Annotated in this window: 396 protein-coding genes, 3 tRNA genes, 1 other RNA gene, 7 pseudogenes and 2 riboswitches (2 of these 409 cut by a window edge); of the genes and pseudogenes, 197 read left to right on the top strand and 210 right to left on the bottom strand. The window is 73.7% G+C overall.

What is annotated here, in order from left to right; translation table 11 throughout:
• On the top strand, window positions 1-734 hold the final stretch of the coding sequence (locus QBL21_RS26600) for a metallophosphoesterase family protein (RefSeq protein WP_407564757.1). Its footprint begins 1,333 nt before the window's first position; 734 of the gene's 2,067 nt are visible here — the last part of the coding sequence; its start codon lies beyond the left edge, outside the window; it ends in the stop codon at window positions 732-734.
• 197 nt (window positions 735-931) lie between these two features.
• Here QBL21_RS26600 and QBL21_RS26595 read toward each other — a convergent pair whose 3' ends face one another.
• Window positions 932-2,536 carry an FGGY family carbohydrate kinase gene (locus QBL21_RS26595; RefSeq protein WP_407564756.1) on the bottom strand — a complete coding sequence of 535 codons (1,605 nt, stop codon included), beginning with the start codon at window positions 2,534-2,536 and terminating at the stop codon, window positions 932-934.
• Between the two features lie 130 nt (window positions 2,537-2,666).
• On the bottom strand, window positions 2,667-2,990 hold the full coding sequence (locus QBL21_RS26590; protein ID WP_407564755.1) for a YtxH domain-containing protein: 324 nt from the start codon (window positions 2,988-2,990) through the stop codon (window positions 2,667-2,669).
• A gap of 181 nt (window positions 2,991-3,171) precedes the next feature.
• On the opposite strand from QBL21_RS26590, the gene QBL21_RS26585 reads away from it, so the two are divergent.
• Together QBL21_RS26585 and QBL21_RS26580 are read left to right on the top strand one after the other, a co-directional pair.
• Window positions 3,172-3,244: transfer RNA gene (locus QBL21_RS26585), tRNA-Asn, on the top strand.
• Window positions 3,245-3,464: 220 nt separating this feature from the next.
• Window positions 3,465-3,538 (top strand) — tRNA-Ile (locus QBL21_RS26580).
• A gap of 94 nt (window positions 3,539-3,632) precedes the next feature.
• On the opposite strand, the gene QBL21_RS26575 is transcribed toward QBL21_RS26580, so the two are convergent.
• The gene (locus tag QBL21_RS26575) at window positions 3,633-4,574 is read right to left on the bottom strand and encodes a DMT family transporter (RefSeq protein ID WP_407564754.1); all 942 of its coding nucleotides are present in this window, start codon (window positions 4,572-4,574) and stop codon (window positions 3,633-3,635) included.
• 544 nt (window positions 4,575-5,118) lie between these two features.
• Between QBL21_RS26575 and QBL21_RS26570 the strand changes: the two genes are divergently transcribed.
• The 4 genes from QBL21_RS26570 (at window position 5,119) to QBL21_RS26555 (ending at window position 8,653) form a co-directional block, all read left to right on the top strand.
• Window positions 5,119-5,430 (top strand): hypothetical protein, encoded by a 312-nt coding sequence (locus QBL21_RS26570; RefSeq protein WP_407564753.1) that lies wholly within the window; start codon window positions 5,119-5,121, stop codon window positions 5,428-5,430.
• A gap of 144 nt (window positions 5,431-5,574) precedes the next feature.
• Window positions 5,575-6,993 (top strand): hypothetical protein, encoded by a 1,419-nt coding sequence (locus tag QBL21_RS26565; RefSeq protein ID WP_407564752.1) that lies wholly within the window; start codon window positions 5,575-5,577, stop codon window positions 6,991-6,993.
• Between the two features lie 15 nt (window positions 6,994-7,008).
• Entirely contained in the window at window positions 7,009-8,052 is a 1,044-nt protein-coding gene (locus QBL21_RS26560; protein WP_407564751.1) for a hypothetical protein, read from the top strand.
• Between the two features lie 118 nt (window positions 8,053-8,170).
• Window positions 8,171-8,653 (top strand): hypothetical protein, encoded by a 483-nt coding sequence (locus QBL21_RS26555; protein WP_407564750.1) that lies wholly within the window; start codon window positions 8,171-8,173, stop codon window positions 8,651-8,653.
• Between the two features lie 110 nt (window positions 8,654-8,763).
• Here QBL21_RS26555 and QBL21_RS26550 read toward each other — a convergent pair whose 3' ends face one another.
• From QBL21_RS26550 to QBL21_RS26530, 5 genes are all read right to left on the bottom strand, one after another.
• On the bottom strand, window positions 8,764-10,332 hold the full coding sequence (locus QBL21_RS26550; RefSeq protein WP_407564749.1) for a class I adenylate-forming enzyme family protein: 1,569 nt from the start codon (window positions 10,330-10,332) through the stop codon (window positions 8,764-8,766).
• 344 nt (window positions 10,333-10,676) lie between these two features.
• Window positions 10,677-11,885, bottom strand: a complete 1,209-nt coding sequence (locus QBL21_RS26545; RefSeq protein WP_407564748.1) for a lactonase family protein — start codon at window positions 11,883-11,885, stop codon at window positions 10,677-10,679.
• Window positions 11,886-12,229: 344 nt separating this feature from the next.
• Entirely contained in the window at window positions 12,230-12,850 is a 621-nt protein-coding gene (locus QBL21_RS26540; RefSeq protein WP_407564747.1) for an MBL fold metallo-hydrolase, read from the bottom strand.
• A complete protein-coding gene (locus QBL21_RS26535; RefSeq protein ID WP_407564746.1) occupies window positions 12,847-13,932 on the bottom strand; it encodes an S-(hydroxymethyl)mycothiol dehydrogenase in 1,086 nt (361 codons plus the stop codon). Before QBL21_RS26535 ends, QBL21_RS26540 begins: the two co-directional genes overlap by 4 nt.
• A 106-nt stretch (window positions 13,933-14,038) precedes the next feature.
• Window positions 14,039-14,455: a hypothetical protein gene (locus QBL21_RS26530; RefSeq protein ID WP_407564745.1), complete on the bottom strand. Its 417-nt coding sequence runs from the start codon at window positions 14,453-14,455 to the stop codon at window positions 14,039-14,041.
• 486 nt (window positions 14,456-14,941) lie between these two features.
• Between QBL21_RS26530 and QBL21_RS26525 the strand changes: the two genes are divergently transcribed.
• The 8 genes and pseudogenes from QBL21_RS26525 to QBL21_RS26490 all read left to right on the top strand — a co-directional run bounded on the left by QBL21_RS26525 (window position 14,942) and on the right by QBL21_RS26490 (window position 25,402).
• Window positions 14,942-15,757, top strand: a complete 816-nt coding sequence (locus QBL21_RS26525) for an endonuclease I family protein (protein WP_407564744.1) — start codon at window positions 14,942-14,944, stop codon at window positions 15,755-15,757.
• Window positions 15,758-16,374: 617 nt separating this feature from the next.
• Window positions 16,375-16,908 (top strand): annotated as a pseudogene (locus QBL21_RS26520) (DUF1080 domain-containing protein); the annotation flags it as partial.
• Window positions 16,909-17,113: 205 nt separating this feature from the next.
• A pseudogene (locus QBL21_RS26515) lies at window positions 17,114-18,430 on the top strand (PQQ-dependent sugar dehydrogenase); the annotation flags it as partial.
• A 153-nt stretch (window positions 18,431-18,583) separates the two neighbouring features.
• A complete protein-coding gene (locus tag QBL21_RS26510) occupies window positions 18,584-19,021 on the top strand; it encodes a YdeI/OmpD-associated family protein (protein WP_407564743.1) in 438 nt (145 codons plus the stop codon).
• Window positions 19,022-19,470: 449 nt separating this feature from the next.
• The gene (locus tag QBL21_RS26505) at window positions 19,471-20,976 is read left to right on the top strand and encodes an alpha/beta fold hydrolase (RefSeq protein WP_407564742.1); all 1,506 of its coding nucleotides are present in this window, start codon (window positions 19,471-19,473) and stop codon (window positions 20,974-20,976) included.
• Between the two features lie 168 nt (window positions 20,977-21,144).
• Complete coding sequence (locus tag QBL21_RS26500; RefSeq protein ID WP_407564741.1) at window positions 21,145-22,653, top strand: FAD-dependent monooxygenase; 1,509 nt, start codon at window positions 21,145-21,147, stop codon at window positions 22,651-22,653.
• Window positions 22,650-24,143 (top strand): FAD-dependent monooxygenase, encoded by a 1,494-nt coding sequence (locus QBL21_RS26495; RefSeq protein ID WP_407564740.1) that lies wholly within the window; start codon window positions 22,650-22,652, stop codon window positions 24,141-24,143. The genes QBL21_RS26500 and QBL21_RS26495 overlap by 4 nt, the downstream gene beginning before the upstream one ends.
• 119 nt (window positions 24,144-24,262) lie before the next feature.
• Window positions 24,263-25,402 carry a ParB/RepB/Spo0J family partition protein gene (locus QBL21_RS26490; RefSeq protein WP_407564739.1) on the top strand — a complete coding sequence of 380 codons (1,140 nt, stop codon included), beginning with the start codon at window positions 24,263-24,265 and terminating at the stop codon, window positions 25,400-25,402.
• Between the two features lie 72 nt (window positions 25,403-25,474).
• Here the strand turns inward: QBL21_RS26490 and QBL21_RS26485 are convergent, their stop codons facing one another.
• Complete coding sequence (locus tag QBL21_RS26485; protein ID WP_407564738.1) at window positions 25,475-26,173, bottom strand: sulfotransferase family protein; 699 nt, start codon at window positions 26,171-26,173, stop codon at window positions 25,475-25,477.
• Window positions 26,174-26,282: 109 nt separating this feature from the next.
• A complete protein-coding gene (locus tag QBL21_RS26480) occupies window positions 26,283-26,729 on the bottom strand; it encodes a carboxymuconolactone decarboxylase family protein (protein WP_407564737.1) in 447 nt (148 codons plus the stop codon).
• 106 nt (window positions 26,730-26,835) lie between these two features.
• Here QBL21_RS26480 and QBL21_RS26475 point away from each other — a divergent pair, with 106 nt between their 5' ends.
• Window positions 26,836-27,564 (top strand): SDR family oxidoreductase, encoded by a 729-nt coding sequence (locus tag QBL21_RS26475; protein WP_407564736.1) that lies wholly within the window; start codon window positions 26,836-26,838, stop codon window positions 27,562-27,564.
• 107 nt (window positions 27,565-27,671) lie between these two features.
• Here QBL21_RS26475 and QBL21_RS26470 read toward each other — a convergent pair whose 3' ends face one another.
• Complete coding sequence (locus tag QBL21_RS26470; protein WP_407564735.1) at window positions 27,672-28,448, bottom strand: alpha/beta fold hydrolase; 777 nt, start codon at window positions 28,446-28,448, stop codon at window positions 27,672-27,674.
• A 117-nt stretch (window positions 28,449-28,565) separates the two neighbouring features.
• Complete coding sequence (locus QBL21_RS26465) at window positions 28,566-28,796, bottom strand: DUF6059 family protein (RefSeq protein ID WP_407564734.1); 231 nt, start codon at window positions 28,794-28,796, stop codon at window positions 28,566-28,568.
• A 455-nt stretch (window positions 28,797-29,251) separates the two neighbouring features.
• Here QBL21_RS26465 and QBL21_RS26460 point away from each other — a divergent pair, with 455 nt between their 5' ends.
• On the top strand, window positions 29,252-29,668 hold the full coding sequence (locus tag QBL21_RS26460; protein ID WP_407564733.1) for a pyridoxamine 5'-phosphate oxidase family protein: 417 nt from the start codon (window positions 29,252-29,254) through the stop codon (window positions 29,666-29,668).
• A 6-nt stretch (window positions 29,669-29,674) separates the two neighbouring features.
• On the opposite strand, the gene QBL21_RS26455 is transcribed toward QBL21_RS26460, so the two are convergent.
• Entirely contained in the window at window positions 29,675-30,142 is a 468-nt protein-coding gene (locus QBL21_RS26455) for a nuclear transport factor 2 family protein (RefSeq protein WP_407564732.1), read from the bottom strand.
• Window positions 30,143-30,318: 176 nt separating this feature from the next.
• Between QBL21_RS26455 and QBL21_RS26450 the strand changes: the two genes are divergently transcribed.
• From QBL21_RS26450 to QBL21_RS26400, 11 genes are all read left to right on the top strand, one after another.
• The gene (locus QBL21_RS26450; RefSeq protein WP_407564731.1) at window positions 30,319-31,800 is read left to right on the top strand and encodes an FAD-dependent monooxygenase; all 1,482 of its coding nucleotides are present in this window, start codon (window positions 30,319-30,321) and stop codon (window positions 31,798-31,800) included.
• Window positions 31,801-31,902: 102 nt separating this feature from the next.
• Window positions 31,903-32,598, top strand: coding sequence for an antibiotic biosynthesis monooxygenase (locus QBL21_RS26445; RefSeq protein WP_407564730.1), 696 nt, complete (start codon window positions 31,903-31,905; stop codon window positions 32,596-32,598).
• A gap of 33 nt (window positions 32,599-32,631) precedes the next feature.
• Window positions 32,632-32,961: a TcmI family type II polyketide cyclase gene (locus QBL21_RS26440; RefSeq protein ID WP_407564729.1), complete on the top strand. Its 330-nt coding sequence runs from the start codon at window positions 32,632-32,634 to the stop codon at window positions 32,959-32,961.
• Entirely contained in the window at window positions 32,958-34,229 is a 1,272-nt protein-coding gene (locus tag QBL21_RS26435; RefSeq protein WP_407564728.1) for a beta-ketoacyl-[acyl-carrier-protein] synthase family protein, read from the top strand. The genes QBL21_RS26440 and QBL21_RS26435 overlap by 4 nt, the downstream gene beginning before the upstream one ends.
• Window positions 34,226-35,449 (top strand): ketosynthase chain-length factor, encoded by a 1,224-nt coding sequence (locus tag QBL21_RS26430; protein ID WP_407564727.1) that lies wholly within the window; start codon window positions 34,226-34,228, stop codon window positions 35,447-35,449. Before QBL21_RS26435 ends, QBL21_RS26430 begins: the two co-directional genes overlap by 4 nt.
• A gap of 76 nt (window positions 35,450-35,525) precedes the next feature.
• Window positions 35,526-35,798, top strand: coding sequence for a phosphopantetheine-binding protein (locus tag QBL21_RS26425; RefSeq protein WP_407564726.1), 273 nt, complete (start codon window positions 35,526-35,528; stop codon window positions 35,796-35,798).
• A 13-nt stretch (window positions 35,799-35,811) separates the two neighbouring features.
• Window positions 35,812-36,597, top strand: coding sequence for a 3-oxoacyl-ACP reductase FabG (gene fabG, locus QBL21_RS26420; RefSeq protein WP_407564725.1), 786 nt, complete (start codon window positions 35,812-35,814; stop codon window positions 36,595-36,597).
• A gap of 60 nt (window positions 36,598-36,657) precedes the next feature.
• On the top strand, window positions 36,658-37,599 hold the full coding sequence (locus tag QBL21_RS26415) for an aromatase/cyclase (RefSeq protein ID WP_407564724.1): 942 nt from the start codon (window positions 36,658-36,660) through the stop codon (window positions 37,597-37,599).
• Between the two features lies 1 nt (window position 37,600).
• Complete coding sequence (locus QBL21_RS26410) at window positions 37,601-39,121, top strand: FAD-dependent monooxygenase (protein ID WP_407564723.1); 1,521 nt, start codon at window positions 37,601-37,603, stop codon at window positions 39,119-39,121.
• Window positions 39,122-39,223: 102 nt separating this feature from the next.
• On the top strand, window positions 39,224-40,783 hold the full coding sequence (locus QBL21_RS26405; RefSeq protein ID WP_407564722.1) for an FAD-dependent monooxygenase: 1,560 nt from the start codon (window positions 39,224-39,226) through the stop codon (window positions 40,781-40,783).
• A 119-nt stretch (window positions 40,784-40,902) separates the two neighbouring features.
• Window positions 40,903-41,820 carry an alpha/beta hydrolase gene (locus QBL21_RS26400; RefSeq protein WP_407564721.1) on the top strand — a complete coding sequence of 306 codons (918 nt, stop codon included), beginning with the start codon at window positions 40,903-40,905 and terminating at the stop codon, window positions 41,818-41,820.
• Between the two features lie 8 nt (window positions 41,821-41,828).
• On the opposite strand, the gene QBL21_RS26395 is transcribed toward QBL21_RS26400, so the two are convergent.
• The gene (locus QBL21_RS26395; RefSeq protein ID WP_407564720.1) at window positions 41,829-42,704 is read right to left on the bottom strand and encodes a sigma-70 family RNA polymerase sigma factor; all 876 of its coding nucleotides are present in this window, start codon (window positions 42,702-42,704) and stop codon (window positions 41,829-41,831) included.
• A 312-nt stretch (window positions 42,705-43,016) separates the two neighbouring features.
• Here QBL21_RS26395 and QBL21_RS26390 point away from each other — a divergent pair, with 312 nt between their 5' ends.
• Window positions 43,017-45,089, top strand: a complete 2,073-nt coding sequence (locus QBL21_RS26390) for an MMPL family transporter (RefSeq protein WP_407564719.1) — start codon at window positions 43,017-43,019, stop codon at window positions 45,087-45,089.
• A 110-nt stretch (window positions 45,090-45,199) separates the two neighbouring features.
• Window positions 45,200-45,655, top strand: coding sequence for a carboxymuconolactone decarboxylase family protein (locus QBL21_RS26385; protein WP_407564718.1), 456 nt, complete (start codon window positions 45,200-45,202; stop codon window positions 45,653-45,655).
• Between the two features lie 81 nt (window positions 45,656-45,736).
• Here QBL21_RS26385 and QBL21_RS26380 read toward each other — a convergent pair whose 3' ends face one another.
• Window positions 45,737-46,213, bottom strand: a complete 477-nt coding sequence (locus QBL21_RS26380; protein ID WP_407564717.1) for a VOC family protein — start codon at window positions 46,211-46,213, stop codon at window positions 45,737-45,739.
• 207 nt (window positions 46,214-46,420) lie between these two features.
• Between QBL21_RS26380 and QBL21_RS26375 the strand changes: the two genes are divergently transcribed.
• From QBL21_RS26375 to QBL21_RS26345, 7 genes are all read left to right on the top strand, one after another.
• The gene (locus QBL21_RS26375; protein ID WP_407564716.1) at window positions 46,421-46,747 is read left to right on the top strand and encodes a 4Fe-4S dicluster-binding protein; all 327 of its coding nucleotides are present in this window, start codon (window positions 46,421-46,423) and stop codon (window positions 46,745-46,747) included.
• Complete coding sequence (locus QBL21_RS26370) at window positions 46,744-48,708, top strand: hypothetical protein (RefSeq protein WP_407564715.1); 1,965 nt, start codon at window positions 46,744-46,746, stop codon at window positions 48,706-48,708. Before QBL21_RS26375 ends, QBL21_RS26370 begins: the two co-directional genes overlap by 4 nt.
• Window positions 48,705-50,105 carry an amidase gene (locus QBL21_RS26365; protein WP_407564714.1) on the top strand — a complete coding sequence of 467 codons (1,401 nt, stop codon included), beginning with the start codon at window positions 48,705-48,707 and terminating at the stop codon, window positions 50,103-50,105. Before QBL21_RS26370 ends, QBL21_RS26365 begins: the two co-directional genes overlap by 4 nt.
• Before the next feature lie 3 nt (window positions 50,106-50,108).
• Entirely contained in the window at window positions 50,109-51,617 is a 1,509-nt protein-coding gene (locus QBL21_RS26360) for a glutamine synthetase (protein WP_407564713.1), read from the top strand.
• Window positions 51,618-51,695: 78 nt separating this feature from the next.
• Window positions 51,696-52,988 carry an adenylosuccinate lyase gene (gene purB, locus QBL21_RS26355; RefSeq protein WP_407564712.1) on the top strand — a complete coding sequence of 431 codons (1,293 nt, stop codon included), beginning with the start codon at window positions 51,696-51,698 and terminating at the stop codon, window positions 52,986-52,988.
• Window positions 52,972-53,436, top strand: a complete 465-nt coding sequence (locus tag QBL21_RS26350; RefSeq protein ID WP_407564711.1) for a GNAT family N-acetyltransferase — start codon at window positions 52,972-52,974, stop codon at window positions 53,434-53,436. Before purB ends, QBL21_RS26350 begins: the two co-directional genes overlap by 17 nt.
• A 67-nt stretch (window positions 53,437-53,503) precedes the next feature.
• Window positions 53,504-54,280, top strand: a complete 777-nt coding sequence (locus QBL21_RS26345) for a response regulator transcription factor (protein ID WP_407564710.1) — start codon at window positions 53,504-53,506, stop codon at window positions 54,278-54,280.
• A gap of 108 nt (window positions 54,281-54,388) precedes the next feature.
• Here QBL21_RS26345 and QBL21_RS26340 read toward each other — a convergent pair whose 3' ends face one another.
• Entirely contained in the window at window positions 54,389-55,438 is a 1,050-nt protein-coding gene (locus QBL21_RS26340) for a methyltransferase (RefSeq protein ID WP_407564709.1), read from the bottom strand.
• 304 nt (window positions 55,439-55,742) lie between these two features.
• On the opposite strand from QBL21_RS26340, the gene QBL21_RS26335 reads away from it, so the two are divergent.
• Both QBL21_RS26335 and QBL21_RS26330 read left to right on the top strand, forming a co-directional pair.
• Complete coding sequence (locus QBL21_RS26335) at window positions 55,743-55,958, top strand: acyl-CoA carboxylase subunit epsilon (RefSeq protein ID WP_407564708.1); 216 nt, start codon at window positions 55,743-55,745, stop codon at window positions 55,956-55,958.
• A gap of 36 nt (window positions 55,959-55,994) precedes the next feature.
• Window positions 55,995-57,578 carry an acyl-CoA carboxylase subunit beta gene (locus tag QBL21_RS26330; RefSeq protein WP_407566567.1) on the top strand — a complete coding sequence of 528 codons (1,584 nt, stop codon included), beginning with the start codon at window positions 55,995-55,997 and terminating at the stop codon, window positions 57,576-57,578.
• An 82-nt stretch (window positions 57,579-57,660) separates the two neighbouring features.
• Here QBL21_RS26330 and QBL21_RS26325 read toward each other — a convergent pair whose 3' ends face one another.
• Window positions 57,661-58,530 carry an NmrA/HSCARG family protein gene (locus QBL21_RS26325; protein ID WP_407564707.1) on the bottom strand — a complete coding sequence of 290 codons (870 nt, stop codon included), beginning with the start codon at window positions 58,528-58,530 and terminating at the stop codon, window positions 57,661-57,663.
• A gap of 708 nt (window positions 58,531-59,238) precedes the next feature.
• On the opposite strand from QBL21_RS26325, the gene QBL21_RS26320 reads away from it, so the two are divergent.
• Window positions 59,239-60,123 (top strand): streptomycin biosynthesis protein, encoded by an 885-nt coding sequence (locus QBL21_RS26320; protein ID WP_407564706.1) that lies wholly within the window; start codon window positions 59,239-59,241, stop codon window positions 60,121-60,123.
• Between the two features lie 228 nt (window positions 60,124-60,351).
• Here the strand turns inward: QBL21_RS26320 and QBL21_RS26315 are convergent, their stop codons facing one another.
• The 4 genes from QBL21_RS26315 to QBL21_RS26300 form a co-directional block, all read right to left on the bottom strand.
• Window positions 60,352-61,176, bottom strand: a complete 825-nt coding sequence (locus QBL21_RS26315) for a BTAD domain-containing putative transcriptional regulator (RefSeq protein ID WP_407564705.1) — start codon at window positions 61,174-61,176, stop codon at window positions 60,352-60,354.
• A 408-nt stretch (window positions 61,177-61,584) separates the two neighbouring features.
• Window positions 61,585-63,360: an FAD-dependent monooxygenase gene (locus QBL21_RS26310; protein ID WP_407564704.1), complete on the bottom strand. Its 1,776-nt coding sequence runs from the start codon at window positions 63,358-63,360 to the stop codon at window positions 61,585-61,587.
• 41 nt (window positions 63,361-63,401) lie between these two features.
• Window positions 63,402-64,247 carry a gamma-glutamyl-gamma-aminobutyrate hydrolase family protein gene (locus QBL21_RS26305; RefSeq protein WP_407564703.1) on the bottom strand — a complete coding sequence of 282 codons (846 nt, stop codon included), beginning with the start codon at window positions 64,245-64,247 and terminating at the stop codon, window positions 63,402-63,404.
• Window positions 64,248-64,252: 5 nt separating this feature from the next.
• Complete coding sequence (locus tag QBL21_RS26300; RefSeq protein ID WP_407564702.1) at window positions 64,253-64,573, bottom strand: non-heme iron oxygenase ferredoxin subunit; 321 nt, start codon at window positions 64,571-64,573, stop codon at window positions 64,253-64,255.
• 250 nt (window positions 64,574-64,823) lie between these two features.
• On the opposite strand from QBL21_RS26300, the gene hemG reads away from it, so the two are divergent.
• Together hemG and QBL21_RS26290 are read left to right on the top strand one after the other, a co-directional pair.
• Window positions 64,824-66,281, top strand: coding sequence for a protoporphyrinogen oxidase (hemG, locus tag QBL21_RS26295; RefSeq protein WP_407564701.1), 1,458 nt, complete (start codon window positions 64,824-64,826; stop codon window positions 66,279-66,281).
• An 82-nt stretch (window positions 66,282-66,363) separates the two neighbouring features.
• Window positions 66,364-66,978, top strand: coding sequence for a disulfide bond formation protein DsbA (locus QBL21_RS26290; protein ID WP_407564700.1), 615 nt, complete (start codon window positions 66,364-66,366; stop codon window positions 66,976-66,978).
• Here QBL21_RS26290 and QBL21_RS26285 read toward each other — a convergent pair.
• Window positions 66,975-68,378 (bottom strand): carotenoid oxygenase family protein, encoded by a 1,404-nt coding sequence (locus QBL21_RS26285; RefSeq protein ID WP_407564699.1) that lies wholly within the window; start codon window positions 68,376-68,378, stop codon window positions 66,975-66,977. The genes QBL21_RS26290 and QBL21_RS26285 overlap by 4 nt on opposite strands.
• A 111-nt stretch (window positions 68,379-68,489) precedes the next feature.
• Between QBL21_RS26285 and QBL21_RS26280 the strand changes: the two genes are divergently transcribed.
• Window positions 68,490-69,056 carry a PadR family transcriptional regulator gene (locus tag QBL21_RS26280; protein ID WP_407564698.1) on the top strand — a complete coding sequence of 189 codons (567 nt, stop codon included), beginning with the start codon at window positions 68,490-68,492 and terminating at the stop codon, window positions 69,054-69,056.
• Between the two features lie 61 nt (window positions 69,057-69,117).
• Here the strand turns inward: QBL21_RS26280 and QBL21_RS26275 are convergent, their stop codons facing one another.
• The 5 genes from QBL21_RS26275 to QBL21_RS26255 form a co-directional block, all read right to left on the bottom strand.
• Complete coding sequence (locus tag QBL21_RS26275) at window positions 69,118-69,606, bottom strand: hypothetical protein (protein ID WP_407564697.1); 489 nt, start codon at window positions 69,604-69,606, stop codon at window positions 69,118-69,120.
• Window positions 69,607-69,652: 46 nt separating this feature from the next.
• Window positions 69,653-70,573: a hypothetical protein gene (locus tag QBL21_RS26270; RefSeq protein WP_407564696.1), complete on the bottom strand. Its 921-nt coding sequence runs from the start codon at window positions 70,571-70,573 to the stop codon at window positions 69,653-69,655.
• Between the two features lie 81 nt (window positions 70,574-70,654).
• Window positions 70,655-71,656: an ArsR/SmtB family transcription factor gene (locus QBL21_RS26265; RefSeq protein ID WP_407564695.1), complete on the bottom strand. Its 1,002-nt coding sequence runs from the start codon at window positions 71,654-71,656 to the stop codon at window positions 70,655-70,657.
• A 224-nt stretch (window positions 71,657-71,880) separates the two neighbouring features.
• On the bottom strand, window positions 71,881-72,102 hold the full coding sequence (locus QBL21_RS26260) for a DUF397 domain-containing protein (protein WP_407564694.1): 222 nt from the start codon (window positions 72,100-72,102) through the stop codon (window positions 71,881-71,883).
• Window positions 72,099-72,974 (bottom strand): helix-turn-helix domain-containing protein, encoded by an 876-nt coding sequence (locus QBL21_RS26255; protein WP_407564693.1) that lies wholly within the window; start codon window positions 72,972-72,974, stop codon window positions 72,099-72,101. The genes QBL21_RS26260 and QBL21_RS26255 overlap by 4 nt, the downstream gene beginning before the upstream one ends.
• A 289-nt stretch (window positions 72,975-73,263) precedes the next feature.
• Between QBL21_RS26255 and QBL21_RS26250 the strand changes: the two genes are divergently transcribed.
• Window positions 73,264-73,809, top strand: coding sequence for an ATP-binding protein (locus QBL21_RS26250; RefSeq protein WP_407564692.1), 546 nt, complete (start codon window positions 73,264-73,266; stop codon window positions 73,807-73,809).
• An 88-nt stretch (window positions 73,810-73,897) separates the two neighbouring features.
• Window positions 73,898-74,464 carry a hypothetical protein gene (locus tag QBL21_RS26245; RefSeq protein ID WP_407564691.1) on the top strand — a complete coding sequence of 189 codons (567 nt, stop codon included), beginning with the start codon at window positions 73,898-73,900 and terminating at the stop codon, window positions 74,462-74,464.
• A 64-nt stretch (window positions 74,465-74,528) separates the two neighbouring features.
• On the opposite strand, the gene QBL21_RS26240 is transcribed toward QBL21_RS26245, so the two are convergent.
• From QBL21_RS26240 to QBL21_RS26230, 3 genes are read right to left on the bottom strand one after another with little or no spacing between them, the layout of a single operon-like run.
• A complete protein-coding gene (locus tag QBL21_RS26240; protein WP_407564690.1) occupies window positions 74,529-75,560 on the bottom strand; it encodes a LacI family DNA-binding transcriptional regulator in 1,032 nt (343 codons plus the stop codon).
• 49 nt (window positions 75,561-75,609) lie between these two features.
• On the bottom strand, window positions 75,610-77,481 hold the full coding sequence (locus QBL21_RS26235; protein WP_407564689.1) for a discoidin domain-containing protein: 1,872 nt from the start codon (window positions 77,479-77,481) through the stop codon (window positions 75,610-75,612).
• 29 nt (window positions 77,482-77,510) lie between these two features.
• Window positions 77,511-78,623 carry a DUF1996 domain-containing protein gene (locus tag QBL21_RS26230; RefSeq protein ID WP_407564688.1) on the bottom strand — a complete coding sequence of 371 codons (1,113 nt, stop codon included), beginning with the start codon at window positions 78,621-78,623 and terminating at the stop codon, window positions 77,511-77,513.
• Window positions 78,624-78,951: 328 nt separating this feature from the next.
• Here QBL21_RS26230 and QBL21_RS26225 point away from each other — a divergent pair, with 328 nt between their 5' ends.
• From QBL21_RS26225 to QBL21_RS26215, 3 genes are all read left to right on the top strand, one after another.
• Window positions 78,952-79,560, top strand: coding sequence for a class I SAM-dependent methyltransferase (locus QBL21_RS26225; protein WP_407564687.1), 609 nt, complete (start codon window positions 78,952-78,954; stop codon window positions 79,558-79,560).
• 110 nt (window positions 79,561-79,670) lie between these two features.
• The gene (locus QBL21_RS26220) at window positions 79,671-80,654 is read left to right on the top strand and encodes a hypothetical protein (RefSeq protein WP_407564686.1); all 984 of its coding nucleotides are present in this window, start codon (window positions 79,671-79,673) and stop codon (window positions 80,652-80,654) included.
• A gap of 103 nt (window positions 80,655-80,757) precedes the next feature.
• On the top strand, window positions 80,758-81,639 hold the full coding sequence (locus QBL21_RS26215) for a DUF4232 domain-containing protein (RefSeq protein WP_407564685.1): 882 nt from the start codon (window positions 80,758-80,760) through the stop codon (window positions 81,637-81,639).
• 102 nt (window positions 81,640-81,741) lie between these two features.
• On the opposite strand, the gene QBL21_RS26210 is transcribed toward QBL21_RS26215, so the two are convergent.
• The 3 genes from QBL21_RS26210 to QBL21_RS26200 form a co-directional block, all read right to left on the bottom strand.
• On the bottom strand, window positions 81,742-82,248 hold the full coding sequence (locus QBL21_RS26210) for a dihydrofolate reductase (RefSeq protein ID WP_407564684.1): 507 nt from the start codon (window positions 82,246-82,248) through the stop codon (window positions 81,742-81,744).
• Window positions 82,245-83,042 (bottom strand): thymidylate synthase, encoded by a 798-nt coding sequence (locus QBL21_RS26205; RefSeq protein WP_407564683.1) that lies wholly within the window; start codon window positions 83,040-83,042, stop codon window positions 82,245-82,247. Before QBL21_RS26205 ends, QBL21_RS26210 begins: the two co-directional genes overlap by 4 nt.
• 113 nt (window positions 83,043-83,155) lie before the next feature.
• Complete coding sequence (locus QBL21_RS26200; protein ID WP_407564682.1) at window positions 83,156-84,592, bottom strand: MFS transporter; 1,437 nt, start codon at window positions 84,590-84,592, stop codon at window positions 83,156-83,158.
• 94 nt (window positions 84,593-84,686) lie between these two features.
• Here QBL21_RS26200 and QBL21_RS26195 point away from each other — a divergent pair, with 94 nt between their 5' ends.
• The 3 genes from QBL21_RS26195 (at window position 84,687) to QBL21_RS26185 (ending at window position 88,330) form a co-directional block, all read left to right on the top strand.
• Window positions 84,687-85,235: a MarR family winged helix-turn-helix transcriptional regulator gene (locus tag QBL21_RS26195; RefSeq protein WP_407564681.1), complete on the top strand. Its 549-nt coding sequence runs from the start codon at window positions 84,687-84,689 to the stop codon at window positions 85,233-85,235.
• A 382-nt stretch (window positions 85,236-85,617) separates the two neighbouring features.
• Entirely contained in the window at window positions 85,618-87,234 is a 1,617-nt protein-coding gene (locus QBL21_RS26190) for a carbohydrate binding domain-containing protein (RefSeq protein ID WP_407564680.1), read from the top strand.
• Between the two features lie 433 nt (window positions 87,235-87,667).
• The gene (locus tag QBL21_RS26185; RefSeq protein WP_407564679.1) at window positions 87,668-88,330 is read left to right on the top strand and encodes a TetR/AcrR family transcriptional regulator; all 663 of its coding nucleotides are present in this window, start codon (window positions 87,668-87,670) and stop codon (window positions 88,328-88,330) included.
• 316 nt (window positions 88,331-88,646) lie between these two features.
• Here the strand turns inward: QBL21_RS26185 and QBL21_RS26180 are convergent, their stop codons facing one another.
• Window positions 88,647-89,663 (bottom strand): lytic polysaccharide monooxygenase, encoded by a 1,017-nt coding sequence (locus QBL21_RS26180; protein WP_407564678.1) that lies wholly within the window; start codon window positions 89,661-89,663, stop codon window positions 88,647-88,649.
• Window positions 89,664-89,967: 304 nt separating this feature from the next.
• On the opposite strand from QBL21_RS26180, the gene QBL21_RS26175 reads away from it, so the two are divergent.
• Both QBL21_RS26175 and QBL21_RS26170 read left to right on the top strand, forming a co-directional pair.
• Complete coding sequence (locus QBL21_RS26175; RefSeq protein WP_407564677.1) at window positions 89,968-90,660, top strand: haloacid dehalogenase type II; 693 nt, start codon at window positions 89,968-89,970, stop codon at window positions 90,658-90,660.
• 495 nt (window positions 90,661-91,155) lie between these two features.
• Window positions 91,156-93,063 carry a hypothetical protein gene (locus QBL21_RS26170; protein WP_407564676.1) on the top strand — a complete coding sequence of 636 codons (1,908 nt, stop codon included), beginning with the start codon at window positions 91,156-91,158 and terminating at the stop codon, window positions 93,061-93,063.
• A gap of 124 nt (window positions 93,064-93,187) precedes the next feature.
• On the opposite strand, the gene QBL21_RS26165 is transcribed toward QBL21_RS26170, so the two are convergent.
• Window positions 93,188-94,231 (bottom strand): glycoside hydrolase family 6 protein, encoded by a 1,044-nt coding sequence (locus QBL21_RS26165; protein WP_407564675.1) that lies wholly within the window; start codon window positions 94,229-94,231, stop codon window positions 93,188-93,190.
• Window positions 94,232-94,423: 192 nt separating this feature from the next.
• Between QBL21_RS26165 and QBL21_RS26160 the strand changes: the two genes are divergently transcribed.
• Window positions 94,424-94,798: a DUF6401 family natural product biosynthesis protein gene (locus QBL21_RS26160; protein ID WP_101424687.1), complete on the top strand. Its 375-nt coding sequence runs from the start codon at window positions 94,424-94,426 to the stop codon at window positions 94,796-94,798.
• 166 nt (window positions 94,799-94,964) lie between these two features.
• Here QBL21_RS26160 and QBL21_RS26155 read toward each other — a convergent pair whose 3' ends face one another.
• Window positions 94,965-95,768 (bottom strand): mechanosensitive ion channel family protein, encoded by an 804-nt coding sequence (locus tag QBL21_RS26155; RefSeq protein ID WP_407564674.1) that lies wholly within the window; start codon window positions 95,766-95,768, stop codon window positions 94,965-94,967.
• Between the two features lie 286 nt (window positions 95,769-96,054).
• On the opposite strand from QBL21_RS26155, the gene QBL21_RS26150 reads away from it, so the two are divergent.
• From QBL21_RS26150 to QBL21_RS26130, 5 genes are all read left to right on the top strand, one after another.
• On the top strand, window positions 96,055-97,092 hold the full coding sequence (locus tag QBL21_RS26150) for a Dyp-type peroxidase (protein ID WP_407564673.1): 1,038 nt from the start codon (window positions 96,055-96,057) through the stop codon (window positions 97,090-97,092).
• Window positions 97,089-97,886, top strand: a complete 798-nt coding sequence (locus tag QBL21_RS26145; protein ID WP_407564672.1) for a family 1 encapsulin nanocompartment shell protein — start codon at window positions 97,089-97,091, stop codon at window positions 97,884-97,886. Before QBL21_RS26150 ends, QBL21_RS26145 begins: the two co-directional genes overlap by 4 nt.
• Window positions 97,883-98,542, top strand: coding sequence for a potassium channel family protein (locus QBL21_RS26140; protein ID WP_407564671.1), 660 nt, complete (start codon window positions 97,883-97,885; stop codon window positions 98,540-98,542). The genes QBL21_RS26145 and QBL21_RS26140 overlap by 4 nt, the downstream gene beginning before the upstream one ends.
• Before the next feature lie 114 nt (window positions 98,543-98,656).
• Complete coding sequence (locus QBL21_RS26135) at window positions 98,657-99,103, top strand: hypothetical protein (protein ID WP_407564670.1); 447 nt, start codon at window positions 98,657-98,659, stop codon at window positions 99,101-99,103.
• 162 nt (window positions 99,104-99,265) lie between these two features.
• Window positions 99,266-99,640, top strand: coding sequence for a DUF6221 family protein (locus QBL21_RS26130; RefSeq protein ID WP_407564669.1), 375 nt, complete (start codon window positions 99,266-99,268; stop codon window positions 99,638-99,640).
• Window positions 99,641-99,705: 65 nt separating this feature from the next.
• Here the strand turns inward: QBL21_RS26130 and QBL21_RS26125 are convergent, their stop codons facing one another.
• Window positions 99,706-100,137 (bottom strand): SseB family protein, encoded by a 432-nt coding sequence (locus QBL21_RS26125; RefSeq protein ID WP_407564668.1) that lies wholly within the window; start codon window positions 100,135-100,137, stop codon window positions 99,706-99,708.
• A gap of 164 nt (window positions 100,138-100,301) precedes the next feature.
• Here QBL21_RS26125 and QBL21_RS26120 point away from each other — a divergent pair, with 164 nt between their 5' ends.
• Window positions 100,302-100,964 carry an arsenate reductase ArsC gene (locus tag QBL21_RS26120; protein WP_407564667.1) on the top strand — a complete coding sequence of 221 codons (663 nt, stop codon included), beginning with the start codon at window positions 100,302-100,304 and terminating at the stop codon, window positions 100,962-100,964.
• A 392-nt stretch (window positions 100,965-101,356) separates the two neighbouring features.
• Window positions 101,357-102,133 carry a TNT domain-containing protein gene (locus QBL21_RS26115; RefSeq protein ID WP_407564666.1) on the top strand — a complete coding sequence of 259 codons (777 nt, stop codon included), beginning with the start codon at window positions 101,357-101,359 and terminating at the stop codon, window positions 102,131-102,133.
• Here the strand turns inward: QBL21_RS26115 and QBL21_RS26110 are convergent.
• The 3 genes from QBL21_RS26110 to QBL21_RS26100 all read right to left on the bottom strand — a co-directional run bounded on the left by QBL21_RS26110 (window position 102,093) and on the right by QBL21_RS26100 (window position 105,031).
• Window positions 102,093-103,676: an MFS transporter gene (locus tag QBL21_RS26110; RefSeq protein WP_407564665.1), complete on the bottom strand. Its 1,584-nt coding sequence runs from the start codon at window positions 103,674-103,676 to the stop codon at window positions 102,093-102,095. The genes QBL21_RS26115 and QBL21_RS26110 overlap by 41 nt on opposite strands.
• 198 nt (window positions 103,677-103,874) lie before the next feature.
• A complete protein-coding gene (locus QBL21_RS26105; RefSeq protein WP_407564664.1) occupies window positions 103,875-104,195 on the bottom strand; it encodes an AzlD domain-containing protein in 321 nt (106 codons plus the stop codon).
• On the bottom strand, window positions 104,192-105,031 hold the full coding sequence (locus tag QBL21_RS26100) for an AzlC family ABC transporter permease (RefSeq protein ID WP_407564663.1): 840 nt from the start codon (window positions 105,029-105,031) through the stop codon (window positions 104,192-104,194). The genes QBL21_RS26105 and QBL21_RS26100 overlap by 4 nt, the downstream gene beginning before the upstream one ends.
• Window positions 105,032-105,105: 74 nt before the next feature.
• Between QBL21_RS26100 and QBL21_RS26095 the strand changes: the two genes are divergently transcribed.
• Window positions 105,106-105,666 carry a helix-turn-helix domain-containing protein gene (locus QBL21_RS26095; RefSeq protein ID WP_407564662.1) on the top strand — a complete coding sequence of 187 codons (561 nt, stop codon included), beginning with the start codon at window positions 105,106-105,108 and terminating at the stop codon, window positions 105,664-105,666.
• Window positions 105,667-105,677: 11 nt separating this feature from the next.
• Here QBL21_RS26095 and QBL21_RS26090 read toward each other — a convergent pair whose 3' ends face one another.
• Complete coding sequence (locus QBL21_RS26090; RefSeq protein WP_407564661.1) at window positions 105,678-106,289, bottom strand: TetR/AcrR family transcriptional regulator; 612 nt, start codon at window positions 106,287-106,289, stop codon at window positions 105,678-105,680.
• Window positions 106,290-106,341: 52 nt separating this feature from the next.
• On the opposite strand from QBL21_RS26090, the gene QBL21_RS26085 reads away from it, so the two are divergent.
• Window positions 106,342-107,277: a DUF2867 domain-containing protein gene (locus QBL21_RS26085; RefSeq protein ID WP_407564660.1), complete on the top strand. Its 936-nt coding sequence runs from the start codon at window positions 106,342-106,344 to the stop codon at window positions 107,275-107,277.
• 28 nt (window positions 107,278-107,305) lie between these two features.
• Here the strand turns inward: QBL21_RS26085 and QBL21_RS26080 are convergent, their stop codons facing one another.
• Window positions 107,306-107,869 (bottom strand): EF-hand domain-containing protein, encoded by a 564-nt coding sequence (locus QBL21_RS26080; protein ID WP_407564659.1) that lies wholly within the window; start codon window positions 107,867-107,869, stop codon window positions 107,306-107,308.
• Window positions 107,870-108,088: 219 nt separating this feature from the next.
• Here QBL21_RS26080 and QBL21_RS26075 point away from each other — a divergent pair.
• Window positions 108,089-108,715 (top strand): annotated as a pseudogene (locus QBL21_RS26075) (N-acetylmuramoyl-L-alanine amidase); the annotation flags it as partial.
• 110 nt (window positions 108,716-108,825) lie between these two features.
• Here QBL21_RS26075 and QBL21_RS26070 read toward each other — a convergent pair.
• The 5 genes from QBL21_RS26070 to QBL21_RS26050 form a co-directional block, all read right to left on the bottom strand.
• Window positions 108,826-109,845: a metal-dependent hydrolase gene (locus QBL21_RS26070; RefSeq protein ID WP_407564658.1), complete on the bottom strand. Its 1,020-nt coding sequence runs from the start codon at window positions 109,843-109,845 to the stop codon at window positions 108,826-108,828.
• Complete coding sequence (locus tag QBL21_RS26065; RefSeq protein WP_407564657.1) at window positions 109,842-110,099, bottom strand: hypothetical protein; 258 nt, start codon at window positions 110,097-110,099, stop codon at window positions 109,842-109,844. Before QBL21_RS26065 ends, QBL21_RS26070 begins: the two co-directional genes overlap by 4 nt.
• Window positions 110,100-110,341: 242 nt before the next feature.
• The gene (locus QBL21_RS26060; RefSeq protein ID WP_407564656.1) at window positions 110,342-111,313 is read right to left on the bottom strand and encodes a DUF6454 family protein; all 972 of its coding nucleotides are present in this window, start codon (window positions 111,311-111,313) and stop codon (window positions 110,342-110,344) included.
• A 289-nt stretch (window positions 111,314-111,602) separates the two neighbouring features.
• A complete protein-coding gene (locus QBL21_RS26055) occupies window positions 111,603-112,919 on the bottom strand; it encodes a hypothetical protein (RefSeq protein WP_407564655.1) in 1,317 nt (438 codons plus the stop codon).
• A gap of 209 nt (window positions 112,920-113,128) precedes the next feature.
• Window positions 113,129-114,133: a multicopper oxidase domain-containing protein gene (locus QBL21_RS26050; protein WP_407564654.1), complete on the bottom strand. Its 1,005-nt coding sequence runs from the start codon at window positions 114,131-114,133 to the stop codon at window positions 113,129-113,131.
• A 198-nt stretch (window positions 114,134-114,331) separates the two neighbouring features.
• Between QBL21_RS26050 and QBL21_RS26045 the strand changes: the two genes are divergently transcribed.
• The 3 genes from QBL21_RS26045 to QBL21_RS26035 all read left to right on the top strand — a co-directional run bounded on the left by QBL21_RS26045 (window position 114,332) and on the right by QBL21_RS26035 (window position 119,825).
• Window positions 114,332-116,767, top strand: coding sequence for a ThuA domain-containing protein (locus QBL21_RS26045; protein WP_407564653.1), 2,436 nt, complete (start codon window positions 114,332-114,334; stop codon window positions 116,765-116,767).
• The gene (locus tag QBL21_RS26040; RefSeq protein WP_407564652.1) at window positions 116,764-118,698 is read left to right on the top strand and encodes an OmpL47-type beta-barrel domain-containing protein; all 1,935 of its coding nucleotides are present in this window, start codon (window positions 116,764-116,766) and stop codon (window positions 118,696-118,698) included. The genes QBL21_RS26045 and QBL21_RS26040 overlap by 4 nt, the downstream gene beginning before the upstream one ends.
• A gap of 206 nt (window positions 118,699-118,904) precedes the next feature.
• Window positions 118,905-119,825: an NADP-dependent oxidoreductase gene (locus tag QBL21_RS26035; RefSeq protein ID WP_407564651.1), complete on the top strand. Its 921-nt coding sequence runs from the start codon at window positions 118,905-118,907 to the stop codon at window positions 119,823-119,825.
• 325 nt (window positions 119,826-120,150) lie between these two features.
• Here the strand turns inward: QBL21_RS26035 and QBL21_RS26030 are convergent, their stop codons facing one another.
• The 4 genes from QBL21_RS26030 to QBL21_RS26015 all read right to left on the bottom strand — a co-directional run bounded on the left by QBL21_RS26030 (window position 120,151) and on the right by QBL21_RS26015 (window position 124,409).
• Window positions 120,151-121,251 (bottom strand): hypothetical protein, encoded by a 1,101-nt coding sequence (locus QBL21_RS26030; RefSeq protein WP_407564650.1) that lies wholly within the window; start codon window positions 121,249-121,251, stop codon window positions 120,151-120,153.
• A 130-nt stretch (window positions 121,252-121,381) separates the two neighbouring features.
• Window positions 121,382-122,212, bottom strand: coding sequence for a carbohydrate ABC transporter permease (locus QBL21_RS26025; RefSeq protein ID WP_407564649.1), 831 nt, complete (start codon window positions 122,210-122,212; stop codon window positions 121,382-121,384).
• The gene (locus QBL21_RS26020; RefSeq protein ID WP_407564648.1) at window positions 122,209-123,093 is read right to left on the bottom strand and encodes a carbohydrate ABC transporter permease; all 885 of its coding nucleotides are present in this window, start codon (window positions 123,091-123,093) and stop codon (window positions 122,209-122,211) included. Before QBL21_RS26020 ends, QBL21_RS26025 begins: the two co-directional genes overlap by 4 nt.
• On the bottom strand, window positions 123,090-124,409 hold the full coding sequence (locus QBL21_RS26015) for an ABC transporter substrate-binding protein (protein ID WP_407564647.1): 1,320 nt from the start codon (window positions 124,407-124,409) through the stop codon (window positions 123,090-123,092). Before QBL21_RS26015 ends, QBL21_RS26020 begins: the two co-directional genes overlap by 4 nt.
• 193 nt (window positions 124,410-124,602) lie before the next feature.
• Here QBL21_RS26015 and QBL21_RS26010 point away from each other — a divergent pair, with 193 nt between their 5' ends.
• Together QBL21_RS26010 and QBL21_RS26005 are read left to right on the top strand one after the other, a co-directional pair.
• On the top strand, window positions 124,603-127,134 hold the full coding sequence (locus QBL21_RS26010) for a glycoside hydrolase family 2 protein (protein ID WP_407564646.1): 2,532 nt from the start codon (window positions 124,603-124,605) through the stop codon (window positions 127,132-127,134).
• Complete coding sequence (locus tag QBL21_RS26005) at window positions 127,131-128,159, top strand: LacI family DNA-binding transcriptional regulator (RefSeq protein ID WP_407564645.1); 1,029 nt, start codon at window positions 127,131-127,133, stop codon at window positions 128,157-128,159. The genes QBL21_RS26010 and QBL21_RS26005 overlap by 4 nt, the downstream gene beginning before the upstream one ends.
• Window positions 128,160-128,258: 99 nt before the next feature.
• Here QBL21_RS26005 and QBL21_RS26000 read toward each other — a convergent pair whose 3' ends face one another.
• Window positions 128,259-128,444: a DUF6480 family protein gene (locus tag QBL21_RS26000; RefSeq protein WP_407564644.1), complete on the bottom strand. Its 186-nt coding sequence runs from the start codon at window positions 128,442-128,444 to the stop codon at window positions 128,259-128,261.
• A gap of 270 nt (window positions 128,445-128,714) precedes the next feature.
• Here QBL21_RS26000 and QBL21_RS25995 point away from each other — a divergent pair, with 270 nt between their 5' ends.
• Window positions 128,715-129,251, top strand: a complete 537-nt coding sequence (locus QBL21_RS25995; protein WP_407564643.1) for a Dps family protein — start codon at window positions 128,715-128,717, stop codon at window positions 129,249-129,251.
• Window positions 129,252-129,307: 56 nt separating this feature from the next.
• Here the strand turns inward: QBL21_RS25995 and QBL21_RS25990 are convergent, their stop codons facing one another.
• Entirely contained in the window at window positions 129,308-129,568 is a 261-nt protein-coding gene (locus QBL21_RS25990; RefSeq protein WP_407564642.1) for an HU family DNA-binding protein, read from the bottom strand.
• A gap of 302 nt (window positions 129,569-129,870) precedes the next feature.
• On the opposite strand from QBL21_RS25990, the gene QBL21_RS25985 reads away from it, so the two are divergent.
• Window positions 129,871-130,404: a DinB family protein gene (locus tag QBL21_RS25985; protein WP_407564641.1), complete on the top strand. Its 534-nt coding sequence runs from the start codon at window positions 129,871-129,873 to the stop codon at window positions 130,402-130,404.
• A 131-nt stretch (window positions 130,405-130,535) separates the two neighbouring features.
• On the opposite strand, the pseudogene QBL21_RS25980 reads toward QBL21_RS25985, so the two are convergent.
• Window positions 130,536-130,816, bottom strand: a pseudogene (locus QBL21_RS25980) (hypothetical protein); the annotation flags it as partial.
• A gap of 325 nt (window positions 130,817-131,141) precedes the next feature.
• On the opposite strand from QBL21_RS25980, the gene QBL21_RS25975 reads away from it, so the two are divergent.
• From QBL21_RS25975 to QBL21_RS25960, 4 genes are all read left to right on the top strand, one after another.
• Entirely contained in the window at window positions 131,142-132,395 is a 1,254-nt protein-coding gene (locus QBL21_RS25975) for an ABC transporter substrate-binding protein (RefSeq protein ID WP_407564640.1), read from the top strand.
• A 190-nt stretch (window positions 132,396-132,585) separates the two neighbouring features.
• Window positions 132,586-133,539, top strand: coding sequence for a carbohydrate ABC transporter permease (locus QBL21_RS25970; protein WP_407564639.1), 954 nt, complete (start codon window positions 132,586-132,588; stop codon window positions 133,537-133,539).
• The gene (locus tag QBL21_RS25965) at window positions 133,536-134,468 is read left to right on the top strand and encodes a carbohydrate ABC transporter permease (protein WP_407564638.1); all 933 of its coding nucleotides are present in this window, start codon (window positions 133,536-133,538) and stop codon (window positions 134,466-134,468) included. The genes QBL21_RS25970 and QBL21_RS25965 overlap by 4 nt, the downstream gene beginning before the upstream one ends.
• A gap of 190 nt (window positions 134,469-134,658) precedes the next feature.
• Entirely contained in the window at window positions 134,659-135,765 is a 1,107-nt protein-coding gene (locus tag QBL21_RS25960) for a peptidoglycan DD-metalloendopeptidase family protein (RefSeq protein ID WP_407564637.1), read from the top strand.
• Window positions 135,766-135,819: 54 nt separating this feature from the next.
• Here the strand turns inward: QBL21_RS25960 and QBL21_RS25955 are convergent, their stop codons facing one another.
• From QBL21_RS25955 to QBL21_RS25920, 8 genes and pseudogenes are all read right to left on the bottom strand, one after another.
• Window positions 135,820-136,035, bottom strand: coding sequence for a Trm112 family protein (locus QBL21_RS25955; protein WP_407564636.1), 216 nt, complete (start codon window positions 136,033-136,035; stop codon window positions 135,820-135,822).
• Window positions 136,032-137,027 (bottom strand): DMT family transporter, encoded by a 996-nt coding sequence (locus QBL21_RS25950; protein WP_407564635.1) that lies wholly within the window; start codon window positions 137,025-137,027, stop codon window positions 136,032-136,034. The genes QBL21_RS25955 and QBL21_RS25950 overlap by 4 nt, the downstream gene beginning before the upstream one ends.
• Window positions 137,028-137,030: 3 nt before the next feature.
• A complete protein-coding gene (locus QBL21_RS25945; protein WP_407564634.1) occupies window positions 137,031-137,822 on the bottom strand; it encodes a class I SAM-dependent methyltransferase in 792 nt (263 codons plus the stop codon).
• Window positions 137,819-139,267 carry a condensation protein gene (locus tag QBL21_RS25940; protein WP_407564633.1) on the bottom strand — a complete coding sequence of 483 codons (1,449 nt, stop codon included), beginning with the start codon at window positions 139,265-139,267 and terminating at the stop codon, window positions 137,819-137,821. The genes QBL21_RS25945 and QBL21_RS25940 overlap by 4 nt, the downstream gene beginning before the upstream one ends.
• A 53-nt stretch (window positions 139,268-139,320) precedes the next feature.
• On the bottom strand, window positions 139,321-143,955 hold the full coding sequence (locus QBL21_RS25935) for an alpha-(1->3)-arabinofuranosyltransferase family protein (protein WP_407566566.1): 4,635 nt from the start codon (window positions 143,953-143,955) through the stop codon (window positions 139,321-139,323).
• Window positions 143,952-144,686 (bottom strand): class I SAM-dependent methyltransferase, encoded by a 735-nt coding sequence (locus QBL21_RS25930; protein ID WP_407566565.1) that lies wholly within the window; start codon window positions 144,684-144,686, stop codon window positions 143,952-143,954. The genes QBL21_RS25935 and QBL21_RS25930 overlap by 4 nt, the downstream gene beginning before the upstream one ends.
• Window positions 144,687-144,691: 5 nt before the next feature.
• Window positions 144,692-145,803 (bottom strand): annotated as a pseudogene (locus QBL21_RS25925) (glycosyltransferase family 4 protein); the annotation flags it as partial.
• Between the two features lie 328 nt (window positions 145,804-146,131).
• Window positions 146,132-147,142: a DUF3068 domain-containing protein gene (locus QBL21_RS25920; RefSeq protein WP_407564632.1), complete on the bottom strand. Its 1,011-nt coding sequence runs from the start codon at window positions 147,140-147,142 to the stop codon at window positions 146,132-146,134.
• Between the two features lie 123 nt (window positions 147,143-147,265).
• Here QBL21_RS25920 and QBL21_RS25915 point away from each other — a divergent pair, with 123 nt between their 5' ends.
• On the top strand, window positions 147,266-147,409 hold the full coding sequence (locus QBL21_RS25915) for a hypothetical protein (RefSeq protein ID WP_018840808.1): 144 nt from the start codon (window positions 147,266-147,268) through the stop codon (window positions 147,407-147,409).
• Between the two features lie 236 nt (window positions 147,410-147,645).
• Here QBL21_RS25915 and QBL21_RS25910 read toward each other — a convergent pair whose 3' ends face one another.
• Window positions 147,646-149,703: a SpoIIE family protein phosphatase gene (locus QBL21_RS25910; protein WP_407564631.1), complete on the bottom strand. Its 2,058-nt coding sequence runs from the start codon at window positions 149,701-149,703 to the stop codon at window positions 147,646-147,648.
• Window positions 149,704-149,811: 108 nt separating this feature from the next.
• On the opposite strand from QBL21_RS25910, the gene QBL21_RS25905 reads away from it, so the two are divergent.
• From QBL21_RS25905 to QBL21_RS25890, 4 genes are all read left to right on the top strand, one after another.
• Window positions 149,812-150,300 (top strand): GNAT family N-acetyltransferase, encoded by a 489-nt coding sequence (locus QBL21_RS25905; protein WP_407564630.1) that lies wholly within the window; start codon window positions 149,812-149,814, stop codon window positions 150,298-150,300.
• A 104-nt stretch (window positions 150,301-150,404) separates the two neighbouring features.
• Complete coding sequence (locus QBL21_RS25900; protein ID WP_407564629.1) at window positions 150,405-151,190, top strand: IclR family transcriptional regulator; 786 nt, start codon at window positions 150,405-150,407, stop codon at window positions 151,188-151,190.
• Between the two features lie 34 nt (window positions 151,191-151,224).
• A complete protein-coding gene (locus tag QBL21_RS25895; protein ID WP_407566564.1) occupies window positions 151,225-152,061 on the top strand; it encodes an SMP-30/gluconolactonase/LRE family protein in 837 nt (278 codons plus the stop codon).
• Between the two features lie 187 nt (window positions 152,062-152,248).
• Entirely contained in the window at window positions 152,249-154,789 is a 2,541-nt protein-coding gene (locus QBL21_RS25890) for a glycoside hydrolase family 172 protein (RefSeq protein ID WP_407564628.1), read from the top strand.
• A gap of 84 nt (window positions 154,790-154,873) precedes the next feature.
• Here the strand turns inward: QBL21_RS25890 and QBL21_RS25885 are convergent, their stop codons facing one another.
• From QBL21_RS25885 to QBL21_RS25845, 9 genes and pseudogenes are all read right to left on the bottom strand, one after another.
• The gene (locus QBL21_RS25885) at window positions 154,874-156,055 is read right to left on the bottom strand and encodes an aldose epimerase family protein (protein WP_407564627.1); all 1,182 of its coding nucleotides are present in this window, start codon (window positions 156,053-156,055) and stop codon (window positions 154,874-154,876) included.
• A 53-nt stretch (window positions 156,056-156,108) separates the two neighbouring features.
• Window positions 156,109-157,350, bottom strand: coding sequence for a multiple monosaccharide ABC transporter permease (gene mmsB, locus QBL21_RS25880; protein ID WP_407564626.1), 1,242 nt, complete (start codon window positions 157,348-157,350; stop codon window positions 156,109-156,111).
• On the bottom strand, window positions 157,347-158,906 hold the full coding sequence (gene mmsA, locus QBL21_RS25875; protein ID WP_407566563.1) for a multiple monosaccharide ABC transporter ATP-binding protein: 1,560 nt from the start codon (window positions 158,904-158,906) through the stop codon (window positions 157,347-157,349). Before mmsA ends, mmsB begins: the two co-directional genes overlap by 4 nt.
• Window positions 158,903-160,015: a multiple monosaccharide ABC transporter substrate-binding protein gene (gene chvE, locus QBL21_RS25870; protein ID WP_407564625.1), complete on the bottom strand. Its 1,113-nt coding sequence runs from the start codon at window positions 160,013-160,015 to the stop codon at window positions 158,903-158,905. Before chvE ends, mmsA begins: the two co-directional genes overlap by 4 nt.
• A 175-nt stretch (window positions 160,016-160,190) precedes the next feature.
• A pseudogene (locus QBL21_RS25865) lies at window positions 160,191-161,132 on the bottom strand (hypothetical protein); the annotation flags it as partial.
• A gap of 90 nt (window positions 161,133-161,222) precedes the next feature.
• Entirely contained in the window at window positions 161,223-162,239 is a 1,017-nt protein-coding gene (locus tag QBL21_RS25860; RefSeq protein ID WP_407564624.1) for a zinc-binding dehydrogenase, read from the bottom strand.
• Window positions 162,232-163,383 carry a mandelate racemase/muconate lactonizing enzyme family protein gene (locus tag QBL21_RS25855; protein WP_407564623.1) on the bottom strand — a complete coding sequence of 384 codons (1,152 nt, stop codon included), beginning with the start codon at window positions 163,381-163,383 and terminating at the stop codon, window positions 162,232-162,234. Before QBL21_RS25855 ends, QBL21_RS25860 begins: the two co-directional genes overlap by 8 nt.
• Window positions 163,384-163,472: 89 nt before the next feature.
• Window positions 163,473-164,579, bottom strand: a complete 1,107-nt coding sequence (locus QBL21_RS25850) for an aldose epimerase family protein (protein WP_407564622.1) — start codon at window positions 164,577-164,579, stop codon at window positions 163,473-163,475.
• Window positions 164,580-164,684: 105 nt separating this feature from the next.
• Window positions 164,685-165,587, bottom strand: a complete 903-nt coding sequence (locus QBL21_RS25845; protein ID WP_407564621.1) for an SGNH/GDSL hydrolase family protein — start codon at window positions 165,585-165,587, stop codon at window positions 164,685-164,687.
• 225 nt (window positions 165,588-165,812) lie between these two features.
• Between QBL21_RS25845 and QBL21_RS25840 the strand changes: the two genes are divergently transcribed.
• Window positions 165,813-166,307 carry a DUF3145 domain-containing protein gene (locus QBL21_RS25840; protein WP_407564620.1) on the top strand — a complete coding sequence of 165 codons (495 nt, stop codon included), beginning with the start codon at window positions 165,813-165,815 and terminating at the stop codon, window positions 166,305-166,307.
• 77 nt (window positions 166,308-166,384) lie between these two features.
• On the opposite strand, the gene QBL21_RS25835 is transcribed toward QBL21_RS25840, so the two are convergent.
• The 5 genes from QBL21_RS25835 to QBL21_RS25815 all read right to left on the bottom strand — a co-directional run bounded on the left by QBL21_RS25835 (window position 166,385) and on the right by QBL21_RS25815 (window position 171,381).
• A complete protein-coding gene (locus QBL21_RS25835; RefSeq protein ID WP_407564619.1) occupies window positions 166,385-167,647 on the bottom strand; it encodes a beta-ketoacyl-[acyl-carrier-protein] synthase family protein in 1,263 nt (420 codons plus the stop codon).
• A gap of 107 nt (window positions 167,648-167,754) precedes the next feature.
• Window positions 167,755-168,003 (bottom strand): acyl carrier protein, encoded by a 249-nt coding sequence (locus QBL21_RS25830; RefSeq protein WP_027755393.1) that lies wholly within the window; start codon window positions 168,001-168,003, stop codon window positions 167,755-167,757.
• 86 nt (window positions 168,004-168,089) lie between these two features.
• Complete coding sequence (locus QBL21_RS25825; RefSeq protein ID WP_407564618.1) at window positions 168,090-169,124, bottom strand: ketoacyl-ACP synthase III; 1,035 nt, start codon at window positions 169,122-169,124, stop codon at window positions 168,090-168,092.
• Window positions 169,121-170,077, bottom strand: a complete 957-nt coding sequence (locus tag QBL21_RS25820; RefSeq protein WP_407564617.1) for an ACP S-malonyltransferase — start codon at window positions 170,075-170,077, stop codon at window positions 169,121-169,123. Before QBL21_RS25820 ends, QBL21_RS25825 begins: the two co-directional genes overlap by 4 nt.
• 89 nt (window positions 170,078-170,166) lie before the next feature.
• Window positions 170,167-171,381: a PucR family transcriptional regulator gene (locus QBL21_RS25815; protein ID WP_407564616.1), complete on the bottom strand. Its 1,215-nt coding sequence runs from the start codon at window positions 171,379-171,381 to the stop codon at window positions 170,167-170,169.
• A 91-nt stretch (window positions 171,382-171,472) separates the two neighbouring features.
• Between QBL21_RS25815 and QBL21_RS25810 the strand changes: the two genes are divergently transcribed.
• From QBL21_RS25810 to QBL21_RS25800, 3 genes are all read left to right on the top strand, one after another.
• Window positions 171,473-172,141: a pirin family protein gene (locus QBL21_RS25810; protein WP_407564615.1), complete on the top strand. Its 669-nt coding sequence runs from the start codon at window positions 171,473-171,475 to the stop codon at window positions 172,139-172,141.
• Window positions 172,142-172,490: 349 nt separating this feature from the next.
• The gene (locus QBL21_RS25805) at window positions 172,491-176,048 is read left to right on the top strand and encodes a chondroitinase-B domain-containing protein (RefSeq protein ID WP_407564614.1); all 3,558 of its coding nucleotides are present in this window, start codon (window positions 172,491-172,493) and stop codon (window positions 176,046-176,048) included.
• Between the two features lie 134 nt (window positions 176,049-176,182).
• Window positions 176,183-177,562 carry a discoidin domain-containing protein gene (locus QBL21_RS25800; protein ID WP_407564613.1) on the top strand — a complete coding sequence of 460 codons (1,380 nt, stop codon included), beginning with the start codon at window positions 176,183-176,185 and terminating at the stop codon, window positions 177,560-177,562.
• Between the two features lie 359 nt (window positions 177,563-177,921).
• On the opposite strand, the gene QBL21_RS25795 is transcribed toward QBL21_RS25800, so the two are convergent.
• Window positions 177,922-178,842, bottom strand: a complete 921-nt coding sequence (locus QBL21_RS25795; RefSeq protein ID WP_407564612.1) for an NmrA family NAD(P)-binding protein — start codon at window positions 178,840-178,842, stop codon at window positions 177,922-177,924.
• A 105-nt stretch (window positions 178,843-178,947) separates the two neighbouring features.
• Between QBL21_RS25795 and QBL21_RS25790 the strand changes: the two genes are divergently transcribed.
• Window positions 178,948-179,514: a TetR/AcrR family transcriptional regulator gene (locus tag QBL21_RS25790; protein ID WP_407564611.1), complete on the top strand. Its 567-nt coding sequence runs from the start codon at window positions 178,948-178,950 to the stop codon at window positions 179,512-179,514.
• Between the two features lie 13 nt (window positions 179,515-179,527).
• Here the strand turns inward: QBL21_RS25790 and QBL21_RS25785 are convergent, their stop codons facing one another.
• Together QBL21_RS25785 and QBL21_RS25780 are read right to left on the bottom strand one after the other, a co-directional pair.
• On the bottom strand, window positions 179,528-180,232 hold the full coding sequence (locus QBL21_RS25785) for a cytidylate kinase family protein (protein ID WP_407564610.1): 705 nt from the start codon (window positions 180,230-180,232) through the stop codon (window positions 179,528-179,530).
• A gap of 364 nt (window positions 180,233-180,596) precedes the next feature.
• Entirely contained in the window at window positions 180,597-181,289 is a 693-nt protein-coding gene (locus QBL21_RS25780) for a class I SAM-dependent methyltransferase (protein ID WP_407564609.1), read from the bottom strand.
• Between the two features lie 105 nt (window positions 181,290-181,394).
• On the opposite strand from QBL21_RS25780, the gene QBL21_RS25775 reads away from it, so the two are divergent.
• Window positions 181,395-181,598, top strand: a complete 204-nt coding sequence (locus tag QBL21_RS25775) for a hypothetical protein (RefSeq protein ID WP_407564608.1) — start codon at window positions 181,395-181,397, stop codon at window positions 181,596-181,598.
• Window positions 181,599-181,631: 33 nt separating this feature from the next.
• On the opposite strand, the gene QBL21_RS25770 is transcribed toward QBL21_RS25775, so the two are convergent.
• Window positions 181,632-181,799, bottom strand: coding sequence for a hypothetical protein (locus QBL21_RS25770; RefSeq protein ID WP_407564607.1), 168 nt, complete (start codon window positions 181,797-181,799; stop codon window positions 181,632-181,634).
• A gap of 54 nt (window positions 181,800-181,853) precedes the next feature.
• Window positions 181,854-182,693, bottom strand: a complete 840-nt coding sequence (locus QBL21_RS25765) for a serine hydrolase domain-containing protein (protein ID WP_407564606.1) — start codon at window positions 182,691-182,693, stop codon at window positions 181,854-181,856.
• A gap of 87 nt (window positions 182,694-182,780) precedes the next feature.
• Between QBL21_RS25765 and QBL21_RS25760 the strand changes: the two genes are divergently transcribed.
• Both QBL21_RS25760 and QBL21_RS25755 read left to right on the top strand, forming a co-directional pair.
• Window positions 182,781-183,194 carry a MerR family transcriptional regulator gene (locus QBL21_RS25760; RefSeq protein WP_407564605.1) on the top strand — a complete coding sequence of 138 codons (414 nt, stop codon included), beginning with the start codon at window positions 182,781-182,783 and terminating at the stop codon, window positions 183,192-183,194.
• Window positions 183,182-184,204, top strand: a complete 1,023-nt coding sequence (locus tag QBL21_RS25755; protein WP_407564604.1) for an aldo/keto reductase — start codon at window positions 183,182-183,184, stop codon at window positions 184,202-184,204. Before QBL21_RS25760 ends, QBL21_RS25755 begins: the two co-directional genes overlap by 13 nt.
• Before the next feature lie 232 nt (window positions 184,205-184,436).
• Here the strand turns inward: QBL21_RS25755 and aceE (QBL21_RS25750) are convergent, their stop codons facing one another.
• Window positions 184,437-187,184 (bottom strand): pyruvate dehydrogenase (acetyl-transferring), homodimeric type, encoded by a 2,748-nt coding sequence (gene aceE, locus QBL21_RS25750; RefSeq protein ID WP_407564603.1) that lies wholly within the window; start codon window positions 187,182-187,184, stop codon window positions 184,437-184,439.
• Window positions 187,185-187,545: 361 nt separating this feature from the next.
• Here aceE (QBL21_RS25750) and QBL21_RS25745 point away from each other — a divergent pair, with 361 nt between their 5' ends.
• From QBL21_RS25745 to QBL21_RS25730, 4 genes are all read left to right on the top strand, one after another.
• Entirely contained in the window at window positions 187,546-187,986 is a 441-nt protein-coding gene (locus tag QBL21_RS25745) for a DUF3052 domain-containing protein (protein WP_407564602.1), read from the top strand.
• A gap of 162 nt (window positions 187,987-188,148) precedes the next feature.
• A complete protein-coding gene (locus QBL21_RS25740; protein ID WP_407564601.1) occupies window positions 188,149-188,634 on the top strand; it encodes a peroxiredoxin in 486 nt (161 codons plus the stop codon).
• Between the two features lie 384 nt (window positions 188,635-189,018).
• Entirely contained in the window at window positions 189,019-190,167 is a 1,149-nt protein-coding gene (locus QBL21_RS25735; RefSeq protein ID WP_407564600.1) for a DUF475 domain-containing protein, read from the top strand.
• 89 nt (window positions 190,168-190,256) lie between these two features.
• Window positions 190,257-190,991 carry a Tellurium resistance gene (locus tag QBL21_RS25730; protein WP_407564599.1) on the top strand — a complete coding sequence of 245 codons (735 nt, stop codon included), beginning with the start codon at window positions 190,257-190,259 and terminating at the stop codon, window positions 190,989-190,991.
• 18 nt (window positions 190,992-191,009) lie between these two features.
• Here QBL21_RS25730 and QBL21_RS25725 read toward each other — a convergent pair whose 3' ends face one another.
• Window positions 191,010-191,780, bottom strand: a complete 771-nt coding sequence (locus tag QBL21_RS25725; protein WP_407564598.1) for a TerD family protein — start codon at window positions 191,778-191,780, stop codon at window positions 191,010-191,012.
• A gap of 160 nt (window positions 191,781-191,940) precedes the next feature.
• Between QBL21_RS25725 and QBL21_RS25720 the strand changes: the two genes are divergently transcribed.
• The 4 genes from QBL21_RS25720 to QBL21_RS25705 are packed head-to-tail and all read left to right on the top strand — an operon-like array spanning window position 191,941 to window position 197,211.
• Entirely contained in the window at window positions 191,941-193,125 is a 1,185-nt protein-coding gene (locus QBL21_RS25720; protein WP_407564597.1) for an HpcH/HpaI aldolase/citrate lyase family protein, read from the top strand.
• The gene (locus QBL21_RS25715) at window positions 193,125-195,737 is read left to right on the top strand and encodes a phosphoribosyltransferase (protein WP_407564596.1); all 2,613 of its coding nucleotides are present in this window, start codon (window positions 193,125-193,127) and stop codon (window positions 195,735-195,737) included. Before QBL21_RS25720 ends, QBL21_RS25715 begins: the two co-directional genes overlap by 1 nt.
• Window positions 195,734-196,537: an HAD family hydrolase gene (locus QBL21_RS25710; protein ID WP_407564595.1), complete on the top strand. Its 804-nt coding sequence runs from the start codon at window positions 195,734-195,736 to the stop codon at window positions 196,535-196,537. The genes QBL21_RS25715 and QBL21_RS25710 overlap by 4 nt, the downstream gene beginning before the upstream one ends.
• Complete coding sequence (locus tag QBL21_RS25705) at window positions 196,534-197,211, top strand: O-methyltransferase (protein ID WP_407564594.1); 678 nt, start codon at window positions 196,534-196,536, stop codon at window positions 197,209-197,211. Before QBL21_RS25710 ends, QBL21_RS25705 begins: the two co-directional genes overlap by 4 nt.
• Here the strand turns inward: QBL21_RS25705 and QBL21_RS25700 are convergent.
• From QBL21_RS25700 to QBL21_RS25690, 3 genes are all read right to left on the bottom strand, one after another.
• Window positions 197,189-197,869, bottom strand: a complete 681-nt coding sequence (locus tag QBL21_RS25700) for a DUF4383 domain-containing protein (RefSeq protein WP_407564593.1) — start codon at window positions 197,867-197,869, stop codon at window positions 197,189-197,191. The genes QBL21_RS25705 and QBL21_RS25700 overlap by 23 nt on opposite strands.
• A gap of 101 nt (window positions 197,870-197,970) precedes the next feature.
• The gene (locus QBL21_RS25695; RefSeq protein WP_407564592.1) at window positions 197,971-198,192 is read right to left on the bottom strand and encodes an FmdB family zinc ribbon protein; all 222 of its coding nucleotides are present in this window, start codon (window positions 198,190-198,192) and stop codon (window positions 197,971-197,973) included.
• 125 nt (window positions 198,193-198,317) lie between these two features.
• Window positions 198,318-199,589: a hypothetical protein gene (locus tag QBL21_RS25690; protein WP_407564591.1), complete on the bottom strand. Its 1,272-nt coding sequence runs from the start codon at window positions 199,587-199,589 to the stop codon at window positions 198,318-198,320.
• 140 nt (window positions 199,590-199,729) lie between these two features.
• Here QBL21_RS25690 and QBL21_RS25685 point away from each other — a divergent pair.
• Together QBL21_RS25685 and QBL21_RS25680 are read left to right on the top strand one after the other, a co-directional pair.
• A tRNA-Val gene (locus QBL21_RS25685) sits at window positions 199,730-199,801 on the top strand.
• Between the two features lie 255 nt (window positions 199,802-200,056).
• Complete coding sequence (locus QBL21_RS25680) at window positions 200,057-202,240, top strand: restriction endonuclease (protein ID WP_407564590.1); 2,184 nt, start codon at window positions 200,057-200,059, stop codon at window positions 202,238-202,240.
• A 9-nt stretch (window positions 202,241-202,249) separates the two neighbouring features.
• Here the strand turns inward: QBL21_RS25680 and QBL21_RS25675 are convergent, their stop codons facing one another.
• Entirely contained in the window at window positions 202,250-202,909 is a 660-nt protein-coding gene (locus tag QBL21_RS25675) for a glycoside hydrolase family 25 protein (RefSeq protein WP_407564589.1), read from the bottom strand.
• Between the two features lie 284 nt (window positions 202,910-203,193).
• On the opposite strand from QBL21_RS25675, the gene QBL21_RS25670 reads away from it, so the two are divergent.
• The 3 genes from QBL21_RS25670 (at window position 203,194) to QBL21_RS25660 (ending at window position 204,533) form a co-directional block, all read left to right on the top strand.
• Window positions 203,194-203,514 (top strand): hypothetical protein, encoded by a 321-nt coding sequence (locus tag QBL21_RS25670; protein WP_407564588.1) that lies wholly within the window; start codon window positions 203,194-203,196, stop codon window positions 203,512-203,514.
• Window positions 203,511-203,717, top strand: a complete 207-nt coding sequence (locus QBL21_RS25665; protein WP_407564587.1) for a hypothetical protein — start codon at window positions 203,511-203,513, stop codon at window positions 203,715-203,717. The genes QBL21_RS25670 and QBL21_RS25665 overlap by 4 nt, the downstream gene beginning before the upstream one ends.
• 63 nt (window positions 203,718-203,780) lie before the next feature.
• Complete coding sequence (locus QBL21_RS25660) at window positions 203,781-204,533, top strand: MBL fold metallo-hydrolase (protein ID WP_407564586.1); 753 nt, start codon at window positions 203,781-203,783, stop codon at window positions 204,531-204,533.
• 7 nt (window positions 204,534-204,540) lie between these two features.
• On the opposite strand, the gene QBL21_RS25655 is transcribed toward QBL21_RS25660, so the two are convergent.
• The gene (locus tag QBL21_RS25655) at window positions 204,541-205,938 is read right to left on the bottom strand and encodes a pyridoxal phosphate-dependent decarboxylase family protein (RefSeq protein ID WP_407564585.1); all 1,398 of its coding nucleotides are present in this window, start codon (window positions 205,936-205,938) and stop codon (window positions 204,541-204,543) included.
• A 260-nt stretch (window positions 205,939-206,198) separates the two neighbouring features.
• Here QBL21_RS25655 and QBL21_RS25650 point away from each other — a divergent pair, with 260 nt between their 5' ends.
• Both QBL21_RS25650 and QBL21_RS25645 read left to right on the top strand, forming a co-directional pair.
• Window positions 206,199-207,194 (top strand): hypothetical protein, encoded by a 996-nt coding sequence (locus QBL21_RS25650; RefSeq protein WP_407564584.1) that lies wholly within the window; start codon window positions 206,199-206,201, stop codon window positions 207,192-207,194.
• Window positions 207,195-207,261: 67 nt separating this feature from the next.
• On the top strand, window positions 207,262-208,254 hold the full coding sequence (locus QBL21_RS25645; protein WP_407564583.1) for a hypothetical protein: 993 nt from the start codon (window positions 207,262-207,264) through the stop codon (window positions 208,252-208,254).
• Window positions 208,255-208,287: 33 nt separating this feature from the next.
• Here QBL21_RS25645 and QBL21_RS25640 read toward each other — a convergent pair whose 3' ends face one another.
• Together QBL21_RS25640 and QBL21_RS25635 are read right to left on the bottom strand one after the other, a co-directional pair.
• Window positions 208,288-208,890, bottom strand: a complete 603-nt coding sequence (locus tag QBL21_RS25640; RefSeq protein ID WP_407566562.1) for a DedA family protein — start codon at window positions 208,888-208,890, stop codon at window positions 208,288-208,290.
• Window positions 208,891-209,111: 221 nt separating this feature from the next.
• Window positions 209,112-211,241, bottom strand: a complete 2,130-nt coding sequence (locus tag QBL21_RS25635) for an MFS transporter (protein ID WP_407564582.1) — start codon at window positions 211,239-211,241, stop codon at window positions 209,112-209,114.
• A gap of 683 nt (window positions 211,242-211,924) precedes the next feature.
• Here QBL21_RS25635 and QBL21_RS25630 point away from each other — a divergent pair.
• Both QBL21_RS25630 and QBL21_RS25625 read left to right on the top strand, forming a co-directional pair.
• Window positions 211,925-212,827 carry a peptidoglycan-binding protein gene (locus QBL21_RS25630; RefSeq protein WP_407564581.1) on the top strand — a complete coding sequence of 301 codons (903 nt, stop codon included), beginning with the start codon at window positions 211,925-211,927 and terminating at the stop codon, window positions 212,825-212,827.
• Between the two features lie 17 nt (window positions 212,828-212,844).
• Window positions 212,845-213,510 (top strand): nitroreductase, encoded by a 666-nt coding sequence (locus tag QBL21_RS25625; RefSeq protein ID WP_407564580.1) that lies wholly within the window; start codon window positions 212,845-212,847, stop codon window positions 213,508-213,510.
• 6 nt (window positions 213,511-213,516) lie between these two features.
• Here QBL21_RS25625 and QBL21_RS25620 read toward each other — a convergent pair whose 3' ends face one another.
• Both QBL21_RS25620 and QBL21_RS25615 read right to left on the bottom strand, forming a co-directional pair.
• On the bottom strand, window positions 213,517-214,605 hold the full coding sequence (locus QBL21_RS25620) for a serine hydrolase domain-containing protein (RefSeq protein ID WP_407564579.1): 1,089 nt from the start codon (window positions 214,603-214,605) through the stop codon (window positions 213,517-213,519).
• Window positions 214,606-214,615: 10 nt separating this feature from the next.
• Window positions 214,616-215,194 carry a helix-turn-helix domain-containing protein gene (locus QBL21_RS25615; RefSeq protein WP_407564578.1) on the bottom strand — a complete coding sequence of 193 codons (579 nt, stop codon included), beginning with the start codon at window positions 215,192-215,194 and terminating at the stop codon, window positions 214,616-214,618.
• Window positions 215,195-215,285: 91 nt separating this feature from the next.
• On the opposite strand from QBL21_RS25615, the gene QBL21_RS25610 reads away from it, so the two are divergent.
• Genes QBL21_RS25610 through QBL21_RS25600 form a run of 3 tightly spaced genes read left to right on the top strand, consistent with a single transcriptional unit; the run spans window position 215,286 to window position 217,726 of the window.
• Window positions 215,286-216,608, top strand: coding sequence for an MFS transporter (locus tag QBL21_RS25610; RefSeq protein WP_407564577.1), 1,323 nt, complete (start codon window positions 215,286-215,288; stop codon window positions 216,606-216,608).
• Window positions 216,609-216,656: 48 nt separating this feature from the next.
• Entirely contained in the window at window positions 216,657-217,280 is a 624-nt protein-coding gene (locus tag QBL21_RS25605) for a TetR/AcrR family transcriptional regulator (protein WP_407564576.1), read from the top strand.
• A complete protein-coding gene (locus QBL21_RS25600) occupies window positions 217,277-217,726 on the top strand; it encodes a DUF6069 family protein (protein WP_407564575.1) in 450 nt (149 codons plus the stop codon). The genes QBL21_RS25605 and QBL21_RS25600 overlap by 4 nt, the downstream gene beginning before the upstream one ends.
• 61 nt (window positions 217,727-217,787) lie before the next feature.
• On the opposite strand, the gene QBL21_RS25595 is transcribed toward QBL21_RS25600, so the two are convergent.
• A complete protein-coding gene (locus QBL21_RS25595; protein ID WP_407564574.1) occupies window positions 217,788-218,330 on the bottom strand; it encodes a hypothetical protein in 543 nt (180 codons plus the stop codon).
• Between the two features lie 233 nt (window positions 218,331-218,563).
• Between QBL21_RS25595 and QBL21_RS25590 the strand changes: the two genes are divergently transcribed.
• Complete coding sequence (locus tag QBL21_RS25590) at window positions 218,564-219,010, top strand: nitroreductase family deazaflavin-dependent oxidoreductase (protein ID WP_407564573.1); 447 nt, start codon at window positions 218,564-218,566, stop codon at window positions 219,008-219,010.
• 13 nt (window positions 219,011-219,023) lie between these two features.
• Here the strand turns inward: QBL21_RS25590 and QBL21_RS25585 are convergent, their stop codons facing one another.
• The 3 genes from QBL21_RS25585 to QBL21_RS25575 form a co-directional block, all read right to left on the bottom strand.
• Window positions 219,024-219,560, bottom strand: coding sequence for a DUF2087 domain-containing protein (locus tag QBL21_RS25585; protein WP_407564572.1), 537 nt, complete (start codon window positions 219,558-219,560; stop codon window positions 219,024-219,026).
• 25 nt (window positions 219,561-219,585) lie between these two features.
• On the bottom strand, window positions 219,586-220,365 hold the full coding sequence (locus tag QBL21_RS25580) for an SDR family oxidoreductase (RefSeq protein ID WP_407564571.1): 780 nt from the start codon (window positions 220,363-220,365) through the stop codon (window positions 219,586-219,588).
• Between the two features lie 223 nt (window positions 220,366-220,588).
• Window positions 220,589-222,010 (bottom strand): amidase, encoded by a 1,422-nt coding sequence (locus QBL21_RS25575; RefSeq protein ID WP_407564570.1) that lies wholly within the window; start codon window positions 222,008-222,010, stop codon window positions 220,589-220,591.
• Window positions 222,011-222,112: 102 nt separating this feature from the next.
• Here QBL21_RS25575 and QBL21_RS25570 point away from each other — a divergent pair, with 102 nt between their 5' ends.
• Complete coding sequence (locus QBL21_RS25570; RefSeq protein WP_407564569.1) at window positions 222,113-222,706, top strand: TetR/AcrR family transcriptional regulator; 594 nt, start codon at window positions 222,113-222,115, stop codon at window positions 222,704-222,706.
• A gap of 94 nt (window positions 222,707-222,800) precedes the next feature.
• Complete coding sequence (locus tag QBL21_RS25565) at window positions 222,801-223,463, top strand: HAD-IA family hydrolase (RefSeq protein WP_407564568.1); 663 nt, start codon at window positions 222,801-222,803, stop codon at window positions 223,461-223,463.
• Window positions 223,464-223,742: 279 nt separating this feature from the next.
• Here the strand turns inward: QBL21_RS25565 and QBL21_RS25560 are convergent, their stop codons facing one another.
• Both QBL21_RS25560 and QBL21_RS25555 read right to left on the bottom strand, forming a co-directional pair.
• Entirely contained in the window at window positions 223,743-224,324 is a 582-nt protein-coding gene (locus QBL21_RS25560; protein WP_407564567.1) for a TMEM165/GDT1 family protein, read from the bottom strand.
• 189 nt (window positions 224,325-224,513) lie between these two features.
• Complete coding sequence (locus tag QBL21_RS25555) at window positions 224,514-225,362, bottom strand: ABC transporter permease (protein WP_407564566.1); 849 nt, start codon at window positions 225,360-225,362, stop codon at window positions 224,514-224,516.
• A 187-nt stretch (window positions 225,363-225,549) separates the two neighbouring features.
• On the opposite strand from QBL21_RS25555, the gene QBL21_RS25550 reads away from it, so the two are divergent.
• From QBL21_RS25550 to QBL21_RS25530, 5 genes are all read left to right on the top strand, one after another.
• Window positions 225,550-226,212: an HNH endonuclease family protein gene (locus QBL21_RS25550; RefSeq protein WP_407564565.1), complete on the top strand. Its 663-nt coding sequence runs from the start codon at window positions 225,550-225,552 to the stop codon at window positions 226,210-226,212.
• A 172-nt stretch (window positions 226,213-226,384) separates the two neighbouring features.
• A complete protein-coding gene (locus QBL21_RS25545; RefSeq protein WP_407564564.1) occupies window positions 226,385-227,116 on the top strand; it encodes a hypothetical protein in 732 nt (243 codons plus the stop codon).
• Window positions 227,113-227,856 carry a hypothetical protein gene (locus QBL21_RS25540; protein ID WP_407564563.1) on the top strand — a complete coding sequence of 248 codons (744 nt, stop codon included), beginning with the start codon at window positions 227,113-227,115 and terminating at the stop codon, window positions 227,854-227,856. Before QBL21_RS25545 ends, QBL21_RS25540 begins: the two co-directional genes overlap by 4 nt.
• Window positions 227,857-228,240: 384 nt before the next feature.
• Entirely contained in the window at window positions 228,241-228,930 is a 690-nt protein-coding gene (locus tag QBL21_RS25535; RefSeq protein ID WP_407564562.1) for an ankyrin repeat domain-containing protein, read from the top strand.
• A gap of 143 nt (window positions 228,931-229,073) precedes the next feature.
• Entirely contained in the window at window positions 229,074-230,285 is a 1,212-nt protein-coding gene (locus tag QBL21_RS25530; RefSeq protein WP_407564561.1) for a hypothetical protein, read from the top strand.
• Between the two features lie 7 nt (window positions 230,286-230,292).
• Here the strand turns inward: QBL21_RS25530 and QBL21_RS25525 are convergent, their stop codons facing one another.
• Window positions 230,293-230,703: a DUF2000 family protein gene (locus QBL21_RS25525; RefSeq protein ID WP_407564560.1), complete on the bottom strand. Its 411-nt coding sequence runs from the start codon at window positions 230,701-230,703 to the stop codon at window positions 230,293-230,295.
• Window positions 230,704-230,779: 76 nt separating this feature from the next.
• Between QBL21_RS25525 and QBL21_RS25520 the strand changes: the two genes are divergently transcribed.
• On the top strand, window positions 230,780-231,706 hold the full coding sequence (locus QBL21_RS25520) for an AraC family ligand binding domain-containing protein (protein WP_407564559.1): 927 nt from the start codon (window positions 230,780-230,782) through the stop codon (window positions 231,704-231,706).
• Here QBL21_RS25520 and QBL21_RS25515 read toward each other — a convergent pair.
• From QBL21_RS25515 to QBL21_RS25475, 9 genes are all read right to left on the bottom strand, one after another.
• Window positions 231,640-233,169: a UDP-N-acetylglucosamine 1-carboxyvinyltransferase gene (locus QBL21_RS25515; RefSeq protein WP_407564558.1), complete on the bottom strand. Its 1,530-nt coding sequence runs from the start codon at window positions 233,167-233,169 to the stop codon at window positions 231,640-231,642. The genes QBL21_RS25520 and QBL21_RS25515 overlap by 67 nt on opposite strands.
• 15 nt (window positions 233,170-233,184) lie before the next feature.
• Entirely contained in the window at window positions 233,185-234,171 is a 987-nt protein-coding gene (locus QBL21_RS25510) for an ECF transporter S component (protein WP_407564557.1), read from the bottom strand.
• On the bottom strand, window positions 234,168-235,937 hold the full coding sequence (locus QBL21_RS25505) for an ABC transporter ATP-binding protein (RefSeq protein WP_407564556.1): 1,770 nt from the start codon (window positions 235,935-235,937) through the stop codon (window positions 234,168-234,170). The genes QBL21_RS25510 and QBL21_RS25505 overlap by 4 nt, the downstream gene beginning before the upstream one ends.
• Window positions 235,934-237,181: a CbiQ family ECF transporter T component gene (locus QBL21_RS25500; RefSeq protein ID WP_407566561.1), complete on the bottom strand. Its 1,248-nt coding sequence runs from the start codon at window positions 237,179-237,181 to the stop codon at window positions 235,934-235,936. Before QBL21_RS25500 ends, QBL21_RS25505 begins: the two co-directional genes overlap by 4 nt.
• The gene (locus QBL21_RS25495; protein ID WP_407564555.1) at window positions 237,178-237,960 is read right to left on the bottom strand and encodes an SCO2322 family protein; all 783 of its coding nucleotides are present in this window, start codon (window positions 237,958-237,960) and stop codon (window positions 237,178-237,180) included. Before QBL21_RS25495 ends, QBL21_RS25500 begins: the two co-directional genes overlap by 4 nt.
• A 350-nt stretch (window positions 237,961-238,310) precedes the next feature.
• Window positions 238,311-239,630, bottom strand: coding sequence for a prenyltransferase/squalene oxidase repeat-containing protein (locus QBL21_RS25490; RefSeq protein ID WP_407564554.1), 1,320 nt, complete (start codon window positions 239,628-239,630; stop codon window positions 238,311-238,313).
• A 167-nt stretch (window positions 239,631-239,797) separates the two neighbouring features.
• Window positions 239,798-239,874, bottom strand: a riboswitch (cobalamin riboswitch).
• Between the two features lie 182 nt (window positions 239,875-240,056).
• A complete protein-coding gene (locus QBL21_RS25485) occupies window positions 240,057-241,127 on the bottom strand; it encodes a prenyltransferase (protein ID WP_407564553.1) in 1,071 nt (356 codons plus the stop codon).
• Complete coding sequence (locus QBL21_RS25480; RefSeq protein ID WP_407564552.1) at window positions 241,124-241,849, bottom strand: class I SAM-dependent methyltransferase; 726 nt, start codon at window positions 241,847-241,849, stop codon at window positions 241,124-241,126. The genes QBL21_RS25485 and QBL21_RS25480 overlap by 4 nt, the downstream gene beginning before the upstream one ends.
• Before the next feature lie 102 nt (window positions 241,850-241,951).
• Entirely contained in the window at window positions 241,952-243,304 is a 1,353-nt protein-coding gene (locus tag QBL21_RS25475; RefSeq protein ID WP_407564551.1) for a glycosyltransferase family 4 protein, read from the bottom strand.
• A gap of 143 nt (window positions 243,305-243,447) precedes the next feature.
• On the opposite strand from QBL21_RS25475, the gene QBL21_RS25470 reads away from it, so the two are divergent.
• Window positions 243,448-244,092 carry a TetR family transcriptional regulator gene (locus tag QBL21_RS25470; protein ID WP_407564550.1) on the top strand — a complete coding sequence of 215 codons (645 nt, stop codon included), beginning with the start codon at window positions 243,448-243,450 and terminating at the stop codon, window positions 244,090-244,092.
• 104 nt (window positions 244,093-244,196) lie between these two features.
• Window positions 244,197-245,000 (top strand): maleylpyruvate isomerase family mycothiol-dependent enzyme, encoded by an 804-nt coding sequence (locus QBL21_RS25465; RefSeq protein ID WP_407564549.1) that lies wholly within the window; start codon window positions 244,197-244,199, stop codon window positions 244,998-245,000.
• Window positions 245,001-245,142: 142 nt separating this feature from the next.
• On the opposite strand, the gene QBL21_RS25460 is transcribed toward QBL21_RS25465, so the two are convergent.
• The 3 genes from QBL21_RS25460 to QBL21_RS25450 form a co-directional block, all read right to left on the bottom strand.
• Window positions 245,143-246,048, bottom strand: coding sequence for a hypothetical protein (locus QBL21_RS25460; RefSeq protein ID WP_407564548.1), 906 nt, complete (start codon window positions 246,046-246,048; stop codon window positions 245,143-245,145).
• Window positions 246,049-246,259: 211 nt separating this feature from the next.
• A complete protein-coding gene (locus QBL21_RS25455; protein ID WP_407564547.1) occupies window positions 246,260-247,168 on the bottom strand; it encodes an N-acetylmuramoyl-L-alanine amidase in 909 nt (302 codons plus the stop codon).
• A 30-nt stretch (window positions 247,169-247,198) separates the two neighbouring features.
• Complete coding sequence (locus tag QBL21_RS25450) at window positions 247,199-247,795, bottom strand: class I SAM-dependent methyltransferase (protein ID WP_407566560.1); 597 nt, start codon at window positions 247,793-247,795, stop codon at window positions 247,199-247,201.
• Between the two features lie 319 nt (window positions 247,796-248,114).
• Here QBL21_RS25450 and QBL21_RS25445 point away from each other — a divergent pair, with 319 nt between their 5' ends.
• Window positions 248,115-249,569, top strand: coding sequence for an MFS transporter (locus QBL21_RS25445; protein WP_407564546.1), 1,455 nt, complete (start codon window positions 248,115-248,117; stop codon window positions 249,567-249,569).
• Window positions 249,570-249,649: 80 nt separating this feature from the next.
• Here the strand turns inward: QBL21_RS25445 and QBL21_RS25440 are convergent, their stop codons facing one another.
• Window positions 249,650-250,840 (bottom strand): CapA family protein, encoded by a 1,191-nt coding sequence (locus QBL21_RS25440; protein ID WP_407564545.1) that lies wholly within the window; start codon window positions 250,838-250,840, stop codon window positions 249,650-249,652.
• A 382-nt stretch (window positions 250,841-251,222) separates the two neighbouring features.
• On the opposite strand from QBL21_RS25440, the gene QBL21_RS25435 reads away from it, so the two are divergent.
• A complete protein-coding gene (locus QBL21_RS25435; protein WP_407564544.1) occupies window positions 251,223-252,089 on the top strand; it encodes a MaoC/PaaZ C-terminal domain-containing protein in 867 nt (288 codons plus the stop codon).
• Window positions 252,090-252,132: 43 nt separating this feature from the next.
• Here the strand turns inward: QBL21_RS25435 and QBL21_RS25430 are convergent, their stop codons facing one another.
• Window positions 252,133-253,359: a hypothetical protein gene (locus tag QBL21_RS25430; RefSeq protein WP_407566559.1), complete on the bottom strand. Its 1,227-nt coding sequence runs from the start codon at window positions 253,357-253,359 to the stop codon at window positions 252,133-252,135.
• Window positions 253,360-253,905: 546 nt separating this feature from the next.
• Here QBL21_RS25430 and QBL21_RS25425 point away from each other — a divergent pair.
• The 5 genes from QBL21_RS25425 to QBL21_RS25405 all read left to right on the top strand — a co-directional run bounded on the left by QBL21_RS25425 (window position 253,906) and on the right by QBL21_RS25405 (window position 259,037).
• Window positions 253,906-254,835: a Nif3-like dinuclear metal center hexameric protein gene (locus tag QBL21_RS25425; protein WP_407564543.1), complete on the top strand. Its 930-nt coding sequence runs from the start codon at window positions 253,906-253,908 to the stop codon at window positions 254,833-254,835.
• Window positions 254,832-255,575 (top strand): zinc ribbon domain-containing protein, encoded by a 744-nt coding sequence (locus tag QBL21_RS25420; RefSeq protein ID WP_407564542.1) that lies wholly within the window; start codon window positions 254,832-254,834, stop codon window positions 255,573-255,575. The genes QBL21_RS25425 and QBL21_RS25420 overlap by 4 nt, the downstream gene beginning before the upstream one ends.
• Complete coding sequence (locus tag QBL21_RS25415) at window positions 255,575-256,750, top strand: bifunctional RNase H/acid phosphatase (protein ID WP_407564541.1); 1,176 nt, start codon at window positions 255,575-255,577, stop codon at window positions 256,748-256,750. The genes QBL21_RS25420 and QBL21_RS25415 overlap by 1 nt, the downstream gene beginning before the upstream one ends.
• A 161-nt stretch (window positions 256,751-256,911) precedes the next feature.
• Window positions 256,912-257,499, top strand: a complete 588-nt coding sequence (locus tag QBL21_RS25410) for a TetR/AcrR family transcriptional regulator (RefSeq protein ID WP_407564540.1) — start codon at window positions 256,912-256,914, stop codon at window positions 257,497-257,499.
• Window positions 257,500-257,534: 35 nt separating this feature from the next.
• Window positions 257,535-259,037: an MFS transporter gene (locus QBL21_RS25405; RefSeq protein ID WP_407566558.1), complete on the top strand. Its 1,503-nt coding sequence runs from the start codon at window positions 257,535-257,537 to the stop codon at window positions 259,035-259,037.
• 52 nt (window positions 259,038-259,089) lie between these two features.
• On the opposite strand, the gene eda is transcribed toward QBL21_RS25405, so the two are convergent.
• A complete protein-coding gene (eda, locus tag QBL21_RS25400) occupies window positions 259,090-259,731 on the bottom strand; it encodes a bifunctional 4-hydroxy-2-oxoglutarate aldolase/2-dehydro-3-deoxy-phosphogluconate aldolase (RefSeq protein WP_407564539.1) in 642 nt (213 codons plus the stop codon).
• A gap of 273 nt (window positions 259,732-260,004) precedes the next feature.
• Window positions 260,005-260,802 carry a peroxide stress protein YaaA gene (yaaA, locus tag QBL21_RS25395; protein ID WP_407564538.1) on the bottom strand — a complete coding sequence of 266 codons (798 nt, stop codon included), beginning with the start codon at window positions 260,800-260,802 and terminating at the stop codon, window positions 260,005-260,007.
• A gap of 233 nt (window positions 260,803-261,035) precedes the next feature.
• Between yaaA and QBL21_RS25390 the strand changes: the two genes are divergently transcribed.
• Window positions 261,036-262,979 carry a right-handed parallel beta-helix repeat-containing protein gene (locus QBL21_RS25390; protein WP_407564537.1) on the top strand — a complete coding sequence of 648 codons (1,944 nt, stop codon included), beginning with the start codon at window positions 261,036-261,038 and terminating at the stop codon, window positions 262,977-262,979.
• 85 nt (window positions 262,980-263,064) lie between these two features.
• On the opposite strand, the gene QBL21_RS25385 is transcribed toward QBL21_RS25390, so the two are convergent.
• From QBL21_RS25385 to QBL21_RS25345, 9 genes and pseudogenes are all read right to left on the bottom strand, one after another.
• Window positions 263,065-264,096: a chitinase gene (locus QBL21_RS25385; RefSeq protein ID WP_407564536.1), complete on the bottom strand. Its 1,032-nt coding sequence runs from the start codon at window positions 264,094-264,096 to the stop codon at window positions 263,065-263,067.
• A 121-nt stretch (window positions 264,097-264,217) separates the two neighbouring features.
• Window positions 264,218-264,979: a chitinase gene (locus tag QBL21_RS25380; protein WP_407564535.1), complete on the bottom strand. Its 762-nt coding sequence runs from the start codon at window positions 264,977-264,979 to the stop codon at window positions 264,218-264,220.
• A 189-nt stretch (window positions 264,980-265,168) separates the two neighbouring features.
• Entirely contained in the window at window positions 265,169-265,858 is a 690-nt protein-coding gene (locus tag QBL21_RS25375) for a hypothetical protein (RefSeq protein ID WP_407564534.1), read from the bottom strand.
• 353 nt (window positions 265,859-266,211) lie between these two features.
• Window positions 266,212-266,775 (bottom strand): CGNR zinc finger domain-containing protein, encoded by a 564-nt coding sequence (locus QBL21_RS25370; RefSeq protein WP_407564533.1) that lies wholly within the window; start codon window positions 266,773-266,775, stop codon window positions 266,212-266,214.
• Complete coding sequence (locus tag QBL21_RS25365) at window positions 266,772-267,350, bottom strand: hypothetical protein (protein WP_407564532.1); 579 nt, start codon at window positions 267,348-267,350, stop codon at window positions 266,772-266,774. The genes QBL21_RS25370 and QBL21_RS25365 overlap by 4 nt, the downstream gene beginning before the upstream one ends.
• Window positions 267,347-267,547, bottom strand: coding sequence for a hypothetical protein (locus QBL21_RS25360; RefSeq protein ID WP_407564531.1), 201 nt, complete (start codon window positions 267,545-267,547; stop codon window positions 267,347-267,349). The genes QBL21_RS25365 and QBL21_RS25360 overlap by 4 nt, the downstream gene beginning before the upstream one ends.
• Window positions 267,548-267,719: 172 nt before the next feature.
• Window positions 267,720-268,120, bottom strand: an RNA gene (gene rnpB, locus QBL21_RS25355) — RNase P RNA component class A.
• 131 nt (window positions 268,121-268,251) lie between these two features.
• A pseudogene (locus QBL21_RS25350) lies at window positions 268,252-268,968 on the bottom strand (DMT family transporter); the annotation flags it as partial.
• A 120-nt stretch (window positions 268,969-269,088) separates the two neighbouring features.
• Window positions 269,089-269,919 (bottom strand): AraC family ligand binding domain-containing protein, encoded by an 831-nt coding sequence (locus tag QBL21_RS25345; protein ID WP_407564530.1) that lies wholly within the window; start codon window positions 269,917-269,919, stop codon window positions 269,089-269,091.
• A 68-nt stretch (window positions 269,920-269,987) separates the two neighbouring features.
• On the opposite strand from QBL21_RS25345, the gene QBL21_RS25340 reads away from it, so the two are divergent.
• Both QBL21_RS25340 and QBL21_RS25335 read left to right on the top strand, forming a co-directional pair.
• Window positions 269,988-271,454, top strand: coding sequence for a pyridoxal-dependent decarboxylase (locus tag QBL21_RS25340; RefSeq protein ID WP_407564529.1), 1,467 nt, complete (start codon window positions 269,988-269,990; stop codon window positions 271,452-271,454).
• Between the two features lie 87 nt (window positions 271,455-271,541).
• Window positions 271,542-272,435: a MerR family transcriptional regulator gene (locus tag QBL21_RS25335; RefSeq protein WP_407564528.1), complete on the top strand. Its 894-nt coding sequence runs from the start codon at window positions 271,542-271,544 to the stop codon at window positions 272,433-272,435.
• A 958-nt stretch (window positions 272,436-273,393) separates the two neighbouring features.
• Here QBL21_RS25335 and QBL21_RS25330 read toward each other — a convergent pair.
• Window positions 273,394-274,968: an RNB domain-containing ribonuclease gene (locus QBL21_RS25330; RefSeq protein ID WP_407564527.1), complete on the bottom strand. Its 1,575-nt coding sequence runs from the start codon at window positions 274,966-274,968 to the stop codon at window positions 273,394-273,396.
• 131 nt (window positions 274,969-275,099) lie between these two features.
• On the opposite strand from QBL21_RS25330, the gene QBL21_RS25325 reads away from it, so the two are divergent.
• Window positions 275,100-276,704: an arylsulfotransferase family protein gene (locus QBL21_RS25325; protein ID WP_407564526.1), complete on the top strand. Its 1,605-nt coding sequence runs from the start codon at window positions 275,100-275,102 to the stop codon at window positions 276,702-276,704.
• Between the two features lie 108 nt (window positions 276,705-276,812).
• Here the strand turns inward: QBL21_RS25325 and QBL21_RS25320 are convergent, their stop codons facing one another.
• Window positions 276,813-277,355, bottom strand: a complete 543-nt coding sequence (locus QBL21_RS25320) for an MOSC domain-containing protein (RefSeq protein WP_407564525.1) — start codon at window positions 277,353-277,355, stop codon at window positions 276,813-276,815.
• Window positions 277,356-277,495: 140 nt separating this feature from the next.
• Here QBL21_RS25320 and leuE point away from each other — a divergent pair, with 140 nt between their 5' ends.
• Window positions 277,496-278,167: a leucine efflux protein LeuE gene (gene leuE / locus QBL21_RS25315; RefSeq protein WP_407564524.1), complete on the top strand. Its 672-nt coding sequence runs from the start codon at window positions 277,496-277,498 to the stop codon at window positions 278,165-278,167.
• A gap of 150 nt (window positions 278,168-278,317) precedes the next feature.
• Here the strand turns inward: leuE and QBL21_RS25310 are convergent, their stop codons facing one another.
• Both QBL21_RS25310 and QBL21_RS25305 read right to left on the bottom strand, forming a co-directional pair.
• Window positions 278,318-279,475, bottom strand: coding sequence for a beta-1,3-glucanase family protein (locus QBL21_RS25310; RefSeq protein WP_407564523.1), 1,158 nt, complete (start codon window positions 279,473-279,475; stop codon window positions 278,318-278,320).
• Window positions 279,472-280,425, bottom strand: a complete 954-nt coding sequence (locus tag QBL21_RS25305) for a glycoside hydrolase family 16 protein (RefSeq protein ID WP_407564522.1) — start codon at window positions 280,423-280,425, stop codon at window positions 279,472-279,474. Before QBL21_RS25305 ends, QBL21_RS25310 begins: the two co-directional genes overlap by 4 nt.
• Window positions 280,426-280,569: 144 nt before the next feature.
• On the opposite strand from QBL21_RS25305, the gene QBL21_RS25300 reads away from it, so the two are divergent.
• Window positions 280,570-281,586: a LacI family DNA-binding transcriptional regulator gene (locus tag QBL21_RS25300; RefSeq protein ID WP_407564521.1), complete on the top strand. Its 1,017-nt coding sequence runs from the start codon at window positions 280,570-280,572 to the stop codon at window positions 281,584-281,586.
• Window positions 281,587-281,596: 10 nt separating this feature from the next.
• On the opposite strand, the gene QBL21_RS25295 is transcribed toward QBL21_RS25300, so the two are convergent.
• Window positions 281,597-282,118, bottom strand: coding sequence for a DUF3574 domain-containing protein (locus QBL21_RS25295; protein ID WP_407564520.1), 522 nt, complete (start codon window positions 282,116-282,118; stop codon window positions 281,597-281,599).
• A gap of 144 nt (window positions 282,119-282,262) precedes the next feature.
• On the opposite strand from QBL21_RS25295, the gene QBL21_RS25290 reads away from it, so the two are divergent.
• Both QBL21_RS25290 and QBL21_RS25285 read left to right on the top strand, forming a co-directional pair.
• Window positions 282,263-283,462, top strand: coding sequence for a hypothetical protein (locus tag QBL21_RS25290; RefSeq protein WP_407564519.1), 1,200 nt, complete (start codon window positions 282,263-282,265; stop codon window positions 283,460-283,462).
• Between the two features lie 617 nt (window positions 283,463-284,079).
• Window positions 284,080-284,820: a DUF2382 domain-containing protein gene (locus QBL21_RS25285; protein WP_407564518.1), complete on the top strand. Its 741-nt coding sequence runs from the start codon at window positions 284,080-284,082 to the stop codon at window positions 284,818-284,820.
• Window positions 284,821-284,923: 103 nt separating this feature from the next.
• Here the strand turns inward: QBL21_RS25285 and QBL21_RS25280 are convergent, their stop codons facing one another.
• On the bottom strand, window positions 284,924-285,865 hold the full coding sequence (locus tag QBL21_RS25280) for a Ku protein (protein ID WP_407564517.1): 942 nt from the start codon (window positions 285,863-285,865) through the stop codon (window positions 284,924-284,926).
• A 31-nt stretch (window positions 285,866-285,896) separates the two neighbouring features.
• On the opposite strand from QBL21_RS25280, the gene ligD (QBL21_RS25275) reads away from it, so the two are divergent.
• The gene (gene ligD, locus QBL21_RS25275) at window positions 285,897-286,823 is read left to right on the top strand and encodes a non-homologous end-joining DNA ligase (RefSeq protein WP_407564516.1); all 927 of its coding nucleotides are present in this window, start codon (window positions 285,897-285,899) and stop codon (window positions 286,821-286,823) included.
• 108 nt (window positions 286,824-286,931) lie between these two features.
• Here ligD (QBL21_RS25275) and ligD (QBL21_RS25270) read toward each other — a convergent pair whose 3' ends face one another.
• The 3 genes from ligD (QBL21_RS25270) to QBL21_RS25260 all read right to left on the bottom strand — a co-directional run bounded on the left by ligD (QBL21_RS25270) (window position 286,932) and on the right by QBL21_RS25260 (window position 289,431).
• The gene (gene ligD, locus QBL21_RS25270; RefSeq protein ID WP_407564515.1) at window positions 286,932-287,939 is read right to left on the bottom strand and encodes a non-homologous end-joining DNA ligase; all 1,008 of its coding nucleotides are present in this window, start codon (window positions 287,937-287,939) and stop codon (window positions 286,932-286,934) included.
• Between the two features lie 27 nt (window positions 287,940-287,966).
• Complete coding sequence (locus QBL21_RS25265; RefSeq protein WP_407564514.1) at window positions 287,967-288,323, bottom strand: group 1 truncated hemoglobin; 357 nt, start codon at window positions 288,321-288,323, stop codon at window positions 287,967-287,969.
• A gap of 100 nt (window positions 288,324-288,423) precedes the next feature.
• Window positions 288,424-289,431 (bottom strand): DUF4429 domain-containing protein, encoded by a 1,008-nt coding sequence (locus tag QBL21_RS25260; RefSeq protein ID WP_407564513.1) that lies wholly within the window; start codon window positions 289,429-289,431, stop codon window positions 288,424-288,426.
• Between the two features lie 130 nt (window positions 289,432-289,561).
• On the opposite strand from QBL21_RS25260, the gene QBL21_RS25255 reads away from it, so the two are divergent.
• Window positions 289,562-291,184 (top strand): alkaline phosphatase D family protein, encoded by a 1,623-nt coding sequence (locus QBL21_RS25255; RefSeq protein ID WP_407564512.1) that lies wholly within the window; start codon window positions 289,562-289,564, stop codon window positions 291,182-291,184.
• Here QBL21_RS25255 and QBL21_RS25250 read toward each other — a convergent pair.
• The 3 genes from QBL21_RS25250 to QBL21_RS25240 are packed head-to-tail and all read right to left on the bottom strand — an operon-like array spanning window position 291,105 to window position 295,630.
• Window positions 291,105-292,586 carry a hypothetical protein gene (locus QBL21_RS25250; RefSeq protein WP_407564511.1) on the bottom strand — a complete coding sequence of 494 codons (1,482 nt, stop codon included), beginning with the start codon at window positions 292,584-292,586 and terminating at the stop codon, window positions 291,105-291,107. The genes QBL21_RS25255 and QBL21_RS25250 overlap by 80 nt on opposite strands.
• Window positions 292,587-294,266: a lipopolysaccharide biosynthesis protein gene (locus QBL21_RS25245; protein WP_407566557.1), complete on the bottom strand. Its 1,680-nt coding sequence runs from the start codon at window positions 294,264-294,266 to the stop codon at window positions 292,587-292,589. It lies immediately after the preceding gene.
• A 47-nt stretch (window positions 294,267-294,313) separates the two neighbouring features.
• Window positions 294,314-295,630, bottom strand: coding sequence for a glycosyltransferase family 4 protein (locus QBL21_RS25240; protein WP_407564510.1), 1,317 nt, complete (start codon window positions 295,628-295,630; stop codon window positions 294,314-294,316).
• Between the two features lie 122 nt (window positions 295,631-295,752).
• Between QBL21_RS25240 and QBL21_RS25235 the strand changes: the two genes are divergently transcribed.
• Window positions 295,753-296,238, top strand: coding sequence for an adenylyltransferase/cytidyltransferase family protein (locus tag QBL21_RS25235; RefSeq protein ID WP_407564509.1), 486 nt, complete (start codon window positions 295,753-295,755; stop codon window positions 296,236-296,238).
• On the opposite strand, the gene QBL21_RS25230 is transcribed toward QBL21_RS25235, so the two are convergent.
• On the bottom strand, window positions 296,198-296,923 hold the full coding sequence (locus QBL21_RS25230; RefSeq protein ID WP_407564508.1) for a CDP-alcohol phosphatidyltransferase family protein: 726 nt from the start codon (window positions 296,921-296,923) through the stop codon (window positions 296,198-296,200). The two genes, QBL21_RS25235 and QBL21_RS25230, sit on opposite strands and share 41 nt — an antisense overlap.
• Before the next feature lie 201 nt (window positions 296,924-297,124).
• On the opposite strand from QBL21_RS25230, the gene QBL21_RS25225 reads away from it, so the two are divergent.
• Entirely contained in the window at window positions 297,125-298,108 is a 984-nt protein-coding gene (locus QBL21_RS25225; RefSeq protein ID WP_407564507.1) for a hypothetical protein, read from the top strand.
• A gap of 52 nt (window positions 298,109-298,160) precedes the next feature.
• On the opposite strand, the gene QBL21_RS25220 is transcribed toward QBL21_RS25225, so the two are convergent.
• On the bottom strand, window positions 298,161-298,904 hold the full coding sequence (locus QBL21_RS25220) for a bifunctional DNA primase/polymerase (RefSeq protein WP_407564506.1): 744 nt from the start codon (window positions 298,902-298,904) through the stop codon (window positions 298,161-298,163).
• Between the two features lie 461 nt (window positions 298,905-299,365).
• On the opposite strand from QBL21_RS25220, the gene ddaH reads away from it, so the two are divergent.
• Window positions 299,366-300,181, top strand: a complete 816-nt coding sequence (gene ddaH, locus QBL21_RS25215; RefSeq protein ID WP_407566556.1) for a dimethylargininase — start codon at window positions 299,366-299,368, stop codon at window positions 300,179-300,181.
• A gap of 11 nt (window positions 300,182-300,192) precedes the next feature.
• On the opposite strand, the gene QBL21_RS25210 is transcribed toward ddaH, so the two are convergent.
• Together QBL21_RS25210 and QBL21_RS25205 are read right to left on the bottom strand one after the other, a co-directional pair.
• Window positions 300,193-301,230 (bottom strand): small ribosomal subunit Rsm22 family protein, encoded by a 1,038-nt coding sequence (locus QBL21_RS25210; protein WP_407564505.1) that lies wholly within the window; start codon window positions 301,228-301,230, stop codon window positions 300,193-300,195.
• 102 nt (window positions 301,231-301,332) lie between these two features.
• A complete protein-coding gene (locus tag QBL21_RS25205) occupies window positions 301,333-303,009 on the bottom strand; it encodes a hypothetical protein (RefSeq protein WP_407564504.1) in 1,677 nt (558 codons plus the stop codon).
• Between the two features lie 139 nt (window positions 303,010-303,148).
• Here QBL21_RS25205 and QBL21_RS25200 point away from each other — a divergent pair, with 139 nt between their 5' ends.
• On the top strand, window positions 303,149-304,291 hold the full coding sequence (locus tag QBL21_RS25200; protein WP_407564503.1) for a glycosyltransferase: 1,143 nt from the start codon (window positions 303,149-303,151) through the stop codon (window positions 304,289-304,291).
• Between the two features lie 91 nt (window positions 304,292-304,382).
• On the opposite strand, the gene QBL21_RS25195 is transcribed toward QBL21_RS25200, so the two are convergent.
• The 4 genes from QBL21_RS25195 to gmd form a co-directional block, all read right to left on the bottom strand.
• On the bottom strand, window positions 304,383-305,222 hold the full coding sequence (locus QBL21_RS25195) for a glycosyltransferase family 2 protein (protein ID WP_407564502.1): 840 nt from the start codon (window positions 305,220-305,222) through the stop codon (window positions 304,383-304,385).
• Between the two features lie 9 nt (window positions 305,223-305,231).
• Window positions 305,232-305,705, bottom strand: coding sequence for a hypothetical protein (locus QBL21_RS25190; RefSeq protein ID WP_407564501.1), 474 nt, complete (start codon window positions 305,703-305,705; stop codon window positions 305,232-305,234).
• Window positions 305,705-307,828, bottom strand: coding sequence for a DNRLRE domain-containing protein (locus QBL21_RS25185; protein WP_407564500.1), 2,124 nt, complete (start codon window positions 307,826-307,828; stop codon window positions 305,705-305,707). Before QBL21_RS25185 ends, QBL21_RS25190 begins: the two co-directional genes overlap by 1 nt.
• 64 nt (window positions 307,829-307,892) lie before the next feature.
• Window positions 307,893-308,906 carry a GDP-mannose 4,6-dehydratase gene (gene gmd / locus QBL21_RS25180; RefSeq protein ID WP_407564499.1) on the bottom strand — a complete coding sequence of 338 codons (1,014 nt, stop codon included), beginning with the start codon at window positions 308,904-308,906 and terminating at the stop codon, window positions 307,893-307,895.
• A gap of 47 nt (window positions 308,907-308,953) precedes the next feature.
• Here gmd and QBL21_RS25175 point away from each other — a divergent pair, with 47 nt between their 5' ends.
• Complete coding sequence (locus QBL21_RS25175; RefSeq protein WP_407564498.1) at window positions 308,954-309,955, top strand: GDP-L-fucose synthase family protein; 1,002 nt, start codon at window positions 308,954-308,956, stop codon at window positions 309,953-309,955.
• A 77-nt stretch (window positions 309,956-310,032) separates the two neighbouring features.
• Here QBL21_RS25175 and QBL21_RS25170 read toward each other — a convergent pair whose 3' ends face one another.
• The 5 genes from QBL21_RS25170 to QBL21_RS25150 form a co-directional block, all read right to left on the bottom strand.
• On the bottom strand, window positions 310,033-311,481 hold the full coding sequence (locus QBL21_RS25170; RefSeq protein ID WP_407564497.1) for a sugar transferase: 1,449 nt from the start codon (window positions 311,479-311,481) through the stop codon (window positions 310,033-310,035).
• A 280-nt stretch (window positions 311,482-311,761) separates the two neighbouring features.
• Window positions 311,762-313,291 (bottom strand): alpha-N-arabinofuranosidase, encoded by a 1,530-nt coding sequence (locus QBL21_RS25165; RefSeq protein WP_407564496.1) that lies wholly within the window; start codon window positions 313,289-313,291, stop codon window positions 311,762-311,764.
• A 55-nt stretch (window positions 313,292-313,346) separates the two neighbouring features.
• Entirely contained in the window at window positions 313,347-314,249 is a 903-nt protein-coding gene (locus QBL21_RS25160) for a carbohydrate ABC transporter permease (RefSeq protein WP_407564495.1), read from the bottom strand.
• A gap of 3 nt (window positions 314,250-314,252) precedes the next feature.
• On the bottom strand, window positions 314,253-315,185 hold the full coding sequence (locus QBL21_RS25155) for a carbohydrate ABC transporter permease (protein ID WP_407564494.1): 933 nt from the start codon (window positions 315,183-315,185) through the stop codon (window positions 314,253-314,255).
• 39 nt (window positions 315,186-315,224) lie between these two features.
• Entirely contained in the window at window positions 315,225-316,628 is a 1,404-nt protein-coding gene (locus QBL21_RS25150; protein WP_407564493.1) for an extracellular solute-binding protein, read from the bottom strand.
• 150 nt (window positions 316,629-316,778) lie between these two features.
• Here QBL21_RS25150 and QBL21_RS25145 point away from each other — a divergent pair, with 150 nt between their 5' ends.
• Window positions 316,779-317,816: a LacI family DNA-binding transcriptional regulator gene (locus QBL21_RS25145; protein ID WP_407564492.1), complete on the top strand. Its 1,038-nt coding sequence runs from the start codon at window positions 316,779-316,781 to the stop codon at window positions 317,814-317,816.
• A gap of 56 nt (window positions 317,817-317,872) precedes the next feature.
• On the opposite strand, the gene QBL21_RS25140 is transcribed toward QBL21_RS25145, so the two are convergent.
• The 3 genes from QBL21_RS25140 to map all read right to left on the bottom strand — a co-directional run bounded on the left by QBL21_RS25140 (window position 317,873) and on the right by map (window position 320,535).
• Window positions 317,873-318,865 (bottom strand): aldo/keto reductase, encoded by a 993-nt coding sequence (locus QBL21_RS25140; RefSeq protein WP_407564491.1) that lies wholly within the window; start codon window positions 318,863-318,865, stop codon window positions 317,873-317,875.
• Between the two features lie 33 nt (window positions 318,866-318,898).
• A complete protein-coding gene (locus QBL21_RS25135; protein WP_407564490.1) occupies window positions 318,899-319,555 on the bottom strand; it encodes a heme oxygenase (biliverdin-producing) in 657 nt (218 codons plus the stop codon).
• 119 nt (window positions 319,556-319,674) lie between these two features.
• The gene (gene map / locus QBL21_RS25130; RefSeq protein WP_407564489.1) at window positions 319,675-320,535 is read right to left on the bottom strand and encodes a type I methionyl aminopeptidase; all 861 of its coding nucleotides are present in this window, start codon (window positions 320,533-320,535) and stop codon (window positions 319,675-319,677) included.
• A 78-nt stretch (window positions 320,536-320,613) separates the two neighbouring features.
• On the opposite strand from map, the gene QBL21_RS25125 reads away from it, so the two are divergent.
• Window positions 320,614-320,841: a hypothetical protein gene (locus QBL21_RS25125; RefSeq protein WP_407564488.1), complete on the top strand. Its 228-nt coding sequence runs from the start codon at window positions 320,614-320,616 to the stop codon at window positions 320,839-320,841.
• A gap of 197 nt (window positions 320,842-321,038) precedes the next feature.
• Here QBL21_RS25125 and QBL21_RS25120 read toward each other — a convergent pair whose 3' ends face one another.
• From QBL21_RS25120 to QBL21_RS25110, 3 genes are all read right to left on the bottom strand, one after another.
• Window positions 321,039-322,376, bottom strand: coding sequence for an MFS transporter (locus QBL21_RS25120; RefSeq protein ID WP_407564487.1), 1,338 nt, complete (start codon window positions 322,374-322,376; stop codon window positions 321,039-321,041).
• 99 nt (window positions 322,377-322,475) lie between these two features.
• Window positions 322,476-323,084 (bottom strand): hypothetical protein, encoded by a 609-nt coding sequence (locus QBL21_RS25115; RefSeq protein ID WP_407564486.1) that lies wholly within the window; start codon window positions 323,082-323,084, stop codon window positions 322,476-322,478.
• 82 nt (window positions 323,085-323,166) lie between these two features.
• On the bottom strand, window positions 323,167-324,324 hold the full coding sequence (locus QBL21_RS25110; RefSeq protein ID WP_407564485.1) for an alkaline phosphatase PhoX: 1,158 nt from the start codon (window positions 324,322-324,324) through the stop codon (window positions 323,167-323,169).
• 204 nt (window positions 324,325-324,528) lie between these two features.
• Here QBL21_RS25110 and QBL21_RS25105 point away from each other — a divergent pair, with 204 nt between their 5' ends.
• Window positions 324,529-326,280, top strand: coding sequence for an NAD+ synthase (locus QBL21_RS25105; protein WP_407564484.1), 1,752 nt, complete (start codon window positions 324,529-324,531; stop codon window positions 326,278-326,280).
• Between the two features lie 75 nt (window positions 326,281-326,355).
• Here the strand turns inward: QBL21_RS25105 and QBL21_RS25100 are convergent, their stop codons facing one another.
• The 3 genes from QBL21_RS25100 to QBL21_RS25090 all read right to left on the bottom strand — a co-directional run bounded on the left by QBL21_RS25100 (window position 326,356) and on the right by QBL21_RS25090 (window position 329,838).
• Complete coding sequence (locus tag QBL21_RS25100; RefSeq protein WP_407564483.1) at window positions 326,356-327,393, bottom strand: endonuclease/exonuclease/phosphatase family protein; 1,038 nt, start codon at window positions 327,391-327,393, stop codon at window positions 326,356-326,358.
• Between the two features lie 132 nt (window positions 327,394-327,525).
• Window positions 327,526-328,245, bottom strand: coding sequence for a TetR/AcrR family transcriptional regulator (locus QBL21_RS25095; RefSeq protein ID WP_407564482.1), 720 nt, complete (start codon window positions 328,243-328,245; stop codon window positions 327,526-327,528).
• 30 nt (window positions 328,246-328,275) lie between these two features.
• Window positions 328,276-329,838 (bottom strand): MFS transporter, encoded by a 1,563-nt coding sequence (locus QBL21_RS25090; protein WP_407564481.1) that lies wholly within the window; start codon window positions 329,836-329,838, stop codon window positions 328,276-328,278.
• Window positions 329,839-330,066: 228 nt separating this feature from the next.
• Here QBL21_RS25090 and panB point away from each other — a divergent pair, with 228 nt between their 5' ends.
• The 3 genes from panB (at window position 330,067) to QBL21_RS25075 (ending at window position 332,386) form a co-directional block, all read left to right on the top strand.
• Window positions 330,067-330,948, top strand: a complete 882-nt coding sequence (gene panB, locus QBL21_RS25085) for a 3-methyl-2-oxobutanoate hydroxymethyltransferase (RefSeq protein ID WP_407564480.1) — start codon at window positions 330,067-330,069, stop codon at window positions 330,946-330,948.
• 200 nt (window positions 330,949-331,148) lie between these two features.
• A complete protein-coding gene (locus QBL21_RS25080) occupies window positions 331,149-331,487 on the top strand; it encodes a hypothetical protein (protein WP_407564479.1) in 339 nt (112 codons plus the stop codon).
• 95 nt (window positions 331,488-331,582) lie between these two features.
• A complete protein-coding gene (locus tag QBL21_RS25075) occupies window positions 331,583-332,386 on the top strand; it encodes a site-2 protease family protein (RefSeq protein WP_407564478.1) in 804 nt (267 codons plus the stop codon).
• On the opposite strand, the gene QBL21_RS25070 is transcribed toward QBL21_RS25075, so the two are convergent.
• From QBL21_RS25070 to QBL21_RS25060, 3 genes are all read right to left on the bottom strand, one after another.
• Window positions 332,383-332,619 carry a hypothetical protein gene (locus tag QBL21_RS25070; RefSeq protein ID WP_407564477.1) on the bottom strand — a complete coding sequence of 79 codons (237 nt, stop codon included), beginning with the start codon at window positions 332,617-332,619 and terminating at the stop codon, window positions 332,383-332,385. The two genes, QBL21_RS25075 and QBL21_RS25070, sit on opposite strands and share 4 nt — an antisense overlap.
• 162 nt (window positions 332,620-332,781) lie before the next feature.
• The gene (gene npdG, locus QBL21_RS25065; protein WP_407564476.1) at window positions 332,782-333,486 is read right to left on the bottom strand and encodes an NADPH-dependent F420 reductase; all 705 of its coding nucleotides are present in this window, start codon (window positions 333,484-333,486) and stop codon (window positions 332,782-332,784) included.
• Window positions 333,487-333,525: 39 nt separating this feature from the next.
• Window positions 333,526-335,616: a hypothetical protein gene (locus QBL21_RS25060; protein ID WP_407564475.1), complete on the bottom strand. Its 2,091-nt coding sequence runs from the start codon at window positions 335,614-335,616 to the stop codon at window positions 333,526-333,528.
• A gap of 240 nt (window positions 335,617-335,856) precedes the next feature.
• Here QBL21_RS25060 and QBL21_RS25055 point away from each other — a divergent pair, with 240 nt between their 5' ends.
• From QBL21_RS25055 to QBL21_RS25045, 3 genes are all read left to right on the top strand, one after another.
• On the top strand, window positions 335,857-336,270 hold the full coding sequence (locus tag QBL21_RS25055; protein WP_407564474.1) for an HIT family protein: 414 nt from the start codon (window positions 335,857-335,859) through the stop codon (window positions 336,268-336,270).
• Between the two features lie 58 nt (window positions 336,271-336,328).
• Window positions 336,329-337,192, top strand: a complete 864-nt coding sequence (locus tag QBL21_RS25050; protein WP_407564473.1) for a hypothetical protein — start codon at window positions 336,329-336,331, stop codon at window positions 337,190-337,192.
• Between the two features lie 359 nt (window positions 337,193-337,551).
• Window positions 337,552-338,286 (top strand): phosphatase PAP2 family protein, encoded by a 735-nt coding sequence (locus tag QBL21_RS25045; RefSeq protein ID WP_407564472.1) that lies wholly within the window; start codon window positions 337,552-337,554, stop codon window positions 338,284-338,286.
• Window positions 338,287-338,299: 13 nt separating this feature from the next.
• Here the strand turns inward: QBL21_RS25045 and QBL21_RS25040 are convergent, their stop codons facing one another.
• The 9 genes from QBL21_RS25040 to QBL21_RS25000 form a co-directional block, all read right to left on the bottom strand.
• Window positions 338,300-339,004: a DUF11 domain-containing protein gene (locus QBL21_RS25040; RefSeq protein ID WP_407564471.1), complete on the bottom strand. Its 705-nt coding sequence runs from the start codon at window positions 339,002-339,004 to the stop codon at window positions 338,300-338,302.
• Window positions 339,005-339,206: 202 nt separating this feature from the next.
• Window positions 339,207-342,344, bottom strand: coding sequence for a bifunctional [glutamine synthetase] adenylyltransferase/[glutamine synthetase]-adenylyl-L-tyrosine phosphorylase (locus QBL21_RS25035; RefSeq protein WP_407564470.1), 3,138 nt, complete (start codon window positions 342,342-342,344; stop codon window positions 339,207-339,209).
• Between the two features lie 92 nt (window positions 342,345-342,436).
• A complete protein-coding gene (locus QBL21_RS25030) occupies window positions 342,437-343,288 on the bottom strand; it encodes an EamA family transporter (RefSeq protein WP_407564469.1) in 852 nt (283 codons plus the stop codon).
• A gap of 78 nt (window positions 343,289-343,366) precedes the next feature.
• Window positions 343,367-343,966, bottom strand: a complete 600-nt coding sequence (locus QBL21_RS25025; RefSeq protein WP_407564468.1) for a MarR family transcriptional regulator — start codon at window positions 343,964-343,966, stop codon at window positions 343,367-343,369.
• 58 nt (window positions 343,967-344,024) lie between these two features.
• Complete coding sequence (locus QBL21_RS25020) at window positions 344,025-345,386, bottom strand: glutamine synthetase family protein (RefSeq protein WP_407564467.1); 1,362 nt, start codon at window positions 345,384-345,386, stop codon at window positions 344,025-344,027.
• 276 nt (window positions 345,387-345,662) lie between these two features.
• A complete protein-coding gene (locus tag QBL21_RS25015) occupies window positions 345,663-348,023 on the bottom strand; it encodes a hypothetical protein (protein ID WP_407566555.1) in 2,361 nt (786 codons plus the stop codon).
• A gap of 189 nt (window positions 348,024-348,212) precedes the next feature.
• Window positions 348,213-351,317, bottom strand: coding sequence for an alpha-N-acetylglucosaminidase TIM-barrel domain-containing protein (locus tag QBL21_RS25010; RefSeq protein ID WP_407564466.1), 3,105 nt, complete (start codon window positions 351,315-351,317; stop codon window positions 348,213-348,215).
• 172 nt (window positions 351,318-351,489) lie between these two features.
• The gene (locus tag QBL21_RS25005) at window positions 351,490-352,140 is read right to left on the bottom strand and encodes a LuxR C-terminal-related transcriptional regulator (protein ID WP_407564465.1); all 651 of its coding nucleotides are present in this window, start codon (window positions 352,138-352,140) and stop codon (window positions 351,490-351,492) included.
• Window positions 352,104-353,396, bottom strand: coding sequence for a sensor histidine kinase (locus tag QBL21_RS25000; RefSeq protein ID WP_407564464.1), 1,293 nt, complete (start codon window positions 353,394-353,396; stop codon window positions 352,104-352,106). The genes QBL21_RS25005 and QBL21_RS25000 overlap by 37 nt, the downstream gene beginning before the upstream one ends.
• Window positions 353,397-353,709: 313 nt before the next feature.
• Between QBL21_RS25000 and glnII the strand changes: the two genes are divergently transcribed.
• The 3 genes from glnII (at window position 353,710) to QBL21_RS24985 (ending at window position 358,725) form a co-directional block, all read left to right on the top strand.
• A complete protein-coding gene (glnII, locus tag QBL21_RS24995) occupies window positions 353,710-354,729 on the top strand; it encodes a glutamine synthetase (protein WP_407566554.1) in 1,020 nt (339 codons plus the stop codon).
• A gap of 146 nt (window positions 354,730-354,875) precedes the next feature.
• Entirely contained in the window at window positions 354,876-357,809 is a 2,934-nt protein-coding gene (locus tag QBL21_RS24990; protein WP_407564463.1) for a hypothetical protein, read from the top strand.
• An 88-nt stretch (window positions 357,810-357,897) separates the two neighbouring features.
• Entirely contained in the window at window positions 357,898-358,725 is an 828-nt protein-coding gene (locus QBL21_RS24985) for an ABC transporter ATP-binding protein (RefSeq protein WP_407566553.1), read from the top strand.
• A 17-nt stretch (window positions 358,726-358,742) separates the two neighbouring features.
• Here the strand turns inward: QBL21_RS24985 and QBL21_RS24980 are convergent, their stop codons facing one another.
• Both QBL21_RS24980 and QBL21_RS24975 read right to left on the bottom strand, forming a co-directional pair.
• Complete coding sequence (locus QBL21_RS24980) at window positions 358,743-359,135, bottom strand: MmcQ/YjbR family DNA-binding protein (RefSeq protein WP_407564462.1); 393 nt, start codon at window positions 359,133-359,135, stop codon at window positions 358,743-358,745.
• A gap of 135 nt (window positions 359,136-359,270) precedes the next feature.
• Complete coding sequence (locus QBL21_RS24975; protein WP_407564461.1) at window positions 359,271-360,017, bottom strand: uracil-DNA glycosylase; 747 nt, start codon at window positions 360,015-360,017, stop codon at window positions 359,271-359,273.
• A 170-nt stretch (window positions 360,018-360,187) separates the two neighbouring features.
• Between QBL21_RS24975 and QBL21_RS24970 the strand changes: the two genes are divergently transcribed.
• The 4 genes from QBL21_RS24970 (at window position 360,188) to QBL21_RS24955 (ending at window position 364,595) form a co-directional block, all read left to right on the top strand.
• Window positions 360,188-360,439, top strand: a complete 252-nt coding sequence (locus QBL21_RS24970; protein ID WP_407564460.1) for a hypothetical protein — start codon at window positions 360,188-360,190, stop codon at window positions 360,437-360,439.
• 242 nt (window positions 360,440-360,681) lie between these two features.
• A complete protein-coding gene (locus QBL21_RS24965) occupies window positions 360,682-361,743 on the top strand; it encodes an ATP-binding protein (RefSeq protein WP_407564459.1) in 1,062 nt (353 codons plus the stop codon).
• Complete coding sequence (locus tag QBL21_RS24960; protein ID WP_407564458.1) at window positions 361,740-363,638, top strand: DUF2201 family putative metallopeptidase; 1,899 nt, start codon at window positions 361,740-361,742, stop codon at window positions 363,636-363,638. Before QBL21_RS24965 ends, QBL21_RS24960 begins: the two co-directional genes overlap by 4 nt.
• 114 nt (window positions 363,639-363,752) lie before the next feature.
• Window positions 363,753-364,595, top strand: coding sequence for a class I SAM-dependent methyltransferase (locus QBL21_RS24955; RefSeq protein WP_407564457.1), 843 nt, complete (start codon window positions 363,753-363,755; stop codon window positions 364,593-364,595).
• A 435-nt stretch (window positions 364,596-365,030) separates the two neighbouring features.
• Here the strand turns inward: QBL21_RS24955 and QBL21_RS24950 are convergent, their stop codons facing one another.
• Window positions 365,031-366,254 carry a PucR family transcriptional regulator gene (locus QBL21_RS24950; protein ID WP_407564456.1) on the bottom strand — a complete coding sequence of 408 codons (1,224 nt, stop codon included), beginning with the start codon at window positions 366,252-366,254 and terminating at the stop codon, window positions 365,031-365,033.
• A 108-nt stretch (window positions 366,255-366,362) separates the two neighbouring features.
• On the opposite strand from QBL21_RS24950, the gene QBL21_RS24945 reads away from it, so the two are divergent.
• Together QBL21_RS24945 and QBL21_RS24940 are read left to right on the top strand one after the other, a co-directional pair.
• Complete coding sequence (locus QBL21_RS24945) at window positions 366,363-367,256, top strand: SGNH/GDSL hydrolase family protein (RefSeq protein WP_407564455.1); 894 nt, start codon at window positions 366,363-366,365, stop codon at window positions 367,254-367,256.
• A gap of 290 nt (window positions 367,257-367,546) precedes the next feature.
• Window positions 367,547-368,071, top strand: coding sequence for a nuclear transport factor 2 family protein (locus tag QBL21_RS24940; protein ID WP_407564454.1), 525 nt, complete (start codon window positions 367,547-367,549; stop codon window positions 368,069-368,071).
• A 232-nt stretch (window positions 368,072-368,303) separates the two neighbouring features.
• Here the strand turns inward: QBL21_RS24940 and glnA are convergent, their stop codons facing one another.
• Window positions 368,304-369,719 carry a type I glutamate--ammonia ligase gene (gene glnA / locus QBL21_RS24935; protein ID WP_407564453.1) on the bottom strand — a complete coding sequence of 472 codons (1,416 nt, stop codon included), beginning with the start codon at window positions 369,717-369,719 and terminating at the stop codon, window positions 368,304-368,306.
• Between the two features lie 284 nt (window positions 369,720-370,003).
• Between glnA and QBL21_RS24930 the strand changes: the two genes are divergently transcribed.
• Window positions 370,004-370,480 carry an RDD family protein gene (locus QBL21_RS24930; RefSeq protein WP_407564452.1) on the top strand — a complete coding sequence of 159 codons (477 nt, stop codon included), beginning with the start codon at window positions 370,004-370,006 and terminating at the stop codon, window positions 370,478-370,480.
• Window positions 370,481-370,586: 106 nt separating this feature from the next.
• Here QBL21_RS24930 and QBL21_RS24925 read toward each other — a convergent pair whose 3' ends face one another.
• The 4 genes from QBL21_RS24925 to lipB all read right to left on the bottom strand — a co-directional run bounded on the left by QBL21_RS24925 (window position 370,587) and on the right by lipB (window position 373,699).
• Window positions 370,587-371,282 carry a DUF4191 domain-containing protein gene (locus tag QBL21_RS24925; protein ID WP_407564451.1) on the bottom strand — a complete coding sequence of 232 codons (696 nt, stop codon included), beginning with the start codon at window positions 371,280-371,282 and terminating at the stop codon, window positions 370,587-370,589.
• Between the two features lie 104 nt (window positions 371,283-371,386).
• Window positions 371,387-371,560 (bottom strand): hypothetical protein, encoded by a 174-nt coding sequence (locus QBL21_RS24920; protein ID WP_407564450.1) that lies wholly within the window; start codon window positions 371,558-371,560, stop codon window positions 371,387-371,389.
• 344 nt (window positions 371,561-371,904) lie between these two features.
• Window positions 371,905-372,843: a lipoyl synthase gene (gene lipA, locus QBL21_RS24915; protein WP_407564449.1), complete on the bottom strand. Its 939-nt coding sequence runs from the start codon at window positions 372,841-372,843 to the stop codon at window positions 371,905-371,907.
• A gap of 73 nt (window positions 372,844-372,916) precedes the next feature.
• A complete protein-coding gene (lipB, locus tag QBL21_RS24910; RefSeq protein ID WP_407564448.1) occupies window positions 372,917-373,699 on the bottom strand; it encodes a lipoyl(octanoyl) transferase LipB in 783 nt (260 codons plus the stop codon).
• Window positions 373,700-373,938: 239 nt separating this feature from the next.
• Here lipB and QBL21_RS24905 point away from each other — a divergent pair, with 239 nt between their 5' ends.
• Together QBL21_RS24905 and QBL21_RS24900 are read left to right on the top strand one after the other, a co-directional pair.
• The gene (locus tag QBL21_RS24905) at window positions 373,939-375,585 is read left to right on the top strand and encodes a regulator (protein ID WP_407564447.1); all 1,647 of its coding nucleotides are present in this window, start codon (window positions 373,939-373,941) and stop codon (window positions 375,583-375,585) included.
• A gap of 459 nt (window positions 375,586-376,044) precedes the next feature.
• The gene (locus tag QBL21_RS24900; protein WP_407564446.1) at window positions 376,045-379,407 is read left to right on the top strand and encodes a type ISP restriction/modification enzyme; all 3,363 of its coding nucleotides are present in this window, start codon (window positions 376,045-376,047) and stop codon (window positions 379,405-379,407) included.
• A 287-nt stretch (window positions 379,408-379,694) separates the two neighbouring features.
• Here the strand turns inward: QBL21_RS24900 and QBL21_RS24895 are convergent, their stop codons facing one another.
• Together QBL21_RS24895 and QBL21_RS24890 are read right to left on the bottom strand one after the other, a co-directional pair.
• The gene (locus QBL21_RS24895) at window positions 379,695-381,254 is read right to left on the bottom strand and encodes an FAD-dependent oxidoreductase (RefSeq protein ID WP_407564445.1); all 1,560 of its coding nucleotides are present in this window, start codon (window positions 381,252-381,254) and stop codon (window positions 379,695-379,697) included.
• A 334-nt stretch (window positions 381,255-381,588) separates the two neighbouring features.
• Window positions 381,589-382,482, bottom strand: a complete 894-nt coding sequence (locus QBL21_RS24890) for a TIGR01777 family oxidoreductase (protein ID WP_407564444.1) — start codon at window positions 382,480-382,482, stop codon at window positions 381,589-381,591.
• Window positions 382,483-382,537: 55 nt separating this feature from the next.
• On the opposite strand from QBL21_RS24890, the gene QBL21_RS24885 reads away from it, so the two are divergent.
• Window positions 382,538-383,080 carry a GNAT family N-acetyltransferase gene (locus QBL21_RS24885; RefSeq protein WP_407564443.1) on the top strand — a complete coding sequence of 181 codons (543 nt, stop codon included), beginning with the start codon at window positions 382,538-382,540 and terminating at the stop codon, window positions 383,078-383,080.
• 97 nt (window positions 383,081-383,177) lie between these two features.
• Here the strand turns inward: QBL21_RS24885 and QBL21_RS24880 are convergent, their stop codons facing one another.
• A complete protein-coding gene (locus QBL21_RS24880) occupies window positions 383,178-383,699 on the bottom strand; it encodes a DUF4240 domain-containing protein (protein ID WP_407566552.1) in 522 nt (173 codons plus the stop codon).
• 130 nt (window positions 383,700-383,829) lie between these two features.
• Between QBL21_RS24880 and QBL21_RS24875 the strand changes: the two genes are divergently transcribed.
• A complete protein-coding gene (locus tag QBL21_RS24875) occupies window positions 383,830-384,801 on the top strand; it encodes an SDR family oxidoreductase (RefSeq protein ID WP_407564442.1) in 972 nt (323 codons plus the stop codon).
• On the opposite strand, the gene QBL21_RS24870 is transcribed toward QBL21_RS24875, so the two are convergent.
• Entirely contained in the window at window positions 384,783-385,895 is a 1,113-nt protein-coding gene (locus tag QBL21_RS24870; RefSeq protein WP_407564441.1) for a helix-turn-helix transcriptional regulator, read from the bottom strand. The genes QBL21_RS24875 and QBL21_RS24870 overlap by 19 nt on opposite strands.
• Window positions 385,896-385,959: 64 nt before the next feature.
• Between QBL21_RS24870 and QBL21_RS24865 the strand changes: the two genes are divergently transcribed.
• Complete coding sequence (locus tag QBL21_RS24865; RefSeq protein WP_407564440.1) at window positions 385,960-387,507, top strand: sodium-dependent transporter; 1,548 nt, start codon at window positions 385,960-385,962, stop codon at window positions 387,505-387,507.
• The gene (locus QBL21_RS24860; protein ID WP_078563802.1) at window positions 387,507-387,614 is read left to right on the top strand and encodes a methionine/alanine import family NSS transporter small subunit; all 108 of its coding nucleotides are present in this window, start codon (window positions 387,507-387,509) and stop codon (window positions 387,612-387,614) included. The genes QBL21_RS24865 and QBL21_RS24860 overlap by 1 nt, the downstream gene beginning before the upstream one ends.
• Window positions 387,615-387,698: 84 nt before the next feature.
• On the opposite strand, the gene aceE (QBL21_RS24855) is transcribed toward QBL21_RS24860, so the two are convergent.
• The 4 genes from aceE (QBL21_RS24855) to QBL21_RS24840 all read right to left on the bottom strand — a co-directional run bounded on the left by aceE (QBL21_RS24855) (window position 387,699) and on the right by QBL21_RS24840 (window position 393,588).
• On the bottom strand, window positions 387,699-390,419 hold the full coding sequence (gene aceE, locus QBL21_RS24855) for a pyruvate dehydrogenase (acetyl-transferring), homodimeric type (RefSeq protein ID WP_407564439.1): 2,721 nt from the start codon (window positions 390,417-390,419) through the stop codon (window positions 387,699-387,701).
• A gap of 236 nt (window positions 390,420-390,655) precedes the next feature.
• Window positions 390,656-391,279: a GntR family transcriptional regulator gene (locus QBL21_RS24850; protein WP_407564438.1), complete on the bottom strand. Its 624-nt coding sequence runs from the start codon at window positions 391,277-391,279 to the stop codon at window positions 390,656-390,658.
• Window positions 391,280-391,418: 139 nt separating this feature from the next.
• Window positions 391,419-392,816 (bottom strand): copper amine oxidase, encoded by a 1,398-nt coding sequence (locus QBL21_RS24845; RefSeq protein ID WP_407564437.1) that lies wholly within the window; start codon window positions 392,814-392,816, stop codon window positions 391,419-391,421.
• Window positions 392,809-393,588, bottom strand: coding sequence for a hypothetical protein (locus QBL21_RS24840; protein WP_407564436.1), 780 nt, complete (start codon window positions 393,586-393,588; stop codon window positions 392,809-392,811). The genes QBL21_RS24845 and QBL21_RS24840 overlap by 8 nt, the downstream gene beginning before the upstream one ends.
• Before the next feature lie 221 nt (window positions 393,589-393,809).
• Here QBL21_RS24840 and QBL21_RS24835 point away from each other — a divergent pair, with 221 nt between their 5' ends.
• Window positions 393,810-397,973 carry a hypothetical protein gene (locus QBL21_RS24835; protein ID WP_407564435.1) on the top strand — a complete coding sequence of 1,388 codons (4,164 nt, stop codon included), beginning with the start codon at window positions 393,810-393,812 and terminating at the stop codon, window positions 397,971-397,973.
• A gap of 99 nt (window positions 397,974-398,072) precedes the next feature.
• Here the strand turns inward: QBL21_RS24835 and sucB are convergent, their stop codons facing one another.
• The 6 genes from sucB to QBL21_RS24805 form a co-directional block, all read right to left on the bottom strand.
• A complete protein-coding gene (gene sucB / locus QBL21_RS24830) occupies window positions 398,073-399,974 on the bottom strand; it encodes a 2-oxoglutarate dehydrogenase, E2 component, dihydrolipoamide succinyltransferase (protein ID WP_407564434.1) in 1,902 nt (633 codons plus the stop codon).
• Window positions 399,975-400,024: 50 nt separating this feature from the next.
• Window positions 400,025-401,413, bottom strand: a complete 1,389-nt coding sequence (gene lpdA / locus QBL21_RS24825; protein WP_407564433.1) for a dihydrolipoyl dehydrogenase — start codon at window positions 401,411-401,413, stop codon at window positions 400,025-400,027.
• Window positions 401,414-401,601: 188 nt separating this feature from the next.
• Window positions 401,602-403,185, bottom strand: a complete 1,584-nt coding sequence (locus QBL21_RS24820) for a leucyl aminopeptidase (protein ID WP_407564432.1) — start codon at window positions 403,183-403,185, stop codon at window positions 401,602-401,604.
• A 308-nt stretch (window positions 403,186-403,493) separates the two neighbouring features.
• Complete coding sequence (locus QBL21_RS24815) at window positions 403,494-404,282, bottom strand: adenosylcobinamide-GDP ribazoletransferase (protein ID WP_407566551.1); 789 nt, start codon at window positions 404,280-404,282, stop codon at window positions 403,494-403,496.
• A gap of 67 nt (window positions 404,283-404,349) precedes the next feature.
• Window positions 404,350-405,444, bottom strand: a complete 1,095-nt coding sequence (locus QBL21_RS24810; protein WP_407564431.1) for a nicotinate-nucleotide--dimethylbenzimidazole phosphoribosyltransferase — start codon at window positions 405,442-405,444, stop codon at window positions 404,350-404,352.
• Window positions 405,445-405,530: 86 nt separating this feature from the next.
• A complete protein-coding gene (locus QBL21_RS24805; RefSeq protein WP_407564430.1) occupies window positions 405,531-406,733 on the bottom strand; it encodes a bifunctional adenosylcobinamide kinase/adenosylcobinamide-phosphate guanylyltransferase in 1,203 nt (400 codons plus the stop codon).
• A gap of 105 nt (window positions 406,734-406,838) precedes the next feature.
• On the opposite strand from QBL21_RS24805, the gene QBL21_RS24800 reads away from it, so the two are divergent.
• On the top strand, window positions 406,839-407,054 hold the full coding sequence (locus tag QBL21_RS24800; RefSeq protein WP_407564429.1) for a hypothetical protein: 216 nt from the start codon (window positions 406,839-406,841) through the stop codon (window positions 407,052-407,054).
• A gap of 139 nt (window positions 407,055-407,193) precedes the next feature.
• On the opposite strand, the gene QBL21_RS24795 is transcribed toward QBL21_RS24800, so the two are convergent.
• Entirely contained in the window at window positions 407,194-407,745 is a 552-nt protein-coding gene (locus tag QBL21_RS24795) for a DUF3043 domain-containing protein (RefSeq protein ID WP_407566550.1), read from the bottom strand.
• A gap of 330 nt (window positions 407,746-408,075) precedes the next feature.
• On the opposite strand from QBL21_RS24795, the gene QBL21_RS24790 reads away from it, so the two are divergent.
• The 4 genes from QBL21_RS24790 to QBL21_RS24775 all read left to right on the top strand — a co-directional run bounded on the left by QBL21_RS24790 (window position 408,076) and on the right by QBL21_RS24775 (window position 411,486).
• The gene (locus QBL21_RS24790; protein WP_407564428.1) at window positions 408,076-408,888 is read left to right on the top strand and encodes a PspA/IM30 family protein; all 813 of its coding nucleotides are present in this window, start codon (window positions 408,076-408,078) and stop codon (window positions 408,886-408,888) included.
• A 37-nt stretch (window positions 408,889-408,925) separates the two neighbouring features.
• Window positions 408,926-409,204 carry a PspA-associated protein PspAA gene (pspAA, locus tag QBL21_RS24785; protein WP_407564427.1) on the top strand — a complete coding sequence of 93 codons (279 nt, stop codon included), beginning with the start codon at window positions 408,926-408,928 and terminating at the stop codon, window positions 409,202-409,204.
• 99 nt (window positions 409,205-409,303) lie between these two features.
• The gene (locus QBL21_RS24780; RefSeq protein WP_407564426.1) at window positions 409,304-410,767 is read left to right on the top strand and encodes a sensor histidine kinase; all 1,464 of its coding nucleotides are present in this window, start codon (window positions 409,304-409,306) and stop codon (window positions 410,765-410,767) included.
• Window positions 410,764-411,486, top strand: coding sequence for a response regulator (locus QBL21_RS24775; RefSeq protein ID WP_407564425.1), 723 nt, complete (start codon window positions 410,764-410,766; stop codon window positions 411,484-411,486). Before QBL21_RS24780 ends, QBL21_RS24775 begins: the two co-directional genes overlap by 4 nt.
• A gap of 81 nt (window positions 411,487-411,567) precedes the next feature.
• Here QBL21_RS24775 and QBL21_RS24770 read toward each other — a convergent pair whose 3' ends face one another.
• From QBL21_RS24770 to nadA, 3 genes are all read right to left on the bottom strand, one after another.
• Window positions 411,568-412,167, bottom strand: a complete 600-nt coding sequence (locus QBL21_RS24770; RefSeq protein ID WP_407564424.1) for a methyltransferase family protein — start codon at window positions 412,165-412,167, stop codon at window positions 411,568-411,570.
• A 152-nt stretch (window positions 412,168-412,319) separates the two neighbouring features.
• Window positions 412,320-413,195 carry a GNAT family N-acetyltransferase gene (locus QBL21_RS24765; protein ID WP_407564423.1) on the bottom strand — a complete coding sequence of 292 codons (876 nt, stop codon included), beginning with the start codon at window positions 413,193-413,195 and terminating at the stop codon, window positions 412,320-412,322.
• Window positions 413,196-413,251: 56 nt separating this feature from the next.
• Window positions 413,252-414,484, bottom strand: coding sequence for a quinolinate synthase NadA (nadA, locus tag QBL21_RS24760; RefSeq protein WP_407564422.1), 1,233 nt, complete (start codon window positions 414,482-414,484; stop codon window positions 413,252-413,254).
• 260 nt (window positions 414,485-414,744) lie between these two features.
• On the opposite strand from nadA, the gene erpA reads away from it, so the two are divergent.
• On the top strand, window positions 414,745-415,098 hold the full coding sequence (gene erpA / locus QBL21_RS24755; protein WP_407564421.1) for an iron-sulfur cluster insertion protein ErpA: 354 nt from the start codon (window positions 414,745-414,747) through the stop codon (window positions 415,096-415,098).
• 117 nt (window positions 415,099-415,215) lie between these two features.
• On the opposite strand, the gene QBL21_RS24750 is transcribed toward erpA, so the two are convergent.
• Together QBL21_RS24750 and QBL21_RS24745 are read right to left on the bottom strand one after the other, a co-directional pair.
• On the bottom strand, window positions 415,216-416,952 hold the full coding sequence (locus QBL21_RS24750; RefSeq protein WP_407564420.1) for a hypothetical protein: 1,737 nt from the start codon (window positions 416,950-416,952) through the stop codon (window positions 415,216-415,218).
• Between the two features lie 86 nt (window positions 416,953-417,038).
• Window positions 417,039-417,287 (bottom strand): hypothetical protein, encoded by a 249-nt coding sequence (locus tag QBL21_RS24745; RefSeq protein WP_407564419.1) that lies wholly within the window; start codon window positions 417,285-417,287, stop codon window positions 417,039-417,041.
• Window positions 417,288-417,433: 146 nt separating this feature from the next.
• Between QBL21_RS24745 and QBL21_RS24740 the strand changes: the two genes are divergently transcribed.
• Window positions 417,434-418,423, top strand: a complete 990-nt coding sequence (locus tag QBL21_RS24740; RefSeq protein ID WP_407564418.1) for a carbohydrate kinase family protein — start codon at window positions 417,434-417,436, stop codon at window positions 418,421-418,423.
• 153 nt (window positions 418,424-418,576) lie between these two features.
• Here QBL21_RS24740 and QBL21_RS24735 read toward each other — a convergent pair whose 3' ends face one another.
• Entirely contained in the window at window positions 418,577-420,028 is a 1,452-nt protein-coding gene (locus tag QBL21_RS24735; protein ID WP_407564417.1) for a cysteine desulfurase/sulfurtransferase TusA family protein, read from the bottom strand.
• A 271-nt stretch (window positions 420,029-420,299) separates the two neighbouring features.
• On the opposite strand from QBL21_RS24735, the gene coxB reads away from it, so the two are divergent.
• The 4 genes from coxB (at window position 420,300) to QBL21_RS24715 (ending at window position 424,811) form a co-directional block, all read left to right on the top strand.
• Window positions 420,300-421,298 carry a cytochrome c oxidase subunit II gene (gene coxB, locus QBL21_RS24730; protein ID WP_407564416.1) on the top strand — a complete coding sequence of 333 codons (999 nt, stop codon included), beginning with the start codon at window positions 420,300-420,302 and terminating at the stop codon, window positions 421,296-421,298.
• Complete coding sequence (ctaD, locus tag QBL21_RS24725) at window positions 421,295-423,046, top strand: cytochrome c oxidase subunit I (RefSeq protein WP_407564415.1); 1,752 nt, start codon at window positions 421,295-421,297, stop codon at window positions 423,044-423,046. Before coxB ends, ctaD begins: the two co-directional genes overlap by 4 nt.
• Window positions 423,043-423,441, top strand: coding sequence for a cytochrome c oxidase subunit 4 (locus tag QBL21_RS24720; protein WP_407564414.1), 399 nt, complete (start codon window positions 423,043-423,045; stop codon window positions 423,439-423,441). Before ctaD ends, QBL21_RS24720 begins: the two co-directional genes overlap by 4 nt.
• Window positions 423,442-423,557: 116 nt before the next feature.
• Window positions 423,558-424,811 (top strand): Ig-like domain-containing protein, encoded by a 1,254-nt coding sequence (locus tag QBL21_RS24715; RefSeq protein ID WP_407564413.1) that lies wholly within the window; start codon window positions 423,558-423,560, stop codon window positions 424,809-424,811.
• A 24-nt stretch (window positions 424,812-424,835) separates the two neighbouring features.
• On the opposite strand, the gene QBL21_RS24710 is transcribed toward QBL21_RS24715, so the two are convergent.
• Complete coding sequence (locus tag QBL21_RS24710) at window positions 424,836-425,249, bottom strand: hypothetical protein (protein WP_407564412.1); 414 nt, start codon at window positions 425,247-425,249, stop codon at window positions 424,836-424,838.
• 146 nt (window positions 425,250-425,395) lie between these two features.
• Between QBL21_RS24710 and QBL21_RS24705 the strand changes: the two genes are divergently transcribed.
• The 6 genes from QBL21_RS24705 (at window position 425,396) to QBL21_RS24680 (ending at window position 432,609) form a co-directional block, all read left to right on the top strand.
• Complete coding sequence (locus QBL21_RS24705) at window positions 425,396-426,016, top strand: heme-copper oxidase subunit III (RefSeq protein WP_407564411.1); 621 nt, start codon at window positions 425,396-425,398, stop codon at window positions 426,014-426,016.
• A 63-nt stretch (window positions 426,017-426,079) separates the two neighbouring features.
• Window positions 426,080-426,892, top strand: coding sequence for a c-type cytochrome (locus QBL21_RS24700; RefSeq protein ID WP_407564410.1), 813 nt, complete (start codon window positions 426,080-426,082; stop codon window positions 426,890-426,892).
• Window positions 426,889-427,962, top strand: a complete 1,074-nt coding sequence (locus tag QBL21_RS24695; RefSeq protein WP_407564409.1) for a Rieske 2Fe-2S domain-containing protein — start codon at window positions 426,889-426,891, stop codon at window positions 427,960-427,962. The genes QBL21_RS24700 and QBL21_RS24695 overlap by 4 nt, the downstream gene beginning before the upstream one ends.
• A complete protein-coding gene (locus tag QBL21_RS24690) occupies window positions 427,959-429,593 on the top strand; it encodes a cytochrome bc complex cytochrome b subunit (RefSeq protein WP_407564408.1) in 1,635 nt (544 codons plus the stop codon). Before QBL21_RS24695 ends, QBL21_RS24690 begins: the two co-directional genes overlap by 4 nt.
• Window positions 429,594-429,722: 129 nt before the next feature.
• A complete protein-coding gene (trpD, locus tag QBL21_RS24685) occupies window positions 429,723-430,790 on the top strand; it encodes an anthranilate phosphoribosyltransferase (RefSeq protein ID WP_407564407.1) in 1,068 nt (355 codons plus the stop codon).
• Window positions 430,791-430,920: 130 nt separating this feature from the next.
• A riboswitch (SAM riboswitch) is annotated at window positions 430,921-431,038 on the top strand.
• Window positions 431,039-431,223: 185 nt separating this feature from the next.
• Window positions 431,224-432,609 (top strand): aminotransferase class V-fold PLP-dependent enzyme, encoded by a 1,386-nt coding sequence (locus tag QBL21_RS24680; RefSeq protein WP_407564406.1) that lies wholly within the window; start codon window positions 431,224-431,226, stop codon window positions 432,607-432,609.
• A 245-nt stretch (window positions 432,610-432,854) separates the two neighbouring features.
• On the opposite strand, the gene QBL21_RS24675 is transcribed toward QBL21_RS24680, so the two are convergent.
• The 6 genes from QBL21_RS24675 to QBL21_RS24650 all read right to left on the bottom strand — a co-directional run bounded on the left by QBL21_RS24675 (window position 432,855) and on the right by QBL21_RS24650 (window position 438,480).
• On the bottom strand, window positions 432,855-434,042 hold the full coding sequence (locus QBL21_RS24675; protein ID WP_407564405.1) for a glycerate kinase: 1,188 nt from the start codon (window positions 434,040-434,042) through the stop codon (window positions 432,855-432,857).
• 103 nt (window positions 434,043-434,145) lie between these two features.
• Window positions 434,146-435,570 (bottom strand): SLC13 family permease, encoded by a 1,425-nt coding sequence (locus tag QBL21_RS24670; RefSeq protein ID WP_407564404.1) that lies wholly within the window; start codon window positions 435,568-435,570, stop codon window positions 434,146-434,148.
• Between the two features lie 89 nt (window positions 435,571-435,659).
• Complete coding sequence (locus tag QBL21_RS24665) at window positions 435,660-436,352, bottom strand: response regulator transcription factor (protein WP_181788628.1); 693 nt, start codon at window positions 436,350-436,352, stop codon at window positions 435,660-435,662.
• Window positions 436,352-437,767 (bottom strand): sensor histidine kinase, encoded by a 1,416-nt coding sequence (locus QBL21_RS24660; RefSeq protein ID WP_407564403.1) that lies wholly within the window; start codon window positions 437,765-437,767, stop codon window positions 436,352-436,354. The genes QBL21_RS24665 and QBL21_RS24660 overlap by 1 nt, the downstream gene beginning before the upstream one ends.
• 3 nt (window positions 437,768-437,770) lie before the next feature.
• The gene (locus tag QBL21_RS24655; protein ID WP_407566549.1) at window positions 437,771-438,094 is read right to left on the bottom strand and encodes a hypothetical protein; all 324 of its coding nucleotides are present in this window, start codon (window positions 438,092-438,094) and stop codon (window positions 437,771-437,773) included.
• A gap of 104 nt (window positions 438,095-438,198) precedes the next feature.
• Complete coding sequence (locus QBL21_RS24650) at window positions 438,199-438,480, bottom strand: Lrp/AsnC family transcriptional regulator (RefSeq protein ID WP_018837650.1); 282 nt, start codon at window positions 438,478-438,480, stop codon at window positions 438,199-438,201.
• Window positions 438,481-438,658: 178 nt separating this feature from the next.
• Between QBL21_RS24650 and QBL21_RS24645 the strand changes: the two genes are divergently transcribed.
• The 6 genes from QBL21_RS24645 to QBL21_RS24620 all read left to right on the top strand — a co-directional run bounded on the left by QBL21_RS24645 (window position 438,659) and on the right by QBL21_RS24620 (window position 444,940).
• Entirely contained in the window at window positions 438,659-440,017 is a 1,359-nt protein-coding gene (locus QBL21_RS24645; RefSeq protein WP_407564402.1) for an NYN domain-containing protein, read from the top strand.
• Window positions 440,018-440,322: 305 nt separating this feature from the next.
• On the top strand, window positions 440,323-441,345 hold the full coding sequence (locus QBL21_RS24640) for an NlpC/P60 family protein (protein WP_407564401.1): 1,023 nt from the start codon (window positions 440,323-440,325) through the stop codon (window positions 441,343-441,345).
• A 213-nt stretch (window positions 441,346-441,558) separates the two neighbouring features.
• Window positions 441,559-442,599, top strand: a complete 1,041-nt coding sequence (locus QBL21_RS24635) for an NlpC/P60 family protein (RefSeq protein ID WP_407564400.1) — start codon at window positions 441,559-441,561, stop codon at window positions 442,597-442,599.
• A 321-nt stretch (window positions 442,600-442,920) separates the two neighbouring features.
• Window positions 442,921-444,141, top strand: coding sequence for a hypothetical protein (locus QBL21_RS24630; RefSeq protein WP_407564399.1), 1,221 nt, complete (start codon window positions 442,921-442,923; stop codon window positions 444,139-444,141).
• Between the two features lie 63 nt (window positions 444,142-444,204).
• Entirely contained in the window at window positions 444,205-444,798 is a 594-nt protein-coding gene (locus QBL21_RS24625) for a helix-turn-helix domain-containing protein (RefSeq protein WP_407564398.1), read from the top strand.
• Between the two features lie 16 nt (window positions 444,799-444,814).
• Window positions 444,815-444,940, top strand: a complete 126-nt coding sequence (locus QBL21_RS24620; RefSeq protein WP_407564397.1) for a DUF6126 family protein — start codon at window positions 444,815-444,817, stop codon at window positions 444,938-444,940.
• 54 nt (window positions 444,941-444,994) lie between these two features.
• On the opposite strand, the gene QBL21_RS24615 is transcribed toward QBL21_RS24620, so the two are convergent.
• Window positions 444,995-446,248, bottom strand: a complete 1,254-nt coding sequence (locus tag QBL21_RS24615) for a glycosyltransferase 87 family protein (protein ID WP_407564396.1) — start codon at window positions 446,246-446,248, stop codon at window positions 444,995-444,997.
• A gap of 105 nt (window positions 446,249-446,353) precedes the next feature.
• On the opposite strand from QBL21_RS24615, the gene QBL21_RS24610 reads away from it, so the two are divergent.
• Window positions 446,354-447,517 (top strand): glycosyltransferase family 4 protein, encoded by a 1,164-nt coding sequence (locus QBL21_RS24610; protein ID WP_407564395.1) that lies wholly within the window; start codon window positions 446,354-446,356, stop codon window positions 447,515-447,517.
• A 211-nt stretch (window positions 447,518-447,728) separates the two neighbouring features.
• Here the strand turns inward: QBL21_RS24610 and QBL21_RS24605 are convergent, their stop codons facing one another.
• Entirely contained in the window at window positions 447,729-449,543 is a 1,815-nt protein-coding gene (locus QBL21_RS24605; protein WP_407564394.1) for an AMP-dependent synthetase/ligase, read from the bottom strand.
• Between the two features lie 120 nt (window positions 449,544-449,663).
• On the opposite strand from QBL21_RS24605, the gene QBL21_RS24600 reads away from it, so the two are divergent.
• From QBL21_RS24600 to QBL21_RS24575, 6 genes are all read left to right on the top strand, one after another.
• Window positions 449,664-450,425 (top strand): metallophosphoesterase, encoded by a 762-nt coding sequence (locus tag QBL21_RS24600; protein WP_407564393.1) that lies wholly within the window; start codon window positions 449,664-449,666, stop codon window positions 450,423-450,425.
• A 49-nt stretch (window positions 450,426-450,474) separates the two neighbouring features.
• Complete coding sequence (locus QBL21_RS24595) at window positions 450,475-450,945, top strand: SRPBCC family protein (RefSeq protein WP_407564392.1); 471 nt, start codon at window positions 450,475-450,477, stop codon at window positions 450,943-450,945.
• A gap of 9 nt (window positions 450,946-450,954) precedes the next feature.
• Window positions 450,955-452,262: an ArsA family ATPase gene (locus QBL21_RS24590; RefSeq protein ID WP_407564391.1), complete on the top strand. Its 1,308-nt coding sequence runs from the start codon at window positions 450,955-450,957 to the stop codon at window positions 452,260-452,262.
• A 177-nt stretch (window positions 452,263-452,439) separates the two neighbouring features.
• Complete coding sequence (locus tag QBL21_RS24585) at window positions 452,440-452,889, top strand: DUF5304 family protein (protein ID WP_407564390.1); 450 nt, start codon at window positions 452,440-452,442, stop codon at window positions 452,887-452,889.
• A 73-nt stretch (window positions 452,890-452,962) separates the two neighbouring features.
• The gene (locus QBL21_RS24580; protein WP_407564389.1) at window positions 452,963-453,904 is read left to right on the top strand and encodes an ROK family glucokinase; all 942 of its coding nucleotides are present in this window, start codon (window positions 452,963-452,965) and stop codon (window positions 453,902-453,904) included.
• A gap of 190 nt (window positions 453,905-454,094) precedes the next feature.
• The gene (locus tag QBL21_RS24575; protein ID WP_407564388.1) at window positions 454,095-454,868 is read left to right on the top strand and encodes an endonuclease/exonuclease/phosphatase family protein; all 774 of its coding nucleotides are present in this window, start codon (window positions 454,095-454,097) and stop codon (window positions 454,866-454,868) included.
• Here the strand turns inward: QBL21_RS24575 and QBL21_RS24570 are convergent.
• Window positions 454,852-455,834, bottom strand: the 3' portion of a protein-coding gene (locus QBL21_RS24570; protein ID WP_407564387.1) for a hypothetical protein. Its footprint extends 34 nt past the window's final position; only the last 983 of its 1,017 coding nucleotides appear in the window; its start codon lies beyond the right edge, outside the window; the stop codon is at window positions 454,852-454,854. The genes QBL21_RS24575 and QBL21_RS24570 overlap by 17 nt on opposite strands.

The following is a 455,834-nucleotide window of genomic DNA, read 5'->3' as shown; positions in this document are numbered from 1 at the left end:
GCTGGTTCGCCCGGGTCTTCGCCCCATACCCGCACCCCGACCTGCACGAGCCCGACACCGCCGCCCGCCGCGTGTACGTCACCTACCCCGGCGCCGGGCTGCGCGTCGCGCTCCTGGGCACCGCCGAGTCCGGCGGCGAACCGGCGCACGACCGCGACCGCGAGCGGCTGGCGCGGTTCCGCGCGGACTACGTGGAGGCGGCGGACGCGGCGGACGACGAGGCCGTACGCCGTATCGTCCTGGACTTCGAGCGCCACGACCCCGGCGTCCTCGCCCGCGGCGTACTCGACCGGCTCAAGAGCGAACCGGGCTACGTCACCCTGGCGGCCCTGCACCACCCGCTGTCGCCGGTGCCGGCGGTGGAGATCGCCCCGTACTCGGGGGTGGTCAACGCGGGCCAGGCGAAGTGGACGCTCGCGGAGGCCGCCACGTCGCTGGTCCTGCACGGCCACACGCACCTGGGCTTCACCGCGGCCGAACGCCTGCTGGGCACCGCCAGCCCCTGGACCACCCGCATCGCGGGCGCCCCGGCGCTGGGGAGCCGCGAGTCCGACGAGCGCAACGGGTACAACGAGGTCTTCGTCGCCCGCGAGGGCGGCGCACACGCGCTCGCGCTGCGGACGGTGCGCTACGAGGCGGGCACCTGGACCCCGGCCCACCCGGTCGCCTTCACCCCGGGCGCCCCGGACGAAACCCCCCTCAGGGTGCTCTGCGAAGACCCCGCCCACCTCTGACCGACGGGAGCACGCGGTGCCGGTCGCGAGGCCGCGTGCCGACGCCGGCAGGCGTCGGCGTCGGGCGGTACGTGCCGGCGCTGCCGGGGAGGTGCCCCCGCTGCCGCCGAGCCGCGGGCCTCGCCGGCGGTCGTGACCGACCCGCCCGCCTCCCCGCCCGCCCGCCTGCCCGCCTGCCCGCCGCGAGCCAACCCGGCTCAGCCCTGCGGCACTTCCTGCCCCGCCCCCTGGCCCTGCCCCTGCTCTTCTTGGCTGTGCCCGTGCCCCAGCCCGTGCCCCGGCTCTCCGCCGGCCGCCGCGCCGTCCGTAGCGCCGGCCGCCGCCGCACCCGCCGTGCCGGCCGCAAGCCCCAGCGCACCCGGGTGCACCGACTCCCGTACCGCCGCGTACTGCTGCCGTACCGCCTGGCCCAGCGCCAGGTCCTCGTCCGCCTCGAACGTCTCGTGCGGTCCCGTCTCCCACACCGGCGGCGTCTCCGCGCCCAGCCGGCCCTCCGCGACCCCCAGCGCCCACGCGGCCTGCCGGGCGGCGCCGAGCGCCGCGTAGTCGGCGGACGCCGGGACCACGACCTGCGCCTGGAAGACGGCCGGCGCCAGCGCCTGCACCGCCGGAAGGCCGGCCGCGGCACCGAGGAGGAAGACGCGGCGTACGCTCACGCCCCGGGCGCGCAGCACCTCCAGCGCGTCCGCCAGGCCGCACAGCATCCCCTCGAACGCGGCGCGCGCCACGTGCTCGGGCCGCATGCTCTCGCGGCGCAGGCCGTGCAGGGAGCCGGCGGTCTGCGGGAGGCTCGGGGTGCGTTCGCCGTCGAGGTACGGCAGGAGTACGAGCCCGTGGGCGCCGGGGGTCGAGGACAGCGCCAGCTCCGAGAGCCGCTCCAGGTCGGTCGGCGCCAGGCCCAGCAGCTCGGCGGCGCCGCGCAGGGCGCGTACGGCGTTGAGGGTGTGGACCACCGGCAGGTGCAGGCCGGTGGCGTCGGCGAGTGCCGTGATGGTGCCGCCGGCGTCGGGCAGGGCCGCGTCGTGGACGGCGTAGACCGAGCCGGAGGCGCCGAGGGTGACGACCGCGTCGCCGGCGCCGAGGCCGAGACCGAAGACGGCGGCCATGGTCTCGCCGGTGCCGGCGGAGATCAGCAGCCCCTCGGGGGTGCGGCCGGCGGCCTCGGCGGGGCCGAGCACCTCGGGCAGGCCGGCCTCGTGGCCGAGGGCCAGCTCGACCAGGTCGCGGCGCCACTCGCCGGCGTGCGCGGACCAGTAGCCGGTGGTGGAGGCGGAGCCGCGGTCGGTGGTGCGCCGGGGCGGCTTGCCGAGGAGCTGCCAGACCAGCCAGTCGTGCGGGGTCATGAGCTGCGCGGTGCGCTTGGCGAGGCCCGGCTCGGCGGCGGCGAACCGGCGCAGCTTGGTGACGGGCAGCTTGGCGTCCGGCACGGCGCCGACCGCCTCGGCCCAGGCCGCACGGCCGCCGAACTCGGCGGTGAGGTCGGCGGCGGCGCCCTGCGCCCGCTTGTCGTTGCCGGTGAGCGCGTGGCGTACGGGCGTGCCCGCGGCGTCCAGCGGGATCACGGCGTGTGCCTGGGCCGCGACGCCGATGGCCTGCACACCCTCCAGCAGACCGCCGTCCGCGGCCTCACCGAGTGAGAGGAGCCACGTCTGCGGGTCCGCCTCGTACGCCGGCGCCTCGTCGGCGGACTCCGGCGCGGGGTGCGGGGCGTAGCCCTGCTTGAGTACCGCGCCGGTGTCGGCGTCGCAGACGACGATGTTGGTGCCTTCAGGCGAGCTGTCCAGACCGGCGACTATCCCCATGCCGCAGATGATGCCCTATCGGCGGGGCCGGCCGGGCACCGGCGGGGTTTCGGCCGCGGGACCGGCCGGATCCGGCCTGCCCGGGCCGGGGCCGGTCGAACCGTTGCTCGCCCGGCACCCGCCCCCGGGGTCAGGTGTTCGTCGTACCCCACTCGTCGGACTCCTCGCGCCGGCCGCGGCTGCCGTTCGCGTGCCCGTTCCCGTGGAGGAAGTGGACACGCGAGGCGACGTTCTCGGGCACCACGTCCGCGAACTTGGTGGAGAGCGAACTCGCCGCCTTGGTCACGGCGTCCCGGCTGGTCAGCGCGGCCGCCTCGGCGGCGTTGCGCACCGCGGGGGACTCGCGGAACTGCTGCGCCGCCTTTCGCAACTGCTCGTAGCGCTCGCGTCCGGCCCGACTGCCCAGGACGTACCCGACGGCGATCCCCGCAACGAAGCTCACCCGGTACCGCATGGTCTCCACCTTCCCTCGGACTGCTCGACTGGGCTGTCCCGCCCTGCTGTCACGGGTACGCGTACCCGGGATCGGGGCAAGGGTGATTACCGATTTCGGAGCGGACCCAGCCATGCGCTAATGTATGGCGAGCAGCACAGGAGCGCCCCCCGGGAGCCGGAAGGGCCTCCGTGCGGAGCAGTCCTCCGTAGCTCAATCGGCAGAGCAGCCGGCTGTTAACCGGCAGGTTACTGGTTCGAGTCCAGTCGGGGGAGCAGGTACGCGAAGGCCCCGAACGGGGCCTTCGCCCCTTTCTGCGCCGTACGACGCTCCCACCCTGCCGCCGCCCCCGGAACCGGAAGCGGTCCACCCGCGTCCTTCCGGACATGCGCAGCAGCCCGGCCCCTCCCCGGCGACGGGGTCTCCGGGCGACAGATCCTATGAGCGGCTATGCTGCGGCAGACGGCGCGCACATCTGTACGTGACGCGCCGTACGGGGCGGTAGCTCAGCCGGTTAGAGCAACGGACTCATAATCCGTCGGCCGTGGGTTCGAGTCCCACCCGCCCCACCCAGAGACCCCTCAGAGGGATCGTTTCGACCTGCGGTTTCCCGCGGCGTTCTCCGCGGCCCGGGCCGACGCGTCACGGCGTCGGGGACCTGCGTCACGTGGGGGAACGGACCGGCCCCTGCGCATCGGCGCCCCAGAGGCGTTCGGCGCCCAGCACCCCGACGGAACAGATGAGGACCAGGAGGGCTCCGGAGGCTGACCGGGCAGTGAACGAAGCGCCGGTGAGCAGCAGGATGAGGGTGCTCAACAGCGGGATGGCGTATCCGAGCGGGGCGAGCCTTCCCTCGCTCAGCACCATTCCCCAGCTCCACAGCATGTAGCCGCCGGCCACCGACCCCGCGCCCACGTAGAGAGCTGCGAAGACGGCCGGGGACAGCGCCCAGCGGGTGTCGGAGGTGACGGTGAGCAGAGCGGAGAAGGCCAGGCCCGCGCTCGCTCCCCACAGCAGGATGTCCAGTTGGGGGGCCCGGGACCGTACGACACCGAACGTGAAGAAGGTCATGCAGACCGCTGACAGGAGAGCGGCCGCGTAGCCGAGAAGGTTCCCGTCTCCTGAGACACCGCCCTGAGAGGAGAAGATCAGCAGAACACCGCAGAAACCGAGAAACGCGAAGGCAAGTCCTGCGGTCGTGGTACGGGTGCGGATCACGCTGAACGAGTAGACCGCGGCGAACATGGGCCACCCGTAGGAAATGACGTTCGCTTCGACCAGAGGCGCGTAGGCGAACCCCACATATTGCAGCGTGAGGGTCCCTCCCAAGCCGACGATACCGACGACGGCTCCGCCCGCAGTGCTCTTTCGGCTGATGACCGGTCGAGGCGCGGACGGGGAGAACCGCCGTTGCTGAACGGTCCGCACGGCCAGAAGAGTGATCGTGCAGGCGCTGAACTGAAGAACGAGGACCGCCTGCCAGGACAAGTCATCCAGTGCGGCGTTCGCGGCGATCGCGTGCGTCGACCAGAAAAGCACACCCAGCAGCGCCGGTACGGCAGGTTGAACGGAGCTTCCCCTCTCGGCGACTCGGAGCGCGTTCATATTTTTTCGAGGCGATCTTGATTTATCCACCGGAGGGCATCGTGCGCGCAGAAAGCGGACCCGCCGGGGAGTACCAACGCGGCCGAGGTGAATGTCTCTTCATTCTTCTCCTGACTCGGAGACGGTACTGCGATGCATCGTATGCCGGCCCGGGCTGCCGCGATGATTCCGGGACCGGAGTCCTCGATGGCGATACACGCGCGTGCACGCCGCTCGCCGGCACATCGCGGGGCCGTGTGCGGGCGCTTCGGGAAGGTGTGCCGGGCCGGGCCCCGGCTCCGTGGGCCCGGCCGCGAGTCGCTTGGGGCCCGAGGAGGTCAGGGGGTGGGGCGGCGGTACGCCCTGGTTCGGCGGGTCGTAGGGCATCTCGTTCTGGTAGAAGTACTGCGCCCGGGGTGAGGCCCTGCGCGGAACCGCGGGCGGCGATTCGTCGTCTACCTTCCCAGGTCGCGCGGCGCCGGACGGAGTTGTCGGTGCCGCGGCCGGGACGACCGGGAACGATGTGCAGGGGGCGCCCGTGGGGAACCGTCCGACGGATTGGCACGTGCTCGATCTGGATGACGACCCCACGCCGGGGGATCCGGAGCGGGTCAGGCAGCTCGCGCGGGAGTTGCACGACTTCGCGGACGACGTGGCGGACGCGCTGCGGCAGATCAAGGGCATGGCCGGTGAGGATGCGCTGCTCCGCTGGGCGGGGAAGACGGCGAAGGCGTTCCAGGACGGAACCTCAGGAAACTTCAGCGCTCGTACGACCTGGCGGGTGACGCGCTGGCGGCGTACTGGCCGAAGCTGGAGCGGGCGCAGTCCCTCGCCGACAAGGCGCTCGCCAAGGGCCGGGAGGCGCAAAGCGACCTGACCGCCGCCAACGGGCGGCTGGATTCGGCGAACTCGTGGGTCGAGCGGGCGACGGACAAGACCAAGGAGTACGACGAGAAGGAGGGCAAGGAAAAGCCCGACGGGGCCCCTCGCGTGGGACAGCTCGCCGGGCGGACTGATCACGGTGACCCGCTCAGACACGGAGGTGACCGCGCACTTCCAGCCGGTGCCCGGGGGCGGGCCCGGTGACCTGCCGCTCCGGGCGCTCACCGACCGCAACGGCAACCGCATCACCGTCGCCTACGACGATGGCGCCTCTCCCACCGCGGTCGTGCACGAGGGCGGTTACACGGTCGACGTCACCACCGCCGGCGGCCGGATCACGGGCCTGCGCCTGCGTGGCGCCCCGGAAGCCCCCGCACTCGTCCGGTTCGGCTACGACGCCAACGGTGACCTCACCGAGGTCGTGAACTCCTCCGGCCACCCGCTCACGTACACCTATGACGACCGCCACCGGATCACGGGATGGCGGGATCGGATCGGTTACTGGTACACGTACGACTACGACGACCGCGGACGCTGCACGGCGACCCGGGGGACGGACGGATTCCTCGACTACGCGTACGCGTACGACGACGAGACCCGGCTCACCACGGTCACGAACTCGCTGGGCAAGGCAAGCCGCTACCAGTTCAACGACGCCTACCAGCTCGTCGCCGAGACCGACCCGCTGGGGAACGTGACCAGGCGCGAGTGGGACCGCTACGACCGCCTCGTCAGGATGACGGACCCACTCGGGCGCAGCACGTCGTACGCCCACGACGACGACGGCAACGTCACCGAGATCACCCATCCCGACGGCAGCGTCTCCCGGGCGGCCTACGCGGGCCCCGGACGCCCGGAACGGATCGTCGAGCCCGACGGCGGCGCATGGCGATACGCGTACGACGACGCCGGCAACCTCGTCGCCGAGACCGATCCGCTCGATGCGGTCGCGACGTCCGAGTATCACCCGTCGGGTGCGCTGCGCCTCGTCACCGACGCCCTGGGCCACCGCCGGCACGTCGAGGTGAACGGCCTGGGACTGCCCGTCAGGATCACGGATCCCGAGGGCAACGTGACGGCCGTCGAGTACGACGCCTTCGGCCGGATCAGCGTGCTCACCGAGCCCGGCGCCGCCCGCACGGAGATGGTGTGGACCCCGGAGGGCCTGCCCGCCCGGCGGCGCTGGGCGACGGGGGAGACGGAGGAGTGGGCGTACGACGCCGAGGGCAACCTGGTCGAGCACGTGGACGCGAACGGGGCCAGGACACGCACGGAGATCGGGGCGTTCGGGGTCACCACCGCAGTGACCAACCACCTCGGCGAGCGGACCGTGATCGAGTACGACACGGAGACCGCCCTGCGGCGGGTCGTCAACCCGCTCGGGCAGTCGTGGGAGTACCGGTACGACGACGCGGCCCGGCTGGTCGGCGAGACGGACTACAACGGCCGGTCGCTCACCTACCGCTACAACGCTGCCGGGGACGTTGTCGCGCACGTCAACGGCGCCGGACAGCGGACGGAGTTTGTCAGGGACGCCAACGGCGCCACCGTCGAGTAGCGCACCCACGACGGCGTGAGCCGCTTCGGCTACGACGCCGCGGGACGACTCGTCCGCGCGTCGAACCGGCATGCCGAGGTCTGTTTCGTGTACGACCGGTGCGGGCGCCTGCTGGCGGAGGAGTGCAACGGCCGGGCGATGACCAGCACCTACGACGCGGCGGGCAGGCGCCTGCGCCGGGTCACCCCCTCGGGCGCCGTTGCCGACTGGTCGTGGACGCCCGAGGGCCGGGCCGCCGCGGTCACCACCGCCGGGACGACCGTCGCGTTCCACCGCGACGCCCCCGGCAACGAGATCGAGCGCCGCGTCGGCCCGGCGGCCGTACTGCGGCAGGAGTGGGACCGGGGCAGGCGGCTCGTGTCGCAGGCGCTGGTACAGGACGGCGGTACCCGGCAGCGGGGCTTCCGCTACCGGGGAGCCGGCCGGATGACCGGTGCGGGTGCGGCCGAGCTGACGCTGGACGACCTCGGCCGGGTCGTCGCCCTCACCTCGGCGGAGCACAGCGAGCGCTACGCGTACGACCCGCTGGGCAATCTCACCGCGGCCGAGGTGCGCACCGGCGACCGGCTCTCCGAGTCCACTGAAGACACCTCCCTCACGTACTCCGGCACGCTGCTGCGCACCGCCGGACGCCGCAGGTACGAGCACGACGGCCAGGGCCGTCTGGTCCGCAAGAGCGTGCGCACGCTGTCGGGCAAGCTCCGGGAGTGGACGTACGAGTGGGACGCCGAGGACCGGCTTCTCGCCCTCACCTGTCCCGACGGGGCCCTGTGGGAGTACGCGTACGATCCACTCGGCCGCCGGATTGGCAAACGCCGCAGGGACGGCGCGGTGACCACACAGGAGACCGTCTTCGCCTGGGACGGCTCGCGGCTGGCCGAGGAGATCTCGGGCGGCCGGGTGACGACCTTTGACTGGGAACCCGGGGCCGATGAGCCCGGCGGAAATCATGAAGAAGCCGGGCGGCTTCAAGTCGTTCCTCGGCCTCACGAAAGAAAAGTCGGAGTACCTGATCGAGTTCGAGATGGACAAGGCCCTCTTCAAGGCGATCAGGGGTGATCGGGGCAAGCACGTATGGTACAGCCCGGGTGATCTCAAGGTCCCCAAGAGCGCGATCTCCTATCACGGCCCCACCTCCGGCTGGGCCCCCTAGGACGCCACCGCAACAGGAGCAACTGTGGAACTGACCGGATACCCCACCGACTTCCTCGCGGACGTCGGGTTTCCCGAGGCCGTGCGGAGGTTCCTCGTGCGCCGGACGGGCCACTGGCCGCAGCTTCTCCTCAACGGAGAACGCCTGGACGACGCGGCGCTGCGGAACTGGCAACTGCCGGAGGAGCCGGACGCGTCCGAGTCGAACATCCTCGGCTTCGCCCGCGACGCCGCGATGGAGCAGCACTGGGAAGACGAGGGGTACGCGCTGGACGACACCCGCGAGGGACCGTTCGCCCTCTTCTACTCGCGCTATAGCCGGCCGTTGACGGCCGGCGCGGTCACCGGTGTCTCCGGCGTACCGGAGCAGCTCGCCGAGTCGGTCGAATCCATCGGCCTCATGCTCACCGGCTTCTTCGTGGTCACCCTCCTCACCCCCGACGACCCGGCCACCGACCCCTTCTCCGGCATCGTTCTCCGCGACCTGCGCGACAGTCTCGCGTCGTAGCCTCGCCGGAGGCCGGAGGCCGGAGGCCGGCGGTCGGTCTGGCGGGGGCGGGTTCTGTGGGGGCCGGCGGCCGGCCGGGGGTAGCCGGCCGCCGGGGTCGTCGGCCGCCTTCAGAGGCGGTCGTGGAGGAGGCGGGACAGCTCCACGCGGCGGGTCTTGAGGGTCGCGGTGCGGGGGAGTTCGGCCAGCGGCAGGTGGACGGGCGCGCCGAGCTGGGGGTAGTCGGCGGTGGCGGCCTTCCAGCGGGCCGGGGCCAGGGGCTCGTCGCCGCGGGTGCACAGGACGGGGACGGGTTCGGCGTCGGGGCCCTGGACGACGACGAGTTCGACGAGTTCGTCGAGGCGGTCCAGGACGGCGTCCTCGATCTCCAGGCTGGAGCCGACGCCGGGGATGGTGTCGACCTCGCGGTCGAGCATGTGCAGGCAGCCGAGCTTCGTGCGGTAGCCGACGTCGCCGGTGCGCCACCAGCCGCCGTTGACGTTCTCGTCGTAGCGGTCCTGTTCGCCGTGGTACGTCTTGGCGATGCCGGCCCAGCGGACCTCGATGAACCCCGGGTTCGTCTCCGAGACCGCCCGCTCGTTCTGCGAGACCACGCGGACCCGGGCGCTGCCGGGCAGCGGGAAGCCGACGCAGCGGCCGTCCATGCGGTGGGTGTCGCGCCGGAAGTACGGGCGGCCCACGGCGGGGCCGACCTCGGACTGGCCGTAGATCTGGAAGAACTGCGGCGCGCGGCGGCGGGAGGCGTCCAGGAGGCGGCGTACGGTACGGGGGTGGATGGCGTCGAACGTGGAGGAGAAGTACTTCACCGACGCGAACGGCCTGCGGGGGTCCGCGGCCAGGCCCTCCCAGGCGAGGAACGAGTTGGGCAGCGCCTCGACCAGGCCGGGCCGGTTCCGCAGGAAGAACTTCGCGACCTCCTCCGGCTCCTGGTTGTTGAGCAGGATCGTCGGCATGCCCTTCATCAGCACCAGCGTCATCGCCGCGAACAGCCGCGAGTGGACGAACGGCACGCTGACCGCCACCGTCTCGCGCCGCCGCATCAGCGCGAGCATGAAGAGCTGCGGGCGCAGCCGGGCGCGCATGGTCCGCGGGGTGTGCACGACCAGCTTCGGCACGCCCGTCGTCCCCGAGGTGTGCGTGATCATCGCCGGCTCGTCGAGCCCCTGGAACACCGGCCGTACGGGCGGCGAGCCGGCGAGCCGGGCCAGCGACGACACCCCGCGGCCGGCCCCGGCCACGGCGATCACCGACGCGGTCAGCTCGTCCAGCGGCAGGCCGGCCAGCTCGGTCAGCTTCGGGCCGTCGGTGAGCAGATGGGGCCGGTGCGGGCCGTGCAGGCGCTTGAGCAGGGCGGCGACGGTGGGCGCGGGCAGGGCGGGGGAGAGCATGACGGGGACCGCGCCGAGGCGGGCGGCGGCGGTGGCGAGCAGCCAGGCGTCGAAGTTCGCCCGCTTGTAGACGACGACGTGCTCCCCGGCCCGTACGCCCGCCGCCGCGAGCCGGTTCGCCAGGTCCGCCGCGAACTCCGCCACCTCGGTCACCGTCAGCCGGCGGCCGGCCTCCGGGAGGGTGTCGAGGTCGTGGTCGAGGGTCAGCAGCGTGCCGCCGTGCCTCGCCGCGGCCCGCTCCGGCACCGTACCCAGATAGAGGCCGCGCTTGTGATTCGGATTCTGGCTCATGAGGCCCTCCACCCAGACCGGCGTCACGTTCGGTTACCGGGGGGCGACGGTGCCGCCCGGAGTCGCGCGCCGACAGTGTGGGGTGGGGGACTTGGCTGCCAACAGGGGGCAACTTGGTGCCTAGTTGAGTATTCGTCACTGGAAAAGCGACATACAAGACACGCCCGACCTCTCAGGCGCCTGGGTTGGGGTGTGAGGCGGTGTTTGATTTCAGTTTCGAATTGTGGCGTCGAGCACAGGGGGTTCGCTGCCGTGGTACGGGGTTCCCGCGGGCCCGTCACGAGGTGACCCAACGTGACGGGCCCGCGGGCCGCTCGCCTCCCCGGGGTGGCAGGACGCGGGTGTCAGGTGGGCAGGACGCAGCCCGTGGACGCCGTCGCGAACGGCTCACCCGACGCCGTGAGCGCGCCGCTCTCCGCGTCCACGGTGAACACGCCGATGGTGCGGCCCCGTTCGTTGGCCGAGAAGAGCAGCGCGCCGTCCGGCGACAGCGTGATGTGCCGCGGCCAGTTGCCGCCGCACGGCACGGTGTCCACCAGGCTCAGCGCGGCGCCGCCGTCCTCGACGGCGAGCCGGGCGACGCTGTCGTGGCCGCGGTTGGAGAGGTAGACGAAGCGGCCGTCCGCCGAGATCGTGATCTCCGCCGGGAAGTTGCCGCCGGGATCCACGTCGTCGGGGAGGGTCGACAGGCTCTCCAGCCGGGTCAGCTCGCCGGTCGCCGCGTCGTGGGAGTACGCGGTGACGGTGCTGTCCAGCTCGTTGGCCACGTACGCGTGCGTGCCCTCGGGGTGGAAGACCATGTGCCGCGGCCCGGCGCCCGGCACGGACTTCACTTCCGAGACCGACGACAGGGCGCCGCTGCCCGCGTCGAGCGCGTACGTGTAGACGGAGTCGGTGCCCAGGTCCACGGCGTAGACGAAGCCGCCGGCCGGGTCGGTGACGATCTGGTGCGCGTGCGGGCCCTCCTGGCGGTCCGGGTCGGGGCCCGAGCCGGAGTGCTGGACGAACCCGGTCCGCTCGCCGACGCTGCCGTCGGCCTCGATGACGTGCGCGGCGACGCTGCCGCTGCTGTAGTTGGCGCTGAGCAGATGCCCGCCGCCGGGGTGCACCGACAGGTGCGTGACCCCGGCGCCGCCGGTCGACTGCACACCGCCCAGCGCGCTGAGCGCGCCGTCCGCGCCGATGGCGTACGCCCGCACCCCGCCCTCGGCGCCGCCGCCGACGGTGGAGTAGAGGACGTCGCCGGAGGGGGAGAGGGCGAGGAAGTCGGGGTTGGTGACGTCGCCGAAGCCGCCGCCGGTCTCGGCGAGCGCGCCGGTGGCGGTGTCGTACGTGCAGGCGACGATGCCCCGGCCGTAGGTGCCGAGGTAGAGCGGGCGGAGGGCGAGGGCGCGGCCGGCGCCTGCTGCGCGGGTCGCCTGCGGGGAGCCGGCGTGGGCGGCGCCGACGCCTATGCCCGCGGCGCCCAGCGCGCCGGCGCCGAGGGCGCCGAAGAGCAGGGAGCGGCGGCTGGCGCCGGGGCGTGCGGGGTGGTTGCCGCGAGATGACGGCATGGGAGACCTCCAGTGGGGGATGGAGGGACGATGGGTGGCATGTCCCGGCATGAGCATGCCGGGAGCCCCCGGAGGGGTCAACGGCGCGTCAGGGGGGCCGGGCGGGGGCCGGCGGTGCGGGGGAGGTCGCGCTGCGAGGGCGGCCAACGGGGCGGTGGGAGGGCGCGTTTCGTACGCCGGGACCGTACGGGCGGGCCGCATGCCGCGGGCGGTACGCGCGGACCGCCCGGCCCGGACCGCACGGCCCGGACCGTACGCGCGGGCCGTAACCAGGGCCCTACCTCACCCCGGCGGCCACGCCTCACGCCCGGCCGCCGCCCCTCACCCCCTCCTCCCCCCGGCCGTCACCACTCCTCCGCGCCGGCCCCCTCCGCCGCGATCGTGGTCGGTTCCCCGTGCCCGGTACGCACCACCGTCTCCGGCGGCAGCGTCAGCAGCCGCGCGCGGATCGACGCCTCGATCGTCGGGCGGTCGGAGTACGAGCGGCCGGTGGCGCCCGGGCCGCCGTGGAAGAGGGTGTCGCCGGTGAACACGGTGCCCAGGTCCGGGGCGTACAGGCAGACCGCGCCCGGCGCGTGGCCCGGGGTGTGCAGGACCGTCAGCTCCGTGCCCGCGACCGTCAGCGTCTGGCCGTCGGTGAGGCCGCCGTCCGGGGCGCGGTCGGGGTGGGTCATGTCCCACAGCACCCGGTCGTCGGGGTGGAGGAGGACGGGGGCGCCGGTACTGGAGGCGAGCGCGGGGGCGGCGTCGATGTGGTCGTCGTGCGCGTGGGTGCAGACGATGGCGGTCACGCGGCGGTCGCCGACGGCGGCGGCGATGGCGTCGGCGTCGTGGGCGGCGTCGATGACGAGCACCTCGGCGTCGTCGCCGACGAGCCACACGTTGTTGTCGACGTCCCAGGTGCCGCCGTCGAGTGAGAACGTACCGGAGGTGACCAGGTGGTCGATGCGGGCGGGGCCGCTCACAGGATCACCACCGAGCGCAGCACGTCGCCGGCCTGCATCCGCGCGAAGGCCGCCTCCACGCCGTCGAGTTCGATGGTCTCGGAGACGAAGGCGTCGAGGTCGAGGCGGCCCTGCCGGTAGAGGTCGATGAGCATGGGGAAGTCGCGGGACGGCAGGCAGTCGCCGTACCAGGAGGACTTCAGCGCGCCGCCACGCCCGAAGACGTCGAGCAGCGGCAGCTCCAGCTTCATGTCGGGCGTGGGCACGCCGACGAGGACGACGGTGCCGGCGAGGTCGCGGGCGTAGAACGCCTGCTTGTACGTCTCCGGGCGGCCGACCGCCTCGATGACGACGTCGGCGCCGTTGCCGCCGGTCAGCTCCCGTACCGCCTCGACGGGGTCGGTGTCGCGGGCGTCGACCGTGTGGGTGGCGCCGAGGCCCGTCGCGGTGGTCAGCTTCCGCTCGTCCACGTCGATCGCGATGATCTTCGCGGCGCCCGCCAGCCGCGCCCCCATGACGGCGGCCCCGCCGACGCCGCCGCAGCCGATGACGGCGACGGAGTCGCCGCGGCCGACGTTGCCGGTGTTGAGCGCGGCGCCGAGACCGGCCATCACGCCGCAGCCGAGCAGCCCGGCCGCGGCGGGGGACGCCTCGGGGTCGACCTTCGTGCACTGGCCGGCGGCGACGAGGGTCTTCTCCGCGAACGCCCCGATGCCCAGCGCGGGCGACAGCTCGGTGCCGTCCTTGAGCGTCATCTTCTGCGTGGCGTTGTGGGTGTCGAAGCAGTACCAGGGCCGCCCCCGCTCACACGCCCGGCACCTGCCGCACACCGCACGCCAGTTGAGGATCACGAAGTCGCCGGGCGCCACGTCGGTGACACCGTCGCCGACGGACTCCACCACACCGGCGGCCTCGTGGCCGAGGAGGAACGGGAAGTCGTCGTTGATGCCGCCCTCGCGGTAGTGCAGGTCGGTATGACACACCCCGCACGCCTGCACCGCCACCACCGCCTCCCCGGGCCCGGGATCGGGCACGACGACGGTCGCGATCTGCACCGGCTCGTCCTTCGCGCGCGCGACGACGGCTCGTACGTCCTGGGGCATGAGGGCGCTCCATTCCAACGCTGGCGGGCCTCATACAGTACGTCCCCACCCCCGCCGAGACCCCCCACCCGCCCACGGACGCGCCCGGCGCCGTCCGCCCGGCGCATCAGCCCCGGCGCCCGGGTCCCGGAAGGCTGCCCTCAGGGTCGACTTCGGGGTGCGTGAACCGCACGGGCTTGCGCAGCGACCGGGCGTAGGCGATTTCGGCTCGGGTGCTGTCTCCGATGTAGTCGCCGACTACGAGCACCTCGTCAGCCAGCCGGATCTTCGCCCGGTGCAGATCGTCGAGTCGAACCTTCAGCGCCTCGGCCTCGACAGGATCGGACCAGAGTTCATGCGGCGACTTCATGTCGCAGCCCGGTTTGACGACAATCTTTCCGGCTTTGGTCTCCCGCAGATCGGCCTCGTTCATCTCCGTCATGAAGCGGGTGGAGCCGCAGATCACGACGATACGCGGGAGGCTCAACAGGTTCTTCGCGTCGGCGAGCTTCTCCGCGGGGGTGAGCAGTTGCGGGTATGACACTGGTTCCTCCCGGTGGTGGGGTCCAAGGGGCGCCTGCGGAGACGAGAACGAGGGTGACCCAAGATCGTTTTGTGGCGAACGACGTGGACACCCTCGCGACAGCACTTTATGCGACGACCGACGACATGTGTTGCGGCGGGCGGACCGGCTGGTTGCGCTGTGGGACGGGGGGAAGGGCGGGACCGTGGTGGCGGTGCGGGCGGTCGGGGTGCCCGTCGATGTGGTGTGGCCGGAAGGTTCGGTGCGGGGAGGCGGGGGCGGAAATTCGGGGGGCATCTGACCGGCGGGCTCTGAGCGCGCACCGCCCGCGCCGGACACCGCGACCACACGGGAATCAGGTCTACGCGCGGCCACCTGCGGAGACGTACTTGAAGCCAACTGTGACTGCTGTCACGCTCGTTGGAGGCCCGGCACCCGGCCGGCCCACGTGCCGTGCCCCCCACACCCGGCAGCGGCAGGTGCCAACTCCCGGAGAGAGGTTCTTCCGTGGACACGTCCCGAATACCGCGCGCCGCACTGATCTCCGCCGTGGCTCTGGCCGCGGCGGCCACCGGTACGCTGCCCTCCGTCGCGGCAACGCCCGCCGAACCTGCAACGTCCTCCGTCGTCGCGTACGACGACACGTACTACGAGGACGCGCTCGGCAAGGAGGGCGGTGCGCTCAAGAGCGCCCTGCACACGATCATCAGCGACCAGACCAGGATTTCGTACAGCCAGGTCTGGGACGCACTCATGGAGACCGACGAGGACCCGGGGAACCCGGACAACGTCATCCTCCTCTACAGCGGTGTCTCGCAGAGCAAGGACTCCAACGGCGGTGACGTCGACGACTGGAACCGCGAGCACGTCTGGGCCAAGAGCCACGGCGACTTCGGTACCTCGACCGGTCCCGGCACCGATGTGCACCATCTGCGCCCCACGGACGTGACGGTCAACAGCACCCGCGGGAACAAGGACTTCGACTACGGCGGCAGCCCGGTCGACCAGGCCCCGGGGAGCCTCAGCGACGACGACTCCTTCGAGCCCCGCGACGAGGTCAAGGGCGACGTCGCCCGCATGATCCTCTACATGGCCGTTCGCTATGACGGCGACGACGGCTTCGCCGACCTGGAGCCCAACGAACAGGTCGACAACGGCTCGTCGCCCGCCATCGGCAAGCTCTCGGTCCTCAAGGAGTGGAACGCCGAGGACCCGCCGAGCGATTTCGAGAGGAACCGCAACCAGGTGATCTTCGACCGGATCCAGCACAACCGGAACCCGTTCATCGACCACCCGGAATGGGTCGACTCGATCTGGCCGTAACGATTCTTCAAGCCGTGACCGTGCGGTAGCGGGCCCCGGCGGCAGGTGCGGCTGCCGGGGTCCGTGGGCGCCGCCCGGGAGGCGGCGGATGCGGGCGGCAGGAATGCGAACTCCGGGGCTGACATGACCTTTCCGCACTCGCGCGCCGCCGCCAGGTTCACCGGCATCGTCTCGATGAGTTCCTCGGCCCGGCGCGCCGCCGTCTGCTTGCCATGCCGCAGGTCTGCCCCGTAGTGGAGCCGGGCGCTGGCCGGCGGGTGCGGTGCGGCGCGCTGCGGCGCGCCGACGGTGCCGCTTCTTTGCCCCGTACCTCGGCCGTCGTCTGCCGTGCGGCGTGCCTCGCGCCCTCTCGACTTCCGGTACGTACCAAGGCGTTGACCCCGGGCGGTCGGGGGCTTACGTTGACAGTGCACAGTCAGTAAGCGCTTTCTTCTACGTTCCGGGAGAACACTGTGCTCACCCCCCACTCCCGCACCGCCCTGCGGGCCGTCCTCGTCGCAGCCGCCGCCGGCTGCCTCCTGGCCGCCGCACCGGCCCCGGCCCCAGCCCCGGCCGACGTCCCCGCCACCGCCACCGCCCCGGCCACCGCAGCCACAGCCGCCGCCGAGCGCATCGTCCTCTTCGACGGCACCTCCACCGAAGGCTGGAGCCAAACCGGGCCCGGCGGGTTCACCCTCGACGACGGCGCCCTCACCTCGTACGGCGGTCTCGGCCTTCTCTGGTACTCCGACCGGGAGTTCGGCACGAACTACCGCCTGACCCTCGACTGGCGGATGGCCGGCGACGACAACTCCGGTGTGCACCTCGGGTTTCCCGCCGGCGAGGACCCCTCCATCCGCAACGGCGGCTTCGAGGTCCAGATCGACGCCACCGACGCGCCCGAGCGGACCACCGGCTCGGTGTACGGGTTCCAGTCGCCCGACATCGACGCGCGCGACGCCGCTCTGAACCCGCCGGGGGAGTGGAACACCTTCGATCTGCGCGTCGACGGTGACCGGCTCACCGTGCAGCTCAACGGCGTGGAGATCAACGACTACACCGACACCGTCCCCGAGCGCCGCCTCGGGCCCGGCCATATCGGGCTCCAGAACCACGGCACCGGGGACGAGGTCTCGTTCCGGAACATCGTGATCGAGGTCCTTGGCAAGTGACGGGCAGGCGGGGCGCGGCGGCCTCGCAACCGTCATCCCGCCCCATCCCCGTACCGCCTCCATCGTTGGGAGCCTCATGAGCCGTCCGATCAAACCCCTGTCCCTCGTCGCCGCGCTCACCGTCCTGCCCGCCTTACTGGTGGCGACGCCCTCCGCCGTGGCCGCGCCCGAGCCCACCGGCGCGAGCGCCCCGAACGCGGCCGGGTTCACCCGCACCGCGCTGGTCGACTCCGGCCTCGCCGACCCCTTCGAGCTGGCCGTCGCGCCGGACGGGCGGGTGTTCTGGGCGCAGCGCACCGGCGAGCTGAAGATCGTCGACCAGGAGACGGGCGAGGTCACCACCGCGCACGACTTCGACTATCCGCTGGAGTTCACCACCCAGTCCGACGGGCTGCTCGGGCTCGCGCTCGACCCGGCGTTCGCGCAGAACCACCAGGTCTTCGTGATGCACTCCGACAAGGCCGAGAAGAAGATCAACATCTCCCGGTTCACCCTCGACGGCGACCAGCTCGACCCCGCCTCCCAGAAGGTGCTGCTGTCCATCCCCACCTGGCGCGACGAGGGCCGGGCCAACGTGCACATGGCCGGCTCGCTGGCGTTCGACAGCAAGGGCAACCTGTACGCCGCCACCGGCGACAACACCGACCCCTTCGGCTCCGACGGCTACTCGCCGATCGACGAGCGCGACGGCCGGCACGCCTGGGACGCGCAGGCCACCGCCGCCAACACCAACGACCTGCGCGGCAAGGTGCTGCGTATCAAGCCCACCGAGAGCGGCACCTACACGGTCCCCAAGGGCAACCTCTTCGGGAAGGGTGAGAAGAAGACCCGTCCGGAGATCTACGCGATGGGCTTCCGCAACCCGTTCCGTATCGCCGTCGACCCCGCGACCGACGCGGTCATGGTCGGCGACTACGGCCCGGACGCCCGCGAGGCGAACGCGAACCGCGGCCCGGCGGGCATCGTCGAGTACAACCTGCTGACCAAGGCCGGCAACATGGGCTGGCCGTACTGCGTCGGCAACAACATCCCGTTCAACGACTACGACTTCGCCGCCGGCACCTCCGGCGGGAAGTTCGACTGCGGCGCGCCCGTGAACCGGTCGCCGAACAACACCGGCAGGACCCAGTTGCCCCCGGCCACCGCCGCGCAGGTCTGGTACTCCTACGCCGCCTCCGCCGAGTTCCCGCAGCTCGGCTCCGGCGGCGGCGGTCCGATGGGCGGCCCGGCGTACGACTTCGACCCGGACCTCGACAGCGCGACGAAGTTCCCGGAGTCGTACGACGGCAAGTGGTTCAACTACGAGCTGACCCGCAAGTGGTTCAAGGCGTTCTCGTACTCGGGCGGGGCGCTCCAGGCGATCGATCCGGTGTTCGAGGGCATGAGCTGGATCCAGCCCTTCGACGCCACCTTCGGCCCCGACGGCTCGCTCTACGTCATCGACTTCGGCGAGGGCGTCGGCGTCGGCCGCGGCGGCACCAACACCAACGCCGGCATCTACCGCATCGACTACGTGGCCGACTGAGCGGCCGGCGCCCGCCGGGCACGGCGGGAGACCGGCTGTTCGGCGCCGCCGGGCGATTCTTCCGCCCGGCGGCGCCTTTGCGGCGGAGGATGGTGGTCGCAGGTGCCCGCACCGACAACGACACCAACGCCGACGTCGCAGGAGCAGACGATGAAGTTTCAGTCCACGGTCGAGCCTCCGGAGCCGATGAAGGGCCTGGAGATCCCCCCCGAGGTGGTCGAGTCCCTGGGGGGCGGCAAGCGTCCGCCGGTGACCATCACGCTGAACGGGCACGTGTGGCGCAGCCGCGTCGCCCTCATGCGCGGGCGCTATCTCATCGGCCTGAGCAAGGCGAACCGGCAGGCCGCGGGGGTGGAGACCGGGGACGAGGTGGAGGTGGGCCTCGAACTGGACACCGAGCCGCGCGAGGTGGTCGAGCCGGAGGAGCTGACAGGCGCCCTGGACGCCGAACCGGACGCCCGGGTCGCGTACGACAAGCTGCCCCCGGGGCGTAAGCGGCAGTACGTGATCGCCGTGGAGGGGGCGAAGAAGGCCGAGACGCGGCAGCGGCGGGTGGAGAAGATCATCGCGGAGCTGCTCGACCGCTAGCCGTACGCCCCCAGCGCCCTCGTCGCGCTCATTGCGCTCAGCCTCCAGCCCTCCCTCGGCCTCCAGCCCACAGCCCTCGGCCCTCCGGCCTCCCGCCCCCGGTCTCGGCCTTCGCGCACGACCCCGGCCCGGCCCCAGCCCGGCCCCGGCTCCGCAGCCCGACTCGGCCCCCACTCCCGCACCATCGCCCCCTTCATTCACATCCGCATCACCGGGAATTGACAAGCCCGGGGCTCGGCCACGAGTCCCCGGGGTTTTTCCCTTTCTGTTCAGCGTCCGCGGTCTTCCCGCCACCGCACCCCCGCAGATATTCTTCCGCCGCCCCCCAAAGCTCCAGGCCCGGAATCGGGCTCATTTGGGGTGGCATTCACCGAGAGAGCGGGGGTTTCGTGAAGAAGAAGCTCATAACGATAGCGGCGGCGGCCGCGACCGGAATAGCCGGTTCTGTGGTGGCATTACCAGCACAGGCACCGGCAGCCGAGGCACCGGCGGGATCGGCGGATCCGACGGCCGGCAGCATTGCGTGGTCGCCGTGTCCGGAGAACGACCCCGTCATCGGGGACCGGCTCAAGGGGCTGGAGTGCGGCTCCCTGGAGGTTCCCCTCGACCACAGCCGGCCCGGCGGCCGGAAGATCACCCTGGCGCTGAGCCGGGCCAAGCACACCTCGTCCGCCGCGGACTACCAGGGCGTCGTCCTGCTCAACCGCGGCCAGTGGCCCGGCCAGTTCGGCCGCGACCTGCCCACCCGGTTCGCCCAGGGCACCACCGGGCTGCCGAAGGACGTCGGCGCCGCCTACGACTGGATCGGCTTCGACCCCCGCGGCGTCGGCGCCAGCCAGCCGGCCGTCACCTGCGACCCCGCCTACCTGTGGCCCGGCCACGCCAAGGCGGACTACGTACCGCGCACCGCCGCGGACGAGCGGGCGTGGGTGGGGCGCGCCCGCGACTACGCCCAGAGCTGCGGCCGCAAGTACAAGGCCGAGCTGCCGCACCTCAACACCAGGGCCACCGCCCGCGACCTGGAGCTGATGCGCAAGGCCCTCGGCCAGGAGCGGATCAACTACCTCGGCTACGACTACGGCACGTACCTCGGCTCCGTCTACGCCACCATGTACCCCGACCGCGTCCGCCGCATGGTGCTCGACACCGTGGTGCGCCCCAGCGGCGGCTGGTACAAGGGCAGCCTGGAGCAGGCCGGGACGTACGAGGCGAGCGCGGAGACCTTCTTCGGCTGGATCGCCGGGCACGACGAGGTCTACGGCCTCGGCGCGACCGCCGCCGCGGTGGAGAAGAACTACTACCGCGGCATGGACCGGCTCCGCGAGGCGCCGATCGAGGGCAACCTCGGCCCGTCCGAGTACACCGACATCTTCCTCATCGACCTCTACCGCAGCTCCAACTGGACAAGCCACGCGCAGGCCCTTTCCGACTGGGTTATCCGCGGCGACCCGGCGGCCCTGCTGGCCAACTTCGGCCCGCCGGACTTCCCGGGCCACAACAAGCAGGCGATGTACAACGCCATCCAGTGCGGCGACTCGCCGTGGCCGCGCGACTGGAAGCGCTGGAGCACCGACTACCACCGCGAGTACCGCAAGGGCAACACCTACCTGACCTGGTACAACGCCTGGTATAACGCGCCCTGCGCGTTCTGGCCCGTCTCCGCGTCCGCCCCGCCGAAGGTCGGCGACAGCGACGTGAACGTGCTGGTGACGCACGCGGAGGACGTCGCCGCGACACCCGTCGGCGGCGCGTACGACATGCACAAGCGGTTCCCGAACTCCAGGTTCGTCCTGGAGCGCGACGGCTTCAACCACGAGGTCGCCCTGATGGCGAACGGCAACGCGTGCATGAACGCCTATGTCAGCGACTATCTGCGGGACGGCACCCGGCCGTCCTCGAAGAAGGGCGCGGACGCCTCCTGCGCGTCCGTTCCGCTGCCGGATCCGACGCCTTAGCGCGTACGGCCCGAGCGTTCCGCCCGGTGTTCAACCGGGCGGAACGCGCGGTCGAACAGCGGACTTTTCCGGTCATCACCCCTGCGGTGGCAAATTCGCCTCGAACATAGCCGATGAGTAGTTTTGGCGGCGGCGATTCTTGCCATCACTTGCGAGGAGGGTCGGAAAATGACAACTGGCGTCGTAGTCGTCGGTGCCGGGCCCGTCGGGTTGATGCTGGCCGGCGAACTCCGATTGGCCGGGGCGGAAGTCACCGTGTACGAGCGGCTGACCGCCCCGAGCGGGGAATCGCGCGCGCTCGGATTCAACAGGCGCGCCGCCGAATCGCTCGACCAGCGCGGGCTGCTGCCCGGACTCGGCGAATTCCGCTGGGGCCCGATGGGGCACTTCGGCGGCGTCCGCTTCGACCTCGGGATGCTCGACGAGAACCAGAGCGGGGTGCTGGGCCTGTCCCAGGCCAGGACCGAGGAGATGCTCGGCAAGTGGCTGGCGGGCCTCGGTGTGCAGGTGCGCCGCGGCTACGAGGTGACGGGCCTGAGCGAGTCGCCGGACGGCGTGACGGTGTCCTTCGACGGGCCGGACGGACCCGGCGAGGACTCGGCCGCGTACCTCGTCGGCTGCGACGGCCCGGACAGCACCGTCCGCCGCCTCGCCGGAATCGCCGCCCCCGGCCGCGCGGCCACCCGCGGGATGTACACCGCGGAGATCGCCGGCGTCCCCCTGCGCCCCCGCCCCATCGGCGAACGCCTCCCCGGCGGCAGCATGGTGGTCTGCACACCGCTCGGCGACGGCCGGCTGCGCATCGTCATCCACGACCGGAGCCTGCCCACCGACCCCGATCCCGCCGCGCTCACCTTCGCCGAGGTCGCCGACGCCTGGGAGCGGCTGACGGGCGAGTCGATCCGCGAAGCGCGCGCCGACTGGCTCTGGGCCTGCGGCAACTCGGTCGCGCTGGCCGCCGAGTACCGCCGCGGCCGGGTGTTCCTGGCCGGCGACGCCGCGCACGACATGCCGCCGCTGGCCGCCTGGGGGCTGAGCGCCGGGCTCCAGGACGCGGTGAACCTCGGCTGGAAGCTGGGGCTGGTGCTGAAGGGCCTGGCGCCGGACGCCCTGCTGGACACGTACCACGCCGAACGGCACCCGGTCGGGGAGCAGTTGATCCGCAACGCGCAGGCGGCCTCGCTGCTCTACCTCGGCGACGACGGGATGGACCCGGTGCGCGCCGTGTTCGGCGAGCTGCTGACGCACGAGGACGCGGCGGGGCACGTCGCGGGGATCGTCAGCGGCCTGGGCATCCGGTACGAGGTGGAGGCGGGGGAGCATCCGCTGCTGGGGCGGCGGTTGGCGCCGGAGCGGGAGTTGGTACGTCCGGACGGTGCGCGGGTGCGGGTGGCGGAGCTGCTGCGCGCGGCGCGCGGGGTGCTGGTGACGGGTCGGGAGGGTGCCGCGGAGGGGTGGGCGGATCGGGTGGACGTGGTCGCGGGTGCGTGGGCGGAGGGGCCCGGGCCCGTGCCGCCGGAGTCGGTGTTGATCCGTCCTGACGGGTACGTGGCCTGGGCCGCGCCCGGCAGCGGGGGGGAGCTGTCCGGCGCCCTCGACCGCTGGTTCGGCCCCGCCCGCACACGGGCCGAAACCGCCGCCGCCACCTCCGCCGACCCGACGGGAGCGCGCTCGTGACCAGGGACGTGATCGTCGTCGGCGCCGGCCCCGTGGGGCTCATGATGGCCGGCGAACTCCGCCTCGCCGGCGCCGACGTCGTCGTGTACGAGAAGCTGCCCGAGCCGCCCCGCGAGTCGCGCGGCGCCAGCTTCACCCGGCGCACCGCCGAGTGCTTCGAGCAGCGCGGACTGCTCGGCCGGCTGGGGGCGACCGAGCGCGCCGACAGCCACTTCGGCGGCGTGCCGATCGACCTCACCCTCGCCGACGAGGACCACTTCGCCCGCCGCGGCATCTCCCAGTTCCGCACCGAACGGATGCTGGAGGACTGGACGGCCGAACTCGGCGTACCGCTGCGGCGCGGCCACGAGCTGACCGCCTTCCGCGAGACGCCGGACGGCGTGACGGTGTCCTTCGACGGGCCGGACGGACCCGGCGAGGACTCGGCCGCGTACCTCGTCGGCTGCGACGGCGGCCGGAGCACCGTCCGCCGGCTCGCCGGCATCGACTTCTCCGGCCCCGAGCCCACCCGCGGCTTCTACACCGCCGACGTCACCGGGCTGCGCACCCGCCGCCGGCGCATCGGCGAGGACCTGCCCGGCGGCAGCATGGTGATGGCGATGGACCTGGAGAACGGCGTCACCCGCGTCGTCGTGCACGAGCGCGGCATGGCGCCGAAGGACCGGGACGCGCTGACGTACACCGAACTCGCCGACGCCTGGCAGCGGCTGACCGGCGAGTCCATCCACCACGCCGACTGCCGCTGGCTGAGCTGCTTCTCCGACGCCTCCCGGGTGGCCGCCGAGTACCGGCGCGGCCGGGTGTTCCTGGCCGGCGACGCCACGCACGTGCAGCCGCCGGCCATGGCGCAGGGGCTCAGCGTGGGGGTGCAGGACGCGGTGAACCTCGGCTGGAAGCTGGGGCTGGTGCTGAGGGGCCTCGCGCCCGCGGGACTGCTGGACACGTACCACGCCGAGCGCCACCCCGTCGGGCGCCAGCTCGCCCGCAACGCCCGCGCCGCGATCGAACTGCGGCTCACCGGCGAGGAGATGGACCCGGTGCGCGCCGTGCTCGGCGAGCTGGTGGCGGAGAAGGACGCCGCCGGGTACATGGCCGAGATGCTCAGCGGGCTGGGTGTGCGGTACGAGGTGGGGGCGGGGGAGCATCCGCTGCTGGGGCGGCGGTTGGCGCCGGAGCGGGAGTTGGTACGTCCGGACGGTGCGCGGGTGCGGGTGGCGGAGCTGCTGCGCGCGGCGCGCGGGGTGCTGGTGACGGGTCGGGAGGGTGCCGCGGAGGGGTGGGCGGATCGGGTGGACGTGGTCGCGGGTGCGTGGGCGGAGGGGCCCGGGCCCGTGCCGCCGGAGTCGGTGTTGATCCGTCCTGACGGGTACGTGGCCTGGGCCGCGCCCGGCAGCGGGGGGGAGCTGTCCGGCGCCCTCGACCGCTGGTTCGGCCCCGCCCGCACACGGGCCGAAACCGCCGCCGCCACCTCCGCCGACCCGCCCGGATAGGGCCCGGCGCACGGGGCCCTCGCCACGCGCGGCGGCCCCGTGCCCCGTCGACCCGCATTCGACTGCGGCTGTAGATCCCGCTGCCAGGCTCGTCGGAAACGGCAGAAAGGGGCAGGCCGGTGGCTGTCCACGACGTGCAGACCGCAGTGATCGCAGACGGCTTCAGTTCCGCCGCACCCGACGACGAACCGGCGGCCGGCGACGCCTGGGACCCGGGGAGGTTCGAGCAACTGCCCGCCCGGGACATCCCGGTCCATGCCCTCTCGCCCGGCCTCCGGCTCCGCCAGGCCGGCACGGACGCCGCCCACGTCCAACTGCTCGCCGAGGCGACCGGCCGCGCCGGGCTGCCGCCCCTCCTCGTCCAGCAGGACGGCTGCCGCGTCATCGACGGGCTGCACCGGCTGGAGGCCGCCCGGCTGCGCGGCGACGCGAGCGTGCGGGTGCGCTTCCTGGACTGCACCGACTCCGAGGCGCTGGTGCTCGCGATGAAGGCCAACAGCGCGCACGGGCTGCCGCTGTCGAAGGCCGACCGGCTCGGCGGCGCCCGCCGCGTGCTGGCCGCGCACCCGGACTGGTCCGACCGGGCCATCGCCGGGATCAGCGGGCTGAGCGCGAAGACGATAGCGGCGCTGCGGCTGCGTACGGCGGGCGCGGCGGCCCCCGGCGGGAAGCGGCTCGGGCGCGACGGCCGGAAGCGGCCGGTGAACGCGGGCGAGGGGCGGCGCCGCGCCGCCGAGTACATCAGCGCCCACCCCGACGCGCCGCTGCGGCAGGTGGCGCGGGAGACGGACGTGTCGCTGGGCACCGTCCACGACGTCAAGGCGCGGCTGCGCCGCGGGGTCAGCCCGGAGCGCAACGGCCGCCGGGGGCCCGCCCCGCGGCCGGCGGTGCACGCGGCGGCGGCGCCGGCGCCGGGGAGCGGGGTCTCCAAGGTGCTGCCCGCCGCGGAGGCCGTCACCGCGCTGCCCGCGCCGGCCCCCGCCGCCGTACCGCGCCGCCGCAACTACACCGACCCGCCGCCCACCTGGGCTGCCGTCGCCGAGAAGGTGGCCACCGACCCGACCGTCCGCTACACCGAGAGCGGCAAGGAGTTCCTTCAGTGGATGGCGGCGCACGCCGCCGACCCGGACGGCTGGCACGACCTGGTCAACGCCGTGCCGACGCACTGGCTCAGCGTCATCGCGCCGATCGCCGACGGCATCAGCAAGGAGTGGAGCCTGTTCGCCGAGCGGCTGCGGAGCAGGCAGCAGGCGGTGTGACGGCCGTACGGAAACGGGCCGGGACGCCGCCCCGCGGCCCCGGCCCGTACTCCGCGCTTCCTGCGCCGCCGGTCAGCCCGGGCTCGCCGCGGGCCGCGCGCCCGGCCGGTCGAGACCTTCGGGCGCGGGCGGGCCGTCGCCGAAGTTCTGCACCCGCTCGCGCATCGACGCGGTGGTGTTGACGTGCGGGAACTCCCGGTCCGGCACCTCGATGCCGAGGAAGCCGCACAGCGGCCCCCAGCCCTGCTTCACGTCGTAGACGAGCAGCCGCTCCGCGTCGACCGTCTCGATGACCTCCTGGTTGTACCGGCGGTAGACGTTCATCGCGTACGCCTCGTCCTCGAACCGGCCGCCGAGGAGGCCGTCCCACATCAGCGCGTTGATCATGCGGAACACGCGGGCCTCCCGGGTGCCCGGCTCCGGCGGCGTCGCCCGGTTGCGGACGACGAACTGGTACAGCGTGTCGCGCGTGCTGCGGTACCAGCCCTCGGCGTCGCGCACCGTGAGGACGACCTTCGCCTCCGGGAACGCCTTCATGATCTGCGCGTAGTGCAGGGAGGGCGGGCCGTCCACGATGGAGGAGAAGCCGTCGAGGACCGACGCCCAGTCGGGCTGCTTGCCGTCGACGACGATGCTCTCCCACTGCGCGAGGCGCTCTTCGCTGCCGACGATGTCGAACATGTGGTAGCAGGGCCCGTATCCGAGCTGTTCGAGCGCGACCTGAAGCGATGTCGTGCCGGTCCTGCCCAGACCGGCGTTGATGAGCTTCAACAAGGCTTTCCCTCTCCAGTAGTGGGTGGGCGGCGGGCGGCGCGATCGGCGCTCCCTTTTCGGTGCCCGCTTCGGTGCCCGCTTCGGTGACCGCGCCGCCGGGGCCGTTTCAGCGCCAGTCCGCGGGCACCTGCCGGGTCGACACGTTGACGCGGTTCCAGAGGTTGACCAGGCCGATATGGATGACGAGCGCGGCGAGTTCCTGCTCGCTGAAAACGCGGGCGGCCGGGTCCCAGACGTCGTCCGGTACCGGGTCGTCCTCGCCGGCGAGCAGGGTCGCCGCCTCGGCCAGCGCGAGAGCGGCGCGTTCGGTGTCGTCGAAGCACGACGCATTCCGCCAGCCTTCGACCATCGGCAGGCGTTCGTCGGCCTCCGCCGCGTTTTCCGCGTCGCGGGGAAGCGTGTAGATACGGCCGTTGAGCTGACTCACCCGCAGCCGGACAAGATCGAGCGTCTGCTGCGGAATCCCGACCTTGCCGATGATTTTGGAAAGGTCGAGCAAGGGCTGGAGGGAGTCGGACACGACCAGTGACGGGTTATTCATCCGGGGCTGCATGAGAACAGGTTGCTCTCGGCCCGGGCGCTCCTGCAACTATGGGGGAAAGGCCACCGGTTCGACCGTGGGAAATCCTCGGTTGAACGCCTCGGAAAGGGGTTTCGGCATGACCGCGGAACGGATCGCACTTGTCACGGGCGCCAACAAGGGGATCGGATTCGAGATAGCCCGCCAACTCGGCGAGGCGGGTGCCGTCGTCCTCGTCGGCGCCCGGGACGAGGTGCGCGGAAAGAAGGCCGCCGGTGCGCTCGCGGAGCGCGGTATCGCCGCGACGGCGCTGCGGATCGACGTGACGGACCCGGAGTCGGTCGCCGAGGCCGCGGTACGGATCGAGCGCGCCCACGGCCGCCTGGACGTCCTGGTCAACAACGCCGGCATCGCCGGCGGGTTCACCGGCCCGCCGAGCGTGGCGACCGCCGCCGACATGCGGGAGGTGTACGAGACGAACGTCTTCGGCGTGGTGACGGTGACCAACGCGATGCTGCCGCTGCTGCGCCGCTCGCCGGCGGGCCGCGTCGTCAACCAGTCCAGCCACCTGGGGTCGCTGACCCTCAACGCCGACCCAGGCTCGCCGATGGCGCGCGTCAACCTGATCGCGTACCAGTCGTCGAAGACGGCGCTCAACGCGCTGACGGTCGCGTACGCGAAGGAGCTGCGGGGGACGTCCGTCAAGGTCAACGCCGCGCACCCCGGGATCGTCGCCACGGACATCAACGGCCACCGCGGGCAGCGGACTCCCGCCGAGGGCGCGGTGATCGCGGTGCGGCTGGCGCTGCTGGACGACGCGGGCCCCTCCGGGGAGTCGCTGTCGGACGACGGGCCGGTGCCGTGGTGAGGGCCCTGCCGTAGCGGGCGGGGACGGGCGCGGGGCGCGGGCGCGGAGGCCCGCGCCCCGCCGCGCTGCCGGGGGGTGCGGGCGTACGCCCCGCGCCCCCGCGGGCGTCAGGTGGTGGCGAAGCCGCTCAGGACCCCGCCGAGGACGTCGGTCTGCACCCGGTGCCACGAGCCGGGCAGCCGCATCCCCCAGCCGTGGGGCAGCGCGGTCGCCGTCGCCATGGCCGCGTCGCGCAGCCAGTCGCTGGTGCCGTCGCTGCACACGACCACCGACGGCATGCGGACCTCGGCCACCTCCTCGGGGTGGACGCGGAAGTCGCCGCAGAGGGTGACGTCGTAGACGAGGGTGTGGGCGTGCGCCTCGTTCGTCGCCCACAGCGGCGCCTTGCGCCACTCGGCGATCACCGCGGGGGCCAGGCCCAGCATCTCGCCGAGGTAGTACTCCGCGGCCTCGCCGCGCCGGTCGTCCGCGAGCAGCGTGCGGATGACGTCCAGGCAGTCCGCCGGCGGCATCGGGTGCCCGGCGGTGCGGAAGTACGGCTCGTGCAGCGCCAGTCTGGTGATCGGCAGGCCGGCGCGGGCCGCGTGCAGCGCCAGGTTGGCGCCCGTGGACCCGGCGAAGACGACGGCCTCGCCGCCGGCCTCCTCGATGACCGCCGCCAGGTCCTCGACCTCCCGCTCCAGGGACCAGGCGGGGGCGTCGCCGCTCTCGCCGCGCCCGCGGCGGTCGTAGGCGTAGACCGTGCAGGACGGCGTCAGCTCCGGGACGAGCTGGTCGAAGATCGTGTGATCACGGAACGCGCCGTTGAGCAGCACGATCGGCGGGCCGTCGCCCGCCTTCCGGTACGCGATCGTCGTGCCGTCCCGCGAAACGACCTTGCGCATGGCGCCTCCTCGAACTCGTACGGCGGTGGATGCCCGCTCGGCTGCCAACTTCCGGCACGCCGCTGGACGGCCGGTCGAGGAACGGTCGCGCGCCCGGCCGCGTCGGGGTGGGCGCGCTCAGGGGCCGCGGTTCAGCTCCCGTTCGAGGGCGCGCTCCGCCGGGGTGAGCGCCGTGCCGGGGCAGAGCCGCTCCGGGTGGCCGGCGGGCGGCTCGTCGAGCCGCGGCGGCCCGTCGTCCGCCTGCGACGGCAGCCACGAGGGGATCCACGGCCCGGCGACGTGCAGCGAGCCGCTCACCTTCAGGGCCTCGTACACCTCGTGCAGGACTCGCTTGAAGAAGCCGGCCATGACCCTCCGTTCCGCCGCTTTCCGCTCACTGTCTGAGCGGCGGATCGAGGGCGGTTCGAAGCTGGCTGGAGCGTTCCGGCCGCCGCGGGAAAAGGCCCCGCCAAGTGGGGCGCAACCGTGGCTCAGTCGAGTCTCTAGAACCGCTTGGCAACGTGTGGGGGTGGACCGTCCGGGCCCCGCAGCGTCGCGGGGCCGGTGCCGGGCGGTCGCGGGAGGTGGACCTCATGGACGAGGCCGAGCGTGCGCGGCAGACCGCCACGGCGGAGCCACCGGTGCTCCTGCTGGCCGGCGTGGACGAGGAGGAGCCCCCGGAGCCGAACGTGGTGCGCGGGATCGACTGACCTCCGCGGCCGCGGCGACGCGGGACCCCGGAACCCCGGGATCCCGGCACACCCGGGCGGCGCCGCGCGCCGGCGCCACCGGGGACCGGTGACCACCGAGGAATCGAGGAGCCCATGACGATCTCCCCGCAGCGCAGCGGTACGACGGCGGTCACCCCCGCGGTCGAGGCGTTCCTCACCGCGCCGGGCACGGCGGTGCTGACCACCCTGCGGCCCGACGGGACGCCGCACCTGGCGCCCGTGCGCTTCACCTGGGACCGCGCGACGGGCCTCGCGCGGGTGCTGACGGTCGGAACCGCGCGCAAGGTGCGCAACGTGCTCGCCGCGCGCTCCGCGCGGGTCGCGCTGTGCCAGGTCGACGGGGCCCGCTGGGTCACCCTCGAAGGCGTCGCGCGCGTGACCGGCGACCCCGACCGCGTCGCGGAGGGGGTGCGCCGGTACGTCGAGCGCTACTGGTCCGGGCCGCCGAACCCGCCGGACCGGGTGGTCGTGGAGATCGAGGTCGACCGGGTGCTGAGCCTCAACTGCTGACGCGGCTCAGCCGCCCGCGCCGGGCGGGGAGCCGTCCATCCAGATCACCCCGAACGTCAGCGCGCTCAGCCGCCAGCCGGCCGCGGTCCGCCGGGCCTCGCCGGTCACCGAGGTGCCGACGGCGAAAAGCCCCGGGCGCGCGTCGTCGGAACGGTGCACGTGCGTGGAGACGAGATTGGCGCGCAGCGCCGCCGTGTCGCCCGTGCATTCCACCACCGCCGGGGAATTCAGATGCTGCGTACGCGCGAAGGCCGCGAGCGACGTGCGGTGCCACTCCGCAAGTCCCTCGATTCCCCGGTGCCCGCTCATGGGGAACACCACCGCGGCATCTTCGGTGAACAGGCCGCGCGCCCAGCGGTCGTCCAGCTTTTCGGTGTCGAGCCCGATCAGATAGCGGTCCAGCAGACCGCCCACGACCAGCGCGTCGACCAATGGCGTGCCGGGTGCGAATGATTCATTTTCTGTCGAGGTCATGCCTCAGCATGGGCCCGCGGCGGCGGGCCGACCAAGCCCGGCTGGTAAAGCTCTGACATTCCTGTGGAGATTCTGTCACGACCTGTAGAAGCCCTGTACTTGTTTCTCTTTACCGGCCCGTTCGCGGCTGCCCATACTCGGTGGCACATCAATCGGCACACGGCGGATGGGCGACCATGGACAACTATGACGCGGACGTGATCATCGTGGGTGCCGGCCCCACCGGGCTCATGCTCGCCGGGGAACTCGGCCTGCACGGCATTTCGGTTATCGTGCTCGACCGGCTCGCCGAGCCGATAAAGGAGTCGCGGGCCCTCGGGTTCTCCGCGCGCACCATCGAGGAATTCGACCAGCGCGGGCTGCTCGCCCGGCTCGGCCAGGTCGACACCATCCCCGTGGGGCACTTCGGCGGGATCCCGCTGGACTACCGGGTGATCGAGGGCGGTTCGTACGGCGCCCGCGGCGTACCCCAGTCGCGCACCGAGGGGATGCTCGCCGGCCGGGCGGCCGAGACCGGCGCCCAAATCCGCCGCGCCGTCGAGGTCACCGGGCTGGCGCAGGACGACACCGGCGTCACCCTCCGGGCCACCGGCGCGGACGGCGCCGACGCCGGCCCGCTGCGGGCCCGTTACGTGGTCGGCTGCGACGGCGCCCGCAGCGTGGTGCGCAAGGCCGCCGGCATCGGCTTCCCCGGCACCGAGCCGGGCATCGAGCTGCGCTTCGCCGACATCGCCGGCGTGCAACTGCGGCCCCGCTTCTCCGGGGAGCGGGTGCCCGGCGGCATGGTCATGGTGCTGCCGCTCGGCCCCGACCGCTGCCGCATCGTCTACTACGACCGCGCCGAGCCGCTGCGCAAGGGCCCGGACCCGATCACGTTCGACGAGGTGGCGCGGACGTTCCACAAGCTGTCCGGCGAGGACATCTCCGGCGCCACCCCGCTGTGGGTCAGCTCGACCACCGACGTCAGCCGGCTGGCCGACGCGTACCGCAGCGGCCGGGTCTTCGTCGCGGGCGACGCCGCGCACGTCCATCTGCCCATCGGCGCGCAGGGGATGAGCGCGGGCGTGCAGGACGCGGTGAACCTCGGCTGGAAGCTGGGGCTGGTGCTGAAGGGCCTGGCGCCGGACGCGCTGCTGGACACGTACCACGACGAGCGGCACCCCGTGGGCGCGCGGATCCTCGCCAACACCCTGGCGCAGCGCATGCTCTACCTCGGCGGCGACGAGATCACCCCGCTGGTCGAGGTGTTCGCCGAGCTGATGCGGCACGAGTCGGTGCAGCGCCGGCTCGCCGGCATGGTCACCGGGCTCGACATCCGCCACGCCGCCGACGCGGCGGCCGGCGCGCACCCGCTGCTCGGCCGGCGGTTGCCCGACGGCGAGGTGACCACCCGCGACGGGCAGCGCACCACCGTCCACGAACTGCTGCACCCCGGCCGCGGCGTGCTGCTCGACGCCACCGGCGAGGACGCGGTCGGCGGCACCGCCAAGCGCTGGTCGGACCGCGTCGACCTCGTCGCGGCCGAGCCCGGCGGCGTGCTGCCGGAGGGCGGCGCGCTCCTGGTGCGCCCCGACGGCTACGTCGCCTGGGCCGCCCCCGACGACGACGGCGCCCCGCCGGCCGAGGCGCTGGAGCGCTGGTTCGGCCCGGGCGGCTGAACCCCGGCGGGCCGGCCGCGGCCGGTCCGCCCGGCCCGTACCACCTCCTCCGATCCTCCGATCCTCCGACATCCACTCCTCTGCTAAGGAAGTGACCGAGCCATGCCCTCCATCTCCACCGAGGACAAGTACCTGACCGTTCTCAACCTCTTCACCACCGACAAGCCGGAGAACCAGGACAGGCTGATCCAGGAGATGCGGAAGATCGTCGACGCCGCGGCGTACGACGGCTGGATCTCCTCCACCGTGCACGCCGGCCAGGAGAGCCCGGGCACCGCCAACTTCATCCAGTGGCGCAGCGGCGAGGACCTGGAGGCGCGCTACGCGGGCGAGGAGTTCAAGCACCGCGTGATGCCGGTGTTCAGCGAGATCACCACCTCCATCCGGCTCCTCCAGAACGAGATCGTCTACACCCAGCGCCACCCCTCGCAGGGCGGGTCCACCGAGATCGAGCCGGCCCGCGAGGACCACACGGTGATCGAGATCTTCAAGACCTCCGAGGGCGACCAGGAGCAGCTCATCGCGGCGCTGGGGGAGGGCCAGAGCTGGCTCGCCGACGTGCCCGGCTACCGCTCGCACAGCGTCTTCAAGGGGCTGCGGGCGCGCTTCCTGGACGGCGCGTTCGCCGTCGTCTACTCGCAGTGGGCGAGCAGGGAGAGCTACGACGCCTACCGCGCCGCGGCCGACGCGGAGAAGTCCGAGGCCCGCCGCGCGTCCGAGGCCCGCGTCGAGGCGCTGGCCACCGAGCGCGACTGGAACTCCTACCGCGTCGTGCACACCCGCAAGGCCGGCGAGTGACCCCGTGACGACCGACCGTCGCAAGGAGCAGGAATGCACAGCACGTTGATCGTGGCCCGGATGGCGACCTCCGCGGGAGACGACGTCGCCCGGCTCTTCACCGACTTCGACGCCACCGACATGCCGCACCGCATGGGCACCAGGCGGCGCCAGCTCTTCGCCTTCCGCGGGCTGTACTTCCACCTCCAGGACTTCGACTCCGACGACGGAGGGGAGCGGATCGAGGGCGCCAAGGACGACCCGCGGTTCGTCCGGATCAGCGAGGACCTGAAGCCGCACATCGAGGCGTACGACCCGGCCACCTGGCGCTCCCCGGCCGACGCGATGGCGCGCCGCTTCTACTCCTGGGAGGCCGGCGCATGACCGAGCGCCGCGTGGTCATCACCGGGATGGAGGTGCTCGCGCCCGGCGGTCTGGGCCGCGAGGACTTCTGGCGGCTGATCAGCGAGGGGCGGACGGCGACCCGCGGGATCACCTTCTTCGATCCCGCGCCGTTCCGCTCCCGGGTGGCCGCCGAGGCCGACTTCTGCGGCCTCGACTACGGCCTGACCCCGCAGGAGGCGCGGCGCATGGACCGCGCGGCGCAGTTCGCCGTGGTGGCGGCCGGCAACGCCGTCGCGGACAGCGGCGCGGACCTCCCGGGGCTCGCGCCGCACCGCGTCGGCGTGGTCGTCGGCAGCGCGGTGGGCGCCACGATGGGGCTGGACGAGGAGTACCGCGTCGTCAGCGACGGCGGCCGGCTGGACCTCGTCGACCACCGCTACGCGGTGCCGCATCTGTACAACTACCTGGTGCCCAGCTCGTTCGCCGCCGAAGTGGCCTGGGCCGTCGGCGGCGAGGGGCCCGCGACCGTCGTCTCCACCGGCTGCACCTCCGGCATCGACGCGGTCGGCTACGCCGCCGAGCTGGTGCGCGAGGGCTCCGTGGACGTCATGGTCGCCGGCGCCGCGGACGCGCCGATCTCGCCGATCACCCTGGCGTGCTTCGACGCGATCAAGGCGACGACGCCGCGCACCGACGCCCCCGAGCGCGCCTCGCGCCCCTTCGACGGCACCCGCAACGGCTTCGTGCTCGGCGAGGGCGCCGCGTTCTTCGTGCTGGAGGAGCTGGAGAGCGCCCGGCGGCGGGACGCGCACGTCTACGCCGAGATCGCCGGGTACGCCACGCGCTCCAACGCCTACCACATGACCGGGCTACGCCGGGACGGCGCGGAGATGGCCGAGGCGATACGGGTCGCGCTGGCCGAGGCGCGGATGAACCCCGAGGACATCGACTACGTCAACGCCCACGGCTCCGGCACCAAGCAGAACGACCGGCACGAGACCGCGGCGTTCAAGAAGAGCCTCGGCGCGCACGCCTACGCCACCCCCGTCAGCTCCATCAAGTCGATGGTCGGCCACTCGCTGGGCGCCATCGGCTCCATCGAGATCGCCGCCTCCGCGCTGGCGATGGAGTACGACGTCGTGCCGCCCACGGCGAACCTGACCACCCCGGACCCGGAGTGCGACCTCGACTACGTGCCGCTGACGGCGCGCGACCAGATCGTGGACGCCGTACTGACGGTCGGCAGCGGCTTCGGCGGCTTCCAGAGCGCCATGGTGCTCGCCGGCCCGGAGAGGAGCACCGTATGACGGGCGCACCCGCGCCGGTCGCGGTCACCGGCCTGGGCGTCGCCGCCCCCAACGGGCTGGGCGCGGCGGACTACTGGGCGGCCACCCGCGGCGGCAAGAGCGGCATCGGCCGCATCACCCGCTTCGACCCGTCCGGCTACCCCGCCCAGCTCGCCGGCGAGATCCCCGGCTTCGAGGCCGCCGACCACCTGCCCAGCCGGCTGCTGCCGCAGACCGACCGGGTGACGCGGCTGGCGCTGGCCGCCGCGGACTGGGCGCTGGCCGACGCGGGAGTGGCCCCGGAGACGTTCGACCCGCTGGACATGGGCGTGATCACCGCGAGCCACGCGGGCGGCTTCGAGTTCGGCCAGGGCGAGCTTCAGAAACTCTGGGCCAAGGGCAGCCAGTTCGTCTCCGCGTACCAGTCCTTCGCCTGGTTCTACGCCGTCAACAGCGGCCAGATCTCCATCCGGCACGGCATGAAGGGCCCCAGCGGCGTCGTCGTCAGCGACCAGGCCGGCGGCCTCGACGCGCTCGCGCAGGCCCGCAGGCAGATACGCAAGGGCACCCCGCTGATCGTCACCGGCGCCGTCGACGCCTCCGTGTGCCCGTGGGGCTGGGTGGCGCAGCTCGCGTCCGGGCTGATGACCACCAGCGACGAACCGACCCGCGCCTACCTGCCGTTCGACCGCGACGCCCGCGGCTACGTGCCCGGCGAGGGCGGCGCGATCCTCATCCTGGAGTCCGCGCCCGCCGCCCGCGCCCGCGGCGCGCGGGTCCTCGGCGAGATCGCCGGCTACGGCGCCACCATCGACCCGCCGCCCGGCAGCGGCCGGCCGTCCACGCTGCGCACCGCGATCCGCGTGGCGCTCGACGACGCGGGCGCCGCGCCCGGCGACGTCGACGTGGTCTTCGCCGACGGCGCGGGCGTGCCGGAGCTGGACCGGGCCGAGGCGGAGGCCGTCAGCGAGGTCTTCGGCTCCGGCCGGGTGCCCGTCACCGTGCCCAAGTCGATGACCGGCCGGCTCTACTCCGGCGCCGCCCCGCTGGACGTGGCGTGCGCGCTGCTGGCCATGCGGGCGGGCGTGATACCGCCCACCGTCCACACCGACCCCTGCCCCGAGTACGACCTGGACCTGGTGCTGTACCAGCCCCGCCCGGCCGAGCTGCGCACCGCGCTGGTGGTGGCCCGGGGCCACGGCGGGTTCAACTCCGCGATGGTCGTGCGCGCCGGGGACTGAAACCGCGGTCCTGGCCCAGGCCGGCCCCGCAGCCCGACCCGCCGACCCGGCCCCGTAAGGAAGGGACGAAAGACAGATGACGGACAAGGAGTTCACCCTCGACGACCTCCGGCGCATCCTCCTGGAGGCCGCCGGCGCCGACGAGGCCACGGACCTCGGCGCGGACATCCTGGACACCGCCTTCGACGTCCTCGGCTACGAGTCGCTCGCGCTGCTGGAGACCGGCGGCTGCATCGAGCGCGAGTACGGCATCTCCCTGGACGACGACACCCTCACCACCGAGGCGCTGACGCCCCGGGCCCTGATCACGACCGTGAACGAGCGGCTGGCCGCCGCCCGTGCCGTCTGAGAGGACGCATGCCATGACCCAGCCCACCGACCGCGTCGCCGTCGTCACCGGCGGCACCAGCGGCATCGGACTCGCGACCGTACGGCTCCTGGCCGGCCAGGGATACCGGGTGTTCCTCGGCGCGCGCACCGAGGCCGACGTCGTCACGACCGTGAAGTCCCTGAAGGACGCCGGCCACACAGCCGAGGGCCAGGCCCTCGACGTCCGCGACCACGCCTCGATCAAGGCGTTCGTGCAGGCCGCGGTCGACACGTACGGCCCCGTCGACGTGCTCGTCAACAACGCCGGCCGCTCCGGCGGCGGCGTCACCGCCGAGATCGGCGACGAGCTGTGGGACGACGTCATCGACACCAACCTCAACAGCGTGTTCCGCGTGACCCGCGAGGTGCTGACCACCGGCGGCATGCGCGAGCGCGACCGCGGCCGGATCGTCAACGTCGCCTCCACCGCCGGCAAGCAGGGCGTCGTGCTCGGCGCCCCGTACTCCGCGTCCAAGCACGGCGTCGTCGGCTTCACCAAGGCCCTCGGCAACGAGCTGGCCCCCACCGGCATCACCGTCAACGCCGTCTGCCCCGGCTACGTCGAGACGCCGATGGCGCGGCGCGTCCGGCAGGGCTACGCCGCCGTCTACGACACCACCGAGGCCGCAATCCTGGAGAAGTTCCAGGCCAAGATCCCGCTGGGCCGCTACAGCACCCCCGAGGAGGTCGCCGGCCTCATCGGCTACCTGGCCTCCGACGTCGCGGCCTCCATCACCTCCCAGGCGCTGAACGTCTGCGGCGGACTCGGCAACTTCTGACCGCCCCCCGACCGACCGACCGACCGGCCGAGCGGCCGACAAGGAGCAGGAGCAGCAGCCATGACGACGCGCGAGGTCGAGCACGAGATCACCATCGACGCCCCCGCCGAGACGGTCTACCGCCTGCTGGCGGACGTGGACCACTGGCCGCGGATCTTCCCGCCCACCATCCACGTCGAGCAGGAGCAGACCGGCGAGCACCGCGAACGCATCCGCATCTGGGCCACCGCCAACGGCGAGCCCAAGACCTGGACGTCGCGCCGCACGCTCGACCCCGCCACCCTGCGGATCGTCTTCCGACAGGAGGTGACCACCCCGCCGGTCGCCGCCATGGGCGGCACGTGGATCATCGAGCCGCGCGGTACGTCCTCGCGGGTACGGCTGCTGCACGACTACCGGGCGATCGACGACGACCCGCAGGGCCTGGAGTGGATCGACCGGGCGGTCGACACCAACAGCCGCTCGGAGCTGGCCGCGCTGAAGGAGAACGTCGAGAGCGCGCACCTCGCGGAGGCCGAGGAGCTGGTCTTCTCCTTCACCGACACCCTGGAGGTCGCGGGCGCCGTCAAGGACGTCTACGACTTCGTCAACGAGGCCGCGCTGTGGCCCGAGCGGCTGCCGCACGTCGCCTCCGTGCACTTCGACGAGCCGAGCCCGGGGCTCCAGACGCTGGCGATGGACACCCGCGCCAAGGACGGCTCGGTGCACACCACCAAGTCGTACCGGGTCACCTTCCCGCCGTACAAGATCGCCTACAAGCAGGTGACGCTGCCCGCGCTGATGACCCTGCACACCGGCGTGTGGACGTTCACCGACACCGGCCGCGGCACCACCGAGGCGGGCTCGCAGCACACCGTCTCGATCAACACCGCGAACATCGCGCGGATCCTCGGCGACCGGGCCACCGTCGCGGACGCCCGCGACTACGTGCACGCCGCGCTCAGCACCAACAGCCGCGCCACGCTGGGCCACGCCCGGGACTACGCGGAGCGGAAGAACTGACATGGCCGCGGACCGCGCACCCCGGGCCGTCGCCGGTGCCGCCGAGGTGATGGAGACCCAGGTCATCGTCGTCGGCGCCGGACCGGTCGGGCTGATGCTCGCGGCGGAGCTGTGCCTGCGCGGCGTGCGGGTGTCCGTCGTCGAGCAGCGCCACGGCCCCACCACCGAGTCGCGCGCCTCCACGCTGCACGCGCGCACCATGGAGGTCTTCGACAGCCGCGGCCTGCTGCCCGACTTCGGCAGCCCGCCGAACGAGCCGCGCGGCCACTTCGGCGGCATCCCGCTGGACCTGACGCTGCCCGGCGCCTACCCCGGGCAGTGGAAGGTGCCGCAGAACAAGACCGAGTCGGTGCTGGAGGAGTGGGCGCTCTCCCTCGGCGCCGACATCCGCTGCGGCCACCGGCTGCGGCTGATCGCCGTGGTCCAGGACGGCGACGCCGTCGAGGCCGAGGCCGTCGGCCGCGACGGGCGCGCGGTGCGGCTGCGCGGCAGCCACCTCGTGGCCTGCGACGGCCAGGACTCCACGGTGCGTGCGCTGACGGCCGCCGACTTCCCCGGCGAGCCGGCGGGCCGCGAGCTGCTGCGCGCCGACGTCGACGGCATCGACATCCCCGCGCGGCGCTTCGAGCGGCTGCCCCGCGGGCTGGCCATCGCGGCGCGGCGCGAGGACGGCGTGACGCGGGTGATGGTGCACGAGTTCGGCGCGGCCGTACGGGACCGCGAACGCACCGGGCCGGCGCGGTTCGAGGAGATCGCCGCCGCCTGGCGGCGCGTCACCGGCGAGGACATCGGCGGCGGCAAGCCGCTGTGGGTCAACCACTTCGACGACGCCAACCGCCAGCTCGCGAGCTACCGGCACGGCCGCGTCCTGTACGCGGGCGACGCCGCGCACCGGCAGATGCCCACCGGCGGCCAGGCCCTCAACCTCGGCCTCCAGGATGCCTTCAACCTCGGCTGGAAGCTCGCCGCCGAGGTCGGCGGGCACGCGCCCGCGGGGCTGCTGGACACGTACCACGCGGAGCGGCACGCGGTCGGCCGCGCCGTGCTGTCCAACATCCGCGCCCAGACCGAACTGCTCCTCGGCGGCCCCGAGGTCGAACCGGTGCGCGCGGTCCTCGCCGAGCTGATCCCGTACGCGCCCGTGCGCGCCCGGCTCGCCGGCATGATCAGCGGCCTCGACATCCGCTACGACGTCGGCGGCCCGGAACACCCGCTGCTCGGCGCCCGGTTGCCGCACGCCGTGCTGCGCGTCGGCAGCTCCACGTGCACCACGTACGAACTGCTGCGGTCCGGGCGCGGGCTGCTGCTCGGGCTCGACGGCCGGGCGCCGGCGGCGGGCGGGAGGTGGGCCGACCGCGTCGACCGGGTCGCGGCCCGCGTCGAGCCGGGGGCGGCGGCCGGCGGGCTGGAGGGGGTGCCGGCCGTGGCGGTGCGGCCGGACGGCTACGTCGCGTGGGTCTCCGGCGGCGGCACGGACGGCCTCACCGACGCCCTGGCGCGCTGGTTCGGCGCCCCCGCCTGACGGCCCCGTACCCGAAGGCCCGTACCCGAAGGCCCGTATCCGCTCGCCGCCCCGATCCGTACGACACCCAAGCCCAGTTGCGACCAGAGAGGCAGGACCACCATGGCAGAGACAGCGGTGGACACCGATGTCGTCGTCGTCGGCGCCGGACCGACGGGGCTGATGCTCGCCGGCGAACTGCGCCTGGGCGGGGCCCGCGTCGTCGTCCTGGAGCGCCTGGCCGAGCCGACCGGCCAGTCCCGCGGGCTCGGCTTCACCGCGCGGGCCATGGAGGTGTTCGACCAGCGCGGGCTGCTGCCGCGGTTCGGGCAGGGCGACACCCTCGACGTCAGCCCCATGGGGCACTTCGGCGGGGTGCAGTTCGACTACACCGCCCTGGAGGACGGCCACTTCGGCGCTCGCGGCATACCGCAGAACGAGACCGAGGCCGTCCTGGAGGGCTGGGCCCGCGAGCTGGGTGCGGACATCCGGCGGGGCTGGGAGGTGACGGAGCTGGCCGAGGGGTTCCTCGACGGCGCGTACGTCGAGATCGCCGCGGACACCCCCGAGGGGCCGCGGCGGCTGCGGGCCGCGTACCTCGTGGGCTGCGACGGCGGCCAGAGCCGCGTGCGCAGGCTCGCCGGCTTCGACTTCCCCGGCATGCCCGCGACCCGGGCGATGTACCTGGCCGACGTGGTGGGCTGCGGGCTCAAGCCCCGCTTCCTCGGCGAACGGCTGCCGAACGGCATGGTGATGGCCGCGCCGCTCAAGGAGGGCGTCGACCGCATCATCGTCTGCCCGCACGGCACCCCGGCGCGCGAGCGCGACGACGACATCGGCTACGCCGAGGTGGCCGCCGCCTGGCAGCACATCACCGGCGAGGACATCAGCGGCGGCAGCGCCGAGTGGGTCAGCTCCTTCAGCGACGCCGCCCGGCTGGTGACCGAGTACCGGCGGGGCCGGGTGCTGCTGGCGGGGGACGCCGCGCACATCCACCTCCCGGCCGGCGGGCAGGGGCTCAGCACCGGCGTGCAGGACGCGGCGAACCTGGGCTGGAAGCTGGCCGCGGAGGTCGCCGGCCGCGCGCCCGCCGGGCTGCTGGACACGTACCACGCCGAGCGGCACCCGGTGGGGGAGCGGCTGATGACCAACACGCGGGCGCAGGGGATGGTGTTCCTCGGCGGCGAGCAGTCGGACCCGCTGCGCGCGGTGTTCGCGGAGCTGATCGAGCACGACGTCGTCAAGCGGCATCTGGCGGGGATCGTCAGCCATCTCGACATCGCCTACGACGTGAACGGGACCGGCGGCGACGGCGCGGCGGCCGGCGCGGACGCGGCGGAGCCCGCGGCGGCGCACCCGCTGCTCGGCCGGCGGCTCGCCAAGCGCCCGCTGACCGGCGCGGGCGGCGAGACCGACACCTTCCGCCTGCTGCACCCGGCCCGCGGCGTCCTCGTCGACCTCGCCGGCAGTGCCGCGCTGCGCGCCGCCGCCGCGCCCTGGTCGGCCCGCGTCGACACCGTGACCGCCACCGCCAAGCCGGTGGAGGGCGCCACCGATGTGCTCGCCGGGCTGGGCGCCGCACTCGTCCGGCCGGACGGGCACGTCGCGTGGACGTCCGACGGATCGCCGCGCGGCCTGACCGAGGCGCTGCGCCGGTGGTTCGGCGACGGGCGGGCCGGGTAGCGGTGCCGGCCACCGGGCCGGCCGCCGCCGGGCCGACTGCTGCCGAGCCGACCGCTGCCGGGCCAAGTGCCGCCGGGTCAACCGCCGCCGGGTCCGCGGCCACCGGGCCAACCGCTGCCATGACCGCCGCCGGGCCGATCGCCGGGCCACCCGCCGCCACGGCCGCCGCCGCGCCCGACGCCGTCGTACGGCACGTCACGCTGGACGCCGCCGGGGTTGCGCTGTCCGCCCTGCTCGCCGAGCCCGCGGCCGGCGGCGACCCGCGGGCGCTGGTCGTCGCGGTGCACGGCGGCGGCATGACCGCCGGCTACTTCGACGCGCCGGCCCGCCCCGCGCTGTCCCTGCTCCGGCTGGGCGCGGCCCTCGGCTACACCGTGCTCGCCGTCGACCGCCCCGGCTACGGCGGCTCCGCCGCGGCGCTGCCGCGCGGGCTGACCGTCGCCGAGCAGACGCCGCTGCTGCGCGCCGCCGTCGCCGGCTACGCCGCCCGCCGCCCCACCGGCGCCGGGGTGTTCCTGCTGGCGCACTCCTTCGGCGGCAAGCTGGCCGTGTCCGCCGCCGCGCACGCCGAGGACGGCGACCGGCTGCTGGGCGTCGAGGTCTCCGGCTGCGGACGGCGGTACGCGCCCGGGGTGGTCCCCGGCGCCGCCGACCGCGCCGACCGGCGCCGGCACTGGGGCCCGCTGCGGCTCTACCCGCCGGCCACGTTCCGTACCGGCGCGGCCGTGGTCGCGCCGATGCCGGAGCGGGAGGCGGCGGACCTCGCGCGCTGGCCGGAGCTGTTCGGCCGGCTCGCGCCGCGCGTCCGGGTGCCGGTGCGGCTGACCTTCGCCGAGCACGAGCGCTGGTGGGTGCACGAGGGCGCGGAACCGGCCGCCATGGCGGCCTGCTTCACCGCCGCGCCGCGCACGGCCGTGGACCGCCGCCCGGACGCCGGGCACAACCTCAGCCTCGGCTGGGCGGCGCGCGCCTACCACCTGGGGGCGCTGGCCTTCCTGGAGGAGTGCCTGGTGCCGGCGGCGGTGTCCCGCGGATGAGCCGGGCGCTACTCCAGCACCGCGATGTCCATCCCGTCCAGCCGGTCGGGCTCGGCCACCAGGTCGATCGCGGTGATCCGGCCGTCCTCGACGGTGAACCGGAACGCCACGATCGTGCGGGACTTCGACTGCCAGACCGCGCCCACGGAGCCGTCGACCAGCGCGAGCCGCGCCGCCTCCGCGCCGCCGGAGAAGACCTTCGCCACCCCCTGCGCGCCGCGCGTGGCCTGCGCCGCGCCGATGCGCACCGCGGTGTCGTCGGCCCGCATCGCGACGTCCGGCGCCAGCAGCGCCAGCAGCCGGTCGAACTCGCCGTTGCGGGCGGCGGTGAAGAAGGCGCTCACGATCTCGTGCTGGCGGCGCAGGTCGGGCAGCGGCGACGCGCCCTGCACGCGGCGGCGGGCGCGGCTGGCGAGCTGCCGGGTGGCGGCCGGGCTGCGGTCGATGACGGCGGCGATGTCGGCGAACGGCACGGCGAACATGTCGTGCAGCACGAAGGCCAGCCGCTCGTCCGGCTCCAGCGTGTCCAGGACGACCAGCAGCGCCTTGCCCACCGAGTCGGCGAGCATCGCCGCCTGCTCGGGGTCGGCGGTCTCGTCCGCCGGCGGCGCGGGCACCGGGTCGGCGTGCTCCTCGAACAGCTCCTCGCGGCGGCTGCGGGCGCGCAGGACGTCCAGGCAGACGCGGCCGACGACGGTGGTGAGCCAGGCGTCGAGGTTCTCGACGGACTCCGCGCCGTTGCGGTGGAGCCGGATCCACGCCTCCTGCACGGCGTCCTCGGCCTCCTCGGCCGAACCGAGCATGCGGTGGGCCACGGCCTGGAGCCGCGGGCGCTTCTCCTCGAACGTACGGGCCAGCAGCTCGCTCTCGTGCATGACCATCATCCTCCCTCCCGGCGCCGCCGCACGGTCCGAGGGCCGCCTGTCACATCATCGCGCCGCCGGACGTCATGGCAGTGAAGAACGGGACCGTCCGCGCGACCGGACGAGGCAGCGGGCCCGCGAACCGGCCGCGCCTTCGCCGCTCTTCCCCACGAACTCCGATCCGAGCCGTCGGCCGTAGGCTCCCCGAACACTTTGCGAGCATTCATGTCGAATTATCATACGCAATCGGTAAGTCCGGATCGGGATCCGGATACGGGCACCGGATTCGTCGCCCGGTACGCGGGCGTCGTCTCGGGACGCCGCTCGAAGTGGGTGGTCTTCGCGGTCTGGCTGCTGCTCATCGTGGCGGGCGGGTCGCTGGCGGCCAAGGTCGCCGACGTCCAGGACAACGACCCCGAGACCTGGCTGCCGTCCAGCGCCCAGTCGACCCAGGCGGTGGAACTCGCCGAGGAGCACTTCGACGACAAGGACAACAGCACCGCCGTCGTCGTCTACGCCCGCGACGGCGGCCTCACCTCCGCAGACCTGGAGAAGATCACCGCCGACCGCGGCGGGATCGGCGACGGCATCGCCTCCGGCGAGGTCGGCGAGCCGGCGCTCTCCGAGGACGGGCAGGCGGCGTTCCTCAGCTTCCCGGTACGTAGCGACCCCGGCGACAACGCCGTCCTCACCGACGCCGTGGACGCCGCCGACGAGGTCGTCACGGCCGGCCGGCCCGACGGGCTGGAGGTGCGGGTCTCCGGCGAGGCGGGCAGCATCCGAGACTTCGCCGACGTCTTCGCCGGCATGGACGGCATGCTGCTGGGCGCCGCGCTCGCCGTCGTCGCGGTGCTGCTGCTGCTGACGTACCGCAGCCCGGTGCTGTGGATCGTCCCGCTGCTCGCGGTGTTCCTGGCCTCGCAGGTGGCCAGCGGCGTGGTGTATCTGCTGGCCAAGCACGCGGGCCTGGTGGTCAACGGGCTCAGCACGTACATCCTGCTCGTCCTCAGCGTCGGCGTCGGCACCGACTACGCGCTGCTGCTCATCGCCCGCTACCGCGAGGAACTGCACCGCCACGAGGACCGGCACGAGGCCATGCGCAACGCCGTACGCCGCGTCCTGCCGGCCCTCGCCGCCTCCGCCGGCACCGTGGGCCTGGCCACGCTCTGCCTGGTCTTCGGCAGCATGAACTCCACCCAGGGCCTCGGCCCGGTGGTGGCCATCGGCATCGCGGTGGTGTTCCTCGCGATGACCTCGCTGCTGCCCGCGCTGCTGATCATCCTGGGCCGCTGGACGTTCTGGCCGTTCGTGCCGCGCTTCTCCCCGGGGTACGACGCGGGTGTGGAGAAGGAGCACGGCTGGTGGGCCCGGGTCTCGGGGGTCGTGGGCCGCAGGCCGCGCACCGTCGGCGCCGCGTCGCTGGCCGTGCTCATCGCCCTCGGTTTCGGCGTCACCACGGTGGAGATCGGCCAGACGCAGGAAGAGCAGTTCACCAAGTCCGTCGACTCCGTCGAGGGCCAGGAACTGCTGGCGAAGCACTTTCCCGCCGGGTCCTCCGCCCCGGCCGACGTGTACGTGCCCGAGGGGGGGACGGACGCGGCGCTCCAGGCCGTGCAGGCCGTGGACGGCGTCGCGTCGGCGTCGGCGGCTGACTCCGCGGGCGGGTGGACCCACATCGAGGCGGTGCTCGCGGACGGCCCGGACACCTCCGCGGCCCGCGACACCGTCGAGCGGATGCGCGACGCCCTCGACGACGCGGGCGGCGAGAGCGCGGACGGCCTGGTCGGCGGCCAGTCCGCGATGCTGCTCGACACCTCCGACGCCCAGTCGGAGGAGGAGATGCTCCTCATCCCGCTGATCCTCGGCGTGGTGCTGCTGATGCTGGTCCTGGTGCTGCGGGCGGTGGTCGCACCGCTGGTGCTGCTGGTGTCGGTGGTGCTCTCGTACGCCTCCGCGGTGGGCGCGGCCTCGCTGGTCTTCCACGCCATCGACCACCCCAGCATCGACCGGAGCCTGCTGCTGATCGGCTTCCTGTTCCTGGTCGCGCTCGGGGTCGACTACACGATCTTCCTGATGACCCGGGTCCGGGAGGAGGTCCGCAGCCGCGGCCACCGCGAGGGCACGCTGACCGGGCTGACGGTGACCGGCGGAGTGATCACCTCCGCCGGGATCGTGCTGGCGGCCACGTTCTGCGTGCTGGCCACCATCCCGACGGTGGCATCGCTCCATCAGGGCCTGCTCGTCGCGATCGGCATCCTGCTGGACGCGTTCCTCGTACGCAGCCTGCTGATCCCTGCGCTGTCGCTGGAGATCGGCCCGCGCATCTGGCGCCCCGGCCACCCCGAGAAGGCGGCGGCGCCGGCCGGCGACCGGCAGCCCGTCCCACCGTCACCCGTCCGTCCGTAACGCCGCCGACACGCTGCCCGGCTGCTGTCACACTCGCCCGCCGCCGGACGTCATAGCAGTGTGCACGCCGGAATCCGGCGCCACGCAATTCCAGAAGGAGAGAACCACCCATGCAACCGCGAATGCAGAACCCGGCCATGATTCTCGATGCCATGCAGCCCATCGGGGACGTCTTCAAGGCCACCTACTCCGGCGGGGTTCCGAAGACCACGCTCGACCTGGTGCACCTGCGCACGAGCCAGATCAACGGGTGCAGTGCGTGTGTCGACTCCGGCTCCAAGAACGCACGCAAGAGCGGCGAGACCGAGGAGCGGCTTTCCGCGGTCGCCGCGTGGCGGGAGGCGCCGTATTTCACCGGCGAGGAGCGGGCCGCGCTGGCGCTGGCGGAGGCCGCGACCAGGATGGCCGACCGCAGCGACCCGGTGCCGGACGCCGTCTGGGACGAGGCGGCCCGGCACTACGACGAGAAGGGCCTCGCGGCCATCGTCCTCACGATCGCCGTGACCAACATGTTCAACCGGCTGAACGCGACGACCAAGCAGGTGCCGCAGGACTGGAGTTCCTGACCGGGTGCTCCCGGGCGCCGGCCCGGCCCGCGCTGCCGCGGGCCGGGCCGACTGCCGTCCACGGCCGGGACGCACCGCAGGTCAGGACGGAGTGGCCGGCTTGCGGCGGCGGCGGGCGGGGGCGAGGTTGAGGCGCCAGGACACCCCGAACCGGTCGGTCAGGAAGGCGAACATGCTGCTGAACTCGTACGCGCCCGCGGGCATGATGATCTCGCCCTTCTCGGCCAGCGCCGCGTAGTAGCGCTCGAACTCCTCGGCGCTCTCGCACGCCACGTAGATCGCGGTGGCCGGCGAGAAGTCGTACGTGTCCCAGGGCGCGTCGTCGTAGCCCTTGGCGCCCGGCGGCGGCATGTTGGTGCACATGAACGACTGCCCGGCGAGGGTGAAAAGGGCGTGCTGGAGTATGCCCTCCGGCCACCCCGGCTCGTGCGCGCGGGCCCGGACGGTGCGTACCACCTCCGCATTCTCGAAGAGCGAGGTGTAGAACTCCAGCGCCTCCTCGGCGTCGTTCCGGAACGTCAGGAACGTCATCAGTTTCGGTGCGGGCGCGGCAGACATCGTGGCTGCTCCTGTTCTGCTGTTCTGGCAGGGGGCACCGGCGATTTTCCGTGACGGCGAATGCCGTCGGCCACTGTTGTTCGACCGCGGATTCGCCTCGGTCGAACGCGGTCGAGTACGCCACCACCGAAGCTCATGGGCTGGTCGAGAACGCCCCGGAAACATGCGTGGTCGGCAGCGGAATACACCCGAAGGGTGAGTGGGCCCGTGAGTGAACACGCCATCTCGGCCGCGCAGTCCGCCCGGGCCGAGCGGATCGCGGCACGGACGCGCGGCGACAACTGGAAGAAACCGCCCCGGCGCATCGAGGCGTCGGAGTGCATCACCTGCGACAGTTGCCTGCGCAGTTGCCCGGCGGAGTTCGGCGCCATCTTCGACCGCGGGCTGGACGTCATCATCATCCCCGAGCTGTGCTCGGGCTGTCCCGCCTGCGTGCTCGAATGCCCCGTCGACTGCATCTACGTCGACGAGGACTGGACCCCGACCGAGGACTCCGTGTGGAGCCACGTCGAGCTGTCCGCGGACGCCTCATGACGGGACCCGTGGAGCGCGAGAGCCGGCGCGCGGTCAACGCCAGAAAGCGGATCAGCCGCCGTCCCAGCAGACTCGGGACGCGCGCGGGCACGGCCGGGGGACCGGACCGGGCGCGCGAACCCGGCGCCGGCTTCCCCGGGTTGCTGGCCCGGGTCTGGGAGCGGGCGCGGGCGGCAGGGGCGGCCGGAGGGCCGCGGGCGGCCGTCGGCGTCCTGCTGGACCTCGACGGGCACGTACCTGCCGAGGTGCAGCTACGGGCGCTGGGCACGGCCGAGGAGGCCGCGTTCGCGGCGCTGTGGGGACTGGGCTGGCGGGACGGCCCGGAGGGACCCGTCCCCTCGTACGAGCGCGAAGGCGAAGGCGAAGGCAAAGGAGAAGGCGACGGCGACGCGCCGGTGTTCACCGGCGAGCTGGCGCTCGCCACCACCGGCCGGATCGTCATGCGCTGCCCGGCGCAGGCCCCCCTCGACCGGCGGGAGCTGGTCGGCGGGGTGCTGCGGGTGCCGTGGTCGCCGGCCGCGGCGCGCGCGTACCGCGACGCGATGGAGCGGGCCGCGGTACGCACCGCACGCGCGGTCGCCGACTGCCGCGAGTGGCTGGACCGGCAGGGCGAGAAGGGCCGCGACGAGCTGCTGGAGCAGGCCATGGAAGCGGCCCTGCGCACCGCCCCGTTCGTGCTCTACCAGGAGCACCGGCAGTACACGAACTTCCGCGACCAGAACACCCTGATCGGCAAGACCCTCTGGCCCGGCCACCCCGACTGCGCCCTGTCCAGCCTCCAGGGGCTGCCGCTGGAGCACTGGTCGGACGGCGACGTCCAGCTCCTCGTCTGCCTCACGCTGCTGATCCGCTCGGCCGGACCCGGCCGCGTCGAGGAGGCCAACGGCACGCAGCTCAGCCTCGACCACGTCGCGGCCATGCTGGAGCGGGTACGCCGCGTCTACGCCGCCGTCCCCGGCGGCCCGGCCGTCGCGCCCGCCGCCACCCGCGGCGTGGAGGACCTGCACGCGCTCGCCGAGGCGCTGGGTACCCGCCGGCGGCACGCGATGGGCCGCATCCAGCTCTACCGCGAGATCCACGGCGCGCTCATGCACAAGACCGAGCGCGCCGCGACCCCCACCGCCGGGGTGCGGCAACTCGACGCGGACGTCAGCGCGCTGCTCGCCGCCCGGCTGCCGCTGGCCGGCGGCACTCTGGCGGAGCTGGGCGGGAGCGCCGCCGCCGCGCCGGAGTGGCTCGCCCGCCCGCACGGGGACTTCGGCACGGGCCTTGAGTCGCTCGTGTACGAGACGGTGACGGCCGCCGCCGAGGTGTTCCGGTCCGACTTCACCATGAGCCGCGGCATGCGCTCCCTGCCCGCGCTGATCCGCGGGCTCCAGACGGAGAGCTGGGCGGAGGTCTGCGACTGGGACATCACGCACTACTTCTGCTGCGTGGTGCCCCGGCCCGAGGCGCTCGGCCACTTCGGCGACTCCGCCGCGACGCTCGCGGACGCGGCGTGGGCGATGTCGGCGCGGATGCAGTACAACTCCTGGCACTTCGTGCCCGGGAACCTGCCGCGGGATCCCGCGGTGGTGGCGCGCGACCACTTCGTGCCGCCCACCATCCCGGACATCGCGTTCTTCTCCGACCAGCACCACCACGGGCACGTCACCAACAAGGTGCGGTACTCCATCCGTTCCCCGCAGGCCGTGGACGTGCTGGGCCGCACCTTCAACGGCTTCGTCGACCTGCGGCTGCTGCGCTGCGCGGGCACGCCCTTCGCCGAGCAGGACGTGCTCGGCGCCCAGCGGGTGTCGCGGTTCGTCGCCCGTGCCACCACCCTGGCCGCGGGCCTGGCCGCCGACGGCGTGCCGCTGGAGGTCACGGCCTTCGACGCCGGCTGGCACTGGCGGACCATCGCCGGCGCCGACGCCAACGCGCCCGGCCCCGGTCCCGGCCCCGCGGGCGCCGCCCGATGACCGCCGGCGGGATCGGCGAGCTGACGCGGCGGCTGCGCGGCGGCGAACTCACCGTCGTGGAGCACGTCGAGGGGGTGCTGAGCGCGATCCGTGAGCGGGACACCGCGGGCGCGTACGTCGCCGTCGCGGGCGACGAGGCGCTGCGGGCCGCGGAGAAGGCCGACGCGCGGATCCGCGAGCGCGGCGCCGACGCCTGGACCGGCGCCCCGCTGCTCGGGGTCACCGTCTCCGTCAAGGACCTGCTCCAGACCCGGGACCTGCCCACCACCCGCGGCTCGCTGCTGCCCAACCGGCGGCCCCGGCGCGACGCCCCGGCCGTCGCCCGGCTGCGCGCCGCCGGCGCCGTCGTCGTCGGCAAGACCACGACGTCCGAGTACGGCTGGAGCGCCGCCACCGTCGGGCCCGTCGCGCCGCCCACCCGCAACCCGTACGATCCCGCCCGCAGCGCCGGCGGCTCCAGCGGCGGAGCCGCCGCCGCGGTGGCCACCGGGCTCGGCGACGGCGCGCTGGGCACCGACGGCTCCGGCTCCGTGCGGATCCCGGCGGCGTTCTGCGGCGTCGTCGGCTACAAGCCGTCGTACGGCCGCATCCCGTACTACCCCAACGGCGCCGACCGCCTCGCCCACCAGGGCACCCTGGCGCGCAGCGTCGCCGACGCCGCCGCGCTCGCCGGCGCCGTCGCGGGGCCGCACCCCGACGACCCCGACTCGGGGCTCGGCTCGCTCGACCCGGCCGGTGGGAGCGGGCCGCGGCGGGTCGGCTGGATCGAGTACGAGGGCACCTCCGAGGCCGTACGCACGGTCACCGAGCGGGCGATCGGCGCGCTCACCGCGCTGGGCCACCGGGTGGAGCGGATCGAGGTGCGCTGCGACCACCTCTACCCCGCGCTCGTCGACATCCTCGCCGCCGCCGAGGCCGCGGGCACCTCCCCGGCGGACGAGGAGCGCTGCGACCCGGGCCGCCTGGCCGTCGTACGGCACGGGCGCACCCTCGGCGGCGCCGACGTGATGCGCGCCGAGGAGGTGCGCCAGGAACTGCGGCTGAAGCTGCGGTCGGTGATGGGCACGTACGGGCTGCTCGCCATGGCCACCGTGCCGGTCGAGCCGTTCGCCGCGGACGCCATCGGGCCGGCCTGGGCGGCCGACCCGCGCGACCTGCTGTGGCTGGCGTGGTCACCGGCCTCGTACCCCTTCAACATGACCGGCCAGCCCGCCGTCTCGGTCCCGGCCGGGCTGACCGGCGCCGGGCTGCCGGCCGGGGTGCAGCTCGCCGGGCCCGTCGGCGCCGACGCCGCGGTGCTGGCGGCGGCGCACCGGCTCCAGACGGAGCTGGGCCCGCTGCCGCCGCCGGCACCCGTACGCGTCCCCGCCACCTCCGCCAGCGAAAGGACCCGCTGAACCATGTACACCCGGACTTGGCGCACCGTCTCCGCCGAGGACAGCGTCGGCAGCCCCTCGTTCGTCTCCGACCACGGGCTGTGGAGCCAGGAGCAGTTCGCCGCCGCCGAGGAGATCGAGGCCGGCCTCGGGCAGCTCGACCTGGTCCGCCTGGTCTTCGCCGACCCGCACGGCCTGGCCCGCTCCAAGACGCTGACCGCCGGCGCGTTCCGCTCCGTGCTGCGCAACGGCATGAACTTCAGCCCCGGCCCCTTCCTCTTCGACACCGGGCACGCCATCGCCGTCGACTTCGCCGGCGAACCCGGCATCGGCGTCGAGGAGATCAGCGGCGCGGGCAACTTCATCCTGGTGCCCGACCCGCTGACGTTCCAGGTGCTGCCCGGCAGCGAGCCGCGTACCGGCTGGGTCGTCGGCGACGAGTACCTGCGCGACGGCACCCCCCACCCGCTGTCCTCGCGCGCCGTGCTGCGCCGGCTGGAGGCCCGCTACGCCGGGCACGGCCACGCGCCCGTCGTGGGTCTCGAAGTCGAGTGGCACCTGACCCGGCTGCTCGACGGCGGCGGCCCCGGCAACGCGGGCAACGGCTTCGGGCTCCAGGGCGCCGCGCCGCGGGTGGCCGCCATGAACCCCGGCTACCAGTTCAACCTCGACGCCCGCTACGACTCCGTCGCGCACATCGCCGACCCGCTCGCCCAGCACCTCACCGCCCTCGGCCTGCCGCTGCGCTCGATGGAGCATGAATCCGGGCCCGGCCAGGTCGAGTCCACCTTCGCGCCGATGTCCGCGCTCGACACCGCCGACGCGATGCTGCTCTTCCGCACCGCGGTCAAGCGGTGGTGCGCCCGCCGCGGCCACCACGCCTCGTTCATGTCGCTGCCCCGGCTCGACTCCTTCGACCCCGGCGGCTGGCACCTGCACCAGTCCGTACGGTCCGCGGCGACCGGCCGCAACCTCTTCGCCGCCGAGGGCCCCACCGGCGGCCCCTCGCCCGCCGCCAAGGCGTACGCGGACGGGCTGCTCGCCTGGCACCGGGAGCTGTTCCTGCTCGCCGTGCCCACGGTCAACGGCTACCGGCGGCTCGACGCCCGGCACCCGCTGGCGCCCACCCGGGTCGACTGGAGCGTGGAGGACCGCACCGTCATGCTCCGCATGGTCGGCGGCAGCACCGGCGCGCACATCGAGAACCGCAGCGGCGAGCCGTGCGCGAACCCGTATCTGGCCATCGCCGCCCAGTTGTTCGCCGGCCTCGACGGCCTGGAGGGCCTGGGCGCCGACCCCGTCGGCCGGGCCGGGGGCACGCCGTCCGGGTTCGTCCCGCAGTCGCTCGGCGAGGCGCTCGCCGCGTTCCGCGACGGGCGCGCCGAGCGGCTTCTCGGCCGGCCGCTCGCGGCCTGCCTGACCAAGCTCAAGGAGAGCGAGCTGCGCCGGTACGAGGCGTGGTGCGCCGCGTACGGGCCGGGCGACGGCGGCGTCACCGAGTGGGAGCACCGCGAGTACTTCGAGGCGTACTGACCGAAGGCCGCCCCGGCCGCCCACCCGAGGACCGAGGACCGAGGACCGAGGACCGAGGAACAAGGACAGAGGTCGCTGATGATTTCCCGTTACACCCTCCCCGAGATGGCCGATCTCTTCTCCGACCAGTCGCGCTACGCCACCTGGGTCCGCGTGGAGATCCTCGCCTCCGAGGCGCAGGTGCGGCTCGGCCTGGTGCCCGCGGACGCCGTCGAGGACATGCGCCGCGCGCGCGTCCCGCTGGCCGCCCGGATCGCCGAGATAGAGAAGGAGCGCGACCACGAGGTGCTGTCGTTCCTCGCCGCGTACTGCGAGGACATCCCCGACGCCTCCGCCCGCTGGGTGCACCTGGGCATGACCAGCTACGACCTGGTCGACACCGCGCTCGGCCACACCCTGGCCCGGGCCACCGACCTGCTGACGGCCGCCGCCCGGCGGCTGCGCCGGGTGCTCGTCGAGCGGGCGCGGGAGCACTGGGGCACCCTGATGATCGGCCGCACCCACGGCGTGCACGCGGAACCCACCACCTTCGGCCACAAGCTCGCCGGCTTCGCCTTCGCCGTCGACCGCTCGCTGACGCGGCTGGCGGCGGCGCGCGAGGCGGTCGCGGTCGGCACGGTCTCCGGCGCCGTCGGGACGTACGCGCTGATCGACCCGTACGTGGAGGCGCACGTCTGCGAGTCGCTGGGGCTGGCCGCCGAGCCGGCGCCCAGCCAGGTCGTCGCCCGCGACCGGCACGCCCAACTGCTCCAGGCCGTCGCCGCGCTGGGCGCGTGCGTGGAGCAGATCGCGCTGGAGCTGCGGCTGCTCCAGCGCACCGAGGTCGCCGAGGTGGAGGAGCCGCGGGCGTCGGCGGCGTACCAGGGCTCCAGCGCCATGCCGCACAAGCGCAACCCGACCACCAGCGAGCGGCTGTGCGGACTCGCGCGGCTGCTGCGCGGGTACGCCACGGCCGCGCTGGAGGACGTCGCCCTGTGGCACGAGCGCGACCTGGCCCACCAGTCCGTCGAGCGGGTCATCCTCCCCGACAGCCTGGCGGTCGGGCACTTCCAGGCGACCCGGGCGGCCGAGCTGGTCGCCGGGCTGCGGGTGCACCCGGACCGGATGCGCGCCGCGCTCGACACCACCGGCGGGCTGGTCTACAGCTCCGCCGTCCTGTACGACATGCTCGGCGACGGCACGGAGCGGGAGAAGGCATACCGTTCGGCACAGGCCGCCGCGAACCGTACGGCGGCCTCGGGGCGGCCGTTCGCGGACACCCTGGCCGAGGAGGGCGTCGTGCTCCCCGCGGAGCTGGGCCCCGGGCGCTTCCTCGTCCACCACGACGTCGTACTGCGGCGATTGGAGAAGCTCGATGAGCTGGAAGACTGAGCGCGCCGACGGCCGGGACCTCGATCTGGACGAGGTCCTGGCGGTCTACCGCGACTCGGGCCTCGGCGAGCGGCGGCCCGTCGACGACCGCGGCCGGATGGCCGCGATGGTGCGCGAGGCGAACCTCGTCGTCGTCGCCCGCGAGGCGGACGGCACGCTCGTCGGCATCGCCCGCAGCATCTCCGACTTCTCGTACGTCACCTACCTCTCCGACATCGCCGTCGTCCGCCGCCACCAGCGCTCCGGCATGGGCCGCGCGCTGATCGAGGCGACGTGCGCGCAGGCGCCGGACGCGAAGCTGGTGCTGCTCTCGGCGCCCGCGGCGACCGGCTACTACCCCCGGGTCGGCTTCACCCGGCACGACTCCGCGTGGGTGCTCGGCCCCGGGCAGCCGCCGGCCGCCCCGCGTCCCGGGCCCGCCGACGACGGCCCGGCCACACGTCCTTGAGGTCCGCCGCCGGGTACGGTCCGGCCGCCGCCCGCGCCGCGGGCGGAGCACACCCCACGGGGGAGGCATGAGTCAGATTCCGTCCCAGGTGCTCATGGAGCCCCGCGCCCCGGTGCCGCAGCGTCCGCCGCCCGCGGACGGCGCCCCGGCCGCGGACGCCGCACCGGCGGCGGCGCGGGCGCCGGCCGGGCACCGGATCCTGGTGGTGGACGGCGACGTCGACCTCGCCGGGTCGCTCACCGCCCAGTTGCGCCGGCACGGCCACGACCCGGTCGGGGTCAAGCACGGCAGCGCGGCCCTCCAGCGGTACGGGGACGTGGAGCTGGTGCTGCTCGACCTCGACCTGCCGGACCTCGACGGCCTGGAGGTGTGCCGCGCGATCCGCGAGGTCAGCCGGGTCCCGCTGATCATCGTGACCGCCCGGCAGTCCGAACTCGACTGCGTGCTCGGGCTGCACGCGGGCGCCGACGACTACGTGACCAAGCCGTACGGGCTGCGCGAGCTGATGGCCCGGATCGAAGCGGTCATGCGCCGCACCCGGTGGCAGCCCGCGGCGGCCAAGGAGATACGCCGCGGCCGGCTGCACATCGACGTGGGCTCGCGCGAGGTCACCGTGGGGGACGAGCCGGTGTCCCTCACGCGCAAGGAGTTCGACCTGCTCTACCTGCTCGCCTCCCACCCCGACACCGTCATCCCGCGCAAGCAGTTGCTCCAGCAGGTGTGGGGCGACTCCTGGTCGCGCCGCACGGTGGACACGCACGTCAGCAGCCTGCGCGGCAAGCTCGGCGGCAGCGGGTGGGTCGTGACCGTACGCGGGGTGGGGTTCCGGCTCGGCACCGGCTGACCCGGCCGGGCCGGCCGGGGGCCGCGCCGTTCGTCCACGGGACAGCGCTCAGGAGCGCCGGGGATCCGGCGCTCCTGAGCGTGTGCCGTCCACCCCGCACCCGCGGGGTCAGTGCGGGCTCGCCTCCACCACCGAGATCGCCGCCGGCGTCTGCACGACGCGCTCCAGCGTGAACCCGGCCCGGCCCAGCAGGTCCGCGTACTGCGCGCGGGTGCGCTCCTTGCCGCCGACGAGCAGCATCAGCCACAGGTCGACCAGCTTGCCCGCGTGCGCGCCGTTGAGCTTGTCGGGGACGACCATCTCCATCACCAGCAGCCGGCCGCCCGGCTTGATCGCCTTGCGTACGTTCCGCAGGATCTCCAGCGCCTGCGGCTCCGGCCAGTCGTGCAGGATGTGCTTGAGGATGTACGCGTCCCCGCCCTCCGGCACCGGGTCGAAGAGCCCGCCGTCGGCGATGGTGCACCGGTCGGCCACGCCCTGCTCGGCGAGGAGGTCCGCGGCGCCGTTGGTGGCCACCCGCGGGTCGGAGAGGATGCCGCGCGCCGAGGGCTGCTTGCGCAGCACGGCGGCGAGCAGGTCGCCGCGCCCGCCGCAGAAGTCGACGACGGTCCCGTAGCGCTTGAAGTCGTAGGCCGCGAGCAGGGGTTCGGTCTCGGTGCCGGACATCGAGCCCATGCCGTCGAAGAAGACCTGCCCGTACTCGGCGTTGGCCTCCAGGTACTCGAACGCGCCCATGCCGCGCAGCTTGGGCAGGCTGGGCTCGCCGGTGCGCACCGCGTCGACCAGGTGGCCCCAGTCCTCCCAGTGGATGGGGTGGCCCATCAGCAGCGCGATGCCGTTCATCGACATCGGCGCGTCCTTGGCCAGCGCCCGCGCCATCGGCGTCAGCCTGACCCGGCCGTCCTTCTGCTCGGCGAAGATGCCGTACGTCGCCAGCAGCCGCAGCAGCCGGTGCAGCGCGTCGGGGTCGGCCCCGGTCCTGCGGGCGATCTCCTCGGGGCGCAGTGGTCCGTCGGCCAGTGTCTCCGCGACGCGCAGCTCCGCGGCCACGTAGATCGCCTGGCTGACCATGGCCCCCTGGACCAGTTCGAGCAGCGCGAACGGCGGCGGGGCGAGCCGGCGCGTGAGGCGCTGGAGCGCCGCGCGCACGTTTTCCACGGCACGGACGACTCGGGCGGGCGGCAGTGGCGGCATGAGAATCCTCCGACTCAGGTGAATTTCCCGGCGGTTGGGACGGGTGCGCGCACGCATGCTGTGAATTCCGCTCGATGCTAGGCATGTTCGGGATCCGCGGACAAAATGCCGGATGAACGCGGAGCCGGAATTCTGCAATTGCAGTCCAGTGCCGCCGGAGGGCCGCTTGATAATGCGCCCGCCCTCCCGGCACCGCCGGATATCGAGCGGGACACCAGGTGTTCTGTGGGTGCGGGCGGCACCGTGTCAGAGAGGCCGGGAGGTGCCCGTGGCGGAATGGGTGGACGGCGCGGTCCGCGTGGAGCGCGGAAACGCCGACGCGGAGGAACTCGCTGTGCTCACCGTGGTGTTGATGTCGGCGCTCGCCGACCGCGGGGAGCGGCTAAGCGGAATGGCCCCGGAGGGGTCGCGGCGGGCTTTTGGCGCGCAGTGGTGGCGGTGGGACCGGGTCGCGGCGTACCGCCCGCCGCACAGTTGGCAGTGACGACGGCCGGCGGCCGAGAGGAGTGCCGTGACGCTGATCGATTTCGTCTCCCGTCCACCGACGGCAGTGGACGACACGCGGGGGCGCGTGGCCGGGCTGCGCGAACTGCGGCAGCGCGCCGTGCACGGCCCAAGCGCGAGGGCGACCGGGGCGCAGCGCGCCCGCGGCAAGCTCACCGCGCGCGAGCGGATCGCGCTGCTGCTGGACGAGGGCTCGTTCCACGAGGTGGAGCAGTTGCGCCGGCACCGGGCGACCGGCTTCGGGCTGGAGGAAAGGAGGCCGTACACGGACGGTGTGATCACCGGGTGGGGGACGGTGCACGGTCGGACGGTCTTCGTCTACGCCCACGACTTCCGGATCTTCGGCGGCGCGCTGGGCGAGGCGCACGCGAACAAGATCCACAAGATCATGGACCGGGCGATCGCCGCCGGTGCGCCCCTGGTCAGCCTCAACGACGGCGCGGGCGCGCGCATCCAGGAGGGCGTCTCGGCGCTCGCCGGGTACGGCGGCATCTTCCGGCGCAACACCCGCGCGTCCGGGGTGATCCCGCAGATCTCGGTGATGCTCGGCCCGTGCGCGGGCGGCGCCGCGTACAGCCCGGCGCTGACCGACTTCGTCTTCATGGTGCGCGACATCTCGCAGATGTTCATCACCGGCCCTGACGTGGTCAGGGCCGTGACGGGCGAGGAGATCACGCACGACGGGCTCGGCGGCGCCGACGTGCACGCCGGCGCCAGCGGCGTGGCGCACTTCGTCCACGACGACGAGGAGACCTGCCTCGCCGACGTCCGCTACCTGCTCTCCCTGCTGCCGCAGAACAACCGCGAGAACCCGCCCGCCGCCGTCCCCCGCGACCCGCCCGACCGGCGCGGCGAGGCGCTGCTCGACCTGGTGCCGGCGGACGGCAACCGGGCGTACGACGTGTGCCGGGTGATCGGCGAGATCGTCGACGACGGCGAGTTCTTCGAGGTCCACGAGGGCTGGGCGCAGAACGTGGTGTGCGCGCTGGCCCGGATGGGCGGCCAGGTGGTCGGCATCGTCGCCAACCAGCCGCGGACGCTCGCCGGGGTGCTGGACATCGGCGCCAGCGAGAAGGCGGCCCGGTTCGTGCAGCTCTGCGACGCGTTCAACATCCCGATCGTCACCCTGCTCGACGTGCCGGGCTTCCTGCCCGGCATCGAGCAGGAGCACCGCGGGATCATCCGGCACGGTGCGAAGCTGCTCTACGCCTACTGCAACGCCACGGTGCCGCGGATCTCGGTGGTGCTCAGGAAGGCGTACGGCGGCGCGTACATCGTGATGGACAGCCAGTCCATCGGGGCCGATCTGACCTACGCCTGGCCGACCAACGAGATCGCCGTGATGGGCGCCGAGGGCGCCGCGAACGTGATCTTCCGCCGCCTGATCACCGACGCCGCGGACCCCGAGGCGGAGCGCGCGCGGCTGGTCGAGGAGTACCGGGCCCGGCTGACGCACCCGTACCACGCGGCCGAACGCGGCCTGGTGGACGACGTGATCGACCCCGCCGACACCCGCCCGGTGCTGATCGCGGGGCTGGAGATGCTGCGCTCGAAGAGCGCGAAGCTGCCCTATCGCAAACACGGAAACCCTCCCCAGTGACCGCGGGTCACGGGGGAGGGCGTCGTACGGGGACGGGCCCGCGCCCGGCCGCGGCGCCGGTGCGGCGCCGCGGCCGGGGGCGCTACGGGGCCGCCGGCGGGGTCCAGTTGCCCCGCAGCCAGGTCTCCAGGCCGATCAGGTTCGGCCGCAGCTTGCGCAGCCCGTCCATGTCGGCGCGGTAGCCCTCGCCGTCGAGCCAGTCGAACATCGCCGCCAGGTCCGGGCGCGCCGAGCGCAGCCGCTCGAAGGACTGCTCCTCGTACCGCGTCGGCACGCCCGCGACCCGCTCGAACGCCGCGGCCATCTGCGGGCCGGTCAGCTCGTCGCTCGCGATCTCCAGCTTGCGGCCGATCCAGCCGGCGGGGTCGGCGAAGGCGTCCGCGGCGAACGCGCCGATGTCCTCGACGGCGATGACCTGCACCGGGACATGGGGGCGCAGCCACATGCCGAGGACGAGCCCGCCGTCGCGCGGGCGCGGGGGGACGTCGTTGAGGATGTCGTAGAACATCGCCGGGCGCAGCACGGTCGCCGGCAGGCCGAGCTTGCCGATGTGCTGCTCGACGTGCCACTTGCTCTCGAAGTGCGGGATGCCGCTGTCCCGTTCGGCGCCGCCCACCGAGCTGTAGACGAAGTGCGCCACGCCCGCCTCGGCCGCGGCCTCCGCCACCGCCCGGCCCTGCCGCTCCTCGCCGTCCACGCCGCCGGACGCGCGGAACGTCTGGACGCTGAAGACGCCGTGGACGCCCTCGACCGCGGCGCGCAGCGACGCCGGGTCGTCCAGGTCGCCGCGTACGAGCACCGCGCCCGCCGCGGCGAGCGCCTGCGCCCGGGGCGCCTGCGGATCGCGTACGAGGGCGTGCACGGACCGCCCGCGGCGGAGCAGTTCGCGGGCGGTCGCACCGCCCTGCCGGCCGGTACCGCCCAGCACCAGAATCGTCCCGTCTGCAACCACCGTTTGCCTCCATGTCCATTGGCGCGCAAGGCATGTGTCCGGCATCCAGAATGCTGTTTCCGCGGGCCTCGGGCAATTTGCCCGTGTGTTCAATTGACGGGTGTTCAGATAGCGGATACCGGTTACTCGCGGTCATCGGACCCCGGTCATTTCACGCCAGTCGGAGACGAGTGATCTTCCCTTCCCGCCGCGGGCCCGTTTCACCCGTGCAGAGAGGTGGTCTGCACCACTTTCCCTGTGTCATGCTGGTCAGAGCCGCCGCCCACGGCTTCCGTATCCGAACCGTCGAATCATGGCGGGATGGCAAGGGCTTGCTAGGAGAGGGGCGGGGCTCATGGTAGCTTTATTGGCCATCGTGTACTTCCGTCCCGGGGGAGGAGAAGTGACATGATGCCCGATAAGTGATTCCGACTGTCCAGCAGTTCACCCACACACCCGCCCCTGCCTTCTTCGGCGGGCTGTCGGCATGTGGTGTTCACCCGTGTGAACGGCGCCCTGTTTTCTCGTGCTTGCGGGACTTCCCTCCTCCACCGGTTCCGTACGTCCAGCCTACGACTGCGTTCTGCGACAGAAAGAGGCGACCTGATGATCGACACGACCGGAGGGGCCACCGCCAGGGCCGCACTACCCCGAGAAAGGAGCCACCGCCCCGGCATCCAGGACCGATCGCTTGAACTCCCGGACGCAAAGGTCCGGATCCCCATCGAGATGCTGCGAGACGCCGACTCACCCCGCCTGGCCGGTATCGACGAGGGCCATGTCCGCACCATGGCCGCCACCGATGCCGCGCTGCCCCCGATCGTCGTGCACCGCGCCACCATGAAGGTCATCGACGGCATGCACCGGCTGCACGTGGCGCGTCTGAACAACGAGGACAGCGTCGAGATCCGCTACTTCGACGGCACCGAGTGGGAAGCCTTCCTGCTGGCCGTCGAGCTGAACATGAGACACGGTCTGCCCCTGACGCTCGCCGATCGCAAACAGTCGGCCATGCGGATACTCCAGGGCTATCCCGAGTGGTCGGACCGGGCCATCGGGGTCAGGACCGGGCTCTCCGGCAAGACGGTCGGCGCGCTGCGCCGCCGGTACGCGGAGCACATCGCCCAGGCCCCCGTACGGGTCGGCCGCGACGGCCGGGTCCGCCGGCTGACCCCCGGCCGGGGCCGGCAGCGGACCGCGGGGATGTACCCCGGCGAGCTGGAGCGCCCGAAGGAAGTGAACAGACCGGCCGCCCTCACCGTCGCCTCCGCCCGGGACTCCAGAAGGGCCCCGACCACATGGCAGCAGCCCCCGCAGGCCGCCGGGGAGACCCCCGGCGAGGAGAAGCGGGGCCTGTGCCCGCTGGGCCCCGCCGTCGACCCGGTCAAGCAACTGGAGTCGCTGAAGCGGGATCCGGCGCTGAAGTACAGCAACGACGGCCGGGAGATGATCCGCTGGCTGGAGGCGCGCATCATCCGCAAGACCGACCCCGGGCTGGTGCTGCGGGCGCCGGCCCACCAGGCGAAGAAGATCGCCGACATGGCGCGCGCCTGTGCGGCGCAGTGGACCCGTATCGCGATGCGGATGGACCTGCTGAGCGACGAGACGTCCTGACCCCGCCGCGCTTGCAGAATCGCTTCCCCCGACGTCCGGCCGCGTGTACAACTGCGGAGTTTCTTCAGTCGATGCGCAGGGGACCGGGGGGACGCGAGTGGCTTCCCGCGTGCCGTGGGACAAGAGGAGCGGCCCGTACCGCGGGAAAGACCGCATGAAGTAAGGCCCGGAAGCCGTGGCTTCCGGGCCTTACCGCTGCCGGGCGGGGGCCCCTGACGCCCCCGCCCCTCAGCTCGCGTACCGGTCGAAGGTCGACGACCGCCGGGGCCCCGCCGCCACGTCGAGCTGCGGGTCGACGGCCAGGATCGCCTGGTGCAGCCGCTGCAACTGCGGCGACGGGTCCACGCCCAGATCCTCGATCAGCCGCATCCGCAGCCGCCGGTACACATCCAGCGCCGTCGCCTGCCGGCCGGAGCGGTAGAGCGCGACCATCGCCTGCGAGTGCAGGCCCTCGTGCTCGGGATGGCGCGCGATCAGATCGGTCAGCTCCGCGATGCACTCGCTGTGCCGGCCGAGCCGCAGCTCCATGTCGATCCGCCGCTCGATGGTGACCAGCCGGCTCTCCTCCAGCCGCGCCGCCTCTATCTCCAGCACCGGGCCCACCCGCACGTCCACCAGCGCGGGCCCGTCCCACAGGTCGAGCGCCCGGCGGAAGAGCGTGGCGGCCAGGCGGTCGTCGCCCTCCACGTCGAAGGCCCGCAGCCCCGCCGTCACCAGGTGCTCGTAGGTGTGCACGTCCACCTCCTCCGGCGGGATCTGGAGCAGGTAGCCGCCGTACCGGGTGACGAGCACGTCCTTGGCGCTGCCCGGCCCGTCCGCGCCCATCGCGGCACTCAGCCGGCGGCGCAACTGGAGGATGTACGTCTGGAGCGTGGTCAGTGCGCTGGCGGGCAGGTCGGTCCCCCAGATCTCCTCCATGAGCGTGGAAACCGGAACCACCCGGCCGGGATAGAGCGCCAATAACGCGAGTATCTGACGAGGCTTACTCGCCGTCGGGACGACTTCCACCCCGTTGACAGCGGCCCGAAGCGGGCCAAGGACCTTTGCCCTCACAGATTCTCCCCCAATCCACCGGTCGCACGACGACGCACCGGAACGGAATCCGAACCGGGGTGCGCGCCGAAAACGGCGCGCCCCTCGGCCTTCCTGTGAACCGAACCGGCGTGAACGTTAGTCAATGGTCGGGCCCGGCTCCACGGACACTCCAGCGCTGCTCCGGCGCCTCTCCGACGCCGCGCTTCTCCAAGTCCACCCATACCGCGTGGACCAGCGAGATTGTCTCGGCGTCCCGGCGGAAGAGGCAAGTGCGTCGGCGACCTGACCTCAGCACATATCCGCGCGTAGACTCCTCCGGACCGAAGGCGTCATCCAGGTATACGCGTGTGACAGCGTATTCCAGTGGTGGCAGTGTGCATGCCGTGGTGTCGGTGTTTCCGTTGGGGGTTCATGAGAAAGCGGGCGTCAGAGTGAATGAATTTCCGAGCCGGCCTTCTGGTCCAGGATCCGGGACAGCGCATTCGCCAGCGCCTCGGCGGGATTCCCTGCGGCGTCCGCACTGCGCCACGCCACGTGGTTGTCGGGGCGCACCAGCACCGCGCCCCCGTCGCCGATCCCGCGGTACGCCGCCCAACGCCCGTCCGCGTCGGCGTACTCGGCGCCGTCGCCGATCCGGGCCGTGGCGATCGGCACCGAGAACTTCTCGGCCACCTCCGCCGCCGCGTCGCACCACGGCTGCCCCGCCGGCCCGGCGAGGAGCACGAAACCCGTGGTGGCGCCGATCAGATCGTGCGTCGACAGCCGCTTGCCGTCCCGGCGGAGCCAGGCGTGCGGCAGCAGGTGCCCGGGGCGCGTGGTGGGAACGTACACGTCGCGCAGGGGCGCGCGCTCCGGCGCCTCGGTCCCGTCCGGGACGAGCGCCCCGTCCTCGTACGCGAAGCCCATCTCCAGGTCGTGCGCGTGGCAGGCCGCCCGGTGGGTGTCGAGGACCTCCTTGGCGCGCTCGCGTACGACGGCGCGCAGGGGCGAGCCGTCGAAGAACGCCGCGAACGTGCGCTCCCGGCGTGCCGCGGGGGCGTGCGGGCCGAGGCCGAGGCCGTCGAGCATCATCTGGTGGTGCAGCGCCGCGGACACCGCCCAGTCGACGTTGTGCCGGCACACCGGGCGGCGCTCCGCCTCGTAGCTGTCCAGCAGGCTGTCGTCGGCGCGCCCGGAGAGCACCGCGGCGAGCTTCCAGGCGAGGTTGTGCGCGTCCTGGATGCCCGAGTTGAGGCCGAGGCCGACCGTGGGCGGCTGGCGGTGCGCGGAGTCGCCGGCGAGCAGCACGCGGCCGACCCGGTAGCGCTCGGCGAGCAGCGCCTCCACGGTCCAGTTCGTCACGTGGTGCAGCGTCACTTCGAGCTGCGGCAGGCCGAGGAGTTCGCGGATGCGGGGGACGATGACGTCCTCGTCGAGGCTGTCGCTGGGCGGGAAGTGCAGCACCCACTCCTCGCAGTGCCGGCCCCACGTCGGCCCCATCTCGATGAGGTTGCTCGACAGGCCGGCGTCGTAGGCGTTGAGGAAGTGGGTGAGCAGCGTGCCCTCCTGCCACCACGGCGACAGGTCGGCGGAGAAGTACGCGGTGGTGACGTCGAGCAGCCCGTGCACGCCCTGCATCTCCACGCCGAGCGCCTGGCCGACCGTACGGCCGCCGTCGGCGCCCAGGAGGTACTGCGCGGTGACCGTCGTGGTCTCGCCGGTCGCGCGGTCGCGTACCTCCGCGGTGACGCGGTCGCCGTGGTCGGTGAACCCGGTCATCTCGTGGCCGAACAGGATCCGCCCCGGGTTCTGCTCCTCGGCGTAGCGGCGCAGGATCGGCTCCAGCCGCACCTGCGGCAGCTTGACCGGCAGCACCGGACCCGCCTCGGCGTACCGCTCGCGCAGCGAGCCGCCGCCGAACGCGTCCAGCTCGTGGATGAGCTGCCCGTCCCGCTCGCGGTCGCCGCCGAGCGAGGTCAGCCAGCGCAGCGCGCCGAACTTCTCCAGCGGCGCGCCCTGTTCGGTCATCGGCCCGTCGAGGCCGTGCTGGCGGAAGATCGCCATCGTGCGCTGGTTGAGGTAGTGCGCCTTGGGCACGTTGGCGGTGTCCGCGTGCCGCTCCACCAGCAGGTGGCCGACACCGTGGTCGGACAGGAAGTTGGACGCGGACAGGCCGCAGCCACCGCCGCCCACGATCAGAACAGGAACCTCGACTGCTCCCACTTTTCGTCCTTCCGGAAGGTGACGGCCCGGGGCGGGCGGCGTCAGGTGATGTTCGTGGCAGTGCTGCGGGACATGTGTGCCGCAGGGGGTGTGTGCGCCGCCCGGGAGGCGTGCGTCGTACGGGACGAGCGCGCCGCGGCGTCGGCGAGGGCCCGGTGCAGCCGCTCGTCGTCGGTCTGGCCGGCCTCCCACTGCACGCCGAGCGCGAAGGGGTGGTCGACGGCCTCGATCGCCTCGACGACCCCGTCCGCCGTCCGGGCGGTGGCGACGAGTCCGGCGCCGAGCCGGTCGACCGCCTGGTGGTGGCGGCAGGCGGACTCCGCCCCGCCGTCGGCGAGCACGTCGGCGATCCGGCTGCCGGGCGTGACGTCCAGCCGGTGCCGGCCCAGGGTGTACGTCTCGGTCGCCGGGCTGTGCCGGTCGTCGCCGGTGACCTCGGGCAGGTGCTGGTGCAGCGTGCCGCCGCGCAGCACGTTGAGCAACTGCATGCCGCGGCAGATGGCGAGGACGGGCAGCCCGGTCGCCAGCGCCGCCTGCGTCAGCGCCAGTTCCGCGCGGTCCAGGTGCGGGTCGCCGCCGCGGGTCAGCGGGTGGCGTTCGGCCCCGTACAGGCCCGGGTCCAGGTCGGGGCCGCCGGGGATCAGCAGCCCGTCGAGCGGGAGCGGCAGGTCCGGGCCGCCGGGCAGCAGCGGCAGCACCACGGGGGTGCAGCCGGCGGCGGCGAGGAAGTCCACGTGCCGCTGGAGCGTCAGGGCCACGGTCATGCCGACGCCCTGGAGCGTCACCGGCGCCGTCCGCGCGGCGATGCCGACCACCGGCCGGCGCCCGGCGCTCGGTGCTGCGGGCTGTGGGGGCGCGGCGGGCGATCCGTTCGGCGCGGTGTCCACGGCCCTCACCGGTCCTCGGCGTCGAGGGCGACGTACACCTGGTCGTCCTCGACCTTGATCTCGTAGGTGGGGATCGGCTTCGTCGCCGGCGGGTTGGTGGGCTCGCCGGTGCGCAGGTCGAAGCACGAGCCGTGCAGCCAGCACTCGACCGTGGTGTCGTAGACCTCGCCCTCGGAGAGGGAGACCTCGGCGTGGGAGCAGATGTCGCCGATGGCGTACACCCCGCCGCCGCTGCGGACGACCGCGACGGGGGTCCCGTCGATCTCCACCGCGAGCGCGCCGTCGGCCGGGATCTTGTCCAGCGGACAGACCTTCACGAAACGCATCTGTTCGACTCCTCCTCGGCTTCCGGCGGATCCGCATGCACAACGGCCGCGCGGCACCCGGGGGCGGGACGCCGGCCACCGCCACCTTGGGCCGCGGCTCTCAAGCATCGGCGGGAGGAGGGACGAAGTTCGCTGGAGCGTACGGACCGGGGCGGGCCGGGCGGCCCCGGGTCCACTCCCGCTCGACCGGGACTCCCGGCGGGCCCTCCCAGACTGGGGCGACACCGTTATCCACGAGGGAGCAGGCGGAATGGCGGACAAGGGAACGGACCAGACGACCGACGCGCCGCATGTGGTCGTCGTCGGAGGCGGCATCGCCGGGCTGGCGGCGGCGTTCTTCCTGCGCGACGAGCCGGTACGGGTGACGGTCCTGGAGGCGTCGCCCCGGCTCGGCGGGCAGTTGGCGGTCTCCGAGGTCGGCGGCGTGACCGTCGACGTGGGCGCGGACTCCACGTACGCCCGGCGGCCCAAGACCGCCAGGCTGCTCAAGGCGGCCGGGCTCGGCGAGCAGGTCGTCTCCGCGAGCACCACCGCGACCGCGATCTGGACCCGCGGCGACCTCAGGGCGCTGCCCGGCCGCCAGTTCATGGGCGTGCCCGCCGACATGGACGAGCTGGCGAAGTCCGGCATGCTCTCCGACGAGGGCGTGGCGCGGGCCCGCGAGGACCTCCGGCTCCCGCGGTTCGACCGCAACGGCGACGTGTCCGTCGCCGACTTCGTCGGCGGCCGGCTGGGCCGGGAGGTCGTGGACCGCCTGGTCGAACCGTTCCTCGCCGACGCCTACTTCGGCCGCGCCGACGAGCTGTCCTTCGAGGCCACGCTGACGCCGCTGGTCTCCGCGACGCGCCGGCACGCCTCGCTCGCGGAGGCCGCCGGCGCGCTGCTCCCGGAGCCAGCCCCCGAGGGGCAGGAGCCGCCGACGGGCATCTCCACGCTGCTCGACGGGCTCGGCACGCTGCCCGGGGTGCTGGCGGACGCGATCCGCGCGTCCTCGCCGCGGGCCGCGCTGCGCACGGGCACCGCCGCGACGGCGCTGGAGCCGTCCGGCCGGGGCTGGCGGGTCACCGCCTCCGGTGCCTCCGGCCCCGAACGGATCGACGCGGACGCCGTGGTCGTCGCCGTACCCGCGGGGCCCGCGGCCCGGCTGCTGGCCGGCCCCGCGGGGGCGCACGGGGCGGCGGCGGGGCTCGCCGAGATCCCGTACGCCGGCACGGTCATCATCACGCTGGCCTACCCCCGCGAGGCGCTCGCCCGGCTGCGCAAGCTCGGCTACAGCGGCTACCGGGTGCCGGCGGTGGACGGCCGGAAGGTCCGCGCGGTCACGTTCTCGACCGCGAAGTGGGCGCACCTGGCCGGCGAGGTCGACATCGTACGGTGCCAGGCCGGCGGCAGCGGCGAGGACGAACTGCTCCGGCGCGACGACGCGGACCTCGTGGACCTGGCGGCGGCGGAGTTCGCCGCGGCCGGCGGGGCGGCGGGCGGACCGATCGCCTCGCAGGTCGACCGCTGGGAGGCCGCCGTGCCCCAGTACACCGTCGGCCACCTGGACCGGATCGCCCGCATCCGCGCCGCCGTCGAGACCCGCCCCGGCCTCGCGGTCTGCGGCGCGGCGTACGACGGCGTCGGCGTCGGCCAGTGCGTGGCCAGCGCCCAGAAGGCGGCGGACCAGGTGCTGGCCGCCCTGCGGAAGGCGGCGGACCGCCCGTAGGCGGTGCGCGTACGAGACGTACGCGGGCCGCGCCCGGGGGAGCGCCGCCCGCTTCGGTGAACAACGGCACGGGAGGCTGGAGTTGTCCGAGGGAACCCCGACCGAGACCGACTTCTGGTTCGACCCCGTCTGTCCATGGGCGTGGATCGCGTCCAGATGGATGCACGAAGTGGAGCGGCAGCGCCCGGTCGTCACCCGCTGGCACGTGATGAGCCTCGCCGTCCTGAACGAGGGCCGCGAACTGCCGCGGAAGTACCGCGAGGTGATCGACGACGCCTGGGGCCCGGTACGGGTCTGCATCGCCGCCGAGCAGAAGTACGGCCCCGAGATCCTGGGCCGCCTCTACACCGAACTGGGCATCCGCTTCCACCACGAGAAGGCCCCCCGCGACCGCGCCACGGTCGCCGCCGCGCTGGTCGCGGCGGGCCTGGACGCCGACCTGGCGGACGCGATGGACTCCACCGCCCACGACGCGGCCCTGCGCGCCTCCCACCGCGACGGCATGGACCGCGTCGGCTACGACGTCGGCACCCCCGTGATCGCCGTGGGCGGCACGGCGTTCTTCGGCCCGGTGATCACCCCCGTCCCCCGCGGCGAGGCGGCGGCGCGCCTGTGGGACGGCGTCCTGCTGGTCACGGGCACGGACGGCTTCTACGAACTCAAACGCACCCGCGACCGCGGCCCGTCGTTCGACTAGCCCGGCAGGACGCTCGGCCGTGCGCCGATCTCGGCGTCCGAGACCCAGTTGCCGTGGAACCCGAAGGGGACCCGCCGCGGCAGGTGGACGCGCGCGAGCGGCGCGGCCGTGACGTCGGCCGCGTCGAGCACGACCAGTTCGCTGCGGTCGGTGTTGCCGTCGTGGACGACGGACAGGATCCAGCCGTCGTCCTCGGCCGCGGCCGACGGCCGCGCCACGAACGCCGGCTCCTGCGTCACCCGGCCGGCACCGAAGTGGTGCGCCGAAGCCCGGCCGGTCTCGGTGTCGAACTTGACCAGCGGACCGGGCTCGAAGCTGCCGCCGCGGTCGCGGTCGACGTCGTCGGACAGCCGCAGGCTCTCCGGGCCGACGCCGCCGAACCAGCCGTAGCGGTGGGAGCGCCCGGTCCACTCCTGGTTGATCCGGGGCCACTCGACGGCGTGGTCGGACATGATCTGCTCGGAGACGGTGCCCCGGTGCGGCGAGACGGTCCACCGGGCCAGGGAGGGCAGCCCGTCCATCGGGCCGCGGAACGAGTCGCGGAACACCGTGTCGTAGCGGACGACGTCCATGACGATCGAACCGTCCGGGGCGTCGTACGCGTTGAGGACGTGGAACACGTAGCAGCGCGGCGCCTCGAACCAGCGGAGCTGGTCGGCCGTGCCGCCGCGCGGCAGCACCCCCACCCGCGACGGGTGCGCGTCGTCCCAGCGCATCGGCAGCGCGTCGCCGGCCCGTGGAGTGCCCGCCGCCAGCCGGCCCACGGCCGCCGCCGACAGGGTCACCGGCAGGTCGAGCACCACGACCCGGGTGGCGGTCATCGCCATGTCGTGGACCATCGGCACCCCGGGGACCGGCAGTTCCGCGGTGTGCGTCGTCCGCCCGGCGGCATCCACGACGACGTAGCGCAGATGCTCGGAGCCCGGGTCGATCAGGTAGTTCACGGCGTGCATCTCGCCGGTGACCGGGTCGATCTTCGGGTGGGCGGTGAAGCCGGAGCGCAGCGCTCCGTCGGAGTCCCACGTACGCATCCGGTCCAGGTCGGGCGCGATCGCCACCGGCGCGCCGCCGCCCTCGACGAGGGCGAGCAGCCTGCCGCCCTGGGCGAGGACGTTGGTGTTGGGCGAGTCCTCCGGGGCGTCGCCGCGGACGAACCGGTTGCGGTACCACTCGGCCCGCCCCTCGCGCAGCCGGACGCCGTGCACCATGCCCCGGCCGATGAACCAGTGGTGGCCCGCGCCGGTCTCGGGCCCCACGGGATTGGGGCCGATCCGCAGGAAGCGGCCGTTCAGCTCGGGCGGGAGAGTGCCGGTCACCGGCAGGTCGGCGACGGTCAGCTCGTCGGGGACGGGCGCGAAGTTGCCCTGGAGGAAGGGGTTGTCACGGGTTGCCGTAGCCATCGGTGACTCCGATCGTCAGATTGGAACGTGCAGCCTGTACCGTTTCGATGCTCCGGCTTCGGCGTCGGGCGTGCAACGCCGAGGTTCAGACCGTCCAGACCGGGAGATGCCATGCCCACGCTTCCCGCCAGCGCCTACGTCGTGCTCGGCCTCCTCGACCAGTCCGGCCCCGCCACCCCGTACGCGCTCGACCGCGAAATCCGCCAGAGCGTCGGGTACTTCTGGGACTTCCCCCGCTCCCAGATCTACGCGGAGGCCGCCCGGCTGGTACGCCGCGGGCTCGTCACCGAGTCGCGCGAGAAGACCGGCCGCCGGCGCCGCACGCTGGCGCTGACCCAGGCCGGCCGGGACACGCTGGCCGCCTGGCTCACCGCGCCCACGGAACGCACCACGGACGTCCGCGACGAGGGCCTGCTGCGGCTCTACTTCCAGGAGGACGAGGCATCCGGCGCGGACCGGGTGCGGCGGCTGGCGGAGCAGCAACTGGACGCGCACCGCCGCGGCCTCGCCGAGTTCGAGGCGATCCTCGCGACGGCCCCGCCCCGCCCGCGGTTCGGCGCGCCGCAGGTGGCGGTGCTGGCCTTCGGCCTGCGGTTCGAGGAGCTGGCGGTGGAGTTCTGGACGGAGGTCGCGGAGCGCGGGGCGGAGGTGCTGGATCCGCGGCCGCGGGAGGGATGAGAGGGCGGCACGGCGAACGCGCCGCCCGGGCGCGGGTCCCGGGCGGCGCGGTGTTGGACGGTTACCTCCAGCGGTTGGTGCAGCTCGACCGCCAGTGGTGGGAAGTGATCCTGTTGTCCGCGCGCCGGATCATCTCGCCGTCGGGAGTGAGCAGGTCCTCGTTGTACAGGTCGCGGACGTACCGGTCGGCCCTGGCCAGGCAGCCGGTGTTGCCGCGGCGGTTCGCGTCCTGCCAGAACTGGATGTTGCTGATGCCCCCGCTGTAGGTGCCGGTGTTGAGCAGCGATGTGGCCCTGTCGTTGGCGTGGCTCTCTATCGGGCCCACGTTGTCGTTCCAGTTGTTGTCGTTGCCGGCGGCGGCGTCGAGGTACTGCGTGCAGTCCACCCCGTCGTAGATGCGCAGATAGCCGTCCTCCGCGTACTGCTGCCACAGGCTCGCGCAATCACTCGCCGCGGGCGCCACCGGTCCCGCCTCGGCACTGCCGGCGAACATCGTGCTCGCCGTCACGGTCATGACTGCACCCGCCAGGGCGGCATGGATTTTGCGCATGGCGTCGTTCCCTTTCTTTCTCCGTACTCGGTGAGAGATGGGGTCTTCACGAGGCGCGGTCGGCCCGTTCCAGGGCGGCCAGCCTCATGCTGTTGGCGGTGGCGATCTCCTCGCCGTACCGCTTGCGCACCGGGTCGCCGTACGTGCGGTCCAGGTCGGCGAGGGTGGCGGCCAGGGAGGTCTCCTGTGCGCAGGTGGCCTCCGCGACCGCGAGGCCGACCTCGACGGCGTGCGCCCGTTCGCCGCTCAGGCCCCTGGTCCGCTCCTCCGCCTCGACGCGGGCGGCATCCGGGGTCGCGTACGCGCGGCCGGTCGCCTTCCTCATGCACGCCGACCACGCCCGTACGCCCGCCGTGAAGCGCTTGTCGCGCATGAGCCGGGGCGAGTAGAGGGCGCTGAGGTTCGTGGCGACTTTCTCGGCGCGGTAGAACGCCTCCGCGTCCCCGTACAGCTTCTCCCGGGCGGCGAGTTCGCAGCCGCCGAGCATGCTGCCGACGGTGGATCCCCCAGGGAGCTTCACGGAGAGAACCGGACTGTCCGGACCGCCCGACAGCGCGTCGTTGTAGCGCTTGCGTTCGTCGGAGGTAAGGCCCTTGCGGTAGGCGACGTTACGGTCGCGCTTTTTCTGGGCGAAGAACGCCTTCTGGAGCCGGCCGCCGTAGCCGTGCTCGCGGGCCCAGGCGACGTCGTCCTGGACGAAGTCGTCGGAGAAGGCCCGTTCCGTATCGGCGCCGACTCGCGGGAAGACCCAATACCAGAAGCCCCGCCGTCCCATACACCGCCGGACGAGGCGCTGTTCGGTGTCTTCGAGGCGGGCCTGCTCGGCGCGCGTGAGTTCGCGCGCCGGACCCGCGGCCCCCGCCGGGCCGGCCTTCGATGTGCCGTCCCCCGTGCAGCCCGTCAGCAGCGCAAGCGTCGCCGCCGCGGCGGCGAGCAGGCCGGCGGTGGCGCTGGTGCGTCGTCGCATGAATCCCCCGTGACGTTCCCCCGTGTTGCGCCTCAGCCTGCCCGCGCCGGACCGCACCGGGCCACACACTCAAACGCTGCTTTAAGCGTCGGTCCGATCACCCGCCGGACTCTCCAGGAGCACGGTGCCGGGCGGCGTGAGCGTGTGCAGTACGTGCCGGCCACGGCGGATGCTCAGCAGCAGACCCGCGCGGCGCAGGACGGCGGTGTGGTAGCTCGCGGCGGCTTCGGTGACACCGAGCCGGCGGGCGAGTTCGCCGGTCGTACGGCCGGGGGCGACGTCCTCCAGGATGGCGGCCCGGGTGCGGCCCATGAGCGCGTCGAGCGCGGCGGCGGGCCCGGCGCCGCGGGACGGGAGCCAGTCGGGGGTGTGCTGGATCGGGTAGACGAGGGCCGGTGTCGCGCCGGGCGAGGCGAGCATCACCGGTCTTCGTAGACAGAAGAAGCCCGGCTGGAGCAGCAGGCCGCGGCCGTCGAGCCGCACGTTCCGTACGACGGGATAGTCGACCCGCAGCAGCGGCGGCTCCCAGCGCAGCACCGGCCGGAAGCCGGCGAAGAGCCCGGCCGTGCCGCCCCGGAGCACCGCCCGGGCGCGAACCGCGCCGTCCGCGTCCACCTGCGCGCGGATACCCGGCCAGTAGGGCGCCAGCGCCCGCCCGTGGTACGCCCGCAGCGCGGCGGCCAGCCGGCGGAGCGCCGCGGGCTCGCCCGCCGCCAGGGCGCGCACCTCGACCGGCAGCGGGCGCAGCCCGCCGCGCGAGGCGGCGAGCCGGGCCAGGTCGCGGCGGAGTACGGACCGGGGCGTACCGAGGACGGCGGCGAGGGCCCGGTCGAGGTCGGCGGGGCCGTCGAGTTCGGGGGTGAGGAAGTCGGGGGAGTAGCCGCGGGGCGGCAGCAGCGACGCCAGCAGGCGGCTGCTCGCGGGCAGCAGCGGGCGGACGCGGCCGTGCCACGCGCGCAGCGCCGGGGGGACCCGGCGGGCCATGAGGAGCTGGAAGCTGTTGGTGATCTCCCACAAGGGGTCGGGCGCGGGCGCGACGCGCACCCGCGCGAGATCGGCTGCCGTGAAGTGCACCTGCAACATGGGTCCCCCGCTGGTCGCCTGGCACGTCGGAGAGTGGCGTACCAGCGTGACCGCGTACGCGGCGGGGGTCATCGCACACGGGGAGTAACCGGCGGGCGTGCGTGGGGAGTACGCGGACGCCCCGCCGACTGCTTCACGGGGATACGCCGCGCGGGCGGGCCCGCAGAAGGGGCCGCCCAACGGGCGGCCCCTTCGGTGGTCTTCCCCGGATCCGGGAGTGTCGGCTAGGTCAGCCGATCTGCGGTGAGAGCGGTGACGAAGTCGGCGAACGCACTGCGGTCAAAGGTGAGTACGGGACCCGACGGGTTCTTCGAGTCGCGCACGCCTACGCGGTTCGCGCCGAGGTCGGCGACCTCGACGCACTCGTTGCCGTCGGGACCGCTGTAGCTGCTCTTGAACCAGCGCCCGGATGGTTCGGCAGGAAGGGGGGAGGGACGGTGAGTCATCGGGAGATCTCCTGTCGTACTGCGCCGAGCAGTCGGGCGGATGCCGACGTGTCGGCCGCCTGGGAACGAAGGTAATCGAACGTAATTCTATAAGCGGCAACGTCGTCCGGAACGTCCAAGTAGAGCCCGCGGCGCCGCATTTCGATGTACACGATGCCCATGGAGTTCTGCGGCTCGCCTTCGTCGTCTCTGCCGAGGATGACGAAGTGCCCGGCGCCTGCCGCGTGCGCACCCGTGGTGAACGGGAGCACTTGGATGTCGACGTTGGGCCGTTGCATGACCTCCTGCAAGTGCTCCAACTGCTCCCGCATCACGTCGGCGGAGCCGACCACACGATGCAGCACCGCCTCGTCCAGAACCACCCAGAGATGCATGGGGGACTCTGTGCGTTCGAGGATGGTCTGACGCTGCATCCGCGCCTCCGTCATCCGCTCTACCTCCGGATGCGCTCGTCGCACTTCGCGGGCCTCGTGAACTGCCATCGCGTAGCGGCGCGTTTGCAGCAATCCGGGAACGAAGCCATTGGCGAACACGTGCTCGTAGGTGGCTTCGTGCTCGAAGGAGACGAGGGGATCCATCCACTCCGGCACCGCCGGGTTGCCGACCCACCAGCCGTCGTCCTGTGCCTTGGCGATGGAGACGAGCGCTTCGCGTTCCTCCCTGGAGGCGCCACATGCATCGGCGATGGCGCGGACCGTGGCCCAGCGGATACGCGAGCGGTCCTGCCAGGTCTCGTAGCGGCTCACGGTGGACTTCCCGACGCCCGCTTCTTCGGCGACTTGGATCTGCGTCATCCCGTTCCGCTCGCGTAGCTGCGTCAAGCCGCGTGCGATCTGCATCCGGCCGGCCAGCCCGAGTGAGCGTGTGGTCACGCCCAACCACCTCCCAGGATCACTAACTGAGCGTACGCGCGCGCTGCCTGATTGCTCACATCTACTCCTTCGTGGGACTCCAAAAGCCATGGACTTCCAATAGCGGGGAACCCGTGCCATGCTCGGCCGAGATTACACACAGCGTCGCCATGATCACATCTTGTGATCGCGGCGGCTGGCTCAATGGAGTGCACATGGCCCATCTGGCTTGCGTAAAGCCCTCAACTGCCCCCGCCGCAAGTGACGTTCCGCGCACCTCGGCCCGCGTCGCCGGAGAGTGGGTGCGGTCGTGATCCAGTACCGCAGCGCTGCCTCTCCCTCGGTCGTGTTCGACCACTTCACCGCCCGTGCGGCGGTCCGGTGGCGCGGGCGCGGACAGGACGTCAGCTTCTTTCTGCCGGGCGCACGCTCGACGCCCGGCACTGCCCGCGCGATCGCCCGGTACTGGATGGTGGAATGGCAGGTCCCGGCCGGGGTTCGGGCGGATGCCGAGCTGATCGTGTCGGAGCTCGCCGCCAACACGGTTCTGCACACCACCAGCCGCGTGATCGAGTTCCGACTGCACCTGCGGGACCGCTGGTTGATGATCAACGTGGTCGACCAGGGCCCGCGCCGACCGGTCCGGCTCATCGATCACGTAGCCGAGTCGGACGTCGGCAAGCCCCTCCTGGCCGACGAAGCCCCCGGCGCCGAGGAGATCGCCGACTCCGGCCGCGGTCTGCTCATCGTCGACAGACTCGCCGAGAAATGGGGGGCGAACCCGCTGCGCGGCGGCACCCTCGCCTGGGCCCGGCTGACCATCCCCGCGTCTCCCGCGGAACTCTGGGACCGGTGACCCTTGCCCGACGACCCGCCGGGGTATGTGCGTACTCGACGGCATCCCGTGGGGTGGGGCCATGAGGGGGAGTTCCGCGATCGAGGCTGTGACGGGGATCGTTGCGCAGTTAGCCGGTGGGGCGGCCACCGCCGCGGGGGCCGGGGCGGGGCAGGCCGTCTACGGGATGGTGGTGGAGCGGCTGTCGCGTACCGAGGAGGGGCGGGCCGCCGTGGCGGAGCTGGGCGCCGGGCCCGACGATCCGGAGGCGCGGCGGCGGTTTCGTACCGTACTGGCGGAAGCGGTCGAGGGCGACGAGGAGTTCGCCCGCGGCCTCGCCGCCGCGCTGGCCGCCCCGCCGCCTCCGGCCCACGCCCCGGTGACGGCCGCGACGGCCGCGACTGCCGGGATGCAGGGCAGCATCAGCATCGCCGGCTCCACGGTGAAGGGGCGCACCACCATCTCCCCGGGGCCCGTGACCATGCAGAACCCCCGCGTCGTACGGGTCTCGCTGGCCGGACTGGCGCTGGTGCTCGTCGCACTCCTCGGGCTCGGCACCTACTTCGAGGCGGAGGACCCGGCGGAGGAGTTCGTCGCCGCCGACTACCTGCGGATGCTCGGCGAACGGATGCGCCAGGTGGTGTCCGGGGAGGCCGTCGACGCCTCTGCGGGCTGAACCGCCGACGACCGGGCTGTGCGGTTCGGTGTCCTGCGCGGCGCCACGCAGCCGTGCGGCCCCGCTACGCGGACTCGCGTACCACCAGCTCCGGTTCGAAGATCACCGACTGCGGCGGTGCCTCCGGGGACTCCAGGGCCGCCAGCAGGAGGCGGACCATCTCGCCCGCCATCTCCTCCACGGGCTGGCGCACCGTCGTCAGTCTTGGGCGCGCCGCGGTCGCCGCGCTGCTGTCGTCGAAGCCGACGACGGCCACGTCCTCCGGGACCCGCCGGCCCTGCTCGCCCAGGACCTGCACCGCGGCCCGCGCCATCAGGTCGTTCGCCGCGAAGACGCCGTCCAGGTCGGGGTGTTCGCGCAGCAGCCGGGTCATCGCCTGCTCGCCGCTGGCCGCCGTGAAGTTGCCCTCCGCGCACGGCACGTACGCGTGGCCGCGGCGGGCCATCGCCTGGCCGAAGCCGTCGAGGCGTTCCTGCCCGGCCAGGACGTCCAGCGGGCCGCATATCGTCACCGGCCGGCGGCAGCCGCGGGCCAGCAGGTGTTCGGCGGCCAGCCGGGCGCCGTCGCGGTGGGCGAGGTCGACGTACCCGGCGGGGACGGGCCGGGCCGGGCGGGCGAACAGCACCGTGGCCACGCCCGCCTGGGTGAGCAGGCAGGGCAGCGGGTCCTCGCCGTGGGTGGAGACCAGCAGCGCGCCGTCCGCGATGCCCTGCCGCAGGTGGGCGACGACCTGTTCGCGCGCGTCCGCGGTCTCGGCGAGCATCAGCATCGGGTGCATGCCGCGCGGGCGCAGCGCGCCCATCACGCCGTCCACGACGCGGCCGAAGAAGGGGTCGGAGAAGACGTAGCGCCGGTACGCGGACTCGTCGTCGCCCTCGCCGGCGCCGGAGATCACCAGGCCCACCGCGCCGGTGCGCCGGGTGACGAGGGAGCGGGCCGCGCTGTTGGGCGCGTAGCCGGTGGTGCGGACGGCCGCGCGGACGGTCTCCTGGATCGCGGGGTCCACGTTCCGGGTGCCGTTGATCACGCGCGAGACCGTGGCCCGGGACACTCCGGCGACCCGGGCCACGTCCTCCAGCGTCGGCGGTCGGCCCATACGCGCCTTTATAGCACGCGCCGGAAACCGCTCTCCAACGGCTGATCGATCATCGGTACACGCCGAACTCGTAGAGCGAGTACCCGTATCCGGTGCCGCGCGCGGTGCCGTTCATCCGCACGTAGCGGCCGGTTCCCGAGACCTCCAGATCGTCGATCCCGCCGTTGCCCGCGGCGGTCTCGTACACCGTCTGCCAGTTCTGGCCGTCGTCGGAGACCTGGATCGTGTACGCCTTGGCGTAGGCGCCCTCCCACGCGAGCTGGACGTGGTCGAACGTCGTCCGCTCGCCGAGGTCCACGCGCAGCCACTGCGGGTCGGCCCACGAGCTGGCCCAGCGGGTGGTGTGGCTCCCGTCGGTGGCGTCGGCGGCCTCGCAGGGGCAGCCGCCGTAGGCGTCGGTCTGCTCGGTGGACGCCGTGGAGGGCTTGCCCTGGGCGACGTTGGTGCCGTCGACCGGCGGCGGGACGACCTTCAAGGACAGCGTCTCGATGCCGGCGTTGCCCTTGCCGTCCTTTACGCGCAGGTACACCTTCCACACGCCGAGCTTGTCGGGCGCCGTGACCGCGAACGTCCCGTTGCCCGTCTGCCGGAACTGCGCCGGCCGCAGCGCCTTGTCCTGGTCGATGTAGTTGCTGTTGACCAGCACCTCGTACGTCAGCGCGTCACCGTCGGGGTCCGTGACGCCCGCCGAGAGCGTGAACTCCCGGCCCGCCGGCACGGATCCCGCGTTCTGCACGGCCAGGTCGGAGATGACCGGCGGGGTGTTGTCGCCGCTCGTGTCGCCGCCGTACGCCTCCTTGACCGCGTAGTACGACAGCCGCCGCTGGTTGCCCGGGGTGAGGTTGAACCACACGCCGCCGAAGTCGTTCTCGATGCCGTAGTGGAAGAGGGTGGCGCCGAGCGAGACACCCTCGTGGCCGGTGATGCAGTCCCATGCGCTGCCGTAGCCCTCGGCCTTGGCGACGTCGGACGGCTCCTCGGGCACGCCGTTGGCGTCGTCCTCCACCTCCCACTCGCCGGCCGGGCCGCCCTCGGTGACGATGTACGGCTTGTCGTAGCCGCCGGCCTCCCACGCGGCGCGCACGTCGCAGACGGCGGCGTACGAGTTGACCGCGTACAGGTCGAGGTCGGGGGCGTTGCGCTTGTAGTACGGCCAGGCGCCCACCCACGCGTCCGTGGAGGTCACCGGGTGGTTCGGGTCGACCTGGTGGATGCGCTTGGCGACGTCGTTGACGAAGCTGGTGTACGCGTTGCGCTGGCGCTCCAGCTCCTCGCCCGCGTAGCAGTTCTGGAGCCCGAGGACCGACTCGTTGCCGACGTTCCACATGAGCACCCCGGGGTGGTCGCGGTACTCCTCGACCCAGCGGGGGAACTCGGCCAGCATGTCGTTCTTGTACGCGGTGTCCGTGACGTAGTTGACGCAGCCGCCGCTGCCCGGGCCGCCGCCGGGCTGGAGCCAGAAGCCGGCGATGACCTTGACGCCGTGGGCCGCGGCGGCGTCGAGCAGCGGCCGGCTGCTGGCGTCGGTGCCCCAGGTACGTACGGTGTTGACGCCCATGGACGCGACGTCCGGCATGTAGTCGGCGGCCTGGGCGACCGGCGGGCCCCAGGTCAGGCCCTTGACCGTGTACGGCTGGCCGTCGACCGTGAGCTGCCAGTCGCCCTGCGAGCCGGTCACGTCGACGACGCTCGCCGCGGCAGCGGTGTCGGCTGCGGCGCCGGCTCCGGCCGCGGGCTCCGGGGCCGGCTGCGCGGACGCCGGGAGGGCGACCGTCAGACCGGCCAGCAGGGCGCCGGCGGTGAGGACGGCCGGCAGGCCCCGGGAACGGGACCTGCCGGCGCCCCGGGGCCGGCCGGCGCCCCGGGACTCGGCGCCCCGGGGTCTTTCCGCGCCGGGAGATACGGGGGGTTGAGGGTGCATGGGAAGGGGTCTCCTCCAGCGGTGGGGGGTCAGGGAAGCTCGTAGTCCTCGTTGAGGGCCGCGCCGGCTTCGGGGTGGGTCTCGTCGTAGCCGCGCGCGTTGCACTGGAGCGCGCCGACGACGCAGTGGTCGACGAGGGCCCTGAGGGTCGCGTCGTCCCAGACGTTGATGAAGTCGTAGTGGAAGGAGTAGCCGCGGCCGCTGGAGAGCGCGACCTGCGACATGTCCCCGTTCACGGGGAACGCCATCTTGAACTCGATCATCGGCAGCGCCACCGGGTGGCTCTGCGGGCAGACGTTGTTGTTGGTGCCGGCCTTGACCACGGGGTACGACATGTGGCTCTTGTGGTCAGGCGTGTCCAGGTAGCGGCCGTCCCAGCAACTGGGCGCCTGCATCCGGATGTTGAGCTGGGTGTCCTGGCTGCCGGGGCAGGTGGCGGGGATGTCGACGTTGAAGTAGCTCTCGCCGCACTCCCAGCCCTCCACGAAGCCCGGGTGGTTGCGGAACTCCTCGGCGCTCTGGAGCGGGCTGCCGACGACGAAGCGCAGGCCCTTGGGGAACGGGCGGACGCTGGTGTAGTCGGTCACGCCGGCCTTGTAGTAGATGACCTGCTCGCCCACGGGCAGCACGGGCTGGCCGCCCTTGAGGACCGTGGGCATCCAGTAGCCGGACTTGTCGCCGGGCGCCTTGCACTCGGTGCCGCCGGCGTCGAGCGAGGCGGTGGTGCTGTTTGCGTCGGTGGTGTCGTTGCCCATGAACGTGTGGTCGTGGGACTTGCCGGGCTGGCCGGGGTAGACGATCGGGTCGTCGGGCTTGGTGTGGGTGACCGAGCAGTTGGCCTGGAACTCGTGGAAGTAGCGGTGGGGCGGCTCCTTGTCGGACGGCTGGACGCCGGTGACGGGCGGGACGGCGGGGATGTAGCCGTCGCCGTCGGGGTCGTCGCCGTAGGCGACGGGGCGGGCCTGGGTGTGGCCGGCGTGCTTGGCGTGGTCCGCCTTGTCCGAGGACTTGTCCGCGGACGCGGCGGCGGTGGTGCGGGCGCTGGCCGTCTCGCCGGTGACGGCGATGGCACCGAGTGCGGTGACGCACAGGGCCAGGGCCAGAGCCGGCAGGAGTACGGCGTAGAGCCGCGATCTCCTCATCGGGGCCTCCTGGGGTGGGGGAGGGAGAGCGGGAGAGCGCTCTCCCGTTGCGCTGGATGGTTACGCTCCGGAGAACGGCCCGTCAAGAGAACGCGTCAGGACCCGTGCCCCGATAAGCGGGAACGCGCCAAATGTCCGGGCCCGTAGGGCAGTTACCCGCCCCGGCGAAGGCGCGAGCCGACACGGCCCGTATACCGCTCTCCGAGACCGCCGCGCCCGCCGCGTCTGCCGTGCCCGCCCGCACTCCGCGCCCGGCCGCCCGCCGCGTCCGCCCGCACTCCGCATCCGCCCTCCGCGCCCGTACGCCTCAGGTCCGTACCATGCACCGATGCAGGACACCGACCCCGCGCCGTACTGGAACACCAACGTCGCCCGCCACCCGGGCATCCTGCGCGCCGTCCCCGACGGCTGCCGCGACGCACTCGACGTCGGCTGCGGCGACGGCCTCCTCGCGCGCAAGCTCGCCGCGCGGGCACGGCGCGTCACCGGCGTCGACAGCTCCCCGGCGATGATCGCCCGCGCCCGCGAACTGTCCGCCGACCACCCCGGGACCGGCTTCGTCGAGGGCGACTTCCTCACCGCCGACCTGCCCGCCGCGGGCTACGACTTCATCTGCTCGGTCTCCGCCGTGCACCACATGGACTTCACCGCCGCCGTCGCCCGCATGCGCGACCTGCTGCGCGCCGGCGGCGTCCTGCTGATCGTCGGCCTGGCCCGCGAGGCGAGCTTCGGGGACTGGGCCGTCACGGCCGCCGCCGCGCCCGTCGTACGCACCGCGAAGCTGGTGCGCCGCGCCACGTTCCCGGCCGGCATGCCCTGCGTCTCCCCGCACATGAGCTACGGCGCCGTCCGCGCCGAGGCGCGCCGGCTGCTCCCCGGCGTCCGCTACCGCCGCCACGTCCTGCGCCGCTACTCCCTCACCTGGCGCGCCCCCTGACCCGCCCCGCCTGACCCGCCCCGCCTCGCCCGCCCCCCGCGCCCGAGTTCACCTGCCCGTCACGTGGCGCGGGCTACGCCCCCGGCGGACGCGCTCCTAGGCTGACCAGCATGCCGACCCACCGCACCAGCACGCCCCTGCCCCTCTTCGACCCCGCCGAGGCGGAGGTCGTGATGCTCCCCGAGGCCCCCGAACCCGGCTACTGGACCGGCTGCCCCGGGGTGCTGTACGAACCGGAGCAGGGCCGCTGGCTGATGACGTACCGCCGCCGGCGCCCCCGCGGCCACCCCGGCGGCGAGCGCGGCTGGCGCTGCGCGGTCGCCGTCAGCGACGACGGGGTGGACTTCACCGACGTGTGGGCGGTGGAGAGCCGCCGGTTGGGGACCGACTCGATGGAGCGCTTCAGCCTGCTGCCCGTCCCCGGCGGCTACCAGCTCTACCTCAGCTACGTCGACCCCGCCGACTCCCGCTGGCGCATCGACGTCGTCGACGCCGCCGCCCCCGACGCCTTCGACCTCGCCTCGGCCCGCCCCGCGCTCACCGCCGCCGGCACCGGCACCGAGGGGGTCAAGGACCCGTACACCCTGCGGCACGGCCCGCTCACCTACCTCTTCGCCAGCTACGCGCGCGCCGGGCTCTCCGCCGACGCCGCCGCCCGCGCGCACGCCACCGCCGACATCTACAACACCGGCGTCACCACCCACCCCACAGGCCTGGCCGTCTCCCTCGACGGCGGCGCGACGTTCGCCTGGCAGGGCGAGGCCATGCCCACCGGCAGCGGCTGGGACTCCTACCAGACCCGGCTCAACTGCGCCGTCCCGCTCGGCCCCGGCGCCGGCTGGCTCGGCTTCTACGACGGCATCGCCTCCCACGAGGAGAACTACGAGGAGCGCTGCGGCCTCGCGCTCTCGTACGACCTGCGCACCTGGCACCGGCTCAGCACCGAGGGGCCGTGGGCGACGGTCCCGTACGGCACGGGCTCGCTGCGCTACGTGGACGCGGTCGTGGCCGGGGACACGTGGCACATCTACTTCGAGGCCGCCCGCCCCGACGGCGCGCACGAACTGCGCCTGGCGCGCGTCCCCGTACGCTGAGCGGCCACCGGAGGCTCGAACCCGGGGCAACTGTGACCGTGCTGTGGCCGACGGAGTGACACCCGTCACAGCCGCGGGGCATCCGCCCTGGTCGACTGGGCGCATGCACCCAACCACCCGCGTGTCCCGCCTCCGCCACGCCGGCCCCCTCGCCCTCGCCGCCGTGCTCCTGCTCGCCGCCTGCGGCACCGAGTCGGCGGACGGGACCGCGGACGCCGGGGCCCCCACCGCGCCGGGCAACCCGACGCCGGTCGAGGTCGACGGCGTGACGATCACCCGGGTCCAGACGAAGGCGGCCACCGCGGAGCCGGTGCGGGTGGAGTTCGAGATCGCCAACCGGGGGCGGGAGGCGATGACGTACACCGTCACCTTCGAGGTCCGTGCGGCCTCCGGCGAGGTGCTGTCGCACCCGGAGAAGGTCGTGGAGTCGGTGCCGGCCGGCCGCACGGTGCCGCACCAGGCCGACGTCACCGACCCGATGACGGCAGACCGCGCGGCGCAGGTGCAGATCGGCGAGGTGCGCAGCGTCCCGGCGGACGAGGCGCCGTCGACCGGCGGGCCGTGCCCGCCGGCGGGGGTGCGGCTGTACGCCGACGAGGGCGACGCGGCGATGGGGCTGCGGGTCATCGGGCTGCACCTGGAGAACTGCGGCACCGAGGTCCACCACCTGGAGGGCTACCCGCGACTGCAACTCCTCGACGAGGAACACGGGGAGATCACCGGCGTACGCATCCGCCGCGGCGGCGCCGCCATCGCCTCCGGCACCGGCGCGGACGCCCCGCCGCGCCCGCTGGCACTGGCGCCGGGGGAGCGGGCATCGACGCGACTGGTGTGGCGCAACACCGTCGAAGCCGGCGAGCCGGTCGACGTCCCGTACGTACGCGTGTGGGCGAAGCCCGACGCGGCCCCGGTGACGGTCACCCCGGAACTCGACCTCGGCACGACCGGCGAACTCGGCGTCGGCGCCTGGCAAAAGCCCGGATAACCCACCAACCCCGCACTCCCACCCAAGGGTAGGCGCCTCCTGTGACATCGAGCGGGGCCAGGGGCCCGGGGCACCTCGCGCCACGGCCCCCGGCCCGGGCCGTCACCTCGTGAAGCTGCGGATCCGGTAGCGCAGTCCGGAGCGGGAGACCTGCCAGCCGCCGTCCTCGGTGAGCCGCCACTCCGGTCCCGGCACCGGCGCGTACGTGTCGCCCGCCACCGCCGTGTCGACCTCCGTCACCGACAGCGTCGTGGCGTGCGGCAGCGCGGCGCGGTAGACCTCCCCGCCGCCGATCACCCACACCGTGGCCGACCCGTCCGGACCGCCCGCCTCGCCCGCGGCCAGCTCCAGCGCCTCGCCGACCGACCCGGCGCGTACGGCGCCCTCCGCCGCCCACCGCGGGTCGCGCGTCACCACCACGTTGCGCCTGCCGGGCAGCGGGCGGAACCGCGGCGGCAGCGAATCCCATGTCCTGCGCCCCATCACCACCGGATGGCCGAGAGTGGTCGCCTTGAAGTGCGCCATGTCCTCAGGCAGCCGCCACGGGATGCCGTTGTCCGCACCGATCACGCCGTCGCGCGCCTGCGCCCAGATCAGCCCGGTGTTCACACCGCGACCGGGGCCTTGATGGCCGGGTGGTGCCGGTAGTCGAGGACTTCCACGTCCGCGTAGGCGTAGTCGAAGAGCGAGTCGGCGCGGCGCAGCCGCAGCTTCGGGAACGCGTACGGGCTGCGCGAAAGCTGCTCCGTCACCTGCTCGACGTGGTTGTCGTAGATGTGGCAGTCGCCGCCGGTCCAGATGAAGTCACCGGGTTCGAGGCCGACCTGCTGGGCGACCATGTGCGTGAGCAGCGCGTAGCTGGCGATGTTGAACGGTACGCCGAGGAAGAGGTCCGCGCTGCGCTGGTAGAGCTGGCAGGAGAGCCTGCCGTCGGCGACGTAGAACTGGAAGAAGGCGTGGCACGGCGGCAGCGCCATGTTGGACAGTTCGGCGACGTTCCAGGCGGAGACGATCATCCGGCGGGAGTCGGGGTTACGCCGCAGGGTGTCGAGTACGTCGCTGATCTGGTCGACGTGCGCGCCGTCCGGGGTGGGCCAGGAGCGCCACTGGACGCCGTAGACGGGGCCCAGCTCGCCGTCCGCGTCGGCCCACTCGTCCCAGATGGTGACGCCGTGCTCCTGGAGCCAGCCGACGTTGGAGTCGCCGCGCAGGAACCACAGCAGCTCGTACACGATCGACTTCAGGTGCACCTTCTTGGTGGTGATCAGGGGGAACCCCTGCGCGAGGTCGTAGCGCAGTTGGTGCCCGAAGACACTCCGGGTGCCGGTGCCCGTCCGGTCGGCCTTGGCCGTCCCGGAGGTGAGCACGGTTCGCAACAGGTCTTCGTACTGGGTGTCCGCCACAGCGGTCGAGTGTACTGCCGCCCACCAGGCAGACCGCGAAACGGAACCACCGCCACCGCCTGTCGGCGGGCCGGCCCCGGGTGCCGTACGGGACGGCGCCCGGGGCCGTACGGCTACTTACCGTGGTGCCGCACGCCGTGCACCCCGGCGATGACCGCCGCCAGGGCCGACGAGATGCCGGCGATCACGAAGCACAGGACGTACGCGTCCACGGTCGGCACCTCGGTGCCGCCGATGACCTGCGCCGCCAGCACCGCCGCCGTCGCGGCGCTGGCGATGCTGCCGCCGGCGGTACGCACCAGGGAGTTGATGCCGCTGGCGATGCCGCTCTGGTCCATCGGCACGTGCTGGACGGCGAGCGTGCCGAGGGCCGCGTAGGCGATGCCGATGCCGAGGCCCTGGATGCCGCTGAAGATCATGATGTCCAGCGCGGAGTCGTGCATGAGCGCCAGCCAGAAGTACGCGACGCCCGCGACGACCGCGCCGAGGGCCAGCGTCCAGGCGGCGCCGACCCGGGCCTCGATGCGGCCGGAGAGCGCGGAGAAGACCAGCATGGTGATCGTGCTGGGCAGCATGTACAGGCCGACGTCCAGCACCGAGCCGCTGAGCCCGTAGCCCACCTCGCTCTCGGGGGTCTGGATGAAGTTCGCGATGAGGGTGAAGGCGGCGAACATCGAGAAGCCGAGGAGCAGCGAGGCCAGGTTGGCCGAGAGCGACTTGGGGCCGACCAGGATCTGGAGCCGCACCAGCGGTTCGCGCACCTTCAGCTCGACGGCCACCCACACCGCGCACAGCACGACCGCGGCGGTGAACAGGCCGAGGATGCGGGCGTCGGTCCAGCCCCAGGCGTTGCCCTGGCTGACGCCGATCAGCAGGCTGACCAGCCAGCCGCCGAGCAGGGCGGCGCCGAGCAGGTCGGGCCGGCCGCCGGCGCGGCGGCCGGAGTCGCGGGTGCAGAACACCACGAACAGCAGCCCGACGACGGCCATGCCGGCGGCGATCCAGAAGACCGGGTGGTGGGAGTCGGTGTGGTCGGCGATGAGGCCGGTGACCAGCATGCCCACCGCCCCGCCGACGCCGAGGGTGGCGCTGACGACGCCGATGGCGGTGGTGACCCGCTCGCGCGGGTAGGAGTCGCGGATCATCCCGATGGCCAGCGGGATGACGGCCGCGGCGGTGCCCTGGAGCGCGCGGCCGACGATGAGCACGGCGAGCGAGTCGGATATCGCGCAGATGACGGAGCCGACGACGAGCAGCGCCATCGTCACCGAGATCATCTTCTTCTTGCCGTACATGTCGCCGAAGCGGGACAGCAGCGGTGTGGCGACCGCCCCGGCGAGCAGCGTCGCGGTGAAGACCCACGAGACGGCGGCGACCGAGATGTCGAAAGCCTGCATGAGCTGGGGGAGCAGCGGCAGCACCAGCGTCTGCTGAAGCGATACGACGAGGCCGGCGCTGCCCAGCGCCAGGAGCGTCAGGCCGGGACCGGCGGGGTGGCCGGGCCGGTCGGCGCTGCTTTCCTCGGCCACCGTGGTGGCGGTGTCTGTCATCGGGGTGGACTCCTGCGGCGGGAAGTGGATTACTTGACTTACGCAAGCAGGCGGTACTTAGTTGAGTCAAGCAAATTAATGTAAAGTGATGCCCATGCCTGTCCGGCCGCCAGCAGCCCTCCACGTCTCCCCGGACGTGGCCGAGATCGAGCGCGCCCTCAGCCGCATCGCGTATCTGAGCAGCCGGGTGCGGCAGCACGACCGGCTGATGGCGCTGGCCGGGGTGCCGCTGGACCGGGCGGCGGTGGCGCTGCTGCGGCAGATCGACGACTCCGAGCCGCTGCGGCTCGGCGAGCTGGCGGGGCGGCTGGGGGTGGAGGCGTCGCATGTGACGCGGCAGGTGCAGCAGTTGCAGAAGGCGGGCTACGTGACCCGTGTCCCGGACCCGGACGACGGCCGGGCGCAGCGCATCCAGCTCACCGGGGCCGGGCGGGAGGCGATCTCGCGCATCCGCGAGGTGTCGTGCCGGGGGATGCAGGTGGCCCTGGAGGAGTGGTCGCCGGAGGACCTGCGGCGGCTCGCGGAGCTGTTCCACCGGATGGTCGACGACTTCGTCGCGCACGCCGACGCCCGTGCGGCCGAGGCGGAGGGGGTCGAGGCCGAGGAGGCGGGCGGCGGCGAAGCGCCGGGCGGGGCCGACTAGTTCGACGTGCCCGAGCGGTCCGACGGTGCCCGTGGTCCGTCGGGTCCGGGCGGGCCGGTGGCTTCGACGGGTCCGAACGGGCCGGTGGCTTCGACGGGTCCGAACCGGGCCGTGGGTTCGGCGGGCCCGAATCCGCCCGCAGTTTCTCGCGGGTCGGCGGCTCCGGATGGCGGTGAACCTTCGGGGCGGGGGCTTGACGGCGTCCGAGGGCTCGGCTTCAATCCGTTAATAGGTCCAGACCAATATCACCACGCCCCCTCCCTGTTCGAGACGGCCCGACCCCCGGCCGCCCGTAGAACTGTCATGCCCACGTCATATACGTGCCCGTGTCAGTCCGCCCTCGTGTGACCCGGGCATCCACCCCACCGCACCGGGAGGACCCGTGCGTTTCGGAAACCGCTTAGTCGCCTACCTCAGTGCCGCGCTGCTCGCCGGCGCGGGCGCGGTGGCCCTGCCCACCACGGCACAGGCCGCCAACCTGCTGAACGACCCCGGCTTCGAATCCGGCGGCCTGGCGAACTGGAGCTGTAGCAACGGCGCCGGCTCCGTCGTGAGCAGCCCTGTGCACAGCGGCACCAGGGCGCTCGCCGGCGCCGCCAGCGCGAGCAGCAACGCCCGCTGCGCCCAGACCGTCGCCGTCCAGCCCAACACCACGTACACCCTGTCCGGCTGGGTGCGCGGCGCCTACGTCTACCTCGGCGTCACCGGCGGTAACGCCACCTGGACGGCATCGGCCCCCAACTACACCGAGCTGACCACGTCGTTCACCACCGGCGCCAACCAGACCAGCGCCGAGGTCTACGTCCACGGCTGGTACGGCCAGGGCACCTACCACGCCGACGACATCACCCTCGACGGCCCCGGCGGCCAGCCCGACACCGAGGCACCCGGCGCCCCGCGCAACCCCCGTGTCACCGGCACCACCGACACCTCCGTCTCGCTCGCCTGGGACGCCGCCACCGACAACGTCGGCGTCACCGGCTACGACGTCTACCGCGACGGCACCCTGGCGACCACGGTGACCGGCACCAGCGCCACCGTCACCGGCCTCACGCCGAGCACCGGGTACGCCTTCACCGTCCGCGCCAAGGACCGGGCCGGCAACAACTCGCCGCTCACCGCCGCGGTGCGCGCCACGACCGACGCGGACGGCGGCGGCGGCGCCGACTTCGTCCAGGCCGCGCCGTACCTCTACCTGGGCTGGGGCAACCCGCCGAGCCCGACCGAGGTGATGAGCGCGACCGGCGTCAAGTGGTACACGATGGCGTTCATCCTGGCCCAGAACGGCTGCAACCCGGCGTGGGACAGCCAGCGTCCGCTCAACGGCGGCGCCGACCAGACCGCCATCAACGCCATCCGCGCGGCCGGCGGCGACATCGTCCCGTCCATCGGCGGCTGGAGCGGCAACAAGCTCGGCCCCAACTGCTCCACGGCCGAGGCGCTGGCCGGCGCCTACCAGAAGGTGATCGACGCCTACGACCTGAAGGCGATCGACGTCGACATCGAGAACACCGACGAGTTCGAGAACGCGACGGTGCAGGACCGTATCCTGAACGCGCTGAAGATCGTCAAGCAGAACAACCCCGGGCTGCGGACCATCCTCACCTTCCCCACTCTCAACACCGGCCCCAACTCCTGGGGCAACCGCCTGATCGAGCGGGCCCACGCCCTCCAGGCGGACATCGACAACTTCACGATCATGCCGTTCAACTTCGGCGGTCACTCGGACATGTACGGGAACACCGTCCGGGCCACCGAGGGGCTGAAGAGCAAGCTCACCTCCGTCTTCGGCTGGAGCGACGCCGAGGCGTACGCCCACATCGGCATCTCGGGCATGAACAACAGCAGTGACGTGGGCGAGGTCACCACGCCGCAGATCTGGACCCAGATCCGCGACTGGAGCAACTCCCACAACATCGGCAGGCTGGCCTTCTGGTCGGTCAACCGCGACCGCCCGAACTGGGAGTTCACCCGCATCACCGCCGGCTTCACCGGCTGACCACCCGCCCGGCACCGGGCCCTGCGAGTACGCCGGCACCCCCGGATCCCGCTCCGGGGGTGCCGCCGCGTCCGCGGCGCCCGGGGCGCGGCGGCGCAGGGCGGGGGTGACCAGCAGGGCGAAGGCGGCGACGGCGGCGGCCGTGCGCAGGTTGCTGTACAGATCCCAGCGCCGGAGTAGAGCAGGGCGGCGGCGGTGAGGATGCGGATCGGCATGCGCTGACTCCGTGGCTCCGGGTGTGGTTCTGCGGCGGTCGGTGGCGTGAACGGTGAAGCGGGTCGCTATCCGCTCGCCGGCCCGCCTGTCGCCTGCCATGTCGCTCCCCCCGGTGGCGGGACGGGCCCGCGCGCAACGGCGAAGTAGCACCCGCAGGCGCTATCTCTTACACTCCGTAAGATATGGCGCCGAACTAACTTTGACAAGGTGTATGACTTTGCCGTCCAAGGAACCCAGGGAACCCGCGGAGTCCACGGGAGGCCGCCCCTCCCCGCGCCGCCGCCGCGCCGACGCCGAGCGCAGCCGGTCCGCCATCGTCGACGCCGCGGTCCGGCTGCTCGGCGAGCGGCCGGAGGCCAGCGTCGAGGCCATCGCCGCCGCCGCGGGCGTCACCCGCCAGACCGTCTACGCCCACTACCCCTCGCGCAACGAGGTGCTCACCGCCGTCTTCGACCGCGTCGCCGCGGAGACCGGCGCGGCGCTGGACGCCGCCCGCCTCGACGAACTCCCCGCCGCCACGGGGCTGCTGCGGCTCCTCGACGTGAGCTGGGAGATCGCCGACCGCTACCCCGGCCTCCGGCACGCCGAGCCGCCCCCCGCGGGCCGCCGGGAGGAGGCCGAGCAGTACCGGCCGATCACCGACCGGCTGGAGCGGATCGCCCGCCGCGGGCAGGAGTCGGGGGAGTTCGACCGCGACGCCGAGCCCCGCTGGCTGGCCGCCGCGACCGTCGCCCTCGGCCACGCGGCGGGCGCGGAGGTCGCCGCCGGCCGGATGACCCCGGCCGCGGCGGCGGAGGCGCTGCGGGTGGGGGTCCTGCGCCTGTACGGCGCGGAGGCGGGGTCTGAAGCGGACCGGCCGCGCCTGCTGCCCCACGACTGAGTGACCGCGTGACCGCCTGACCGGGCGGGCCTGCACGTGTGCGCGTGTCGTACGAGCCGTGCGCCGCCGACGGGCCGGGGTCCGCGCCCGGTTCGTACGCCATCGGCCGGGGTCGGTGCCGCTGCCCCACCCGGCCCCGGCTCAGGCCCAGGTCCCGGCCCAGGCCCGGGCCCGGGCCCGACCGGACCCCACTCCGGCCGGGCCCGGGAGCGCGACGCGAGAGCACAACCCGGGAGCGCGCCCCCGGGAGTAAGCCCCGGGAGCGCGACGCGGCGCCGCCGCCGAGCACCGCGACGGCGCCGCGCAACCGAGTTCGTCAGCCCTGCTGCCGACCCGGAGCGTTCCGCCGCTGGTTGTACAGCAGCGCCCCGCCCGCGAAGATCACCGCGCCCGCGCCCGCAAGCGCGGCCGGCAGGACCGGCGAGGAGTCGTCCGAGGCGGCGGCCAGGTTCGACTCGCCCTGGTTCAGCGTCTCCACCGCCTGCGCCTGCGTGCCGTGGTCGCCGTGGTCGCCGTGCGCGCCCTTGACCGGGTCGGCCTTGCTGTTCTTCTGGTCGGCGCCCAGCGCCTTGACCTCGTCCGCCGACATGGCACCCGGCGTCAGGCCGGTGACCTGGCCGTTGCCGCCGTCGAAGACGACGTCCGAGCAGGAGAAGAAGTTCTCCTGGCTGTCCGAGCGGATCCACTGGATGAACAGCACGTGCTGCCCGCTGCGCTGCGGCAGTTGCAGGTTCCAGTAGTAGTGCCCGCCGTCCGAGCCCGCGCCACCGGCCTGCGGCGGGTTGGTGACGGTCTGGAGGTGGGTCAGGTCACCCCAGGCCAGCGACTTGGACGGGCTCCAGCCGTTGTTGGTGATGTACACCTCGAACCGGCCCGGGTGGTGCGCCCAGTTGCTGTATTCGAGGTTGATGTTCGAGCCGGACGTGAGGTGCGTGAGCGGCCAGTCGGTGCGGGCCGAGTTGTACGGCGAGAAGTTGTACGGGCTCCGGTCGCCGGCGCTGCACAGCTTGCCGTCCGCCACGTAGCCCTGGCCGCGCCCGCCGGCGTTGGAGTCCAGCACGGCGAACCAGTTGTACAGCGGCGTCGTACCGGCGGACTGCACCGCCGCCTTGCACGCCGGGTTCTGCGGCATCTGCGTGGAGCTGTTCGCGATCAGGTCCTTGTAGCACAGGAACGTACGCGAGCCGGGCACCATCGCGACGCCGTGGGCCGACGCGGGCGTCGGCACCGCCAGTGCCGCGGTCGCGATGCCCGCGACCCCGGCGAGTGCGAGCGTGCGCCGGAGGCGGAGTGATCTTGCGGCGCGGACGAGTCGTTGGACAGCCATGGTCATGGTCTCCTTCGGGTTCTCCAGAGCGCTGACGCGAGAGCCCGCGACCTCGGTGCGCATGACGGGCCGCCGGGCCGTCCCGGAGCACAGGGCGCAGGGCCCGGGCCGGCGACCGACCTGGCAGGGGGTCTCACGTTCGTCGTGAACAGGTCAATGGGAGCGCTCCCATCGAAGGTAGCGCGGTATTTCGCCCCTGTAAACGGAGCGCGCACGCCGTTCGCGGGACTTCTCCTCCCCGCTACGGGCATGGGCCGGGCGGCGCCGTTGTTGTCGATCACGACAGTCCCGCCGTGAACAGGAGAAAGACATGTCCGAGATCCGCGACGCCGAGGTCGTCGTCTTCGACGTCCTCGGCACACTCGTCGACGAACCCGGCGGGCTGCGCACGGAGATCCGCGCCGCCGCCCCCGCGGCCGACGACACGGCGGCGGATGAACTCCTCGCGCTGTGGCAGGCGCACGTCGCGACCGAGCAGGCGCGGATGGCCCGCGGGGAGCGCCCGTACGCCGACAGCGAGACCGTCGACCGCGAAGCCGCCGAGCTGGTCGCCGAACGCGCCGGGGTCACCGGCCCGGCGGCCGTCGCCCGGCTGGCCACCGCCACCCGGCGGCTGCCCCCGTGGCCCGACTCCGCCGCCGGACTCGACCGCATCGCGCGGCACTTCCCCGTGGCCGGGCTCTCCAACGCCTCCGGCCCCGCGCTGCTGCACCTCGCCGCGCACGGCGGGCTGCGCTGGCACCAGGCCCTGTCCGGCGCGGCGGTACGGGCCTACAAGCCGGCGCCGGAGGTCTACCGGCTCGCCGCCGAAGCCGCCGACTGCCCGCCCGAGCGGGTGCTGTTGGTCGCCGCCCACGCCTGGGACCTGCGGGCGGCGCGGGAGAACGGCCTGCGGACGGCGTACGTTCCGCGGCCGGCCGGCGATCCGCCCGCGCAGACGGACGAGTTCGACTGGTACTTCGACGGACTGGACGGACTCGTGGCGGCGCTGACGGGGGAGTAAGCGGGCGCGCCCGTCCGCCGTGCGCGCACGGGGGCAGGCGCGGCCGGCGGATGCGCCGCGTCGCGTACGTCGAAACCCCCGCCGCCGGACGGTGCTTGCCCGCCCGCGCCGTAGCGTCCGCGGCGTGGCGCGTGCGGCGTGGCGCGTGCGGCGTGGATACCGCCGCGGCCGGATGCCCGGGCAGCGGATCCGCGCCGGCCGCTACGGCCCCGTGGCCGACGTGCTCGCGCGCCGCCCCGCCGTCGTCCCACCCGCCACACCCGGCGCATCCGCTCCGCGAGGGGCGCGCGGCGTCGCTTCCGCTCCCGTATCAGTCCGGCAAGGCCGGGATCGGCCTGGTCGGCGGGCCTGCGATGGGCCACGATCCTTCTGACGGCCGAAGTGCCGGCCGGGGGGCGGGCGTTCCGGGACCCCTCCCGGCTCCGGTGCCGAAGGATGGGGTCGGCCGCCGGTGGCTCGCCCGAGAAAGGGATCACGATGGAAGCGTTTCCTCCGATGCCCAGCGAGCCGCCGGCCGAACGCGGACGGCCTCCCACGGACCCGGGGGAGCCCACCGACTCCGGGCAGCCCGCCGACCCCGGGCAGCCCGCCGGCTCCGCGCAGCCCGCCGAAGCCGAACGGCAGCCCACCGAGCCCGCCCTGCCGTCGTACGGACCGGCCCTGCCGTCGTACGACCCCGCAGTGCCCTCGTACGACCTCGACCGGCCGTCCTACGACCCCGAGCGCCCGCTGTACGAACTCGCGCCCGTGCCCGTACGGGCCCGGGACCCGTACGCCGTCGGGCTCGCCAACGCCTCGCTGCTGGGCATCGGTTACGGGATGCTCCGCCGGCCCCGCCTCGCCTTCGGCGCCGCGGCCGTGTCGGTGGTGCTCGTCATCCTGCTGGCGACGGCCGGGCGCAACGGGTGGTTCCAGGCCGTCGTGCTGGCGTGGTGGATCGGCGTCACCGTGCACGGCTGGTACCTCGCCGGCGGCCGGCTGCCCCGCCGCGGCGCCGCCGCCCCGCCGGCCGCGGGCACGGCGCAGTCCGCGGAACCGGCGCAGGCGGCCCTCGCGGCGCAGTCCGCGGCGCCCCCGCCGCCCGCCGCCCCCGCCGCGCCCCCCGTCCTCCCCGCGAACGTGCGCCGGGACCGCCTCGTCGCCCTCCTCGTCGCCGCCCCCGTGATCCTGGCCTGCACCGCCCTGCGCCTCGACGCCTCCCGGATCGAGGGCAACGCCGCCGACGCCCACCGCGCCGGCGAGTGCACGCAGGCCGTATCCGACCTCGACGGCCTCTGGGCCGGCCACCGCCTCGCCGACGCCCCGCTGACCGCCCGCGCCGAGGACGCCGTCGAGGCGTGCGAGCTGCTGATCAAGGCCGAGCGCCAGGCGGACGAGGACCGGGTACGCGGCGCCCGTACGCTCAAGGCGTACGCGGACCACCCCGGCGCGCTCTGGGAGGGCGCCGACGGCCGCCGCGCCGACCTCCTCCTCGCCCAGGCGGAGGACGAGCTGGACGCCGGGCTGACCGGCGACACCGACGCGCTGAGTGCCGGTTTCGGCCATCTCTCCACCGTCCTCGACGAGTACGCGGGCGAGAACGGCGCCGAGGACCGCAGCGGCGACGTGAACGACGAACTCGACGCCTTCCTCGCCGCGCTGCCCACCGAAGACGCCTGCCAGACCAAGGAGGTCACCGACTGGCTCGGCGGCCAGAAGGCCGGCGACGGGCTGGCCCGCGCCGCCGACGTGGTCCCCGAGGTCGCGCCCGCCGCGATCGTCGACTGCGGCGACGCGCTGATGGCGGACGACACCTGGAAGGAAGCCCGCACGCAGTACGAGCAGCTTCTCGACGAGTACCCCGACCACGAGCTGGCCGGCGCCGCCGAGGACGGCGTCGAGCGCGCGGATCTGGCCATCGAGCTGGACCACGTACGCGGCCTGCTGGAGCCGGGGCCGTACGGCGGCAAGCCCGAGTACTGCGACAAGCCGGCCCCGTACCGCGGCGCCAAGGCGTACCGCGGCGACGGGCCGCACCGGGCGATGCTCATCGGCCAGAGCAAGCACCGCTCGAAGCTGCCGTCGTCCTGGCTGGCGAAGGACGCGAAGGACGCGGTCGTCGTCATCTGCGCAGGCAAGACCTCCTACGGCTCCACCGTCGCGAACTGCCCGTACGAGGACGACCTGTCCGTCGGCGGCTCCGCGAACGTGGCGTTCAAGAACCGGGAGATCCCCGTCCGGGTCTACGAGCTGCGCACCGGCAAGCTGGCGAAGAAGACCACCGTCGAGATCGGCGGCGCCAGTTGTCCGGCGGTGCTGGAGTACACGTACTACGGCGTCGACCCCGGGCCGCCGTCCGAGGTGTACGTGAAGTCCTCGGACTCCGACGTGCGCGCGGGCTACGAGTCGCTGATCTATCCGTGAGCACTCCTGCGGACCACCCCTGAGAGCCGGGTCCGGTCCGGGTCGGTGGCGGCCGACCCGGACCGGCCCGGCTGAGCGCCGCGCGCGTCAGCGCTTCGGGGGCACCTTCAGGGCGTACGAGCCGTCAGTTGGTCGCCAGCGCGTACGCCAGGTCCGGGACGAACTGCCCCGCCCCCGCCGCGCAGCCGTCCGCCTCACCGGGCGGCTTGACCCACAGCAGCGCGTCGACGGCGTCGTCCCCGGTCTCCAGCGTGGGGTTCGTGCCCAGCGCGCGCCCGGAGGGGTCGCACCACTCGCCGTTGGAGCCGTTGCCGTTGCGGCTGGTGTCCACGACCAGGTTCAGGTCCGGGTCGCCGATGGCGGCCAGGATCTGCTTGCCGTAGGCGAGTTCCTCCGCGGTGGTGCGGAAGTTGGAGACGTTGGTGAACACGCCGTCCGCCTCCGCGACCCCGGAGGCCGACAGCCGGGCGGCCTGGTCGGCGGGGGAGTGCCACCCGGAGTGGCCGCCGTCGAGGTAGACGTGGGCCTGCGGGTCGGCGGACTTCAGGGTGGTGACGGCCTGGCGCAGCGCCGCGTGCCGGGCGTCGCGGCCGGACTGGTCGAGGCAGTCCTCCAGGGCGAGCGCGTCGGTCTCCAGGATGATCACGACGGGGTGGTCGCCGAGGCCGGCGGCGATGAGCTGGATCCAGTTCTGGTACGAGGGCAGGTCGGGGGCGCCGCCGGAACTGGCGCCGCCGCAGTCACGGTTGGGGATGCCGTAGACCGCGAGCACGGGCAGGGCGTCGCCGGCGGCGGACATGTAGCCGGCGACCTGCTGCTGCACGGTGCCCGGGTTGTACTGGGAGAGCCAGCGGGCCTGCGGCTGGGAGGCGATGCGGTCGGCGATGACCGGCTGCCGCGAGTCGCCGGGGTTGGCCGCCGTCCACCGCCGGACCTGGGAGTCGGGGTCGATGTACAGCGGTCCGGGCAGTTGGGCGGCGTCGGCGGCGTCCGCGGTGTCGCCTGCGTCCACGGCCCCGGCCGCTTCGGAAACGCCGGCGGCCTGCCGGTCGCCGGAGGCGGTCTCCGCCGCCGGGGCCGCGGAGGCGAGGCCCGCGACGGCGAGGCCGACGCCGAGGAGGCCGGCGAGGGACGTGCGGTGCAATCGGCGCAGGATGCGTGCGCGCATGGTGGTCCGTCCTTGTCGCGTCTGCCGGAGGCCGGCGGCCTCCGGGTGGGAGGTATGCGTGGGAGCGCTCCCATGCGCTGCCGGAGCATAGTGACGGACCGCCGGGTTGGAAACACCGCCCGCGCCACGGCCCGAAAACGTGGGACGTACGTCACGGCCGGAGGCCCGCCGGTTCCGGGTTACAGTCGAGCGGTGAACGTGGGAGGACCCGAGGACGGAGCCGTCGGCTGCCCGCTGACCGCCGTCGCCGCCAGGTACCTGCCCCGGCTGTCGGAGTTCGCTTTCGAGCCGGGGCTCGTCGCGGCCGTCGACCAGCACGCGGCCGCCGTACGGGACGCGTTGGTGCCGCGGCAGCGCCGCCCCTGGCACGACCTCCTGCCGCAGCGGATCGAGCGCGTCTGCGCGCCGCAGCGGATGCGGCGCGAGGATCTGACGGACTACGTCGTCGGCTTCACCGACGTGCTCGCCGAGAGCGACTGGCGCGAGCCGGTCGGGTACGACTTCGCGGTGCTGCGGCTGACCGCGGTATGCTGGCTGATCCGCGAGTACGACCTGCTGTCCGGCTGAGCCCGGCGCGCCCCGCCGACGGTCCGCCCTGCCGCCGGCCCGTCCCGTACGCGCCGCAGGCCGGCGCCCGTTCCGTACGCTGCGGACCACCCCTGAACGGCCCCGCACGCGACGGCCCGCCGGCCGGAGCGGGTGACGCTCTCCGGCCGGCGGGCCCGCCCCGCGCCTACCGCATGTCGTCGCCTTCGTCGGCCCGCGGCGGCACCGTCCCCGAGTACTCCTGCCCCACAGGCCGCCCGGCCGCCGCGTCCGCGCGGCCCCGCTGGTACGCCGAGAGGCTGTCCCGCGCGTTGACCGACTCCCGCTCGGCCGCGGTCAGCCAGCGCTCCCAGCGCTCCCGCATCGGCATGATCAGGCCGCCGCCGACGCCCACGACGAGGATGCCGGCCGCCGCCGCGAGCACCGCGATCAGCAGCGGGCCGGTGATCGCCGTGGCGATCCGGGCCTGCCCGAGCGCGGCGATCGCGCCGAGCCCGACGATGAACGCCCAGGCGATCGTCGCCACGGTCCGGCCGTACGACGTGCTGCTCAGTGCGTTGCCGACGATGTCGCGCACCGCCGTCGCCACCGCCATGGCGACCATCACGATCACCACCGCGACCAGCGCCTTCGGCAGCCAGGCGACGAGCTGGTTGAGCAGCGTGCTGACGGGGTTCGGGCCGAAGACGCTCAGCGCGAGCTGGAGCACGACCAGCATCAGCGTGTAATAGATGATCTTGACGATGATCCCGGTCGCGTCGTACTTGGAGTTCTCCAGCGCGCGCCCGATCCCGCTGCGGTCCGCGAGCCTGCTGAAGCCGGCGCTGTGCAGGACCTTGCCCAGCGCCTTGGTTATCAGCTTGACCACGAACCAGCCGACGATCAGTACGAGACAGAAGGCGATCAGCTTCGGGATGAAGCTGACCAGCTTGGAGAACGCGTCGCTGAAGCCTCCGCCGAAGTCGATCGAGAGGGCGAGTTGCTGCGACATGGTGGGCCTCTCTGTGGGTGTAGGACCCGGGCCGCTGTGCCGTGGGCCTCGTCTTCCGTCGTAACACCCGCGCTGCCGCCCCACCCGCCCCCGCGGCGCGGCGTGCGCCGGTCGGGTGACATGTCGGGTGCCGGACCGGGTGTCAGACCGATGCCGGGCCGGGTCACGACCCGGCGGCATGCCGAACGGCCCCGGCGGCACGGGCGGGTGTACGCGGGCCGTCGCCGGATTGCGCCGTCGGTTACGTCCCGTATCGTCACGAATGCCCCTGTGACCAGGAGGGACCGTGCCCGAACCCCAGCCCGTGCTGGCCCCGCCCGCGACCGCGGCGGTGTTCCTCGTCGTCACCGTCGCGCCCGGCGGCGAGGAGGCCGTCCGCGACGTACTCGGAGACCTCCCCGCGCTCCAGCGCGCCGTGGGCTTCGGCGCCCCCGACGACGACCTGACGTGCGTCGCGAGCATCGGCGCCGCCGTCTGGGGCCGGCTCTTCCAGGGCCCGCGGCCGGCCGCGCTGCACCCCTTCCGCGAGCTGGCCGGCGAGCGCCACCGCGCCGTCGCCACCCCCGGCGACGTGCTCTTCCATCTCCGCTCCCGGCGCATGGACCTCTGCTTCGAAATGGCCAGGCGGCTCTGCGCGAGGCTCGGCGACGCCGTCGCGGTCGCCGACGAGGTGCACGGATTCAAGTACTACGACATGCGCGACCTGCTCGGCTTCGTCGACGGCACCGAGAACCCGGCCGGCCGGGCCGCCGGTGCGGCGGTGTTCACCGGCGCCGAGGACCCGCGGTTCGCCGGCGGCAGCTACGTGATGGTGCAGAAGTACGTGCACGACCTCGCCGCCTGGGAGGCGCTGAGCACCGAGGAGCAGGAGCGGGTCATCGGGCGCACCAAGCTCGGCAACACCGAACTGCCGGAGGGGGTGCAGCCGGAGGACTCGCACGTCGCCCTCAACACCGTCACGGGCCCGGACGGTGAGGAGCGCGAGGTCGTACGGGACAACATGCCGTTCGGCTCCGTCGGCGGCGGCGAGTTCGGCACGTACTTCATCGGCTACGCGCGCGAGCCCGGGGTGCTGGAGGACATGCTGGAGAACATGTTCCTCGGCCGCCCGCCCGCCGCGTACGACCGGATCCTGGACTTCTCCACCGCCGTGACCGGCTGCCTCTTCTTCGCCCCTTCGGCCGACTTCCTCGACGACCTCCCCGACCAGCCCGCCGCCCTCGGCGTGGCGGCCACCGTCGCCCCGGACCCCGTACCCGACCCACCGGCCGCCGGCGACGGCTCGCTGGGGATCGGCGGCCTCAAAGGAGCACCCGCACGATGAACAACCTGCACCGCGAACTCGCTCCGGTCACCGAAGCGGCCTGGACCGAGATCGAGGAAGAGGCCCGGCGCACCTTCCGCCGCCACGTCGCGGGCCGCCGCGTCGTGGACGTCACCGGGCCGGAGGGCCCGGGGCTGGCCGCCGTCGGCACCGGGCACCTGGAGGAGATCGCCCCGCCCGCGCCCGGCGCGACCGCGCGGCTGCGCGCGGCGCAGCGGCTGATCGAGCTGCGCGTGCCGTTCACCGTCGGCCGCGACGCCGTGGACGACGTGGAGCGCGGCGCCCGGGACTCCGACTGGCAGCCGGTCAAGGACGCCGCCCGCACCGCCGCCTTCGCCGAGGACCGGATGATCGCCGACGGGTACGCCGCCGGCGGCATCGACGGCCTGCGCACCCGCGCCTCCCTGCCCGAGCTGAGCCTGCCGGCCGAGGCCCGCGACTACCCCGACACCGTCAGCCAGGCGCTCTCCGCGCTGCGCCTGGCCGGCGTGGACGGCCCGTACTCGCTGCTCCTGGGGGCGGACGCGTACACGGCGGTGAGCGAGACCGCCGACCACGGCTACCCGATCGCGCAGCACATCTCCCGGCTGCTGGACGGCGAGCTGATCTGGGCACCGGCCATGAGCGGCGGCCTCGCGCTGTCCACCCGCGGCGGCGACTTCGAGCTGCGCCTCGGCGAGGACCTGGCCATCGGCTACACCGCGCACGACGCGAAGACCGTGCAGCTCTACCTGCACGAGACCCTGACGTTCCTGACGTACACGGACGAGGCGATCGTCGTCCTACGGGCGTGAGGATCCAGCGCGACGACGGCCCGGACGACGGCGGCGACCGCCCGGACCGCGGCACCGGTCGCCGCCGGGACCCGCTGCTCCCCTGGCTGCGCGAGGTTTTGCCCGTGGCGCTCATGGTCGTCGCCTACTTCCTGCTGCCCCTGCACCTGCTGGGCACGGACAGGCCCGAGCTGAGCTGGACGCTCTTCGCGCTGGCGCTCGGCGCGGTCACCGCCCTGCTGCTCCGCGAGATCCGGGCGGTGCTGATGGACGTGCCGAACGCCCGCCCCGGGGTCACCATCCCGCTGCTGATGATCGGCTCGATCCTCGTCTTCGCCGCCGCGTACAACGCCATCGCCCGGGAGTCGGCGGAGTTCCACGGGCTGCGGACCCGGGTCGACGCGCTGTACTTCACGGTCGCGACCGTGGCGACCGTCGGCTACGGGGACATCACCGCGCGTGGGCAGACGGCCCGGATCCTGGTGATGGGGCAGATCACGTACAGCTTCGTCTTCCTGACCGCCGCCGCGACCGCGCTGAGCCGCCGGCTGCGCCGCGCGCTCGGCGAGGGCAGTGGGAAGGGCCGGGGCCGGGGCGGGCGGCGGCACGGCGGTAGGGGCCGGGGCAGGCGGCGGGGCGGCGGCGGGCGGCCGGAGGGCGGTGCGGGGCCGGCCTGAGACCTCCGGGGCGTTCACCCGAACGGCCCACACGGGATCGTCCGCCCGCGGCCCCGGCGTGATGCTGAAGTTCCCGGCCACCCCCCGGCGGCCCTCGGTAAGGAGTGTGTTCCGATGACCACGCCCACCGCCTCCTCCCGCGGCACCACGCCGAAGACCCCCGGCCCATCGAGCAGCGGCGGCAGCCCGTGGGCGACGGGCGGCACGGTCTTCGCCGGGGTGCTGATGCTCGTGTACGGCGTCCTCGCCGTGCTCCAGGGCGTCGCGGGCATCGCCCACGACGACGTGTACGCCCGGCAGGGCGACTACGTCTACAAGTTCGACCTGACGACCTGGGGCTGGATCCACCTCATCCTCGGCGTCGTCGTCGCCCTGGCGGGCCTGGGCATACTCCGGGGCACCGAGTGGGCCCGGCTCCTCGGCGTCGGGCTGGCCGCGCTGGCCGTGATCGCCAACTTCGCGTGGCTGCCGTACCAGCCCGTGTGGGCGATCGTGAACATCGCCATCGGCGTCTTCGTGATCTGGTCGCTGTGCACCGACCGGTCCCGGTCGCTCATCTGAGGCGGTGCGGGCCCGGCCACCTCCGGCCCGCACCGGCGGCGGGCGCCTCCGCGGCGGCGGCGGCGCCCGCCGCGGCGTGTGCGGTGTGACACCTTTCCGTACGGCGACGCTGAACTACCGGGGGCCCGACACGTGGAGGTGTGAACCGTCAGCGCCGCAGACATGAACAACGGTTTTCACGAGCCGTCCCGCCGCGCGCAGGACCTGGTCGCGTTCCTCCGCGACCGGTACGCGGAGCAGCGCAGAGCCGCCGTCGAGCAGCGGATGCAGCACTGGCAGCGTGAGGTCGCCGAGCTGAACGCCAAGCAGGCGGTCGTGGACAACTGCGAGCGGTGGTCCCTCGCCGCCGACGAGGCCGGCCGCCGGATCGCCGGGATGTCCGCCGCCGGTGTCGGCGTCGCGCCCGCCGAGGCCCTGGAGGCGGCCCGGCTGGAGGGCTGCGCGACGGCGATGGTGCATGTGGTGGCGATGCTGGCGCTGCCCTACCAGCGCCATCCCGGGTACCGGGAGGCGTGGCGCCCGCCGCCGCTTCCGTGAGCGGCCGCCGGGCGCGGGGCGGGGGCCGCGGCCCCGGCCGCGGCCCCGGGCGTGGCGTCGCGGGGTCAGCCGCCGGAGCGGCCGAGGAGGGTGCGTACCCCCGCCGCACTGAGCGTCAGCGCGCCCGGACTGCCGGTGTCGATAGTCAGGTACACCTCGTCCGACGGCCAGGCGTTGGCCAGGAGCACCAGCGGCAGCTTGCGGTACTTGTCGACGGAGGGCAGCGCGTAGCCCATCCGCGACTCGGAGGTGAAGACCGGCACGAGCCGGTCGCCGTTCGGCTGCTCCATCACCGGCAGCATCATGCTCTCCTCGGCACCGGCCCGCTCCTGCTCCGCGCTCTCCTCCGGCGGACCCGGTCTCTCGTCCGGCACGGGTACGAGCACCTCGCTGTGGGCCAGTGCGTGCAGCGCCGCCGGGTCCTTGGCGTCGGTCGCCAGTGCCTCCAGCGCCCGCTGAGTGGTCGCGGGGTCGTTCCCCTGCGGTGCCTCGGTCATGGTCCTTCGCTTCCTCCGGTGTGCCGCGGCGCGCGGTCCTTCCGGCCCGCCCGCGGCCTTGCCTACCCCGTACAGCGTCTAACGTGCCCCCTCTGTCACTCCCGGGGCCGGGTGACGGAGCCGTTCCGGGTGTGCGCGCGGCCGGAAGGGACCATAATCCGGCGATGAGCGACCCCGGGGGCGACGCACATCCTGATCACAGAGCCGGTCACCGGCTCGCGCTGCACACCGCCGCCAAGAGGTTACGGGCGGAGTTCCAGGGCGTGTTCGGTGAGGAGACCATCGAGCGGTTCCTGTACGGCGCGTACGGCGGCATAGCGGTACGTACCGACGAGCCGGACGACTTACCGCGACTCACCGAGCGCTACGCGCGCCGCCGGCTGCACGCGCTGGCCCAGGCGGCGGGCACGGGCGCCGACGGGCGGCCGGTGGTGCTCTTCCTGTGCGCGCACAACGCCGGGCGCAGCCTGATGGCGATGGGCCTCATGGCCCGGCTGGCGGGGAACCGCGCGGTGGCCTGGTCGGCGGGCTCCGCCCCGGGCGCGGCGGTCAACGCGGCGGCGGTGGCGGCGATGGGGGAGCGGGGGATCGACATCTCCGGGGAGTTCCCCACGGCGTGGACGGACGAGATGGTCCGGGCGGCGGACGTGGTCGTCACGATGGGCTGCGGGGACGCCTGCCCGGTGTTCCCCGGCAAGCGCTACGTGGACTGGCCGCTGGCCGACCCCCGCGGGTGGGCGGTGACGCAGGTGCGGCCGTTACGGGACGAGATCGAGTGCCGGGTACGCAAACTCCTCGCCGACCTGGGCATCCCGCCCCGCGACTGACGGCCGGAGGCGACCGCGGCGCCACCGGCGCCGGACACCGTGCGGCAGGCGGTGCCGTGTGTACGGTGACGCCGTCCGCCGGAGGGCGCGGCGTTCGCGGTGTCGATCGACGGCCCGGGGCGACCGCGGCGGCGCAGGTGGCGAGCGCTGTGCGGCAGTGTCCCGTCTCTGCGGTGACCCCGCCCGCCCGGGTCCGCCGGGCGGCTCCGGCGTGCCCGGCGCCCGGCGCGGTGCGACCCGGCGCCCCGGTGGTGTTCCGCCCCGCGCCCGGGCGTCGCGCCCCCGCTTCACCCGAAGGGTGGGTGGCGGCGCGCGTGTTGGTCTGCGGGCCCGCCGCCCGCCCTGCGGATCATGGTGGGGCCGCCGTCCGCCGAGCGTGAAGGGCCCCCACCGTGACGCGAACCCGCACCGTACGCACGGCACTTGCCGTCCTCGCCATCGCCGCCGGACTCGCCGGCGGCGTACCCGCCGCGGCGGCGTCCGCCGGGCACCCCGACCCCGCGACCCACCCCTCGGCCGTCCGCCACGCCGCCGCGCCCGCCCCCGCCCCTGCCGCGGCGCCCGCCGCCGGATCCCCGGCCGGGTCCGCCGCGGCGGGCGTCGCCCTGCGGGCCGAGCCCGTCTGCACCGGCGAGCGCCTCGGCGACGCCCGGCTGGGCCCCGAGCACCTGCCGGGCCGGTGGGAGCCCCGGGTCGGCCCGCTGCTCCAGGGCTGGCGGCCCACCGGCTCCCTCTCGCCCGCCGCGTTCCTGGAGAAGTACTGGACGGGCCCGGCGAACGGCGGAAGCTGGAAGTACCCGCCGAACGACGGCTTCGCCGAGGTCAACGGCACCGTCGACAGGGAGCGGACCCGGCTGGCGGCCGGGCAGTTGCTCGACCGCTTCGGCTCGGAGTTCGGCGGCTACCTCGCCCCCGCGGGCGACCGCTACGCCGAGCGCGCGCTGCCCCCGCAGAACCTCAACACCCGCGACCCCGGCGCCCCCTGCGACTACCGCGTCTACCAGGTCACCAAGCCGTTCTGGGTCTGGCAGGGCGCGGTCGCGCCGTGGTTCGAGCAGCCCGGCGGGGGCGAGCAGATCAAGCTCGACCCGGTGTTCCTCGACCCGGGCGCGGGGCAGCGGCTGAACGTCACCTGGCTGCTGGAGCACGGCTATCTGGCTCCTGCGTGACCCCGTCGCCTGCCCCGCTCCCGGTCCCGGCCCCGCCCCCGGTCTTGCTCCCCGGGACCGGCGCGGGCGCGGGCCGTTTGCCGCGCGGCATCAGCAGCAGCACCAGCAGGATCGACGCGGTGCCGGCCACCGCCGCCGCCAGAAACGCGCTGTGCCCCGCCGCCTCCTGCGCCTCGACGATCCGCCGCGGATCCCCGCCCGCGGCGGCCAGCCTGTCGCCGAGCCCGTCGTACGCGATGGTGGCGATCACCGCGAGGCCGAGCGCACCGCCCGCCTCCTGGCTGGTGTTGATCAGCCCCGCGCCGACCCCCGCCTCCTCCTCGCCGACGCCGGTGAACGCGGCGATCTGGAGCGTGACGTAGACCATCCCGCAGCCGATGCCGAGCAGCACGAACGGCGTCAGCAGGTCCACCGCGTACGAGCCGCCCGCCGGCGCGCGCCACATCAGCAGCAGCCCGGCGACCGACACCACCAGGCCCGCGACCAGCACGGGCCGGGCCGCGATCCGTGTGATCAGCGTGGACGCGATCCCCGCCCCGGCGGCGACCGCCACGGCCAGCGGCACGTACGCGAAGCCGGCCTTCAGCGGCCCGTACCCGTACACCTCCTGCATGAAGATGCTGGCGAAGAAGAACAGCGCGCCGAACGTGCCGAAGACCAGCACGGCGGACGCGTTCGCGGTCGCCATCGTCTTCCTGCGGAAGAAGCCCAGCGGCATCAGCGGCGCCGCCACCCGCGACTCGATCACCAGGAACGCGGCGAGCAGGACGGCGACGCCGGCCAGGCTGCCGACCGTACGGGCCGAGCCCCAGCCGACGCGGGTGGCCTCGCCGAGGGTGAAGACGAGCAGCAGCAGCCCGGCGGTCAGCGTCGCGGCGCCGAAGACGTCGAAGGGGCGGCGGCGTTCGCGGGCCCGGCTCTCCGGCACGACGCGCGGCGCGACGAGGGCGGCGGCCAGGCCGATCGGCACGTTGATGTAGAAGATCCACTCCCAGCCGGGGCCGTCGGCGAGCACCCCGCCGACGATCACGCCCACGATCGAGGCGATGCCCGCGAGCGAACCCCACACGCCCAGCGCCCTGTTGCGCTCGGGGCCGGCCGGGAACGCGGTGGTGACCAGCGACAGCGCGGCCGGCGCGATGAGCGCGGAGCCCAGCCCCTGGAGCCCACGGGCGGCGATCAGCGTGGTGCCGTTCTCGGCCAGCCCGGAGACGAGGGAGGCCAGTGCGAAGACGACGAACCCGGCCTGGAGCGTCCGGCGCCGCCCGAAGGTGTCGGCGAGCCGGCCGCCGAGCAGCAGGAAGCCGCCGATGACGGTGCCGTACGCGGTGACGATGTACTCGCCGGCGACGTCGGACATGCCGAGCGCCGACTTGATGGAGGGCAGGGCCAGGTTCACGATCGACACGTCGAGGAAGACCATGAACTGGCCGAGGCAGAGGAAGGCCAGGACGGCCCCGGGACTCGCGCCGGGCCCGGCTCTGCCGGGCGTACGGGCGGCGCGGGCGGCACCTGGGGTACGGGCGGTACGGGAAAAGGGCATGGCGAAGCTCCTCGGCAGGGCATGCGGTGACGGCCGGCCGGCGCGGGCGGCGAAGGGTGCACTCCTGCCGCGGCCTGCGACGCAGCCGGTCACTGCACTGACGTAACCCGGCGGGGGAAGTGTGACCGCGCGGCGCGGAAATCTTTCTGGGAGCCCGCGGAGACACGCACCGCGCGACCGGGCACGCGCCCGCCCGGGTCAGTCCACGCCGCACAGCCGCAGCAGCGCCGCCGTGGCCGCCGCGGCGACCACCACGACGACGAACGGCGCCCGGCGCCACGCCAGAACGCCGCCGACCGCGACGCCCGCGGGCCGCGCGACGCCCGCGAAGCCGCCGTCGTCCAGCAGCGCCTGCGTGCCGACCAGGGCGGTGAGCAGCACGATGGCCGCGACCGTCATCAGCCGCTCCACGCGCGGCTCCATCGTCACGCGCGAGCGCAGCGCCGGGCCGGCGAAGCGGAAGGCGAACGTGCCCACGCCCAGCACGAGGACCGCGGCCACCAGGGTTGTCGTCGTCACGGCACACGCTCCTCGTCGTACGAACCGGCCTCTGGCCCGTCGTCCCCACCGCCCGGCCCGCCGCCCCCGGGCACCGCCTCTCCGCCGACGCCCGAGCCGACGCCCGAGCCGCCGACGGCCTCCGACCCACCGGCCTCCGGCCCGCCGACTTCCGGCCCACCGGCCGCCGGCCCGCCGACACCCGCCACCGCCAGCCCCGCCAGCGCCAGCAGCACCGGCACCCCCGCCGGCAGGAACGGCGCCGCCGCCAGCGCGACGCCCAGCCCCACCAGCGCCGCCCGCCGCGTCCCCGCCTCCCGCAGCGACGGCAGCACCAGCGCCAGCAGCACCGCGGGGAACGCCGCGTCCAGCCCGAAGGCGTCCGTGTCGCTCACCGCCGTACCGCCCAGGGCGCCGAGCACCACGCCCACGTTCCAGCAGAAGAACAGCCCGACGCCGCACGCCCAGTACGCCGCCCGCCGCCGCTCCGGGTCGCGCTGGGCCAGCGCGAACGCCACGGTCTCGTCGATCATCAGATGGCTGCCCGCGAACCGCCGCAGCCTCCCGCCGCCCAGCGCGTCGCCGACGGTGAAGCCGAACGGCACGTGCCGCGCGTTGACCAGCAGCCCCGCCGCCACGGCCGCCAGCGCGGTGCCGCCGGAGGCGACGATGCCGACGAACATGAACTGCGCCGCCCCCGCGAAGACCACCACCGACAGCAGCACGGGCAGCCACAGCGGCAGGCCCTCGCCGACCGCGATGGCCCCGAAGGAGACGCCGACCAGGGTGTCCGCGGCACAGACGAGCGCGATGTCGCGGGCGAGGTCGCCGCGCAGGGTTCGCCATATCGAACGCATGGTTGCCATGCTGAACATCCGCTAGGCTGTTCGTCAAGCCGAATAAATGACCGACAGAGCGAACGGAGCGCGTCATGGCCCCGAGCGGCGGAGCCCCCCTCGACGCCATCGCCGCGTCGCTCCAGCGCGAGCGCCGCCGTACCGGGCTGACGCTGACGGAGCTGGCCCGCCGCGCCGGGATCGCCAAGTCGACGCTCTCCCAACTGGAGTCGGGCACCGGCAACCCGAGCGTGGAGACCCTGTGGGCGCTCAGCGTCGCGCTCGACGTGCCGTTCGCCCGGCTCGTCGAGCCGCCCCGTCCCCGCGTGCAGGTCATCCGCCGCGGCGAGGGCCCCTCGGTGCCCTCCGAGCACGCCGACTACGCCGCGACGCTGCTCGCCTCCTCCCCCGCCCACGCGCGCCGCGACATCTACCTCGTCACCGTCCAGCCCGGCACCCCGCGCCGCTCCGACCCGCACTCCCCCGGCGTCATCGAGCACGTCGTGCTCGGCGGCGGGCGGGCCCGCGTGGGCGTGGCGGAGGAGCCGGTCGACCTCGAACCGGGCGACTACGCCTGCTACCCCGCCGACGTGCCGCACTTCTTCGAGGCCCTCGCGCCGGACACCGTCGCCGTCCTCGTCTCCGAGCACGACTGACGGCCCGTAGCTCAGTCGCGGCGCAGCAGCGTGTCCAGCACGGCGTTCAGGTACGGGTCGCGGTCGGCGCCGGACGGCAGCAGGCCGGGCACCGCCCGGTTGAGCTGGATGTGCCCGAGGTACGTCGTGTACGCGGCCGTCGCCCGCAGCCGCGCCTGCGCCGGCGCGAAGCCCAACTCCGCGAAGACCTCCGCCACATAGCCGATCCGCCGCTCCGTCACCCGCCGCAGCGCCTCGGCGACCTGCGGCTGGTCGACGGCGGTCAGCAGGGACAGCTCCAGCGGATCCGCGGGCGCCGACCCGACCGCGTACCCCAGCAGCCGCCGCAGCCGTAGCTCCGGGTCGGGCTCCCGCTCGGTCTCGGCGATGACGACCTCGGTGCTCAGCTCCTCCCAGCGGGCGAGCGCCGCCTCGACCAGCGCGCCGCGGTTGGCGAAGTGCCAGTAGAAGCTGCCCTTCGTGGTGCCGAGCCGGGCGGCCAGCGGCTCGACGGCGACCCCGGCGAGCCCACGCTCGCCGATCGCGGCGAGGGCGGCGTCCGCCCAGTCCCGCGCGCTCAGCCGGCGCTTGCCGGGTGCGGCCTCGCGGCCCTGTTCCTGCTGCTCACGTCGGTGTTGCGACATGACCGTACGCTACCGTATGGTCGGGAACCATACGCAAGCGTATGGAGGAGTCGTGCGCACGGTACGCAACGTCCATGAACGGATCCTCGACGCCCCCGCGACCGCGGTGGGCGCCCTGGTCGACCGGCTCTCCGCCCCCGACGACCCGCTCTTCCCCAGCCCCGCCTGGGCCCCGATGGCCTTCGACCGGCCGCTGCGCGTCGGCGCGGCCGGCGGCCACGGACCCGTGCGGTACGGGGTGACGGCGTACGAGCCGGGCCGCCGCGTCCGCTTCCGCTTCACGCCGCCCGACGACGGCTTCCACGAGCTGACCGTCGAGCCGCTGGAAGACGGCCGCTGCCGGCTGCGGCACGTGCTGGAGTCGCGGATGGGCCCGGGCGACCTGCTGATGTGGACGCTGGCGATCCGCCGGGCGCACGAGACGGTGGTCCGGGAAGTCCTCGACAACGCCGAACTGGTGGTGACGGGCACGGTCGCCCGGCCGGTGCGCCGCACCGCCCTGGTGCGGCTGCTTCAGCGCATGGAGTCCGAGAAGGCGACCGCCGCGGAGCTGCCCGCGGGCGCCCGGCTGGCCCGCGGCGCCTACGAGCGGCCGGACTTCACCGACGCGTGGCAGATCGCGCTGCGGCCCGGCATGCCGCACGACGTGGCCGCCTGGCGCGACGTGCTGCCCTTCCCGGTCGTGGCGCAGGAGGGCGCCGAGCTGCTGCTCGGCCGGGACGCCGGGCACCTGGACTTCCGCGCCTCGGTGCTCGTCGAGGACGGGCGGGTCACGCTGAGCACGGTCGTACGGATCCACAACCGGCGCGGCCGGCTGTACTTCGCGGTGGTCCGCCGCTTCCACCCGCGGGTGGTGCGGCGGATGCTGCGCCGCGCCTGGCGGCGGCGGGCGCTGGGGGCGCCGTCGGCGGGGGAGCGGGAGCGGGCGCGGTTGCGGGCCGGGGCGGGGGCCAGGGCCGAGGCCGGGGGGCGTACGGGACCGGCGTGAACTCCCGCACCGGCGCCCGGCCCCGGCGTCAGGCGGGGTCGAGCGGGCCCAGCAGCCAACTGCCGCCCGAGGCGGGGTCGTCGTCGAAGTAGTACTCCCGGATCGCCGCCAGCAGCTCGGCGGTGGTGAGGCGGCCGTCCCCGTCGGCGTCCAGCCGCCGGAAGACGTCGCGCGCGTCGTGCGCCGGAAGGTTCATCAGCGCGCCCGACCAGCGCACGTGCTCCTCCTCGTCGAGCCGGCCGTCGCCGTCCTCGTCGGCGATCGCCATGACGGCCTCCAGGAACTCCCCGTATCCGGCGTCGAAGTCCTCCGGCGTCTCCAGCAGCCCGGCGGCGAACGCCGCCGCGTACTCGTCCCGGTCGACCCGCCCGTCCCCGTCCGTGTCCGCGGCCCGTACGAGCCGTTCCCACACCCCGAGGCACAGCTCCTCCACCCGCCGCCGCGCCGGTGAGTCGGGGCCGTGGCCGAACTCCTCGCCGAGCCGGCGGGCCGCGCGCTCGAAGTCCGCGCGGTCGATGTAGCCGTCGCCGTCGGTGTCGTACGTGCGGAAGCGCCGCGCGAGCTTGCGCGCCAGGAACGTCGAGACCTCCACGAGCCGTCCTCTCCACCGCGGTTGTCGCCGGTGCACGACGCTACGGCTACCCTGCCGGGGCGCACAGGGGCGCCTGGACGGGCGCACGGTGGCCCGGAGACGGATGGGGCGCCGACCCCTTTACGGAGAGTGATGAAGCATTTACGATGAGTGGGTGACCGCGCCGGAGCCGGCGCGGGATCGATGTCACCAGCCAGGGAAAACCGGGGGGTTGCTCGTATGGCCGATCCACTGTCCGCCTCCGTCGTCCTGCGCGCGCTGAAGCGCGAGGGACTGAACATCGTCGAGCACGGCGAATGGCGCACCCACAACCGCAACCACAAGGGCCCGTGGGGCCCGGTGCACGGCGTGATCGTCCACCACACGGCCACGTCCGGCACGGACGACAGCGTCCAGCTCTGCTACCGCGGCCGGCCCGACCTGCCCGGCCCGCTCTGCCACGGCGTCATCGACAAGCGCGGCCGGGTCCACCTCGTCGGCCACGGCCGGGCCAACCACGCCGGCTCTGGCGACGACGAGGTGCTGCGCGCGGTGATCGCCGAGCGGTACGGCGAACGGCCGCCGTCGCCCAACGAGCAGAACACGGACGGCAACGCCCGGTTCTACGGCTTCGAGTGCATCAACCGCGGCGACGGCGACGACCCGTGGCCCGACGTGCAGTTGGAGGCCGTCGAGCGGGCCTCGGCGGCGCTGTGCCGGGCGCACGGGTGGCAGGCGAAGTCGGTGATCGCGCACAAGGAGTGGACGAACGAGAAGATCGACCCGCGCGGCTTCAGCATGCCGGGGATGCGCGACCGCATCGCAAAGCGCCTGGCGGGCAAGCCGGAAGGCGAACCCCCACCGGAATCCTGACCACCGGGACCTGGCCGGCGGAACCTGACCCGCCGGGAAGCCCCGCCCCGCTGGTTGCACCTGACAGCACACCCGCCGGCCACCCAGCGGAGCCCGGGTCTCCCTTACGCGCGGTCCGGGCTCTGCCGTACCGGCTCCGTGTCCGTGTCCCGGTCCGTGTCCGTCTCCGGCGAAGGCTCGTCGTCGTTCCGGGCCCCGTCGTCCCCCTCGTCCCCGTCGTTCTCCGTGGAGTGACGGGGGCGCGGGACCGAGGTGCGGACGATCTCCACTTCCGCGTACGGCGGTGTGTGCAGCCACAGGCGCCGGCCGACCGCGAGCCACACCACCCAGCAGAACGCCACCAGGCCCGTGAGCCCCACCAGGGTGTTGGACAGGAACTCCGTCACCGGCGGATGGTCCACGGTCGCCTTGTCGACCCAGTACGGGCCGCCCCACTTCCAGTCCATCGGGGCGTCCTCTGACGTCTGCGCCCAGATGGTCCAGGCGAATATCCGGCACGCGCCGTAGAGGAAGTAGGCGTGGTAGAGCGCCAGCAGGAAGCGGTCGGACAGGCCCACGCGGTGGCGGAGCCAGCCCCAGGCGGGGTCCGCCGGGTAGACGTGCTGCTTGAAGTACTTGGAGGTCAGCGAGCGGTAGTTGTACGCGAGCATCGCCAGCCAGAACAGGTCCCAGGCCAGGCCGAGGCTGCCGTAGTAAGCCGCGGCGTCCCCGTAGCGGCCCTCCTGCGCCGCGTACGCCCACATGCCCGTCGAGTAGTGCTGGTCGTTGAAGGGGAAGAAGAGCATCACGCCGACGCTGTCGAAGCAGTCGGTCAGCACGTGCGCCCACTGGCCTATCAGCAGGCCGAGCGCCCACTCGCGGCTCTTGAAGATCAGCAGCACGGCCAGCGCGAGCACCACGCCCCACGCCAGGCTGTGCGTGAACCCGACGCCCGGCCAGCCGCGGTGGTAGTCCCAGGCGTTCTCCGGCTTGAAGGAGAGGCTGCCTATCTCGAAGCCGTAGACGGTGCCCTTCGTGCCCATGTCGGGAAGGAAGCAGCCGAGGAGGATCGCCAGGTACGAGACCTTGACCTTGGTGTGCTTGTGGAGGATGTAGCTCTCCAGCTCATGTGCCGCCCAGCTCACCGTTCGCCCCCCTCGACGTCGCCGCCGTCCCGGCCGTCGTCCTCGGGCCGGCGCCGCGCGCGCACCTTGTCCACGGCCCAGCCGGTCAGGAGGATCGCCGCGATCGCGACCACCGGGCCGCGGGTCCACGTGAGGATGCCGCGGGTGAAGATCGCCCCGCCCGCGACGAGGGCGACGACGGCGACCGCGTAGCCGGCGACGTCGCCCGCGCGCGTGCGGCGTACGGGGCGCAGGAACGCCGGTCGGCTAGGCACCGGGGGTCACCCCCGCGGTGGCGGTACGGCCCGCCGGCAGCCGGGGGGCCGTCTTCTGCCGTACGGGTCCGCCCCCGCGTTCCGTTCCGCTTCCGCGTCCGGCATCGCCGCCGCGTACCCCGCCCTCACCGTGCACCGCGCCCCACCCGTTCCGGTCGTACGCCCTCGCGGCTCCCCGGCCGCGAAAGCCCCCCTTGGTCGTCCGGGATCTTACGGGAGCGGCGCGGTGCTCGGCATCCCCGTCAGCTCGCCGGCCTGGTCTCGTAGACCAGCAGCTCCGTGCCCGTCGGCGAGGTGCCGTCGTCGGGGGCCGCCCACATCCGCAGCCCGTCGCCGCGCAGCGCCTCCAGCAGTACGGGGTTGCGGGTCGCGACGTGGCCGCCGGTCGACCAGAGCTGCACCGGCACCTCGTGCTCGATGTCGAACGTGCGCAGGTCGATGGTCGCGATGCCGCCCAGTTCGAAGTCGGCGCCGGAGGCGTTCTTGAAGCCGGTGATGCCGGTGCAGAGCATCTTGCGCGAGTCGGCGTAGGCGCAGTCCTGGTAGTCGACGAAGTGGCTCTGGTTCGTACGCCGCTGGATCTGCCGGCCGTGCCGGTCCCAGCTATAGAGGGTGCGCGAGCCCCACGAGACGCCGTGCACCTTGCCGGTGCGCGGCTCGGGCACCACGCCGCCGACGTGGTCGTCCACCCGGAACGCCTCGCTCACCTTCAGCGTGCGGACGTCGACGCGGTAGACGACGGCCGCGCTGTTCGGCCGGTACTCCGCGACCGGGACCCACACCGAGCGGCCGTCGGTGTCGATGCCGCCCGGGTGGTACATGTCGCCCTCGCCCAGCGTGATGTCCTCAAGGAGCCGGCCCCTGAGGTCGAGGACGAAGAGGTGGCCCACGCCGCGGCCGGGGCTGCGGTCGTAGCCGTCGACGGGCTCGGGGTAGCGCACGGGCGGCTCGATGACCTCGACGCTGGAGAGGAAGAGCCGGTCGCCGACGCGGGTCAGGCCCTGCGGGTGGTACGTCTCGAAGTCCAGCGGCAGCTTCTCGACCAGCTCCCACTTGCTGTTGCGGTCCAGCTTGGCGACGGCCTCGACGACGCGGGCGTCGCGCTGCGGGCGGTGGTCGCCGCCGGGCCGCGCGGCGGGGGCGGCGGAGGCGGCGACGGTGCCGAGCAGGGCCGCGGCCAGGGCAGTGACGCCGAGCGTTCTGACGTACCTCATGTGGATCCTCTCCCTCGCGGGCCGGGCCGGCAGGCGGGGGAGTCCCCTCCAGGCGGGCGACGGCCGGCGCCCGATGATGGCGAGGCCATCCTGCCCGTACGTGACGACGGGGCAAGCCCCCGGCGAACAGCGGGACACGGTGGCGGGGCGCGGGCGGGGGGAAAGCGGCGAGGGGCAGGCGCGGGCGGGACAGGGGCGAGCGGGCACGGGGGCGGGGCGCGGGCGGCGCGACACGGCGACGGGACATCGCGCCGTCCGCGATGCCCCGCCGCCGCGGTCCCGGTCCCCCTCAGTCGGCCATGCCGAGGACCGTCAGCGAGTACGGCGTGAAGCCCAGCTCCATCGTCCGCGTCACCTCGAACCCGTCCCGCGACACCTCCGCCTCGATCAGCGACCCGGTGAACGGGTCCGTGACGTACACCGACTCCTCGCCCGGCGCCAGCGCCGCCTGGTCCTTCGTCCAGTCCGCGGAGACCTCGAACGGCTCGGTCACCTTCGAGGAGCCGACGACCTCCGCGCTCTTCGGGTCGACGCCGTGCAGCCGGCCGTCCGCGGTGAGCGCCAGGCCCCGGTCCCAGTACGGGTCCCAGGTGAACGCGGCGCGCGCGGCCGGCAGCTCGACGCGGCGCATCGTGCGCTCGGAGAGGTCGAGCGCGGCCATCGCCCCGTCGCCGAAGGTGCCGAGGACCGCGTCCCCGCTGTGCCCGGCGAAGGAGCTGACGCGCTCCTCCTCACCGCTGCCCGCCGGGTTGGGGATCTTGTCGGCGGTCCACTTGCCGCCGTCGCCGCGCTCCAGCACCAGCACGCCGTCCAGGCAGCCGAAGAGCAGGAGCCCGTCGCCGGCGGCGTGTTCGCCGTGCAGTTCGGGGCAGTCGCGGAAGGCGTCGACCTCGCGGTTGTGCGCGTCGTGGACGCGTACGCCCACGGGCAGGTCCTCCTCGGTCTTCCCGGGGATGGTGACGACCATCTCGCCGGTCTCCAGGGTCACGGCCACGCCGTGGTGCGGGCCCTCGGCGGTCAGCTCGCGCTCGGGGTCGGTGCTCGCGTGCTCCGCGCCGACGTGCAGGACCTGGGCGGTGCCCGTGCCGTCGTCGAAGACGGTGACGTGCTCGCCGTGGGGTACGGCGTGCGAGGGGTATTCGCCCTTGAGGCTGCCGAGGACGCGGGGGCGTTCGTGGTGCGGGTCCTGGTGGCCGCCGTGGTCCTCCCAGCGGATGCCGGCGTCCACGAGGTGGGTCACGCCCTGCTCGCCCTGGGGCAGCAGGACGTGGGTGGCGTCCTCGGTCCGTACGGGCCGGGACTGGCCCTCGACGTCGAGCGTACGCACCGTGCCGCCGTCGGCGAGGCCGATGACGCGGACCGTGCCGGAGCCCTGCTCGGTGACGACGGCGCGCAGCTCGGGGGCGCCGTGGGCGACCTTCTCGGCGGGCCAGCCGGAGCGGTCGGCGCCGGCCGCCTCGCGGCCGGCCGGGGCCGACTCGCGGCCGGCGGCGGGCTTTTCGCCGCCCGCGTCGTCGTCGTTCTCCGCACACCCGCCGGCCAGCACGAGGGCTATCGCCGCCACGCCGGCCGCGAGTGTCTTTCTGGTCTTCGTAATGACAATCATTTTCATGACGATAGCAGGAGTGTGCCCGGGCGTCTGCCACCAGGGGGTTCGCGGGCATGCGAAAGACCGGCGACCCCACCCAGCGGGGCCGCCGGCCGGTCTCGCGGCTCGGCGGTGCCGTGTCCGTGGCGCGCCGTGGTCCGGCGTGCGCCGCGGACCGCGGCTCGCGGTCCGGCGCGCGCGCCGCCGAAGCGGCGCGCGTCCGTGGCTCAGTGCGTGTCGTGGCTCCCGTGTGCCGGTGCGTCGCGGGTGGGCTTCATCGCCTCCGCGTTGTGTTTTCCGGCCACCGTGCCGTTGGGGTTCGTGACCACCAGCAGGCCCGCCACGCCCATGTCCGCGTGGCTCTGGACGTGGCAGTGGTACATCCACCGCCCCGAGCCCACCAGTTCGCCCGCGATGAACTGGAAACCGAACGAGTCGCCCGGCCCGACGATCTTGTTGTCGATGACGGGTGTCGGGTCGTCCACGCTGGCCAGCATGCCGGTACGGTTGTCCGCCCAGCGGTGACCGTGCAGGTGGAAGGTGTGGTAGAACTCGCCGTGGGTGATCATGATGATCTCGCAGCGCTCGCCGAGCGTGGCGGTGAAGTCCGGCCCGTGGCCTGCGACGTTGTTGATGGTGTTGTCGTTGAAGACGATGACGAACTGCTTGTCGGGCAGCTTGTCGCCGCGCCGGCGCACGATCAGCCCGCCGTAGAGCCCGCGCTTGACGCCGCCGGACCCGTGCGGGGTGCCGACCGCGTGGTCGTGGTAGTTCCAGTAGCCCGCGCTGCCCGGCTGGATGGTCCCGTCGCGGCGGGTGCCGGCGGTGTGCGAGTGCCAGACGTAGTTGCGCGAACCGCCCGGCGGCACCGCGCTGTCGGTCATCGGCGTGCCGTCGTTGTCGATGTCGTAGTCGACGCCGTGGACGTGCAGGCTGGCCTCGACGTCGAGGTTGTTGACCAGCTTGATCATCATGCTGTCGCCCTCGTACATCTCCAGCAGCGGGCCGGGGATGGAGGGCTTGCCCGGTTCGAGTCCGTAGCCGAGCTGGCCGTCCGGCATGGCCTCGGCGTACATCGTGATCCGCTTGATCTCGCCCAGAGGCTGGGGTTGTGGTTCGTCGTTCGATCCGGTGGCCGTCGCTCCCGAGGTGGAGAGCGCGACCGGGGTCGCCAGTGCGGCCGCGGCCGCACCGCTCGTGAAGGACCTTCTGGAAAAGACATTGCGCGGCATGGTGGCCCCCGCCTTCTCGCGCGTTTGTGACTCGTCCCTGACAGCCGCTCATGGTAAGGGCTTGCCGGAGCTTTGCCCATCCTCAGGACAAAGTTCGAACCGAATCCGGCGCTAGGCATTGGCAGTTTGCGAAAAGGGGTCTAACTTCCTACGGCGGCGCAGCTATCCCGCAGCATCCCGGGACGAGGTGGGAGGACCATGCGACGCAGGGGAAACGCCCTACGCTGGGCGGCCGGCGCATCGGCCGTAGCAATGGCGGCAACGCTCCTGGCAGGAGCGCAGGCCGTGGCAGGACCGTCGGACGGCGGACCGCTCGCGGCCGGCAAACCGCCGGGCAAGGCGGCCGCCGCGGTACTGGTGTTCCACCGGGTCGACGGCGACCAACACGCCGTGACCCAGGCGGGCATCGAGGCCATCGAGGCGATCGGTGCCCAGGGGCCGGAGACGTTCACCGTGACCGCGACCGACGAGGTCACGGCCTTCAGCGACAAGAACCTGGCCCAGTACAACGCGGTCGTCTTCCTGTCACCGGGCAGCGACCGGCTCAACACCGTGCAGGAACAGTCGTTCCAGCGCTACATCGAGGCCGGCGGAGGGTTCCTCGGGATCCACGACGCGGCCCGCTCGGAGCCGGAGTCCGACTGGTTCACGGGCCTCATCGGCAGCCGCCCCGCCGGCACCTCCGGCGGCGCGCAGGAGGCCGTCGTCGAGGTCGGCGACCGGCTGAACCCGGCCACGAAGGACCTGCCGCTGGAGTGGACGCGCAGCGACGTGTGGACCAACTGGGAGACCAACCCCTCCGGCAGCGTCCACACCGTCGCCCGGGTCCGGGAGAACTCGTACGAGCCCGGCTCGGGGGCCAACGGCTGGGACCACCCGATCTCCTGGTGCCGCGACTACGAGGGCGGCCGTTCCTTCTACACCGGCATGGGCGGCACCGCCGCCGGTTTCGCGGAGGAGGACTTCCGCAGCCACCTGCGCGGCGCCCTGCTGTGGACGACCCGCCAGGCGCAGGCCGACTGCCAGGCGAGCATCACCGCCAACTACGAGGCGAAGCGGCTGACCGCCCCCAACCAGGGGAGCCAGCTCGACCAGATCGGCGAGCCGCACGGCATCGACATCGCCGACGACGGCAAGGTCTACTACATCGGCCGCGGCGGCCGCTGGTCCGGCGCCCCCGTGGACGTCGACTGGAACAGCCCGGAGATCGGCAAGGGCCCCGGCACGATCCACGTGTGGGACCCGGAGACCGAGCAGGTGACCGCGGTCGGCTCGCTCGACGTCTTCGGCAACAAGGGCGGCGGCGACGAACTGGTCAAGGTCGAGGAGGGCCTGCTCGGCATCGCCCTCGACCCGGACTTCGCCGGCAACGGGTACGTGTACCTGCACTACACGCCGCACTCCGGCGTCGACCGCGACGCGCGCATCGCCGAGCGGCGGGTCTCCCGCTTCACCATCGACCACGCGACGCAGAAGCTCGACACCGCCTCCGAGAAGGTCGTGCTGTCCTGGCCCGTCCAGGTGCACAGTTGCTGCCACTCGGGCGGCGACATGGAGTGGGACTCCAAGGGCAACCTGTACATCGCCACCGGTGACAACAACTCCTCGCGGTTCAGCGACGGCTACTCGGGCAACAACCCGGAGCCCAACTTCGGCGGCGTGTCCTTCGCCGACGCGCGCCGCACCGCGGGCAACACCAACAACCTCAACGGGAAGATCCTGCGGATCCACCCCGAGGCCGACGGCACGTACACCATCCCCGAGGGCAACCTCTTCACCGGCGACGAGGGCGACGGCGACCAGGCCAGGCCCGAGATCTACGTGATGGGCGTACGCAACCCGTCCCGCATCGAGATCGACGCGAGCGACCGGCTCTACGCCGGCTGGGTCGGCCCGGACGCCGGCGAGCCCAGCACCACCTGGGGCCCGGCCAAGTACGACACGTTCGCCGTGATCACCAGCGCGGGCAACCAGGGCTGGCCGTACTGCATGGGCAACAGGCAGCCCTACCGCGACCGCAACCTGCCCGACCCGACGCAGCCGCTGGAGTGGTACGACTGCGACAACCTCAAGAACACCTCGCCCAACAACGACGGCCTGACGGACATCCCGCCGGCCCGTGACAACAACATCTGGTACTCGCCCCAGGGCGGCGGCCCCGACTACCCGCGCAACGCGGACGGGCTGCCCAGCTACAACATCGGCGAGACCCAGTACAAGCTGCCCTGGCTCAAGGGCGGCGGCCAGGCGGCCATGACGGGACCCGTCTACCGCTACGACGCCTCCTCCGACAGCGCCGTCAAGTGGCCGCAGTACTGGGCCGACAAGTGGTTCGTCGGCGACTTCTACGACCAGGACCAGCCGCGGCACGCCGTGGTCATGGACCCGGACAACGCCGGTGACGGCGGACTGCCGGTGCACGCCGAGTCGCTGGACAAGATCGTCCCGGCCGGCGACGGCGGCATCCGCAACCTGATGGACTGGAAGTTCGGCCCGGACGGCGCGCTCTACGTGCTCGACTACGGCCGCGGCTTCTTCAACGCCGACGCGCAGTCCGCCCTGTGGCGAGTGACGTACAAGGGCGGGCCGGCGACGCCGTTGCCCGAAGACCTGATCGCAAAGGGGAATCGATGAGATCCCAAGCTCCGACCGCGGGAACACTGCGGCGGACGCTGATCACCCTGGTGGCGGTCTGCCTGGCGCTCCTCGCGCCGGGCGGCCTGCCCGCCGCCGGCGCGGCGGTGCCCGACGAACCCAGGGCGGCGCAGACGCTGACCTGGACCGCGGGCGACAGCATCAGCGAGTACACGTCCGCACCCACGACGGCGGTGGCCGGGGAGACGACCATCGTCTTCGAGAACAGCGCCGCCACCGGCAACACCACCGGCATGGTGCACACCCTCACGTTCGACACGTTCACCGACGGCTACAACAAGGACGTCAACCTCAACCTCCAGGCGTCGCCGAACGACGAGAACAGCGGCAAGTGGCAGGCGACCGTCAACCTCACCCCCGGGAAGTACCGCTACTTCTGCGCGATTCCCGGCCACGGCTCGATGGTCGGCGAACTCGTCGTCACCGACGGCGGCGGCGAGGACACCACGGCGCCCGAGGCCACGGCCGAGGTCACCGGCGAACAGGACGCGAACGGCGCGTACCTGGGCAGCGCGGCGGTGGAGCTGTCGGCCACCGACGACAGCTCGGGGGTCGAGGCCATCGAGTACGCCCTGGACGATGCCGCGGAGTGGAGCCCGTACGAGGCGCCGATCGTGGTCGACGCCCTCGGCGGGCACACCGTCAGATTCCGCGCCACCGACAAGGCGGGCAACACGTGCGCCGAGAAGTCGGTGACCTTCACGGTCGCCGAGGCCGGGGACGACACGGTGCCGCCGACGGTGACCGCCTCGCTCGGCGGTGAGCAGAACGACGACGGCGAGTATCTGGACATGGCCATGGTCACGCTGGAGGCGGCCGACACCGGCGGCTCCGGCCTCGACAAGGTCGAGTACGCGGTCAACGGCGGCGCCTTCCAGGCGTACACCGAGATGCTGCACGTCCAGACCGTCGGCGAGCACACCGTCAGCTACCGGGCCACCGACAAGGCGGGCAACTCCTCCGAGGTCGGGACGGTCACCTTCACGGTCGTCGAGAAGTACCCCAACCCCGACCCCGTCTGCCCCGAGCTGGACTCGCGTCCGATCGTCTTCATCGGCGAGTACGACACCCACGTGCCCAACCGCGTCACCGCGGACGGCTGCACGATCAACGAGCTGATCGAGGACGAGAAGGCGTGGGCGAAGCAGAAGGCGTTCCTCGACCACGTCCGCAGCGTCACCGACGAACTGTACGCGGACGCCGTCATCAACCGCGAGGAGCGCAGGCTCATCCGCGAGACGGCGAAGGCGTCCGGGATCGGCACGCCGGGCCAGAACGACGGCTACACGCCGATCTTCACCGGCACCGAGAACTCCTTCTCCAAGTGGGAGCAGGTCGGCGGCGGCAGCTTCAACCTCAACGGGGACGGCTCGATGACGAGCGGGACGTCCGTCGACGGCATGGGCATGCTGTGGTACCCGCAGGCCCGGTACGGCGACTTCTCGCTCAAGCTCCAGTGGCGCGACGACGCGCCGGGTGACGGGCGCGCCAACTCCGGCGTCTTCGTCCGCTTCCCGGACGTGCGCGACCACCCGGACGAGTCGCGGCCCGAGTGGGTCGCCATCAAGTACGGCCACGAGGTGCAGGTCTTCGACTCCGAGGCCGGCGACCAGTACAAGACCGGCTCGGCCTACGGCTTCGACCTGGTCAACCACGGCCAGGCCGGGGTGACGCCGAAGGGCACCTGGAACGACTACGAGATCCGGGTGGTGGACCAGCACTACGAGATCTACCGCAACGGCGTGCTGATCAACGAGTTCGAGAACTCCCCGGGGCAGCTCTTCGAGCCGCCGCGCGCGGACGACCCGGGCACCGACGGCCGCCAGCACGCGGAGGGCTACATCGGCCTCCAGGTGCACGGCACGACGGACGTCGTCTCGTACCGCGACATCCGGATCAAGCCGCTGTGATGTATACGGTCGGCTGAGCCGGAGCAGGTCCCGGTGGGGGGCGGTGGCGACACCGCCCCCCATCTGGTGTGCCGGGGGTGTTCCAGGGGGCGCGGGGGCCGAAACCCCTGTTCGCCAGGGGATCGAAACCGCGCCGGTGCCCGCACCTCGGTGGGATAGTCGGTCCGTTCGGTGTCTACGGTCCCGAAGGAAGGTGATGGCCCGTGGTGTTCGCCGTGGGATTCTCCGGATACGGAGGCCCCGAGGTGCTGCGCCGCCTCGACGTCGAGGTGCCGGAGCCGGCCGCCGGCGAGGTACGCATCCGCGTCCGGTGCGCGGGCGTCAACCCGCTGGACTGCAAGCTGCGCGGCGGGCGGATGGCGGCCTTCCGGCCGCTGGAGTTCCCGTACGTCCCGGGGATGGAGGCGGCGGGCGTCGTCGAGTCCGCCGGCGCGGACGCGGGGTCGTGGCGGGTGGGCGACGAGGTGCTCGGGCCGGTGACCGCGGGGTACGCGGTGCAGACGCTGGCCCGCGCGGACCGGCTGGTCGCCAAGCCGCCGGGGCTGCCGTGGGAGCTGGCGGGCGGGCTGCCGGTGGCGGCGGAGACCGCGTACCGCACGCTGTCGGCGCTGCGGGTGGCCAAGGACGACACGCTGCTGGTGCACGGCGCCGCGGGCGGAGTGGGCAGCCTGGCGGTGCAGTTCGCGGTCTCGGCGGGGGTACGGGTCATCGGCACCGCGAGCCCCGGCAACCACGACTACCTGCGCTCGCTGGGCGCGGAGCCGGTCGCGTACGGGGAGGGCGTGGGCGCGCGGGTACGGGAGCTGACGCCGGGCGTGGACGCGGTGCTGGACGCCGCGGGCCGCGGCGTGCTGCCCGAGTCGGTGGAGCTGGCGGGCGGCCCGTCGCGGGTCCTGACGATCGCGGACGCGGCGGGCGCGCGGGCCGCCGGTGTGGGGTTCTCCCGGCTCGCGGACGGCGAGGACCAGCATGTGGCGGGGATCGAACGGGCGTTGGCGCTGTACCGCGACGGGCGCCTGCACATGCCGGTCTGGCGGGCGCTGCCGCTGGCGGAGGCGTCGGACGCGCACCGCGCGAGCGAGGAGGGCCACTTGCGCGGCAAGATCGTGCTGGTGGCGGACGACTAGAGACCTGCGGCCGGCCGGCGGGGGAGTACCGGGTGCCGGGCCGGTGCTGCGGAGGAGGCCGGAGCAACTGCCAGGGCCGGACCGCTTTGCCGCCGGGGCGGCGGGGCGGAGGCCGTGGCCGGGGCGGTGCGGAGCGTCCGGTCGGCTGCGTGTACGGCCGGGGGTGGCCGGTGTTCGGCGCGGGTGCGGGTGCGGGTGCGGGTGCGGGTGCCGGTGCGGGTGCGGGGGCCGGGGCCGGGGCCGGGTCGGGGGCGGCCCCCTGGGCTGGCTCCGCCGCGGCGGTGGTTGAGCGGGGCGGGCGCCGGAGGGCGGCGCCGCCGGGCGGTCAGCGGGCCAGGTCGAAGGTCTCGGCAGGACGCGGCGCGGGGCACGGGGCCCAACGGGGGCCCCGGTCCGCCGCGTTGCCTGCCGGCTCCCGCGCCTCCGACCCCGCCGCGAGGCCCGTGGCCGCCGCCGCGGTTCCCGCCACCGCCGGGGTTGGGGCCGTGAGTTGTCCCGCCGTCGAGGCTCCCGCCGCCGTCGGGGTCGCCGCCGCGTGTTGGTCCGGCGCCGTGCCTCCCGCCGCGGTCGTAGCCGTCGGTGTGTCCGGGCGGGAGAGGAGGAGGACGCCTCGGGTGGCCAGGGCTGTGGCTGCCAGGGCCACCGCCAGGCCCAGCGCGCCGCCGCTCAGGCGCTCGCCGAGCAGCGTGAGGCCGACCGCCGCGGACACCGCCGGGTTGACCAGGGTCGCCGTGGCCAGCGGGGCGCCGAGGCCGCCGCGGTAGGCGGCCTGCGAGAGCATCAGCCCGGCCGGGGCCAGCGCCGCCACCGCCAGCCCGGTCAGCACCGTGAAGGCGTCGAGGCCGGGCCGTACCGCGACCGTCTGGGTCAGCACCGAGCCGGCGCCGAAGGCGATCCCGGCGGCCGTGGCGTACACGATGCCGCCCGCCCGCGGCCCGGCGCCGCGCGCCGCCGCGCCGAGCGCGACCAGCGCCGCCGCGGTGGCCGCGACCGTGCCGAGCACCTGCGCCGGGGTGAGCACCTCGATGTGCCCGCCGCCGCGGACCAGTACCAGCACGCCCGCCAGGCCGGCCATCGTCAGCGCCGCGCCCCGCCACCGCGCCGCGCCGACCCGCCGCCGCCCGGCGCCGTCCGCGCCGCGCAGCGCGGCCTGGAGCGGCAGCGCGAGGACCAGCGTGAGGGCGCCCAGCGGCTGTATCAGGGTCAGCGGCCCGTACCGCAGGGCCAGTACGTGCAGCGCGGCGCCGGTGACGTTGAGACCGACCGACAGCCACCACGAGCCGCGCGTGAGCGCCGCCCAGACGCCCGCGTCGGCCTCCCGGCCCGCCCCCGCGACCCGCTCCTGGAGCACGGCGGCCCCCGCGTACGCGGCGGCGGAGGCGATGGCCAGCACCAGTGCTGTCGCGAGGCCGTTCATGCCGTTCATGTCCCCTCCGGTGGATCGAGCCTGTCCCCCGACGGTACGAAGCGTTGCGGTCAGGTTCCGTCCGCAAGGCCGTGCTGCCGTCGTTTCTGTGGACCGCCCGCGCCGCCCGAACTCATCGGAGGGGCTCAGCTCACTTCGTCGCCCCCCTCATGAACCCGTTGTAGATGTAGCGCTGGAGGAACAGGAAAACGGCGAGGGTCGGCAGGATGACCAGGATCGTGCCGGCCGAGATCGTCTCCCAGTGCGCCCCGTAGGGGCCCTTGAAGCGGAACAGCGCGGTGGACATGGTCCCGAGGTCGTCGGAGGGCATGTAGAGGAACGGGATGTAGAAGTCGTTGTAGACGGTCACGCCCTTGACGATGACCACCGTCGCGATCGCCGGTTTGAGCAGCGGGAAGATGATCTTCCGGTAGATCGTGAAGGAGTTCGCGCCCTCCAGCCGCGCCGACTCGTCGAGCGAGACCGGTATGGAGCGGATGAACTGGAGGAAGATGTAGATCGAGACGATGTCCGTGCCCATGTAGAGCACGATGGGCGCCATCCGGCTGTTGACCATCCCGAAGCTGTCGACGATCTGGAACGTCGCCACCTGCGTGGTCACCCCGGGCACCATCGCCGCGACCAGGAAGAGCCCCACCACCAGCTTCCGGAAGCGGAACCGGAAGCGGTCGATCGCGTACGCCGTCATCGAGCCGATGAGCACCGTGCCGGCGATCGCGAAGACCAGGATGACCGCGGTGTTGGCGAACGCCGACAGCATCCGGCCGTCCTCGAAGGCGGTCGCGTAGTTGTCGAGGTTGAACGGGTTGCCGGGCAGGGAGAGCGCCCCGCCGTCGCCGGCCATCTCCTCCGGGGTCTTCAGCGAGGTGAGCAGGACCACCAGCAGCGGCAGCACCACGACCACGGCGGCCACGGCCAGCGACAGGTACGTCAGCGTGCGGGAGACGACGGCCGACTTCATACCAGCTCCCCCGCCTTCTCGTCCGGTACGAGCATCCGCTGCACCCAGGTAACGGCGAGCACGATCAGCAGCAGCACCACGGCCGCGGCCGAGGCAAGCCCGGTCTTGTTGAAGGTGAACGCGAGGTCGACCGTCTGGATCACGAACGTCTCGGTGCCGGTCGCGCCGCCCGTCATGACGTACGGGATCTCGAAGACCGCCAGCGAGCCGGAGACCGCCAGGATCACGCTGAGGCTGATCACCGGCCGGATGCCCGGCGCGATGAGGTGCCGGAACTGCTGCCAGCGGTTGGCGCCGTCCAGCTCCGCGGCCTCGTACAACTCGCCCGGGATGGACTGGATGGCGCCGAGGAACAGCACGAAGTTCAGGCCCATGAAGCGCCAGACGGACACCCCGGCGAGCGAGAGGTTGGCGGAGGTGGAGTCGCCGAGCCAGGCGCGGTCGGGCTCGTCGCCGAAGAGGCCGACCAGGGAGTCGAGCGTGCCGCCGTCCTGGAAGAAGTAGAGGAAGACGAAGCCGATGGCGACGCCGTTGACCAGGTACGGGAAGAACAGGATGCCCTTGAGGAAGTTGCGGAAGCGGACCCGGAAGCTGAGCACCGTCGCGAAGTACAGCGCCAGCGCGATCTGCACGGCCGAGGCGGCGAGGTAGTAGCCGCTGACGAAGAAGACCTCGAACAGCTCGGAGCGGGTGAAGAGGTCGGAGTAGTTCTCCGTGCCGACGTAGTTCAGCTCCGGGCTCAGCCCGTCCCAGTCGGTGAAGCTGTACGCGACCATGTTGGCGACCGGCGCGTACGTGAACGTGATCAGCAGCGCCAGCGGGGCGGCGAGGAACAGCCACGGCACCGCACCGCCCCGCGGCCGGCGCCTGCGTGCGGTCACCGGTACCCCAGTTCCTCGGCGGTGCCCGTCCAGCGCTCGGAGAGGTCCGCGAAGAGGTCGTCGGCGCTGCCGTCCCGGGCGCCGCGGGCGATGTCGACCAGGTCCTGGAGGTAGTCCGGGTCGTCGATGCCGACCTCCGAGGCGTCGTCCAGCTCCTTCAGCTCCGCGCCCTTCGACTGGTCCAGCTCCAGCAGTTGGACGTCCTGCTCCTCGTACGCGGCGAGCACGTCGGGCAGCGGGGCGTCGCGCAGGGTGGAGACGTTCATGTTGTCCTCGGGGTAGCCGGACTTCTCCGCGAACCAGTCGACCCAGGCGCGCGCGGCCTCCTTGTGCTCGGAGTGGATGCTCACGGCCTGCTGGTAGTCGGGGGAGAGGCCGGCGCAGAACTTCCCGTCGACCTGGAGCGGGAAGGGCATGAAGCCGATGTCGTCCGGGTTCTTCCCGGCCTGCTCGGCGGCGTCGCGCATCTGGACGACGGCCCAGGAGCCGAGGAACATCGTGGCGATCTCGCCCTTGGCGAGCTGCGGCTTGGAGCCCTCCCAGTTGGTGGTGGTCGGGTCCTTCTCGGCCAGGCCCCGGTCCACGATGTCGTACAGCAGGGTGTCCACGGTCCGTACGGTGCCGCCCTCGGCGAAGGGGTCGCCCTCGACCACCTCGACGTCCGCGCGCTCGTCGCAGCTCGCGGAGGAGTGCGCGGGCCACCACTGGGACAGCGGCCAGCCGTCCTTGAAGTTGGTGTAGTACGGGACGGCGTCGGTCTGCTCCTTGACGGCCTTGAGGTCGTCGAGGAACTCCGCCGGGGTGGTGGGCCATTCGGTGACGCCGGCCTGCTCCCAGACGCGCTTGTTGTAGACGAAGCCGGGGATGCTGCCGTAGATGCTGACCCCGTAGACCTCGCCGTCGACCGTGGAGTAGTCGGTGAAGCGGAACTTCTCGGCGCGCTGCGCCCGGCTGCCCAGCGAGGCGAAGAACCGCGGGTAGTCGTTCTTCTTCACCCGGCCCGGGATCATCAGGACGTCGCCGTAGTCGTCCGAGTTCATCCGGGTCTTGACTTCGCCCTCGTAGTCGGTGACCCCGTCGAACTCGATCTCGACGTTCGGGTACGTCTTGCGGAACTCGGCCGCGTACGCGTCCATCGTGCCGTTCTCGACGAGGTCGGTGCGGTGCGTGATGACCTCGATCGTGCCGGAGACCTTCTCCGGGTCGCCGGCCGCCTTCGCCTCCTGCTTCTCCGACGAGGCCCCGCTGCCCGTGCAGCCGGCCGTCGTCGCGAGCGCGGCGGCCAGCAGCGCACCGGCAAGCGCCCTTCCCTTCATCGTCACCATCTCCGTTCGCTGAGCCCGGCCTGTGGTGCTAAACCGGTTGAGTGAAGGCCCCGTTTCTTGACGAGGAACCATCCCCCAGCCCGGCGGTGACGTCAACCTCTTCGACGGAGAAAGAACTTGACCGGTTTATGGACAGGGTAGGGAGGGGCGGCTACGTTGGGCGAGACCCGAGATTGGAGCACCCATGAAGGACGTCATCCCGCTCACCGAGGGCTGGACCCTGTGGCACGGCAGGGACCGGCTGCCCGCGCGGGTGCCGGGCTGCGTCCACACGGACCTGCTCGCCGCCGGCGTCATCCCCGACCCGTACCTCGGCACGAACGAGACCGACGTCGCCTGGGTCGGCCGCCGGGACTGGACGTACGAGACACAGATCGCGCCCTACGACGGGCCGCACGAGCGCACCGACCTCGTCTTCGACGGCCTCGACACCGCCGCCGCGCTCCGGCTCGGCGGTGAACCGCTCGGCGCCGTCCGCAACATGCACCGCGGCTACCGCTTCGACGTCACCGGCCACTCCGGCCCGCTCGCCGTGGCCTTCACCTCCGCCTACGCCGAGGCCGAGGCGGTACGCGCGCGCACCGGCGACCGCCCCAACGCGTATCCCCACCCCTTCCCGTTCATCCGCAAGATGGCCTGCTCCTTCGGCTGGGACTGGGGCCCCACGCTGGTCACCGCCGGCATCTGGCGCCCCGCCAGGCTGGAGCGCTGGAGCACCGCGCGGCTGGCCCGGGTGCGCCCGCTGGTGACGGTCGACGCCGACGGCACCGGCCGCGTCGAGGTGCGCCTCGACGCCGAACGCACCGCCGCGGGCGCGCACCGCCCGCTCACCGTCCGCGCCCGCGTCGGCGGTGCCGAGGCGACGGCGGTGCTCGACGGCGCGGACGCCACCGTCGAACTCGCCCTCGACCGGCCCGAGCTGTGGTGGCCCCGCGGCTACGGCGGCCAGCCGCTCTACGCGCTGGAGGTCACCCTCCACGACGGCGCCACCGCCGAAGGCCCGCTCCTCGACTCCTGGACCCGCCGCGTCGGCTTCCGCACCGTCCACCTCGACACCGGAGCCGACGCGCACGGCTCCCGCTTCACCCTCGTCGTCAACGGCGAACCCCTCTTCGCCCGCGGCGTCAACTGGATCCCCGACGACGCCCTGCCCGCCCGCCTCACCCCCGCCCGCTACCGCGAGCGGCTGCGGCAGGCGGCGGACGCGGGCGTCGACCTCGTACGCGTCTGGGGCGGCGGCATCTACGAGAGCGAAGACTTCTACGACGCCTGCGACGAACTCGGCCTCATGGTCTGGCAGGACTTCCCCTTCGCCTGCGCCGCCTACCCCGAGGACCAGCCGCTGCGCGGCGAGGTCGAGGCCGAGGCCCGCGACAACGTCGTCCGCCTCATGCCGCACCCCTCGCTGGTCCTGTGGTGCGGCAACAACGAGAACCTGTGGGGCTTTCGCGACTGGGACTGGGAGGACGCGCTCGCCGGCGACTCCTGGGGCGAGGGCTACTACCTCGGCGTGCTGCCCCGCGTCGTCGCCGAACTGGACCCCACCCGCCCGTACTGGCCGGGCAGCCCCTGGTCCGGCTCCTGGGCGCACCACCCCAACGACCCGGCGCACGGCAACCACCACGACTGGGAGGTGTGGAACCGCGCCGACTACACCGACTACCACGCCGCCGTCCCGCGCTTCGTCGCCGAGTTCGGCTGGCAGGCGCCGCCCGCCTGGGCCACCCTGCGCCTCGCGCTGGGCGACGGCCCGCAGCTCGCCGCCACCTCGCCCGCCATGCTCCACCACCAGAAGGCCGACGACGGCAACGGCAAGCTGGAGCGCGGCCTCGCCCGCCACTTCGCCGTCCCCGACGGCACCGCCGACTTCGCCCGCTGGCACTACCTCATGCAGGTCAACCAGGCCCGCGCGATCGCCGCCGGCATCGAGCACTGGCGGTCGCACTGGCCGGTGTGCGCGGGCACCGTCGTCTGGCAGCTCAACGACTGCTGGCCGGTCACCTCCTGGTCCGCCATCGACGGCGACGGCCGCCTCAAGCCGCTCTACCACGAGCTGCGCCGGCTCTACGCCGACCGGCTGCTGACCGTACGCGAGGGGGGCGGGCCGGCCGGCGGCCTGGCGGTGGCCGTCGTCAACCAGGGCGCCGGGCCCTGGTCAGGCACCCTGGTGCTGCGCCGCACGGCGGTGGACGGGGGCGTGGTCGCCGAGGCGCGGGTCCCCTTCACGGCCGGGGCCCGGGCCGTCGCCGAGGTACCGGTGCCGGCCGGGCTGGTGCCGTCCGCGGCGTCCGCGAAGGAGCTGCTGGTCGCCGAGGCGGACGGGCTGCGGGCGCTGCACTTCCCGGTGCGGGACAAGGACTTCGCGTACCCGCGGCCGGAGTTCGGCGTGGCGGTGGTACGCGCCGGGGCGGCGGAGCCGGATAGGGTCGACGTCGTGGTCACCGCCCACACCTTCGTACGAGACCTGCTGCTCCAGCCCGACCGGCTCGACCCGGCCGCCACCGCCGACCAGGGGCTGCTGACGCTGCTGCCCGGCGAGCGCGCGACGATCGCCGTCCGCGGCTGGCCCGCGCCCGCGGCACCGGCGCCGGGACCGCCCGGAGCGTCCGGCGCGCCCGGCGCTTCCGGGGCTTCCGAGGCGTCCGGGGCTTCCGGCGACGACGATCCCGCCGTCGCCGCCGTGCGCGCCGCGCTCTTCTGCGTGGAGCCCGCGTGAGCGGCGGTCCGCCGGCCAAGGTGACGATCAAGGACGTCGCCGCCCGTGCCGGCGTCTCCAAGGGCGCCGTCTCGCTGGCCTTCAACAACCGCCCGGGCCTGGCCGACGCCACCCGCGACCGTATCTTCGCCGCCGCCCGCGAGCTGGGCTGGGCGCCGAACCTCGCCGCCCGCTCGCTGTCCAGCTCCCGCGTAGACGCCGTGGGCCTGGCCATCTGCCGCCCGGCCCGGCTGCTCGGACTGGAGCCGTTCTACATGGAGTTCGTCTCCGGCATCGAGAGCGTGCTCGCCGAGCAGTCGTGCTCGCTGCTGCTGCGGCTGGTCCGCGACCTGGACGAGGAGGTGGCGCAGCAGGAGCGGTGGTGGAAGTCGAAGCAGGTCGCCGGGTCGATCCTGGTGGACTTCCTCACCGACGACCCGCGGCTGCCGGCGGTCCGCGCGCTCGGCATGCCGGTGATCGCCGTCGGCCACCCCTCGCTGACCGGCGGCTTCCCGTCGCTGTGGACGGACGACGCCACCGCCGTCGCCGAGGCGGTGCGCTATCTGGCCGCCCTCGGCCACCGGCGCATCGCGCACGTCGGGGGTGCGGCGGAGCTGGGCCACAGCGCGATCCGCAACGCGGCCTTCGCGGCCACCGTCCGCGAACTCGGCCTCGACGCGGGCCGGCAGACGCCCACCGGGTTCTCCGGCGAGGACGGCGGGCGCGCCACCCGTACCCTGCTGGCCTCGGCGGAGCGGCCCACGGCGATCCTCTACGACAACGACATCATGGCCGTCGCCGGGCTGTCGGTGGCCTCCGAGATGGGCCTGTCGGTGCCCGCGGACCTCTCGCTGCTCGCCTGGGACGACTCCCAGTTGTGCCGGCTCACCCACCCCACGCTCTCCGCAATGAGCCACGACGTGCACGGCTTCGGCGCCGAGGTGGCGCGGGCGCTGTTCGCCCTCATGACCACCGGGGAGGCCGAGTCCCGTCAGGTGCCGACGCCGGCCCTGACCCCGCGCGGCTCGACGGGCCCGCCGCCGTGAGCGCGGCGCCCGCGCACCGCACCGGGCGGTGACCGGCGCGCCCGGCGCGCCCGGCGCTCCCGCGCCGCCCGCACCGCGAACGGCCGGATCGCGCGTCCACTAGGTGTGCGCGGAGATGACGCGGGCGAGGAAGAAGCCGGCGAAGAGCACGGCGCCCAGGACGATGAGCCCCAGCCAGATGCCGGGGTGGTCCCACGGCCCTCCGTCCGCGCGTTCCTCGTGGGCCTCGGCCGTCGAGCCTTCGGCCGGCGGAGTCTCCTCGGGAGGCACGCGGGGTTCGGTCATGTCTCCAGGCTCCTCCAGGTACCCGTGGCCCGCATCCGCTGACGGCCGGGCGGCGGCCGGGCCAGGTCGCCGGACGGCGTGCGGCGGGGTCCACGGCGGCAGGACCCGAAGCCGCCCGTGCTCCACTCCGGTGAGGAGCAGGGCACGTCGGGCGCGGCCGTGCGACGAATCGCCCAAGGGTCTGCTCTTGTGTTCATCACCGCACATGACCATCCGAGGAGCAGCACCGTGCCGTCACCCAGCTCCCGCCTGTCGTACACCGTTCCGGGAATGAGTTCGCAGGACAGCAGCCGCATCATCGGCATGCTCCAGATGCGGCTGCACGCCCTCAACGACCTCCATCTGACCTTGAAGCACGTGCACTGGAACGTCGTCGGACCGCATTTCATCGCCGTCCACGAGATGCTCGACCCGCAGGTCGACAAGGTCCGTTCCATGACCGACGACATCGCCGAACGGATCTCCACCCTGGGCGGCGAGCCGACCGGGACCCCCGGCGCGCTGGTCGACGCGCGCTCCTGGAGCGACTACTCGATCGGCCGTGCCGAAGCCATCGCGCACCTGGGTGCCCTGGATCTCGTCTACACGGCCGTCATCGAGGACCACCGCGAGTGCATGCAGGCTACGGAGACCTCCGATCCGGTCACGCAGGACATGCTGATCGAGCAACTGCGCGGCCTGGAGCTGTTCCAGTGGTTCGTGCGCGCACACCTGGAGTCCAGCGGCGGTGAGCTGAGCACCCGCGGTGCCACGACCGAGAGCGGCGCCGCCGGGCAGGCCGCGGACCAGGCGCGCGATCAGCCCTGACCGGACCCGCCGGTTGCGACCGGGCGGGCACCGCGGTCTTCCGGGTGCCGCTGCCGTCAGCGAACGGTGCCGTTGACGAATTCGCTGAGCGCTTGTCCCGGTCGCAGAGCGGGGCGGGAACCGTCGTCGAGGTGAAAGGCGCCGAAGCCGATCACCGTGACCGTCTCGCCGTGCCGGAGACCTTCGGCGATCGCCCCCGGGCGTTCCACCGTGCCGAAGAGCGCGTCGATCACCCGCCCCACCTCGTCGGGAGCCAACCCGGCACCGGTCTCCGCCGTCTTGCCCGCGACCGCTTCCACGAGAGTGTCCCTGTTCATCAGGCTCCTTGCGGGAGCTGCGCGGCTCCCGTTGCGAGGTAAGTGCCACTTCGTCCGGCAGGGGCCGGCACGCTCCGCACCCTTCTTCGCCACCCTTCTCCACGCGAGTCGACGCGCTCCGGGAAGGGCCGGCCAGGCCGTCCTGTGACCAGTTGAGTACCTCCGCGGCCACTCCGCCAGCCGGAACGGTCAGTCGGGCGAAGGCTCCTCCGACGGCGGACCGTCGATTAAGCAGCGCTTACCGGTCCATTGAACGAATTCTCGCTGGTGCTGCACAGTCCTCCGCGGGGAGACTGGCAGGCATGATCACACCGGACACCAAGGACTGGACCTGGGTCCTGGAGCGCCCCTGCCCCGAGTGCGGCTTCGCGGCGGCCGAGACCCGCGCGCCGGACGTCCCCGCGCTGGTGCGCAAGTGCGCCGTGCGCTGGGTGCAGGTCCTGGCCGACGAGCCGGCGCGGCTGCGCGCGCGGCCCCGGCCCGACGTGTGGTCGGCGCTGGAGTACGCCTGCCACGTCCGCGACGTCTTCCGGCTCTACGACGAGCGGCTGCACCTGATGCTCACCGAGGACGGCCCGCACTTCCCCGACTGGCCGCAGGACGAGACCGCGATCGAGGCCCGCTACGGCGAGCAGGACCCGCTCCAGGTCGCCGCCGAGCTGTCCGCCTGGGGCGAGACGGTCGCCGAGCACCTGGACGAGGTCGGCGAGGGGCAGTGGCGGCGGACGGGGTTCCGCAGCGACGGCGCGGAGTTCACGGTCGACACGATCGCGCGCTACTTCGTGCACGACGTGATCCACCACCTGTACGACGTGGGGGCGTCCCTGCACCGCTGAACGCCTCCGCCGGGGGAGGGGTTCTCCGGGGGCTTCGCCCCGGACCCCCGTGGGGCACCCCTGCACCGCCGGCGGCCCGGACCCGGCGGGCCGGTTCATCCCCTGGCCCGGCCCGCCGTTCTCATCCGCCCGGGCCGGTCGGGCCCGACCGGCCCGGGCGGTCGGTCTCCTGGGTCTCCCAGGTGATGATCCCGTCCTTGACGTAGACCTTCCAGCGGCACGAGCCGGTGCAGTTCACACCGTGCGTGGAGCGGACCACCTTGTCGTGGCTCCACCGGTCGCGGTAGAAGACGTCGCCCGCTCTGCCGCCCGTTTTCGTCACCGTACGTAGGTCCGGCGAGACCGCGCCGCGGGTGAACCAGCGGCCCGTACGCGACAGCAGGTCGGTGGCGGCACCGTCGGTTCCGGCCACGGCTACCTCGGATCTCTCGCGCTCTGCGGCGGTGGGGGACGGGATGGCGGTGGCCACCCTGCCTGCGCCACGCGATCAACGCTAAGGGCCGACCGGCCCCCGAACACGGCCGAGAGGCCCGTACGGGTGACTACTCAAAGTGACCGCCGGAAGCCAAACGGAAGCAGCCGGAAGCGCCTGATTGCAGGCAGGTCACGGCAGTGGCCTAGACCTGTTCGCGAGAGGCGCCCGTCGGTAGGCTGACGCCCAGCGCACGCTGGATGATCTTCATCTGGCCGTAAACCAGCGCCGAGGACAAAGGGGTTCAACAGTGAGGACAGTACGGTTGATCAGTGCCGGCGCAGCGGCCTCTGCGCTGGTACTGGGGCTTGCGGCATGTGGTGACGACGGGGGCAGCTCCGACGGCACGACCACCATCAAGCTGGTTGCGGCCGACTACGGCGACAAGGCGTCGAACGCGTCCAAGATCTACTGGGACGACGTCGTCAAGGGCTTCGAGGCGAAGAACAAGGACATCAAGGTCGACGTCCAGGTCATCAACTGGAACGACATCGACAGCAAGGTCAAGACGATGATCCAGGGCGGGAACGTCCCGGACATCCTCCAGACCGGCGGTTACGCGGACAAGGTCGCCGACGACCTGCTGTACGAGGCCGACGAGGTGCTCTCGCCCAAGACGAAGTCGAACCTCATCGAGTCCTTCGCCAAGGCGGGCGAGGTCGACGGCACCCAGTACGGCATCCCGTTCGTCTCCTCGGCGCGGCTGATGTTCTACAACAAGGAAGTCCTCGACAAGGCCGGCGTGGAGGTCCCGCAGAGCTGGGACGACGTCGCCGCCGCGGCTAGTAAGATCAAGGACGAGAAGGCCGCCGAGATCCCCTACGCGCTGCCGCTGGGCCCGGAGGAGACCCAGGGCGAGACGATGATGTGGGAGCTGGGCAACGGCGGCGGCTACACCGACGCCGAGGGCAACTACACCCTCGACAGCGACCAGAACGTCGAGACCTTCGACTGGCTGAAGGAGAACCTGGTCGACCCGGGTCTCACCTACCAGAACCCCGCCACCACCGACCGCAAGACGGCCTTCGCCGACTTCGCCGCCGGCAAGGTGGGCATGCTCAACGGCCACCCGACGCTGATCCAGATGGCCAAGGACGGCGGCGTCGACTACGACGTGGCGCCGATCCCCGGCAAGGACGGCCCGCTGGACTCCACCCTCGGCGTCGCCGACTGGATGATGGCGTTCAAGGACGGCGGCAAGCAGGAAGAGATCAAGAAGTTCCTGGACTTCGCGTACTCCAAGGAGAACACGCTGAAGTTCGACGAGATGTACAACCTCATGCCGGTGACCACGGACACCCTTGAGGAGATGCAGACGAACGGCAAGCACAAGGACCTGGAGCCCTTCTTCGAGGTGCTGCCGTCCGCCGAGTTCTACCCGCTGGGCAACACGAGCTGGGACGTCGTCTCCGCCGAGATCAAGAAGTCGGGCGGCAAGGCCGCGTCCGACGACCCGGGCAAGGTGCTCGGCGAGCTCCAGCAGAAGGCCGAGGACACCGCCGCCGACATGGGCGAGTGACCCGGCACGGGTTCTGACCCGCCCCGGTGACCCCTCCGGGCCGGGCCGCCGCGCCGCAGCGCGCGGCGGCCCGCCCCGGCACCGTCGCCCCGGCATCCCGTGCCCTCGCGCGGCGCGCGCACGACGCGCCGCCGCGCCCAAGTAGCCCAAGCGCGGTCCCCTCAACCGCCGTACCCGCAAGGAGTCCCCCGTGCCCGTCACGGTCAAGGAGCCCGCGGCCGGTACCGGCCCCGGGCCCGGCGGGCGGAAGGTCGGGCCGCAGCGCAGCCGTCGCGGCGGCCTCGCCCGGCTCGGCCCGCTGCCCTGGATTGCCCCCGCCGTCCTGCTGATCGTCGTGGTGGTCCTGTGGCCCATCTACGAACTGATCCGCACCTCGTTCCTCAACGTCAGCATCAGCGGTTTCGTCCGCGGCTCGGCCGGCACCGAGAAGTACCGCCAGCTCTTCGACGAGTCCGGCTTCGGCAGCGTGCTGACGATGACAGTGGTATGGACCGTCGCCGTCGTCGGCGTCACCATGCTGCTCTCGCTGGGCCTCGCCCAGTTGTTCAACAAGCCGTTCCCGGGCCGCACCGTCACCCGCTGGGCGCTCATCGCGCCGTGGGCGGCCTCGGTGCTGATGACCGCCATCGGCTTCCGCTGGATGCTCGACCAGACCGCCGGTGTGCTCAACACCCTGATGGCCGACATCGGTCTGATCGACGGGCCGAAGGACTGGCTGGGCGATCCCGCGACCGCCTGGCCGTGGATGATGTTCGTCGCGGTCTTCGTCTCGCTGCCGTTCACCACGTACACGCTGCTCGCCGGGTTGCAGACCATCCCGCAGGAGGTGTACGAGGCCGCCCGTATCGACGGCGCCAACTCGCGCCAGACCTACTGGCGGGTGACCGTGCCGCTGCTGCGGCCGGCGTTCCTCGTCGGCTTCGTCATCAACCTGATCAACGTCTTCAACTCGTTCCCGGTCATCTGGGCCATGACCAAGGGCGGGCCCGGCAGCGACACCGCCACGACCACGGTGTTCATGTACCAGTTGAAGGACACCGACATCGGGGAGTCCGCCGCGATGTCCGTGGTCAACTTCGCGATGGTCGTCGTACTCGTGCTGATCTTCCTCAAGGTCAGCCGCTGGAACAAGGAGGACGCATGAAGGTCTCCGCGCCCTCAGGCACACCCGGTGACGCCGTCGCCAAGGACCCCGAAGACAAGGGGGGCAAGGGCGGCAAGTCGGGCAAGGGCGGCAAGGGCGCCGCCAAGCCGCGCAGGTTCGGCCCGCGCACCCTCGTCACCGCCGCGAGCGCCTGGATGCTGGCGGTCATCTTCATCGCGCCGTACCTGGAGATGATCATCACGGCGCTGCGGCCCGCGAACGAGCTGCGCGACCGTACGTACCTGCCCTCGTCCTTCGAGTGGAAGAACTTCGCCGACGCCTGGAAGCAGTCCACGCTCGCCGACAACCTCCAGGTCACCCTGCTCATCGCGGGCGGCGCCACGCTGCTCGTGCTGCTGGTGTCGCTGCCGGCCGCGTACTACACGGCGCGGGTGCGCTACCGCGGTCGCAAGGCGTTCCTGCTGCTGGTGCTGGTCACCCAGATGTTCCAGCCCACCGCGCTGCTCATCGGCCTGTACCGCCAGTTCCACCAGCTCGACATGCTGAACTCCACCTGGACGCTGATCCTGGCCAACGGCGCGTTCAACCTCGCCTTCGCGGTCTGGATCCTCACCGCCTACATCTCCTCCATCCCGGCGGAGCTGGAGGAGGCGGCGATGGTCGACGGCACCGGGCGGTTCGGCGCGCTGTTCCGGGTGACGCTGCCGCTGGCGATGCCGGGCGTGGTCACGGCGCTCATCTTCACGTTCATCTCGACGTGGAACGAGTTCGTGATGGGCCTGACGCTGATGACCGAGCCGGAGAAGCAGCCGCTGACCGTCGGCATCAACAACTTCATCGGCAACTACACCGTCGAATGGAACTACCTCTTCGCGGCCTCGGTCGTCGCCATCCTCCCGGTCGTCGTGCTCTTCGCCTTCATCGAGCGGCACGTCGTCTCGGGTCTGACGGCCGGCTCGGTGAAGTAGGGCCCGCCCGCCGTACGGGAAAGCCGTAGCCTGACCCGCACCCCGCCCGCCGGCGCTCCCGGCCGGCGGGGTGCGGCGTACCGCGGCCGGGGGAGCGGGGGCCGCGGCCCGCTGCGCCGGACGGGCGATATACACCGACAACCCGCGTTTCGTTCGGCAGGGCGCGCGCTTCCGTCGTTAATTTCGACCGATGCGACGAATTATCACACAAACGGGAGCGACCGCGGCCCTGTGTGTCGCCCTCGCCGTCCCCGCCGCCGCCGTCCCGCACGCCTGGCCCCGGCCCGACCCGGGCATGGACGGCAAGGCCGGGGTACGGGCCGTGCGCGGCACCGTCGACCGGCTGTTCCGGGACGCCGCCGCGGCCACCGAGCGCTACGAGGCCGCCCGCCGGGCGTCCGCCGCGCAGCGCGCGAAGATCGCCAAGCTCCAGCGGGCCGTACGCGCCCAGCACCGCAGGCTCGTCGTGCTGCGCGGCCGGATCGGGCAGCTCGCCGCCCGCCAGTACCGGTCCGCCGGCCTCGGCCCCACCGCCGGCCTGGCCGCACGCTCCCCCGAGGACCTCCTCGACAGGGTCTTCCTCCTCGACAAGGGCGAGCAGGCCGCGGCCGGCCGCTACCACCGCGCCGGGCAGGCCGAGCGGCGGCTCGCGGCCGAGCGGGAGCGGCAGGCCGTCGCGCTCGCCGACCTGCGCGCCGAACTGCGCACGCAGGCGCGGGTCAAGCGGCTCGTCGAGGAGAAGCTGAAGCGCGCGCAGAGCCGGCTGGAGCGGCTGGAGACCGCGCGGGCCGCCCGCGCGCGCGGCTCCGACTGCCCGCGCGCCGAGCGCTCCCGGGCGGTGACGCTGAGCGCCGACGGCAAGCCGCTGGCGGGCCGCGCGTGGACGGCGCCGGTGGGCCGGCACTTCATCTCCTCGCGCTTCGACCAGGCCGGCCGCAGGTGGTCCTCCCGCCACACCGGCCTGGACTTCGCCGTAGACGAGGGCAAGCCCGTGGGCAGCGTCGGCTACGGCGTGGTGCACGCGATCGGCTGCGACGGCGCCTTCGGCAACTCCGTCACCGTCCGGCACGACAACGGCTACTACACCTTCTACGCCCACCTCTTCGAGATCCGCGCCCGCCCCGGCGAGCGCGTCTTCCCCGGCCAGCCCCTCGGCCTCGCCGGCTCCACCGGCAACTCCACGGGCCCGCACCTGCACTTCGAGGTACGTCAGACACCGCGCTTCGGCTCGGCGATCGACCCGGAGCCGTGGCTGCGGGACAAGGGCGTCCGCATCCGCAGGGGGCCGGACGACTAGGCACGCCGCCCGGCGCCGGCGGCCGGGGGCTGCGGCTGCGGGCCGCGCCGGGGGCTACGGCTGGGGCTGGAGGCCGTCGGTGATGCGGTCGTGCTCCTCGTCCGAGACCGCCTCGCCGGAGGCCGGCAGCAACTGCGGGATGCCGTCGCGCACCGGGTAGCGGCGCCGCAGCCGCGGGTTGTACAGCGCGTCGCCGGACTCCAGCAGGGTCAGCGGCCCCTTGTCGAGCGGGCAGACGAGGATCTTCAGCAGCGGGTCGTCGGGGTTCACGAGGCGGGTCCTCCACGGTCGGGCGTCGGTACGGGGGCGGGCGGCAGGGCGGCGGGTTGCCGCTCGGGCGGTTCCGGTCCGGCGGCGGGCTCGGGTCCGGCGGCGGGCTCCGGCGCCGGCTCGTCGTGGCGCGGCAGCGCCAGCAGCACCGAGACCGCCAGCGCGATCCCGCCCAGCCGCAGCAGCAGCCGCGGCGCGTCGTCCGGCAGCGGCTCGCCGAAGACGAACGTACCCGCGGCGACGGCGTGCAGGCAGTTGGCCGTCGTGCACACCGGCACGATCAGCGAGGCCCGGCAGCGCTGGAGCGCCGCCTGCGACATCACCAGCCCCGCCGCCCCGGTGAACAGCAGCGTGTACGGGTACGGGGAGGTCAGCAGGTCGCCCGCGGTGCCGAGCAGGTCCGAGCCCGACACCAGACCCGAGACGCCCTTGATCGTCAGCGAGCTGACCCCGTACAGGAAGCCCACCCCGACGCCGTACGCGATGCCCGTGGTCGGGATCCGGTGCCGCCGCTTGGAGCGCAGCTCCGCCGCCAGGTACAGCCACAGCCCCGCGGCCAGCGACGGCAGCGCGATCAGCAGGAACCGCCCGGCCGGCGCCGACGTGCTGACCGTGTCGGCCTCGCTGTCCAGGGACAGCACGATCATCCCCAGCGAGAGCAGGATCGCGCCCACCCCCGCCATCTCGCGCGCGCTCAGCCGCTCGCCGAGGAACCGCGACGACAGCAGGATCAGCAGCACCAGACCGGAGACGAGGATCCCCTGCGCGGCGGCCAGCGGCAGCGTGCGGTAGCAGAGCAACTGGGCGGCGAACCCGAGCCCCAGGCTGAGGCAGCCCGCGAGCCACAGCGGGCTGGACACCAGCACCCGCACCATGCGCGCCGGCCGCTTCACGCTCAGCTCCGGCAGCGCGGACAGCGCCCGCTTCTCCAGCACGAAGCCGCAGCTTATGAAGACGTTCGCCAGCAGCGCCGCGGCAACCCCCCACCACATCGACTACTCCCGCCTGGCGTGGACGAGCAGGATCGAGGCCAGCGACGGCGCCCGGCACGCGGCGCGGTCGAACGGCCGCAGCGGCCGGGGCACGTCGTGGTACGGCGCGCCGGCCACCTTCTCCACGGTAAAGCCGGAGGCCGCCAGAAAACCCCTCAGTGCACGGGCCGTATACAGCCGGAGGTGTCCGACGACCTGGCTGCCGGGGCGGCCGTGGATGCCGCGCAGGCTCACCTCGGAGAACACCGGCTGCACACCGGCCAGCAGCAGCGCGCGGTTGTACCAGGCGGCGAGGTTGGGGGTGGAGAGCAGCAGATGGCCGCCGGGCCGCAGCACGCGGCGCAGTTCGTCCAGCGCGGCGTCCGGGTCGACCAGGTGCTCCACGACCTCGCTGAAGAGCACGGCGTCCGCGCTGCCGTCGGCCAGCGGCAGCCCCGCGGGCTGCGCGGCGCCGTCCGGCAGCCCGCCGCGTACGACGTGGACCGGCGTGCCGGGGGCCGCGTCGCGGGTACGGGTCCGGGCGCGGCGAAGGGCGTCGTGCGACCAGTCGACGGCCACGATGCGCTGCCCGCCCGGGCGGCGCCCGTCGAGCACCCCGGCGGCCACCGCCGCGGCGGAGCCGTCGCCGCACCCGACGTCCACGACGACCGCGGGCGCCTCGCCGGTACGGAACGGGCCCAGGGCGTCCGCGAGCATCCGCGCCTGCCGCCGGCTGCGGGCGTCGCCGGAGGCGACGGGCACGGCGGGGTTCTCGTAGAACTCCCGCAGCGAGGCGGGAGCGTCGGTCCGGCTCACCCGGCGGCTCCTGCGTGCCCCGTGTGCCCTGCGTCCTCTGCGTCTTCCGCGGCCTCCGCGCAGGCCGCGAGGCCCTGCTGCATCAGCTCGCCGATGCGGACGGCGGCGGCATGGTCGAGGAGGGCACGGGAGTAGCGGATCGTCAGATGCAACCGGCCGGCGGTGGAGGCGGCGGTGATCGCCAGGCCGCGCGGCATGCGGGAGGGGGCGGAGAACCAGACGGCGGTCGGCCGGCCCGCGGCGCCGAAGTCCAGCGGGTAGACGATGCGGCCGAGGTTCGACAGCAGGGTCGTCGACATCAGCGGGGCGGCGGCGCGGCGCAGCGTACGGGCCAGCGCGCCGCGTACGCCCACGGGCAGCACCGGCGCGGTGAGCAGCACGCCGGAAAGGCCCAGCGGGTGGCGCGACTCGGACTTCAGCGTGTGCGTACGGGCCATGGTGGCGCGCAGCAGCCGCTCCACCGCCGCCCGGTCCGGCGCCTCGCCGCCGGTCAGCGCCTCCGCGTCGGCCCGCTCCTCCGGGCCGAAGCCGACCTCGGTCAGCCGGGTGCCGTTGCCGATCAGCATCTCCGCCGACTCCCGCGCGCGGTTGTCGACGGGCATGGTGATGCGCACCGGGCCGCTGCGGGCGCCGTGCGCCCGGTTCCAGCGGGCGGCCGTCAGGCAGGTGGCGACGAGGAGCTGGTCGTTGACGGTGGCGCCATAGGAGGTGCGGCGCGGCGCGGGCAGGTCGAGCAGCAGCATGCCGTTGCCGGTGCCGGGCGCCCCCGAAGAGGCGGAGGACGACGTGTCGCCGGCGATGCGCGCGGGTCGGGTCGGGCCGGAGCGGGCCCCGGCGGAGGGCTCGGGCGGGGGAGGGGGCGGCGGCTTGGCGGCGGCCGTCCTCGTCCCCGCACCGCCGGTACCGCCGGGGGCCGTGCCGCCCGAGGGGGGCGCGGACTGCGGGGCGCCGCCGGCGTAGACCTCCGCCGCCGTGGCCAGCACCCGCAGACACGAAGGGCCGTCCATGGCGGTGTGGTTGACGGTCGTCATCAGCACCGTGCCGCCGTCCTCGGTCTCGACGGCCTCGATACGCACCGGCGGCGCGGCGTCCAGCGGCGGGCAGTCGGTCATGGTCCGCTCGCGCGCCGCTTCGAGCACGCCGGGCCCGGCGGCCAGGAAGGTCACCGGGTCCACGTCGGCATCGGCGGTGAGCTGCCACCGGTAACGGCGGTGCCACCAGCGGCTGCCGGCCTTGCGCTGGAGGAACCGCGGGTGCCGCCGCCCGGCCTCGGCGAGCGCGGTGCGCAGCCGCTCGGGCTCGAACCGCCCGGGGAAGTGGATCTCGATGTGCACGGTCTCCGGCTCCACCGGATCCGTGCAGTGCAGCGAGACCTCGTCCACCGTGGGGAACGGGACCCGTCCCGGCGCCACCGGGGCGGGCCGGGCGGGCTGCGTCACCGTCATCTACGCCTCTCCTTCGCGGCGGGCGCCCCGGGGTGCGGGGCGCCCACCGTCACTTAACTGCCGTTCTCCTCCCGCCGGTCGGCGGGCGTGCCGTCGTCCGGCGGGGTGTCCGCGGGGGGTGCGTCCGCGGGCGGGGTGTCCCGCACGTCGTCCTCCGCCTCCGCCGAACCGCTGAGCGGGATCGGCGGCTTGGGTACGAAGGCGTCGCGCGGCTCGTCCGCGGCGGCCCGCTCGGTGCCGAGCGCCGGCGTCCGGTCGGCACCGGCCCCGCCGGCCCCCGCGGCGGCGCCCGCCGCCGCACCGGAGGACCTCCGGCGCCAGAACCGCTGCGTCGGCCGGTCGGACTCCGGCTCCGGCGCCGCGTGCTCCGCGGTGGCCGTGCGTCCGGGCGGCCCGCCGGGCCCGGGCGGCGGACCGCCCGCGGCACCGGCCGCACCCGCACCCGCCGCGGGCACACCCGCGCCGTACGCCGGGAAGGCCGCCGTGTCCGCCTCCGGGTCGGTGTCCGGGTGGTACCCGGCCGTCCCGGCGGCCGGCTCCGGCCGCTCCGCGGTGACCAGCGCCGCGGCCAGCGCCAGCACGGCGAGCGCCTGCGCCACCCCGCTGAAGGCCCCCTCGTCCATGCGGACAGCCTCGCCCGCGCCGGTCAGCGCCGCAACACCCGCGCCGGCCATCGCCACCAGCGCCAGCGGCGCGAGCAGCCCGGACCGGGTCCGCGCCAGCAGCGCCAGCGCCGGCACGATCAGCGCGTACGGCCCGGCCACCACGGCGACCACGGCGGTCAGCACCAGCGCGCCCAGCACCCAGCCCGGCGCCGGCGGCGCGGGCTCGGCGGCGACCACCTCGCGCCGACCGGCGCGGACGAACGCCAGCCCCAGCAGCGCCAGGATCGCGGCGATGCCGGCGAAGATGCCCGCGTCGTACCAGGCGGCCGGCTTGTACTCCAGCTTCACCTCGCCGCTGAGGTCCGCCGGCACCAGGAAGCCCTGCTGCCAGCCGTCGAGCCGCACCGGCTCCAGCTTCTCGCCGTCGAGCGTGGCCTCCCAGCCGTCGTTGTAGTTCTCGTACGTCGTGAGGTACGCGTCCTGGCCCTCGCCGACCGTGACGGAGCGCTCGTCGCCCGCCCAGTCGGCGGCCTTCACCTCGCGCCCCTCGGCCGCCGCGGCCGGCTCGCCGCGGGTCAGCGTCAGGTCGGTGACCGCAAGCGCCTCGCCGTCGCCGGCGGCGACCGCGTGCCGGCCGGCGTCCAACTGCACCGGCCCGGCGGACTCGCCGTCGCCGGGGCACAGCTCGATGTCGACGGGCCGGCGGTCGACGAGGTCGCCCAGGGTGCCCTCGGCGCGGGTGTTGAGAAGCTGCCCGTCCACGGACACCGCCGGGCCCTGACCGCACTCCAGCTCGAAGGGCTCGTCCTTGTCGACCGGCTCGGTGCGCAGGTCCTTCTCCGCGTCCTCGCCGAGCGCCGGGACGTAGACCTCGGTGAGGCCCACGGGGAGCTGCACGTCGCGGTCCGCGAACGGGTTGTGCACCGTCAGCGACTCGGCCTCGGTGACCTTGATGTCGAGCCGGTTTGTCGTCACCGGCGGGATCCGCACCCAGCCGTTGGCGTCCACGCCCACGGTCTGCGCCCCGGTCGGGGTGCTCACCTCGACCTCGGTCGGCCGCGCCGACAGGCCGCCGGCGGGCGCGAGCACGAACTCGCTGATCTCCGCCTCCTCCGGCCACGTCAGCGTGAGCGACTGGTCGGTGCCGGCGATCCACGCCGTGGTCAGGTCCTTGTCGACCAGGTTGCGCGGGCTGAGCTGCGGGCTCAGCGGCAGCGTGGAGCCGGCGCCGACGCTGATCCGGTCCTCGTCCGCCGCGCCCAGCTCGTCCAGCAGCGCGTCCAGATCCGGGCCCTGTACGGGCAGCGCCCTGCCGGTGACGGTGTAGTCGCCCTCGCCGGACTCGAAGCGCCGCTGGAGGCCCGTCTCGGCCGCGGCCGGGTTGAGGCCGCCGAGGTCGCTGCCGCGGTGCAGGGAGACCTGCTCCGCGTCCGCCTCGACCTGCCCCGCGTCCGCGGGCAGTCGGAGCTGGCGGCTGACCGGCGAGACACCGGGGATCTCGACCTCGGCGAAGCCGGCCCCGGCGAAGCCGGTGCGGCTGCCCTCGGTCTTGCGGATGGTGATCCGCAGCCACTCCGCCTGCCCCTCGGGGGACTTGACCGTCTGCGTACGGCCGCCGGGCTGGAGCGTGCTGACCTCGCTGCCGCGCGCGGTCTCCACCTCGACCTCGACGGGCTCGGGGCGGATGCCGCCGCCGGGCAGCGGCGTCAGGTCGACCGTGCCCTCCAGGTTCGTGGGCTCGGTGAAGTCGATCTGGAGCCACTCGCCCTTGGAGGTGTCCGGGTTGCCCTCGGCCCAGCCGGTCTGCGCGACGCCGTCGAAGGCGTTGACCGGGTCGAACTGCGGCAGGTGGAACATCCAGTTGCCGCTGGTCGAGGCGGTCACCGAGGCGGCGCCGTCGAGGACGGCGGTCGTCTGGTGCTCGGCGCCCTTCTCCGGGACGATCATCCGCGGCTCGTCACCGGGGTCCTGGAGGCTCTCCGACGGGTTCTTCTCGTCCTCGGTGTAGGTGTACGAGGTGTTGTTGTTGACCACGCCGAACCGGGTGTCGGCCCGCCGCAGCCCGTCCGCCTGCACCTTGACCGCCGGCTCGTCCACGCCCGGGTGGTCGTCGCCCGCGAGCACCGCGGGCCGGCCCTGCCAGTCGGGGTCGGCGGACAGTTGCAGCAGCGCCTCCGGGCCGCCGCTGAGGACGGCGGTGTCGGCGGCGTTCATCGCGCCGGCCTGGCCGGGGCGCAGGTCCTCGCCGTCGGCCGGCTGGAAGATCTCCACCGCCCGCTGGCGCGAGAACAGGCCCTCGATCTGGAGCGGCGTGCCCTCGGGGATCCGCCCGCCGGTCAGCTCGGGGCCGAACTCGGCGACCTTCTCGTAACCGGAGGACTCCAGCGTCTGCTTCACCGTGGTCGGCGGTACGTAGCCGACCTGGTCCGGGTCGAGGTCGTTGCGTACGACGACGTAGTGCAGGCCCGCGCGGGCCAGGAACGGCTGGAGGCCCGGCACTTCGCCGCCGGTCATCAGCGCCTGGTCGACGGCGTCCATCGCGCGCCGCGAACCCGCCGTGCCGAACGGCACGTAGTCGCGCTGCGCCCAGCGGGACTCGGCGAGCACGTCCAGCGGCTGGTCGATCGGCTTGCCCCACTCGTACGTGCCGTGCGCGGTCGCCGGCACCACCAGGGCCCGGCTGTCGGGGGAGTACTCCTCAAGCCAGTCCGCCGTCTGCTCCCAGTGCCTGGGCAGCTTGTCGAACCCGCCCGGCTGGAGCACGTCGCCGTTGGCGTACGGCAGCAGCAGCCCCGGCAGCACCACCAGGGAGGCGATCGCGGGCACCCACGCGCTGCGCCGCGGCCAGGCGCGGGTGCCGCGGCGCTCGGCGGCGACCGCGACGAAGTGCGCGAGGCCCAGGGCGAGCGCGAGGGCCAGCCCGGGCTGGAACTTGTAGATGTTGCGGAACGGGCTCAGCCAACTGTCCAGCGCGTCCTGCACGCTGCCGGCGAACGGGGCGCCCAGCGCGCCGCCGTAGCCCGCCAGCGTGACCAGCGCGACGACCATCACGGTCAGCACCAGCCAGCGCCGCTCGGGCAGGTCACGCCGGGCCAGGCCCGCCAGGCCCAGGCCGGCGGCGAGCGCGGAGGACAGGATCGGCAGCCAGCCGGTGGCCACCGTCCAGCCGCCGGGCAGCCACTCCTCGCCGAAGTTCAGGTACGCCACCCAGTTGCCGGTGCCGCGCAGTACCTCGGTCGCCGACATGGTGGTCGTGGTGTTGTGCGCCGTCTCGATGAACGGCAGGAAGTTCTCGCCGTAGACGCCGAGGAGGAGCAGCGGCACGATCCACCACAGGCACGCCAGCACCACCCCGGGCAGCCACCACGCCAGCAGCTTCGTGCGGCGCGGGCCGGTGCGGGTGCACACGTACAGCAGCGCCGGCAGCAGCGCGGCCAGCGTGGAGGCGGCGTTGACGCCGCCCATGAAGGGGATGACCAGCGCCGAGCGGGCGGCGGCGACCCGCGGGGTCAGCCGCTCGTCGAGGAGCGGCAGCAGCACCCACGGCAGCACCGCGCCGGGCAGCGCGCCGGCGGAGGTGGAGCCGACGATGATGGTGAAGACGGGCCACAGCGCGTACGCGGTGGCGCCCAGCAGCCGGGTCCCGGAGGTGCCGAAGCCCAGCCGCTCCGCCAGCCGCAGCGCACCCCAGAACGCGGCCGTGACCACGAGCGACAGCCACAGCCGCTCGGCCAGCCAGGTCGGGATCTGGAGCAGATCGGTGAGCAGGTAGTACGGCAGCATCGGGAAGGCGTAGCCGAAGTACTGGTCGTGGATGCCGCCGAAGCCGTTCTGGTCGTGCCACAGCTCGCCGAGGTCCCCGGCGAACTTCATCGGGTCGACCACCACGCCGAGCTTCGTCTCGAACGTCGTCTTCCCCGCGGAGGGGATGAGCCAGGCGACGAACGCGAACGCCCAGAAGCCGAGCAGCCAGCGCCTGCTGCGCCGGCTCTCGGGCGGCTGCGCCCCGTCCGACCCCGTCGGGGGCGGTGGTGGGTAGGGCCGGCCGGGAGTGGCCGGCTGCGCGGGGAGCGTGGAGGTCATGGGCACCGCCGGAGTATGAGAAGAAGGTTCCAAGTGGCGAACTCGCGTACGCCGGGGACACGGACGACGGCCTCGGCGAGGAAGGGCCAGTAGCGGGAGCGTGCCGCGACGACCTCGACGTCGTCCCGGGCGCGTACCGCCTTGAGCGTGGGGCCTATGTGGATGGGAAAGAGGTTCTCGCCCAGGGTGTGCTTCGGGTCGCGTCCGGCGCGCCGCGTGTAGCGGCGGCGCGCGCGGTCCGCACCCAGGTAGTGCCAGGGCGCCTGCTCGTGGCCGCCCCAGGGGGAGAGCCAGTTGGTGAACGCCACGTACAGCAGGCCGCCGGGCTTGGTCACCCGGATCAGCTCGCTGAGGAAGGTCTCGGGGTCGGCCACGTGCTCCAGCACGTTGGAGGAGAACGCGACGTCGGCGACGCCGTCGGCGAGCGGCAGCAGATAGCCGTCGGCGACCACGGCACCGGTCTTCAGCTCGGAGCCCGCCCCCGCTCCGGCCATCTCCCCCGCGTCGCAGTCGAAGAGGTACGCCTCGGCGCCCCGGCTGCGGAACTCCTCCGTGAACCAGCCCCCGCCGCCGCCGACGTCGACGACCAGCCGGTCCTTGAGCGGAGTGATCCGCTCGACCTGGTCGGCAGCGTCCCGCGCCAGCAGGCTGTACGCGTGGGCGGGGTCGTCCTGCTCCTTCATGAAGGCACGGAAGAGAGCGACCGACCGCCGGATGGAGGGGTCCCGCACTGGGCTCACGCCTCCCGCTTCCGGTGCTGTCCGGCGCGGGCGATCGCCTCGTCGGCGACGGTACGGAAGTCGCGTACCGTCGCCTCCCAGCTCAGCCGGGTCGCGCGCAGCCGGGCCGCGGCGCCGAGGGCGGCGCGCCGCTCCTCGCTCAGCGCCAGCGCGCACCAGTGGGCGGCGAACGCGCTCTCGCCGCGGGCGAGCATGCCGGTGTCGCCGTCGCGGATGGAGTCGCGCAGGCCGGGGATGTCGAAGCCGATCGCAGGGGTGCCGCGCACCGCCGCCTCGGTCACCACCAGGCCCCAGCCCTCGACCAGCGAGGGGTGCAGCAGCATCCAGGAGGAGGCCAGCAGGCGGTGCTTCTCGCCCTCGGAGACATGGCCGGTGAACGTCACGCCGGGCCCCGCCATGGCTTCGAGCCGGCCGCGCTCGGGGCCGGTGCCGACGATGACCAGCCGGCCGCCGGTGACCGGGCGCACCCGCTCCCACAGCCGCAGCAGCAGGTCGATGCGCTTGTACTCCACCAGCCGCCCCATCGCCAGGAACAGCGGCTCCGGCGACTTCGGCGGCAGCGGGCCCGGGTCCTCGACGCCGTTGTGCACGACCCGTATCCGCTTGGGGTCGACGCCTATGTTGCGCAGCGCGGCGGCGGTGGAGGAGGAGACGGCGACCAGGAGGTTGCCGCGGTGCGCGCCGGCCAGCGCCCAGTGCTCCAGGCGGCGGCCGAGCCGGGCCAGCGGCCCGGGGTAGCGCATCGCCCACAGCTCGGTGTGCACGTGGTTGACCAGGCAGAGCGACGGGCCGCTGTGCCACAGCGGCGCCAGGTAGGGCATGCCGTTGCAGACCTCGACCAGCAGGTCGGTGCCGCCGACGTGCCGGGACAGCGCGCGCCGCGCGCGCAGGAAGTGCCCGGCGTCACCGCCCGCGGAGACCACGCGGTAGTCGCGGTACGCGGCCGGGCCCCCGCACACCAGGGTCACCTGGTGGCCGTGGGCGGTCAGGCCGCCGGCGAGCCGGTCCACGAGCAGTTCGGAGCCGCCGGCGGCGGGGTTGCCGAGGTCGCGCCGGGCGAGGAAGGTGATCCGCCGGGCGGAGTGGCCGGCGGCGCCGTGACCGCCGGCGCCGAGGGACTGCGCGCCGCGGGATTCGGCGCCGCGGGATCCGGTGCCGCGGCCTTCGGCGGCGTGGCCGTCGGCGGCCCGGTGCGCGGACGCGGGTGCGGGCATGCCGGTGTGACCGGCCGGGTGCGGGTGCGTACGCCGGAGCGCGTCCGCGTCCAGGGACGGGGGTACGTGCTGGGGCATCGGTGCTCCAACTCGTCTCAGGGTGCGGGCGGGTGGTTCAGGGCCGTTCGTGGGGTGCGGCATGGCGGTCGGGGGGACGGAGGCGACGGGGGCGCCGGCCGGGGGGACCGGCGTCCCCGTCGCGGGGGTGGGGGGAGGGGGTCATCAGGCCGCGACCGGCTGGGGCGGGGCGCCGTCCGGCTCCCGGTCGTGGTCCGGCTCGTCCGGCCGGCCGCCGCGGGCCAGCAGCACGGCGCCGGCCCCGGCGAGTACGAAACCGGCCACGAGGGCGACGACCGGCAGGGTCTCGCCGACCAGCTTCAGCCTGCTGCTGTCCTCGTCGGCGAGGTCGACCTGCTCCTTCTGGGTGTCCTCGGTGAACTCGATGCCGTCGCTCTGGAGCAGCGTGATCTCGTCCGTGCCGCCGCCGGGCTGGCGCAGCGTCTTCTTCGGGGCGATGGAGGCGTAGATGATGCGGCCGGTGCGCTCGTCGGCGACCAGCTCGATCTTCTCGTTCGCGTACCACTCGTCGGCGAACACCTGGTCCTTGTCGGGCAGCCCGACCATCACGCCCGGCACCTGCCGGGTGCCGGTCTTGACGGGCTCGATCTCGCCGGTGAAGGCGAGCCCGGTGTAGCCCTGGATCTCCTTCGTGCCGGCGTACTTCAGCGCCACCGTGTCCTGGGCGGTGCTGTCCCACCAGCGGTAGGTGCGCTTCTCGACGTCGAAGGGGAACTTCAGGTAGGCGTCGCCGCCGAACCGGTTGCCGTCCACTCCGGTGTCCTCGCCGCAGCAGTGCTCCGGGGCGTTGGTCTCGCGGTCCATGACCCACCGCTCGGTGGTGAACTGGAACGCCCGGCGCGGGTCGTCGACCTCGCGCGACAGCGGGGTGTCGATCGCGGTGGCGGCGTCCCACACGGCGGTGTCGTCGTCGCTGGCCGCCACGTCGCCCAGCACCCGCCGGACGATGGTGATCTCCTGGTTGTCGCGTTCCTTCTGCGCGTCGGTGTCGTAGAAGGTCCCGGTGCCCTCGTAGCGGGTCGTCGACTCGATGTCGACGGGATTCAGCTTGGCCCGTGGCTCCACGTAGAACGCGAGCATGGGGGCGAGCACGAGCAGGAAGACGCCCAACCCCAGCAGGATGAGGGACAGGGGTGACGCGGTACGGCGGCTCATGCTGCACTCCCGGCAGGGGCTGGTTTCTGACGCTGGTTTTGTCACCGCGGTGCAAGTTCTACGGGTCGGTAACGTAAGGCTGTGCTTGACAGGGTGTCAATGCTGCTCCCACACTCAGCGTCCATGCAGAACCGACTGGTAGCCGCCGTGGTGACCAGCGTCGCCGCCGCCGCTCTCGCCGTGGGTGCCGCCCTCGGCCTGGTGGCCGCGCTGAACGCCACGCCGGAGCAGCCCAACGTCCCGCTCATCAGCTTCGACGGTCGCTGACCTGGTACGAGTCCCCGTCGCTCAGGCCGCGGCGGGGGCTTTGCCACGCCCGGGCGGCCCGCCGTGTGACGGTAGGGACACGCCGGGGCAACGATGTCGCACAGATGGCGAAAATTTGTCGACCAGGTGACAAGTAGTCACCGCCCGGTGGCGCGCTGCGGCGCTTCTCCCGCGCCGGGGCGGTGGCGCGCGGTGCCGCGTGCGGTGGTGCGTGCGGCGGTGTGACGCGATCGGTTTCAGCCGAACTCGGCCCACACGCACTTCTCGTTGCCGCGCGGCTCCACGCCCCACACGTCCGCCAACTGGTCCACGAGCAGCAGGCCGCGGCCCGATACGCCCGCTTCGCCCGGTTCGCGGCGGTGGGGCAGCGCACTGGAGCGGTCCTCGACCTCGACGCGCAACCTGCGCTCCGGCGTGCTCAGCGGGCGGATGGTCACCACCGCCGGGCCGTCGGTGTGCAGCAGCGCGTTGGTGATCAGCTCGTCGGAGACCAGCTCGATCTCGTCCGCCCGCTCGCCGGCGCCCCAGGAGCGCACCGCGCTGCGGATCATGTGCCGGGCGGCGGAGAGCGCGTCCGGGTCCGAGGGCGGGATGAACTGGCGCAGCCGGCCGCCGGGCTGCGCGGTGTCGCCCGCGGTGCGCCGCAGCATCACCAGCGCCATGTCGTCCTCGATGTGCCGCTCGTCGACCACGTCGCACAGCCGGTCCGACAGCTCCCCGATGTCGCGCGGCCCGGCGCGTACCAGCTCGGCGAGCTGCCCCATGCCGTCGTCCAGGTCGGTGCCGGGGACCTCCACCAGGCCGTCTGTGCACATCAGCAGCACGTCGCCGGGGTCCAGGGACAGGGTCGTCACGGGGTAGTCCAGCGTGCCGAACATCGCCGACAGGCCGAGCGGCAGCCCGCCCGTCACCGGCAGCCAGCGGCAGCCGCCGTCGGCGTGCCGTACCAGCGGGTCGATGTGCCCGGCGCGGACCAGTTGCAGGGCGCCGGTCGACAGGTCGATCTCCGCGTACGTGCAGGTGGCGAAGCGCTCGGTGTCCAGCTCGTGCAGGAACTCCGAGGCCCGGGCCATCACCGTGGCCGGCGCGTGCCCCTCGCCCGCGTACGCCCGCAGCACGATGCGCAACTGGCCCATCACCGCGGCGGCCTGCGTGTCGTGGCCCTGGACGTCGCCGATGACGACGCCGACCCGGCCGCCGGGCAGCGAGATCACGTCGTACCAGTCGCCGCCGATGTCCTGCCCCTCGTGCGCCGGCCGGTAGCGCACGACGACCTCGGCGCCGGGTACCTCGGGGATGCTGCGCGGCAGCATGGCCTGCTGGAGCTCCTCGGCGAGGTCGTGCTCGCGGTCGTGCAGCTTGGCGCGCTGGAGGCTCTGCCCGATGCCGCTGCTCAGCGCGACCAGCAGGTTGCGCTCCTCCGGCGAGAAGGCGCTCTTGCCGCGGTAGGACAGCCCGAGCGCGCCGATCACGCGGCCCTCGGCGATCAGCGGCAGATACGCGGCCGAGTCGATGCCCATGGCCTCCGCGTACGGGTGGAGCCGCGGGTACGCGGCGGCGAACTCCGCACGGGAGAGCACCAGCCGCGCCCGGCCCGTACGCACCACCTCGCTCATCGGCAGCCCGGGCTCGTCGACCCGGGTGTAGTCGGCCAGCGGCCGTTCCGTGCCCTCGCCCTTGGCGACTATCCGGATCCGCCCGCCCTCCACCAGCCCGAGGACCATGTTCACCGCGCCGAGCCGGGCCAGCCCCGCCTCGCCGCCGAGCACGCCGATCACCTCGCGCACCGTGCTGGCGTTCGCCAGCGCCGCCGTCGTCTGCTGGAGCACCCCGGTCTGCCTGCGCCGCTCCTGGTCCAGCGCGAACTGCTGCGCCGAGAAGTTCAGCTCCAGGGTGGCGTCGCGGACCACGCCGATGACGCGGTGGGCGCGGCCGTCCTCGTCGCGCAGGAAGGTCCCCTGGGTGTGCGTCCAGCGGGTGGTGCCGTCGCGCAGCCCCACCCGCAGGTACGCGCTGTAGGCCGGGCGGCCGTCCGCGATGGCCCGGGAGACCAGCGCGTCCAGCCGCGCGCCCTCCTCCCGGGTGACGCGCGTGCCGAGTGTCCGCGGGTCCCCGTCGTACTCCTCCGGCCGCAGGTCGAACACCCGCAGCGCCCCGTCGTCCAGGTACATCTGCCCGCCGTCGAGATCCCAGTCGAAGCTGCCGATGCGGTTCAGCTCCATGCTGAGGTCCGCGTGCGCGGGCCAGTCGCCTGCCTCCGGGGCCGGCGTCGCCGTGCCTCCCCGGTCGCTCATGCCGCTACTTTCGCACCTTTTGTACGAAGATTCGAGCGGGCAGCCACCGCGCGCCGGGCGCGGGACAAACCGGTGGCGCCCCCCGCGCCGCCCCGGCATGCTGAGCCCATGCAGATCAGGGACGCCACCGCCGACGACTGGCCCGCCATCTGGCCCTTCTTCCACCGCATCGTCGCCGCCGGCGAGACCTACCCCTACGCCCTGGACATGAGCTCCGGGCAGGGCCGCGAGGTGTGGCTGCCGCCGCCCCCGGACCGTACGACCGTCGCCGTAGACGACGCGGGCCTGATCGTGGGCTCGGCGAAGATGAACGCCAACCGGCAGGGCAACGGCGACCACGTCGCCAGCGCCAGCTACATGGTCGACCCGGACCGGCACGCGCGCGGCGTCGGCCGCGCGCTGTGCGAGGACTCCCTGCGCTGGGCCCGCGCCCGCGGCTTCCTGTCCATGGAGTTCAACGCGGTGGTCGAGACCAACATCCACGCGGTCAAGCTCTACGAGTCCCTCGGCTTCCGCATCACCGGCACCCAGCCCCGCGCCTTCCGCCACCCCGCCGAGGGCCTGGTCGGCCTGCACTGCATGCACGTCGACCTCTGAGCCCGGCCCCCATTGCCCGCGGTGGGGGCGGAGGTTACGCTGCGTCCGTCATTTCGATAACTGATCGAGATTTCGGACCGGACGAAAAGGGTGGGTGGGTGCGCATGGGGCGACTCGTACCGGCCGTGACGCGCGCGCTCGACATCCTAGAGCTGTTCCTCGACCGGGACACGACGCTCTCCGCCCCCGAGATCACCCGCAAGCTGGGCCTGCCCAGGACCACGGTGCACGAGCTGGTCACCACCCTGGCCGCCCGCGCCTACCTCAGCACCGTCCCCGGCCAGCCGGGGCGGTACCGCCTGGGGGTGCGCACGTACCAGCTCGGCAGCACCTTCGGCGAGCAGCTCGACCTCGCCGCCGAGGGCCGCGAGGTCGCCCGCGAGGTCGCCGAGACCTGCGACGAGACGGTGCACATCGCGATCCTGGAGGACACCGACGTCATCTACATCGCGAAGGTCGACAGCACCCGCGCGGTACGGATGGTCTCCGCCACCGGCCGCCGGCTGCCCGCGCACTGCACCGCCGTCGGCAAGATGCTCCTGGCCTCGCTGCCCGAGCAGACCCTCGACGCGCGGCTGCCCGAGGGCCGCCCGCTGGCCGCGATGACGGACCGCAGCCACACCTCCGTACGCGAGCTGCGCCGCCACCTCGCCGCCGTCCGCGAAGCGGGCATCGCCGTCGAGGAGCGCGAGTCCAACCCCGACGTGAGCTGCGTGGCGGCGCCCGTGCACGACTCCGCGGGCCGGGTGGTCGCCGCGCTCAGCATCTCGGTGCCGATGATCCGCTGGAGCCAGGAGCGCCGGGCCGAGCTGGCGGAGCTGGCCGCGAAGGGCGCGGGCAGGCTGTCCGAGCGCCTGGGCCACCGGGGCCCGGGGGCCGGAACCGAGTGAACCGGGGACGTACCCGGGAAGGAGCCAGGTGACGATGCTGGACGTGGCCGTACGCACCCGCGCCGAGCTGGGCGAGGGCCCCACGTGGGACCCCGCGACCGGCCGGCTGATCTGGGTCGACATCCTGGGCGCCCGCATCCACGCGTACGAACCGGCCACCGGCAGGCGCACCGTGCAGACCACCGAGCAGCACGTCGGCTCCGCCAAGCCGCGCGCCGGCGGCGCCGGTTACGTGGTCAACCTGCGCGACGGCGTCGGGCTCTACGACGCGGACGGCGCGTTTCGCTGGCTCCTCCACGAGCCGGTCGCCGGCCGCCGCGGCAACGAGGCGATGGTCGCCCCGGACGGCGCCCTGTGGGCGGGCACCATGCGCTACGACTCCGCCCCCGGCGGCGGCACCCTGGCCCGCGTCACCGGCGACGGCGCGCGGACCGTCGTGCTGGACGACGTCACCGTCAGCAACGGCACCGGCTGGAGCCCGGACGGCCGGCTGATGTACTACGCCGACACGCCCACCGGCCGCATCGACGTCTTCGACACCGACGGCGCCGAGGTCACCGGGCGGCGTCCGTTCGCCGTCGTCGAGGACACCCCGGGCTCGCCGGACGGGCTGTGCGTGGACGCCGAGGGGTACGTGTGGGTCGCGCTGTGGGACGGCGCCGCCGTCCGCCGCTACGCCCCGGACGGCACCCTGGACCGCACGGTGGAGGTGCCCGTGCGCCGCCCCACGTCGTGCGCCTTCGGCGGCCCGGAGCTGACCGACCTGTACGTCACCTCCTCGTCGCTGGAGGACGGGCACCCGCTGGCGGGGTCGGTGCTGGTGCTGCCGGCCGCGGGCCACGGGCTGCCTCAGGCGCCGTTCGCCGGCTGACCCTCCGGACCGCCGCGCGGGCCGGAGGGGACCTCCCGTCCGGCGGCCCAGGCGCGTGAAATCGATTGCTAGCCGGAGGGCTTAACAGCCCGGCCGGGTAACTCGCGCTACGTACGCACCCCTTGACCCGGACCATGGTCGCCTCTAACTTCTCGTGAAATCGATTTCGCGAAGTCTGGGAGGCACCGTGGACAGACATGGCCGGATACGCGGCGGTATCGCCGCACGTCTCGTCGTCGCGACGGCGGCGGTGACGGCGCTGGCGGCCGGAGGGCTGGCGTCGGCCGCGCCCGAGGCGCCCGAGCCGCGCGGCGGGCCGGACCGGGGATCGGGCAAGGGACCCGTCGGATGGGACACCTACCGGCAGCTCGACCGGCTCTCCGACCTGCCGGCGGGAGTACACACCAAGCAGTTCTCCAGCTTCGACCGCACCGGCGGCAACGCCCACGACGGCTTCGACGGCAAGTACTCCTGCCTGCGTACGACCGCCGCCGGCTGCGTCATCGCCGAGCAGTCCGGGGCGGGCGAGATCGGCGCCATCTGGTTCACCCGCGACGAGGGCGACGTCAGCGCGACCGGCCGGATCACCATCGAACTCGACGGCGAGAAGGTCGTGGACGCACCGCTCCAGGACCTGGTCGACGGCAAGCTCGGCGCCCCCTTCGTCAGCCCGCTGATCGCCAACGCCGACCAGACCTCCGGCGGCGTCGTGGTCGAGGTGCCGATGCCGTACCGCGAGTCGATGCGGATCACCACCGAGCACAACCCGCTCTTCCACCACGTCTCGTACCGCACCTTCGCCGACCCCGAGGGCGTCGCCACCTTCGACCCGGACGACCCCGCGAGCGACGTCGTCGACACCCTGCGCGCCGCCGGCACCGCCGACCCCAAGCCGGCCCTGCCCGGCGCCCGCATCCAGCGCACCGCACTGGCCCTCGCGCCCGGCGAGTCCCAGACCCTCGCCCGCGCCACCCGCCCCGGCCTGCTCTCCGCCCTGCGCCTGAAGCTCCCGCAGGCCCCGTACGTCGAGCCGCGCAGCGAGACCGACGAGGGCCGGGCCTACGGCGCGGGCGGCGGCAGCGAGTTCACCGTCGCGATCGACCCCGCCAACGAGGGCGTCCGGCTCACCCGCCGCTACGACCCGATCATCGCAGGCCAGGTCGCCACCGTGTACGTCGACGGCCGCGAGGCCGGCACCTGGGGCCCGACGCCGCAGGCCGGCGGCGGGCTGTGGGGCGAGGACAGCGTCGAGGTGCCCGCCGAACTGACCGCCGGGAAGTCGGAGATCACCGTACGCAACGCCTTCACCTCCTCCGACCTCGACATCAACGAGTTCACCTACTGGGCCGACAGCCGCGTCGGCGGCGAGACGCACCGCACCGACACCGTGGACGTCGGCGACGCCGCGAGCGAGACCGCCCACGGCTACGCCATCACCGCGCCCAACTGGGAGGGCGTGCGCACCTACGACTACCCCCTCGACGACGGCGAGCGCGCCGAACTGGCCGCCGCCCAGGACGTGCTCCAGGGCCTGCGCCTGCGCGCCACCTTCGACGGCGAGCGCACCGTCGACGCCCCGCTCGGCGAGTTCTTCGGCTCCGGCCACGCGACCGCGCCCGTACGGGCCCTGATGTACGGCATCGACGCCGAGGCCGACGGCGGGCCCGTACTCACCTCCTGGTGGCCCATGCCGTTCGCGAAGAACGCGAAGGTCGAGCTGTACAACGGCTCCACCACGGCGATCACCTCGGGCACCGCCGAGGTCACCGCCGCCCCGTCCCGCACCCACGCCCGCGCCGTCGCCACCGGTGACGCCGGCCGCTTCCGCGCCACGTCCCACGCCGGCCCCACCGTCCCGGGGGAGAGCTGGGACTTCCTCGCCACCGCCGGCACCGGCAAGTTCACCGGCGTCACCCACACCATGACCGGCGAACTCAACCGCAACTACCTGGAGGGCGACGAGCGCGTGTGGGTCGACGGCGCCCGCACCCCGCAGCTCCACGGCACCGGCAGCGAGGACTTCTACCAGAGCGGCTGGTACTTCAACCGCGGCACCTACGCCCAGCCCTTCAACGGCAACCCCACCCACCTCGGCCCGCCCACCGGCTGCGCCGCGGACCGGGACTGCACGGGCACGTACCGGCTGATGATCCACGACGCGGTGCCGTTCACGCAGGCCATCGACTTCGACATCGAGCACGGCTTCGTCAACGACAAGCAGGCGGACTACTCGACGACCGCCTACTGGTACGGCGAGAGGAAGCCGGCCGGCGCGAGGACCGACGCCCTGGACGTGGGCGACCCGCGGAGCGAGAGGTCACACGACTACGCCTCCGACGCCCCGGGCGAGGTCACCGACCTGGACTCCGTCTTCGAAGGCGACGCCCAGCACCCGCGGCGGCTCACCGCCGACACCCGCGCCACCACGGCACCGGTCAGCTTCACCCTGCGCGTCGACCGCCGCAACGAGGGCGTCGAACTGCGCCGCACCGGCGACCAGGCGGCGCCGTACCAGCGCGCGGCGGTCGAGGTCGACGGACGGCGGCTGCCGGACTGGCTCCAGCCGCTGGGCAACACCGAACGCCGCTGGCTGGACGACACGTACCAGATCCCGGCGAGCGCCACGGCGGGCAAACGCGAGATCACGGTGACGCTGACGCCGGCGGCGGGCTCGCCGCCGTGGTCGGCGGAGTCGTACGAGGCCCACAGCCTGCGCGGCGGCGGCTGAGGGAGGGCCCGACTGCCCCCTCTGCCCGCGGGACTGCGGGTGGCCGTCCCGGTGCGGGACGGCCACCCGCTCGCGGGGAGGCGGTCAGTGGGTGCCGAAGGAGTGCACCGTCGTGGAACGGTAGGTGTCGCCCGGGCGCAGGACCGTCGAGGGGAACGACGGCTGGTTCGGGGAGTCGGGGAAGTGCTGGGTCTCCAGGCAGAAGCCGTCGCCCTGGCGGTAGACCCGGCCGGAGGTGCCCGCGAAGGAGCCGTCGAGGAAGTTGCCGCTGTAGAACTGGAGCCCGGGCTCGGTGGTGGCGATGCTCATCGTGCGGCCCGAGGACGGCTCCCGGACCGTGGCGACGCGCTCGGGGGCACGGGTGATGCCCTTGTCCAGGACCAGGTTGTGGTCGATGCCCTTGCCGTACAGCAACTGCCGGTGGTCGTCGCGCAGGTCCGCGCCGACGGCCTTGGCCCGGCGGAAGTCGAAGGGGGTGCGGGCGACCGGGGCCAGCTCACCGGTGGGGATGAGGCCGGCGTTCACGGGCGTGTAGCGGGAGGCGGCGATCCGCAGCTCGTGGCCGTAGACGTCGCCGCCGCCCTCGCCGGCGAGGTTGAAGTAGACGTGGCTGGTGAGGTTGACGACCGTCGGCGCGGAGGTGGTGGCGGCGTAGTCGATGCGCCAGTCGCCGGCCGCGGTGAGGGTGTAGTCGACGCGGGTGGTGAGCGCGCCCGGGTAGCCCATTTCGCCGTCGCCGCTGACGTAGCGCAGGGTCAGGCCCACGCCCGCCGCGGAGGTGAACGGCTCGACGTCCCACACCCGCTTGTCGAACCCCTTGTCGCCGCCGTGCAGGCTGTGGTCGCCGTCGTTGAGGGGCAGTTGGTGGGTCCGGCCGTCGAGGACGAAGCGACCGCCGTCGATGCGGTTGCCGTAGCGGCCGATGAGCGCGCCGAAGTACGGGCTGAGGGCCGCGTAGTCGTCGAGGTTGTCGAAGCCCAGCGACACGTTGGCGTACCGGCCGCGCCGGTCGGGCACCTCCAGGGACTGCACGATGCCGCCGTAGGACAGCACCCGCAGCCGGGTGCCGCCGTTGGCGAGCGTCCAGCGGTCCACGCGGGTGCCGTCCGCCAGCCGGCCGAACGGCTCGCGCACCGGCTTCCCGGGGCGGCCCGCGGAGTCCGCCGCGGCCGGGGCCGCAAGGCCGGCGGCGGCCAGGCCGCCGGCCGTGGCCGCGAGTACGGTGCGTCTGCTCGTCGCCGAGGCCGGGGGTCGGTTCTTGTTCATGGGGACACAGCTCCTCGTAAGAATAAGTCGGGTCGAGGCACGGGAGCCACGGGCTACGCCCCCGCCCTGCGCTTGTTCCAGATGTCGAAGCCCACCGCGGCCAGCAGCACCAGGCCCTTGATGACCTGCTGGTAGTCCGTGCCGAGGCCCACCAGCGACATGCCGTTGTTCAGCACGCCCAGGACCAGGCCCCCGATGACCGCGCCGAACACCGTGCCGATGCCGCCGCTCATCGACGCGCCGCCGATGAACGCCGCCGCGATCGCCTCCAGTTCGAACATCTCGCCGGCCTTCGGGACGCCCGCGTTCAGGCGGGCCGCGTAGACGCAGCCCGCGAGGGCGGCCAGGACGCCCATGTTGACGAAGACCAGGAACGTGACGCGCTTGTCCTTCACGCCCGACAGCGTGGCCGCGGCCCGGTTGCCGCCCAGGGCGTAGACGTGGCGGCCGACGACGACGTTGCGCATCACGTAGCCGAGAGAGACCAGCAGGCCCGCCATGATCAGCAGAACCACCGGGACGCCCCGGTAGCTCGCCAGCATCAGGGTGGCGACGACCACCGCCGCGACGATGAACCCGCACTTGCCCAGCCACAGCGGGTACGGCAGCACGTCCAGTTCGTACGACAACTGCCGCCGCCGGTCCCGCCACTCCTGCCACAGCAGGAACAGGCCGACGCACACGCCCAGGAGCAGCGTGAGGTTGTGGTAATTGGTGTCCGGGCCGGTCTCGGGCAGGAAGCCCTGGGCGATGTTCTGGAAGCCCTTGGGGAACGGGGAGAGCGACTGGCCTTCCAGGACGATCTGCGTGAGGCCGCGGAAGACCAGCATTCCCGCCAGTGTCACGATGAACGACGGGATGCCGATGTACGCGATCCAGAAGCCCTGCCACGCCCCGGCCGCCGCGCCGATCAGCAGCGAGCAGAAGAGGGCCAGCGGCCAGGGGAAGTCGTGGTTGACCATCATCACGGCGGCCATCGCGCTGACGAACGCGACCAGCGAGCCGACCGACAGGTCGATGTGGCCCGCGATGATGACGATCATCATCCCCATGGCCAGGATCAGGATGTAGCTGTTCTGCTGGACGATGTTGGAGACGTTGCGCGGCAGCAGCAGGGTGCCGTCGCTCCATACCTGGAACAGCACGACGATCAGGCCGAGCGCGACGAGCATGCCGTACTGCCGCATGTTGTTGCGCATCGCGTTCAGCAGCGCGGCGGCCAGCGCGCTGCCCGACCCGCCCCCCGCGGGTGCGGCCGGGGCTCCGCCGGGCTTCTGCGTGGTCACCGGGCTCATCCCTCGCCCCTTACGTGCGTGGTCATATGGCGCATGAGAACTTCCTGCGTGGCCTCGGCCCGCGGCACCTCGCCGGTCAGCCGGCCCGCGGTCATGGTGTAGATCCGGTCGCACATCCCCAGCAGCTCGGGCAGCTCCGAGGAGATGAAGACGACCGCCTTGCCGCGGGCGGCGAGCTGGTCGATGACCGTGTAGATCTCGTACTTGGCGCCCACGTCGATGCCGCGGGTGGGCTCGTCGAGGAGCAGCACCTCGGGGTCGGCGTGGATCCACTTGCCGAGGACGACCTTCTGCTGGTTGCCGCCGCTGAGGCGGCCCGCGGTCTCGAAGACCGTCGGGGTCTTGACGTTCAGCGACGTGCGGTAGCCCTCGGCGACCCGCCGCTCCTCGTGCTCGTCCACGGCGCCGCGGCGGCGGAGTTTGTGCAGGGACGGCAGGGTGATGTTGCGCATGACGTTGTCGATGAGGTTCAGGCCGTACGTCTTGCGGTCCTCGGTGACGTACGCGATGCCGTGCCGCACCGCGTCCGGCACCGTGCGGGTGTCGGCCTCGCGGCCGTCGACCCGTACCGTGCCGGCCTCGTAGCGGCCGTAGGAGCGGCCGAAGACGCTCATCGCCAGCTCCGTGCGGCCCGCGCCCATCAGGCCCGCGATGCCCACGATCTCGCCGCGCCTGACCTCGATCGACACGTCGTCGACGACCTTGCGCTCGTGGTCGATCGGGTGGCGCACGGTCCAGCCCTCGACGGACAGCGCGACCGTGCCCGCGTCCGCGCCGGAGTAGTGGGAGCGCTCGGGGAAGCGGTGGTCGAGGTCGCGGCCGACCATCCCGCGGATGATGCGGTCCTCAGAGAGCCCGCCGTCCTCGTTGCGTACCGCCAGCGTCTCGATCGTGCGGCCGTCGCGCAGGATCGTCACCGCGTCCGCGACCTGCCGGATCTCGTTCAGCTTGTGCGAGATGAGGATGCAGGCGATGCCCTGGTCGCGGAGTTCGCGGATGAGGTCGAGCAGCTTGCGGCTGTCCTCGTCGTTGAGCGCGGCGGTCGGCTCGTCGAGGATGAGGAGCTTCACCTTCTTCGACAGCGCCTTGGCGATCTCCACCAACTGCTGCTTGCCCACGCCGATGTCGGCGATCCGGGTCTGCGGCTTCTCCCCGCCCAGCCCGACCCGCCTCAGCAGCGCGGCGGCGTTGCGCAGCGTCTCGTTCCAGGAGATGACGCCCCGCTTCGCCTGCTCGTTGCCGAGGAAGATGTTCTCCGCGATCGACAGGTACGGCACCAGGGCCAGCTCCTGGTGGATGATGACGATGCCGCGCTCCTCGCTGGCCCCGATGTCCTTGAACGCGCACGGCTCGCCCTCGAAGAGGATGTCCCCCTCGTAGCTGCCGTGCGGATGGACTCCGCTCAGGACCTTCATCAGGGTCGACTTGCCGGCGCCGTTCTCGCCGCAGACGGCGTGGATCTCGCCGGGCGCGACCGTGAGGCTGACGTCGGCCAGCGCCGTGACCCCGGGGAAGGTCTTGGTGATGGAGTGCATCTGAAGGACCGCAGCGGTCACTTGAAGTCCCCGGCCTTGTAGAAGCCCTCCTCGACGAGCAGGTCGGTGTTGCTCTTGTCGATGCTGACCGGGTCCAGCAGGAACGACGGCACGACCTTGACGCCGTTGTCGTACGTCTCGGTGTCGTTGACCTCGGGCTTGCCGCCGGTGAGCACCGCGTCGGTCATCTGCACGGCCTGCTTGGCCAGCTTGCGCATGTCCTTGTAGACGGTCTGGGTCTGCTCGCCGGCGATGATGGACTTCACCGACGCCAGCTCGGCGTCCTGGCCGGTGACCACCGGCAGCTCCTTGTCGCCGCTGCCGTAGCCGGCGCTCTTCAGCGCGGAGAGCACGCCGATGGAGATGCCGTCGTACGGGGAGAGGACGGCGTCGACGGCATTCCCGCCGCCGTAGTTGCCGCTGAGCAGGTCGTCCATGCGCTTCTGCGCGGCGGCGCCGTCCCAGCGCAGGGTGGTGACCTGGTTCAGCTTCGTCTGGCCGGAGCGCACGGTGAGCTGCCCGGAGTCCAGGTACGGCTGGAGGACGCCCATGGCGCCGTCGAAGAAGTAGCGGGTGTTGTTGTCGTCGGGGGAGCCCGCGAACAGCTCGATGTTGAACTTCGCGCCCTTGTCGGCCTCCAGCTCCAGCGCGTCCACGATGTACTGGCCCTGGAGCCTGCCGACCCGCTCGTTGTCGAACGAGGCGTAGTAGTCGACGTTCTCCGTCTCCAGGATCAGCCGGTCGTACGCGATGACGGGGATGTCCGCCTCCTTGGCGTCGGCCAGCACCTCCGTCAGCGAGGTGTTGTCGATCGCCGCGACGACGAGCGCGTCCACGCCCTTGGTGATCATGTTGTCGATCTGCGAGACCTGGTTCTCGACCTTGTCCTCGCCGTACTGGAGATCGGTGTCGTAGCCGGCCGCCTCGAACTCCGCGACCATGTTCTCGCCGTCGGCTATCCAGCGCTCCGACGACTTGGTGGGCATCGCGATGCCGATCGTGCCGCCCTCGGCGGAGTCCTTCTTCTCGTCGCTGCCGCCCTCGCTGTCCTGGCCGCAGGCGGTGAGGGCGAGCGCGAGCGCGGAAAGGGCGGCGGCGGCGCGCAGGTGTGCGGCTCGGGGGGTGCGCATGGTGGTCAGATCCCTTCGGATACGGAAGCGGGGGAGGACTCGGGTACGGGAGCGGCGGAGGCTGAGGCTGGGTCAGGGGCGGAGGCGGAGTTGGTGGCGGGGACGGAGTCGGAGGCGGAGGCGGGAGCGGGTACGGCGGCGGAAGCGGGCCCCGGACGGCGGCCGGCGCCGCGGCCGGGCCGGGGAACCGGCGCAGCACGCCGGGCAGCCGGGAGCCCGGCGGCGACATGGCGCCGCCCGCGCCGAGCCGGTCGAGGAGGTCCAGGACCAGCCGCCCGCGGCGCACCCGCTCGCGGGCGGTGGCGATCACCGTCTCGCGCATGTGGGCGCCGTACGGGTAGATCCCGGGGGCCTTGGACAGGCCGAACTTCAGGTACAGCGGCGCCCCGCGGCGGATCAGCTCGGCGGCGTCGTACATCCGCACGTAGCCGCCGAGGTCGTCGGGCGCCTCCACGTACAGGTCCATCGGGGCGGCGCTGGCCCGGCGGATCTCGGTGAGCTGCTGGAGCGACAGGTCCGAGGGGATGTTGAGCGAGTCGGCGCCGAGCCGTTCCCACACCGCGTACGCGGCCGGGTTCACCGGGCCGACGAGCGCGGAGACCTTGAACGTGGTGTCCGCGGGCAACTCGCCCTGCTCACGCAGCCCGTGCAGCAGCCACAGCACCCCCTCGTCGGCGACGAGCAGGCACCTGACACCCAGCCCGGCGGCGCGCAGCGCGTCCTCCACGCAGCCGGCGACCTGGTCGTGCCCGCGGGCCCGCAGCCCGGCGCCGCCGGAGGGGCTGCGGGTGGCGGCGCCGGTGTCCCAGGTGCCGCGCGGGCCCGTGAACAGGCACAGCTCGATGCCGCGTTCGGCGCAGGCCCCGACCATGTCGGTGATCTCGGCGTCGGTGAGCATCCACACGCCGCTGCCCTGGCTGATCCGGTGGACCGGCACACCGAGCCGCGTGCTCTCCTCCACCACGGCGGCCAGCGCCTCCGGGCCTTCGACGGACGGGATCTCGGTACGCCAGCGGCCTTGGTCGGGGAAGGCGTGCGGCGAGGTGTCGGCGGGGTCGGGCGGCGGGGCGCCGAAGCCGAGGCGGCCGAGGGCCGGTTCACCGGGGGCGTGAGGCACGGGACTCCTTCGTTCGGCATTCCGGACGTCGTTCGGTTTCGTACGGGTGGGAAAGGCGGCCGTCGCCGGTGACGGCCGCGCGGGTCCGGGCTAGGGCCGCAGCAGCACCTTGCCGACCGCGGGATCCCCGCCGCCGACCAGGCCGACGGCCTTCTCGTAGGCGTCGAGGGGCAGTTCGTGGGTGATCAGGGCCGCCGGGTCCAGCAGTCCGGCGCCCAGCGCGCGCACCGCGTACGACCAGGCCGCCGACGAGGCGCCGAAGACGCCGAAGACCGCGACCTGCCGCATCGACAGCTCCAGCGGGTCGATGCCCGCCGCCCCGCCCGGCGGGATGCCGGTCACCACCGCCCGCCCCCCGCGGCGCGTCAGCGCCACCGCCGCCACCGCGGAACGCGCCGCACCCGCCGTCTCGACCACCATGTCGTACGCCCCCGCCAGGCCCGCGGCAGCGCCGGGTGCCACCGCCCGTGCGCCGAAGACCCGCGCCTGCTCGGCCCGTTCGTCCCGCGGCTCGACCACCAGCAGCTCCGCGGGGGAGTACGCGGCGAGCAACTGCACCGCCAGCAGCCCCAGCGTGCCGCCCCCGACGACGGCCACCCGCTCGCCCGGCAGTGGCCCGCCGCGCAGCACCGCCGCCGCGGCGACGGCCGCCGGCTCCAGCAGCGCGGCGGCGCGCAGGTCGGCGGCGTCGTCCAGGACGTGCAGCAGCCGCGCCGGCACGGTCACCGTCTCCGCGAACGCCCCGGCCCGGGTGAACCCCGTCTCGTCGTACGGCCCGGCGCACAGGTTCGTCTCGCCGGCCCGGCAGCGCACGCACACCCCGCAGCGGCGGAACCCCTCCGCGACCACCCGCCGCCCGTCCAGCGCCGCGTCCACGCCGGGCCCGACGGCCTCGACCGTCCCGGACCACTCGTGGCCCGGCGTCAGCGGGTACGTCACGTAGCCGGCCGGGCGGGTGCCGTCGTACACCTCGCGGTCGCTGCCGCACACCCCGGCCGCGTACACCCGCACCCGCACCTCGCCGGGCCCGGGCGGCGCGGCGGGCACGCTCTGCACCCGCGCCTGCCCCGGCCGCCGCAGCACGACCGCGCGGTGCGCCTCAGCCATCGGGGTTCCTCTTCTCCCAGCCGTCCGCCCACAGGTCGAAGTGCGCCCGCTGCTGCGGGAACTCCGCCGCCGCGTCGGTGTCCAGCTCCACCCCCAGGCCCGGCGCCTCGGAGCGCGTGAAGTGGCCGTCGACCACCTCGGGCGCGCCCTTGACGACCTTCTTGATCTCCGCGTCGGCGAAGTCGTTGAAGTGCTCCAGGACCTTGAAGTTCGGCGTTGCGAAGCCGACCTGGAGGGAGGCTGCGGTCAGCACCGGGCCGCCGACGTTGTGCGGTGCGACCAGCACGTAGTGGGTCTCGGCGGTGGCCGCGAGCTTGCGCGTCTCCAGGATGCCGCCGACGTGCCCCACGTCCGGCTGGACGATGTCCGCGGCCTGGCTCTCGAACAGCTCGCGGAACTCGATCCGGTCGTGGATCCGCTCGCCGGTCGCCACCGGCAGGTCCACCTTCCCCGCCACCTTCGCCAGCGCCTTCAGGTTCTCCGGCGGCACCGGCTCCTCCAGCCACGCCGGCCGGTAGGGCGCCATCTCGCGCGCCAGCCGCACCGCGGTGGCCGGCGAGAAGCGGCCGTGCATCTCCAGCATCAGCTCCACGTCGTCGCCGACGGCGTCGCGTACGGCCTCGATGAGGGAGACGGCGTAGCGGGACTCGGCGTGATCCAGCTCGAAGCGGCCCGCGCCGAACGGGTCGATCTTCAGCGCCAGATAGCCGCGGTCGACCACCCTGCGGGCGGCCTCGTGGTACGCCTCCGGGGTGCGCTCGGTGGTGTACCAGCCGTTGGCGTACGCCTTGACGCGGTCGGTCACCGCGCCGCCGAGGAGCTGCCACACCGGCACGCCCAGCGCCTTGCCCTTGATGTCCCAGCAGGCCATCTCCACGCAGGCGATCCCCGACATCACGATCTCGCCGGCCCGGCCGAAGTCGCCGTACTTCATCCGGCGGACCAGGTCCTCGATCGCGAACGGGTCGGAGCCCGCGACGTGGTTCGCCTCCGCCTCGCGCAGATAGCCGACGAGGGCGTCCGTGTGACCCAGCATCCGGGTCTCGCCGACCCCGGTCAGGCCCTCGTCGGTGTGCACCTGGACGTAGGTCAGGTTGCGCCAGGGGGTGCCGACGACGTGCGTGCTGATTCCGGTGATGCGCACCGCTGGTGACTCCTCGGCATGTTCGAGATTTCGTCAGGCGTTCGAGATCCAGGCCAGACGCTAAGGAGGTGGGCGGCGGGTGTCAACGGTCAGCGCACGGCGAACTCGTAGACCGTGGCCGAACGGTAATGCTCGCCGGGCCGCAGCACGGTCGAGGGGAAGTGCGGACGGTTGGGGGAGTCGGCGAAGTGCTGGGTCTCCAGGGCCAGCCCGTCACCGGGCCGGTAGGCCCGCCCGGACAGCCCGGTGAACGACGGGAAGACGAAGTTCGCCGTGTAGACCTGGAGGCCCGGCTCGGTGGTCAGCACCCGCAGCACCCGCCCCGAGGCCGGCGAGCGGACCTCGGCGACCGGCTCGGGGGCGGCGGTGACGCCCTTGTCGAGCACGAAATTCTGGTCGTACCCGCGCCCGATCAGCAACTGGGGGTGCCCCGAGCGCAGTTCCGCGCCCACCGGCCGGGCGGTGCGGAAGTCGAACGGCGTGCCCGCCACGTCCGCGACCTCCCCGGTCGGCGCCGACGTGGGCGCGTTGACGGTGAACCGGCCCGCGGCGATACGCAGATGGTGGTCCTCGATGCTGCCGCTGCCCTCGCCGTCGAGATTGACGTACGTGTGGTTCGTCAGGTTCACCACGGTCGGCGCGTCGGTCGCCGCCTCGTAGTCGAAGCGCAGCGCGCCCCCCGCGGTCACCGTGTACGTCGCCCGCACGTCCAGCGTGCCGGGGAAGCCCTCCTCGCCGTCCGGGCTCGTCCGCGACAGCAGCAGCGCGGCGGCACCCGGCGCGGCCGGCGCCTCGGCCGCCGCCCACACCCGCTTGTCGAAGCCGCGGGCGCCGCCGTGCAGGCAGTTGGGGCCGTCGTTGGCGGGCAGCGGGTAGGAGCGGTCGCCGAGGAAGAACGAGGCGCCGGCGATGCGGTTGGCGTACCGCCCGATGAGCGCGCCGAAGTACGGGTCCGGGTGCTCCACGTACTCGTCCACCGTCGCCAGCCCCAGCGCGACGTTCGCGTACCGCCCCGCGCGGTCCGGCACCTCCACGGACTGCACGATCCCGCCGTACGTCAGCACCCGCACCCGGGTGCCGCCCGCGGTCAGCGTCCAGCGCTCGACGGGCGTGCCGTCGGCGAGCTTGCCGAAGGGCTCTGCGGTGACGGCGGGCGCCGTCGAGGCGGCGGGCGGGGGCAGCGGAGTCTCGGCCATGCGAAGACCCTATGCGCCCCGCCCCGCCCTCACACGTGGCGCCGCCCGATACCCGCCGCGCGCCCGCCGCTCGGGCGCCGCCCGCCCGCTCCCCTGCCCGCCCGCCTACCGCTCGCGCGCCTCACGGAGCTTGTCGTACGCGATCTCCGCCAGGACCTTCTGGCCGTCCTCGTCCGGATGGAAGGAGTCCCACCGGCTCAGGTGCTCGCGGGTGAAGTCATAGCCGAACGCCGCCCCGTCGTCGTACACGCACAGCGGATGCCGCCCGCACTCCTCCTCCAGCACCGCGTTGAACTCCACCACCCGGTCCTGCACCTCCGCCCGCCGGCCGGTCGCCGGCGCACCGAGGTCCGAGGGCTCCGCCAGCATCGACTGGCAGACGCCCAGCGACCAGATCTGCCGGGTCAGCACGCTGTCCCGGCCCACCTCCCACAGCCGCATCAGGCTCGGCACGCTGGAGACGTACACCTGCGTCCGCGGCAGATCCGCCTCCAGCCGGTCCAGCGAGTCCGCCACCGCCGTGCGGAAGTCCGCCACCGGCGTCATCTGCGCCGGGCTGCCCGTGCAGGCGTCGTTGGCGCCGATCAGCACCGTCACGAGGTCCGGTCGGCGGGCGATGGCCTCGCCCGTCTGGACCGGCAGATCCGCCACCTGCGCGCCCGAACGGGCGAAATTCCACGTGTGCCCCGACGGCTTGTCCAGCAACCGCCCCGCGAGGCTGTCGACGTCGGCCGAGGTGCCCGTCGACCACGACTTCTCCGGGCAGTCGGACAGCGGCTCGCAGGCGTGGAAGCCGCGCGTGATGGAGTCGCCCAGCGCGGCGACCGACTTCGGCGGGCGCGGCGCCGGCCGGGCCCGCTGCGACGGTGCGCCCGCGTCCTCGGCGCCGCCTGACGGTGCGGCAGTTCCCTTGTCCTCTCCCTGCTTTCCGCCCTCGCCGGTGCAGCCGGCGAGGAACAGTGACATCGCGACCGCCCCCGTGCAGACGAGTGCCGCCCCTTTGCGCATCCCTGCGCTCCCTCCCGCCCCCGAGGTCCTCCTCCGAACGTAGGTCAGCATGCCCAGGACCGACCGTACGGCACTCGCGGGCTGCGGCGGCACGGTAGCTTGGCTGTGCTCAACGGGCCGTATCGCGGCGGGATAGCACCCGGTAACGGAGTGTCCTGTTTACCCGGAAAGGCGACCCGTGGTGTTTACTCTAGGCAACTTCGAGCCCGCGGATGGAGGCCCCCGGTGACGACACGTGGAGTTCTGTTCGTTCACTCCGCCCCGCGGGCGCTCTGCCCGCACATCGAGTGGGCGGTCGCCGGCGTCCTCGGCGGCCGGACCAGCCTCGACTGGATCCCCCAGCCCGCCTCGCCCGGCACGTGGCGCGCGGAGTTCTCCTGGCAGGGCGAGCCCGACACCGCCTCCCGGCTCGCCTCCGCGCTGCGCGGCTGGCACCTGCTGCGCTTCGAGGTCACCGCCGAGCCGTACGCCACCGCCGAAGGCGAGCGCTACAGCTCCACCCCCGACCTCGGCATCTTCCACGCCGTCACCGGCGTGCACGGCGACATCCTCATCCCCGAGGACCGGCTGCGGGCCGCGCTGGCCCGCGCGCAGCGCGGCGAGACGCAGTTGGAGGCGGAGATCGCCAAGCTGCTGGGCAAGCCGTGGGACGACGAGCTGGAACCTTTCCGCTACGCCGGTGAGGGCGCGCCCGTCCGCTGGCTGCACCAGGTCGTCTGACCCGGCGGGCCGCCGGCCCGCCGGGTACTCGTCACAGCCCGTGACGGCGCGTCAGAACGGCGCGTCGGGACGGTGCGTCAGACGGAGCGGAAGGCCAGCACCACGTTGTGGCCGCCGAAGCCGAACGAGTTGTTCAGCGCCACGATCCGGCCCTGCGGCAGCGGCGTCGCCCGTACCGCGATCAGCTCCGGAGCGACCTCGTCGTCCAGGTCGTCGACGTTGATCGTCGGCGGCGCGAGACGGTGCTCGACCGTCAGCACCGCCGCCACCGACTCGATACCGCCGGCACCGCCCAGCAGATGCCCGGTCATCGACTTCGTACCGGAGACGAGGACGTGCTCCAGGTCGTCGCCGAACACCTTCTGCATGGCCTTGATCTCCGCCACGTCGCCCTGCGGCGTCGACGTCGCGTGCGCGTTGACGTGCACGACCTCGGCGGGCGTCACGTCGTTCTGCGCGAACAGGTTCTCCAGCGCCGCCGCGATGCCCCGGCCGCTCGGCTCCGGCTGCGCGATGTGGTGGCTGTCGGCCGACAGGCCCTGGCCGGCCGCCTCGCAGTACACCTTCGCCCCGCGCCGCTCGGCGTGCTCCGCGGACTCCAGCACCAGCACGCCGGCGCCCTCGCCGAGCACGAAGCCGTCGCGCGCCTTGTCGTACGGGCGGGAGGCGCCCTGCGGGTCGTCGTTGTTCTTGGACATCGCCATCATGTTGGCGAACGCCGCGATGGGCAGCGGATGGATCGCCGCCTCCGTGCCGCCGGCCACGACGACGTCCGCGCGGCCGGTGCGGATCATCTCCACCGCGTACCCGATCGCCTCCCCGCCGGAGGCGCAGGCGCTGACCGGCGTGTGCACGCCGGCCCGGGCGTTGATCTGAAGCCCGACGTTGGCCGCCGGGCTGTTGGGCATGAGCATCGGCACGGTGTGCGGCGACACGCGCCGGGCGCCCTTGTCCCGGAGGTTGTCGTACTGCTCCAGCAGCGTCGTCACCCCGCCGATGCCGGAGGCGACGACCGCACCGAGGCGGTCGGGGTCGACCGCGGCGTCCTCGCCCGCCCTGCCGGTGAAACCGGCGTCGGCCCACGCCTCGCGGGTGGCGACGAGCGCGAACTGCGCCGCCCGGTCCAGCTTGCGGGCCTGCGGCCGCGGAATGGTCTCGGTGGGCTCCACCGCCACCTCGCCCGCGAAGTGCACGGGCAGGTCGGCGGCCCACTCGTGGTCCAGGTCGGCGATGCCGGAACGCCCGGCCACCAGGCCGTCCCAGGTGGATGCGCTGTCGCCACCCAGCGGTGTGGTTGCGCCGATTCCGGTGACGACCACGGTGCGATCGGTCGCGTTCACGTCGATGCTCACTCCGAAGGTTGAGGTGTTCTACGGCGCCACCGCGGGCCGCCGCCCGCGCCCGCGGGCGCAGGGGAGGGGGTGACGACAGCGGGCGAGACGGTCGGTCAGCTCTGGTGCTTGAGGATGTAGTCCGTGGCGTCGCCGACGGTCCTGAGCTGCTTGACGTCGTCGTCGGGGATCTTGACGTCGAAGCGCTCCTCGGCGGCGACGACGACCTCGACCATGGACAGCGAGTCGACGTCCAGGTCGTCGGTGAACGACTTGTCGAGCTGGACGTCCTCGACCGGGATGCCGGCGATCTCGTTCACGATCTCCGCGAGACCGGCGACGATCTCTTCCTGAGTGGCGGCCATCTTGGGGACTCCTTCTTTCCGTTCCTTGAGGGTTATCGAGGGGAGTGAGCTGCGGGGGGTCGGACCGGGCGCGGCCGGCCCGCGGTTCAGGGGAGGGTCACGACCGTGGCGGCGTAGACCAGGCCCGCCCCGAACCCGATGACGAGGGCGGTGTCGCCGCTCTTCGCCTGCCCGGTCGCCAGCATCCGCTCCATGGCCAGCGGAATGGAGGCGGCCGAGGTGTTGCCGGTGGTCTCGATGTCGCGGGCGACCGCGACGTGCTCCGGCAGCCTGAGGGTCTTCACCATCGAGTCGATGATCCGCATGTTGGCCTGGTGCGGGATGAAGACGTCCAGGTCGTCCGGCGTGATGCCGGCGGCTTCCAGGGCCTCCTGGGCGACCTTGGCCATCTCGTAGACCGCCCAGCGGAAGACCGTCTGGCCCTCCTGGGTGAGCGCCGGGAACCGCACGTCGCCGTTGTCGTCCAGGGGCAGTTCGCCCAGGTCGCCGACGCGGAAACGGTCCCACGTGACGGTCTGCCTGATGGTCTGGTGCTTGTCGCCCTCCGATCCCCACACCGACGGCCCGATGCCCGGCTCGTCGGCGGGGCCGACGATGACCGCGCCGGCGCCGTCGCCGAAGAGGAAGGCGGTGGTCCGGTCGGACTTGTCGGTGAGGTCCGAGAGCCGCTCGACGCCGACGACCAGCACGTGCGTCGCGCTGCCCTCCACGATCAGGCCCTTGGCCAGCGTCAGCCCGTAGCCGAAGCCGGCGCAGGCGGCGGAGATGTCGAACGCGGCCGGCTTCCCGGCGCCCAGCAGATGCGCGATCTCCGTGGCGACCGACGGCGTCTGCGCGAAGTGCGACACCGTCGAGATGATCACCGCGTCGACCTGCTCCGCCGTCACACCCGCCGCCGCCAGCGCCTTGCCGGCCGCCTCGACGGACATCTGGGCGACGGTCTCGTCCGGGCCCGCCCAGTGGCGGGTGGCGATACCGGAGCGGCTGCGGATCCACTCGTCGGAGGAGTCGATGTGCCGCAGGATCTCCTCGTTGGACACGACACGGGTCGGGCGGTAGCCGCCGACGCCCATGATGCGGGCGTACGGGGCACCCTTGGTGGGCCGGATCCTGGCGGTCATGCGCTCTCCTCCGCGGCCGACGCGGCAGCCGTCTCGGCGACGGCGGCGCGGGCCTTGTCGATGTCCTCGGGAGTCTTCAGGGCGACCGCCGGCACACCCTTCAGGGCGCGCTTGGCGAGCCCGGTGAGCGTGCCGCCCGGGGCGGCCTCCACCAGCGCCGTGGCACCGTGCTCCGCGAAGGTCTCCATGCAGGCGTCCCAGCGCACCGGGCTGGCGACCTGGGCCACCAGCCGCTCCACGACCTCCGTGCCGGTCGCCACGACGCGGCCGTCGCCGTTGGACACGTACGCGATCCGCGGGTCCGCCGGGGTGAGCCGCGCCACCCGCGCCGCCAGCGCGGCCACGGCGGGCTTCATGTGCTCGGTGTGGAAGGCGCCGGCGACCTTCAGCGGGATGACACGGCGCGCCCCCTCGGGCTTGTCGGCGGCCAGCTCCGCGAGCTGCGCGGCGGTGCCGGCGGCGACGATCTGGCCGGCGCCGTTGACGTTGGCGGGGGTCAGGCCCAGCCGGTCCAGGTGCGCGAGCACCGTGTCCTGCTCGCCGCCGAGAACGGCGGACATGCCCGTCTCGGTGACCGCGGCGGCCTCCGCCATGGCCAGGCCCCTGGCCCGTACCAGCGCGATGGCGTCCTCGTCGGTGATCACCCCGGCGAGCGCCGCGGCGGTCAGCTCGCCGACGCTGTGGCCGGCGACCATGCCCACCTCCTGGCGCAGCGGACCGGGGCCCTTGAAGAGCGCGTACGCACTGACGAGCCCGGCGGCGACCAGCAGCGGCTGCGCCACCGCGGTGTCGCGGATCTCGTCCTCGTCCGCCTCGGTGCCGGCGCGCACCAGGTCGAGCCCGGCGACGTCCGACCATGCCGACAGCCGCTCGGCGACCCCGGGGAGCGCGAGCCAGGGGGTGAGGAAGCCGGGCGTCTGGGCACCCTGGCCGGGAGCTACGAGTACGAGCACCCTTCAACCTTCTCTTGTCGGGGGCGTCCGCCGCCCGTGGGGACGGGGACGAAGAACACCGGAGGGATTTGTGGGGTCCGAACAAATGACTAGGGCTGGGGTTCCGCCTCCGTCAGTCGGCCCAGGATCAGTGCAATACGCAGAGTAAACGCCGACCGGACATCGGACGGCGACCAGCCCGTGACATCGGTCACACGTCGCAGCCGGTAGCGAACGGTGTTGGGGTGAACGAACAACATCCGCGCGGCACCTTCGAGGCTCGACGCCTGCTCCAGGTACACGCTCAGCGTCTCCAGCAGCGCCGAACCGGCCTCCGCAAGCGGACTGTAGATCTCCTCCACCAGTTGTTCACGCGCCGCCGGATCACCCGCGATCGCCCGCTCCGGCAGCAGATCGTCCGCCAGCACCGGCCGCGGCGCATCCTCCCACGCCGAACACGCCTTCAGCCCCGCCGCCGCCGCCTGCGCCGACCGCGTCGCCGCCAGCAGGTCGCCCACCACGGGACCGGCCACCACCGGACCCTGCGCGAACGGGCCGATCAGCGCCTTCGCCGCCTTCAGCGGCTCCGCGCTGCCACCGGCGATCACCACCAGCCGGCTGCCCAGCACACCCGTCAGCACCTGGAGCTTCGCATGCCGCGCCGCCCGCCGGATCGCCTCCACCGTCAGCTCGCTGTCCCCGTCCGGGGCCGTACCCAGCACCACGCACACGTGCTCCGGCGAGATCCAGCCCAGCGCCGCCGCCCGGGACACCGCACCCTCGTCGGCCTCCCCGGACAGCACCGCGTTGACCACCAGCGACTCCAGCCGCGCGTCCCACGCCCCGCGGGCCTCCGCGGCCTGCGCGTAGACCTGCGCGGTGGCGAACGCGATCTCCCGGGCGTAGACCAGCAGCGCCTCCCGCAGCGCCGACTCGTCACCCGGGGCGGCGACCTCCCCGATCGCGGACTCCATGACCTCGATCGTGGTACGCACCATCTCCACCGTCTGCCGCAGCGTGATCGCCCGCGTCAGCTCCCGCGGCGCCGTACCGAACACGTCGGTGGAGATCGCCTGCGGCGTCTCCGGATGCCGGAACCACTCCGTGAACGCCGCGATACCGGCCTGCGCCACCAGCCCGATCCACGAACGGTGCTCCGGCGGCATGGCCCGGTACCAGGGCAACTGCTCATCCATCCGGGCGATGGCCGCGGCGGCAAGTTCCCCGGACGACTTCTCCAGCCGGCGCAGGGTAGCGGTGTGCGGATGCCGCAACCGAGCGGCGTCACGATCGGGCGGCTCGGGTGTCTCGGTCGGTTCAGGCACGGGTCTAGCCTGCCCTATCCGGGTCGCGTCGGACGAAAGCGGCGTCGTACGGCCGCAGCGGCCCCGCCTCCCGGCGGCGTACGGTGGCGGGGTGATTCAGCTACGGCGGGGGCAAGGACGCCACCGCGGCGGGGACGCGGGGGCGGGAATCGAGACGCTCCACGCCTTCTCCTTCGGCGGCTTCTACGACCCGCAGAACGTCCGCTTCGGCTCCCTCGCCGCCTGCAACGAGGAACGGCTCCGCCCCGGCGCCGGCTTCGCCGAACACGCCCACCGCGACATGGAGATCGTCACCTGGGTCCTCGACGGCGAGCTGACCCACGAGGACTCCGCGGGACACACCGAGACCGTCCGCCCCGGCGACGTCGCCCACCTCTCCGCCGGCACCGGCATCCGCCACGTCGAACGCAACGCGGGCCCCGCCCCGCTGACGTTCCTCCAGATGTGGCTCCTGCCCGCGGCCCCCGGCGGCCCCCCGTCGTACGAAGTGGTCCGCGGCATCGCCGACGGCACCCCGCTGGCCGTCGAACGCGCCGCGGCCGTCCTGCACCTGCGCCGCCTGCGCGCCGGCGAACGCACCGCCCTGCCCGACGCCCCCTGGGTCTACGTCCACGTCGCCCGCGGCACCGTCCGCATCGGCACCGAGCCCGCCCTGGCCGAACCGGGCGACGCGGCCCGTATCGCGGGCTGCGAGGACCTGGACCTGACGGCCCGGGAGCCCGCCGAGGCGCTGGTGTGGGAGATGCAGGCGGCGGCCTGAGCCACGAAGGCCCGGGGACCGGTCCCCGCAGGCGTCTGACAGCGTGACCCGCATGCTGGAGCCCGACCGGGTCACCCTCGCACCACACTGCTGGAAACACCCTTCCGACACGGCCGTGGCTGTCCACGCAGCATCGCCGCGCAGCACCTCGCGGTGTTCATCCTCAACCGTTCGGCACCAGGCCGGGCACGCCCGCCGACCCGGTGCCTTTTCCACGACAGTGAGGCAGTGAGGCCCTGTGAGACGAACGTATCGCGCGGTTCTGGTGGGGGTCTTAGCCCTCGCCGTCTCGGCCGTGTACCAGCCGGTCGCGTCAGCCGAGTCGGATGAGCCCCTGCCCGTCGCGGCAGTGTCGGCCAGCACCGACGACGGCAACGTGGCCGCCAACACCCTCGACGGTGATCTGAGCACCCGCTGGTCCGCCGAGGGCGAGGGGGTGTGGATCCGCTACGACCTCGGCTCCCCGCAGACCGTCGGCTCGACGACGGTCGCCTGGCACCAGGGGGACACCAGGAAGAACACCTTCGACGTCCAACTCTCCGACGACGGATCGTCGTGGACGACGGTCCTGTCGCAGAAGAGCAGCAGCGGCACCACACTCCAGCCGCAGAGCTACGACTTCGCCGACACCTCCGCCCGCTACCTGCGCATCGTCGGCCACGGCAACACCGCCAACGACTGGACCAGCATCACCGAGACGGCGATCTACGGGGCCGACGGCGGCAGCGGCTCCTGCGACTACCCGGCCGACGTGCTGGACCTGACGAACTGGTACATCGGACTGCCCGTCGGCGAGGAGGAATCGCCGACCAACGTCGAACAGCCGGAACTCGCCACGTACGCCAACGACCCGTGGTTCACCGCGACCCCGGACTGCGACGCCGTCCAGTTCCGCGCCGCCGTCAACGGCGTCACGACCAGCGGCTCCGACTACCCCCGCTCGGAACTGCGCGAGATGACCGACTCGGGCCGGACCAAGGCGAGCTGGTCCGCGAACTCCGGCACCCACACGATGGTGATCGACCAGGCCATCACGGATCTCCCCAACGACAAACCGCACGTCGTCGCCGGACAGATCCACGACTCCGAGGACGACGTCTCGGTCTTCCGCCTGGAAGGCACCAAGCTCTACATCACCTCCCCCGAGGACAGCAATCACCACCTCGTGACCGAGGACTACGAGCTGGGCACGAGGTTCCAGGCGAAGTTCGTGGTCGGCGACGGCGAGATCAGGGCCTACTACAACGGCGAGCTGGAGACCACGCTCCCGGCGGACTTCTCCGGCGGCTACTTCAAGGCCGGCGCGTACACCCAGGCCAACTGCGCACGCTCGTCGCCGTGCAGCGACGACAACTACGGCCAGGTGGAGATCTACGACCTGAGCGTCACGCACGACGACGGTCTGGGAGCCGAGGACCCGACGCAGGCGGCCGACCGCAACGGCTGGGGCGAACCGCTGCCGATCTCCGACGAGTTCGACTACACCGGCCCGGTCGACCCCGCGAAGTGGGACGTGCCGTCGGGCAGTGTCGGAGGCACGGCCCAGTGCTGGGAAGGGCACGCCGGAAACGGCCGCCGGTGCGGGAAGAACAGCACCGTCGCGGACGGCATCATGACCATGCGCGGCGAAGCGAACGGCGACACCGGATGGATCCGGCAGAACGTCGACACCCGGTACGCCCGCTGGGAGATCCGGTCCCGCTCCCGGAACACCGGCTCCAGCGGCGGGCTCTACCACCCCCTGCACCTGATCTGGCCCACCGCCGGCGACCGGCTCAAGAACGGGGAGTACGACTGGGTCGAGTACTCGAACCCCGACGAGCAGTGCCTCTCGGCGTTCCTGCACTACCCGGACAGCCCGTCGGACGAGAAGGAGAACCCCGAACTCTGCCCCGTGGACATGACGCAGTGGCACAACTTCGCGTTCGAGTGGACGCCGGAGGCGCTGGTCGGCTACGTCGACGGTGAAGAATGGTTCCGGTTCTCGGACGGCGCGAACGACGACCGGGGCGACATCCAGACGATGCCCCTGGGGAACCTCGTCATCCAGCTCGACAACTTCACCGGCGACAGCGGCCTGCGCCCGGCGGTGTTCGAGGTCGACTGGGTGCGGACGTATCCGGTCGGGCCGGACGGAGGCTCCCCGGGCGCCCCGGTGACGGTCACCGGGGTCTCGGCCAGCACCGACGACGGCAACGTGCCCGCCAACACCCTCGACGGCGATCTGGGCACCCGCTGGTCCGGTTCGGGCGACGGGGCATGGATCCGCTACGACCTCGGCTCGCCGCAGACCGTCGGCTCGACGTCGATCGCCTGGCACCAGGGAGACACCAGGAAGAACACCTTCGACGTCCAACTCTCCGACGACGGAACGTCGTGGACGACGGTCCTGGCACGCGAAGAGAGCAGCGGCACCACACTCCAGCCGCAGAACTACGACTTCGCCGACACCACCGCCCGCTACCTGCGCATCGTCGGCCACGGCAACACCACCAACGACTGGACGAGCATCACCGAGACGACCGTCCACGGCCCCGACGGCGGCGGCGGCGACCCGGACCCCGGCCGCACCGTCCCGGTCGCCGACTCCGACGGGCTACGGGACGCGTTCGCAGGCGCGCGCGCCGGGGACCGCATCGTGCTCGCGGACGGTCAGTACACGATCGGCAAGATGACCGGCAAGGACGGAACCGCCGACCAGCCCATCACCGTCGTCGCGGAGAACCGCGGCCAGGCGGAGATCGACGACGGGCAGTTGGAGGTGGCCGACTCCTCCCACGTCACCTTCGAAGGTCTGAAGTGGACGAACAGCGACACACTGAAGATCACCGGCTCGAACCATGTGCGCCTGACCCGCAACCACTTCCGGCTCACCGAGGAGTCCTCCCTGAAGTGGGTGATCATCCAGGGTGCCGACAGCCACCACAACCGGATCGATCACAACCTCTTCGAGGAAAAGCACCAACTGGGAAACTTCATCACCATCGACGGATCCGAAACCCAGCAGTCGCAGCACGACCTCATCGACCACAACCACTTCCGCAACATGGGCCCCCGTGCGGAAAACGAGATGGAAGCCATCCGGGTCGGCTGGAGCGGGATCTCCCGGTCGAACGGATTCACCGTCGTCGAGTCGAACCTCTTCGAGAACTGCGACGGAGACCCGGAAATCGTCTCCGTGAAGAGCAACGACAACATCGTCCGCTACAACACGTTCCGCACCTCGCAGGGCGTGCTGTCCCAGCGGCACGGTAACCGCGGCTCCTTCCACGGCAACTTCTTCCTGGGGGAGGGGAAGGCGGGAACCGGGGGAATCCGGATCTACGGCCAGGACCACAAGATCTACAACAACTACTTCGAGGGCCTGACCGGCACCGGCTACGACGCCGCGCTCCAGATCGACGGCGGCGACGTGGACACCTCGGGCGCACTGAGCGCGCACTGGCGCGTCTACCGGGCGACCGTCGTGAACAACACCTTCGTGGACAACGTGTCGAACATCGAGGTCGGCGCCAACTACGACCTCGCGCCCGTCGACTCGGTCATCGCCGACAACGTCGTCACCGGAAGCCGGGGCAAGCTGTTCAACGAACTGATGGAGCCGGTGGACATGACCTACGCCGGCAACATCGCCTGGCCGACCGGATCGGCGACCGTCGGCGTCTCCGTACCCTCCGACGCCGTCCGAGCGGCCGACCCGCTGCTCGCCCCCGACGGGCAGGTGCACCGGATCGCAGCGGGCAGCCCCGCGATCGACAACGGCACCGGCGGCCACACGTACGTGACCGACGACATGGACGGTCAGGCCCGCACCGGCGCCGCCGACACCGGAGCCGACGAACGGTCGTCGTCCGCCGTCACCCGAGCCCCCCTCACCGCGGCCGACGTCGGCCCGGCCTCTCCGTAGAACGCGCCGGCACGACCGGTGGCGGCCCCGGCCGCCACCGGCCGTGCCCGTCGCAACGGCCACGCCCGGCCACCGGCGCGCAGCCCGCGGACAGCCCCGACCGACCGAGAAGGCTCCACTCCAAGGAGACGCACGTGAACGATCCGACCGAACCGATACGCCCCCCGGCGGCCCACCCACCCCGCCGGACGGCAACGACGACGAGGAAAGGCGCCTCGGCGAAACGCCTTCTGACCGCCGCGCTGTGCGCCTGCACCGCCCTCGGCTCCGTGGTGCTCCTCGGCCCGACGGCATCGGCGGCGACGCTGCCCATCACCGCGGCGACGGCCAGCTCCCACGACGGCAACGGCCCCGCCAACGCGATCGACGGCGACCTGTCCACCCGCTGGTCCGGAGCCGGCGACGGCGTCTGGATCCGCTTCGACCTGGGCACGCTCACCACCGTCGACTCCGTCTCCCTGGCCTGGTACGAGGGCGACGACCGGCGCACGACGTTCGACGTCCAGCTCTCCCAGGACGGCTCCGCCTGGTCGACCGTCCTCTCCCGGACACGCAGCAGCGGCACCACGAACAACCTGGAAACCTACGACTTCACCGCCGGACCCGCCCGCTACGTGCGGATCGTCGGACACGGCAACGACTCCTCCGACTCCGCCAAGTGGACGAGCATCTCCGAGGCCACCGTCTCCGGCGAGCCCGGAGGCGACCCGGAACCGCCCGAGCAGTCCCTCGGCGTCGGCGGCGTGGCCACTCCCCCCGGCGCGGTCCTGGTTCCCGGCCAAAGCTCCCGGTACGAGATCGACTCCGGCGGCACCGCCGCCGCCCCCAAGGTCTACGACTGCCAGGGCAACACCATCCGCGGCGGCGTCCTGATCGAAGCCGACCACGTCGTCATACAGAACTGCCGGGTGGACGCCGAGCAGCAGTACGGCATCTACTCCGACGACAACACCGGCGTCACCATCCAGAACAACGACATCAAGGGCGTCGAGGGCCCCGGCGACCTGAACGCCATCACCTTCTTCGGCGACCGCCACAAGATCCTCTACAACACCGCCGTCAACTTCGTGACCGGCGACCCCGGCGACAGCCACACCGACTTCATCCAGACATGGGTGTCCAGCTCGCACCCCATCGCCAGCGACGACGTGCAGATCCGCGGCAACAAGGCCGTCGGCCCGCCGAACCCGGACCGCGAGGACAGCATCCCCAGCATCCACCAGTGGCTGATGGCCGAGGACTACGGCCGCGGCGGGAACTCCGGCGGCAACACCGACGGCATGAAGAACTGGATCGTCGCGGACAACGAGATGGGCGACAGTTGGAACCAGGCCGTCAAACTGGACGGGCCGGACAACGTGTTCGTCACCCGCAACGACTTCGTCGGCTCCTCGACCCGGGTCATGGAAGTCACCTCGGCCTCCACCGGAGTGAAGTTCTACGGCGACAACCAGGTCGGCCCGGACTACGGATCGATCGGCATGACGGTCACCCCGGGCGACGGCCCCGCCTGACGCACCACCACGCCCCGGGCGGCACGCCCGTTCCGTACCCGACCCGGGTCCCACCCGGCGACGGCCCCGGGCGGCAGGGGCGGCCGGGGCGTAGCGGCTGACACCCGGCCGGGGGCGGCCTCACCGGGGCCGCCCCCGGAACGCGGCCGGAGATCAGGGAGACTCTGCGGCACCTTGAGGCCGAAGGTGATCTCTCCCGGGGCATCATGTCCGGCGTCGGTGCCATGTCGGATGTCATCGGCGGAGGGAGCCGACCTGCGGGACGGAGACGGCGCCGAGGGCTGAGCCCGCGCACGTCGACGGCGTCCGAGGCGACCGGCGGCCCGCGGGACGGCGCACGGCGTCCGGGGGCGCCGGGGTCAGAGGTCGGCTGGCAGGTGCTCGCGGGCCCACTGCTCGAAGCCCGTGAGCGGGATGCCGAGCGCCGTTGCGTACTCGGGACGGCCGGGCTGCCCGGCCACGTTCAGCCACTCGTGGGAGACGCCCATCGGCGGCATCCCGGCGGCAAGGGCCTCCTCCGCCGTCATGTCCGGCGCAGGCAGGTGCGTACCGAGGACGCGGGACAGGACCTCGGCGATCTCCGTCATCGACAGCCACTCGCTCGCCAACTCCAGCTCCACCCGGTCGAACCGCTCCGGCTCCGCAACGGCCGCGGCCGCCGCGCGGCCGATGTCGTCCACCGCGACCAGGGACAGCCGCGTCCCGGGGTTCAGGACGCTCACCAGGCCGCCCTCGATGCCGCGCGGGAAGAGAAACCGCATCGACGGCAGGAAGTTCTCCATGAACGTGCCCGGCTTCAGGAGCGTCCAGCGGGGGAATCCGGCCGTACGCAGGCGGTCCTGGATCGCGCTCTTCGCGGTCAGGCTGGCCTCCACCGCCCAGCGCCCTTCGGCCCAGCCGGGAGTCCGGGTGTGCCCGCCGGCGCCGGTGACGGAGGTGTGCACGAACTGCCGGACCCCGGCGGCCTTCGCGCCCTCGATGAGGTTGACGCCCTGGGCGACCTCCCCGTCGAAGTCGAAGCCGTCACCGCTCATGGCGGGCATCTGCACGGAGAAGACCGCCCGGGCCCCGGTGGCGGCCCGGACCACGGAGTCGCGGTCGTGGAGGTCGCCGGCGACCAGCTCGGCGCCGAGCGCCTCGACGGCCCGGGCCCGGTCGCCGGCCGGGTCCCGTACCAGAGCGCGGACGGGAACACCCGCCGCGCGCAGGGCGCGGGCGGTGGCGCCGCCCTGCCTGCCGGTCGCGCCCGTGACCAGGACGGGGGCGGAAGCTGCGGACATGGCGCTCCTCGGATGCTCGCTCGACAGGAAACGGCGGGGCCCGCCGTTTCTGCTCCGGTACGATACGGCGGGCCCCGCCACTTCGTAAACCCGGAGGTGCACCCCATGCCCGCCACCCGGCGCGCCGACGCCCGGCGCAACTACACCCGCATCCTCGCCGTGGCCGCCCACGAGGTCGCCGCCCGCGGCGCGGGAGCCTCCCTCGAACAGATCGCCCGCACCGCAGGCGTCGGCTCCGCGACCGTACGACGCCACTTCCCCACCCGCCGCGCCCTCCTCGAAGCCGTCTCCCACGAACGCATCGAAGCCCTGCGCAGCCGCGCCCACGACCTCACCGGCAACGCCGACAGCCGCCACGCACTACTGGAATGGCTGAACGACGTCGTTGCCTACTGCGTCACCGCCCGCGGCCTCGCAGCCGCCCTCGCCTACGACGGCGACGCCACCGACCCCGTGCACGAAAACACCTGCGCCACAGCCCTGGAAGAAGCAGCAGGCCCGCTCCTGCGCCGAGCCGTACGCGACGGCACCGTGACACCGGGCGTCACCGTCGCCGACCTCATCACCCTGATCGTCGGCATCACCCTGGCCACGGAACACCACCCCGACCCCGCCGCCCAGGCGAACCGGCTCTTCCACCTGGCCGTGACGGGCCTCAGCCCGCAACGCTGACCCCGCGCACCCGTCAGCGGGACCGCACTTCCCAGGCAGGCCGCCGGAGATCGTCGTTGTAGACGACGACATCGGCACGGTCGACCGGGTGGGCGTCGGCGAAGTAGAGCTGCTGGGAGGGGATGTAGCGCTCGCGCCAGGACCGCTCGATCTCGGCGGCACCGGCAGCACCGGCGGCACCGTCGACGGAACCGACCGCCGCCGCAGCCCGGATCCGCGCCCGGCCCACCGTCCGCTCGAACGGAACGGACACGAAAACACGCAGGTCCCACCGATCGACGAGCTCCGGGCGCAGAAGGAAGACACCGTCGAAGAGCAGCACCGCGTCCGCGGCAGCGGTCATCACCGGCGACGACAGCGGCGCGTCGGCCTCGCCGTCGTAGACCGCCCGCTGGAACCTCCGGTCCCCGCCCGGACCCAGCGGACCGAGCAGAACCCGGCAGAGCGCGGCCCGGTCATGGGCGTCGAAATAGCACCCTCCGGCCGAATACCGGCCGCGCCGGTAGCGCCGCGCACGGGGAAAGAGAAAATCGTCCACGGTCGCACGGATGACATCGCGACCCTGCGCACGCAGCACGGCGGCGACCTCATCGGCCAGCGTCGTCTTCCCGGCGGCAGGCGGCCCGTCGACGGCGACCCGCAGCGGATGCGCGGTCACAACAGACCCCACCACCTCCACCAGCCGCCCAACAAGCCGACCACGATCACCCTCCTCCACGGCCGCCCCTCCCGCGGTATCCATACTCGGCGTGTCAGGCCGCGCTGCCTCGCTCACATTCGGCGAGGACGCCTCTATCGAAGCGTGCTCCGGCGCGGACGAGGGCGAACATAGGGGATGCCTTGACGGCGCGCCAGCGGGCCTGCACCGACTCCACCAGCTCGAACCCCACGGCCGGAGCGTTCGGCAGCTCGGCCACGCAATCCGTGATCTTCTCGGCGGCCCGGGGAACCTCGCCCCGTACTCCTCGCGAAACTCCTGACCGCCCGCTCGGCGAGGCAGGAAGGGGGAAACCCCATCCATCACCCGGCCCTGACAGGGCCTGAGCGATCCGGTGCCGCCGCGCTGACGCTCGCGCCCGGAGTCACCCCGCTCGGCAGGCGGTGACCAACAGCGTGTCGGCAAGCCGCGGACCTTCGCCGCAGGCAGGGAGTGTCCGGACGGCAATGCCGGTCATGGCGGCCCTGTCGAGTTGCCTGGTCCACACATGCTCTTGAAGCACCCAGCGGCGCATCGTCGTTGCTTCGCCCTCCGGTGTTTTCGCCGGAACGTCGGCGGGCACGACATCGGTCTGCGCCGGGGCGCCGTTCAGGTAGTGGGCGAGAGTGGAGAACATGAGCCGCCCGCCGGGGCGCAGCGCGGTTGCCGCGATGGGCAGCAGGTCGCGCGGATCGGTGAAGTCGACGGCACCGAAGATGCTGTAGAGCACGTCGTACGTCTCCGGCGCCGCGCACAGGTGGCCCACGACATCGGCGTGGACGAATCGCAGACGTGGGGCAAGATGCGCGTAGAGGTCGGTGGCCATCGCGTGCTGGGCGGGCGAGGCATCGATCGCGTCGACACGGGCGGGCCCGTGACGCACTGCCAGACAGGCGGCCTGCCGGCCGGACCCGGCCCCCAGATCGCCGACGCACATGCCGGTGACGTCGCCGAGGATCCCCGGCCCCGGGCCGCCATCCTGGCCCCAGGTCCAGTGGAACGTCTCGGGGACGGAACGATCGCGCTCGGCGCGGATGCGGCCGTAGTGGTGCCAGAGGTCCGAGGTGGTGGTGGTCACCCCGCCCATCCTGGCGGTCACGAATCAACCGCGGGCCGGTTCTGCACAGTCCCACCCGAGCGTGCTCAGGGCCCCGGCCGGTGGCCGGCCGAAACCCTGAGACGCTTGTGCGGTGCCGCCGCGCGCGGCGGTGTATACCTGCGTGCAGAGCCCGAGCAGACCGTCCACGCGCTGCTCGACGCCTACCGGGCCAGCCCCGGAGAGGTCCGGGACCGGCCCGCCATCCGCCGGATCGTCACCGAACTCGCCGAGCGCCACCCCCGCACCGCGGGCGTACCCGAACTCAACGCCGCCCTGATCCCGGCCTGACGACCGCTCCGCGGCTCAGTCTCCTCAGCCCTCTCAGCCCTCCGCCGGGCGGGCGTCCTCGGGGGTGTCGTCCGCTGCCGGGCCCGGCGCCGCCTCCGCGGGCTCGGGCTCCTCGGCCAGCTTCACCACCGCGACCGCCGCGACGACCACCCCCGCGACCGTGACCAACTTCTCTAACGCGCTGCCGAATCCGAAAAGCATCGTCTTCCCCCTCACCTCTCAGGCCGCCAGCCTAGCGCCGCCCGCCGACAGGGGTCAGCCGCCCGCGGCCAGCTCCGCAAGCACCCCGTCCGTGAACGGCGGCCACACCCGCGCCGCCCAGTCACCGAACTTCTTGTCCGCCAGCGCCACGCACGCCGCCCCCCGCCCCGCCGACGTCGCCGCCTGCGGGTCCACCCACAGGAACGTGCCCGACTGGCCGAAGTGCCCGAACGTGCGCGGGGAGGACGACGCCCCCGTCCAGTGCGGCGACTTGCCGTCGCGGATCTCCAGACCCAGGCCCCAGTCGTTCGGGCTCTGGTGCCCGTAGCCCGGCAGTACGCCCTTCAGACCCGGCCACTGCACCGACGTCGCCTCCGCGTGCATCTGCGCCGAGACCAGCCGCGGCGACAGCAGCTCCGACACGAACCGCGTCAGGTCCGCCACCGTCGACGTCACCGCGTACGCGGGAGAGCCGTCCAGCGCCGTCGCGGCCATCCCCAGCGGCACGAACACCGCGTCCCGTACGTACTCCGCAAGCGGTATGTCCGTGGCCTTCGCCAGAAGGTCGCCCAGGACCTCGAAGCCCGCGTTCGAGTACAGCCTGCGGGTGCCCGGCGGGGCCATCACCCGGTGCTCGTCGAAGCCGAGCCCGGAGGTGTGGGCCAGCAGATGGCGTACCGTCGAGCCCTCGGGGCCCGCCGGCTCGTCCAGCTCGATCGCGCCCTCCTCCACGGCCACCAGCGCGGCGTACGCGACCAGCGGCTTCGTCACCGAGGCCAGGTAGAAGCGGTGATCCGTCGGGCCATGGGTCCCGGCCACCGAACCGTCGGCGCGTACGGCCGCTGCCGCCGCCGTGTCGACCGGCCAGGACTCGATCACATGCAGGCTGTCCATGCGCCGAGCCTAACCCGGGCATATGTTGTTGCTTGGAGTGCGCTCCAAGTCGGTAGCGTCGAACGCGTCGAGAGTGGGGAGCCGGTAATGAGCCTGACCACAGCGGCCCGGGTGCGCCCCGTGGGCCAAGATCACTACTCCATCAGCGAGGTCGCCTCGTACACCGGGCTGAGCGCGCACACCCTGCGCTGGTACGAGCGCATCGGGCTGCTCAACGATGTGCACCGCTCGCACACCGGGCAACGCCTCTACACCGACGACGACCTCGACTGGCTCGACCTCATCGGCAAGCTGCGGCTCACCGGGATGCCGGTGGCGGACATGGTCCGCTACGCCGAGCTGGTACGGGCCGGGGAGCAGACCTTCACCGCCCGGATCCAGCTCTTCCGCGAGCACCGCGAGGTGGTCAGGCAGCAGATCGCGGACCTCCAGTCCACGCTCGCCGTCCTCGACTTCAAGATCGAATTCTACGAGGGAGCAGCCACCGGATGCACTCCATGAACACCCCCATCGCCACCGTCCCCCTCGGCACCGACGGCCCCCCGGTCGGCGTCCAGGGACTCGGCTGCATGGGCATGAGCTTCGCGTACGGGCCCACCGACGCCGACGCCGCCCGCGCCACCCTGGACCGCGCACTCGAACTCGGCGTCACCCTGTACGACACCGCCGACATGTACGGCGACGGCGAGAACGAGAAGTTCATCTCCCCCTTCATCCGGGCCAACCGCGACGCCGTCACCCTGGCGTCCAAGTTCTCGCTGAGCACCGACCCGCAGGACCCGCAGAAACGCGTGATCCGCAACGACCGCCCCTATCTGCGCTCCTGCATCGAGGGCAGCCTGCGCCGGCTCGGCGTGGAGACCATCGACCTGTACTACATGCACCGCCGCGACCTGCGCGTGCCCATCGAGGACACCGTCGGCTACATGGCCGAACTGGTCCAGGAGGGCAAGGTCCGCCACCTCGGGCTGAGCGAGGTCACCGGCGACGAGCTGCGCGCCGCGCACGCCGTGCACCCGATCGCCGCGCTCCAGTCGGAGTGGTCGGTCTTCAGCCGCGACGTGGAGCGGACGGCGGTGCCCGCGGCACAGGAGCTGGGCGTCACCTTCGTGCCGTACTCGCCGCTCGGCCGCGGCTTCCTCACCGGCTCCTTCGTCAACGCCGAGGCCGACCTGACCGCCGACGACTTCCGCCGCACCATGCCCCGCTTCACCGGCGGCAACGGCGCGAAGAACGCCGAACTGCTCGCGCCGCTGCGGGAGATCGCCGAGGCGCACGGTGCCACGCCGGCGCAGATCGCGCTCGCCTGGCTGCACGGGCAGGCGAAGCTGCGGGACATGTCGGTCGTGCCGATCCCGGGCACGCGCAAGCCCTCGCGCGTGGAGGAGAACACCGCGGCGACGGCGATCGAACTGACCGAGTCGCAGCGGGCGCTGCTGGAGCCGCTGGCCGGCCAGGTCGCGGGGCCGCGGTACGCGGACGTCAGCTTCACGTCGGCCGGGCGGGAGTAGGGTCCGGCGCGGGGGTCGGAGATGTCCACCGTTTGACAGGCGTCAGATGGCAGATTTTGTTATCCGTCATTCCTTCGGGTCTCCCATACGCCGGGCAAGACCGCGGGCCGGTGGCGTACGAGCAGTCTCGTACGCCACCGGCCCGCGGCCGTTTCGTCGCGGTCCGCCGCCGGGCGGGCGCCGAGCGGATCCGTCCCGCCCCGCCCCCGCCCCCCGCGTCAGGCCGCAGCCCTCAGGCGTCTCCGCCCGCCGCGCCCGGGTCGGCCGCGGCCACGTCGAGCAACTGGTACCGGTCGATGGCCTGCTTGAGCACCGAGCGGTCCACCTTCCCCTCCTTCGCCAGCTCCGTCAGCACCCCCACCACGATCGACTGCGCGTCGATGTGGAAGAAGCGCCGCGCCCCGCCGCGGGTGTCGGCGAAGCCGAAGCCGTCCGCGCCCAGCGACTGGTACGGGCCCGGCACCCACCGCGAGATCTGGTCGGGTACGGACCGCATCCAGTCCGACACCGCCACGAACGGCCCCTCGGAGCCCGCGAGCTTCCGCGTCACCCACGGCACCTGCTGCTCCTCCTCCGGGTGCAGCAGGTTGTGCCGCTCGGTCTCGACGGCCTCGCGGCGCAGTTCGTTCCACGAGGTGGCGGACCACACGTCGGCGCGTACGTCCCACTCCTCGGCCAGGATCCGCTGGGCTTCCAGCGCCCACGGCACGGCCACGCCGGAGGCCATGACCTGCGCCGGGATCCGCCCCGCCGAGCCCGGGGAGAGCTTGTGGATGCCCTTGACGATGCCCTCGACGTCGACGTTCTCCGGCTCGGCCGGGTGGACGGTCGGCTCGTTGTAGACGGTCAGGTAGTAGAAGACGTCCTCGCCGTGCGGGTGTTCCGGCGACGAGCCGTACATCCGCCGCAAACCGTCCTGCACGATGTGGGCGATCTCGAAGCCGAACGCCGGGTCGTAGGCCACGGCCGCCGGGTTCGTCGAGGCCAGGAGCTGGGAGTGCCCGTCGGCGTGCTGGAGGCCCTCGCCGGTGAGCGTGGTGCGGCCGGCGGTGGCGCCGATGACGAAGCCGCGGCCGAGCTGGTCGGCCATCGCCCAGAACTGGTCGCCGGTGCGCTGGAAGCCGAACATCGAGTAGAAGACGTAGACCGGGATCAGCGGCTCGCCGTGGGTGGCGTACGCGCTGCCGGCGGCGGTCAGCGCGGCCGTACAGCCGGCCTCGGAGATGCCGTCGTGCAGGAGCTGGCCGGTGGGCGACTCCTTGTAGGCGAGGAGCAGTTCGCGGTCCACGGACTCGTACGTCTGGCCCAGCGGGTTGTAGATCTTGGCGCTCGGGAAGAAGGAGTCCATGCCGAACGTGCGGTACTCGTCCGGCGCGATCGGCACGAAGCGCTTGCCGATCTCCTTGTCCCGCATGAGGTCCTTCAGCAGCCGGACGAACGCCATCGTGGTGGCGATCTCCTGGGTGCCGGAGCCCTTCTTGACGGCCGCGTAGGTCTTGTCGTCCGGCAGCTTCAGCGGCTGGGAGCGCACGACCCGCGTCGGTACGTACCCGCCGAGGGCCTGCCGGCGGTCGTGCATGTACTGGATCTCCTCGGAGTCCCGGCCCGGGTGGTAGTACGGCGGCAGGCCGTCTTCCAGGTCCTTGTCCGGGATGGGGAGGTGCAGCCGGTCGCGGAACCGCTTCAGGTCCTCGACGGTGAGTTTCTTCATCTGGTGGGTGGCGTTGCGGCCCTCGAAGTTCGGGCCGAGCGTCCATCCCTTGATGGTCTGGGCGAGGATGACGGTCGGCTGGCCCCGGTGTGCGACGGCGGCTTCGAAGGCGGCGTAGACCTTGCGGTGGTCGTGGCCGCCGCGGCCGAGGTGGAGGAGCTGGTCGTCGGTCATGTCCTCGACCATCCGGCGCAGCCGCAGGTCGTCGCCGAAGAAGTGTTCGCGGATGTACGCGCCGGATTCGGTGGCGTACGTCTGGAACTGGCCGTCCGGCGTCGTGTTCAGCTTGTTGACCAGGGCGCCGTCGCGGTCCTGTGCGAGCAGCGGGTCCCAGGAGCGGTCCCAGACGAGCTTGATGACGTTCCAGCCGGCGCCGCGGAAGTACGACTCCAGCTCCTGGATGATCTTGCCGTTGCCGCGCACCGGGCCGTCGAGCCGCTGGAGGTTGCAGTTCACGACGAAGGTGAGGTTGTCCAGCCCTTCGCGGGCGGGCAGGGAGAGCTGGCCGAGCGATTCGGGCTCGTCCATCTCGCCGTCGCCGAGGAACGCCCACACGTGGGAGTTCGAGGTGTCGGCGATGCCGCGGGCGTGCATGTAGCGGTTGATCCGGGCCTGGTGGATGGCGCCGAGGGGGCCGAGGCCCATGGATACGGTCGGGAACTCCCAGAAGTCCGGCATGTTCCGCGGGTGCGGGTAGCTCGACAGGCCGTTGGGCGCCTTGGAGTGCTCCTGCCGGAAGCCGTCGAGCTGCGCCTCGCTGAGGCGGTCGAGCAGGAAGGCGCGGGCGTAGATGCCGGGCGAGGCGTGGCCCTGGAAGAAGACCTGGTCACCGCCGTCGCCGCGGTCCTTGCCGCGGAAGAAGTGGTTGAAGCCCACGTCGTAGAGGGAGGCGGAGGAGGCGAAGGTGGCGATGTGCCCGCCGACGCCGATGCCGGGGCGCTGGGCCCGGGAGACCATCACGGCCGCGTTCCAGCGGGTCGCGTTCAGGACCTTCCGCTCGATCTCCTCGTTGCCGGGGAAGAACGGTTCGTCCTTGGTCGCGATGGTGTTGACGTAGTCCGTGCTGCGCATCTCGGGTACGGCCACACGCTTCTCGCGGGCGCGTTCGATGAGGCGGAGCATGAGATAGCGGGCTCGTTCCCGGCCCCGCTCGTCGACGGCCGCGTCGAGCGAGTCGAGCCACTCCTGGGTCTCCTCGGGATCGAAATCCGGGACCTGGCTGGGAAGGCCGCCAATGATGATCGGGTTGCGATCGGATCCGGAAGCCACGCTGTTCCTTCACTGTACGTATCGGTAATCGGACTGCTCGCAGATGAGAGGTATCGCGCTGATTCCCATCGTCTACCGCGGTTGCGGCCACGTCATCTCTACTGTTTGGTAACCCTGCATTCGTTCAACCGTGGCGGCCGTGGAGGGGCCGTACGGACTGATCGCCAGCGTACCCGCAGGCAACCCGGGCGACTGCGCCCCCTGGTCCAGGGGTGCCCTCCATAGGGCGGGATCGGCCGCCGGGTACTTGCGCGATTCGCCCGGCACGTGTGGACTACGCCCATCGCCTCGCGTGCGCGCGGGTGTGATGCTGATTTCGGATGACATGGGAAGACACAGGCACACGAGCAGGAGGCAATCCGTGAGCGCGACCGCGGACCACGCGGAGGAGCGGACCAACCCCGCCACCAGGCTGGGTTTCCAGGCCGGAGAGGTGGTCCAGGAGATCGGTTACGACGACGACGCCGATCAGGAGCTTCGCGAGGCCATCGAATCGATCACCGGGCAGAACCTCGTGGACGAGGACTACGACGACGTCGCCGACGCCGTCGTGCTCTGGTTCCGCGAGGAGGACGGTGATCTGACGGATGCGCTGGTGGACGCCACCACCATGATCGACGAAGGCGCCCCGGTCTGGCTCATGACGCCCAAGACCGGCCGCGACGGTTACGTCGAGCCCAGCGACATCGGCGAGGCGGCGCAGACCGCCGGCCTGGCCCAGACCAAGAGCATCAACGCCGGCAAGGACTGGAGCGGCAGCCGGCTGGTCACCCCGAAGGGGGCCCGCTCGACCAAGCGCTGACACGCCCACCGGCGGGACCTGCCCGGCAGTCCCGTGGTTTCCGCGCGGCGTTTCCACGCGGCCGGGGTCCCGGCCGACGCGCCGGGATCCCGGCACGGGGTCCCGCACGCCCCGCCCGTAGGCTCGTGGCCCCGCAGGTTCGACGCACCGGAGGTCACGCATATGGCACTGGACGGGATCGAGGCTCTGGCGCCCGGCGCCGCGGCCCCGGACTTCGCGCTGCGCAACGAGCACGGTGAGACCGTGCGGCTCTCGGACCACCGCGGCGGGAAGGCGGTCGTGCTGCTCTTCTTCCCGTACGCCTTCACCGGCGTGTGCACGGGTGAGCTGTGCGCGCTGCGCGACCGGCTGCCCGACTTCGTCAACGACGAGGTCCAGCTTCTCGCCGTCTCCTGCGACACGCCGTTCGCCCTGCGCGTCTTCGCCGACCGGGAGGGCTTCGGCTACCCGCTGCTCAGCGACTTCTGGCCGCACGGCGAGGTGGCGCGGGCGTACGGCGTCTTCGACGAGGAGAAGGGCTGCGCGGTCCGCGGGACGTTCGTCATCGACAGCGGCGGCACGGTGCGCTGGACGGTCGTCAACGATCTGCCGGACGCGCGGGACGTCGAGGAGTACGTGGCGGCGCTGAAGGATCTCGCGCGCCCCTGACGCCGGGGCCCTCGATTCCCCGATCCCGATTCCCCGATCCCGATCCCGATCCCCGACCCCGGATCGCCGATCCCGATCCCCGGTCCCGGCGCGTCCGGCGTCAGGATCGCGTACGCGTTCTTCGCCCCGCGGCTGCACGGCGGGCGTTCGCTCGGGTGTTCGGCGCTGTGGACTTCCGCGGCCGGGATCCTGCACTATCCGGCAGTGGCGTGCCTCTTGACGCTTCCGCACCCTGGAAGTGTGGGGACTTGACAGCGCCCGCGAAGATGGGGTCACGACGTACGTGCGGGGTCCCGGGGAACCGTGCGGGTACGGTGACGGGAGCCCGGTGCCGTGCCGCGCCGCGGAGACGGACGGACACACGATGAGAATGGACGACTGCCAGTGGTGCTGAGAACCTTCGGCTGGTCTTTCGCGGTGACCGCCGCGGGCCTTGCCTGTGCCGCGATCTTCTGGGGGTGGGAGGCGTTCGTCCTGGTGGCGATCCTCTCCATCCTGGAGATCTCGCTGTCCTTCGACAACGCCGTGGTCAACGCCGGCGTGCTGAAGAAGATGAACGCCTTCTGGCAGAAGATCTTCCTCACCATCGGCATCCTCATCGCCGTCTTCGGCATGCGCCTCGTCTTCCCCGTGGTCATCGTCGCCATCACCGCCAAGGTCGGGCCGATCGAGGCGATCGAACTGGCCGTGGACGACCCCGACCACTACGAGCAGCTCGTCACCGACGCGCATCCGTCGATCGCCGCGTTCGGCGGGATGTTCCTGCTGATGATCTTCCTTGAGTTCCTCTTCGCCGAGCGGGAGCACAAGTGGATCCCGTTCATCGAGAAGCCGCTCTCGCGCGTCGGCCGGATCGACGCGATCTCCGTGTGCATCGCCCTGATCGTGCTGCTGACCACCGCGATGACGATCGCGACCAGCGCGATCCAGCACGGCGGGGGGCATGTGGACAAATCGGGGACGGTCATGTCCGCGGGCATCGCCGGCCTCATCACGTATCTCGTCGTCGGCGGCCTGTCCGGGCACTTCGAGAACAAGCTGGAAGAGGAAGAGGAACGCGAGCACGAGGCCGAGGAGGCGGCGAAGCGCTCCGGCCAGCAGCAGTCCGCGGTCGGACTCGCGGGCAAGGCCGCGTTCTTCATGTTCCTGTATCTGGAGGTGCTGGACGCCTCGTTCTCGTTCGACGGCGTCATCGGCGCCTTCGCCATCACCAACCACATCTTCTGGATGGCGCTGGGCCTGGGCATCGGCGCGATGTACGTCCGGTCGCTGACGGTCTACCTGGTCCGGCAGGGCACCCTCGACGACTACGTGTACCTGGAGCACGGCGCGCACTACGCGATCGGCGCTCTGGCCACCATCCTGCTGGTCACCATCAAGTGGCACATCCACGAGGTGATCACCGGCGTCATCGGCGTCGCCTTCATCGGCCTGTCCCTCTACTCCTCCATCCGCCGCAACAGGCGTATCGCGCGCGAGGGCGGAGACGGGGACGGTGAACCGGCCGAAAAGGAGCTTCCCTCCCGCGTGTAGGTTCCGCGCGGTCTCGGATGCGGAAGGATTCCCCTCGGGGCCGGTCGTCCGACCGGACCCGAGGGGTTTCCCACTTCTGGGGGTGCGAGGTGTCGTTCTGGGGCAACTGGCGGCGGGAGGGGGTGCCGCAGTTCGACAGCGCGGGCGCGTCGTACTCGGTGCAGCTCACCAAGCGCAAGCCGCTGCTCTCACTGACCAAGCAGGGATCCGACACCGGCAACCTGCGCATCAACCTCTCCTGGCGGATGCGCACCTCCGACCTCGGCGGCCGGACCCGCCGGGGCGGCGGGACGCTGCTGCACCCCGCGAAGCTCTTCCGGCCCGAGATGGTGCAGGCCCAGGGGCCGGCCGTGGTGAACGTGGACCTCGACCTGGCGTGCATGTACGAGCTGGCCGACGGCACGAGGGGTGTGGTCCAGCCGCTCGGCAACCTCCTCGGCGACATCAACGACGCGCCGTACGTCAAGCTCAGCGGCGACGACCGGTTCGGTTCGGGCTCCGGTGAGACGGTCTACGTCAACCTCGACCACAAGGACGACTTCCGGCGGCTGCTGGTCTTCGTCTACATCTACGACGGCACGCCCGCGTTCGACCGCACCCAGGCCGTCGTGACGCTCTACCCGTCCAGCGGCCCGCGTGTGGAGATCGAGCTGGACGAGCGGGCGCCGGAGGCGCGGAGCTGCGCGGTGCTGCTGATCGAGAACAAGAAGGGCGAGCTGACGGTGCGCCGCGAGGTGCGCTACGTGTACGGCTTCCAGTCGGAGCTGGACCGGCTGTACGGCTGGGGGCTGGTGTGGGGCCGGGGGTTCAAGACGAAGACGTGAGCCCCGCGCGGGCGCCGGTCAGCGGCCGATGAACTGGGGGCCCTGCGGCGGGAGGGTGAACGCCGGGGGGTAGCCGTACGCGATGGGGGGCGCCGGCTGCGGGGCGGCCTGCGGGGCGGACGCGCCCGGGGCGCTCTGCGCGCTCTGCCGGCTCGGGGCGCTCTGCGCGCCCGGTGCGGGCTGGCCGCCGGACGCCGGGTCGCCGGCCGCGTCCGGGGTCGGGTGGTGTCCGGTGTCCGTCTCGTCCACGGAGATGCCGAAGTCGCCGGCCACGCCGACCAGCCCCGTGGCGTACCCCTGGGTCACCGCCCGGAACTGCCAGCCGCCTCCGGCCCGCCGCAGTTCGCCGCAGATCAGCGCGGAGGACGCCCCGCCGTCGGGCTGGATGTCCACGTACGCGAACGGCTCCCCGCCCGCCGTGTCGCCGCTTCCGGCGTCGTGCAGCTCCACCCGCAGGTTCCGTACCCGCGCCAGGGTGCCGCCGTCCGCGGAGGCGACCAGCACCATCCGGTCCACGGACGGGTCCTGCCGGGCGAGCTGCGCCTCGACGGAGTCGGTCAGCCCCTCGCCCTGCCGCTTCTTGGGGAGTTTGCGGGCGAGCCCGGAGGGGTGGCGGGGCTGGTTGTAGAAGACGAAGTCGGCGTCCGAGCGGACCCGGCCCTTGTCGTCGAGGAGGATGACGCAGGCGTCGACGTCCGGCACCCCGGCCCCCGGGGTCCAGCGCAGTACCGCCCGTACCGCAGGGACGGATACGGACATGTCGGATCCCTGCGTCATGGCGTGCGTCATGCGAGCTATCCTGCCCTGTCGCCCGCGGCGGTCACAATGCGGGGCGATCGGGGAACGGTGCCGGGCTCCCGGACGTCCCTTTTACCGAATCATCGACATTCCTCGACCTTCCTTTACCCACACCGGCCCCGCCCGGCCGCAACCACCCCAGGAGCACCGTATGCGCCACTTCGGGCACGTCTCCCCGGACGTGCGTGCCGCGCTGTTCCACCGCGAACCGGCCGAGTTCACCGCCGGAGCCCCGCCCGCGGAGCTGGCGATGGCCCTGGGCGCGACGCTCTACAGCCCCGCCACCCGCCCGCACCTGGCCCGCGACATCAGGGCGCAGGCGGCGCGCGGGGTGGTGTCGATGGTGCTGTGCCTGGAGGACTCCATAGCCGACGGCGAGGTGCCGGAGGCGGAGGCCAACGTCGTACGGCAGCTCCGCGACCTGGAGAAGCAGGACACCGGCGGGGTCCTGCCGCTGCTGTTCGTCCGTACCCGCGAGGCCGGCCAGATCCCCGACCTCGTCGCCCGCCTCGGGCCGGCGGCGCGGCTGCTGTCGGGGTTCGTGCTGCCGAAGTTCACGGCGGTGCAGGGGGTCGACTTCCTGGAGGCGGTCATCAAGGCGGAGCAGCTTGCCGAGCCGGCCGGCCGGCGGCTGTACGCGATGCCGGTGGTGGAGTCGCCGGAGGTGCTGCACCTGGAGTCGCGGGCGGCGGCGCTGCGGGGCATCGCGCGGGTGCTGGAGCAGTACCGGGAGCGGGTGCTTGCGGTACGGCTCGGGGTGACGGACTTCTGCGCCGCGTACGGGCTGCGGCGCTCGCCGGACATGACGGCGTACGACGTGCAACTGGTGGCGGCGGCGATCGGTGACGTGGTCAACGTCTTCGGGCGGGCGGACGGCAGCGGCTTCACGGTCACGGGCCCGGTGTGGGAGTACTTCCGTCAGCAGGAACGATTGTTCAAGCCTCAGTTGCGCAGCAGCCCGTTCGCCGCGGGCCGCGCGGAGGAGCTGCGGGCGGCGCTCATCGAGCACGACATGGACGGCCTGCTGCGGGAGATCTCGCTCGACCGCGCCAACGGGCTCCAGGGCAAGACGTGCATCCACCCCAGCCACGTGGCACCGGTGCACGCGCTGTCGGTGGTGAGCCACGAGGAGTACGTGGACGCGACGGACATCCTGCGCAAGGACGGCGCGGGCGGCGGGGTGATGCGCTCCGCGTACACCAACAAGATGAACGAGGCCAAGCCGCACCGCGCCTGGGCGGAGCGGACACTGCGGCGGGCGCGGGTCTTCGGGGTGGCCCGCGAGGACACGACGTTCGTGGAGCTGCTGGCGGCGGCGGGCCGGGGGGAGAGCTGATGGGCGCCGTCTGGTCCGGCGAGTGGGTCGAGAGCAGGCTCGGGGTGGAGCTGACCGGCCCGCCGGAGCTACGGGACCTGGTGGGCCTGGCGCTGCGCCGCAACCCGCGCCGCGCCCACCTGCTGGTCTCCACGGTCCTGGGCAAGCACGTCCCGCAGTCCCCGTCGCGCATCCACGGCGCGGGCCTGCGCCTCGGCGGCCTCGCCCGCGACCTGCTGGGCCCGGCGGCCGCGGCCCGCGCGGTGGTCCTCGGCTACGCCGAGACGGCGACGGGCCTGGGCCACTGCGTCGCGGACGGCCTGGGGGCCGCGGCGTACCTGCACTCCACGCGCCGGCAGGTGGCCGGCATGGCGCGGGCGGCGGGCTTCGAGGAGGAGCACAGCCACGCCACGGAACACCTGCTGCTGCCGGCGGACCCCGGGCTGCTGACGGGGGAGGGGCCGCTGGTGCTCGTCGACGACGAACTGTCGACGGGCCGCACCCTGCGCAACACCATCGCCGCCCTGCACGCGGCGCGCCCGCGGGCCCGGTACGTGGTCGCGGTACTGACGGACATGCGGTCCAAGGACGACCGCAGGGCGCTGGAGAAGTCGGCGGCGGACCTGGGCACGCGGGTGGACGTGGTGTCGCTGACGTCGGGGCGGGTGCGGCTGCCGGCGGACGTGCTGCGCAGGGGCGCGGAACTGGTGGCGCAGTACGAGGGGCGGGCGGCGGGCGGAGGCGCTTCCGCTTCGGATGCCGGTGCCGGTGCGGCTCCCGCCGGTGCGGCTCCCGCCGGTGCCGCTCCCGCCGGTGCCGCTCCCGCCGGTGCCGGGCGGTCCGGGGTTGCCGGGGTCCCGGGGGCGGAGGTTCCGGGTTCCGGGGAGGTGCGGGGCCGGGGAGCAACGCCCCCCGCCGTGCGCCGCGTTGCGCTGGGGTGGCCCGCCGGGCTGCCCGACGGGGGGCGGCACGGCTTCCGCGCCGACCACCGCGACCGGCTCGACGCCGCGCTGCCCGCCATGGCCGCCCGTCTCGCCGACGCCCTCGACCTGCCCGCCGCCGCGGCGCGGCCGCCCCGCGTGCTCGTCCTCGGCACCGAGGAGCTGATGTACGCCCCGCTCCGCCTGGCCACGGCCCTCGAAGACCTCCTCCGCGACGGCGGCATCGGAGCCGACGTGCGGTTCTCCTCCACCACCCGCTCCCCGGTGCTCCCCGTCGACCACCCCGGCTACGCCATCCGCAGCCGCATCGCCTTCCCCGCCCACGACACCCCCGGCGCCGCCCCCGGCGAGGCGCCCCGCTACGCCTACAACATCACCGGCGAACCCCCCTACGACGCCGTCGTCGCCGTCACCGACTCCGCCGCCGACACCCCCGCCCTGCACGCCCCCGGCGGGCTCCTCGACGCGCTCGCCCCGCACACCCCCCGGGTACTCCTCGCCGTGATCCCCTCCCACGTCCCCACCCTCGCCGAGCCGCTGCGCGGCCCCGGCTTCTCCTCCTACGCCCCCGAGGACGTCGGCTGGCTCCTCAAGGACCTCTCCGCCGTCGCCCTCGAAGCCCCCACAGAAGAGCGCGAGGAGGCCATCCAGCGCGGCGGCGCCCACTACGCCGAGTCGCTGCCCGTCGAGTACCAGCCCAGCCCCGACTACGTACGCCTCTTCCACACCGCCCTCGACGCCACCGCCGAGCGCATCTCCCACGCCGTCGCCACCGTCACCGAGACCGTGCTCGCCGAGCGGTCGCCCACCCCCGTCGTCGTCTCCCTGGCCCGCGCCGGCACCCCCGTCGGCATCCTGATGCGCCGCTGGGCCCGCCACGCGCACGGACTCGACGTCCCCCACTACGCCGTCTCCATCGTCCGCGGACGCGGCATCGACACCGCCGCGCTGCACTGGCTCGCCGCCCACCACGACCCCGCCGACGTCGTCTTCGTGGACGGCTGGACCGGCAAGGGCGCCATCGCCCGCGAACTCGCCGCCGCGCTGCGCGGCTTCCCCGCCTTCGACCCCCGCCTCGCCGTCCTCGCCGACCCGGGCCGCTGCGTGGACACGTACGGCACCCGCGAGGACTTCCTCATCCCCTCCGCCTGCCTCAACTCCACGGTCTCGGGCCTGATATCGCGCACCGTGCTCCGCCCCGACCTCGTCGGCCCCGCCGACTACCACGGCGCGAAGTTCTACCGCGAGCTGGCCGGAGACGACCTCTCCGGCCACTTCCTCGACGCCGTCGCCGCCCGCTTCCCCGACCCCGCCGGCATCCGCCCGATGCCGGCCTCGCCGGAGCGCGAACCGACGTGGGCGGGGTGGGCCGCGGTGGAGCGGATCAGCGAGGCGTACGGCATCGGGGACGTGAACCTCGTCAAGCCCGGCGTCGGCGAGACGACGCGGGTGATGCTGCGCCGGGTGCCGTGGCGCGTGCTGGCGCGGCGCGGCGCGGGGGCCGATCTGGACCACGTGCGGCTGCTGGCGGAGCAGCGGGGGGTGCCGGTGGAGGAGACGGACGACCTGCCGTACACGTGCGTCGGGCTGATACACCCGCGGTACACGCGGGGCGCGACGGGCGCGGACGGCACGAGCGCGACGGCCCCTGTCCCCGACGCCCCCGACACCCCCGGGAAGCCCGCCTCATGACCCTGATCGCCAGCGACCTCGACCGCACCCTCATCTACTCCCCGGCCGCCCTCGCCCTCGACGTGCCCGACGCCGCGGCGCCCCGCCTGCTGTGCGTCGAGGTCTACGAGGGCAGGCCGCTGTCCTTCATGACCGAGACCGCCGCCGGCCTGCTCGCCGAACTCGCCGCCCGCGTCCCCTTCGTACCCGTGACGACCCGCACCCGCGAGCAGTACGGCCGCGTCCGCCTCCCCGGGCCGCCGCCGCGGTACGCGATCTGCGCCAACGGCGGCCACCTGCTGGTCGACGGCGAGGCCGACGCCGGCTGGCGGGCACGGGTGGGCCGGGAGCTGGCGGCGGGGAGCGCGCCGCTGGCGGAGGTCCGCGAGCACCTGGCGCGCGCGGCGGACCCGGCGTGGCTGCGCAAGCTCCGTACGGCCGAGGACCTGTTCGCGTACCTGGTGGTGGAGCGGGCGGCGGTGCCGGAGGAGTGGCTGAAGGAGCTGGGGGAGTGGGCGGGGCCGAGGGGGTGGTCCGTATCGGCGCAGGGGCGCAAGATCTACGCGGTGCCGCGGGCGCTGACGAAGAGCGCGGCGGTGGCGGAGGTCGTACGCAGGGCCGGCGGGACGGACACCGTCCTGGCCGCCGGCGACTCCCTCCTCGACACCGACCTCCTCCTGGCCGCCGACCGCGCCTGGCGCCCCGGCCACGGCGAACTGGCCGCGCGCGGCTGGACCGCGCCGCACGTCACCGCGCTCGCCGAGCGCGGTGTGGCCGCGGGTGAGGAGATACTCCGTCGGATGGCAGGATGCCTTTCATGACCACTCCCTCTCCCGCGGGCCGGGACAAGCGCCCCGACCAGACACCGGAGCTGTACCGCTACGTGCTGGACCACAACCCGCCGCTGGACGCCGTGCAGCGCGACCTGGTCGAGCTGACGCACTCCCTGTTCCCCGACTCGGCGAGCATGCAGTCCGCGCAGGAGCAGGGCCCGCTGCTGGCGTTCCTGGTACGGCTGGTCGGTGCCCGGCACGTCGTGGAGGTCGGCACCTTCACCGGCTTCTCGTCGCTGTCGATGGCGCAGGCGCTGCCGGCGGACGGGACGCTCGTGGCGCTGGACGTCTCCGAGGAGTGGACGGCGTACGCGCGCGAGGCGTGGGAGAAGGGCGGCGTCGCGGACCGCGTGGAGCTGCGGCTCGGGCCGGCCGCGGACTCGCTGCGGGCGATGCCCGCGGAGCCGCACATCGACCTGGCGTACCTGGACGCGGACAAGCAGGGCTACATCGCGTACTGGGAGGAACTGGTGCCGCGGATGCGGCCCGGCGGGCTGATCGTCGTCGACAACGTCCTCTTCCACGGCCGGGTCGTCGACCCGGGCGCGACGGGCGGGGCCGCGGCGATCCGGGCGTTCAACGACCACGTGGTCGCGGACGCCCGGATGGAGTCGGTGCTGCTGACGGTCGCCGACGGCCTCACCGTGGCCCGGCGCCGGTAGCCTCCCGGCCCCCGGCCGCGTCCCCGTCCAAGTCCCCGCCCCCGTCCCCGTGCAAGTCCGCGTCCGCGTCCTCGTCCACGTTGCGGGTGCGCCAGTAAGGGTTGTCGTGGGGGAGCCGGCCGCTGACGCGCCCGTACATCCCGAACATCGCCAGGACCACCCCGAGGATGAAGCTGAACAGCACGTTCTGCATTCTGAAGGCGAGGAAGTTCGCGCCGGTTTCCAGGAGGGCGAGGTTGACGAAGCCGCTGAGGACGAAGAGCCCGCCGACGACCATGTTGAGGGTGGAGGCGAAGTTGCCGCCGCGGACCATGCCGTAGAGCAGCAGCGCGCCGACGGCGATGGACAGGGTGCTCAGCGCCCCGTTGGTGTTCAGGCCGAGGGTCTTGTCGCCGCCGGTGTCGAAGAACCAGACGTGGTTGAAGAGGCCGAGGACGCCGAAGACCAGCAGGAAGAGGCCGGCGAGGCCGGCGCCCGCGCGGTAGACGTTGCTGAGGTGGTGGTCGACGGGCAGATGCTCGTCGATCCTGGTGTGCTGGTGGGCGGGCCGCCCGACGTTGACGCGGTCCTTGAGGGCCTCGCGGCTGCCGGTGACCTCGCCCTGGGGCGGTTCGGCCAGGGGATGCGGCAGGGACTCCATGACATGCGGTCGGGCCATGGTGCGACCTCCTTACGGCGGTGCCGTAATCCAGCATCCGCCCGGACCGCATACCGGGGCAAGTCGCCCGGTCACCCGCCGTACGCTACGCCGCCCGGCGGCTACGCGCAGCAACCGCCGCCGCAGCACCCGCCCCCGCCGCCCCCGCCGGCCTGCGGCGCGGCGGCACCGGCGGCGGAGCCGCCGACGGCCACGGTGGAGAGCAGCTTGACGGTGTCGTCGTGGCCCTGCGGGCAGTCCGCGGGGTCGGAGGACTCGGCCATGGGCCGGCTGACCTCGAAGGTCGTCCCACAGGACCGGCAGCGGTACTCGTATCGAGGCATGGCGGAAGCATATCGCCGCGGGCCGGCCGGGCGGCAGCGGACGAAAGCCGCGGCCACCGCCGAAACCCGCGGCCCCCGGCGGGCGCCCCCGGTGGCCTGTGGCCCCCGGCTGCCGGGTCCCGCGGTCACCTGCCGGTGCCGCTCCCGCGTTCGGCACGTATCGCCTGGACCACCTCGGAGACCGTCTCGCGGACCGCCTCCAGCTCCTCCAGGAAGCTCCAGTAGTCCGGATGGCGCCCCGTGAGCCCCGCCTCCGCCCGGTCGACGCGCTCGACCGCCGCGTCCAGCGGCCCCGCGTGCCGGGGGTCGGGGCGGTCCCGGCCCGCCATCGCGAGGCGCTGCGCGTCGCGGATGGCGAAGCGCGTGCGGTTCACCTCCGAGGTGCGGTCCTTCTCCACCTCGTCGAGGCGCTGGAGCCGGTCGCGGGTGGCGTCCACGGCCTCGTCGGTCTGGTTCAGCAGCGCCCGTACGCTCGTCAGCAGCGCCGTCGCGTCGGGCCAGCGCTGCTCGCGGCGGGCCCGGCCGGCGTCGGCGATCTTCTGTTCCGCCTCGGTGACGGCCTGCGCGGCGCGGTCCGGCACCTCCTGGAGATCGCGCCAGCAGGCCAGCGCGAAGCGCCGGCGCAGCTCGCTGAGTACGGGCTTGACCTTCTCGGCGCGGGTGGCCAGAGCCTGCGCGCGGGTGCGGAGGCTGACCAGGCGGCGGTCGATCTCCTCGGCGCGCTGCGGCAACTGCTCCGCCTCGCTGCGCAGCGCCTCGGCGTCGCGCTGCACGCCGACGGCGCGGTGGATGGTCTCCTGCACGCCGTGCCGCCCGGCGCCCTCGTTGAGCTTGGTCAGCTCCGGCCCGAGCCCGGCGAGCCGGGCGGCCAGGTCGTCGGCCTGGAACCCCTTGCCGCGCACCTCGTCCAGGGCCGTCGTGGCCGCCAGCAGCGCCTGCCGGGCCCGCTCCACGGCGGGCGCGAGCCGGGCGAGCTGGCTCTCGGCCTGGTCGAGGAGGGGGCCGAGGCCGTGCGCGAAGTGGTTGAGGTCCGAGCGGACCTTCTCCAGTCCGTTGGTGGCCTGCTGGAGCTCGTGCCGGGCGCGGGACGCGGTCCCCTGGTCGAGGTCGTCGCGGTCGAGGTCGTAGGAGTCGACGGCGCTGATGTACGTGTGGCTGACCTCGTCGATCCGCTGCCCCAGGGCGGCGAAGTCCGACGCCGCCTTGCGGGCGGCGGCCGAGTCGTCGACGGCGGCGATCGTCTCCACGGAGATGCGCAGGTCGCGCTGCGCGGTGTCCAGCTCGTAGAACGCGGTCGCGGCGGCATCCTTGGCCGCCTGCGCCTCGGCCCGAGCCCCGTCACCCCGGTCTCCCCAGCCCCACCGCCGGGTACCGCCTCCGCCTCCGCCGAATGCCACGAGACCCCTTTCCGTGCCCTGCGCTCCCCTGGAGAGCCATTCTCCCACCAGGGCCGAACGAACACACGGCCCACGACGATCCCCGCGGCCCCCGCATGTCGATCGCCGTCGGCGGGGCACGGTACGCTGTCCCCGCGTCCGGGCGCGTAGCTCAGCGGTAGAGCGCTGCCCTTACAAGGCAGATGTCGGCGGTTCGAACCCGTCCGCGCCCACCCCTCACCCCTCCCCGCCCCGCCCGGTACGGCTCCGCCGTCCCAGGTTCCCGCCGGTCCCCCGGTGGTGCACCGGTGGCTGGCTGCCGGACCGCCTCGCACGGCACGTTCCTCCCGGGTGCAGATGAATGGTGGGTAACCGGTGCGTACACGGCGGGTTGTGCGCTATGTATGTGCCAGACAACGGCCGGGGACGGCTTCGTTGTCCGCGGCCGGTGGGGAGCGGTCGCGGGGAGTGCGAGGTGTGGGGTTGCGATGAGTCAGCGTTCATACGGCCTGGTCGGCGGCTGGGCCGAGATACAGCGGCAGCGGCGGCGTCAGGAGGAGGCGCAGCGGCAGGCGTGGGTGCGGCACCAGCGGGAGCAGGAGCGGCAGCAGCGGGCGGCGGAGCGGGCGGCCGCCCGGCAGCAGCGGGAGCAGCAGGCGGCGTACCGGCAGCGGCGTGAGACGGATGCCCGGCAGCGCACCGAGGAGTTGGAGGCGCGGCTGGAGGTGCTCGGCGGGCTGCTGGTGGCCGGGTGCGACGCGCCCGCCTTCACCCCGGAGGCGCTCGCGCGGGACGAGCGGGTGGAGCCGTTCGCGCCCGGGCAACTCGGGGTGCCCGTACCGATGCCCGATCCGAACGCCTACCAGCCGCAGTCGCAGAGCGGGTGGGGGTTCGGCTCGAACCGGCAGGCGCAGGAGCAGGCCCGGGCCCGCTACGAGCACGACTGGCGGGCGGCCCAGGCCGCGGAGGCGCAGCGGCAGCAGCAACTGGCCGTCTACCACCGGCAGTACGAGCAGTGGGCAGAGGAGCAGACGGCCCTGATCCGGCGGCACAACGCCGGGGTGCGGGAGCTGACCGCCGCGCTGCGGCGCGGGGAGCCGGACGCGGTGGTGGAGTACTTCACCGCCGCGCTGTACGCCTCGCAGGGGTGGCCGGAGGACTTCCCCCGGCAGGTCTGCGCCGCGTACGACTCCGCCGCCCGCCAACTCGTCCTGAACTGGCAGCTACCCGCCTACGCCGTCGTTCCCGCCACGTCGGTCGTGCGCTACATGCCGGGCGCCGACCGCGACAAGGAGGTCCGGCGGCCGGCCACCGAGTGCCGTGCGCTGTACCGCGACGTGCTGGCCCAGTGCATGCTCCTCGTGCTGCGCGACGCCTTCGCGGCCGACCGGTTCGACGTGCTGGAGTCCGTGGCGCTCAACGGCTTCGTGGACGACACCGACCCGGCGACCGGGCACCGTGCGCAGGTCTTCCTGGCCACGGTGATGGTCTCGGGCGAGGAGTTAGGGGCGCTGAACCTCCGGCAGGTCAACGCCCCCGACTGCCTCGTCGGCGGGCTCCGCGGCCGGCTCTCCGACCGCCCCGAGCGCCCCGACCGGCGTGCCGAGGTGCGGCCCGGACGGATCCCGGACGAGGTGGGCGGCAGCGTGGTCTCGCACGGCGACGGCGACGAGCCGGATCTGTACGAGATGGATCCGCTGGAGTTCGAGGAACTGGTCGCCGAGCTGTTCCGGGCGATGGGCATGCAGGCGGTGACCACGAAGCGCTCCGGCGACGGCGGCGTGGACGTCGACGCCCTCGACCCCGACCCCATCCGCGGCGGGAAGATCATCGTGCAGGTGAAGCGGTACCGGAACACGGTGCCGCCGACGGCCGTGCGCGACCTCTTCGGCACCGCCCAGGACGTCGGCGCGAACAAGGGCGTGCTGATCACCACGTCCTCGTTCGGACCGGGCTCGCACGCCTTCGCCAACGGCAAGCCGCTGACCCTCATCGCGGGTACGGAGCTGGTCGACCTGCTCGGCCGGCACGGTCTGCGCGGCCGGCTCGGCGGTACGGGGGCGCAGGGGCCGGCCCGCGCGCCCGGCTCCGGGGCCTCCGCCGGCCCTGACGACACCGCGGCCGAGGCGGACCCGCGGGCCGGGTCCACGGCGGACCCGGCGGCGTGCGACCCGGCGGCGTCCGACCTCGACGAGACCAGCGTGCTGGGCATGTCGTGGTCCGGGAGCGTCGGACTGGACGTGTGCGCGCTCGTCTGCCGCGGGAACCGCGTGCTCGCCGACGACCTGTTCGTCTTCTACAACAACCCGCGCACCCCCGACGGCACCGTCCAGATCATGCCGGCCACCGGGCCGGACAAGGCGGCGGTCTGGGTCCGCTTCGAGCAGCTTCCCGCCGCCGCCGACCGGCTCGTCCTGGTCGCCGCGGTCGACCCCGAGACCGACCCCGGCGCCGATCTCACCGGGTTCACCGACGCGCGGATCCGGCTCTCCGAGCCCTCGGGCACGGCGGCCGAAGAGCTGGCGGTCTCCGACGGCCGCCCCGGGGAGACCGCGCTGGTGCTGGGGTCGTTCCGGCGGACGTCCGGAGCGGACTGGCGCTTCGTCGTCGGCGGCCGGGGCTACCCGAGCCTGGTCGACCTGGTCGAGGACTACGGCATCGAGGTCTCGTAGCCGACGGGATCAGGAGGACACGGGCTCTTCGGCATCGGGCTCGGATCCGGGCCCGGGCGCGTCCTCGCGCTCGGGCTCCGCCCCGTCCGCCGTGAGTTTGGTGTCGAACCGCTCCCGGGCCCAGGACCGCAGGGCCGAGCGGGAGTTGAACCTGCCGACGTTCGTGTCGATCGGTGAGGACGTGTACTGGTGGAAGCGCCAGGACGCCTGGATGTCCGGGTGGCCCGGGTCGCCGTTGTACTGGGCGATCCACAGGCCGTCGCCGGCGTAGCTGGTGGTGTCGCGGTTGAGCCAGAAGTCGCGGTTGCAGTAGAGGAGCACCTTGTGGCGCGGGCGCAGCCGCTTGACCTCGCGGATGAAGGCGTCCTTCTCCTTGTTGCTCGCCGCGGTGCCGTCGCCGGTGTGCTCCCAGTCGCAGGCGAGCATGTCGCCCGGCTTCTCCTTGGCCTTGTCGACGAAGTACTGCGCCTGCGCCTTGATGTTGCCGGGCCACAGGAAGTGGTAAAACCCCAGCACCAGGCCCGCCTCGCGGCCGTGTTCGGCCTGGGCGCCCTGCTTGGGGTTGACGTAGCTGCGGCCTTCCGACGCCTTGACGAAGACGAAGTTCATGCCTCGCGTGGAGTAGTTGCTTGACTGGTGCGAACTGACGTCGATGCCCTTGATGGTCATCATTCGTCCCTTTCGGTGGGGGTCGGGACGGGACGGTGGCCGAATCCCTCGTGACTTTGCGTGGCTGTCCCTTGCGTTTCTCCCCTCATCCCCGTTGCGGGCGCCGCGCAAGCACCCCGATGGAATCTCGCGCTCCAGGAGTGCGCCCCCAAGCCCCGTGTGCGCCGCGGGAGTTCGATGCGGAACTCGACGTTCAGGTTGTGGTTCAGGAGGCCCCTGTGCGGGCATCTCCCGTTCAAGAAGGCCGCTTTACCCGCGGTGACCACAGATCGGGGGATCTGACCATGAATCTGTACATCTCTGTGTTACGTACCCTGGTGCCGCTTTTCGTCGGCTGGGCCGTGACCGCCGCCGGCGCCTTCGGCGTCGACGCCGACTCGACCACAGTGACCGCCGGGGTCACCGCGCTCGTCACCGCCGCCTACTACGCGGTGTTCCGGGCGCTGGAGGAGTGGGCGACGAAGCGCGAGTGGAAGCCGCTGCGCCTCGTCGCCGGCGTGCTGCTCGGCTGGGCCCGGCCGCCCGAGTACCCGGCCCGGCCCGAGGACGCGCCCGTGGCGGCCGTCGTGCCGCCGGCCGACGCCGCCGAGGGCAGGCCGGCGTGAGCGGGGCCGACTGGATCTGGGGCGGGCTCCTCGCCCTCGGCGCCGTCGTGGAGGTCGTCGCGCTGCGCACCCCGCGGAAGGGCGACACGCTCTCGGAGCGGACCCGGGACTGGTTCCGGGTGCGTACGCCCGTGGGCAAAGCGGTCTTCGTCGCGGCCTGGGTCGGCTTCGCCGGGTGGTTCCTCGTGCACATCGCCTGGTGACGCCCGTACGGTGGCCCGGGGCGGAGCCCGGTCCGGCCCCGCGGACGTACCGGAGGAAACCCCGTGAAGCTCACCGTGCTCGGCGGCAGCGGTGCCTGGCCGACCGCCGACGCCGCTTGCAGCGGCTACCTCGTCGAGCACGACGGCCACCGCCTGCTCATCGACCCCGGGTACGCGGTGATGCCCCGGCTCCTTCGGCACCTGCGGCCCGGTGACGTCGATGCCGTCGTCGTCACCCACGGGCACCCCGACCACTGCGCCGACCTCAACCCCCTGCTGCGCGCCCGCGCACTGGGCGAGGCGCCCGCGCCCCCGCTGCCGCTGTACGCCCCCGCCGGCGCGCTCGACGCGGTGCTGGCGCTGGACCGGCCCGGGATGCTGCACGGCTCGTACGACCTGCGCGCCTTCGACCCGGCGACGGAGCCGGACCTCGCCTCCGGCCCGTTCCGCATCGCCACCCGGGCCCTGCCCCACCACGTCCCCAACGCCGGGCTGCGCCTGACCGCGGCCGGCCGCAGCCTCGCGTACACCGGCGACACCGGACCCAGCCCGGCGCTCGCCGAACTCGCCGACGACGCCGACGTGTTCCTCGCCGAGGCCACCTACCCGGAGGACGTGCCGGCCGAGGACGCGCCGTACCTGTCCAGCGCCCGCCAGGCCGGCGAGCACGCGGCCCGCGCCGGGGCCCGGCGGCTGCTGCTCACACACCTGTGGCCGGGCGAGGACGCGGACGCGGCCGTCGCCGCGGCACGGCGGGCGTACGGCGGGGCCGTGGAGGTCGCGCGGCCGGGGGCGGTGGTGGAGCCGGGTACGTGACCCGGCGCTACACCCCCCGCGCCGCCGCCACCAGCGCGGCCACGGCCCGGTCCACGTCCCCCGTCTCCGTACGCCAGTTGCTGAACGCCGCCCGCAGCCCGTGCGTCCCCCCGTACACGGTCGGCGTCACCACCACCTCCCCGCCCGCCGCGGCCCTCTCGGCCACCGCCGCCACCCGCTCCGCCGTCGGCTCCTGCGCCGTCGTGAAGCACACGACGTTCAGCCGCACCGGCGCCAGCAGCCGCAGCGCACCCGCGTCCTCCACCCGCTCCCCGAACCGCCGCGCCAGCGCCGCGTTGCGCTCCACCACCTCCCGGTGCCCCTCGCGCCCGTACGCCGCCAGCGTCAGCCACGCGGGCAGCGCCCGCAGCCGCCGCGAGTTCTCCGGTGTCAGGTGGACGAAGTCGGGGTCGTCGCCCGGCTGCGCCATGTAGGCGGCGGCGTTGCGGAAGACCCGCACCTGGAGGTCCCGCCGCCGGGTGAACTGCACCGCCGCGTCGTACGGGACGTTGAGCCACTTGTGCAGGTCCACGCAGACCGAGTCCGCCGAGTCCAGCCCCGCCACCAGGTGTGCGTGCTCCGGCGACAGCGCCGCGAACGCGCCGAAGGCGGCATCCACGTGCAGCCAGAACGGAAACCGCTCGCGCAGCGCGGCCACGGCCCGCAGGTCGTCGAAGTCGACCGTGTTGACCGTGCCGCTGTTGGCCACCACGATCGCCGGCCGGCCGCCCAGCTCCGCCAGCGCCGCCGCCAGGGAGTCCACGTCCACCGCCTCCCGCCCCGGCAGCAGCGGCAGCTCACGCAGCGCGCCGCGGCCGAGCCCGAGGACCGACAGCGCCTTCGGCACGCTGGAGTGAGCCGCGCCCGACAGCACCGCGACCTCGCCCAGCGCCCCCACCCCCGCGTCCGCCACCGAGACGCCGAGCTGCTCGCCCAGCCACTCCCGCGCCACGGCCAGCCCGGCGGCGTTCGACATCGTCGCCCCCGACACGAACGCGCCCGCGTGCTCCGGTCCCAGCCCGAACAGCTCACGCAGCCAGCCCACCGTCTCCCGCTCCAGGTCGGTGGCCGCGGAGTCACCGGCGGCGACCACGTTCTGGTCGTACGCACCCACCAGCCAGTCGCCCGCCAGCGCCGCCGGCGTCGCACCACCGGTCACGAACCCCAGATAGCGCGGCCCCGCGCTGCCCGACAGACCCGGCTCCCAGCGCTCGCCGAACCGCGCGAGCGCGGCGGCACCGCCCGCGCCGCGCTCCGGCAGCGGCTCGTACGGGCCGGGGGCCCGCGGCGCCGGCGCGGCGACCGGGCGCTCGGCGAGAGCGCCGAGGGCGGCGACGGCGCGGGCGCGGGCGGCGTCGAGGAGCTGGTCGAAGCGGTCGAGGTCGGCGGCTAGGGCGGGGTGCACGGGGCCTCCTTGACGTACGGCGAGACGGGACGGCAGCCGGCTGGCGGCTGACTGCTGGCGGCTGGCTGCGGCGGCGGACGGCTGCCGCCCCGGCCGCGGCGCGGCGGCTGACCCCGCTGCGACCTGCGGCGATGCACCCGCCCGCCCGCCACGTCCCGTACGCTACGGCCCCGTGTCCGCCCCGGTCCGCGGCCACTTCGGCCCCACTGGACTGCCACACCCCCGCACGCCCCGCCCGGCCGCCCGCCATCATGGTCGGCATGAGCCTGACCGTCAGAGGCATCTCGTACGTCACGGGCGAGACCGACGCCGACACCGTACGCGCCGACATGCGCGCCATCCACGACGATCTCCACTGCACCACCGTCATGCTCATCGGCACCGACGTGCCGGCGCAGGCGGAAGCCGCGCGGATCGCGCTCGACACCGGGCTCGACGTCTACGTACGCCCCTACCTGCCCGACCGCCCCCGCGCCGAACTCCACCGCCACCTCGCCGCGACCGGCGCCGCCGCCGAGGAACTGCGCGCGGCGCACCCCGGGCGGGTGACGCTGCTCGTGGGCAGCGAGTTCTCGCTCACCCAGCGCGGCATGCTGCCGGGGCCGCGGCTGTTCCTGCGGCTCCAGGTGCTGGTGCGCTGGCGGCGGTTCTTCGACCGCCGCATCACCCGCAAGCTCCGCCCCCTGCTCGCCGACGCGCTCGCCACCGCCCGCGGCGTCTTCGACGGCCCCGTCACCTACGCCGCCGGCTACTGGGAGGACGTCGACTGGACCGGCTTCGACGTCGCCGGCGTCAACCTCTACCGCATGGGCAGCGACCCCGCCGCCTACGAGCGCCGCCTCGACGCGCTCCGGCGCGAGGCGGCGGCGCGGGGCAAGCCGCTGGTGGTCACCGAGTTCGGCTGCGGGGCGCACGCCGGGGCGGAACGGTCCGGGCCCGGGGGGTTCCGGATCGTGCAGTGGTTCGCGGAGAAGCCGCGGGTGCGGGAGGGGCACGTACGCGACGAGGGCACCCAGGCGGCGTACCTGACCGAACTCATCGACCTCTACGCCGAGCGCGGCGTGCACGGCTGCTTCGTCTACACCTTCGCCATGCGGGACTTCCCGCACAGCCCGGACGACCCGCGGCACGACCTGGACATGGCCGGCTTCGGCGTGGTGCGGTTCGCGGAGGGCGAGACGAAGGCGTGGGAGAAGAAGGAGGCGTACGAAGCGGTGGCCGGACGCTACGGCGGGATCGGCGGGAATAGGCCATAGGGCCTCGACCCGGGCGGCTTCGACTCCCTACCCTACTGGCCAGTTGTCAACGGCGCCGGAGGACCTGATGGAGACGAAGCGCTGGGCGGGGCCCGTGCTCGCCCTGCTGCTCGTGGCCGTGGCCGTCGGCTGGGGAGCGGTGTCGCGGTCCGACGACGGCGGCTCGGGCGGCGGCGCGGTGGACAGCGCCGTACGGGACCAGGCGCCGGACCGCTCCCGCCCCGCCTCACCCGACCCTGACCCCGGCAGCGACGGCGACCGCGACCCGGACCCCGGCGCGTCCGGGCCCGGCCCCTCCGCGGGCGCCCCGCCCCCGAGCGGGCCGCAGGACGTGCTCTACCTCGGCGACTCCCTCGCCATGGAGGCCCAGGACATCCTCGGCGACCGGCTCGAACGCTCCGCGCGCGTCGGCTCGTACAGCAGCGAGCCGGTCGCCGGCGTGACCGTCTGCGACTACCTCCAGGGCCGCCCCGGGCGCTCGCTCGTCGCGCCCGAGGACAAGGCCGCGGCCCTGGTGAAGGAGCGCGAACCGGGCGTGGTCGTGCTCCAGTTCTGGGGCAACACCTGGGGCTACACGCCCTGCATGGAGGGCGTCGAGTGGGGGACGTCCGCCTACTACCAGCGCTACGCCGCGGACCTGCGCGACCTCACCGCCCAGATCGCCGACGCCGCCCGCGAGGCGGACGTGCCGCGGCCCCGGATCGTGTGGGTGCAGCAGCCGCCCGACGCGCTGCATCCGGAACGGATCGACCAGGTCAACGCCCTGTACGAGGAGCAGGCCGCCGCCTCCGGCGACCTGCTGGCCGACGGCGGGCGCGAGCTGCGCGACGGCGACGGGAAGTGGACGCAGTACCTGCCGTGCAACGACTACGAGCAGGCGACCGCCGGTTACTGCACCGGCCCCGGCGACACCGCCCGACTGCACCGCGACGACGACCCGTTGCACTTCTGCCTCGCGCCGACCCCCGAGGGCGGGCGGCCGTGCCCGGCCAAGTCCCCGGGTCTGGAGCGCTACACGCGGGCGGTCGTCGACGAGGTGGACGCCTACCTGCGCGGCTGACCCCACCGCGCCGTACGGGCGCGGCCGGGGCGGTCAGTCGGTGGCCGTCGGCTGCGGGCGCGGCCTGCGGACCAGGTACGCGGCGCCGAGCCCGGCGACGAACAGCGCGAGCACCGAGACGCCCGTCGCCAGCCACCCCGCGCCCAGCCAGCGGCTGCCGAAGTACCCCAGCGTCACGCCGTACGCGGCCCACAGCAGCCCGGCGAGCGCGGACCACGGCAGGAACTCCCGTACCTTCCGGTGCATGGCGCCCGCGCCCAGGCTCACCAGGCTGCGCCCCGCGGGCGCGAACCGGGCCAGGACGACGATGCCGCCGCCGCGCCGCCCGCTGAGGTGCTCGCCGAGGCGCTCCTGCGCGCGAACCAGGTAGCGGGAGTTGGCGAACCTCTCGCGGCCCCTGCTGGCCAGCCGGAACGCGAGCATGTCGCCGAGTACGGAGGCGGTCGCGGCGCACAGCATGAGAGCGAGCAGTTCGGCGAGGTGGTCGGCGGCGGGCAGCGTGGCGCCGTTGCGCACGGCGTCGGCGGCGGTGGTGGTGCCGGCGGCGGCGGTCGCGGCCATTATGACGAGCGCACCGCTGGGCAGCAGCGGGAGGAAGACGTCGAGGAGGACGGAGGTGGCGACGATCGCGTACATCCACGGGGTACCGCTCAGTGACCCCACAAACTCCACTGTTCCCCTGCTCCCCGTGTCCCGGCAGTCATCCGGTGGTCCTCTGCCGCGGACGAGAGCGCCGGGCGGATCACAGCGTACGCCTGGCGCATCGCCGGAAATCGCACGGGGGGACCAGATGTAACCTGCGTCACTCCCGCGTGCATGCTCACCTGCTGTTTCGGGGAATGAGGTGCCCGTGCCGCTCAAGCGGGGGGTTTCGGCGGGGAGTCCGGGCCGGTGCCGGGCCGCCGCCACTCCTCCACCGCCGCCCCGGGTGGCGCCTCGCCGTCGGAGCCGCACAGCTCCGCCGACAACTGCTCGACCAGCTCGGTCAGGTCCGTCGGCCGGTCGGGCGTCCACCAGTCGCCGAGGAGTTCGGCCAGCGCCTCCTGCCGCGCCGCCGACAGCCGCTTCGCGACGCGGGTGCCCTCCTCGGTGCAGAGCAGCGGCAGTCCCTCGCGCCGGGTCAGGCCGCGCTCCTCCAACTCCTGCGCCGCCCCCGTGACGACCGCCAGCGGCAGCCCGGTGCGTTCCGCGAGGGCCGCCGGGTCGACCGGCTCGACGTCCTGCGGGTGTGCGCCCCGGTGGGCGTGGCCCTTCGGGCCGTAGCGGTCGACGCGCAGCAGCAGCCAGCTCGACGCCGGGTGCAGGTCGAGGCCGGCGCGCCGGGTGATGTCCTCGTACAGCTCCCGCCGGCCCTCGCGGGTGCTGAGGGCGCTGAGCGCACGGCACACCTCGTCGCGGGGGGAGCGCTCCACCGGGTTGGTGGCCACGGTCTCGCTGCCGTCGGGCACGGTGACGGTGCCGCGCAGCGGGTCCTCGCGCAGGAACAGGGCGATGACGAACGCGAGGAGGGCGACGGGCGCGGCGTAGAGGAAGACGTCGGTGATGGAGGTGGAGTACGCGTCCACCACCTCGGGCCGCAGTGCGGCGGGCAGCCGGGCGATGGCGCGCGGATCGGACTCCAGCGTGTCGGCGCTGAGCCCGCCGGGCAGCGGGACGCCGCTCAGCTCCTCGTCCAGTTTGCGGCGCAGCCGGCCGGTGAAGACCGTGCCGAAGACCGCGACGCCGAAGGACGCGCCGATGGAGCGGAAGAAGGTGGCGCCGGAGGTGGCGACGCCGAGGTCGCCGTAGGAGACGGCGTTCTGCACGGCGAGCACGAGCACCTGCATGACCAGGCCGAGGCCGAAGCCGAAGACGAAGAAGTAGCCGCTCAGCTCCCAGTTGTTCGTGTCCTGGTGCAGGCGGTGCAGCAGCAGCAGGCCGACGGCGGTGAGGGCGGTGCCGAGGACGGGGAAGATCTTCCAGCGGCCGGTGCGGCTGATGAGCTGCCCGGAGCCGGTGGAGGCGATGAGCATGCCCGCGACCATCGGCAGCATGTGCACGCCGGAGGTGGTCGGGGAGACGCCGCGTACGACCTGGAGGAACGTCGGCAGGTACGTCATGGCGCCGAACATGGCGAAGCCGACGACGAACCCGATGACCGAGCAGAGCGTGAACGTGCGGATGCCGAAGAGCTTGAGCGGGATGACGGGCTCGGCGGCCCGCCGCTCGACCTGCACGAACGCGGCGAGCAGCGCGAGCGCGAGCAGCGCGGCGGCGGCGACCTGCCAGGAGCCCCACGCCCAGGTCGTACCGCCGAGGGAGGTGACGCCGACGAGGCAGATGGCGAAGGAGGCGATGAGGGCGGTGCCGAGGTAGTCGATGCGGTGCCGGGTGGCGCGGCGCGGGATGTGCAGGACGACGGCGATGACGACGAGGGCGGCGAGGCCGATCGGCAGGTTGATGTAGAAGACCCAGCGCCAGCTCAGGTGCTGGGTGAAGATGCCGCCGAGCAGCGGGCCCAGGACGCTGGTGGTGCCGAAGACGGCGCCGAACAGGCCCTGGTAGCGGCCGCGCTCGCGGGGCGGCACGATGTCGCCGACGATGGCCATGGCCAGGGACATCAGCCCGCCGCCGCCCACGCCCTGGAGGGCCCGGAAGCCGATGAGCTGGCCCATGTCCTGGGCGATGCCGCAGAGCGCGGAGCCGACGAGGAAGATGACGATGGCGGTCTGGAAGAGCTTCTTCCGGCCGTACTGGTCGCCCAGCTTGCCCCAGAGCGGGGTGCCGGCGGTGGCGGCGAGGAGGTACGCGGTGACCACCCAGGACAGGTGCTCCATGCCGCCGAGGTCGCTGACGATGGTGGGCAGGGCGGTGGCGACGATGGTCTGGTCGAGCGCGGCGAGGAGCATCCCGGAGAGCAGCGCGGCCATCGACAGCAGCACGGTGCGGCGGGGCAGGCCCTGGCCCGGCACCTCCGCGGCGGGCGGGGCGCTGGCGTCCTGGGACATGCGCGGCTCCCTGTACTCGCTCGGTGCTTCCCCGGTGGTCGCTCGGGGCTCGGTCGTCGGGGCTCGGTCGGTCGGGCTCGGTTGGTTCGGTCGGCGGGGCGAGTGGTTCGGGTGGGGTGTGTGGTGATTGCGGTGCCTGTGATGCTCGGCTCGTTTGCCTCATAGTCGCCCGGATGCGTCGATACGGCCCGCCGGGACGGTCCGCTCGGGCCGCAATGCGGCCGGGGCGCGGTGCGCAGGGTTCCGCGGGGTCTGCATAATCGCCTCCATCCCACAGGAGGGGGAGCACGGTGATACCTCGCGCATGCCGCACCTGCGGTGAGCCGCTCCACGGGCAGGGCGGGCGGAGCTGTGCCTGCGGCGCCGCGGCCGGTGCGGCGGGTGGCGCGGAGGCGGGTGCGGGGGGCACGCCGGGGCGGGAGAGGCCACTGGTACGGCCGTACGTCATGAACGCGCCGGGGCCGGTACAGGGTCACCGGGGCGGCGAGGACGGCGCCGGGGCGGACGGGCCGCCGGCGATCCACGGCAGCGCCCCGCCCGGCGGCCCCGGGAGCCCGGGCGCGGCGCCGGGGGAGCCGGCGGATGCCGGGGGAGGGGTGCCGCGCGGCGCGGCGGCCGGGGAACTGCCCGGCGGCGCCGCGGCTTCCGGTACGCCCCTCTCCGTACCCGCGGAAACGGGGCCCGTGCCGCACGCTCCCGGGACACCGCTCCCCGACGGGACCCTGGCCGTCCCCTACGCGCCCATCGGCGCCCCGCCGGAGGGCCCGGCGGACGCGGACCTCGGCCTCTTCGCCGACGACCCCGCCGCCGCCCGGGGCCCCCGGGACCCGTACGACGCGGACTACGCGGACTACGCGGACTACGCGGACACCCCGTACGACCGTGCCCCCGCCGGCCCCCGCGGCCCGTACGACCCGCGCCGTCCCCGCGACCGGCTCGCCGCCCGCCGGCGCCGCCGGCTCACGCTCGTCCTCACGGTCGGCGGCGTCGTGGCCGCGCTCAGCGTCGGGCTCCTCGGCTCCGGGCTGTTCTCGGGCGACGGGGACGACGACCGCGCCGTACCGAAGCCGGACACCATCACCGCCGTGCCCACCGGCGGCGGCACGAAGCCGGGCCCGGAGGACACCCGCAGCGGCGCCCCGACCGCCCCCGCGGACGGCGAGGACCCGGCGGAGCCGAGCGCGGCCTCCTCCGACCGGGCCGGGGCCGGGGAGGGCGACCCGGACGAGGCGGCCACCGAGCGCGCCGAGGCAGGCACGGTCACCGCCGCCCCGCCCGGCTCCGGCACCACCGCCCCGGGCGACGACCCCACGTCCGGCACGACCGCCCCCGGCGGGCGCGACGAGCCCGCCCCGCCGCCGGCCCTGCGCGAGGGCGACTCGGGCCCGGAGGTCCTGGAGTTGCAGAAGCGGCTCATCGAGGCCGGCTACAACCGCCTTCCGGGGAACATGGACGGCGACTTCGACCTCCTCACGGGCGAAGCGGTCGCGCGTTTCCAGTACGACAACGACGTCGAGGGCGACGAACGCGGCGTCTACGGCCCGGCGACGCGCCGCGTGCTGGAGTCGATGACGAAGGAACCCTGAGGCGGGGCGGGCGGAACGTGGACGTGTACGAGGCAGTGGAGAGCCGCCGGGCGGTGCGGGCGTTCAGCGACGAGCCCGTAGCCGCGCGGGTGCTCCGGCGGGTGCTGGCCGCGGCCGCGCGAGCCCCGTCGAGCGGGAACCTCCAGCCCTGGCACGTGTACGTGGTCACGGGCGGCCCGCTGGCCGCCCTGAAGAAGCGGGCGACGGCCAGGGCGCAGACCGGCGACCCCGGTGACGAGCGTGAGTACCCGATGTACCCCGCGGACATGGCCCCGCCGTACCTCGACCGCTTCACCGCCGCGGCGGCCCAGCGCTACGCGGCGCTGGGCATCGAGCGCGACGACCCCGAGCGGCCGGCGAAGATATCCGCCCTGAACACGGGGGCGTTCGGGGCGCCGGCCGTCCTGTTCTGCTACCTCGACCGCACGATGGGGCCGGGGCAGTGGGGGGACGCGGGGATGTACCTCCAGACCGTCATGCTGCTGCTGCGGGCGGAAGGGCTGCACAGTTGCCCGCAGGTGATGTGGACGACGTACCGCAGGACGGTCGCCGAGGCGGTCGGCGCGGGGGACGGGCTCGTGCTGTTCTGCGGCATGTCGGTCGGATACGAGAAGCCGGGCGTGCCGCCGCCGCGTACGGGCCGGGCGGCCCTGGCGGAGACGGTGACCTTCGTCGGCCCGTGACGGGGCTCAGGTCCCGGCGCCGATCTCGGCCGCCGTCACGTCCGCGAGCCGCTGCGCGGTGGTGAAGTGGGAGGTGAGACGGGTCTTGGTCATGGCGAAGGAGGTGCCGGCGGCGGTGTCGGCGTAGACGTAGCTGCCGCCGCCACCGACCCAGCCGAACGTGGTCGGCGCCTCGTCCGGCCGGGCGCCGATGCGGCCCAGCGGATAGCCCAGGGCCAGCCGCGCGTGGTTGCCGAAGACCTGGTCCGTGCCCTCGAAGGCCACCGCCGTCATCTCTTCGAGTTGGCCCGCATCGATGAGCCGGCCGTCGAGGACCGCGGCGTTCACGGCGGCGATCGCCCGCGCGGTGAAGGTGCCGACCGACGGGATGTCCGCTTGCAGGAACTCGGGGCTGTTGCCCATGGCCGCGGTCGGCTGCATCTCCCAGGGCGCCAGGACGGCATCGCCGCCGGGCGGGGCGACGGGGCGCGGTGCGGCGTCTTCGAGCCGTGCCAGCCGCGGCAGGTCGGTACGGGGCACGCCGAAGTACAGGTCGCCGTCGAGGCCCAGGGGGGCGGCGACCCACTCGTGCAGGAGTTGCCGCATCGGCTTGCCGGTGGCCCGGCGTGCGATCTCGCCGACGAGGAAGCCGTAGGTGAACGAGTGGTATCCGGTCTCGGTCCCGGGCCGCCACCGCGGTTCGGCGGCGGCGATGGCGGCGCAGACGCGCGGCCGGTCGGCCAGGTCGGCGGGGCCGATGCCGCGGGGCATCGCGGGCACGCCCGCCGTGTGCGTCAGGACGTGCCGGAGGGTCGCGGTCGCCTTGCCGCGGGCGCCGAACTCCGGCCACACGTCGGCCACCGGAGTGTCGTACTCGACGGCGCCGGTCCTGACGAGCAGGTGGGCGATCAGCGACGTCATGACCTTGCCGGCGGAGAAGCTGAAGAACGGCGTGTCGGGGGTCACCGCGCGCCCGGTCCGGCCGTCGGCGACACCGGCGACGGCGTCGGCGACGAGAGCGCCGCGGTGGCGGACGGCAACCTGCACGCCGGTTTCGGCTCCGGTGTCGACCAGGTCGTCGAGGACGCGTTGGATCTTCTGCTGGAGTGAGGGCATCCGGCGGCCTTCAGTGTCGCGCGGTGCGCAGGTGGATGCGTTCGCCGGACTTGCCGAAGAGGCTGAGCACTTCGACGGGGCCGCGGCCCGCGGCGCCGAACCAGTGCGGGATCTGGCAGTCGAACTCGGCGGCCTCGCCGGCGGCCATGACGAAGTCGCGGTCGGCGAGCCGTACGCGCAGCCGCCCGCGCAGCACGTACAGCCATTCGTGGCCCGCGTGTGTCCGCAGGTGCGGGTCCTTGTCGTGGGCCGGGATGGTCATCTTGTACGCGCGCGGCTCGCCCTGCTGCCGGGACAGCGGGATCAGTACCCGGCCGTCGCGCGTGGTGGGCTGCTGGGGCACGCGCGGGTCGACGATGCGGGGCGCGGCGACGATCTCGTCCAGCGGGACGCCGAGGGCGGCGGTGACCGGCAGGAGCAGTTCCAGGCTCGGCTTGCGCTGGCCGGACTCCAGCCGGGACAGGGTGCTGGTCGAGATGCCGGTGGCGCGGGCGAGGCCGGTCAGGCTGACGCCCTTGTTCTCGCGGGCGCGGCGCAGCCGGGGGGCGATCTGGTCGATGACGGCACCGACGGTGGGCTGGTCGTCCATGGGAGGCAGTCAACCAACGCGTCCCGGAACCGGCAACAGAAGTTGCCGGTTGCGCACGCGCGGACGGACTCTGCCCGCGGAGGTGGTCGACATGCGGACGAACGAGGAACTCACGGAGACCGGCGGTCCGGCGAAGGCGGCGGGCGGCCGGGAGCAGGGAGCGGGCGGCCGGAAGCCGGGGGCGGGCGAGCGGCGGCTGCCCGCGGGGGTGTACCTGCTGGCCTTCAGCCTGTTCGCGATGGGTACGGCGGAGTTCCTGCTCGCGGGGGTGCTGCCGGCGGTGGCCGCGGACCTGGACGTCACGCTGTCGTCCGCGGGGTTCCTGATCACGGCGTTCGCCCTGGGGGTGGTGCTCGGCGGGCCGCCGTTCGCGGTGCTCAGCCTGCGCTGGCCGCGGCGGACCGCGCTGCTGGCGACGCAGGGCGTCTTCGCGGCGGGCATCGCCGTGGGGCTGCTGGGCAACTACGAGGTCCTGCTGCTGAGCCGGGTGGTCTCCGGCGTCGCGTACGCGGGGTTCTTCGCCGTGGCGTCGGTGACGGCCATCGGCCTGGTCACCCCGGACCGCAACGCCCGCGCGTCGGGCGTCGTGGTCAGCGGCCTGAGCGTGGCCATGATCGCCGGCGGCCCGGCCGGGACGCTGTTCAGCCACTTCGTCGCGTGGCGGGGCGGCTTCTGGGTCGTCGTCGCCCTGACGCTGGCGGGGATGGCCGCCTGCTACGCCGGTATCCCCGCGGCGCCGGACGGAGGTGCCGCCGGGGGGCCGGGCGCCGGTGCCGGGCGGCCGAGCGTGTCGCGGGAACTCGCCACGATCCGCAGTCCGCACCTGTGGCGCGTCTACGGGATCACGATCCTCACCACCGCGGCGTACATGATCACGTTCAACTACCTCGCGGCCATGCTCGCGGACATCACCGCCCTGCCCGAGGTCTGGATCCCCGCCGTCCTCGCCCTCTTCGGCGTCGGCGCCTTCACCGGCCTGTCCGTCGGCGGGCGCGTCTCCGACCGCCGGCCGCACGCCGCGCTGCTCACCGGCGCCGCGGCCCTGGTGCTGCTGTCGCTGGCGATGACCGTGGCGGTCCGCCACACCTGGGCGGTGATACCCACGGTCTTCGTGCTGGGCATCGCGGCGTTCGTGGTCAACCCCGCGATCTACGGCCGGGTCTTCGCCCTCGCGGCCCACGCGCCGACCCTCGCCGGCGCCACCACGGTCTCGGCCTTCCAACTGGGCATCAGCGGCACGCCGCTCCTCGCGGCGGTGGCGCTGACGCGGGGAGCGGACCTGACGGCGGTCTGCCTGATCGGCGCCGCCCTGGCCGCGTGCGCGGTCCCGCTCATCCTCGCCGACCGCGCGCATGCGCAGCGCGCGGGACGGGGCCGGCAGGTAGCCGGACACGGGCGCGACGGTACGGAGTGAGGACTCACTCATTGACGGAGTGAGCCCTCACTCCGTAAGCTCGGAGTCATGACGCCACCCAAGGAGAACCAGACCGCCACCCGCCGCCGCGCCCCCGGCATGGAGCCGGAGCAGCGGCGCGCGATGATCATCCAGACGGCGATCCCGCTGATCGCCGAGTTCGGCGCCGCCGTGACCACCGCGAAGATCGCCCGCGCCGCGGGCATCGGCGAGGGCACGATCTTCCGGGTCTTCGCAGACAAGGACGAACTGCTCCAAGCCTGCCTGGCGGAGGCGCTCTCGCCCGAGCACGCCGTCCGCGAACTCGGCGCGATCGACCTGTCCCAGCCGCTGCCCGACCGGCTCGCGGAGGCGGCCGAGGCCCTGCACGCGCACCTGGCCCGCATGGGCGCGATCGCCGGCTCCCTGCTCGCCTCCGGACACCGCGGCGGCAAGCACCCCGGCACGGTGCGCGGCGCGGGCGCCGACGAGTCGACGACCCGTATCCGCGCGGCCCTCGTGGATCTGCTGGAGCCCGACAGGGCCGCGCTGCGCCGCCCGCCGGAGCAGATCGCGGCCCTCTTCTTCGGGCTGATCTTCACCCAGCCGCGCACGGACGACGAGCCGGACCTGACCACGCGGGAGCTGGCGGAGGTCTTCCTGCACGGCGCGCTCGCGGGCGCCGCCACGTGAGCGCGCGCGGGCGGCGCCCGGCGGTCGCGGGCCTCGCGGTCCTGGCGCCCGTCGCGGTGTGGCTGGTCGCGGACCCGCTGCTGGGGCACAGGCTGCGGATGACCGCCGACGAGCGGACGCTCGACATCGACGCGGTGCCGGTGGCGGTGCTCGCCTCGGCGGCGGCCCTCGCCGGCTGGGGGCTGCTGGCCGCCCTGGAGCGGTTCGGGGTACGCCGCGCCCGTACCGTCTGGACCGCGGCGGCCGTCGCCGTACTGGCCCTCTCCGCCCTGCCGTTGACCGGCGGCGGCATGAGCGCCGGCACCCGTACCGCGCTGGCCCTGATGCACCTGGCGGTGGCGGCGGTCCTGATCCCGGGCCTGCGCGCGGCGCCACCCGGTCCCCCGCCTGGCACGGCGACGGGACACCGGACCCCCGGGCGCGCGGCCCGCTCGACCCTCGGGTGACCTGCCGCCGGGGCCGTCCGGCGCGCGGGCCGGCAGGAACCCGGTGCCGCCGCCGTCGTCCCTACTCCGCCGGGAAGAGCCGCAGCTTCGCGGTGTCCCCGGCGATGGCGAGGACGGCGATGGACAGCTCGTTGATGCTGGAGGCCCCGCCCTGGTCGGGGAGTTGGTCGTGGATGCTGGCGACGAATCCGCTCGGGTCGGTGGACGTCAGGTCCACGCCCGCGGCGCCGACGTCGGTCACCGTGAACGGTCCCGCCCGCAGGCCGGGGGCCGCCGGGATCTCGGTGTCCTTCGTCACGACGATCGTGCAGCTTCCGTCCGCACACGCCGCCAACTCGGCCGCCGTCGACGGCTTCATCGGCTCCGCCGCGGTCGGCGACGGCGATGCGGAGGACTTCGTGGGGGCGGGCGTCGGCGAGGCGGCCGACGGTTCGGCCGAGCGCGAAGGCGTGGCCGACCCGGACGCCCCCGCGATGTCGCCCCAGTCGGAGCCGCAGCCGGTCAGCGCGGCGGCGAGGGCCAGTGCGGCGCACAGGCTCCCTGCCGCGCCGCGCGCCGCAGACGGCCTGGCCCTGCGGCGGGCCGATGAGTCCGGTGTGGTCATGGGAAGCGTTCTACCGCCGGGCCCCGGGGTGGGGTCCCCGCGCGCCCGTCAGCGCCGCCGGCAACGCCGCGCAGGCGCCGGGACGGTGGCGGAGCAGTGGCGGGGCGGTGGCGGGGAGCTTGGCCGCGGAGAAAGTTCCGGGGGCGGTGTCGAGATCGGTGTGGCGGCTTCGTCCCGGGGCGGATGCGGTCGAATGGGGCCGCACCCGACCTCGTACCGGAAGGACCGCCGACATGGCCACCGCCGAAGACATCGACCGCGCCACCGACTCGCAGTGGGGCTGGGTCGCCGAGCACGCCCGTACGTATCTGGCCTCGGGGGGCACCGAGGGGCACGAGCGCGACGGGGTGTACACCCTCGTGCTCGCCACGACCGGGCGGCGCACCGGCACGCCGCGCCGGACCTGCCTGATCTACGGCACGGCGGGCGACGCGTACGTCGTCGTCGCGTCCAAGGGCGGGTCCGTGGAGGACCCGGCGTGGTTCATGAACCTCGTCGCCGAGCCGAGTGCCGGGGTGCAGGTCGGGACCCGGCGGTTCACGGCGCGGGCGCGGGTCGCGTCCGCGGACGAGCGCGGGCCGCTCTGGGCGCAGATGGCGGGCATCTTCCCGCTCTACGACGAGTACGCGCAGAAGACCGACCGCGAGATCCCGGTCGTCCTGCTCACCCCGCTGGACTGACCGGCCCGCCGCGTCACGCGCGTGCGTACGCGGTGCCGGACCCGTTGCGGCGGAGCAGGCCCTCGTCGACCAGGGCGCGGCGCAGGCTCACCCAGTCGTCCAGCCATTCGCCGCAGATCGCGTTGACCTTCGCCTCGGAGTACGTCACACCCGGTTCGAACGCGTCCTTCACGACGGCCAGCACCCGGGCCCGTACCTCCGCGTTGCCCGGGATCGACGTCAGCCGGCCGCGGCGGAAGTACGAGCCCGCGCCGTCGCCGCCCGTCCGGCCGGAGATGCGGACCTCGGCCCGGACCGCGAGCCGGAACGTGTCGTCGCGCAGCGCGTACGTGCGCGAGGCGGCGTCGTAGGCGGCGATCCTGCCGTCCGTCAGCTTCCTGAGCGCGGCGGCGGCGGCCGGGGGGCGCAGCCCGGTGCGTTCGGCGACCTCGGCGGCCGATGTCGCGCCGAGGGCGAGGGCCGCGTAGGCGGCGCGCCGGTCGGTCTGGGCGAGGAGGCCGACCAGGTCGCGGCAGGAGGGCTGATGGTCCTCGGCGGGGGCCGTGTTCATGGGTGTCCGTTCGGGTGCGGGGTCGTCAGGATGTCCGGCCGGGCGGCTGCTCGGGCGCCTGTTCAGGTGCCCGCTCGGGCACCTGCTCGAAGTGGAACGACTTGATGAAGCAATCCCGGGGCTGCCCGAGGGCGAAGAACACGCACTCCGCGACGGAGTGGGCCGTCAGCATGTCGCCGGGGCCGCGCGGCGTGCTGTCCCACTCCGGGGACAGCGGGTCGGGGTTGTGGAAGTCCGGCGGGTAGAGCGAGATGACCCGTACGCCCCGGGGCCGCAGCCGCGTGGAGAGGATGTCGGCGAACCCGGCCTGTGCGCTCTTGGCGGCGTAGAAAGCCTCGTGTGCGTGGGAGCGTTGGTGGGCCGGGAGCCCGGCGGCGGAGATCATGTTGACGATGTCCGGTCTGCCGGAGGCGAGCAGCAGCGGCAGGAACCGCTTCACCATCAACACCGTGCCGGTCGCTCCGGCGGCGAGGGTGTCGGCCACGTCGTCGTCGCCGGCGGAGAGGAGATCCGGCCCGTCCAGGTAGCGGGCGCCGTTGTTGACCAGCACGTCCACCCGGTCGGTGCGCTCGGCCACGTCGGCGGCGAACTGCCGGATCGAGGCGGGGTCCGCCAGGTCGCACGCGAAGGGGTGCACGTGCTCGTGGCCGAGCCCGCGGATCTCGTCCGCCACCCGCCGTGACGCCTCCAGGCTGCGGGAGGACAGGAAGACCTCGGCGCCGTGCCGGGCGAAACGGATGGCGAGGGTCCGGCCGAAGTCGCGGGACGCGCCGGTGATCACGACGCGGTGCTGTGCGAAGTTCATGGAGTTGCCTGCCGCCTTGGGGTTTCTCGCTGTCCTGCGGTGACCGCCCGCAGGACCGGGCACGTCGACGTCATCACGGGCCGGCGGGGGAGGGGAACGAGACCTTCGGCCTAGGACCTCCGGACCTCCCGGCCCCCGGAACGGCTCCGTCCGTCGCCGGGCCGGGTGTCGTGCGTACAGGTAACGCGATCCCGGCCCGGCCCGAAAGTCCTTTTCCCCGGCCTCACACCGCCGCCCCCGGGTCGATCGGCGTCAGCACCCCGAGCCGGTCCTCGACCGCCTGCGCCGCCTCCAGGCACAGGTCCTCCCGGAACGCCCGGCCGATGATCTGCACCCCGGCCGGCAGGCCGTCCACCACACCCGTCGGCACGGCGACGGCGGGCACCCCCGCGAAGCTCGTCGCGCTGCACAGCCGCATCGCCGAGGCGACCCGGTCGCGGCCCGCGCGGTCGCGGGACTCCAGACCGGGTTCCACCGGAGGCTCCGTGAACGACGGGCCGAGCAACAGCGGGTGGGCGTCGAGGAACTCGGCCCACGAGCGGCGGACGGACAGCCACGTGCCCATGAGCCTGACCAGCTCGTCCGCGCTCGCGGGCGAGGTCTGTTCCATCGCCATCCCGATGTAGCGGTCCCCGCCCTCGCCGAGCAGCTTCCGCACCGCGGGCCAGGTCGGCGCGAACTCGGTGATCGTCAGCTTCCCGTACGCCTCCAGCGCCTCGTCCAGCCGCGGTACGTCCGCCACCTCGCGCACGTCGTAGCCCGCGTCGCGCAGTGCGTCGGCCGCCGCCGCGACGGCCCCGCGGATCGCGGGGTGGACGCCGTGGCCGCCGGGGTCGGCCACGACCGCGACGCGCAGCGGGCCGGGGAGGGCGTCGCCGTAGAGCGGCACCGGTACGGCCCGGGGGTCGCGCGGGTCGGTGCCCGCCAGGGCCTCGTACGCCAGCCGCAGATCGCCCACCGTCCGGGCCAGCGGCCCGTCGGTGACGAGCGTCTGGGACGCCGGGCCCGGGTCGTCGGGGCCGAGGACGCGGTGGTCCGCCGGGAACCGGCCCGCGGTCGGCTTCAGCGCGGCCACCCCGCAGAACTGCGCCGGGATACGCACCGAGCCCCCGGAGTCGTTGCCGAGCCCCAGCGCCGCCATGCCCGTGGCGACGGCGACCGCGTCGCCGCCGCTGGTGCCGCCGGGGGTGCGGCCGGCGTCCCACGGGTTGACGGTGTCGCCGAAGAGTTCGCTGCGCGTGTGCATCCCGGCGAGGATCAGGGTGGGGAGGTTGGCGTGTCCGACGGGGATGGCCCCGGCCGCGCGCAGCCGCGCCACCGGGGGCGCGTCGGCCGCCGCGACCAGCTCGCGGAAGCGCGCGAGGCCGAACGTCGTCGGCACCCCTTCGACGGGCGTGCTCTCCTTCACCGTGAACGGCACGCCCGCCAGCGGCCCCAGCGCCTGACCGGCGGCGCGGCGGCGGTCGGTGCGGGCGGCGGCCTCGCGGGCGCTGTCCGCGAGGAGTTGGGTGACCGCGTTCACCCGCGGGTTGACCTCGGCGATGCGGTCGAGGTGGCTGTCGACCAGCTCGACGGCCGAGACGTCTCCGCCGCGTACGGCCTCCGCCTGGGCGGCGGCAGGCATCTTCCACAGGTCGTCCCACATGGCTCTTTGTTCCTCTCCCGCGATCCGATGCGCTCGCATCGGAACGGCCACCGTATCCTGGAACCGATACGAGCGCATCGGATGTAGGAGGCGGCCGGGGACATGCCCAGGCAGGTGGATCACGAGAGCCGGCGCCGCACCATCGCCGAAGCCGTCTGCCTCCTCGCCGGCGAACGCGGCCTGGAGGGCGTCACCCTGCGCGACGTCGCCGCCCGTGCGGAGGTGTCGATGGGCGCCGTGCAGCGGTGCTTCCGTACGAAGGAGGAGATGCTGCTCTTCGCACTCGGGTACGTGCGCGAGCGGGTCGGCGAGCGCGTACGGGCCCGGCTGGTCCGCAGCCCGGCCCAGTCGGCCGGCACGGCGCTCGGGCACGCGGCGGCCGAGGTGTCGCTGCTCGGCGACGAACACCGCGCCGAGGCCCGGGTCTGGCTCGCCTTCGTCGCGCAGGCGGCCGTCAGCGACGCGCTCGCCGGAACGCTGAAGGCGAACTACGCGGGCCTGCACGAGGTGTTCGCCCGCCTGATCGCGGAAGCCGCGGAGGATGCCGATCGGGCGGCGCCCCTCGACCCGCGGCGCGAGGCCCGTACGCTCCTCGCCCTCGCGGACGGCCTCACGGTGCACGTCCTGGTCGGCCACCTCACCCCGCACGAGGCGCACGACGTGCTCGACGCGCACCTGGCCGGCCTGTGGGGGTGAACCGGCTCGTGGGGCTCATGCGGCCCTTGGCGTGTGGCGCGGGGTTTTGTATCGTAGAGAAACAAACACGCTTCTCCACCCCTGGGGGTTACGTATGGGCAGGCCCGCGGACATAGGTGTCTTCAAGGCACTGCTCCTCGACATGGACGGCACGCTCCTCAACTCCGACGCCGTCGTCGAGCGCATCTGGCGCCGCTGGGCCGCCGAGAACGGCAAGGACCCCGAGGAGATCATGCGCCACGCCCACGGGCGGCAGGCGCACGCCACCATGGCGCACCTCTTCCCCGAGCGGCCCGTCGAGCAGAACCTCGCCGACAACGCCCGCATGCTCGCCTGGGAGACCGCCGACACCGACGGCATCGTGCCCGTGCCCGGCGCGCCGGAGTTCATGGCGGGCCTGGCCGGGCTGCCGCACGCGCTCGTCACCTCCGCCGACCGCGGGCTGTCGCAGGCCCGGATGGCCGCCGCGGGGCTGCCGGTGCCGGCGATCGCCGTCACCGCGGAGTGCGTGAGCGCCAGCAAGCCGGACCCGGAGGGGTTCCTCAAGGGCGCCGCCGACCTCGGCTTCGCGCCCGCCGACTGCGTCGTCTTCGAGGACGCGGCGGCGGGCATCGCCGCGGCGCGGGCGGCCGGGATGCGGGTCGTGGGCGTCGGGCCGCGGGCGGCGGGGGAGGGGACGGACGTACACGTGGAGACGCTGGCGGGGCTACGGATCCGCCCGCTGGGCGGCGGCGCGCTGGAGCTGGTGCTCGACTAGCCGGGGCGGGGCGGGGCGGGGCGGGGCGGGGCGGCCGGAGGCGGGGCGGGGCGCCGGGGGTGGCGCGCGACCCCGGCCGGCGGTCCTGCGCGCAGCGGCACGATCCGCGCCCGGGCCGGCGGACAGGCTCGATCGTCAGTGGGGCGGCCTACCCTTGGGCGGGTGTGCGGGGGTCTCGTGCGGGGATCGTGTGCGGGGATCGTGTGCGGGGGCTTCCGGGCGTGCGGGGGACCCGGTTGCGTAGGTCCGTCCCCCCGGTCCCCTCCCCGGGCGGCTCGTTCAGCCCCTGATCGCCTCGTAGATGCTGAAGCCCGCCAGGACCAGCATCACGCCCGCCGCCACCTTCGTGATCAGCTTCAGCGGTACGTACCGCATCAGCGTCCGCCCGCCCAGGATCCCGATCGCCGCCACCGCCCACAGCGCCAGCACCGCGCCGATGCCGACCGACAGCCAGTCGTCGTAGCGCGCGGCCAGGTTCGCGGTCATGATCTGCGTCAGGTCGCCGAACTCGGCGACCAGGATCAGCATGAAACCCGCCCCCGCCACCTTCAGGAAGCTCTGGTCCGCGGGGGCCTTGACCTCCTCCTCGTCGTCGTCCTTCTTCAGCAGCAGGATCAGCGCGCCCGCCAGGAACAGCGCGCCGACGATCGCCTGCACCGGCCGCTGCGGGAGTTGCGCGAGCAGGCTGCCGGCGGCGATGGCCAGGCCGACGTGGACGACGAAGGCGGCGGCGACGCCGGCGAAGACGTAGGAGGCGCGGTATCGGGTGCCGAGCACGAGGCCGGCGAGCGCGGTCTTGTCGGGGAGTTCCGCGAGGAAGACGACGCCGAAGACGATCGCGACGGTGCTGAGGCTGAGCAAGGTTCCTACTCTCGGTCGGGCGCCGTACCGAGAGCGTATGCGGTGGGCAGACCTCGGCACGGCAGCGTCGATGGACACTGCGGCCGAAGGTCTCGCCGGCGCGGAGCCCCGGCCGGCCGGCCGTGCGGTTCCGCGCTCCGGGCGCCGGCCCAGCGGGCTGGGCAGTATGTCGACGACACCGGCTGAGGGCTACTCCCCTTCAGACGTCCCCGAGTGTAGGCGATGCACCCGGCCGCGGGCGACCAGCTCCAGCACCACCGCGACGGCCACCGCCTGCACCGCCATCAGCGCGACCAGCACGAAAAGCTGCACCGCACCCGCCTCGACGGGCGAGGCCCCGCCCAGCAGCATGCCGACGTACGCGCCGGGGAGTGTGACCAGCCCCACGGTGCGGGTCTGGTCGAGGCCGGGGATCAGCGCGTCGGAGGCGGCGGGGCGGGCTATCTCCAGCCGGGCCTCGTACTCCAGGAACCCCAGCGCGAGGGCGGCCTCCACCTCGCCGTGCCGGGCGGCCAGTTCGTCCAGCGCGCGGCGGCCGGCGAGCACGGTGCCGGTCAGCGCGCCGCCGATGAGGATGCCGCTGACCGGGATGAGGGCGATGTCGTCGACCGCGACCAGGCCGGTGAGCAGCAGCGTCGCCACGACCGGGGCGACGCCGGCGGCGATGGGGGCGGCGGCCCAGCGCCAGGTGCCGTTGTGCGTGATGCGGTGGCCCGCGGTCCAGGTGGCGACGGCGAACATCAAAGCCACGAAGGCGAGGAGCAGGGGCAGGGCGCGTACGACGTAGCCGATGACGAGGGAGACGACGGCGAGTTGGGCGGCGGCGCGCAGTCCGGCGGAGGCGATGGCGCGCGCGTGGGGTGAGCCCCCGAGGGTTGTGCGGCTCTTCCCGCCCCCCTCGCCCCTGTCGCCGCGACCGCCCTTTTTCGTCCGCCGGTGCTCGTGTCCCTCGCCGAGCCGGGCCAGCGCGGCGACGGTGACGGCGGCGGCCAACAGGGCGGTGAGCACGGCCGCGAGGGTGACGTTGACGGGCAACACCGACGAAGCGTAGTCCGGTTGCCGGGCGGCGGCGCCTGGGACGCGGCGAGCACGAACCCGCCACGCGGTCTTGCGGATGACATGGTCATGTCCTCAAGGTGTTACCTGGTGCCCGCAGAAACGACACTGCACGGTGCCAGCATCCACGTGCACGTGCACAACACCCCCCATAGATCCGGGAGTTCGTATGTCCGGTATTTCTCTGCCGCCACTCTCGCGGCTCAAGGTCTACGCGCGTCACCTCGCCGCACCGCTCGCCGCCGCCGCACTGCTGCTGACCGCGGCCCCCAGCGCCCAGGCCGAACCGCCCAGCCCGCCGAGCCCGTCCACCGCCCTCGGCTACCTCGGCGAGATCACCACCGCGCCCGAGGGCTCCTCCGACGGCTACGACCGCGACCTCTTCCCGCACTGGAGCACCCAGTCCGGGGCCTGCAACACCCGCGAGGTCGTGCTCAAGCGCGACGGCGACAACGTCCAGCAGGACGCGAGCTGCGCCGCGGTCAGCGGTTCGTGGTCCTCCCCGTACGACGGCGAGACCTGGACCGCCGCCTCCGACGTCGACATCGACCACATGGTGCCGCTCGCCGAAGCCTGGCGCTCCGGCGCCAGCTCGTGGAGCACCGGCGAGCGCGAGGGGTTCGCCAACGACCTCGACATCGCGCAACTGCTCGCCGTGACCGACAACGTCAACCAGTCCAAGGGCGACAAGGACCCGGCGGAGTGGATGCCGCCGTCGACCGGCTACCACTGCACGTACGCGAGCATGTGGGTGTGGGTCAAGCACACGTACGACCTGACCGCCGACTCGGCGGAGAAGTCGGCGCTGGAGTCCGTCCTCTCCGGCTGCTGACGGCCTGAAGGTACGGGCCTGAAGGTACGGGCCCGACGGTACGCGGGCGCGGCGCGGAACCCCCGCGCCGCGCACCGCGGTCCGGCACCGCGGGCCGCCCGCCGTGCCGTGCGCGGCAGGCCCGGTTCGAACCGCCGTGTTTGCGGCGGGCGATACGGGCTAACCGCCTTCTATGACTGTGTGGCTGATCATCATCCTGGTCCTGGCCGCCGTCGCAGCAGCGGCCTTGGTTCTCCTGCGCAACGGAGGAGGCATCGGCCTCGGACTGCGCGGCGGACCAGGAGGGCTGCGGCGGCGCTTCGGACCGGAGTACGACCGAACGGTCGAGCGCCACGACGGCGACCGCAAGGCTGCCGAGAAGGAACTGGCCGAGCGCGTCCGCAAGTACGGCAAGCTCCAGACCGTACGCCTCGACCCGGCGGCCCGGGAGCGCTACGACGCCGAGTGGAGCCTGATCCAGGAACACTTCGTCGACTCGCCCACCCGCGCCGCCGCCGAAGCCGACCAGCTCATCGCCCGGCTCGCCGGGGACCGCGGCTACCCCGCCACGGAGTACGACGAGCGGGTCTCGGCCCTTTCCGTCCACCACCCGCGGCACATCGGCGACTACCGCCGGCTGCACCGGCTCGCCCAGAACGCCTCCGGCCGGGCCGGCGCGGAGCCGCCCACCGAGGAGGCCCGTACGGCGCTGCTGCGCACCCGCGAGCTGTACACGGAGCTGGCCGGCCGGCCCGGCGCCTCCTCCGGTGCGCTGCCGAAGGCGCCGGCCGCGGCCGGGAGCGCGGAGACCGGCGAGGCGGCGCACTCCACCCGTGAGCGCGGCGGCGGACGCCGGCTGGCCGACCGCCTGCACGCGCCGCGTGCGACGCGGCGCGGCGAAAGCCGGGACGGGAGCGCATCGTGACGGGCGCCAGGGAACGCGACTGGGCGGTGGACCCGCCGGCGGGCGGCCCCGGAGCCCGGGAGCGCGAGAACACCGGGAGCGCAGCGCGGTCAGACGCGGGCGCGGGGACCACCGCCGGGCCGGACACGCCGGAGGAGCGCCGCGCCGCGGACGAGCGCCGCGCAGCGGCGGAGGGCCTGCCCCGAGCAGGGGAGCCGGCCCGTACCGAGACCCCCGGCATCCTCACGCCGGCGGCCCCGACGCCCGGGGACCCGGCGGCTCCGGCCGCTCCGACGAAGGACGGCCTGTCGAAGGGCGGCCCCGCGACGACCGACCCCGGGGCGAGCGCCGAGCCCGTGGCCGCCCACCCCGTGGCGGTCGCGGACCCCGTGACCCCCGCCCCCGGGACCCCGGCCTCCGCGGCGCCCGCCGCGGCACCGCCCCTGTCCCTGACCGAAGACGACGGCGCGGCGGACCGCCCGCTCATGGCGCCGTCCGAGCGGGACGACCTGGACGACCGGCTGCACCGGGCGACGGGCCGCTTCGTGGACGACCCGCCGGGCGCCGTCGACGACGCCTGCGTCGTCCTCGACGACCTCGGCGCGCGGATCGCCGCGCTGCTCGCCGAGCGCCGTGACGCCTACCGCGACCTGACCCGCAACGCCCGTACCGCGGAAGGCACCGCGAACGCGGAGACCGAGCGCCTGCGCCTCGCCCTCCGCGACTCCCGCGACCTCGCGGAGCGGCTGCTGAAGTTGTAGAGCTCTGCCGCGGGCCCCTGCGCCCACCCCGGCCGCCCACCCCCCATAGGGCGCCCGCGGCAGTTCAACCCCCCGGGTCCGGCCCGCCAGACCGAGGCGGGACCTGCGCGGCCGGGCCCGGGGTCTGCGCACGTCCACGCCGGCCCTCCCCCTCGACCGCCGTACGGGCCACGCCATCCGGCGCCCTCGGCCCCCGGCCCCCGGCTCGCCGACCTCCGGCCCGCCCATCTCCGGTCGGCCGGCCCCCGGCCCGCCTATCTCCGGTCCGCCGACATCCCTCCCGCCGCCTCGGGTTCGCCGCCCCGCCGGCGCCGCGTGGGGAGCGGTCCCCGGCCGGTGGCGGGACACTGCCCCCGCTCCCGACCGCGGAGAAGTGGAGGGCACGTGCTGGGCCTGCTGATCATCCTCGTGACCTGTGTGGTCCTCGCCGCCTCCCGGCTGCGCCGGAGCCGGCGCCGCAAAACGTTCCTCGCGGCCGTGCTGCGCGGCGATCCCGCGGAGGTACGCGCCCTGGTGGGCGAGGGCTACAGCCTCGCCCTCTCCGACGACCGGGGCGACACGGCGCTGCACTACGCCTACTACGCGGGTGACGACGAACTCGTGCGGACGCTGGTCGACCTCGGCGCGGGCGAGGGCCTGTACAACGAGGACGGGCTGCTCCCGCACCAGCTCGCCGAGGTGGCCGAGGCGGAGCTGCGGATCGAGGAGCTGGTCGGCCTCCGCGGCAGGGACGGCGACGAGGCGCCGGGCCGGGCCGGGAAGCTGGCCGCCGAGCTGCGCCCGTACCACCCCGCCCCCGTCTACCCCGCGGCCCTGACCAACGTGCTCGCCCGGACCGCGGACGGGGAGCCGCTGCGGCAGGTGCTGCTGACCGCGATCCGGCTCGGCCGCGCGGACTTCCTGGCCGTGCTGGAGCTGGAGCTGCGGCGCCGGGGCGACCGGGACATCGCCGTGGACTATCTCAACAGCGGTTCGCCGCGGCTCGGGCACGCGGCCGGGCAGTGGGCCGCCGGCCACGGCTTCGCGATCACGAGCCACGGCCAGGGCTCCCGCGCGGCCTGGGGCCTGCTCTGAGGCGCCGCCTTTCGGTCGCGTAGCGCATCGGGCCCAGGCGCGTCGTCCGGGCGGGTACGTCCCCGGGCATCCGGGTGAGGGTCCGGTATTTATGTGCTTTTCGGGTTATCACTCCAGCGAATCAGCGCGGAGAGAGGTGACCCATGGGCAGGGCGAGGCGTGCGGTGGTCGGCGCGTGTGCGGCGGCGGTACTGGTGCCGGTGGCGGCGGCCGGGTGCTCGTGGCCGGGGGACGGCGGCGACACGGGCGGCGACCGGGGCGGCGATCGCGTGGACGCGCGGACCGGTGCCCGCGGCGCCGCGGAGAAGAGCCGCGGCGTACGCCTCATCGGCGACGGGTCCACCGCCTGGACCGGCGCGCAGCCCCGGCAGCCCAAGGCGCGCAGGCTCGCCGACGGCGAGAAGCCGCCGCAGTTCGTCGTCTTCTCCTGGGACGGCGCCGGCGAGATCGGCGACGGGCTCTTCGAGCACTTCCGCGACGTCGGCCGGAAGTACGACGCCGCCATGACCTACTTCCTCTCCGGCATCTACCTCCTGCCCGAGTCCAAGCGCACCCGGTACGAGGCCCCCGGCCACGCCCCCGGCGCCTCCGACATCGGGCTGCTCAGCGACGCGCACATCGAGGAGACCGTCGACCAGGTCCGCGGCGCCTGGCTCGACGGCAGCGAGATCGGCACCCACTTCAACGGCCACTTCTGCGGCCCCACCGGCGTCGCGAGCTGGTCGAAGGAGGAGTGGAAGAGCGAGATCGCGCAGGCCAAGCAGTTCGTACGGCGCTGGAAGACCCACACCGGCCTGCGCGACGCCGCGCCGCTGCCCTTCGACTACGACAAGGAGCTGACCGGCGCCCGCACCCCCTGCCTCGAAGGGGGCGACAACCTCCGCGCCGCCGCCCGCGAGCTGGGCTGGCGGTACGACACCAGCGGCGTCACCGAGCAGGTGTGGCCGGCGAAGAAGGACGGTCTGTGGGACCTGTCCATGCAGCTCGTGCCGTACCCCGGCAGCGACCGCGAAGAGCTGACCATGGACTACAACTTCAAGGTCAACCCGCTCACGACCCCCGCCAACGCCGAGGCGCAGATGCGCGACGGGCTGCTCGCCGGCTTCGAGCGCGCGTACACCGGCAACCGCGCGCCGCTGATCGTCGGCAACCACTTCGAGACCTGGCACGACGGCGCGTACATGCGCGCGGTCGAGGAGACCATCAAGGAGGTCTGCCCCAGGAAGGACGTGCGGTGCGTGTCCTTCCGGCAGCTCGCCGACTGGCTCGACGCGCAGGACCCGAAGACGCTGCGCAAGCTGCGCGGCCTGGACGTCGGCCGGGCGCCGGAGCAGGGCTGGGACCGCTACCTCTGAGGCCCGGTCAGGTGTGCAGGGCCAGGCCCTTGACCGTGCGGTCGACGGCGTTGCGCGGGCCGTAGACCGCGAGCCCGGCCAGCGACAGGTCGCCGGCGGCGACGTCGCGGACGGCGGCACGGTTGTCGTCGTCGTTGCCGGTGGCGAACAGCTCGTCGGTGTAGACGGCGGTGGCCAGCCCGCGGGACAGGGCCCGGGTGTGGGTACGGGTCAGGCCCGCGGCGTCGGCGGCGAAGACGAGGACGGGCTCGCGGAACATCGGCAGGTAGGCGTTGCCGGAGGCGTCCTCGTACGGCTTGCCCATGATGTCGTCGGCGGCGTGGGCGACGCCGCTGCACAGGAAGGCGGTGACGTTCAGCCGCTGCCAGGCGGCCAGGTCGTGCCGTACGACCACGGCGATCTTGGTCTCGAAGCGCATGCCCCCAGCGTGCCCCCGCCGGGCCGCGGCCGTCTTGAACGCTCGTGCGCCCGCCCCGCCGCCCGGGTGCGGCACCATGGAAGGCGTGAGCGACTGGGTCTCCTACTGGCGGGACGCGCAGCGGCCCGTGGAGGCCATGCGCGCCCACTTCGAGCGGCACGTCTTCCACCGCCACAGCCACGACGCCTACTCCTTCGGCCTCACCGAGACCGGCGCCCAGCGCTTCGTCTGCCGCGGCGGCTCGCACACCTCCGCCGCCGGCCTCGTCATGGCCTTCAACCCCGACGACCCGCACGACGGAGAGGCGGCGACCGAGCTGGGCTTCACCTACCGGATGGTGCACATCGGCCCCGACGTCGTACGGGACGTCCTCGCCGACGTCGGTACGCGCCCGGGCGCGACGGCCGCCCTCCCGCTCTTCGCCGACCCCGTGCACCGCGACCCGCCGCTGTGGCGCGCCCTGCTGCGGCTGCACGCGGCGCTCACGGAGGGCGCGGGGCCGCTGGTGCGCGACGAGCGGCTGACCGCCGCGGTGACGGCGATGGTCCACCGCGCCTCGACCGCCCCGCCGCGCGAGCGCGCGCTGCGCCCCGGCGGCCCGCAGGCCGGCGCGGCACGGCGGGCGCGCGCGGTGCTCCAGGAGCGGTACGCCGAGGAGGTCCCGGCGGCGGAGCTGGCGGCGGCGGCGGGCTGTAGCCGCTACGCGCTGTACCGGGCGTTCCGGGCGGAGTACGGCATGGCGCCCAGCGACCTCCAGCGCCTGCTGCGCCTGCGCGACGCCCGCCGCCGGCTGACGGCGGGCGCGAGCGGCGCCGAGGCCGCCGCGGCGGCGGGGTTCGCGGACCAGAGCCATCTGCACCGGTGGTTCGTCCGCAGCTACGGCATCACCCCGGGCGCGTTCGCCCTCGCCGGGCACCAACCCCGGCGCCCGCGGGGTCAGATGTCGCGGAACGTCTCGATGCGGGCGCCCACCGAGTTGAGCCGGTCGGCCAGGGACTCGTAACCCCGGTTGATGACGTAGACGTTGCGGAGCACCGACGTGCCCTCCGCCGCCATCATCCCCAGCAGCACCACCACCGCGGGCCGCAGCGCCGGCGGGCACATCATCTCCGTCTCGCGCCACCGCGTGGGGCCCTCGACCAGCACGCGGTGCGGGTCGAGCAGCTTGACGCCGGCGCCCAGGCGGGTCAGCTCGGTGAGGTAGATGGCGCGGTTGTCGTAGACCCAGTCGTGGATGAGCGTCGAGCCCTGCGCGGAGGCCGCGATGGCCGCGAAGAACGGCACGTTGTCGATGTTGACGCCGGGGAACGGCATCGGGTGGATCTTGTCGATCGGCGCCTGGAGCTTCGAGGGCCGTACGGTCAGGTCGACCAGCCGGGTGCGGCCGTTGTCGGCGGCGTACTCCGGGGTGCGGTCGAGATCGAGGCCCATCTCCTCCAGCACCGACAGCTCGATCTCCAGGAACTCCACCGGCGCCCGCCGCACCGTCAGCTCCGACGACGTGACGACGGCCGCCGCCAGCAGGCTCATCGCCTCCACCGGGTCCTCGGAGGGGGAGAAGTCGACGTCCCGGTCGATGTCCGGCACGCCGTGCACGCGCAGCGTGGTGGTGCCCACGCCGTCCACGCGCACGCCCAGGTGCTCCAGGAAGAAACAGAGGTCCTGGACCATGTAGTTGGGGCTGGCGTTGCGGATCAGGGTCACGCCGTCGTGCCGGGCGGCGGCCAGCAGCGCGTTCTCGGTCACGGTGTCGCCGCGCTCGGTCAGCACGATCGCCCGGTCGGGGGCGATGCCCGCGACGACCTCGCAGTGGTAGACGCCCTCGGTCGCCGTCACGTCCAGGCCGAAGCGGCGCAGCGCGGTCATGTGCGGCTGCACGGTCCGGGTGCCGAGGTCGCAGCCGCCCGCGTACGGGAGCTTGAAGCGCTCCGCGCGGTGCAGCAGCGGGCCGAGGAACATGATCACGCTGCGGGTGCGGCGCGCGGCCTCGTGGTCCATGGCGTCGAGGTCCAGTTCGGCCGGCGGTACGACCTCCAGGTCGGCGCCGTCGTTGATCCAGCGCGTCCGCACCCCGATGCTGCCCAGTACCTCCAGGATGCGGAAGACCTCCTCGATCCGCGCCACCCGGCGCAGCACCGTGCGCCCGGAGTTCAGCAGGGTGGCGCACAGCAGCGCGACGCAGGCGTTCTTGCTCGTCTTCACGTCGATCGCACCCGACAGCCGGCGGCCACCGGAGACCCGCAGATGCATCGGGCCCGCGGTGCCCAGGGCGACGATCTCGCTGTCCAGCGCCTCGCCGATGCGCGCGATCATCTCCAGGCTGATGTTCTGGTTGCCGCGCTCGATGCGGTTGACGGCGCTCTGGCTGGTACCCAGCGCCGCGGCGAGCTGACTCTGCGACCATCCCCGGTGCTGCCGGGCGTCACGGATGAGTCTGCCGATGCGCACGAGGTAGTCATCTGCCATGACTTGGACGCTATCTCACATATGAGATGCCCGCGCACTCAGGGGGTTCGCGTCCTCGAACGTCACCGGTGTGCCGAATGCGGCCTTTCGGGTGGCCCGGCGCAGCGCCGCCAGCACGGCCCGGCCCAGGGTGAGCGTGCACACCGCCGTCACCACCGCGCGCGGCAGGTCCCAACCCAGCGATGTGGCGAGGCAGTACGCGACGAAGCGGGCGAGGTTCTCCGGCAGCGGATCGCCCGCGACGAACGACACGCCCGTAGACATACCGCTCAGATACGGCCACCCCTGGAGGTTCATCACCGTTCCGTAGAGAACGGAGGCGATTGCTCCATACGAGGCAAGCAGCCACAACTCCCGGCGCCCCCGCAGCCGCTTCGCCCCCGGCAGCAGCCCGGCGCCCATGGCGACCCAGCCCATGGCGAGCATCTGGAACGGCATCCACGGCCCGACCCCGCCGGTGAGCAGGGCGGACGCGAACATCGTCACGGCCCCGAGCACGAACCCGAAGCCCGGCCCCAGCACCCGGCCGGAGAGCACCATCAGGAAGAACATCGGCTCGATCCCGGCCGTCCCGGCGCCGAGGGGCCGCAGCGCGGCGCCCACGGCGGCGAGCACGCCGAGCATGGCGACGGCCTTGGCGTCGAGGCCGGAGTCGGCGATGGTCGCGCCGGCGACGGCGACCAGGAGGGGGAGGAGGGCGGCGAAGAGCCAGGGGGCGTCGCCGGAGTGGGCGAGGTCGGAGTCGGGGCCGGCGAGCAGCGGCCAGCCGAAGGCGGCGACGCCGACTGCGGAGACAAGCAGCAGGGCGGCGGCGGAGACGGGCCCGAGCCGGACGACCCGCAGGCGCGCGGTGCGGGCGGCGCGGGGCGCGGCGCCGGAGGGCGGGGCATCCCGGGCCGGGGTGTCTTCGGGAGGGTCGTTCCGGGTTCGGGCGGCGGCGGTCGGGGGGTGCCCGGAGGGGCCGGTGGGGCCGGGCTTGCCGTCGGCGGCGCCGGCGGTCATGCCGCCGCCTCCAGGGCGTCGCGCACCTGGGCGACCGTCAGCCACGGCGTGCCCGCCGCCGCGCGGTCCCCGGCGGAGCCGCCCGCCGCACCGCCGCTGCCCGCCGGGCTCAAAATCTTCGCCACCTGCGGCGCGAACGACGGCGAGGCGACCACGACCTCGGCGGTCGGCCCGTCGGCGACCACCTCGCCGTCCGCCAGGATCACCACCCGGTGCGCCAGTTCGGCGGCCAGCTCCACGTCGTGCGTCGCCAGCACCACGGCGTGGCCCGCCGCGGCAAGCGCGCGCAGCACGCCGACGAGCCGGGCCTTCGCCGCGTAGTCGAGGCCGCGCGTCGGCTCGTCGAGCAGCAGCAGCCGGGGGCGGGCGCCGAGGATCACGGCGAGGGCGAGCGCGAGCCGCTGGCCTTCCGACAGGTCGCGGGGATGGGCGTCGTCCGGTACGCCGGGCAGCAGCTCGGCGACCAGGGCCCGGCAGGTGCCCGCCGCGGCCTGTGCGTCGGCGTCGGCCGCCGCGCACTCCGCGGCGACGGTGTCCGCGTACAGCAGGTCCCGCGGGTCCTGCGGTACGAGCCCGGCGTGCCGCAGGAGTTCGGCGGGCCGGGTGCGGTGCGGGGCCAGGTCCCCGAGGCGTACGGAACCGGCGGCCGGCCGGTGCATGCCGACGAAGGTGGCCAGCAGCGTCGACTTGCCGGCGCCGTTGCGGCCCATCAGGGCGACGGTCTCGCCGGCGGCGACGGTCAGCGACACCCCGCGCAGCACCTCGGCCCGCCCGCGGCGCACGGTCAGCCGGTCGGCGACGGCGGCGGGGCCGGTGAGGTGGGCCAGGGCCCCGGCCGGTGCGCGGGCGGGGGCGGGGTCCGCGCCAACGGCCGCCGGGGACAGGGAGTTCGCGCGTGCGGGCCCGGCGGTGGACCGGGTCCCCGGGCAGCCCGGCCCCGGCGGCGTCAGGCCCGCCAGTCGCTCCCGCAGCGGCGCCGCGCGCCGCCGCGCGTCCCGTACCGTCAGCGGCAGCGGCGACCAGCCCGCCAGCCGACCGAGCGCGACGACCGGCGGGCGTACGGGCGAGAGCGCCATCATCTCCGCCGGCGCCCCCGCCTCCGGCGCCGCGCCCGGCGACGGCAGGACGATGACCTGGTCCGCGTACTGCACCACCCGCTCCAGCCGGTGTTCGGCCAGCAGCACCGTCGTGCCCAGGTCGTGCACCAGCCGCTGGAGCACCGCCAGCACCTCCTCGGCCGCCGCCGGGTCCAGCGCCGACGTCGGCTCGTCCAGGACCAGCACCCGCGGATGCGGCGTCAGCACCGAGCCGATCGCCACCCGCTGCTGCTGGCCGCCGGAGAGCGAGGCGATCGGCCGGTCGCGCAGCTCGGTGAGGCCGAGCAGGTCGAGGGTCTCCTCCACCCGCCGCCGCATCGTGTCGCGCGGCAGGCCCAGGGACTCCATGCCGTAGGCGAGTTCGTCCTCGACGGTGTCCGTGACGAAGTGGGCCAGCGGGTCCTGGCCCACCGTGCCGACGACGTCGGCCAGTTCGCGCGGCGGATGCGTACGGGTGTCGCGGCCGTCGACGGTGACGCGACCGCGCAGGGTGCCGCCGGTGAAGTGGGGCACGAGCCCGCAGACGGCGTTCAGCAGTGTCGACTTGCCGACTCCCGAAGGGCCGACGAGCAGCGCGAGTTCGCCCTCGGGGACGGTCAGGTCCACGCCCCGGATCGCGGGCTTCGCGGCGCCGTCGTAGACGACGGACACGTCCTCGAAACGGATCACTGGGCGGTCTCCTTGCGGGGTCGGTCCTCGGTGGTTCGCGGGGCCTTGCGGTCGTGGGGGCGCGGCGGTACGGGTGCGACGAGCGCGGGCAGCAGGCCGAGCAGGCAGCTCGCGGCCGGCCACAGCGGCAGCTCGGGCGCGGTCAGCGGTACGACGGTGGGGTGCAGGGCGCCGGGGGCGTAGGAGTTGGCGTGGATCATCAGGCCCCCGACGGCCGCGCCGGAGGCGGCGACCAGCCAGGCGCGCGGCCCGAAGCGGTCGGGCCGGTAGCGGCTGCGCACCGCGCGGCGCCCGCCGAGCCACAGCCCGCCGGCCGCGGCGGCGGTGCCGAGCGCCAGCACGGGCCCGCCGTAGCCGGCGCCCGAGGCGGCGAGGAGTCCGTACGTGCCGGCGCAGACGCCGAGGAGTCCGCCGAGGGTGAGCGCGGCGGTGGTGAGCCGGACGGCGCGGGGGAGTTGGGCCGTACGGCCGTAGCCGCGGGCGTCCATCGCGGCGGCCAGCGCCACCGACCGCTCCAACGCGCCCTCCAGCACCGGCAGCCCGACCTGGAGCAGCGCCCGCGGGCCGCGGTCCTCGCGCCCGCGCAGCCGGCGGGCGCGGCGCAGCCGGGCGACGTCGGCGACGAAGTGCGGGGCGAAGGTCATCGCGACGACGACGGCGACGCCGAGTTCGTACAGCGCGGCGGGCAGGGACTTCAGCAGGCGGGCGGGGTTGGCCAGGGCGTTGGCGGCGCCCACGCAGATGAGGAGGGCGGCGAGCTTCATGCCGTCGTAGAACGCGAACGTCAGTTGCTCGGCGGTGACCCGGCCGCCGAGGCGGACGCCCTGCGCCCACTCGGGCAGGGGGACCTCGGGGAGGGTGAAGACCGCGTGGGTGCCGGGGATGGGCGAGCCGAGGAAGGTGGCGAACACGAGCCGGACGGCGATGACGAGGAGGCCCAGCTTGAGGAAGAGGGCGTACGAGCGGGCCCAGGGCGCGTCGCTGCGGCGGGCGGCGACGACGTAGCCGGCGACGGCGACGAGGAGGGCGAGGAGCAGGGGGTTGGTGGTGCGGGAGGCGGCGGTGGCGAGCCCGAGGGCCCAGAGCCACCAGGCGCCGGCGTGCAGGGCGTTGGCCCGGTCCGCGAGGGGCGGTCGCAGGACGCCCGCCGCGCCCGCGCCGCGCTTGCCCCGCGCCGCCGCGGGCGCACCCGGCGACCCGGCGAGGCGCGCGGAGCGGGGGCGGTCGGCGGCGGCGGACGTCATGTCCGGCGGCGGCGCAACTGCCATACGGTGAGCCCGGCGAGGACCGCGACCGCGGCGACGCCGCCGAAGAAGCCCGCGGACGGGCCGGAGTCGCCGTCGTCCGCGGCGTCGCCGGCGGTGTCGCCGTCGCGCGGCTCCCCGGCCGTGTCGCCGCTGCCGTCGCCGCCCCCGCTGCCGGACGCCGACTCGGCGCAGCCGCTGCGCGGGTAGCCGTCGATGGCGCAGAGCAGCCCGTCGGAGTCGTAGCGCAGCGGCTCGGCGACCGCGGCGAGGGCGTCGCCGAGGGTGGCGTCGTCGGAGACAAAGGCGCATTCCGTACGGGCCGGGGGCGGGCTCTCGCCGTCGGGTGCGTGCGCGGCGGTGCCGAAGTCGAGGACGAGAGCGACGCGTTTGCGGCCGTCGCCGGGTTCGGTGCCGCCGCAGACGGCGGCGAAGCCGGCGGCCCCGCGGGGGCGCGGCCCGCCGCCGGACTCCTCGCTGACGGCGAACCGCACGCCGTGCACGTCGCCGTCCGCGGGCCGGGCGAGGCCGGGGCCCTTCGTGGCGTAGACCCACGAGTCACCGTCCCGGTCCCAGAAGGACCAGTACCGGTACCCGTCCGCGGCCGGCCCGGCGTGCGCCGCGGGCGCGACCGCCCCGAGCGCCAGTACCGCGCCTCCGGCCGCGGCCGCGACCGCCCGCCGCAGCCGGCCCCGCGGGGCGGCACGGTGGGGCGCGGGCCGCGCTCGGCCGGATCCGGCCGCCTCCAGGCGTCCGGCGAGGGCCGGGTCGACGGGCAACCGGCCCGCGCCGGCTCCCGGCGCCCGCGCACCCGGGCGATTCGCGCCGTGCGCGCGGAACGCGCCCCGCTCCGGCCCGGCTCCCCGCCGTGGCCCGGACCGGACCGCGGCCGGCTCCGTGCCGGTCCCGCGGCGACGGCCCGCGGGCGACTCCGTCCGTGCCCCTGCGGGCTCCGTGCCCGTCTCACCGGGCCGGCCCGCCGCCGGCACTGCCCGTACCGCTGCCGCCGCCGCGCCCGTACCACCGCGGATGCCCGCCGGCGATCCCGCCCGCTCCGCCCTCGGCGACGTGCGCGTACCACCGTCCGCCGGCCGGAGCCGCCGGACGCGCCGCGTCCGCGACCCGCCCGTCACCCCCGCCTCTTTCTGCGCGCGCTCGCCAGCAGGCCGATGCCCGCGCCCGCCGCCAGGCCCACGCCCAGCAGCGTCCACACCGCCGCGCCCGGGCCGCCGTCGTCGTCCGACGACTCCTCGCCGGCCGCCGCCGCGGCGTCCGCCGCCGGCTTCTCCGCGGTGGGCTGCGGGCCCGTGGCGTTGAGGCGGGCCACCAGGTCCGTGTCGCCGGCGAAGGCGCCCGGGTCGGCGTCGACCGCGTCGGCGGCGAGGATCAGGGTGGCCAGGGCCGCCGGATTGTCCTTCGCCCAGGCCAGGGTGCTCTTGTCGCGCTCCAGCCAGCCGTACGGCTCGCGCGCCGCGCTGCCGTGGCCGCCCGCGGCCAGCGCGAGGGCCGCGACGGCGGTGGCGTTGTGGTCGGGGCCCTCGCCGGTCATCGCCGCGAGGTGCGCGTCGCCGGCCGCGAGCTTCTGCGCCAGGTACGCCGCGCCCGCCTCCGACGCCTGCGCCGGGGACGGGTCGTCGGTGCAGGCGACCGCCTCGACCGGCTTGTCCCTGCCGCCCGCCGCGTCCTTCTTCGCCAGGCCGACGCCGAGCCCGTTGCCGGTGCCGGCGAGGACGGCCGCGGCGGTGGCGTAGTCGTTGGGGAAGAGCGCCCCGTCCTCCTCCGGCTGGTACGCGTACGCCCCCTGCTCCGCCTTCTTCGCGTCGCAGCCGAGCTGGAGCGCCGCCAGCGCGTCGTACGGGCTGCCGCCGCCCGCCGTCGTCTTCTCCGGCCGCTCGCCGACCGCCGCGAGGGCGCCGACGACGACGGCGGTGGAGTTGGCGTCCGTGGGGCCGCCGGGGTTGAAGCCCCAGCCGCCGTCGTCGTTCTGGATCTTCTTCAGCCAGGCCACGCCCTTGTCGACGGCCTTGCGCTCCCCGCCCGCCGCGCTCAGCGCCTGCACCGCGGCGGCCGTGGCGTTGGTGTCCTCGGTGGCCGCGTCGCAGGGCTTGGCGGCATCCGCGCGGTACGCGGCGAAGCCGCCGTCCGCGCACTGCTGGCCGGTGAGGAAGTCGATCGCGGCCGGGGCCGGGCGGAGCTGCTGGGTGCGCTGGGCGAGGACGGCCAGCGACTGCCGCCAGACGCCGTCGAACTCGGGGTCCGCGGTGCCGTACAGCCCCTCGGGGAGCTTCTTCTGTACGGGCACGGCGTGCGGTGCGGCGTGCGGTGCCGCCTGCGGCGCACCGGCGGCCGGGGCCGCGGACGCCGTGCCGGCGACGGTCAGGGGCAGCAGCACGGCGGCGGCGAGTGCCGCGCGCGTGCCGCGGGCGGCGGTCCGGCCTATCGGAGCCATGGCGGGGCGGGGGCCTTTCGTGACGGCGGGCCGGCACAGCCGGCCACGGCCGCCCGTCCGCGCACGGCGCGTGCCGGGGGTGCCGGGCTCAGCTCCGCGTACCGCGACGGACGAGGCCCGGGCCGGCGTGGTTGCCGGGCGGGGCCGATGAGCCTGCCGCGCTCCGCGGGTGCTCCGGCTCGTACGGCCACGGGTGGCCGCACTCACGGTTGCGGGTCAGCGCCGGGTTCGCACCGGCTTCCCCCGAAGGGCGCGGTTGAAGTTGTCGCCGCTCACCCTACCGTCCCGTACCCGCGGAGGTCAGCGCCGGTCCCGGCCACGGGGGCGCCTGACGAGGCAGGTTCCGCACGGACCGCGCCGTCCGCCCGTACGGACCGGGGCCCCGCGCCGTACGGGCCGCGCCCCCGGGCCCGTACGCCCGCCGGCTCAGCAGCAGTCCGGGTCCAGCCCCGCCGGCAGCCCGGCGCCGCCGAAGACCGCCGCCGTCGCCTCGTCGCCGCCGACCGCCGCGATCGCGAGCAGCAGCGCACCGGCCGTCCACGACGTCCGCTCGGCGGGCCAGATCGCGTCGTCATCGAAGACGTACCCCGTCCAGTACATGCCGTCCTCGGCGCGCAGGTGCTTCAGCCAGCGCAGCACCTCCAGCGCCCGGTCGGCGTTGCCCGCCGCCCACAGCGCGAGCACCAGCTCCGCGCTCTCGCCGCCGGTCACCCACGGCCGGTCGCCGACGCAGCGCACGCCGAGCCCGGGGACGACGAAGCGGTCCCAGTCGCGCTCGATACGCGCCACGGCGTCCGCGCCGGTGACCGCGCCGCCGAGCACCGGGTAGTACCAGTCCATCGAGAAGCGGTCCTTGTCGAGGAACCGCTCCGGGTGCCGCCGGATCGCGTGCGCGAGCCGGCCGAGGGCCAGCTCCCAGCCGGGCTGCGGCTCGCCGAGGCGCTCGGCGGCGGCCAGCGCGCAGCGCAGCGCGTGGTGGACGGACGAGGAGCCGGTCAGCAGCGCGTCGGTGCGGACCGGCCCGTCCGGGCCGTCCCGCTTCCAGCCCACCTGCCCGCCCGGCTGCTGGAGCCGCAGCACGAACTCCATCGACCCCTGCACCACCGGCCACATCCGGCGCAGGAACGCCTCGTCGCCGGTGGCCAGATGGTGGTGCCAGACGCCGACCGCCGGATACGCGCAGAAGTTGGTCTCCAGGCCCCGGTCGGTCGGCCGGGCCGCGTCCCCGTCCGCGTACGCCGCGTACCAGGAGCCGTCCGCGAGCTGGTGCCGGCGCAGCCACTCGTACGCCGCCTCCGCCCGCGCGTGCTCGCCCGCCGCGTCCAGCGCCATCGCCGCCTCGGTGTGGTCCCACGGGTCGAGGTGGTGCCCGCGGAACCACGGGATCGCCCCGTCGTCCCGCTGCACCGCGGCGATCCCGGCGACGGTCTGCGCCACCTCGGCGGCGGACAGCACGCCGGGCAGGACCAGGTGCTCGGTGCGTTCGTAGCTCGTCACCGGCCGCCCTCGTGCGGCTTGGTGGCGTAGACGACGACGCTCTTGCCCATGACCGGGTCGAGGAGCCGCTCGGCGAGCCGGGTCGCCAGCGGCTTCTTCATGATGTCCCAGACCAGCAGCTTGTGGTACGCGCGCACGGCCGGCGAGCGGTCGTTGTCCACGCCCACCGCGCACTTGATCCACCAGTACGGCACGTGCAGCGCGTGCGCGTGGTGCAGGCCGTACGGCTTCAGACCCGACTCGCGGATCCTGCCGACCAGTTCGTCCGCCTTGTAGATGCGGATGTGGCCGCCCTCGACCTCGTGGTACGCGTCCGACAGCGCCCAGCAGACCTTCTCCGGCCCGTAGCGCGGCACGGTCACCGCGATCCGCCCGCCGGGGCGCAGCACGCGCACCATCTCGGCGAGCACGCCCTTGTCGTCGTGGATGTGCTCCATCACCTCGGAGACGATCACGACGTCGAAGCTGTCGTCGGGGAACGGCAGCGCCAGCGCGTCGCCCTCGACGGCGGTGGCGGAGGCGCCGGCCGGCGCCTCGCCCGCCGCCTTCATCGCCGCGAACCAGCGGGCGACCTCGCGGATCTCGTCGCCGTCGCGGTCCAGGGCGACGACGCGGGCGCCGCGCCGGTAGCACTCGAAGGCGTGCCGCCCTGCGCCGCAGCCCAGGTCGAGCACGCGGTCGCCGGGCGCGAGCGGGAAGCGGGTGAAGTCGACGGTCAGCAAGGCTCCTCCGGAAGGGTGGGCGGGAGGCTGCGTACAGGAGTGAGGTGCGTACGGGGCGGGGAGTGGGGTGCGCGGTGCCGCGGCCGTCCGGCCGACGGGCCATCAGCGGTCACCGCCCGCGGCGCGCATCCGGGGCGCCGCCGGGCCGCCGCGCGCCGGGGCCGGGGCGCCGGCCGCTGCGGTGTGCGCCGCGATGGCCGCCCGGTAGCGCTCCGCGGTCAGCTTCGCCGCCTGCGCCCAGGTGAACCGGGCCAGCACGCGCTCGCGGCCCGCCGCCCCGAGGCGGTCGCGCAGCGGGGCGTCGGAGAGCAGCTTGGCGAGGGCGGCGGCCAGCGCGCCCGCGTCGCCCGGCGGCACCGCCAGGCACGTCTCGCCGTCGGGCCCGGCGACCTCCGGGATCGCGCCGCCGGTGGTGGCGACCAGCGGGGTGCCCGTCGCCATCGCCTCGACGGCGGGCAGCGAGAAGCCCTCGTACAGCGAGGGCACGCACGCGACCTGCGCGCTGCGCAGCAGGCCGACCAGCTCCTCGTCGCTGATGCCGGTGACGAACGTGATGGCCTCGCCGAGCCCGAAGCGCTCGACGGCCTGGGCGACCGGCCCGTCCTCGGTCCGCTTGCCGACCACGACCACGTGCGCGTCCGGCTGTTCGGTGCGGATCTTCGCCAGCGCCTCGACGAGGTGGACGAGCCCCTTCAGCGGCACGTCGGCGCTGGCCGTCGTGACGATCCGGCCGGGCACCCGCGGCACCGCGGGGTCGGGGCCGAACAGGTCGGTGTCCGCGCCGATCGGCACCACGTGGACGCGCTCCGGCGGCACGCCGAGCTGGTCGGTGATCTGCGCGCGGGACGAGCCGGAGACGGTCAGCACGGCGGGCAGCCGGCGGGCGACGCGGCGCTGCATGCGCGTGAACCCGTACCAGCGGCGCACGGAGTAGCGGCGCCGCCGGTCGGGTGCGGCGGCCAGGTCCAGCTCGCGGTCGACGGTGATGGGGTGGTGCACGGTGGTCACGAGCGGGGCGCCGAGGGCGCGGGCGCCGCCGAGGAGGCCGTAGCCGAGGGTCTGGTTGTCGTGGACGACGTCGAAGTCGCCGCGGCGGGCGGCCAGATGGCGGCGGGCGCGGAGGCTGAAGGTCAGCGGCTCGGGAAAGCCGCCGGTCCACATCGTGCCGACTTCGAGGAGGTCGATCCAGTCGCGGTACTCGCCGCGCCCGGGGGTGCGGAAGGGGTCGGGCTGCCGGTAGAGGTCGAGGCTGGGCAGCTCCGTCAGGGTGACGCCGGCGTCGAGCACGGGGTAGGGCTGGGCGCCGATCACCTCGACGCGGTGGCCGAGGCGGGCCAGCTCGCGCGAGAGGTGGCGGACGTAGACGCCCTGCCCGCCGCAGTAGGGGTTGCCCTTGTAGCTGAGCAGGGCGATGCGCAGTGGCACCTCTGCGGTCACGTACGGCCCCCTTCTCACTGCGCAGTTTCGCCGGAGCGTAACCGCTCGCGCTAATCTAGAACAAGTTTCAGGCAGGTTCGGCGGCTTCGAATCTACCGGTTGGTAGCCAGACCCGCCCGCCGGATCTGCCGTCGGGGGAAGCACGGCACAGATCGGGACACATGACGACAACATCGAGGGCCGGCGTCCCGGGCGTCCCGGGCAGGTCCGGCCGCGCCCCGGGCCGGCCGCAGCTCACCGAGCGGCAGGAGGCGCGCCGCCGCCGCATCCTGAAGGCCACCGCCGAGCTGGCCGGCCGCGGCGGCTTCGACGCGGTGCAGATGCGCGAGGTCGCGGAGCGGGCGGGCGTCGCGCTCGGCACCCTGTACCGCTACTTCCCCTCCAAGATCCACCTGCTCGTCGCCACCCTCCAGGACCAGTTGCGCCAGCTCCACGAGACGCTGCGCAAGCGCCCGCCGACGGCCGCCGAGCCGGGCGCCCGGGTGGCGCAGACGCTGATGCGCGCCTTCCGCGCGCTCCAGCGCGAGCCGCAGCTCGCGGACGCGATGGTGCGCGCGCTGAGCTTCGCCGACCGGTCGGTGAGCCCGGAGGTCACGGTCGCCTCCCGGCTGACCTCGGAGATCATCCTCGACGCGATGGGCGCCGGCGGCCGGCCGACGCCCGAGCAGTTGTCGGTGGCGCGGGTGATCGAGCACACGTGGCATTCGGCGCTCATCACCTGGCTGTCGGGGCGCGCGTCGATCGCGCAGGTGCGGACCGACATCGAGACGGTCTGCCGGCTGGTCGACGCGCCGCCGCCCGGCTAGCGCCGCCGGCTCCCGCGAAGCCGCGGGCCGCGGACCGCGGGACGTACGGCCGGTGGGAAAACGGGCGGCGGGGGGCGGGGGGTGCGCCCGTAGAGTGCGCCGGTATGAGACTCCCGTACGACCGCTACTGCACCGAAGTCGTCGCGCAGACCGGCCTGCTGCGCCGCACCGTGCGCGGCGCCGACCCCGGCACCCGCGTGCCCACCTGCCCCGACTGGAACCTCGGCGAGCTGGCCGTGCACGTCGGCGGCGCGCACCGGTGGGCGGCCGAACTCGTCCGCACCCGCGCCACCGAGGAGCTGGCGGAGGAGACGGTGCCCGGCTCCGCGGGACCCGGGACGCGCACGCCCGCCGCGCTCGACGCCTGGCTGGCCGAGGGCGCGGACCTCCTCGCCGCCGAACTGCGCGCGGCCGGTGCGGACACCGCGGTGTGGACGTGGGCGGACGAGCAGCGGGCCGCGTTCTGGGCGCGGCGGATGGCGCACGAGACGGTGGTGCACCGGGCGGACGCCGACGGGGCGGCGGGGGTGGACTTCGCGGTCGCGGCGGACCTGGCGGCGGACGCGATCGACGAGTGGCTGGAGATCCTGGAGTTCGCGCAGCGCGGCGGCGACGCGGACCTGGCCGCGCTGTGCGCCGCGGACCCGGCTGGCCCGGCGGGCCCGGCGATTCACCTGCACGCCACCGACACGGCGCCGGAGGCGGGCGCCGAGTGGTTGATCGAGCTGGGTGCGCAGGGGTTCGGCTGGCGCCGGGCGCACGCGAAGGCGGCGGTGGCGCTGCGCGGGCCGCTGGCGGACGTGCTGCTGGTGTTCTACCGGCGGCTGCCGCCGGACAGCGACCGGGTGGAGGTGCTGGGGGAGGCCGGGCTGCTGGACAGGTGGCTGGCGGCAACGGCCTGGGGCTGAGCGGGACATGCGACGGCCCGGGGCCGGGGCCGGCGGCCTGGGGCCGAACGGCACGGCCCGGGGCCGAGGCGGACGTGCGACGGCCCCCGCCCGGTGCTTCGGGCGGGGGCCGTTCGGGGACGTACGGGTCGGGCGCGGCCGGTCAGGCGCCGCGCTGGATGCCCGTGGTGTCCTGGAGCACGCCGCGGCGGCCGTCCTGGGTCTGCGCGACCAGCGCGGCACCGCGCTGGTCCACCGCCAGGTACCAGATGCCCGGGGTCAGTTCGGCGATCTGCGCCGAGGAGCCGTCCTCCGCGAACAGCGGCCGGGCCGCCGGCACCGCGAACCAGAACGGCGCGAACGAGCCGCCGCCGGCGGGCTGCGGCGCGGCCTGCGCCTGCGGCCGGGCGCCGGCCGGGGCACCGGCCTGCGGGCCGCCCGGCTGCGGGGCACCCGCGCCCGGACCGCCGAACGGCTGCTGCTGACCGCCGAACGGAGCGCCGCCCTGCGGGCCGCCGGGCTGCGGGCCGCCGGGGCCGGGCTGGCCGCCGCCGGGGTAGCCGTAACCGGGCTGCGGCTGACCGCCGTACGGGGCGCCGGCCGGACCCGGAACTCCCGGGTTGGGCAGCAGGTTCGCCTTGAGCGCCGGGACGGTGTGGGAGAGGACCGCCGCCACGACCATCGCGAGGTTCGCGATGAGCGCGAGGATCAGGCCGATGCCCATGCCGAACGGGTCGTCCATACCGGCGCCGGCGACCATCTCGTTGGCCATGTTGCGCGCGCCGCCGAAGAGCATGAACAGCGAGCTGAGGAAGGCGGAGGCCGACAGCGCGGTCCCCCACTGGCCCAGCCGGAGCCCGCCGAACTCGCGGTCGCCCGTGACCGTCCGGCCGACGACGATGAGCGCGCCGGCGATGATGCCGGTCAGGAAGACCGCGGGCAGCAGCGGGAACTGGTCGGCGTCCCAGCCGCTGGGCACGTCCCCGCCACAGCTTCCGCCGCCGGGGCAGTCCACCGAGATGCTGTCGAGGAACGAGGCGATAATCAGCAGCAGCGCTGCTCCGATCACTACGCCGTCGCCCCGAGTAAGTGAGCGGATGTTCACGAAATGTCCCTTACGTATTGGTCGTTGTCGCTGTTGCCGGTGCAGATCCTGACGCTGCCAAGCGTGAAATGCCGCCCCATCGTACGGGTCGGTGGATCGGCCACATCGGGCCCCCTGGCCACGAGTCCCCCTTGTTCCCCCGGTGTGCATTTCCCGGCCTGCCGGCGGCTTGCGCCTACCCTGCCAGGAAAGCCCCGATGCCGTTCGTGATTCCGTGCGCCGCCCGCTGCCGCCATACGGCGTCCGTCAGCCGGTCGGCGTCCTTAGCGTCCCGCATGTTGCCGCATTCGATGAAGACTTTGGGCACAGTCGAGAGGTTCAGCCCGCCCAGATCGGTGCGTACCGTGAAGCCTGTGTCGTTGCCCACATAGTTGGAGGGCTTACTTCCGGTTTCCTCCGCGAAGTGCGCCTTCAACTCCTTGCCCAGCTTTCGCGACGGCTTCACGATGGCGGTGGTGTCCGCCTTTCCCTCGCTCACCCGGCCCGGCAGGATCACGTGGAACCCGCGGGCGCCCGGTCCGCCGCCGTCGGCGTGGATGGAGACGACCGCGTCCGCCCCGGCCTTGTTGCCGGCTTCGGCGCGCTCGTCGATACACGGCCCGAACTCGCGCTTGCCGTCGTGCGTCAGCCGCACCTGTGCGCCTTGTGCGCGCAGCAGGGTGCGGGCGCGCCGGGCCACGTCCAGGGTGAAGTCGGCCTCGGCGTAACCGCCGTTGGTGGCGGTTCCGGTGGTGTCGCACTCCTTGCGCACGGTGCCGATGTCGACCTGGCGGTTGATTTCGGCGGCGTGGTCGCGGTTGTTCGGGTTGTGCCCGGGGTCCAGCACGATCACCTTTCCGGCCAGTGGCAAATCGCCCACCTCCGGATCCTTCGTATTCTTCGAGTCGTTCGAATCCTCGGGATCCCCGGCGGTGGGCCGGGTCGGGGAGGAGGACGCCGACGGAGGCCCGCCGGGTTCCCGCCCGCCGGACGCGGAGCCGTCGCCGTCCACCGACTGCCACACCAGCACGCCGGCGAAGGCCAGCGGTGCCACGGGGGCGAGCAGAAGATAGGTGCGGAGAGGCCGCCGGTTCTGGCTGGACATCCGTGCGACCGTAGCAGAAGTGCCGGAGGCTCAAATTCCCGCGCCGGTACGGCGCAGCACCCGCAGGCTCCCGAGCGCGGTGATCTCCGTGAACGCCCCGGAGCCCAGCGCGCGCCGGTGGATACGGTACGGTGCCTGCCCGCCGTCCGCCGGATCGGGAAAGACGTCGTGCACGGCCAGCAGCCCGCCCGGGGCGACGTGCGGGGCCCAGCCCTCGTAGTCGGCGGTGGCGTGCTCGTCGGTGTGGCCGCCGTCGACGAAGAGCAGCCCGAGCGGCCGGTTCCACACCGCGGCGACCTGCGGCGAGCGGCCGACGACGGCGACGACGTGGTCCTCGAGACCGGCCGCGTACAGGGTGCGGCGGAACGTCGGCAGGGTGTCCATCAGGCCCGTCGCGGGGTCGACGAGCGCGGGGTCGTGGTACTCCCAGCCGGGCTGCTGCTCCTCGCTGCCGCGGTGGTGGTCGACGGTGACGGCGACGACGCCGGGGTCCGCCGCCGCGCGGGCGGCGGCGGCGAGCAGGATCGTGGACCGCCCGCAGTACGTGCCGACCTCCAGCAGGGGCAGCCCGAGCCCCGCGGCCCGGGCCGCGGCGGCGTGGAGGGCGAGGCCCTCGTCGCGGGGCATGAAGCCGGGGGCGGCCTCGAAGGCGGCGAGGACGGCGGGCGAAGGGGCGCCGGGGGAGGGGCGGGGCGCGGGCTCGCGGCCCGTCTGCGGCCGGTGCGGTTCCCGGTCCGCCGCCGGTCGGGGCGCCGGGCCGTCCCCGTGCTGCCGCTCGCGTTCCAGCTCCATCTGCGGTGCCTTTCTTCGGTCGGTGGGCGTGGTGGCCGGGGCGGCGCCGCCGGTGTCCTCGTACGCGCCCGATCCTGCCCCATGGGCCTACGACCCGGGTCGCATGGTCCGTACACCGATATGCCCGTGCGCGGTGTCGGTGGCCGGTGCGACCATGGACGGTATGCCCCAGTCACCCCCCGGCACCCGGCTGCCCGCCGCGGCCGACCGCCGCGGCGCCGCGCCGCTGTGGGTCGTCGTGCTCACGGCGTGCGCGGGCCAGTTCCTCGTCGTGCTCGACGTCTCCGTCGTCAACGTCGCGCTGCCGTCCATGCGCGCGGACCTGGGGATGAGCGCGGCGGGGCTCCAGTGGGTGGTGAACCTGTACACGCTGTCCTTCGCCGGGCTGATGCTGCTCGGCGGCCGGGCCGGTGACATCTTCGGCCGCAAGCGCGTCTTCATCGTCGGCCTCGCGCTGTTCACCGCCGCCAGCCTGGCCGGCGGCCTGGCGCAGGAGTCCTGGCAACTGCTCGCCGCGCGGGCGGTGCAGGGCGTGGGCGCGGCGGTGCTGGCGCCCTCGACGCTGACGCTGCTCACCTCGTCCGTGCCCGAGGGCCCGGCGCGGGTGCGCGCGATCGGGACGTGGACGGCGGTCGGCGCGGGCGGCGGCGCCGCCGGTTCGCTCGTCGGCGGGGTGCTGACGGACGCGCTGTCGTGGCGGTGGGTGCTGCTGATCAACGTGCCGGTCGGCGCCGTCGTCCTCACCTGCGCGGCGGTGTGGCTGGCGGAGAGCCGGGGGCTGGTGCGGCGGCGGCTCGACATCCCGGGCGCGGTCCTGGTCACCGCCGGGATAGGCGCCGTGTCGTACGGGATCGTGCAGACGGAGAGCCACGGGTGGACCGCGGCGGCGGCGCTGCTGCCGCTCTTCGGCGGGCTGGTGCTGGTCGGGGCGTTCCTGCTGGTGGAGGCCAGGACGCGGGCGCCGCTGATGCCGCTGGGGCTGTTCCGGCTGCGCTCGGTGTCGGCGGCCAACACGGCCATGTTCGTCACCGGCGCGGCGATGTTCTCGTCCTGGTACTTCCTCTCGCTCTACATGCAGAACGTCCTCGGCTACACGCCCATCGAGGCCGGCCTCGCCTTCGTGCCGCACTCGCTGACGATCGTGGCGGCCTCGAAGCTGGCGCCGCGGGTGCTGGCCCGCACGGGCCCGAAGGCCCTGGCCGTCACCGGGGTGCTGATGGCGGCCGGCGGCTATCTGTGGCAGAGCACGGCGGGCGCGGGCGGCGGGTACGTCACCGACGTCGCCGGGCCCGGCATCCTGATGATGGCCGGCGTGGGCTTCATGGCCACGCCGCTGGCGCACCTGGCGACCTCGGGGGCGCCCCCCGGCGACGCGGGCGTGGTGTCCGGGGTGATGAACACGTCGCGGACGATGGGCGGTTCGCTCGGTCTTGCGGTGCTGTCGACGGTGGCCGCCAGCCGCATCGGCGGCGAGTCCGGTCCCGAGGTGCTGGCCTCGGGGTACTCGCTGGCGTTCCAGACCGGGGTCGGGATCCTGCTGGGCTGCGCGGCCCTGATGCTCATAGCCCTGCCCCGCCCGGCCGCCGCGCCGGAGCCGGCGAAGGCGTGAGCCGGGCGGGGCGGGGGCTGCCGCGTGGCGGTGCCCGGCGGGGGCGCGGGGCGTAGCGCAGCCGTGCGGGGCGCCCGGTGTCAGCGGGGCGCGGTCAGCCCGTCCTGGGCCGCGCCGCGGCTGAGGACGACGTCGCTGATCCGGTCGTGGACCCGCCTGTAGCGCTCCGGGGCGTCGCCGTCGGCCAGTTCGGCGCCGAGGTCGACGACCCGCGGGGGGCCCGCGCGGTCGTGGTCCATGAGCTGCGGCAGGAACTCGGCCTTCGTCACCTGCCAGCGCGCGCTGCGCGGCTTAGGCGGGGAGAAGGTGAAGCGGCCGATGGTGCCCTGGTTGCCGCGCGGGTCCTTCTCGCCCGCGTTGTTGATCATGCGGCCGGCGATCTGGTCGCCCATGCCGTAGACGACCCAGGTCCCGTTGACCTTCTCGTACGCCTGCGGCACGTGCGCGTGCGTGCCGATGATCAGGTCGACGTCCGGCGCCCCGGCCGAGCGCGCGGCGGTCAGCTCGCGGGCGAGCCGGCGCTGGGTGGCGTCCGGTGCGTCCTGCCACTCCGTGCCCCAGTGCAGGCTGACCACGACGACGTCGGCGCCCGCCCGGCGGGCGCGGCGCGCGTCGGAGACGATCCGCTCGGGGTCGGTGAGGTTGACCGCCCACGGCTGGTGCGGCAGCGGCTTGCCGTTCGTGCCGTAGGTGTAGGCGAGCTGCGCGACCGTCGCGCCGCCCGCCTCCAGCATCGCGGGGCGGAGCGCCTCGGCGGGGGTGCGGGCGGAGCCGGCGTGGGCGACGCCGGCGGCGTCGAGGGCGTCGAGGGTGCGGGTGACGCCGGGGAAGCCGGCGTCGAGGGTGTGGTTGGAGGCGGTGGAGCAGGAGTCGTAGCCGGTGGCCTTGGCGGCGGTGGCGAGGGACGGCGGGGAGACGAAGGAGGGGTAGCCGCTGAACGGGCCGCCCTCCGGTCCGTAGACGGTCTCCATGTGGCAGATCGCCAGGTCGGCGGCGGAGATGACGGGCTTGACGCCGGCCAGCATGGGGCGGAAGTCGTGGCCGTTGCCGCCGGCGTCCCGGTTCGCCTGCTCGATCACGGATCCGTGCGGGAGGATGTCGCCGGTGGCGACGAGGGTGAAGGGCGTCCGGGCCTCCTTGCCGGGGGCCTTGCCTTCGTCGGAGGCGTTGCCGACCGGCCCGTGGGCGCAGGCGGTGACGGCGGCGAGCAGGGCGGCGGCGGTGAGCACCAGGGCCCCGCTGGTCGTACTAGTCGTTTTATATCCGCGCATGTCTCGAATGCACATGAGCGGGGGAGGGCATACAAGAAGCCTGGCCGGGCTGTCCCCTGAACGGCGGCCCGGGATCGCGCGTATGCGTCGTCGACAGCCCGTGCTCGAATGCTGACGGAGTGTCAGTAAAGGGGCTTTACGGTCTTCCCAACCGCCGGGGACTGCGTTATACATGTATCCGACGGCTAGAACGTGTTCTTGTCGTATGCTCCGGCCGTCGCCCCGAGAGCGACCCCGGCGTGCCGACTGGTGCGGACGGCACGCCGGGGTCTTCTCGTGCCCTTGGCCGCCGGACCCTACACGCATGCACCCCCGTCCCCACGCTCGCCCCGCTCCGCGGCCCGCGGGTGCGCCCCCGCCCGGCGAAGGAGCCAGCGCCACCATGCCCATCGACGCCGCCAGGGCCCTGGCCGAAGAGCCCCGCGAGACCCGGCTCGCCTGGACCCGCAAGGACGTCCTCCTCTACCACCTGGGCATCGGCGCCGGCCGCCCCGCCACCGACCCCGCCGAGCTGCGGTACGTCCTGGAGGACCGGCTGCACGTGCTGCCCAGCTTCGTCACGGTCGCCGGCGACGGCGGCGTGGCCGGCGAGGGCGCGGGGCTCGACGCCCCCGGCATCGACGTCGACCTGACCGCCGTACTCCACGGCGCCCAGCGCATCGAGCTGCACCGCCCGCTGCCGCCCGCCGGCGAGGCGACCCGCACCTCGCGCATCGCCGCCGTGTACGACAAGGGCAAGGCCGCCGTGCTCGTGCTGCGCACCGAGGCCGCCGACCGGGGCGGCCCGCTGTGGACCTCCGACACCCAGCTCTACGTCCGCGGCGAGGGCGGCTTCGGCGGCGAGCGCGGCCCGTCGCCGCGCCTGCCCGCGCCCGGGCGGGAGCCCGACCACGTCGTCGACCGCGCCATCCGCGCGGACCAGGCGCTGCTCTACCGGCTGTCCGGCGACTGGAACCCGCTGCACGCGGACCCGGAGTTCGCCGCGCTGGCCGGGTTCGACCGGCCGATCCTGCACGGGCTGTGCTCGTACGGGATGGCGCTGAAGGCGGCGGTGGACACGGTGCTCGACGGGGACGTGGGGCGGGTGCGGTCGTACGCGACGCGGTTCGCGGGGGTGGTGTACCCGGGCGAGACGCTGCGGATCCGGATGTGGCCGGAGGCGGCGGACGGGCGGGTGCGGCTGGCCGCGAGCGCGGTGGAGCGGGACGAGGCGCCGGTACTGGCGGACACGGTCATCGACCACGACTGAACGGGCCCGCCCCGGCGGTGCGCCGCCGGGGCGGGAAGGGCGTTCAGAGCGGGGCGTGTTGGAGGGGTACGGGGCGCGTGGCTCCATCCCCCTCCGCGGCGGTGCCGTCCGGTACGGGGTCGGGTGCCGGGTCGCCCAGGGGCGGCGCGTTCCGCAGCTCGGCCGCGGCCGGGTCGGGGACCGCCAGCCGGGCCAGGCCGCAGGGTTGCGCCGGCGTCGCGTACGGCAGCCGCAGCTCGCCCCATTGCGTCCACAGCCCGCTGCCGGTGATCCACCCCGGCAGCGGCGGCAGTTGGACCAGCCGCCGCGCCGCGGGCCGCCACACCCCGAGCCGGCAGCCGCCGGGACCGTCGAGCCGCAGCGCCACCCCGCACTGCTCCGGCGTCAGCACCTGCCCCGGCTGCACCGCGAACGGCGTCACCGCCGTGTCCCGCGGGCACAGCGCGTCGGGGAACCGCACCGGCCGTCCGCTGCCCAGCACCCCCCACCCCAGCCGGTCGCGGCCCGGGGCGTCGGAGCACAGGAGCACCAGCCCGCTGTCGGGGTCGGCGATCAGCAGCCGGTCGTTGCTCTCCGCGGTGATCTCCAGCAGCGGGCTGACCCCCACCACCCGGCCGTCGAGCCCCACCGTCACGGCCTTCGTCAGCCCGGCCAGCTCCTGGTCGACGGCGAGCGCCCGGCCCGTACGGTCCAGCCAGCCGCGGCCCGCGCACCGCCCCGGCAGTTCGCCGACGCGCCGCGGGTGCGCCGTGCCGGCGCCGGCGAACCCGCCGCCGTAGACCCGCCACACGTCGGTGGCGCCGCCGTCCGGGCCGGGGGGAGCCAGCGCGTACACCTCGACGCTCTCCGGCGCGGGCGGCACGAGCGCGAGCCGCGGCGCGGTCACCGAACCGAGGGGCTGCTCGGTGGTGTCGGGCCCGGAGGGGTGCAGGAGGGAGAACGCGTGCTCGGTGCCGCCGACGAGCCGGCGGATCAGCACGCGGCCGTCGGCCAGCGGCAGCACCGTGGTGCCGGGCTCCTCCGGCTGCGCGCAGGGGAGCGGGACGGTGTACGCCTCGGGGCCGTGGAGGGTCCAGCGTTCGGGGAACCAGTTGCCGTCGGCGTCGGTGGCGAGGCAGGCGCCGTACGTGCCGTCCGCGGTGAAGCTGAAGCCGGCCCGGCCGACGGGGCGGCCGGGGCCGGAGCCGGGCGGGCCGGTCGTGGGTCGCGGGAGGGCGGGGGAGTGGCGTGGGTGGTCGGCGGGGGGCGTCGTCGCGGTGATCGCCACCATCGCGGCTGCCGCCCTTCCGGTGGCTGTTGCCGCGGCGGGTCCGGCCTCCGCCGCGGGCACCGCCCCCGCCGCGGTGCCGGCCCCCGCGCGGGCGTGCGCCGCCCCGTTGGGCGCTCCCGCGGCAGTCGGCGCTCCGGTGTCCGCCGGCGCCTCCGGGCCGGCCGCCGTCCGGCCCGTGCCCCTGCCCGTACCCCCGCTCGTACCTCCGCCCGCAGCCGCGTCCGCGCCCCGGTCCGCCGCCCCGGGGGCCGCCACCGCACCCGCCACCGCATCCGCCGCCGTCGTCGCGTCCACCGCCGCACTCGCCGGGCCGGTCTGGGCCGCCGCCCTCGCCGACGCTGACGGAATCGATTCTGCAATGGGCCTCATCCGGTCCCATCACCTCCCCGACTGAAGGTAGTTTTCGCACGTCAAAGCAATCGGCGCGGCGCCGGTGACTTCACACGTACGGGTGGTGAATCCAGCGTTCCGCTTCGTCGCGCCGCTCCGCTGTGCTTACGAGCGGGCGCCGCGCCCGGGCCCTCTCGGCGGGGGTAGCCTTGCCCCGTGCCCGCACTTGCCGACGTCGTCGCCGCGCTCGAAGCCCTCTGGCCCGCCGCCCGCGCCGAGCCGTGGGACGCGGTCGGCACGGTGTGCGGCGACCCGGACGCCCGCGTGGAGCGCGTGCTGTTCGCCGTCGACCCCGTACGGGAGGTCGTCGACGAGGCCGTCGAGTGGGAAGCCGACCTGCTCGTCACCCACCACCCGCTCTACCTGCGCGGCACGTCGACCGTCTCGGCCGGCACGTTCAAGGGCCGCGTCGTGCACACGCTCATCAAGAACGACGTCGCGCTGCACGTCGCCCACACCAACGCCGACCGCGCCGACCCCGGCGTCTCCGACGCCCTCGCCGGCGCCCTCGGCCTGCGCGTCACCGGCCCGCTCGTGCCCGACGCCGACGACCCCGCCGGCCGCCGCGGCCTCGGCCGCCTCGGCGAGCTGGACGCCCCGGTGCCGCTGCGGGAGTTCGCCGACCGCGCCGCCGCGTCCCTGCCCCGTACCGCCACCGGCCTGCGCGTCGCCGGCGACCCGGAGGGCGAGGTCCGTACGGCCGCCGTCTGCGGCGGCTCCGGCGACGGCCTCTTCGACGCGGTGCGCGCCGCGGGCGTCGACGTCTACGTCACCGCCGACCTGCGCCACCACCCGGTCTCCGAGGCGCAGCAGCACGCCGCGCTGGCCGCGGGGGGCCGCCCGTACCTGATCGACGCGGGCCACTGGGCCACGGAGTGGCCCTGGTGCGAGCAGGCCGCCGCCCAACTGGACGCGGTCTCGGACCGGAACGGGTGGGGTCTGCGCACGCGGGTGTCGCGTATCGTGACCGACCCCTGGTCCGCCCACTCCCTCGCCCCGACGGCGACCGCACCATCCGCGAGCGCCGCGGGAGCCCCGACCCCCCACGCCAGCCTTGCCCCTACGAGCCCGGAGCAGCCAGCTTGAACGCAGCGTCCGCCGACCAGATCCGCCTGCTCGACGTCCAGGCCCTCGACGTCCGCCTCACCCAGCTCCAGCACCGCCGCAAGAACCTCCCGGAGCACGAGGAGGTCGCCGGCCTGGAGGCCGACCTCGTACAGCACCGCGACCTGCTCGTCGCCGCGCAGACCGAGGAGAGCGACACCGAGCGCGAGCAGTCCAAGGCCGAGAAGGACGTCGACCAGGTGCGCCAGCGCTCCGCCCGCGACCAGCAGCGGCTGGACTCCGGCGCGGTGACCTCGCCCAAGGACCTGGAGAACCTCCAGAGCGAGATCGCCTCGCTCGCCCGGCGGCAGAGCGACCTGGAGGACGTGGTCCTGGAGGTCATGGAGCGCCGCGAGACCGTGCAGGAGCGGATCACGGAGCTGACCGGGCGGGTCGAGTCGGTTCAGGCCAAGATCACGGACGCCACGGCGCGGCGGGACGCGGCGGTGGGCGAGATCGACAGCGAGGTCGCCGCGGTCACCAAGGAGCGCGCGGGCGCCGTCGGCGAGATCCCCGCGGACCTGCTGAAGCTGTACGACAAGCTGCGCGAGCAGCAGGGCGGCGTCGGCGCGGCCCGGCTGTACCAGCGGCGCTGCGAGGGCTGCCGGCTGGAGTTGAACATCACCGAGATCAACGAGGTACGGGCCGCGGCCCCCGACACCGTCGTACGGTGCGAGAACTGCCGCCGGATCCTGGTCCGTACGCCCGAATCCGGCCTCTGATGCCCGGCCCGTCCCGGCGCGCGTTCGTCGTCGAGGCGGACGGCGGCTCGCGGGGGAACCCCGGGCCCGCCGGGTACGGCGCCGTGGTGCGCGACGCGGACGGCGCGGTGCTGGCCGAGGACGCGGCGTACGTGGGGGTGGCCAGCAACAACGTCGCGGAGTACCGGGGGCTCATCGCCGGGCTGCGGGCGGCGCGCGGGCTCGACCCGGACGCGGAGGTCCGGGTGCGGATGGACTCCAAGCTGGTCGTGGAGCAGATGTCGGGGCGCTGGAAGATCAAGCACCCCGGGATGCGCGAACTCGCCGCCGAGGCGCGGGAGGTCTACCCGCCGGGGCGGGTGTCGTACGAGTGGATCCCGCGGGAGAAGAACAAGCACGCCGACCGGCTCGCGAACGAGGCGATGGACGCCGGCAAGCGCGGTGAGCGGTGGACCCCGGCGGCCTCGCGGGCGGAACTGGACGCGGGGGCCGGGGGCGGCGGTTCCCCGGTACGGGCCGAGGGCGTCGGCACGTCCGCCACGCCCCCCGTGGGCTGGGGCCCCGCCGACGCCGGGGCGGCCACCACGCTCCTGCTGCTGCGCCACGGCGAGACCGACCTCACCCCCCAGAAGCGCTTCTCCGGCAGCGGCGGCACCGACCCCGCGCTCTCCGGAACCGGCCGCGGCCAGGCCGCTGCCGCCGCCGCACTCCTCGCCGCCCGCGGCACCGTCCAGGCCGTCGTCAGCTCCCCGCTGCGCCGCTGCCGCGAGACCGCGGAGGCGGTAGCCGGGCGGCTCGGGCTCGACGTCGGCGTCGAAGACGGCCTGCGCGAGGCGGACTTCGGCGCCTGGGAAGGGCTGACGTTCGCCGAGGTGCGCGAGCGCCACCCCCAGGACCTCGCCGCCTGGCTGCGCTCCACGAAGGCGGCACCGACCGCAGGCGGGGAGTCCTTCGCCGAGGTCAGCCGCCGCGTCGGGCTCGCCCGCGACAGGATCCTCGCGCGCTACGCCGGCCGCACGGTGCTGCTCGTCACGCATGTGACGCCGGTCAAGACGCTGGTCCGGCTGGCGCTTGGCGCCCCGCCGGAGTCGCTGTTCCGGATGGAGCTGTCGGCGGCGGCGCTGTCGGAGGTCGCGTACTACGCGGACGGGCACGCGAGCGTCCGCCTGCTGAACGACACCTCCCACCTGCGCTGACCCACCCGCGCTGACCCACCCGCGCCGACCCACCTCACCCTCCTCACCTCCCCCTGGCACGGGCGGCACCCACCGCCCGTGCACCGTGCTGCCCGCGTTCTGGTACGGACGTACATGTACAGTGGTACTAGTACATGCGTACAGCAACCGGAGGGATCCCGATGCCCGAGTCCGACCAGCCCGCCGCGCGCAGCCGCCGCGACCCGCAGGCACGCCGCCGCGCGATCGTGCGCGCCGCGGCAGACCTGCTGGTGGAGGGCGGTGGCGGCGACATCACCCACCGCCGGGTCGCCGAGCGCGCCGGAGTGCCGCTGGGGGCGACCACGTACTACTTCACCTCCCTCGACGAACTGCGCGAGGCCGGGCTCCAGGTCCTGGTGGACGAGATCGACGAGTTCATCGACTACGCCAGACGCGTCTCGGCCGGCCGGCCGCGCGAGCCGGAGTCCCTGGCCCGGCTCCTCCACGACTACTTCTGCGACCGCGACCGGATGCGCTCCGACCTCGCCCTCTACGGCGCCACGATCCACCGCCCGGAGCTGCACCCCCTGGCGCTGCGCTGGTTCGACGGGATGGTCGGGCTGCTGAGCGACTGGACCGACCCGGCCACCGCGCGGCTGCTCGCCGGCTTCGCGGACGGCGTCGGCCTGCACGTGATGCTCCGGGGCGAGCCCGTCGAACTCGACGAGCTGACCCGGGCGATCACCGCCCTGATGCGTTCGGGTACGGCCCGGGAGGAGGCGCGGTGAGTACGGAGAAGACCGCGCCGGACCGTACCGCCGGGCTGAGCCGCGGGCGGCGCTGGGCCGCGCTTGTGGTGCTGTCCGCCAGCCTCCTCGTGATCGCCATGGATATGACGATCCTGAACGTCGCCCTCCCGCACATCACCGCCGACCTCGCCCCCTCCGCCGCGCAGCAGTTGTGGATGGTCGACATCTACGCGCTGATCCTGGCCGGGCTGCTCGTCCCCGTCGGCGCCCTCGCCGACCGCTACGGGCGCAAGCGGATGCTGCTCGCGGGCTATCTGCTCTTCGGCGGCTTCTCGCTGGCGATCCTGGCCGTCGACAGCGCGGCCGGGGTGATCCTCGTCCGCGCGCTGCTCGGCGTCGCCGGGGCCATGATCATGCCGACGACGCTGTCGATGATCCGCGTGGTCTTCACCGACCCGAAGGAGCGGGCGACCGCCCTGGGGATCTGGGCGGCGACCTCGGCGGTGGGCATGGCGGTCGGGCCGGTCGTCGGCGGGCTGCTGCTGGAGCACGTCTCCTGGCACTCGGCGTTCCTGATCAACGTGCCGCTGATGGCCGCCGCGATCGTCGCGGGCCTCTTCCTGCTGCCCGAGTACCGCACGGCGGTCAGGCCGCGCTGGGACCTGCCGGGCACGTTCGCCACCATCGCGGGCATGGTCGCCCTGGTCTGGTCGATCAAGCACTTCGCGAAGGAGGGCTTCGGCGACGCGTCGTCGTGGGCGGCCCTGGGCGCTGCGGTGCTGATCCTCGGCTGGTTCGTACGCCGCAGCCTGCACCGCCCCGACCCGATGCTGGACCTGCGGCTCTTCCGCCGGCCGCCGTTCACGGCGGGCATCGCCGCGGCGCTGGCGTCGATGTTCGCGCTGGGCGCGCTGCTGCTGCTGGTCGCGCAGTGGCTCCAGCTCGTCGACGGCCGCACGCCGTTGCAGGCGGGCGTCGCCCTGACGCCGGCGGCGATAGCCATGTGCGTCGCCTCACCGCTCGCGCCCGCGCTCGCGGCCCGGATCGGGGCGCGGACCGTCCTGTCCGGCGGGCTGGCGCTCGCGGGCGTCGGCTTCCTCGTCATCTACCTGGCGCCGAGCCCGATCGGCTACCCGTGGATGGCGGCGGCGCTGGTGCTCCTCGGCGGCGGCGGGAGTTCGCTGGCGGTCGCCTCGGGGATCATCATGGCGGGCACCCCGCAGGAGAAGGCCGGCAACGCGGCGGCGCTGGAGGAGACTTCGTACGAGCTGGGCAGCGTGCTCGGCGTCGCGGTCCTGGGCAGCATCGCCGCGGCGGCGTACCGCTCGCACCTGGGGGAGGGGGTGCTGAGCGCGCTGCCCCCGGCGCAGGCGCACGACGCCCGCGAGTCGCTGGCCGGGGCGATGGAGGTGGCGGAGCGGACGGGCTCGGCGCGGCTCGCGGGGCGGGCGGCGGACGCGTTCGTCGACTCGCTCGCGCTGACGGGGCTGGCCGGCTTCCTCACGCTGCTGGGCGCGGCGGTGCTGACGGCGGTGCTGGTGCCGCGGGACCTGGACCTGACGAAGCAGTCGCACTGAGGGGCCGCCGGAGCCTGGGGCGGCCGACCGCCCGGAGCGGCCCCGCCCGGACTCAGCGGTTGCCCAGCGCCGCGGCCTCGCCGGCGAGCTTCTCCACCGTCGCCCAGTCCTTCGCCGCCAGCGCCGCCTTCGGCAGCATCCACGTACCGCCCACGCAGCCGACGTTGGGCAGCGCGAGGTAACGCGGCGCCGACTCCACCGTGATCCCGCCCGTCGGGCAGAACCGGGCGCGCGGCAGCGGCGAGCCGAGGGACTTCAGATACGCGATGCCGCCCGACGCCTCCGCGGGGAAGAACTTCATCTCCGTCACCCCGCGCTCCAGCAGGCCCATCGCCTCCGACACCGTGGACACGCCGGGCAGGTACGGCAGGCCCGAGGCGACCGTCGCGGCGAGCAGTTGGTCCGTGGTGCCGGGGCTGACGAGGAACCGGGCGCCCGCGGCGGCGGAGGCGGTCACGGCGTCGGAGTCCAGCACGGTGCCGGCGCCGACCACGGCGTCCGGCACCTCGGCGGCGATGGCCCGGATCGCGTCGAGCGCGGCGGGCGTGCGCAGGGTCACCTCGACGGCGGGCAGCCCGCCGGCGACCAGCGCGCGCGCCAGCGGCACGGCGTCGGCGGCGTCGTCGATGACGACGACCGGGATGACGGGGGCGAGGCCGAGGACGGAGGGGATGGGGGCGGAGTCAGTGGTCACGCCGTCATCGTGCCTCTGGGAACAGGCCGGTGCAACGCACGTTGCGTACGGCGCAACGCGGACCGCCGGGCCGGCGGCGGCAGGCCCGCGTGTTGTCGGAGGGGCGGCCTACCCTGGGGCGGGAGTGCGGGGTTGCACGGGCGAGCGGGCCGAACGGCCGACAGGGCAGCGGCCGACGGCCAGCACGCCCAGGCATACGCGCCCGCGCCCATGCACATGCGCCCGCGTCCCCTGCATACGCGGACGCCCCGCGTGCCCGCCGTGCCCTTCCGCCTACAGCTCCGCCACCACCACGTCCAGCTCCCACGGCTGCCCCGCCCGCCGCGGTGCCTCGCCTTCCACGCGGTATCCCAGGTCCCGCAGCGCCGTCAGCAACTGCTGCGGCGTGCGCGGCTTCGCGCCCGAGGTCAGAAGGTCGCGGAGCAGCCGGCCCTTCGTCGCCTTGTTGAAGTGGCTGACCACCGACCGCTTCTCCACCCCGTCCACCACCGTCGCGTGCAGCACCCGCACCGCCGCCGTGCGCGCCGCCAGTTCGCCGCGGGGCCGCCAGGCCGCCGCGTACGCCGACGAGCGCAGGTCGAGGACGAGCCCGCGCCCCGCCGCCGCCGGCAGGACGGCGTCCAGCGGGCCGCGCCAGTACGCGCCGAGCGGCCCGGCGCCGGGGAGGCGTACGCCCATGGAGCAGCGGTACGCGGGGATGCGGTCGCCGAGCCGGACGGCGCCCCACAGGCCGGAGAAGACCAGCAGCGACGCCGACGCGCGCCGCTTCGCCGCGGGGTCGAGGGTGGCGAGGCCGAGCGCGTCGTAGAGGACGCCGGTGTAGAGCTGCCCCGCGGGGCGGGTGGGCGCGGTCCGTAGCCGTGCGTTGCGCGCGACTTCGCCGCGCAGCCCCTCGGTGAGGCCGAGCACGTCGGCGGCCTTCTCCTCGTCGGCCGCGCAGAGTTCGACCAGCTCGTCGAGGACGGCCTCCCGGGCGTCGGTGAGGCCGGGCAGGGAGAGCGCTTCCAGTTTCAGTGCGGCTCCGCGCCTGCCCTCGGTCTTGCCCTCGGACGGCGGCAGCAGTACGAGCACGAATCCTCCCGCGATGACGATTCCGGTTCCCCTCCGCCCTCCGGCAGCCTACCCGCGCGGCGCCGCACCCCCGCAGGAGGCCGCCGTGCGCGGACCATTGACAAACCCGCGACCTGCCTCAAAACTCTGACTGCCGATCAGCAAGACTTCGACTCTGTTACGCAAACTTACGTTGATTTCTTGCAAGAGAGCGGCATGCGCACTCTGTCAGCCCCCACAGAACAGAGGACACCATGAAGTGGAAGCAGCTCAGACGGCGCGTGGCCGTCGGTGTACCGGCGCTCGGCCTGGTCGCGATCGGGGTCCTGCCCGTATCCGGCTCGGCGTTCGCCGGCGTCGCCCCCGAGGGTGACAGCGGCGGCTCCGCCGGGACCGGCGCGGTCGCCGCCCCGGCCGGCGCGGAACTGCCGTACGTCGAGTACGAGGCAGAGGCCGGCACGTACGACGGCACCCTGCTGGAGGCCGACGCGAAGCGGACCTTCGGGCACACGAACTTCGCGTCCGAGTCCTCGGGCCGTCAGTCGGTGCGGCTGGAGAACACCGGTCAGTACGTCGAGTTCACCTCGACCGCCCCGACCAACTCCATCGTCGTGCGCAACTCCATCCCCGACGCCCCGGGCGGCGGCGGTGCGGAGGCGACCATCAGCCTTTACGCGGACGGCGAGTTCGTGCAGAAGCTGGACCTGTCGTCCAAGCACAGTTGGCTGTACGGCAACACCGACGACCCCGAGGGCCTGACCAACAACCCCCAGACCGACGCCCGCCGGCTCTTCGACGAGTCCCACGCGCTGCTGGAGAACAGCTACCCGGAGGGCACCACCTTCCGCCTCCAGCGCGACGCCGACGACTCCGCCGCGTTCTACGTCCTCGACCTGATCGACCTGGAGCAGGTCGCGCCGCCGTCCGAGAAGCCGGCCGCGTGCACGTCGATCACCGAGTACGGCGCCGTCCCGGACGACGACACCGACGACACCGAGGCCCTCCAGGCGGCCGTGACCGCCGACCAGAACGGCGAGATCGAGTGCGTCTGGGTCCCGCCGGGCCAGTGGCGGCAGGAGCAGAAGATCCTGACCGAGGACCTCGCCGGCGGCCAGTACAACCAGGTCGGCATCAGTGACGTCGACATCCGCGGCGCCGGCATGTGGCACTCGCAGTTCTACACGCTGACCCCGCCGCACGAGGCCGGCGGCATCAACCACCCGCACGAGGGCAACTTCGGCTTCGACATCGACAAGAACACCAAGATCTCCGACATCGCCATCTTCGGCTCCGGCACCATCCGCGGCGGCGACGGCAACCACGAGGGCGGCGTGGGCCTCAACGGCCGCTTCGGCGTCGGCACGGAGATCTCCAACGTGTGGATCGAGCACGCCAACGTCGGAGTCTGGGTCGGCCGCGACTACTCCAACAGGCCGGAGCTGTGGGGTCCGGCCGACGGGCTGAAGTTCAGCGGCATGCGGATCCGCAACACGTACGCCGACGGCATCAACTTCACCAACGGCACCCGCAACTCCGAGGTCACCAACTCGTCGTTCCGCACCACCGGCGACGACTCCCTCGCGGTCTGGGCCAGCAAGTACGTGAAGGACCCGGCCACCGACATCGGCCACGACAACCACTTCAGCAACAACACCATCCAGCTCCCCTGGCGTGCCAACGGCGTCGCGATCTACGGCGGTTACGGCAACACCGTCGAGAACAACCTGATCTCCGACACCGCGAACTACCCCGGCATCATGCTCGCCACCGACCACGACCCGGTGCCCTTCTCGGGCGAGACGGTGCTCTCGGGCAACTCGCTGTACCGCTGCGGCGGCGCGTTCTGGGGCGAGGCGCAGGAGTTCGGTGCGATCACGCTCTTCCCGGCGGGCCAGCCGATCCCGGGCGTGACCATCAAGGACACCGACATCCACGACTCGACGTACGACGGGATCCAGTTCAAGACGGGCGGCGGCGAGATGCCGAACGTCAACATCACGAACGTGTCGATCGACAAGTCCAACAACGGCTCCGGCATCCTGGCCATGGGCGGCGCCCGCGGCAGCGCGAATCTCACGAACGTCACCATCACCGGCTCGGCCGAGGGTGACGTGGACATCGAGCCGGGTTCGCAGTTCGTGATCAACGGCTGGCCGGGCGCGGAGAACGGCACCCCGGCCCGTAGCAAGGAGGACTGACAGCACCACCGCATGCCATCCCCGAGGCGGGGCCGGCCGGGACGTCACGTCCCGCCCGGCCCCGCCGCTTTGCGCCTGGGTTGGGCTACGGCAGTCCGTCGACGTGCGGGCCCACCGTGTCCGACCAGGTGTTGCCGCTGCTCGCGTCCCAGTTGGTCGACCAGGTCATCGCGCCGCGCAGGCCCGGGTACGTCTTCTCCGGCGTGAACGAGCCGCAGCCGGTGCCCCGCGTCAGGCAGTCGAGCGCGTCGGTCACCACGCCCGGATCCACGTACCCGCCGCCCGCCGCCCGCGGCGAGGCGGGAGTGCCGAGGCCGACCTGCGAGGGGTCGAGCCCGTTCTCCAACTGGATGCAGGCCAGTGCGGTGAGGAAGTCGACCGAGCCCTGGGAGTAGACCTGGCCGTCGCAGCCCAGCATGGAACCGCTGTTGTAGTACTGCATGTTGACGACGGTGAGGAAGTCCTTGATGTTCAGCGCCGTCTTGAAGTACTCGTTCTCCGGCGACTGCATGTCGATGGTCTGCGGCGCCATCGTGACCACCAGGCCGTCACCGGCGCCCGCGTGGATCGCCTCCAGAGCCTGCGTCATGTAGGTCGAGTTGAGCCCGTTCTCCAGGTCGATGTCGACGCCGTCGAAGCCGTACTCCTCCATGAGCGACAGGATGCTGCCGGCGAACGCGTCCGCGGACGCCGCGTCGTTGACGGAGACGGCGCCGCGCTCGCCGCCGACCGAGATGACGACCGACTTGCCGCCCTCCTGCTTGGCGGCGATGTCCGCCTTGAAGGCGTCCTCGGTGTAGTCGAGCGCGGGGTCGAGGGTGAAGTCGACCTGACCGGGCGAGCCGGTCGCGTCGGCGAAGGCGACGGCGACGATGTCGTACGCCTCGGGGACGTCGGCGATGGTCTGGACGGCGGCGCCGTTGTCGAAGTTCTGCCAGTAGCCCGTCACGGCGTGCGCGGGCACGGCGGCGGCGCCCCGGGCGGCCGGCTCGGGGTCGGCGGCGGCCTCGGCGACCGCCACGGCGAGCAGCCCGCCGGCGGCGAGCGACGCGGCGGCGAGGGCGCTGACGAGGCGTTTGCGTGTCTTCCGGATCCTGTGGGTACGTACGCGTGCCACAACTGCCTCCGGTGGGGGATGTGGGGGGTGGGTGTGCGTCGATGACGGCGGGCGCGGGGCCGCCCCGGGAAGGTCGGGACGGACCCCGCGCCGGCCGCGTTCTGTCGGCGGCTCGCGCCGGTCAGCAGCTCAGGTTGTCCCCCGGGCTGGTGCCCAGGATCTGCACGAACTGCGTGTACTTGTCGATCCGGCTCTGCACCTGACCGGGGTTGCCGCCGTTGCACTCGATCGACCCGTTGATGGCCCGGATCGTCTCGCCGAACCCGTGCCCGCCGACGATCGCGTCGTGCGCGGGCATCGACCCGGGCCCGGACTGCGTCATCCAGTACCAGATGCCGGTCTGCCACGCCACGGAGGCGTTCTGCTCCACCTGCCAGGGGTTGTTCAGCAGGTCGATGCCGAGCGCGTCGCCGGCGGCCTTGTAGTTGAAGTTCCAACTGAGCTGGATGGGCCCGCGCCCGTAGTACGCGGCCTGCCCGGCGGGACAGCCGTAGGGCTGCGACGCGTCGCAGTAGTGCGGGTAGTTGTCCTGGTTCTGCTCGACGATGTGCACGAGCCCGCCGGTCTCGTGGCTGACGTTCGCCAGGAAGGCGGCGGCCTCCCGCTTCCTGGTGGTGTCGTCACCGGTGTTGGCGAACGCGGGGTACGCGTTGAGCGCGTCGGTCAGCCCCTGGTACGTATAGAAGGCGTTCCGCCCCGGGAACATCTGGTTGAACTGCGCCTCGCTGACGACGAACGCGGCGGCGGCCGACTTGTCCGCGCCCGGGCCTCCCGCGTCGTCCTCGCCGGCCGACGCGGTTACGGGCAGCACCACGGCCAGCGCCGCGGCGAGCACCCCGATCGCGAGCAGGGCCTTGAACTTCGTTCCGAGTTTCCTCAGCACCTCATCACTCTCCTGGTGGGGGGTCACCGGCGAGAACGCCGGTGTTGGAGCTTGACGGGGCGCAGTCAATCACTATTGGTCTGCACCAGACAAGGTGTAGACCAATGGCTTCTGCCCAGGTCGACTTGTCGCCTTTCGTGCCGGGTTCGTGCGGGCCCCGCGACATCGCGGGGCCCGCCGGGGCGTGGGTCAGCTCCAGCCGCCGAAGAAGTCGGAGTTGAGCTGGGCGTTGCAGATGTTGTAGTCGCCGCTGGCGTGGCCGTCGGCGGTGGAGCCGTCGACGCTGACCGAGCAGTTGATGTCGCCCCCGCCCATGAGCTGGGCGAAGACGTGGAAGTACAGGGCGTCTTCGTCGATGGGAAGCGTGGTCTCGAAGGATCCTGACCAGGTGCCAGAGCGGGAGTCGGAGTCGGTGCCGTAGGTGATGTCGACACCGGCGGGGGCGTCGCCCCACACCTTGAACACGGCCTTCGGCTTGGACTCCGGCTTCGGTTCCGGCTTGGGCTTGTCCTTCTTCGGCTCCTCCCGGGGCTTGTCGTCGGCCGGAGCCTCGGCCTTCTCCGTCTTCGGCTCGTCGGCCTTCTCGGGAGTGGCGGGGGCGGTGCTGGAGGTGTCGGCCGCCGCGGGCTTGCCGTCGTCGTCGGTGCCTCCACCGCCGAGGGCGGCGGAGATGACGCTGATGGCGACGATCACGGCGACGACGCCGAGACAGCCGAAGCCGATGACCTTGCCGCGGTCCCTCTTCTTCGGCGGGGGCGGGGGGTAGCCCTGGTGCGGCGGGTACGGCGGCTGCCCGTACGGCTGGGTGGGCTGCGACGGATGGCCGTAGCCCGGCTGTTGAGGTTCTCCGGGCTGCTGGGGCTGCTGCGGATACGTCATATGGTGATCCCCCCTGATTCGCGTGGAGACGGGACTTTAGGTGGGGAAATGCCTGGGCGGAATGGGCCATTCGGCCCCGGCTGCCGGCGCGTTGGAGCGCGCCGAGGTCAGCGCGATGGCGTGCAGGGGAGGGGGCGCCTGCGGATTACCCGGAGCGCTTCCCGCTTCGGGCAGCAGAGGCGGCGGAAGCCACGCTGCGGAGGCCGGGCATCAAGACCTCCGGCACACCTTCCATCTTCACGTGCCTTCAGAACGGCATCCCTGAGCACTCGCCGGCGGGGCCGGGTGGACTCTTCGTGCCTGCGTGCAGGCGGGTCTTCGGAGTGGGGGAGTGCAGGTGCCGGACGTTTCCGTCAGGAGTGGGTGGAGCGGTAGCGGGCGGCTTTGGCCTGGTTGCCGCATGTCTTCATGCTGCACCAGCGGCGCCGCCGGCCGCGGGAGGAGTCGATGAAGAACCAGCCGCACCGGTCACAGGCCCGGATCCCCTGCGGGGGCGGGGTGAGGACGAGCGCGACGGCCCCCAGTGCCAGGATCGCGAGGACTCCGTCGGGTTCCGGTGAGGTCGTGGAGCCGTCAGGGCTCACGGTGACGTGGGCGCTGCCGCGGCGGGCGGTGTCGAGCAGCCCGGTGAAGGAAGCTGCGGGGATCGTCCGGCCGTCCTCGTGCGCGTCGAAGACCGCCCAGAGCAGCCCGCGCAGAGCGCGAGCCTCCTCCAGGGCGGCGTCGGTGACGACGTGACTCGTCCCGCTGCCCGCGGGCAGGAGGCGTGCCCGGTCGAGCCAGGCGGCGAGTGCTTCGGCGCCGGTGAGCAGGTCGGCACCGAGTTCGGGCCGGCGACGGTAGACGGTGTTCGCGAAGTCGAGCGCGACGTCACCGGCGATGAAGTGGTCCCCGCTCCAGGCGGTCGCGGCGGTCACGGGAGCTTGTAGCGCACGATAGGCCGGTCGTGCCTGGCCCGGGCGATCTCGGTGAACCCGGCGTCGGTGAAGGCGCCGGCGATGCCGGTCATCGCCGTGTCCGGCCCTGCCCTCCGCCCGGCGGGCGGCTCGATCGGATACGCCTCGACCGTCCGCGTCGGCGAGGTCTCGGCGAGGTAGTCGCACACCGCGGTGATCCACGCCGCGGACAGGCCGCCGCCCCGGTGCTCCTTCTTGATGAGCAGGCAGGTGAGCGAGACCACGGGCTCGTCGTCGACCGGCTTCAGCAGCGCCGAGCGCTGCATGCGGGGGAAGTCCGAGCGGTTCCCGAAGGCGCACCAGGCCGCCGGCTCGGCATCGAGATACCCCACGACGCCCGGCGGCGTCTCACGCTCGGCAAGGGCGCGTATGGCGGCCCTGTTGCCGTCGCCCTTGTTCTCCATCCACTCGGCGATGCTCGACCGCCAGTGCATGCACCAGCAGCCGGCGGCCCCGCCGCGCGCGCCCATCACGGTCTCGAAGTCCTCCCAGGTGTTCGCCGTAAGCGGCCTGACCGTCCACTGCGCCGGGCTCACGCGGCGACCCCGGCGCGCTCGAACACGTCGCCGGCGAAGGCGACCCTGAGGCCGGCGACCTCGGTGGCACGGGTCCCCAGCAGGAAGTGCCCGGCGTCGTGCACCGCCGTCGGCGACGGCACCCCCGCCTCCCTGTAGTGCACCCGCAAGCCCTCCAGCTCCCGGTGTCGATGCCTTGTCCTGGCTGCGAGCTTCACGACGGACTCCCTCCATCTCGCGGACCGCGTCGGCCATGGAGTAACCGTACTACGGATGATAAACAGTTACGGGCGGCCCAGGTCGCAGGCCGGCCCGGGGCGAGCCCAGTCCTGGAACTCGCCAAAAAGGGCCCCCGGACCAGCGATTTCGCTGGTCCGGGGGCCCTGCGGGCGGACGAGTCGGCCTGTACGCCGGGTTCTGTCTCCCGGGGGCCTTGCGGTCCGCGGGGAGGCGGTCATCCATCTGGGACCGGTGTTGCCACCGGCCTCGTGCGGTCTACCCGCGGACTCGGGCGGGCAGCCCTCGGTCGTCCGCGCAGGGTCGCATCCGCGGCCCCTCTTGACCTTGCTCCGGGTGGGGTTTACCTAGCCGCCCGGGTCACCCCGGGCGCTGGTGGTCTCTTACACCGCCGTTTCACCCTTACCGGGGGCCGAAGCCCCCGGCGGTTTGTTTTCTGTGGCACTGTCCCGCGGGTCACCCCGGGTGGGCGTTACCCACCACCCTGCCCTGTGGAGCCCGGACGTTCCTCGGCGGTCCCCGTGGGGGACCGACGCGACCGCCCGGCCGGCTCGTCCGCCGTGGGGACCATGTTAGTCGCAGCGATGGTCTCCGCGTCGCCGCCGGGGTCCGAGGAGGCGGCGGTGGCCAGGAAGGAGCCGGCCAGGATGAGGACGAAGGCGGCGGCGATGGTGCCGGTCAGGGACTCGTCGAGGAAGGCGACGCCCGCGGCGACGGCCACCGCCGGGTTGATGTACGTGAAGACCACCGCGCGCGTCGGGCCCACCTCGCGGATCAGTTCCAGGAAGACCACGAACGCCAGCGCCGTGCACAGCACCCCCAGGCCGACGAGCGAGGCGAGCACCTTGCCGGACGGCGTCGTGTCCGGCCAGGTGGCGATGCCGGCCGGGGCGTAGACGAGGGCGGCCAGCAGCAGGCAGGGGGCGATGAGCTGGAGCGTCGGTACGTCCTTGAGCCGGCGGGCGATGATCAGCGGGGCGGTGGCGTAGCCGAGGGCGGTGAGCATGACCTCGGTGATCGCCCACGCCGAGCCGCCGCTCAGCTCCGGCGCCGCCAGCACCGCGACGCCCGCGAGCCCCAGCCCCAGGCCCAGCCAGCGGCGGCGGCCCAGGCGCTCCTCGTCGCCGAGGAGCCTGGCGAGGATCACGCCGATCGTCGGCACCGCGGCGATCAGCAGGCCGGCCATGGCGCTGGACAGCTTCCGTTCGGCGTCGGTCAGGGTCCACCACGGGCCGATGATCTCGATGCAGGCGAACGCCAGCATCGGCGCCCAGTGCGTTCGTACGGTACGGAACAGCCCTCCGCCGCGCAGCGCGAGCGGCAGCAGGACGAGCGCGCCCAGCGCGCACCGTACGAAGACGACCCCCGACGGCGACACCGCGTCCACCGCCACCTTGATCATCAGATACGGGACTCCCCAGATGACGCCCATGAGGAGGAAGAGAACCCAGCCGCGTGCAGTCATGCCGCCCAGCGTCCAGGGGCGGGCCCTCCGTTGTCTTGAATGCCGTTGCGCCTGTTGCTACGGCCGTACGCTCCGGCGGTACGCCGCCGGGGTCGCCCCCAGCACCCGCCGGAACCACCGCGTCAGGTGCGCCTGGTCCGCGAAGCCCACCAGGCCCGCCACCTCCGCCGGCCGGTGCCCCGCCTCCAGCAGCCCCCGCGCCCGCTCCACCCGGTGCTGCGCGAGCCAGGCGTACGGGGGCATGCCCATGGTGTCCCGGAACGCGCGCAGCACCTGGTAGCGGGAGAGCCCCAGGTCGCAGCCGATCGCCGCCAGCGACGGCGGGTCCGTCAGCTCGTCCGCCAGCCGGTCCCGTACCGCACGGGCGATGCCGCTGCCCAGCGCGGCGCCGGCGGCCGGGCGGGCGCGGCCGTGGCGGCAGGCCAGGGCGGCGAGCAGCCACGGCAGCCGCGACTCCGCCTCCAGCGGCTCCGCGCCGCGGTCGACCGCGACGTGGGCGGCGCGCAGCGCGGCGGCCAGGGCCGGGTCGTCGATGACGGGCTCGGCGAAGTGGGCGTCGGTGCAGGCGCCGTCGGTGAGCAGCGCCATGGAGGGGTAGAACGCGCGGTACCCGTAGCCCCCGTCGCCCAGCGGGCCGCCGGTGTGGGCCTCGCCGGGGGCGAGGACGACGATGCTGCCGGGGCGGGCCCGGATCCGGTCGCCGCGGTAGTCGATGACCTCGGCGCCGTGCGTGCAGACGCCGACGGCGAACTCGTGGTGGGCGTGCGGCGCGTAGCGGTGCGCGGTGAAGCACGCCGTCATCAGGTACAGGGACTGGCCCGCGCCGAGCGGCGTCCGCGTCCAGCGCGCGTACTCCTCGGGGCCCCTCGCGCCCCCCGTGCCGCTCATGTGTCGCATTGTGCTCGATGCCGCGGGGCTCTTGCCAGCGGGATTCCGCGGCTGTCTACGATGCGCGGATGTCGCAGCGAGATCTGTCCCCCGAAGAGTTCCGCGAGCTGGGCCACGCCTACGTCGACTGGATCGCCGACTACCGCGCCCGGGTCGGCGACCTGCCGGTGCTGCCGGACGTCGAGCCCGGCTGGGTGCGCGAGCGGCTGCCCGCGAAGCTGCCGGAGGAGGGCGAGCCGCTGACGGCGGTGCTGGCGGACATGGACCGGGTCGTGGTGCCCGCCACCACCCACTGGCAGCACCCCGGCTTCTTCGCGTACTTCCCGGCCAACGCCTCCCTCGCCTCCCTCCTCGGCGACATGCTCTCCACCGGCCTCGGCTCCCAGGGCATGCTGTGGTCGACCTCCCCGGCCTGTACGGAGCTGGAGCAGCACCTGCTCGACCAGCTCGCCGACGCCCTCGGCCTGCCCGCGGAGTTCACCTTCGGCGGCGGTGGCGGCGGCGTCATCCAGGACTCGGCGTCCTCGTCCTCGCTGGTGGCGCTGCTCGCCGCGCTGCACCGGACCTCCGGCGGCGCGTGGCGGACGGCCGGCCGGGACGGGCGCGAGGTGCTGTACGTCTCGGCGCACACGCACTCCTCGCTGGAGAAGGCGGCGATCGCCGCCGGGCTGGGGGCCGGTGCCGTACGGATCGTGGACTCCGCCCCCGACGGCGAGGCGGGCGGCGGCCAGGCGATGTCGCCGGCGGCGCTGGCCGCGGCGGTACGCGAGGACGTGGCCGCCGGCCGCCGGCCGGTGATGGTGTGCGCGACGATCGGCACCACCGGCACCGGCGCCGTCGACCCGGTGCGCGAGATCGCGGCGGTCTGCGCCGAGTACGGCGTCTGGCTGCACGTGGACGCCGCCTGGGCCGGCGCCGCCGCGTTCTGCCCCGAGCACCGCGGGCTCTTCGACGGCGCCGGCCTCGCGGACTCGTACAGCACCGACGGGCACAAGTGGCTGCTCACCGCCTTCGACTGCAACCTGTTCTGGACCCGCGACACCGCCACCCTCGTCGGCGCCCTGACCGTGCTGCCGGAGTACCTGCGCAACGCCGCCAGCGAGTCCGGCGCCGTCGTCGACTACCGCGACTGGCACCTGCCGCTGGGCCGCCGCTTCCGCGCGCTGAAGCTGTGGACGGTGCTGCGCCGCTTCGGCCTGGAGGGCATCCGGGCCCACGTGCGCCGGCACGTCGGGCTGGCCGCGGAGCTGGAGTCGTGGGCGGCGGCCGACCCGCGCTTCGCGCTCGGGGTGCCGCGCAGCCTGGCGCTGGTGTGCCTGTACGTCGCCACCGGCCGCGGTACCGACGCCGACAACGCCGCGACGCAGGCGGCGCTGGAGCGGATCAACGCCGGCGGGCGGTCGTACGTCACGCACACGGTGGTCGACGGCCGCTATCTGCTGCGGGTCGCGGTCGGCGGGCTGGAGACCGAGCTGCGGCACGTACGGGCGCTGTGGGACGACCTGTGCGCCGCGGCGGACGCGGTGACCGGCTGATCCGCCGCCCCCGGTCGCCCCGGTTCCCTCCGGTCACCCCGGCCCGTCGCTTGACCTTGTCGCGACGTCAACGTTTCTACTGAGGCCATGCGAATCGGAGAGCTGGCCGCGCTCGCCGGGGTGACCACCCGTACCGTGCGGCATTACCACCGCATCGGGCTGCTGCCCGAGCCCGCCCGCCGCGCCAACGGCTACCGCGTCTACACCCTGCGCGACGCCGTCGAGCTGGCCCGCGTGCGCCGCCTGACCGAGCTGGGCCTCAGCCTGGACGAGGTCCGCGACGCGCTCGCCGACGACGCGGGCAAGGAGCTGCACGAGATCCTCGCCGAGCTGGACGCCGACCTCGCCCGGCAGGAGGCCGCCGTCCGGCAGCGCCGCGCCCGCCTCGCCGAGCTGCTGCGGCACGCGGAGAGCGGCGGGCTGACGGCCGAGGGGCCGGTGTCGCCGGAGCTGGCGGCGGTCTTCGCCGACATGTCCCGCGCCTCGGCCCGGCTCGGCGTCCCGGAGCCGGTGAGCGCGGCGAAGGAGCGGGAGCTGCTGGCGCTGCTGGACACCACCGCGGACGACGCGCGCCGGGGCTGGCTGGACGCGCTGCTGCACGCGCTCAGCTCCGACCCGGAGGCGATGACGCGCGCGTACGACATCTACGCCCGGCTCGACGAGCTGGCCGGCGCCGAGGTCACCGACCCGCGCGTCGGGGAGCTGGCGCGGGACGTGGTCGCCGCCCTGCCGGACGAGGCGCTGGACCTGGTCGCCGCCGGCGACGGCGGGGCGGGCCAGGACGGGACCGGGAAGGGCGCCGGGGGCGGCGGCGAGGAGAGCGGGGAGGCTTTCGCGGAGATGTTCTTCGCGGACTTCCCCCCGGCGCAGGCCGAGGTCATGCGCCGGGCGATGGCCCTGCTCGGAGAGTGGACGGGCGGGGCCGGCGAGGCGGGCGGGGCCGGGCGCGCGGACCGGCGGCGCGGGGAGAGTGCGTCGTGAACGCGCTGCGCCGCACGGTCCGCTGGGCCCTGGCCTCGCTCGTACCCGGCGAGCTGCTGCTCGTCCTCTGCCTCGCCTCGGGCGTACGCGTCCCGGACCCCGTGCTGCTCGCCGTCGAGGTGGCCGTCCTGCTGGTCACCGCGGCCCTGGTCACGCTGCTGGCCGCCGACTACCGCCGCCACCGCGGCGCGGGCCTGGCGCCCCGCGCGGCCGGTCTGGAGGCCGTACGGGACAGTGTCCCGGCCGCCGTCCGCAAGCTCACCGTGCACGAGGTGAAGCTCTTCACCGCCACCCTGCGCTGGCTCGCGCGCCGCCCGAAGCACGGCGTCGGCCCCGGCGACACCGCCGTCCCGTACGCCTCCGGGCAGGCGTTCACGTTCTACGGCTTCCTCTTCGTCTCGGTGATCGAGACCGTGGCGCTCGCCCTCGTCATCCCCTGGCCGGTGGTGCACGCCGTCGTGCTGGTCCTCGACATCTGGGGCATCTACTTCATCCTCGCGCTCCAGGCGGCCTGCGCGGTCCGGCCGCACGTCATCGGCGCGGACGGCTCACTGCGCGTACGGTACGGGGTCCTGCTGGACATCCCCGTACCGGCGGAGCTGATCGCGAACGTCCGGCTGGAGCGCCGCTTCCCCGACGGCGGCGGGCTACTGCGGCTGGACGGCGACGGCACCGCCGACCTCGCCGTCGGGGGGCAGACGACGGTCACCGTCGAGCTGAGCGGGCCGGTGTCGTTCGTCCGGCCGCTGGGCAAGCGGGCCGAGGCGCGGGTGCTGCGGATCTACGCGGACGACCCGCGGCCGGTGGTCGACGCCCTGCGCCGGGCGCGCGCGGCGCGCGACGAAGCGCGGGAGCGGGCGCAGGCGGAGGGCGAGACGGGGACAGGGACAGGGACAGGGGCGGGGACGGGGGCGGGGGCGGGGACGGAGACGGAGGCCGGTGCGGCGTCGCTGCCCGCTCAGGGCGCCGGTACGAAGCGCACGGGGGACACGCCGGGCTCCGCGGCCGTCAGCCGTACCCGCAGCCGGTGGCCGAGCGGCAGCGGCTCCTCGCCGGCGGGCGCCGCACGGCCAACGGACGCCACGTCCGCGGGCACCACGACATCCGCGGGCTCCGCCGCATCCGCGGGCCCCGCGACATCCCCAGGCCCCGAGCCGTCCGCGGTGCCCCCGGAGCCCTCCGACTCCACGCGGCCGATGACCGCCGGTTCGTAGAGCTGCACCGTGCCCCGCGTCGGCCGGCGTTCGTCGACCTCCACCACGTGCCCGTCGAAGACCTCCCCGATCCGCCCGCTCATGATCGCCGCCTCGACCAGGTCCACGCACTCCCGCTCCAGCCGCCCCGCCCGCCGCGCGCCCCCGGCCATCAGCTCCGGGATGCCGCCCAGCGCCTCGCGCACCCACTCGGGCGCAGGCTCGCCGGCCGCCGCCGCCACGCACAGCTCCCCGGCGTACCGGTCCACCAGCCGCCGCAGCGGCGCCGTGCAGTGCGCGTACTCGGCGGCCACCGCGGCGTGCACCGCGTCCTGCCGCACCGGCGGCCCGCCGTCGAAGGCGGTGTAACCGGCGCCGCGCAGCAGCGCGGTGCACTCCTGGAGGAACGCCGCGTGGTTGGCCATCTGCGGGTTGAGGGAGCGGAGCAGCTCGGGGTAGTCCAGGCCCTCGGGCCAGTCGACGTCCAGGGCGCGGGCCACCCGGTGCAGATACGTCAGCGCGCAGCGCCGCGCGGGCGGCAGGGTGCGCAGGATGCCGGTGCCCGCCGCGAGCATCAGGTCCGCGGCGGCCATGCCGGTGAGCAGGGACACCTGTGCGTTCCAGCCGTCGGCGGGCAGCGGGGCGCGGTACTCCAGCGTGTAGCCGCCGTCCCGCTGCACCACCTCCTGCTCCGGTACGCCCAGCGAGATCCCGCCGCGCTCGCGCTCCAGTTCCTCACGCAGCAGCCCGACGTCGCGGAGCAGTGCGACCGGCTCCTCGGCGGTGCCCTCGTCGATGGCCTGCTGGACGCCGCCGTAGTCGAGCCGCGCGCGGCTGCGTACCAGCGCGCGGCCGACGGTGGCCTCGGCGATCTGCCCGCTGGAGTCGAGGTCGATCTCCCACAGCAGCGCGGGTGCGGTCTGGTCGGGCAGCAGGCTGGCGGCGCCCTCGGACAGCCGCTCGGGGTGCAGGGGCACGCGGGTGTCGGGGAAGTACAGGGTCGTCACGCGGCGGCGCGCCTCGGCGTCGACGGCCCCGCCGGGGGTCACGAACGCGGCGACGTCGGCGATGGCGTAGCGGATACGGAAGCCGCCGCCGCCCCGGCGGGCGAGGTGCAGGGCCTGGTCCAGGTCGCGGGAGCCGGGCGGGTCGACGGTGTAGAGCGGGATGTCGGTCGCGTCCCGCTCGGGCAGCCGGGGGGCCTTCGCGGCGCGGTCGGCCTCGGCGAGCACCTCGGGCGGGAACGCCGCGGGTACGTCCTCCGCGGTGCGCAGCCGGCGCAGGGCGGCGCGGAGCGGGGCGTCCTCGGCGTCGGCGGCGTGCAGGATGCGTTGGGGCACGCATAACACCCTAATTCGGGCGTGCGCCTCGGGCGCGCCACCGCGGCCGGATCCGCCCCCCGCGCCCCATGAGTGACCGCTCTGTCACCGGACGGTTGGTAGACGTGGAATCCCCCACCTCCGGGAGAGACATGCCCACCCCTCATGTATCCCGTCAGTTGTCGCGTACGTGCACCGCGATCATCCTCGGCGGTCTCGTCGCGACCCTCCCGCCCGCGGCGGTCGCACACCCCGCCGCGGCGGGCAGCCCAGCGGGCAGCACGGTCGCGGCGGGCAGCGCGGCGGGAAGTACGGCCGCGGCGGGACGTGCGGTCGCACCGGCCGCGGAGGAGCCGTCCGACCGGCCGCCCCCGCCCCTCGACGTGCTGGAGCGCCGGCCCGGCATGAGCGACGGCCTGCTGTTCGTCGGACCGCAGAAGAACCCCGGCCGCCTCACGCCGCCGCCCGGCGAGGAGCCGCCGCCCGAGGCCGGCCGCGGCCCCCAGATCGTCGACGACCGCGGCCGGCCCGTCTGGTACCACCGCGTCCCGCAGAACGACTACGTCACCGACTTCCGCGTGCAGGAGTACCGCGGCGAGAAGGTGCTGACCTGGTGGCAGGGCAAGAGCGACAACGCCGGCCTCGGCGAGGGCGTCGGCTACATCGCCGACGAGAACTACGACATCATCGCCACCGTCCGCGCCCCGGACCCGGAGCAGAGCATCGACCTGCACGAGTTCCGGCTCACCCCCGAGGGCACCGCCCTGGTCGTCAGCTACCAGCAGCGGCCCTACGACCTCACCCCGGTCGGCGGCCCCGCGGACGGCGACGTCATCGAGAGCGTCGTGTGGGAGCTGGACGTCGCCACCGGCAGGCCGCTGCTGGAGTGGCGCAGCCTCGACCACGTGCCGCTCAAGGACTCCGACGAGCGGCCCTCGGGCCGCGCCGGCACCCGCCCCTTCGACTACCTGCACGTCAACTCCGTCTCCCTCGACACCGACGGCAACCTCCTCGTCTCCGCCGTCGGCACCAGCACCGTCTACAAGCTCGACCGGGAGACCGGCGAGGTCATCTGGCGGCTGGGCGGCAGGAACAGCGACTTCCGGCTCGGCGCGGGCGTGCGCACCATCGCCCAGCACGACGTCATGGCCGTGGGCGACGGCACGTACCGCATGTTCGACAACCAGAACATGCACTCCGACGGCTACGAGTCCCGGGTCGCGTGGCTGCGCATCGACCCGCGGCGCGGCACCGCCGAGCTGGCCCGCCAGCTCGTGCACCCCGACCGGATCTCCACCGCCGTCACCGGCGGCAGCCAGGGTCTGCCGGGCGGCAACACCCTGGTCGGCTGGGGTTCCGCCGGCCGCGTCTCGGAGTTCGACGCGAACGGGCGGCTGGTGTTCGACGCCGCCTTCCCCGCGGAGTACAGCTCGTACCGCGCCTACCGCGAGGAGTGGGAGGCCGAGCCCGGGACGGCTCCGGAGGTACGGATCGACGGGGCGTCCGGCGACGCGCACGCGGTGTGGAACGGCGCCACGGAGGTCGCCGGCTGGCGGGTGCTCGCCGGCGACGCGCCGGACGACCTGCGGCCCGTCGCCCGCGAGGCGTGGGACGGCCTGGACACGGACGTCGACCTGCCGGCGGACGCGCGGGACGCGGCGTACGTCAAGGCGGAGGCGCTGGACGCGGACGGCGACGTGATCGGCGCGTCCGCGGTCACGAAGACCGGTGCGGCCGGCGAGAGCGGCGCCGGCTGAGCACCGGCGGCCCACGCCGCCGGCCCGGCGGCGTGGGCGTCACCCGCAGGCCCTCAGGCCGTCAGACCGTCAGGCGCTCACGTGCCCAGGCCCCCACCTGCTCAGCCCTCAGACCTTCTGGAGCGGGCGGTGCGGCGCGGCCGGGAGTACGACGCCGACCGGGTCTCCGGGACGTACGACACCGCCCGCCACCACCACGCTCATGACGCCCGACTTGCGCACCACCCTGCCCGCCGCGTCCCGGCCCACGACCTGCTTCAGCAGCCCGTCCTGGAAGTCGTCTATCTGGCGGCAGGGGTTGCGCAGCCCGGTGATCTCCACGACGGCCTCCGCGCCGAGGTGCAGCAGCGTGCCGGTGGGCAGGCCGAGCAGGTCGAGGCCGCGGGTGGTGACGTTCTCGCCCAGCTCCCCGGGGCGTACCGGGAAGCCCGCCGCGGCGAGATCCGCGAACAGCTCCTCGTGGATCAGGTGCACCTGCCGCAGGTTCGGCTGGGAGGGGTCGCGGGCGACCCGGGAGCGGTGCCGGACCGTGACGCCGGCGTGCACGTCGCCCTCGACGCCGAGCCCGGCGAGCAGGGTGACCGCCTCGCGGGCCGGCTTGTGGAACGTGTACTCGCCGCTGCGGCAGACCGCCGTGACCGTGCCGTTCATGCCGTACGGGCCCCCTTAGCCGTGACCGGTGATCCGCTACGAGCCTAACCGGCCCCCTGTACGGACCGGCATCCGTCCGGCATGCGGGAAAGCCGATAATCGATTCGTCGGATCCGCGGGTGCATGGCAGCCTGGCCCGCATGCTTGGAGTCACCGATCTGTCGACGTACCTCGCCGGGCTGGCCCTGATCATCCTGCTCCCGGGCCCCAACTCGCTCTACGTCGTCTCCGTCGCCGCCCGCCGCGGCGCCCGCGCCGGCTACCGCGCGGCGGGCGGCGTGATGTGCGGCGACATGGTGCTCATGGTGCTCTCCGCGGGCGGCGTGGCCTCGCTGCTCCAGGCCAGCCCGGCGGCGTTCGCCGTCGTCAAGTTCGCGGGCGCCGGCTATCTGACGTGGCTGGCGGTCGGGATGCTGCGCGGGGCGTGGCGGATGTGGCGCGAGCGCGAGGTGCGGGCCGCCGCCCGGGCCGAGGGCGAACCGGCGCGGGCGGAGCCGGCGCGCGAGGAGATGGAGCGCCCGTACCGCCGGGCGTTCGTCGTCAGTCTGCTCAACCCGAAGGCGATCCTGTTCTTCGTCTCGTTCTTCGTGCAGTTCATCGACCCGGCGTACGCGCACCCGGAGCTGACGTTCCTCGTCCTGGCGGCCTGGGCGCAGCTCTTCAGCATCACGTACCTGACCGCCCTGATCTTCAGCGGCACCCACCTCGCCGCCCTCTTCCGCCGCAAGCGGCGGCTGACGGCCGGGATGTCGGCCGCGGCGGGCACGGCGTTCCTCGGCTTCGCCGCCAAGCTGTCGGTGAGCAGCGCGTGACTTCCGCGCGTACGGCGGCGCGGGGGACCGCGCCCCGCCGCCCGAGGGCTGCCCGGCCCTGACCACCGGACAGCCCCCGGCACGCCGCGGATCCCGCGGCCCCGCGGGGGCCGGCGGGCTCCCGCTGCCCCCCGCCGGCCCCCGTGGGTGTCAGAAAGGCGTCAGCGTCAGCGTGAGCTGCTGCGGCGCCCTGTCCTCGATGTACGACGCGAAGCCGGAGACGTCGTCGAAGGCGAACCCGTACGCCCGCCCGTCCTGCGACACCTCGTGCATCACCCGTGCGTAGTGGTTGGAGACGTCGGTGCCGTAGAAGGCGGACGCGTCGGTGACGGGCTGGTCGGCGTGGTCGCGCAGCGTGGTGCGGTTCAGCGCCGCGCCGAGGATGGCGGCGACCGGTCCCGTGGTGCCGTCGTTCGGCGCGGCAAGCCTGCCGTCGCAGAACAGCACGTCACGGGTGGGCGGCCGGTCGAAGCCCACGTCGGCGGGGCCGGTGAAGGACAGCCGGTCGCCGGCGACGCGGCCGGTGAAGGTACCGGCGTTCGTGGTGACCTTCAGGTCCTTGCCCGCGTACGCCGACCACACCTCGTCCACGTACCCGTCGAGGTAAGCGCCGTCGAACAGCCCGGCGTCCAGGCCGTGCCCGGGGGCGATGACGCGCAGCCCGTCCGCGTCCACCAGCCGGTCGAAGCCCTCCGTGCCGGCGAGGGTGTCGAAGACCTGCTGCCGGGCGCCGTCCCTGAGCGTCCCGGTCGTCTGGTCGGCGCCGCCCGTCAGACGGATGGACATCGGGACGCTGAACATGTCGACCATCGTGGTGTTGCAGAACATGCCGGCGTCGTTGAGCGTGAACTCCATGCAGTCGTGCAGCACGGGGTAGTTGGGGTCGGTGGACACCCAGCCGGCGGGGTACGCGAGCGCCGCGTTGCCGGCGCCGTCGGTCACGGCCTTCATCTTCAGCTTGCCGCCGAGGGCCACGTACAGGCGGCCGGACATGTTCGGCAGCGTCAGCGCCGTGTCGCCGCTGCCGGCGAAGGGGATGGCGTAGTCGGTGTACCCGTCGGCGCCGTTGTCGGCGAGCGCGATGGGCGCCAGCGTCCCGTCCGGCGTGAGCCGGACCTGCCGGCCGCCCTCGTTGCCGACGACGTAGATGCTGATGGAGGAGTTCTCGTACGCGCCGGTCCGGTTGACGACTGTCACGCCGAGGGCCGCTGCGGCGCCGCCCGCCCGCGCCGCGGAGAGCACCAGAGGTGTCCCCGCGGCGGCGGACGCGACGGCCAGGCCACCCAGCAGCCTGCGTCGCGAGATCACTTGGCGGCACCTCCGGACTGCTCGACGGACACGTAGTCGACGACCATCGGCACGCCGGGCCGGGTGGCGTCGGTGGGGGTGGCGTGCCCGGCGACGCCGTTGGGGAAGGCACCGCCCATGGCGACGTTGAGGAGGAGGAAGTGGCCGTGGTGGGCGAGGTTCGCCCAGGTCTCGGCGCCCACCTGGTTCGCGTTGACGGAGTGGTACTGCTGGCCGTCCACGTACCAGCGCAGCTCCTCGACGGAGCCGGTGCGGTCCAGCTCCAGCGCGTACTCGTGGAAGCCGGACTGGCAACTGCTGCCCGGGCAGGCGCGGGAGGCGCCCAGGCCGTTGTTCTCGTTGCACGGGCCGCCGGGGGCGGTGCCGCAGTGCAGGACGCCCCAGACGCTGTTGACGCCGTTGACGTTCTCCATGATGTCGAACTCGCCGATGCCCGGCCAGTTCCAGTAGTTGCCGCGGTAGGCGTCGCCCAGGGTCCAGAACGCGGGCCAGTAGCCCAGCGCTTCGGCGCCGCTGACGTTCGGCATCTGGATGCGCGCCTCGACGCGCAGCAGCCCGCCGGCGGGGGCCTGGAAGTCGGTGCGCTGGGTCTCGATCCGGGCGGACGTCCAGCCGCCGGAGCCGTTGCGGCGGGGGGTGATGGTGAGGTTGCCGGAGCCGTCCTTCTGGAGGTTCTCCGGGCTGTCGGTGTACGTCTGGATCTCGCCGGTGCCCCAGTTGGCGGGGCCGCCGGGGTAGGACGTGCCGGTGTCGACGATCCAGTTGGCGGCGTCCGGCGGGGAGCCGGCGGCGCCGTCGAAGTCGTCGCGGAAGACCTCGGCGAGGGGCGCCGGGTCGCTCCCGCCGTCCTCGCCGGCCGTGGCGGAGGGCAGGGTCAGTGCGCTGACCGCGGCCAGGGCCGCGACCGCGCAGAGCAGGATCCTGCGCCACCGTAGTCGTGTTGCATGCATCTCTGGCAGCTCCTCGGGGTGTGGGGGAATGAGGAGGTTCTCCCCTGGGGATGCGCCTGTTTGAGAGCGCTCTCAGGTTGTGTTGAGGCACACTGCCGAGTGCGCGGGCTACTGTCAAGGCCCACCGACTGAAGAGGAGTTGAGGTGTCCGGGAACCGCCCCACGCTGGAGGCCGTCGCCGCCCGTGCCGGAGTCTCGCGGGCCACGGCGTCGCGCGTGGTCAACGGCGGCGCGGGGGTGCGCGAGACGTTGCGCGAGCGGGTGCAGCGCGCCGTGGCCGAACTCGGCTACGTACCGAACCAGGCCGCGCGCACCCTCGTCACCCGGCGTACGGGCGCGGTCGCCGTCGTCATCGCGGAGCCCGAGAGCCGGGTCTTCGCCGACCCGTTCTTCGCCCGCCAGTTGCGGGGGATCAGCGGCGCCCTGGCCGCGGCGGACACGCAGTTGGTGCTGCTGTACGTCGCCGACCGCGAGGACTACCCGCGCATCGGCCGCTTCCTGTCCGGCGGGCACGTGGACGGCGCGCTGATGTTCTCGCTGCACCGCGACGACCCGCTGCCGGGCCTGGCCGCGGCGGCCGGGCTGCCGGTGGTCTACGGCGGCCGGCCGGGCTGGCCGGGAGCGGCGGGGGAGCCGGGGCTGCTGTACGTGGACACGGACAACCGGGCGGGCGCGGAGCTGGCGGTCCGGCACCTGCTGGCGCGGGGGCGGCGGCGGATCGGGCACATCGCGGGCCCGCTGGACCAGACGTCGGCGGTGGACAGGCTGGCGGGATACCGGGCGGCGCTGGAGGGCGGGGGCCCGGAGCTGGTCGCCGAAGGCGACTTCACCCCCGCCGGGGGCGAGCGCGCGATGGCCGAACTGCTGGCCAGGGTCCCGGACCTGGACGCGGTGTTCGCCGCCTCCGACCTCATGGCCACCGGCGCCCTGCGCACCCTGCGCGCCCACGGCCGCCGCGTCCCCGACGACGTCGCGGTCGTCGGCTACGACGACCTGGAGCCGGCGATCTGGACGGAGCCGCCGCTGACGACGGTGCACCAGGACGTCGAGGGGATGGGCGCCGTGATGGCCCGGCTGCTGCTGCGCGGCCTGGCGGGCGGCCAGGAGCGGCAGGACCCGGTGGTGACGATGCCGCGGCTGGTGGTCAGGGAGTCCGGCTGAGACCTCCGCTTCAGAAGCCCGCGCGGGCCGGTTCGTCCACCCGGGCCACGGACTCCTGCGCGAAGCGGGCCGTGTAGGCGTCGCGGACCTCCTCGATCCGGGTGTCCTGCACCTGCGCCTCGGTCAGCGGGTAGAGCAGGTAGACCTCGTACGAGCGCTCCCGCTCGATCGTGCCGTGCCGGTCGCGGTACTGGCCCCGTACCTCGTCCACGGTCAGCCCCGCCGGGAAGCGCGGCGTGACGACCTCGTCGACGAACGCGCGGAACTGCCGGTCCGTGACGTCCGGGCCGCCGTCCGGCCGTACCGTGCCGAACATCAGGTGCGTCTGCACGTACGGTTCCAGCTCCGCGGACTGCGACTGGGCGACCGGCGGGGCCGGGTCGCCTTCGGCGAGGGCGGCGGGGGCGGTGGCCGCGGCGGCGCCGGCGAGGGCCGCCGCGAGGACGAGGGCGGCGCGGCGGAGGCGCGGCTTCGCGAGAGTGCGCAGGCGCGGCTTCGCGAGGCTGCCGAGGCGTGGCTTCGTAGGGTTCACGACGGTGGCAACGATCACCGGGACCGAAAGTTGCGCGGCCACACCGGGGCCGGTTGTTTGCCCGTTGTTCGGCTTCACCTCACCGACCGGTGGCCACGCCGTTGCAGAATCGAGGCTCTCCTCCGGACTTCGAAAGGCCCTTCCATGCAGGAAGAGCGATTCGCCGCGCCCACTCCACCGGGCACGCGGCTGCTCCACATCGGCCCGCACAAGACGGGCACCACGGCGCTCCAGGGCGCCTTCCACCTGGCCCGCGCCGCCCTGCGGGAGCACGGCGTCGTCTACGCCGGGCCCGGCCGCCAGGCGAAGGACCCGGCGGTCGCCGTCGCCAGGCAGGATCCGACGGCGGCGGAACGGGAGCCGTGGGAGGCGCTCTGTACCGAGGCGGCCGAGGCGGGCGGTCTGCGGTTCTTCGCGAGCAGCGAGTTCTTCGCGACCGCCCCCGCCGACGCCGCCCGGGTGGCGGTGAAGGAACTGGCGGGTGACTTCTCCGTGCACGTCGTCGTGACGCTGCGCCCGCTGCGCAAGATCATGCCGTCGCACTGGCAGCAGTACGTCAAGCACGGCCTCTGCGAGTCGTACGAGACCTGGCTCGACGGCATGCTGCGCAGGCCCCCGTACGACGACCCGACACCCGACTTCTGGCACCTCCAGCGCCACGACGAGCTGATCGGGCGGTGGGCGGCGGCGGCGGGCCCGGAGAACGTCACCGCGCTCGTGGTCGACGAGGCCCGGCCGCTGTGGCAGTTCCGCGTCTTCGAGCAGTTGCTCGACCTGCCGGAGGGCGTGCTCGAACCGGAGGAGAGCGACGGCAACACCTCGCTCACGCAGAGCGAGGCGGAGCTGCTGCTCCAGCTCAACCGCAAGCTCCGGGACCGCAACTGGAGTTCGTGGCGGCAGAGCAAGGTGATCCGCGAGGGCGTCGTCCCGCGGTTGCAGTCCTACGCACCGGCCCCCGACGAGCCGCGGATCACGACCCCGCCGTGGGCGGAGGCGGCGGTGGCGGAGGTCGCGGAGCGCGTGGTCGCGGGCATCGCGGCATCGGGGGTACGGATCGTGGGCGACCTGGACGCGCTGTCGCGCCGGCCGGCCGCCCCGGCGGAGCCGGTGGCGGCGAGGGAGATCCCCACGGAGGCGGCCACGGAGGCGGTCCTCGGCGGCATACTCGCCTCCGCCGCCCTGGCCGCGAAGACCGGCCCGCAGCCGGAGGCGCCGCCGGTCACCTCGACGCCGGAGGTACCGGAGGCGCGGGGGGCGCTGGAGGACAGGCCGGTGCGGAACGTGCCGGTGAAGGACCTGGTCCGGGTGGTCTGCCGCCGGGCGGTCAGGCGGATGAAGGGCTGAAGGGCTGAGGGGCTGAGGGGCCGAAGGGCGGGGGCCGGGTGGTCCGGGGAGCCCCGCGGCGTCCCCCGGTCCCGTCACGGGCCCCCGGACGCCGCTCCGCCCCGTACCACCACCCCGGGCTCCCCGCCCCTCCGGTCGACACTCCCCGCACCGCGAGTTTTCATGGAATTGCCGGGCTTCTCCCCGTTTCGTACCTCCGGGGGAGGCCGCGAGTGATCCCTACTCTCCGGTAGGAGGAACCGTGCATACCGACAAGCGTCCGGCCGGCGGCGATGACCGCGATGACGGCCGGGGCGAAGACGGCGGGGGCGGCGACGGCCGGGGGCGGCGTGCGCGTCCGGGGGTGCGGGACCCGTACGACGACGAGCGGGACCAGGCCATCGACGCCGATCCCCAGCTCCGCGAGATCGGGCGGGCCCGGTTGCGCAAACGGAGTGGCCGGTCCGGCGGGGGTGACCAGGGTGGTGGGGCGCGTCGCTGAGCGGCGCGCGACCTGCTGATTACTCCCTCCGGTCGACACCTGAACGGCGGAGGCGTTACATGGTGATATGCCGGTTTCGTCGAACGAGTCGGCGGACCGCTTCTATCCCTGCACGCACCATCCAGCGGGAGGAACAGTGAAGGCCGACAGGAACACAGCCAGTGGCGGCAGTGGCAAGGCCGCGAAAGCCGCGGGGGTAGGGCCCGAGAACGACGCCGCCGCGGCGGCGGGCGGCGGCCAGGGCGAGACGATGGGCCGGCGCGGTCAGCAACCGGGGCGCGAGCAGCGCGGCGGTGGCGCCGCGCGTGATCAGCGTGTCGTCGCGTACCGCGAGCGGCTCCAGGTCGAGCCCGTCGACCAGCGACGGTCGCTGGGCGAGGCCGAGGTCACGATCCGGGTGCGGGAGACCCCGCAGCGGTTCGAGGTCACCCGCGGCCACGACGAGTGCGTCGTACGGCGCAGCGATGTCGACGGCAAGGAGGCGAACCTGATCGCCGGCGACCACCACGAGTTCGTGGAGCGCAGCGTCAAGGTGCCCCTCTACGGCGAGGACGCCGAGGTCGTCGTCCACAAGGTGTCCGAGCCCTACGCGGTCGCCGACATCGGCACCAGGCGCGTCGAGGACACCCAGACCTTCGAGACCATTCTCAAGACCGAGGAGATCGTGGAGAACGTGCCGGCGGGCTCGGGCACGTCGATGAGCGTCCGCGAGGTGCAGGAGGGTTACGACCTGCGCGAGGGCGCCCGCCGCGAGCAGCGTGAGCAGCGCGCCGAGAGCAGTGGCGCGTCCGGCCGCGCCGCCGCGCCCGAGAGCGCCGACACCCCCGGCGGCGCCGAGGACATCGGCGAGAGCAAGGGGCGCGGCCGCTGGTTCTGACGGCGTCCGCTCCCACCCGCCGACGCAGAGTGCCGGGCGGGGGTCCGCGAAGGTGCGGGCCCCCGCCCGCCCGGTTCCCGGCCCACGGCCCGGCCCGTACTCCTCAGGCCGCCTTGCCGGGCTTCTTCGCCGCCTTCTTGCCCGTGCTCTTCTTGGCCGCCGTCTTCTTGCCCGCCGTCTCCTTCGCCGGTGCCTTCTTCGCCGGCGCCTTCTTCTTCGCGGCCGTCTTCTTCGCCGCCGCCTTCTTCCGCGGCTGCGTCCCCCCGCGTTTGTCCTTCGCCGCCTTGACGCTCGCCTCCAGCGCCGACATCAGGTCGATGACCTGCCCCTTCTCCTCGCCCTCCGCTTCCTTCGGCAGCGGCGTGACGCCCTCCTTGCTCGCGACGAGTGCTTCGACCGCTTCGCGGTACTCGTCCGTGAACTCGTCCGGGTCGTAGCCGCCCAGCGCATCCATGAGGGAGTCGACCATGTCCAGTTCCTGCCGGCGCACCGTCACCTTCTCGTCCGGCGCCACCGCCTGCGCCGAGCGCACCTCGTCCGGCCACAGCATCGTGTGCAGGACGAGTACGTCCTCTTCCGCCAGCACCCGCACCAGCGCGGGCGCCTCGCGGTTGCGGAGCGCGACCTTGACCACCGCGACCCGGTCCGAGCGCTTCAGCGCCTCGCGGAGCAGGACGTACGGCTTGGCGGCCGAGGCGTCGGCGGCCTTGACGTAGTACGCCCGGGAGAACTGGATGGGGTCGAAGTAGCCGACCTCCTCGAAGCCCACCACGTCGATGATCTTCTTGCTGGGCAGGGGCAACTGCGCGAGGTCGTCGGGGGTGAGCACGACGAGGTCGCCGTCCTCCGTCTCGTACGCCCTGGTGATCTCCGCGTACTGCACCTCGCGGTCCTCCAGCTCGCAGAACCGCCGGTAGCGGATGCGCCCGCCGTCCTCGGCGTGCACCTGCCGGAAGGACACGCCGTGTTCCTCGGTGGCGGAGTAGAGCTGGACCGGAATGCTGACCAGCCCGAAGGAGATCGCACCCTTCCATATAGATTTCATCCATATGTCCTCTCTCCCGGAGGTTCAGCATATGCCGGTCACCGAGGTCGAAGGACGCCGCCTGAAGCTCAGCAACCTGGACAAGGTGCTGTGGCCGGAGCCCGGCTTCACCAAGGGCGAGGCGCTGCACTACTACGCCCAAGTCGCCGATGTCCTGCTGCCGCACGTGCGCGACCGGGCCGTGTCCTTCCTGCGCTTCCCGGACGGCGTGGACGGGCAGCGGTTCTTCGCCAAGAACGCCCCCGCGGGCACGCCTGAATGGGTGAGCGTCGTGGATGTCGAGCTGACCCGCAGCACCGTCCACCACGTGCTCGTCCAGGACCTGCCGACCCTGCTGTGGGCGGCGAACCTCGCCGCGCTGGAACTGCACGTACCGCAGTGGAGGGCGCTGGACGGCAGGAAGGGGGCGAAGGCGGCGGCGGTCAGGGCCGACGAACGGCTCGCCGACCGGATCGTCTTCGACCTCGACCCGGGTCCGCCCGCCACCGTCGTCGAGTGCTGCCGCGCGGCGCTGCTCGTGCGCGAGGCGCTGCGCGCGGACGGGCTCGACGCCTGGCCGAAGACCTCCGGGTCCAAGGGCCTGCACCTGTACGTGCCCCTCTCGCCCGCCTCCGCCGACGCCACCAGCGCGTACGCCAAGGACCTGGCCCGGCGGCTGGAGCAGGAGCACCCGGACCTGATCCTGCACCGGATGGCCCGGAAGCTGCGCCCGCGGAAGGTCTTCGTGGACTGGAGCCAGAACTCGCGCTCGAAGACCACCGTCGCCCCGTACGTGCTGCGCGCCAAGGCCCGGCCGACCGTCTCCACCCCGCTGACCTGGGGCGAAGTGGAGGCGTGCGCCGACCCGGACGAGCTGGTCTTCCTGCCCGGCGAGGTGGTGGAGCGCGTCGGCGAGCACGGCGACCTGCTGGAGCCGCTGCTGAGCGAACGCTTCGACCTGCCGGATATGACTGATTAGTCCATTCGTGGGACAGTGAAGAGGACCGGCGCGTCCGGGATGGCCGTCAGGGCCACGAGGAGGCGCCGGTGTGCCCGGCGTGCTCGGGGCGCCGGGCACGCGGTGGGTCTACGTCCCCTCCGGCGCCCGCGCCTCCCCGGGCCCCTTGTCCGGCCGCAGCCCCCGCCACACCGGGTGCCGCAGCACCCCCGTCGCCGTCCACTCCCCGTACGCCACCTCGCCCACCAGCTCCGGCTCCACCCAGTGCACCGCGCTCGCCGCCCGCACGTGCCGGTCGGCGACCGGGCCCGCGAAGGGGCTCGTGTCGCGGGCCAGCCCCGCCAGGCGCTCCCGCAGCACCTCCAGCGCGTGCCGGGAGAAGCCGCTGCCCACGGTGCCCGCGTAGGCCAGGCCGCCGTCCTCGGTCCAGACGCCCATCAGCAGCCCGCCGACCGCGTCCGACCTGCTGCCCGCACCCTCGGTCCAGCCGCCGACGACGACCTCCTGGGTACGGACGTTCTTGATCTTCAGCCAGAGGCCGCTGCGCCGCCCCGGCAGGTACGGCGACGACAGCCGCTTGGCGAGCAGCCCCTCCAGCCCGTACCGCCGGGTCATCTCCCACGCCTCGGCGCCGTGGCCCTCCCAGTGCGGGGGAGTGCGCCAGCGGGCGCCGTCGACGTGCAGGCCGGCGAGCAGCGCGCGGCGCTCGCGGTACGGGAGGCGCAGGGTGGACTCGCCGTCGAGGTGCGGCACGTCGAACACCATGTAGTCGACGGGCACCTCCGCGGCGAGGCGGGCGATGACGGCGCCGCGGGTGAGGTTCATGCGGCGCTGGAGCGCGCCGAAGGAGGGGCGGCCGTCGGGGGCCAGAGCGACGATCTCGCCGTCGAGCACGCAGGCGTGCCCGGCGGCGGCGAGTGCCTCGCCGAGCGGGGCCAGCTCGGGGTAGCGGGCGGTGACGTCGTTGTCGTTGCGCGACAGCAGCGTCAGCGAGCCGTCGCCCGGCGCGTACGCGACGGCGCGGATGCCGTCCCACTTCAGCTCGTAGCCCCAGGAGGGGTCCGCGGCGGCCGTCGGCAGGCTGCCGGAGACCGCCAGCATGGGCGTGACGTGCGGCAGCCCGCCGAGGTCGGTCATGCGGGCAGAGTAAGTTCCGGGCCGGGGCTACGCCTCCTGGGCGATGTCCGCCCGCAGCGGCTCCAGGGTGGCGCCGATGGTCTTCACGGTCTCGTCCGGTACGCCGAGGCCGACGAGGGTGGCCGTCAGGTGGTCGACGACCCGCTCGAAGTGGGCCGGCGTGATGCCGAGCCCTTCGTGCGCCTTCCGCATGCCGCGGCCGTTGTAGGCGCCGGGGCCGCCGAGGGCGGCGCCGATGAAGGCGCGCTGGTGGCGCTTGAGGCGCTGGACGTCGATGCCGTCGAAGAACGGCTTCAACTCCGGGTCGTCGAGCACTCGGTCGTAGAAGTTGTCCACGGCGGTCGAGACCGCCGTCTCCCCGCCGATCGAGTCGTAAATAGTCATGGGGCCCGATTATTGGGGCCAGTGAGGCTGGAGTGAAGAGCGTAGAACGTTTAATTCCGGCCCAAGTTTTCACCAACCGCGGCCCAGGAGCCGTACGTTGTCAGCCGTTACCGCCCATGCGCTGTAGAATTGCCCGCTTTGCTGCCGCGAATTCTTCGTCCGTCAGTATCCCGGCGGCGTGCAACTCGCCCAGCTCGCGCAGCCGGCGCAGCACGGCGTCGTGGTCGTCACCCGGAACCGCTGCCTCCGTGGTCTCCGCGGCCCCCGCGGCCTCCGCGGATCCCGCGCCCGCCGCCTTGCGGAACTCCACCGGCGCCGCGTCCGCGGGCTCCGCCCCGGCTCCGGACCCCGCCGCCGGGAGCGCCGCCCGCCCCGCCCCGCCGTCCGCGGGAGCGGCGGCCGGCGCGTGGGGGTGCCGCAGCCGTACGGTCACCGCCGCGGCCAGCAGCACCGCCGCGCCCGTCTCCTTCTTCGTGCCCCACAGCGCCAGCGTGTGCGGGTCCTTTTCCGGGTCGAGGAAGACCGCCGTCCCGTGCGGCCGGAACCGCAGGCCCCCCGACTCCAGGCCCGCGCCCCCCGCCCACTCCACGCCCGCCAGCTCGGCGAGCGGGAACGTCCGGTTCCCCACCCGCTTCTTCACGTCCTCGACCAGCCAGTTCCACTCCAGCCGGATCTGCTCGCCGTCGAACGTCGCGGTGCCGTCCAGACCTGCCGCGGTCAGCGGCACCGCGGGGCCCGGCAGCAGATAGCGCTCGACGGGCCCGTCCGGCACCCCGTCCAGCAGCAGCGCCCTGCGCACCTCCTCGGCGAAGTACTCCGCCACCCCGCCGCGGTCGCGCTCCGGGCGCAGCAGGTACGGGCTCGCCGCCTCCGGCAGCCGCCCGCCGGCCGCGCGCAGTACCGGGCAGGCGCCGTCGCGCAGCCGCAGCCGCAACAGCCCGCCCTTGCGCCCCGGTTCGTACGCGATCCCCGCCACCGCCGGCAGCGGCACGGCGACCTCGCCGAGCAACTGCCGCAGCCTGTGCACCCCCCGGTCGCGGCCGGGGACGATCCGGATGTGGTCGCCGTCGAACTCCCAGGTTCCGTCTTTTGCGATCACCTCGGCCATACCGTGAGTCTATGGTGCCGTCGCGCGGCCGTTCGATCGCCCTGAATCAGCTCTAGACGTCAACGCTCTGTCACCTGACCGATGCACCGGGTATGGACAGAGGTTGCCCCGAGCAACTGCAATACGGCGCATGACGCCTCCTCACCCGCAGGACGCCTTTCGTGCCGCCGCGGCGCAGGTCAGCCGCCGCCGCTTCCTCACCGTCACCGGTGCCGCCGCCGCGCTCGCCTTCTCCGTGGGGCTGCCGCGGGCCCGCGCGGACGAGCCGGCCGACCCCGGGACGGTCCGCCGGGAGCCCTTCACCCTCGGCGTCGCCTCCGGCGACCCGACCCCCGACGGCGTGGTGCTCTGGACCCGGCTCGCGCCCGCGGCGTTCGAGCCCGACGGCGGCATGCCGCCCGCCCCCTTCCTGGTCCACTGGGAGATCGCCCACGACGAGGGCTTCCGCCGCGTCGTACGGCGCGGACGGGAGCCGGCGCACCCCGAGTTCCACCACACCGTGCACGCCGAGGCCGGCGGGCTCGCGCCCGGCCGCCCGTACTACTACCGCTTCCGGCTCGGCCGCTGGACCAGCCCCGTGGGCCGTACGAGCACCGCCCCGCCGCACGGCGCGCGCAACTCCTCCCTGCGCTTCGGCGTGATCGCCTGCCAGAACTACCCCGGCGGCTACTACACCGCCTTCAAGCACCTCGCGAACGAGGAACTCGACGCCGTCTTCCACCTCGGGGACTGGATCTACGAGGGCGCCGTCCCCACCACCGGTGGCAGCCGCGCCTACCCCGCAGGCACCCTCCCGGACGTCTTCAACCACGAGACCGTCACGCTGGAGGACTACCGGCTGCGCTACGCCCTCTACCGCAGCGACGCCGACCTGCGCGCCGCCCAGGCCGCCCACCCCTGGATCCTCACCTGGGACGACCACGAGGTCGAGAACAACTACGCGGGCGCGGTCTCCCAGGACAACCAGCCGCCCGAGGAGTTCCTCGTCCGCCGGGCCGCCGCCTACCGCGCGTACTGGGAGAACCAGCCGCTGCGCAGGCCGCAGCGCCCGCGCGGCGCCGACCTGCGGCTGTACCGGCGGCTGCACTACGGCACGCTGGCGCAGTTCGACGTCCTCGACGGCCGGCAGTACCGCACCGACCAGGCGTACGGCGGCAACTGGGCCCCGCCGGGGCCGGACGCGGACGACCCGGCGCGCACGATGCTCGGCGAGCGGCAGGAGCACTGGCTCGCGGACGGCTGGCGCGACTCGCGGGCGCGGTGGAACATCGTGCCGCAGCAGGTCGTGCTGGCCGAGCGGCGCAGCGAGCCGATCGAGGCGTACAACGTCAGCATGGACGCCTGGGACGGCTACACCGCCGCCCGCACCCGCTTCCTGGACGCGGCCGAGGCGGCGGGGGTGGAGAACCTCGTCGTCCTCACCGGCGACGTGCACGTGCACTACGCGATGGACGTCAAGCGCGACTACGCCGACCCGGCCGCGCCCGCCGTCGCCAGCGAGATCGTCGCCACCTCCGTCAGCAGCGGCGGCAACGGCGCCGAACGGCCCGCCAACTACGACCGGCTCACGCAGGCCAACCCGCACCTGCGCTTCTACGACGGCCGCCGCGGCTACGTGACCGTCGACCTGGACCGCGAGCGGTGCCGCGCGGACTTCCGCGTCGTGCCGCACATCACCACCGAGGGCGCCCCGGTCGCGACCGCGGCTTCCTATGCGACCGAGGCCGGGAGACCCGGTCTGCACCGGGTGTGACGGGACCGCCGTCGCTCCCGCCAGGGGTGCCGCCGCCGGTGCCGCTGCCGGTGGCCCCTCCGGGGTCGCCGGCGGCGCGGGCGGCGGCGCCGACGGAGCGGCTGACGGCCGCGACCTTCAGCCACAGGGCCGCGGCCTTCAGCGCCGAGCCGGCGCACAGGCCCCAGGCGGCGCCGAGCACGCCGCCGGCGGCGTAGCCGGTGAGCATGCAGCCGACGGAGAGCAGGGAGAAGACGACCTGGATAGGCAGCGTGCTCTCCGGGCGCAGCACGCGCAGCGTGAGCAGCGCGCTGGTGCCCAGGGCGATGCCCGCGTACTGGCTGCCGGTGGCGGGCAGCAGCTCGGACGTCGACGCCCAGGTGTCGCCGAGGAGTTCGCGGCCCGCGGAGTCGGGGAGGAGGACGAGCACGGTCGTCCAGGCGGCGGCGGTGCCGGCGAGCAGGGCGGCCAGCGCGGCGGCGGAGCGGAGCTTGCTGCGCAGGTTCGGGATGCGGTTCATCACCGGCGGGCCGAAGGAGGTCGCGGAGTTGTAGAGGACGTTCATCGGCCCGTAGAGGGTGGTGGCGCCGCGCAGCGCGCCGACGGCGAGCTGGCTGGCGACGAGCCCGAGGCCGATGACCGACAACTGGGTGGCGCCGTTGCCCACCGCGAACTCCACCACGAAGCGGCGGCCGAGGTGCCCCCGGCGCAAGTAGCGCCGCCAGTCGCCGCGGGCGCCGCGGAGCCGGTACGCGGCCAGCGCCAGGCAGAACAGCAGCGCGGGCAGCGCGGAGGCACCCCACACGGCTATGAGCCGGGCCGGGGACGAGCCGTCCGGCTGGAGCACGAGCGCCGGGACGGCGACGACGAGGCGCAGCAGGTCGCCGAAGAGCGCGTGGTGCGGCAGCCGGAGTGCGGCGAAGCAGTAGCGCAGCACGTCGTGCAGCAGCACGACGGGCAGCACCAGCCCGAGCATGGCCAGCCCGTGCGCCAGCTCGCCGGGCACCGGCGCGAGCAGCAGCGCCGCCGTCCCGCCGACCACGGCGGAGGACAGCGCCGAGAACGTCACCGCCGACCGGCAGGCGGAGGCCAGGCCGGTGACCGGCGGGGGCGGCGCGTCGGGGTCGGGCTCCGCCCAGGAGGGGATGACCGGCCCCTCCGGCGCGGTGTCGTCGGCCGCGTCGGAGCCCACGCCCGAGGCGCCCGCCCCCTTCTTGCCGCCCTCGCGCTCCAGCACCAGCGCCTGGCCGACGTAGCTGCTCTGCACTCCCAGCACGACGGTGAACGTCATGTAGACGATGGAGAAGACCGCGAAGCCCTCCACCGACGACTCCCGCGCCGCGACCACCAGCACCGCGATGTTCGTGAGCGCCGCCACGCCCTGGTCGGCGACGGAGGAGGCGATCGCCCAGCGGGCGCGCATCTACCGCCGCGAGGAGCGCACGGCCCGGCTGTCGGCCGGGTAGTCCGCCCCCGTGGCCTCGGCCGGCGGCGCCGGCGCCGCCGTGCCTGAACCCGCTTCGGTGCCGCGCCCGTCGCCCCGGGCGCCGCCGCGGCCGGCGCCTCTGCCGGACCGGCCGCGCCCGCCCGCGTCGGGCTCGCCGCTGCCGTGCGAGTGCAGCACCGCGCCGAGCACCGTGCCGCCCGCGCCCGATATCAGCTCGCGGATGCGCGCCAGGTCCTCGCGGTGGACCTGCCGCGGGTCGCAGACGACGAGCACGCCGTCGACCCGGTCGGCGAGCGCCAGCGCGTCCGCGTACGACAGCACGGCCGGCGCCAGCACCACCACGACCGATCCCGGCGCGTCCGCCTCCGAGATGAGCTGTGTGGCGGGCGCGGACGTCAGCGCCCGCGCCGCGTTGCGCACGCGGGTGCCGGGGATGAGGTCGAACGCGCCGGATTCGCCCGCGTCGATCGGCACCTGGAGGCCGGTGGGCCAGCCGCCGTCGCCGCGCGCCGGCGTACGGGCCCAGCCGGGCCGCACCCCGTCGGCGGCGCTGAGCCGCGCCGACAGGCTCGGCGTGCGCAGGTCCGCCTCGACGAGCAGCACCTCGTGCCCCATCTCCACGAACGACGCGGCCAGGTTGACCGAGACCGCGGCGGGGATGTCTATGCTGCCGCGCGGCGCGACCACCAGCAGCCGCCGCCGGTCGGCGAAGCGCTGGTCGTACGCCAGCCGGAAGGCCATCGAGCGGTACTCCTCGGCGACCCGGCCGGTGGCCAGCAGCCCGCCGGGGCGGCGGGTGCGCGGCAGGGTGCCGAGCACCGGGGCGTGCAGGGCCCGTACGACGTCGCTCTCCGAGCGCGCCGTGGGGTCGAAGACCAGCCGCACCCAGGCGACCAGCAGCCCGAGCCCCACGCCGAACGCGGCGCCGAGGCCGAGCAGCATGAGGAATCCCGGCCCGGAGGGCTCGGCGGGCGGGGTGGCGTTACGCACGACGTGCCCCGGGGTGGTGTCGAGGGCCTGGAGCTTGGCGCGGTCGGCGGTGATCTGGCCGATGCTCTGGCTGAGCGAGGAGCGGGCGGACAGCGCCGACTCCAGCGCGCGTCCCTCGCCGAGCGACTCGATCTCGTCGTCGAGCGTGTCCCGCTCCGCAATCAGGGGTTTGACCTGGTCGTCGTACGCCTCGACCATGTTGTCGATGGTGCGCTTGCTCTTGTCCTCGCGGTACGCGAGGTAGGCGGCGGCGAAGGCGTTGGAGCGCTCGGCGGCCGTCTCGGCGTCGTCCGCGCTGTAGTCGAAGCGGAGCACCAGCGTGTTCGGCGGGTTGGTGACCTGGAGGCCGTGCTGGAGCTTCTCGCCGTCCTCGGGGTGGCCGATGTCCTCGGCGACGACCTTGGCCACCGCGTTGCTCGCGGCGGTCTGCCGCTCGGTGCCGATGTTCTCCTTGATGGCCGTGGCGTCGCTGCCGGAGGAGAAGGGGTCCAGGCTGACCTGGCGCAGCGTGACCTCGCTGGAGGCGATGTACTCGTCGCCGGAGGCGAGGGCGATCCACCCGCCGCCGAGCAGCCCGAGGACGACGCCCAGGACGATCATCCCGCGGTAGCGCAGCAGTTGCCGGAACTGGTCGCGCAGCAGGTCGGGCTCGTCCTGCGGCTGCATGGCGTGGCTGTCGCCCGGAACGTGCTGTGACATGGTCGCGGCCCCCCTCAACCGGTCTTCTCAGTATGCGGGACAGGCTCCTGGGCCGGCTCCCCGGCCGCCTTCGGCCTGTGGAAAACCGACCGGTTGTGGACAACCGGCGCCGGGGCCCCTTCCAGAGCCTCGTCCAGCAGCGCGGTGATCCGGCCCAGACCCGCCCGGCTGCTCAGGTGCTCCCGTACGTACACCGGCCCCCTGGCGCCCAGCTCGTCGGCCGCCTCCGGGTCCCCGGCCAGCTCGTGCACCGCCTTCAGCAGCTCCGCCGGGTCCTCCGGCGGCACCACCACCCCGGCGCCCGCGCGCCGCATCTCCTCCGCCGTACCGCCGCCGTCGGCGACCGAGGCGACCACGGGCCGGCCCGCGGCGAAGTACGAGGTGAGCTTCGACGGCACGCTCATGTCCAGCACCGACGAGCGCTGGGTGACCGCCAGCACGTCCGCCGCGGCCAGCACGTCGGTGAAGTCCGCGGAGTCCGCGGGCGGCAGGAAGTCCAGGTTCGGCAGCCCCGCGGCCAGCGCCGCCAGGTGCTCGCGCTGGTTGCCGTCGCCCATCAGCACGACCCGCAGCGAGGGGTCGGTCCTGGCCGCCTCGACGAGCACCTCCAGGCCCTGCTTCAGGCCCATGTTGCCGGAGTGCAGCAGCACCGTCTGCCCGTCGCGCCACCCGAGCCGGGCGCGCATCTCGGCGCGCGGCCGGGTCGGTTCCGTCACGTGGGACCAGTTGGGGACGACCCGTATCAGCTTCTCGTCCACGCCCATCGCGGCCACCCGCGGAACGAAGGTCTCGTGGATCACCCCGACCAGCGACGCCCGCCGCAGCACCCGGGACTCCACCGCGCGGGCCGCCGCGGCGGCGCGGCCCCCGCCGCGGATGCCGCTCTGCGCGGCGGCGGCGCCCATCAGGTCCTGTACGACCGGTATGTACGGCACTTTGTGGCGGCGGGCGAGGCGGGCGCCGAGCGCGCCGCCGGCCAGGCTGGGCAACTGCGCGACGACCGCGTCCGGGGCGTCCATGCGGGGCGGCGCGACGACGCCGTGGGCGAGGATCGACGCCTCGTACAGCGCGCGCCGCACGGCGGTCTGCCGCGCGGGTACGGAGTGGCGGCGGCGGTGCAGGCGGACGCCGGCCCGCTCCTCCTCCGTGCGCCACACGCCGCGGTAGTCGTCGGCGACGCGCCAGTTCGGGTAGTGCGGCATCCCGGCCAGCACATGCACCTCGGCACGACCGGTCCCGGCCCAGTGCTCCGCGATCTGTGTCGCATATGGGCCGATTCCTGCCTGTTCCGGCGCATAGTTGGTCGAAACCAGCAGTACCCGCGTCACCATGCCATCCCTCGTTTGCCTTCCCGAAGCCCGGGTTGCACCTTATCCGCACGTGCCCGTTATGGTTGACACTCCTGGCGCGCCGGGGGTTGCGCCACTATCAGGGGGAATACTTGGGGGGTGCCGTGGCGCACACGGTCGGCTATGCACCTGGGGTCTACGACCTCTTTCACGTCGGGCACTTGAACATCCTCCGGCACGCCCGGAGCCGCTGCGACTATCTCGTCGCCGGGGTCGTCTCCGACGAGATGGCGCAGTTGGCGAAGGGCCGTGCCCCGGTGGTGCCGCTGGTCGAGCGGCTGGAGATCATCCGCAGCATCCGGCACGTGGACGCCGCGTTCGTCGAGACCGTGCCCGACAAGCTGGAGACCTGGCAGCAGGTCCGCTTCGACGTGATCTTCAAGGGCGACGACTGGCGGGGCACGCCCAAGGGCGACAAGCTGGAGGCCGACTTCCGGTCGGTGGGCGTGGAAGTGGTGTATTTCCCCTACACCGTGCACACGTCGAGTACGCAACTGCGCCGCGCGCTCGACGCCCTTGCCGGCCGCGGCCCGCGCGGCGAGGCGCCGGTCAGCTCGCCGCAGACAGCTCCCGGAACCATTTCGCCATAAACGCGACGAGGAACAGCGCCGCCGCCGCGGCCAGGGCCGTATAGCCGGCGAGAAACGCGCTTTCGCTGCCCAGCAGCAGGAACACCAGGCAGAAAACCCCGTAGTCGACGGGCAGCAGCGCCACCGCGCGCAGCCGCGAAGGCGGCGGGGGCGCGAGCGCCGGGGTCCCGTCCGGGAGGGGCGCCGGCTTCGGCTTGAGCTTGTCGGCCAGCAGCCCGCCGCAGAAGATCAGCACGGCGGCGAGCTGGAAGCCGAGCGGCAGCAGCAGCCAGGCGTCCGAGGACAGGTCGAAGAAGCGGTAGAACGAGACGAGGACGGCGGCGTGCACCGCGGTGACCTTCGCGCAGTCGACGACGTGGTCCAGCCACTCGCCGGCGGCGCTCGACTCCCGGCGCAGCCGCGCCAACTGGCCGTCGGCCGAGTCGAGGGCGAAGCCGACGACGAGCAGCGCGTACACCGCGAGGGCCGGCCCCCAGCCGGGGCGTACCAGTGCGACGGTGGCGATCCCGCCGCTCGTGACCGCCGCGCTGAGCAGCGTCACGTGGTTCGGCCGCAGCCCCAGGACGTACGCGCCCGCCGCGAACACCCGCCCCAGCGGCCGGTTGACGTAGCGCGAGTAGAGCGAGACGCCCTTCGCCGTTTTCTGAGCTTTGCGCAACTCGCTCAGTGCTGCCCCGAATGTCATGCGCAGCATGATGATCGCTCGCACCCGCCCCGGGGAAGGGTTTTCGCCCCGCAGACGCGAATGAGAGCCGAATCACTGCCCGCCCCGCCGCCCGCCGCACCGCCCGCCGGGGCGGATCCGGTCCCGGCCCGGTGCCCGCCCGCGGACCCGGGTATGGTGTCGCCGTTCCCAGGCCCCGCGCAGGAGTCGGAGAAAAAGATCATGCCGATACGCCGCTTCCGGGTGACCGTCGCCGCGGTGCCGTTGCTGGCGGCGACGCTGCTGACGCTCACCGGGTGCGTCACGGTCCACGGCGAGGAGGTGCTCCAGCCGGCCGTGACCAAGGGCGAGGCGGGCCGCGTCCTCGACCGGTTCGGGGAGCAGAACAACAAGGCCAACGAGGACTACGACCTCGACGTCAACTCCCGTATCGAGGCCGGCGGGCTCCGCGAGATCGACCAGGCGGGCCTGAAGGTCCGCAAGGAGGACTACCCGGAGGGCAACCCCGACTACGAGCCGCTGGAGTTCAGCGACACCCGCTTCCTGATCCCCCAGCAGCGCGGCTGGCCGCGGTGGTTCGTCGCCGACACCCTGTCCAACCGCAACGACCTGCGCTGGTTCCTGGTCTTCGTCAAGGAGGGCCCGGATGCCCGCTGGCACGCCACCCACCTGTCGCTGCTCGACGACTCCGAGCGGGCCGACATCGGCGAGTTCGCCGAGGACGGCGACGGCCACGTCCGCCGGGTGCCGCTCGGCGCGTCCGCGGGACTGACCGTCGCGCCCGCGCAGCTGGGCAAGACGTACGCGGCGTATCTGAAGGACGGCTCGGGCGACGACTTCGCGCCGGGCCAGCACACCTCCGACCGGGTCGGCGCGCGCGAGCAGTACCGGCGCACGCCCGAGTACGTCACGCAGTACGTCGACGAGGCCACCCCCGAGTACCCGCCGGTCGGGCTGCGGCTGGCCGACGGCGGGGCGCTGGTGCTCTTCAGCAGCAGGCACTTCGTCAAGCAGACGGTGGCCCAGGGCCGCGAGGTCGAGGTGCCGCCGGCGGCCGGCCCGCTGATGAAGGGCACGCCGAAGAAGTCGCTGACGATGGAGCGGGTCTCGCAGCAGGCGGTGGTGGTGCCGCCGCGCGACGACAAGGGCGACGGGATCGTCTTCTACAACCGCCTGGAAGGGCTGGTGGGAGCCGAGGGGAGCTGAGCGGCGGGGCGCCGTACCGCACGCGGACGGGCGCACGGCCCGGCGCGGGGGCTCAGCCCAGCGGCCAGGCCGCCTCGCGCTCCCGCTCCGCGCCCGCGTACGCCGCGCAGGCGTCGGTCAGCGCCTCCAGCAGCGTCAGCGGGTCGGGCAGCGGGTGCTCGGGGCCGCGCAGCCACGTCACGCCGTCGACGTCCGGCAGCCGCGCCGGCGGCACCAGCACGTAGCTGCCGCGGCAGTGCCAGCGCAGCCCCGGGTGCTCGTCCATGGTCTCGGGGCGGCAGTCCAGCTCGCACGGCCACCACTCGTCCTCGTCCTCGGGCGTGCCGCGGGTGGAGGTGAAGAACAGCATCCGGCCCGGCCCCGGCGCCTCCGGGATGACCGCCACCGGCCCGACCGCCACGTCCTCCGACTCCAGCCGCGCCAGCGCCCGCGTGCCCGCCTCCTGCGGCACGTCGAGCACGTCGTGGCTGCGGCCCGTGGCGGTGATGAAGTTGGCCTCCGGCTGGGCGGCGAGCCACCGCTCGACGCGCTGCGCGTCGGCGCTGGCCTGGGTCTGCCAGGCGAAGGAGACGGGATGGCGGCCGGGGGACGGACAGCCGATGCGGTCGCAGGAGCAGCCGTAGCCCTCCGGGTACGCGGCGGGCGCCAGCGGCAGGCCCGCGTCGGCGGCGGCGAGCAGCAGTTCCCTGCGCTCCGCGGCGGCCGCCTCCAGGCGCTCCGCCGCGGCGGCACTGCCGCGCGCCCGGCCGCGGCGGGTGCCGGGAAGCCACTGCGGAAGCCTGCGTACCCGTGCCATACGTCCCCTCACCTCGGCCCGTCGTCCCTGGCGGGATCCGCTCCTCATGCTGCCACCGGAGCGGGTGCCCGTGGGCCGATACTGTGCCACGGTATGCCATCCGGTCCGCGGGCCGCCCTCCGGTACCGAGGCGCCGCGCTCCGCCCCGGTCGCCGGCCGCGCGCCGGCCCGTACGCCCGGACCTGCGCCGATGCGCCCGCTCCCGGGCGCCGGGGACGGCGCCCGCGCGGCGCCGTGCGCGATGAAAACGTGACCACCGCTCACCTGTGCGTATCGCGCTAAATGCCCCTTTGGCTGGCCGCGCGGCCCGTGCGCGTGACCGCGTCCCGCGGCACGTCCCCGGCCACCCGTGCCGCACTGCTGCGCGCGCGGCCCTTCACCAGGCACCATTCGGTTACGTGCGTCGGCGCGCGCGATCCGCGGGCCGGCGCTTGGACGTCAGCAGTGAGGAGCCCTCGTTGTTGCGCACAGCCTCGGCGCGCCGGTATCTGATGTGCCCACCGGCACACTTCGCCGTCACGTACTCCATCAACCCGTGGATGGATCCCGCCAAACCCGTCGACCTCCAGCTCGCGCTCGCGCAGTGGGAGGACCTCGTCGTCCGTCAGCGCTCCCTCGGCCACACCGTCGAGCTGCTGGCGCCCGACCCCGCCCTGCCGGACATGGTCTTCGCCGCCAACGGCGCGCTCGTCGTCGACGGCCGCGTGCTGGGCGCGCGCTTCGCGTACCCGCAGCGCAGCGGCGAGGCCGCCGCCCAGCGCCGCTGGTTCCGCGCGCACGGCTTCGCCGACTACCACCTGCCGGAGCACGTCAACGAGGGCGAGGGCGACTTCGCCGTCACCCGCTCCTGGATCCTCGCGGGCCGCGGCTTCCGCAGCAGCCCCGAGTCGCACGCCGAGGCGCAGGAGTACCTGGGCCGCCCGGTCATCGGCCTCGACCTGGTCGACCCGCGCTTCTACCACCTCGACACCGCGCTGTGCGTCCTGGACGACTCCACCGACACCGACGTCATGTACTACCCGGCCGCCTTCTCGCCGGGCAGCCGCGACGTCCTCGCCCGGCTCTTCCCCGACGCCGTCCTGGCGGGGGAGGAGGACGCGCTCGCGCTGGGCCTCAACGCCGTCAGCGACGGCCGCCACGTGCTGCTGCCGCAGGCGGCGGCCGGGCTGGTCGCGCCGCTGCGGGCGCGCGGCTTCGAGCCGATCCCGATGGATCTGACGGAGCTGCTCAAGGGCGGCGGCAGCGTGAAGTGCTGCACGCTGGAGCTGCGCGGCTGACCGCCGCCGCGCTACGACAGGTCGTGGCCGCCGTCCTCCGGCGGCGGCCACGCATCGCCCCAGCGCACGTCCCGGGCGGCGCGGTAGCGGGGCCCCTGGCGCTTGGAGACGGTCGTACGGGCCAGCCCCTCGCCGGCCGTGCACAGCTCCAGCAGCACCTGGCCCTTGCGGAGCTGCGGATGCCGTACGACGCGCGCCGCGGCCGGCGCCGCGGCGGGGATCCGCGCCGCCGCCACGTACGCGAACTTCTCGTCCTCGTGGCCCAGTTCGCCGCCCTTGATCCGGCGGTGCAGCGCGGAGCGCTGCACCCGGGCGGCGAAGTGGCACCAGTCCTGCGTCCCCGCCACGGGGCACGCCGCGCTGTGCGGACACGGCGCCAGCACCTCGAACCCGTCGGCCACCAGGTGCCGCCGCGCTTCGAGCACCCGCCGGTACCCCTCCGGCGTCCCCGGCTCCACGACCACCACGGCACCGTCCGCCGCCCGCGCGGCGGCGGCGACGACCTCGTGCCGTACCGCCTCCGGCAGCTCGCCCAGAACGTACGAAACGGTGACGAGTCCGGCGCGCGGCCATCCGGGGCCCGCCGGCCCGCCCTGGCCCGGGACCGCCGCGGCGGCGCCGAGGGGGTGGCGGCGCCACTCGGCGGCGCGTACCGCGTCGGCGGCGGCGCCGGCCGCCAGCTCGCGGCCGAGCGCGAGCGCCGGCTCCGCCCGGTCGAGGACGACGGTCGGGCGCGGCCCGTCGGGCCAGACGGCCGCCGCCGCCCAGACCGCGGCGCCGGTCCCGCCGCCCACGTCGAGGTGGCCGGCCGGCTCCCAGCCGGGCGCGGCGGCGGCCAGCGCGGCCAGCGCGGCGCGTACGGCCTGGAAGGTGGCGGGCATGCGGTACGCGGCGTACGCCGCCACGTCGTCCGCGTCGCGCAGGGCGGGGGCGGGGCCGCCGCCGCGGTAGCCGGCGACGAGCCGGTCCACGGCCGCGGCGGTGCGCCGCGCGGGCACCCCGTCGAGCAGCCGGCCGAGCCCGGCGCGGAGATCATCCTCGGCAGTCACGCCCCGAGCCTACGGCCCCCCGCGGCCCGCCGGCACGCGGCACCGGACTCGGCCGGGGTCCGCCCCCGCGGTCCCCGTTCGCCCGCCCCGGGGGACCGGCGCTCAGCGCAGCCGCTTGTGCTCCTCGGGCCGGAACGTCGTCACCAGCGCCAGGCACAGCACCGCGATCCCGATCCGCCCGGTCGCCTGGAGCAGCGGTCCCCGCAGCAGGATGAACGAGTAGCCCGCGATCAGCGGGACCACCGTGGCCATCACGTTCCCCGGGTCCCGCGACATGTGCCCCGACTCGGCGAACCTCCGGTCCGTACGCGCCGCCGCGTACCCCACCAGCAGCAGCCCGCCCGCCATGCCCAGCGGCCCGAAGTCGAGCCACAGCTCCGTCCACAGCGGCGAGGAGAGGTTGACGTTCGTCATCCCCATCCACGTGCCCACCTTGACGCCCGAGTCGAGCTGCTTGTCCGCCCAGACCGACCGGGGCACGAAGAAGAACGCCGACGAGGCCAGTTGCTTGCCGTAGGTGTGACCGGTGCCGGAGTCCACGTACGAGATGGTGTTCGCGAACATCACCGTCTGGTCGTAGTCCTTCATCACCAGCGGCTCCAGCACCGAGCCCGACTGCGCCTGCTTCCGCCCGCCCTCGTCGTAGCGGAACTTGTCCGCGAACGGGAACAGCAGCACCGCCATCGCGACGCCCCCGGCGAGCGCCGCCCGGTACACCACCGGGCTGCGCGGGAAGGCGGTGAACAGCAGGGCGAAGGCGACCGTGAGGAACCAGTACCGCGGGTTGGAGATCGGGTTGTTCACGATCCCGTTGATCAGGACGAGCCCCGCCCACGGCAGCACCACGGCCGCCTGCCGCCTGGCCCGGCGCGACATCACCATCCAGCGCGTCATCATCAGCAGCGCCAGCAGCGCAGGCACCGTACCGAAGCCGCGCAGGAACGCCGAGCCGACCTGCGAGCCAGACGTGCCGCCGCCGGTCAGCTCGTCGCTGATCGCCTGGCGGCTGCCGAAGAACGGGGCCGGGCCGCCGAAGGAGGCGATGAGCAGGGCGCTGCCCGCGTACGCGACGATCACCAGCAGGTACAGGCGGCGCTTGTTGACCGACGCCACCGGGCGCGGGCGGCGGCTCACCCGCGCCTCCGAGGCGTGCCGCGACAGCAGCGCGCCGACGTCGAACGCGACGAAGCCGGCGAGCACCAGCGCCACCGCCATCGTGAAGTCGCCCCGGGTGCCGACCACCGGGGTCGGCGTCTGCTCCAGCACGATCTGCGCCATCGGCGCGACGCCCATCGCGACGTAGCAGAAGAGCCAGACCGTGCCCTGGATCAGCCGCCGCCGGGTGGTGAGGATCATCGCGGACAGCCGTGCGCCCGCGTAGCAGGTGGTGGCGAGCTGGAGCCAGAACACCGCGTCGCGGACGTCGGGCTGGGAGCGGCCGGCGACCGCCAGCGGCAGGACGAAGACGAGGGCGACGACCAGCGGGACGGACAGCGCCCGGGAGAGCACGGCGCGCGGGGCGGGGCTCTTCGGGATGACGAGCGGCGTGAACGGGCGCCGGATCCGTGCGCGGGTACCGATGCGGGTGCGGGTGTCAGCGGTGTCAGGGCCGGTGCCGGGGCCGTCGTCAGGGCCCGGGCCGGCGCCCGTGGCGGCGCGGGCGCGGCGCGCGGCCTTCGCGGCGAGCGGCGCCATCCGGATCTGGACGGTCTCGTCGAGCGGCACCCGGCGCTCGCCGTCGCCCCCGCCGGACCGCCGCCCGTCCGCTTGGTCTGCCATCGTCCGAACTGCCCCCGCCCGTATCGCCCCGTATAGCCGTCCCGCAACCGAAGACAGTCTAAATAGGCGCGGGGTTGTGCGCCGGGTAGGCTCCGGGAACAAACGTACGGTGCCGGGGGGTGCCGGGGAGGGGACCGTCTTGCGAGTTCTGCATGTCGTCACGCTGCATACGCCCACGAACGATTTCGGCGGCCCCACGCGGGTCGCGCTCAACCTGTCCAAGGGGCTGCGGGCCCGCGGCGTCGACTCGCGCATCGCCACCCTCGGCGACGGCTTCGACGGCCCGCTGCCCCGCGACATCGACGGCGTGCCCACGTGGATGTACCAGGCCAAGCACGTGCTGCCGCGGTTCGAGGTGAGCGGAATCACCTCGCCCGCGCTGCTGGCCCGCGCCCGCCGCCTGGTCCGCTCCGCGGACGTCGTCCACGTCCACCTGATGCGCGACCTCATCACGCTGCCGTTCGCTCTCATCGCGCAGCAGGCCGGGGTGCCGGTGGTGCTCCAGACCCACGGCATGATCGACCCCACCGAGAAGCCGGTCGCCCGCGCCGTCGACGTGCTCGGGCTGCGCCGCGCGCTGCGCGGGGCGGACGCGACGCTGTATCTCACGGAGTTCGAGCACGGCGAGATCCAGGCCGTCGTCCCGGACACGCCCCTGACCCGGCCGCGCCGGCTCGTCAACGGCGTGCTGCCGCAGGAGCGCAGGCCCGCGCGGACCGCAGGGCCGCCCACGGTCGTGTACGTCGCGCGGGTGCAGGAGCGCAAGCGGCCGGAGGACTTCATCCGGGCGATCCCCGTGGTGCTCGCCAAGTACCCGGACGCCCGCTTCGTGCTCGCGGGGCCGGACACCGGCGCGCTGGCCGAGCCGATGATGCGGCTGGCCGCCGAACTGGGGGTGGCGGACTCGGTGTCGTACGTCGGCTCCCTCACGCCCGACGAGGTTCTGGACCGGCACCGCTCCGCCGACGTCTACGTCCTGCCGTCCGTGGTCGAGCCGTTCCCCGTCTCCGTACTGGAGGCCATGTCGGTCGGCGTCCCCGTGGTGATCACCCGCACCTGCGGCCTCGGCCCCGACGTGGCGGAGGCCGGCGCGGGCCGGGTCCTCGACAGCCGCGCCGACACCGACAACGGCCCGCTGGTCGGCCAGGCCGTGCTGGAGCTGCTCGACCCCGCCGCCAACGAGGAGGCGTCGCGGGCCGCCTGGGGGCTCGTCAACGACCGGTTCGCCATCGACGGCGTCGTGGACACCCTGCTGGGCGTCTACGACGAGGTGCGCCGCTGACACGAACGCTGACGCGAACGCAGGCGCAGGCGCAGACGCGAAACGGGCGGCCGGAGCCGGCCGCCCGTTCACGTCGTACCGCGTCGTGCGGCTACCCGCTCTCCTCCCGGGTCTTCAGCCCGATCTGCCAGCGGTAGAAGCTCATCGCCAGCGCGTAGTCCAGCCCGGCCCGGCCGTCGAGGAAGCCCCGCTTGTACACGTAGGCGTACGCGAACGACACCAGCGGCTTCAGCGGCGCCCGGTGGAAGAGCTGCCCCTGCCGCGTCTTGGCCTGCCGGATCTCCTCCCGCACCTCCGGGTGCAGCTCCAGCCACGCCTCCCAGTCCGAGTAGCGGTTGTGCCGCTCGAACCAGGTGCGCACCGGGTCCAGGTCCTCGTGCTCGATCGTGGCGTTCAGCCGCACCACGGGCCCGTCGGCGAGCGGCTGGTAGTGCCCCTCCTGCTCGCCCATGCCCGGCGCGTCCAGGTCGCCCAGCTCCGGGAAGCGGACCCGGGTGCGGTCCATCAGGGCGCGCTTGACGATGGTGTAGCCGTGCCGCAGCCGCTTGCCCGCGAACCAGTAGCCCAGCGGGATGTCGAACGCGGCCGGCGCCACCTTGACCGACCCGTCGGCCGCCGGGTCGAAGATGCGGTGCAGCTCGGCGATCAGCTCCGGGCTCGGCGTCTCGTCGCCGTCGACGAACAGCATCCAGTCCAGCTCGGGATGGATGTGGTCCAGGCACCACTGCTTCTTCTTCGGGTACTTGCCGTCCCAGGTGTACGGGACGATCTCGGCGCCCTGGTCCGCCGCGAGGGCGCGGGTGTCGTCCGTGCTGTCCGAGTCGACCACCACCACGGCCTCGAAGTGGTCGATGACGGACCGCACCGTCGTCGCGATGTTCTCGGCCTCGTTCTTGGTCGGTATCGCGACGACGATGGGCAGTCTCTTCAAGCCGAACTCCTACAGCAGGTCTTCGTACTGCGGGCACAGGGTGTGCACCGCGTCCTCGGCGTTGGCGATGTCACCCGAGCGGATGGCCTGCTGGGCCAGCTTCTCGTCGGTCGCCGCCGCACTCTCGATCTTGGCGCAGGCCTCCTCGCCCGCCTCCAGGATCGCCGCCGGGTCCACCCCCTCGGGCACCCGGTCCTTCAGGTACGTCTTCTCCTTCTCGGAGAACTCGCCCTCGGCGGGCGCCAGCTCCTCCTCCGGCACCTTCCCGGTGTCGTCGGCCTTCTCCTGCGCCTCGGGACCGGGGTCCTTGCCAGCGCGGTCGCCCTCCTGCTGGGACGCCGGCGCCTTGGCGGCGTCGTCCCCGTCGTCGCCGCCGCTGCACCCGGCCAGGGCCAGGACGGCGGCCGCCGCGGCGGCCACCGTCGCGAGCGCGGTGCGCGAGAGGCGCGTGCCGCGGGCCCTGCCCGTCGTACGGGCGGACATCAGCCCGCTCCGAACGTCAGCGTGAGCTTCGGGGCGTACGAGGTCTCGCGCGCCCGCACCCACCAGGCGTCGGTGCCGTCGCTGGTCAGCGCCACGTCCAGGGTGTCGCCGAGCGAGCCGGCCAACTGGGCGGCGGACAGCGACGCGGTGTAGTCGGTGTCCAGCTCCGTGGCGCCGGTGAACTTGCCCAGCACGGTCGACGAGAGCGCCGGCCGGGTTCCGTACGTCACCTCCGGCTCCGACCAGGCGCCTGTGACCGGCTGCACGCTGACGGTGTCCGGGGTGCCGGCGCTGGCGTCGTTGGTGGTGCGCAGCGTCAGCTTCGCGGACTTCAGCGTCATCCCGCTCGGCGCCTCGGGCAGCGAGAACCGCAGGTAGCTGAGGTACGGGGAGGTCTTCCTGACCAGGAGCTGGTTGTGGCCCCCGTAGTTGGTGCTCGCCGCCGAGCCGTTGACGTAGGCGTCCGCGGTCGCGGTGCGCTCGACGGTGGTCTCCGCCGGCGTGCCCGGCGTGGTCACCGTCACCGCCGCGGACTTGGCGGTGGTGTTGCCGACGGCGTCGCTCGCGGTGATCTGGTAGCTGTACGTCGTGCCGGGCTTGACCTCGGTGTCGGTGAAGGTGCCCTGCGGCAGCGTCCAGAAGTTCGAGTCCAGCGTCGGCTTGGTCGCCAGCGCCTCGCCGTTGCGGTAGATCGTGTACGTCAGCTTGCTGTCGTCACGGTCCCAGCCGGCCTTCCAGCGCAGCCGCACGCCGCCGGAGACGTTCGCCGCCGTCACGCCGGTGGCGCCGGCGACGGGCTTGCGGGAGTCCGGGGTGTTGGCGAAGCGGACCAGGCCCTGCTGGAGCTTGTTGCCGTTGGACTGGATCCGGGTGAACTCGCCGCCGATCCACATGTAGTCCTTGCCGCCGCTGGACGAGGTGACCATCACGCGCGGACCGATCTGCTCGGTGCCGGACGGGCCGTCGTCGGTGTCGGGGAACCAGGACAGCAGCGGCTTGGGGTTGTCCACGGACTCGGCGAGCATGTGCTGCCGCTCGTTCAGCTCCGGGAACTGGCCCATGCTGGAGCAGTTGTGCGCGTGCGAGACGCTGTACAGCACGTCCTTGTAGACGGTGACGTCCTGGGTGGCGCCCAGGCAGGTGTCGCGCCAGCGCTGGGTGAAGCTGCTGTTGAGGTTCATCGCCAGCCGGCCGTCGAAGACGCCGCCGCCGTGGCCCTCGTGCGCGGTGTAGATGCCGGACTCGTCGATGTGGATGCCCTTGACGAGGGAGTTCCAGTGCAGCTCGTACGGGTTGTTCGAGTTGTTGCTGACGCCCTTGAAGGCCCGTACGGTCGCACCGGTGTCGGCGCGGACGACGCCCAGGCCGTGCACGGTGCTGTCGCCGTTGAGCCCGTTGAAGTCGCCGCCGACGACCACGTGCTGGCCGTCCGGGGTCTCCTCGATGACCCGGCCGGCCCGGTCCGGGCCCGCGTTGGCCTTCCACGAGTTCAGCGCGCCGGTGCTCGCGTTGACCGCGGCGAACTTCACCCGGCTCTGGCCGCGGACGGTCTTGAAGTCGCCGGCCAGGTAAAGCCGGCCGCTCGCCGCGGCGTCCAGCCCGTAGACCCGGGCGGAGACCGCGCCGGCGTTGAAGCCGCTCTTCACGGTGCACGAGGCGATGTCGATGGCCGCGACGCGGCTGCGCGAGGTGCCGTTGACGGTGCCGAACTCGCCGCCCGCGTAGAGCGTCTTGCCGTCGGGGGAGACGGTCAGCGCGCGTACGGTGGCGGTGCCGGAGCCGATGGTGAAGTCGAGCTTGCAGTTCGTCGGCTCACCGGTCGCCGCGTTGAAGGCGGCGAAGTTCGCGACCTTCTTCTCGCTGGTGCCGGCCGCCGCGCCGGGCGGGCGGATGGCGGAGAACGTACCGCCGGCGAAGACCACGCCGTTCGACTCGGCCATGGACCACACCACGCCGTTGGTCTGCCAGGTCGACAGGTCGTCGGCGGTCATGGCCACAGGCGGTGTCACCGCCTCGGCCTCGGGCGAGGAGTAGGTGATGCCGGCCGTCACGAGCGTGCCGGTCGCCACGGCCAGGGCCGCGCCGAGCGCTCCCCACTTCCGCGTTTTTCTGTGCTTGTGCATGTGCCCCCCTGGGCCGTCGTCCCCTGCGGCCGCGCGTCGCGAGTCCGGGGAGAGAATATCCGTGTTACCTGTCGATCCTGACGGTGGCGCCGGCCAGTTCGGCGTCGAGCGCCTCGATGTCCGCCTCCACCATGATCCGGGCCAGCTCGGGCCACTTGACCTGCGGCTTCCAGCCGAGCAGATCGCCTGCCTTCGTGGCGTCTCCGATGAGTGCGTCGACCTCGCTGGGCCGCTCGTACTTGGGGTCGAAGCGCACGTACTCCGTGTAGTCGAGCCCCGCGGTGGTGAACGCGGCCTCCAGGAACTGGCGGACGCTGCCCGCCTCCCCGGTGGCGACCACGTAGTCGTCCGGCACGTCGCGCTGGAGCATCAGCCACATCGCCTCGACGTACTCCGGGGCGTAGCCCCAGTCCCGTACCGCGTCGAGGTTGCCCATGTAGAGGCGGTCCTGGAGGCCCGCCTTGATCCGGGCGACGGCGCGGGTGATCTTCCGGGTGACGAAGGTCTCGCCGCGGCGCGGCGACTCGTGGTTGAACAGGATGCCGTTGACCGCGAAGAGGCCGTACGCCTCCCGGTAGTTCACCGTCGACCAGTAGCCGAAGACCTTGGCGCAGCCGTACGGGCTGCGCGGGTGGAAGGGGGTGCCCTCGTTCTGCGGCGGCGGGGCGGAGCCGAACATCTCCGAGGACGACGCCTGGTAGAGCCGGGTGTCGATGCCCGCGGCGCGTACCGCCTCCAGCAGCCGCATGGAGCCGAGGCCGGTGACGTCCGCGGTGTACAGCGGGGCGTCGAAGGAGACCCGGACGTGCGACTGGGCGCCGAGGTTGTAGACCTCGTCGGGCGCCAGGTCGCGCAGCAGGTTCACCAGCGCGACGCCGTCCGTGAGGTCCGCGTGGTGCAGCACCAGCCGGCGGCCGGGGTCCTGCGGCTCCTCGTAGATGTGGTCGATGCGCTCGGTGTTGAACGACGACGAGCGCCGCACGAGGCCGTGCACCGTGTAGCCCTTGGCGAGCAGCAGTTCGGCGAGGTACGAGCCGTCCTGGCCGGTGACGCCGGTGATGAGGGCCGTCTTGCCCATGGGTCCCTTCCCTCTGATCATTCCGCCGGATGGCAGAATTCGTACTTATGACGCCATCGAACGACCTGTCCCCGCCCGCCAACGGCGATCTCCCGCCCGCCGCCCGGGTGTTTCTCCCGCCCGGCGCGCGCGTCTTCGTCGCGGGCCACCGCGGGCTGGTCGGCTCCGCCGTCGCCCGCCGGCTGACCGCCGACGGCTACGACGTGCTCACCCGCACCCGCGACGCACTCGACCTGCGCGACGCCGAGCGGACCGCGGCCTGGCTGGCCGGGGCCCGGCCCGACGCGGTGGTGCTGGCGGCGGCCAGGGTCGGCGGCATCATGGCCAACAGCCGCTTCCCGGTGCAGTTCCTGGAGGACAACCTGCGCATCCAGCTCAGCGTCATCGCCGGCAGCCACGCCGCGGGCGTGGGCCGGCTGCTCTTCCTCGGCTCCTCGTGCATCTATCCCAAGCTCGCCGACCAGCCGATCCGCGAGGACTCGCTGCTGACCGGCCCGCTGGAGCCGACGAACCAGGCTTACGCGCTGGCGAAGATCGCCGGCATCGAGCAGGTGCAGGCCTACCGCAGGCAGTACGGCGCGGCCTACATCTCGGCGATGCCGACGAACCTCTACGGCCCCGGCGACAACTTCGACCTGGAGACCAGCCACGTCCTGCCGGCCCTCATCCGCCGCTTCCACGAGGCGCGCGAGAGCGGCGCCGAGGAGGTCGTGCTCTGGGGCACCGGAACGCCGCGCCGGGAGTTCCTGCACGTGGACGACCTGGCGGCGGCGTGCCTTGCGCTGCTGCGCGGCTACGACGCCGACGCCCCGGTCAACGTCGGCTGCGGCGCGGACCTGACGATCCGCGAACTGGCCGAGACCGTACGGGACGTCGTCGGCTACCCGGGCCGTATCGCCTTCGACGCGACCCGCCCGGACGGCACCCCGCGCAAGCTGCTGGACGTCTCCCGCATCACGGAGCTGGGCTGGCGCCCGCAGATCGCGCTGCGCGACGGCATCGCGTCGGTCTACGAGAGCTGGCGCAGCACGGCGGCCGTGGGCGCCTGACCGGCGCGGGGGCACCGCCGCGCCGGCCGGCCCCGAAGGGCCGGTCCGGCGCGCGGTGCGGTCGGTGGTTCCGTGTGTCAATACGCCCCCCGGCCGTCGACGACCGCGCGCAGGGTGCGGGCCATCACGTCCATGTCGTGGGCGAAGGACCAGTTCTCGACGTAGTGCAGGTCCAGCGCGATCGTCTCGTCCCAGGTGAGGTCCGAGCGCCCGCTGACCTGCCACAGCCCGGTCATCCCCGGCTTCACCGCGAGGCGGCGCAGCTCGGTGTCGCTGTAGCGGGCGACCTCCTCGGGCAGCGGCGGGCGCGGGCCCACGAGGGACATCTCGCCGCGCAGCACGTTGAACAACTGCGGCAGTTCGTCGAGCGAGCTGCGGCGCAGCACCTCGCCGACGCGGGTGACCCGCGGGTCGCGGCGGATCTTGAAGATCGGGCTGCCGTCGTGCTCGTTGACCACGGAAAGCGCGGCCTTCCGCTGTTCCGCGTCCTGCACCATGCTGCGGAACTTCCACATGGTGAACGGCGCGCCGCCGCGGCCGAGGCGGGTGTGCTTGTGGAACACCGGTCCCGGCGAGGTGAACTTCACCGCCGCCGCGATCACCGCGAACACCGGCGCCAGCAGCGCGATGCCGACGGCCGCGAGCACGCGGTCGCTCGCCGCCTTCAGCGTCGGCTGCGCGCCGCGGCGCAGCGGCGGCGCGATGTGCAGCAGCGTCAGGCCCGCCACCACCGACAGCCGCATCCGCCGCTCGGCGACCTCGGCGATGCCCGGCAGCACGGCCAGCGGCAGCCCAGCGTCGTGCAGCGCCCACGCCAACTGCCGCAGCCGGGCCGCGGGCAGCAGCGGTCCGGGGGCGGTCAGCACCAGCTCGGCGCCGTGCTCCGCGGCGGCGGCCAGCACCGCCTGGGCGTCCCAGTCCGCCCGGTCCGAGGCCACCGGGCCCAGCCGGGCGGCCTCCGGGGCGCCGCAGGACAGCGGGGCCTCGCCGACCGGGACGACGCCGACGACGATGTACTCGTGGTCGGTGCGCGCGGCGAGCTGGCCGACGACGTGGTCGGCGGTCGCCGGTTCGGCGACCACCAGCACGCGCCGTACCGCCAGGCCCTCCCGCCGGGACGCGACGAGATGGTGGTGGAGCAGCTTGGCGGCGATGACGGTCAGCACCAGCCCGGGCAGCAGCGCGAGCAGCGCCGGCTGCGGTTCGGCGGCGCTGTCGGCGATGAACGCGCGGACGACCGCGAGGACGCCGAAGAGCAGGAGCCAGTCCTGGAGCAGCGGCACCACCGCGCCCGACTCGCCGAGCTGCCGCGCGGAGTAGCGGCGCCGCGCGGCCCGTACGGCGAGCCAGCCCCCGGCGGCCAGCGCGGCGCAGAGCGCCGGATACGGCTGCCGGGTCGTGACGAAGACGAGCACGACGGGGACGGCGATCCCCGCCGCGTCGGTGACGAGGGCGGCCGGCAGATACCACGCCGGCTTGGCCGCGGCGGAGCGGACGCGGGTCCCGCGTCTCGGCTCCGCCGTCATGATCCCGGTATCGGCTACTCCGATACGCCGCATGTTCCCCCCTGGCACATCGCGACTGATGAGGCGCACGCGATCCTCCCCTGGTCGACGCGCACCTTTCGCTCCCGGAACTTTAGGCCAGATTTGCGTAGAACGACCACTGTTCATGCAAAAAGGGCCTTAGGTGTAGTGAGCTTCACACCAGGTCGGCACCGCTGTGCGGGTCACGACGTACGACTCCCGAGAGGGGCCGAGGGATGTACGGAGTTTTACGGCAGTTTCGATTGCCTACCGTGCGTGGTCACGCACCCCGTTTCCGCAGCCGCAGCACGTTCCAGGATACGCACGGCAGTTCGGCCTCCAGCTCGCCGGATGCGTTGATCCGGGCGGTGCCGACGGACCGCGGCAGCACCCGCCCCGGGTCCGCCTCGGTGTTCGCCGCGTCGGGGTCGTCGTCGGCGAGGACCAGATGTTCGAGCACCGCGTAGGCGTCCCCGCCGAATCCGCGCAGCGCGACGGAGAGCCGCAGCGGCTCGTCCTGGGCCCGGTTGACGGCCAGGATCGTCAGGTCGCCGCTCTCCTCGTCGTACGTCACCACGTGGTCGAGCGCGGGGACGTCGCCGTGCCGCGGGGTCTGCACGCGCGAGTCCGTACGGCCCGGCGCGGTGCGCAGCACCGTGCCGCGCGCGAACCGGGCGGCCTGCGCGAAGGGGTGGAAGACCGTCTGCCGCCACGCCGGCCCGCCGGGCTCGCTGCGGATCGGCGCGATGACGTTGACGAGTTGCGCCAGGCACGCCACGGCGACCCGGTCGGCGTGCCGGAGCAGGGTGATGAGCAGGGAGCCCACGACGGCGGCGTCGGTCACCGAGTACGTGTCCTCGATCAGCCGCGGCGTCCGGGCGGTGGCCAGGTTCCGTTCGCCGGGGAAGCGGGCGGCGTACCAGACGTTCCACTCGTCGAAGGAGAGCCGGATCCGCTTGTCCGCCCGCCGCACGGCGCGGACGTGGTCCGCGGTGGAGACCACGTCGGAGATGTACTGGTCCATGTGCGCGCCGGAGGCGAGGAAGCTCGCCCGGTCGCCGTCCAGTTCCTCGTAGTAGGCGTGCAGCGACAGGTAGTCGACCTCGTCGTAGGTCTCCTCCAGCACCTCGCGCTCCCAGGTGCCGAAGGTCGGCATCCGGGCGTTGGAGCTGCCGCAGGCGACGAGCTCGATCGACGGGTCGACCTGGTGCATGGCCTTGCCCGCCTCGGCCGCGAGCCGCCCGTACTCGCGCGCCGACTTGTGCCCGGTCTGCCAGGGGCCGTCCATCTCGTTGCCCAGGCACCACAGCCGCACGCCGTGCGGCTCGGCGACGCCGTGCGCGATCCGCAGGTCGGACCAGGCGGTGCCGCCGGGGTGGTTGCAGTACTCGACGAGCGCGCGGGCGGCGTCGATGCCGCGGGTGCCGAGGTTGACGGCCATCATCGGCTCCACGCCCAGGCCCCGGGCCCAGGTCAGGAACTCGTTCGTGCCGACCTCGTTGGTCTCCACCGACCGCCAGGCGAGGTCGAGCCGGCGCGGCCGGTCGGCCACCGGCCCGACGCCGTCCTCCCAGTGGTAGCCGGAGACGAAGTTGCCGCCGGGGTAGCGGACCAGGCCGGTGCCCAGCTCGCGGACGAGCGCCGCGACGTCGCCGCGGAAGCCGGCGGCGTCGGCGGTGGGGTGGTCGGGCTCGTAGATCCCGGTGTAGACGCAGCGGCCCATGTGCTCGACGAACGTTCCGTACAGGCGCGGGTCCACCTCGCCGATGACGAACTCGGGGTCGACGGTGAACCTGGCGGTGTGCGGCATGCGGTGCCTTTCTCCGGGGATGGTGGGGTGGTGCGTTGCCGTGGGGGCCGCGGGCCTACTTCAGGCCCGTACCGGCGATGCCCTCGACGATGCGGCGCTGGAAGAGCGAGAAGACGACGAGCAGCGGGATGGCGCCCAGCACGGCGGAGGCCATGAGCTGCGCGTACGGGATGCCGAAGGCGTCCTGTACGGAGTTGAGCCCGACGGGCAGCGTCATCATCTCCGGGTCGGTGACCACCAGCAGCGGCCACAGGAAGTTGTTCCACACCTGCACGAAGACGAAGATCGTCACGGCCGAGACGGCGGGCCGCGAGACGGGCATCACGATCTGCCAGTACGTGCGCAGCCAGCCGGCGCCGTCGGCGCGCGCGGCCTCGATCAGCTCCCTGGGGATGCCGTCGAAGAACTGCTTGAAGACGAAGACGGCGACCACGTTCGGCACCTGCGGCAGCACCACGCCCCAGTACGTGTTGAGCAGGCCCACCTCCTGGAGCGCCAGGAACTGCGGGATCATCAGCACCTGCATCGGGACCATGATCCCGGCGAGCAGCAGCAGGAACACCCCGCGGCGGAAGCGGAAGCGCACCTGGGAGAGGCCGAAGGCGGCGAGCGAGGCGGTCACGACGGTGAGCACCGTGGTCAGCAGCGAGACGATGAAGCTGTTGGCGTACCAGTAGGGCAGCTTGCCCTTGTCGAAGAGGTCCTCGTACGCCGCGAAGGTGGGGTTCGAGGTGAACCAGGACGCCGGGTCGACGGCTATCTCCTCGGCCGGCCGGATGGATATCGCCGTCGCGAACAGCAGCGGCACCAGCCACAGCAGGGCGAAGGCGACCAGGACGCCGAGCGCGACGCGGTTGAAGAGCTTCTCGGCGTCGTAGCCGCGCCGGGGCGCGGTGGCGGCGTCCGCGCCGGCGGGCGCGGCGGCGGTGGCGGCGGGGCCTTCTTTGGTGTGGGCCATGGCTCAGCTCTCCTTCTCTGCCCGGCGGACGAGGAAGAACCAGACCAGGGAGATCAGCAGGATGACGAGGAAGAGGAAGAGGGAGACGACCGAGGCGTAGCCGGTGCGGCCGTCGGTGAAGCCGGTGTCGACGATGTACTGGAGCGTCGGCCGGGTGGAGCCGTCGGGGCCGCCGCTGGTCATCATGTAGATCTGGTCGAAGACCTTCAGCGAGGCGACGATCTGGAGGACCGTGACCAGCGTCGTCGTCCGCCCCAGCATGGGGACGATCACGTACCGGATCCGCTGCCAGGGCCCGGCGCCGTCCATGGCGGCGGCCTCGTGCACGTCCCGCGGGATCTCCTGGAGACCGGCGAGGTAGAGCACGAAGTTGAAGCCGATGGTCCACCAGACGGTGACGCCGGCGATCGACCACATCGTCCAGCTCGGGTCGCCCAGCCAGGACGGCGGCGAGTCCACGCCGAGCGCCTTCAGCCAGTCCTGGGCGAGCCCCACCTGGTCGGCGAGCACGCCCCACATGAAGATCAGCGAGACCGACGCGGACGGGATCACGTACGGCGCGAAGAAGGCGAAGCGGATGAACCACCGGCCGCGTACGAACCGGTCGGCGAGGATCGCGAGCAGCAGCGCCAGCAGCACCAGCGGGATGGTGGTGAGCACCGTGAACCACAGCGTGTGCTTCAGCGTGCGCCAGAACTCGGAGTCGCCGAGCACGTCCGCGTAGTTGGTGAAGCCGACCCAACTGCCGAAGCCGCCCCGCAGCAGGCTGCCGTTGAAGAAGCCCGCGACGAAGGTGTAGATGAGCGGGCCGACCAGGAAGACGATGTAGAAGAGCGCGAACGGCGCGATCAGGGCCGGGCCCGCGAGCCGGCCGCGGGCGGCGCCGCGGCCTGACCGTTCGGGGGTGAGGGCGCCGGTGCCGGCTGTACTCGCCACGGGGGTGCCTTTCGTTCGAGGGGGTGTCGGCGGCGGGGTTCAGATCGGGGACTCGACGTCCGCGAGCCTGCGCAGCTCGCTGCGGACCCGGGCCGCGGCGGCGCGCGGGCCCGACCGGCCGGTGAGCGCGGCGGTGACCGCGTCGCCCACGTTGTTCTGGAGGTTGCTGCCCGCGCCGCCGTACCAGGCGACGGGGTCGTACGCGGCCCCCTCGGCGGCCTCGGTGTAGTGGGACTGGGGCGTCAGCTCCCGGTACGCGGCCGAGCGCTGGGTCGGCAGCCACGCGGGGATGTGGCCGCCCTCGGCCCAGAGCTTGCTGGAGTCCAGCAGCGAGGCGGCGAACTCCAGCGACAGGTCGAGGCGTTGGTCGTCCTGCTTGGGCTGCCGGGGCAGCACCAGGGCGTGGCTGTCGGCGAAGCAGGCGTACGGGGCGTCGTCGAAGACCCGCGGCAGCGGACGCATGTCGAACTTCACCTTCGAGTCCAGGACGGAGACGATCTGCCAGACGCCGTCCATCAGGAACCCGGCCTGGCCGGTGGTGAGCATCGTGATGGCGGCCTGCCCGTCGACGCCGGTGGGGATCAGCTTCTCCTTGCCGAGGCGCTGGATGTACGCGAGCGCCTCCTCGGCGGCGTCGAGGTCGACCGTCACGGTGGCACCGGCGTCGGCGACCAGCGGCCGGCCGCCGAGCTGGGTGTAGAAGGACAGGAACATGCGGAACTGGGTGGCCGCGTCCTTGATGGAGGCGACCGAGCCGCCCCAGGCGCCGGTGACCTCCTTCGCCGCGCGCAGCGCGTCGGCGAACTTGTCGGGGCCGTCGACGTCGGCGAGTTCGCCGCCGTCGAGCAGGCCCGCCTTCTCCGCGATATCGGTGCGGAAGTACAGGACGAAGGGGTGGGTGTCGAGGGGGACGCCGTAGAGCCGGTCGTCGATGTGGGACTTGCGCCACGGCTTGGCGTCGAACTTCTCCGGCGTCATGCCCTGCTTGGCGAGCGCGTCGGCGGGCAGCTCGCTGAGCAGCCCGGCCTGGGCGAGCACCGGCAGCTTCGACAGGTGCGCGATGGCGACGTGCGGGGGGCGGTCGCCGACGGTGGCCAGGCTGAGCTTGGTGTAGTAGGGGTTGCCCCAGACGAAGGTGGTGGCCCGCAGGGTGTTGTCGGGGTGCGCCTTCTCGTACTCCTCCTGCATGGCGACCATGCGTTCGCCGTCGCCGCCGGTGAACGGGTTCCAGAAGTTCAGCCGGTCCGCGGGGGGTTCGCCGCCGGTGAAGCCCTGGGCGATGGTCGAGCCGCAGCCGCTGAGCGCCGCGGTGGCGGCGGCGCCGGCGGCCAGGCCCGCGCCGCCGCGCAGCAGGGCGCGGCGGGAGGGCGCGTACGGGGCCGCCGGTGCGCCGCGGGCGGGGTCGGGGGCCTGGTGGCCGGGGGATTCGGGGCGTCGGAGCATGGCGGATGTCCCTTTCCGCGGCGAACTTGTACAACGTTGTAATAGGTTCTTGGTGCAACGTTGTATATCCCCGTGCCCACCACGTCAACAGCCTGCGCAGGAAGGCGTAGGGTGTGCGCACCAGAACCGCGGAGGAATCGGGAGGAAGCCGTGTCCGGGGCCCGCCTCAAGGACGTCGCAGAGCGCGCCGGTGTCTCGATCAAGACCGTCTCGAACGTGGTCCGCGGCGCCGCCCGCGTCGCCGGGCCGACCCGCGAACGCGTCCTCGCCGCCATCGACGAACTCGGCTACCGCCCGCACGCCTCCGCCCGCCACCTGCGCACCGGCCGCAGCGGCGTCATCGCGCTGGCCGTCCCCGAACTCGTCGCGCCCTACTTCGCCGAGCTGGCCACCTGCGTCATCGCCGCCGCCAAGGAGAGCGGGCAGACCGTCCTCATCGAGGTCACCGACGGCGACCCGGCCGAGGAACTGCGCATCGCCTGCGGCCTCAGCGACCCGCTCATCGACGGCGTCCTCCTCAGCCCCCTCGGCCTGGACCAGGCGGCGCTGGCCGCCCGCGAACGCCGCGTCCCGCTCGTGCTGCTGGGCGAGCGCGACTACGAGGTCCCCGCCGACCACGTGCTCATCGACAACGTCGCCGCCGCCCGCGACGCCACCCGGCACCTCATCGGCCTCGGCCGCCGCCGCATCGGCGTCGTCGGCTGGCAGCACGGCGAGCGCACGACCGCCACCGCCCAGCAGCGCATGCAGGGCCACCGCGAGGCGCTGGCCGAGGCCGGCCTCGCGTACGACCCGGCGCTGGCGCCCGCCGTGGGCGCGTACACCCGCGCGGGCGGGGCGGCGGCGATGCGGGAGCTGCGGGCGCTGCCGCAGCCGCCGGACGCGGTGTTCTGCTTCACCGACATGCTGGCGTCGGGCGCGATGCGCGTCGCGCACGACGAGGGCCTGGCGATCCCGGACGACCTGGCGGTGGTCGGCTTCGACGACATCCAGGAGGCGCGGTACATGGTGCCGTCGCTGACCAGCGTCGCGCCGGACAAGCAGGAGCTGGCCCGGCTGGCGGTCAAGGCGCTGCTGGCGCGGATAGAGGGCCAGGCGGAGGCGCCGCCGACGACGCTGCTGGCGGGGTACGACCTGGCGCCGCGGGAGTCGACGGCGCTCGGGCCGGGCGGGCGCCCGCAGGACTGACGCGCCGCCGCGGGCACCTGCGACCCGCGGCCCGCCGCCCGCCTTCCGCGCGGGCGCTACGCCAGCAGCCCGTCGATCTCCGCCAGTTGCTCCGCGGTCAGCGGGCCCGCGTCCAGCGCCCCCGCGTTCTGGGCCGCCTGCGCCACGGTACGGAAGCCCGGGATCGGGACCGTGTGCGGGCTGCGCGCCCAGATCCACGCCAGCGCGCCCTGCGCGAGGGTGCGCCCGCCGGAGGTGAGGATGTCGCGGATCGCCTCGATCCGCGGCAGCCACCCCGGCGCCACCCGCCCGTCCGCACCGAAGTACGCGAGCCATGCCGGCGGCGTCGCCCGGATGTCGCCGGCGCCGACCCGCGAGCCCGCGTCGTACGCACCGGAGAGCAGCCCCATGGCCAGCGGGCTGCGGTTGACGCTGGCGAGGTTCCGCTCCGCGCACAGCGCCAGCATCTCCGGGGCGTCCTCCAGCACGTTGAGCCGGTGCTGCACCGCCGCGCAGTGCGGGCCCTCGGCGAACACGGCGGCGCGCCCGGGGTCGTCGGTGCTCCAGGCGTACGCGCGGATCAGGCCCTCGCGCACGAAGTCCTCGCACGCCTCGCGCAGGTGCGCCGCCGCCTCGGAGTCGGCGTCGGAGATGTGCAGTTGGTAGAGGTCGACGCGGTCGGTGCCCAGGCGGCCGAGCGAGTCGGTCAGCGCCCGGCGGGCGTAGCCGGGGGTCAGGTCGCGGGGGAGCAGCGTCCGGCGGCCGGCGTCGAAGGTGTTGCCCCACTTGGTGGCGATGACCACGTCGTCCCGCCGGCCCGCGAGCGCGCGGCCGAGGACCCTCTCGCTGTGGCCGGTGCCGTAGACGTCGGCGGTGTCGAAGAAGGTGACGCCGCCGTCGAGCGCGCGGTGCACGGCCCGTACCGACTCCTCGTCGTCGACCCTGCCCCAGCCCAGCGGGTTGCCGTCGGCGTCCCACCACTCGCCGCCGATCGCCCAGCAGCCGAAGCCGAGAGCGCTGACCTCGATGCCCGTACGTCCCAGAGTGCGCGTCTGCATGGCGACGAGCATGCACCCTCGACCGCGCTCGAAGGCAAGGCTTTTTCAGGCGCTCAGCGGGTCCGAGCCCTCCAGCTCCTGGAAGACCGCCACGTTGAACGCGAAGGCCCGGTGGCACTCCTCCACGATCCGCTTCCTCTCCAGGTCGTCGACGGGCAGTTCGTCCAGCATCCGCCGGTAACCGCGCTTGTACGCGGCCGGGTTGCCCACCCGCTCGAAGACGTAGAAGCGGACGCCGTCGCCCTTGCGCTCGAAGCCCCAGGTCTTCTCGGCGGTGCCGCGGACGACCTGGCCGCCGGAGAGGTCGCCGAGGTAGCGGGTGTAGTGGTGCGCGACGTACCCCGCGGGCCAGTCGCGTGCGCACTGCGCGATACGGGCAGCGTACGCCGCCGTCGCCGGCAGGGCCGCAGCCGTGGCGCGCCAGCCGGTGCCGCCGTGCAGGAAGTCGAGGTCGCGCTCCAGCTCGGGGACGCGGGCCAGCTCGGGCCGGACGAAGGGGCCGGCGACCGGGTCGCCGGCGAGCGCGTCCCAGCCGTCCTCCAGGGCGCGGTAGACGAACCAGAGCTGCTCGGTGTAACGCCGGTAGGCCGCTATGCCGAGCGCGCCGCCCAGCATGTCGCTCATGAACGTCGAGTGGTTGGCCTCGTGGTGCTGGTCGTGGGATTCGGTGCGGAGCTGGGTGGAGAACGGCGTCGCGTCCAAGGCAAGCCTCCGTCGCACGGCAGTGGCAGTGGGCGTGACGATTCTCTTTGGTTAGGCTTACCTAAGTCAATAGGTTCCCGACGCCGTGTCGGTATCACCCCGGGCCGCCTGCCCGGCGCTCACGGCAGGGTCAGCACCTCCGCGCCCGACTCCGTCACCACGAGCGTGTGCTCGAACTGCGCCGTGCGCTTGCGGTCCTTGGTCACCACCGTCCAGCCGTCGTCCCACATGTCGTGCTCGTACGTCCCGAGGGTCAGCATCGGCTCGATCGTGAACGTCATCCCGGGCCGCATCACGGTGGTGGCGCGCGGGTCGTCGTAGTGCGGGATGATCAGGCCGGAGTGGAAGGCGGTGTTGACGCCGTGGCCGGTGAAGTCGCGGACGACGCCGTAGTCGAAGCGCTTGGCGTACGACTCGATGACCCGGCCGATGACGTTGACCTGCCGGCCCGGGCGGACCGCCTTGATCGCCCGGTTCAGCGCCTCGCGGGTGCGCTCCACCAGCAGCCGGGAGGTCTCGTCGACCTCGCCGACGAGGTACGTGGCGTTGTTGTCGCCGTGCACGCCGCCGACGAAGGCGGTGACGTCGAGGTTCACGATGTCGCCGTCGCGCAGCACCGTGGAGTCCGGGATCCCGTGGCAGATCACCTCGTTGACCGAGGTGCACAGCGACTTGGGGAAGCCGCGGTAGCCGAGGGTGGAGGGGTACGCGCCGTGGTCGCACAGGTACTCGTGCGCCACCCGGTCCAGCTCGTCCGTCGTCACCCCGGGCGCGATGTGCTCCGCCGCGGCGGCCATCGCCCGGGCGGCGATCCGGCCGGCGGTACGCATCCGCTCGACGGTCTCCGCGTCCTGGACCTCGGGTCCGGTGTAGGGCGTTGGGGCCTTCTTCCCGACGTACTCGGGACGGGCGATGGCGGCGGGAACGGCACGCGGCGGGGAGAGGGTCCCGGGCGCGAGCAGCGACGACTGGCCAGACATGGTCCGAGTCTAACGGCGGGGGATCGGGCACGATGGGCGGCGGCAGACCGCGCACGCACGGCGCAGGTGAGGAGCGATATGGCCCTGTTCAAGAAGAAGACGGCGGGCAAACCCGGCGAATGGTACTACTGCCTGGAGCACGGGCGGGTCGAGGAGGGGCCGCAGTGCAAGGCCGCCAACCGCCTCGGGCCGTACGCGACGCCGGAGGAGGCGGCGCGGGCGATCGAGACGGCCGAGGCCAGGAACGAGAAGTGGGACGAGGACGGACGGTGGAACGACGAGGGGAAGGACGGACCGGCCCGCTGAGGTCGTGACGCGGTACGGGGGCCGCGGGGCGATGGCCGGGCGGCGACGGCCGGGCGGCGACGACCAGACCGAGGCGAGGCGGGCGAGGCGAGGCAGGGCGGGGCGGGCCCGGCCGGGTGGTCCCCCACCCCCGCCGCTCGCAGTCCCGCCGCCCCGCCGCCCCGTGGACCGGCCGCCCGGCGGCGCGGCCCGCGCCGTCAGGCCGCCGGCTCCGGGGCCGGTGCACCGTCCGGTCCGCCGGTCTCCGCCTTCCCGGCCGCCGCCGCGGCGCGGCGCTCCCGTTCCCGTACCGCGTGCTCGTTCGTGCGCGCGTCGTACGTCATCAGCTTCGGCAGGCACGCCGCCAGCAGCACCACCGCCCCGGCGCACATCACCCCGCCCGACCAGATCGACGCCCGCACGCTCGTCAGCGCCGCCACCCCGCCGGAGCGGAACTGCCCGGCCACCGGGCCCACCGAGTACGACAGCAGTTCGATGCCGGCGAGCCGGCCGCGTAGCTCGTCGGGGATGGTCTGGTTCCACATCGCCGCCCGGAACACCCCGCTGACCATGTCGAACGCGCCCGCCACCGTGAGCAGCACCAGCACCGCCCACGCGCTCGGCATCACCCCCGCCGCCGTGATCGCCAGCCCCCACCCGGCCGCCGACAGCATCACCGCGCGGCCGTGCCGGTGCACCCGCCGGGTCCACCCGCTGGTCAGGCTCACCAGCAGCGAACCCGCGGGCAGCGCCGCGTACATCAGCCCCAGCGCCCACGGCGCGCCCAGGTCGTCGGCGAGGAACGGGAAGAGCGCGAGCGGGAAGGCGAAGAACATCGCCGCCAGGTCGATGGCGTACGTGCCCAGCAGCTCCTTGCGGTTCCAGGCGTAGCGCGCGCCCTCCGCGATGGCGCGCAGGCTCGGCGCCACCGCCTCGCGCGCGGCGGGGGAGGGCGCGAGCATCAGCGCCAGCCCGACGGAGACGGCGAACGTCCCGGCGTCCAGCGCGTACGCCCAGGGCAGCCCGGCGTACGCCACGATGAACCCGGCGAGCGCCGGCCCCGCGATGCCGCCGATCTGCCAGCGCAGGGCGTTGAGCGAGGCGGCGGCGGGCAGGTGCTCGTGCGGCACGATGCGTGGGACGATCGAGTCCAGCGCCGGGCGCTGGATGCCCGTCAGCGCGCTGGTCAGCGCGGCGACGACGTACAGCGGCCACAGCATCGGGTCGGGCAGCAGGCTGTTGACCAGCAGGACGGCGGAGGCCAGGCCGAGCCCCGCCTCGCTCCAGAGGATCAGCTTCCGCTTGTCCATGGCGTCGGCGAGCGCGCCGCCGTACAGGCCGAAGACGATCAGCGGCACCAGCTCCACGGTGCCGATCGCGCCGACCGCCAGCGCCGAGCCGGTCAGCTCCTTCACCTGCACCGGCAGCGCGACGAACGTCAGGAAGCTGCCGAACGCCGTGATGAGCCCGGCGACCCACATGAGGCGGAAGTCGCGCGAGGCGTGCCAGGGGGCGAGGTCGGGGAGGAGATCGCGGTAGGAGCTTTCGTCGGCCACGAGGGGCCATGGTCCGGGGGGCGCGCGGTGCGCCGCAACGGATTTACGCCGACGCGAATCCTTGACGGGCCCGGGCGGCGGCCGGCCCGCCGCCCGGGGCTACCAGCGGGGCGGCGGCGGGGACGAGAGCACCTCGGCGAGCCGGGCGAGGCGGTCCCGGAAACCGGAGCGGGCGGCGGCGGTGGCGGGCGCGCCGGTCTCGCCGGCGGCGGCGCTCACCAGATGCTGGACGGTCTCCAGGTCGATGTCCCCGCTGTCGCCCGGCACGGTCAGCAGCTCGTGCGCCAGCCCCGGCAGCTCCGCGGAGCCGCCGTCCAGCGCCAGCACCGCGGCCCCGGCGCGGCGCGCGTCGCCGACGCGCTCCAGCAGCGCCTCGCCGGGCTCGTCCGGGGCGACGACGAGCAGGGTCTCACCCCGCCCGGCGGCCTCCAGCCGGCCGAGCCCGACGCCGAGGTGGGCGGGTCCCGCGGGCGGCACGCGGTGGCGTACGAGGGTGGGGGAGAGCGCGGGCAGCCCCGACCAGGCGGCCTCGTCGTCCAGGTGGGCGGCGAGGTGCCACGGTTCGTACGCCTCGGTCCCCACGAGCAGCAGCCCCCCGCCCTGCGCCTCGACCGCCCCCCGCAGCGCCCCCGCGAACCGCCGCGCCGCCCCGGGCCACTCGGTCCCGGCCAGCACTTCCCGCAGCAGCGCAACGCGCACGGCATCCATGCGCCCGGATGCTGCCGGAGGGCGGGCGCCGGGCGCAGGGAAAGGGGCGGGATGTCACCGTTTCGGGGGGCGGTTGCCGGGACTACGCCCGGAACGGGCCGTGGACCTCGTAGGTCACGCCGTCCGTGCCCGCCTCGAAGCCGCTCTCGCCGCGCTGCGACGAGAAGTACAGCCGGGTGCCGTCCGGCGAGAACGCCGGGCCCGTGATCTCCGACTCCGGGTGGCCGTCGATCCGGACCACCGGGGCCACCGTGCCCGCGGGCGTGATGATGTTGATCTCCATGTTGCCGCCGTCCTCGGCGACGTACAGGTCGCCGCCGGCCCGGCCCGTGATGTTGTCGACGGTGCCCAGCGGCGCGTCCGCGTCGTAGACCACGGCCAGCGCGTTTGCGCCCGCGTCGTACGCCCACACCCGGTTGTCGCCCTTCGTCGTGAAGTAGCAGACCCCCGCCTGCGGCGAGTAGTAGCAGCCCTCGCCGCCGTCGAAGTGCAGCGCCCCGTCGACCTGCGCCCGCGTCTGCTCCCACGGCCACGGCGCGTCCGGGTCCGGCACCTCCCGCCACTCCACCGCCCCGCCGCCGGCGTCGCACAGCACGTCCAGGCGGCCCTGCGACAGCGCGCCCCACGCGCCCCACGCCGTGGGCGTGAAGCGGTAGAAGCAGCCGTCGTCCTCGTCCTCGGTGAGGTACACGACCCGGCGGTCCGTGTCGCACGCCGCCGCCTCGTGCTTGAAGCGGCCCATCGCGGAGTACGAGGACGCCGAGCGGTTGCCGTAGGGGTCGGTCTCGTAGACCTTGCCGCGGTACGTCTCCTCGCACGACAGCCACGTCTGCCACGGGGTCGCCCCGCCCGCGCAGTTGATGTTCGTGCCGTCCAGGATGCGGCGGGCCGCCGTCACCGAGCCGTCCGCGCCGAAGCGGAGCGCGGAGGCGCCGCCGATCAGCGGGAGTTCGGAGTTGGAGACGTAGATCCAGCCGTCGCCGTCGGCGAAGCACGCGCCGCCGTCCGGCGCGCCGTGCCAGATGATGCCGCCGACCGGGCGGGTGGAGCGGGCGACGACGCGGCCCGTGAAGCCCTGCGGCAGCGCCAGCCCGTTGGCGTCCGGGGCCAGCAGCGGTCCGTACGGGCTGTCCGCCGCGGCCGCCGCGGCCGGGGTCGCGGCGGCGTGCCAGAGTCCGCCGGTGACGGCGACGGCGCCGGTGCCTGCGGTCACTGCGCGGAGAAACGAGCGGCGCTCCATGGGGGGTCCTCCCGATGCGGTGTCGGTGGCTGCGTAACGGGCGAAGGGGTGCCCGCGTCACGATGCCCACACGGCACTGACGGGTGAACTGGGCCGGGTCACAAATCTGTGCGAACTTTCTGTGACACCTCGGCCCCGGCGGCTGTGACGCAGCCCGCCCCGTCCGCACACGACATCGCGTCAGAGAGACGATAAAATGGCCGTGTGCCTCAACTTCGACTCGCGCTGAATCAGATCGACGCCACCGTCGGCGACCTCGCCGGCAACGCCGACGCCGTCGTCCGCCGGACCCGGCACGCGGCCGACCGCGGCGCCCACTTCGTGGCCTTCCCCGAGATGGTGCTCACCGGCTATCCCGTCGAGGACCTGGCCCTGCGCTCGTCCTTCGTCGAGGCGTCCCGCGCCGCGCTGCGCGCGCTCGCCGCCCGGCTGGCCGACGAGGGCCTGGGCGGGACGCCCGTGCTCGTCGGCTACCTCGACCGCAGCGCCGAGCGCCACCGCTACGGGCTGCCCGCCGGCTCCCCCCAGGACGCCGCGGCCGTGCTGCACCGCGGCGAGGTGGTCCTCGCCTTCGCCAAGCACCACCTGCCCAACTACGGCGTCTTCGACGAGTTCCGCTACTTCGTGCCCGGCGACAGCATGCCCGTCGTCCGCGTCGCCGGCGTCGACATCGCCCTGGCCATCTGCGAGGACCTGTGGCAGGAGGGCGGCCGGGTGCCGTCCGCGCGGATCGCCGGCGCCGGCCTCCTCGTCACCGTCAACGCCTCGCCGTACGAGATGAAGAAGGACGACACCCGCCTGGAGCTGGTCCGCAAGCGCGCCCAGGAGGCGGGCTGCACGACGGCGTACGTCGCGATGACCGGCGGCCAGGACGAACTGGTCTACGACGGCGACTCGATCGTCGTCGACGAGCGCGGCGAGGTCGTCGCCCGCGCCGCCCAGTTCACCGAGGAGTGCCTGCTGGTCGACCTGGACCTGCCCGCCGCCGCCGAGCAGCCACCGTCCGGCAGCGCCGACGACGGGCTGCGCATCGAGCACGTGACGCTCTCCGCGGACCCCGTCGAGCCCTACCCGCGCCGCTACCCCGGGACCGTCGCGGAAAGCCTCTCCGACGAGGAGGAGATGTACACCGCGCTGGTCACCGGGCTGCGCGCGTACGTCACGAAGAACGGCTTCGGCTCCGTCCTCGTGGGCCTGTCCGGCGGCATCGACTCCGCCTTCGTCGCCGCCGTCGCCTGCGACGCGCTCGGCGCGGAGCACGTGTACGGCATCTCCATGCCGTCGCGCTACTCCTCGCAGCACTCCCGCGACGACGCCGCCGAACTCGCCCGCCGCACCGGGCTGCACCTGCGCACCGTCCCCATCGGCCCGATGTTCGACGCCTACATGGAGTCCCTGGCGCTGACCGGCCTGGCCGAGGAGAACCTCCAGTCCCGGCTGCGCGGCACGCTGCTGATGGCCGTCTCCAACGAGGAGGGCCCGCTCGTCCTGGCCCCCGGCAACAAGAGCGAGCTGGCCGTGGGCTACTCGACGCTCTACGGCGACTCGGTCGGCGCGTACGGCCCGATCAAGGACGTCTACAAGTCGGCCGTCTTCCGGCTGGCCAAGTGGCGCAACGCGGTCGCCGCCGAGCGCGGCGAGACCCCGCCGATCCCGGAGAACTCCATCTCCAAGCCGCCCAGCGCCGAGCTGCGCCCCGACCAGGTCGACACCGACTCGCTGCCCGAGTACGACGTGCTCGACGCGATCCTGGAGCTGTACGTCGACCGCGACCGCGGCAGCGCGGAGATCGTCGCGCGGGGGTACGAACCGGAGCTGGTGGCGCGGGTGCTGCGGATGGTCGACACGGCGGAGTACAAGCGCCGCCAGTACCCGCCGGGCACGAAGATCTCCCCGAAGGGCTTCGGCAAGGACCGCCGGCTGCCGATCACCAACCGCTGGCGGGAGAAGGCGTAGCCGACGGGTCCGCGGGTCCCCCGGGCACGGGCGTCACGGCGCGGGCGTCACGGCGGGGGCTCCACGGCGCGGGCGTCACAGGTCGACCGAGGCCCGTACCGGCCGGTGGTCGCTGCCCGTCTCGCCCAGCACGTCGGAGCTGACCGGCTCCACGCCGCGCAGCAGGATCTGGTCGATCCGCGCCATCGGGAAGTCGGCCGGCCAACTGAAGCCGAAGCCGCTGCCCGCCGCGCCCTGCGCGGAGCGCAACTGCGAGGTGACGTTCGCCAGCGCCCGGTCGTTCATCGTGCCGTTGAGGTCGCCGAGCAGCAGCACCCGCTCGACGGACTCGGCCTTGATGGCCTCGCCGAGCGCGTCGGCGCTCGCGTCGCGCTGGTTGGCCGTGAAGCCGGCGTCGAGCTTCACCCGCACGGACGGCAGATGGGCGGTGTAGAGCGCGAGCGGGCCGCGGTCGGTGGCGACGGTGGTGCGCAGCGCGCGGGTCCAGCCCATGTGGATGTCCACGGGCCGGGTGTCCGACAGCGGGTACTTGCTCCACACCCCGACCGTGCCCGCCACCTCGTGGTGCGGATACGCCTGCGCGAGCCCGTCCTCGTACGCCGCCCTGTTGTCCTCGGTGACCTCCTGGAGGGCGAGCACGTCGGCGCCCGACTCCACCAGCCTGCGGGCGGTGCCCGCGGCGTCGGTGTTCTCCTCGGCCACGTTGTGGCTGACGACCGTGAGGTCCCCGCCGCCCGCGGACTTGTCGGTGATCAGCCCGCCGAAGAGGTTGAACCAGACGAACACCGGCAGCACCAGCGCGCACACCGCGGTCAGCGACCGCCGCCACAGCGCGCACACCAGCAGCACCGGGACGGCCAGCCCGAACCACGGCAGGAACGTCTCGACCAGGCTGCCCAGGTTGCCGACCCGGTTGGGGATCGCCGCGTGGCCCATCATCACGAAGCCGACGAGCAGGGCGAGCGCCGCGAGCACCAGGCCGCGGCGCCAGGTGCCCGGGCCCAGCCCCTCGCCGAGCCGGCGGCGCCAGTACACCGCCCGTGACTGCGCGGGGGCGGCCGCGTGCGTGGTCCCGTTGCTGCGCCCGGTCTCCGCCATGTCCACGTGCGTCATGCGCTGTTCCTCACGTCACTGCACTTGCCGGTCTGCCCCCGTTACCTCTTACCTGTTACCTGACGAACGGGACGGCGCCGCGAGTTGCGGACGGGGCGTGCCGGAAGGTCACCGTAGCGAAACCGGGACATTTCATCGGTCAGGTGCGCGCACGCCGTCGAGCACGGCGTCGACGACCCTTGCGGCCAGCCCGGCGGGCAGCGGTTGCCACGGATGCAGCACCGCGCGGGCCAGCACGGGGCCGGTGAACAGGTCGGTCAGCAGCTCGGGGTCGAGATCCGCGCGCAGCTCCCCGCTCTCGACGCCGCGGCGCAGCACCTCCCGCACGGCGGCCCTGCGGGGCCCGGCGACCGCCTCGTGGTAGCGGCGGGCCAGCTTGGGGTGGGTGCCGGCCCCGGTGAGCGCGAGGTGCAGCAGCGCGGCGGAGCGCTTGTCGAGCGCGTGCGTACGGAGGAAGTCCACGAGCGCGACGAGGTCGTCGCGTACGGACCCGCCGCGCGGGCGCGGCGGCGGGCCCTCCAGCGTGGCGAGCACGTCGACCAGCAGCTCGTCCTTGCCGGGCCAGCGGCGGTAGATCGTGGCCTTGCCGACGCCCGCGGTGCGGGCGATCCGCTCGATGGACAGCTCGGCCAGCGGGACGCCCTCCTCGACGAGGTGCAGCACGCCCTCGGTGATGGCGAGTTCGACGGCCTGGCTGCGCGGCCGGCCGCGCCGCGGCCGGGGCGGTCCAGGCGGCCTGCCGGCCGCCTCCGGCGCGGGCTGCCCGTCCCGTACGCCGTCCGCCGCCCGCCGGCCGTACGGGGCCCGGGGCCGCTCCCCGCGCCCTTCCCCGTGCCGCTCCTTGAGAACCACCGTGCCGCCCGCCCTGTCCTTCGCCCGTCGCTACCTCCGCGCCGCGGGTTCATTCTCCCTGTCCGCCGGCCCCTGCGTGCCCCGGTCCTTGGCCGGCATGAACGCCGCGGCCACCGCCGCGCCCAGCAGCGCCGCGGCGGCGGCCACCAGCGACGTGACGTGCATCGCGTCGAGGAACGCGCTGTCGGCCTGCTCGGTCAGCCGCTTCCCGGCCGGCCCGGCGCGCTCCGCGAAGGTGCGGGTGGCCTCGATGGACTCGCCCGCCTCGCTCGGCGCCCCCGGGGGCAGGTCCACCTTGCCGCGGTAGACCGCGGACAGCAGCGAGCCGAGCACGGCGACCCCGAGCGCACCGCCGACCTGCCGGAAGGTGTTGTTCACCGACGAGCCGGCCCCGGCCTTCTCGCGCGGCAGCGACTGCATGATCGCGGTGGTGGCCGGCGGCATCACGTGTGCCATCGCGGTGCCCATGAGGAAGAACAGCGCCTCCAGGATCCACAGCGGCGACGACTCGTCCAGCAGCAGGAAGCCGGCGAAGGCGGCGGCGATGCCGATCATGGCCACGGTGCACACCGCGCGGGCGCCGAACCGGTCGACCACCAGCCGGGACCGCGGCGCGAAGACCAACTGCGCGATGGCCAGCGGCAGCAGGAGCAGCCCGGAGTCCAGCGGCGACAGGCCGCGCACGCTCTGGATGTAGAAGACCATGAAGAACGTCACGCCCATGAGCGCGAAGAACACCAGGCCGATGACGGCGACAGAGGCCGAGAACCGCGGGTTGCGGAACCACCGGATGTCCAGCGCCGGGTGCCGGCTGCGGCGCTCGTAGACGACGAAGAGCCCGATGACGACCGCGCCGCCGATGATCGTGCCCCACACCTCCGGCGCGGTGAAGTCGGCGCGCTGGCCGCCCCGGACCACGCCGTAGACGACCAGCACCAGACCGGCGATGGACAGCAGCACGCCGGTGGGGTCGATCCGGCCGGGTGCCGGGTCCTTGGAGTCGGGGACCAGCAGCACCATGCCGGTCAGTGCGACGATGATGATCGGCACGTTGACCAGGAAGACCGAGCCCCACCAGAAGTGCTCCAGCAGCAGCCCGCCGGTGATCGGCCCGATGGCGATGGCCAGGCCCACGGAGCCGGCCCAGATGCCGATGGCCTTGGGCTGCTCGTCGCGCTCGAAGACGTTCACGATGATCGCCAGCGTGGCGGGCAGGACGAACGCGCCGCCGAACCCCATCAGGGTGCGGAAGGCGATCAGCTCGGTCGGACTGCCTGAGAACGCGGCGAGCACGGAGCCGATGCCGAAGACGACCATGCCGGCCAGCAGGACCCGCTTGCGCCCCAGCCGGTCGCCCAGGACGCCCGCGGTGAACAGCAGGCCCGCGAAGGCCAGGGTGTACGCGTCGATCGCCCACTCCAGCTCGCTCTGGCTGGCGCCCAGGCCGGTGGGGGCGGGGGTGGCGATCGTCTTCATCGCGACGTTGAGGATCGAGTTGTCCAGGACGACGACGAGCAGGCTGAAGACGAGCACGCCGAGGATGAGCCAGCGGCGGCGGTGGACGGCCGGGGCTGTCTGCTGCGCGGTGTCCATGAAAACCACGCTAGCGTGCATTCCGATACGGCGCCGTTTCGTATCACAAAGGCCCGGCAATGGCGCGGTCAAGAGGCAAACGGCAGGTCAAGGGCCCGACACGCCGACGGGTGCGACCTTCGGCACACGTGGCCGGGCCGGGGTGTCGTTCGCCCGCCGGGCGTGCCAGCATGGAAGTGGTCCGGGGACGCCGTCAGGGCGCCTCGAGATGACGAAGGAGCGTTTGCGATGACGCACGTTTCGCATGCCCCGAAGACGCCCGGCACGGCCGGCTCCGCCCCGGCGCTGTACGGCGGGGACGGCGGCAACCGCGGCCGCCGGGTGACGATCCGGGACCTCGCCACCGCCAAGCAGCGCGGCGAGAAGTGGCCCATGCTGACCGCGTACGACTCGACCACCGCCGGCATCTTCGACGAGGCCGGCATCCCCGTGCTGCTGGTCGGCGACTCCATGGGCAACGTCCATCTCGGCTACGACACGACCGTGCCGGTGACGCTGGACGAGATGACCATGCTCTCCGCCGCCGTCGTCCGCGGCACCAAGCGGGCCCTGGTCGTCGGCGACCTGCCCTTCGGCTCGTACCAGGAAGGGCCGGTCCAGGCGCTCCGCTCGGCGACGCGGCTGGTCAAGGACGCCGGCGTGGGTGCGGTGAAGCTGGAGGGCGGCGAGCGGTCGCTGCGCCAGACCGAACTGCTGGTGGAGTCCGGCATCCCGGTGATGTCCCACCTCGGCCTCACCCCGCAGTCCGTCAACGCCATGGGCTACCGCGTCCAGGGCCGCTCGGACGAGGACGCCCACCGGCTGGTGCGCGACGCGAAGGCCGCCCAGGAGGCGGGCGCGTTCGCGGTGGTGCTGGAGCTGGTGCCGGCGGAGCTGGCCGCCGAGGTGACCCGCTCGCTCCAGATCCCGACCATCGGCATCGGCGCCGGCCCCGACACCGACGCGCAGGTGCTCGTCTGGACCGACATGGTGGGGCTGACCGGCGGGAAGCTGCCGCGCTTCGTCAAGCAGTACGCGCAACTGCGGCAGCACCTCGGCGACGCCGCCAGGGCCTTCGCCGAGGACGTCGGCTCCGCCGCGTTCCCGGCCGAGGAGCACAGCTTCCACTGACGGCGCGGGCGCGGCGGGCCACTGCCCACCGCGGCGGCGGGCACCCCGGGCGATCTGACGATGCGCCGATGCGGTGATCTTATTAACTGCATGCGGGTGCCCGCCGTCGTGCCGACGCGGCACCGGCGGGGGCCGCGCGGACGCTGACGGGAACACACCTCCGCCGGCGCCGCCGGCCCCGTGGAGAGGAAACCCCGCCCATGTCCCCCGGACACCCCGGCCGCCGCCTGCTGCTCGCCGGCCTCGCCGCGCCGCTGCTCTGGGCCGCCGGCACCGCCCCCGCCGAGGCCGTGCAGCCGCCCACCGTGCAGCCGCCCGCCGCGACGCGGGCCGCCGCCCCCCTCCCCGTACAGGAAGACACGCCGCACACCACCGGCGACGGCAAGAACCCCCGCCGCGCGCCCGCGATGGGCTCCCCGGGCGCCCCCGCCGTCCGCGGCGACGACGCCTGGCCCGCGATCACCGCCAGCGGCGTCTTCGCCGTCTCGCTCGGCGCGGCCGGGTACTTCTTCGGCTGGGGCCGCCGCCGTCCGGCCTGAGCACTCCCGCGCGGCCGGGACGGGCGCGGGACAGGCGCGGGACGGGCGGGCGCCGGTCCGGGGGTGGCCCACCGCCGCGTGGGTACGCTGCCAGGGTGACCCCGCAGCCCGCCCGCGCGTTCGCCCGCCGGGACCGGCGGATCAGCCCGGTCTTCGTCGCGATCGTCGCCGTGCTCGCGGCCTCCGGCTGGGCGCTCTGGCAGGACCGGGGGCCCGGCACCGGCCTCACGGTCTTCCTCTTCGTCACCGCCGCCTGGGTCGTCTCGCTCTGCCTGCACGAGTACGCGCACGCCCGCACCGCCCTGCACAGCGGGGACATCTCGGTGGAGGCCAGGGGCTACCTGACCCTCAACCCGCTGAAGTACACGCACGCCCTCCTCAGCATCGTCCTGCCGCTGCTCTTCCTCATCGCCGGCGGCATCGGGCTGCCGGGCGGTGCGGTCTTCATCGAGCGCGGGCGCATCTCCGGCCGGATCAGGCACAGCCTCATCTCCGCCGCCGGCCCGCTCACCAACGTGCTGCTGGCCGTGGCCCTGTCCGCGCCCTTCTGGCTGGACCGGATGGCCGGGGCGCCGACGGCCTTCCGGTGCGCGCTGGCGTTCCTCGTGCTGCTCCAGGTGACGGCCGCGATCCTGAACTTCCTGCCGGTGCCCGGCCTCGACGGCTACGGCGTGATCGAGCCGTGGCTGAAGCCGCGGACGAGGCGGCAGTTGGAGCAGTACGCGGGCCTCGGGCTCCTCGCCGTCTTCGGGCTGCTGTGGGTCCCGGAGATCAACGACGCCTTCTTCGACGCCGTCGACGCGCTCCTGCGCGGGCTCGGGATCAGCGAGGCGGAGACGTACATCGGCCGCGAGCTGTACCGCTTCTGGGACGGCGACGACGGCCTGCCGGCCGGCTAGCCGGCCGCCGGGCCCTGCTCCTCCCGGCGGGCGGCGCGCGAGCGGCGGACGTAGAACCACGTCATGTTCGACGAGAGCCCGGCCAGCAGCACCCAGATCGCCCCGATCCAGTAGCCCTTCGCGAAGGACACCACCGCCGCGCCCACCGACAGGACGCACACGACGGCGGTGAAGACGGCGAGCCGGTTCGGCTCGGCGAGGAAGGGCGTGCGCTGGCGGGGTTCGGACGGCATGGGGGCGGGCTCCTCGGGGGCTGCGGCGTGCGGCTCCATTGTGCCCCCACGGCCTACGCGCCCCGCACCGCCCCCGCGCCCGCGGCGCCCGCCCGCCGGCCACCCGGCAGACGCCCGGGAGACGCCCGGGCAGGCGTGCCCCGGGCGTCGCGCAGGCGTCCCTCAGACGTCCGTCAGCCGTACCCCGGCGTGCGCCCGGTAGCGGCGGTTGACCGAGATCAGGTTCGCCACCAGCGCCTCCACCTGGTGCGCGTTGCGCAGCCGGCCCGCGTACACGCCGCGCATCCCCGGGATCAGCCCGGCCAGCGCCTGCACGATGTCCGTGTCGTCCCGGGACTCGCCCAGCACCATCACGTCCGTCTCGATCCGCTCCACCTCCGGGTCCTGGAGCAGCACCGCCGACAGGTGGTGGAACGCCGCCGCGACCCGCGAGTCGGGCAGCAGCGCCGCCGCCTGCTCGGCCGCGCTGCCCTCGGCGGGACGGATCGGGTACGCGCCCTTCTTGTCGAACCCCAGCGGGTTCACGCAGTCCACGACGAGCTTCCCGGCCAGCTCCCCGCGCAGCGCCGACACCGTCGCCTCGTGCCCGTCCCACGGCACCGCGACGATCACCACGTCGCTGTGCCGCGCGCACTCCGCGTTGTCGGCGCCCGTCACGCCGTTGCCCAGCTCGGCCGCCGCCGCCTCGGCCCGCTCCGGCTTCCGGGAGCCGATGACGACCCGCTGCCCGGCCCGTGCGAGCCGGTAGGCCAGCCCCCGGCCCTGGTCGCCGGTGCCGCCCAGCACACCGACGACGAGGCCCGAGACGTCGGGCAGCTCCCACGGGTCTTTCCGGGCGGGCGGAGTGTTCTGCTCACTCGAAGTCATGGGCCGATCGTACGGTGAACGCACGCTCACCGGCAGCGGTCACCCGGCCGGACCGGCCGTGCAGGGCGCGTCGCCGCAGACGTCCACGATCCTGCCGGAGTCCAGGAACTCGGCCATCTGCCGCTGCGCCGCGGGGTCGGCGCGCGGGTCGCTGTGCGGGTCCCGGCCCTCGGTGGGCGGCGTGTTCGTCAGCGGCTGGTACGGGCTGCCGCTGTCCCAGACCAGCACCCCGGAACCCGCGTGCGGGTAGCGCAGCTTGCGTATCCCCCAGTACGGCTCCTCGTCGGGGCTGCGGCCGTCGGCCACCGCCGGCGTGTGGATCCGGGCGCCGACCGTACGCGCCTGCACCTCGGCGGCGGTGGGGGAGACCTGGTGGTCGCCGTAGGCGACGTGCATCAGCACCTGGTGGCGCGGCGTGCGCGGCAGCGGGTCGTCCGTCATGTGCTGGGCGTAGCCGTTCGCCTCGCCGCGGTCCCAGAGCATCTGCATGAGCGCGAAGCCGAGTTGCTGCTGGAGCTTGTCCGGGTAGGCCCGGTCCAGGACCTGCTGGAACGGCGCGAAGTCGACGCTGCGGTTGAGCAGCGTGCTGTAGTTCATCGCCGGCACGCCGAGCACGGAGCGCGTGCTGTCCTGCGCCACGGCGGTGTACATGCCGCCCATGATCCCGCCCTGGCTGTGGCCGACGTAGCCGAGCCGGGCGCGGACGTCGATGGCCGGGGCGCCGCCGGCGCCGCGGAAGGCGTCGTCGGCCGCGAGCCCGTCCGCGTGCCGCATGAGGCGGCCGAGCCACAGGGTGTTGAGCACGCCCTGCTGGAGCCGGTCGGCGACCGCGGGGAAGCGGCCGAGGTCCTGGAGGGTGCTCGCGACGAACGGGATGTCCTCGTCCGACATGCCCTGCCACTTCGTGGCGCACATGACGAAGTTGCCGCGGGCCGCCAGCTCGCGCTGCGTACGGGAGCCGACCTGCGTCTCGTTGCCGAGGAGCCCGTGGCCGTAGAGCACGGGCCGCGCCGCCTCGCCGCCGCCGTCCCCGGCGGCCCCGCCGCCGAGGGCGGCGCGCGGTATCTCGCACTGGAAGGGCACCACCTGGTTGTTGCCGGGCAGCCGGGCGGGCAGCGCGTCCTTGCCGCCGCCCGCGCGGTGGAAGCCGGAGCCGGGCGGGCCGCCGGGGGCGTCGAGGTAGCTGGGGACGTTGTAGACGCCGCGGACCGTGCGGGCGACCGGGTCATCCGCGGGGTGGTCCTTCACCTCGTACACCAGATGCTCGGGCACGCCCTTGCCGAGGCCGGCGAAGGCGTCGTCGCGGATGTGCAGCATCCGCTCGCTCAGGCTGCGTTCGCTGGCGACGGTGAAGTCCCAGGCCAGGTAGAGCCCGCGGGAGGAGACGCCGGCGCGGGCCAGGCCGCGCTCGACCTGGCGGTGGTCGCGCTGGCGCTCGTAGAGCGGGTCGCCCCTGCGCAGCGCCGGGCCGTCGACGCGGCGGAAGGCGGCGGGGGCGGGGATGGCGCGGCCGTCGGCGTCCTTGAGCCGGCGCAGCGCGACGACGTAGCGGTGGCCCTCCGCGAGGTTGCGCGCGGGCCGGACGACGAGGGCCTGGCGGGCGGGGTCGGTGGCGTTGGCGTCCAGCTCCGCCCAGTACGGGTGGCGCTTGCCGGTGTCGGCGTCGAGGAGCACGATCGGCGCGTCGCGGTCGAGGGAGGCGCCGATGTCGGTGAGCGGCGCGGCGCCGGTCTCGCCGAGGTCGATGCCGGGCACGTGGGCCAGGATCATCGAGCCGGGCGAGAAGCCGTCGCTGCGGTTCCACTCGGCGGGGTCGATGCGGGTGCCCGCGGCGTTCGCGGGCATGGCGGACGGCTCGAACGCGACCCGGCGGCCGGTGTCCGTGCGGCGGTCGGGCTCGGTGTACCAGTCGTTGGGGAACGGCAGCAGGCAGTCCGCGGGGCCGATGGGGTCGCAGCCGGTACGGTCCGAGCCGCCCGGTCCGCCCGCCGGGCTCTGCCCGGCCCCTTCGGCCCGGTCGGCCCCTTCGGTCTGTTCGGTCCGGTCGGGCGGCTCGGCGAGCGCGGTGGGGGCGAGGAGGCCGAGCGCGAGCGCCGCAACGGTGGTCGTCACCATGAGCCGAGCGCGCACAGGGGCCTCCAACGGGTGGTTACCGAACAGTTAACCGAGGTACTTAGTCAGGGCCGCCGGGCCTGTCAATGGCAGAGGCTTCAGCGATTACGCACGCCGTTTTCACCCAATCCTCAGGCGGACAGGGGACATTGGATCCCATGAACGCGCTTGTGCCCGTCTGTCCGCGCTGCGGCCGTGTCCGGTGCATCTGCCCGCCGCGCGCCCTGCGATGTCACCGGCCCGGTGTTGACTGGAGGGGTGAACTGCACATTCTGCGCCATCGCGAGCGGTGAACTCCCGAGCCACCGGGTGTTCGAGGACGAGGTGGCCGTCGCCTTCCTCGACGCCCGCCCGCTCTTCGCCGGCCATGTCCTGCTGATCCCGCGCCACCACGTGGAGACCCTGACCGACCTGCCGGAGCCGGAGGTCGGCCCGTTCTTCGTACGGGTCCGGAAGCTGACCGCCGCGGTGGAGCGGGGCATGGCCGCGGCCGGGTCGTTCGTCGCCATGAACAACCGGGTCAGCCAGTCCGTACCGCACCTGCACGTGCACGTCGTACCGCGCAACCGCAAGGACGGGCTGCGGGGCTTCTTCTGGCCCCGGACGAAGTACCGGGACGAGGAGCACGCCGCCGAGACGGCCCGGCTGGTCCGCGCGGCGCTCGACGCCTGAACGGCCGTACGCGACCGGCCGCAGGGAACCCGATGCGGAGCAGCGCCGTCCGAGAGACATGAACGGAACGAGCTACCTGCGCACACCGGCGGCCACGGCCGCCGCCCTCGCCACCGCGGTGCTCGTCGCCGGCTGCGGCTCGGAGGACGCCTCCGGGTCCGCCGGCGACCGCGACCGCGGGGAGGGCGACCCCACCGCCCAGCTCTACCGCGTCAGGGCCACCGTCCTGGCGAACGGCGAGCACGGGCCCCAGCTCTGCCGCACGATGACGGACTCGCTGCCGCCGAGCTGCGGCGGCCCCGACGTCGTCGGCTGGAACTGGGACGACGTACGCGCACACCGCGAGAAAGGCACCACGTACACCGACCCGCTCGTCCTCGTCGGCACCTGGGACGGCGAGCGCTTCACCCCGGCCGAGAAGCCCCGGCCGGACCGCGAGTCCACCGGCACGGACGCCGTCGCCGACTTCGCCACGCCCTGCGAGGAGCTGAAGGACGCCCGGCCGGGCAAGGGGAAGGACGCGGGCGACGCCGCCCGGCAGCGGGTGCTGGACAAGGCCGCCACGCTGCCCGGCTACGCCGGCTCCTGGCTCGACGGCGACGTCGTCAACCTCCGGTTCGCCGGCACCGGCGACGAAGGCGGCAAGGCTGCCGGCCCGGACGCCGCCGAGCGCGAGCTGCGCGGCCTGTGGGACGGCCCGCTGTGCGTCGTCGGCGCCGAGCACACCGAGGACGAGCTGACGCGCATCCAGCGGCAGGTCGACAAGGACGTCGAGGGCATGGTCGGCTCCGCCGTCGACCCGGTGCGCAACGCCGTCACCCTGGAGGTCGTCGCCGCCACTCCCGAGCTGCGGCGCGAACTCGACCGCAAGTACGGCGAGGACACCGTGCGGCTGAGCGGCTGGCTCCAGCCCGTCGCCTGACCGCCGCCCGCCCACAGCACCCCACCCCACGAACCGGGTCCCGCGCCGTCCCTCCCCGCCGGTGCGGGACCCGCTGCTGCCCCCCGCGAACCGGGCTCACCGGGCCGCGGGCTACCGCCCAGGGTGGAGATACCGGCCTCAATGCGGCACCGGGGGATGATCTGACGAGCTCTCTCCGTCTGGCAAACTGTCTCCCCATGGGCGCGTCGTATTCCCGGGACCTTGCTCCCCGGCCAGCGGAGATTGCGAGGACTCTCCAGGACCGGCGGACACCCGTTTCCTCCACAGACACGGACGCCGAGGAGAGACGCAGACTCCCGGCCCCGTCCCGGCAGCGACTCCGCGTCCTGCTCGACCGGATGCGCTCGCCGCGCCCGCCGCGGCTCTGGTTCGAGATCATGCTGGTCGCGCTCGTCTACTGGACGTACTCCATCATCCGCAACGCCGCGCCCGACCAGGAGGCGCAGGCGCTGAAGAACGCGGACCGCATCTGGAGCCTCCAGGAGAACCTGGGACTGGCCTTCGAGCGCTCGCTGAACCACGCGGTCGAGGGCGTCACCTGGCTCGTCGTGTCGATGAACTACTACTACGGCACGCTCCATTACGTCGTCACCATCGGCGTCCTCGTCTGGCTCTACCGCCGCCAGCCCGGCCGCTACGCCGCCGTGCGCCTCGCCCTCGCCGTCACCACCTGCTTCGCCCTCGTCGGCTACTACAGCTTCCCGCTGGCGCCCCCGCGGCTGATGGAGGGCATGGACTTCGTCGACACCGTGCGGGTGCACGAGACCTGGGGCTCGATGTCGTCGGGCAACCTCGCCAACGTCTCGAACCAGTACGCCGCCATGCCCTCGATGCACGTGGGCTGGTCGGTGTGGGCGGGCGTCACCATCGCCGTGCTGGCGAAGCCGCTGTGGGTGAAGCTGCTCGGCGTGCTCTACCCGACGCTGACACTGCTGGTCATCATGGCGACGGCGAACCACTTCTGGATGGACGCGGTGGGCGGGATCATCTGCCTCACCTTCGGCTTCGCGGTCTCGTACGCCTGGTACGGGACGATCGCGTACCGGCTGCCGCAGAAGGTCGTCTCCACCTAGCGCCGCGGGCGCGTCACCGGTCGTCCTCCGCGTCCCGGGACCGGCGGCGGCGCAGGATCACGATCCCCGCGGTGCCGACGAGCAGCGCGGCGGCGGCGCTGCCGACCGCGTAGACCTTGTTCGAGGAGACCCAGGGCTCCGGGGTCCACTCGTCGTCGGCGCTGGTGCAGGTGAGCCACTCGCCGCGGGTGCCGCCCTGGAAGCAGACCGTGGTGGCGGAGGCGGGCACGTCGGCGTCGGCGCGCAGCCGGGCCGGTACGGCGTCGGCGGCGTGGTTGGCGTGGTTGGCATCAGGGGCGTCGGTGCGCTGGTCCCCGGCGTCGCTCTCGTCGGCCGGTGTTCTTCCGTGCGCTTCGCCGCGTTCCGTGCGGTCGGGTGCGGCGGTCACCGTCAGCACCCGGCTGGTGCCCGCCGGGAGCATGATCCGCCACGTCACCTGGCTGCCGGTCGTCCTGGCCCGCGGGCTCGCCGAGACGTATCCCATGGAGTCGGGCAGGAGTTGGGTCACCAGGCCGTGCGGGGCGTCCGTCCCGGAGGTGTTGCGCACCGTGATCGCGTACGTCGTGCCGCCGTCCTCCGCGGCCCGGCTGTCCAGGGCGAGCCGGACCGGCGACGACGGCCCGTCGGCCGGGGGCGCGCCGGGGGACTGCGGCGGGGCCGGTGCGAGGGATGCCAGCAGGCCGGCGGCCAGCGCCGCCTGCGCGATCGCCGTACGCATTCGGTGTCACCTCGCTGTCCGTGCTGCCCGGTCCGTGCGGCCGGTCTACCAGCGGGCCACGGAAAGAAAAAGGGCAAATCGCACGAACAAGGCGCCATGCTACGAACGGCCCGCCGCGCGGTCCCCCCTTCGGACGAACCGGCTCGGCGGCGCGTCCGGCGGGCGTCCGGCGGTGCGGGCCCGCGGCCGGCCTCCGGTGGCCTCAGTCGTCGTAGAAGAGGCGCTCCACCACCGCGCGCGCCCGCCGCGTCGTCCGCCGGTACTCCTCCGGCAGCTCGCCCGACTGCCCCGGCCCGTAGCCGAAGTAGCGCGCCACCGCCCCGAGTTCGCGCTCGGCGGCGGGGAAGGTGTCGCCGGGCCGGCCGCGCACGAGCATCACCGCGTTGCGCAGCCGCGTCGCCAGCAGCCAGGCGTCGTCCAGTATCCGCGCGTCCTCCGCGTCCAGCAGCCCCGCCTCCAGGGCCGCGGCCAGCGCCGCCCGGGTGCGGGTCGTACGCAGCGCGGGCACCTCGCGGGCGTGCTGCAACTGAATCAGCTGCACCGTCCACTCCACGTCCGCCAGGCCGCCGCGCCCCAGCTTCGCGTGCAGCGCCGGGTCCGCGCCGCGCGGCAGCCGCTCCGCCTCCATCCGCGCCTTCAGCCGCCGGATCTCGCGTACGGCGTCCTCGGCGAGCCCGCCCGCCGGGTAGCGCAGCGGGTCGATCAGCTCCGTGAACCGCACGCCCAGCCCCGCGTCGCCCGCGACCGGCTCGGCGCGCAGCAGCGCGTGGCTCTCCCACGTCAGCGACCAGCGCCGGTAGTACGCCGCGTAGGAGGCGAGCGTACGCACCAGGGGCCCCGACTTGCCCTCCGGCCGCAGGTCGGCGTCGACCAGCAGCGGCGGGTCCGAGCTGGGCAGTTGCAGCAGCCGGCGCAGCTCGTTGGCGACGGCGAACGCCGCCGCGCCCGCCTCCTCGTCGGAGACGCCCTCGCGCGGCTCGTGCACGAAGAGCACGTCGGCGTCCGAGCCGTAGCCCAGTTCGTGGCCGCCGAAGCGGCCCATGCCGATGACGGCGAACCGCGTCGGCAGCGTGTCGCCCCAGCGGGCGGCGGTCGCGGCGCGCAGGGCGCCGGCGATGGTCGCGGCGTTGAGGTCGCTGAGCGCGTCGCCGGTGCGGTCGACGGCGGCGGCGGTACGGGCCTGCTCGTCGGGGTCGTCCGCCGGCGGCTCCGGGTCCGCGGCCCCCTCCTCGCCCGGCGGCGGATGCGCCCCGTACGCCGTGATGAGGTCCGCCGCCGCGGTACGGAACAGCTCCCGCCGCCGTACCCCGCGGGCCGCCGCCACCGCCGCCTCCGGGTCCGTGTGCCGGCCCACGGCCGCCAGCGTCTCCTGCTCCAGGTGCGCCCGCCCGCGCGGCCGGAGCCCCTGCTCGTCGCCGAGCAGCGCCACCGCCTCCGGCGCGCGCAGCAGCAGGTCCGGCGCGAGCCGGCCCGAGGACAGCACCCGCGCCAGGTTCTCCGCCGCCGCGCCCTCGTCGCGCAGCAGCCGCAGATACCAGGGCGTGCTGCCCAGCGCGTCCGAGACCTTGCGGAAGTTGAGCAGCCCCGCGTCCGGGTCGGCCGAGTCGCCGAACCAGCCCAGCAGCACCGGCAGCAGCGTCCGCTGGATCGCCGCCTTCCGGCTCATCCCCGACGTCAGCGCCTCCAGATGGCGCAGCGCCGCCGCCGGGTCCTCGTACCCCAGGGCCACCAGCCGCTCCCTGGCGGCGTCCGGCGTCAGCCGCACCTCACCGGGCGCGAGCCGGGCGACGACCGCCAGCAGCGGGCGGTAGAACAGCTTCTCGTGCAGCCGGCGCACCTCGAAGGCGTGCCGCCGCCACGCCTTGCGCAGCGCCGCGACCGGGTCGCCGCGGACCTCGTCGGGCAGCAGCCGCGCCAGCGCGCGGCCGAGCGCCCGCAGCTCGGGCTCGCTTTCGGGCACCAGGTGCGTGCGGCGCAGCTTCTGGAGCTGGATGCAGTGCTCCAGGGAGCGCAGGAAGCGGTACGCGGCGTCCAGCGCGGCGGCGTCGGCGCGGCCCACGTACCCGCCGGCGGCCAGCGCCGCCAGCGCGTCGAGAGTCGTACCGCTGCGCAGCGAGGAGTCGGCGCGGCCGTGCACGAGCTGGAGCAACTGCACCGCGAACTCCACGTCCCGCAGCCCGCCCGGGCCCAGCTTCAGCTCCCGGTCGACCTGCGCGGCCGGGATGTTCGCCACCACCCGGCGGCGCATCTGCTGCACGTCCGACACGAAGTTCTCGCGCTCCGCCGCCTGCCACACCATCGGCGCGATGGCGTCCGTGTACGCCGCGCCCAGCTCCGCGTCGCCCGCGACCGGGCGGGCCTTCAACAGGGCCTGGAACTCCCAGGTCTTGGCCCAGCGCTGGTAGTAGGCGAGGTGGGAGGAGAGGGTGCGGACGAGCGGGCCGTTGCGGCCCTCGGGGCGGAGGTTGGCGTCGACCGGCCAGATGGTGCCCTCGGCGGTGGTGTCCGAGCAGACGCGCATGAGCCGGGCCGCGAGCCGGGTCGCGGCCTGTACGGCGGCGCGCTCGTCGGCGGGCTCGGCCCCCTGGCCGGCGCCCTGGCCCGACCCCTGTCCGGCGCCCGGCCCGCCGTCGCGCGGCTCGGCGACGAAGATGACGTCGACGTCCGAGACGTAGTTCAGTTCCCGCCCGCCGCACTTGCCCATCCCGATCACCGCCAGCCGGCACAGCGCGGCGTCCTCGGGCTGCTCCTCGCAGGCGATCTCCAGCGCCGCGCGCAGCGTCGCCGTCGCCAGGTCCGCCAGCTCCGCCGCGGCCTGCACCACGTCCGTCGTCCCGCACACGTCCCGGGCAGCGATCCCCAGCAGCGCCCGCCGGTACGCCACCCGCAGCGCGTCGGCCCGCGGCAGCTCCGCGCCCCGCGGCCCCCACACGCCCTCGGCCAGCGCCCGCTCGAACTCCGCGGTCGTCGGGTGCAGATCGGCCGCCTCGTACGTGACCAGCGACTCCCAGTCGTCCGGATGCCGCGCCAGATGATCGCCCAGCGCCTCGGACGCGCCGAGCACCCCCAGCAGCCGGTCGCGCAGCGGCTTGGCGGTCACCAGGGTGTCGAGCAGCGCCTGCCGCCGCTCCGGCGCCAGGGCCTCCGCGAGCCGCACCAGACCGAGCAGCGCCCGGTCCGGGTCGGCGGTGGCGCCCAGCGCGTCGAGCAGCACGGAATCGTCCCGTACGCCGTCGAGCACCGGGGACTCCAGCAGCCGCCCGGCGTCGGCCGGCTCCCCGAACCCGTAGCGCAGCAGCCGGGTGAACGCACTGCTCCTGCGCCCCTGGGGAACCGCCATCGCGCGCACCGCCTCCCGTCCCGTGATCACGCCGCTACGAGCTTACGACGCCGCCCCGGGCGAAGGGCCGGGTGCGGGGGAACGGACGGCGGTCACGCCATCGCGATCAGGCCGATCGCCGCGCCCGCGCACACCAGGCCCGCCGACTGCCGCAGGGTGAGGCGCTCGCGGAGGACGGCGAGGGCCAGCAGCACCGGGATCGCGGGGTACAGGGCGGCGAGGACGGTGGCGACGGCCAGCAGCTCCTGGCGGGTGGCGTACAGGTAGAGGACGGTGGCGAGGGTGCCGAGCACGCCCGCGACGGCCACGTGCGGCGTGCACCGTGCCGGCAGCCGCCACGGCTCCCGGTCCCCCAGCACGGCCAGGGCGACGACGGCGACCGACACGACGCGGCTCACGGTGACGGCCCACAGCTCGCCGCCGGCGGGCATGCGGGCGACGGCGAGGAAGTGCACGGCGATGCCGGCCCCGGCGACGAGCGCGTCCCGCGTGGCGGAACCGCGCCCGCGCCCGGCCGCCGTCTTCCGCCGGCCGGCGCCGGACCGCGGCGCGGCGCTCCCCGCCCCGTCCGGCCGGGGCCGCGGGTCCCGCTCCGGTCCGCCGCCCTCGTCCGCTCCGCGGGAGACCAGCCACAGCGCGGGGAACGCCGCCGCGATGCCCGCGAGGGCGGCGGCCGCGGGGCGTTCGCCGAGGAGGGTGATGCCCAGGACGACCGGGACGGCGACCGCGGTCACGTCGCTCGTCGGCACCACGACGCTCATCGCCCCCCTGGCCATGGCGCGGTAGAGGAAGGCCACCCCGATCCCGGTGCCGACACCCGAGACCGCGCCCCACGCCGGCCCCGCGGCGTCCGGGCCGCCCGCCCCCGTCGCGGCGACCGCGACGAGTGCGGCGGCCAGGCTCACGGCCGAGCCGTACATCTGGGCGTACAGAGCCACCGTCACCCCGGCGCCCGCCGGGCGGCGAGCCCGGCCGCGAAGTGCGTGAGGCCGAAGCTGACGGCAGAGGTCAGCGCGAGCAGCTCACCCACCGCGCTCACGCGCCCCGCCGCGCGTCTTGCCCGTGCCCGTACCGCGCCTCCCGCCGGGCCCGGCGGCGTCCCGCTCGTCCCGGGCCGCCTGCCCGACCGGGCACACGTGCCCGTCCGCCAGGCAGGCCCCCCGGTCGCACAGCCGGCACAGCACGTCCTCGGAGCCCACGTCCCCGTACAGCCCGGCGAGCAGCCGCTCCAGCGCCGCGCCGAGCGCCGCGCCCTCGGCGCCGGAGAGCCCCGACAGCACGCGGCGCAACTCCTCCTGCCGCGCCTCCTCCGCGCGGGCCGCCGCCGCGGCGCCGGCCCCGGTGAGCCGCAGCGCCACCGCCCGCCCGCCGCCCCGCTCCCGCTGGACCAGCCCGCGCGCCGCGAGTTGGTCCAGCATCCGGGCGCACGCCGGCTGGCTCAGCCCGATGCGCCGGCCCAGCTCGGTGACGCCGATTCCCTCCGCGCCCCGCAGGGTGACCAGCGCGGCGGTGCCGCTGACGCTCGCCCCGGCCGCCGCGGCGGCCGCGGTGGTCATCCGGTCGGACACCGTCAGCGCGGCGGCGCCGAGGAGGTTCGCGGTCCGTTTCCCGTCATCATGCATAACTCATGCATAACTCATGGGCCGCACCGCCCGCAAGACGTGCGCGGCCGGCGGCCGCCTACAGCACCGGGAGGCTCTTGCGGAGTTCGAAGGCCGTGACCTCGGAGCGGTACTCCTCCCACTCCTGCTTCTTGTTGCGCAGGAAGAAGTCGAAGACGTGCTCGCCGAGCGTCTCCGCGCAGATCTCGCTGCGCTCCATCAGCCCGATCGCCTCGCCGAGGTTCTGCGGCAGCGGCTCGATGCCCATCGCGCGGCGCTCCGCGTCGGTCAGCGCCCACACGTCGTCCTCGGCGCCCGGCGGCAGCTCGTAGCCCTCCTCGATGCCCTTCAGGCCGGCGGCCAGGAGCATCGCGTACGCCAGGTAGGGGTTGCAGCCCGCGTCCAGGGAGCGGACCTCGATGCGGGTGGAGCCCGTCTTGCCCGGCTTGTAGAGGGGCACGCGGACCAGCGCGGAGCGGTTGTTGTGGCCCCAGCAGATGTACGACGGCGCCTCCCCGCCCGCGCCCGCGGTGCGCTGGGAGCCGCCCCAGATGCGCTTGTACGAGTTGACCCACTGGTTCGTCACCGCGGACACCTCCGCGGCGTGCCGCAGCAGCCCGGCGATGAAGGAGCGGCCCACCTTCGACAACTGGAACTCCGAGCCGGACTCGTGGAAGGCGTTGCGGTCGCCCTCGAAGAGCGACAGGTGCGTGTGCATCCCGGAGCCCGGGTACTCCGAGAACGGCTTCGGCATGAACGTCGCCTGCACGCCCTGCTCCAGCGCCACCTGCTTCATGATCAGCCGGAACGTCATGATGTTGTCCGCGGTGGCCAGCGCGTCCGCGTAGCGCAGGTCGATCTCCTGCTGCCCCGGCGCGCCCTCGTGGTGCGAGAACTCCACCGAGATGCCCATCGACTCCAGCATCGTGATCGCCTGCCGGCGGAAGTCCATGCCGACGTTCTGCGGGGTGTGGTCGAAGTAGCCCGAGTTGTCCGCGGGCACCGGGCGGCTGCCGTCGACCGGCTTCTCCTTCAGGAGGAAGAACTCGATCTCGGGGTGGGTGTAGAAGGTGAAGCCCAGGTCGGACGTCTTGGCGAGGATCCGCTTCAGCACGTACCGCGGGTCGGCGAAGGACGGCGAGCCGCCCGGCATGAGGATGTCGCAGAACATCCGCGCCGTCCCCGGGGTCTCGGCGCGCCAGGGGAGCACCTGGAACGTGGCGGGGTCGGGCTTGGCGAGCATGTCCGACTCGTGCACCCGGGCGAAGCCCTCGATGGCCGAGCCGTCGAAGCCGATGCCCTCGTCGAACGCCTGCTCAAGCTCGGCGGGCGCGACGGCGACGGACTTCAGAAAGCCCAGCACGTCGGTGAACCACAGCCGCACGAAGCGGATGTCGCGCTCCTCCAGGGTTCGGAGCACGAACTCCTGCTGCTTCTCCATGGTCCACATCCTCGCAGGTGACTCGGTGGCGTGGGCGCGAGCCCTCAGTATCACGCTACGGAGTTTCACGGGCGTTTCGCACCCCGCACGGTGCGGGTGTGCGTGCGCGGCGGGCGGGGGAGCGGGTGGCAGGGCCGCGGGGCGGCCGGTGGTGCGGCGACGGCGCGCGCTCGTGCGGTACGCGCCGGCGTACGTGGTCCGTCGCAGCTCCGGGTGGGTCCGGGTGGGTCCGCCGGCGGGTCGGGGTGCGCGCTGCGCCCCGCCCACGGCAGGGCGTTACGACGGCGGGCGCAGCGTCGAGCCGTCCGTCAGCGTCGCGCTCAGCTCCGCCTGGGCGCCGCGTTCCGCCGCCGTGGCCAGGAAGCGGCCCTGGGTCGCGCCGCTCACGCCGCCGGAGGCGGTGACCGAGGTGACGTCGCGGCTGCCCGCCGCCAGCACGTACCAGCTTCCGGAGCGCGACTTCCACAGCACGCCCGCCAGCGCGTGCGGCGCGCGCACCCCGCAGGCGGTGGTGTCCCGCGCGCGGGACACCACCGCGCCCTGCTGCCGCGGCTCGGTCGCCGGGGGCTGGAACTGCGCCAGGGTCACCCCGCCCGCGCCGCGCCAGGTGTCGGCGCGGGTGCACACCCAGGCGGCGGTGCCGCCGGCCTCGGGCAGCGGCTGGCCGGCGAACGTCCAGGAGTTCACGGACCGTACGCCGTGGGCGCGGAGCGCGGCGAGGTGGCAGGCGGTACGGGACCAGCGGTCGCGGGCGGCGGCGCCGGCGACGTCGGCCGCGGCGGCGGGGGGCCCGTACGTGAGCCGGACGGGCACCAGCTCGCCGAGGTCCGTGGTGAGCTGCGCGGGCGCGCCGGTGCCGGCGGAGGGGCGGGTGCGCAGCTCCAGCGCGGGCCAGGCGGTGCAGGGCTGCTCTGCGGCGGACGGGGACGCGCCGGGGGACGCGTCGGGGGAGGTGCCGCCGGACCCGGCGTCCGGTGCGCCGCTTTCGCCCGGGGCGGTGGTGGGGAGCGGAGGGCTGGGTACGGGGTCGGTGACGCCGTCCGTGTCGCGGCCGACCCGCTGCGGCTCCGCCGCCGGGTCCAGCAGCTCGCGCAGCGAGACGCCGGAGACCCAGGGGGCGGTGAGATAGCGGACGTTGCCGTCGGTGCGGCCGACGACGACGGCCAGCGCGCTCGCCGCGTCCGCCGCGTCGGCGCGGGCGAAGTCCAGCACCGCGGCATCCGGCTGCTCCCGCACCTCCGCGTACCGCACGAGCCGCAGCCCGTCGTGGAAGAGCACGACCGTCGCCCGGTCGACGTCCCCCGCGTACAGCAGCCGCGGCGGCCCCGCGGGCGGCCCGGCGGCGGTGCCGGGCGTCGCGGAGACCCGTACGGACTCGCCGGGCCGGGCCCAGACGGCCAGCGCCCGGCGCAGCAGCCCGGCGTCGCCGGTGCGGGCGCCGCGGGCGGGCCAGGCGGCGAAGTCGGCGCGGCCGGCGCGCTGCCAGTCGTCGCGGCCGGCGACGGCGAGCTGCGCCGGGTCGAGCGCCTGCTCGGCGAAGGCGTTGCGGGCGTACGAGGGCGCCGCCGCGTCGTCGGTACCGCCCCCGGCGCCGGGGACGCCGAGCAGCGCGACGACGGCGACCAGCGCCGCCGCGGCGGCGAGCGCGGCGCGGGTGTGCTGGCGGCGCCGTAGCAGGTCGGTGGGGCGGGCCTGCAACGAGCAGGGGTCGAACTCGGGGGAGAGCAGCAGCCGCCGCTCCGCGCTGCCGGGCGGCTCCGCGACGCGGCCGGCGGCGGCGAGCGCGGCCCCGGGGTCCTCGGCGCCGGCCGCCGCGAGGAGCCGGCGCACGGCGGGGTCGGGCAGCGCTTCGAGGCCGCGCAGCACGTACGCGGCGCGGGCCGGCGCCGGGAGCGCCGCGAGGGCGCGGTCGAGGGCCAGTTCGTCGGAGCCGCCCGGGCGCGGGTGGAGCCGCAGGCCCCAGAGCCGGGGCAGCGGGCTCGGCAGCCGGCCGGGCCGCGGCAGCCCCAGCCGGCCGCGGGGCCGGGCGGCGTCGAGCGCGGCCCGCACGACCCGCAGCCGCACGTACGCGTACCCGGCCTCGCCGTCGCCCTCCGCCCGCGCCGAAGTGCCGGCTGCGCTCGTACCGCCGCCGCGCCAGGGCTTCGCCGTGCCCAGGTCCCGTTCCGCACCGTCGTCCTCGTCGGGGCACTCGCCGGGGGACGCACCGGACAAGCCGCTCGCGGAGCGGCGCCCGCCGGCGCTGTCCACCGCGCCGCCGCCCGCCGCGCCGCGGCCCGGGCCGCCGAGGCCGCCGCGCTCCGTACCCGGAACCCCGCGCCGGTCTCCGGCACCCGCACCCGGCCCCGCACCCGGCCCCGCACCCGGGAAGCCGCCGTCCGCCCGCGGCCCCGGCACCGCGCCCGCCGGCACCCCGCCGCGCACGCCGTCGTGCACCCCGCCGCGCAAGACATCGCCCGGCACCCCGCCCCGTACCCCGTCGCGCGCCGCGCCGCCCGGCACGCCGTCGTCCGGCGCCGGTGCCCCCGGCCCCGTACGCCCCCGGGGCAGCGAGCGCTGCACCAGGCCGTGTGCCGCAAGCACCCGCCTGCCGCGGTCCGGTGTCGCCGGCAGCAGCAGGTACGCGAGGCGCGTCAGGTGTGCGTAGTGCTCGACGACGGCGGCCTCGGCCTGCTCGACGTCGACGGGTGACGAGACGGTGTCCGCGGGCGGTGTCGGCGCCGCGGCCCCCGGGGTGGTGACGGCCTGCTGGTCCACGCTGGGTAGAACGAGTGAATCCTCAGATGGTCACCCCGCAGCGGGCCCCGGCGCCCCGCCCGCCGGTCCTCACCCGCTCGTCCACCCGCTGAACTCCACCGTCCCGCGCACCCCCGCCGCCGCCGACATGAACAGCCCCGCGTCCTGCACCGCCGCCGTCCCCGGCACCGTGACCGTCGCCACCGTCCGCCACGTCGCCCCGCCGTCCGTGGAGCACGCGCCCGTGAACTCGGTCCCCGACCGCGTCAGCCGCAGCGTGACCGGCGCCGTGACGCCCGTGACGCGGCGGTACGTGTCCAGCGTCCCGTCGCCGTTGGAGTCGTACGACAGCACCACGCCGTTCGCCGGTGTCACCGACAGGTTGAGGAACCCGCCCGCGCCCGCCGTCCGCAGGTCGTCGCGGGCGACGATGCCGGCCCGCGCCCACGGCCCGGTCGGCGCCTGCGCGTCGACCGTCAGCGTCACCGAGCCGCCGGAGGCCAGCGCCCCCGGCCGGAAGACCGCGCCGAACTCGGTGGTGGCCTTCCACATGTCCGCGCCGGCCCCGTCGACCGCCCAGCGGTCGCCGAGCTGCCCGAAGACGGCGGCGTTCGTGGTGACCGTGGCGACGCTGTCGTCCAGCGGCCCGGCGACGAACAGCGTCCCCGGCGTGTGCACCGCCACCGGGTCCTGGCCCGCCATCCCGTACGCCGTGCGCAGCTCGTACGCCAGCGGCGTCAGCGGTGCCTCGGGCGGCCCCGCCGGGGCCCGTACCTCCCATGTGAACTCCGCCTTCCCCGCTGCCGGCACGCCCGGCAGCGAGGCGGCCCCCGGCGGGGCGGCGTCGAGGCCGGTCAGCTCCAGCTCCACCGGGCCGGTGGCGGCCAGCCCGCACATGTTGCGGAACCCGGCGGTCAGCCGCCCCGTCCCGCCGGGCGCGAGCGCCGGGGGGTCCGCGACGGCGGTGACGACGCCCTGGTACGGCGCGGCGGCCAGCACGTCGCGGACGCGGCGGGCGAGGGCGTGCGCGTTGCCGGAGGGGCGCTCGGGGTAGCGGTTGCGCTGCCGCGTCCAGGGATCCTCGACCGCGTACCAGTCGAAGGGTTCCGGCTCGCGCCCCGCCGCCAGCGCGTCCTGAAGCTCCTCCAGGTAGGCGCGCCAGCGCGGCGCGTGGAAGTCGCGGATCAGCCCCGACCAGTCGCGGTTCGCGTAGTCCGCGAGGTGCCCGCCGTCGGCGGTGGGGCGGTCGGCCCAGGTGGTGACGAGCACCCGCGCGGTGCGCTCCAGCAGTGCGGCCTCCGCGTCGTCCGCGGCCATCCGGCGGGCGTCGGCGAGCCACGGGCCGAGGAGGAACGCGCGGTGCGCGCCGGCGGTCTCGTCGCTGAGGTCCATCAGCTTCAGCCACAGGTCGGACAGCGTGCGGAAGGTCGCCGCGTCCCCGCGCCCGTACGCCGCCTTGAGCTGCGGCAGCAGCACCCGCGAGCGGCTGGCGAGCGCCTGGCGGGCCAGGTCGACGACGTCGTGGCGGTACGCGTCGGAGGCGCGCAGCGCCGGGGCGGCGCCCAGCAGCGCGCCGAACGCCTTGTCGAACTCGGCGAGGTCGAAGGCCGGGGTCTTGGTCGCGTAGTACGCGCCGGAGCGCGCGTCCAGCGACGGGCGGGCGGCGAAGATCGAGTCGTGCGGGCGGCCGTCGGCGCTGGAGATCGCGTACGCCGTCTCCCGCAGCGCCGCGAACGCCGCGCGCGCCGACGGGTCCCCGCCGCCGTAGCGCACCGCGGCGTACTCGTCGAACCACGCCTCGCGGTCCACCGGCTCCGCCCGCCACGCCAGTTCACCGAACAGCTCCAGCGCCGCCGGGTCGCGCTCGGCGGCCTCCGGCATGTACGCGGTGCCGACGCACGCGCTGCCCGGCTTGTCGCGCCAGGCCGCGAAGCGCTCCGCCCACATGTGGGTCTTGGCGCCGATCGTGGTGCGCCCGCCGAAGTTGGGGATGGTGCCGAAGGCGTACGGCACGCCGCCCCAGTCCGCCTCGCGGTCGGTGACCCGCTCCAGGTCGGACAGGCCGTCCACGACGAGCATCCGCTCGGGGTGCGCGAGGCCGTCGAGCAGGTCGCGCCGGGGGTTCTCCTGCCAGCCGAGGATGACCCACGTCGCGCCGGGGCGGGCGGCTTGCAGCGCGGACTCGACGGCGCGCGCGGCCTGCGGCACGGGCACGTCGCCGGGGTCGCCGCCCTCGTGCAGCAGGTCCATCTTCAGGTGCCGTACGGGTCCGAACAGCTCTTCCTGGTGGCGGTAGAACGCGGCGGCGATGTCGCGGAACGCCTTGGTGCGCGGGTCGAGCCAGTCGGGGCGGCGCAGCCCCGCCCAGGTGCCCTGGGGGATGGTGCGGGCGCCGGGAATCCTGTCGGAGAAGCCGACGGGCACGGTGCCGAAGTAGCCGGGCAGCACGGGGGAGATGCCCAGCTCGCGCATGCGGTCCACGATGCGCCGGCCGAGTTCGGTGCGCTCGGCCAGCAGTTCGGGGCTGACGGGGCCGCCGTAGTCGCTCATGTTCTGGAGCAGCCACCAGGGCTGGTGACTGGGGGCGGGCAGCCAGGCGCGGGCCTCGGCGTCGGTGTAGCCGAACTCCGTCAGCACCCGGTGGTAGACGGCCTCGGTGCCGGGGGTGACGAGGACCTGGTTGCAGCCGTGCAGGGCGAGCACGTCGAGGAACCGCTCCCAGCGCGGCCAGTCGTGGTACGGGCCGGTGTAGCCGTCGTGCGTGTCGTTGAGCGCGAAGCGGGCCGGGACGGTGGCGCGGCGCTCCACGGGCGCGGCGGGCGCGGGCAGGCGGCGCGGCAGCCGGGTCTGGCTGCCGGACCAGGAGACGACGGCGCGGCAGGTGTACTTCAGGTACCAGTGCACGCCGGTGAGGAGCACCGCGGGGCTGGTGCCGCCGACCTCGATCCGGCCGGCCCGGCCGCGTACGGTGAACCGCTCGTCGCCGTCGAGGGCGGTGAGCGTGAACTGCCGGGCGTGGTCGGGCAGCAGCCGCTCCAGCGCGTCCCGGGCCGCCGCCACGTCGAACCCCCTGCCGGCCGTCGTATCGCCTTCGGCCGTCACGCTACGGGCGTGTGCCTGCCCGCCGACGAGTGCCGCGCCGGCGCCGAGTCCGCCGGCCGTGCCCAGGATCGCGCGTCGCGTCATGTCCGTCATCAGCGGACCGTAGCCACGCGCGGGGGCAGCGGGCAACGGAGGGAAACGGGCGAAAAGTGACCCGCGGCCGGGCGGGCACCGCAAGCGCTGTCTCCCGGGCCCCGGAACCGGCCCGGCCCGGACCCGTACCCTCGCCTTCCGCCCGGCCGGGACCGCCCGCGCCGTGCGTCGGTCAGCCGTGGTCCAGGTACGCCAGCACCGCCAGCACCCGCCGGTTGTCGTCGTCGGACGGCGGCAGCCCGAGCTTGCCGAAGATGTTCGACGTGTGCTTGGCCACCGCCCGCTCCGTGACCACCAGCCGCTCGGCGATCGCCGCGTTGGACCGCCCCTGCGCCATCAGCTCCATCACCTCGCGCTCCCGCGGGGTCAGCGTGTTCACCGGCTGGTCCTGCGCCGCCCGCCGGCTCAGCAACTGCGAGATGACCTGCGGGTCCATCGCCGTGCCGCCGCCCGCCACGCGCCGTACCGCGTCGATGAACTGGTCGGCGTCGAACACCCGGTCCTTCAGCAGGTAGCCCACCCCGCCGCGCTCGTCGGCCAGCAGCTCGCGCGCGTACAACTGCTCGACGTGCTGCGAGAGCACCAGCACCGGCAGCCCCGGCCGCTTCGCCCGCGCTTGGAGCGCGCACTGGAGCCCCTCGTCCGAGAACGACGGCGGCAGCCGGACGTCGACCACCGCGACGTCCGGCTCCAGCTCGTCCAGGGCCCGCGCCAGCTCCGGGCCGTTGTCCACCGCGGCCAGGATCTCGAAGTCATACGCTTCGAGCATGCGGACGAGACCGTCCCTCAGAAGGAAGAGGTCTTCGGCGATGACAGCGCGCACGGAATCTCCAGGGTCACCATCGTGGGGCCGCCGACCGGGCTGTTGACGGCCAGTACGCCGTCGAATGTACCCAGCCTGCGCTCCACCCCGGCGAGGCCGGAGCCCTTGTCCACCGCGGCGCCCCCGCGGCCGTCGTCCGTGATCGCGATCCGCAGCATGCCCTCGCGGTGCCCCATGTCCAGCCACACGCGCTGCGCCTGCGCGTGCTTGACGGCGTTCGTCAGCACCTCGCTGATCGCGAAGTACGCCGCCGACTCCACCGGCTCCGCGGCCCGCCCGGGCGGCGTGCCCAGGTCGACGTCCACCTCGACCGGCACCGGCATGCGCAGCGCCAGCGCCCGTACCGCGTCCGCGAGCCCCCGCTCGGCCAGCACCGGCGGGTGGATGCCCCGTACCAGGTCGCGCAGCTCCGTGAGCGCTTCGGCGGACTCCCCGCGCGCCCGCGACACCAGCTCCTTCGCCTTGGCCGGGTCCTTCTCGATCAGCGCCTCGATGGTGCCCAGGCTCATCCCCATGGCGACCAGCCGGGCCTGCGCCCCGTCGTGCAGGTCGCGCTCGATGCGGCGCAGCTCGGCGGCGGAGTTGTCGACGGCGTCCGAGCGGGTCTCGGTCAGCCGCGCGACCCGCTCGGCCAGCTCGACCTCGCGAGGCGCCAGCACGCCCTTGGTCATCTGGAAGTGCAGCTCCACCAGGCGGTGGCTGGTGAAGAGGCCGACGGCGAGCAGGGCGGTGCCGAGCCCGGCGGCCATGAACGCGGTGCTCTGCGAGGACACCGGCACGAAGCCGTACCAGTAGGTGTGGTCGCCGCCGCCGGTCATGGGGTCCCAGACGCCGGCGGCGATCACGTACCCCTCCAGCGGGTAGAAGGTCAGCGCGACCGTCACCACGGCGAGGACCGTGCCCGCGATCATGTCGGTGAACAGCCAGCGCACGTCGCGCCAGGTCGCCGGGTCGGTCAGCATGTGGCGGGTGCGCTGCGCCTGGCCGATGAGCCCGCCGTGCAGGCCCGGCGGCCAGGGGCGGTACGTGGCGGGGACGCGCACCTGCGACCACTGCGCGGCGAGCAGCCGGCGGAGGTTGGCCTGCCACCGCACGCCCTCCAGCACCCAGGGCGTGGTGATCAGGCCGATGCCGAGCACGGGTATGAGCACGACGGAGACGACGGTCAGCACGAAGAGCGTGATCGAGGCCGCGGTGCACAGCACCGTCAGCGCCAGCGCCCGTACCCCGGCGAGTGCCCAGTTCCGGAAGATCATCTCCGTGGTCCCCTCTGTTCCTGCTGGTCGGCCGGTCCCGCTCCCGGGTGCCGGCGCACGCGGCCCGTTTCCCCGGGCGCATCTCACAGTCTGCCGCGTGGCCCCGGCGGGAGCACGGGGCCGGACCCCCGGCCCGGGGTGTAGCTAGCACCACCCCGCCGTACGGGACGTGGTGACACACCGGGTTTACATACGGGCAACGGAAGGGAAACCGCGGCTTGCCAGGCTGCCGGCAGGACGACACCGCACACCCGGCGGGCCGACCGCGCCCCGCCCGCACCCGGTACGAAGGACGGCGACCGTGAGCCACCCCGTGAGCTACAAGGCCGAGTACATCTGGATCGACGGCACCCTGCCCACCGCCAAGCTGCGCTCGAAGACCAAGATCGTCGAGGCCGGGGCCGAGCCGCCCGTCTGGGGCTTCGACGGCTCCAGCACCAACCAGGCCGAGGGCCGCTCCTCCGACTGCGTCCTGAAGCCCGTCTTCACCTGCCCCGACCCGCTGCGCGGCGGCGCCGACGTGCTCGTGCTCTGCGAGGTCCTCGACACGGACATGAGCCCGCACGCCTCCAACACCCGCGCCGAGCTGCGCGAGGTCGCCGAGCGCTTCGCCGCCCAGGAGCCGGTCTTCGGCATCGAGCAGGAGTACACGTTCTTCCGGGGCTCGCGCCCCCTCGGCTTCCCCGAGAACGGCTTCCCGGCCCCGCAGGGCGGCTACTACTGCGGCGTCGGCGCCGACGAGATCTTCGGCCGCGAGATCGTCGAGGCCCACCTCGACAACTGCCTCAAGGCGGGCCTGGGCCTGTCCGGCATCAACGCCGAGGTCATGCCCGGGCAGTGGGAGTTCCAGGTCGGCCCGCTCGGCCCGCTGGAGGTCGCCGACCAGCTCTGGGTCGCCCGCTGGCTGCTCTACCGCACGGCCGAGGACTTCGGCGTCTCCGCCACCCTCGACCCCAAGCCCGCCAAGGGCGACTGGAACGGCGCGGGGGCGCACACCAACTTCTCCACCCGGCGGATGCGCACGGGCTACGAGGCGATCACCGCCGCCTGCGAGGCGCTGGGCCAGGGCGACAAGCCGCTCCAGCACGTGCGCGCGTACGGCGCGGGCGTGGAGACCCGGCTGACCGGGGCGCACGAGACGGCGCCGTGGGACGAGTACTCGTACGGCGTCTCGGACCGCGGGGCGTCGGTGCGTATTCCGTGGCAGGTGGAGAAGGACGGCAAGGGGTACATCGAGGACCGGCGGCCGAACGCGAACGTCGACCCGTACGTGGTCACCCGCCTGATGGTGGACACGTGCTGCTCGGCGCTGGAGAAGGCCGGCCTGGACTGACGACGGGAGGGGGCAGGGGCCGGGGCCCGCACTGACGCCGGGCCCCGGCCCCTGCTTCCGTACGGGCTGGTGCAACCGGCTTCTCCGCTCGCCCTTTCGGCGGCACTGCGCTGGCCCGCGGCCCCGGAGATGCCGAGGCTGAATGCATGTCAGGGGCGCGGCGGGTCTGGACGGCGGTCGCCGCCGCGCTGCTCGGCGCGCTGACGGTGCTGCTGCTGTGCCGCTTCACGGTCGCCGACCCGGCGTACTACACGGGCGCGGTACGGGAGGCCGACGGCTACCAGCGCGTCTACGACGAGGTGCTGCCCGACCCCGCGGTCCGCCGCGCGCTGCGCACCGGCGCCCTGGGCATCCCGCTGCGCAGCGACGCGGTGGTCGACAACCTGCCGCTGCTGGTGCCGCGCCCCGCGCTGGAGCAGGCGGCGGACCGCCAGGCGCGGGCCCTGGTCGCCGCACTTACGGGCACCGGCAGGACGGCGCCGGGCGACGACTGGCGCGGCCCCGTCGCGGAGAGCGCCACGGAGGCGGGCAGCGACCAGTTGCGCGCGCTGCGCGCCGACGCCGACCCGGTCGCCGCCCGCGGCCTCACCCACCTCATCGCCCGCCTCCGCGAGTACGTGGCGCCCGCCCGGGCGGCGGCCACCCCGACATCGGCGCTGCGCAGCGCGGTGGCGGACTTCGTCCACGGCACGTGGCCGCCGGGCGCGGCGCGGCGCATCATGAGGGCGCTGGACGAGGTGCTGCCGGCGGGCGGTCCGGGGGAGGGGGCCCCGGCGGCGGCGGACGGGGGCGCGGGGGCCGGGGGCGGGGCGGAGGCGAGGCCGCCGCTGGTGGCGCGGGGGAGCGTGGCGGGGCGGCCGGGTGTGCGGTTGGTGGCGCCGGAGGCGGAGGTGCCGGGCGGGCACGAGGGGCCGTGGAGGCCGCCGTTGGTGGCGCCGGGGGGCGGTGCGGGGGACGGGCGGGGCGCGGTCGGTACGGACGGGGGGTTGCAGGCGGCGGGGGAGGTGCGGGTGCCGCTGGTGACCGAAGCGCAAGGCGGAGGCGAAGGCGCGGTCGAAGGCGAAGGCGGGGGCGGGTCGGCGGCGGGTCCGGCGGGCGCGGCCTCTGCCGCGGCTTCGTCGAAGCTGCCGGGGTGGGTGCCGGCGCGGGGCGCGGTGGTACGGATCGCGCTCGCCGCGTCCGCGTCCTGGTGGGCCGTCGCCGCGGTGGCCGCGGCGGCGGCCGGTGCCGGGGCGCTGGCGCTGCGCGCGGCGGTCCGGGGCGGGCGCCCCCGGGCGCGTACCGCAGCGGCGGCGTGCGCGGGGGCCGCGGTGCTGACGGCCGCGGCGGGGGCGGCGGTGTGGGCGACGCTCCCGGCGTCCGCGATGCTGGTGCCGGACGGCCTGCCGCCGAGCGTGTCGGCGCTGCTCACTGACGTGGTGACGGGGCTCTACCGGAAAGCGGCCCTGACCTGGTCCGCGGCCCTGCTCACCCTGACCCTCGCCGCCACCGCCCTGGCCCTCACCGCCTCCACCGCCACCCGCGAGGCCCTGCGCCGAGCCCTCGCCGCGCTCGCTGCCCCCGCGGGAGACCCCGCCCGCGCCGCGAGCCCGCCGGCGACCGCGGCACCTCCGCGGCCCCCCGCGCCGGAGCCCGCCTCCGGGCTCCCCGCGGCACCGCCCCCGCCGGCCCGTACCGGACCGTCCGCGTCGGCGGCGAAGGGCGCCCACCCGCGCCGTCCCCGCGGAGCCGCGTCCGCGCCGGGGCGCGTCGGCTCCCGCCGCCTTCGCCGACCCGGCGCCGACGCCCCCGCGTTCCCCCGCTCCCCGGCGCTACCGCCCCGGACCCGCCGTGCCCCGCCGGGACCCACCCGGTCCCGCCACCCCCGCCGGCCCGGTGCCGGCGCCGCCCCACCCGCGCCGCCCGCGTTCCGCCGGCCCCCTGCCGCCCGGCCGGCCCACCGCACCCCGCCGCCCGCCGACTCGCCCGCGCCCACACCGGCCCTCGCCAGCGCTCCCGCTCCTGACCCCGCCCCTGGCCCCGCTCCCGCTCCCGCTCCCGCCCCCGGCGCCACGCAGCCCGCCCGTGTCCCCGCCCTGACGCCCAGGGCGCTCCGCTCCCGCCGGGTCCGGCGCTTCGGCGTGGCCGCCGCTCTCGTCGCCGCCATCGCGCAGGTCTGGGTGCTGGTCGGCGTGCCCTCCGCGGACGCCCTCGCCTGCAACGGCGACATCGCGCTCTGCGACCGCCCCTACGACCGCGTCGTGCAGGTCGGGTCGCACAACGCCATGGCCACCGTGCCCGACGGGTTCCTCGGCGCCCACCAGGACGTCTCCCTCACCGCCCAACTCGACCGCGGCGCCCGCGCGCTCCTCCTCGACACCCACTACTGGGAGACCGCCGAGCGGCTCGTCCCGCCCGCCGGCACCGGCGGGCTCGACGCCGCCGAACGGGCCACCCTCGTAAGGGCCGTGGACTCCGTCGTCCGGCCGCGGCCCGGTACGTGGCTGTGCCACGGCCCGTGCCGGATGGGCGCCACCTCGCTCGCCGCGCAACTGCGCGAGCTGCGCGGCTGGCTGGAGGCGCACCCGCGGGACGTCGTGACCCTGATCGTCCAGGACGCCATCACCCCCGCCGACACCGCCCGCGCCTTCCGCGCCGCCGGGCTCGGCCCGTATCTGCACCGGCCGGGACCCGACCCCGCCGCGCCCTGGCCCACGCTCGGCGAGATGGCCGACTCCGGGCGGCGGCTCGTGGTCTTCGCCGAGGAGGCCGACGGGCCCGCGAGTTGGTACCGCAACTTCTACGACTACGCCGTCGAGACCCCGTACCGCGCGCGCACCGCCGGCGACCTGAGCTGCGCGCCCCACCGCGGCGGCAGCGACTCCCGCAAGCGGCTCTTCCTCCTCAACCACTTCGTCACCCACGGCATGGGCGCCCCCCGCGCCGAGGCCGCCGCGGTCAACGACGCCGACGTCATCGTCCGCCGGGCCAGGACGTGCGCGCTGCTGCGCGGCCGGATGCCGACGATCGTGGCCGTGAACCACATGACCCTCGGGGACGCGGTCGGCGCGGTGCGCCGCCTCAACGCGGAGACGCCCTGAGGGGCGGGAGGCCCGTCAGCGGCAGCGCGTCGCCTCCGGCGGCGGCTCGGTGCGCGAAACCGGGCGCGCCGCCGCCCGACCGGCTGCGATGCTGGCCCGCATGGCTGATCACGACCACCGCGACGCCCCGCGCGTCGTCGCCGCGCTCCGCGCGGTCGGCTTCCGCCGCCACACCTCGGCCCAGGTCATCCTCGACGGCGTCGACTGGACCGTACGGGCCGGGGAGCACTGGGCGCTGCTCGGCCCCAACGGCGCCGGCAAGACCACCGTGCTGCGGCTCCTCGGTGCGGTGACGCACCCGACGACCGGCACCGTGGACGTGCTCGGCCACCGCATCGGCCGGGTCGACATGCGCGAGCTGCGCGCCGCGATCGGCCTGGTCTCGGCGGCGCAGAAGGTGCCGCAGGACGCCACCGGGCACACCGTGGTGCTCACCGGCGCCGGCGGCACCGTGCAGCCGCTGTGGCGCACGTACGGCGCCGCCACCCGGGAGCGCGCGTACGAACTCCTGGCGGAACTGGACTGCAAGGAGCTGGCCGGCCGCCCGTACGGCGTGTGCTCCGGCGGCCAGCGCGCCCGGCTGCTCATCGCCCGCGCGCTGATGCCGGACCCGGGGCTGCTGCTGCTGGACGAGCCGTTCAACGCGCTCGACCTGCCCTCCCGCGAGGACCTCGTCGACGCCCTCCACCGCCTCGCCGAAACCCGCCCCGGCCTCGCCACCGTCACGGTCACCCACCACCTGGAGGAGCTGCCGCCCACGACGAGCCACGCGCTGCTGCTGCGCGACGGCCGCGTCGCGGCGGCGGGCCCGGTGGCGCAGGTGCTCACCGGCGCACACCTGACGGAGTGCTTCGGCCGCCCCATAGAGGTCCACCACCACACGGGCCGCTGGCAAGCCCGCTCCCCCCGCCCGTAGCCCGCGGCCGGGCGCGGTTACGTGCCCGGGGGCGTGCGGTGGCGTTCGCCCGGCCAGTCCAGGGTCAGGCGCTGGGCGCGGGGGAGTTTGGCCACCACCAGGTCGTACGAGTCCTCGATCATCTCCCGCACCAGGTACTCGGGGACGGCGCCGTCGAGGCGGACGGTGTTCCAGTGGCGCTTGTTCAGGTGGTACCCGCCGACGATCTCCGGGTGGGTCGCGCGCAGTTGCACCGCCAGGTCCGGCTCGCACTTCAGGCTCACCGACAGCGGCGCGGCGGCCAGCTCGCTGAGCGCGAACATCTTGCCGCCGACCTTGAAGACGGAGACCGCCCGGTGCCGGTCGAAGGGCCATTCCTCGACGGCCCCGTTCGGCTCCAGGCAGGCGGCGCGAAGCTGGTCAGGTGTCATGGGCCCAGTATGGAAGCCGCCACTGACACCGCACGGCGAGCGCCGCCGGGTGCGTACCCGAAGGTCCCGACGGCCGTCCCCGTCCGTACACACCGGCCGCCGCCCCGCGCTCCGGCTCCCGCGCTACGGCCCCCGCTACAGCCCCGCCGACGCCGCTGCCGCGCCCAGCACCTCCCGCAGCATCGCCGGCGTCAGCCGCCCGGTGAAGGTGTTCTGCTGGCTGACGTGGTAGCACCCGTACAGCTCCAGCGGCGCGCCGCCGTCCGCCCGCCGCAGCGTCGTGCGCGCCCCGTGTCCGAACACCGGCCGCGGGCGCGGCACTTCCCAGCCCGCCGACGCCAGCACCGGCAGCGCCGCCTGCCAGCCGAACCCGCCGAGCACCACCGCCGAGCGCAGCGTCGGCCGCAGCAGCTCGATCTCGCGGACGAGCCAGGGCCGGCAGGTGTCGCGCTCGGCGGGCGTCGGCTTGTTCTCGGGCGGGGCGCAGTGGACGGGGGCGGTGATGCGGACGCCGCGCAGGGCCAGGCCGTCGCCGCGGTGGGTGGCGGTGGGCTGGCTGGCGAGGCCGGTGGCGTGCAGGGCGGCGTACAGGAAGTCGCCGGAGCGGTCGCCGGTGAACATCCGGCCGGTGCGGTTGGCGCCGTGGGCGGCGGGGGCGAGGCCGACGATCAGCATCGCCGCGTCCGCAGGCCCGAAGCCGGGCACGGGGCGGCCCCAGTAGTCCCAGTCGGCGAACGACTTGCGCTTGGTCGCGGCGACCTCCTCCCGCCAGGCGACCAGCCGCGGGCAGGCGCGGCATTCGCACAGGCGCCCGTCCAGCTCGGCGACGGTACGGGTGCGGGGGGCGGTGGCGACGGGGAGCGGGGGTTCCGTAGTGGTCATCGGTGCCAGCATGCCCGAAGGTGGCGGGTGGTGCCGAACGGGGTCCCCGAACACCCCTGCGCATTCGAACTGGTATCCCGAAATGACCTTTGACCAGGGGGGATTGTCAGTCGGTGGCGGTATCATAGAGGGAGTGAGAACGGGTCAAGACGAGGCCGAGGAGGTCGCCCATGCCAGTGGCGTACGCCCCGACACCCCTGCCCAAGAAGCCGCTTCCGGCAGGCATGCCGCGTGAGTGGTATGTCGCGCACAACCGCATGCTGAAGGCCATGCGCATCGCCATCGCCCTGCTCGACACCGGGGTCTACACCCCGCAGCGCGCCCGCAACGAAGTGATACACCACACCGCCGAGCGCATCGGCGTCCACCCGCCCTCGCTCACGACCTGCCGGCTGGTACGCAGCCTGCTCCCGCTCATCTGACGGCGTCATGACCGCGGCCTGACGCGTCCCGACAGCGTCCCGACCGCGTCCCGACCGCGCCCCCGGGCGCGGGGCCCGGCCCGCAAGCACCCCAGGGCCGTACGCCCCGCGCCCGTGCGCCCGTACCCCGTACCCCGGAAAATCGGCTGCGCCGCGTCCCGTCCACCGCCCACACTGGACACCCGACACGGCGCACACCTCCTGCGCGCGCCGCACCCCGACCAGAATCAGGAGCCCGCCGCGTGCAGGCAGCCGTCACCGTCACCCCCGCCCGCATCCCCGAGCTGCTGCTCGGCCTCGCCACCGTGCGCCCGGTCTTCCTCTGGGGCGCCCCCGGCATCGGCAAGTCCTCGCTGGTCCGGAAGTTCGCCGACTCCCTCGGCCTCGACTGCGTCAGCCTCATCGGCACCCAGCTCGCCCCCGAGGACCTCATCGGCGTGCCGCAGATCCGCGCCGGGCGCAGCGTCTTCTGCCCGCCGGAGGCGATCGCCCGGGACGAGGCGTACTGCCTCTTCCTCGACGAGCTGAACGCCGCCACCCCCGACGTGCAGAAGGCGTTCTACTCCCTCATCCTCGACCGCCGCATCGGCAACTACGAGCTGCCCGAGGGCAGCATCGTCATCGGCGCCGGCAACCGCGCCACCGACAACGCCCTCGCCCGCCCCATGGCCTCCGCCCTCGTCAACCGCCTCGCCCACGTCCACCTGGAGGCGTCCGCCACCGACTGGCTCGTCTGGGCCGGCGAGCACGGCATCCACCCGTGGGTGGCGGACTACCTGACGGACCGCCCCGGCCACCTGTGGTCCAAGCCGCCGAAGACCGAGGAGCCCTTCTCCACGCCGCGTTCGTGGCACATGCTCTCCGACGCGCTGCACTCCTTCGGCCCGTCGCTCGACGACCACACCCTCAAGACCGTCGCGCACGGCACCCTCACGCCCGCCCACGCGGTCTCCTTCTGCGGGTACGTCAAGATCGTCCGGCACCGGTACGGCGTCGAGGCCATCCTCAGGGGCGACGCCTCCTGGCCCCGCCGCACCGAGGACCGCGACCTGCTCTACTACCTCGCCGAGGCGTTCCGCGGCCGGCTCGTCAAGGAGCTGCCCGCGCGCAAGGAGCACGCCTCGCCGGCCGTGCGCGAGACCGCGTACCGCGCCAAGGCGCTCCTCGTCCAACTGGCCGAGATCTCGGTCGAGGTGGCGCAGACCGTCATCGCCGAGGACGCGGACGGGCAGCCGGTGCTGCCCGCCTGGTTCCTGGTCGAGGCGGCCCGCGACATGCCGCGGCTGGTGGAAGCCCGCCGGTGAGCCGTACGAACCGCGCGGGCCGGCGCGGCAGGCCGAAGGCGAAGCAGCGCGACGACCCGGCCACCCGCGCCTTCGCCGCCGGCCTCGCCAAGACCCTCCAGAACCCCGCCCTGCGCGCCCTGGGCGCCCGGGTCCTGCGCACGGGCACCCCGGGCACCACCGGCACCGCGGCCACCACCGGCGCCCCCGGCACCGCGGCCACCACCGGCACCACGAGCGCCCCCGCCCACGGCTTGGCCCGGGTCGACTCCCACGGCACCGTCCACGCCCACCCCACCCGGCGCGCCGAGCCCGCCGAGTGGACCTGGGCGCTGGCCCACTGCCTGCTGCACCTCGGCTTCGGCCACGCCCCCGCCGCCCGCGGCGAGCGCACCCAGCCCGACCGGTACGAGCAGGCCGCCCGCTGCGCCGTCGTCAACCGCTTCCTCGTCACCTTCGGCACCGGCCGCCCGCCCGCCGGACTGCCAGAGCACTACCCCGGCGGCAGCGAGGAGGAACTCGCCGCCCGCTGGCGGCGCGACGGCATCCCCGCGGAGTACGAGCGCTGCGGCGCCGCCGACGGCGAGCCCGACGTGCTGCTGCTGCCCTGGGACGGCTGGGCCGGCACCGCGCCGCCGGACTGGCAGCGGGACTTCGCGTACGCCCTCACCCGTACGATGTCCGCCGCCATGGAGGTCGCCGGCGGCCGGCGCGACTCGCTCACCGGTGAGCGGGTGCCACGGCGGCCGTGGGAGCGGGCGCTGGAGTGGTTCGTCTCCTCGTACCCGCTGCTCGGCGGGATCGCCGCGGGCATGACCATCGTCGCCGACGCCGAACTCGCCCGTGCGCACGACATCTCCGTCGCCGCCGTCGACGCCGCCGCGGGCGAAATCTACGTCAACCCGCTCAAGGACCACTCCGACGACGAGTGGCGCTTCATCCTCGGCCACGAGATGCTCCACGCCGCCCTGCGCCACGGCGAGCGCCGCGGCGCCCGCGACCCGTACCTCTTCAACATCGCCGCCGACTACGTCGTCAACGGCTGGCTGCTGGAGATGCGCGTCGGCGAGATGCCCCCCGGCCTGCTGCACGATCCGCGGCTCGCCGGCCTGTCCACCGAGGAGGTCTACGACCGCCTCGCCGCCGACCTGCGCCTCCAGCGCCGCCGGCTGGCCACGCCGCGCGGCCGGGGGCTCGGCGACGTACTCGGTGAGCCGCTGGTGCCGCGGGATCCGTCCGCGGCGTACGTCGACCTCGACGAGTTCTACCGCCGCGGGCTCCAGCGCGGTCTCGACCTGCACGAGCGCGACCACGACCGCGGGCTGCTGCCGGCCGGGCTGGTCGAGGAGATCCGCGCGCTCGCGCAGCCGCCGCTGCCGTGGGACGCGCAACTGGCCCGCTGGTTCGACGAGTTCGTGCCCCGCGCCGAGCCCGTGCGCACCTTCGCCCGCCCGGCCCGCCGCCAGGCCGCCACCCCCGGCATCCCGCGCGCGGGCCGCTACTTCCCGCCCGAGGCGATCGCCCGCTGCACTTTCGGCGTCGTCCTGGACACCTCCGGCTCCATGAACCGCACGCTGCTCGGCAAGGCGCTGGGCGCCATCGCCTCGTACGCCGAGGCCCGCGACGTGCCCGCCGCCCGCGTCGTCTTCTGCGACGCCTCGGCGTACGACGCGGGCTATCTCCCGGCGACGGAGATCGCCGGCCGGGTACGCGTCCGGGGCCGCGGCGGCACGGTGCTCCAGCCGGGCCTGGACCTGCTGGAGCGGGCGGACGACTTCCCGCGCGCGGCGCCGGTGCTGGTGATCACGGACGGGATGTGCGACGTGCTGCGGGTGCGCAGGGAGCACGCCTTTCTGATTCCCGCGGGCGGCTCGCTGCCGTTCGTCGCGCGCGGGCCGGTGTTCCGCGTCCGGTGACGCCCCGCGGCAGGGTGGCGGCGGTACGTGGTGGTGGCTGCCGTTCGTCGCCCGCGGGCACCCCGGGCGCGTACGGTGACCGTCAGGTGCGGCAAACGGCGGGAGGCGGCGGACGTGGCGGAGAGCACGCGGACCCTGGACTGGGACGGCGCGACGGGCGACCACTGGGTCGCGTACGAGGAGAAGTACAACGCGGCGATGTTCCGCTACAGCGAGCGGCTCTTCGCGGGCGCCGGCGTGCGCCCGGGCGACCGCGTGCTCGACATCGGCTGCGGCTGCGGCCAGACGACCCGGGTGGCCGCGGCGCTCGCGGCCGACGGCTCCGCGCACGGCGTCGACCTGTCCGCCGCGATGCTCGCGCAGGCGCGCGCCCGCGCGGCGGAGGAGGCGATCGGCAACGTCAGCTTCGAGCAGGCCGACGCGCAGGTCCACGACTTCGCCGCCGGCGTGTACGACCTGGCGATCAGCCGCAACGGCGTGATGTTCTTCGCCGACCCGGTCGCGGCGTTCGCCAACGTACGGCGCGCGCTGCGGCCCGGCGGGCGGCTGGCGTTCGTGTGCTGGCGGGCACCGGAGGAGAGCGAGTACTCGCTCGTGCCGCGCGCCGCCCTCGGGCGTTACGTCACCGTCCCCCCGTCCCCGGGCGGCGTGAACGAGCCGGGCCCCAACTCCCTGGCCGACCCCGACCGCGTACGGGACGTGCTCGGCGGCGCGGGCTTCGCCGACGTGCACCTGGAGCCCGAGGACGAGCCGATGAACCTGGGCGCCGGCCTCGACGAGGCGCTGGACTTCGTCCTCCAGCGGCCGCACATGCGCGAGCCGATGGCGGAACTGGACGCGGCGACGGCGGCCAAGGCGACCGACGACCTGCGCGCGGCGCTGACCCCGCACGTCACGCCGGCGGGCGTACTGCTGCGCTCCCCGGCGTGGCTGGTGACGGCCCACGCCCCGGCGTGACCGGGACGGGCGGGGCGGGGGCCTGCGGGGCGGGGGCCTGCGGCACGGGCTTGGGGGGCGGGCGACCCGGTCCTGCGCCGGAGGTGGCCGTCTCCGGCAGCCGGTGACCGGCCCGGGGGCCCGCGCCGCGGGCTGCGGGCGCACCACCCCGGCGCCCGCACCGCCGACCCGCCCTCGGTCCCGTAGCGTGCGGCGGGCGACCGGGCTCGCTTCCGCGCCCTCCGGCCCGTCGCCGCCGCGGCAAGCCGTCGGCGCCGACTCCCTCGTGCCGGCAGCGTCCCGGCACCGCCCGACCCTCACGATGCCCTCTCCGCCGACCCCCGCCGACCCCCGCCGACCCCCGCCGACCCCCGCCGACCCCCGCCGACCCCCGCCGACCCCCGCCGACCCCCGCCGACCCCCGCCGACCCCCGCCGACCGGCCGCCGACCGGCCGTCAGGCCCCCAGCGTGCGGCGGGCGACCAGGGCCGCGCTCAGGCGGCGGGCGTCCGCGGGCGTCGTCGGGGTCAGGCCGGTGAGCAGGGCGATGCGGCGGATGCGGTAGTCGACGGTGTTGGGGTGGACGTGCAGCGCGCCGGCCGTGCCGCGCCGGTCGAGATCGCGGGCGAGGTACGTCTCCAGGGTGTGCAGCAACTCCGGCCTGCCGTCGAGCGGCCGGAGGAGTTCGGCGAGCCCGGTGAGGGCTTCGCTGGGGCGGCTGAGCTGGTAGTCGAGGAGCACGTCGGCCAGCCGGTACAGGCCGGGCGGCCGGTCCGTACGGCGAACCAGCTCCACGATGTCCGCGGTCTGCGCCACCGCCGCCGGCAGCCCGTCCGGCGCGGCCCCGGCCGCCGCCGCCGTCACCGCCGCCCCGACGGCCGACGCCGTACGGTCGATCAGCCCGCACAGCGCCGACCACGCAGGCTGCTCCGCCACCGGCAGCAGCGCGGTGCCGCCCCCGGCGTCCAGCGCGGTGAGCGCGGGCTCCCCGGCGAAGCCGTTCAGCGCGGTCTGGAGGCGGCGGATCTTCCGCCGGGCGGCGATCCGCGACCGGGGTCCGGGCGAGTGCTCGTCGGGGTGCGGGGCGACGTGCAGCGTGAGGGCGACGTACCGCGGTGCGGGCCGCAGGCCGGTGCGGCGGGCGATCTGCTCCAGCGGCTCGCCGGCGAGCAGCGCCGCCAGCAGCGCGTGCCGCGGCGCGTGCTCCTGGACGTCGAGCACCTGCCGGGCCTCCAGATACGCGGCGCTGACCGCCGCGACCAACTGCCGCTGGAGCACGAACAGATGCGTCAGTACTTCCTGTACGTCGGCGAAGTCCGAGGGCCGCGCGTCGGCGGATATCTCCTCCCAGCCCATGGCGGTGCCGATCTGGTACGCGCTGAGGATGGCGTCGAGCGGCACGCCCTCCTCGGCCCGCTGAGCGGCCGACTCCCGTTGCCGTACCAGCTCGTCGTCGCGCGCCGGGCCGCGGCGCTGGAGCACGTCGGCGAAGAGGCGCAGGCTGCGCTGCACGATGTCGGCGATGTCGCCCGCCACTTCCTCGGGCGGCAGGCTGGCGTAGACGGGCAGCTCGGTGAGCAGCCGGTCGACGACGCGGCGGGTGAGCGCGGGCACCCGGGCCCGCAGCCGTGCGTCGACCGGGCTGCCGCCGATGCACAGCGAAGTGTTGTCACACGTCACAAAGGCTCCCGGAGAAGTCTGCGTTACTGACCAGTTAAGCGCAGCCCGGCCCGTCTGCATCATGTGCACGACACAACTTCCGACCACCCCCACCGCCGGGAGCCGCTGATGAATGTGGTGCCGAAAATCCTCAAGGGCGCCCTGGGCGCCGCCGCGGCGGCCGGTCTCGTCGTCGGAGCCACGGCCGCACCGGCCGCCGCCGGCGGTGCCGAGACCGCGGCCGGCGAGGTCTACGTCGCCCTCGGCGACTCGATGGCCTCCGGCCCGCTCATCCCGCTCCCCACCGGACCGCTCGCCTGCGGCCGTTCCACCGAGAACTACCCGCACGAACTGGCCGACCGGCTCGGCGTGGCGGAACTGCGCGACGTCACGTGCAGCGGCGCCAAGACCGACCACATGACGCAGCCGCAGTCGCTGTCGCTGCTCGGCGTCGACATGGGCGAGGCACCGCCGCAGTTCGACGCGCTCAGCGCGGACACCACCCTGGTCACGCTGACGATCGGTGGCAACGACGCCGGGCTCGTCGGCATCGCCCAGGACTGCATGCAGCTCAACCCGACCGCCGACCTGTGCAAGGACGGCTTCATGGAGGGCGGCGTCGACACCGTCGCGCAGCGCATCGAGGCGATGGGCCCCAAGATCGGCGCCGTACTCGACGGTATCCACGCCCGCGCCCCGCAGGCCCGCGTCCTGGTCACCGGCTACGGCGACTACATCAAGCCCGGCGGCTGCTGGCCGCTCCAGCCCGTGCTGGCCGCCGACGCCGACTGGCTCCAGGGCAGCGTCAACCACATGAACCGCGTCATCGCCGACCGCGCGGCGGCCCACGGCGCCGAGTACGTCGACGTCTTCACCCCGAGCCGCGGCCACGACGCCTGCCAGTCGCCGGGCGACAAGTGGGTCGAGGGCTACGTCCCCACCGCCCCGGCCGCGCCGCTGCACCCCAACGCGCGGGGCGAGGAAGCGTACGCCGACATCATCCACACCCAACTGGGCGGCTGACGCCCGGCGCCGCACTCCGCCGGCCGGCGACTGGAGGAGGGACCGGCCGGCGGACCACCGCCTCCGGCCGGTCCGAACGGCGGGGACGGACCGGGCCCCACCCCAACGCCCCCCCACCCCCCGGGGGGACGCACACACACCGGCCCGGCGCGGAACCCCGCGCCGGGCCGGCGTGTCGCGGCAGCGGCGCGCGTTGACCTCCACGGCCCCCGGTGCGCTCTTTCGGCCGGCTTTCGCACGGACGAGGAACGATCACTCCGTCGGCCCGATCGACGACCGTGGAGGATGACGTGACCTCGAACCCCGACCGCCGCCGCGTACTGCGCGGCACCGCCACCGGTGCCCTGCTCACCGGCATGGCCACGGCGGGCGCCCTGGCCCCGGCCTCGGCTGCCCAGGCACGACGGTCCCAGGCGGGCCCCGGCCGGGTACTACGGGTGGCGAACGCGGCGATGGACGCCTTCGACCGCGGCTGGAGCACGGGGGAGTGGTCGCGGTTCCTGGCGATGCTGACGGACGACTTCAGCTTCTGGTTCCCGGAGGCCCCGGCCAGGGGCCGGTTCGAGGGCCGGGAGGGCCGCCGGACGGTGGCCGAGTGGACGGCGTTCCAGGCCACCAACGGCAACCGCGTCCACGGCACCCGCCGCCGCACCACGGCGGCGGGGAACCGGGTCTTCTACGAGTACGACTCCGCAGGCGCATCGGAGCACACCGCGGCCTACCGGAACTGGGAACTCATAGTCGTAGAGGTACGGGGCAACCGCATAAGCGCCCTCCACGAATACTGGGGCAACGCCCACCCCACAACCCCCTGACCAGCCCCCGTACTGCATGCCAGGACCATCCCCGCGCATGCGGGGAGCACCCCTTTCTGACCTGCGTCCCTTCCTGCGCAGGCAGGCGGTTTCAGCGACTTTTGCTGCCGCCGGAACCTCAAGCGTCCCCCACAGGTCGTGAAACCCGCATCGCGCGGCGCCCCGGAACGGCCGTCGGCCGTGTGCTTCCGCGAGGGGAAGCCACGGCCGACGGCTCTGGGCTGCGGTGATCTTAGATATCGAAGTACAGCTCGAACTCGTGCGGGTGCGGGCGGAGCTGGATCGGGGCGATTTCCTGGGTGCGCTTGAAGTCGATCCACGTCTCGATCAGGTCGGAGGTGAAGACACCGCCCTGGAGCAGGAACTCGTGGTCGGACTCCAGCGACTCCAGTACGGCCGGGAGGTTCGTCGGGACCTGGGGGACCGCGGCGTGCTCCTCGGGGGCCAGCTCGTAGAGGTCCTTGTCGACCGGCTCGGCGGGCTCGATCTTGTTCTTGATGCCGTCGAGGCCCGCCAGCAGCATGGCGGAGAAGGCCAGGTACGGGTTGCCGGAGGAGTCCGGGGCGCGGAACTCGATGCGCTTGGCCTTCGCGCTGGCGCCGGTGATCGGGATGCGGATCGCGGCGGAGCGGTTGCGCTGGGAGTAGACCAGGTTGACCGGGGCCTCGAAGCCGGGGACCAGGCGGTGGTAGGAGTTCACCGTCGGGTTGGTGAAGGCCAGCAGCGCCGGGGCGTGGCGGAGGATGCCGCCGATGTAGTAGCGGGCGGTGTCCGACAGGCCCGCGTAGCCCTGCTCGTCGTAGAAGAGCGGCTCGCCGCCGGTCCACAGGGACTGGTGACAGTGCATGCCGGAGCCGTTGTCGCCGAAGATCGGCTTGGGCATGAAGGTCGCGGTCTTGCCGTTGCGCCAGGCGACGTTCTTCACGATGTACTTGAAGAGCATCAGGTCGTCGGCGGCGGCCAGCAGCGTGTTGAACTTGTAGTTGATCTCGGCCTGGCCGGCGGTGCCCACCTCGTGGTGCTGGCGCTCGACCTTGAGGCCGGAGGCGGCGAGTTCGAGGGAGATCTCGGCGCGCAGGTCGGCGAAGTGGTCGACCGGCGGGGCGGGGAAGTAGCCGCCCTTGTAGCGGACCTTGTAGCCGCGGTTGCCGCCGTCCTCGACGGCGCCGGTGTTCCAGGCGCCGGCCACGGAGTCGATGTGGTAGTAGCCGGCGTTCGCCTTGGTCTCGAAGCGGACGTCGTCGAAGACGTAGAACTCCGCCTCCGGGCCGAAGTACGCGGTGTCGGCGATGCCGGAGGAGGCGAGGTACGCCTCGGCCTTCTTGGCCACGTTCCGCGGGTCGCGGCTGTACTGCTCGCCGGTGATCGGGTCGTGGATGAAGAAGTTGATGTTGAGCGTCTTGTCCTTGCGGAACGGGTCGAGGCGGGACGTGGAGAGGTCCGGCACGAGCGCCATGTCGGACTCGTGGATGGCCTGGAAGCCCCGGATCGACGAGCCGTCGAACATGAGCTGGCCGTCCGGCTCGAAGACCTCGACGGGCACCGTGAAGTGCTGCATGACGCCCGGCAGATCGCAGAAACGCACGTCGACGAACTTCACGTCGTTGTCCGCGATGTACTGCTGGACCTCGTCGGCGTTCTGGAACATCCAACTCCTCCTATGTCCCGCCGCGAGGGGACGGGTAAGCCTTCAGAGCCTGTGCGAGGTGCGTGTGCCGGCGGCCTACCAGCCTGCCGGCATGCTCGCCCGAGCCTAGGCACCCGGGATTTCTCGGGCATGACCCGTTTGTTTCGCCGATGTTAACCACCGCCCCCGGCCAGGGCCGGGAACGCGGCCCCGGCGGCCCTCCGGCTGGCCGGAATCGTATGCGGTCCGGGGCCGCCGGCAGGGGGCGAGGAGGGGGTCCGCGCGCCGCGCAGTACCGTGGATGCGTGGACAACGCGGAGAAGCGGCATGCAATCGGATCGTGGCTCTCCGGCCCCCGCTCGGCGGCCGAGGACATGGGCGTCGACTTCGGCTACCGGGGCGAGCGCCTCGGGCTGCCCGAGACCGGGCCCGGCTCGGTCGCGCCGATCGGGCGGCGCATCGGGGCACTGGTGATCGACTGGCTGCTGTGCCAGCTCATCGCCTACGGCCTGATCGCCGGCGGCGACAGCCGGATGGTCGGGCTGTGGACCATGGTCGTCTTCTTCGTGATGACCGTGCTGCTGGTGGGAACCCTCGGCTTCACGCCCGGCAAGCGGATCATGCGCATCCGGGTCATCTCCGAGACCGGCGCACGGCTCGGCTTCTTCGCCGCCCTCGCGCGCAGCGTGCTGCTCTGCCTGCTGATCCCCGCCGTCGTCTTCGACCGCGACACCCGCGGGCTGCACGACCGCGTCGCCCGCGCCGTCGAGGTGCGGTTCTGAGCCGCGGCGGTTCTGCGTCGGCGGGTCTGAGGCGGGGGCCTGAGCTGGCGGGTCTGAGGCGGCGTACGCCCCCGGCCCCGTACCCGTACGGGATTCCTCGCCGCGCTCAGCGCAGCTTGCCGCCGCCCTTCGGCATCCGCATGCCCTTCGGCATCGGACCCTTCGGGATCGGCATGTTGCTCATCAGGTCGCCCAGCGCCTTCAGCCGGTCGTTGACCTGCGTGACCTGCGGGCCCTGAAGCACCCGCGGCATCTTCACCAGCGTGGCCCGCAGCTTCTTCAGCGGCACCTGGCCCTCGTCGTTGCCGACCACGAGGTCCTGGACGGGCACATCCGCGACGACCCGGTTCATCTTCTTCTTCTCGGCCGCCAGCAGGCCCTTCAGCCGGTTCGGGTTGCCCTCGCCGACCAGGACGATGCCCGCCTTGCCCACGGCCCGGTGCACGACGTCCTGCTGCCGCGTCATCGCCACCGCGGGGGTGACGGTCCAGCCGCGCTTCATGTTGTCCAGCACCGCCGCCGCGGCGCCCGGCTGGCCCTCCATCTGCCCGAACGCCGCCGCCTCCGCGCGCCGCCCGAAGATGATCGCCATGCCGAGCAGCGCCAGCAGGAAGCCGACGATGCCGAGGTAGATCGGGTGCCCGATGAGGAAGCCGATGCCCAGGGCGGCACCGAGGACCAGGATGCCCACGCCCGCGACGATCAGACCGACCTTGGGGTCGGCCCGCTTGGTCATCTTGTACGTGAGGGCGATCTGCTTCAGACGCCCCGTGCTCTCGGGTGTGGGTTCACTGCTGGCCATGCGGCGAATTCTACGGCCAGCCGGGCCCGGGGTCAGACCGGGTCCGGCACCCGGGGCACGAGCGTGGCCGACGCCGGGGCGCCGGCCGGCTCGTGCCGGGGCGGCTATCGGGGCAGAGCGGACGTACCGCCCAGGCTCGGTTCGGCCCTTCCCACGGCCGACTCCGACTCCAGGCGGGCGATGGCCCGGCGGCGGTCCTCCAGGACGGCGTCCCAGGCGTTACGCCGTGCGGTGCGCTGCTCGCCGCGCAGCAGCACTCCCTCGATGGTGCGCAGCACCCCGGCGACGGTGGGCCTGGGTGGCGGCCAGGACGGTAACGACGACGGTGACGACGGCACGACGGCCCCCCTCGGCGGTCGGGTCAAAGCTCGGTCGGGCTCCATACTCACCCCACGGTGTTACCAGGGCGTGGCCCGGCGGTCAAAGCGGGGTGAAGACGGCCGGGACGGTGCGGCGGTGCACGCCCCGGCGGCGGCTGCGCCTCAGCCGTGCGACGGCTGGGCTTGAGCGTGCGGCGGCTCCGCTTGAGGGGGCCGCGGCTGCTGCGCGGGTGTGACGCGGCCGGCCGCGACGGCGTTGCGCGGCCGGTTGCCGCGGCATCACGCGGCGGGTTGCGGCGGCGTTACGCCGCGGGCTGCGCGCGCTTCTCCATGGCCTGCTTGTACAGCCGTCCCGCCCGGTACGAGGACCGCACCAGCGGGCCGGACATCACGCCCGCGTAGCCGATCTCCTCGGCCTCCTCCTGAAGCTCCACGAACTCGTGCGGCTTCACCCACCGCTCCACCGGGTGGTGCCGCGGCGACGGCCGCAGGTACTGCGTGATGGTGATCAGCTCGCAGCCCGCCTCGTGCAGGTCCCGCAGCGCCTGGCTGACCTCCTCGCGCTCCTCGCCCAGGCCCAGGATGAGGTTCGACTTCGTCACCAGACCGGCCTCGCGGGCGCGGGTGAGGACCTCCAGCGACCGCTCGTAGCGGAAGCCGGGGCGGATGCGCTTGAAGATCCGCGGGACCGTCTCGACGTTGTGGGCCAGCACCTCGGGGCGGGCGGAGAAGACCTCCGCGAGCTGCTCCGGCTCGGCGTTGAAGTCGGGGATCAGCAGCTCCACGCCGGTGCCCGGGGCGATGCCGTGGATCTGGCGCACCGTCTCCGCGTACAGCCAGGCGCCGCCGTCCTCCAGGTCGTCGCGGGCGACGCCGGTGATCGTGGCGTACCGCAGCTCCATGCGCTGGACGGACTCGGCGACCCGGCGCGGCTCGTCGCGGTCCAGCTCGGCGGGCTTGCCCGTGTCGATCTGGCAGAAGTCGCACCGCCGGGTGCACTGCTCGCCGCCGATGAGGAAGGTCGCCTCGCGGTCCTCCCAGCACTCGAAGATGTTGGGACAGCCGGCTTCCTGGCAGACCGTGTGCAGGCCCTCGTCCTTGACGAGTTTCTGCAGCGCGTTGTACTCGGGCCCCATCTTCGCGCGGGTCTTGATCCACTCGGGCTTGCGCTCGATGGGGGTCTGGCTGTTGCGGACTTCCAGGCGGAGCAGCTTGCGACCGTCGGGTGCGACAGCGGACACGTCCGGGCTCCTAGCTTTCGATTCCTCGGCGTTCTCCAGCGTACGCCTCTGAAATGGCGAGTGAATGGGCGAGTCAGACCGCGCGGGGGAGGGGCTCGGCCGTCTCCAGGACCTCGCGCAGTCGCTTCTCCACGACGGGGAGAACCTCCGACACCGGTACGTCTCTTCCCAGCTCGCCTGCGAGCGAGGCCACCCCCGCGTCGCGGATGCCGCACGGCACGATCCGGTCGAACCAGGTGTTGTCCGGGTTGCAGTTCAGCGAGAAGCCGTGCATGGTCACGCCCTTGGCGACGCGGATGCCGATCGCGGCCAGCTTGCGGTCCTCGCGCCGCTGGCCGGCGTTGGAGGGCGCGTACTCCGGACCGGCCAGGCGCGGGTCGTACTCCTCGTCCGACAGCCGCGGGTCGAAGTCCAGCGACAGCCCGCCCAGCTCGGCGCGCTGCTCGACCGGGTCGCCCAGGACCCACACGCCGCTGCGGCCCTCGATCCGGGTCGTCCGGAGGCCGAAGTCGGCGCAGGCGCGGATCAGGGCCTCCTCCAGCCGGCGGACGTGCGCGACGACGTCCACGGGGCGCGGCAGCTTCAGGATCGGATAGCCGACGAGCTGTCCCGGGCCGTGCCAGGTGATCTTCCCGCCGCGGTCCACGTCCACCACGGGGGTGCCGTCGAGCGGGCGCTCGTCCTCGGCTGTGCGGCGGCCCGCGGTGTAGACCGGCGGGTGCTCCAGCAGCAGACAGGTGTCGGGGATCTCCTCGGCGAAGCGGGCGGCGTGCACGCGCCGTTGCTCCTGCCAAGCCTCCAGGTACTCCACGGCGTTCTCGCCGAACCCAAGGTGAACGAAGCGCAGCTCGCCCACGGTGCCCTCCTCGCGCTGTTCGCGCTGCTCTCGCGCCTTCCGGCGCGCGTGCGCCGTCCGGCATATGCGGCTGGCTGTATTCCAGCCGACCCTCTGCCACTCTACGGCGGTATACGTTCCCTGCCTGCACCGAGGTCTCCTCACACGATCGAATGAAGCTGGGACGAAAGCGGCGAGTAAGGCTTGTTTCGCCGCTACATTCGCGCCGTTCCCGGAGGCACAGGCAGGAGACCCCACAGGTGACGACGGAACGACCTTCACAGCGACCCCCCAACCGCCAGCTCGCCGCCCTCATCTCCGAGGCCGGGTTCTCCAACGCGGGGCTCGCGCGCCGAGTCGATCAGCTAGGGCTCGAACACGGCCTCGACCTGCGGTACGACAAGACGTCGGTGACCCGGTGGCTACGCGGCCAGCAGCCGCGCGGCACGACTCCGGCGCTGATCGCCGAGGTGTTCACCCGGCGGCTCGGCCGCCGGCTGACCGCGCAGGACCTCGGGCTCGACGCGTGCGCACCGGTGTACGCCGGACTTGAGTTCGCCGCGACGCCGACCGAGGCGATCGACATCGTGAGCGGGCTGTGGCGCAAGGACACCGGCAGTCAGGCCGAGCTGCGGAAGATTGCGTTCACTCCTGCGGGTCTCGTCGTGCCGAGCCGGGATTGGCTGATCGGCAGGCCGGACGAGAAGGTGGCGCGCGAGCTTCAGCCGCAGCGCGGGGCGGGGGTGGCGGGGGCGCCCGGGGTGCCGTCGCCGGGTTCGCCCGGGTCGCCGGGCGGCGGTCCGGGGCAGCCGGGCGCGATGCGGGTGCCGGCGCAGGGGCGCGGGCCGGGCGTGGGCGTCGGTGTCGGCGGTGTCGGCGGCGTCGCGGTCGGTGCGGGTGCTGCCGGTACGGGGCCCGGGGGCGGACCCGGGACCGTAGTGGCCGGTGGGCGCGGTGAGCCGGGGCCGGCCTGGGGCGGGCCGGGAGCGCGGGCACCGGGACAGCGGGTCACCCAGGGCGACATCGGGGCGATGCGGTCGGTCGCCGAGATGTTCCGGGCGCTGGACAACGCCTACGGCGGCGGGCACGCCCGGCAGGCCCTCGTGCGGTACCTGGAGCACGAGGTCGAGCCGATGCTGCGGGGCACGTACAACGAGGCCACGGGCCGGCGGCTGTTCTCCGCCGCCGCGGACCTGACGCGGCTGGCGGGCTGGACGTCGTACGACATCGCGGCCCACGGGCTGGCGCAGCGGTACTTCGTCCAGGCCCTGCGGCTGGCGCAGGCTTCGGGCGACCGGGCGTACGGCAGCTACGTGCTGGTCACGATGAGCCGGCAGGCCGTCTACCTGGGGCACGGCCGGGAGGCGGTGCAACTGACCCGGGTCGCGCAGCAGGGCGTGGGCGGCGGCGCGCCGCCGGTGGTGCAGGCGCTGCTGCACGCGGCGGAGGCGCGCGGGCACGGGCTGCTGGGCGAGGTGCGGGCCTGCACGACGTCGCTGGCGCGGGCGGAACGGGCGCTGGAGTCGGCGCGGCCGGGGGAGGAGGCGCCGCACTGGGCGCGGTTCTTCGACGAGGCGCAGCTCGCGGACGAGTTCGGGCACTGCCACCGCGACCTCCAGCAGTACCGGGCGGCGGCGCAGCACGCGGAGCGCTCGCTTCAGTTGCGGGCGGCGGGGTTCGCGCGCAGCCGGGTCTTCTGCCGGCTGGTGCTGGCGACGGCCCGGCTGGGGCTGGGCGAGGTGGAACAGGCGTGCGTGCTGGGCGCGGAGGCGGCGCAGCAGGCCGCGGAGATGCGATCGGCGCGGGCGGCGGAGTACGTCCGCGACTTCGAACGGCGGCTGGAGCCGTACCGCGACGCACCTCCGGTGCGGGCCTACCGGGAGCGGGTCGCGGCGCTGGCGGTGTGAGACGGGGGGCGGGACGGTCGCTGCGACCCGGCCGGGACGGCCGCGCGGCCGTCCCGGCGCGGTTCGGATGCTCTTGACGTGAAGCGGCGCTCTGGCGCGGACCGCTCTCGCGGCGGGTGCTCTGGAGTGAGCGGGCTCCCGGTTTGGAGCCCCGCTCTCCTAAAGCGGTGTCGTAGGTTCGAGAGCTGCCTGGGAGCGCAGAGAAACGCCTAGTCAGGGGCCCTTCCATGCATGTTGTGAGGGACCCTGCGCTTGCAGAACTATCTTTTGTGCTCAAAGACCCTCGACGCTGGGTGATGGAGCGTTTACCGTGAGTTGAAGCTACTGGCAAGAGTGTGCTGACCTCCGGGGGGCGGGATGCGGCGTAGGGACATTCTTCGACGGATCGTCAGCGAGTTCGGTGTGACGTGTAAGCAAGCGTTGCTGCATGGGCAGAAGGAAGCCGCGATACGTCGGGCCGTGGAAACGCTTCTCGTCGACGCGGCGGCCGTGTTGGGGAGGCAGGCTGTCCTGCATGCCGAAGTAGCCATAGCCGCGCACCGAATACGCCCTGATCTGGCGGTACGGATCGGGAAGCAGCCGCGCAACATCGTCGGCTATGTCGAGCTGAAAAGCCCGGAAAAGAGCGTGATCCATCCCAGCGGGCTGAACCAACGCGACCGGCGACAGTGGGAGGGCATGGCGAAGCTCCCCAACCTGATCTACACGAACGGCCAGACCTGGATCATGTACCGCTCGGGTCGACAATACGGCGACACCATCCACTTCGAAGGAGATCTGCGCACCGCTGGCTCCCGCTTGCGTCTGCCCTTGGCAAGCGAGGCCGCCTTCGAAGCGATGCTGACCGCGTTCTTCACCTGGCAGCCCAACCCGCTGACATCGATGCGAGAGGTGGTCGCCCAGGTAGCTCCCCTGTGCGCCCTCCTGCGTGACGCCGTTCATGACCGACTCGACGCCGAAGCTGGCCTCCCACGCCACCGGCGTCCCTTCACTGACCTGGCCTCCACCCTCGAATTCGATCTCTTCCCCACCACCGATGACCGGGACAAGCGTGCGACTTTCGCCGACCGCTACGCCCAATCCGTCACCTTCGCGCTCCTGCTTGCCAGCTCGGACACCGCCGACGGCCACGACGGCCAACTGGCCGAAAGGAGCCTGCATGAGGTCGGACGTCGTCTGGGAGCGGAGCATTCCGTCATGGGACGCGCTTTGCAGATCCTCACCGACCAAGTCGAAGGAGAGTTTCGCGATAGCCTCGACATGCTCGTTCGCGTTGTCGACGCTATCGACTGGCGTAGCGCCCTGGTCGACGAACCAGGATTCCACATCCACCTCTACGAACACTTTCTGCAAGAGTATGACGCCGATCTTCGTAGGGACTCCGGCACTTACTACACCCCGGCACCGCTCGTGGAGGAGATGATCCGCCTTGTCGACGAGGTGTTGATCACTGCATTGGACTGCCCGGACGGCTTCGCCGACTCCGGTGTGGCCATTATTGACCCGGCCATGGGGACCGGCACCTTCCTTACCGGTATTATTGACCTAGTCGCCCGAAAGCAATCCGAAGGCGGCAACGAGGGCTTCCGCGCCGAATCAGTACAAGAACTCGCAAGCCGACTGATTGGCTTCGAAAAGCAGATGGGCGCCTTCGCCGTCGCCCAGATGCGTGTCGGGCAGATGTTGCGCTCTCTCAACGCCCGGGTCCGGCTGCGCGACATGCGCCTGCATCTAGCCGATACCCTCGCAGACCCTTGGCGACCAAGCGACCTCTTCACCCGCTACGGCGCCCTATGGGGGCCGTTACGGGATGATGCTGAAGCCGCCAGCACCATTCAGCGCGACGAACGCATCACTGTCGTCATCGGCAACCCGCCCCACCGCGAGCAGGCAGAGGGCCAAGGTGGATGGATCGAGAACGGCTCACCAGAACGAGGTGCCCCACCCCTGGATGACTTCCGACTACGCGGTGCGGCGGGCGTGTACGAGAACAAACTGAAAAGTCTTTGCACCTATTTCTGGCGCTGGGCCACCCACAAAGTCTTCGACCAGCACGACGACCACCGTCACGGCGTCGTCTGCTTCGTCAGCACCGGCGGATTCATTCGCGGCGCAGGTTTCCAGGGGATGCGCTCCTACCTGCGGCGCACATGCACCGAGGGCTGGGTCATCGATCTCACACCAGAGAACAAGCGGCCCCCGCTCAACAGCCGCTTCTTCCCCGGAGTCCAACAAGAGCTAGCGATCGGTATCTTCATTCGCCGGCAAGGCAAGCGACAAGACGAACTGGCCCCCGTCCACTACGCGGCTGTCTCTGGCACCCGCCAGAACAAGGAAGAACAACTTCGCAACCTGCACATCAACGGTTCGGGCTGGCGCACTTCACGACTGTCCGAGCCTGCCGCTTTCACGCCTGCTTCCCGCAGTGGGTGGGACACCTTCCCTGCCCTCACCGACCTCATGCCCTGGTGCAAACCCGGCATCAAGCCCAACCGGAACTGGGTGATCAGTCCATCAAAGGCCACTCTCAGTCGACGCTGGAACCGCCTCATTCAAGAACGCAATCCATCTATGAAACAGGAACTGTTCAAAGAGACCCGCGACCGCACGTTGGACAAGGAAGCTAGCCAGATCCCCGGTTATCCCCACCCGTCGACCCTCCTCCGTGTCGAGCAGGGTCCCTGCCCCGCTCCGATACGCATCGCACGCCGAGCCCTGGATCGCCAGTGGCTTATACCAGACGGCCGCGTCATCGACTTCTCCCGGCCCGAGCTGTGGCAGGCCGCCATCGACGGCCAGGTCTTCGTCGTAGAACAGCACACTCAACGTCTACAGGCCGGGCCTGCGCTGCTCTTCACCGCCCTCATTCCCGATAATGACTACTTCAAGGGAAATGGCGGCCGAGTTCTGCCACTCTTGCACGCCGACCGCATCCCCAACATCACCCCAGGACTTTTACATCACCTTGCCAACTCCTACGGAAGCCAAGAAGTCCTCCCCGAGGACCTGGTCGCCTACATCGCTGCCGTTACCGCCCACCCCGCCTTCACTGAGCGGTACGCAGACGACCTCAACTCCCCCGGTGTGCGAATACCGCTCACTGCGGTTGGCGGCCTCTGGCAGGAGGCCATCGGCCTGGGGCGCAACATCTTGTGGGCCTCCACCTTCGGCACACACTGCATCAACCCGGACGACGGTCGCCCGGCAGGAACAACAAACTGGTGGAGACGTGTACATCCCGAAATAACGTATGCTCGTGAAGTTTCGCCTGGCATACTTCCTTCCACCATCACCTACGATGGCGAACGCGAGCACCTGGTCATTGAGGGCGGTATCTTCACCGGTGTTACGCCGCGCATGCGCCACTACACGACCGGTGGCCGTAATGTGCTCGACAGTTGGCTCACCTACCGCAGCAGCCGCGCCGCAGGTAAAATCACCAGCGAACTCGATCGCGAGCGCCCCGAGAATTGGGAACATGACTGGAGCCGGGAACTCGTCGAGATCCTCGCCGTGCTCAGACACCTAACGGTCCTGGAACCCCAGCAGTCGGAACTGCTTGACCGCATCATCGTAGCGCCCCTGATCGATGTTGCTGAACTGACCCGACGCCGTATCCTCCCCGTACCCGAGCGTGCCACGCGCGCTCGACGGGGCCCGGACAGCGCGTTCCTGCCAGGCATGGAAACAGTCGATGGCCAACCGGCAGGGCCGATCGACCCCCTCACGCTCCCAACCGGCTCCCCGGGTTCTGCGCTGCCCGAACCGCACACATCCGTAGGATTTGGCTCACGTGCTCGACGGCGCGGCGGACCAGCCTGATCACGCAAACGTTAGCCGGATCGCAGCTTGCGATGCACTCACCTCCCTTTCATTGTCGGTGGCCTCGCTGGGTTGCTGACTATGCTGAAAAGGGTGTTCAGCCCAACGGATTCAGAGCACATGAGGCCGGGAACCGCCGTAGATACGTGAGAACTGCGGAACGCTGCTTTTGTAGATCCGACACTTTGTAGTCGGCTTTTTTGCAGGTGACACCCCAGTTCTGAGAAGACTCCCGAAGCGGTGGCTGCGGTCTTGAGCGCTGCTCCACGGGTGGAGAACCGTTCCTTCTATGCTGCCGCCGGGACCACCGCCGTGCCCGTGGCCGGGGTCAGGCCGAAGTCTCGGAGGAGGGCGCGGGCCGCGCGGCGGCCGGAGTACAGGGCGCCCTGGGGGGTGCTCGTGTCGCGGTGGTCGCCGCATACGTACAGGCCGCACAGCACCCGTACCGGCCGGCGGAGATCGTGCGGTGCCGGCATCGCCGGTATCGCCTCCGGGTCGTGGTGCGCCCCCACCAGCTCCCAGTCGAACGCCGACGTCCCGTACAGCTCGCTCAACTGCCGCCGCGCCGACTTGTCCAGCACCCGCGCCGGCCGCACCGCGTCCTCGCCCAGCACCACCGAGCTGACCAGCGCCCGCCCCCGCGGCGCCCGCGAGGTGTCCGCGCCGCTGACCACCGCCGTGTGCGACACCGGCCCCCGGGCCCCCTCCGCGTCCAGCAGCAGCGCCGCCTGCCGCAGCCCCTCCCGGCCCGGGCCGCCGCGCGCCGCACCGGAAGCAGCCGCTCCGTTCCGGGACGCACCGTTCCGGGACGCTCCGTTGCGGGCTGCTCCGTTGCGGGTCACGCCGTCGCGCGCCGTGCCGTTGCGGGCTGGGCCGCAGCCGTCCCCGTCCCCGGCTCCCCGTACCGCCGGATCCCCCGCACCCCCGCCGCGTACCGTCCCCGCCCCGCCCCGCTCCCCGCCCGGCAGCGACTCCGCCGGGGCGCTGTGGTGCAGCACCGTCACCGGGTGGAACCCCGGCAGCCGCAGCCCCGGCAGCAGCCCCACCGCCGCCCGCGCGCCCGTGGCCACCAGCACCGACCGGCACCGCAGCACCCCGTGTCCCGCCGTCTGCACCGCGGTCGTCGACACCGACACCGCGCGCACCCCCGTCCGCACCGTCCCGCGCGGCAGCCCCGCCGCCAGCCGCCGCGGCACCGTCGCCGCCCCGCCCGCCGGCAGGCACAGCCGCCCGCGCGCGAACGACCGCAGCGCCAGGTCCGCGGAGCGGCTCGACGTGGTCAGCGCCGGGTCGTTGAGCAGCGCCACCAGCAGTGGCCGCAGGAAGCCCGCCGCTATCCGGGGCGGCAGCCCGCGCGCCGCCAGCGCGTCCGCGGCCCGGCGTTCCGGCCGGGCCAGCAGCCGCGCGGTGGGTACGGTGGCCAGCCGGGCCAGCGCCGCGGAGAGCCACGCCTGGTCGATCACGGCACCCCGGGGGGCGCGCGCGGCGTTGGCGAAGGCGCTCGCCGTTGTGAACGCGCCCCCCGTGCCCCTCGATCCGCCGATTCTCTGCCGCCGACCGCCCGCACACACGACCACGTCCCCGTTGAGCGGGCACAGCGGCACCCCCGCGAGCCCCGGCAGCCGACGGAGCTCCGGGTACGAGGTGTTGAGCAACTGGAGCGAGCGGTCCAGCCGGAAACCGTCGACGTGATCGGTGGTCATCCGCCCGCCGACCTGGTCGTCCGCCTCCAGCACGGTCACGTCGAGGCCCGCCTTGACCAGGTGCTGGGCCGCGGAGAGACCGGCGAGTCCGGCGCCTACGACGACGACGTCGACGGGGTCCGTGCTTCCTGCGGCATGGGGCACGGGTGCCTCCCGGGGGTTGTGCGTCCGCGGCCGAGCGCTCTCGATGCCTCTGGACGCCTGTTTGATGCCCAACTGGGCATGGCCGTATCCGCGTTCCGGCGCGGACGCGTTCCGATGACGATAGGTCGGATGGTGGCGCCGGCCAGGTGCGCACCACAAGGGCACGGACGCACACCCGGCGCGCTCACCGCGCGGCCGGCCCCGCCCCGGGCTCCGAGCGGCCCGCCGACCAGGCCCCGGCCCACCCGCCGACCATGCCCCCGCCCACCCGCTGACCAAGCCCCGGCCCACCCGCAGAGCGGGCCCCCGCCCCGGCCTCCGACCCGCCCCCGCCCTACCCCCGCAGCGCCGCCCGCAGCGCGTCCTCGATCTCCGGGAACGCGAACGCGAACCCCGAGTCGAGCAGCTTGCGCGGCACCACCCGCTGGCTCCCGATCACGTCCTCCGCGAACCCGCCCAGCGCCGCCCGCAGCGCCGCCGCCGGCACCGGGAACGGCGTCGGCCGGCGCAGCACCCGCCCCATCGCCGCCGTCACCTCGCGGTTCGTCAGCGGCTCCGGAGCCGTGAGGTTCACCGGCCCGGACAGGGACTCCGTGTCGACGAGGTGGCGCAGCGCCGCGATGTGGTCGTGCAGGGAGATGAAGCTCCAGTACTGCCGCCCGTCGCCGAGCCGCCCGCCCAGACCTGCCCGGAAGATCGGGAACAGCCGCCCCCAGGCCCCGCCCTTGCGGGAGACCACCAGGCCCGTCCGGGCGTGGACGGTACGGATCCCGGCCTCCTCCGCGGCGGCCGTCGCGCCCTCCCACTCCTGGCACAGGTCGGCGAGGAAGCCCCGCCCGGGCGGCGCGGTCTCGTCGACGCGCTGGTCGCCGGTGTCGCCGTAGTAGCCGATGGCGCTGCCGCAGACGAGGACGGACGGCGGCCGGTCGAGCGAGGCGACGGCGTCGGCGACGGCCGCGGTGCCCAGCACCCGGCTGTCGCGCAGCACCCGCTTGTAGTTCTCGGTCCAGCGCCGGTCGGCGACGCCGGCGCCCGCCAGGTGCACGACGGCGTCGCAGCCGCCGAGCCGGGCGGTGTCCACGTACCCCTTCTCCGGGTCCCACCGCACCTCGTCCGGCGCGCTCGCCTCCCGCCGCACCAGCCGCAGGACGTCGTGCCGGTCGGTCCGAAGCGAGCCGACGAGGGCGGAGCCGATGAGTCCGGAGGAGCCGGAGACCGCGATGCGCATGGGCCCATCCTGCCCTCATGTGCCGCCCTCCGGCAGCGCGTGTCACAGTGAGCCAATGACTGACGTGCACGACGGCGGGGCGGTCGGCGGCGGCGAGCTGCGCATACGGCCCGCGAGCGCCACCGACGGGGACCTCCTCCGCGACCTCGACGTCGCCACCTGGTCGTACCAGCACGCGGTGACCTCGCCGCCCAGCCCCGGCACCCCTTTCTTCGACGAGCGCCACCACCCGGACGACTACCTCGTCGCCGAGCTGCCCGGCAGAAATCCCGCGGACCCCGCCCGCGTCGTCGGCTACATCTGCGTCGTCCCGCCGACGCCGCTGCCGGCCAACGCGCACGTACGCCAGATCCAGGGCCTCGTCGTCGCCCCCGATGCCCGCGGCGCGGGCGTCGCACGGGCGCTGCTGCGGGCGGGCGCGGGGCACGCCCGCGCGGCCGGTGCGCGGCGGCTGACGCTGCGCGTGCTGGGGCACAACACGCCGGCGCGGCGGCTGTACGAGTCGGAGGGGTTCGCGGTGGAGGGTGTGCTGCCGGAGGAGTTCCTGCTGGACGGCAGGTACGCGGACGACGTGCTGATGGGGCGCGCGCTCCTCTGACGCCCCGCCGCGCCGAGCCCGCACGGGCCCCGGCCCCCGGCCCCCGCCCTCGCTCCCGGCCCCGCCCTCGCTCCCGCCCTCCGGCCGGCGCCCGCCCTCAGTCCTCCCGGTACAGCGCCCACAGCTTCGGGTACCGCCGCGCCAGCACCCGTACGTCCTCGAAGTCGATCGCCTCGCCCAGCGGCTCCGCGGGCCCCTCCGGCAGCTCCAGCTCCGGCAGCTTCAGCCCGGTCAGCCGCTCGTACGCCTCGCCCGCCGCGTACGCCAGGTCCTCCGCGTCCCCGTCCGCCTCCTCGTCGAAGTCGTCGAGCAGGTCGGCGAGGTCGTCCGGCTCGTGCAGCGCGCCCTCGAAGACGGTCCGGCCCTGCCCGACGAGCCAGCCGCGGAAGGAGTCGAAGGCGTCGTCGCTGACCCCGTCCAGCAGCACCCACGCCGCGCCCCACAGGTCCATGCGGTACGCGCGGTCCATCCGCGACTCGAAGTGGCAGGCGAAGTCGGTCACGGCGTCCGGGTCCAGCCCCGTCAGCCGGTCGACGAGCAGGTCGGCCTGCTCCACGGGGTCGCCCCCGGCGGCCTCGCGGGTGCCGTCGATCAGCTCCCAGAACTCCGACTCCTCCATCACGGGTCCAGCATCTGCCCTCCGCCCCGCGCCCGCACGCGGAGCACCGGGACGGAACCTCCCGAGCCCGTTTCGCAACCCGCCGGAAAACCAGACAGAAGATGTCCGGTTTCGCTGCCACGGTGTGCGCATGAGCGAAGAGCAGAACCGAGACAAGCCCGTCACGATCGCCGCCGCCGGGGAGATGCCGCTGCGCGGGAAGGTCGCCCTGGTCGCGGGCGCGACGCGGGGCGCGGGCCGGGCGATGGCGGTGCAGTTGGGCGCCCTGGGCGCCACCGTGTACGCCACCGGCCGTACGACCCGGCAGCGCGTCAGCGAGGTCGGCCGCAGCACCGAGACCATCGAGGAGACCGCCGAACTGGTCACCGCCGCAGGCGGCGAGGGCGTCGCGGTCCCCGTCGACCACCTCGAAGCCGACCGGGTACGGGACCTGGTCGCCCGGATCGAACGCGACCACGGCCGCCTCGACGTGCTGGTGAACGACATCTGGGGCGGGGAGCACCTCGTCGAGTTCGGCAAGAAGATGTGGGAGGTCGACCTCGACCGCGGCCTGCGGATGATGGAACTGGGGGTCAGGACCCACATCATCACCAGCCACTGCGCGCTGCCGCTGCTGCTGCGCACCGGCGGCGGGCTGCTGATCGAGATCACCGACGGCACGGCGGAGGCCAACAAGCCGTACCGCGAGATGTTCTTCTACGACCTGACCAAGAACGCCCCGATCCGGATGGCGTTCAACCTCAGCCACGAGCTGAAGGACGCCGGCGCCACCGCGCTCTCCCTCACCCCGGGCTTCCTGCGCTCCGAGCAGATGCTCGACCACTTCGGGGTGACCGAGGAGACCTGGCGCGACGCGGTCGCCAAGGACAAGCACTTCGCGCTCTCCGAGTCGCCCGTGCTCGTCGGCCGGGCGGTGGCGGCGCTGGCGGCGGACCCGGACAAGGCGCGGTGGAACGGGGCGTCGCTGTACAGCGGGCAGGTCGCCAAGGAGTACGGGTTCACGGACGCCGACGGCACCGTCCCGGACAGTTGGCCGTACTTCCAGCGCCTGATGGCCGGCGAGGACCCCGGCGACCCGGAGGGCTACCGGCTCCGCCCGTAGAGCTGGGCGGCGCTCGCCGCCGCCGCCGCGAACCGCGCGCGCAGCTCCGGCGGCCCCAGCAGCTCCGCGTCCGGGCCGAGGGCCAGGAGCTGGGAGTACGCGACGTCCAGGGACTCCACCCGCAGCCGGACGGCCGTCCAGCCCCGGTCGTCCGGCTCCCCGGCGCCGGCCACGGCGTCGTCGGCGGCGGGCCGGTCCGTGACGTGGGGCAGCCGCCGCAGCCCTTCGGGGGAGAGCCGTAGCGTCACCTCGTCCCGCAGGATCGAGCGCGCGAAGGCGGCGGCGCGCTCCGCCCAGAAGCCCGGCAGGTCGAAGCCCTCGTCCCGCTCGAAGCCCCCCGCGCCGACCGCGCCCACCGCGCCCCCCGAGCCGGCCGTTTCGCCCCCTCCGGCCCCCGCCGCCCCCACGGGCTCGGCCCGCTCGAAGCGCTCCACCCGGTACACCCGGTACGCGCCCCCCGCCCCCGCACCGCCGTCGGCACCACCCCCGGGCCCGCTCCCGGGTCCGCTCCCGGGCCCGCTCCCCGGCACCCGCGCCACCAGGTACCAGACCCCCGCCTTCAGCACGAGCCCGTACGGCTCCAGCTCCCGCTCCACCGCCTCCGCCGCCGGCCGCCGCCGGTACGTGACCGCCAGCCGCCGGTCCGCCCACACCGCTTCCGCCACCGCCGGCAGCAGCTCCGGCGCGTCCGGCTCGCGCCACCACCCCGGCGCGTCGAGGTGGAAGCGCTGCGCCGCGCTGTCCGAGGCATCCCGCAGCTCCGGCAGCAGCGCCGCGGACACCTTCAGCCGCGCCGCGGACGCCGCGTCCGCCAGCCCCATGTCCCGCAGCGCGCCCGGCACCCCGGACAGGAACAGCGCCTCCGCCTCGGTCCGACCGAGCCCGGTGAGCCGGGTGCGGTAGCCGCCGACGAGCCGGTAGCCGCCGCTCCGCCCGCGGTCGGCGTAGACAGGCACCCCCGCCTCCGCGAGCGCCTGCACGTCGCGGGCGACCGTCCGCTCGGAGACCTCCAGCCGCTCCGCCAGCTCGGCGCCGGTCATGGCGGCGCGGGACTGGAGCAGCAGGACCAGGTGGATGAGGCGGGCGGCGCGCATGCCGACCATCATGCAGTCACTTGATACCGTCCTTCGGTACTGCACCAAAACAAGAAAGTCCCATATGTCCAACGAGCCTCGTGAGCGTTGGGGAAACCGGGCAGGCTTCCTCTTCGCCGCGATCGGATCCGCGGTCGGTCTCGGCAACATCTGGCGTTTTCCCTATGTCGCCTACGACAACGGCGGCGGCGCCTTCCTCCTGCCGTATCTCGTGGCCCTGCTGACGGCCGGACTGCCGCTGCTGATCATGGAATACGCCATCGGCCGCCGCTACCGCTCCTCCCCGCCCGGCGCCTTCCGGCAGCTCTCCCGCCCCGCCGAGGCCATCGGCTGGTGGCAGGTGGCGATCTGCTTCGTGATCTCCGCGTACTACGCCGTCATCCTGGCGTGGGCCGTGCGGTACGTCGGCTTCTCGGTCGACGAGTCCTGGGGCGACGACCCCAACGCCTTCTTCTCCGAGGACTTCCTCAAGGCCGGCGAACCGGGCACCGTCTCCACCTTCGTGCCCGGCGTGATGTGGCCGCTGCTCGGGGTGTGGCTGGTCACCCTCGTCATCCTCTGGCTGGGCGTGCGCCGCGGCATCGAGTGGGCCAACCGCATCTTCATCCCGGCACTGCTGGTGTTCTTCGGGATCCTCGTCGTCCGCGCGGTCACCCTGGACGGCGCGGGCGAGGGCCTGGACGCCCTGTTCAAGCCGGACTGGGGGGCGCTGGGCGAGGGCAGCGTGTGGGTCGCCGCGTACGGGCAGATCTTCTTCTCGCTGTCCATCGGCTTCGGCATCATGATCACGTACGCCTCCTACCTGGGCCGCAAGTCGGACCTGTCCGGCTCGGCGCTCGTCGCCGGCTTCGCCAACAGCTCGTTCGAGATCCTGGCGGGCATCGGCGTGTTCTCGGTCCTCGGCTTCATGGCCGCGCAGCAGGGCGTGGGCGTCAACGAGCTGGCGACCTCGGGCGTCGGGCTGGCGTTCGTGGCGTTCCCGGCGATCATCTCCAGCATGCCGGCGGGCGGGTTCTTCGGCGTGATGTTCTTCCTGTCGCTGGTGATCGCCGGCCTCACCTCGCTGGTGAGCATCGTCCAGGTGCAGGTCGCGGCGGTCGAGGACCGTACGGGCCTGTCCCGCAGGGCGGCCGTCGCGCTGGTCGGCGCCGTGCTGACCGCCGTGTCCGTGCTGGCGTTCGCCAACGACGGCGGGCTGACGCTGCTCGACGCCTCCGACCACTTCATCAACCAGTACGGCATCGTGCTCGCCGGCCTCGTGGCGGTCGTCGTCGTGGCCTGGGTGCTGCGCCGGCTGCCGCTGCTCCAGCGGGACGCCAACGCCACGTCGGCGGTGCGGATGGGCCGCGTGTGGCTGGTCTGCCTGGGGATCGTCACACCGCTGGTGCTCGGCTGGATGATGGTCGACAGCCTGCGCACCGAGCTGGACGAGAACTACGGCGGCTACCCCGGCTCGTTCCTCGCCTGGGCCGGCTGGGGCGTCGCCGCGGGCGCGCTGCTCGTCGGCGTACTGGCCGCGCTGGTGCCGTGGCGCCACCACGGCGACATCGGCGGCCGGGCGCCGGAGGCGGAGCCCGTGGAGGATCCGGAACCGGCGAAGGAGGGCAACTGATGTCGGCGAGCGCCATCGTCATGCTGGTCGTCGCGATCGTGATCGTCTGGGGCGGCCTGGTCGCGGCGCTGCTGAAGCTGCGCAGCTTCCCGGACCAGCCGGACTAGGCCCCGGCGGCCCCGCTACGGGCCCGTCCCGCGCACCCGCGCGGGCCGGGCCCGTAGCCGTGCCGGCCCCCGGAACCGGGCCGCTCAGGCCAGCCCGTACTTCGACGCCGCCTCCGCGACCGTCTCCTTCTTCACCTCGCCGCGGCGCGCCAGCCGGTCCAGCACCGCCACCGCGATCGACTCCGCGTCGACCCCGAAGTGCCGGCGGGCCGCCTCGCGGGTGTCGGAGAGGCCGAAGCCGTCCGTGCCCAGCGAGGTGTACTCCTGCGGGACCCACTGCGCTATCTGGTCGGGCACCTGCCGCATCCAGTCGCTGACGGCGAGGACCGGGCCCGGTGCGCCTTCCAGAGCACGGGTGACGTAGGGGACCCGGTCCTCGCCGCGAAGCTGCGCCGTGTCACAGGACAGGGCGTCACGGCGCAGCTCGTTCCAGGAGGTGGCGGACCAGACGTCGGCCGCGACACCCCAGTCCTCGGCGAGCAGCCGCTGGGCGTCGAGCGCCCAGTGGACGGCGGTGCCGGAGGCGAGCAGTTGGGCGCGCGGGGCCTCGTCCGCGGCGGTCCCGGCGGGGAGTTCGGCGGTCCGGTAGCGGTAGAGGCCGCGGACGATGCCCTCCTCGACGCCCTCGCCCGCGGGCATGGGCGGCTGCGCCTTCGGCTCGTTGTAGACGGTGAGGTAGTAGAAGACGTCCGGGTCCTCGCCGGGGGCGGCGTGCCCGTACATGCGGCGCAGCCCGTCCCTGACGATGACCGCCACCTCGTACGCGAACGCCGGGTCGTAGATCAGCGCCGCGGGGTTGGTGGCGGCCAGCAGCGGGGAGTGGCCGTCGGCGTGCTGGAGGCCCTCGCCGGTCATGGTGGTGCGGCCGGCGGTGGCGCCGATGACGAAGCCGCGGCCCAACTGGTCGGCGAGCGCCCAGAACTGGTCGCCGGTGCGCTGGAAGCCGAACATCGAGTAGAAGATGTAGAAGGGGATCATCGGCTCGCCGTGCGTCGCGTACGACGTGGCCGCGGCCGTGAAGTCCGCCAGCGAACCGGCCTCGGTGATGCCCTCGTTGAGGATCTGCCCGTCCGCGGCCTCCTTGTAGTACAGGAGCTGGTCGCGGTCGACCGGGTCGTAGTTCTGGCCGAGCGGGGAGTAGATCCCGGCGCTCGGGAAGAGCGACTCCATGCCGAAGGTACGGGCCTCGTCGGGTACCACCGGCACCCAGCGCCGGCCGGTCTCCTTCTCCCGCATGAGGTCCTTGACCAGGCGTACGAACGCCATGGTCGTCGCGATCTCCTGGCTGCCCGAGCCCTTCTTCAGCGCGTCGAACGGCTTCGCCGACGGCTGCGGCAGCGCCACCGGGTGCACCCGGCGGGCCGGCGCGGGACCGCCGAGGGCGGCGCGGCGCTCCTGGAGGTAGCGCACCTCGGGGGAGTCGGGGCCGGGATGGGCGTACGGCACGAGGTCGCCGTCCAGCGCGCTGTCCGCGATCGGCAGCTCCAGCAGGTCCCGCATGTCGCGGAACTCGGCGCCGGTCAGCTTCTTCATCTGGTGGTTGGCGTTGCGCGACTCGAAGCCCTTGCCGAGGGTGTGGCCCTTGACGGTCTGCGCCAGGATCACGGTCGGCGCGCCCTCGTGCGCGACGGCGGCGCGGTACGCGGCGTAGACCTTGCGCGGCTCGTGGCCGCCGCGGGAGAGGTGGAAGCAGTCGAGGATCTTGTCGTCGGAGACCAGCTTCGCCAGCTGGGCCAGCGCGGGGTCCGCGCCGAAGAAGTGCTCGCGGATGTACGCGGCGTCGCGCGTGGCGTACGTCTGGAACTGCGCGTCCGGCACGGCCCGCAGCCGGCGGACCAGCGCGCCGGTGGTGTCGAGCGCCAGCAGCTCGTCCCAGGCCGAGCCCCACAGTGACTTGACGACGTGCCAGCCGGCGCCGCGGAACTGGGCCTCCAGCTCCTGGACGACCTTGAAGTTGGCCCGTACCGGACCGTCGAGGCGCTGGAGGTTGCAGTTGATGACGAAGGTGAGGTTGTCCAGCCCCTCGCGGGCGGCGAGGGCGAGCGCGGCGGTCGACTCGGGCTCGTCCATCTCGCCGTCGCCGAGGAAGGCCCAGACGTGGCTGGCGGAGGTGTCCTTGATGCCGCGGTGGGTGAGGTACCGGTTGAACCGGGCCTGGTAGATCGCGGAGATCGGGCCCAGGCCCATGGAGACGGTCGGGAACTCCCACAGCCACGGCAGCCGCCGCGGGTGCGGGTACGAGGGCAGCCCCTCCACGTCGCGGGGGGAGCCGGGGGCGGCGGAAGGGGCCGCCTCCTGGCGGAACCGGTCGAGGTGGGCCTCGGAGAGCCGGCCGTCGAGGAAGGCGCGGGCGTAGATGCCGGGGGAGGCGTGGCCCTGGATGTAGAGCTGGTCGCCGGAGCCGGGGGCGCGGGTGTCGTCCTTGCCGCGGAAGAAGTGGTTGAACCCGGTCTCGTACAGCCAGGCAGCGGAGGCGAAGGTGGCGATGTGCCCACCGAGACCGTACCGCGACCCGCGGGTGACCATGGCGGCGGCGTTCCACCGGTTCCACCCCGCGATCCGCTGCTCCAGCTCGGGATCCCCGGGCAGCTCGGGCTCCGCGGCCGTGGGGATGGTGTTGACGTACGGCGTCTCCAGCAGCGCGGGGACGTCCAGGCCGGCGTCACCGGCGTGCGCGACGGTGCTGCGGAGCAACTGCGCGGCCCGGTCGGGGCCGGCGTGCTGGGCCACGGCGTCCAAAGACTCGCGCCACTCGGCGGTCTCTTGCGGGTCGCGGTCCGGGAGCTGGTCGAGCTGACTCTGCATGGCACTACCTCCTCGACCGAACTGTAAGTCTCCGATCGATGATCGATCAAAGCTTGGAAGGCAAAATACCTTCGGGGAGGCGAAAGTCGGCATGCCGTGCCACCGATCCGGGCACGCAGTGCCCGCGGCGCGGGCGGGCGAGACCGGGGCGGGACCCGGGCCCGGGGCGGCGGGCCCGGGGCGGCGGGACCGCGCCGGACCCACGTGTCGTACGGGCCGGGGCACCGCCCCCCGGCTCAGGTCGGCGCGCAGCCCAGGACGTGGTCCTTCACCAGTTCCGCGATGGCCGGGTCGCGGCGGCGGAAGGCCGCGACGATCTCCGCGTGCTCCTCCGCGTACGCCTGCTGCCTCGTGCCCAGCCAGCGGATCGCCAGCGACGTGTAGATCTCGATGCCCAGCGACTCCCACGTGTGCAGCAGCACGCTGTTGCCCGACGCCCGCACCAGCTCCCGGTGGAACGCCACCGTGTGCCTGACCTGCGCCCCGCCGTCGCCCTTCGCGTCCGCCTCGCGCAGCGCCGCCACGTGCGGCTCCAGCGCCGAGACGTCCTCCGCCAGCCGCTGCGCCGCCAGCTCCGCCGCGATCTGTTCGAGACCGGCCCGTACCGGATAGATCTCCTCCAGGTCCGCCGCCGTCAGGTCGCGGACCCGTACGCCCTTGTTCGGCGCCGACTCGATCAGCCGCAGGCTCTCCAGCTCGCGCAGCGCCTCGCGCACCGGCGTCTGGCTGACCTCCAGCTCGACCGCGATACGGCGCTCCACGATCCGCTCACCCGGCTTCCACCGACCGCTGACGACGCCCTCCACGATGTGCTCGCGGATCTGCTCGCGCAGCGACGGGTGGACGACGGAAGGGGGCATCGGCATCTCCTCGGGTGCTCACACGGACAGGGCGCGGGGGGTGCAGACGACAATACGACGCCCCCGCCCGGACCGTGGCCGGACGGGGGCGCCGCGAGGTGCGCGTCAAGCGGTGCGCGTCGGTGCGCCCCGGCGGGCGTCAGTGCGCGTGCGCCGCCTGCTCGTCGAAGGGATCGCCGTTGTACTGCGGCTTGCGCAGCCGGTCCGGGGTGAGCGGGCTCATGTCCGTCACATCGCGCGGCGAGATCTGGAAGCCCTGCCAGTGCACCGGCATCGGCGTCTGGTCCTCGTCGCGGGCGATGTGGTGGAAGCCCACGTTCACCCAGACGATCGGGTGCTTGAGCTGCTCGCCGTTGTTGGCGGCGACGATGTCCTTCGCACAGTTGCTGTCGAAGTTCCGGTTGTGGTTCGGGAACTTCTCGCACTTCTTGTACTGCGTGAACCAGACGTCCTTGCTGGTGAACTTGCGCCCGGTGTAGCGCGCGCTGTTGCTGTGCACCAGCTCCCAGGAGCGCGTGTGCCCGTCGCCGTTCTTGCCGGCCGTGCCGCTCACGCGCCACCAGCGGTGCTGGTCGGAGTTGCCCGCGGTCTCCTTGGTGACGTTCTTGCGGGTCGTCTCCTGCGCCGGGTAGCCGCCCTCGCCGGTGCCGGTGCGCTTCGTGTCGTACTGCTGGATCTTGGCCGGGCGGGCGCTGTCCGTCTGGAAGTCCAGCCGCCAGAAGACGTTGTGCTGGTGGCTGGTCGCGCGGTCGCGCGAGTTCTTGCCGATCGGCCAGCCCTGCTTGTCCGAGGCGTCGAAGTCACCGGGGGAGAGGTTGCCGGTGGCGCCCTCCTTGGCGGTGATGGTGCCGTCGTCGGAGAAGTTCCACTGGGTGATGTAGTAGTAGTAGCCCGCCGAGTGGATCGAGTAGACGACGAGGTCGTCGCCCTGCGCGCTGTCGTTGCGGCCGTCCTCCTCGCCCACGTCCCAACTGTTGCCGAAGTGCGCGAAGCCGCGCGGCTGCTGGGTGACGCAGACCGCGTCGTACGCCTCGCCGCCGACCTTGACCGGGCGGCGGGTGCCGCCGGGGCAGTCCTTGGCCTCCAGCGACACCGGGGCGGTGCCCAACTGGATCTCGGTGACGTCGTAGTACTCGATGTTCCCGTCGTCGTACGGCACGTGTATCTGGCCGAGACGCGCGCTGTTGAGCACCGGGACCGCGTTGCGGGCGCCCTTCGGCTTGTACGAGATGTCCTCCAGGACCAGCCCCGCCAGGTCGTGGTTCCGGTAGCACATCTGCCACTCGGTGCCGCCCGGCAGCTTGTGCGTGATCCGGTACTCCTCGCTACAGCCGGGCGCCGCCGCCTGCGGCGCGTTCGGCGTCGCGGCGCCGGCGCTGGGCAGCGCCGCGGGAGCGGCGGCCGGCAGCAGCAGGACCAGGGCGGCGACGGCGCCCCCGCGCCAGGCCGCCGGGCGGCGCCAGAACGCGCCTGCGCGCCGGCCGCCGGCCGGTGCGTCCGGCCCGGCGTCCGGGCCGTGGGTGGTGGCGTTACGCATGGTGCACCTTCCGCTCGCTCAGGTCGATGACGTACGCGCGGGTGTCGATCCACGGGCCGTCCGCGACCCGGGTGAAGAGCCGCACGCAGCGGTGCTCCCCGCACTTCTCCAGGCCGCCGGAGTCGCCCGGCCGCGCCGTGTACGTCATCCCCTGGACCTTCAACTGCTCCGCGCCGGTCAGCTCCTTGCCGGTCGCCGCCTTGTAGTCCTGCCGCAGGCCGGCCCCGGCGGGGCTGTCGACGAGCAGGTCGGCGGCGGCCTCGGCCTCCGCCGCGGCGGGCGGGGGCTGGGAGCCGGTGGACTCGACGGTGTCCACGACCTTGTTGCTGGTGAGGTTGACGCTCTTCAGCACGAGCGTGTCGTTCGCGTAGTCGTAGAAATACACCTCGGCGATCCGGTCGTCGCCCTCGCTCACCGAGGTGTCGGCGAGGTCGGTGTTGACGAGCTGCGGTACGCCCTCGCGGCCCCGCACGCCCTCGCTCCCCGTACGCAGCGGCCGGTCCCCGGCGAGCGCCAGTTCCTCGGCGCGCTGCTCCTCATCCTCCGTCAGCGGGTCGCTGCCCGTGCCGGTCTTGCCGGTCGGCAGCGGGGCGGTCCCCGGCCCCCCGGTGCCCGGCGTCCCCAGCGCGCCGGGCGCCGGGGACGACGCGGCGGCCCCCGGATCCCCGTCCTGTTGGTCGTCGCCGGCCGCGCCGAACGGCACGGCCACGACGACGGCGGCCGCGGTGCCCGCGACGGCCGTCAACGCCCCCCACACGATGCGCTGTCGCATGCGGCGGCGGCCTCCCCCCGATGTGCTCATGGGAAGTCCCTTCATTTTGTTCGGTCCCGACCGATTAGATCGGTCGGGCCGTTGTTCAGCACCCCGTTTCAGCTCATCTGAACAATTCCCGGCCAGGTACCCGGCACGGTGCGAGGGGCTTCGAGGGCCGTCGGTGGCGCGGTTTATCGTGGGGGACGACCTGGGGGAGCAGGGGAACGAGGGGGTCGCCCATGGGGCGGCGGGAGAAGCCCGTGGATCCGTCCGCGGGCCCGGTCCAGCGCTTCGCGTACGAGCTGCGCAAGCTGCGGGCCGAAGCAGGAGGACCGACCTACCGGCAGCTCGCCGCGCGCGGGCCGTACTCGGTGACGGCGCTGTCGCAGGCCGCCGCCGGCGACCGGCTGCCGTCGCTGCCGGTGGCCCTGGCGTACGCCGAGGGCTGCGGCGGCGATCCCGGCGAGTGGGAGTGGCGCTGGCGGCAGGCGGCGGCGGAGGACGCCGAGCAGCCGTTCCAGCACGGCGGCGAGGCGCCGCCGTACCGCGGTCTCGCGCGCTTCGAACCGGGCGACCGCGACCGGTTCTTCGGCCGCGACCGGCTCACCGCGGACCTCGTGGAGCTGGTCCGCGCACGCCGCTTCGCGGCCGTCTTCGGCCCGTCGGGCAGCGGCAAGTCCTCGCTGCTGCGCGCCGGGCTCGTACCGGCGCTCCAGTCCGGGGACGTACCGGGCCGCGACGGCGAGGCCGGGGGACCCGACGAGCCGCGCGAGTCCGGCGGGCCGGGGCCGGAGCAGGACTGCCCGCCGCCCGCCGCGCTGCGCATCCTCACGCCCGGCGAGCACCCCGCGCGCACCCACGCCGACGTGCTCGACGCGGCGCCCGCCGAGGGCGACACGTACCTCCTGGTCGACCAGTTCGAGGAGGTCTTCACCCTCTGCCAGGACCCCGGGGAGCGCGCCGCCTTCCTCGACCGCCTCCTCGCCGCCCGCGACCCCGCGCGCAGGCTGCGGGTCGTCATCGCCGTACGGGCCGACTTCTACGGCCGCTGCGCCGAACACCGCGCGCTGACCGAGGCGCTGCGCGACGGGCAGTTGCTCGTCGGCCCCATGTCGCCGGCCGAGCTGCGCGAGGCGGTGGTCAAGCCGGCGGCGGCCGAGGGCCTGATCGTGGAACGGGCCCTGACGGCGCGGATCCTCAAGGACGTCGACGGCGAGCCGGGCGCGCTGCCGCTGATGTCGCACGTACTGCTGGAGACATGGCACCGGCGGCGCGGCCGGTCGCTGACGGAGGAGGCGTACGAGGCGGCGGGCGGCGTCCGCGGCGCCATCGCCAGGACCGCGGAGCGCGTCTACGGCGAACTGACCCCGCCCCAGCAGCAGGTGGCGCGCCGCGCGCTGCTGCGCCTGGTCTCCCCGGGCGAGGGCTCCCAGGACACCCGCCGCCCGGCACCCCGGGCGGAACTGGCGGACGTCGCCGCGCACGCGGCGGCCTCCGGCGGGGGAGGCGGGGAAGCGGAGGCCGCCGCGGGTGAGGGCGCGGACGGCGGGGGCCGGCGGTGGAGCCGCCGGGGCGGCGCTTCGACAGGCGGGAAAGCGGCGGGGCCGGGGAGCGAGGCCGCGGACGGTGTGGACGCCGCGGGCCGTGCCGGGCCGCGGCGGAGACGGTGGCTCGGGGGTCTCGGGGGTCTCGGGGGCGGAACACCCGAGTTCCGGGAAGGGGCGGGGTCGGGAGGGGCGGGGCCGGGGAAACCCTCCCGCCCGCCCACCGCACACGACGACACCCCGGCTCACAGCGGCCCCGGCCCCGCCCACCGACCCGCACACCACACCGGCGACAACACCGGCGACCACACCGCCGCCGACGCCGCCCAGGACGTCGGGCACGTGCTCGAACGGCTCGTGGAAGCCCGGCTGCTGACCCTCGACGACGACGTCGTCGACCTCGCGCACGAGGCGCTGCTCACCGCCTGGCCCCGGCTGCGCGGCTGGATCGAGGAGGACCGCGAGCGCATGCGCGCCCTGCGCCGGCTCACCGAGGCCGCGCACGGCTGGGAGGAGCTGGACCGCGACCCCGGCGCGCTGTACCGGGGCAGCCGGCTGGCGCAGGCCGAGGAGCTGTTCGCCGACCGGCCGCACGAGCTGACCGGCGGCGAGGGCGCGTTCCTCGCCGCCAGCACCGCCGCCCGCGGCCGGGAGCGGCGCCGCTTCCGCGGGCTGCTCACCACGCTGGTGGCGCTGCTCGTCCTCGCCCTGGTCGCCGGTTCGTTCGCCTGGCAGCAGGACCGCGCCGCCGACGCCGAGCACCGCCGCGCCGAGGCCCGCCGGGTCGCCGCCGTCGCCGGGAGCCTGCGGTTCACCGATCCCGTACGGGCCATGCAGCTCAGCGTCGCCGCCTGGCGGCTCGCCGACACCCCGGAGACCCGCGGCGCCCTGCTCGGCGCGCTGCACCAGCGCGAGTCCGACTCGTTCGCGCTCCCGCAGTCCGGCGAGCCGCGCGCGCAGCGCTTCCTGAGCGCCGACGGCCGCACGGTCACCAGCGTCGGCGAGGAGCGCACCGAGCGCTGGGACGTCGCCACGCACCGCCGGCTCGACTCCGGCCCGGGCCTGGGCCACCCGGCCGACGAGTCCGACTTCCAGCTCTCTCCCGACGGCCGCACCCTGGCCGTCGCCGACCCGGAAGGCGGCATAAGGCTGCGCCCCGGCGGCGCGAAACTCCCCGGCACGACGGGCTGGTTCGGCCCCAGCGGCCGGACGTACGTGGCGAACACCTGGTCCTTCGACGGCGAGCGGACGGACCTCGCGCTCTGGGACGTGGGCACCCGCAAGAAGCTCTTCTCCTACGAGACGGGCACCGAGGGCTCCGGCTGGTTCAGCCACGTCAGCCCCGACGACCGGCTCGTCGTGGTGTGCCCGCGGGACGGCCCGCCGGAGGTGTGGCGCACCGGCGCGTCGCAGCGCAGGCTGCGCGCGTATCCGGCCGCGGGCGGTGCGTGCAGCTCCGACACCGCGGTGCTGGAGTTCACGCCGGACAGCCGCGGGATCGTCGTCATGGACGACTCCGGCTTCCGCGTGCTGGACGTCGAGACCGGGCGGAAGCGGCTGGACGTGGAGCGCGCGGGTCTCTCGGAGATCGAGTTCAGCCGGGACGGCTCGCTGGTCGCGGCCGTGGGCCCGGACGAGCTGGTCGTCTGGCGCACGGCCGACGCCTCTGCGCCCGTGCTGCGCCACCCGCTGGTCAGCGAGTACGCCACGGAGCTGCGCGTGACGCCGGGCAACAGGGAGCTGCGGTACCTCAGCGGCCTGTCCGGGCACGTGGTACGTACCGTACGGCTGGACGGCATCGCGGGCGCCGGCTGGCGCGAACGGCGGCTGGAGGGCGCGGTGTTCAGCCCGGACGGCGGCAAGCTGGTCACCGCCCGCCGCTCGGGGTCGCGCGGCGTCTTCGAGGTGCGCGACATGCGCGGCGGCCGGACGCCGCAGTTGCCGCCGCCGCTGCCGTGCCCGGTGCCGGAAGGGCTGGATCCCGTGGACGACTTCTGCATCCCGCTGATGGCGTTCAGCCCGGACGGCCGCCGGCTCGCGTACGCGCTGCCGAGCGTCCTGGGCGACGAGCCGGAGCGGGTGCGGGTGTGGGACACCGAGACGGGCCGGACCGTACGTACCCTCGACGTCACCCCGGACCCCGAGCGGACCAACCCGCTCAACAGCCTCGCCTACGGTCCCGGCGGCCGGCTCATCCTCTCCCGCATCCCCGACCGGGAGTCCCTGGAGGTGTGGGACGTCTCGCGCGGCGAGCGCGTGCGGCGGCTGCGCGACACCGGCGGCGACCCGCTGGCCCTGCACCCCGGCGGCGGGCTGCTGGCCACCGGCGACGACCAGCTCGTCGCCCTGCGCGGGGGCCGGGTCACGCCGCGCCCGCTGGCCCAGGACGGCCTGCGGTCCGTGGAGTTCAGCCCGGACGGCCGCTTCCTCGCCGCGGGCGACGACTCCGGCCGGGTCACCCTGTGGGACGGCGGGGGCCGGCGCCGCCTCGGCGTCCTGCCCGGTACGTACCGGGGGATGCAGACGGGCTCCGCGGAGCCGGCGACGGCGCTGGCGTTCTCGCCGGACGGCCGCACGCTGGCGGTCGCCGGGCACTCGGGGACGCTGCGGCTGTGGGACACCGCGTCGAACCAGTCGCTGGGCGGCAGCCTGCCGACGGCCGGCGACGAGCTGCTGGCGGTCTCCTTCAGCCCGGACGGCAGCGAGGTCTACGCCGTCGGCCGGCACACGGCGCCGCGCGCCTACCCGGCGGACCCGGAGCGGGCCCGGCAGGCGGTGTGCGCCCGCGCGGGCGGCGGTCTGTCGCGGGCCGACTGGGAGGCGTACCTGCCGGGGGTCGCGTACCGCGACACGTGCTGACCCGCCCCGGCCCGGCACACGGCCGCGCCCCCGCCCGAGCTGCTGCCCGGCGCGGGGGCGCGGTCGTGTCGTACGGCTACTGCCGTGGGGCGGATCGCCTCACAGGCCGATCTCGCTCTCGAACTCGCCGGCCTCCAGCAGGCCCTTGACCGCCCCCAGGTAGCGGGCGGCGTCGGCGCCGTCCACCAGGCGGTGGTCGTAGGAGAGCGTCAGGTAGGTGAGGTGACGCACGGCGATCGTCTCGCCCAGCTCCGGGTGGTCGATGACCGTGGGGCGCTTGACGGTGGCGCCGAGGCCGAGGATGGCGACCTGGTTCGGCGGCACGATGATCGTGTCGAACAGCGCCCCGCGCGAGCCGGTGTTGCTGATGGTGAAGGTCGCGCCCGACACCTCGTCCGGGGTGATCTTGTTGTTACGGACCTTGTCCGCCAGCTCCGCCGTCTTCCTGGCGATGCCGGCGATGTTGAGGTCGCCCGCGCCCTTGATGACCGGGGTCATCAGGCCCTTCTCCGTGTCCACCGCGATACCGACGTTCTCGGTGTCGAAGTAGCTGATCGTGCCCTCGTCCTCGTTGATACGGGCGTTGACGACCGGGTGGGCCTTCAGCGCCTGGACGGCGGCCTTGACGAAGAACGGCATCGGCGACAGCTTCACGCCCTCGCGCTGCGCGAACGCGTCCTTGGCCCGGGCCCGCATCCGCATGATGCGGGTGACGTCCACCTCGACCACGGTGGACAACTGGGCCTGGTCGTGCAGGGCGCGCAGCATGTTGTCGCCGATGAGCTTGCGGATGCGCGGCATCTTCACGGTCTGGCCGCGCAGCGGCGACGCCTCCAGCACGGGAGCCGCGGGCCGGCTCGCCGACGGTGCCGCGGAGGCGGCGGCCGGGGCGGAGGCGGCGGCGCGGGCGGCCTGCTCGGCGGCGGCGACGACGTCCTGCTTGCGGATCCGGCCGCCGACGCCGGAGCCCTTGACGGAGGTCAGGTCGACGCCGGACTCGGCGGCGAGCTTGCGCACCAGCGGGGTGACGTACGCACCCTCGGCGGCGGGCGCCGTCGGGGCGGGCGCCGGTGCCGCGGCGGCCGGAGCCGGAGCAGCGGCCGGAGCCTTGGCCGGAGCCGGTGCCTGGGCGGCCGGAGCGGGTGCCGGGGCGGGCTGAGCCGGCTGGGCGGGCTGGGCCGGCTGGGCGGGCTGGGCCGGCTGCGCGGGCTGGGCCGGCTGCGCCGGAGCCGCGGCGGGCGCGGCGGCCGGAGCGGGCGCCTCGGTCGCGGGCTGCTGCGCCGGAGTCGCCGGGGCGGCGTCCTGCGGAGCGGCCGGCGCGGCCTGCGCCGCCGGAGCGGCGTCGCCGCTGCCGATGACCGCCAGCTTCGCGCCGATCTCGGCCGTCTCGTCCTCCTGGACCACGATCTCCAGCAGGGTGCCGGAGGCGGGGGCCGGGATCTCGGTGTCGACCTTGTCGGTGGAGATCTCCAGCAGCGGCTCGTCGGCCTCGACCTGCTCGCCGACCTGCTTGAGCCAGCGGGTCACCGTGCCTTCGGTGACCGACTCGCCCAGCTCGGGCAGCGTGACGTCGGTGCCCTGGGCACCGCCGCCGCCCTGCGCGGGCGCGGACTGCTCGGGCGCCGGGGCCGGGGCCTCGGCCTGGGCGGGCGCCGGAGCCGCGGCGGGCTCCGCCGCGGGCGCGGGGGCCTCCTCGGCGGCCGGGGCCTGCTCGGCCGGAGCCTGCTCGGCGGCCGGCGCGGGGGCCGCCTCGGCGCCGCCGGTGCCGTCGTCGATCACGGCCAGCTCGGCGCCGATCTCGACGGTCTCGTCCTCGGCCACCTTGATGGAGGACAGCACTCCGGCGGCGGGGGACGGGATCTCGGTGTCGACCTTGTCGGTGGAGACCTCGAGCAACGGCTCGTCGGCCTCGACACGCTCGCCCTCGGCCTTGAGCCAGCGCGTGACGGTGCCCTCGGTGACGCTCTCGCCGAGCGCCGGCAGGGTTACGGAAACCGCCATGGTTTCGGTTGCTCCTAACGATCTTTGCGGATGGTGGGCGTGTCCGTGGCTCAGTCGTGAGCGTGGAGCGGCTTGCCGGCCAGCGCCAGATGGGCTTCGCCGAGCGCCTCGTTCTGCGTCGGGTGCGCGTGGATGAGCTGGGCCACCTCGGCCGGCAGCGCCTCCCAGTTGTAGATGAGCTGCGCCTCACCGACCTGCTCGCCCATGCGGTCGCCGACCATGTGCACGCCGACCACGGGGCCGTCCTTGACCTGGACGAGCTTGATCTCGCCCGAGGTCTTGAGGATCTTGCTCCGGCCGTTGCCCCCCAGGTTGTACTTCAGCGCCACGACCTTGTCGGCGCCGTACGTCTCCTTCGCCTTCGCCTCCGTGATGCCGACGGACGCGATCTCCGGGTGGCAGTACGTCACCCGCGGCACGCCGTCGTAGTCGATCGGCACCACGTCGAGGCCGGCCAGCCGCTCCGCGACGAGGATGCCCTCGCCGAAGCCGACGTGCGCGAGCTGGAGGACCGGGGTCAGGTCGCCGACGGCGGAGATCGTCGGCACGTTCGTGCGCTTGTACTCGTCCGTGAGGACGAAGCCGCGCTCCATGGCCACGCCCTGCTCCTCGTAGCCAAGACCCTGCGAGACCGGGCCGCGGCCCACCGCGACCAGCAGCAGCTCGGCCTCGAACTCCTTGCCGTCCGCGAGGGTGACCTTGACGCCGTCCTGGGTGTACTCCGCCTTCTCGAAGAAGGTGCCCAGGTTGAACTTGATGCCCCGCTTGCGGAAGGCCCGCTCCAGCAGCTTGGAACTGCTCTCGTCCTCCGCCGGGACCAGGTGCTTCAGGCCCTCGATGATCGTCACGTCGGTGCCGAAGGACTTCCACGCGGAGGCGAACTCCACGCCGATGACGCCGCCGCCCAGCACGATCGCCGACTTCGGTACGCGGTCCAGGACCAGCGCGTGCTCCGAGGCGATGATGCGGTCGCCGTCGATCTCCAGGCCCGGCAGCGACTTCGAGTACGAGCCGGTGGCGAGCAGCACGTGCCGCCCGTTGTACCGCTGCCCGTTCACGTCCACCGAGGTCGGCGAGGACAGCCGTCCCTCGCCCTCCACGACGGTGACCTTGCGGGAGGCGATCAGCCCCTGAAGGCCCTTGTAGAGGCCGGCGACGACGCCGTCCTTGTACTTGTGCACGCCGGCCATGTCGATGCCGTCGAGCGAGGTGTTCACTCCGAAGGATGCGCCTTCGCGCGCCTGGTCGGCGAGCTCCCCGGCGTGCAGCAGCGCCTTCGTCGGGATGCATCCGCGGTGCAGGCAGGTGCCGCCCACCTTGTCCTTCTCGATCAGGGCGACGTCAAGACCAAGCTGAGCGCCTCGCAGGGCGGCGGCATAGCCACCGCTGCCGCCTCCGAGGATCACCAGGTCGAAAACGGTGCTGGCGTCGTTCGCCACGTCACGTCCTCCATGCATGTGCGCCGGTGGCCGGCCGTGGTGCGGCCGGGCGGCGGCTCCTTATCGGCCGCTCTACTACTGAGGCCCTGTCCTGCCATCAGCCATCTTCGCACTTGTCGCCGGAAGGCGGAGACGCGGGCCGCACCCCGCCGGCCCGGGAACCGGTCGCCGGCGGGCTGCGGAGCACGTCAGACCAGGTCGCCGTGGGCCGCCTCCTCGGCGAGCGCGACCAGCGTGCGGACCGCCGAGCCGGTGCCGCCCTTGGGGGTGTAGCCGAACGGGCCGGAGGTGTTGAAGGCCGGGCCCGCGATGTCCAGGTGGGCCCAGGTGATGCCGTCGCCGACGAACTCCTCCAGGAAGAGCCCGGCCACCAGCCCGCCGCCCATCCGCTCGCCCATATTGGCGATGTCGGCGATCGGGGACTCCATGCCCTTCTTCAGCTCCGGCGGCATCGGCATCGGCCAGGACTGCTCGCCCGCCGCCTCCGCGAGCATGTGGATCCGGGTCCGGAAGGCGTCGTCGTTGGCCATGATCCCGAAGGTGCGGTTGCCCAGGGCCAGCACCATCGCGCCGGTGAGCGTCGCCACGTCGACCATGTAGTCGGGCTTCTCCTCCGACGCCCTGGTCAGCGCGTCGGCGAGGACGAGCCGGCCCTCGGCGTCGGTGTTCAGCACCTCGACGGTCTTGCCGCTGTACATCCGCAGCACGTCGCCGGGGCGGGTGGCGGAGCCGGACGGCATGTTCTCGGCGAGCGCCAGCCAGCCGGTGACGTTCACCGGCAGCTCCAGCCGGGCGGCGGCGGAGACGGCGGCGAGCACGGCGGCGGCGCCGCTCATGTCGCACTTCATCGTCTCGTTGTGGCCGGCGGGCTTGAGCGAGATGCCGCCCGAGTCGTACGTGATGCCCTTGCCGACCAGCGCGATCGTCTGCTTCGCCTTCGGGTGCCGGTGCTCCAGGCGGACGAGGCGGGGCGGGGTCTGCGAGCCCTGGCCGACGCCGAGGAGGCCGCCGTAGCCGCCCTTGGCGAGCGCCTTCTCGTCGGTCACCGCGACCTTGAAGCCGTGCTCCTTGCCGGCCTGCTGGGCGGCGGCGGCGAAGCCGGTGGGGTCGAGGTCGTTGGAGGGGATGTTGACCAGGTCGCGGGCGCGGTTGACCTCCTCGGCGAGCACGGTGGCGCGCTCGACGGCGGTGCGGTTGGCCTTGTCGCGCTTGCCGCCGGCGAGGGCGATCTCGGCGAGCGGTGCCTTGGCGCCGCCGCCGTTCGCCCTGGCCTTCGCGCCCTTGGCGCTCTTCGCGCCCTTGTCACCCCTGTCGTCCTTGGCGCCGGCGTCCGCGCCGCCGCGGTAGGTGTTGAAGGCGTACGCGCCGAGCAGCGCGCCCTCCGCCACGGCGGCGGTGTCGTCGGCGACCTCCAGCGGCAGCGCGAACGCGGCCTTCTTCACACCGGCCAGCGCGCGGGCGGCGGCGCCCGCGGCGCGGCGCAGGGTCTCCGTGTCGTAGCCGGCGCCCTTCTCGGGCACGGCGCCGAGGCCGACGGCGACGACGAGGGGCGCCTTGAGGCCGTCGGGCGCGGGCAGCTTCGTGACCTCGCCCTCGCCGCCCGACGCCCCGAGGGCCTCCAGCACGGCGCCCAGCTTCCCGCCGTACGCCTCGTCGACCGCCTCCGCGCCGGGCGCCGGCACGGGACCCTTGGGGCCCTTGGCCACGCCCACGACGACGGCGTCCGCACGCAGGCCGGCGGCGGACGAGGAACTGAGAGTCAGAGCAGTCACGGTGGTGGAAATCCATTCTCGGGTGCGGGCTTGGGGGGTGTACGCCGCATCGTATGCGGTACGTCCGCCGCCGGGGGCGCCGGGTTGGAGGCGGGTTTCCCCGCGTACGGGCAGGTGGCGGAGATCCGCCGCGGGGCCGCCGCGGGCGCCGCAGGGCCGGGCCCGGGGCCCGTCCGGCGGCACCGCGCGGTCCGCCGGGAGGCGCGCCGCCCGGTGCGTACGGGCGCGGGGCGGGGTGACGCGGCGAGTATGTGTGCGAGGGCTGCCCACCGCGGGACGGCGGTCGCCCGGACGCGGGCGAGGTCCGCTCAGCCGGGCCCCAGGACCGCGGCGACCAGGGCGGCGGTCGCGGCGGTCTCGGCCAGCGCGCCGAAGACGTCGCCCGTGACCCCGCCGAGGCGGCGTACGCAGTGGTGCCGCAGCAGCTCTGCGGCGGCCAGGCCGGCGGTGACCGCGAGCGCGGTGTGCAGCGCCGCGTACGGGCCGCACAGGAGCCCGGCCGCCGCCGCGAGGACCGCGCCGGCCGCCGCCGCCGAGGCCGCGGCCGTACGGGCGGACAGCACCCCCGCCACCGCGGCGCCCAGGCCCTCCGGGCGGGCCGGCGGAACGCCGGTGCGGGCGGCGAGGACGAGGGCCGCGCGGGCGGCGACGGCGGCGGCGGTGACGGCGAGGGCGGCGCGCACCCGGGAGCCGTCGTCGTACAGCTCGTACACCGCGGCGACCTGCCCGAGCAGCACCAGCAGCAGCGTGATCACACCGAACGGGCCGATGTCGGAGCGCCGCATGACCGCCAGCGCCCCGGCGGCGGGCCGCCCGCTGCCCAGCCCGTCGGCGGTGTCGGCGAGCCCGTCGAGGTGCAGGCCGCGCGTCAGCACGGCGGGCACGGCGACTGCCCCCACCGCGGCGACCGCCGGCCCGGCCCCCGCGAGCAGCAGCAGCGCGCCGGCACCGGCGGCGAGCAGTCCGGCCACGAGCCCGACGACGGGAGCCGCGGCCATCCCGCCCCGGGCGGCGGTGCGGTCCCAGCGGTGCACGCGCACGGGCAGCGCGGTGAGCGTTCCGAAGGCGAACCGCAGGGCGCTCAGGCCACCGGCCACGCCGCCCGCGGGACCCGCACCGCCCGCGGGTCCGGTGGCATCGGTGGCGTCGGCGGGGCCGTCACCGTCAGGTGATGTCGTCAACCGCGCCCTCGGCCGCGCCGTCGGCCGGCCCGGCCGGGTGCTCCGGCAGGTCCGACCACAGCTCGGCCGCCGCCTGGAGGAACGGCAGCGCCAGCAGCGCGCCGGCGCCCTCGCCGGTGGTGACCCCGTGGTCGAGGAGCGGGTCGATCGCGATGCGGTCCAGCGCCTTCTCCTGCGCCGGCTCGCCGCTCGACTGGCCGGCCAGCCACCAGTCGGGCGCGCGGAACGCCACCCGCTGGGCGACCAGCGCCGCCGCGGCCGAGACGACGCCGTCGAGCACGACAGGGGTGCGGCGCACCGCCGCCTGGAGCAGGAAGCCCGTCATCGCGGTGAGGTCCGCGCCGCCGACCGCGGCCAGCAACTGCAACTGGTCGCCCAGCACCGGCCGGGCGCGGCGCAGCGCGTCGCGGATCGCGGCGCACTTGCGCATCCAGGCCAGGTCGTCGATGCCCGCGCCGCCGCGGCCGGTGACCACGGAGGCGTCGGTGCCGCAGAGGGCGGCGACGATCGCGCCGGCCGCCGTGGTGCCGCCCACGCTCAGGTCGCCCAGGAGCAGCAGGTCGGTGCCGGAGTCGGCCTCCTCGTCCGCGACCGCCATGCCGGCCCGGAACGCCTCCTCGGCCTCCTCGGCCGTGAGCGCGTCCTCGACGTCGATACGGCCGGACCCGCGGCGTACGCGATGGCGGGTGACGTCCTTCGGCAGCGACTCCGGGTCGCAGTCGAGCGCCATGTCGACGACCCGCAGCCCGGCGCCGAAGCGGCGGGCGAGGATCGCGGAGGCGCTGCGGCCGTCGAGCGCGGCGCGGGCCAGCGCGTCCGCGGTGCCCGCGGGGCGGCCGGAGACGTCCAGCTCGGCGATGCCGTGGTCGCCGGCGAAGAGCACCAGGCGCGGTTCCGCGACCGGCTTGGCCGGCACGTTGCCCTGCGCCGCGGCCAGCCACTCGCCGAGGTCGTCCAGCCGGCCGAGCGCCCCGGGGCGCGGGCCGTGGGTCGCCCGCCACTCCTCGGCGTCCCGGCGGACGGCCGAGTCGGGGCGGTCGATGTCATTGATGAAGTCGTCCAAATTCAGGCCGCTCACCCGCGCAGATTACCCGTCGGGCGCGCATCCGACTCCGGTGCCCCCGGGATGACCGTGCGGCCCCGGCGGCGGCGGCGCGGAATCGATCAGCCCCGTAGCGCCAGTACCTGGCCCGCGACCACCAGCAGCACCTGCTCGCACTCCGCCGCCACCGCCGCGTTCAGCCGGCCCAGCTCGTCGCGGAAGAGCCGGCCCGCCGGGGTGGCCGGGACGACGCCCGAGCCGACCTCGTTGCTGACGGCGACGACGGTGCGGCGGGTGGCCCGTACCGCCGCGACCAGCTCGTCGACCCGCGGGCGTACGTCGCCGCCGTCCCACGCCTTCGCCTCGTCCATCGCGTCCGTCAGCCACAGCGACAGGCAGTCGACCAGCAGCGGCGGCGCGCCGTCCGCGGCGAGCAGCGGCACCAGGTCGCAGGTCTCGGTGGTACGCCAGCTCGCCGGCCGGCGCTCGCGGTGGGCCGCGACCCGCGCCGCCCACTCGCCGTCCCCCTCGCGGGTGCCGCCGGTGGCCGCGTACTCGACCTCCGGGAACGCCGCGAGCCGCCGCTCCGCCTCCACGGACTTGCCGGACCGGGCGCCGCCCAGCACCAGCGTGCGCCGCGGCACCGCGGGGCCGTCCGGGCCGTGGCCGACGACGAGGGTGTGCCCGTCCGGTACGGCCCGGGCCCCGGCGGCGGCGAGCCGGCGGTGCAGCTCGGGGCCGGGCGGCGGGGTCGGCCCGGACGCGTCGCCGGAGTGGCCGCCGAGGTGCACGCCGACGACGTCGGTGGCGGCGGTGACGGCGCCGTGGGCGCGCAGCCGCGCGAGTGCGTCGGGCCGGCCGAAGACGTCGAGCAGCACCAGGTCGTACGGCTCCACCGCGCCCTGGAGACCGGCCGGCGCGGCCCCCGGCGGCAGGTACAGCAGCCGCCCGCCGCCCGGCCCGGTGATCTCGTACCCGGTGCCGGGGGAGTCGACCGCGACGGCCCGCACCCGGTGCCCGCTGATCAGCGTCACCACCTGCCCCTCCGGCGCCCGCGACGGCGCCGGCACGCCCGCCGGAGGCGCCAGGGCCGGCCCGTCGTGCGGATGGCTGAGCAGCACCTGCATGACGCCCGACAGCGTCCGCCCGGCGCGGGCCGCGGCGAGCGCGGCGCCCGGCGTCAGGTCGAGCAGCACGATGCCGTCCACGAGGACGGACGTCGCCGCACGCGCCTCGTACCCGGCGGCGGCGGCGCACGCCGCGCAGGGGCAGCCGGGCCGCGGCAGCCCGGCGGGCGCACCGGTGCCCAGGAGGGTGATGTCCACACCCCGATCGTCTCGCGGGCGGCACCGCCGCGCCCGGGCGGGGCCGCGCTTCAGCGCTCTCCGTTACGCTGCGAGCGCACTATCCGGCGTGGGACGGAGGCAGTCATGGCAGCGTGGACCTGGCGGTTCGAGAAGGCCGACGGCACGGAGGCGACCCCGGCGGTGGAGCCGGAGGACTTCACGACCCAGGGGGATGCCGAGTCGTGGATCGGCGAGGTCTGGAAGGACCTGCTGGAAGGCGGCGTCGAGCAGGTCACGCTGCTGGAGGACGGGGCCGAGATCTACGGCCCGATGAGCCTGGAGGCGGCCGAGGGCGCGTGACGGCGTCGGGGCCGCAGGGGATCAGGGGCTCGGCGCGTCACGGCGCGCCGGCCCCGGCCCGCCCGCAGGGGCGGCGGCCTCCGGATCGTACGATCTCACGGGCGTACGCGGCGGTCTCCGCCCCGTACGCCCGCCGGCGTCAGGGCCGCTCGCCCCGCTTCACCTGCGGCTTCGGCAGCCGCATCCGGCGGAGCTGGAGCGTGCGCATCAGCGCGTACGCCTTGGCGCCGCGGTGGCTCTCGTCCGGGAAGCGCTCCTTGAGGAGCTTCTTCACCCGCACGGTGATCGCGATCGAGTCGAAGACGATCAGCACGATCACGAACAGCCACAGCAGCAGCGAGATGTTCTTGAGCCCCGCGGACGGCGTCATGCTGAGCAGCAGGATGACGATGGCCATGGGCAGGAAGAACTCCGCCACGCACCACCGCGAGTCCACGTAGTCCCGCACGAACTTGCGCACCGGGCCCTTGTCCCGCGCGGGCAGGTACTTCTCGTTGCCCGAGGCCAGCGCCTCGCGCTGGCGGGCCATGTCGGCCCTGCGCGTCTCCCGCGCGCGCTTCGACGCCTCCTTGCGTGTCACCGGCGTCTTGGCCATGGCGCGGCGCTGCGCCTGCGAGTCGCTGCGCTTGGGCGTGGGCCTGCCCTTGGGCGCCTCGGCCGGACGCACATGCTTGGTCTCCACCGCGCTCACCTCGGGCTCAGCGGACTGGTCATCCTTGGAACGGCTTCCGAACACAAGCCCAAGAATAGGGGCAGTCGGGTGTACGACCCAGACCCGAGGGGAACGATCCGGCAACGGCGTGCGTGTCACTACCTGTGGGGGCCGCAGCAGCCGGAGCCCCTACGGTCGTCTACTCCCTGGGCTGGAGGGCGGGCCCCTCCCGGTTCGTCCTGGAGGAGGAGCGCATTGGCGCCCAGGCAGTGCGGTAATAGAAGCAGGGCCCGTACTGTGGGTTCTACAGAGTGTGTGCCGAGGCTGAAGTCCGTCAGAAGGGGGCGCGCGAGGCCCATGAGCGGTGTCATGAAGCGGATGGGGATGATCTTCCGCGCGAAGGCCAACAAGGCCCTGGACCGGGCCGAGGACCCGCGCGAGACCCTCGACTACTCGTACCAGAAGCAGCTCGAACTGCTCCAGAAGGTGCGCCGGGGCGTCGCCGACGTGGCGACGTCGCGCAAGCGCCTGGAGCTACAGCTCGGGCAGTTGCAGAACCAGTCCGCCAAGCTGGAGGACCAGGGCCGCAAGGCGCTCGCCCTCGGCCGCGAGGACCTGGCGCGCGAGGCGCTGTCCCGCAAGGCGGCGCTGCACCAGCAGGTCACCGACCTGGAGGCGCAGCACCAGACGCTCCAGACCGAGGAGGAGAAGCTCACCCTCGCGGCGCAGCGGCTCCAGGCCAAGGTGGACGCCTTCCGGACGAAGAAGGAGACCATCAAGGCCACGTACACCGCCGCGCAGGCGCAGACCCGGATCGGCGAGGCGTTCTCCGGCATCTCCGAGGAGATGGGCGACGTCGGCCTGGCCGTGCAGCGCGCCGAGGACCGTACGGCGCAGATGCAGGCCCGCGCCGGCGCGATCGACGAGCTGCTGGCCTCCGGCGCCCTGGACGACCCGACGGGGATGGCGAAGGACGACATCTCCGCCGAGCTTGACCGGCTCTCCGGCGGCGCGGACGTGGAGCTGGAGCTCCAGCGCATGAAGGCCGAGCTGGCGGGCGGCCCCGCCGAGCAGCAGCAGGCGATCGAGGGCGGCCAGCAGGGCGCGCAGACGCCGCCGCAGCAGCAGGCTCCGCCGCAGGCGCAGCCGCCGCAGGACGCCCCGCGGTTCGACAAGCAGTGACAGCCCCTCGACGGGCTCGGAAGAACGGGAGAAGGCCGTGATCGTACGGATCATGGGGGAGGGTCAGGTGAAGCTGGACGACGGCCACTTCACCGAGCTCAACAAGCTGGACGACGAACTGCTCGCCGAGATGGAGAGCGGTGACGAGGCCGGCTTCCGGCGGACGCTCGGCGCCCTGCTGGACGCCGTGCGCTCGATGGGTGCCCCCCTGCCGGACGACTCGCTGGAGCCGTCCGAGCTGATCCTCCCGGCACCCGACGCCTCCCTGGAGGACGTCCGGGCCATGCTCAGCGACGACGGCCTCATTCCCGGCTGACCCCGGCTGACCCCGGCTGATCTCCACGCACTCCTCGGCCGCTCCCCGCCCCGGTCGTCAGGACCGGGGCCGGCCCCTCTCTGTGCAGGCACCACTGCCGTGACCCATCTCGCCGCTCTGCCCCGCTGGTTGCGGGCGCATCCCCTCGCGGCCGACGCCCTGCTGGCGGCGGCCGTGCTCGCCGTCATCCTCATCAGCGCCGTCTACCCCGACCGCGGGTCGAACGCGCCGCCGCCGGCCGACCTCGGGCCCGCCGAGGTCGTGCTCGCGACCGCGGCCAGCGCCGTCCTCGTCCTGCGGCGGCGGGCGCCGTGGGCCGTGCTCGCCGCCACCATGGGGCTGACCATCGCGCACGTCATCGCGTCCGCGGGCGACCCGCGCTCGCCGATCGCGCTGAGCGTCGTGGTCGCCCTCTACACCGTCGCCGCGCGCACCGACCGGCACACCACCTGGCGCATCGCGCTGCTCACCATCGGGGTGCTGACCTTCGCGATGATGCTCTTCGGCGACCGCCCCTGGTACGCGGACGAGAACCTCGGGGTCTTCGCCTGGACCGGCATGGCCGCGGGCGTCGGCGACGCCGTGCGCAGCCGCCGGGCGGTGGTCGCCGCCATCCGCGAGCGCGCCGAGCGGGCCGAGCGGACCCGCGAGGAGGAGGCGCGGCGGCGGGTCGCGGAGGAGCGGGTACGGATCGCGCGCGAGCTGCACGACGTCGTCGCGCACCACATCGCGCTGGTCAACGTCCAGGCGGGGGTGGCCTCGCACGTCATGGAGAGCCGCCCGGACCAGGCCAAGGAGGCGCTGGCGCACGTACGCGACGCCGGCCGCACCGCGCTGGAGGAGCTGCGCACCACCGTCGGGCTGCTGCGCCAGTCCGGCGACCCGCACGCGCCCACCGAGCCGGCGCCGGGGCTGGCGATGCTGGCGGAGCTGGTGGACGGGTTCGTCCGGGCGGGCACGCCGGTGTCGGTGGAGGTCTCCTCGGAGCTGGGCCCGCGCAGGACGGCGGTGACGACGCGGGTGGAGCGGGCGGCCGAGGTCGTCGGCGCGCTGCCGGCGGCGGTGGACCTGGCGGCGTACCGGGTGCTCCAGGAGGCGCTGACGAACGTCCGCAAGCACGCGGGGGCGGGGGCGCGGGCGGTGGTGAGCCTGTCGCGGGAGGCGGACGGGCTGGAGGTCACGGTCCGCGACGACGGCCGGGGCGCGGGCGCCACCGGTCCGGACGCCGACCGGGACGGCGCCGGGGGAGACGCGGACGGCGAGCGCGCGGGCGGGCTCGGGCTCGTCGGCATGCGCGAGCGCGCCGCCGCGCTCGGCGGCCGGTGCACGGCGGGCGACCGCGCGGACGGCCGGGAGGGCTTCGAGGTGCGGGTACGGTTGCCGCTGCGGGTGGCCGGAGACGCGGCCCCGGGCCGCGCCCCCGCCGGCGGCGGCACGGGCACGGCGGCGGCTCCGGGCACGGCCCGGGCGCCGCGGGAGACGAGCGGAGCACCCGGCGGTACGGGCCGGGGGCCCGGCTGTCTGCGCCGGGGTTCCGGCGAGGCGATCAAGGAGCAGGGTTGAGCGAGGTCCCGCCGCCGCGGACGCGGCCGATCCGGGTGGTGCTGGCGGACGACCACGCGCTGATGCGCAGCGCGTTTCGCGTACTGGTCGACTCCGAGCCGGACATGGAGGTCGTCGGCGAGGCGGGCGACGGCGCGGAGGCGGTGCGGCTGGTCCGCGAGGCGCAGGCGGACCTGGTCCTGATGGACATCCGGATGCCGGGGACCGACGGCCTGACCGCCACCCGGACGATCTGCGAGGACGACGCCCTGAGCCACGTACGGGTGGTGATCCTGACGACGTTCGAGGTCGACGACTACGTCGTCGAGGCGCTGCGGGCGGGCGCGTCCGGCTTCCTCGGCAAGGGCGCGGAGCCCGGCGAGCTGCTGGCCGCGATCCGGGTGGCCGCGGACGGCGAGGCGCTGCTCTCGCCCACGGCGACGAAGGGGCTGATCGCCCGGTTCCTGGCGGGCGGCGACGGGGCGGCGGGCGGCGCGGCGGACGGCACCGGCGGCCCGGCGGAGATCGAGCGGCTCGGGGCGCTGACGAGCCGGGAGCGCGAGGTGCTGGGCCTGGTGGCCCGCGGGCTGGCCAACGACGAGATCGCCGGGCAACTGGAGGTCAGCCCGCTGACCGTGAAGACGCACGTCAACCGCACGATGGCCAAGCTCGGCGCCCGCGACCGGGCCCAACTGGTGGTGCTGGCCTACGAGTCGGGACTCGTCCGCCCCGGCAGCTAGGCGCCGTCGCGCGAGCCCCGGCCCGCCCTGTCCGCCCGCGGGCAGGGGAGCCGGGGCGCAGGCGGGAGACCGCCGGCGGGCCTAGCTGAGCCGGCCGAGGCCCGGCACCAGCCGGCCGACCCGGCCGGCGTAGCTGACGTAGTCGGAGCCGTGGATGCGGATCAGGTAGGGCTCCTCGACCAGGCGGATCAGGATCTGGTTGGCGGTCACGAAGGCGGCGAACCCGACCAGGCCGACCACGTTGGGCACCATGAGGACCAGCCCCGCGCAGGTGAGGACCGCGGTGGTGGTGACCGGGTTGCGCACTAACCGGAACGGCCCCGACGTGATCAGCGGGGTCCGCTCGTCGGGGTCGACGCCGACCCGCCAGGAGTTGCCCATCGCGAGCTGCGCGGTGAACGTGGCGACGATGCCCGCCGCCGCCACCACCAGGCCGACGTACTCGACGGTGCTGCTGTCCACCACCGGGTCCAGCCCCACCATCGCGGCGACCGGGGAGGCGATGCCCAGGCCCAGATACCCGATGGCGCCCAGCGACTCACCCCACCGCTGCCCGGGGCTGTGCGTTCCCGTCTTGCGTCGCACGCCGTGGTCACCGGTGCGGCGCACCTGAATCAGTACCCGTACGCCCATCACCAAGGAGATGAGCACGATGAACATCACCAGAGCAGTAACGGCCATAGGTGTTGGCCTCCTTCCAGTCCAAGGAAGCTCTACACCTCACCCGGCACGCCTGAAACATCCTCGTCGCGTCTCTGTCAGCTTCCCGGCGTGCGCCGCACGAAGCCGCCGGAGTGCCAGGGGGTTTTCCGCCAGAGTCGGGCCCGGATCCGCTACAGGAACATCCCCGACGGGATGTACGGCGCGGGCGGGCGCATGCCCCGTACGCACACGTAACCCGCCGTCGTCAGCTCAAGGCCCGCCGACAGCCCCACGTCCACCGCCCACTCCTGGTCCGCCGTCAGATGGGCGACCCCCGCCGGCATCCCCGGCGAAAGGCTCAGCAGCGCCGCCGTGAGCAGCCGCGCCGCGATCCGCCGCGACGTCGCCGCCAGCAGCTCCACCCGGCCGTCGCGCAGGTAGGCGTACCCGCTGCCCGCGAGGTCGTCGGAGACGATGCACTGGTAGTGGCGCAGCAGTTCGGTGTGGTCGGGGCCGTGCGCGCCGCCGCGCAGCCTGCGGTCGACGGAGTCCATGAGGTCCCGCAGGCCGGGCCCGCCCTCGACGACCGCGCCCGTGGGCGGTTCGAGACCGGCGTGGTCGACGGTGCCGCGCAGCCGCATGGCGGGGTGCAGGGTGAAGCCCGCGGCGCGGTAGGCGCGGGCGGCGTGCGGGTGGCGGGAGCCGCAGACGAGGCCGCGCAGGCAGCCGCGCCCGTACGCCAGCGTGCGCGCGAGCAGCGCCTTGCCGAGCCCCTTGCCCTGCGCCTCCGGCGCGACGACGAGCAGCGACAGCCCCCAGGTGCCCTCGCGTCTGGTGGACAGCGCCGCGCCCATGGGCCGGCCCGAGTCGTCCATGGCCAGCCAGCAGCCGCTGGGGTCGGTGCGCGCCAGGTGCCGGACGACGCTGCGCAGGAGGATCGCGCGGTTCTCGTCGGGCTCCTCGGGCGGGTCGCCCTTGGCGGCGTGCGAGGCGGCGAACGCGGCGTCGGCGGTGAGGCGTACGGCCTCGGCGTCGTCCTTCGAGTCGCGGACCTGGCGCAGGATCATGAGGTCAATCCTCTGCCCTGCGCCGGGCCCGCGTCACCCCCCGCATCCCCGGTACGTCAGGGCAGCGCCAGCATCCGCTCCAGCGCGAGTTTGGCGAAGTGCTCCGTCTCCTTGTCGACTTCGATGCGGTTGACCAGCTTGCCGTCCGCGAGCGACTCCAGCGCCCAGACCAGGTGGGGCAGGTCGATGCGGTTCATGGTGGAGCAGAAGCAGACGGTGCGGTCGAGGAAGACGATCTCCTTGTCGGGGTGCTGCTTCGCCAGCCGGCGGACGAGGTTCAGCTCCGTGCCGACGGCCCACTTCGAGCCGGCGGGGGCCGCGTCGAGGACCTTGATGATGTGCTCGGTGGAGCCGACCCGGTCGGCGGCGGCGACCACCTCGTGCTTGCACTCGGGGTGCACCAGCACGTTCACACCGGGGATGCGGGCGCGTACCTCGTCGACCGAGTCGAGCGAGAAGCGGCCGTGCACGGAGCAGTGCCCGCGCCACAGGATCATCTTCGCGGCGCGCAACTGCCCGGTGGTCAGGCCGCCGTTCGGCCGGTGCGGGTTGTAGACGACGCAGTCCTCGGGGGCGAGGCCCAGGTTCCGTATCGCGGTGTTGCGGCCGAGGTGCTGGTCGGGCAGGAACAGCACCTTGCCCGCACCGGCGTCGCGCTGGGCGAACGCCCAGTCCAGCGCCCGCTCGGCGTTGGAGGAGGTGCATATGGTGCCGCCGTGCCGGCCGGTGAACGCCTTGATGTCGGCGGAGGAGTTCATGTACGACACGGGGACGGTGACATCCGCCACACCGGCGTCGGTGAGCACGTCCCAGCATTCGGCGACCTGCTCGGCGGTGGCCATGTCGGCCATGGAGCAGCCGGCCGCCAGGTCGGGCAGGACGACGGCCTGCGCGTCGGTGGTGAGGATGTCCGCGGACTCGGCCATGAAGTGCACGCCGCAGAAGACGATGAACTCCGCCTCGGGGCGGGCGGCGGCCTGCTGCGCGAGCTTGAAGGAGTCGCCGGTCACATCGGCGAACTGGATGACCTCGTCGCGCTGGTAGTGGTGGCCGAGGACGAAGACCTTCTCGCCGAGCCGTTCCCTGGCCGCCCGGGCGCGCTCGACCAGCCCGGGGTCGGAGGGGGCCGGCAGGTCGCCGGGACAGTCGACGCCGCGCTCGCTGGAGGGGTCCGCCTCGCGCCCGAGCAGCAGCAGGGCGAGGGGCGTGGGGGTCACATCAAGGTCCTGGGCGGTGGTCACAGCGCACTCCACCCTTTCTCGTCGGCTCTCGGCGGGCTGCCGGCGCATCCATTTTCGTCACATTGACGTTATTAATCATATCCCCTTCGCGTCAGGTTGACGATGGTGCTCGCGTCAATGTGACGAATGCCGCCCGCGCGCGTCGGCCCCGCCCCGTACGGCCGTCTCCGACCTCGGGCGGATGACCCGAAGTGGTGGCGTATGCGAGCATGAAAGGAGCAAGAAAGCGCGCGCCCGGCCGGAATGAATCGGGCGCGCGGCCGGTTGGACTCGATCGGCAAGCAGTCCACAACCCGGGAGACATGCGAATGACCGTTCAGGGCGAGACCACCGCAGTCGACGGCATCATTCTGTCCGACGCCGCTGCGGCGAAGGTCAAGAGCCTGCTGGAGCAGGAAGGCCAGCCGGATCTCAAGCTCCGCGTCGCCGTTCAGCCCGGTGGCTGCTCCGGCCTGCGCTACCAGCTCTTCTTCGACGACCGCGACCTCGACGGTGACGTCGTCAAGGACTTCGGCGGCGTCAAGGTCGTGACCGACCGGATGAGCGCGCCGTATCTGACCGGCGCGTCCATCGACTTCGTCGACACGATCGAGAAGCAGGGCTTCACGATCGACAACCCGAACGCCACCGGCTCCTGCGCCTGCGGCGACTCCTTCAGCTGACCGCCCGGTGCGCAACACGGGCCCGCGGGCCCGTACCGGCATGAGGAAGGCGGCGGAAACCCCCACGGTTCCGCCGCCTTCCGCTTGTGTGGGCGATGCCGCCCCGCGGACGTGCGCCTACTTCGCCGCCACCCGCTCACCGGTGCCCGCGTCGACGACCTTGCGGCCGTCGAGCGGCCCGGACAGCTCCACCTTCTCCGTGAAGCGCTTCGCGATCTTGATGCAGACCTGGCCCGGCTCCTTCTCCTCGCCGGTGAGCCGCACCGTGACCGCGCCGCCCGACTCCTGGGCGGTAGCCGCGTAGTCGGTGCACACGCCGCCCCAGAAGTGCAGCTTCAGGGTGCGCCCGGCCACGGAGTACGACTCGATGCCCACGGCGGTCGCCGCCCCACCGCTCTCCGGCCGCTCCTCCGGCGCCGACGACGGCGGCCGGGCCGGCTCGGCGGGCTCCACCGTCCCCGGCGAGCCGGGCTCGGAGTCACCGCCGGAACCGCTGCCGGAACCGGAGTCCGAGCCGCCGCCGGGCTCGTCGCCGGAGCTGCCGCCGCCATCCGGTCCGGTGCCCGGCGCGGACGACGGCGGCACCGGCTCGGGGGTCGGCGTGCCCGGGTCCGCCGAGGTGAGGTACTCGGGCGCGACGGCCAGCCGGGGCCACACGGTCGCGCCGGGCCTGCCCCCGTGGAACGGGGTCGGCGAGTCGCCCGTCACCTCGAAGAGCCAGGACGGCACCAGCGCCGTCCGCCCCTCCACCGACTGCGCGGAGAGCCCGAACTCGGCGCCGCGCACCTTGGTCGGCGTCAGCTTGCCCATGCAGGGGTCCACCTTGCCGGCCACCGGCTTGTGCGGCCCCGTGCCCTTCTCGTACGGCACCGCCGAGGCGCACGCCGGCGCCACCGCAGGCTCCTCGCCGGTGCCGGGGCGGGGCTTGTTCAGCTCCTTCAGCGCCGCGTCCGCCGTGATCACCGGGTACGTGTGCTCCTCGGCCGGCTCGACCAGGTAGCCGTTGCCGCCGGTCACCTGCCCGTCGCCGGCTATCTGGACGGACGTCTGCCAGCCCGCCGTCGGCAGCCCGCCGACGACCGGCTCCGCGGTCACCGTGCGCACGGCCCCGAACGGCTCGGCGACCGCCACCTCCGCGTCCCGCTGGTCCAGGGCTTCGAGCACCGGCTCCGCCGCCTTCTTCGCCGCGGCCTCCGGCAACGCCTCGCCGTCCGGCCCGTCGGGCGGGGTGGCGGGGGCGGCGGCGCAGTCCGAGGACGCCACCGCCGCGTCCGGGTCGCCGCCGTCCGGTTCCACCGGCAGCGGCGTACCGCAGTCGCCGCCCGCGTACTGCTGGAACGACCAGGCGCCCGGCGCCTCCGGCTGGACCTGGAGCAGCGGCCCCTGCCCGTCGCGCGAGATGCCGACGCGCCAGCCGCCGCCCTCCTGCCGGGGCTCGCCGTCCACACCCAGCGCCTTCGCGAGCCGCGCCACGTCGGCGGCCCGCACCCGGCCCTCCGGCTTGAACACCGGCGCCTCGTCCGGCCCCTCGGGCAGGTCGCCGACGACCCGCAGCGGCTCGCCGCCGGCCGCCGCGGAATCCAGGGAGAGCCCGTCGAGGCGCAGCGGCGGCGGCTGTCCGCCCTTGCCGGAGTCCGCGCCGCCGTCGCCCGTCCGGTCCACCACGTACGCGACCCCGCCGCCCGTCAGCATCACCGCGGCGGCGACGGCCGCGGCCACCAGCACGCCGGGGCGGCGCCGGCCGCCGTCCGGGTGGCCGGGGCCGTCCGGTCCGTCGGCGTCCCGGCCGTCCGGCCCGGACGCGCGGGCGTGCGCCGGCTCGGGTTCGGGCTCGGGGGTGTGCTCGGTGCTCACCGTTCGGCTCCTTCGTCGGGGATGCCGATGAGACGCGGGTCACGCGGATCCGGTTCCCACCGGAGGGAGCCGACCGGGCGGAGAGGTCAGTCGCCGTACTCGGACATGCCGCGGAGCAGGTCCGCGGACGCCGTCGGCACCATGATCCGCGCCAGACCGCTGATCCGGGTGTCCGGTACGTGCCCCGAGGGGGTGCGCGCGTATCCCGACCAGTGCGGCGCCATCCGGGCGCAGTCGGTGCGCAGCTCGGCCAGGCCGCCGTCCAGCTCCAGGGGGGCCGCGACCTGGAAAGCCGGCGGGAGAGGGTTGGCGGGGGCCCGCATGTCCTTCTGCATGTCTCGACCGTACGCACCCGGCGCGGCGAGGGGTAAGACCTACTATTAGGTAGTTCTTGCCAGGCGGACCCCCGCCGGAGGTGTGCGTTCAGCCGGTAGCGTGAGCGGTACCCGCGTTACCTGCCCCGCCTACAGGAGCGTACGCCGTGCATATTGCCGTTTCCGGCTCCATCGCGACCGACCACCTGATGACCTTTCCCGGTCGGTTCTCCGATCAGTTGGTCGCCGACCAACTGCATACCGTCTCGCTGTCGTTCCTTGTCGACAAACTGGACGTGCGCCGCGGCGGAGTCGGACCCAACATCTGCTTCGGCATGGGCCAGCTCGGCACCCGCCCCATCCTCGTCGGCGCGGCCGGCGCCGACTTCGACGAGTACCGCGACTGGCTGGAGCGGCACGGCGTCGACACCGGCTCCGTACGCATCTCCGAAGTGCTGCACACCGCGCGCTTCGTCGTCACCACCGACGCCGACCACAACCAGATCGGCTCCTTCTACACCGGTGCCATGAGCGAGGCCCGGCTGATCGAGCTGAAGACCGTCGCCGACCGCGTCGGCGGCCTCGACCTGGTCTCCATCGGCGCCGACGACCCCGAGGCGATGCTGCGCCACACCGAGGAGTGCCGCACCCGCGGCATCCCCTTCGCCGCCGACTACTCCCAGCAGATCGCCCGCATGGAGGGCGACGGCATCCGCACCCTCACCGAGGGTGCCGCCTTCCTCTTCTCCAACGAGTACGAGAAGGGGCTGATCGAGTCCAAGACCGGCTGGGGCGAGGAGGAGATGCTGACCCACGTCGGCACCCGCGTCACCACGCTCGGCGCCCGCGGCGTGCGCATCGACCGCGCCGGCGAGGAGCCGATCCTCGTCGGCTGCCCGGAGGAGGAGCGCAAGGCCGAGCCGACGGGCGTCGGCGACGCCTTCCGGGCCGGCTTCCTGTCCGGGCTGAGCTGGGGCGTGAGCATGGAGCGGGCGGCGCAGCTCGGCTGCATGCTGGCGACGCTGGTCATCGAGACCGTCGGCCCGCAGGAGTACGAGCTGCGGCGCAGCAACTTCGTGGCGCGGTTCACCAAGGCGTACGGGCAGGACGCCGCCGCCGAGGTGCAGGCGCACCTGCCGGACACCGTGCAGGACTAGGGGCGCGCAGCCGCCCGCGGGCGCCCGGTCGGACGTACGCACCGGCCGGGCGCCCGCCGCGTCCGGCCGGCGTGCCCGTCCGGTACGGACCGTCCGTGCCGCCCGTGCCGTGCCCCCCCGTGCCGTGCCGTCCAGGCCGTACGGACCGGCCGCTCAGCTCGTGCGCCGCACCCGGTAGCCCGTGCCCCCGCCCGCCACCGGCTCCTCACCGACGTACTCCTGGCCCCGCATCTGGCACCACGCCGGGATGTCCAGCCGCGCCGCCTCGTCGTCCGAGAGCACCAGCGCCGTGCCGCCCACCGGCACCTGGTCGAAGACCTTCGCCAGCTCGATGACGGGGATCGGGCAGCGCCGGCCGAGCGCGTCGACCACCAGCTCCCCGGCCGCCGGCGCCGCCTCCCTGGTACCGCGCGCGGGCCCGCCCAGCTCCGCCCGCACCCCGGCGACCGCGTCCGGCAGCACCCGCAGGAAAGCCTCCACCTCCTCCGCCGCCGTCCCGCGCGGCAGCGACACGCGCACGTTGCCCTCCGACAACACCCCCATGGCCGCCAGCACATGGCTCGGTGTCAGCGTGCTCGACGTGCACGACGACCCGGACGAGACCGAGAACCCCGCCCGGTCCAGCGCGTGCAGCAGCGTCTCCCCGTCCACGTACAGACAGGAGAACGTCACCAGGTGCGGCAGCCGGCGCTCCGGGTCGCCGACCACTTCCACGTCCGCCACCGCCTCCGGCACCCGGGCGCGGATGAGGTCCACCAGCGCCCGCAGCCGGGCGTCCTCGGCCGCCGCCTCCGCGCGCACGGCGCGCAGCGACGCCGCCGACGCGACGATCGCCGGGAGGTTCTCGAAGCCGGGCGCCCGGCCCGACTCCCGCTCGTCCGCCGGGCCGGGAGGAGCGAAGCGCGTCCCCTTGCGCACCGCGAGCAGCCCCACGCCGGGCGGCCCGCCCCACTTGTGCGCGCTCGCCGCCAGCAGCGACCACGGCCCCGCGACCCGCCCCCAGCCCACCGACTGCGCCGCGTCCACCAGCAGCGGCACCCCGGCGGCCCGGCACTCCTCGGCCACCTCGGCGACCGGCTGCTCGGTGCCCACCTCGTGGTTGGCGGACTGGAGGCAGGCCAGCGCGGTGTCGGCGCGCAGCGCGGCGGCGTACGCCCCGGGCGCCACCCGCCCGCCGCGGTCGACCGGCACGTACGTCACGTCGTCGCCCGCGGCACCGTCGGGACCGGCCGCCGCGTCCCTGCCCTCACCCCCCGCGGCCTTGTTCCCGCCCGCCGCCCTGTGGATCTCGGCCGAATGGAGCACGGCGGAGTGTTCGACCGACGACACGATCAGGTGCCGGCCGGTGCGCCGCCGCCCCGCCAGGGCCCCGGCGATCCCGTCGTGCACGGCGCGCGTACCCGAGGACGTGAACACCAGCTCGTCCGGGCGGCAGCCGACGAGTTCCGCGGTGGTCTCGCGCGCGGCGTCCAGCAGCAGCCGCGCCCGGCGGCCCTCCCGGTACAGCCGGGCCGGATCGGCCCAGCCCTCGTCGAGCGCGGCGAGCAGCGCCTGCCGGGCGATCGGGTGAAGCGGGGCGGACGAGGCGGCGTCGAAGTACGGCACCCGACCACGCTAACCCCTGGTCCGGGCGGCGGGCCGGGCGGACCAGGAGGCCCTGCGGAAGCCCTGTGAGGGCCCTGCGGAGGCCCGATGGGGGACCGGCGGGACCGAGTTGGGGCCCGCCGCCACCCCTTCGGAGTGCCCCCGGCGCGCCAGGGCACCCTCCCCGAGCGACCCCAAATGGCGTCCAGTAGGGTTTGGTCCGCGTAAACATCCAAACCTGCTGCCCGCGCGCCCGAAGGGACCGTGGGCGAGACTCTCGGGAAGGCGCTACGTGAGTCACAACGGCTCCGACCTCCCCCGCGGCCGCAAGGCAGCCGCGGGAGGTACCCGCTCGCCGCGGCGCACGATGCGGCGAAGGCTGCCGCAGGCGCTGGCCGCGGGCCTGGTCCTGGTCACCCTCTCCGGTTGCACCTACAAGGACTTCCCCCGCCTGGGCATGCCCTCGCCGGCCACCGAGGAGGCGCCGCGGATCCTTTCCCTGTGGCAGGGCTCCTGGGCCGCCGCGCTGGCCGTGGGGGTCCTCGTCTGGGGGCTGATCCTGTGGAGCGTCATCTTCCACCGCCGCTCCCGGACCAAGATCGAGGTCCCGGCCCAGGTCCGGTACAACCTGCCCATCGAGGCGCTGTACACGGTCGTCCCGCTCATCGTCGTGGCGGTGTTCTTCTACTTCACCGCGCGCGACGAGAGCAAGCTGCTGGAGACGTCCGAGAAGCCGGACCACGTCATCAACGTGGTCGGCTACCAGTGGAGCTGGGGCTTCAACTACCTGGAGAACGTGGACGGCGACGCCGCCACGCCGGCGAAGCGGCCCAAGGAGCTGGCCGCCATCCCGGACCGGGACTACGAGGGCGTGCCGAAGGGCGCCGAGGGCGTCTACGACTACGGAGTGCCCGCCAGCGAGAACGAGGACACCGGCAACCCGGGCCCCACGCTGGTGCTTCCCAAGGGTGAGACGGTCCAGTTCGTACTGACCTCCCGGGACGTCATCCACTCCTTCTGGGTGGTGCCGTTCCTGATGAAGCAGGACGTCATCCCCGGCCACACGAACGTCTTCGAGGTGACCCCCAACAAGGAGGGCACCTTCATGGGCAAGTGCGCCGAGCTGTGCGGCGCGGACCACTCCCGGATGCTCTTCAACGTGAAGGTGGTCTCCCCGGAGGAGTACCGGCAGCATCTCCAGGAGCTGGCCGCCAAGGGCCAGACCGGGTCGATCCCGGCGGGCATCCCTCAGACCGACGCCGCTAGGAATGCGGAGACCAATCAGCAATGAGCATCCTCAACGAACCCCAGGGTGCGGCGACCGCGGGCGCGGACGATGACGCCTACGAGGACGAGGTGCCGGCGCGCCGCCGCGAGCCCGGCAACGTCGTGGTGAAGTGGCTGACGACCACCGACCACAAGACGATCGGCACGCTGTACCTGGCCACGTCGTTCTTCTTCTTCATCATCGGCGGCATCCTGGCGCTGTTCATGCGCGCCGAGCTGGCCCGGCCGGGCACGCAGGTGATGAGCAACGAGCAGTTCAACCAGGCGTTCACGATGCACGGCACGATCATGCTGCTGATGTTCGCGACGCCGCTGTTCGCGGGCTTCGCGAACTGGATCATGCCGCTCCAGATCGGCGCGCCCGACGTGGCGTTCCCGCGGCTGAACATGTTCGCGTACTGGCTCTACCTCTTCGGGTCGCTGATCGCCGTCGCCGGCTTCCTCACCCCGCAGGGCGCGGCCGACTTCGGCTGGTTCGCGTACACACCGCTCTCCGACGCGGTGCGCTCGCCGGGCGTCGGCGCCGACATGTGGATCATGGGTCTGGCGCTCTCCGGCTTCGGCACCATCCTCGGCTCGGTCAACTTCATCACCACCATCATCTGCATGCGGGCGCCGGGCCTGACGATGTTCCGGATGCCGATCTTCACCTGGAACGTGCTGCTCACCGGTGTGCTGGTGCTGCTCGCCTTCCCGGTGCTGGCCGCCGCGCTGCTGGCGCTGGAGGCGGACCGCAAGTTCGGGGCGCACATCTTCGACCCGGCCAACGGCGGTGCGCTGCTCTGGCAGCACCTCTTCTGGTTCTTCGGCCATCCAGAGGTGTACATCATCGCGCTGCCGTTCTTCGGCATCATCTCCGAGGTCATCCCGGTCTTCAGCCGCAAGCCGATGTTCGGCTACATCGGCCTGGTGGCCGCCACGATCTCCATCGCCGGCCTGTCCGTGACCGTGTGGGCGCACCACATGTACGTGACAGGAGGAGTGCTCCTACCGTTCTTCGCGTTCATGACCATGCTGATCGCGGTGCCAACGGGAGTGAAGTTCTTCAACTGGATCGGCACGATGTGGAAGGGATCACTGAGTTTCGAAACACCGATGCTCTGGTCCATCGGCTTCCTGGTGACCTTCACCTTCGGCGGTCTGACAGGTGTCATCCTGGCCTCGCCACCGCTGGACTTCCACGTCTCCGACTCGTACTTCGTGGTGGCCCACTTCCACTACGTGGTCTTCGGCACCGTCGTCTTCGCGATGTTCGCCGGCTTCCACTTCTGGTGGCCGAAGTTCACCGGCAAGATGCTCGACGAGACGCTCGGGAAGATCACCTTCTGGACGCTGTTCATCGGCTTCCACGGCACGTTCCTGGTGCAGCACTGGCTGGGTGCCGAGGGCATGCCCCGGCGGTACGCGGACTACCTCGCGGCCGACGGCTTCACCGCCCTGAACACCTTCTCGACGATCAGTTCGTTCCTGCTCGGCATGTCGATGCTGCCGTTCTTCTACAACGTGTGGAAGACGGCGAAGTACGGCAAGAAGATCGAGGTCGACGACCCGTGGGGCTACGGCCGCTCGCTGGAGTGGGCCACGTCCTGCCCGCCGCCGCGGCACAACTTCACCTCGCTGCCGCGCATCCGTTCCGAATCGCCGGCCTTCGACCTGCACCATCCCGAGATCGCGGCGGCCCAGGTCGGAGGCGGCCACAGCCCCGGTGACAAGACTCTCGTCGGCGGGGGCAGCGAAGGGGAAGCCAAGTGAAGATCCAGGGCCACATGTTCGGCTGGCTCGCCGCCTTCGTGCTGATCGCGGCAATCGTCTACGGCTACTGGTCGAAGGAGCCGGTCGGCACCACCGCGCTGTTCCTGGCCTTCGGCCTGACCGCGATGATCGGGTACTACCTGGTCTTCACGGCCCACCGGGTCGACACCGGGGCGCAGGACAACAAGGAGGCGGAGGTCGCCGACGACGCCGGCGAGCTGGGCTTCTTCAGCCCGCACAGTTGGCAGCCGCTCTCGCTGGCGATCGGCGGTGCGCTCGCCTTCCTCGGCATCGTCCTCAACTGGTGGCTGCTGTACTTCTCCATCCCGGTGATCCTCGTCGGCCTCTACGGCTGGGTCTTCGAGTACTACCGCGGGGCGGACCAGAACCAGTAGCACGACCTACAGCACAGCCTCACCGAGGGGGCCGCGGCACGCCGAACGGGTGCCGCGGCCCCCTCGTATGGCCCACACACCGCGCGTCGGCTGGACCATCTGCCTAGCGTGTGATCATGAGCCAAACGCCCCGTCGCCGCACGGCAGTCAACTGTTCCCTGCTGTTGGTCGCCCTCGCCCCCGGCCTCGCCGCCTGCGGCGCCGACGGGCATCCGCTGGCCCGGGAGCCGGGTGAGCCCACCGGGCCGATAACGCTGGCCGGCCTGGCCGGTGACACCCGGCTGGCCGACCCCGCGGACGACCTGGAGGTGACCGCCGGGGGCCGGGCGCGCATCACGGACGTCACGGCCGTGGACGAGAGCGGCCGGTACGTACGCGGCCGGCTGTCCGCCGACGGCCACACCTGGCGCAGCACGGTGCCGCTGGCCGCACGCTCCGCGTACACCGTCGACGTGGCCACCGAGAACGACGACGGCGCGCCCGGCCGCAAGCGGCTGACGTACCGTACGTCGGCGGCGAAGGCCAAGAAGCCGATGAAGGTCGAGCTGGGCCCCGGCAAGGGCACGTACGGCGTCGGCCAGCCGCTGACGGTGAAGCTCAGCCGGGCGGTGCGGACGCAGGCCGAACGGGCCGTCGTCGAGCGCGGGCTGAAGGTCGACTCGACCCCGCGGGTCGAGGGCGCCTGGTACTGGGTCGGCGGCAAGGAACTGCACTACCGCCCCCGGGAGTACTGGCCCGCGGGCACCCGGGTCCGGCTGGAGAGCCGGCTGGAGGGCGTGAAGGTGCGCGAGGGCGTCTACGCCGGTGCCTCGAAGCCCGTCGAGCTGAGGATCGGCGACCGTATCGAGGCGGTCACCGACGCCTCCGCGCACGAGATGACCGTCTACCGCAACGGCGAGCAGATCAACACCATCCCGGTCACCACCGGCAAGTCGGGCTTCGAGACCCGCAACGGCAAGAAGGTGGTGCTGGAGAAGCAGTCCCTCGTGCGGATGACCGGCGACAGCATCGGTGTCGGCGGCACCTCGGAGGACTACGACCTGGAGGTGTCGTACGCGACGCGGGTCACCTGGAGCGGCGAGTACGTGCACGCCGCGCCGTGGTCCGTCGGCTCGCAGGGCGCGGCGAACGTCAGCCACGGCTGCACCGGGATGAGCACCGACGACGCCGCCTGGTTCTTCAAGACCGTACGCCCCGGCGACATCGTGGAGGTCGTCAACAGCTACGGCGAGGACATGGCCCCGTTCGGCAACGGCTTCGGGGACTGGAACCTGTCCTGGACCAAGTGGCAGGAGGGCAGCTCCCTGACGCCCGGTGTACGCGACGGAGGCGGCCCGTCCGACGCGAACCGGCTGCGGCCCGGGGTCTGAGCCGCCGGGCCGCCACGCCCGCTCTCAGGCGCCGACGGCCAGCTTCGTGCGCAGCACGCCGGCCAGGCTCTCGGCGAGCGCCGCCGGGTCGACCGGGTGCGCCACGGTGGCCTCCGCGCGGCTCCACGTGGCCAGCCACGCGTCCTGCGGCCTGCCGATGAGCAGCAGGACCGGCGGGCACCGGAAGATCTCGTCCTTGATCTGCCGGCACACGCCCATGCCGCCGGCGGGCACCGCTTCGCCGTCGAGCACGCAGGCGTCGATGCCGCCCCGCTCCAGCTCGGCCAGCACCGCGGGGAGCGTGGCGCACTCGACGTACTCCACCGGCGGCAGATCGGCCGCCGGCCGGCGGCCGGCGGCGAGCCGGACCTGCTCGCGCGTGTTCGCGTCGTCGCTGTACACCAGCACGTTGACCGGTGCTGCGGCCGTCGACTGCATCGTTCCTCCGGTGGTTCTCGGGCACCGCTCTCACGGCGGATGCTACTCCGCCCGGGGTGCGGCGGTGCAGTCCAGGGGCCCTCTCCAGGGGCTTGACACTCCGAACGGCACCCCCCGGAGTGAGGCGGGGATAAGGGACCGACATAATGTCGGACGTGGCGACAGCAACAGCAGCAGTAGAGACCGGGCACGCGCACCCGTCGGTCAACCGGCCGAACCTCACCAGCGTCGGAACCATCATCTGGCTGAGTTCCGAGCTGATGTTCTTCGCGGCCCTCTTCGCGATGTACTTCACCCTGCGTTCGGTGATGGGAGCGGACTACTGGACTGAACAGGCCGACACCCTCAACGTCCCGTTCGCGCTCGGCAACACCACGATCCTGGTGCTCTCCTCCCTCACCTGCCAGCTCGGCGTCTTCGCCGCCGAGCGCGGTGACGTGAAGAAGCTGCGCATGTGGTTCACGGTGACCTTCATCATGGGTGCGATCTTCATCGCCGGTCAGGTCACCGAGTACGTGGAGCTGGTGCACGAGGGCATCTCCCTCTCCTCCGGCCCGTACGGCTCGGTGTTCTACCTGACCACCGGCTTCCACGGACTGCACGTGACGGGCGGCCTGATCGCCTTCCTGCTGGTCCTCGGACGCACCTACGCGGCCAGACGGTTCACGCACCAGCAGGCGACCGCCGCGATCGTGGTGTCCTACTACTGGCACTTCGTCGACGTGGTCTGGATCGGCCTCTTCGCCACGATCTACTTGATCAAGTAACCGGCCGGGGAGCCGGCACCGAGAAGCACACCGACGCTGAAGATCCTGATACCGGGGTAATCCGTGAAAAAGCTCTCCGCACGACGGCGCCATCCGCTGGCGGCGCTTGTCGTCCTACTCATCGCGCTGGCGGCCACCGGGGGGCTGTACGCCACATTCGCGCCCACGGGCAAGGCGCAGGCCGATGACACCAGCGCTCAGTCCCTCGCCGTCGAAGAGGGCCAGAAGCTCTTCCGGGTCGGCTGCGCGAGCTGCCACGGCACCGGCGGGCAGGGCTCCAGCGACGGCCCCAGCCTCGTGGGTGTCGGCGCGGCGGCGGTGGACTTCCAGGTCTCCACGGGCCGGATGCCCCTCCAGCAGCAGGGCGCCCAGGCACCGAAGAAGCCGAACATCTACACCCAGAAGGAGATCGACCAGCTCGCCGCGTACGTCGCCTCCCTGGGCCCGGGCCCGGCGGTCCCCGAGGAGAGCCAGTACGACCCGGCGGGCGGCGACGTCGCCCGCGGCGGTGACCTCTTCCGCACCAACTGCGCGCAGTGCCACAACTTCACCGGCAAGGGCGGCGCCCTGACGGACGGGAAGTACGCGCCGAGCATCGACGGCGTCGACCCCAAGCACATGTACGAAGCGATGCAGACCGGCCCGCAGAACATGCCGTCCTTTCCCGATAAACTGCTGACGACCACGGACAAGCAGGACATCATCGCCTACCTCGACGAGGTCGGCGGCGACGAGGCCGAGTCGCCCGGTGGCTTCAGCCTCGGTGGCCTCGGCCCCGTGAGCGAGGGTCTGTTCGCCTGGGTCTTCGGGCTCGGGGCCCTCATCGTCCTGACGATCTGGATCACCGCCCGGACTGCAAAGGCCAGGAAGTCATGAGTAGCCAGGCTGGCTCTGAGAACGAGAACAACGGCGAGCACCTGCCGACCGTCCGGGAGGGCGACGAGGGCGGGGGCGTCGCGGTCGAGGAGCGCGACCCGTTCGCCAACCCCGGCTTGCCGCCGCACGAGCCGCGCAAGCAGGACATCGACGAGCGGGCCGCCCAGCGCTCCGAGCGCACCGTGGCGCTGCTGTTCACGGTGTCGATGCTGGCGACCGTCGGCTTCATCGCGTCGTTCGTCGCCATCGACGTCGACAAGATCGTCTACATCTTCCCGCTCGGCCACGTCAGCGCGCTGAACTTCGCGCTGGGCACCACCCTGGGCCTGGCCCTCTTCTGCATCGGCGCCGGCGCCATCCACTGGTCGCGCACGCTGATGTCGGACGTGGAGGTCGTCCAGGAGCGGCACCCGATCGAGGCCAGCGAAGAGACCAAGGCCATCACCAAGGCCGAGTGGCGCCAGGGCACCGAGGAATCGGCGATCGGCAGCCGCAAGATCATCCGGCGCACCCTGCTCGGCGCGCTCACGCTGGTGCCGCTCAGCGGCATCGTGCTGCTGCGCGACCTCGGCCCGCTGCCCGGCACCAAGCTGCGCCACACCCTGTGGGGCAAGGGCAAGCTGCTCATCAACATGAACACCGACGAGCCGCTGCGCCCCGAGGACATCACCGTCGGTTCGCTCTCCTTCGCCAAGCCCGAGGGGCTGAAGGAAGGCGACCACGACTTCAACAAGGAAATCGCCAAGGCGGCCCTGATGCTCGTCCGGATCCACCCGGGCGACATCAAGGACCCGAAGTCGGCGGACTGGGGACACGAGGGCATCCTGGCCTACTCCAAGATCTGCACGCACGTCGGCTGCCCCGTCAGCCTGTACGAGCAGCAGACGCACCACGTGCTGTGCCCCTGCCACCAGTCGACGTTCGACCTCGCCGACGGCGCGCGCGTGCTCTTCGGCCCGGCGGGGCACCCTCTGCCGCAGCTCAAGATCACCGTCAATGACGAGGGCTACCTCTACGCGCTCGGCGACTTCGACGAGCCGGTCGGCCCGAGCTTCTGGGAGCGCGGATGAGCACCACCACTACAGGCACCCGCCGCAACCCGCCGAGCAGGGGCGACAAAGTCGCCGACTGGGCGGACGGCCGGCTGGGGCTGCACACCGCGGGCAGGAAGAACCTCCGGAAGATCTTTCCGGACCACTGGTCCTTCCTGCTCGGTGAGATCTGCATGTACACGTTCCTCATCGTGCTGCTGACGGGTGTGTACCTGACGCTGTTCTTCAAGCCGAGCATGGCGGAGATGACGTACCACGGTGCGTACGCCCCCATGAACGGCGTGATCATGACCGAGGCGTACGCCTCCACGCTGGACATCAGCTTCGAGGTCCGCGGCGGTCTGCTCATCCGGCAGATCCACCACTGGGCCGCGCTGATCTTCGTGGCCAGCATGGCGACGCACATGATGCGCGTCTTCTTCACCGGCGCGTTCCGCAAGCCGCGCGAGGTCAACTGGCTCTTCGGCTTCACGCTGCTGGTCCTCGGCTGCATCGCCGGCTTCACCGGCTACTCGCTCCCCGACGACCTGCTCTCCGGCACCGGTGTCCGCTTCATGGAGGGCGCGACGCTGGCCACCCCGGTGATCGGCACGTACCTGGCGTTCTTCCTCTGGGGCGGTGAGTTCCCAGGGACGGACATCATCCCGAGATTCTTCGCGGTGCACGTGCTCCTGGTGCCGGGCATCATGCTGGGGCTCTTCGTGCTCCACCTGATCCTGGTCTTCTACCACAAGCACACCCAGTTCGCGGGCTCCGGCAAGACCAACGAGAACGTCGTGGGCATGCCCTTCATGCCGGTCTACGTGGCGAAGGCGGGCGGGTTCTTCTTCCTGGTCTTCGGCGTGATCACGCTGATCGCGGGGATGTTCACCATCAACCCGGTCTGGGATCTCGGACCCTACCGACCAGATCTGGTCTCCACCGGAGCCCAACCGGACTGGTACATGGGCTGGACCGAGGGCCTGATCCGGTTCATGCCAGGGTGGGAATGGGTCATCCCGGGCGGGTACACGATCAACTTCGGGGTGTTCATCCCCCTGATGATCGTGGGCGTCGTCCCGGTCGTGCTGGTCGCCTACCCGTTCTTCGAAGCCTGGGTCACCGGCGACCGCCGCGAGCACCACATCCTGGACCGCCCGCGCAACGTGCCGACCCGCACCGCCTTCGGTGTGGCCTGGCTGACCTGGGTCTTCGTGCTGCTGATGGCCGGCGGCAACGACCTGTGGGCCACGCACTTCCACCTCTCGATCGAATCGATCACCTGGTTCGTGCGGATCGCCTTCTTCGTCGCCCCCGTGCTGGCCTTCTGGGTCACCCGGCGCATCTGCCTCGGGCTCCAGCGGCGGGACCGCGAGAAGGTCCTGCACGGCCGGGAGACGGGCATCATCAAGAGGCTGCCGCACGGCGAGTTCATCGAGGTGCACGAGCCGCTGTCGCAGGAGGAGATGCACGTCCTCACCTCCCACGACCAGCACGCGCCGCTGGAACTCGGCCCGACGGTCGACGACAACGGCGTGGTGCGCAAGCAGGGTCCGGTGGAGAAGCTGCGGGCCCGGCTGTCGAAGGGCTACTTCGGCGAGGCCGGCCAGATCCCGAAGCCGACCCGGCGCGAGTACGAGGAGATCACCAGCGGGCACGGGCACCACTAGGGCCGCACGACCGCCGGCGACATCGCCACCGGGGCCCCCGTCCAGCAGTTGGACGGGGGCCCTTCGGCGTACTCTGCGCTCGATAGGCTGACGCCCGACGACTGAGACGACCCCCGGGGACGGTGTGCCATGAGCGTGCAGACGGCAGCAGGAGGCGACAGCCCGGCGGCGCGTTCCTGGCCGGACGTCATCAGCGCGCTGATCGCCGGGCGGGACCTCGACGCCGAGGACACCGCCTGGGCCATGGACCAGATCATGTCGGGCGCCGCGAGCAACGCGCAGATCGCCGGGTTCGCGGTCGCGCTGCGCGCCAAGGGCGAGACGGTCGCGGAGATCTCCGGCCTGGTGCGCACGATGTACGAGCACGCCAACACCATCGACGTCCCCGGCCCGACCGTGGACGTCGTCGGCACCGGCGGCGACCGGGCCCGTACCGTCAACATCTCCACCATGTCCGCAATCGTCGTCGCCGGGACCGGCGCGAAGGTCGTCAAACACGGCAACCGGGCCGCGTCCTCCGCCTCCGGCGCCTCCGACGTGCTGGAGAAGCTGGGGGTCAACCTCGACCTCACGCCCGAGCGGGTCGCCGAGGTCGCCGAGCAGGCGGGCATCACCTTCTGCTTCGCGGTGAAGTTCCACCCCGCGATGCGGCACGTCGCGCAGACCCGCAAGGAACTGGGCGTCATCACCCCGTTCAACTTCCTCGGCCCGCTCACCAACCCGGCCCGGGTCGGGGCGCAGGCCACCGGCGTCGCGGACGCCCGGATGGCACCGATCATGGCCGGTGTGCTGGCCGAGCGCGGCGCTTCGGCGCTCGTCTTCCGCGGCGACGACGGGCTGGACGAGCTGACGACCACCGCCACCTCGCAGGTGTGGACCGTGCGCGACGGCGCGGTGCGGCAGGAGAGCTTCGACCCGCGGGACGTCGGCATCGACCTGGTGCCGGTGGAGGCGCTGCGGGGCGCGGACGCCTCGTACAACGCCGACGTGGCCCGGCGGCTGCTGGCCGGCGAGACCGGCCCGGTGCGCGACGCGGTGCTGCTGAACGCGGCGGCGGCGCTCACGGCCCTGGACCCCGGCGCGGACGGCCCGCTGCCGGAGCGGATCGCGGCGGGCATCGTACGGGCCGCCGAGTCCATCGACTCGGGGTCGGCGCTGCGGGTGCTGGAGCGCTGGGTGGCGGCCAGCAACGGCTGAGGAGGGTCCGCGACTTCCCGCGCGGGGGCGCCCTCGCGCGAGGGCTGTTCGCCGCCGATTTCCGGAGAGTTGCGGACAGCCCGGGCAACCGGGTTGCGCCGCGGCTCTCCGGTGCGCATACTCCTGACCAGGTCACGAGCGACAGCGATCAAGGCCCCGGCCCGCTGTCCGGCAACCCTCCGTCCGTGGCGGGGTGCCCCGGGTGATGACCGGGCCGCAGGCAGCGAGGTCTGCGGCAAGCGCGGACCCCTCGCGAATCCAGGGGTCCTGGTCGGCCGAGGGAGTACCGCCGTGAGCAAGCGAATGCGCTAGGGGCCTTTCCGCCCCGCCGCCGCTGCGCGCGTCCCCGCCATCCGAGCGTCGCGCGCGTCCTCTTCCGGGCCGTACGGGCCCGTCACCCCGCATCTCCGCGCCTGCTCACGGGAGTTTTTGCATGTCTGCGTCCACGCTCACCCCCGCCTGTCTGCCCGTCCTCGGCCGCGAGGTCCGCGCCCCGCTCGTCACCGGCGGCGACGTCGAGTACGCCGCCCTGGACTACGCGGCCAGCGCCCCCGCGCTCCAGCGCGTCTGGGACGACGTCGCCGCCTACGCGCCGTACTACGGCAGCGTGCACCGCGGCGCCGGCTACCTCTCGCAACTGTCCACCGAGCTGTTCGAGTCCAGCCGGGCCACGGTCGCCGACTTCCTCGGCTGCCGCCCCGACGACCAGGTCGTCTTCACCCGCTCCACCACCGACTCGCTCAACCTGCTGGCCTCGGCGCTGCCGCCGGGCACCGAGGTCTACGTCTTCGAGACCGAGCACCACGCCGCGCTGCTGCCCTGGCAGCACGACGGGTCCGCGGCCGGCCGGGTCACCGTGCTCGCCGCGCCCGCCGGCCCCGGGCAGGCCGTGGCGGCGCTGGACTCCGCGCTCGCCGCGCGGGTCGGCGACGGTCCCGCGCTGGTCTGCGTCACCGGCGCCTCGAACGTCACCGGCGAGCTGTGGCCCGTACGGGAGCTGACCGCGGCGGCGCACCGGCACGGGGCGCGCCTCGTCCTGGACGCGGCGCAGCTCGCGCCGCACCACCCGGTGGACGTGGCGGACCTGGACGTGGACTGGGTGGCCTTCTCCGGGCACAAGCTGTACGCGCCCTTCGGGGCCGGCGTGCTCGCGGGCCGGGCGGACTGGCTCCGGGCGGCGCCGCCGTACCTCGCGGGCGGGGGCGCCAGCCGGCGCGTGCTGCGCGCGGAGGGCGGGGGAGTGGACGTCGAGTGGCAGACGACGGCGGCGCGGCACGAGGCGGGGTCGCCGAACGTCATCGGCGCGTACGCGATCGCGTCGGCGTGCAAGGCGCTGACGGAGGCCGGGTTCGACGCGCTGGTGGCGCGCGAGCGGGCGCTGGTGGCGCGGGTGCTGGCGGGCCTGGCGGAGCTGCCGGGGGTGCGGGTGCTGTCGCTCTTCGGCGCGGACGCGGCGCGGGTGGGGGTGATCTCGTTCGTGGTCGACGGCTGGAGCAGCTCGCATCTGGCGGCGGCGCTGTCGGCGGAGCACGGCATCGGGGTGCGCGACGGGCTGTTCTGCGCGCACCCGCTGCTGCGGGCGCTGCTCGGCGAGACGGGCGGGTCCGCCGAGTACGCCGAGTGCGGGGGCGGCGCGGGGGACGGGGAGCGGCCCCTGAACGCGGTGCGGGTGAGCTTCGGCGCGGGGACGCCGGACGAGCACGTGGACCGGTTCCTGGCGGCGCTGGGGTCGCTGGTGCGCGACGGGGCGCGGTGGTCGTACCGCACGGTGGACGGCCGGTGCGTACCCGCCTCCGGCGTGGCGCCGGCCGCGGCCTGAGACCCGGGCACGGGTGCGCCCGCGCGCGCCGGCTGCCGTGGACGCTGCGGGCCGGCGGCGTGGCCGTCGCGTACCGGGGCGGGCTCCGACCGGCGCATGTCCGCGCGGGGCGCGCACGTCGCGTACCCGGTGGGGCTCTGATCGAGGGCCCGTCCGTGCGCGGTGCGCACGTGCGGGCCACCTCGCGGCTCGCCGAGCCCCTCTGCGGTGCGCCGAGGGGGTGCTGCGCCGTGCCCGGCCCCGCGCTACCTCCTTTTCCCGGTCCCGGCCGGCCCCCGCTCGGCCAGCACGCTGCCGATCAGCACCATGCGCAGCGTCCGTTCGGCCGCGTCCGCCAGGAACTCCCGGGCGCGCAGCAGCGCTTCGGGCAGCGCCATCGGGCCCGGGATGATGGTCCCGTAGGCATCGACGCCCGTGCCGTGGATCTCGTGCGCGCCCTCGCCGAGGGTGCCGGCGAGCGCGAGGACCGGGCGGTCGTACAGCTTGGCGCGGCGCGCCACCTCCGCCGGCACCTTGCCGCGCGGGGTCTGGTGGTCGAGGGCACCCTCCGCGGTGATGACGAGGTCGGCGGCGGCGAGCCGGGCGTCGAGGTCGAGGTGGCCGAGGAGCACGTCGAAGCGGGGCAGGAGGCGGGCGCCGATTGCCGCGAGGCCCGCGCCGAGGCCGCCGGAGGCGCCGGTGCCCGCGCCGAGGCGCATGTCCGTGCCGGGGGCGGGGAGGTCGCGGGTGAGGACGTCGGCCCAGCGGTCGAGGGCGGCGGCCAGCTCCTCCACCTGGAGCGGGGAGGCGCCCTTCTGCGGGCCGAAGACGCGGGCGACGCCGCGGGGGCCGCAGAGCACGTTGTACGGGTTGCAGGCGACCAGCAGCTCCGTCTCGGCGAGCCGGGGGTCGAGCCCCGCGGCATCGACGCGCGCGAGGCGGGCGAGCGCGGTGCCGCCGGGGGCGAGGTCGCGGCCTTCGGCGTCGTACAGCCGGGCGCCCAGGGCCGTAAGGGCGCCGGCACCGCCGTCGGAGGTGCCGGAGTCGCCGCAGCCGACGATGATGCGCCGCACGCCGTGGTCGAGCGCGGCGCGGATCAGCTCGCCGACCCCGTACGTCGTGGTGCCGCCCGGGTCGCGCCGGGGGCGCGGCACGAGGGCCAGGCCCGCGACGGCCGCCATCTCCACCACCGCGGTGGTGCCGTCGCCCAGGAGCGCGAAGTGGGTCTCCAGCCGGTCGCCGACCGGCCCGGTGGCGGTGTGCGGGACGAGCCGCCCGCCGGTGGCGGCGGCCAGCGCCTGCGCCGTGCCCTCGCCGCCGTCGACGAGCGGGATGAGGTCGACGTCCGCGTCGGGCAGCACGCGGCCGACGCCTTCGGCGATGGCCTCGGCGGCGGCCTCGGCGGACAGGGATTCCTTGAAGCCGCTGGGGGCGACGACGACGCGGTCGAGCATGGGGTCTCCCGAGGGTCACAGGGTGCGGGGCGGAGGATGGGCGGGCGGCGTCGGTCGGCGGGGGCCGGCCGGTGGGCGGCGTGCGCCGGGCGGTGGGCGGCGGTCAGCGGTCCGTGACGGGCACGCCGAGCAGCGGCCAGACCGCGAGGGCGAACAGCAGCACCAGCGCCGCCGTCAGCGGCGCCAGCACCGCGGCCGTACGCAGCAGGTCGCGCGGCGTGTACGTGGCCACCCCCGGCACGTCGGAGAAGAGCGCGACGGGCTTGGCGGACGCGGGCAGCGTCTGGCAGAAGCCGGCCGCCGCGGTGGAGGCCAGGGCGGCGGCCACCGGGTTCACACCGGCGGCCAGCGCCGCGGCGATGACCAGCGGCACGAGCACGCTGGAGCGCGCGGAGCGGGACTGGAGCACGAGATGGGCGGCCGTGCTCACGGCGACCACCCCGGCGAGGAACGCCCACGCCGGCACCGACGAGCCGCCCGGGAGCCCGGAGACCAGCCACGCGGCGGCCTCCGACTCCGACAGGGCTATGCCCATCGCCATCGTCGCGGCCATGAACAGCAGCAGCGACCACGGCACCGTGCGCAGCGCGTCCTTCAGCCGTACGGTCCCTATCGCCGGCGACGCCGCGACCACCGCGCCGATCAGCGCCACGACCGCCGGCGGCACCCGGTGCAGCGGCTCGCTGCACCACAGCACCACCACCGTGCCGAGCAGCAGCGCGCAGCGCGCCTCGGCCTGCGTCAGCGGCCCGGTGACCGGCTGCTCGGTGTGCATCTGGATCTGCTCGGCGGTCAGGTGCACCGGCCCCTTGCGGTCGGCGCGCTTCGTCGTCGTCAGCAGCACCACCTCGGCGGCGAGGTGGGCGGTGGCGACCGCCAGCGGCAGCCCGAGCAGCAGCCACTCCGTGAAGCCGATCTGCTCCCCGGTCGCCTCCCACAGCACCGACACGGTGATCAGGTGCGCTCCGGCGCCGATGAGGGTCGCCACCGCGGAGAGCAGGATGACGGTGGGGAACAGCAGCGCCAGCATCACCACCAGCCGCCGCCGCTCGCCCAGCGCCTTGGCCAGGGCGAGGAACACCGGCAGCGCCAGCGCCGCCCGCCCGGAGGTGGCCGGCACGGCGAAGGCGGTGACCACCAGCGCCGCCGTCGTCAGGTGCACCAACTGCCGTACGGAGCGCGCCCCGGTGACCAGGAACGCCGCCGCCCGGCCGGCCAGGCCCGTGCCCGCCACCGCGGCGGCGAGCACGAACGCGCAGATCAGCAGCCACACCGTCTCGTCGCCGAGGGTGCCGAACAGCGTCTCGCTGTCCAGCACGCCGGTGACGACGAGCGCGAGCCCGGCGCCCAGCGCGATGAACGTGTCGTCGATCGGCGTGCCGATCCAGGCGCAGGTCGCCAGGGCGAACACCGCGAGGGTCAGACGCCCGTCGGCGCCGAGCCCCTGGGCGTTGCCCGGGACGGCCAGCAGGGCGCAGATGCTCAGGGCCACGCACAACGTCGCGGTCTGGCGCAGGGAGAGGCTCACGGAATGAGCCTCGGCACCGGCGGTGAGCCCTTGATGAGCCGAAGATTAAGGAAATCTCACCTTTTACCGGGGTGTCACCCGAAAGAGTGTCAGTGCGACAACTCCGGTTCATCCGGCCGGCGGGCGGGCAGCCGGTAGCCCATCCCGCGTACGGTCTCCACCCGCTCGGCGCCCATCTTCTTGCGCAACGCCCGTACGTACACGTCCACGATGTTGGAGCCCGGATCGAAGTCGTAGCCCCACACGTGGGAGAGGATCTGCTCGCGCGAGAGAACCTGCCCGGGGTGGCGCAGGAAGAGTTCCAGGAGCACGAACTCGCGGGCCGTCAGGTCCACCATGCGCCCGCCGGCCTGCGCCCGGCGCGTCCGCAGGTCGAGCGAGAGGTCGCCGCTGCGCAGCACGGTCACCTCCGGCGCCCGCGCGGCGGTACGCAGCCGCAGCCGCACCCGGGCGAGCAGCTCCTCGAAGCGGAACGGCTTGGTCATGTAGTCGTCGGCGCCGCCTTCGAGGCCCGCGACGGTGTCGGTGACCGACGCCCGCGCGGTGAGCACGATCACCGGCACCGTCGAGCGCGCCTCGCGCAGTTGGCGCAGCACGGTGAAGCCGTCCCGGCCCGGCAGCCCGATGTCCAGGACGACCAGGTCGAAGCCGCCGGTGAGGGCGAACTCGTACGCCGTGTCGCCGTCCGCGGCGACGGTGGTGGTGAAGCCGTTGGCGCGCAGCCCCTTCTCCACGAAGGAGGCGATGCGTTCCTCGTCCTCGGCGATGAGAATCCGGTTCATCACAGACCTTCCGGGAGGATCAGAGTGAAGGTGGCCCCGCCGCCTTCGGTGGGGCCGAGTTCGACGCGGCCGCGGTGGCCCTCGGCGATGGCCTTGACGATGGCCAGGCCCAGGCCCGCGCCGCCGCCGCGGGAGCCGCGGCGGGCGGTGCCGCGGCGGAAGCGTTCGAAGATGAGGTCGGCGTCCTGCGGGGGGATGCCGGGGCCGCTGTCGGCGACGTACAGCTCGACCTGCCCGTCCCCGGCCCGGGAGCCGATCCGGATGCGCCCGCCGGGCGCGGTGTGCTGGACCGCGTTCTGGGCGAGCTGCACCATCGCCTGCGTGACGCGCTGCGGATCCAGGCGCATCTCGCCGTCGGCGACCCCGCTCAGCTCCCACTCCCGCTCGCCCAGCGTCCTGGCCTTGACGAAGACGTCCGCGGTCAGCTCCGCCACCTGCACCGGCTCCGGCTCGACGAAGTCCGGCCGCTCGGCCTTGGCCAGCAGCAGCAGGTCCTCCACGATCCGGGTCATCCGGTCCAGCTCGTCGGTGACCAGCCGCAGCGTCTCCTCGCGCTCCGCCGGGTCCTCGCCCATCAGCTCCAGGTGCCCGCGCACGATGGTGATCGGCGTACGCAGCTCGTGCCCGGCGTCGTCGACGAACTCCCGCTGCGCGGCGAACGCCCGCTCCAGCCGGTCCAGCATCGCGTTGAACGTGGCCGCCAGCGCCGCCGTCTCGTCCCGGTCGGCGCGCCCGCGCACCGGGATCCGCCGGGTGAGGTCCTGCTCCGTCAACTGCGCGGCGGTCTGTCCCACCAGCCGTACGGGCGCAAGGATGCGGCCCGCCACCGCCCAGCCGATGGCGCTGACGACCACCAGCGCCATGGCCGAGATCATCAGCATGATGACGAACACGTCGCTCACCTGCTCGCGTTCGCGTTCGGTGTGGATGGCGACGACGAAAGCCGCCGCGTCCGGCTCGTCCTTCGCGCCGATGCCGACCTTGGCCCAGCGCACCTCGCCCGAGGGCCGGTCGAGGCTGCCCGTGCGGTCCCGGGACTCGAAGATCTCCCGGCGGCCCTCCCCGTCGTCCTCCAGCGGCCGGGACATCGTCAGGTCCCGGGGCTGGACGAGCTGCTTCGGCCCCTGGCCGGGCTGGCGCACCAGGCCCAGCAACTCCTCGTCCGGGTCGGCGTACTGCCGCTCCAGGAAGACCGTCAGCAGCCGTGACGGGTCGGTGAAGGGACGGCTCGTCTCGGGGTCGACGCCCCGCTCGTAGAGGCTGGCGAACTCCCGCGTCTCCTGCGCCAGCAGCCGGTCGACCCGGTGCTCCAGGTCGCGCAGCAGGATGGAGCGCGTGGTGCCGGCGACGGCGGCGAGGGCCGCCGTCATCACCACCAGCAGCAGAAGGAGGATGCGGGCACGAGCGGAGATCATCGATCAGTCGTCGAACTCATCGTTGTCGTCGTCGGTGCCGCCCGAGTCGTCCCCGGTGTCGTCCGCGTCGTCGCCGCGGGCGCTGCCCGACGGATCGGTCGTGGGCCCGTCGCGTACCGGCGGCGGCGAGACCGTCTCCTTGCCCGGCGAGGTCCCCGACGACGGCGAGGTCCCGGACGACGGCGAGGTGGACTCAGGCGGGGAGGACGTGCCGCCCTCCATCTCCACCCGGGCGGGCGGGGTGGGATCCTCCGCGTCGTCGGTCAGGGCGTAGCTGGTCGCGGCGACGCCCAGCGGGATCGCCACCACGGCGGTCAGTGCGGCCATGCGCTTCGAGAAAGCCATGCGTCCGAGGCTGCGGCCGGCGGGTGCCGTACAGCGTGAAGGGCGGATGAGAGATTCTTCATCTAAGGCCCCGGGCGCGCACCGCGCTACTCCTCCAGGCCGATCGCGAACGCGGCCTCCAGGTCGTGCTGCGAGTACGTACGGAAGGAGATGTGCGTCTCCGTCGCCGCCACGCCCGGCACCTTGCTGATCCGGCCCGGGATCACGTCGGCCAGATCGTCGTGGCGCGCCACCCGCACGATGGCGATCAGGTCGTGCGCCCCGGTGACCGAGTACACCTCGCTGACCCCGTCGATCGCGGCGATCGACTCCGCGATCTCGGGAATGCGGTCCACGTCGGTGTTGATCAGAACGATCGCAGTGATCATGTGTTCGCTCTCCCTGTCGGACCCGCGTGCGGCGCTCACTCTATCTGTCTGCCTAAGACCTCGCTCCAGGTCGTAGGGTGGGGGCACGGCCTGCGACGACGGTCGGTGCGCCGGGCCGGCGCCGGCGCCGGACGGCCCGGCCGAAGCCGCGGGGTTCGCTGAGGCGGAAGGGTGACCGGTGGTGGAGCCGAGGGAAGGCCCGGGCGTCTCCTCCGAGGAGGACGCGGCCGAGGTGCTCGACGGCCCGCTGCCCGAAGGGGTGCGCCGCCGGATCGTCACGCTCGCCGACGAGTGTTTCGGCGGCCTGACCGTCGCCGAGCTGCCCCCGCCGCTGCGGCAGTACGCCCGGTTCACCCCGTCCCGTCGCGTCAAGCTCGCCGGCACCGCGATCGCCGCCGCGCTGGAGAGCGACGACGACTTCCGCGAGCGGATCGCCGAGCGGGCCGGGCGCCTCCAGCCCGAGCTGGCCGCCGCGCTGCACGGCGGCAGCCCGCCGGCCGCCGCCGAGCCGGTCGACGTCGCGGCGCTCGCGTACCTGCTGCGCCCCCCGGGCTGGGTCAAGCTCATCGCCGCCGCCGGCGAGGAGGAGCAGCGCGCCGGCGCCGAGCGGGCCGGCGAGGAGGCCGCCCGCGAGCTGGACCGGCTGCGTGCGGAGCTGTCCGAGGCCCGCGCCGCCGCCCGCGGGGAGGCGGAGCGTACCCGGCACGAACTGGAGGCGCTGCGGCGCGAGAACGAGGGCCTGCACCGCCGGCTGCGCAGCGCGCTCAGCGACGTCAAGCGCGGCGAGGCGGCCGTGCGCAAGCTCCAGCAGGAGGCCGCCGCCGGCCGCGAGGAGGCCGCCGCGCAGTCGGCCGCGGCCGAGAGCGAGGCGCGCCGGCTCCGCGCCCGGCTCGGCGAGGCGGAGTCGGGGCTTGAGGCCAGCCGCCGGGCCGCCCGCGAGGGGCGCAGCGTGGAGGACATGCGCGTACGGCTCCTGCTGGACACCGTCCTCGACGCCGCCCAGGGGCTGCGCCGCGAACTCGCCCTGCCGCCCGCGCGGATGACCCCCGCGGACACCGTCCGCGCGGTCGAGCCCGGCACGATGTCGCCGAAGGACGTGGCCGCCCGCGCCCTGTCCGCCACCGACCCGGCGCTGCTCGACCAACTCCTCGCCCTGCCGCAGGCGCACATGGTCGTCGACGGCTACAACGTCACCAAGACGGGCTATCCCACTCTCCCGTTGGAGAAGCAGCGGCTGCGCCTCCTCGGCGGCCTCGCCGGCCTCGCCGCGCAGACGGGCGCGGAGGTGACGTGCGTCTTCGACGGCGCGGAGCTGGCCGCGCCGGTGCTGCTCGCGCCGCCGCGCGGGGTGCGCGTGCTGTTCAGCAAGCCGGGCGAGACGGCCGACGAGCTGATCCGCCGGCTCGTACGGGCCGAACCCACCGGCAGGCCCGTCGTGGTGGTCTCCACCGACCGCGAGGTCGCCGACGGCGTCGCCGCCGCCGGAGCCCGCCCGGTGTCGTCCGCGCTGCTCCTCAAGCGGCTCGCGCGGAGCTGATAACCCGGGGAAAGAGGGCGAGTTCGGACAACACGGCCGTCTACCCCGGGTGTGGACAGTTCGCCGCTCCGAGTCCAACTCGTTGTCGAACAGTGACTACTGGCCGTGTGATGTGAGTAAAGAAACGCGCTTCGGGGGGACTTTTTTGCCGGAGGGATTTGAACCGATCACCCCAGCGTCGTTAGTGTCTGGCCCGAACCTTCGTGCTGTCGATCGCTCATCCGGGGCGATGGCGAAGGTCCCGCCGGTACCGGGGCACCCCCAAAGCCACGGTCGGGCGGCTGGAGGAAGAGGAGCTCGCCTTCGTGGCGTCCCACCGTCGACCGAAGCAGCCGAACCGGGCCAGGGTCACCGTCTTCACCGCGACCGCCGCCGCGGCCGTCGCGCTCTCCACCCAGAGCGCACACGCCGCCCCCGACAAGGACGACGTCAAGCGTCAGGTCGACAACCTCTACGAGGACGCCGAGCGCGCCACGGAGAAGTACAACGGCGCCAAGGAGCGGCAGGACAAGCTCGAAGAGGACGTCGAGCAGCTCCAGGACAAGGCCGCCCGCGGCCAGCAGGAGCTGAACGACCTCCGCGACGGCCTCGGTTCGCTGGCCACCGCCCAGTACCGCAGCGGCAGCATCGACCCCTCCGTGCAGCTCTTCCTCTCCTCCGACCCGGACACCTATCTGGACAAGGCGTCCACGATGGACCGGGTCAGCGGCAAGCAGGCCGAGTCGCTGGAGCGCATCGCCGACAAGCAGCGCAGCCTCGCGCAGCAGCGCCAGGAGGCCGGCGAGAAGCTCAAGGACCTGGAGGAGACCCGCAAGGAGCTGGGCTCCCAGAAGAAGAAGGTCCAGGACAAGCTGGGCGAGGCCCGCGCCCTGCTCAACGAGCTGACCGAGGAGGAGCAGGCCGCGCTCGCCGAGGAGGAGCAGCGCGCCAGCCGCGAGGCGGAGGACCGCGTCGACCTCGGCGACATCCCCCCGGGCTCCTCCCACGGCTCCGCCGCCCTGTCCGCGGCGCAGAGCAAGCTGGGCGCCCCGTACGTCTACGGCGCCACCGGCCCCAGCTCCTTCGACTGCTCCGGCCTCACCGGCTGGGCGTTCTCGCAGGCCGGCGTCTCACTGCCGCGCATCTCGCAGGACCAGGCCAACGTCGGCACCCGGATATCCTCCGTCAGCGCCCTCCAGCCCGGCGACCTCGTCTTCTTCTACAGCGACCTGCACCACGTCGGCATCTACGCCGGCAACGGCCAGATCATCCACGCCCCGAAGCCGGGCGCCGTGGTGCGCTACGAGGCCGTCGGCAACATGCCCTTCATGTGGGGCGCGCGGGTCTGACGCCCGCGGCGCCGCGCCGTTCGCCGCCCCGCCGCTCACCGCGGTGGGGCGCGGGCGCGGCGGGACGCGCCCCTGTGCCGCCCGTTCGGGCGAATTGCCGACACCGCGCGTTTCGAACGCCCTGCGGGTGACCTGCGTCGGCACCCGGGTGCCGACATCGCCCCGGACGGCGGTTCTTGGTCGGCGCGTAGTCGCGTGGTTACTGTCTGCCGCGTGTCAGCACATCGACGATCCACCCGGCCCTGCGGTGCCGGCCGGCTGCGTACCGGCGTCCTCACCGCCGCCGCGGCGGCGGCGCTGTCCGGCTCGCCCGCGGTCTTCTCCGGCCTCTCCGACGCGGCCCTGGCCGCGCCCGAGGACCACGCAGAGGCCAGGGAGCGGGTCCACGACCTCTACGCCCAGGCCGAGCGGGCGACCGAGAAGTACAACGCGGCCAAGGAGCGCACCGAGGAACTGCGCCGCAAGGCGGAGCGGCTCCAGGACCGCGCGGCCCGCGACCTCGCCCGGATCAACCGGATGCGCACCGAGCTGGGCTCGCTCGCCGGCGCCCAGTACCGCTCCGGGGGCATCGACCCGAAGCTGACCCTGATCCTCTCGGAGAGCCCGGAGGGATATCTGGAGAAGGCCGCCACCCTGGAGCGCATCGGCAGCCTCCAGAGCGGCCGGCTGCGCCGGCTCGTCGCCCTCCAGCGCCGGCTGGAGCAGCAGCGCGTACGGGCCCGGGACACCCTCGCCGAACTGGAGCGCGGGCGCGAGGCGCTGGCCCGGCACAAGGGCGAGGTCACCGACCGGCTGGCGCGGGCGCGGCGGCTCCTCAACTCGCTGCCGAAGGAGGAACGCCCCGACACCGGCGGCAGCCGCGCCTCCCGCTCGGCGCCGACGCCCGACTTCGGCTCGGCGCCGGCCTCCGGCCGCGGCGCGCTCGCGGTCTCCGCGGCGCGGGGCGCGGTCGGCACGCCGTACGTGTGGGGCGGCGCGGCGCCCGGCGGGTTCGACTGCTCGGGCCTGACGCAGTGGGCCTACGGCAGGGCCGGGGTGTCGATCCCGCGCACCTCGCAGGCGCAGCGCTACGCGGGCCGCCAGGTGCCGCTGGGGGAGGCCAAGCCGGGGGACCTGGTGACGTACCGGGCGGACGCGAGCCATGTGGCCATGTACGTGGGCGGCGGTCAGGTCGTCCACGCGCCGTACCCGGGCGCGGCGGTGCGCTACGACCCGGTGGGCATGATGCCGGTCGCGTCGGTGACACGTCCGTAGCACCGGTGCGTACGCCGCGACCCGTACACGGCGCAACCGGGCCCGTACGCCGTGCCTCTCGGCCCATACGCCGCGCGCCTCGGGCCGTACGCCGCGTCTCCCGGCCTGTACGCCGCGCGCCTCGGGCCGAACTCCGCCCTCCGTACCCCGCGTTCCGGCCGAACCCCGCGCACCCCGGGCCGAACCCCGCGCACCGAACCCCGTGCTCCGGTGTGCCCCACCTCACCCGCACTCCCGCCCAAGGGTAGGCCGCCCCTCTGACAGAGCCGTCCCGGTCACCCGCGCCGCACCGCGGGGGCCGGGGCGTCGTACGCTCGGGGCGTGGCGGGAGTGCGGACGGCGGTGCTGGTGCTCTGCGCCGGCCTGCTCGCCGCCCTCCTCGCCGGCTGCGGCGACGGCGACCGTGACGGCGGCCGGCCCCCCGCCGGCGACGCCACCCGTGCCGTCGCCGACCTGCTCCGGCAGCGCTCCGCCGCCGTCCGCGACGGCGACGAGGCCGCCTTCCTGCGCACCGTCGACCCGCAGGCCGGCCCGTACCGCCAGGAGCAGCGCACCGCCTTCCGCAACCTCGACGCCCTCCCGCTCGCCGACTGGACCCTCCGCCTCGGCGACCACGTGCCCGCGGGCACCGCCCGCGCCACCGCCGACGTCCGGCTCGGCTACCGCCTCCGCGGCTACGACACCGGCACCGCGACCGCCGCCCAGCAACTGGAGTTCGTCCGCCGCGACGGCCGCTGGTACGTCGCCGGCCCCGCGCCCGGCAGCCGGCCGCAGCCGTGGGACCAGGGCCCCCTGACCGTCGTACGCGGCACGCACAGCCTCGTGCTCGGCGCCGGCCGCCCCGAGGCCGGCCTGCGCGACGTCGCCGCCGTCGCCGACCGCGCCGTGCCCGACGTCTCCGCCGCGTGGGACGGCGCGTGGGTCCGCCGCGTCGTGGTGCTGGTGCCCGCGTCGCAGGCCGCGATGGGGGAGTTGCTCGGCGAGGGGCCCACGGACTACGCGGGCATCGCCGCCGTCACCACCGGCCGCACCGACCACCGGGACGGCGCCGACCGCGTGGTGGTCAACCCCGAGGCGTACGACATCCTCGGCGACCTCGGGCGGCGCGTCGTCCTCACCCACGAGACCGTCCACGTCGCCACCCGCGGTCGCACCTCCCCGGCCACCCCCCTCTGGCTCTCCGAGGGCTTCGCCGACTGGGTCGCCTTCGGCAGCGTCGGCCGCGGCCCGCGCCAGGGAGCGCCGGAGCTGGGCCGCGCCGTCGCCGCCGGCAGGCTGCCGCGGGAGCTGCCGGCCGACGCCGACTTCGGCCGGGCCGCGAGCGGCGACCGGCTGGCGCAGGCGTACGGCGAGGCGTGGCTGGCCTGCCGGATGGTCGCGGACGAATGGGGCGCGGACCGGCTCGTGGCGCTCTACCGGGCCGTGGGCGCGGCGGAGTCGCGCGGGGAGGCGGTCGGCCCGGCGCTGCGGGCGGAGCTGGGGGTGGGGCTCGGGGAGTTCACGGAGCGGTGGCGGGGGTATCTGGAGCGGGAGTTGGGGTAGGCAACCCGGAGCGTTTTGCCTCAGAGGCAAGGCATTTGACTCTGGGGCATGTGGCCTGGCTCAATGACGGACATGAGCCTCGACCACCCCCAGGCCCCCCGGCTGCGCGAGCTGCGCCGCCGCGCCGGCCTGACGCTGGAGGCCGCCGCCGCCAGGGCCGAGCTGTCGCCCGCCCACCTCTCCCGGCTGGAGACCGGGCACCGCCAGCCCTCGCTGCCGGTGCTGCTCAAGCTGGCCCGTATCTACGGTACGACGGTGTCCGAGCTGCTCGGCGAGGCGCCCTCGGCGCAGACGTCGGTGGTCCGGGGCGCCGAGGCTCCCGTACGGGAGGCGGGCGGCTGGTCGTACCGGCAGGCGGGCGGTACGGACCGGGGGATGCAGGCGCTACGGGTGCACGTGCCGTACGACGCCGCGCACCGCGACCTCGTCCGCGTCCACCCCGGCGAGGAGTGGCTGTACGTGCTCCAGGGCCGGATGCGGCTCGTGCTCGGCGAGAGCGAGCACCTGCTCGACCCGGGCGACAGCGCCCAGTTCGACTCCCTCACCCCGCACCGCATCGCCGCCGCCGAACCCGGCGGGCTCGACCTGCTCTTCGTCCACACGCTCCTCCAGAGCGCCGTCGCCGACCTCTGCCTCGGCGACGGCACCCGGCACTGACCCCAAGGAGACCGCAGTGTCCAAGCGGATCGAGGAGAGATTCCCCCGCGGCCTGGTGATTCGCCTCCTCGTCTACATCTTCGTCGGCCACCTCTTCGCCGCGTTCCTGCTGCTCCTCTTCAAAGCGGGCGGCGGCGCCTAGCCCGCGCACCGCGGCACGCGTACGGGCACGGGCACGGGCACGGGCGCAGGCACGTCACCACGTCAGCATGCCGTTCCGCGCCGACGCGCTACGCCCCCGCTGCCGCGGCATCGCCGCGTCTCCGTCGACAGGGCGCCCGGGCGCCGTGACCGTCGACCGCCACAGCCGCCGGCACGCCACCACCGTCGCTGCGACCAGCAGCCCGTTGCGCAGTGCCAGCAGCGCGATGCCGAACCCGGTGCTCCCCACGACCTCCCCGAACCACACCGGGAACTCCGCCAGCGTCACCGCCGTCGCCGCCAGCACCAGCCCCGCCGGCAGCGCCATCCGCGCCGCCCGCAGCGTCATGCACACGGCGGCCAGCCCGACCAGCCAGATCATGTACTGCGGGCTGATCACCCGGCTCGTCGTGGTGAACAGCAGCGCCCCCGCGAACGCCGCCTCGCACCCCGTCGTCGCCGTGAACTCCCGCGCCCGCAGCCGCCACAGCACCAGCCACCCCATCGCCAGCACCGACAGACCCAGCGCCAGGTCGCTGACCAGGCCGACGCCCGGCCCGAGGAACTCCATGGAGCCGTAGTGCAGCTCCACCGTGCCGTCCCAGCCGTGGTGCCGGCCGACGTGGAAGACCAGCGCGCCCAGCGACTCCACCTCCGTACCGCGGTCGCGCTGCGCGGTGACGAAGTCGAACGCCCCCGGCAGCGCGACGGCCGCCAGCAGCGCCGCACCCGCGGCCGTCCCCGCCGCCGCGCCCCACGACAGCCGCGTCGCCCGCCCGCGCGCCGCGCCGAGCAGCAGCAGCACCGGCCACACCTTCAGCATCGCGCCGAACCCGGCCAGCGCCCCGGCCACCGCCGGCCGCCGGGCCGCCGCCAGCAGCGCCGCGACGGCGACGGCGGTGACCATCACGTCGTACCGCGCGTACGCGGTCGGCCCCAGCAGCGGCACCCCGGCCACCCAGCACCACGCCCCCGCCCGCGACCTCCCGGCGCCGCGCCCGGCCCGCAGCAGCAGCGCCAGCACCGCCGCGTCCGCCGCGCAGGCCAGCGCGAAGAAGGCGTGCGCGTAGCCGAGGAACGGCAGCAGGCCGGGGGAGAGCACCGGCAGCGCCGCGCCCGGCGGGTACTGCCAGCTCACGTCGTCGACGGGGAACGTGCCGGTGCGCAGCACCTCGTACCAGCCGCGGTAGATCACCTCGACGTCGCTGGTGACGTCGGGGCCCGGCAGCGTGACCGCCTTCAGCACGAGCAGCAGCAGGCCCGCGCGGGTCAGCACCCACGCCGCGACCGGCGCCGCGACCCGTGCCATCGCTCGACCTCCGACCCCGCCCCCGTATCCGTCCGACGACACTACGACACGGCTCCGCCCGGCCGCAGGCACCCGCCGCCACCGGCCCCGGTACTGTCGGCGGCGATGCACAAGGTCCCGCGCAAGACGCTCGTCGTCACCAACGACTTCCCGCCCCGCCCCGGCGGCATCCAGAACTTCCTGCACAGCATGTGCCTGCGGCTGGACCCGGAGCAGGTCGTCGTCTACGCCTCCACCTGGAAGCGCGACGCCGAAGGCCGCGCCGCCACCCGGGACTTCGACGCCCGCCAGCCCTACGAGGTCGTCCGCGACCGCGCCACGATGCTGCTGCCCACCCCGCGCGTCGCCCGCCGGGCAGCGGGCCTGCTGCGCGCGCACGGCTGCCGCGCCGTGTGGTTCGGCGCCGCGGCGCCGCTGGGGCTGATGGCGCCGGCGCTGCGCCGCGCGGGCGCCGAGCGGATCGTCGCCACCACGCACGGCCACGAGGCGGGCTGGGCCCAGTTGCCCGCCGCCCGGCAACTGCTGCGGCGCATCGGCGAGTCGACGGACACGCTCACCTACCTCGGCGAGTACACCCGCTCCCGCATCGCCCGCGCGCTCACCCCCGAGGCCGCCGCGCGCATGGTGCAGGTGCCGCCGGGCGTGGACGAGACGGAGTTCCACCCGGGCTCGGGCGGTGCGGCGGTACGCGCCCGTCTCGGGCTCGCGGACCGGCCGGTCGTCGTCTGCGTCTCCCGGCTCGTACCGCGCAAGGGCCAGGACACCCTGATCCGCGCGCTGCCCCGCATCCTGGCGGCGGAGCCGGAGGCGGCGCTGCTGATCGTCGGCGGCGGCCCGTACCGCGGGGAGCTGGAGAAGCTGGCGGCGGCCACGGGCGTCGCGGGCGCGGTGCGCTTCACCGGCGCGGTGCCGTGGGAGGACCTGCCCGCGCACTACGGCGCGGGCGACGTGTTCGCCATGCCGTGCCGCACGCGGCGCGGCGGGCTGGACGTGGAGGGCCTCGGCATCGTGTACCTGGAGGCGTCGGCGACCGGGCTGCCCGTCGTCGCGGGCGACTCCGGCGGCGCCCCGGACGCGGTGCTCGACGGCGAGACCGGGTGGGTGGTGCGCGGCGGCGCGGAACGGCAGGCGGAGGAGGCGGCGGCGCGCATCGTGACGCTGCTGGGGGACGCGGAGCTGCGCGCGCGGACGGGGGCGCGGGGGCGGGCGTGGGTGGCGGAGCGGTGGCGCTGGGACCTGCTGGCGGAGCGGCTCACGTCGCTGCTGTGAGGGCGGGGGAGGGCGCGTACGGTACGGACCGGACGCGCGGCCGGAGCCGCGGGCGTACGAACCGGCCGCCCGGGCCCGTACGCGACCCCTACGCGACCCCTACGCGACCAGTACGCGACCAGTACGCGACCCGTCAAAGAAGGGACGTCCCGGCACCGGGCCCGTACCCGCGCGGCGCTCGGGCCGCGGGCGCCCGTACCGCCGCCGTGCCCTACTGCTCGTACAGCCCCTCGATCTCCTGCGCGAAGTCCTTCGCCACCGCGCCCCGCTTCAGCTTCAGCGACGGCGTCAGATGCCCCGACTCCTCCGTGAACTGCCCCGGCAGGATCCGGAACTTGCGCACCGACTCCGCCCGCGACACCTGCGCGTTCCCGTCGTCCACCGCGAGCTGCACCGCCGCCCGCAGCTCCACGTCGTCCGCCAGGTCCGCCGCCGTCCGGCCCGGCTTGCCGTTGCCCTCGGCCCACTTGCCGAGGAACTCCTCGTCCAGCGTGATCAGCGCCCCGACGAACGGCCGCGCGTCGCCGACGACCATGCACTCCGCCACCAGCGCGTGCGCCCGGATGCGGTCCTCTATCACCGCCGGGGCGACGTTCTTGCCGGCCGCCGTGACGATGATCTCCTTCTTCCGCCCGGTGATGGACAGGTACCCGTCCTCGTCCAGGCTCCCGAGGTCGCCGGTGCGCAGCCACTCGCCGTCCAGCGTGGCGGCCGTCGCGTCCTCGTTGTTCCAGTACGCCCCGAAGACGTTGCCGCCGCTCACCAGCACCTCGCCGTCGTCGGCGATGCGGAGGGTGCAGCCCGGCAGCGGCCGGCCGACGGTGCCGATCTTCGGGCGCTCCACCGGGTTGACGGTGATCGCGGCGGCGGTCTCGGTCAGGCCGTAGCCCTCCAGGACGGTGAAGCCGATGCCGCGGTAGAAGTGCCCGAGGCGCTCGCCCAGCGGGGCGCCGCCGGAGATCGCGTGCGTGGCCCGGCCGCCGAGGACGGCGCGCAGTTTGGCGTAGACGAGCTTGTCGAAGAGCGCGTGCCGCAGCCGCAGCCCGAAGGCGGGCCCGCCGGTGTCCAGGGCGCGGCTGTACGCGATGGCGGTGTGGGCCGCCTTGTCGAAGATCTTCCCCTTGCCGTCGGACTGCGCCTTGGCGCGGGCCGAGTTGTAGACCTTCTCGAAGACGCGGGGGACGCCGAGCAGCAGCGTCGGCTTGAAGTCGGCCAGGTCTCCGGTGAGGTTCTTGACGTCCGGCGCGTGGCCGAGCTTCATCGGGGCGACCATGGCGGCGATCTCCACCAGCCGGCCGAAGACGTGCGCGAGCGGCAGGAAGAGCAGGATCGAGCTGTCGCCGGCGCGGAAGAGCGGGCGCAACTGCTCCACGGCGTTGCCGCACTCGGCGAGGAAGTTGCCGTGGGTGATGACGCAGCCCTTGGGGCGGCCCGTGGTGCCGGAGGTGTAGACGAGGGTCGCGGGGGAGTCGGCGCCGGCCGCGGAGCGGTGCTTCTCCAGCGTGGCGTCGGACACCTCGGCGCCGGCGGCCGTCAGCGCGGCGACGGCGCCCGGCTCGCTCCCCTCCCCGTCGGCGTCGATCCGCCACACCTGCCGCAGCAGCGGCACCCGGCTCCGTACGGACTCGACGGCCGCGGCGTGCTCCGCGGTCTCCACCACGCACGCCACCGCGCCCGAGTCGCTGAGGATCCACTGCATCTGCTCCGGCGAGCTGGTCTCGTACACCGGGACGGTCACGCCGCCCGCGGTCCAGATCGCGAAGTCGAGCAGCGTCCACTCGTACCGCGTACGGGACATCAGCCCGACCCGGTCGCCGGGCCGCAGCCCGGCCGCGACCAGACCCCTGGCCGCCGCCTCCACCTCCGCGAGGAAGCCGGCCGCGGACACGTCCTCCCAGTCGCCGGCCGCGTTCTTGCGGGCGACGACGGCCAGGTCGGGGGTCCGCTCGGCGTTGGTGCGGATGAGGTCGGTCAGATTGGCGTCCGCCGGGACCTCGTACAGGGCGGGAAGGGCGAACTCTCGCAAGACGCTGCTCCTCGACGTTCCGGTGGGCCACCTGCGACCCTATCCCCACCAGGGCACCTCGCGGCAGTGGCGCCGCTCACCGACGGGCGGGCGCCCGCGCGCCGGAAGTAGGGTGATCGCATGAGGGTCCACGTGGTCAGTGACGTGCACGGCAACAGCGCCGACCTGGCCCGCGCGGGCGACGGCTCGGACGCGCTGGTCTGCCTCGGCGACCTCATCCTCTTCATCGACTACGCCGACCACTCGCGCGGCATCTTCCCCGACCTCTTCGGCGTCGCGAACACCACGCGCAGCGTGGAGCTGCGCACGGCCCGCAGGTTCGACGAGCACCGCGACTTCGTGCGCTCGCTGTGGGCGGGGATGGACAAGAGCGGGGAGATCGAGAAGGCGGTGCGCAAGCAGTACGCGGAGCTGTTCGCGGCCTTCCCCACGCCGACGTACGCCACCTACGGCAACGTCGACATCCCGCGGCTGTGGCCCGAGTTCGCCCGCGAGGGCACCACCGTCCTGGACGGCGAGCGGGTGGAGATCGGCGGGCTGGTCTTCGGCTTCGTCGGCGGCGGTCTGAAGACGCCGATGCGCACGCCGTACGAGATCGACGACGAGACGTACGCCGCGAAGGTCGCCGCCCTCGGCGACGTCGACGTGCTCTGCTCGCACATCCCGCCGCTCGTCCCCGACCTCTGCTACGACACGGTGGCGCGCCGCTTCGAGCGCGGCAGCGAGGCGCTGCTGGAGGCGCTGCACCGGGTCCGGCCGCGCTACGCGCTCTTCGGCCACGTCCACCAGCCGCTGGCGCGGCGGATGCGGATCGGGGCGACGGAGTGCGTGAACGTGGGGCACTTCGCGTCCCGCGGGAAGCCGTGGGTTCTGGAGTGGTGAACCGGGCGCGGTAACCTTCAGCGCGGACGGTTGACGGAGGAGCCCAGGCATGGCAGAGCACACCAGGTCCAGTATCACCATCGACGCCGCGCCGGACGCGGTGATGACGGTGATCGCGGACTTCGACCGCTACCCGGAGTGGACCGGCGAGGTGCGGCGGACCGAGGTGCTCGAAGCCGACGACCGCGGGCGCGCGGCGCGGGTCCTGCTGGTGCTGGACGCGAAGACGATCCGGGACGAGCAGACGCTGGCGTACACCTGGGCGGGACCGCACGAGGTGCGCTGGACGCTGGAGAAGTCGCAGATGCTGCGCGCGCTGGACGGCGCGTACCTGCTGAAGCCGCTGGCCGGCGGGGAGCGCACCGAGGTGACGTACGAGCTGACGGTCGACGTCAAGATCCCCATGCTCGGGATGATGAAGCGCAAGATGGAGAAGATCATCATCGAGCGGGCGCTGGACGGCCTGAAGCAGCGCGTCGAGAGCGTGCCGGGCGCGTCCGCCGGCTCGGGTACGGACTGACGCCCCGCCGTGCGGACGATCCTCGTCACCGGTGCCGCGGGCGCCGGCCGTACGACGGTCGCGGCGGCCACGGCGCTGCGGGCGGCGCGCGACGGCGCCCGGGTGCTGCTGCTGACGGCGGACCCCGAGGCGGGCGGACTGCTGACGGGGGCGCCGGAGGCGCAGATCCCGGGGCAGCGGTCGGGGGCGGCGCCGGACGAGTGGCCTGAGGAAGCGCTGCCGTGGACGGTGCCCGCCCGCGTCGAGACCGGGCTGTGGGCGGCGCGGCTGCGCGGGGCGGAGTCGGCGGCGGAGACGCTGGCGCTCTGGCAGGAGCAGTACGCGGACACCCTCGACCTCCTCGGCGCGACCCCGCTGGCGGCGGAGGAGCTGACGCCGCTGCCGGGCACCGGGGAGTTCGCGCTGCTGCGCGCGCTGGTCACGCTGTACGAGACGGGGGCCCCGGGCACCGCCGGGGGCTCCGCCGGGCCCTGGGACCTGGCGATCGTGGACATGCCCGCCGCTCCCGCCGCGCTGGGGGTGCTCGCGCTGCCGGAGCAGCTCGTGCGGTACCTGCACCGGCTGCTGCCCGCCGAGCGGCAGGCCGCGCGGGGGCTGCGCCCGCTGCTCGGGCGGCTCCTCGGGGCGCCGGTGCCGGCGGAGCGGCTGTACGAGGCCGCCGCCCGCTGGGAGGAGCGGCTGGAGGCCGTACGGGAGGCCGCAGAAGCGGCCGGGACGAGGGTGCGGCTCGTACTGGAGCCCACTCCGCGCGCGGCCCGTGAACTGCGACGCACGCGCGCGGCGCTCGCGCTCCAGGGCTGCGCGGTCGAGGCGGTCGTCGCCAACCGGGTCCTGCCCGCGGGCTCCGAGGACGCCTGGTACGCGACGCTCGCCGACGAGCAGCACCGGGTGGTCAAGGAGCTGGGCGCGGAGCTGCGCGGCGCGGTCGGCGCGTTCTGCGCGCTGCCGCACCTCGGCCCGGAGCCGCAGGGCCCGGTCGCCCTCGCCGCCCTGGCGGAGGCCGTGGCGCCGGCGGGGCTGCGGGCCCGGCCCGCGCCCGCGGACCCCGCGGACCCCGGGGACCCGGCCCGGGTGGACGACCTGCTGGCGGACGAGGGCGTGCTGCTCTACCGGCTGCCGCTGCCCGGCGCGGAACGGGGCGACCTCACCCTCGTACGCCGCGGTGACGAACTCCTCGTCACCGTCGCCGGCCACCGCCGCCCCCTGCCCCTGCCGGCGGCCCTGCGCCGCTGCACCATCGAACGCGCCGGCCTCCACGACGGCGAACTGCGCATCCGCTTCACCCCCGACCCCGCGGCCTGGCCCCAGGCCCGCTGACCCAGGCCCGCTGACCCGGGCCGGACGCCCCGCGCCAGGCGGGCCGCACCCCGCCGGTCCGTCCCCGCCCCTCCCCGCCCGCGGCGCACCCCCGCCACCCCCGCCTCTCCGGGCGCCGCTCGCACAACCCGCTGCGCGGCACTGAACGCGAAGTCGCCGTTCGGGTACCGTCGATGTATGAGTGATGCCATCGAGCGCCCCGAACCCGGTGCGGCCACCGCCCCGGACCCGGACGCGTGGGCCCAGGCGTGTGCCGAGGACTTCGCCGCCGAGCAGGCCCGGCGGCGCTCGGTCTACGGGCCCGAGCCCGTCAGCGCCGCCGAGGAGCTGCGCCGCTTCTTCGACTCCCTCTCCGACAAGGTCTCGGAACTGCGCGCCCCCGGCGCGACCGGCGGCACCGCCGCCGTCGCGCAGACCGCCGCGCAGCAGTTCGCGAAGCAGTTCCTCGCCTCCGTGAAGACCGCCGTCGAGCCCGTCGTGGAGCGCAATCCGCAGATCTTCGACCACCTCGCCACCGCCGGCACGGAGATCGCCGCCGCGTACCGCGCCGCAGTTCAGCGGCAGGAGGCGGACTGGTCGCGGGACGACGAACCACCCAGCAGCCCCAAGCAGATCGACCTCGACTGACGGCCGGGCCCGGCCGTACCTCCGGTAATGTGAGGAGGCGCAGCGGGGCTCGAACCGAATAACCGAGGGAGACATGGGACTCACCATCGGCGTCGACATCGGCGGCACCAAGATTGCGGCCGGTGTGGTCGACGAAGAGGGCTCGATCATCCGAACGAGCACGGTACCGACCCCCGAAACACCCGAAGGCGTCGTGGACGCCATCTGCGCGGCGGTCCAGGAGGTCACCGCCGCCACCCCGGCCGAGGCCGTCGGCATCGGCGCCGCCGGGTACGTGGACGACAAACGCGCCACCGTGCTCTTCGCCCCGAACGTCAACTGGCGCCACGAGGCGCTGAAGGACAAAGTCGAACAGCGCATCGGCCTGCCCGTCGTGGTCGAGAACGACGCCAACGCCGCCGCCTGGGGCGAGTACCGCTTCGGCGCCGGTCAGGGCCACGACGACGTCGTCTGCATCACCCTGGGCACCGGCCTCGGCGGCGGCGTGATCATCGGCGGCCGGCTGCACCGCGGCCGCTTCGGCGTGGCCGCGGAGTTCGGCCACATCCGCGTGGTGCCCGACGGGTTGCTGTGCGGCTGCGGCAGCCAGGGCTGCTGGGAGCAGTACGCCTCCGGCCGTGCCCTCGTGCGGTACGCGCACCAGCGTGCCGCCGCCACCCCCGAGTCGGCCGAGATACTGCTCGCCCTCGGCGACGGTACGCCCGAGGGCGTTCAGGGGCGGCACGTCAGCGAGGCGGCCCGGCAGGGTGACCCGGTGGCCATCGACTCCTTCCGGGAGCTGGCCCGTTGGGCGGGGGCGGGTCTCGCGGACCTGGCGTCGCTCTTCGACCCGTCGGCGTTCATCGTCGGCGGCGGCGTCTCGGACGAGGGCGATCTCGTCCTCGACCCGATCCGCAAGTCGTTCCGGCGCTGGCTGGTGGGCAACCAGTGGCGACCGCACGCGCAGGTGCTCGCCGCCCGACTCGGCGGCCGTGCCGGGCTCGTCGGCGCCGCCGACCTGGCCCGCCAGGGCTGACGGCCGGCGCGTATGACGTGACGGCCCGCGTGCCGGACGGTCCCGGTACCCGAAGGCACAAGGGCCCACGCCTCCCACGATCCAGCGCGCCACCCGCCGACGGCACCCCGGCCCCCGGGGCGTCAACCCCGTGCCCGGCCGCCCCGCCACCCGGCCCCCGCCGCGCCGTTCCCCCGGTAGTCTCGGGCCCGTGCTGCTGCCCGATCTGCCCGCCTCGCGCACCGAGCCGGACGGCTCCGCCGTCATCCGGCTGCTCAGCTACAACATCCGCTCCATGCGCGACGACACCGCGGCGCTCGCCCGGGTGATCCGTGCCTGCGCCCCGGACGTCGTCTGCGTCCAGGAGGCGCCGCGCTTCGTCCGCTGGCGCAAGAAGGCGGCGCGGCTCGCCCGCGCCACCGGCCTGCTGTACGTCACGGGCGGCGCCACCACCGCGGGCCCCATGCTCCTCACCGGCCTGCGCGCACACGTGGAGCGCACCGACGAGACCCTCCTGCCCCGCACCCCCGGCCTGCACCAGCGCGGCCTGGCGACGGCCGTGCTGCGCTTCGGCGACGCCCGGCTGGCGGTCGTCAGCACGCACCTGAGCCTGGCCAGGACCGAGCGCTACGAGCAGGCCGGGCTGGTGCTCGCCCACGTGCGGGCGCTCGGCGAGCCGCACGTCGTGGTCGCCGGGGACCTCAACGAGCGCCCCAAGGGCCCCGCGTTCAGCCGCCTGACCGCCGAGTTGCAGGACGGCTGGGTGGTCAGCCCCTGGGGCGGGCGGAAGACCTCCACCGCGCTCGACCCGCGCAAGCGCATCGACGCCGTGCTCGCGACCGGCTCGGTCGAGGTGCTGGGCTGCGGCGTCCCGGCGGGCCTGCCGGGCCTCACGCAGTCCGACCTCCGCGACGCCACCGACCACCTCCCCGTCCTGGCCGCGCTCCGCATCCCCGCCTCCGGCCCGGCTACGGCCGCTCCCTGACCTCGTCCACGACGGCGTAGGCGTCGAGGTACGAGAGCTGGGTGAAGATCCTGTTGCTGTTCGGGCCGTCGGTGCGCGGGTTCTGCATCCCCAGGTACTCGCTCGTGTCCGCGGCGAAGAGCAGGTACCGGGACGTGCCCGTGTCGTCCGGGAAGGCGATCCCGAGCGCGGCCCTGCCCCGGGCGTCCTCCGCCCCGGGCAGCAGGGTGCGGTCGGGGAAGCCGGCCAGCGCCGTGAGGACCGCCGGCAGCAGCCCGTCGGGCAGCACCGGGATCCGGCCGAGCAGACCGCCCAGGAAGAAGTACGCGTCCGTCCAGTCCCGCCGGTCGAACTCCTCGGGGGTCCTCCGGGCGCCGTACGAGCTGACGTGCGTCAGCAGCGCCTCCGGCTCCGTGGGGATCCGGGAGACGGTGCGCCAGTCCGCCGGCGGCCAGCTCCCCTTCTCCGACCGCCGCCAACCGCTCGCCTCGCGGGCGTTGCTCAGCCAGCTCCGCTGCGAGGGGTCCGCCGCGAGCCAGGTCTCCTTCGCGAACGTCGTCTCCTCGTCGGAGTCGTCCGGCATCTCCCGGACGAACACCCTGCTGTACACGTACTGGCCGCGGCGCGGCTCGATGGGCGGGCGCATCCGTTCCCGCTCCCGCTCCAGCTCCGCGGCCCTGCGCAGCACCTCGGCGGGAGGCAGTCCCGCCGGGCCGCCGTCGCCGCCGCGCTCCAGCAGGGCGAGCGGCGTGCCGACCGAGGCCACCGTGGCGCCGGCGGCCACGAGGCCCCGTACGACGGTACGGCGGGACATCCCGCCCCCGCCGGGCCCGCGGACCGGCATCAGCGGGGCCCGCGCCCCGGGCCGCAGCGGTACGGAGGCGGGGGCGCGGACCTGCGCCGCCGCCGGGGTCTCGGCGCGGACGGCTCCCAGCAGCCGGTCCCGGGCCGCCAGCCGGGCCGCCTCGCGGGGCGGCCCCGTACCCG

Origin of the sequence: Streptomyces sp. 184 (assembly GCF_045781775.1) — a bacterium.
GTDB lineage: Bacteria > Actinomycetota > Actinomycetes > Streptomycetales > Streptomycetaceae > Streptomyces.
The sequence above is the reverse complement of the archived record's forward strand: the minus strand, read 5'-3'. Positions and strand labels throughout refer to the sequence as shown.

What these genes read in the sequence shown, in the direction of transcription:
- QBL21_RS25465 (WP_407564549.1), top strand. Translation starts at nt 244,197, where the DNA reads ATGAGACTCCCGTACGACCGCTACTGCACCGAAGTCGTCGCGCAGACC.
- QBL21_RS26040 (WP_407564652.1), top strand. Translation starts at nt 116,764, where the DNA reads ATGAGATCCCAAGCTCCGACCGCGGGAACACTGCGGCGGACGCTGATC.
- QBL21_RS24980 (WP_407564462.1), bottom strand. Translation starts at nt 359,135, where the DNA reads ATGACACCTGACCAGCTTCGCGCCGCCTGCCTGGAGCCGAACGGGGCC.
- QBL21_RS25565 (WP_407564568.1), top strand. Translation starts at nt 222,801, where the DNA reads ATGGGCAGGCCCGCGGACATAGGTGTCTTCAAGGCACTGCTCCTCGAC.
- QBL21_RS26535 (WP_407564746.1), bottom strand. Translation starts at nt 13,932, where the DNA reads ATGCCCCAGGACGTACGAGCCGTCGTCGCGCGCGCGAAGGACGAGCCG.
- QBL21_RS25965 (WP_407564638.1), top strand. Translation starts at nt 133,536, where the DNA reads ATGAAGGTCTCCGCGCCCTCAGGCACACCCGGTGACGCCGTCGCCAAG.
- QBL21_RS24625 (WP_407564398.1), top strand. Translation starts at nt 444,205, where the DNA reads ATGACGGACATGAGCCTCGACCACCCCCAGGCCCCCCGGCTGCGCGAG.
- QBL21_RS26460 (WP_407564733.1), top strand. Translation starts at nt 29,252, where the DNA reads ATGACGATCTCCCCGCAGCGCAGCGGTACGACGGCGGTCACCCCCGCG.
- QBL21_RS26225 (WP_407564687.1), top strand. Translation starts at nt 78,952, where the DNA reads ATGCAGGACACCGACCCCGCGCCGTACTGGAACACCAACGTCGCCCGC.
- QBL21_RS25615 (WP_407564578.1), bottom strand. Translation starts at nt 215,194, where the DNA reads ATGGACGACCAGCCCACCGTCGGTGCCGTCATCGACCAGATCGCCCCC.
- glnA (WP_407564453.1), bottom strand. Translation starts at nt 369,719, where the DNA reads ATGTTCCAGAACGCCGACGAGGTCCAGCAGTACATCGCGGACAACGAC.
- QBL21_RS24710 (WP_407564412.1), bottom strand. Translation starts at nt 425,249, where the DNA reads ATGCAGTCGACGGCCGCAGCACCGGTCAACGTGCTGGTGTACAGCGAC.
- QBL21_RS25620 (WP_407564579.1), bottom strand. Translation starts at nt 214,605, where the DNA reads ATGCCCTCACTCCAGCAGAAGATCCAACGCGTCCTCGACGACCTGGTC.
- QBL21_RS25175 (WP_407564498.1), top strand. Translation starts at nt 308,954, where the DNA reads ATGACGCCATCGAACGACCTGTCCCCGCCCGCCAACGGCGATCTCCCG.
- QBL21_RS25790 (WP_407564611.1), top strand. Translation starts at nt 178,948, where the DNA reads ATGCCCGCCACCCGGCGCGCCGACGCCCGGCGCAACTACACCCGCATC.
- QBL21_RS26435 (WP_407564728.1), top strand. Translation starts at nt 32,958, where the DNA reads ATGACCGAGCGCCGCGTGGTCATCACCGGGATGGAGGTGCTCGCGCCC.
- QBL21_RS25240 (WP_407564510.1), bottom strand. Translation starts at nt 295,630, where the DNA reads ATGGTGACGCGGGTACTGCTGGTTTCGACCAACTATGCGCCGGAACAG.
- QBL21_RS26015 (WP_407564647.1), bottom strand. Translation starts at nt 124,409, where the DNA reads ATGAAGGGAAGGGCGCTTGCCGGTGCGCTGCTGGCCGCCGCGCTCGCG.
- QBL21_RS25650 (WP_407564584.1), top strand. Translation starts at nt 206,199, where the DNA reads ATGAGCCTGACCGTCAGAGGCATCTCGTACGTCACGGGCGAGACCGAC.
- QBL21_RS26590 (WP_407564755.1), bottom strand. Translation starts at nt 2,990, where the DNA reads ATGCGGTACCGGGTGAGCTTCGTTGCGGGGATCGCCGTCGGGTACGTC.
- QBL21_RS26480 (WP_407564737.1), bottom strand. Translation starts at nt 26,729, where the DNA reads ATGCAGCCCCGGATGAATAACCCGTCACTGGTCGTGTCCGACTCCCTC.
- QBL21_RS26465 (WP_407564734.1), bottom strand. Translation starts at nt 28,796, where the DNA reads ATGGCCGGCTTCTTCAAGCGAGTCCTGCACGAGGTGTACGAGGCCCTG.
- QBL21_RS25740 (WP_407564601.1), top strand. Translation starts at nt 188,149, where the DNA reads ATGGCACTGGACGGGATCGAGGCTCTGGCGCCCGGCGCCGCGGCCCCG.
- QBL21_RS24880 (WP_407566552.1), bottom strand. Translation starts at nt 383,699, where the DNA reads ATGGAGGAGTCGGAGTTCTGGGAGCTGATCGACGGCACCCGCGAGGCC.
- QBL21_RS26155 (WP_407564674.1), bottom strand. Translation starts at nt 95,768, where the DNA reads ATGTCGCAGCAACTCGCCCTCTCGATCGACTTCGGCGGAGGCTTCAGC.
- QBL21_RS25845 (WP_407564621.1), bottom strand. Translation starts at nt 165,587, where the DNA reads ATGCGCAAAGGGGCGGCACTCGTCTGCACGGGGGCGGTCGCGATGTCA.
- QBL21_RS25150 (WP_407564493.1), bottom strand. Translation starts at nt 316,628, where the DNA reads ATGCTCCGACGCCCCGAATCCCCCGGCCACCAGGCCCCCGACCCCGCC.
- QBL21_RS25025 (WP_407564468.1), bottom strand. Translation starts at nt 343,966, where the DNA reads ATGCATGATGACGGGAAACGGACCGCGAACCTCCTCGGCGCCGCCGCG.
- QBL21_RS25445 (WP_407564546.1), top strand. Translation starts at nt 248,115, where the DNA reads ATGGACGGTATGCCCCAGTCACCCCCCGGCACCCGGCTGCCCGCCGCG.
- QBL21_RS26575 (WP_407564754.1), bottom strand. Translation starts at nt 4,574, where the DNA reads ATGAACGCGCTCCGAGTCGCCGAGAGGGGAAGCTCCGTTCAACCTGCC.
- QBL21_RS26345 (WP_407564710.1), top strand. Translation starts at nt 53,504, where the DNA reads ATGAGTCAGATTCCGTCCCAGGTGCTCATGGAGCCCCGCGCCCCGGTG.
- QBL21_RS25345 (WP_407564530.1), bottom strand. Translation starts at nt 269,919, where the DNA reads ATGAGCGGCACGGGGGGCGCGAGGGGCCCCGAGGAGTACGCGCGCTGG.
- QBL21_RS25595 (WP_407564574.1), bottom strand. Translation starts at nt 218,330, where the DNA reads ATGACCACACCGGACTCATCGGCCCGCCGCAGGGCCAGGCCGTCTGCG.
- QBL21_RS24690 (WP_407564408.1), top strand. Translation starts at nt 427,959, where the DNA reads ATGAGCACCACCACTACAGGCACCCGCCGCAACCCGCCGAGCAGGGGC.
- QBL21_RS25530 (WP_407564561.1), top strand. Translation starts at nt 229,074, where the DNA reads ATGGGCAGGGCGAGGCGTGCGGTGGTCGGCGCGTGTGCGGCGGCGGTA.
- QBL21_RS26195 (WP_407564681.1), top strand. Translation starts at nt 84,687, where the DNA reads ATGCCTGTCCGGCCGCCAGCAGCCCTCCACGTCTCCCCGGACGTGGCC.
- QBL21_RS26240 (WP_407564690.1), bottom strand. Translation starts at nt 75,560, where the DNA reads ATGGGCCGACCGCCGACGCTGGAGGACGTGGCCCGGGTCGCCGGAGTG.
- QBL21_RS25115 (WP_407564486.1), bottom strand. Translation starts at nt 323,084, where the DNA reads ATGGATGCCGTGCGCGTTGCGCTGCTGCGGGAAGTGCTGGCCGGGACC.
- QBL21_RS26110 (WP_407564665.1), bottom strand. Translation starts at nt 103,676, where the DNA reads ATGCCCTTTTCCCGTACCGCCCGTACCCCAGGTGCCGCCCGCGCCGCC.
- QBL21_RS25885 (WP_407564627.1), bottom strand. Translation starts at nt 156,055, where the DNA reads ATGAACAAGAACCGACCCCCGGCCTCGGCGACGAGCAGACGCACCGTA.
- QBL21_RS24800 (WP_407564429.1), top strand. Translation starts at nt 406,839, where the DNA reads ATGGCAGCGTGGACCTGGCGGTTCGAGAAGGCCGACGGCACGGAGGCG.
- QBL21_RS26220 (WP_407564686.1), top strand. Translation starts at nt 79,671, where the DNA reads ATGCCGACCCACCGCACCAGCACGCCCCTGCCCCTCTTCGACCCCGCC.
- QBL21_RS25755 (WP_407564604.1), top strand. Translation starts at nt 183,182, where the DNA reads ATGCACTCCATGAACACCCCCATCGCCACCGTCCCCCTCGGCACCGAC.
- QBL21_RS24705 (WP_407564411.1), top strand. Translation starts at nt 425,396, where the DNA reads ATGTCGGACGTGGCGACAGCAACAGCAGCAGTAGAGACCGGGCACGCG.
- QBL21_RS24610 (WP_407564395.1), top strand. Translation starts at nt 446,354, where the DNA reads ATGCACAAGGTCCCGCGCAAGACGCTCGTCGTCACCAACGACTTCCCG.
- QBL21_RS26215 (WP_407564685.1), top strand. Translation starts at nt 80,758, where the DNA reads ATGCACCCAACCACCCGCGTGTCCCGCCTCCGCCACGCCGGCCCCCTC.
- QBL21_RS26135 (WP_407564670.1), top strand. Translation starts at nt 98,657, where the DNA reads ATGACCACGCCCACCGCCTCCTCCCGCGGCACCACGCCGAAGACCCCC.
- QBL21_RS25635 (WP_407564582.1), bottom strand. Translation starts at nt 211,241, where the DNA reads ATGTCCCAGGACGCCAGCGCCCCGCCCGCCGCGGAGGTGCCGGGCCAG.
- map (WP_407564489.1), bottom strand. Translation starts at nt 320,535, where the DNA reads ATGTCTGGCCAGTCGTCGCTGCTCGCGCCCGGGACCCTCTCCCCGCCG.
- QBL21_RS25915 (WP_018840808.1), top strand. Translation starts at nt 147,266, where the DNA reads ATGCAGAACCGACTGGTAGCCGCCGTGGTGACCAGCGTCGCCGCCGCC.
- QBL21_RS25640 (WP_407566562.1), bottom strand. Translation starts at nt 208,890, where the DNA reads ATGTACGCGATCGTCGCCACCTCCGTCCTCCTCGACGTCTTCCTCCCG.
- QBL21_RS25950 (WP_407564635.1), bottom strand. Translation starts at nt 137,027, where the DNA reads ATGTGGTGGGGGGTTGCCGCGGCGCTGCTGGCGAACGTCTTCATAAGC.
- QBL21_RS25260 (WP_407564513.1), bottom strand. Translation starts at nt 289,431, where the DNA reads ATGGCCGAGGTGATCGCAAAAGACGGAACCTGGGAGTTCGACGGCGAC.
- QBL21_RS25585 (WP_407564572.1), bottom strand. Translation starts at nt 219,560, where the DNA reads ATGAACACGGCCCCCGCCGAGGACCATCAGCCCTCCTGCCGCGACCTG.
- QBL21_RS25825 (WP_407564618.1), bottom strand. Translation starts at nt 169,124, where the DNA reads ATGACCGCCAGGATCCGGCCCACCAAGGGTGCCCCGTACGCCCGCATC.
- QBL21_RS26120 (WP_407564667.1), top strand. Translation starts at nt 100,302, where the DNA reads ATGAGCGACCCCGGGGGCGACGCACATCCTGATCACAGAGCCGGTCAC.
- QBL21_RS24715 (WP_407564413.1), top strand. Translation starts at nt 423,558, where the DNA reads ATGAGCCAAACGCCCCGTCGCCGCACGGCAGTCAACTGTTCCCTGCTG.
- QBL21_RS26455 (WP_407564732.1), bottom strand. Translation starts at nt 30,142, where the DNA reads ATGACCTCGACAGAAAATGAATCATTCGCACCCGGCACGCCATTGGTC.
- panB (WP_407564480.1), top strand. Translation starts at nt 330,067, where the DNA reads ATGACGCACGTTTCGCATGCCCCGAAGACGCCCGGCACGGCCGGCTCC.
- QBL21_RS24665 (WP_181788628.1), bottom strand. Translation starts at nt 436,352, where the DNA reads ATGAACCGGATTCTCATCGCCGAGGACGAGGAACGCATCGCCTCCTTC.
- QBL21_RS26200 (WP_407564682.1), bottom strand. Translation starts at nt 84,592, where the DNA reads ATGACAGACACCGCCACCACGGTGGCCGAGGAAAGCAGCGCCGACCGG.
- QBL21_RS25670 (WP_407564588.1), top strand. Translation starts at nt 203,194, where the DNA reads ATGAATCTGTACATCTCTGTGTTACGTACCCTGGTGCCGCTTTTCGTC.
- QBL21_RS25205 (WP_407564504.1), bottom strand. Translation starts at nt 303,009, where the DNA reads ATGGCAGACCAAGCGGACGGGCGGCGGTCCGGCGGGGGCGACGGCGAG.
- hemG (WP_407564701.1), top strand. Translation starts at nt 64,824, where the DNA reads ATGGCGGACAAGGGAACGGACCAGACGACCGACGCGCCGCATGTGGTC.
- sucB (WP_407564434.1), bottom strand. Translation starts at nt 399,974, where the DNA reads ATGGCGGTTTCCGTAACCCTGCCGGCGCTCGGCGAGAGCGTCACCGAG.
- QBL21_RS26410 (WP_407564723.1), top strand. Translation starts at nt 37,601, where the DNA reads ATGGCCGCGGACCGCGCACCCCGGGCCGTCGCCGGTGCCGCCGAGGTG.
- QBL21_RS26320 (WP_407564706.1), top strand. Translation starts at nt 59,239, where the DNA reads ATGCTGCGAGACGCCGACTCACCCCGCCTGGCCGGTATCGACGAGGGC.
- QBL21_RS25490 (WP_407564554.1), bottom strand. Translation starts at nt 239,630, where the DNA reads ATGGCTCCGATAGGCCGGACCGCCGCCCGCGGCACGCGCGCGGCACTC.
- purB (WP_407564712.1), top strand. Translation starts at nt 51,696, where the DNA reads ATGATTTCCCGTTACACCCTCCCCGAGATGGCCGATCTCTTCTCCGAC.
- QBL21_RS25580 (WP_407564571.1), bottom strand. Translation starts at nt 220,365, where the DNA reads ATGAACTTCGCACAGCACCGCGTCGTGATCACCGGCGCGTCCCGCGAC.
- ligD (WP_407564516.1), top strand. Translation starts at nt 285,897, where the DNA reads ATGCCGGTCACCGAGGTCGAAGGACGCCGCCTGAAGCTCAGCAACCTG.
- QBL21_RS25715 (WP_407564596.1), top strand. Translation starts at nt 193,125, where the DNA reads ATGGGCGCCGTCTGGTCCGGCGAGTGGGTCGAGAGCAGGCTCGGGGTG.
- QBL21_RS24885 (WP_407564443.1), top strand. Translation starts at nt 382,538, where the DNA reads ATGACTGACGTGCACGACGGCGGGGCGGTCGGCGGCGGCGAGCTGCGC.
- QBL21_RS25305 (WP_407564522.1), bottom strand. Translation starts at nt 280,425, where the DNA reads ATGCATGCAACACGACTACGGTGGCGCAGGATCCTGCTCTGCGCGGTC.
- QBL21_RS25605 (WP_407564576.1), top strand. Translation starts at nt 216,657, where the DNA reads ATGACGCCACCCAAGGAGAACCAGACCGCCACCCGCCGCCGCGCCCCC.
- QBL21_RS25960 (WP_407564637.1), top strand. Translation starts at nt 134,659, where the DNA reads ATGCGACGAATTATCACACAAACGGGAGCGACCGCGGCCCTGTGTGTC.
- QBL21_RS26275 (WP_407564697.1), bottom strand. Translation starts at nt 69,606, where the DNA reads ATGCGCAAAATCCATGCCGCCCTGGCGGGTGCAGTCATGACCGTGACG.
- QBL21_RS25435 (WP_407564544.1), top strand. Translation starts at nt 251,223, where the DNA reads ATGCCCATCGACGCCGCCAGGGCCCTGGCCGAAGAGCCCCGCGAGACC.
- QBL21_RS25450 (WP_407566560.1), bottom strand. Translation starts at nt 247,795, where the DNA reads ATGCCCCGCGACGAGGGCCTCGCCCTCCACGCCGCCGCGGCCCGGGCC.
- QBL21_RS25720 (WP_407564597.1), top strand. Translation starts at nt 191,941, where the DNA reads ATGCGCCACTTCGGGCACGTCTCCCCGGACGTGCGTGCCGCGCTGTTC.
- QBL21_RS26175 (WP_407564677.1), top strand. Translation starts at nt 89,968, where the DNA reads ATGTCCGAGATCCGCGACGCCGAGGTCGTCGTCTTCGACGTCCTCGGC.
- QBL21_RS25265 (WP_407564514.1), bottom strand. Translation starts at nt 288,323, where the DNA reads ATGACTATTTACGACTCGATCGGCGGGGAGACGGCGGTCTCGACCGCC.
- QBL21_RS25280 (WP_407564517.1), bottom strand. Translation starts at nt 285,865, where the DNA reads ATGAAATCTATATGGAAGGGTGCGATCTCCTTCGGGCTGGTCAGCATT.
- QBL21_RS25705 (WP_407564594.1), top strand. Translation starts at nt 196,534, where the DNA reads ATGACCACTCCCTCTCCCGCGGGCCGGGACAAGCGCCCCGACCAGACA.
- QBL21_RS26470 (WP_407564735.1), bottom strand. Translation starts at nt 28,448, where the DNA reads ATGCGCAAGGTCGTTTCGCGGGACGGCACGACGATCGCGTACCGGAAG.
- QBL21_RS25225 (WP_407564507.1), top strand. Translation starts at nt 297,125, where the DNA reads ATGCCGATACGCCGCTTCCGGGTGACCGTCGCCGCGGTGCCGTTGCTG.
- QBL21_RS25410 (WP_407564540.1), top strand. Translation starts at nt 256,912, where the DNA reads ATGCCCGAGTCCGACCAGCCCGCCGCGCGCAGCCGCCGCGACCCGCAG.
- QBL21_RS25920 (WP_407564632.1), bottom strand. Translation starts at nt 147,142, where the DNA reads ATGAGCCGCCGTACCGCGTCACCCCTGTCCCTCATCCTGCTGGGGTTG.
- QBL21_RS25905 (WP_407564630.1), top strand. Translation starts at nt 149,812, where the DNA reads ATGCAGATCAGGGACGCCACCGCCGACGACTGGCCCGCCATCTGGCCC.
- QBL21_RS25335 (WP_407564528.1), top strand. Translation starts at nt 271,542, where the DNA reads ATGCGAATCGGAGAGCTGGCCGCGCTCGCCGGGGTGACCACCCGTACC.
- QBL21_RS26385 (WP_407564718.1), top strand. Translation starts at nt 45,200, where the DNA reads ATGCAACCGCGAATGCAGAACCCGGCCATGATTCTCGATGCCATGCAG.
- QBL21_RS25440 (WP_407564545.1), bottom strand. Translation starts at nt 250,840, where the DNA reads ATGCGCGGATATAAAACGACTAGTACGACCAGCGGGGCCCTGGTGCTC.
- QBL21_RS25290 (WP_407564519.1), top strand. Translation starts at nt 282,263, where the DNA reads ATGCAGGAAGAGCGATTCGCCGCGCCCACTCCACCGGGCACGCGGCTG.
- QBL21_RS25080 (WP_407564479.1), top strand. Translation starts at nt 331,149, where the DNA reads ATGTCCCCCGGACACCCCGGCCGCCGCCTGCTGCTCGCCGGCCTCGCC.
- QBL21_RS25550 (WP_407564565.1), top strand. Translation starts at nt 225,550, where the DNA reads ATGTCCGGTATTTCTCTGCCGCCACTCTCGCGGCTCAAGGTCTACGCG.
- QBL21_RS26415 (WP_407564724.1), top strand. Translation starts at nt 36,658, where the DNA reads ATGACGACGCGCGAGGTCGAGCACGAGATCACCATCGACGCCCCCGCC.
- QBL21_RS25940 (WP_407564633.1), bottom strand. Translation starts at nt 139,267, where the DNA reads ATGACGGTGACGCAGCCCGCCCGGCCCGCCCCGGTGGCGCCGGGACGG.
- QBL21_RS25050 (WP_407564473.1), top strand. Translation starts at nt 336,329, where the DNA reads ATGAACGGAACGAGCTACCTGCGCACACCGGCGGCCACGGCCGCCGCC.
- QBL21_RS24585 (WP_407564390.1), top strand. Translation starts at nt 452,440, where the DNA reads ATGAGTGATGCCATCGAGCGCCCCGAACCCGGTGCGGCCACCGCCCCG.
- QBL21_RS26130 (WP_407564669.1), top strand. Translation starts at nt 99,266, where the DNA reads ATGAACAACGGTTTTCACGAGCCGTCCCGCCGCGCGCAGGACCTGGTC.
- QBL21_RS25695 (WP_407564592.1), bottom strand. Translation starts at nt 198,192, where the DNA reads ATGCCTCGATACGAGTACCGCTGCCGGTCCTGTGGGACGACCTTCGAG.
- QBL21_RS25470 (WP_407564550.1), top strand. Translation starts at nt 243,448, where the DNA reads ATGACGACAACATCGAGGGCCGGCGTCCCGGGCGTCCCGGGCAGGTCC.
- QBL21_RS25090 (WP_407564481.1), bottom strand. Translation starts at nt 329,838, where the DNA reads ATGGACACCGCGCAGCAGACAGCCCCGGCCGTCCACCGCCGCCGCTGG.
- QBL21_RS24925 (WP_407564451.1), bottom strand. Translation starts at nt 371,282, where the DNA reads ATGGCCAGCAGTGAACCCACACCCGAGAGCACGGGGCGTCTGAAGCAG.
- QBL21_RS25830 (WP_027755393.1), bottom strand. Translation starts at nt 168,003, where the DNA reads ATGGCCGCCACTCAGGAAGAGATCGTCGCCGGTCTCGCGGAGATCGTG.
- QBL21_RS25520 (WP_407564559.1), top strand. Translation starts at nt 230,780, where the DNA reads ATGGAAGGCGTGAGCGACTGGGTCTCCTACTGGCGGGACGCGCAGCGG.
- QBL21_RS26000 (WP_407564644.1), bottom strand. Translation starts at nt 128,444, where the DNA reads ATGACCGAACCCCGCGTGCCTCCCGAGGAGACTCCGCCGGCCGAAGGC.
- QBL21_RS26285 (WP_407564699.1), bottom strand. Translation starts at nt 68,378, where the DNA reads ATGGCTACGGCAACCCGTGACAACCCCTTCCTCCAGGGCAACTTCGCG.
- QBL21_RS26230 (WP_407564688.1), bottom strand. Translation starts at nt 78,623, where the DNA reads ATGAGGAGATCGCGGCTCTACGCCGTACTCCTGCCGGCTCTGGCCCTG.
- QBL21_RS25430 (WP_407566559.1), bottom strand. Translation starts at nt 253,359, where the DNA reads ATGGTGGCGATCACCGCGACGACGCCCCCCGCCGACCACCCACGCCAC.
- QBL21_RS26180 (WP_407564678.1), bottom strand. Translation starts at nt 89,663, where the DNA reads ATGACCATGGCTGTCCAACGACTCGTCCGCGCCGCAAGATCACTCCGC.
- QBL21_RS26260 (WP_407564694.1), bottom strand. Translation starts at nt 72,102, where the DNA reads ATGACTCACCGTCCCTCCCCCCTTCCTGCCGAACCATCCGGGCGCTGG.
- QBL21_RS25725 (WP_407564598.1), bottom strand. Translation starts at nt 191,780, where the DNA reads ATGACGCACGCCATGACGCAGGGATCCGACATGTCCGTATCCGTCCCT.
- QBL21_RS25415 (WP_407564541.1), top strand. Translation starts at nt 255,575, where the DNA reads ATGCCCGGCCCGTCCCGGCGCGCGTTCGTCGTCGAGGCGGACGGCGGC.
- QBL21_RS26365 (WP_407564714.1), top strand. Translation starts at nt 48,705, where the DNA reads ATGACCGCCGGCGGGATCGGCGAGCTGACGCGGCGGCTGCGCGGCGGC.
- QBL21_RS25850 (WP_407564622.1), bottom strand. Translation starts at nt 164,579, where the DNA reads ATGGCCGAGACTCCGCTGCCCCCGCCCGCCGCCTCGACGGCGCCCGCC.
- QBL21_RS25760 (WP_407564605.1), top strand. Translation starts at nt 182,781, where the DNA reads ATGAGCCTGACCACAGCGGCCCGGGTGCGCCCCGTGGGCCAAGATCAC.
- QBL21_RS26265 (WP_407564695.1), bottom strand. Translation starts at nt 71,656, where the DNA reads ATGTTGCAGGTGCACTTCACGGCAGCCGATCTCGCGCGGGTGCGCGTC.
- QBL21_RS25525 (WP_407564560.1), bottom strand. Translation starts at nt 230,703, where the DNA reads ATGCGCTTCGAGACCAAGATCGCCGTGGTCGTACGGCACGACCTGGCC.
- erpA (WP_407564421.1), top strand. Translation starts at nt 414,745, where the DNA reads ATGACCGTTCAGGGCGAGACCACCGCAGTCGACGGCATCATTCTGTCC.
- QBL21_RS25575 (WP_407564570.1), bottom strand. Translation starts at nt 222,010, where the DNA reads ATGTGGGACGACCTGTGGAAGATGCCTGCCGCCGCCCAGGCGGAGGCC.
- QBL21_RS24650 (WP_018837650.1), bottom strand. Translation starts at nt 438,480, where the DNA reads ATGATCACTGCGATCGTTCTGATCAACACCGACGTGGACCGCATTCCC.
- QBL21_RS25125 (WP_407564488.1), top strand. Translation starts at nt 320,614, where the DNA reads ATGGCCCTGTTCAAGAAGAAGACGGCGGGCAAACCCGGCGAATGGTAC.
- QBL21_RS25255 (WP_407564512.1), top strand. Translation starts at nt 289,562, where the DNA reads ATGACGCCTCCTCACCCGCAGGACGCCTTTCGTGCCGCCGCGGCGCAG.
- QBL21_RS25220 (WP_407564506.1), bottom strand. Translation starts at nt 298,904, where the DNA reads ATGGCACGGGTACGCAGGCTTCCGCAGTGGCTTCCCGGCACCCGCCGC.
- QBL21_RS25770 (WP_407564607.1), bottom strand. Translation starts at nt 181,799, where the DNA reads ATGCTTTTCGGATTCGGCAGCGCGTTAGAGAAGTTGGTCACGGTCGCG.
- QBL21_RS25500 (WP_407566561.1), bottom strand. Translation starts at nt 237,181, where the DNA reads ATGACGTCCGCCGCCGCCGACCGCCCCCGCTCCGCGCGCCTCGCCGGG.
- QBL21_RS25070 (WP_407564477.1), bottom strand. Translation starts at nt 332,619, where the DNA reads ATGCCGTCCGAACCCCGCCAGCGCACGCCCTTCCTCGCCGAGCCGAAC.
- QBL21_RS25710 (WP_407564595.1), top strand. Translation starts at nt 195,734, where the DNA reads ATGACCCTGATCGCCAGCGACCTCGACCGCACCCTCATCTACTCCCCG.
- QBL21_RS25895 (WP_407566564.1), top strand. Translation starts at nt 151,225, where the DNA reads ATGCTGGACGTGGCCGTACGCACCCGCGCCGAGCTGGGCGAGGGCCCC.
- QBL21_RS26025 (WP_407564649.1), bottom strand. Translation starts at nt 122,212, where the DNA reads ATGAAGTCGGCCGTCGTCTCCCGCACGCTGACGTACCTGTCGCTGGCC.
- fabG (WP_407564725.1), top strand. Translation starts at nt 35,812, where the DNA reads ATGACCCAGCCCACCGACCGCGTCGCCGTCGTCACCGGCGGCACCAGC.
- QBL21_RS24600 (WP_407564393.1), top strand. Translation starts at nt 449,664, where the DNA reads ATGAGGGTCCACGTGGTCAGTGACGTGCACGGCAACAGCGCCGACCTG.
- trpD (WP_407564407.1), top strand. Translation starts at nt 429,723, where the DNA reads ATGAGCGTGCAGACGGCAGCAGGAGGCGACAGCCCGGCGGCGCGTTCC.
- QBL21_RS24660 (WP_407564403.1), bottom strand. Translation starts at nt 437,767, where the DNA reads ATGATCTCCGCTCGTGCCCGCATCCTCCTTCTGCTGCTGGTGGTGATG.
- QBL21_RS25570 (WP_407564569.1), top strand. Translation starts at nt 222,113, where the DNA reads ATGCCCAGGCAGGTGGATCACGAGAGCCGGCGCCGCACCATCGCCGAA.
- QBL21_RS25900 (WP_407564629.1), top strand. Translation starts at nt 150,405, where the DNA reads ATGGGGCGACTCGTACCGGCCGTGACGCGCGCGCTCGACATCCTAGAG.
- ligD (WP_407564515.1), bottom strand. Translation starts at nt 287,939, where the DNA reads ATGACCGACCTCGGCGGGCTGCCGCACGTCACGCCCATGCTGGCGGTC.
- QBL21_RS25325 (WP_407564526.1), top strand. Translation starts at nt 275,100, where the DNA reads ATGCCCACCCCTCATGTATCCCGTCAGTTGTCGCGTACGTGCACCGCG.
- QBL21_RS25140 (WP_407564491.1), bottom strand. Translation starts at nt 318,865, where the DNA reads ATGCTCGTCGCCATGCAGACGCGCACTCTGGGACGTACGGGCATCGAG.
- QBL21_RS25990 (WP_407564642.1), bottom strand. Translation starts at nt 129,568, where the DNA reads ATGAACAGGGACACTCTCGTGGAAGCGGTCGCGGGCAAGACGGCGGAG.
- QBL21_RS26360 (WP_407564713.1), top strand. Translation starts at nt 50,109, where the DNA reads ATGTACACCCGGACTTGGCGCACCGTCTCCGCCGAGGACAGCGTCGGC.
- QBL21_RS25245 (WP_407566557.1), bottom strand. Translation starts at nt 294,266, where the DNA reads ATGCAGCCGCAGGACGAGCCCGACCTGCTGCGCGACCAGTTCCGGCAA.
- QBL21_RS26300 (WP_407564702.1), bottom strand. Translation starts at nt 64,573, where the DNA reads ATGCGTTTCGTGAAGGTCTGTCCGCTGGACAAGATCCCGGCCGACGGC.
- QBL21_RS24985 (WP_407566553.1), top strand. Translation starts at nt 357,898, where the DNA reads ATGCTGGCCCGCATGGCTGATCACGACCACCGCGACGCCCCGCGCGTC.
- QBL21_RS26125 (WP_407564668.1), bottom strand. Translation starts at nt 100,137, where the DNA reads ATGACCGAGGCACCGCAGGGGAACGACCCCGCGACCACTCAGCGGGCG.
- QBL21_RS24840 (WP_407564436.1), bottom strand. Translation starts at nt 393,588, where the DNA reads ATGCGACAGCGCATCGTGTGGGGGGCGTTGACGGCCGTCGCGGGCACC.
- QBL21_RS24655 (WP_407566549.1), bottom strand. Translation starts at nt 438,094, where the DNA reads ATGGCCGCACTGACCGCCGTGGTGGCGATCCCGCTGGGCGTCGCCGCG.
- QBL21_RS26510 (WP_407564743.1), top strand. Translation starts at nt 18,584, where the DNA reads ATGAAGTTTCAGTCCACGGTCGAGCCTCCGGAGCCGATGAAGGGCCTG.
- QBL21_RS24890 (WP_407564444.1), bottom strand. Translation starts at nt 382,482, where the DNA reads ATGCGCATCGCGGTCTCCGGCTCCTCCGGACTCATCGGCTCCGCCCTC.
- QBL21_RS25020 (WP_407564467.1), bottom strand. Translation starts at nt 345,386, where the DNA reads ATGGAGAAGCAGCAGGAGTTCGTGCTCCGAACCCTGGAGGAGCGCGAC.
- QBL21_RS24695 (WP_407564409.1), top strand. Translation starts at nt 426,889, where the DNA reads ATGAGTAGCCAGGCTGGCTCTGAGAACGAGAACAACGGCGAGCACCTG.
- QBL21_RS25110 (WP_407564485.1), bottom strand. Translation starts at nt 324,324, where the DNA reads ATGGAGCGCCGCTCGTTTCTCCGCGCAGTGACCGCAGGCACCGGCGCC.
- ctaD (WP_407564415.1), top strand. Translation starts at nt 421,295, where the DNA reads ATGAGCATCCTCAACGAACCCCAGGGTGCGGCGACCGCGGGCGCGGAC.
- QBL21_RS26450 (WP_407564731.1), top strand. Translation starts at nt 30,319, where the DNA reads ATGGACAACTATGACGCGGACGTGATCATCGTGGGTGCCGGCCCCACC.
- QBL21_RS25000 (WP_407564464.1), bottom strand. Translation starts at nt 353,396, where the DNA reads ATGATCTTCCGGAACTGGGCACTCGCCGGGGTACGGGCGCTGGCGCTG.
- QBL21_RS25765 (WP_407564606.1), bottom strand. Translation starts at nt 182,693, where the DNA reads ATGGACAGCCTGCATGTGATCGAGTCCTGGCCGGTCGACACGGCGGCG.
- QBL21_RS25170 (WP_407564497.1), bottom strand. Translation starts at nt 311,481, where the DNA reads ATGACGGCGGAGCCGAGACGCGGGACCCGCGTCCGCTCCGCCGCGGCC.
- QBL21_RS25320 (WP_407564525.1), bottom strand. Translation starts at nt 277,355, where the DNA reads ATGAACGGCACGGTCACGGCGGTCTGCCGCAGCGGCGAGTACACGTTC.
- QBL21_RS25160 (WP_407564495.1), bottom strand. Translation starts at nt 314,249, where the DNA reads ATGGCCCACACCAAAGAAGGCCCCGCCGCCACCGCCGCCGCGCCCGCC.
- QBL21_RS26405 (WP_407564722.1), top strand. Translation starts at nt 39,224, where the DNA reads ATGGCAGAGACAGCGGTGGACACCGATGTCGTCGTCGTCGGCGCCGGA.
- QBL21_RS24845 (WP_407564437.1), bottom strand. Translation starts at nt 392,816, where the DNA reads ATGCGTAACGCCACCACCCACGGCCCGGACGCCGGGCCGGACGCACCG.
- QBL21_RS25375 (WP_407564534.1), bottom strand. Translation starts at nt 265,858, where the DNA reads ATGACGTATCCGCAGCAGCCCCAGCAGCCCGGAGAACCTCAACAGCCG.
- QBL21_RS26430 (WP_407564727.1), top strand. Translation starts at nt 34,226, where the DNA reads ATGACGGGCGCACCCGCGCCGGTCGCGGTCACCGGCCTGGGCGTCGCC.
- QBL21_RS24990 (WP_407564463.1), top strand. Translation starts at nt 354,876, where the DNA reads ATGTCAGGGGCGCGGCGGGTCTGGACGGCGGTCGCCGCCGCGCTGCTC.
- QBL21_RS24580 (WP_407564389.1), top strand. Translation starts at nt 452,963, where the DNA reads ATGGGACTCACCATCGGCGTCGACATCGGCGGCACCAAGATTGCGGCC.
- QBL21_RS25515 (WP_407564558.1), bottom strand. Translation starts at nt 233,169, where the DNA reads ATGGCAGATGACTACCTCGTGCGCATCGGCAGACTCATCCGTGACGCC.
- QBL21_RS25390 (WP_407564537.1), top strand. Translation starts at nt 261,036, where the DNA reads ATGAAGTGGAAGCAGCTCAGACGGCGCGTGGCCGTCGGTGTACCGGCG.
- QBL21_RS26550 (WP_407564749.1), bottom strand. Translation starts at nt 10,332, where the DNA reads ATGAGCCAGAATCCGAATCACAAGCGCGGCCTCTATCTGGGTACGGTG.
- QBL21_RS26055 (WP_407564655.1), bottom strand. Translation starts at nt 112,919, where the DNA reads ATGATTGTCATTACGAAGACCAGAAAGACACTCGCGGCCGGCGTGGCG.
- QBL21_RS26235 (WP_407564689.1), bottom strand. Translation starts at nt 77,481, where the DNA reads ATGCACCCTCAACCCCCCGTATCTCCCGGCGCGGAAAGACCCCGGGGC.
- QBL21_RS26280 (WP_407564698.1), top strand. Translation starts at nt 68,490, where the DNA reads ATGCCCACGCTTCCCGCCAGCGCCTACGTCGTGCTCGGCCTCCTCGAC.
- QBL21_RS26380 (WP_407564717.1), bottom strand. Translation starts at nt 46,213, where the DNA reads ATGTCTGCCGCGCCCGCACCGAAACTGATGACGTTCCTGACGTTCCGG.
- QBL21_RS25100 (WP_407564483.1), bottom strand. Translation starts at nt 327,393, where the DNA reads ATGACGCACGTGGACATGGCGGAGACCGGGCGCAGCAACGGGACCACG.
- QBL21_RS25340 (WP_407564529.1), top strand. Translation starts at nt 269,988, where the DNA reads ATGTCGCAGCGAGATCTGTCCCCCGAAGAGTTCCGCGAGCTGGGCCAC.
- QBL21_RS26370 (WP_407564715.1), top strand. Translation starts at nt 46,744, where the DNA reads ATGACGGGACCCGTGGAGCGCGAGAGCCGGCGCGCGGTCAACGCCAGA.
- QBL21_RS26595 (WP_407564756.1), bottom strand. Translation starts at nt 2,536, where the DNA reads ATGGGGATAGTCGCCGGTCTGGACAGCTCGCCTGAAGGCACCAACATC.
- QBL21_RS25985 (WP_407564641.1), top strand. Translation starts at nt 129,871, where the DNA reads ATGATCACACCGGACACCAAGGACTGGACCTGGGTCCTGGAGCGCCCC.
- QBL21_RS25045 (WP_407564472.1), top strand. Translation starts at nt 337,552, where the DNA reads ATGCGCTCGCCGCGCCCGCCGCGGCTCTGGTTCGAGATCATGCTGGTC.
- QBL21_RS26270 (WP_407564696.1), bottom strand. Translation starts at nt 70,573, where the DNA reads ATGCGACGACGCACCAGCGCCACCGCCGGCCTGCTCGCCGCCGCGGCG.
- QBL21_RS24850 (WP_407564438.1), bottom strand. Translation starts at nt 391,279, where the DNA reads ATGCCCCCTTCCGTCGTCCACCCGTCGCTGCGCGAGCAGATCCGCGAG.
- QBL21_RS24675 (WP_407564405.1), bottom strand. Translation starts at nt 434,042, where the DNA reads ATGCTCGACCGCGTCGTCGTCGCCCCCAGCGGCTTCAAGGAATCCCTG.
- QBL21_RS25680 (WP_407564590.1), top strand. Translation starts at nt 200,057, where the DNA reads ATGAGTCAGCGTTCATACGGCCTGGTCGGCGGCTGGGCCGAGATACAG.
- QBL21_RS25190 (WP_407564501.1), bottom strand. Translation starts at nt 305,705, where the DNA reads ATGTCCGCCCGTACGACGGGCAGGGCCCGCGGCACGCGCCTCTCGCGC.
- QBL21_RS24860 (WP_078563802.1), top strand. Translation starts at nt 387,507, where the DNA reads ATGTCGGCGAGCGCCATCGTCATGCTGGTCGTCGCGATCGTGATCGTC.
- QBL21_RS26475 (WP_407564736.1), top strand. Translation starts at nt 26,836, where the DNA reads ATGACCGCGGAACGGATCGCACTTGTCACGGGCGCCAACAAGGGGATC.
- QBL21_RS26350 (WP_407564711.1), top strand. Translation starts at nt 52,972, where the DNA reads ATGAGCTGGAAGACTGAGCGCGCCGACGGCCGGGACCTCGATCTGGAC.
- QBL21_RS25010 (WP_407564466.1), bottom strand. Translation starts at nt 351,317, where the DNA reads ATGACGGACATGACGCGACGCGCGATCCTGGGCACGGCCGGCGGACTC.
- QBL21_RS26050 (WP_407564654.1), bottom strand. Translation starts at nt 114,133, where the DNA reads ATGCCGCGCAATGTCTTTTCCAGAAGGTCCTTCACGAGCGGTGCGGCC.
- QBL21_RS24970 (WP_407564460.1), top strand. Translation starts at nt 360,188, where the DNA reads ATGCCAGTGGCGTACGCCCCGACACCCCTGCCCAAGAAGCCGCTTCCG.
- aceE (WP_407564439.1), bottom strand. Translation starts at nt 390,419, where the DNA reads ATGCAGAGTCAGCTCGACCAGCTCCCGGACCGCGACCCGCAAGAGACC.
- QBL21_RS25610 (WP_407564577.1), top strand. Translation starts at nt 215,286, where the DNA reads ATGCGGACGAACGAGGAACTCACGGAGACCGGCGGTCCGGCGAAGGCG.
- QBL21_RS26445 (WP_407564730.1), top strand. Translation starts at nt 31,903, where the DNA reads ATGCCCTCCATCTCCACCGAGGACAAGTACCTGACCGTTCTCAACCTC.
- QBL21_RS24615 (WP_407564396.1), bottom strand. Translation starts at nt 446,248, where the DNA reads ATGGCACGGGTCGCGGCGCCGGTCGCGGCGTGGGTGCTGACCCGCGCG.
- QBL21_RS26030 (WP_407564650.1), bottom strand. Translation starts at nt 121,251, where the DNA reads ATGAACGGCATGAACGGCCTCGCGACAGCACTGGTGCTGGCCATCGCC.
- QBL21_RS26500 (WP_407564741.1), top strand. Translation starts at nt 21,145, where the DNA reads ATGACAACTGGCGTCGTAGTCGTCGGTGCCGGGCCCGTCGGGTTGATG.
- QBL21_RS24835 (WP_407564435.1), top strand. Translation starts at nt 393,810, where the DNA reads ATGGGGCGGCGGGAGAAGCCCGTGGATCCGTCCGCGGGCCCGGTCCAG.
- QBL21_RS24595 (WP_407564392.1), top strand. Translation starts at nt 450,475, where the DNA reads ATGGCAGAGCACACCAGGTCCAGTATCACCATCGACGCCGCGCCGGAC.
- QBL21_RS25910 (WP_407564631.1), bottom strand. Translation starts at nt 149,703, where the DNA reads ATGAGCGACCGGGGAGGCACGGCGACGCCGGCCCCGGAGGCAGGCGAC.
- QBL21_RS26400 (WP_407564721.1), top strand. Translation starts at nt 40,903, where the DNA reads ATGACCGCCGCCGGGCCGATCGCCGGGCCACCCGCCGCCACGGCCGCC.
- QBL21_RS26045 (WP_407564653.1), top strand. Translation starts at nt 114,332, where the DNA reads ATGCGACGCAGGGGAAACGCCCTACGCTGGGCGGCCGGCGCATCGGCC.
- QBL21_RS26425 (WP_407564726.1), top strand. Translation starts at nt 35,526, where the DNA reads ATGACGGACAAGGAGTTCACCCTCGACGACCTCCGGCGCATCCTCCTG.
- QBL21_RS26170 (WP_407564676.1), top strand. Translation starts at nt 91,156, where the DNA reads ATGCCCAGCGAGCCGCCGGCCGAACGCGGACGGCCTCCCACGGACCCG.
- QBL21_RS24745 (WP_407564419.1), bottom strand. Translation starts at nt 417,287, where the DNA reads ATGCAGAAGGACATGCGGGCCCCCGCCAACCCTCTCCCGCCGGCTTTC.
- QBL21_RS25185 (WP_407564500.1), bottom strand. Translation starts at nt 307,828, where the DNA reads ATGCACAAGCACAGAAAAACGCGGAAGTGGGGAGCGCTCGGCGCGGCC.
- QBL21_RS25645 (WP_407564583.1), top strand. Translation starts at nt 207,262, where the DNA reads ATGGAGACGAAGCGCTGGGCGGGGCCCGTGCTCGCCCTGCTGCTCGTG.
- QBL21_RS24875 (WP_407564442.1), top strand. Translation starts at nt 383,830, where the DNA reads ATGAGCGAAGAGCAGAACCGAGACAAGCCCGTCACGATCGCCGCCGCC.
- QBL21_RS25250 (WP_407564511.1), bottom strand. Translation starts at nt 292,586, where the DNA reads ATGCGCGCCCGCTGGGCGATCGCCTCCTCCGTCGCCGACCAGGGCGTG.
- QBL21_RS24865 (WP_407564440.1), top strand. Translation starts at nt 385,960, where the DNA reads ATGTCCAACGAGCCTCGTGAGCGTTGGGGAAACCGGGCAGGCTTCCTC.
- QBL21_RS26165 (WP_407564675.1), bottom strand. Translation starts at nt 94,231, where the DNA reads ATGCGCGCACGCATCCTGCGCCGATTGCACCGCACGTCCCTCGCCGGC.
- QBL21_RS24870 (WP_407564441.1), bottom strand. Translation starts at nt 385,895, where the DNA reads ATGCGCGCCGCCCGCCTCATCCACCTGGTCCTGCTGCTCCAGTCCCGC.
- QBL21_RS24790 (WP_407564428.1), top strand. Translation starts at nt 408,076, where the DNA reads ATGAAGCGGATGGGGATGATCTTCCGCGCGAAGGCCAACAAGGCCCTG.
- QBL21_RS25935 (WP_407566566.1), bottom strand. Translation starts at nt 143,955, where the DNA reads ATGACCTCCACGCTCCCCGCGCAGCCGGCCACTCCCGGCCGGCCCTAC.
- QBL21_RS24975 (WP_407564461.1), bottom strand. Translation starts at nt 360,017, where the DNA reads ATGACCACTACGGAACCCCCGCTCCCCGTCGCCACCGCCCCCCGCACC.
- mmsB (WP_407564626.1), bottom strand. Translation starts at nt 157,350, where the DNA reads ATGAGCCCGGTGACCACGCAGAAGCCCGGCGGAGCCCCGGCCGCACCC.
- QBL21_RS25795 (WP_407564612.1), bottom strand. Translation starts at nt 178,842, where the DNA reads ATGTCCGCAGCTTCCGCCCCCGTCCTGGTCACGGGCGCGACCGGCAGG.
- QBL21_RS25675 (WP_407564589.1), bottom strand. Translation starts at nt 202,909, where the DNA reads ATGACCATCAAGGGCATCGACGTCAGTTCGCACCAGTCAAGCAACTAC.
- QBL21_RS26100 (WP_407564663.1), bottom strand. Translation starts at nt 105,031, where the DNA reads ATGCGTTCGATATGGCGAACCCTGCGCGGCGACCTCGCCCGCGACATC.
- QBL21_RS25510 (WP_407564557.1), bottom strand. Translation starts at nt 234,171, where the DNA reads ATGACCGCCGGCGCCGCCGACGGCAAGCCCGGCCCCACCGGCCCCTCC.
- QBL21_RS26090 (WP_407564661.1), bottom strand. Translation starts at nt 106,289, where the DNA reads ATGTCGCAACACCGACGTGAGCAGCAGGAACAGGGCCGCGAGGCCGCA.
- nadA (WP_407564422.1), bottom strand. Translation starts at nt 414,484, where the DNA reads ATGCGCCGGCAGCCCGCCGAGAGCCGACGAGAAAGGGTGGAGTGCGCT.
- QBL21_RS25165 (WP_407564496.1), bottom strand. Translation starts at nt 313,291, where the DNA reads ATGCCGCACACCGCCAGGTTCACCGTCGACCCCGAGTTCGTCATCGGC.
- QBL21_RS26145 (WP_407564672.1), top strand. Translation starts at nt 97,089, where the DNA reads ATGAACAACCTGCACCGCGAACTCGCTCCGGTCACCGAAGCGGCCTGG.
- QBL21_RS25035 (WP_407564470.1), bottom strand. Translation starts at nt 342,344, where the DNA reads ATGGCGGTTCCCCAGGGGCGCAGGAGCAGTGCGTTCACCCGGCTGCTG.
- QBL21_RS24945 (WP_407564455.1), top strand. Translation starts at nt 366,363, where the DNA reads ATGAATGTGGTGCCGAAAATCCTCAAGGGCGCCCTGGGCGCCGCCGCG.
- QBL21_RS26440 (WP_407564729.1), top strand. Translation starts at nt 32,632, where the DNA reads ATGCACAGCACGTTGATCGTGGCCCGGATGGCGACCTCCGCGGGAGAC.
- QBL21_RS25040 (WP_407564471.1), bottom strand. Translation starts at nt 339,004, where the DNA reads ATGCGTACGGCGATCGCGCAGGCGGCGCTGGCCGCCGGCCTGCTGGCA.
- QBL21_RS25995 (WP_407564643.1), top strand. Translation starts at nt 128,715, where the DNA reads ATGAGTTCGCAGGACAGCAGCCGCATCATCGGCATGCTCCAGATGCGG.
- chvE (WP_407564625.1), bottom strand. Translation starts at nt 160,015, where the DNA reads ATGCGCACCCCCCGAGCCGCACACCTGCGCGCCGCCGCCGCCCTTTCC.
- QBL21_RS25230 (WP_407564508.1), bottom strand. Translation starts at nt 296,923, where the DNA reads ATGACATTCGGGGCAGCACTGAGCGAGTTGCGCAAAGCTCAGAAAACG.
- QBL21_RS26545 (WP_407564748.1), bottom strand. Translation starts at nt 11,885, where the DNA reads ATGCCGTCATCTCGCGGCAACCACCCCGCACGCCCCGGCGCCAGCCGC.
- QBL21_RS24770 (WP_407564424.1), bottom strand. Translation starts at nt 412,167, where the DNA reads ATGGCCGTTACTGCTCTGGTGATGTTCATCGTGCTCATCTCCTTGGTG.
- QBL21_RS25455 (WP_407564547.1), bottom strand. Translation starts at nt 247,168, where the DNA reads ATGTCCAGCCAGAACCGGCGGCCTCTCCGCACCTATCTTCTGCTCGCC.
- QBL21_RS25700 (WP_407564593.1), bottom strand. Translation starts at nt 197,869, where the DNA reads ATGGCCCGACCGCATGTCATGGAGTCCCTGCCGCATCCCCTGGCCGAA.
- leuE (WP_407564524.1), top strand. Translation starts at nt 277,496, where the DNA reads ATGCTTGGAGTCACCGATCTGTCGACGTACCTCGCCGGGCTGGCCCTG.
- QBL21_RS25860 (WP_407564624.1), bottom strand. Translation starts at nt 162,239, where the DNA reads ATGGCTGAGGCGCACCGCGCGGTCGTGCTGCGGCGGCCGGGGCAGGCG.
- QBL21_RS26060 (WP_407564656.1), bottom strand. Translation starts at nt 111,313, where the DNA reads ATGAGGTACGTCAGAACGCTCGGCGTCACTGCCCTGGCCGCGGCCCTG.
- gmd (WP_407564499.1), bottom strand. Translation starts at nt 308,906, where the DNA reads ATGGGCAAGACGGCCCTCATCACCGGCGTCACCGGCCAGGACGGCTCG.
- QBL21_RS24680 (WP_407564406.1), top strand. Translation starts at nt 431,224, where the DNA reads ATGTCTGCGTCCACGCTCACCCCCGCCTGTCTGCCCGTCCTCGGCCGC.
- QBL21_RS26010 (WP_407564646.1), top strand. Translation starts at nt 124,603, where the DNA reads ATGAAGGACGTCATCCCGCTCACCGAGGGCTGGACCCTGTGGCACGGC.
- QBL21_RS24765 (WP_407564423.1), bottom strand. Translation starts at nt 413,195, where the DNA reads ATGATCCTGCGCCAGGTCCGCGACTCGAAGGACGACGCCGAGGCCGTA.
- QBL21_RS26095 (WP_407564662.1), top strand. Translation starts at nt 105,106, where the DNA reads ATGGCCCCGAGCGGCGGAGCCCCCCTCGACGCCATCGCCGCGTCGCTC.
- npdG (WP_407564476.1), bottom strand. Translation starts at nt 333,486, where the DNA reads ATGACTTCGAGTGAGCAGAACACTCCGCCCGCCCGGAAAGACCCGTGG.
- QBL21_RS26395 (WP_407564720.1), bottom strand. Translation starts at nt 42,704, where the DNA reads ATGATGGTCATGCACGAGAGCGAGCTGCTGGCCCGTACGTTCGAGGAG.
- QBL21_RS25545 (WP_407564564.1), top strand. Translation starts at nt 226,385, where the DNA reads ATGACTGTGTGGCTGATCATCATCCTGGTCCTGGCCGCCGTCGCAGCA.
- QBL21_RS25590 (WP_407564573.1), top strand. Translation starts at nt 218,564, where the DNA reads ATGGCCACCGCCGAAGACATCGACCGCGCCACCGACTCGCAGTGGGGC.